Raw genomic sequence first — 461373 nt, forward strand, 5'->3', positions numbered from 1 at the left:
GAACGGTTGTAAAAGAAGCGTAAGAAAAGAGAATCGTTATACAATCGTGTCATCCAAATGAAACAAATGAAGCAAGCCTCGTGTAAAAAGTTCTCTTTTTTTATGAGTCGAATGAAGGAACAATGAAAATCTTGTAGAAATATTGTAGAGGAATGAGGCTGGAAAAGGAGTGTAAGAGAATGACTGAAACGCTCGATGGTGCGAAAAATATCAGAAAATTAGAAAAAGAGAACGAATATTTGCGAAATGAATTGGTACAGCACAAAATGCTGTTAAATAAGACGTTAGATGCCATCTTTATATTTGATCAGCACCTCAACATTATCCAAGCCAATGAAGCGACATGCAGGCTTGTGCAAACACCGAAAGAAGACCTCCTCAATAAATCCGTTCTAGATTTCCTATACGGCATCCCGAAAAACAAAATTGACTGCTCACTTGAGATTTTTTTTCGAAAAGGAACGTTAAAAAGAGAGATCTCCATTCAACTTGAAAATGGAGAGACAAAATATATTGAATTTGTAGCAGAGCACGACGTGGTGAATCAACAATATATTGTCGTCATGCGTGATATTTCTTCAAAGAAAATATTAGAGCGAGAACGTTCGATGAATGAGCAGCTGTTTAAAGATTTATTTGATCGAGCGATTGACGGTATGGTCATTTTTGATCAGGATGGTTGTATGATTGACGCCAATCACTCTTTTTGCCAGAGCTTTGAACTTCAAAAAACAGATTTAACAGACCGCTACTTAAATGAATTTGTTGAAGAAGAAAACCTTCCAGCGCTCCAGCAGCTCTTAACTTCATTGAAAGAAACAGGGAAAGCAAAGGGAGAACTTCCTGTTACCCTACAATCTGGGCAGCACAAATTATTCGAACTGACCATCACATCCAATGTGATGAGTGGTTTTTACATGTCCATCATGCGTGATATTACAGAAAAAAGATTAATGGAAGAAAAGCTGCTAAAAAGTGAAGAACGTTTTAGAGAAATATTCGAAAATGCGATGGATGCCATCATCATTTGGGCGGATGATGGAGAAATTGTCAGGGCAAATGAATCAGCCTGCCGAATTTTTGAATTACCGATGCATCAGCTGATTGGCAAGAAACTCATGGATTTTCTAGTCAAATCTGATCGCAGATACCGGCCGACAAGAAGACGGTATATAAGGAATCTTGAAATCAGAGAAGAACTCCTCTTTAGAATGGCGAATGGCCAATTCAAAGAGCTTGAGTTCACCTCTAAGCATGCGGTATTAGAAGGACAGCACTTAACCATTTTACGGAATGTCAGTGACAGAAAGCGAATGGAAGAGGAGCTGCGAGAAAGTGAGCTCAAATTCCGTAAAGTATTTAATGGCTCTATGGATGGCATTGTTCTTTTCGATAATCAATACCGGATTATTGATGTGAATCCTTCCGCAAGTGAACTACTTGGCCTCAAAGATGATCACTTAACGGAAATGAACCTTTTTCATATCCTTGCGCCATATCAAATTGAAAATTTGGCGCAGCCAGCTCAGGCGATGTCATTAGATGAGATGGACAATGAAGTTCCATTTGTGCTGAACCATCCAGATCAACGTATTTTGGAGTTTTCTTTTAAACGAAATATTATTCATAACATGAATTTGGCCATCTTTAGAGATGTGACTGAGCGCAAGGAATTAGAGGAGCGGGTAAGAAAATCGGATACGCTTCATGTTGTCGGAGAGCTTGCCGCTGGAATTGCCCATGAAATTAGAAATCCAATGACGGCTTTAAAAGGCTTCATTCAGCTGCTCAAAGGAAACATTGAAGGGGAGTATTCGCTCTATTTTAATGTCATCACATCAGAGCTAAAAAGAATCGAATCCATTATTACAGAATTTCTGATTTTAGCAAAACCGCAGGCCATCATCTATGAAGAAAAAAATGTCGTGCAAATTGTCAAAGACACAATGGATCTTCTTCACGCACAGGCCAATCTTGGCAATGTGCAAATGCACTTAAATGTGCTGGATGATATTCCGCTCATCTACTGTGAACAAAATCAATTGAAGCAAGTCTTTATTAACATTTTAAAAAATGCGATTGAAGTAATGCCTCAGAAAGGAAATGTATACGTGAGCATTCAAAGGAAGGGCGAGGAGCACATTGTCATTTCTCTTCGTGATGAAGGCTGCGGCATGACAGAGGATAAACTAAAGCGTCTCGGAGAACCATTTTATACAACAAAAGAAAGAGGAACTGGACTTGGGTTAATGGTTAGTTATAAAATTATTGAAGAGCATCAAGGAACCATTGAAGTTGAGAGTGAAGAAGGGGTCGGAACAGTGTTCCATCTCACGCTTCCACTCCGTCAGCAGAAACAAGAAGGGGAGCTTTAATGTGTATTATACAGTCTATACCGCACCAATCGGGGCATTATACATACTAGAGAAAGATGGTGCCATCATTGAAGTGAAGTTTGATGATGAATCGTTTTTGGTCAAAAAGCAGAGAGACCGTTTTAAACAAGAAGACACGCCTGTATTAAAAGAAGCGAAAAAACAGCTGGATGAATATTTTAAGGGCGATCGGAAAGTGTTCGATCTCCCGCTCAAGCAAGCAGGCTCTCCGTTTCAAGAGCAAGTGTGGGAGGAACTTTCTGCTATTCCGTATGGTGAATCAAAAAGCTATGCTGATATTGCAGAAGCGATCGGCAATCCAAAGGCTGTCAGAGCCATTGGACAAGCTAATAGACGCAATGCGTTGCCTATTTTTATCCCGTGTCACCGGGTCATTGGAAAAGACAGGACTTTGACGGGTTATGCAGGGACGAAGACAGGGATGAAAGCGATCCTGTTAGAATTAGAAGGCATCCCATTTGTTCAAAAATAAATAAATTGACCTGTTCCAAATGTTTAGCGAGCGACATATCCTTTTATTAAGCTAAAAAAGTTGGTCTAGGGAAAAAGGAGGCTGCTAACATGTTATGGGGCAAAAAAGATAAAATGTACGCCGTCACATCACTATGTGTCAAAATGAACGTGTTGACAGAAGAACAGAAAAAAGAAATATTAGCAAAAACGAACGAAACAAAAAAGCGCGGTGCTCTTAAATGATAAGAACCCCGCGCTTTTGTTTGATTAAAGTGACACGCTTTCAGTGAATAGTGCATCAATCTCTTCTGTATAGTTGGAAGTGATGATGCCTTTTTCTGTAATGATTCCGGAAATGAGATGATGAGGAGTAACATCAAAGGCAGGGTTAAATACCTGCACGTCAGGAGGCGCAATTTGGATGCCGTTTAATTCCTTTACTTCCTGTGGGTCGCGTTCTTCAATCGGAATATCTGACCCATCCTGAGTTGACACATCAAAGGTCGAAAGAGGCGCAGCCACAAAAAATGGAATTTGAAAGTGTTTAGCTAAAATAGCCAGACTTAACGTTCCAATTTTATTTGCTGTATCACCGTTTCTAGCGATTCGATCTGCACCAACAATAACGGCAGAAATTTGTTTTTCTTTCATCGTATGGGCTGCCATATTATCCGTGATAAGCGTCACATCTACGCCGCCCTGCATCAATTCCCATGTCGTCAGACGAGCGCCTTGAAGGACAGGACGTGTTTCACATGCGTAAATGTGAAGATCGAGGTTTTTCTTTTTCGCTAAATAAAAGGGTGCAAGCGCTGTTCCGTAACGGCTTGTGGCAATGGAGCCTGCGTTACAAATGGTCATAATTCGATCACCAGATTTAAAGAGCTGAAGAGCATTTTGACCGATTTGCCGACATGTTTCTTCATCTTCGATTTGAATTTGAATGGCTTCATGGACAAGATCAGTTTTGGCTGCATTCACCGAAGCAGCACGCTCAATGCGCTGATAAAGCCGGTCTAATGCCCAGGCAAGATTCACAGCGGTTGGACGAGCACTGTTTAAATATTCTTTCAGGCGAGCGACTTCTCGCTTAAAGAGATCAATGTCTTCTGTATCAATCTCTTGTGCACTGAGTGCGAGCCCAAAAGCCGCTGTAATGCCAATAGCAGGTGCTCCGCGCACTTTTAGCGTCACAATGGCATCATACACATCTTCTTTTGTATATAAATGCTCAAACACGGTTTCAGCGGGTAATTTTTGCTGATTCAAAATGTTGATACGGTTTTCTTCCCATTCGACGGAACGGGGAACTTCAAATTCTTTAGACAAAACTCGTCACTCCTTTACAGTTTGCTGGAATAATGCGACGAGGTCAGACGCTGTTTCCACTGCTTGATATTGTTTGATCAATGTTTTTCCTAGTGTAAGTGCTGCTTTTTTCTGCTGAAGCCTTCTAGAATGTGATGGAATCGCATCGAGATCAGCCGCATGCGCAAGACCGATGGTTCGGCGAACAAGCTCACAGCCAGCAAAGCCGGTGGCTTCTTTTAAAATACGGTCAAACGTTGTTTCTAAAAAGCTGTCCGATACACTAAACGCTTCAATACTGTCTTCTTTCCATGCTTTTGTGAACACTTCTTTGAATGTTGCCCACACATTGACGACATGATCAAAAAGGTGCTGCTGATCCTGTTCATTCTCATGAGATAAAGCATTTATGAACAGATTGGCAATAAAGTGACCGATATCGAATCCGAAAGGACCGTAAAAAGCGAACTCTGGATCAATGATTTTCGTTTCTGTTTCGTTTGCAAAAATACTGCCTGTATGAAGATCTCCATGTACCAGTGTTTCAGCAGAGGTTAAGAAGATCCGTTTCAATTCGGCAGCTTTTGCTTGCAGTTCAAGATCAGCCCATAGTGCTTGTGCCTCTTCTCTTAATTCCTCTTCGAAGTCATTCGTCTCGCTGTCAAAGAAAGGATCTGTGAAAACGAGTTTTTCTGTAATGTCACAAAGATCAGGATTCGTAAACTGCTTCACGAATTGTTTTTTGATTTTAGGATTTGTGGCAAAGTCAGACGTGTAAAATAGTGTTTTGCCTAAAAATTCTCCGACATGATCTGATAAATACGGATAGTGTTTTCCGGCAATTAGCCCTTTTCTGACGATTTCAAGGTGTGATAGATCCTCCATTGCCGTCACTGCAAGAGCTGTATCCGAATAATAGACGGCTGGTACGAGATGAGGTGCATACTCTGATTGCTTGATGAGTGCTGCACTTTCAATTCTTGCACGATCTAATGTCAGCGGCCAGCTTTCTCCAACGACTTTTGCGTAAGGAAGGGCCTGCTTGATAATCAGTCCTTTTGCTTGTTTGTGATCATAAATATGAAAGACGTAATTTAAATTTCCGTCACCGATTTCAGTGCATGTTAAATGACTGCTCTCCTGAATCAATCCAAGTCTAATGGCAAGTGCAACTGCTGAACTTTCTGTTAATTCTTCATATGATGCCGTAAGTGTAACCAATTGCTTCCCCTCCAAATCATATAAAAAAGCCTCTTTCTCCTGAGAGAAAGAGGCTTGATGGCGTGTATGCTCGAAGCCTCTCTTATCTCTCAGCACATACGTCTGATGGAATTAGCACCGTGCCCTATAAGACAATGAATTGTCTTGGCGCTGTTCTTGCTGCGCCCCACTTCACAGTGGTATTAACGGTCGGTTGCTGTTGGGGTCAAAAGGCCAAATCCCTCGCCCAACTCTCGATAAGAGAAATCAATATGTAATTGTTTCGTGTCTGCTTGCATTTCTTAATTCTAGATATTATCAGAGCTGCAGTTCACATGTCAATCTTTTTTCAAAATTGCTTTACAATTCATAAAACAATCCATTACAGTGATTGTATTGTCATGTAACTTGAATAGAAGGTGAAAAAATGGAATTCCAGCAATCGGATGTATTGAAACATTTACCGAAACAATTTTTTGTGTCGCTTGTACAAAAAGTACAGAAAAAAGTGCAGGAAGGGGCAGATGTGATTAATTTAGGTCAAGGAAATCCTGATCAGCCCACTCCTCCACATATTGTGAAAGCGATGCAGGAAGCGGTAGCAAAACCTGAAAATCATCAATACTCTTCATTCCGCGGGACAGCGAAACTAAAAAAAGCTGCAGCTACTTTTTATGAAAGAGAATATGGCGTCACGCTTGACCCAAAGACAGAGATTGCCATCTTATTTGGAGGGAAAGCGGGACTAGTCGAATTGCCGCAATGTTTACTGAATCCAGGTGATACGCTGCTTGTTCCAGATCCGGGCTATCCTGATTACTGGTCAGGCGCTGTGCTTGCTGGAGCTCGCATGGTCACAATGCCTCTTCTTGAACAAAATGATTTTTTACCTGACTACCACCAATTGTCAGAGCAGGATAAGAATCAAGCAAAATTGATGTACTTAAATTACCCAAATAATCCGACTGGTGCGACTGCAACCCGGACATTTTTTGAAGATACTGTTGCGTTTGCGAGTGAAAATAAGATGTGTGTTGTCCATGATTTTGCATATGGCGGGATAGGATTTGACGGCGAAAAGCCCCTTAGTTTCCTGCAAATAGACGGAGCAAAAGAGACCGGTATTGAAATCTATACATTGTCCAAAACGTATAATATGGCTGGTTGGAGAGTCGGTTTTGCAGCAGGGAATGCCTCTGTTATCGAAGCCATTGAGCTTTATCAGGATCACCTGTTTGTGTCACTGTTTAAAGCAACTCAAGATGCAGCAGCAGAAGCACTTTTAAGCGATCAAACGTGCGTACAAGTACAAAATGATCGGTACGAAAAAAGACGAAACACTTGGATTGCTGCATGCAAAGAGATTGGCTGGGACGTCAGTGCGCCAAAGGGCTCGTTTTTTGCTTGGTTAAAGGTGCCTGAAGGGTATACATCGGAAACTTTTTCTGATGTATTATTAGAAAAAGCACATGTTGTTGTTGCACCGGGGAATGGCTTTGGTGCTCACGGTGAAGGCTACGTCAGAGTCGGACTTTTAACAAGTGAGGAGCGGCTAAAGGAAGCCGCTGATCGTATTGCTGCCTTGCAGTTATTTGAAAAAAAGCCATTGACAACGTAAAAAAATGGTGCGATAATTCAGGCAATATTTAAGAAAATTGAATATTCTTATCAAGAGTAGGCAGAGGGACTAGCCCAATGAAGCCCGGCAACCGACTTCCATGAAGCACGGTGCTAATTCTTGCAGCAAGCGCTGAGAGATAAGATTCGGATGAATGAGACGAAACCTCTTTAACGCGCTGATCAAGCACTTAAAGAGGTTTTTTTATTGACCATATACAGGACGCAATCGAAAGGGGATTCCTAGTGAGTGAACTACTGGCAACATACGTACTAACACATCGAGAGGATGAACAAATAGACCGAAAAGCAGAGCAGATCGCACTTGGGTTAACGGTCGGGTCATGGACGGACTTGCCGCAGCTCAAAAAGGAGCAGCTGAAAAAACATAAAGGCCGTGTGGTGAGCGTAAAAGAACAGTCTCCCGCAAATGGTGGTCTGTATCAAACAGAGGTGACCATTGCTTATCCTGAGGCGAACTTTTCAGCTGATATACCAGCGGTGTTGACGACGATTTTTGGAAAGCTTTCACTGGATGGGAAAGTAAAGCTCGTCGATATCGAATTTTCGGAAAGGTTTAAAAGCTGTCTGCCAGGACCGGTATTTGGCATTGAGGGGATACGAAAGAAAGTAGGCGTGTTTGATCGGCCGCTATTGATGAGTATATTTAAAGGCGTGATCGGCCGTGATATGGAGGATTTAAAAAAGCAGCTCCGCTTACAGGCTTTAGGTGGAGTAGACTTCATCAAAGATGATGAGATTTTATTTGAAAGCCCATTAGCCCCTTTTGAAGATCGAATCAAGGAAGGAAAAAAGATATTAAAAGAAACATATGAAGAGACAGGACATCGCACGCTTTATGCTGTTAATTTAACTGGTAGAACTTTTGATTTGAAAGATCGAGCAAGAAAGGCAGCCGAACTCGGGGCTGATGCGCTTTTATTCAACGTTTTTGCCTATGGACTTGATGTCATGCAAAGCTTGGCTGAAGATCCAGAGATCCCATTGCCGATCATGGCACATCCGGCAGTGAGCGGTGCAATGACATCATCTCCAGACTATGGATTCTCGCATTCTCTTCTTTTAGGCAAATTAAATCGATATGCTGGCGCTGATTTAAGTCTTTTTCCCTCTCCTTATGGATCAGTCGCCCTTCCGAAAAAAGATGCCATTGGCATTTTCGAAGCATGTGTGAAAGAGGATACAGTTCAACAAACATTTCCTGTCCCTTCAGCAGGCATTCACCCGGGAATGGTGCCGATCTTAATCAAAGATTTTGGACTTGATCATGTCATTAATGCAGGCGGGGGAATTCACGGACATCCGCGGGGAGCAATTGGAGGAGGGAAAGCCTTTCGTTCGATCATTGATGCGGTGGTCAAAAAAGAGTCTATCGAAGAAAAAGCATCAACTTGTCAAGACTTACAAGCAGCACTTGATCTTTGGGGAAGGGTAGCAGAATAAATGAAAAAACCAATTGTATGTTGTGATTTTGATGGCACGATTACGAAAAATGATAATATCATTCGCATCATGAAGCAGTTTGCTCCAAAAGAATGGACGAAATGGAAGGATGGTGTTCTAGCAAAAGAGATCACGATCCAAGAAGGCGTCGGGCAGATGTTTCAGTTACTGACGAGTGATCAGAAAGAAGCCATTCGGTCATTTATTTTAGAGGATACAGAGATTCGTGAAGGATTTGAACAGTTTGTCGATGATGTCAAAAAAGCAGACATTCCTTTCTATGTACTCAGCGGCGGTATGGACTTTTTTGTCTATCCTATCCTTGAAGGGATTGTCGAACAAGAGAATATTTATTGTAACCATGCATCATTTAAAGATGACCATATTCAAATTGAATGGCCGCATGCCTGTGATTCAGAATGCCAAAATGGCTGTGGCTGCTGCAAGCCTTCCATTATTCGAGAGCTGACGCAGGAAGATGATTTTATTATCATGATTGGTGATTCAGTGACTGATATTGAGGCAGCGAAACATGCGGATCTCACGTTTGCGCGTGATTATTTACTGAACGAATGTAAAGAGCTAGGGCTCGTACATAAAGAGTATGAAACATTTGTTGATCTAAAAGCGCAATTTGATCAAATAAAGGAAGTGAAGGAATGGCAGACGAGAAGAGTAAACGCTGGAAGGAACTAGCAGACGTCAAACGTGAATTGGCACAAAGAGACTGGTTTTACGGAACGAGCGGCAATTTATCGATAAAAGTGTCGGATGATCCCATCACGTTTTTGGTGACGGCAAGCGGCAAAGATAAACGAAAAGAAACCGATGAAGATTTTGTTCTTGTTGATGCAGCAGGTCAGCCAGTTCATCCGAATGAGCCGCTCAGGCCATCAGCTGAAACACTGCTTCACACATACGTTTATGAGCGGACGAAAGCAGGATGTTGTCTTCACGTCCACACGATCGATAACAATGTCATTTCTGAGCTGTATGGTGATAAAGGAGAAGTTCGTTTTAAAGGCAACGAAATCATTAAAGCGCTTGGTTATTGGGAAGAGGATGCAGAAGTTGCTGTTCCTATTATTGAAAACCCAGCTCATATTCCGCACCTTGCAGAGCAATTTGCAGTGCACCTGACGGACGATGCTGGTGCTGTACTCATTCGTAATCATGGCATCACCGTTTGGGGGAAAACCGCATTTGAAGCCAAACGAGTCTTAGAGGCTTATGAATTTTTATTTACCTATCATTTGAAAGTAGCGCTTTATCAAAAGCAGCTTGTTAAATAAAAAGGAGGAAAAACACATGGCGACCATTTACATTCATAATGAAGAGAACACGTTACTTGAGAACGAACAAGAGGTCCAGGCGTATTTAGAACAGCAAGGGGTCATTTATGAACATTGGGATATTGAAAAACTACCAAAACAGTTATCAGAAAAGTACGATTTAACAGATGATGAAAAGGAAGAAATTTTAACTGTGTTTCAAGAGGAAATAAAGAGTATTTCCGAGCGAAGAGGATACAAAGCGCAGGATGTGATTTCATTATCAGATGCGACCCCTAACCTGGATGAACTGCTTCAAAACTTTAAACGTGAGCATCATCATACGGATGATGAAGTCAGATTTATCGTGAGCGGTCATGGAATCTTTGCCATTCAAGGCAAAGACGGCGTCTTTTTTGATGTGAGACTGAATCCAGGTGATTTAATTTCTGTGCCTCCGAATATTCGTCACTACTTTACACTTCAAGAAGATCGTCAAGTCGTCGCAGTTCGCATATTTGTCACAACTGAGGGCTGGGTGCCAATTTACGAAGAAGAAACGGTTTAATAGTGGGAGCTGATCATTTCGCATGAGGCGGAAGATCAGTTTTTTTTTAGGAAAATAGACATAAAATGAGAGAGAAAATAGTTGATTTTGGTCTTCTGCATAGGATAAAATTCTGTTTAATCAATGTGTCAATCCTGTCCAATTTTGAAGTTTACCCCCAGAATTCATTGGGTAAAAGGTCTTTAGGCTGTAAAAAATTAAATAAAATAAGCATATTTAATTTAATTTACAAATAAAGTATAATTTTGGTGTCGGATCATTTAGAGCGTAGACAGACGAATTCATAGCGGGAGCTGAGATCATGAATATTTATGTACGGAAAGAACAGCTATTAATGTCAATTGATGAAAAGAGAAGACAAATGGTAGAAGCTGCTCAAGTAGAAGGCTATACAGGTGAGACGACAATTAAATATAGTCAAGAACTGGACAACCTGATGAATGAGTATCAGTATCTTCTTTTTCATGAACAACAATCTGTTGCTTCCTTTCATGATCTTGTATCACAAATGAGTCTCCTTTCTGTCAATCGTCCTTCTTATTGACATCAAAAAACCGGTCTTGCCATTAGCAAAACCGGATGAATGCTTCAGCTATTAGTGTGCAGCAGGGAGCATGATGATCACGGTTGTTCCTTTATTCACTTCGCTCTCGATATCGATTGTCCCCCCATACATCGAAATGATTCGTTTACACACAACAAGCCCAAGACCTGTTCCTTTTTCCTTCGACGTAATAAAAGGGAGGAAGATATGTTTCAGCATCTCTTCTGGTATACCTTCACCTGTATCTTTCACTTTTATGATGACCTGTTCTTTTTCAGCCTCAATGACAATCTTCAAATGACCGCCATTTGGCATCGCTTCTAACGAGTTTTTCGCTACATTCAATACCACTTGTTTAATGTGATCCTTCGTGCAATACACGCCAACATCTTGAATGGTATTGATTTGCAAATCAACCTCGACATTATAAAGGTTCGCCTCAGAAAATACAATGGGCATGATCTCACTCACAATTTCTTTCACAGAATTATTTTGCCACTTTTCAGCCGTTGGTTTTCCTAGCACAAGAAACTCACTGACGATTTGGTTAATCCGTTTAATTTCTTCCTCGATGACAGAAAAATAAAGCTGATCCTCTTCTGAACGATACTTCTTTTGCAAAAGCTGAATAAACCCGCTAATGCCTGTTAATGGATTGCGAATTTCATGAGCCGTACTTGCCGCAAGTGTTCCAATGAGTTCAAGTTTTTGTGCTTCATTTTGGTGGCGTTCCTGCTGGGTTTGTCGTCTTAAAATGATATATTGGACGAGTGTAAATAAGATATTTAAGAGAATAAATGCACTGGATAATGGAAATAGCATCACAGACAGGACTTCACTTGTTGTCGCACGCTGCGGAAAAACCTCTAGCTTCCAGCTGTTTTCATCTAAATATGTAGACACGGTGCTATCACTTTCAGATGCTGGCTGTGGACCACTTGTAAACACAACGTCTCCATTTTGATTCAGCATCTTAAAATGAAGCTCTGGGTTTAATACATTCATAATATTTCTTAAATAATCAATTTGAATCGCAGCGACTAGCACATCCGTGACTTCGTCGTTCTCATTCAAAACAGGGACACAAATGGAGAGAATCCGCTGCTTTGTAATGCGGCTTACATAGTTATCTGTGATGACGGTCTGTTTTGTGACTTGAATACGTTTAAAGTAATCTCTAAATGACAGGTTGATTTTTTCCTTTAATGGTGTGGTGCTGGCTGTGACATTTCCTTTTTGGTCTAGGAGATACAGGCCTGAAAAACGAGGTTCTTGTTTATAGATTTTCTCTAGGATGTTTTGTACTCTTTTCGTTTCAAGCGGCTGGTCAAATCCCATGGCAAGGGAAGTTAATCTTGCTTCTGTTTCACTGATTAAATAATTCATTTGGTTTTTGTGAATATTTAACATAAGTGTAGCGGTTTGTTTGTTTTTTACATCAATTTTCTCAGTTTCTTTTTCGTAGATAAAATAACTAATGATGAGGGTTGGAATCACGACCAAAATAAGGTAAAGCTTGATCTTCTTCCAAAACCCTTTCAGTATACTCATGATTCATCGCTCCAACGTATTACCTAATAGACTTATTATAGCATTGAACCTATCTTTATTACGATGACTTGTGAGATTTTTAAAAAATTAGGTGATTCGTTCTGGTCTCTTTTTCATGCTAAAAATGGTTCAACATGTTGACATTTTACTTATTGTTTATTAATGTCACATTAGTGGGTTGCATTTCATAAAGGATGATAAAAAATGGAAAATCATAATGTTGAGAAATCTTTGAAATTATTTATTGTACTATCACGTGCCTATCGCTCCATTAATCACCACATGAACAAACATATTGTGAAGCACGGTCTGAATCCGACTGAATTTGCTGTATTAGAATTGCTGTATCATAAAGGTGATCAGCCGCTTCAGCAAATAGGTGATAAGATCTTACTCGCAAGCGGAAGCATCACGTATGTGGTTGATAAATTGGAGAAAAAAGAACTCCTTAGCCGGAAAGCTTGTGCAGAAGACCGCAGGGTGACATTTGCACATATTACGGAGCAGGGAAGAGCTTTGCTTGATGACATCTTCCCAGATCATGCAAAAGAGATTCACGAGATGATCAGTGTGCTTAGTGAAGAGGAGAAGGATGCCTGCATCGATATGCTCAAACATGTAGGACTGCGTGCCAAGCATTTATATGATCATAAAGAATAAACACATAAAAAAGGAAGCCGTTGGCTTCCTTTTTAGTATGTAGACTAATCCTCGTATATGGTGTCAGTCCTGCGCACCGATAAACGACAAGCACTTTCAATCGCGCTCATAAGAAAGACAAAGGGCTAAAATAAACATCATTTTAGCCCTTTGTCATGATCTGAAAGGAAGCTGCTGGCTTCCTATTTATTTTGCTTTTTTCTCAATTGGTAAAATAAGAACTTCGACGCGTCTGTTTTTACTTCTGCCTTCTGCGGTATCGTTAGAGGCAATCGGTTTAAATTCACCGTAACCTTTTGTGCTAAAGTTCTCTTGGTCTAGGTTGCTGTTTTCAAGGAGAATATTTAAAAAGTTGACCGCACGAATGGCGCTTAAATACCAGTTGGATTCAAATTCAGAATTCCGAATCGGAACGTTATCTGTATGTCCGCTAATGACGATGTCACGAGCAGGGTTAATGACGAGCAGCTTGGATATTTCTTTGGCTAACGGAACATCCTGCGAGCGGATCACCGCTCGCCCAGAATCAAAGAAGATGCTGTCTTCAATTGTAATAAGCAGACCTTCATCCGTCAGCTTTGTTTCAAGCTTCGAACCAAGTTTTTTATCCGCAATGAATGAATCTACTTGTTTTTTAACCTTTGTTAATACCGCTTGGTCACGAGCTTTCGCTTTTGCTTCTTCTTCTTCATCTTCTGCTGATTTTTTGGTTTGATTGCTGTTTTCTGTTTCTTCGGTGCTCTGCATGCTTGATTGGTCCATTACGCCAGTGCCGCCAGTAAAGACAACATTAAACGATTTAGCCATCTGTTCATATTTTGCCGCATCAATGGAGCTAGATGCAAACAGCACAATGAAGAGGGCGAGAAGAAGCGTAAGAAGATCGGCGTAAGGGATCAGCCAAGACTCATCTACATGGTCTTCATGATCATGTTTTTTACGTTTCCTAGCCATTCTGTTTTTCTCCTTCTTCAATGACAAGATTTGCACGTTCTTTTGCTGGTAAGTACATCAGAAGTTTTTGCTCAATAACCTTTGGAGACTGGCCTTCAAGGACAGAAAGAATCCCTTCAATCATAATGAGACGAAGCTTTACTTCTTCCTTTGATTTACGCTTCAGCTTGTTGGCAAATGGATGCCACAACACATACCCTGTAAAAATCCCAAGCAGTGTGGCGACGAAGGCAGCACTAATCGCATGTCCAAGTGCTTCAATGTCTCCCATGTTTGCAAGTGCGGCAATAAGTCCGACAACGGCACCAAGTACCCCTAGAGTCGGAGCGTATGTACCAGCTTGTGTAAAGATTAATGCGCCTGACTGATGTCTCTCCGACATAGCATCGACTTCTTCAGTTAAGACGTCGCGAATAAATTCAGCACTTTGACCGTCAACTGCCATGCTTAAGCCGTTCTTTAGAAAATCGTCATCGACTTCCTCAAGATTTGCCTCTAATGCCAAAAGACCTTCACGACGAGCAATTTGTGCCCAGTTTGAAAATAGAGGAATCATTTCTTGTATCGTTGGAAGCTTGCTATCTTTGAAAATTTTGCCGAATAATTTTGGTGTTTTCTTAATTTCACTAGATGGGAAGGCAATGACAACAGCTGAAATTGTCCCAACCACAATGATCAATATAGCCGCCGGGTTGATAAGAGCGGTTAGACTCACACCTTTCAAAACCATACCGACACTTAGTGCAATAAATGCTAAAATAATACCAATTAACGATGTTTTGTCCATTATCTCACCAAATCCTTTAACTATCTTTTTCTATAGTTAATATCGGTGTCTTCTAGAAGGGTTTTAGTCAGAATATAAAATTAAGACAGTTTATGTGAAGAAATTTTGACGAAAGCGCTTTCTGAAAGCCGTAAAAAAAGAAACTCCCTCATATAAAAGGGAGTTTTCAGCGTGTAGACAAACCCTCGCATTCTTTGTCAGTCCTGCGCTCTGGTGCTCACGAATGCCAAATTCGCTCCGCGCAAGTAGCTGTCCTTCCTAGACTGCAAAGGTTTTCTATCACGCTGAAAAGAAGACAAAGGGCTAAAATCAAGTTCATTTTAGCCCTTTGTCAACAATCTGGAAACTTCATCTTTTTTGAGCTGTTTCATCTAAGAGCAATTCTTTTAATTTTTCTTCATGTATGATTTTGATCAAATCGTAGTTCCAATTGGTCATGTGATCCATGTGATCCACCTCTTTTTCTTTTATCGTAAAGGAAAAGAGGCGGGGGAGCGTCGGCGCTCAGATGGAATTTAGACACTGCAACATGATGGAGCTGAAGATCCTCCTTAGGATGTACTTAGCTCTTTTTCACAACAATTTCGTCATGTTCAACATCGACTGTAAATCCAGTAAGTTGTTCTTCTTCAAGCAAGATGTCCGTCATTTGATCCTCAACATGCTCTTGAATCGTTCTTCGTAACGGACGAGCCCCAAATGCTGGATGATAACCAAGTTCAGCGATTTTTTCTTTCGCTTCGTTTGTGACGTGAACAGTTAGATTTTGTTCTTTTAACTGCTCTGACAAATCTTTGAGCAGAAGATCCACAATTTTGACTAAATCGTCTTTATCTAATGAATCAAACTGAATGATGCTGTCAAAACGGTTCAAGAATTCCGGTTTGAAATAAGCGCTCAGTGAATCAATCAATGATTGTTCTTCGATGGCTTCTTCTTGTTCAGACTGGAATCCGACTTTGACCGCTTTTTTATCTGTGCTGCCAGCGTTACTTGTCATAATGATGACTGTGTCTTTAAAGCTGACGGTTCTGCCTTGGCTGTCTGTTAGACGGCCATCTTCCATGATTTGAAGGAACATATGCTGGACATCAGGGTGCGCTTTTTCGATTTCATCGAGCAAAATGATGCTGTATGGTTTTCTGCGAACCTTTTCCGTGAGCTGTCCGGCTTCATCATGTCCAACGTAACCAGGAGGAGAACCGATGATTTTGGACACGGAGTGTTTCTCCATGTACTCACTCATATCTAAACGAATGATCGCTTCTTTTGAGCCAAATAATTCTTCCGCTAATGTTTTAGACAATTCGGTTTTCCCGACGCCTGTTGGCCCAACGAAAAGGAAGGAGCCAGTTGGTCTATGTTTTGATTTTAAGCCTGCTCTGCTTCTTTTTACGGCTTTCGCCACTTTTTCAACCGCATGTTCCTGACCAATGACGCGGGCTTTTAAGCGGACATCAATTTCTTTCATTTTTGTTTGTTCGTCTGCTTGTAGTTTGCCGACAGGGATACCTGTTTTTTGTTCTACAATCGACTGAATGTCCTCAGCTGTGACGACATGTTCTTTGTCATTTGTTTTGTTTTGCAATCTCGCTTCAATCGCTTCTTCTTCGTCTCGAAGTTTTGCTGCTTTTTCATAGCGTTCTTCATTTAAAGCGGCTTGTTTTTCAGCGGCAATTTGCGCAAGACGGTTTGTTAATTCATCTTCACTTGCTGCATCAATGGAGAGATTCGCTTTTGAACCTGCTTCATCCATTAAATCAATGGCTTTATCTGGCAAGTGGCGGTCTTGAATATACCGCGAAGATAATTGAACACACGCTTTAATGGCTTCGTCAGAATAGGTGACGCCATGATAGGCTTCATACTTATCTTGAATGCCTTTTAAGATCTCGAATGCTTCATCCTGTGTTGGCTCATCAACGATGACAGGCTGGAACCTGCGTTCAAGGGCAGCATCTTTTTCAATCTGACGATACTCTTTTAATGTTGTCGCACCTACTAGCTGCAGTTCCCCTCGAGCTAGAGCTGGTTTCAAAATGTTTCCGGCATCCATTGACCCTTCGGCAGAGCCTGCGCCTACAAGAAGATGAATTTCATCAACGAATAAGATGATATTTTTACGGCTTTGCAATTCTTTGATTAATTGCTTCATCCGTTCCTCAAATTGACCACGTATACCTGTGTTTGCCACAAGTGAAGAGACATCTAATAAATAAACTTGTTTGTTCTTTAATTTATTTGGTACATCTCCATTTGCAATTTTTAGTGCTAGTCCTTCGGCTATGGCCGTTTTACCAACACCAGGTTCACCAATGAGGACAGGATTGTTTTTATTTCTTCTATTTAAAATCTCAATGACTCTTGTGACTTCTTCATCACGGCCAATGACAGGATCGATTAAACCAGCATGTGCGCCATCCGTTAAGTTCCGGCCAAGCTCATCGAGTAAGCCTTTTTGTTTAGGCCGCTCTTGGCTCGTCGCATGTCCTGCTTGCTCAGAGAAGAATGAGCTGCCTCCGAAAAGGTTAGGACCCATTTTCATTTTTGACTGTTCCATCAAAGAGGTATAGCAGTCTTCACATAAAACCATTTGGCTACGGGACGAATTTACTTGCATATTCAGGCGAATAGTTGCTTCATTTACTTGACAATGTTGACAACGCATGAGCCATGACCTCCTTAAAATAAAGTTTGACTTTATTTGACCAATGAATGTTAAATAAAATGGTCTGTTGTTTGACCATCTTTGACTATAGTATACTCTGACCTATTTTGACTTTCAACTGTTTTGCTCATAGCTGAATGAAAAATCCTTTTTTGCATTTAATCATGGTTTGTCCTTCTTTTCAAGGAACTTGTCTCATAGGATAAAAAAGAGACAATCGAAAGTGATGGGTGCGGAGGGGTCATATGAAACGTTCAAATGAATCCGCTTTTCAGCTTGCCTTTGTATATGTAGGAACAGTGGTTGGAGCTGGGTTTGCGACAGGAAAAGAAATCGTAGAATTTTTTGTTCGTTTTGGCTGGATTGGATTGATCGGGATTTTGATTAGCGGTGTTATTTTTACCGGCCTTGGCGCAAAAATGATGCTGATTTCCAAACGAATTGAAGCGGAGTCTTATCAAGATATGAATCGGTTTTTATTTGGAGCTGCTGCGAGTCGATATATTAACATCGTCATGTTTTTTATCTTACTAGGTGTGACGTCAGTGATGATTTCTGGCGCAGGCGCTATTTTTGAAGAACAACTTGGCATCTCAAAAGAATATGGTATTTTTTTAACGATTATTTTAAGTGTCATTGTCCTTTTTAAAGGTTCAAAAGGGTTATTTGGTGTCAATGTACTTGTCGTTCCCATGCTGATTTTCTTTTCGCTGATTGTGTTTCTAGACTCATTTGTGTTTAGTAGCGGTGAAAGCCACGTTCTGGGGCTGCAAATGGGAGAGGGCGAATGGATGTTGTCTGCGATTTCATATGGTGCATTTAATTTAGCGCTGTCTCAAGCCGTATTAGTGCCGGTTGCAAACGAAATGACATCCGAAGCCGTGATAAAAAAAGGAGCGGTGCTTGGGGGTCTGATGTTGACACTCATTCTGCTCGCCTGTTTTTTATCCCTTTCTTCATTAGACATGCTGGAAGCGTATGATATTCCGATGGCCCAAGTGGTGTATCAAGTCGCAAACTCCATTCATCTCATCTATTTATTCGTGATCTTTGGTGAAGTCTTTACATCCGTTATAGGGAATTTATACGGTCTCGAAAGACAGGTGAGGGCGTATATTCGATTGAACAGTATGTATACGATATCCTTTATTCTGCTTTGCTGTTATGTCATCAGTAAAATTGGATACGGTACACTCATTTCAACGGTTTACCCTGTTTTTGGCTATGTCAGTATCTTTTTTATCCTCTTTCTTTGTCTGAAAAAAGTGCCTGCATCACGTGATAAGTAAAGAAGGGATAGCTTGTACACCAATTATGTGGTACACTATCCTCTGTGAAAATTGAACAAAAATCCGTGAAAACGGGAGAGGTTCTAGCAAAACCCTCTATAAAAAACTAAGGACTTGCCGTATCCTTGGATGTGGCATTTTTTATTTTTTATGGCTGGGACACCTCATACACATGTAAAGGTGTCTTTTCTTTTGAGAAAAATAGGGGTTTTCATGAACCTTTCAGATGCAGCTTTGTGCGGAGGTACGGGTCTGCAAAAGGAGGAAAAGGAAAAATGAAAAATGAAAAAGCGGTCGTTGTCTTTAGCGGGGGACAGGACAGTACGACATGTTTACTATGGGCACTTCAACAATTTAAAGAGGTTGAAACGGTAACCTTTCATTATAATCAGCGTCATCAAGAAGAAATTGATGTCGCCAAAAGAATTGCTGACAAGCTAGGTGTGAAAAATCATCTATTAGATATGTCTCTTTTAAATCAGCTTGCACCCAATGCCTTAACAAGAGATGACATTGATATTGAAGAAAAAGAAGGAGAACTGCCTTCCACATTTGTTCCGGGGAGAAACTTAGTTTTCTTATCCTTTGCATCCATTCTTGCGTATCAAATTGGAGCACGTCATATTATTACGGGTGTGTGCGAGACAGACTTTAGCGGCTACCCAGATTGTCGAGATGAGTTTGTGAAATCTTGTAACGTCACCGTGAATTTGGCAATGGAAAAACCATTTGTCATCCATACGCCGCTCATGTGGCTGAATAAAGCTGAAACGTGGAAGCTGGCTGATGAACTGAATGCGCTAGATTTTGTGAAAAATGAAACACTCACTTGCTATAATGGCATCATTTCTGATGGCTGCGGGGAATGTCCTGCATGTAAGCTTCGGAAAAATGGCTATGACACTTATATGGACATGAAGGAGGCGAACTAAATGCTTTCTCAAATCTATCCACAGACGAATCATCCATTTTCGTTTGAATTAAATAAAGATATGCATGTATCGGCAGCCCATTTTATCCCGAGAGAAGATGCTGGCGCTTGTAGCCGCGTACATGGTCATACGTATACGATTAACATTACGATTGCAGGAGATCATCTAGATGATTCAGGTTTCCTTGTGAATTTTAGCACGCTAAAAAAACTCATTCATGGACAGTACGACCATACACTGCTCAATGACCATGAAGAATTCTCATCAAATGATCCATACGCGATGCCAACCACTGAGGTTGTCGCAAAGACTGTGTATGATAAAGTCGCAGCATATTTATCGACTTTAGCGAACAAACCAGTATGTGTTCAAGTTTTTGTCAGAGAGACACCAACAAGCTACTGCATTTACCGTCCGAAACGAGTTGAGCTCAATGACTAAAGCGATTCCTGTCTTAGAAATCTTTGGTCCAACCATTCAAGGAGAAGGAATGGTCATTGGCCAAAAAACCATGTTTGTCAGAACGGCTGGCTGTGACTACTCTTGCAGCTGGTGTGATTCATCTTTTACATGGGATGGATCAGCTAAGCATGATATTCAGTGGCTTCAGGCAGAGGACATTGTAAAAGAGCTGAAGAGAATAGGTGGAAAGGCTTTTTCTCATGTCACCATTTCAGGTGGGAATCCTGCGCTTTTAAAACAAATGGAATCACTTATTGATTTATTGCATGAAGAAGGAATTGATACGGCGCTTGAAACGCAGGGAACGATGTATCAAGATTGGTTTTTGAAGATAGATGATTTAACCATTTCTCCAAAACCACCAAGTTCAAATATGAAAACAGATTTTACGAAACTTACACGTATGATAGATGAATTGAAAAATGGAAACAGATTGCAACATGCAAGCCTGAAGGTCGTGATCTTTGATGATCTTGATCTAGCCTATGCAAAGGATGTTCATGCGAAATACCCAGAACTCCCCTTTTATTTGCAGGTGGGAAATGATGATACAACAACAGCTGATGATGCGTACCTATTGACGCACTTATTAAAGAAATACGAAATGCTTGTAGATCAAGTAGCGCAAGACCCTGATTTGAATCGTGTGAGAGTCTTACCACAACTGCACACGCTATTGTGGGGAAATAAACGAGGCGTATAGAAAGGAAGAAACAAAATGACGACAAGAAAACCAGAAGAATTAGAAGGTGTCACTTTACTAGGAAACCAGGGGACCAATTACTTGTTTGACTATGCACCACAAGTGCTTGAAACGTTCCCGAATAAACATACGAATAGAGATTATTTTGTGAAATTCAACTGCCCAGAATTCACATCACTTTGCCCGCAAACAGGGCAGCCAGATTTTGCGACTGTGTATATCAGCTACATCCCAAATGAAATCATGGTCGAAAGTAAATCATTAAAATTATATTTGTTCAGCTTCCGTAACCACGGTGACTTCCATGAGGATTGTATGAATATTATCATGAACGACCTCATTGAATTAATGGACCCAAGATATATCGAAGTATGGGGCAAATTTACACCAAGAGGCGGTATTTCAATTGATCCGTATACGAACTACGGAAAACCTGGGACAAAGTATGAAGAGATGGCATCGTATCGTATGATGAATCACGATATGTATCCAGAAACGATTGATAATCGCTAATAAATAAGAAAAGACATGTGGATGACATGTCTTTTTTTATGGAATAGATTATGATGTCACATAAAAAAAGAGAAGAGTCATGTCACTCTTCTCATACCAATAGGAATAGAACTTGCTAGGACGGCTGGGGGCTACCAGCTCGTATGTATAGTATACACGACAGAACGTATGTTTGTAAAGGTGTATCATGCTTTTATTCTTCATATATTTACTTTAAGATAAAATTGAAACGAGCGAATGAAAATGGAGGCGTTTGTGTTGGCAAACAAAGAAGACAAAACAGAGAAGCTGCTAATGGAATTAAGGGAAGAGCTTCAGATGCTTGAACATCAAAACAAAGAACGATATAAATGGAGTGCCTCCACATTACTTGGAGTGATCGCCCTTTTAATTGATAAAGGCGTGATAACACCTGAAGAAGTTGATATGTACAAAACAAAAGCGGAAATGCAAACCTTTCACGCGCAAAAAGACTGACGCCACTTTAAATGGTTGTCAGCCTTTTTCATATGTGATGGTCAAAAGAGAACAGAGCTGTCACACGAGTCAGCTTTGCTGTGTATATCTTTATGTAACGGTAGTCTGAATTGAGGATTGCAAATTAATGTACGGAGTCTTTGATGATTTTATAGTTTTTATGATTAACGACTGTTAGTGAATCCAGTTCTAAATCTCTATAGTTGTCCATAATGGTGACATCCACAATAACAGAGTTTTCATTCACTTTTTCAACTACACCTGTTAAACCATTTCTAAATTCGATCACATTCCCAATTTTTGCAATCTTCAACCGATCCCTCTCCTTTAAAAACAGATTTCATTCCCTATTAAAAAGTATTTTGCAATATTTTCATACCAATGTAAAGGATAAAGACGTTTTTCTTTCGTTTTCGTTGTACGCTTTGAAAACGAATGGTATATTTAATATTTGATCAAGGCTGAAAAGGAGCGATTTTTTTGACTGAAGAACACATCAACACAATACTAGAATCATTACGGAATGGTATTGAAAAACAAGTGACCATTCAAAAGGATGATTTTTTAACATTTCGTTCTGTATTGGTCAATCAAGATGATTTTAAACATTTTCGCGGAATCGCCAAGCATGGTGGAGATGTTATTTTTGAATATCTTAAAGAAGCAAGAAGCTAAAGCTTTTTCTCATTCATGAGAAAAAGCTTTTTATTTTGGTTCTTTTGTCACACTTCAAACCAGCTTGATACATATGAAAAGAAAATGTAATAACCCATAATCAGGAGCATAAGGATGATTATAGGCTAAAAAGAGACTATATTAAACGCTTACATTACCAGTTCGTGCGTATTTCAACTAGGACATGCCATTTAATGACGGAATTTGGACAGGCATGAAAATCTTTGTGCGTGAAAATAGAAGAAGCTCTTGTTAGAGTGGACAAGTATCTTACGGCCTACATTAATTAAGGGAGGAATGAGGCGAATGATCAAAATTCATACAGCTCTTTTTGCCATCCTTATGCTCATCTCAGCGATCAAGATGGACAATATACAAGAGCAAGAGGGCACATTAAGTCAGAAACTTGAACAAGCACCTGAAAAGCATCAGCTTTCATATATAGATCAAGATAATAAGCATACCGTGATTCCAGCGTTTTCAGAGGAGAAACATCAGCCGAAAGTGAAAATGCTAAGCACGTCAACAGAGGAGAAGGCATCAAAACCGAAGCCGAAGAAAAAGGAAACGGCAAAGCCAGCAAGCTCAAGAAATCAATCACACTATTCTAATGAAGAAATGGACTTGCTTTCTCGGTTGGTACATGCCGAAGCAAAAGGTGAATCTTACGCAGGGAAAAAAGCTGTAGCAAGCGTCGTCTTAAACCGCGTGGAACACCGCTCTTTTCCTGACAGTGTCAGAGGCGTGATTTATCAGCGAAATGCCTTCCAGCCCGTATCAAATGGAAGTATCAATGATAAGGCAGACCAGGATTCCGTAAAAGCTGTGAAGCAGGTTGTCAAAGAAGATGACAGAACAACAAAGGCGATTTATTTTTATAATCCAAAAACGGCGACAGATAACTGGATTCGTTCTCGTAAAATTGTAGAACGCATTGGCCGTCACGTGTTTGCAGTGTAAAGAAAAGCAGCGATCAATCAGTCGCTGTTTTTTTGTCTTCAATTATTAAAATATTTTCAGGACTTGTCTCATAGAATGTGAAAAGAATTTGCTTTTAGACAAGGGGAGGCTACATGAATCGATTTGTAAAAGGGGTCATTCTGCTATCTGTCGCAGCTTTCATTGCTGAGTGTATCGAGTTTTTAGTCAATATGATTTTAGCGAGAGAGCTTGGAGAACATGGAATGGGTTTATATATGAGCATCCTTCCCATCATCATGCTTGTGCTTGTGATCGCCAGCTTAGAGCTGCCAGTCTCTATTTCTAAATTCATTGCAGAATCGCATGAGCGGCTTCATAAAAGTATGCTTCGCCATGCATTTAAAATGACGCTTGTGGTGACATGCACAACAACGACAATAGCAGCCATTGTACTGCCTTTCATTCCTGTATTTCAATCGTATCATCCGCTGATGAAGGGCTTGGTTCTGTCACTTATTCCAATCATCGCATTTACGTCCATTGCACGCGGCTATTTTATGGGCAAGCAGCAAATGGGTAGAATTGCTCTAGCCAATATGCTGAAAAAAACGATCCAGCTTATCTGTTTGTTTTTGTTTTTTCATTGGTATTCGTTTGATATTGAAACAGCGGTGCTTATCGCGATTGGTGTGATTGTTGCAAGTGATCTCGTCGTCTTTATCTATTTATATTCCCAATACGTCATGGCGAAAAATGCTGTGAATGTCAGATCGGTTGAGTTAAGAGGAATTGACGTCAGAAAACGTTTGTTAGCAGTCTCCATTCCGACAACAGGTATGCGTATCTTTCATGCCATTGCCAATGCGATTGAACCGTTTTTGATCAAAGGAGCCCTCGTTGCAGCGGGCATTTCTGGTACGCTTGCTGTTGATCATTACGGAATGCTTGCTGGCGTAGCGATGTCGATCGGTTTTTTTCCGGCGTTTATCGCTCATTCCATTATGATTGTGATGATTCCGAATGTATCAGAAGCCTATGCCTTGGGGCATTATAATCTCGTGAAAAAACGTGTCAGACAAGCGATTCTCATTACGTTTGGCTATGGGGTGCCAGCCGTGATGATCATGTATTATTTCGCTTATCCGCTCACGCAGCTCTTTTTTGACTCACCTCAAGCAGCCGTCTACTTGCAGCTGCTATGGCCTTATTTCTTATGCCACCTGTTCGTCATGCCGTTTCAAGCGTGCTTAATTGGTATGGGTCTCATTAAAGATGTGTTCCTACATAATATATGGGTGCACGTGGTGTCGTTCTCTATGGTGTATTTTCTAGGATCCATCGAATCCTTAAATATGATGGGCGTTATCTTAGGAATGAACACGGGGATGCTGCTTTTAACGGCTCTGCATTATGCAACGATTTGCAAGGAACTCGGCGTCTCCATGTTTCTTACATTGAAAAAAGCTTGAATGTCATGTGCGGCTAGCGGGCAAGCTATAGGAAAATCAAGAAGGAAGATGCTGATGAATCGTAAATATCTACCCGCCAGTCTTCTCGTGATGACCCTTCTTTTATTTCTGATGAACATAGAGGCTGAAGCAAAAGAGCCTGTCATGGCGCCGAGGATAGAAGCTCCTACATTAACAGGTGAAACGCAGGTGATCCCGGTGAAAGGGAAGCGGACCATTCTGCATTTTTGGACAACGTGGTGCCCGTCCTGCAAAATGGAGCTGCCAGCCTTTGAACAGATCGTAAAAGAAAATCAAAGTGATGTAGACATACTGACTGTGAATTTACTTGGTGCTGAGCAAAGCAAGCATGCAGTTGCCCAATTTGTGAAAGACAGAAAGTTTACATTTCCGATCGTTCTCGATGAACACGGAGAAATGATGAAGAAATACCAAATTATTACGATCCCAACGACTTTTTTCATCAATGAAAAGGGTGAAGTGGTCAAAAACCATGTAGGTCCGCTGACGAAAAAACAAATCAAAGAGTGGACAAATTCGTAGAACACAAGCTTTCTGTAAGAACCAATGGGCGATCCGTTGGTTCTTTTTTGTGTTCAATTACCTTTCAGATGAATAAAATGTGCTCAGAAAGAGGAAGAAATGTCGGACACTAATAATGATAATTATTATCAAAAAGAAATTATAATAATTATTAATTGAAAATTGATCAGAACCTGTTATAATGAGTTACAGACCTATAAAAAGCTTGAAATAGCAGAAAATATAGATGATAAACGGAACGGGCAACGATTGATAATGTGAAAATCATTATCAATTAGAGAGGAGAAAGTAATCATGAATGAGAATACAGCACTTTATCAAACGACAGATCAAAAGGGATCCAACTCGCTCTTTCAAAAATGGGCACAGCACGGAGAATTAATCGCAGCAGGTATTTCGGGGATTCTCATCTTGATTGGATGGTTTCTAAAGGATGAAACGATGTGGAGTATTCCTCTTTTCATTCTTGCTTTTGTTATTGGTGGTTTTGCAAAGGCAAAGGAAGGAATTGAAGAAACCATTTCATCCAAGACATTAAATGTAGAACTTTTAATGATATTTGCTGCGATAGGCTCAGCGATCATTGGCTACTGGGCAGAGGGCGCCATTTTAATTTTTATTTTTTCGCTTAGCGGTGCGCTAGAAACGTATACGTCAAATAAAAGTAAAAAAGACTTAACGGCCTTAATGAGTATCGCTCCAGATGAAGCCACTTTAATTGAAGAAGATGGCACCACCATCCAAATCGCTGCTTCTTCACTTACACCAGGCGACCGTATTTTAATCAAAGCGGGCGAACGAATTGCAGCAGATGGTGTGATCATGAGCGGAAGAACAAGTGTAGACGAATCTGCCTTAACGGGTGAATCGGTGCCTCAGGAAAAAGGGCAAGGGGAAGATGTGTTTGCAGGAACAGTGAATTTAAATGGTTCATTAACAGTAGAAGTAACAAAACATAATGAAGAAACACTTTTTCATAAAATCATTAAGCTGGTGGAATCTGCACAAGAAAGTGTATCGCCAAGCCAAGCGTTTATTGAAAAATTTGAAGGTGCATATGTAAAAGGTGTGCTCATCACTGTAGCGATTTTAATGTTCCTGCCTCATTTTGTACTTGGCTGGAGCATGAGTGAAACGTTTTACCGTGCGATGGTGTTTATGGTGGTTGCCTCGCCTTGTGCACTTGTTGCCTCAATTATGCCAGCAGCTCTTTCACTCATCTCAAACGGTGCAAGAAACGGTATGCTTGTAAAAGGAAGTGTCTTTTTAGAAAAACTGGGCACAAGTACGATGATTGCATTTGATAAAACGGGTACGATTACAAGTGGAAAACCAGCTGTTGAAAAAGTGGTCTTGACAAAAGGGCAAGATGAATCGACCTTTTATCAAGCGCTCTATCAAATTGAAAGTCAGTCAAACCATCCATTAGCTAAAGCCATTTCTGATATGGCAAAAGAGCATCATACAGAGCGGGCAGCCCACGTAACCATTGAAGAAACATCAGGTTTTGGTGTGGAAGCACAATTAAATGAGGACACATGGCGGATTGGGAAGAAAGATTTTGCCGGAAAAGCTTCAATGGATCGTGACATTGAAGAGAATGGTGATGTTCTTTCATCCAAAGGATATACAGTTGTCTATGTTCAAAAAAATCAAGAAGTCGTCGGCTGTCTCGGTTTGAAAGATCAAATCAGACCTGAAGCTAAAAAAATGATTCAGGAGCTGAATGATTTAGGCATCCAAACCGTTATGCTCACAGGGGATCAGCAAAAAACAGCTGAAGCGATTGCAGAGGAAGCAGGCATCCAAACCGTTGTCGCTGAATGTCTTCCAGATGAAAAGGTACACGAAGTCAATCAACTGAAAAAACAAGGTGATTCGATCATTATGGTCGGAGATGGAATCAATGATGCACCTGCACTCGCCACAGCGGATGTTGGCGTCGCAATGGGCGGAGGCACCGATGTTGCTTTAGAAACAGCAGACCTCATTTTAATGAAAAATAACTTAAACAATCTGACAAAGATGATCCGTCTTTCAAGAAAAATGAACCGAATCATTAAACAAAACATCATCTTTTCATTAACAGTTATTTGTTTGTTAATCTGTGCGAATTTCTTACAAGTACTTGATTTACCTTTTGGTGTCATTGGACATGAAGGCAGTACGATTTTGGTTATTTTAAACGGACTTCGTTTGCTTCGTGCTTCTTAAGCAAATCATAAAAGCGCACTGGCTTTAGGTCAGTGCGCTTTTGTGCGAAATACAGTGAAAACTGATACAATAGATCAGTAGTCAAACGTGTGAGGAGGATCACGATGAATCGAATGAAAAACTTGTCTTCTTGGCTTAAGAAAAAAGACATTCAAGGTGCATTTATACATACAAAGGAGAATGTATTCTATCTATCTGGATACTTCACAGAGCCGCATGAAAGAGTGATGGGGCTGTTTGTTTTTGAGGAAGCAGATCCATTTTTCATTTTGCCTAAGATGGAAGTTGAGCAAGCAAAAAATGCGGGATGGGCTGGAGATCTCATTGGATATGAAGACCATGAAAACCCCTTTGATTTCATACAAAAGGCACTAGAAAAACGAGGAGTAAAAGCGACTCGCCTAGCGATTGAAAAAGAATCCATTCCTTTGCAAAGAGCAGAGCAGCTCCAAGCTGTCACTGGGGCAGAAACATTTGTCCGGGCAGAAGATGTGCTCAATCAGCTAAGACTAATTAAAGACGAAGCTGAAATTGAAACATTGAAAAAAGCTGCTCAATTGGCAGACGAAGGCGTCAAAATTGGGGTTCATGCCCTAAAAGAAGGGGTGACGGAAACCGAGGTTCTTGCTGTCATCGAATATGAACTGAAGAAAAAAGGCGTTCAGGGCATGTCCTTTTCAACCATGGTACTATTCGGAGAAAAATCAGGAGAACCTCATGGAAATCCGGGGCAGGCAGCCTTGAAAAAAGGTGATTTTGTTTTATTTGACCTCGGCGTGATTGTGGATGGCTATTGTTCAGATATTACAAGAACCTTCATTTATCAAGAAGCGTCTGAACAACAAAAAGATATTTACAACACCGTCTTGAAAGCCGAATTGGCAGCACTTGATATGAGCCAGCCGGGTGTGAGAATTGGTGACCTTGACTTAAAAGCAAGAGGGCTGATCGCAGAAGCAGGATATGGCGAATACTTCCCGCATCGTCTAGGGCATGGACTCGGGGTTTCTGTACATGAGTTCCCTTCTATGAGTCAAGCAAATGATGACCTTCTAAAAGAAGGGATGGTCTATACGATCGAGCCGGGTATTTATGTACCAGGAGTCGGCGGGGTTAGAATTGAAGACGATGTTCTCATTACAAAAGATGGCCCAGTCACCTTAACCAATTATCCAAAAGAGTTGACGATCATCAAGTAATGAAAAAAATCACGATGAACGTCCAAGTATTGGGAGCGTCATCGTGATTTTTTTGTCACTCTTTGCGATCCTTATCAACAAAAAAATCATCAATTGATTGAAACGGCTTGATTTTATGTTCTTTTCCTGAAGGATGTAGTGCGAATCGAGCAGAAAACAAAATAGTCAAACATAATATGATCCATATGATAATACCCATCTTGAATTCCCCTTTCCACCCAGTGATTTGTTCAGCTCACATACATCTTAAAGTATGAAACGCTTACCATATCAAGAGAAAGTAGGAGAAAAAATGCCTAACATAAGGGATATTGCGAAAAGAGCGGGTGTATCTGTTACCACCGTATCACGAGTGATGAATGATCATCCTTATGTCAAAGAAGAAAAGCGAGAGCGCGTACTTAGTGCGATGAAAGAGCTCAAATATACACGGAATATTCAGGCAGTGCATTTAGCAAAGGGCTATTCCAATATGCTTGGAATTGTACTTCCGACAATTGATCACTCCTATTTCAGCGGAATTGTCACAGGGATTGCAGAGAAAGCACAGGAGTGCGAAATGCATTTTGCATTGTTTCAAACAGGATATGACCCATTAAAGGAAAAAGAAGCATTAATGAGCTTAAAAGAGCAGCGTGTGGATGGTTTAATCTTTTGCTCAAATGCGTTAAGTGATCGAGACATTTTAAAGTGGCAGGAATCTGGTCCTATTATCTTTTGTCATCCTACTCCGCATGATACATGTTCATCGGTATCGATTGCGCATGATCAGGCTTTTAAGGAAGGGCTTGAACACTTAGCGGCATGCGGTCATGAGCGAATCGCAATCGTTCTTGCTAGAACAGAAGGGGAAAATAGCCAAGTTCGAATTCAGACTTATCAAGAAATGATGCGGTCGCTTGGGCAGGACATTGATGAGGACTGGGTCATTGAAGGAAAACTAACCATTTTTGATGGCAAGCAATTATTTACAGAATGGAAAGAGATGAAAAATCGTCCGACAGCCTTACTGATTACAAACGATGATGTCTCAGCAGGTTTTTTACTAGAGGCACAGCGTCACCAAATAAACGTTGGAGAATCACCAGCTATACTTGGCTTTCAAAACGATCAATTGAGTGAAGCATTGGGGATTTCTAGTATAGACATTCCCCTCAAACAAATGGGGCAGGAAGCATTTGACTTGTTTAATCGAGTGTTACAAGGTGAGGCACCAGAAAAAAGGGTGCTTTCATATCGACTCGTTGAGCGCACAACGACTATTTTGAAAAACAATCGTTGACGCACGTTTCATCTGTTTTGTACGATAAGAAGGATTGAATAAGAAGGAGGTGGGGATGTTCATGGAATCCTTCACCGTTGATAAAGCGTTAAATAATAATGTCATCATCGCAAAACACCCTTCTTTAGGCGAAGTGGTCCTGATTGATAAAGGGATCGGCTTTGGGAAAAAATCGGGTGACGTTCTCGATCAAGCGGCATTTGAGAAAATGTTTGTGTTAAAGAATACAAAAGAGCAAACAGAATACAAACAATTGCTGCACCACATTAATGAGGACATGATTGAGCTTGCCAATGACGTCATTTATCATATACGAGAAAAAATGGGGCATCGTTTAAATGAGCATATTCATATTGCGCTGACAGATCATATTGCCTTTAGTTTTAAGCGAGTTAAGCAAGGCTATGATATCACCAATCCTTTTATGCTTGAAACGAAATCCTTATACCCGAAAGAATACGAGGTCGCAAAGGAAGTCGTGGAACTGATAAATGCGAGGCCAGATGTTGAAACAAAGCTGCCCGAAGGAGAGATTGGGTTTATTGCGCTCCACATTCACTCTGCTTTAACGAACCGGCCTTTATCCGAGGTCAACCGTCATTCGCAGCTCATGACACAAATGGTCCAAGTCATAGAAGATGCATTTCATATGAAAGTAGATAGAGAAAGTATTCATTATTTACGCTTACTGCGCCATATTACGTTTTCGATTGAGCGTATTAAACGGGAAGAATCATTAGAGGAGCCAGAAAAGTTGCTTCATCTATTGAAAAATGAATATCCTTTATGCTACAATACTGCTTGGAAAATGATCAAAATTTTGCAACATGCATTGAAAAAGCCTGTACAAGATGCCGAAGCTGTCTATTTGACACTTCACCTGTACAGATTGACGAATAAAATTTCATAGTTTCCTTGAAACGTGTAACTGATTCGATCAGGCATGAGTGACTTAAGGTAAATACAGGATAAGATCCTGTTATTTGCGCAACCTTATATCACCATGCCTTTTTTGTGTTCCGAAAGTGAAATGTAAACGGTTAATTATGAAATGTACGTCAGTGTGTAATTGAAATGCATGTTGTAAGCGAAAACAAAAGGAGGTTCAACCAGTGTTTAAATCACTTTTTGGTGTGTTGCAAAAAATTGGACGAGCACTTATGCTTCCAGTTGCGATCCTTCCTGCTGCTGGTATTCTACTAGCACTCGGAAATGCGATGCAAAATCCGCAGCTGATTGATGTCGCTCAATTTTTAAGCAATGATACAATTCAGCTTGTTGCTAGTGTTATGGAGAATGCGGGGAATATTGTCTTCTCGAATCTTCCACTCCTATTTGCTGTAGGGGTTGCCATCGGTCTTGCCAATGGAGACGGTGTGGCAGGGATTGCCGCGATTATCGGTTACCTTGTCATGAACGTAACGATGAGTGCCGTATTAATGGCCAACGGTTCCATTCCATCCGATTCAATCAAATTGGCTAAGTTCTTTAAGGAAAGTCATCCAGCGTATGTGAATATGCTCGGCATACCGACCTTGTCTACCGGCGTTTTTGGCGGGATTATTGTCGGGGTATTAGCCGCTTATATGTTTAATAAATTTTACAAAATTGAGCTCCCGCAATATCTTGGCTTCTTTGCTGGTAAGCGTTTTGTTCCAATCGTTACGTCGATTTCAGCACTTATTTTAGGGCTTTTGATGCTCGTCATTTGGCCGCCAATCCAAGGTGCATTGAACTCATTTTCAACTGGACTGCTTGCAGCGAATGAGCCGCTAGCTGCCTTTGTATTCGGTGTCATTGAACGCTCATTAATTCCGTTTGGTCTGCACCACATATTCTACGCACCATTCTGGTATGAATTTTTTAGCTATAAGAGCTTATCAGGAGATATTATCCGTGGTGACCAGCGTATTTTCATGGCGCAAATCAAAGATGGTGTTCAGCTGACAGCCGGGACATTCATGACAGGGAAATATCCGTTCATGATGTTTGGACTTCCAGCAGCAGCACTTGCGATTTACCATGAAGCAAAACCTAAGAATAAAAAACTTGTAGCAGGAATTATGGGGTCAGCGGCCCTTACTTCTTTCCTAACAGGGATCACTGAACCGCTTGAATTCTCATTCTTGTTTGTTGCACCGATATTATTTGCGATTCACTGTGTATTTGCTGGATTATCCTTTATGATAATGGATATTCTAAACGTGAAAATCGGGATGACCTTCTCAGGAGGGTTAATCGACTTCTTCCTATTTGGTATCCTGCCGAATAGAACCGCTTGGTGGCTTGTTATTCCAGTCGGTCTCGTACTGGCTGTCATTTACTACTTCGGATTCAGATTTGCGATTCGCAAGTTTAATCTGAAAACGCCAGGACGAGAAGATGAAGCAGCTGACGGTGCAAGCAGCGCTCAATCTGGAAAAGGCGATGACTTACCTTATGAAATTCTTGAAGCAATGGGTGACCAAGAAAACATTAAACACCTAGATGCTTGTATTACGCGTTTACGTGTCACTGTAAATGATCAGAAAAAAGTGGATAAAGACCGCTTGAAAAAGCTTGGCGCTTCAGGTGTCCTTGAAGTAGGGAATAACATCCAGGCCATCTTTGGACCACGCTCTGATAATTTAAAAACACAAATGCAAGACATTATTGCAGGGCGCACACCTCGACCAGCGAAAGACCCTTCTGCAAAAGAAGAAGTCAGTCAGCAGGTTGAAGAAGTCATTGCAAAACCGCTTCAAAACGAACAAGGGGAAGAAACGTTTGCTTCACCAATTACAGGGGAGCTGCATCCAATTACAGATGTGCCAGATCAAGTATTCTCAGGGAAAATGATGGGTGACGGTTTTGCTATCTTGCCAAAAGAGGGAACAGTGGTTTCACCAGTAAGAGGAAAAATCTTAAATGTGTTCCCAACAAAACACGCCATCGGCCTCCAGTCTGATGGTGGACTTGAAATCTTGATTCACTTCGGGATTGATACAGTCAGCCTCAAAGGAGAAGGATTTGAAGCATTTGTACAAGAGGGAGACCAAGTAGAAATCGGTCAAAAACTTTTAGAGGTTGATATTGATAAAATTAAGTCAGAAGTACCATCTTTAATGACACCAATTGTATTTACAAACTTAAGTGAAGGACAATTTATTGACCTTCAAGAATCCGGTGAAATCAAAGCTGGCCAAGAAAACATCATGAAAATTTCAAAATAATTTTCATAACTGCCGTTCTTGTTAGATGACAAGCTCGGCAGTATGATATAATATTGTGGATGTATGAAATGTATAAAAAGGAGATTGATAAAAATGGCTCAACAAACATTCAAAGTAACTGCAGATTCTGGAATTCACGCACGTCCTGCAACAGTTCTTGTACAAACTGCTAGTAAATATGATGCTGATATCAACTTAGAATATAATGGTAAAACAGTGAACCTGAAATCTATTATGGGTGTAATGTCTCTAGGAATTGCGAAAGGTGCTACAATCACAATCTCTGCTTCTGGTTCTGATGAAAATGATGCACTTGCTGCGCTAAAAGACACAATGAAAAATGAAGGCCTAGGCGAGTAATGCAACAACTGAAAGGAATCGGTGCTTCAGCAGGCGTTGCGATTGCAAAAGCATATCGTCTAGAAGAACCAGATTTAACAGTTCACCAAAAAGACATCAATGATCCAGAGACAGAAGTGAAACGCTTTGAAGAAGCAATTCATGTTTCAAAGCAAGAACTTGAAGCAATTAAAGAGCATGCGCTAAAAGAACTTGGCCAAGATAAAGCGGATATTTTTTCTGCACACCTTCTTGTGTTAAGTGATCCAGAGCTGCTCAACCCAGTGAAGGATAAAATCACATCGGATAAAGTAAATGCTGAATTTGCTTTAAAAGAAACAGCGACAATGTTTGTTACAATGTTTGAAGCAATGGACAATGAATATATGAAAGAACGTGCAGCGGATATTCGCGACGTTACCAAACGTGTCACTGGTCATTTGCTAGGCGTTGACATTCCAAACCCAAGTATGATTTCTGAAGAAGTCATTATCATTGCTGAAGATTTAACACCTTCTGATACAGCTCAGCTGAACAGACAATTCGTCAAAGGTTTTGCGACAGATATCGGTGGTCGTACTTCTCACTCAGCGATTATGGCTAGATCAATGGAAATTCCAGCAGTTGTTGGGACAAAAGAAGCAACAAAAACGGTGAAAAACAATGATCTGATCATTGTTGATGGTATTAGTGGAGACGTCATCATTCAGCCTTCTGAAGATGAAGTGAAAGCGTATCAAAAAAAGCATGAAGACTACTTAGCTCAAAAAGCGGAATGGGCGAAACTTGTTGACCAGCCAACGGTCACAAAAGACGGCGTTCACGTAGAGTTAGCTGCGAATATTGGAACACCTGAAGATGTGAAAGGTGTACTTGAAAATGGCGGCGAAGCAGTTGGATTGTACCGTACAGAATTTTTATACATGGGCAGAGATCAGCTCCCAACAGAAGAAGAGCAGTTCGATGCGTATAAAACCGTTTTAGAGAAGATGGAAGGCAAAGCAGTGGTTGTCCGCACACTAGATATTGGTGGCGATAAAGAACTTCCTTACTTGCAGCTTCCAAAAGAAATGAACCCGTTCCTTGGCTATAGAGCGATCCGCCTTTGCCTTGAAGAGCAGGAGATTTTCAGAACACAGCTACGCGCGTTACTTCGTGCAAGTACATATGGAAACTTGAAAATCATGTTCCCTATGATCGCGACGTTATCAGAATTTAGAGAAGCAAAAGCTATTTTACTTGAAGAAAAAGAAGCATTGGTTGCTGCTGGTACAGAAGTATCTGATTCCATTGAAATCGGAATGATGGTAGAAATTCCATCAACAGCTGTTATCGCAGATCAATTTGCAAAAGAAGTAGATTTCTTCAGTATTGGAACAAATGATTTGATTCAATACACAATGGCTGCTGATCGAATGAACGAACGAGTGTCTTATCTTTACCAGCCATACAATCCAGCTATTTTACGCCTCATAACGCTTGTGATTGAAGCAGCGCATAAAGAAGGTAAATGGGTTGGCATGTGCGGTGAGATGGCAGGAGATGAAATCGCAATCCCGCTCTTACTTGGATTAGGATTAGATGAATTTTCAATGAGCGCAACATCGATTCTTCCAGCAAGAACGCAGTTAAGCAAGCTTTCTAAGGAAGAAGCTGCATCATTTAAAGAGCATATCTTATCACTGAGCACAACTGAAGAAGTGGTTGATTTCGTGAAAAAAACGTTTCAACATAACTAGGTGATGTAAACCAGACAGGTCAAACTGTCTGGTTTTTTTGTCGAATTTTATCATAATCAGTCATATCGCATGAAGAGAAGGGCATCCTAAAATAAAAAATGGAGGTGACCAGTTTGTCTTTCTCTAACTATAAGCCAGGTGATCAAGTATATGTCATTTATCGAAATCCACATGCAGCCAATGTCGCACAAATTAAAGAAGCGGAAATCGTTTCACACCCTTACAATGAACAAGAGCTTGCGCTATTTCTACTTGAAACATATCACCCATTAGCCCCTGATGATGCCGTATTTCCAACATACGAAGAAGCAGAAGCCCTTTATCAAGATCTGTTTGAATAAGGGAGATTTTAGAAAGGATAGAAGCCATCCTGAGAGGTTAAAGTAACGGTATGAACCTATAAGGTAAGGATGTGCTAAATATGATCAAACCGTTCGTTCCCCAGCTTGTGTATATTGAACCTCGGGCGCTAGAGTACCCATTAGGACAAGAGCTGAAAGAAAAGTTTGAAGGCATGGGAATTGAAATTAGAGAAACAACCTCACACAACCAAGTGAGAAATATTCCGGGGAAAAATGATTTGCAAAAGTACCGTAATGCAAAGTCGACGCTCGTTATCGGTGTGAGAAAAACCTTAAAATTTGATACATCTAAACCATCTGCAGAGTATGCCATTCCTTTTGCGACAGGATGCATGGGGCATTGCCATTATTGCTACCTGCAAACGACTATGGGGAGTAAGCCGTACATTCGCACATATGTCAATGTAGAAGAGATCTTAGATCAGGCTGAACAGTACATGAACGAGCGTGCGCCTGATATCACACGATTTGAAGCCTCGTGTACATCTGATATCGTCGGAATTGACCATTTGACTCACACACTCAAACGAGCGATTGAATACTTTGGTCAAACCGATCTTGGCAAACTACGCTTTGTTACGAAATTTCATCATGTAGACCATTTGTTAGATGCAAAACACAATGGACGAACAAGATTCCGCTTTAGTATCAATGCCGATTATGTCATTAAATATTTCGAACCTGGAACATCACCACTCGATCAGCGGATTGAAGCGGCTGTAAAGGTAGCAAAAGCAGGCTATCCACTTGGCTTTATTATTGCCCCTATTTACATTCATGAAGGGTGGCAAGAGGGCTATAAAGTCCTATTTGAAAAACTCGATGCAGCTCTCCCTGAAGAAGTGAGACAAGATATCACCTTTGAAATGATTCAGCACCGTTTTACAAAACCGGCGAAGCGTGTCATCCAAAAAAACTATCCAAAAACAAAACTAGAACTAGATGAAGAAAAGAGAAGATATAAGTGGGGTAGATACGGAATTGGAAAATATATCTATCAAAAAGACGAAGAACAAGAACTTAGACAGACATTAGAATCATATATCGAACAGTACTTTCCGTCTGCAAAAATTGAATATTTTACTTAAAACAAGTCATTATGGCTTGTTTTTTCTATTTAAATTTTCTTACAACTATTGAATGCGGTACCAATTTTGCCGATATACACATTAAGATGCGAAAGTAGGATGTAGGGGTGATGAGATGTTTAAGAAACTTCAAGTGAGAATAGCTGTTTTCATTTCAGTTATTTTAATTTTAACCGTTGTCGCAGTTCAAGTGGGTTCCAATTTAGTATTAAGACCATTGATTGAACGAGATGCGAAAACAACGACAGCAGCAACGGCAGAAAGCATGAGAGACATCATAGCACTAAAGCTTGAGAATTACGGTGATACGATTAACAAATTGGCAACAAGTACACTTACTGAAGATTTTGCACAGAAACAAACAAAGCAGACATTGGCATTTGAAAACGATGAATTAAAAGGATTGCAGGAGCAGGATGAACTCATCTCGCTTGCCTATATAGGAACAAGTGATGGTAAAATGTTCGCTTTCCCGGAGTCCGATTTTGGTGAAGGGTATGATCCGTCTAAACGAGACTGGTATATTCAAGCAGCTGAAAAGCCTGACGAAGTCCTATGGACAGATCCGTACATTGATAAAGCAACAAATGAAATGGTCGTTTCAGCCACGAAGGCGATCGTACGAAACGGGAAAGTAGTCGGTGTCGCTGGACTTGACTTGAAACTGGCTTCCATTCAGTCTTATATAAAAGAACAAAAGATTCCTTATATGGGAACGGCTTTCTTAGTTGACGGCACAGGGACCATTTTGGCACATCCAACAGAGCAAGGAAAAAATATCTCAAAAGTCGCTTCTGTGAAAAAAGCGATCGACAACTCGGGTATTGATGATGACAAACAGCTGACCGTCATCTCAAAAATTAAAGAGGCAAACTGGACGATCGGTGTGAGCTTCGAGAAAAAGAAACTTCTTTGGATCACTGAACAAATGAATCAGACAAGTATCATTATTTCTGTCATTGCCATTATACTTGCCATGATTCTAAGCTACTTATTGGCTAGAAGCATTACAACACCAATTAAACGCCTCATCGAGCATGTTCGTAAAGTGTCTGAAGGCGATTTAACCAGCTCGCTTGAGTCGAAGTCTCAGGATGAGATAGGTTTCCTCACGAAAAGCTTTAATCAAATGACTGAAGGCATCAGGGATTTAATTGAAAAAGTGAAAGAGTCTTCAGATCAGGTTGTGAAATCAACGGATGAAGTGACACAAATTTCAAACGAGACCTTGCTATCTAGTGAACAGATTGCAACGGCTATTCAAGAGGTCGCTGTAGGAGCGACGAAACAAGCATCAGAAGCGGAAACCATTAATGAAAAATCAGAGCATTTGTATGAAAAAGTTCGTCATATGGGTGAGCTTGCCACGCAAATGCAAACCAACTCAAAATCATCGGAAGATGCAAGCTATAGAGGACTTGATGCTCTTGGTCTGCTCGTCCAAAAATCAACACAAGCGAATGAAGAATCGAAGAAGGTAGAGCAAATGCTGCTTGACCTTGAGCATAAAACAAAAAATATTGAAAACGTCGTAACAGCGATCTCTGAAATCTCAGATCAAACGAATTTACTCGCACTGAATGCAAGTATTGAAGCAGCGAGAGCAGGAGAAAGCGGAAGAGGATTTGCTGTTGTTGCAGAAGAAGTCAGAAAGCTGGCTGAACAATCTGCAGAATCAACGAAACATATTAGTGAAACCGTAAAACTCATTCAAGATGAATCGAAAAAGGCAGCTGAAGCGATGACAGCAGCAAGCAAAATGAATGAAGAACAAGGTGATGCCATCAATTCAACAGGTGAGGCACTCAGCAGTATCACAATGGAAATGCAGGCACTTGTCGGCTCCATTGACAGCATTCATACACAAATCAATGAAATGACTGAAGAACAGCAGAAAATGAATGATTCCATTCAAAGTATTGCGGCCATTTCACAAGAATCCGCCGCTTCAGCTGAGGAAGTACATGCTTCCACAGACGAACAAGTACAAGCTTTAGAAAGAACGAAAACATCAACAGAAATGTTGAACGAATCAAGTCAGGCACTGCGTCAGGCAGTCAATCGGTTTAAACTATAATCTTGCAGAAAAGAACCTTGCCATGTGAGCAAGGTTCTTTTTGTATGATAAAATATGAACAGAGGAGGGTGTCAACATGCATGTTAATCTATCTGGAAAAAAAGCATTGGTCGCTGCAAGCAGTCAAGGTATCGGTAAAGCCATTGCCTTTCATCTTGCAAAAGAGGGAGCAGATGTGATGCTCTCGGGAAGACATGAGCACACGCTGCAAGAAGCGGTCAAAGAATTATCCCCGCTTGTAAAAGGGAAGCTGACGTATCAAGTATGTGATGTATCTGATGCCGTGCAAATTAAAGCGCTTGTCGTCGCAGCAGCAGGTGATGAAAAACGTCTTGATATACTCGTGAACAATACAGGCGGTCCTCAAACAGGAACACTTGAAACCTTAACAGATGAAGATTGGATGGAATCATTTCAGCTTCATTTACTCAGCTATATTCGGTTATTAAAAGAAGGCTTGCCGTATTTAAAAAAACAAGGTGCACGAGTGTTAAATATTGCATCTATGTCGGTCAAAGAACCGATCCCAGGCTTGATGCTGTCGAATACATTTAGACCGGCCATTACCGGCTGGACAAAAACAGCTGCCCAGGAGCTTGCCAAAGATGGCATTTTGATCAATACCTTAGCCCCCGGGAAAATTGAAACAGAGCGCGTGAAACAGTTGGACAAACACCGTGCACAAGAGGAGCAACAATCGGTTGAAGAGATCAAAGCACAAGCTGAACGTATGATTCCGCTGGGCCGTTACGGACAGCCAGAGGAATTTGCAGCATATGCAGCTTTTCTTTTATCTGAAGCCAATACATATATGACAGGTCAAACCCTCATCATTGATGGTGGATTGACAAAGTCTCTATAAGGAGGAGTTCTTGATGGCACAAATCAAAACAGTTGGTTTTATTGGAATCGGTGTAATGGGACGTAGTATGGCAGGGCATTTAATGGATGCTGGCTACGAAGTTCTCGTTTATACAAGAACAAAAGCAAAGGCAGACACATTGGTTCAAAAAGGTGCTCTTTGGAAATCGACCGTGAAGGAGATCGCAAAGGAGGCAGATGCCGTCATCACAATGGTCGGGTATCCATCAGATGTAGAAGAAGTCTATTTAGGAGAAGATGGACTCGTGGAACATGCTGCGCCTGGTACATACCTCATTGATATGACCACATCGAAACCTCAGCTGGCAAAAGAAATTGAAGCGAAAGCGAAGGAAAAAGGACTATTTGCATTAGATGCGCCGGTCTCTGGCGGAGACGTTGGAGCCCAAAACGGCACGCTTGCAATTATGATTGGCGGAGAAAAAGCAGCCTATGAAGCATGCCTGCCGCTATTTCAGCAAATGGGCGAAAACATTCAATATCAAGGACCTGCAGGAAGTGGTCAGCATACAAAAATGTGTAACCAAATTGCTATCGCAGCAGGGATGGTAGGTGTCGCTGAGGCAATGGCCTATGCGGAAAAATCAGGACTTGATCCAGAGCAGGTACTTAAAAGCATCACAACAGGAGCAGCCGGCAGCTGGTCTTTGTCAAACCTTGCACCAAGAATGCTGAAAGGTGATTTCGAGCCAGGATTTTATGTGAAGCATTTTATTAAGGATATGGGCATTGCACTTGAAGAAGCAGAGCTGATGAGAGAAGAGATGCCAGGCCTGTCACTAGCGAAGTCATTATATGAAAAGCTCAGCGAACAGGGCGAAGAAAACAGCGGAACACAAAGCATCTATAAATTATGGGTGAAATAAAAAAAACTGCTCCGCCTAGGTGGAACAGTTTGTAGCGTGTAAACAAGCCCTCACATTGCTGAAAAAAGAAGACAAACTAAAAACCTGTCCCGAAAAGAGACAGGTTTTTTTGATCTTATTTTCCGATGAATTGCTGCGTCCAGTAGTTACCAGATTTCACATAACCTACACCAATATGTGTATAGTTTTTGTTTAAAATGTTCGCTCTGTGACCTTCACTGTTCATCCAAGCTGTTACTACTTCTTGAGGTGATCTTTGACCTTGCGCAATGTTTTCACCTGCTGTTTTGTACGTGATACCAAATTGCTTCATTTGATCAAATGGAGATCCGTAAGTTGGGCTTGTATGAGAGAAATAGTTTTTATCTTTCATATCTTGTGATTTAGCGCGAGCAGATTTGCTTAATTTAGAATCAACAGAAAGAGCTTTTAAGCCTTGTTTTGCACGCTCTTTATTTGTCAGCTCAACCACTTCTTGTTCAAATGCATTTAAGCTGCTGTCTGCTTTTGTTGCAGTTGTGTCTTTTTGATCAGATTTTGAGCTGTTGTTCGTTGTGTTTTCTTTTGCTGGTGTGCTTGGTTTAGAAGCAGCTGGTTTTTTCACTGATTCTTGTTTTTGCTCATTTTTTGCTTTGTTTACTTCTTTCACCACTTTTGTTCCAGTAACAGGTTGACCACTTTTGATCAGCTTGTTTAATAGAGCTTCGATCTCTTTTTGATTTGAAGTGCTTAGCTTGTTTACATCTGAAGAGATATGTAATTTTGCAGCTAATGTATGAAGATCAATGGCTTGATGCTGTACGTTTATGACTTGTTTCAGGTTAAGCTCTTTCGCATCAGCTGAATGCCCTCCAGTGAACGTGATCAATGCAGCAGCTGTCAGCGCTGAAAAAATGAATGATTTCTTTTTCATTTTGTAACTCCTCCTAAAATCTTTGTTTTGTTTTCTCACAGAAAATCATAACATGGACTTTTTGTTATAAACGTACCAGCATCCTCCATTGACAACGCCCATTTGTCATTTTTGTTAAAGTCATAGAAAGAATCTCCTCATATCAATGAATGGAGAATCTTTCTATTTAAAGAAAACGACATAAACATACCAATATTTTAAAGTGTTAGTATATTTTTTTGCAGAATAGGGATTGACAGCTTTTTTTCACTTGTTTCGCTGTAACAACTATTACAAAAGTGTTACAATAATGAGTGGTAATTGTAAAAGATTGAAAGGATGAGAGGAGCTACATAAGTGGGAGAGAAACAGCATCAAGGTGCTGCCGAGCAGAAAAAAATGAAGCGCCGGAACGCCTGGAGAATTAATCTCTTTTTCTTCGCTGTATTTAGTTTATTTGCTGGACTTGTCATCAAGCTCGGTGTGCTGCAAATCGTCAATGGTGAGGATTATAAAAAGCAAGCCAACCGAACTGAGGTCAAAACAGCATCATACCCGTCTCCAAGAGGAAAAATGTATGACGCGAGAGGAAGAGTCGTTGTTGATAACGAAAGTGTACCTGCCATCGTTTATACATCAGAAAGCGGTGTGAAAGCGGAGGATAAGATTAAAGTAGCAAGAAAACTTGCGACTTATATAAAAATGGATACAGATTTTTTGAGAGAGCGTGACATTCGAGATTTTTGGCTGGCAAGCCATCCGAAAGAAGCGGATAAGCTCATTTCAAAAGCAGAGCAAAAGAATCTTAAAGCAAAAGATGTCTATCCTCTTCAAGTAGAGCGTGTGCCTAAGAAAGAAATCAAGGCGATCGAAAAAGATGCAGAGGAAAAAGCAGTTGCAGCGATCTATCGCAGGTTTACAGGCGGATATGCCTTTGAACCTCAAATCGTGAAAGCAATGGACCCGAACGAAGAGAAAAAAGGGGACGAAAAAGTTGCGTTGCTTGATGAAACAAAAGAATCAAAACAGACATCATCCGTAAGTTTGACATACGAAGAGATCTCACTAGTATCAGAGCATCTTGATGAACTGCCTGGTGTAAATGTCATCAATGACTGGACAAGGAAATATCCGTATGAAAAAACCCTCTATAATGTCCTTGGCGGTGTCACCACCCCAGAGCAAGGCATTATAAAAGAGCGTGAAGATTACTATATGGCAAGAGGTTACTCGAGAAATGACCGAGTAGGAAAAAGTTATTTAGAATATCAATATGAAGATTTTCTCAATCCAGAAAAAGCAACTGTTCAATATACACAGGTCGGCGGAAAACTGCTTGATGAAATCAAGCGGACAGAAGGACGAAGAGGACTTGACCTTGCACTCACATTTGATATGGAGCTGCAAAAGGAAGTCGACAAAATCGTTGAGTCAGAGCTAAGATCTGCTAGTGCAAGAAACTATATGATGGACCGTGCCTTTGTTGTGATGATGGACCCTAACACAGGTGATGTTCTCGCGATGTCAGGGAAGAAAATGGACGGAAGAGACGTCACAGATTATGCGATCGGAACATTTACGACACAGTATGAAATGGGCTCTGTTGTCAAAGGAGCTACTGTCCTCTCTGGTTATCAAGATGGCATGTCACACAACCAATCCTATATGGATACACCGCTGTATTTTGCGGGAAGTGGAGGAAAGCCGAAACAGTCTTACAAAGTTCTTGGATGGGTTAACGACCTTCAGGCACTCCAAAAGAGTTCCAACGTTTACATGTTCCAAGTAGCGATGAGAATGGCAGGGATCACCTATCAAAAGGATGGCCCGTTACCAGCAAGACCTGAACACTTACAAAAAATGAGAAACTACTATGCTCAATTCGGTCTTGGCGTAAAAACAGGCATCGATTTGCCGCAGGAATCAAGCGGAATGCAGACGCATCCTAAGACAGTCGGCGGACTCTTACTTGATGAAGCGATTGGCCAGTATGACACGTATACACCGCTTCAAGTCGCACAATACATGTCGACCATCGCAAATGGAGGTAACCGTATTCAGCCAAGAGTGGTGAAAAGTGTTCACTTCCCAACGAATAAGGAAGAAGTAGGTCCTGTTGTGAAGAAATATGAGCCGAAGGTGCTGAACACCATTAACAACTCGAAAGCAGATATCGACCGCGTCAAAATGGGACTAAAAATGGTCACATCAACAGGCGGGACTGCCGCTGGCCGGTTCGGTCAGCATGATGTCGCAGGGAAAACGGGTACAGCCCAAACCTTCTACTATGGTGCCAACCGGAGCTGGTGGGGGAATGCCACGTACAATTTAACCTTTGGAGGATATTATCCTTCTTCCAATCCGAAAGTGGCATTTAGTGTCGTCACACCGTATGTATCAGATAAAGATCCTGTCATTAAAACCATTCCAAGTAAAATTGTTGATAAGTACGTTGAATTACAAAAGAAATATGAAAAGCAATAAACAGCAGGGAGCACAGCAAGAGAAAGTGCTCCCTTTTTGCTGAAAATATGGACGTTTCACACGAGATTGGGAGGAAAATACGGTTTTTCTAGCGAATCCTTTTTATACATCAAACTAAGGACAACCCTAAAAAAATTAAAGGAGGGTCGGACGACGATGGAACAAAAAATGAAAGATTCGAATCAGCTGTACTCGAATATTGATTTACATGCCGTTCTTTCTTCTAATGGCCGCTTTCTCTACATTTCTTCCAATTGTAAGCAGCTTTTGCTCTATGAACAAAAGGATTTACTAGGGTGTTTTTTGAAAGACTTTGTTCATACCGAAGATCAATTTCTCGTCGAAAGTTATTTCTATAATCAGCACATGCTAGAGATTTGCCACTTTAGACTGCTTAGAAGTGATCTTACAGCTGTATGGGTAGAAGCAAGCATTGATTTTGTTGCTTGTGATGGGTTAGACAACGAATTAAGTAGAGAAATGATCCTGAAAATGAGGGTAATGAATACAGAGCCTCAAAAAGCAGCATTTCAACCAACAGAAGTGTCAGAACAGTCGTTAGGCAGTCTACCGGCTTTCCAAGATGTCAGTGAAGCTGAAAATCTGATTGCCATGCTGCCAAATCCGTTATGTATTACGGCGCTTGGGAAAATTGTGTATGCCAACGATGCGATGCTGCAATTAATGGGTGTATGTACAAAAGATGAAATGATCGGCAAGTCTGCGTTTGATTTTATTGCCGAGGAGTATCATGACATTGTGAGAAGCCGAATCAAAAGACTGCAGCAAGGCCTTCCAGTCGGAATGATTGAACAAATATGGAAAAGGAAAGACGGGAGCATGATTCATATTGAAGTGAAGTCATCTCCGGCAATTTATCAAAATCAACGGGCAGAACTTTTACTATTAGTGGACATCTCTTCCCGTAAGAAATTTCAAACCGTTCTTCAGAAAAGCAGAGAGCGGTATCAGCTGCTTATCCAAAATTCTATTGATACCATTGCCGTCATCCACGATCATAAATGGGTATTTATGAATGAATCAGGTATTAAATTATTTGAAGCCGAACATTACGATAAATTAATCGGAAAAGATATCTTTCATCAAATCCATTCATGTGATCAGCAAAAAGTCAAAAAGAGCTTATCACGTATAATCGAAAGAGCATCAGATTCTGAGATTGTGACGATGAGCTGCCATACGTTTAAACACCGGTTGATTTATACAGAAATGGTTTGTATCCCTACCACATTTTTTGGTGAAACAGCCGTTCAAATTATTTTAAGAGATATATCTGAACGAAAACAGACAGAAGAACTCATGCTGCGCTCTGAAAAATTATCAATCGCAGGTCAATTGGCAGCAGGTATTGCACATGAAATAAGGAATCCACTGACGGCGATTAAGGGCTTTTTACAGCTCATTAAACCAAAAACAAAAGACCGTGATCAATATTTTGAAATTGTCTTCTCTGAGCTGAGCCGGATTGAAATCATCTTAAGTGAGCTACTAATGCTTGCGAAGCCGCAGCAAACGGCATCCATGCAGACGCTTGATTTGAAAAAAATCATTAGCGAAGTCACCGCTCTGTTAGAGACACAGGCCAACTTAAATGGAATTTTGATGAACACAAGTGATATCGAGGAGGATCTTCTGATGAATGGGGATCAAAACCAGCTGAAGCAGGTGTTTATCAATTTAATCAAAAATGCCGTCGAATCCATGCCGGACGGAGGGAAGGTAGACATTACCGCCAAAGCCGAAAAAGAAGGAATACTTGTCACGATTAGAGATGAAGGAATTGGTATTCCTGAATCGGTCATGAAGCGGATCGGTGAACCTTTTTTAACAACAAAAGAAAAGGGAACAGGACTTGGGCTCATGGTGACATTTAATATTTTAGAAAATCACAACGGAACCATCCGGGTAGATAGCGACCCAGAGAAAGGGACTGTGTTTCACATCATGTTTCCCGCAAAATAAAAACAACGGCAAGAGAGCCGTTGTTTCATCCGTCTATTGATTGTATGGAACGCTTTTCAAGAACAAATTGTTCGAGACGGTCAAGTCCTTCTTTTAACGTTTCAAGTGAATATGCATAGGAAAGGCGCACATATCCTTCTCCGAGTGAAGAGAAAGCAGAACCAGGTACGACCGCAAGTCTTGTACTTTCTAACAACTCCATGCAAAAATCAAATGAACTCATCCCAAACGATTCAATGGAAGGGAAAATATAAAAAGCGCCGGAAGGCTTAATGACCGGAAGCCCCATAGAAATGAGTCGATCATATACATAGTCGAGTCTTTTCTTATATTGCTCTCTCATGATCAGTGCATCATCCACACCATTTGTCACTGCTTCAAGTGCCGCCTTTTGTGAGATAGCCGAGGCACAAGACACGTTATATTGATGTACTTTTAATACATGTTTAGCAATAGGGGCGGAAGCAAATAAAAAGCCGATTCTCCATCCGGTCATGCTATGAGATTTTGACAGTCCATTGATGACAATCGTCTGTTCCTTTAAGAAAGAAGCAATGGAATGATGCGGACGATCAAATGTCAGCTCACTATAAATTTCATCAGATAGAATAAAAATATCCTTTCCTTCAAGAAGCTGTGCAATTTCTTTCAATTCTTCTTCTAATAGCGTGACCCCAGTTGGATTTGAAGGGTATGGAAGGACAACACACTTTGTCTTTTCCGTTAATGCATCTTCAATCAGCTTGGCGTTTAATTTAAAACCGGCATTTGTTGTGTCGATATGCACAGGCACCGCACCGCACATCCGAATGATCGGTTCATAGCCAGGGTACACAGGGCCGGGCAGGATGACCTCATCGCCTTCAGTCAAAATGGTTCGAAACGCAGCATCAATTGCTTGACTCGCACCTGTTGTCACAATGATTTCTGTCTCTGCATCATAATCAAGATGGACTTTCTTTTTGATGTACTGCTGGATCGCTTGTCTTAGCTCTAAAAATCCAGCATTATGAGTATACGAGGTGAAATTCTCGTCAATGGCTGTTTTGGCAGCTGTTTTGACATGATGCGGCGTATAAAAATCGGGCTGACCTATGGTCAATGAAACGACATCCTCATATGAAGATACGAGATTTGAAAATGTTCGAATGCCTGAAATTTCAATATCCTTTACTCTTGGATTCAGCAAATGCTCCATTTCTCATCACCTTAAAAATTTATGTTTTTATCCTATTTTACCATTCACTGCATAAATGTCACCTGCGGAAAGGCTTCGGATATCGTTATATGTAGTCTATTCTCCCATCCATCACAGCATGAGTGATATATGAAGAAAGAGCAACATTTATTATAGCGTAACCTGCTCGGAAAATACAGCTCTGCTTAAGATGATTAGAATAAGGCAAAACGGTATAAACTGAAAGAACGAGAGAATCAAGTCATGGGAATTGCTTTCACAGGCATACGATCTCCTGAAGGAGGACGATAATAGATGGATCAATCAGCAAAGACATCGAAAATAGCCTTTTTATCCGTCATGAGTAATACGTTTGTTGTGGTCCTTAAAATCATTGTAGGGGTGTTAACTGGATCTGTTGCGGTTTTATCAGAAGCCATTCACTCTTTTCTCGATTTAATGGCCTCTTTTATTGCATTTATCTCTGTTCGTATTTCAAGAAAGCCGGCAGATTCAAAACATCCTTATGGACATGGGAAAGTTGAGAATATTTCTGGAACGATTGAAACTTTGTTGATTTTTGTAGCTGGGATTTGGATCATTTATGAGTGTGTTCATAAATTAATGCATCCTGAGCCTGTTAAACTGCCGGTACTTGGTATTGTGGTCATGCTGATCGGGGCACTTATCAATTTTGTTGTGTCGAGAGTTGTGAACAAAGAGGCAGAGCGAGTACATTCTGTTGCCATGAAATCGAATGCACTGCATCTTTTAACAGATGTGTTTACGTCACTAGGGGTTGCCTTTAGTTTATTGCTTGTTGCATTAACGGACTGGTATTTCCTCGATCCGATAATTGGAATGGTGCTAGCGCTCTATATTATGCGTGAAGCGTTTAAACTCATGAAGGAAGCCTTCCCGCCGCTTGTCGACGCCCGGTTAACCCCGGAAGAAGAACAAGTGATAGAGGGCATCATTCAAACATTTAGTCAAGAATTCATTGAATATCATGACTTTCGAACAAGACGATCCGGTGCTGAAGAATATATTGACTTCCATTTGATTGTTCATGGAAAAACAACCATTGAAGATGTCCACCAATTATGTGATCGAATTGAAGAGAACATTCAGCAGGCGTTTCCGCATGCACAAATCTTTATTCATGTAGAACCTGAAAGTGAAAGAAGCACACAAACGTAAAAAGGCGATACCACCTCTTTGAAGGTTGTATCGCCTTTTTTTACGCTTCATCTATGAAATGAAATCAATATCCATAAGCAGTATCGTAATCTTCATACCAAGAGATATAAGCAGCATCTTCATTAGATAAACCATGTTTCATATCTAAAAAATCAGCTTCGCAAATATCTTCAATCACAGTCATTTCGTTGTTCTTTAATAGTACGACAGTTCCCATCATGAACACCTTTCTTTAAAAAATCCTTGACTATTGTACCATGTGAAACGTGATTGTCAACAGAAGAATCGAAATGAGACAAAAATATCACAAAATGTTAAAAAATCAGGCGTTGAAAGAACTAGATGTGCCATAATTTTCGTGAATTTTCAGTATTTATTCACATAAATCATCATTGCAAAATGATCTAAAATTCATGTAAAAATGAAAAGCTCCATTGATCTTGCGATATTCATAAGATATAATAACGAATGATTATAAGAAATTTATAGAAAACATACATAATAAAGGAGAAATAGGATGGAAACAAACATGTCAGAAGCACCTATTCAAGAAGAAAAACATCCTGAACTAGCTGGTGTAGGTTATCGTTTTCTTGCTCATCTTTTAGACGGTGTCATTATTAGTGTACCATTTTCATTCATTGTATTTATTCTCGCAACACTCTTTTTTGTCTCAAGCCCTGAGGCGGCATTTTTAATGTATGATGATAGCTATTACTATTCTTCAACGGTGATCACGGATGAAGAATGGGCAGTCATAATGGGCTTTATCTTTTTCTATGGCGTAACGATTTTAGTCGGTATCGCGGTGACTTGGCTGTATTATGCGATCATGGAATCATCAAAGCTTCAAGGAACTCTTGGCAAAATGGCTCTTGGAATCAAAGTGACAAAAGTAACGGGTGGAAAAATAACATTCGGGCGCGCGACAGGCCGCTTTTTTGCAAAAGGCTTTTTGTCTCCAATCTTATGTATTGGCTACATCATTGCGTTTTTCACAGAAAAAAAACAAGCACTTCACGATTTGATTGCAAGTACCATTGTCGTAAAGAAATAATGAAAAGAAGCACCTCTGCTAAATAGTAAGGGGTGCTTTTTGTATAGATTGCTTGTATGGAAGAGGGAAACGTCACATAAAGTAGAATGATAGTGAAAATAAAAGCAGAGAAGGGAGTCAATCTATTGAAAAGAGGGAAAATGACCGTTCAGAAAAAAGGGGCAAGCTTCGGGCTCTTTTTCACAGCACCTGTTTTGGCCTGGGCATTGTATGATTTTGCAAATACGATATTTTCATCGAATATGATCACCATTTTCTTCCCATTTTACTTGCAGGAGACGATAGGCGACAGTGCGAGGATGGATCAAATCGCCAGTACATTTATTTCTTATGCGAACGCACTTGCAAGCTTTTTCCTCGTCATTTTTACGCCTTTATACGGTGTGCTGATTGATCGTACAGGGAAAAAGAAGCGGTATATCACGGTGTTTACCCTGATTTGTATTGCCTGTACCTTTATGATGGGGATCTTTGCAGGGATTGATTTCTCAAACGAATGGTTTGGTCTTCCTGTCTCCTTATTGGTGGTGGTTACCTTGTTCGTCATTGCTAAATTTTTCTATCACTCTAGTCTTGTTTTTTATGACACCATTTTGCCCGATCTTGGGACAAAGGATGAAATCCCCCTCATTTCTGGATTCGGTATTGCTGTCGGCTATTTAGGTACACTTGTCGGCCTTTCTGTTTATTTACTTGTAGGAAATGACCAGTTTCATGAAGCATTTATTCCGACAGCCCTTTTATTCTTTCTCTTTTTTCTTCCCTTTCTCTTTATTATAAAAGATCCTCAACCTCTCCCGCAGCAAGAGAAAAAGGCGTCTTTTTTCAGCGGATATAAAGAGATTATTCGTACATTTAAAGAGATGAAGCAGTACAAACCGGCCTTTATTTTTATGATCGCTTTCTTTTTTATGAATGATGCGTTGCAGACAGCGATTGCGATGATGGCGGTTTATGCAAAAATTATCATTGGCTTTACGGCAGGTCAATTTATTTTGCTGTATCTTGTGTCCACGATTTCAAGTATCATTGGCTCGTTTCTATTCGGGTATGTCACAAAGGCCATCGGGGCAAAGCGCTCGATTACAGTCGTGTATGTCATTTTAATTGTGGCGCTCATTCTAGCTGTGACAGCGACAACTGAATGGGTCTTCTGGGTAGCAGGCAGTCTATTCGGAATTTCACTTGGCGCAAGCTGGGGATCATCACGAATCCTCATTATTGAGCTGACGCCTAAAGAAAAACGAGGACAATTTTTTGGTCTCTTTGCGTTTTCGGGAAAGGTGTCTTCAATTGTCGGTCCCATCATTTATGGCTCCGTCACACTGCTATTTGCAATACATGGGAATCTCGCAAGCCGTCTTGCATTAGGGTCTTTGCTCATCCTTGCAGCCATAGGACTTGTGATTCATCAATTCGTGCGAGAGAAAGCGTAAAGAAACGTCAACTTTTTACCCATGCTGCCGATATAAAAAGTACAATCTTATATTGAAGAATAGAGGGATTTCCGTGGCTTTAAACAAACAAGAAATTTTACTTGACTCTGGTACTAATGAATTGGAAATTGTGAAGTTTGAAATTGGTTCAAATCAATTCGGCATTAACGTCATGAAAGTAAGAGAAATTATTCAGCCAGTTGAGGTGACAGTTATACCGCACTCTCACCAAGATGTAGAAGGGATGATTAGTTTACGAGGCGAGATTTTACCAGTCATCAATCTATTTTCCTTTTTTAATGTCGAGTCAGATCAGTCAGAACAAGAGAAATACATTGTGACTGAATTCAACCAACGGAAATTTGTGTTCCATACAGGAACGGTATCGCAAATTCACCGCGTCAGCTGGGAAGAGATTGAAAAACCAACTGCACTCAATCAAGGAATGGACCGTCATTTAACAGGGATCATCAAGCTTGACGAGAAAATGATTTTCCTTCCAGATTACGAAAAAATCATTTATGATATTGAATCCGCATCTGGCGTAGACACATATCATATGTTTGACGGTGAGAAAGACGAGAGAAGAACAGGGAAGAAGCTGTATGTTGTTGAAGATTCTCCGCTTCTCATGCGCTTATTAACAAATGAATTAACCGAGGCAGGCTATAAAAACATTGTAACCTTTGAAGATGGGAAACAAGCATATGACCATGTCATGGATCTTGTCAGTAAAGGCATCAGTGTGACAGAAGAAATTGATATGATTATTACAGATATAGAAATGCCAAAAATGGATGGACATCGATTAACAAAGCTGCTGAAGGACAATCCTTTAACACAGTCCATTCCAATTCTCATTTTCTCTTCATTAATTACGGACGATCTGCGTCATAAAGGGGAAACCATCGGTGCAGATGATCAAATTAGTAAACCAGAAATTCATCAGCTGATTGAAAAAGTAGATCATTTTATTATCTAAAGAAAAAAACCACTCGCTTTGAGTGGTTTTTCAGCGTGTAGACAAACCCTCGCATTCTTTGTCAGTCCTGCGCTCTGGTGCTCACGAATGCCAAATTCGCTCCGCACAAGTAGCTGTCCTTCCTAGACTGCAAAGGTTTTCTATCACGCTGAAAAGAAGACAAAGAGCTAAAATAAACAACATTTTAGCCCTTTGTCCATAATATGAAAAACCACTCGCTTTGAGTGGTTTTTTCTGTTTAAAAATAACTTTCCCCGAGCCGTTTGAAGACAGGTTTTGTATAATGTGATTTTTGTTTTGTGGCGGCAGGTTTTTCTTTTAAACCGACATACGTTTGAAGTATTTGTTTCGCTCGATTTAATGACATATTCGCTTTCGGATTGCGATATGATTGATTTAAATTTCCTAAGTGTGGCAAAAATTCGAAGTCTTCTTTAGTTGGTGGCAGATGAAAATAATAATCTCCAATTTCAATCAGCACGTCGGACTGTTGTTGACTATATTTGGGATTGTTAGAGAAATGTAGGCCCACTTTTCTTCCTTTACCTTCTTGCAATAGTTTTTGCAGCGCACGTTTTTTCAAAAGATAAAGAAACTTGGGATTTGGTGCGGTTTTAGCATGGCGGTTAACAGTATAAATGGCTTTTGCGATGTTTTCTGCTGTAGGTTCTATGTCTTTAGTATGAGCATAATCGTCCATTTTTTCTCTCCTTTGTCTTTCGTCTTCCTGTGCTTAGTATAAATTATACGTTTTTATTAGTAAATTGCAAATAGACTTATTGTAAAAAGAAAACCTTTGGTATAAAGGGATTAGAGGGGATTAAAAATTTATTGTTTTAGAATCCCCCCCAAAACATCCCCCAAATTATAAATTCATAGCCTCTTCAAAAACTTCAACTGATTCTATTTCTAATTCTTCAAAAGTATGGCTATAGATATCATTAATCATTTGAGGGCTGTTCCCAAGACGATCAGCTATTACTTTGACTGGAATTCTTTTGCTTATAAGTATAGTCGCATGAGTATGCCTTAAACCATGAACAGTTATTTTTTTTAGTTTTTGATTATCAGCGACAGTATTTACAGCATAATTAAGTGAGTTAGGTGATATAGGTTTTCCGCTTGTCCGACTGATTAATATGAAATCTTCTTCTTTTAGAGGTTGACCAAAGGAAAGCTTTAATTCTTTACACCATTTTTGATATAATTTTAATTGGTTTATTACTTTCCCCCCGACTTTTATAGTGCGGTAACTATTATTAGTTTTTGGGGGGCGTAAACCATCATAATCACGGGTTTTGTTTATTGTGATTCTGAATTTGTTAAAATCAATGTCTTTCCATGTTAGACCTAACGCTTCACCCTTACGCATACCTGTACTTGCAAGTATGAGAAGTGCAGTATAATGTGAAATACTTTTAAGCGCTTGAGCGCCTTCCAGAAAAATGCTTAATTGTTCAGCAGTATAAAAATTATCGACAATCAGAGTGCTTGGATTGTCTTTTCTTATTTTCACCTTTTTAAAGCGGTTTTTCTTTATTATTTCGTTTTCGACAGCAGCATTAATTCCGATTTTGAAGATTGTATGGTACGCATGAACCGTACTGGGAGTTAATTTGTCTAATAACTTATTTATAAACTTCTTCTTATATGTTGCTGCGTCTAGGTTATTGATCTTTATATTTCCCAACAAAGGTTTTATGTGGTTCTCTATCGTGAAAACCCTCGCTTTGATAGTAGGAGTTTTCCATTGATCTCGGTTTGTCTCCATCCAAATATCAAACCACTTAGAAATAGTTAAATTTGTACTTTCTATTTCTTTAATTTCTCCATCTAATATAGAAGATTTAACCTTTAAAAGCATTCTATAGGCTTCGCTTTCACTTTTGAAACCTTGTTTTGAAGCTTCACGACGCTTACCAAATTCATCATAATAACGGTATCGATAACACCACCGTTTTTCATTTTTAGCATTAAAATAATAAAACAAATGATCATCTTTATTGCTTTTTTCCATCTTCATTGTATCAGCCCTTTCCACGTGGACAGACGCATTAAAAGGGGCGTTTATTTAGGCATCACCTCCTCAAAATTTTCAATGACTCCTAAAGGCTCGAAACAAATAGTATGCTTTCCCACTTGTTTATATAAGCCATATTTCTCCTTATATCTTTTTAGAGCATCTTCAAGGAATTGTTCAGTTACATTCAAGTATTCAGCTAATTCAAAACGATTTCTTATCCCTTCTTTTTGTGCATCAATTAATCTTTCCAGGGGGAACAACAACTTATATCCCCATTCACGTGCGCGCAATTCTTGCTTCCTGTTTTTAAGTTTAGTTTGATCGAGTATGTTTCCGTAAGTAGTAAAGTGATGACCAAGTTCTTCAGCAAGGGTACATGTTTTCTCAACACTAGATAATGTTCGATTGATCCATATCACATTATCACCGTATAAGCCTTTAGTTTTGAGTGATAATACTTTTTCGTAAACGTCGATTCCGCTTGCTGTCGCACTTTGTAATAAAGAATGGTAGTCCAATGATGCTGCACCTCAATTTTGTTCTCTCTTAGATTTAATAAATTGGAGAAATTTTTCTATTTCTTCTAATTCTTCGGTTGTCCATTCTTCGCCATCATGGTGCGCTGCGACGGTTTCAATAGGAGACTCAACCCTTCCTAAAAGATAGTCAATTGAGACATCAAAATAATCAGCGACTTTTTTCACCTTATCAACGCCGGGTGTTTTATCATCCCATCTTCTAATTGTTCCGTTTGATAAATTAGTTCTTCTTTCTAATTCTGCTAAAGTTATTTTACGTTCATTAGCTAACTTTTTTATTTTCTCAACTATTGTCATATCAACCATCCTTAGGTTAGCTTATGACTGAAATAAACTTTATGCTAATTTGTGTTTGACAAATAGCATATAGTCTATTAAACTGTGTTCATAAGCTATTTATTCAGCTATCGAGACACGACAAACTATAGCCTAAAACCACGTTCCCCAACGCAAAAGGCTAAATTTGTATGCTTATTTCGCTATGCCTAGATATTAGCATATATCCTAATTCCGGTCAACGAAAAGCTGAATAATTAGCACAAAAAACATTGAAAGAAGGTTTTAATGATGCAAGCCGACTTCGGAAAGAAAATTAAAACGTGGCTAATCATGAACGACATGCAGCAAAAAGAATTAGCCAAACAATTAAATATCTCAAACGCATACCTATCTGACATTTTATTAGGAAAGCGTCAAGGCAAGAAAGTGAGAGAAAAAATCGTTCAAATTGTAGAGAAGAAAGGAGCGTCTTGGCTTGGCGATAGTTAATTTTGATGTGGATGTTAATCAAGATGAAATTCGCAATTATATTTATCAGCAACTAGAAGCAGCACTTGAAGAAGTTTTGTTCACTTGGGACATAGAACAAATGGCAAAAAGAACTTGCATGAGTAAAAGCTTTTTAGAGAATGAATTTTTACATGATCCAAGAATGAAACTTCTTGAGAGACGCAAGGAAAGAGGGAAGCGGTTTTGGTTCTATGAAGAATCAAAAGAAGTCATGAAACAAATTATGGATGAATGGTAAATAAAAGCGTGGACAGACGCAATTTAAGGAATTTTTAAATCCGCTGCAACTCGTATTAGTGAAATGTCACTCTTTCTTATAGAGGGGTGAACTTTGAATAAATTGATCAATAACATTATTCGATAGGAGGAAATGAAAATGGACAAAAATACAAAAAATCCATATGCGCATGGTCCGGTGAAGGTATGGAAAATGACTAAAGAAGAACTCGAAGCGTATATAGAGAAGCATCCTATTATCTATCGGGAGGAATTAAAACCGTCACCAACCTTTCGTACGGGTAATTGGGGGGCTGAAAAACTATGAGTCTACCAAAACATATCGAGTTATTGCATACCGTCAAAGCCTGTAAAAACCAAACCATGCAAATTGAGGATGCAGCGACTCATCTAAAAGTACCCGGTTTTGTCATTCCTATGTTAGTCAAAAAAAATGATGACTTGAGCATTCAAGGGAATCTGATTCTAGCAAAAAAGGAGTCAACGGGACAAGCTGTTTTCATGATTTTAACATTCATTAGCATCATCATTATTGCCGGTTTTTTCGGGGAATAAGGAGTCATGCCGCTCATGATTTTCATCACATTAAATAGATTTATAGGAGGTACAAGCATGACTAATAAAATCGTTTGTCCAAGCTGCAAGAGTGAAACGGGCTTTTTTACTAAAGAAAGGGTCACGGGTTCAGCTACCGTCTATTACAATTCCAATGGAGATTTGGAAGAAGATCAGCACGCAATGTATGATTCGTTATTACATTATGGAGGTTCAAAAGCGTATTGCAGAGCTTGCGAACATTTCATAGGGCGTACTGATGCATTGTGGAGCGGCGATAGAGTGGGAAAATAAAAAACTGATCCGCTCGGGATCAGTCAATTTTCTTACTTGTACATTATAGGGTCATGCAAGTAAGGAAGGTACGGGAAGTTTAGGAGCTTCCCCATATTGATTCGACTTTAACATGATTAACAAAAAAATACAATAATCAAATTTGAGATAAAAAGGGGATTTTTCAAATGAAATTAATGGGTACACCTGCAACCGTTTCTAAAGTTAGAGCGAAGTTACAGCATATCGGACGTCAAGAAGATAAAGAGGCTCAATTCTATGATGCGGGTATGGTATCAATCTTAAAATTTGTTGCCGCTAAAACCCTTTACGATCCACAAGGGGCGCTTAATGCTGACATTGAATGGTCTGAATCTACAGTACAGGCGCAAGAAAACGTAGATGACTTGTACGAGAAACTAGAAGGGCTTTTATCACATTCTAAAAATATATTAAAAGATTTTGATTCAGCGCACGCAGCAAAGGCAGGTCTTGAAGTTGAGGATGCTTTTGTGACTGGATTCGTGGCAGGTTTCCGCTATTTGATGAATGAAGCAGCGTACAACAAGAACGTCAATTTTCTAAAGTAAGGTGATTGTAATGATTGGTTGGATTAAGCTTCATCGGAGCATACAAGATCATTGGATATATCAAGAAAAAAGGAAGTTTTCTAAATATGAAGCTTGGCTCGATTTACTTATGAAAGCCAGTCATAAAGATAATAAATTCGTGTTAGGAAATGACCTTCATGAATTGAAGAAGGGCGAGCTAGTGACTTCAATTCGTAAACTTGGCGATCATTGGTCTTGGTCAAATACGAAGGTTTCCCAGTTTCTCGACCTGTTAAAAAGCGACGGGATGATTGACTATAAAAAAGACACAAAAAAGACGCTTATAACCATTGTTAATTATGGGGTTTACCATGATTCAGAAAATGAAAAAAAGACACAAAAAGAACACGAAAAAGACACGAACCGAACACAAAAACACACAATCAAGAATGATAAGAATGTAAAGAATGAAAAGAATATAAATAATTCTCGTCACAAGTACGAACCTTGTGACATGGAGAATGCCAATTTGCTTTATCAAAGAATCCTTGAAAATAATTCGCAAGCTAAAAAACCGAACCTGGAAAAATGGGCGAGTGATTTTAGGTTAATTAGGCAGATCGACAAGCGGTCAGATGCACAGGTGAAATATTTGATTAACTGGACGCAAAAAGATAGTTTTTGGAAATCAAATATATTGAGTCCTGCAAGCCTTAGAAAGCAATTCGATAAATTGACCGTAAGAATTAAAAGTGAAAGAGAAGCAGCAAAGAGAAAAGCGGCTGTGAATGAAAAGGAGTTTGATTTGACAGATGACTAAAGCAGAAACACTAGAGTTACTTAAACTAATCAAAACATATTATGAGCATTTCGAGTTTGATCAAACAAAGCTAGACGCATGGGCGAGAATCCTAAAGCCCGAGAATTACGAGAAGATCGAGGCGAATTTGATCGTTTATGTGAAATACAATCAGTTTCCGCCTAAAGTTGCTGATCTAATCAAAGCGAAAGAATCAAGAACAGACCGATCCGCTGCCATACCTAACGTCGAAGAAACTCAAAACTATCTTTCTGAATTGAACAAATCTGAACCAACCCAGGAAGAATTAAAAAAGATTGAACGGCATAAAGCAGAGATACGAAAGTTGCTTGGAATAGGTGAACCGTCATGACAGGAAACATATTTTATTTCAACGACGAAGCGGAACAACAATATTTAGGTGCAATTTTACAAGAGCCGGATTTGATTAAATATTCGCAGCTCAAGCCAATTCATTTCTATCGACAGCAAAACCAATCCATTTACAAAGCCTTTCAAGAGCTTGATAAAAAAGGCGACCCTATTGACATAGTGTCAGTTATTGAGCATGTGGGACGAGAAAATCTAAAGGGGATCGGTGGAAGAAAATACTTAACTGAATTGATGAACGCCTCAATCACTACAGCAAAACAAGCATTCTATGAAAATCTAATTATTGATTATTGGAAAAAGCGAGAGATTGCGAAAGTTGGTGTCAAACTTAAAGAATCTTCCAACAGTGACGATACGAGCCAAACCATACAAGAGGGTATAAGCTCTCTCATGAGTTTAGAGGATGCGACAGGCACGGACGACGACGGGTCTATCAATAATGACTTAGTTGAAATCTATCAAGAGTTAGAAACGCCTAAAGGTGATGTAACTGGAATGCCTAGCGGCTTTACTGAATTGGACCGAATGACGTCGGGTTTTCAGCGGCAGGAATTTATAATCGTCGCCGCTCGTCCATCCGTAGGAAAAACCGCCTTTTGTTTGAATGTAGCAAGCAATTTCATGGAAAACCCGCTGAATTTAGGTAAAGCCGGAGCGGTTGGTATCTTTTCGCTTGAAATGTCACGTAAGCAATTAATAAAACGGATGCAATCAAGTATCGGTAACATTAACGCTCAATCCATCCGCACGAGTAATTTAAACGCAGATGAGTGGGGCAGATTAAGCAAAGTGAACGGGGTTTTAGATTGTGCCGCTCTTAGAATATTTGATCAACCAGGCATGACGATAAATGACATTTGGGCAAAGGCTCGCAAGATGAAACGGGAATTTGAAGGCAAGGACATGATGATCATTATTGACTATCTGCAATTGATCGTCGGCAATCCAGTCCATAGAGGAAACAGACAAGCAGAAATCGGAGAAATAAGCCGTATGCTCAAGCAAATGGCAAGGGAATTAGACATTGCTGTCATTGCATTGAGTCAGCTTTCACGTGGAGTCGAACAACGCCAGGAGAAGCGCCCTATGATGTCAGACATTAGAGAATCGGGGCAGATCGAGCAAGACGCTGATGTTATCGCATTTCTCTATCGTGATGACTATTACGACAAAGAAACAGAGAATAAGAACATTATTGAAATTATTATTGCTAAACAGCGTAATGGTCCAGTCGGTACGGTTTCACTAGCTTTCGTCAAAGAATATAACAAATTCGTTAACTTGGAATATAGGGAATCGGCATGACGGTCAAAGATTGGTATAAAGAGGCGATAAAGCTCAATCAGTACGCCTTGATATTGCTGATCGAATTTCTTGTTTACGAAAAGGCAGTGATAAAAATGACGGATCAAGAAGAAAAACTTTTCTTTTACTTACAACCGAAATTTCATTCGAGAATGAATGATCATTTGAAGCACTATCATACAAAAATTCAATTGGAGGAATCGGGCATATGAGCAACGGAAAAGAGCGGTTAACAGAAGATCAAAGACAATTTTTAATTGAATGGTTAACAGTTATCGGGCGAGGGTATTCACGGGAGTTTTACGAGAAAATGAATGACCAGGAACTAGAAAAGCAATATTTGCTTAACGTTCCCCAAGAAATTTGAATAAACAAGAGCCTAACCGCTTAGGAGGAAACAACAATGCACCCTTTAAGAATGTTAAAAATGTTTAAAATGCAAGCAGAGTTAGACAGGAAAATCATTGAAGAAAAAGGTTTAGAAGGTCTTGACCTTCTGCCCGGACTTATCTTGGCTTTATAAGTGGAGCTAGGGGAATGCGCTAACGAATGGCGAGGCTTTAAATTTTGGAGTAAAGACCAACAGCCATGCACAGAAAAGTTGATAGAGTGTTCCCTTTGCATGGGAACAGGCGATATAAATTACGAAAGGGTCGCAGAGGATGCACAAGGTAGCGGAGGACACGAATACATCAAATGTGAAGAATGCAACGGAGAAGGAACGATAGGTACGAAAAACCCACTCTTAGAAGAATACGTGGACTGTTTACATTTCGTCTTGAGTATTGGAAATAGTATTGGTTATTCATCACGTATTTGTAATGTGAACTTATTGAGTAGAATCATCAAAGAAGTGAGCGTAGAAAAAGCGTTTCTAGGTGTCTTCAAAAGCGTTGCATTCCTACTTACGGAAATTGATGATCTTGGTATGGCTTATCACCACTATAGAAAAATCTTTAATGGATTTAACGAGCTAGGAATAGCACTTGGTTTTACCCCTAAAGAAATTGAAGATGCGTACATGAAAAAGAACGCCGTCAATCATTTGCGGCAGCAGGAGGGGTATTGATGGATTTTGCTATCGTTAAACGACTACTAATCTTTTATATTGTGTTCGGATCGCTGTCCGCTTTAGCCATCATGCATATAAATTAAGGAGGCAATGAAAACTTGAGATTACAAGACATTCCAAGTAAAATTATAGATATTGAGACTTTTGACGCAGGAAAAGAGCCTTTAGTTTTTGTTTTATCTAACGGCATATTGAAATATGCACCGCTGCCGACACATGGTGAAACAAAAATTGTCACTCACAATAATAAAGTGACTCGATTGCTTTATAACGAAGGCGAATTATTTGAATAAAAACGTTCTACCGGAAAGCCGGGGGACACTGATCATAACAGCAAAGCGCTGTGTGATTGGTGTCCCTTTTTTTATTTTCAGAAAAGGAGAAACCAAAATGAAAACGTTGAGAGCTGCTTTTATAAAAGCGGGTTATAAATCTATGTCAACAAAAAGAACTGACGTTCCCGAGAACAAATGTACTCAAAATCGCACGCAGGAGCTTTCAGAAAAAGAAATAAGAGAGCTTATGGGTGTTTACCGCCAAACATATAAAAGAGGGCGTGGCGGGGCATTTAAAAGCAAATAAAAGGGGGTGGTATTTTGAAAGATTTAATCAAGGAATATAAAGCAACGTTAAAAGAAACTAAAAGAAGTTTGGCAGCATCTAAAGACGAAGGAGAAAAGAAAATTTACCGCTCAATGATCTATGACTTAGAATATGCGGTCGAGTGGATGGAAACAGAAAGAGAACCAGGGGCAAGGCGTGATGTGGATCGCCGTTCCTATTATCAACGTACAATACTTGCTGAAAATGGGTTGCTTGATGCCTTATCTTCAAAATATCATGTTCCCGAACCCGACCCACTTGCAGTAAACAAAAATGAACTAGATTCACTTGATTATGTCTTGTCTACGCTGACGGATAAGGAGAAAGAGATATTCATAACCGTTGTTGGTCATAATGTATCTTTCAGCAAATGCGCCGCTCTTCATGGAGTAGCAAAAGGCACGATTCAAACCCATATAGTAAGAGCGAGAAAAAAGATCGCTCAAAGGGTAGAGGAATTGAGAGCAGGAGAAAGGGGTTTTGCTGATGTTGGGTGAACCGCCTGTAATTGATAAAAAGGAAACGAGAAAAAGAGTTGAAAGGATTCTCGACAACTACCGTTTATATCTTCTTCAAGTCCCGGACGATATGCTGCCGAAGATAACAGGAGGATTCAGCATAGTGCCGCCCGCCACAACCAACGCTTTCCGCTCATCTACTGAAAGCACAGCTATTAAACGGATTGAATGGGAGCAGAAACGAAATGCCTTTCTTGAGAAGGTGCAAAGAGCGGTCAATCGTCTTCCGTATAACGAGAGACAGATCATTATAAAACGTTACATGCAGCAAGAACCTGTTTTCGATTACCAGGTATACAATGAAATCGGCATGAGTGAAAGATCATATACACGCCTGAAAGGAAAGACGTTCTTAGACTTGGCGTATGCGCTCAATGAAGTTGTATTTAAAGCACCCGTTTAGAGGTGTTTTTTTCGTTCGACAAAATCCGCAAATAGTTCCATATTCTTAATCCTTGTCGATAATAAGTAGGAGGTGAGGAAATGGAGAAAAAAGCATTTAAAAAACATATTGCTAAATTCAAAGAGGAATATAATGAATCTTATTATCAAGAACTGGAAAACAAGATAGTTAACGAGTTTGTAAATGAAGATGAGATTAAATTTATTTATACTAAAAAACCATATGACATCAAAAATGCTGAACACTATTTCTTTTTAGATTCGGGGTTACTCGTTGTCAAAAGTTCTGTTATTGAAGAAAATAACGAGCACTACTTCTATGTCGAACATCTATATAGCGAAATTGTCAGAAAGCAGATTGATTTTAGTAAGGATAGTAAAAGTATTTATGCTAGTTCCAATCTATCACTTATTTATGAAAACGGAGAAAATGTAAACTTTAATTCATCTGATATTGGAATACCGAGTCGTGAAGATGAATATTTTGACTTAATCAAAACGTTGTTCAAGCTCATCTAACACCCTTAGGGGTGTTTTTTTATTGGCGGAAAACTGGCGTGTTTTTGGCGTAATGTTGGCGCAGCATGACAGAAAAAAGGTTGTAATATTGTATTATGCGATAGATTGAGAACGGCTTCCGAAAGAGGTCGTTTTTTTCATTCACTAAAATTTAAAAGGAGTTGAATTACATGGCGTCATTAAAAGGAGTGTCGGCTAATCCGACAAAAGTCAATCATATTCTAGGAGAGGACAAGGTCGTGCGTGTAGCTGTCAAGAATGACAATGACTATATCGCAGGTCCAAACCTTATTCCGCAGCGCAAGGTCAATGGTAAGTGGGAAACGATTAAAACCAATTCCCCGAATCCACTCAACCCAGGAGAAAAGTTGTTTGATGAATTCAGTATCAAGGAATCATTTGGAAACAAAAAAGGGACATACCGATTTAAGGTGGATGCTGAACGATATGACAAGCAGGGCAACCACGTTGAAACGATTGGTACGTTCTACACTAGCGAATTTTATATTAAATAATAATCAAAGCACCGTCTTTTGTGGCGGTGTTTTTCTATTTGCTGTAAAACGTCCCTGTCTGTTTACAAAATAAATGGCGGCTAACAAACAGGGGCGGCTTAGATCAAATAAAAAAGGAGAGTGTAACCATGCGTATTTTAATTATCAAAAGCCGCTCCGCTTTAAGTGATAAGGCGAAGACAGCTTTAAAAGCAGAAGTAGAAGAAGCAAAGCAAACGGGTCTTTTAGTCCTGGATCAAAACTATACATTTGATCTTATAAAGATTGATGACATTGACACAGAGGGATAACAAATGCCGCTAAAACGTTGTAACGTTCCCGCCTGCCGGGAATATATAGACTGGACCGAACGCTATTGTATGAAGCACCAGGGCTATGCTGATAAGCAATACAACAAAGATGTGAGATATAACAGGGAGAACGAAGCACATTACAAATACTATCAAAGCAGAGAATGGAAATCACTACGAGAAGCAAAGAAGCGTGAGAGTCATTACAGATGTGCTGTGTGTGCCGCAGAAGGACGTGTAAACATGTCCAAAAGGTTAGTGGTCCATCATAAGCATAAAGAGCTTAGAGAGGTATTTCATGACGATATAGAGCGCAATGATTTAAACAATCTTGAAGTGCTTTGTCAGTTTCATCATAATCAAATTACATTTTCCAAAAAATGAATTATAATTAGCTTAATTTCATTTGAGAGGAAGAGACTATTGCGTAACAATTGGTTTGACTTTTTTAGACACTATGGTTTAGAAAAACTTAACGATTATGCGGAGCATATAGAAAATACATTTAATCATGAACTTGTGGAAATTGATAAATATATTGATAAATTTGAGACAGAAGAGGAAAAAGAATTTCATGTTGATCGAATTTATGATGATATAGCAACTTATAGAGATGAATTTCCAAAAATTATGAGGTATTCATTGTTGATTAGTATCTATTCTCACTTAGAACATGAATTAAATAAGCTATGTCGATATTATAATAAAGAAGGATTTAAGAAATATAAAACCCAAGAAAATGGCATAAAACGATCGCAAGAATTCATAAAAAATGAACTTAATATGAATTTTCCTGACCGATCAAAAGAATGGACTTTTATTTGTAACGTAAAAGAAATAAGAAATTGTCTTGTACACGCACAAGGCTATATAGACGAAATGAAGGATAAAAATGATAAATCAGAAACAAATGATCATCTAAAGAAAAAAAGTGGCAAATCAGAAACAAAAGTTGGAAAAGCAATTAATGCATTAGGCAAAGATTTAGTTTCTGTAATAAAGGGTACAAATCAAATTGAATTACATGAGAACTTTAATAAGGAATTTATTAAACATGTAAAGACATTCCTAGATAATTTAGATGAAATTAATCAAAGTCCCCCCGACAATTAACGGGGTGGGCTTTTTTGATTCCTGGAAATCGGCGTCCCCTCAACTTTAAAAAAAGTGTTGAAATGGAATTTTGATTTTTCCCGTTTTTTGCGGTTTTTCACTCATTCATAAAATGGCTTGGTCCTTTACAGGCGTTGAGATAGAGCGGTATTTCTCATTTGTTTATTTGCCTAAAATTAATAGGTTGGATTTTGCTGAAAGGTGGTGGTTTTTATTGGCGAGACGAAAACAAATGACGGACACATTAAAAGGGCAAATATCAAACGAAGAACGAGAGCAGCGGCAGCAGCATGAAGAAAAATTGAAAGGCATTTCGCCATTGAAAGAGAACCCGCCTTATTGGCTGTCAACAATGGCAAAAAACGAATGGATCAGAATTTACCCTCATATTATCGAGCTGCCTATTTCGGAACTGGATCGCACTTTGTTGGCTATGTACTGTAATAGTTACGCACAGTATCGACAGGCACTAGAAGATGTGGCAAAAGAGGGACAAGTCGTTTTTGAAGTAAATAGTAAGGGATTTGAAGTGAAAAAGAAAAACCCGTCTATTGAAATCATGATGCAAATGTCGAAAGAGATTCGAGCCATTGCGGGACAACTTGGTCTTGCGCTTGATGCCCGATTACGTCTAATCGGTTTAGGTGATGACAGCGAAGAAGACGATATTTTTGAGGCAATGAGGCAGGATGACGACGATTAAAAAAGACCCCGGTACTCTTTACGCTAAAAAAGTAGTAAACGGGGAAATTGTAGCAAGTAAAAAAGTCATCCAGGCATGTGAACGACATTTGCGGGATCTTGAAAAATCAAAAGACCCTAACTATCCATACGAGTACAAGCCCAAAAAAGGGGCGAAAGTTGTAAAGTTTCTTGAAATGCTGCCGGATATTTCAACGGGGAAACCTACGTCATTAGCACTTTTTCAAAAATTCATTGTCTATATGATATTTGCTTGGCGAGTCAAAGAAACAGGATATAGACGATTTACAAAAGCATATATCAGCATGGCACGTAAAGGCGGTAAATCCGTTCTTGTTGCCGGGATCGCTTTATATGAATTGCTTTTCGGTGATGCGCCTAGATATGATAGACAGATTTACACGACGGCAAACTCTCGTAAACAAGCAAAAGCGGTTTTTAATATGATTGTCATGCAACTTAAAAAGTTGCGGAATAAATCAAAACAAATTAAGAAAATGACCAAGATCATTCAAAATGAAATCCGTTTCTTGTTAGAGGATAGCATCATCATGCCGTTATCTCGTGATACAGATAACCTTGACGGCTTAAACGTATTACTTGGCATTCTTGACGAATTTCACACGGCTACAAATACTAAAATGTTAGAAGTTTTAGAGTCCTCACAAATGCAACAAGATCAAAGCCTCATTTTGATCATTAGTACAGCCGGTTTCAAATTGAATGGTCCTATGTATGCTCAAGAATATCCGTATGTGACGGATATATTGAGCGGAAAGAAAGAGAACGAAAGTTATTTTGCCGTTGTCTATGAACAAGATGACGAAAAAGAGATAAGCGACGAAAGCACTTGGATAAAAAGTAACCCGTTGCTTGAAGTTGAAAGCATGAAAAAGAAATTGCTCAAGAACTTACGCAAAAAATTGAAAGAAGCCCAGGAAAAAGACGATCTGAACGGAACGCTTGTTAAGAACTTCAATTTGTGGCGTTCTGCTTCTTCGGATAGTTTGCTTAATGGCGACGATTGGAAAGATTGTGCCATTGAGGAAAAGCCGGATATTTACGGGAAGCCTGTTTATATCGGTGTGGATTTGTCCAGGTCGGAAGATTTATCTTCACTCGGTTTTATTTATCCTTTAGAGGATGCCGAAGAAAACTTTTATGTTGATAGTCATTCGTTTGTCGGGCGTAAAGGCGGTTTAGAAAACAAGATACAGCGTGACAAAATTGACTACAAGCGGCTTGAGCAAGAAGGGTATTGCACAATAACAGACAAAGAGTCCGGCATCATTAATTTACAACAAGTGATTGATTACATGGTCGATCACATAACGAAAAATGATTTGCAAGTGAAGGGCATCTTTTATGATCCATATAACATTTCATTGTTTTTAAATGAAATTGAACAATATGGCTATCCTGCTATTGAAGTAAGGCAAGGGGTACGGACATTATCAGAACCGACGAAAAACTTTAGACTCAACGTCATGGATCAACGCCTTCTTCATACAAACAACCCATTGCTAAACCTTGCAATTAATAACGCCATTTTGAAAAAGGTCAATGATACGGTGCAGATCGACAAGGACTTGAACCGTGAAAAAATTGACCCGATCGCTGCCTTAATGAATGCATATACAGAAGCAATGTACCATTACGAGCAAAACGAAACAGATTGGGACGCCTACTATCAAAGTGAAGACTTTGGAATATAGAAGGAGGGGAAAGAGTGCCAAAACAATTCAATCATCTAATTTTAGGAGTATGGCGGTTCTTCATATCGAACCTTCATACTCTTTTATTTTTGTTAGGGCTAATCCTCATCAATACCGCCGTTTATATGGTCGGAATGATTTTGGGGATTGCGGCTAGTGGTGTTTTGCTAGTCTTTGTAGCCATTCTTCTCAACCATGAAACAGAAAGGGGGTAGAGGAAATTGGCGTTCTTTAGATCAATAAATCAACAAAGCACAGGACAAAGGGAATTTAATGAAATTTTGGTGGGCTTAGATGGTTTAAGTTATGTCCCGGCAACAGCCATTAAAAATAGTGATGTGTTCACAGCGGTTCACGTCTTAGCGTCAGACATAGCAGCAAGTCCGATCATGATTAGAAACGAAGGAATAGAAGAAAAGGATAGTGACTTGTTTCAGCTTATCAACGAGCGCCCTAACGAATATTACTCGGGGTACTCATTCAAATATATTCTTGTCGCCAATGCGCTTTTAAACGGTCAATCGTTTGCTTATATCAAACGGGATAAAGACGGCACGCCCTGGGAGCTTATTCACATGTTAAATAGCGAAGTCTCGGTTGATCAAATAAAGGGACGGAACGATATTGTTTACCGTTATTACCCTTCTGACGGAAAAGAAGCTATTTTGAAACCGTCTGACGTGCTGCATATCAAGTTTTCCTCACTGGATGGGGTAAACGGAAAGAGCCTCTTATCATGTCTCAAGCACGAACTTGAAAGCCAGGAAGCGGGCAAAAGGCTTGTCACGGACTTTTTTAGACGTGGCACAAATTTAAGCGGCATTGTAACGCTTAAAAAAGGCGTACCGTCGCCCGAAGCAAGGGAAAACTTGCGTAATGAATTTGAAAAGGTCAATTCGGGTGTTAGGAATCAACAAAGAATAGCTGTCTTGAGTGAAAACGAAGAATTTAAGCAGCTTGAAATCAGTACAAAGGTTCTTGAGATCGTCAATAACTACACGCATTCAACCAAACAAATTGCGAAAGTGTTCGGGTTACCGCCTCATAAGTTGGGGATCGAGCAAGTGAACACTTCACTAGAACAAGCGAACCTGGATTATTTGACAAACACCCTTTCAAATTACTTTGCTGCCATTACAGCGGAGTTAAATTTCAAAATGCTTTTTTACCCGGAAAGCAGGACCAAACGTTTTCAGTTTGATGCAAGACGATTTAAGGAAACAGACGCTAAAACAAAGCGAGAAAACGTCATTGCATTACTTCAAAACGGCATTTATTCGCAAAACGACGCATTAGCAGAATACGGGATTGCGCCTATTGAAAATGGAGATAGGCGCTTTATGAGTTTGAACTATGTGGATGTTGACATTATGGACGAAATCCAAAAAGCAAAGGCGAAGGGGCTTCCTATTCCTTCACTTGATAAAGGGGGTGATGATATTGGAAAAGGAGATTAGAGCCATTCAAGAGGGTTCACTAAAGGCTACAGAAGAAACCGATAAAGGCAGGATGATCACAGGTTATGCATTGAAATTTGGTACACGCAGCCGAAACCTGGGCGGCTTCATTGAAACCATTGAAAAACGAGCGCTGCAAAATGCTGATATGTCAGATGTAAGGGCGCTTATTGATCATGATCCGTCAAAGATTCTAGGAAGAACCAAAGCCGGAACACTGAAACTATCTGTGGATGATATTGGTTTGCGTTTTGAATTGTCTTTACCCAACACGCAATATGCAAACGATCTATACGAAAATTTGAGACTTGGCAACGTTTCAAATTGTTCATTCGGTTTTCATCTTGCGAAGAACGGCGACAGTTTTAAACGGGATGATAAGACAGGGCTTCCATTGCGGAGCCTAAACAATATTTCACGAATTACTGATGTTTCTATCGTCACTTATCCGGCTTATGAAGATACAGACGTATCAATCGCACAGCGGCATTTATTGCAGCATCAAAGCAGCCATTTAGAAAAAGAGAAAATCAAGTTAGAGCTTGAGCTAATTAAATTAAGTCTATAGAAAGCACTCGTACATTGCGGGTGCTTATTTTATTTGGAAAAGGAGCATGTACACATGTTAAAAGAGAAAATCCAGGAATTACGTTCAGAGATCACAAAGAGACAAACGGCTATTAATACAAAAATCAAAGAAGCTCATCAAAGAGCGGAAGAAGACAAGCTAGAAGAAGCAAAAACGATTAAAGATGAAATCACTTCTTTAAAAGCAGAGATTGAGACAATGACAGAAAAGCTAAAAGAATTAGAAGAATTGGCAGGAATGGAAGCGGAGGAAATCACAGAGGGAGCACGTGGAGGAAAAACAGGCGAAGAAAGATCATTTCCATTAGGTACGCCTCAAGTGCGCCTGGATAAAGGAATCGAAGAACAACGCCGCAGCTTTGAAACGTTTTTGCGTACTAGAGGTGAAGTCCGGGACGGTTTGACAACAGAAGGAGCGGCGGCAATTATCCCGATTGAGGTTATTACGACACCGCAGAAAACGCCGGAAGATATTGTTGACTTAGTTGAATTTGTGAATAAAGTCAACGTGTCAGCACCATCCGGCTCATATCCAGTTTTAGAAAACACAGAAACCGAACTTGTGTCGGTTGCGGAACTTGAGAAAAATCCAGAGTTAGCAAACCCAAAATTCAATAAAATTGATTGGAAAGTTGAAACGTATCGTGGTCAATTGGCTATCTCTCAAGAATCAATTGATGATTCCGGCGTTGATTTAACGGCACTTGTAGCGGATCATTTGCAACAGGTCAAACGAAACACAAGAAATACAAAAATTGCGGGTGTCTTAAAAACGTTTACAGCTAAAACAGTTACAGGAACGGACGACATTAAAAAGATTTTAAATGTTGATTTAAAGCAAGCCTATGCCCGTAATGTTCTTTCGACGTCATCCGCATTTCAATTCCTAGACACGCTAAAAGACAAAAACGGTCAATACATCTTGCAAAGTAACATTTCTTCACCATCCGGCAAAACGCTTTTCGGAAGCCCGATCAAAGTTGTTGATGATACATTACTCGGCAAAAAAGCCGGTGATATGAACATGTTTATCGGTGACTTAAAACGAGCTGCCTTCTTTGCTAATCGTGTGGACGTTGTTGCGAAGTGGGTTGAAAATGCGGTCTATGGTCAAGTCCTTTCCCTTGCTATTCGTTTCGACGTAAAGCAAGCAGACAAAAACGCAGGCTTTTATGTAACAATCAAGCCGCCAGTTGAAACAGGCGCTACAGAATAGGAGTGAAGAAATATGACCCTTGAAGAACTAAAACACGCTTTAAGAATCACTCATGACCTGGATGACAAAATGCTAGAAACCATAAAAGCGGCTTCTGAAAAGTTTATTAAAGATAGCGTCACCTTATCGAAAGAGAGGGACGCTTTTTTTATTGATAACCCTTGTTTTGATGATGCGGTCATGATGCTTTGCGGTCATAGGTACGAAAACCGATCAGCGGTATCAAACAAGAATTTACAAGAAGTGCCGTTCGGCGTTATGTCGTACATTCAACAATTTAAAGGGGAGTATCCTTCATGGACTACGGACGATTAAATACGCCGATCTCTTTTGTAAAAAAGGAAAATACAAAAGACCCTATATCCAGGGAGAACACGACCACACTAGAAAGACTTTTCACCACCTGGGCGGAACGGCGAGACCAAAAATTAAGAGAAAAGCTATCAACAGCCGGAACGGTTTTAGAGGATAGTTTGACGTTTGTTATTCGCTATCAACAAGTATCAACCATTTCCAACGCTATGCACGTACAGGACCACTTGACCAACGAGCTTTATCAAGTCATTGATATTCTGCCGAACGAGCAGGACAAAGACTTGATCAATGTCTTTGTAAAGAAGGTGAGTTGATGGCGCTTGAAGCTACTGGTTTAGAAGAAACATATAAAGCCATTGAAAAGATGGCTCGTCAAAATGTAAAAGCGGAAAAGGCTGCCGTTCTTGCAGGAGCAAAGATGATGGCGGATGGCTTGGAAAAGAACACGCCATTTGATAGCAATAGCGGCAACAAAAAACATTTAAAGTCAGATGTTTTCTATTCCAAACCAAGAGAGGACGGGGAAATATTTTCAACCGTTGGCTATGGTAAGGAAACGGCTTATAGGCTGCATTTTACAAACTTCGGAACGATCAAGCAGCGCCCGCAAAGTTTTATCGAGCGAACGATCAATGAATATGAACAACTCGTTTTATCAAAAATGCAAAGTGTTTATAGGGGGTTGCTCGGTCTATGACGCTAATGCTACCAATTCAAGAAGTAGAAATGATTTTGACAGGATCATCCGATCTGACAAGCTACGTGCCGGATGAAAAAGTCTTTCTTGTGGACGTGCCGGAGTTAGATCAAAAGGTAGATCAAGCCCCAATGATCCGCATTAATGAGCTTGAAAGCTATCGTAATGCGTATGAGGATGATCAAGCCACAGGCATAAGCGTTGATATACAAATAGATTTATGGACCGGGACAATTAAGGAAGCACAAGAAATACAACCGATTATTGATCGTTTGATGGCTTCGGCTGACTATCAGCAATACGCTTCCGCATTTGATAAAGACCCGGATATAAATTTGTATCGCTATGCCAGGCGGTTCAGAGCAAACAAAGAAATAGAAATCAATTTTTCATAGAGAGGATGAAATAAATGGCTACAACAGGATTGAGAGATATTCAAGTCGGCGTTTTTGAGGATGACGCCGCCAAAGAAGCAATCGAAGTAATAAAAGTACCTGGGGCAATTGAATCAAAATTAGAACCAAGCTCGGAAATTGCCGTTCTTTATGGGGATGATGGGGTATTTGATCAAGAAGGCTCGGGAGTTGGTGAAGCAAAGCTAGAAATCGGCGTGGCTGATCTTACAACCGAAATGAAAAACAAATTGTTAGGTGCTGAAACAATCGGCGGCTGGCTTGAGACATATGGAAAAGATACTGATCCGCCTTTCGTTGCTGTCACATTCCGGCAGAAAACAAAGGGCGGTTTTTGGTATGTTGCGCTTTTGAGGGGGAAATTCGGTATTCCATCCACAGAAGGTAAAACAAAAGAGGATAAAGTTGAATTTATCACGCCAACTATTGAGGGACAATTCATGCCCCGTAAATCTGATGGCTTAACCTATGTCATGGCGCATAGTGCAAGCCCTGGATTCACCGAAAAGGGATTCTATGATTTTGTCTTTAAAGGGATCGCCCCTAGCACTGATGGTGACAACGGAACAGCAGAAGCGCCATCAAGCACCACAACAAAAAAATAGTGTTTTCTGATAGCCAGGTAATTTATTTTACCTGGTTAAACTGGATTCATTAAAAAATATACGAGGTGTTTAATATGTTGAAATTAACAATGATTGATGCACAAACAAAAGAAGAAAAAACGTACACAAAGGATATGCCGTCAGCTCGTCAATTAAGACGTGCGCTTGAATTGCAAGCTCAAGGTGAACAAGAAAATTTAGACGCAACAACAATGCTAGATGAAATGATTGCCTATGTTGTGGACGTATTCGGGCAACAGTTTTCATATGATGATTTTTTAGACAACATCCCGTCTGACGAAACATTTCAAACCATTGCTGATGTCATTCTGCAAGTGACAGGACAAAAAAAGGGAAACGACGGCTTGAAAAAGAAAGCGGTGAAAGCACAGAAATAGAGTATTTAGAAACGTGGCAAGATTACCTAGATTCATTAGATGATATTTACGAAGATTTGATGAAAGAAGGGTACAAATATCATGAGATAGACAACATGGACTTGAACGGATTTTTACGTCTTGCGAATCGAAAAGGACAAAGCACGGGCAGCGTTCCAATAGATCAGATTTTAAAACCAGGAGGCTTTTGAGCCTTCTTTTATTTTTGAATTTTTAAGGAAAGGAGGTAAACCATATGGCTACGGAAGGGCGTCCGATAGGTTCATTAGTCGTTAACACGACGTTAGATAGCACGGGGTTTGACAAAGGCGTCACAGCCTTGAGGCAGCAGCTTAAAACGGCACAGTCCGCAACCAAAGCAACCGCAGCCGAATTTAAAGCATTGGATGACAAGCTCGGCGAAAGTAAAAGTAAGGTGTCGGGTTTGTCGGATCAATTGAAGATTCAAGAAAGAATTGTAGATTCCTATAGACAAGCATATGAAAAGCAAGTGGAGCAATACGGCGAGGGATCAACCCAGGCGCAGAAATACGCACAACGCTTAAACTCTCAAATAACAAGTTATCGCAATATGCAAAACGCTTTAAGGCTTGCACAAAGCCAGGTTGAACGGCTTGAACGTGCCGAATCAGAAGCAGCAAACAGTGCCGACGATTTAGCAAGCAGTCATCAAAATGTATCTAATGATGTAACGGCAGCGGGGAAAGAGGTTTCCAAACTCTCAAGCATCTTAAAGGGCGGATTTGCTACGGCAGCGGTGGCGGGTACGGCAGCCATTGGAGCATTAACGGCAGCCGTTGGCACGCTTGGTGCAAAAATGACGGCTGATATACAAGCGTCACAAGGGCGTTTAAGAGCGCAGCTAGGTTTGACGGGTGATGAAGCCAAAAAGCTCACAGGAATAGCAAAAGACGTGTGGTCACAAGGATTCGGAGAGAATTTGGATGATGCCAGGAATGGTCTGTTTCAAATTAAACAAAATATCCGAACTATTGCAGACAAGGACCTTACTGACGTAACCAAAAAAGCCCTGGTTCTTGCTGATGCTTTTGATTCCGAGGTAAACGAAGTTGCGAGAGCAGGAAACAACATTATGAAAGGTTTTGGAGTGTCTGTGAGTGATGCGTTCGATCTCATGACATATGGAGCGCAAAACGGATTGAATTTTTCAAACGAAATGTTCGATAACCTGTCCGAGTATTCAACGTTATTCGGGAAAATGGGTTATTCAGCACAAGAATATTTTCAATTACTGGTCAATGGAACAAAAGCGGGCGTATACAACCTGGATTACGTCAACGACGTTATGAAAGAGTTTCAAATTCGAGTCAAAGACGGTTCAAAATCTACCAATGCCGCCATGATGGATTTGTCCAAACCAACTCAAAAGATATGGGAAAATTTCTTGAAAGGTAAAGGAACTGTTAAAGATGTTTCAAATGCCGTTTTAAAAGAGTTGAAAGGCATGAAAGACCAGGTGGACGCTAACAATATCGGCGTGGCTCTTTTCGGGACAAAATGGGAGGACTTAGAGGCTGACGCCATGTATGCCTTGGGCGGCATTGATGGGAAAATCGGTGACGTAAAGGGCAAAGCTGACGAAGCAGGGGCGGCATTGCAAGATAATCTAGGCACACGCTTTAAAAAGATTGGGCGTCAAGCGCTATCAGCACTAGAGCCAATAGGAGGCGCAGCAGCTACATTTCTTGAGAAGGCATTTAATATTGCTGATCCGATCATGAAACAAATGTCCAGCGCTGGCAATACAGTAAAACAGGCAATGGCGGGTATTTGGGGCATATTGCAAGGTGAGGGAAGCGCTGAACGCTTAGAAGGGTACGGCATATTATCGCAGCTTTTCCCGCCTGGCGTGGTTGATATGATTGTCAGCACCACTGATACAGTGAAAGGCGTAATAGATACTATTAAAAATTCATTTAAGAGTATGCAGCCGACTTTCCAGGCAATAGGCGGCATTTTGATGAATGTATTTGTTACAATGGCGCCAATTGTAAAACAAGCCCTGGGCGGCATCTTGTCATTTATCGGACAGCTTGCCGCAGTGTGGGGAACATTTTGGAAAGAAAACGGCGGTGTCATTACACAAGCCTTACAAAATATATGGTCCGTTGTTCAATTTGTCATGCCCGCAATTATTGCCATTATCAAAAGCGTTTGGGGCAACATTAAAGGGGTTGTCATGGGCGCAATGCAAGTGATACAAGGCGTCATAAAATTCTTCTCGGGTTTGCTAACGGGAGACTTTGGCAAGATGTGGGAAGGCATTAAAGATGTGTTTTTCGGCTCGATTAAAGCGATATGGAATTTTGTTCAGTTGTCCTTTTTCGGAAAGATTCTCGGGATTGCGAAATCACTAGGGAAAGGGCTATTAGGCATCTTCCCGAAAATGTGGTCTAGCATTGTCGGCTTCTTTAAAAATGGTGCTGCAAACACCGGGAAAATGGTCACTTGGCTTAAAGACAAAGCCGTTTCAATTGCAACAAGCATGAAAGATGGCATGGTCAAACGTTTTTGGGACATTGTAGACGCAGCCAAAAAATTGCCGGGTAAAATCGGTAATGGAATTAAAAACATGGCATGGGAGGCGCTAAAAGGCGTCAAGGCATTAGCAAATAAAATGAATGACAAACTTTCCTTTGTTGTGAATGGTGTTATCGGTGGCGTTAACTGGGTTCTTGGTAAAGTGGGCGTGCCTAAAGAAAATCAAATACCGGAATGGACACCGCCGAAATATGCAAAAGGGACAGGCGGTCATCCAGGAGGACCCGCCATTCTAGGCGACGGAGGAATGCAAGAACTGTTTATCACGCCTGGCGGTCAAATGGGGCTGTCTCCTTCAACTGACACAATGATGAACCTTCCAAAAGGAACCGAGGTATTATCGGGACCTAAAACGAAAGCATTGTTTGATGACGTGCCATTTTACAAAGATGGTACAGGCAATGGCGGTAATTTCATTTCTAGTCTTTTCGGTAAAGTGAAAGACCTGGTACTTGATGTGTCTGACTTCATTACAAAGCCTAGCAAGCTACTGAATACATTACTTCAAAAAATGGGGATCACGACCCCGAGCATGGCAGGGGGCTTTGGTCAGATCGTCAAAGGCAGCTTTTCTTTTATCAAGGACAAAGCGGTTTCCTTTATTAAAAACAAGATTAAAGACTTTGGTTTTGTTCCTGGTGAGGGAGGCAGCGCAGCAGTAAAAAAGTGGGTTGCTCAAGCTATTGCAATTAAAGGAATTTCCCCATCTTTTTCAAAAGCGCTTGAAACAATCGCTATGAAAGAGTCGGGCGGAAACCCTACAGTCGTAAACAATTGGGACAGCAACGCAAAAGCGGGGCATCCGTCCCAGGGGCTTATGCAATTCATTCCGTCTACCTTTGCAGCAAACAAAGAACCAGGTTACGGAAATATTAAAAACCCTGTTCACCAGGTTCTCGCGGCTATCAACTATTTGAATAGTCGGTATGGCGGAATCAACAAGCATCCTGGTTTAGTCAACATGAGAAAAGGCGGCAAGTACATTGGCTATGATAAAGGCGGTATCATTACCCGAAATCATACGGCAGAGGTCCACAAAGGGGAAATGATTTTACCTTTAAGGCAATTCAGAAGAAACAGAGCTATGCAGGTGCTTGCTCAAGCTAATCGAATGGTTGGCTATCAGCCCGAGCAGCCAGGGCAAGGATCAACAAATGTTATTGTTCAAAATGATAGTGCCGAGGCTATTAAGCAGCTAGAAAACAAGTTTGATCAAATGATCGGCTTGTTGACACAGATCGCCATGAAAGACACCACGATTAATGTTGAGGGACTAAACAAGTACAATATGGATTTACTCAAAAATAGGCAGCGTAGGGGAGGGTTTGCGACTTGAGCTATGAATTTTATACGGATTACGGGGAAGGGCTTCAATTGATCAGCAAGCGCCTTCCCTTTTTACGTTGCGTAAAATTTACGCCTGTGTCGGCTTCTATCGAACGTCAAACGGCAGTAGTGGCAAATAGACCAGGATTAAAACAAACGTCGAAAAAAGTCCGTTTCAAAGAAAGAAAAATCAAAGCACGATTTTATATTAAAGCAAAAAGCACGGATCAGTTTAATAGATACAGGGCGGCGCTCACAAGGGAGCTAGTAAGAGAAGAACCCTATTACATTAGTTGTTCTTTTTCTCCTGGCATACGCTACCTGGTGACGTGTGATGATGAAATCGAAATCGAAAAAGATGACGGGAAAAATTATAAAGAAGTTGATGTGGAATTTACCGCAGGGCTAGGGCTTGGAGAAACCGTCTTTAATACTGAAAAGCCCTTGAATTTGAACGGAGAGTATTTTTATCTCGGGATGAATTTGCCGAGTCAAGATGATCTGAAATACCGTTTCACGTCCAAGACGTTCAAAGTCTACAACGCTTCTGATGTGACAATTGATCCTATTGACTTTGATTATAGCGTCACAATGTATTTAACAGGTAAGGACGTGAAGATACGCAATGATGCCACGAAAGAGGCGTTAACGATAAGGGGATCAGTTTCCAAAAAGCAAAAAATCATTATCACAAGACAATATGTCATGATTGATGGGAAAATGGCGGACACGACCGGGCGCTTTCCGAGCTTGCGCCCTGGCTTTAATCCATTTGAGATCGAAGGCGCATCCAGTATTGATATACGATTTGTCTTGCGCTTTTACTATAAGTAGGTGACATGTGATGAATCAATTATTTGTACAGTCAAAGCACGATCCAACAAATAAAGTACCTTTGGAACACGTAGAACCCGAAGTCTCGGATAAATTAGACGGCACAAAGCAATTGTCATTTCAATGTTTGCAAATACCCGAGACTGAACTTGCTTTCGATATGCTTGTAAATGACAACATTTTGCTTATAGATGAGATCGAGCATAAAGCGCAGCGGTACATTATTGTCGAGGATGAAAAGCGTACAGAAAACGGTGTGTCATTCCGAAATGTGGCGGCTGATCATATGTATATTGTTCGTCTGACATTTAATCAAGTTGACGAAGAAATAAACGGAGAAATAGACATAGACACAGCGCTTAAACACGCTTTAAAAGGGAGCGGCTTTTCATATACCATCATGCCGGATGCTAAAGGCTTGAAAGCCAAACTAGAAGGATTCGGCAAGAAGAAGTCGTTAGAGCTGATGAACGATCTTATATCGGCTTTTGTTGTTGAACTTGATGTAAACAACGATCATATTTACGTGTATAAAGAAATTAAAAAGCGGATCAATTACAAATTAGATACCAGGGCGAATATGAATACGATTAGTGTTAAAAGCAGCTTGTCGGAATCTTTCACCCGGATAAAGGGTTATGGCAAGGTAAAAGAAGAAAAGGACACAGCAAGTGAGGAAACTAAAGGCTATGATAGTAAATCGGGGAAATGGAAAACAAACAGTGATTTAAACGCCATGTATGCGGAGGATGTTGGACAAACGTTCTCTTTTAAATTCAAAGGAACAGGCTTCAGCGTGAAGCTGATCAAAGAGAAATTAGGCGGGAAAATCACATTCAACATAGATAAAAAGACAAACAAAACATTCAGCACGTATAAAGACACAGGCAAAGAAAGTCATGTGGTTGAAACGGTTGACGTGATCCGAGGTCTTGAGGATAAAGAGCATACAGTCGTTGCTACATTCAAAGGAAAAGATAGCAAAAACCCGAACACGAAAAAAATGAAAACGGGTTTCCGGGTGAGCGTGCCTAACGGGAATTTTATTGGTCTTTATCGGACCTTTAAAAATGATGAAAAGTACATGTTCCCACCTGTGACATATATTCACCCCGACGAAAAACTATTTCTTGTAGACGGTCGCCCGAGAGTAGCAGAAACAATTTACGAGGATTCCATTTCAAAAAAAGAAGACATGGAAAAACTTCTGAAAGGGAAAATTGATCCTTATCCAAAATTAACAATAGAATTGGATTTTGAAAAAGTGTATGATCCGAAGCTCGAAGCGATTGAGGACAATATTTCCAAAGGAGCTATTATTCCAGTCATTGCCGATACAGCTTACGGCATCCTGTTTGAAGGAGAGGTAAGGGTACAGGAGATCAAATACAACCCTCTTAATTTGGACTTAAAGCCGTCTGTCACGCTGACGAATTATCGTAAAGACATTATTGACTATCAACTAGAGCAGACCGTCGCAATGAAAAAGCAGCGGGATTTAATCAAGAAAGAGATAGCCGAAATGCTTGAGGCTCAAAAGAGCATAGCAAGCAGCACGCAAAGCCAATTGAATAATATCAATATGAAGGTTTCCCAGGATTTGAGTTTGTCATATTCAAGTGTTACGAAAACCTGGTCAATTGATGATAGCAGCGTTGACGGTGCGGAAATTGACGAGATAGGGAATACCATTGATATTGATATAGGAATTGACATAAAACCGAAAAGTCCCAGGGCGGGAGTTGATTTTGATTTAAGTTTAAAAGGGATTACGGCAGGCGCAACCGTTGATACGACCAACCCAAGCGGCATGAATATTATGCTTGCTAAAGGTGGGCAAAGGATCAGCCCAACGGCTGCCGATTTACCAAACGGCGCACAAATTAACATTTCATTTTACTTAGATAGCTGACGGGAAACCGTTGGCTATTTTTTATGGAAGGAGCTGATAGAATGGGAAGGTTTAATTTATTGAAAGTCTTTAAAATTGGCAAGAATGCAGAGTTTGAAGATAACCTATCGCAAAACGCAAGGTCCACGGAAAACGCTTTGAATCAACTGGACATAGAAATCAAAGAACATAAAGCAAGCGATAAAGCCCACGAAGCGGCAAGCATCATCCACAGAGGGAAAAGCGTCGCACATTGGCTCAATAGTTATTGGTCACGACTTGTTAATCTAATTGTCAATCATGACGGCAACGATATAAAAGAGGTTGTGGACGGAAGGGTTTCACTTGATGCGACCATTCACCCGACTTTGAATGATCGGCTTGAATATGACTTTGATCAAGTGTATAAACGCTTTGATTTTTTGCCGGATATAAATGTTATTTTACTTGGAGCTGATCCGACAGGGAAAAAGGATTCTGCCCCAAGTATACAAGCTGCACTTGATCGTGCGAAAGGCGGTAAAAGCGTAAGGGTATATATTCCCCCAGGCACTTATAAATTAGGTGCGCCATTGATCAATTGGGGAAATACGTTAGTAAGTGCAAGAGGTGCGACCCTTTTAAATTATTATGGTAGATATATGATGACAAATGGTGATGGATCGACTGAATACTATGCTTACAACGGAAACGGAAATATTGTAATTGAAGGCGGCTTATGGGATTGCCGAGGAACAAAAATTTCAATGCGAAGTAACTGTTTTTCATTCGGACACGCCAGTAATATTTTGATTAAAGAAGCGACGTTTAAAGACGTGCAAAGTTATCACGCTGTAGAATTTAACGCATGTCGTCATTTCAAAATTGTTGATTCAAAATTTATCGGGTTTGTTGATCCTGATGGAACAAGGTACTTCTCCGAGGCAATTCAAATAGATTTAGCACAAAGAAAAGAAGTATTCGGCGCTTTTGGTGCTTATGATTTTACTGTCTGTAAAGATGGTTTAATTGATAATTGTTATTTTGGGGCATCCGGCACAGCTGGTACGCAAGCATGGACAAGAGGCGTCGGTTCTCATTCGTCCACAATTGATTATTGGCACGAAAATATTACGGTTCGCAATTGTACGTTTGATGATATTGATGGATGGGCAGTGCGTGGATATAACTGGTTGAATACAACTATCACCGAGAATACGCTTCGTAATTGTCGTTTTGGCATTACTGTAAGCGCCATTGATCCAACCAACCCCGCACATACAAAGAACGATAAATTTGAACAGCTTTCAAAATCACAAAAGTTATATCATGTGGTTATTTCCAATAACACCATTTTGAAAACACGTGCCAATGAAGGGATTTATGTACGTGGGATCGGTGAAGATGGTTTTGTAAGAAACGTGAATATTGTTGGAAATATTATCGACGGAGTAGATGGACCGAATCAAGCGGCAATTAGATTAGATTCTGTTAGAAATGGCGTTGTTGTTGCCAATCAATTATCTAATACTTCCGGTGACGGGGTGAGAATGAATGATTGTGTAGGTGTCAACGTAGGAGATAATCAGATCAGCTTTATCGGTCGGGACGGAATTGCAGCGTTTGGAGAGTCTACCCTTCTAGTGATTAACGGAAATAATATCCGACGTCCTGGACGCTATGGTATTGAACAGTCGGGCGTTTTAATTGCATCCATAACAGGCAATTTAGTCACTGGTGCAGGCTACAACAAGCATGGTGAATACGAAGCGATACGGATCGCAAATGGCGCACGTGACATTTTACTTGCAGGAAACACATGTAGGTCGTTATCTTCCCTTAGTAACCTAGCAAGGGCGGGTATTTATATTACTGATTCAGCGAAAAGAGTTGTTAGATACGGAAATGTTTGCCGGGGAGATTGGACCATAGGCGGCATTGTTGATAATGCGCCGGACACAATCACAGACGCAAAGGATGTGGCATGATGTTTTTAGTTATGGGAAATGAAAAAATAGAGGTTGATTCTGTCATTCTATCAAAAAATGAGTCGATCACGGGCTACAACAGCGAAGGGGAAAAAATAATTCGTCTTGAGGGTGTAAACTTTGAAAATGTTTACTTGGAAGATTCAGAAGGTCAAAAGGTTGATTTTCCTGTAGAGCAAACAACAAACCCTAGCGATATTGAAGAAATGAAAAATACTATCAAGGAACTTAATGAAAAAGTACAGCAGCTAGAGGAAAAAGAAAAGGTGGAAAAACATGACCAATCAGTTATTTAAAAATGGCGTGCTGCCTTTCGTGGTTGACGCCTATGATCAAAGCGTGTACGATTCAAAAATTGTTTTTTCGACCCAGGACATAGGCACAGCAAAGTTAGTCTTTCAAATGCGTAAAGATGGTGTGCCACTTCCGTTGTCAGCGGTTGACGGAAAACTCGTACTAAAATTTGCAAATGGATCGAAAAACATTCGGAATATCACTCTTATAGACAAGGTTGAGGGAATAGCTGAATACGTCTTAGATAATGACGAAATCAAGCTATACGGCAAGGTCCAAGCGTCATTAAACTTGTATTATCGGAACGGGCAAGCCTTGTCCATTCACGAATTTACTTTCGATATACAACGAAATTTAATTGACCAGGACATTGCCCCGGCAGCGGAGTTTTATATTGATGATTTTCAATCGTTGAAAAAACAAATTGAACGTATGGCAGCGGAGCTTGAAGCCGACATACAAAAGCGAACTGACGATATGCAAGGAAACATTGACGAGATCACGAAAGAGCTTCAAGAGCAGCTCGACAAAATGAAAGAGAAACTTGACGATCTCGAAGCGCTTGAAACCAAACAAGGCGCACAAGATAAAGTAGACAAAGCCCTTGCAGCAGCTAAAAAATATACGGACGATCATGCAACAGATCAAAAAATACATGTGACCGAAGATAAACAAAAAGCGTGGGACGCAAAAGAAACAACTTCCGGCGCTCAAACTAAAGCTAATAAAGCTTTGAGTGACGCAAAATCATACACAGACGAGTTATCCAAAAAAGCACAGATGTATAAATTGACTACTGATGCGGGTTTTAGGCAAGCAGTGCCAACCACAATCGGAGGTACTAATTTGTTCGAGTTACCTCCCGGTTTCTATTATGGCGCAGGTCAATATTTTACGAATCTTCCAACCACAAATGATACATCTTGGTTTAACGTTGATGTATTTACAACAGGTATTAGGAAAAACTTTCATGTCATCCGTAGCGCTGATAATACACATTGGTTTGGGACAATTCATACTGATGGTTCTTTCAAAGGTTGGAAACGAATGCTAACAGATACTGACGCAAACAGTAAATGGGAATATCCGACCATTGTGAACGGTTGGAAAACCTATAAAAGTGAAGTCAATAATGATTATCGGGTTCGTTACACAAAGGATGCATTTGGCTGGGTACACATTACCGGAGCAATAGCAGGGGGAACGCTAGGCGACGTGGCGGCATTTGTGTTAGATGAAGGGTATAGACCATCAACACCTTTATATAACGTTGGTTTAGCCTCTAGCACAGGCGGAGCAAGCGGTCCACAAATATGCCGCCAGTACATTGCAACTGATGGGCGCTTTTGTATTCAGACAACTTCAAGTAACACCGAGTTTATCGTGGTTAACTTTTCATTTAAGGTTTAAGGAGGCGTTTTATATGATACCTATTTTTCAATATGATGAGAATTTTATCTATGTTATTGGGGGAGATTTGAAAATAACAGAAGATGAAGAAATTCCGAGTGGTTATACTGACGTGCCGCCGGAAGAAGGGCTATATAAAGCGAAATTTGATCCAAAGAAAAAGATGTGGTTTGAATCAGCTTCTAAAGAGTATATAGAGAGCTTGCAGCCAAAGCCGCAGCCGTCAGAAATGGAGATCATGCAAAAAGAAATAGCCGAACTTTATTACTTGCTTGCGGTAGGTGAAGCATCATGAATATTTGGTTTGAAAGAATCAAAGGTTTTTATGATCGTGAATTATGGTCAAAAGAAATGGTATATAACACAGTAGCAGCGGGGAGAATCACCCCCGAACAATATGAGCAGATCACAGGTGAGCCGTACGAGGTATAGGCTTATTTTTTATGGCGGGAGTAGGTGAGTATGGTGGAAATGGATTTGGCGCAGTATTTGATGACACAAGGACCGTTTGCGGTTCTTTTTTGTTGGGTGTTGTTTTATGTCCTCAATACAACTAAAGAGCGTGAGAACAAGCTAAACGAACAAATTGACGCACAAAATGACGTACTAGCAAAATTCAGTGAGAAATATGACGTGGTAATCGAGAAATTGGATCGTATCGAAAGAAACCAAAAATAAAACGAAAAGAGGAAATTAATATGAAAAACTTTGACAAAGGCACGGTCGTTCGCACAGTGCTTCTTTTTATTGCACTAATCAACCAGGCGTTAATTATGTTTGGCAAACCTGTTTTGCCGATCAGTGAGGACCAGGTAAACACATTAACAGAAACTTTATATCTTGCCTTCTCAATGGTCTTTACGTTAGTAACAACCCTTGTCGCATGGTACAAAAACAACTATGTGACAAGTCGAGGGAAAGCCCAAAAAGAAGCGCTGCAACAAAAAGGATTAACAAAATAAAGAGCTGCCCCAGGCGGCTTTTTTAAATACTAAAAAACAATTTTAAGGAGTAGATGAACAATGGTAAAAATCATTCAAGACTTCATTTCAAAAGGGAATAAAAATCGACCAGGCAACTATATGAAGCCTTTATATATTACAGTTCATAACACAGCCAATACGTCAAAGGGCGCAGACGCAGCAAGTCACGCTAATTTTGTGAAACGCTCATCCACGGCGGTGAGCTGGCACTACACTGTAGACGAAAATGTGATCTATCAGCATTTACCGTTAAACGAAAACGGTTGGCACGCAGGAGACGGCAGAGGAACGGGCAATATGAAGTCGATCGGCATTGAAATTTGTGAAAATGCAGACGGCAATTTTGAGAAGGCGGTCGAAAATGCTCAATGGTTAATTCGCCAGTTAATGCAGGATCAAGGGATTCCATTAGCAAACGTTGTGCCGCATAAGCATTGGAGCGGGAAAGAATGTCCCCGCAAGCTGCTTAATCGTTGGGACAGCTTCAAAGCCGGGATCGCCGTTGCTCACACAAATAAAAAGCCGACTGTTAAACCAACAACAGCAGCACCATCCAAAACAGCAGCTTCCAAGCCTGCTAAAAAGTCATACAACCTGCCTACTGGCATTTTAAAAGTTACAAACCCTCTTACAAAGGGATCAGCAGTAAAAGCCGTACAAGAAGCCCTAGCGGCGGTTTACTACTACCCGGATAAAAAGGCAAAAAACAACGGGATTGACGGATATTATGGACCGAAAACAGCGGATGCGGTCAAGCGATTCCAATTGATGCACGGTCTTGCCGCCGACGGCATCTATGGTCCGAAGACTAAAGCAAAGCTCGAAAAAGCATTAAAATGAGTAAAACCCCTGTCCTTTTTAGGATGGGGGATTTTTTTGTATGTTGATTAGTAACATCGAATAAGTAAACTTTCTGAAGTATAGTTAAATATCCTAAAGCATTTGCACCTATAAAAAAACATACATATTCCCATATATATTTTATGTATTTGTTTAAATCCCTTTTGGTTAATTCGATCTAAGTAATATATTGTATTCAATACCATAATATTCTATAATTAACACTTGAAAGATCGTTAAAGTGTTGATTATCAAATTACGAGTCTAGGTCGTAATTTTTTAATAATACAATTCAAAGGGGAAACAAAATGAAGAGATTTATAACAAGTTTGAAAATCTTTGTTGCTGTCCTATTATTGTTTGCGATCACACCCATTGTAGCAACCGCAGAAGAAACTAACGATCAGTATTTAACGTTTGAAAAAGCAACGGATATTGTAACAAATGAAGACATAGAAAATTACAAGGCTCTAAGTGAAGAAGATATTATTGATCAAAAGACAGCAATTAGTGAGGGTTATGATGAAGGTGATGTTTTATCAAAAGAAGATACCTTATTTTTATTAACTCAAGCAGTTGTTGAACGTCAGGAACAAAACGAAGAAATTTCCACTAAAGGGATTAAATCATCAAAAAGTTTCACTGTTTCTAAAAAGAAATATGGAACAAAAGTGACTGTAAAAGGTACAATGTATCAAAATATTGCATTCCTTGCAGGTACATCATCGTATCGCGGGAATATAATAGCGACTCGAAACAGTGGAAAACTAAAACAAGTCTCCCTTAAAACGTATCATGATTCATTCGGTATTATAGGGTGGGGTGGAGGCTTTCCATCTATCGGTAAAGTATATGGTGGAAAAGTGAGTCATAAAAAGGTTGCTAATGCCAAAAGATATGCAATGGATAAAACACACCGTTACAATTCTATTATTCCAGCATATACAACTATGTGGACAAAAGCATCTGTGGTGACGAAGTCAAACAATGCGTATGATGTAGCTTCTAAAACATGGTCTAAATGGCATTAAATCTTTATGAAAGGAGATAGTAAATATGCCTTGGAATACGATTATTGGGGTTAGTCTATTTGTGGTTATACCTGTAGTCATAATCGCAGCAGTAATTTATTTTATTAAAAGAAAGAACACGAAAACATCTAATAGCTGATGACTTAAAAAAGAGCCGTTTATTTTAATTAGGCTCTTTTTTTATATTAGTTAGTCAAAATTGCTCCGAATAAGGCTTTACCATATCAAACATCCTAACTTTTGCGGTTTCTTTTCGGTGTGGAATTATTCAGAAAATGATAATATATGTCATTATAGGGAATAGCAAGGAAGGGGTAGGGTCTTATGGAGAAAGTTCTTTCTTCTCATGTCGGTATGAAAATCAATGAATGGTATTACCATATTCAAAGATTTAACGTACCGGACGCCGAAGCATATAAAGAAGAAATAAAATCTTTGCTCGATGATATGGAAGAAAACCAGGATTTATTATTATATTTCTCACTCATGGAGTTCCGACATAAATTAATGTTGGATTATTTGAATCCATTGGAAAATGGGAAAGAGCGTGCCAACTTTAGAGAACTAGCAATGAAAATAAAAAAGGATCAAGAGAAATTAACAGGCTTGCTAGATTATTATTTTAACTTTTTCTACGGCATGTACGAATTTGAAAACTATGAATACCTCAACGCAATTACCTTCTACAAACGAGCAGAAAAAAAGCTATCTCTTGTAAGTGATGATATTGAACGTGCCGAGTTTAATTACAAGATGGCTGAAATCTATTACCACATGAAACAAAACCACATGTCCATGCACCATATAGCCCAAGCAATAGAATGTTATCGAGAAAAAGAAACTTATACTGTTAGACAGATACAATGTTCCTTTGTCATTGGATTAAACTATATTGATATGGGTTGCCCCGAAAAAGCAAAGCCTCATTTTGAACACGCACTAGAAAAAGCAACGGAAAGCGACACTAAAAGATTAGTAGGATCAGCGCTTTATAATTTGGCGTTAAGCTATTTCCACAATGATGAAATTGTTGCTTCAATAAAATACTTAAATGATTCAATCAACGCTTTTAAAGAGCGAGGATATGAGCATTTTAACAGAATACTTGATCCATTAAGCGTGCTTGTAAGGTCGTATTTTCATGAGAAGGAAAACGATTTAGGGTTATATGCCCTTAACCAGGGAATAGAACTGGCTGAAAAATTAAATGATGACGTGATGCTTAAAGTGTTCACTTTTTATAAGGCCCTTTATGTCAAAGATGATTATGATAAAGTGTTGAGTGATACCGAATATTTAACCGATCGGGGAATGTATGCAATTCTTGAAGAATTATCGAAAGATGCAGCAAGGAAATATAAATCGGTAGGAGATAAAGACAAGGCGTCGAACTTCTATGAGAAGGTTCTTTACTTCCAACAATTAATTAAAAGGAGCGATTGCCTTTATGAAATTTAAGTCAGTAGTAGCAACCCTCATCATTATTGGCACTTTGAGCACGCTTGGTTATTTCGCCTTTTCACAAAACCATGAAGAAGCTATCAGAGGACACACATCAAGTATCGGTTATGATAAATTTCATTAAAAAAAGCCCTTTTCGGGGGCTTCTTTTTTATTTGAATATCTTTTTCATTAGCTTGCCGGATGCTTTACCCGCAGCACGTCGCATGATACGCTTACCTATAGTGCCTTTTTGAACGGCATTGACATCACCCAAGTATTTTGATGTTTTATAAAGGAATGATCTTATTTTGTTTATGTTCATTTTAAGCTCCTTTTACGTCTGTCCATTATAAAAAAACTCCCCAAACTTCCCCCAAACTTCCCCCAAACTTCCCCCAAACTTCCCCCAAACTTCCCCCAAAAGAATACTATCATATAGTTGACTTTAAGAAGGTGGAATTTTTGTGAATTAGGAGAAAGTCAGTCATATCAATACTTTAATTTACTTAGAACGTACGTTTGGTAATGTGTTGGATTATTATTAGTAAATTGCAAATAGACTTATTGTAAAAAGCAATAAGATTACATGGTTATTATTTAAAATAGCCAAAAATCATGATGTTGAAACTTTGCTGAAATTTGAAGAGGTCGACACATCTTTCTATCACTTTTATGATGAATGTCTCGCTGTTTTAGATGAAAAGCATACCATTATGTTAAATATTCAAGTGGTAGAAATTGGATGATCATTGGTAAAAGATGCAGTAGGGGTGTATAAGTTAAAGGATCGTTTGTTTTCGATCGTTAGAGGATGTAGTGAAATGTATACAAAGTGAACTATCATAACAAGATAACTACCTATTTGAATCAATGGGTAGTTTATCAATGTATAGATGGTTCATCGTGTAAAATCTACCATATGCAAGACAATCAAAGTCGAACATATGGTTTAAAAACATGGACTATTTCGTATGGCTAGAATAAGCACAGTAAAAACAGCCGTTAAAATCAGTTTCACTCGTCATTTTTTTGGCTTCATCCATGGCGCTTTCACTGTTCATGTGTAGACCAATCAACGTACGGCTTGCTGCATCACCTAAAAATGCGCAGTCTTCTGTATGTACAACGTATTGTCCTTGATCATTTTTTGTATGAATAAAATAATAGCTTTTTAGCATACCCCTCACCTCCAACCTGACTATCCTACTATAAAACTTCCAATAATGTAAAGGTTTTTTATTAAAATTATTGCAATTTTATGCACATTCCTTTTATTTCATAAAAAGGGAAATGTGTTATAAAATATGAAGATCAAAGTCAATGAGAACAGAAAGGACGGTTTAGATTGAAAGATATTTTAACGCCTTTATTGGTCGCTTTTGTCGTTGGATGCATTGTGTACGTGATAGATGATCGGCCGATTCATCCTCTTCTTCTTTTTCTCATCTTATTTATTAGCATTTATACAGTCGATAGAATCGTTCATTTTGCTTCAAATCATTTCGATGAGCAGAAAAAATAATCGTCGTTTATCTTGATACTTACATGAAAAAAGGACTTTCTATAGAAGAAAGTCCTCAACGTGTAGACAAACCCTCGCATTCTTTGTCAGTCCTGTGTGCTGATGCTCACGAATGACAAATTCGCTCCGCGCCAGTACTCGTCCTTCCTAGACTTCAAAGGTTTTCTATCACGCTGAAAAGAAGAAAAAGGGCTAAAATAAACATTATTTTAGCCCTTTTTGCTTCATCTATTGTACTCCCTGACCTTTTAATTCACGCTGTACATCTAAGTCAGCAGCTTCTCTGCTGAACTTTGGCAGTGTAATGAAGTAAAAAAGGAAGACGAGTAAAATAATAATACCCATTCCGTAATAAATGTAAGAAACATTGGTGATGAGCTTTGGAAATAACACGGCAATTAAACCTAGCGTCATTGATTGGGCAAACATGGTGAGCGGATCAACCCACCCTGATACGCGTCCCATCAGACGAGGGTGAACAATTCTTGGGAGCCAGCCTCCAATGACAATGTTGACTGGACCAATACATGTACCAATGACAAATGATGTGACATAAAATAACCATAATGTATGGGTAGAACCAAGGACAAAAATTAAAATACCTGCAACTAGAATTGGAATCGACATGAGATATTGCATCTTAACCTTTTTCGCAAGAATAGAGCCAAGTAAGCTTCCAACTAGAAGTCCGGCACCGATTGCGATCGTAAAAAAGGATGTATGCAGTTCAAAATGGTCCGGTGAAAGACCGTATTTCATTGTAAACATCGGAAGAACGGCAAATGCGCCATTCACAAGACCAAAAACAAAAAAGCCAAAAATTAAAGAAGCCAATAATTTATTTTTTAAAATATAGAGAATGCCTTCTTTAAAATCTTTTAGAGACGTTTTAACGGTCATGCCTTTCCAGCCTGCTTGTCCATTAGGCTGTCGTGCTTCAATTGGAATATTGCATGATCGAATGAGAATACCGGAAATAATAAAACTGACCAAATCAATGGTAATGGCACCGTGAAGTCCAATCGTTTTATACATAATGGCACCAATACCAACACCAAATACCATAAACAAACTAAACAGCATCTGATTTAAACCTGCAGCTTTTGCATATTGATCTTTATTTAAAATGGCCTGAACGAGAGAGGCTTCAGCTGGATAGAAGAACTTCGTAATGGCACTTCGTATAAACAAGATCAAGAAAATAAGCGGCAGTGAATTAAAATAAATGACGATAAATAAAACGATCGTCAGCCCAGCTCGTATCCAATCACAATTCTCTGCGACTTTTTTACGATCAAAACGGTCTGCGACCACACCGACCATAAAAAAGACAAAGATCGTAGGCAGTGAATACATTAGCTCTGCTAAAGTGGCGTAAGCGGGCTGATGACTAAAATGGTCGAGCAAATAAAAGGCAAACGCCATATTGCCTACTGTTGTCCCCATTTGCGAGGCAAGTGCTGCAAAAAAGAGACGAACAAAATTTCTGTTTTTAAAAATATCCATAAATACGCTCCTTAACCTGAAGATCCCACTTTCTATCATATAAAATTTTAACCATTCGTACAATTGATTTCTCCTACTGGCTAATGGTCACAGGTGTTCCATTTGGAACAATTGAAGCAAGTTCGATAACATTCTGATTATACATGCGAATGCACCCTCTAGACACAGCTTTACCAATTGAAGACGGGTTATTCGTTCCATGGATGCCGTAATGAACTTTTGAAAGGCTCAGCCAATAGGCGCCAAAGGGACCTCCTGGGTTTGGCTGTCTGTTGACAATATAATAAGAACCTGTTGGTGTCATGTTTAATATTCTGCCGGTTGCAATCGGGTATGAGCGCAAGAGCTGTGATCCAGAAAACAGCACGAGACGTTTCGCTGAAATTGACACAGATATGCGGTAAGGGATCGTGTTAGGATCCGGTAACCCAGGGATGATGATGACTTCATTTTGTTCTGGCTCGCGGGCTTGAAGTGACGGATTTGCAGCCTTTAAAGCATCTGTCGTTGTTCGAAAATCAAGTGCTATAGAAGCAAGTGTTTCTCCACTTTTTACCGTGTATCGCAGCACGTAAGGACACTCCTTTTACTCAAATAAAAGAAGCCGTGATCCCCGCCTCACATATACTATATGGACGGGATCAGGCCCAGTAAGGTTTCTCCTAACATTTGTCATGAGAATGATCTTTGTTTATACATATGCAGGAAAAGGTGATTTGGCTTCTCTTTACACGTGAGATGTTAAGGTGAAAAAAGTGATTTCAGGTTTGGCTAAAAACCGAAGCGGCAGTCTAGTTGTCCCAAGCCCGCGGTTGACATAGATACGGTGCTGATAGCTACCGTATAAGCCTTCGACATATGTACGCCCAAAAGGTGCTGTGAGAATCGGTCCATAGAAAGGAAGCTGTATTTGACCGCCATGCGTATGCCCAGAAAGCTGCAAGTTAATAGGTGTTGTTTCAAGTTCTAGTGCGGCATCAGGCTCATGCACAAGCAATAACGTAAAGAGATCAGAAGAGACTTCTCGTTTGATGAAATGGTAATCAGGCATACTCATCATGAGATCATCTAGTGTAGCAATCTGTATCCGTCCGCCTTCTTTTTCTAAGTGAAACACTTCATTTTTACATAATGTAAAACCGCAAGCTTTCATCGTTTCTTCATATACATCAATGCCAAATGGTCCGTAGTCATGATTTCCGCATATGGCAAACTTTCCAAACGGAGCATCAAGCTTAGACAAAGAGGCTTTGGCTTTTTCATGTTCTTTAATCGATGATTCAAAATCAACAAGATCACCTGTAAACACAATGAGATCGGGAGATGCGGCGTTGATCTTTTGGACAACAGTCTCTAAATCTTTTTCCGAAAATGTATCACTTAAATGAACGTCACTAAATTGCGCAATTTTAAACTGGTCAAAAGAAGCCGGTAGCTGAGCATCATGAATGGTGAGTGATACGGTGTCGATCATGCGCGGCTCAATGTACCGAGCATAGCCATAACCGGATGTGGTCGCCAAAAGTCCGAGAATACTCGCACCAGCTGCTCCTTTTAAAAACTGCCTACGGGAAAGTTGCTTCATATAAGACTCCTTTAAAAATAAAATTAAGTATAGCATGATTTTTGATGAATCTCCCATATGGTGTATGGAGGGGAAATCATGATATGATAGATGGATAATGAATGAATAGTCATTCAAAACACACAAAGGGGGAGAACAAATGACGAAGCAAACAGTGATTGTCACAGGAGGATCAAGCGGAATGGGAAAGGCGATGGCGACTCATTTGGCACTCGGGGGCTGGAATGTTGTGATTACTGGAAGAACAGAAGAGACCCTTGAAACAACGGCAAATGAAATCAAACAGCAAGGTGGTTCGATCGCTTATTTTCCAATGGACGTGCGACATCCAGAAGATGCTGATCAAATGGTGAAGTTTGCGGTAGATACATTTGGTGATGTGGATGCACTTATTAATAACGCGGCAGGCAACTTTTTAGTTCCAGCAGAAAAACTGTCTCCTAACGGCTGGAAAGCGGTCATTGATATTGTGCTAAATGGCACCTTTTTTTGCAGCCATGCAGTGGGCAACTATTGGATTCGTCAAAAGAAAAGCGGAAGTATGATCAACATGGTCGCCACATATGCATGGGGGGCTGGTGTTGGTGTAGCGCATTCAGCAGCCGCAAAAGCAGGCGTACTATCACTTACCCGAACGCTTGCAGTCGAATGGGGAAAGCAATATCGGATTCGCGTAAATGCCATTGCGCCGGGGCCCATTGAAAGAACAGGTGGTGCAGATAAACTGTGGGAATCAGAAGAGGCTGCCCAAAGAACATTAGATAGTGTTCCGCTCGGTAGACTTGGCACACCAGAAGAAATTGCAGAACTTGCGAGTTTCTTATTATCTGAGCATGCATCTTATATGAATGGAGATTGTATCACGATGGATGGGGGGCAATGGCTCAACCAATCACCATTTTGAATGACCGTGTAAGACCTGCTTTTGATATGGTATAATCACACAAAGAGAGAAGCAGGTGATGAAAATGGTCGATCCATTGGATATTTTAACGAATATTGAAGATGTTTTCCCGCACTATCAAGCGATCTTCAGTGCGGAGGAACAAAAAGTGATAGGCTATGAGATTCTTGGAAGAATGAAGCTTGAGTCGGGAACAGTTAGTCTAGGCTCCTTCTTTACGGATTCATCTATTCCTGACGAATATAAATTGGAAGTAGATCACAAAGTATTAAGTCAAGCGCTTGATCTCTTCACGACCGCAGATGAAGATTTGCTCATCTTTATTAATCATGATGCGAATGTCCTCATGCTTGATCATGGCGAAAGTTTTTTAGAACTTTTAAAAGAATATGAAGCAAGGGGTATTCAGCTTAACCGGTTTGTCATTGAAATTACTGAACATACGTTTAGCGGCGACATTGAACAGCTTTACCATACGTTAACGTATTATCGTACATATGGGATCAAAATCGCCGTATCTAATATAGGAAAAGAAAGCAGCAATCTTGACCGGATTGCTCTGCTTTCACCTGATCTATTAAAAATAGATCTTCAGGCTTTAAGAGCTTCGTCTCCATCTCCTTCCTATGAATATGTGTTATACAGCATTTCACTTCTTGCAAGAAAAATAGGAGCGGCTTTAATCTATGAAGACATTGAAGCGAATTTTCAGCTGCAGTATGCATGGAGAAATGGCGGAAGATATTTTCAAGGCTTCTACCTTCACGAGCCTGCGGCAGAATTAATTGACCGTAACAAACGAAAAGAGCAGCTTAAAGAAGAATTTCAACAATTCATTGCCCATGAGAAAAAGAAACTCCAAGCTGTCTATGAACATTCTGAAACCTTTTATAAGCGAATTCATCAAGCCGTCAGTACGTTAAAAAAATCATGCAGCACAAATGATGAACTTATACAAAAGCTGGCACTTGAACTAACCGATTGCAGCTTTCGCATTTATATGTGTAATGAAGAAGGGTTTCAAATCACTGGAAACGTATTTAAGAAAGAGAAAGAATGGCTGTTTCAGCCAGAGTATATAGAGAAAAACTGGAGCTGGCGCCCTTATTTTCTAGCAAATATTCTTCAAATGAGAATTAGCGGAAAAGGATTTTTCAGCGATATCTACAGTGATTTAGAAACTGGAGAACGAATACGTACGTTTTCTTATCCGTTAGAGGGAGACGTGTATTTGTTTGTAGATCTTCCGTATGCTTATCTGTATGAGCAGGAAGGATTAATTTAAAAGCAGCCGTCATGGCTGTTTTTTTATTAGAAAAAAGGTAGAAAAAATGGTTGACAATGAAACTGATAATCATTATCATTTAGTTATAGAGAGAAGCTACTCTCTGTTCCCCAACCCCTCTATCAGATCAAGATCCAAAAAACTTGGCGCTACCCCCGCCAAGTTTTTTTTGTGCGCCAATCATTCCCTTCATGCATAGGACATCCCAATTCATCCATACACCTTAAATGATGATAGTTAGACAGTAGGAGGGAAAAGTCATGATCAAACGTGACAAGCGGCTGCTGATTGATTTACCAATGCCAGATCACCCAGATGCAAATGGTGCAGCGGCTGTGCAAGAATTACTCGGCGGAAAATTTGGTGAAATGTCCACATTAAATAACTACATGTTTCAATCGTTTAACTTTAGAGGGAAACGAAAGCTCAAACCATTTTATGATCTTGTATCAAGTATTACAGCTGAAGAATTCGGTCATGTAGAGCTTGTGACAACTGCAGTCAATCTCATGATTACGGGAACCACCCATGGGGGCGATCCAGATACGACCCCAATGAAAGCGGCTGTTGATAAACGAAATACGCAGCATTTTATCCAAACGGCACAAACAGGCTATCCGTTTGACTCCATGGCAAAGCCGTGGACAGGTGAGAATGTGTTCTCAAGTGGTAATCTGATTCTGGATCTTCTTCATAACTTCTTCCTAGAGTGCGGAGCTCGTACGCATAAAATGCGCGTATATGAAATGACGGATCACCCTACGGCAAGAGAAATGATCGGTTATTTACTTGTCAGAGGCGGCGTTCATGTTGTGGCGTATGCAAAAGCCCTTGAGGTAGCGACAGGGGTAGATGTTGGGAAGATGCTGCCAATTCCAAATCTCGACAATAAATACTTTGACTCTGCAAGAAAGTTTGAAGATCAGAATATTCATACAAAACTGTATACATTTAGTGATACGGATTATAAGGATATCAATCAAATTTGGAAAGGAAACCATCCGATTGATGGAAAGCCGCTGACAGTTATTGAGGGCACGCCAAAAGGTGCACCCGTGCCAGATTATAGAGATTTGCCGGAAGAGTTTGCTCCAGGTATTTCAAAAGAAGATTTTGACGAAATTGCGAAACGCCTGATGAGATCGGCCGGTTTATAAAAAACAAGATGCATGAGAAAAGAAAAAAGACTCAAAATAAAAAAACAGATTCTTTTTCTTTTTTTGAATTCAAGAGGAAAAATATCATCTGAGAACACTTTATGGTATGATGCTTTGTAGGACTTGTGTATAATCAATACGGGTTCATCTTGAGTTGTTTTTTTGAAAGGAGTCTTTTTTTAGAATGTCACAATTAATGGGTATCATTACAAGGCTGCAAAGTCTTCAAGAGACAGCAGAAGCTGCAAACGAGCCGGCACAGCGTTATTTCGAAGTGAACGGTGAGAAAATCTGTAGTGTTAAGTATTTCGAAAAGAATCAAACGTTTGAATTGACTGTTTTTCAACAAGGGGATAAGCCAAACACTTTCCCATTTGACAACATTGATATGATTTCGATTGAGATTTTTGAGCTTCTACAATCCTAAGCTGAATCGTATGAAATGTTTTTTCTAAGAATTCCTTCGTTGATTGCGGAAGCATACAATTCATAAGTGATGAACTAATGGAAGATGATCATTCAGTGCAATATTCGGATAAGAGACCATTAAAAAGGAGTTCCTTTCTGTGAGTGATTCTTTTTTCTTTAATCTTTCTGAAGAGCATTTAGCGTTTTCTGATGTTGTCATGAGAATGAAAGACTTTATTCAAAAAGACCCGAGATCTGTTTATGTACTATCAATTGGTACGGACTCTCAGGTCAATCAGAATGTCACAAGATTTATGACTGCAATTCATCTTCACCGGATCGGCAAAGGAGCTTGGGGCTGTCTCACGCAGCAAGTGTTGAATCGGCCTGTACAAAGTCTTAGAGAAAAAATTTCATTAGAGACAGCGTTTAGCCAAAAGGTATGTGCAGACATCCTTGAGGGACCTTTAACAGAACTGATGGATTTGCTTCTTCCGTTTGCTGAGGAAGGGGCAGACCTTCGTTTTGAAGTCCATCTAGATATTGGCAAAAAAGGAAGTACAAAAGAGCTGATCCAGGAAATGACCGGAATGATCACAGCCATGGGAATTGAAGCAAAAATAAAACCCGACTCATACGCAGCATTTTGCTACGCCAATCGATACACAAAATAAATTCCGTCATTTTTCTCCAAACGTTGTCGAAACGTGCGGTTGACGATTCGATTCTAGTTCCTTATTCTAGCTGTATAGAGAGGAAGCAGACATTCAAACGCCTGCTAATCAATATAAAAGCATATATGAAACAGGGGGCCTGATGTTGAATGAGCGTCATCGAAAATCGTTTTAATGAAGAAGAGAAAAAGCTATTATTAAACGTATTACTGAATCAGGAATATGCTGTCGAATTACTAAGCAGTGAGATCAATGATATAGAATGTGGAACAAAAAATGTCGACGACAATACGTATAAGAAATTGATCACATTGTATGACAGAGTGAGGTTTGAGAATTAATATCGATTGAACATTCTATTAGATACTCTACGCTGAGTATCTTTTTTATGCAGAAAAAAATCTTTCGACAAAATTCGTTTTAGTTTATGCTTAATATTAAAGGGGAATGTATGATTGATGATTGAGAGAAAAGGGGTCGAAGAAACATGATAGAGATAGAACCGGCTCAATTACTTGAGTCAACAGTAGCTGAGCATATGATTGATGCAGATAAAGTGGCACACGTTCAAATTGGAAATAATCTTGAGCACGCCCTATTGGTCCTGACAAAAACAGGATATACAGCCATACCTGTTCTGGATGCTTCTTATCACCTTCATGGGTTAATTGGAACAAATATGATCATGGATAAAATCTTTGGCTTAGAACGAATTGAATTTGAAAAGCTCGACCAATTGAAGGTAGAAGAGGTCATGCTATCAGATATTCCAAGACTGAAAACGACGGATCCTGTTTTAAAAGGCGTTCACGCTGTGACGAATAATGGATTTGTTTGTGTGGAAAATGAAGAGCAAGTATTCGAAGGAATTTTCACTCGGCGTGTTGTATTAAAGCGCTTAAATGAAGTCATTCATTCCGCAAAAAAATGAGCTGTAGCCCAGCTTATTTTTTTTGCCTTCATAAGCTATTATTTATATAATGACTATATAAAATAAGAAAAACTTATCAAGAGAAGGAGGGCGCCCATGCAGCTTCAAGAGTTACATATGCTTGTTGTACTTAGTGAGGAATTGAATATGAGAAAGGCTTCAGAGCGGCTCTTTGTCTCTCAGCCTGCCTTATCTCAAAGACTGCAAACGATTGAAAAAGAGTGGGGAACCAAAATCTTTTTTCGTTCACAAAAAGGCTTGACAGTCACTTCAGCTGGCGAACAGATTATTCAATTCGCCAAAGAGGTCACGACTGAGCAGGATCGAGTGCGAGAGAGAATTGATGAGCTTGAAGGAGAAATTCACGGTACACTCAAGCTTGCAGTTGCGTCCATTATTGGTCAGCACTGGCTGCCAAAGGTGCTGAAGCGGTATGTCGAGAAATACCCAAATGCCAAAGTATCTCTTGTGACAGGCTGGAGCAGTGAGATGCTTAAAAGTCTGTATGAAGACCATGTCCATATTGGCATCATTCGCGGGAATCCTGATTGGAAGGGCACAAAGGAATACTTAATGACCGATCATTTATATTTAGTCGATTCTGTCATCAAGGACGTGGATGAGTTAATTGAGACAGAACGCCCGTTTATTCAATTTAAAAGTGATAGCACCTATTATCAAGAAATTCAGCACTGGTGGCATCAAAAGTTTAAAGTGTCGCCAAAACAGACGATTCTTGTGGACCAGATTGAGACATGTAAACAAATGGCCTATCACGGTATCGGCTACGCCATTTTGCCTTCGGTCACCTTATATGATCATGAGAAAAGTGTACACAAAACCCCGCTCGTAGACGCAAATGGAGAGCAAATCGGACGTGACACGTGGCTGTTAGGATATGAAGCCTCTTTTCAGTTAAAACAAGTTCAAGCATTTGTTGGTGTGGTGAAAGAAATGCTTGAAAGTGAGGCAGTGTAAGTACTTATGGAAGAGGAGGTGCTTTTTAGGATAAGTGGTTTGATTAGGTTTCTAATAGATTTACCTGTTTCATACTGAAAAAGCAGAAAGCTGGAAGAAATGATGAGAAATCAACAAAAAAAGAAGATGGATATACCGAAGTGGGGAACTTATTTACGCGAGAGATGGCGTGGACGTTTTGCAAGTCATCTTTCTTTAGAAGAACAAAAAGAGATTGGGATGGATGGTTTCCTATGGCACTTATGCAGCTGGGGAAAAGTTGAATGCCTTGAAAAAGAGGCAGCGATAAACGCCTTTCATCAGCAATCAAAGCATACATGTACTATTTTTTATCAATTTACTCAAGAAGCGTATCTGTTTGAAAACGCCGATGACCTGTCAGTGAAGGAACTGCCGTATACAGACGGACACATGGACTATAGCGATCTGTATGTCATGGATTGGGAAGAAAATTGGACATTTGTGATGACGCACGAATCCGATTGCGGTCCATATTTTATTCAGAAATAAAAAAACGAGTGACATAGGGTCACGATCAATTAGAGCCGCCTTCCAATTGGAATGAGCGGTTTTTTGATGTACGTCATGTTTATTTTGAACAGCACCTTTTCATAAAACATTTGACAATGAAAATCATTATCATTTAAAGTGTACATATAATAATTGAAAATGATTATCATTTAGATGAGGTGACCAATAGATGAAAGCACTAATTGCATTTGCGAGTATGTCTGGCAATACGGAAGACATGGCAGCGATCTTAAAACAAACGCTTGAAGGAAAAGGGATAGAGACAGAGATGATGGAATTTGACGACACAAGTGCAGAAGATCTTTCTTCATACGATTATGTCATGATCGGCTCTTATACATGGGGTGACGGTGATTTACCTTATGAAGCTGAAGATTTTTATGAAGAGGTCTCAGCACTTGAACTTAGTCACATCAAAGCGGCGGTATTTGGATCAGGCGATTACAGTTATCCGAAGTTTTGCGAGGCTGTTCATACCTTTCATGACATGCTGAAATCGACAGGTGCATCCGTATTTCCTGAAACATTGAAAATGGAACTTGCGCCAGATACAGATGAAGATGTGGCGTGCTGTGAGGAGTTTGCAACAAGCTTTTTAACGTGGGCATCATTGTCTGAGAAAAGAGTTGAAAATCATGTTTCATAAAGGTGCGACAGCTGTTGCTGCGTCTAAAAGTGGCGGCTACTTTGTTGCTGTCAAACGAGAAGGTATTTTTCATTACAGTGTGGAGGGCGGATGGCAGCAGCTTTTTAAGCTCAAGCATAAAATCCACGCTATCAGTTATATTGGTCCGTATTTGTTCGGAGTTGGTGAAAATGGAACTGTCATACGATCAGGAGATGAGGGCCACACATGGGCGCTATCATCTTTTCCAACAAATGCAGTTGTTTGGTCTATTACAGGACGCAAAGATGGGTTTGTATGCGCACATGGAAAGCATAGTATTTATGTGTCAACCGATTTCGGAATTTCCTGGGAAATTATGAAGCCGTTTGCTCATGTGAATCAGCCCCCTGTGATTCGTTCATTATGTGTAGCCGGTGATTATCTTTATATTGGAACGCAGATTCATGAGGTGCATGGAGGAATATGGGTGTATGACTTGCAAAGTGAACAGATTTTTCTCCTAAACAGAGAAGAGCACCGAATGACTGCTTCTATGCTGCTTTGCAGGGAACACCTCCTTGTCTGTGCGTTGGGCTCTAAAAAAGGGAAAAGAGGGTCTGTTCAAATTTTAGACTTACATACAAATATGCTGCATGATATTCAATCACAAGCTTTTGCGCGAGAGGAATCATTTTTGGATGTGTCAGAGGATAACGGCATTGTGTACGTGACCACCTCACAGGACGAGCATGGATTTTCTAAGGTGTATCAGCTTGATATAGAGCAAAAAGAGCTCAAGTGGTTTGATACGATCAAAGGGCACGGTTTTCGTGTCGCCAATCAAAAGGAGAATTTTTTCTGTGCGGGTTTATATGAAAGTAAGTTTGTCAGGCCTTATGAGGAACCTGCACTGATTCATTAATAAGGAGGAAGAAAAAGTGACGAAAAAAGTTTTATTGGTGTATGCCACAATGTCAGGAAATACAGAAGCAATGGCTGATTTAATCGAAAAAGGATTAAAGGAAGCTGGGGCTAGCGTGGACCGGCATGAAGCGATGGATATTGATGCTGAACTTCTTCATGATTACTCGCACATTCTGTTAGGTGCATATACTTGGGGAGATGGTGATCTTCCAGATGATTTTATTGATCTATATGAAGAAATGGAAGAGCTTGATTTGACGGGTAAAGCATTTGCTGTATTCGGTTCTGGAGATACATCTTATGAACATTTTTGTGGAGCTGTGGATTTAATTGAAGAAAAAGTGAAGGAGCTGGGCGGTGATATCGTCCTACCATCCATCAAAATAGAGCTGAATCCAGAAGGAAACGAGGAAGAGGAATTGATTTCTTTTGGGAGACAATTTGTTCATCTTCACCAGCAAGAAGCGGGATAAAGAGGCCCGCTTGTTTTATTTGCCAAGGCGCAGACAATTCTTTCACTTGTCATTAAAACTCTCCTTTGGTACAGTAATGAAGTATAAATTAAGAGGAGGACATACATACATGAAACAAATGGACGCTAATGAAATTATTTCATTTATTCAAAATAGTACAAAATCAACACCTGTTAAAGTCTACATTAAAGGGGACTTAGAAGGTATTGAATTTGGTGAACATGCAAAAACATTTATCACAGGTAACACTGGTGTTGTCTTCGGTGAGTGGAGCGAAATTCAAGAAGCTCTAGCATCAAACAAAGACAAAATTGAAGATGTTGTCGTGGAAAATGACCGTCGTAACTCTGCGATTCCTATGTTGGATTTGAAAAACATCAAAGCACGTATTGAGCCAGGTGCAATCATTCGTGATCAAGTGGAAATTGGCGATAATGCAGTCATCATGATGGGTGCTTCTATTAATATCGGTTCAGTCATCGGTGAAGGTACGATGATTGATATGAACGTTGTTCTTGGCGGCCGTGCGACAGTAGGTAAGAACTGTCATATCGGTGCGGGATCTGTTCTTGCAGGTGTTATTGAGCCGCCTTCTGCTAAGCCAGTTGTAGTAGAAGATGATGTTGTCATCGGTGCAAACGCTGTTGTTTTAGAAGGTGTAACAATTGGAAAAGGTGCAGTTGTAGCAGCTGGAGCGATCGTTGTGAACGATGTCGAGCCTTACACGGTTGTAGCAGGTACACCTGCAAAGAAAATCAAAGACATTGATGAAAAAACAAAAGGTAAAACTGAAATCAAACAAGAACTGCGTCAGCTTTAATTGACACAATTCGCAGCTGAAGACATAGACGTGGATGATATATCCACGTCTTATTCGTATAGAGGAAAGGAAGCGAGTTCACTTGTTAAATCGTGAGCAATTAATATCCATTCGAAGAGATTTGCACCAAATTCCTGAGCTTGGTTTTAAGGAATTTAAAACACAAGCTTACCTCATCAAGCATCTCGAATCGTACCCAACAGATCGAATCGAGATGGAAACATGGCGGACTGGACTTTTTGTGAAAGTAAAAGGGACAAATCCTACGCGCGTCTTTGCGTATCGTGCAGATATGGACGGATTATCTATCCCTGAAGAAACGGGCTACCCATTTCAATCGGTACATGAAGGCCACATGCATGCATGTGGACATGATCTTCATATGACCATTGCTCTTGGTATCATTGATCATTTCGTGCATCAGCCAATCAAAGAAGATCTGCTATTTATTTTCCAACCGGCAGAAGAAGGGCCAGGCGGAGCTGAACCAATGCTTGCAAGTGATGTTCTAAAAAAGTGGACGCCAGACTTTATTACAGCGCTGCATATTGCACCTGAATATCCAGTCGGCACGATTGCAACAAAGCCGGGCCTATTATTTGCTAATACGAGTGAGCTTGTGATCGATCTTGAAGGAAAAGGCGGGCATGCCGCATACCCTCATTTAGCAAATGATATGGTGGTGGCTGCAAGTGCACTAGTAGGGCAGCTGCAATCGGTGATTTCACGAAATGTGGACCCTCTTGATAGTGCCGTCATTACAGTTGGCACGATTACAGGTGGCACTGCTCAAAATATCATTGCGCAGCACGCAAAGCTGGATGGAACCATTCGCACGCTCTCGCCAGAGTCTATGGAAAAGGTGAGAAAACGAATTGAAGCACTGGCAAAGGGAATTGAAATTGGCTACGAATGCAAGGCGACAGTTCGATACCCTTCAGCTTATTACGAAGTGGACAATTCAAAGGATTTGACAGAGGAATTTATGTCATATGTAGCCGAAGAAGGGCTTGCGAATGTCATTGAATGCAGAGAAGCGATGACAGGAGAAGATTTCGGCTACATGCTGAAAAAATACCCTGGGTTCATGTTTTGGTTAGGGGTAGATTCAGAATATGGACTGCACCATGCCAAGCTGACTCCTGACGAAAATGCGATTGAAACAGCTGTGAACGTCATGACGGCTTATTTTAAAAAGCAAGCAGGTGAATGAATAATCAAATGACCTCCTGTACACCTTATGTACAGGAGGTGTTCTTGATTATGACAAGAATTGGTGTAGAACCATCTTTATCCGATGTAGAAGAGCTTTTGAAGCAAAAAGGGTATGATGTCGTACGTATTCAAAATGAACAGCAAATGGATCAGTGTGACTGCTATGTGGTCACAGGACTAGATTCAAATGTTCTTGGCATTTCAGACACAACGACAAAGGCATCTGTCATTACAGCGTCAGGTATGACGGCTGATGAAATTTGTCAAGAAGTAGAACAGCGTGTTCAATAAAACAAACAAAAGAACCAGGATATTATGATCCTGGTTCTTTTTGCTCTTTGGCTAGATCGAGTGCTGCTTTCATTTTTTTGCGCAGAATTCGTTCGACACGCCACTGCTCCATCGTTTCAGTTTTTGCAATGATACGAAGGACGAGGGATGAGGAGTCAAATGATTCCACTCCAACGACTTGAGGACCTTCGATGATTTGCGGCATGCTCTCACGAACTTCATCACAGGCTGCTTGCAAAGTGGTGATCATCTGATCCACATTTTCATCTGGGGATAATTCGATATCAACGAGTGCCTGCATCGTCCCTCGTGAATGATTGCTTACATTAAGTATACTTCGGTTTGGAATGAAATGAAGAGTGCCATCAAAGCTTCTAAGCTGTGTTGTTCTCAGTCCAATTTGTTCAACGATCCCATCGAAACCAGCAACCGTTATATACTCGCCGACATCAAATTGTTTTTCCAGCAGTATGAAGAAGCCTGTCACAATATCACTCACTAATCCCTGAGCGCCAAATCCAATGGCAAGTCCTACAACACCTGCCCCAGCCAGCAAGGCGGTTGGGTTATAATGAAATAAGTCGAGGATCATCACAACTAGAATAAAAATCAGCAAGTAGGCGAAAATATTTAAGGTAAGACTTTGCAGCGTTTGAGCTCGTGATAAAGAGACATCATGCTTTTCAGAGAATGCTGAATAGGCACGCTTAATCATCTTATTTCCAATCGCTCTGATGATAAAATAAATCACAAAAATAGCAATGAGTTTTAGCAAAATCATACTGATATTCATGATGATGGAAACCCAATCTACTTGTTCAAGTGCTTTCATGATCTTCAAAACCTTTCTATGTATGTGCGAAATGAGAAGCTAATCATTTGTTCCCTTATGCAAGTCATGTTAAACTTTTAATAGTTGGAGCGAGAGATTGTGACAAATCGTTAATTAAATTTATTATTAATTAATATTGACTAAAAATCGCTTAAGTATTATAATTATATTTGTGAAGTTATTAACTAAATGAGAATTTAACCTATTGATTCTCATTTTATATACAGCTAAGAAGTCTGTATAAAGATATTATTTTTGGAGGGATTTACATATGGCAGAGCGTTTTGTAGGAAAACAAGCTCCACGTTTTGAAATGGAAGCAGTACTTGCTAATAAGGAATTTGGTAAAGTGAGTTTAGAGGAAAACATCAAAAATGACAAATGGACAGTTCTTTTCTTCTATCCAATGGATTTCACTTTTGTTTGTCCAACTGAAATTACAGCAATGAGCGATCGTTATGATGAGTTTGAAGATTTAGATGCAGAAATCATTGGTGTATCTACTGATACAATCCATACGCATCTTGCTTGGATCAACACAGATCGTAAAGACAATGGTCTTGGAGAATTAAAATACCCACTAGCTGCTGACACAAACCACACAGTATCTAGAGAATACGGTGTTTTAATTGAAGAAGAAGGAATTGCACTTCGTGGTCTATTCATCATTAACCCAGAAGGCGAACTTCAATATCAAACAGTATTCCACAACAATATCGGTCGTGATGTAGATGAGACACTACGTGTTCTTCAAGCATTACAAACTGGTGGACTTTGCCCAGCGAACTGGAAGCCTGGTCAAAAAACACTTTAATTGATAGTTGAAGAAACAGTCTAACTGATGTTAGACCTTCAGATTGTTGACAAAGGGCTAAAATGTTGTTTATTTTAGCCCTTTGTCTTCTTTTCAGCGTGATAGAAAACCTTTGCAGCCCTAGGAAGGACGAGAACTGGCGCGAAGCGAATGTGACATTCGTGAGCACCAGCACGCAGGACTGACAAAGAATGCGAGGGTTTGTCTACATGCTGGGGTCTAACTGATGTTAGACCTTTTTGTTTCGAGACATACAATGGATGGAGGCGCTTCAAAATGAAATTACGTCAACCAATGCCAGAACTAACTGGTGCAAAAGAATGGTTAAATGGAGAAGTAACAAGAGAAGAATTAATTGGTGATAAACCAACATTGATCCACTTCTGGTCAGTTAGCTGTCACCTTTGTAAAGAGGCGATGCCGCAAGTGAACCAATTCCGTGATGAATACAAGGATCAACTAAACGTGATCGCAGTTCACATGCCACGTTCAGAGGATGACCTAGATCTAGAAAAAATCAAAGAGGTTGCAAATGAGCATGAAATCACACAGCCAATCTTTGTAGACAGCGACCATAAATTAACAGAAGCCTTTGAGAACGAATATGTACCAGCTTACTATGTATTCGATAAAACAGGTGCTTTACGCCACTTCCAAGCTGGCGGAAGCGGTATGAAAATGCTTGAAAAACGTGTCAATCGAGTTCTTTCTGAGTCTGAAAAGGCTGCAGAATAGGCTTTACCCCCATGAATGGGGGTTTTTTCATGGGGAAAAATAGGAGACATATTGCACTGGATGAATATGATTGTAGGTGGAATGCCTAAGAAAAGAGAAAATGAGGGATTTCATTAAAAAAATTTCCTGAAACAAAAAGGTATTATGACCTATTTACATTTTTATTTTGAAATGAAAATGTAAAGATTTTAACTTTTTACTATTCAGAACGTTTTTGCACAAAAGAAATTTCAGTTTGGTAAATAACTATATAAATCAAGTAGTATAAGCATTTATTCAAAATTTTTACAATATTTTAAAGGTGGTCAAAAGCCTATAGTGGCAATGAAATGGGTGCCGATTTTTCTTCTTTGGCAAAATTTTAGTTGGAAATACCTATCTGATAGCAAACTGTAAAATGATAAAAAAATAGTTGATAAAATTAGTTTTCTAATCTAATATTTACTATAGAATATTTTTTATATGATGAGGGGGAAATCCATTGTTTAATGAGAGGGAAGCGTTACGTTTACGATTGGAACAATTAAACGAAGCAGAAGTAAAGGTCATCCGTGAATATCAAATTGAACGAGATGCGATTTACGCAAAACTAAGAGAATTAGACCGTCAAGGTACAGGTCTCGTCACAGATACAAAAAAAGAAGTGCGTACAGAGAGAAAAACAGATTCACTGCCTGTATTAGCTGAACTGGCTGCACAAGAAATGAGAAGCTACAATCAGCCTGCGCAAACGCAGTCAAACGTTACATCATCTTTAGGAACAGGTCAGCTAAATGGTGCACCTGTAGGTATTCCTGAAGGATCTACAAGACGCAGAAGAGGCACAGCTAGACCTGGATCAAAGGCAGCTAAGCTTCGTGAAGCTGCAATCAAAACATTAAAGCGTCATAATGCGGCGATTAAAAGCTCTGAACTTCAAAAAGAGATTGAAAAAGAGAGCGGTCTTGAAATTCCAAATATGACAACGTTTATGCAAAGCTTAATTAAAATGTACCCAGAAGTGAAGAAACCTTATCGCGGACAGTATATTTTAGAAGGCGACATTCAAACAGAAGACGAATAAATAAAAAAGAAACTGCTGGGCGTAAATGCCAGCAGTTTTTTCTTGCGTACGTGATGAACTGATCACTTTTTTTGATCAACTGTATAGACAATCTTTCGTTCTTTGGGCATGTTGTCGCGCTGTTTTTTAAATCCATCGATCTTCACTGTCATGACCTCTCCACTCCGCTGCACCGCATCAACTTTTGCCTGGAGCGCTTCTACTTGTTCGTTTAGTTTCTTCAAAATCGGTCCTATTTCTTCGGTTGTTTGCAAAATAGGGTCTTGTGAGAACGGCTCGGCATTTGTTTGGGCTGACTGGTCGATATCAGCAAAATGAGAAGCGATCCATTCCTCGCTTTCGGCTAACTGTTTTTGGTAGCTCGTGAGCATTTCATAAAAAATGGCTTCTTTTGCTTTTTCGATTTGCAGTAATTTTTCTTGTGTTTCATAAAAACGCTCCTGTAGATGCCGCACGCCTTCTTGTAATAAATGAAGCTCTGCGTTTTTATCACCTAGAGTTTGCTGCAGTTTTTCAATCACAGCGGATAAAGTATTTCCTTTTTTCTCCTCTTTTGCAAGCTGTTTATCTTGGTCTAGTAATCGCTCCTGTAGTTGCTGAGACATTTCCTTATATTTTACAACCTTCAAATGCAATCGGTGCTTTTCCTCTGTTTCTTTTCGTCTATGATAGGTTTCCTTTTGCAGCATTTCATGAAGAAGGACGATTTTATGTAATAATTCCGATTTGCTATAAGAGAGCTCCTGTATTTTAGATGATGCTTCGTCTTGATCAATGGTCATTTCATCCAATTGTTGTTTTAATTGCGTGAAATCCTTTTTCATCTCATGATATTCTTGAGACAGCTTCTTGTTTTTAGCATACGTATACGTGGACTGTAAATCTGAAATCATCTGTTGATATTTGGCCGTTTCAGCTTTTAAAAATAGATTCTCTTGAGACAGATCATGGAATAGGGGAGAAGCATGGCGCCGGTTCATAGGTAGACCCTCCTTATTCATGTTATCAATAAAGTATGCGAAATGAGTGCGATTAGAACAACCATATCAAAGGGGATGAGATTTATGAGAATAGTGAATGTGATACTAGCCGGAGGTGCTTCTAGGCGTTTTGGAGAGCCAAAGGCAAGTCATGTCTATCAGGGGAAACCACTATATGAACATGTGAAAGAGCAACTTTTGAAAGGGGAAACCATCATCATCAGTCACCCGAAGCTTCTGCCTTTTTTCAAAGCAAGAGGGGAACAAGCTGTTTGGTTAGATGATGAACAGGTGCGTGGGTATGGCCCGCTTGCAGGCATATATACCGCTATGCAAAAGCAAGAAGCAGAGTGGTACTTAGTGACGGCATGTGATATGCCATTCATACGAAAAGAGACAGCCGTCGCTTTATCTTCTTATTGCCATGAGCATGTAGATGCTGTGGTCCCGATGGTGCAGGAAAGATTACAGCCGTTATTTGCGCTTTATCACCGCCGCAGTCTTCCGTTTATTTCTGCGTGCTTAAAAGAGAATCAATTAGCTATTAAAGACTTATTACAAAAACTTCACGTCCAGGTTGTTCCAGCCGACGAACTGAACGTGGCACCAAATGAATTTCACAATATCAATAAAAGAAGCGATTTACCTGAAAACGGTATGATATGATACATAAAAACGAGGAGGAGAGAACAATATTGAACGAGCGATATTCAAGGCAAATCTTGTTCCCTCCGGTAGGGGAAAAAGGGCAGTCTGCGCTTGCCGAAAGTCATGTCCTTATTGTTGGAGCTGGTGCACTTGGAACAGCGTCTGCTGAAGGGCTTGTCCGTTCAGGAATTGGTACTTTGACGATTGTAGATCGTGATTATGTGGAATTCTCAAATTTACAGCGGCAGCAGCTGTACACTGAACACGATGCAAAGATGCATGTGCCAAAAGCGGCAGCAGCTAAAAAACGTCTCCAAGAGATCAATCATGAAGTGACCATTCACGCTCTTATTGAAGATGCAGGAGTAGAGCTGTTAAGACCTTTATTCCGAAAGGCAGATATCGTCATTGATGCGACTGATAATTTTGAGACAAGAATGGTGATGAATGACTTATCCTTAGAAACAAATACGCCTTGGATTTACGGTGCCTGTGTGAGCAGTCAGGGAATGTATATGACCATTTTGCCGGGCAAAACACCTTGCTTATCATGTGTATTTACCTCAGTGCCTGTTGGGGGTTTGACATGTGATACAGCTGGTATTATTTCTCCTGCTGTCCAAATGGTGTCGGCTTATCAGCAAACAGAGGCATTAAAATATTTAACAGGGCATGAAGAGCAAATGGAGCGAAAGTTTGTCACGTTTGATTTGTGGCAGTCGTCTTCGTTTAAAATGGATGTATCTCGTACGAAGCAGGAGAGCTGTCCTTCTTGCGGCACAAATAGAACGTATCCATATTTACAGGAACAGCGCAAAAAAACAGCGGTTCTTTGCGGACGTGACACCGTTCAAATCATATCGAAGGATTTAGAAAACCTTTCATTTCAGCATGTAAAAGAGCGTCTGTCCTCTATTTGTGAGGTGGAAGTGAACGATTTTTTAATTCATATACGCTATGAAAGACACCGTATCGTTTGTTTTAAAGGAGGACGTGTATTAATCCATGGGACAAATGATGAAAAAGTAGCCAATTCATTACTAGCAAGACTGCTAGGCATATAGGAGTGAGAAGTGATGGAAAGACGACAGCCAATTCCAGTAGAAGAGGCAGTAAAGAAAGTCCACCAATTTCAAAAACATGGACAAGTCGAATGGGTTCCTTTAAAGAATAGCCTTGGAAGATATATTGCAGAGGATATTTTAGCAGACCACGATGTTCCTGCCTTTGATCGTTCTCCGTATGATGGTTTTGCACTTCGGGCAGAAGATACAAAAGATGCATCGAGCGAGCATCCGGTTGAATTTGAGGTCATTGATCATATAGGGGCAGGTATTGTTTCTGCAAAAACGATCGGCCCTTTTCAAGCGATTCGCATCATGACAGGAGCGAAGATTCCAAAAGGAGCAAATGTTGTGATCATGCTCGAATTGACGAAAACGTTTGAAAAAGACGGTAAATCAATGATGTCACTTAAAAGACCTCTGAAAAAGGGTGACAATATTTCTCGGCAAGGAGAAGAGACCCTCAAAGGGAACGTCATGATCAAAAAAGGCTCAAAAGTTACCCCAGGCGTGACGGCGATATTGGCAACGTTCGGATATGCGGTTGTGCCAGTCGCCAAAAAACCGGTGATCGGTATCATCTCAACAGGTACCGAGCTCCTACAAGTAAGTGATGCCATGGTGGACGGTAAAATTAGAAATAGTAACCTAAGTATGGTGTACGCCCAGGTTCTTGAAGCTGGAGGAGAACCGCTTGATTTAGGCGGTGTATCCGATGATTTTGATCAAAGCTATGCAGCCGTAAAAGCAGCCTTAAGCAAAGTTGATATGCTCATCACAACAGGCGGTGTATCGGTAGGTGATTTTGACTTTTTACCTGCTATTTATGAAAAACTAGGTGCAGAGGTGTTGTTTAATAAAGTGGCCATGAGACCTGGAAGTGTGACGACCGTTGCTGCGTTGCCAAATGGTCAATTGCTTTATGGGCTGTCAGGAAATCCGGCTGCCTGTTTTGTTGGCTTTGAACTATTTGTCAAACCGATCATTTATAAATGGTGTTTGAAAGAAAATCCATTTCCCGTTTTTGCTGAGGCGAAGCTGACACATGATTTTCCAAAAGCCAATCCGTTCACACGATTTGTTAGAGCATCACTTGATTTCGCTGGCAGCCAGCTGAGTGTGACGCCAACAGGTCTTGATAAATCTAGTGCGGTGACATCTATTGCTCATGCTGATTGTTTCATTGTTTTGCCCGGAGGAACAAGAGGGTTTAGTACAGGTGACCAGGTCAGCGTTCTGCTATTTCACCACGAAGGCGGTGCTCCATGTTGGATGACAAATTAAACATTCTACAAGTCGTGGGCTATCAAAATAGTGGTAAAACGACGCTGATCGAAAAATTATGTCAGCTGTCGGATAAAGAAGAACTGAAGCTATGCTGCTTTAAACATCATGGACATGGCGGAAAACCAGACCGTCTGTTCAAACAAAAAGATACGGATCGATATGTTCAAGCGGGTGCATTTGCCGCAGGTGTGGAGGGAGAAGGTGAATGTCACTTTTTCATACGGCACATGACATTCGCACAACTACTCAATATGTGTCAGCATCTTCCTTTAGATGCCGTCTTGATCGAAGGATACAAACAGGCGCCTTACCGCAAAATCCTGTGTGTCAAAGACGAACAGGAACTCATTGATCTTTCAACACTTTCTCATATACAAGCAGCCATTTATTTCAATAAAGAAATACAATTCACTGAGAAATACCCGTTTCCTGTGTTTTCAGCATTTGACAAGCGCGGGATCACATTTGCTTTTAATTTATTGAAGGGGGAAGCCTCGTATGAATGAACTTTTTAACATCACAAAAGAGCCAATTGATGTGAATGAATTGATTCAGCATGTCACAAGACGCAAAGCGGGAGCCATTACGACATTCATAGGCACGGTAAGAGAATGGACAAATGGCAAAAAAACGCTGCGTTTAACATATGAAGCATACATACCAATGGCGGAAAAAATGTTGAGTCAAATTGGACAAGAAATTAAAAAACGCTGGCCCGATACAGAAGCTGCTATTGTGCATCGTATTGGCACTCTTGAGATATGTGACATTGCAGTGGCAATAGCTGTTTCATCACCTCATCGGAAAGCTGCATACGAAGCGAATGAATATGCGATTGAACGAATAAAGGAAATAGTTCCTATTTGGAAAAAGGAATACTGGGAAGATGGAGAGGCTTGGATAGGTGATCAGCTTGAAACCGTTTCATACCCGGAAGGAAAACCTAGTACTCTCCAACTTAACGAGAAAGAAGGGAAGCGGCATGATTAGCGTATTATTGTTCGCCGGCCTTGCTGAGAAGGCCGGTAAACAACAAATCATCATTCAAAAAGATCAAACAACGGTTGATGAGATTAAAATAGAATTACAGGAGGTATATGGTGTTGATACTGCACAAAACGTGATGGTTGCAGTCAACGAAATATATACGAGGGGAAATGCTGAAGTGCGTAGCGGGGACACTGTTGCACTCATTCCTCCTGTAAGTGGTGGATAATAGATATTAGAGGATTTGGTTATGGCCAGCGGCTGTAACCAATTTTTTTATGTGTGAAAAGATTGTAGAGGTACTTGGGTATGATCTTCGTAAATAAAACATCCCCGGCGTGCTTTAGAAATGTGAGGATCGAGCTGTTGAATGAGATCATACAATTCGCTGATTCGTCTCACATTGAAATCTGTTCGTGCTTGAAGCTGTTCTTTTAGTTCTTTTGTGCTCACGATGCTTCCCTTTTTTTCTTTAATAATATCTACACACCTTGCTGCGTAGTATATTTTGTCATTAGAAGGTCTGCTCTCTTTCATATCAAGTAATTTAAGCTCATGATAAATCAGTTCTCTTTCCTTTCGAAAGTATTGCCATGCTTCTTGTTCCTTTTCATAAAGTAAAATCAATTGCAGTTTCAATTTTTCTCTTAACATTCACTTGACTCCATTTCCACTATCATTTAACCTACCTCTATTTTACATTATATGAAAAAATAACATTTGATCAAGTAAAATCCTTTTATTTTTATTTTTTTAATATGAAAGTATTGTTACTAAAGGCTCATCTGTTCTATAAAAGGCGCTAAACATAGTCCTATAAAGCCGGGATTCATTGAAATTACTAGGAATATTTTAACAAAAAATTGTTGTGTCTAACTGAGACCATCTGAATCCAAAGGAAAAGGATATTTATTCCGAAAGACATGTTGTTTACTTCATAAAATGTTTTTCAGTCAGTAAAATCATGATTTTTTCATATGAATATGGTCGGATCAAGGTATCATTTGAAGGATGTCGTTCATGAAAATAGAATAATAGATTCAATCCTATCACTATGAAAATAAGAAAATCAAATGATCTATCACTTATTGGCAATCTTTTGATAAAATAGAAACAACAAGAGTATGAAAAAACGTTTCCATACTTACAGCACATGGAGAGGATGACATTTGATGAAAGAAACAACGCCAAAACCGACAATGATAGGAGTAAGCATAAGACCATCAAAGCATTTGAAAAGAGTGTGGGAACATCCATTCGTTTGGTGGCCTTTATCATGTGTGCTTGTATTAACAGTTGTTGTCACTTATTTGTCTCAGCTAGTGAATGAAGGAATGTGGGCAGATTTAATTTTACCAATCCCTTTCGTTTATGTGATCACGCTCATTGGTTTGGTCATTGGGATTGTCATTAATACTGCCGTATACAAGTTCATCGTCTTTTTAGCAAAAGGTGATGCAACGTTTCAGCAGCTATTTTCAGGTGTGCTTTATATCACACCTATTACGATCATTGGTACGATCATTTCTCATTTAGCGATCATCATGTTTCATGTGCCAAAAGATATCACTATTACCTCATTAAACGCATTCATCCGAATGTCTGGTTCATGGCATGCTGTGTTAGGAAATATTGACCTTTTTGTGATCTGGAATCTTGTTTTAACAGGCTTTTTATTGATCAAAGTCGGCCGCATTTCGCCAAGAATATCTTGGATTATTGTGAGTGTCTTTTATGTATTATCTTTAATTTTTCAATATGTAGGAACTACGATCACCATCAACATGCAGTAAGCTGGAGGTAGAATGTTTTTATGAGAAAGAAAATCATCATCGGATCCATTATCATTATTGTGATTGGTCTATTTATTGGATTTAATATTGCAAAAAACCAATCAAAACCTGTGTCTACGGCAGCATTTAAAACAGTTAAACTCACACCAAAAGAAATAACCTCTAAGGTGATGACGCCTGGAACACTTTCATTCTCGGAGGAGCAATTTATTTATACAGAAGAGGAGAAGGGAAGCCTGAATCATATCGCTGTGAAAGAAGGAGAAAAGGTGAAAGCTGGGACACCGCTCCTTACATATGAAAATAAGGAACTGGAGCTTGAAGAACAGCAGCAAGCACTTGCGGCTGAATCAAGTACACTAAAGCTTGAACAATTACAAAATAGACTCAATTCATTAGATGAAAATCAGGGAAAAAAGGCGGGCTCTGATTCGAAAAACGAGCGAGATCAGCTTGAACTCGAACTCAAAGCTGCTGAATTAGAGCAAAAACAAGCGGAGCTTAACCAAGAAAAAGTAAAGGCACAAATAGAAGATTTAACGATACATAGCAAAATTGAAGGAACAGTCATCTCCATCGAGCAAGATGCTGGCGCAGGGAAGCTAGAAGAGAGACAGCCGGTAATCCATATTGCCAATGAGAAAAAAATGATTGTACGAGGCTTAATCAGTGAGTATGATGCTATGAAAGTCAAAAAGAAACAAAAAGTAAAGGTAACGTCTGATGTCATTCGCGGAAAGAGTTGGCAAGGAGTGGTGAAAAAAGTGGGCGCTGTGCCTGCCCAGTCAACAGCAGAAACAGCTGCTAGTGATCAAACCGTACAATATCCAGTCGAAATTGAAATAAAAGGGAAAAAGCCGGATGCAAAACCAGGCTTTAAAATGATCATGGAAATTGAAACGGACAAGCGTCAAGTGCACACAATTCCTGAAACAGCTGTGAAAAAAGAGAAAGATGGTTCATACGTTTATGTTGTTGAAAAGAATGCACTGAAGAAAGTAAAAGTGACATTAGGTGAAACGTCAGGTCAAGATCTTGAAGTGACGAAAGGTTTAACAAAAGAAGATCAAATCATTGCAGAGCCATCAGATGATATGTATGACGGAATGGAAGTGAATGCTGAATGATTCAGCTTTCAAACGTGACAAAAAGCTACGAAGTCGCTGAGGAGACATTTGATGTATTAAGTGAAGTGGACCTCGTCATTGGTAAAGGCGAGTATATGTCCATTATGGGCCCGTCCGGCTCTGGGAAATCAACGTTAATGAATATCATTGGCTGTCTGGACCACCCGACCTCCGGACAGTACCATTTTCAAGGTATGGAGCTGTCGGCAGCAAAGGATCAAGAACTGGCAGTGATTCGAAATCGATCCATTGGTTTTGTTTTTCAACAATTTTATTTACTGCCTAGATTAAATGCGAGGCGAAATGTTGAACTTCCGATGATTTACGCTGGTATCAGTCAAAAGGAAAGAAAAGAACGTGCGGAAATGGCACTTGAAAAGGTTGGTTTGGCAGATCGAATGAAGCATATGCCAAACGAGTTGTCAGGGGGTCAAAAGCAAAGAGTAGCCATCGCACGTGCGATTGTCAATGAGCCGGAGCTTATCTTGGCAGATGAACCAACAGGCGCTCTTGATTCAAAAACGAGCGGCTCGATTATGGAACAGTTTACAAAGCTCAATGAGGAAGGAACAACGGTTGTGCTCGTTACTCATGAAGAAGAAATAGCTGCGTATACAAACCGGATAGTCGTTGTGAGAGATGGACGCCTCGCTCAAGATAGATTGATACAAGGAGACGAATGAATGAAACTCTTTGAAAATATCAAAATAGCGCTGAATTCTGTCCTTGCTCATAAATTGCGGTCTATTTTAACGATGCTTGGCATTATTATTGGGGTTGGCTCGGTGATTGCAGTCGTTGCCATCGGTCAAGGCGGCGAGCAAATGCTGAAAGAATCAATTTCCGGGCCAAACAATACCATTGATATGACCTATACACCCTCTGATGAGGAGTTAAATGCGAATCCGAATGCGTTATTTGAAGCCACATTTACTGAAGAAGACATTCAAAGTGTTCAAGCATTGAATGGGGTTAAACAGGTTGCCTCCTCCACGGCACAAGGCATGCAATTAAGATTCCAAGATACAACAATAGATGCAACGGTCAATGGGATTAATGAAGGCTACACGAATGTACATTCATTACATATAGCAGAAGGACAGGACTTACGTGAAATCGATTTTAGGAGCGGAAGAAGGGCAGCTGTTATTTCAGAAGGGATACAAAAAGAATTGTTTAATGGAGAGAAGGCAGTAGGCGAGTTGATTTGGATGAATGGACAGCCGGTTGAGGTGATCGGGGTTTTAGCAAAACAGGAAGGGCTGTTTTCATTTGATATGAATGAAATATATGTCCCTTTTGCGATGCTGACAACTGCATTTGGTGTGAAAGAATATGATAAGTTGTCTATTCAAGTCGCACATGCTGATCAAATGAAAGAAGTAGGAAAGAGTGCGGCTGCACGATTAAATGAAAATCACCATACAGACGATGCTTACGAAATGATCAATCTGGAAGAGATTGCAGCAGGCATTGGTCAGATTACGTCTGTCATGACAACAATCATTGGCTCAATTGCTGGTATCTCATTACTTGTCGGCGGCATTGGTGTCATGAATATTATGCTCGTATCAGTCACAGAAAGAACAAGAGAAATCGGAATTCGAAAGGCACTTGGGGCAACTAGGACTCAAATACTCGTTCAGTTTTTAATTGAGTCTGTCGTCCTTACACTGATCGGTGGGTTACTTGGAATCGCGCTTGGCTTAGGAGGTGCTTCACTTGTGTCACTGTTTGCAGGGTGGCCTTCTCTTGTATCGTGGCAAATCGTATGTGGAGGCGTCCTATTTAGTATGCTCATTGGTATTATTTTTGGACTGATTCCTGCCAATAAAGCAGCGAGGCTCGATCCTATTGAATCACTTAGGTATGAATAATCCTAAAGTTAACGTACGAGGTGCTGACAAGAAGGTAGAACGAGATATGTTGCCTGCTGTTCCGCACCTGAAGCCTTTATGCAAAACGCATAAAGGCTTTTTTTCGTTCAATTGAATGAAATGAAAAATGATAGAAATGCTAATATCATGACTTTCTTCTCAATGTCACATATTTTTCAGTTTACAAATGGTACATATAAAGGTAAGATGACCATTGTGAAAGATTTTGATAGTTATTGAATGTATTTGATTGTTTTGTATTGATAATGTTGAAAAAAGCGATTACAATAAAGGTGCGCGCAAAATGAATACGTTTTCAAAAGGGGGTGTTTTCAATGCTAACACCAGAAAGACATCAACTCATTATCGACTATTTAGAAGAAAACGATGTCATCAAAATACAGGACTTAACGATTATGACGGATGCGTCTGAATCTACAATTAGAAGAGATTTGTCAGCCCTCGAAGAAAAAGGCTTTCTTAAAAGAGTTCACGGAGGAGCTGCTAAAATATCTAGTATTCGTCTTGAACCAGATGTGTTTGAGAAATCTGCCAAAAACCTTCATGAAAAGTCATTGATTGCAGAGGTAGCTGCATCACTTTTAAAACAAGGCGATTGTATTTACTTAGATGCTGGTACGACAACACAGCAAATGATTGACTTTATCGATCCAGATCAAGATATCGTGGTGGTGACAAATGGTGTCATGCACATTGAAGCACTCATGAGAAAAGGCATTTCTTTTTACCTGATAGGCGGATCAGTGAAACATCGAACAGGAGCCATGGTGGGAGCCGCAGCTTTGACAGCTATGGAAAATTACCGTTTTGACAAAAGCTTTGTTGGGACGAACGGCATTCATCCCGAGGCAGGGTTTACAACACCTGATCCAGAAGAAGCGCTCATTAAAAAAAGAGCTATAAAGCAGGCGAAAAAAACCTACATCTTAACAGATGCCTCAAAGTTTGGCGAAATATCGTTTTCAACCTTTGCTAGTTTACAGGAAGCCACCATTATCACAAACGACGCAAAAGAGGATTCATTCGATAATTACCATGAAAAAACGGTTATAAAGGTAGTGAAAACATGATTTATACAGTTACTTTAAACCCATCAGTTGATTACATCGTACACGTGGAGGATTTTGCGGTCGGCGGTTTAAATCGTTCAACCTATGACAAAAAATATCCAGGTGGTAAAGGAATCAATGTCTCAAGGCTTTTAAAACGGCACGGTGTTGAATCAAAAGCACTTGGATTCATTGGCGGTTTTACAGGCAAATATATTCAAGACTTTTTACAAAACGAACAATTACAAACAGCCTTTCATGAGGTGTCAGAAGATACACGTATCAATGTGAAACTAAAAACAGGCGAAGAAACAGAAATCAACGGGCTCGGTCCAAGTATTACTGAAGCACAGTTCGATTCGTTTTTATCCCAATTCACGTCATTAACAGAAGGCGATGTCGTTGTATTAGCAGGAAGCATTCCTTCTTCACTGCCTCATAACACATATGAGCGCATTGCTGAAGTATGTGCGAAGCAAGGGGTAAGAGTAGTACTTGATATTTCTGGAGAAGCCTTAAAAAAAGCAGCAGATCTGAAACCATTCTTAATGAAACCAAACCATCATGAGTTAGGTGAAATGTTTGAAACCAGTATTTCATCTGCAGAAGAAGCCATTCCTTATGGGAAAAAGCTGTTGGAACAAGGTGCTGAACATGTCATTGTATCTATGGCTGGAGACGGCGCTCTCTTATTCAGTAAGGAAGGGATCTTTCAATCTAATGTTCCAAAAGGCAAGCTGATCAACTCAGTTGGTGCAGGGGATTCAGTCGTTGCAGGATTCTTAGCTGGCGTTTCTAAAGGCCTTTCCATAGAAGAATCATTTAAGCTTGGCGTCACATCAGGAAGTGCTACAGCATTTTCTGAGGAACTTGGAACAAAAGAGCTTGTCGATACATTATTGCCACAAGTAAAAGTCACACGCATTTAAAGGAGGAGTCATCATGAAAATTACAGAACTACTCACGAAGCATACGATTAAGCTTCAATTAGACAGCCAGCAAAAAGAAGCCGTTATTGAAGAACTGGTCACTGTATTAGATACAGCTGGTAAATTAAATGATAAAGAAGGCTACAAAGCAGCTGTTGTTAATCGTGAAAAACAAAGCTCTACGGGAATCGGAGAAGGAATTGCGATTCCTCATGCGAAAACAGCAAGTGTGAAAGAACCTGCCATTGCATTTGGCCGTTCAACAGCTGGTGTAGATTATGAATCATTAGACGGACAGCCAAGTCATCTTGTCTTTATGATTGCAGCAACTGAAGGCGCAAACAACACGCATTTAGAAGCACTTTCTCGTTTATCCACACTTCTCATGCGTGAAGAGATCCGAAAGCAGCTTCTTGAAGCGGCTACTGAAGATGAAATCATTGAAATTATCAATACACATGATAAAGACGATGAAGAAGAAGAGGAAGTCAAAGAGGAACCGGCTGCACCGGGAAAACCTGCTAAAATTTTAGCGGTGACAGCTTGTCCAACAGGCATCGCGCATACATTTATGGCCGCAGATGCTTTGAAAGAAAAAGCAAAAGAAATGGGCGTTGACATTAAAGTTGAGACAAATGGCTCTAGTGGAATTAAACATGCCCTGACAGCAAAAGAAATTGAAGAAGCGCCAGCTATTATTGTGGCAGCTGATAAACAAGTGGAAATGGAACGCTTTAAAGGCAAACATGTCATTGAAGTACCTGTGACAGCTGGAATTCGCCGTCCACAAGAATTGATCGAAAAAGCCATCAATCAAGATGCGCCGATTTATAAAGGTTCAGGCGGCAGTTCTTCAAAAGATGAAAATGAATCGTCAGGTAAGGGAAGAAGTGGATTCTATAAGCACTTAATGAGCGGTGTAAGCAACATGCTTCCGTTTGTTGTTGGGGGCGGTATCCTCGTTGCGATTTCATTCTTCTGGGGAATTAACTCAGCTGACCCTAAAGATCCTTCTTTCAATTCATTTGCAGCTGTATTAAAAGGAATTGGCGGAGATAATGCGCTTGCCTTAATCGTTGCTGTATTAGCTGGATTTATCGCAATGAGTATTGCAGACCGTCCAGGTTTCGCACCAGGTATGGTTGGCGGATTCATGGCCTCTGCAGCAGGTGCTGGATTCTTAGGCGGATTGATTGCTGGTTTCCTTGCTGGTTACATTGTGGTGCTACTCAAAAAAGTATTCACTTTTGTACCACAGTCGCTCGATGGTATTAAACCAGTTCTGCTCTATCCATTGTTCGGTATTTTCTTTACAGGGATTATCATGCATTACATCGTCAACACACCTGTTAAAATGGTCATGGACGGATTAACACACTGGCTTGAATCACTTGGTACTGGAAACCTTGTATTAATGGGGATTATTTTAGCTGGTATGATGGCCATTGATATGGGTGGTCCGATTAACAAAGCGGCCTACACATTTGGTCTTGCGATGATTGCTGCTGGCAACTATGCACCGCATGCTGCGATTATGGCAGGTGGAATGGTGCCGCCTCTAGGAATTGCCCTAGCGACAACGATCTTTAGAAACAAATTCTCTAAACGTGACCGCGAAGCAGGTATTACATGCTACTTCATGGGAGCTGCGTTCATTACGGAAGGGGCGATCCCGTTTGCAGCGGCAGATCCTCTGCGCGTCATTCCTTCGGCTGTGATTGGTGCAGCAGTTGCAGGTGGATTAACAGAATTCTTTAGAGTGACGCTTCCTGCACCGCACGGCGGACTATTCGTTTTCTGGGTAACAAATCATCCAGTTCTTTACATCATCAGCATCTTAATCGGTGCCATTGTTACAGCGCTACTTCTCGGAATTCTAAAAAAACCAGTCCGACAAGAAGCTTAATTTGAAAAGAAGCATCGTGAAGAGCGGTGCTTCTTTTTGTTTAATCATCAGCAAATTAGGAAAAAATATCTAATTGAATGGTTGTCTTGTGAATTTTTAAATAACATGTGATAAAGTAAAGTTATTCAATTCGCGTTTCAAGTCTTTTAGCAGAAAGTCTTAGGAGGAAGCAGTATTTTGAACGAAGAAAACAAACAAAACGAAAATGACATTCAATCTGATGGGAAACAAGCCAAAAAAGAGAAGAAAAGTTCTCTGTTTGAATGGATCAAAGCCATTTTAATTGCACTTGCCCTCGTCCTCATCATCCGTACGTTTATATTTGAGCCGTATGTGGTGGAAGGAGAGTCAATGGAACCAACCCTTCATGATGGAGAAAAGCTGTTTGTTAACAAAACCATCAACTATCTCGGTGGAGTCAAACGTGGTGACATCGTGATTATTAATGGAAAAGACGGTCAGAAAATTCATTATGTCAAACGATTGATCGGCCTTCCAGGCGACACGATTGAAATGAAGGATGATACGCTTTACATTAATGATAAAAAAGTAGATGAGCCTTATTTAAAAGAGAACAAGGCGCATGCCAAAGAGTATGAGGTACATTTAACAGGAGATTTTGGTCCAGTGAAAGTACCGAAAAACGATTACTTTGTTATGGGTGACAACAGACTGAATTCTATGGACAGTCGAAATGGACTCGGACTCATTGAAAAGGATCGGATTGTCGGCACATCAGAATTTGTTTTCTTCCCATTTGGCGATATTCGACAAACACAATAAATACACCTTTCTCAATGCGTAAGAAAGGTGCTTGAATGGACGACCCTTCATGTAGGGTCGTTTTTAATTTGGTGTGAGCATCGTGACAATGATGACAATGGCCAAAACAGAAGCGAAAACGGACCCAGTAATCGCCACAACAGAACGGAATAATCCAATTTTCACATTGTCTTTTCCGCGCTTTTGTAAAAACCGTTTTGAAAAGATATGGACCAGTGTGTAAATGAGGACAAGTCCAATATAAAGGCCAAAGTCTCTTGCATTAAAGCCAGTCGCCGATAAATAAATGCCCATAAAGAAAATCAATAAACAGTATTCCATGAGTGTGAGTAATCTCAAATCGCCCGAACTCCTTCAACAAAAACATTCCCACTTATTATACCATATTGGACAAAAAGCCTTTGTTCTTAGCGAGAGACGTTTCTATCAATCGTTATTCATGTTATACTTCATATTGATGAATGAGTGATGGAGGATTAATAAATGATTGCAGTGAATAATGTTAGTTTGCGATTTGCTGATCGTAAATTATTTGAAGAAGTAAATATTAAGTTCACTCCTGGCAACTGCTACGGACTAATTGGTGCCAATGGAGCTGGTAAATCAACGTTCTTAAAGATTCTTTCTGGAGAAATTGAAGCTCAAACGGGCGATGTTCATATGAGTCCTGGTGAACGTTTAGCGATTTTAAAACAGAACCACTTTGAATACGAAGAGTTTGAAGTGTTAAAAGTCGTCATCATGGGTCACAAACGTCTATATGATGTGATGCAGGAAAAAGATGCGATTTATATGAAACCTGATTTCTCAGATGAAGACGGAATTCGTGCAGCAGAGCTTGAAGGTGAATTTGCTGAGTTAAACGGATGGGAAGCGGAAAGTGAAGCTGCGATCCTATTAAAAGGTCTTGGCATTCCAGAGAGCTTGCAATCGAAGAAAATGTCTGAGCTTGGCGGATCTGAAAAGGTTAAAGTATTGTTAGCACAAGCTCTATTCGGTAAACCTGACGTTCTCCTTCTCGATGAGCCAACGAACCATTTGGACTTACAAGCCATTCAGTGGTTAGAAGAGTTCCTCATTAACTTTGAGAATACCGTCATCGTCGTATCGCATGACCGTCATTTCTTAAACAAAGTATGTACGCATATTGCAGACCTTGACTTTGGAAAAATTCAAGTGTATGTCGGAAACTATGATTTCTGGTATGAATCAAGCCAGCTGGCATTAAAACTCAGCCAGGATGCCAACAAGAAAAAAGAAGAACAAATTAAGCAGCTTCAAGAATTCGTTGCTCGGTTCAGTGCGAACGCATCTAAATCGAAGCAAGCGACATCAAGAAAGAAATTGCTTGATAAGATTTCGCTAGATGACATTAAACCATCTTCTCGTAAATATCCTTATGTTCATTTTGCGCCAGAGCGTGAAATCGGAAATGATGTCCTTCAAGTAGAAGGTCTATCAAAAACGATTGACGGTGTAAAAGTACTGGATAACGTCAGCTTTATTATGAATCGCGAGGATAAAATTGCGTTCTTAAGCCGTAATGAGCTTGCTGTCTCTACTTTATTTAAAATCCTTGCTGGTGAAATGGAGCCAGACAGCGGGACGTTTAAATGGGGCGTGACAACATCTCAAGCCTTTTTCCCTAAAGACAACAGCGAATATTTTGAAGGAAGCGATTTAGATCTTGTTGATTGGCTTCGTCAATATTCTCCTAATGATCAAAGTGAAAGCTTCCTGCGTGGTTTCTTAGGCCGTATGCTTTTCTCTGGGGAAGAAGTGAAGAAAAAAGCAAGCGTCTTATCAGGTGGAGAAAAGGTTCGTTGTATGTTATCAAAAATGATGCTATCTGGAGCGAATATTTTGCTGTTAGACGAGCCGACGAACCATTTAGACCTAGAGTCCATCACAGCGCTGAATAACGGTCTAATGAGCTTTAAAGGGGCTATGCTCTTCTCATCTCATGACCATCAGTTTGTTGAAACAGTTGCAAACCGTATTATCGAAGTGACGCCAAATGGCATCGTTGATAAACAAACAACTTATGATGAGTTCTTATCAGATCAAGAGATTCAAAAAAGACTACAAGAGCTGTATGCATAAACATAAAGAAAAGCCACCGATAAGGGTGGCTTTTTCATTCTTCAAATAAATTTTCATAAACATCATTAAATAAATGAACTTGAGCTGTCCGATTAATCCAAATCGTAATATTATGAAATTTTGCAGTGTTATCTGATGAAGGATTCACCTTTACATAAGGATTATGACCATAAGCAACTATTTGTTTATTATGTTTTTTATAATTATCTTTCATGTATTCTATTAACTTTCCATATCCTTCATAGACATTGACACTGACACATGGAATATGCCGAAATCCTCCTGCATCAATATCCTTAACAGTAGTTTTTTCTAAAATAAAAGAATAATAAGTTTTTCCTCTTTTGTCTTTCTTTTCTATATATTTCTTTATTATTCCTTCTATACAAATAGGATGCTCCGGTTCTGTGTTATTTCTAAAATACTTAGATAAATCTAGAAGGCTCATATTATCAGGACCAAAATAAAATTTATCCCAATTAACCGTCCTGCCTTTATATTCTAGCTTTAAGTATTTCCTAATATCATCATTTTTTTCCATTTTAGAACGCAAGATCATGATATCTTTCATCCTGCTAAGATAAGGTGCCATTGTTCCACTATTTTTATAATTCTTACTCGCAGTAACACCTTTTCCCTTTGAATCAGCTGTTCTCACATCTTCCTCTTCTTCGGGAGGCTCTTCCATTGCTTGCTTAACAACTTGCATCCTTATAGCATATTGATCAGGTTTCTTTTTTTCCATAAAATCTTTCAAATTCATTGCTTTGCGTGCTAGAATTTCAATCTTTCCAAATGTATTGTATTCGCAATTCCTACCATGTTCGTTTCCTTGTTTCAAATAAAAATAAGGCAATATTGGAATTAACCGATTTTCTAACTGTCTCTTTCCAGATCTTCTGAATGTTAGTTCTGTCTTACAATAAGGACAGATGAACTTTTCCCCATTCAATTCATGTTTATCAGCTTCGATATTCGTCATCATTTTTTTTGTTTTAATGTAAAGAGCTTTTTCTATTTTTACCCCCATATACTACTCCTTTTCTTTTTTAGTCTTATTATAACTTAAAAATCGTCAATATACATAAAAATTACCAGTAGACATGCTGGTAGCTTCCATTGATTGAATTAGTGGTAGTAGTGAAAAACTTAAGGAATGTAGGAATTGAAAGGCGGTTATAAAGTAGATTTCCTATAAGTTTTAATTGTGGTGCTTTAAAATTTGTTTAGGTTTAGGTGAAGTAGACCTAGGGGGAATAATAATGACTATTAGGTAATTTAAGAGGGCTGTACAGTGTGAAATCTAGTATCAAGAAAGATAAGAAAACAGGAAGGGATTTTTATATACTCGAAATGGGTGTAGACCTATCAACAGGGAAGAACGTAAAAAAGAAAAAGAGAATTTTAATCCTAAGAAGGAAGCTGATCCCGGAGTGGATTGGACACTCCCTTAATCCAAATTACATTAGATAAATATAGCCACGTGCTTCCAAGTATGCAGAAACACGTGGCTGATGAACTTGATAATTTGTTCAAAGCTAAAGAAATGTGACAACTCAGGGTTTAAAGGCTTCAAAACGTCTCTATATCAAGTTACTGCTTAAAAAGCCCAATTTCCATTTCGGAAAATCGGTTCACGTTTACCATCTTTTGTGATTCCATCAATATTCATTTCCTTTGAACCAATCATGAAATCGACGTGTGTAATACTGCTGTTCACACCAGCTGCGTCTAGTTCCTCACGTTTCATCTCTTTACCGCCTTCGATATTAAATGCATAACCGCTGCCGATGGCAAGGTGATTGGATGCATTTTCATCGTAAAGTGTATTGTAATAGAGGATATTTGAGTTAGAAATTGGTGAATCATCTGGTACAAGGGCAACCTCACCTAGATAATGTGAGCCTTCATCTGTTTCAACGAGAGAGGTTAAAATGTCTTCGCCCTCTTTGGCTTTCACATCTACAATACGCCCATTTTCAAAGGTTAACGTAAATTCATCGATAATGTTTCCTGCATAACTAAGTGGCTTAGTGCTAGAGACAGTCCCGTTTACACCATCTTTTTTAGGTACGGTAAAGACCTCTTCTGTCGGCATATTGGCCATGAATGATACGCCGCGTTCACTCACGCTGCCAGCACCTACCCAAATATGCTGCTCTGGAAGTTCAATCGTTAAATCTGTACCTGGTGCTTCATAGTGCAACTTGTGGTAGTGACGTTCATTTAATACTTTTACTTTTTCATTTAGTGATTCATCATGCTTTTTCCACGCTTCAACAGGATCTGGCTGATCAGCGCGGGCGACTTTAAAGATTTGTTCCCATAATAATGCAACAGCTTCTTCATCTGCATGCTCAGGGAAAATCTTTTTCGCCCAATCTTTTGATGCAGCCCCGACGACTGTCCATGCAACTTTGTCAGATTGAACGTATTGACGATATGTATGAAGTGCTGAACCTGCAGCTTTTTGCTGTGAAGCAATTTTTTTCGAGTCAATGCCACTTAGAAGATCAGGACTTTCGGACAAGATCGTAATAAAAGCACCGCCACGTTTTGCGATGGTTTCCATCATCTGTGCTTCCCATTCTGGAAATTGCTCAAACACATCTTGTGGGGCATGTTCATATTTTAAACGGGTCAGAACACCATCACTCCAGCGGATATGTACGTTTTTTGCTCCGCACTCATATGCGTGTTTTGCCACAAGGCGGACAAGGTCTACAGATTCAGTGAACGCAGATACGACCACTTCTTGACCGCTTTGAACATTTACACCTACTTCAACGATGGTTTTTGCATATTGATCTAGTTGTTTTTCAAATGAACTCATAAAAAACCCTCCTTTAGTCATGTTCATCATATCAGATTTAAGACCGAAAAGGAAAATGGGGAGCCGTCCCGAAGCAAAATAAAAAAGCCGCTTTCGTGCGGCTTTTTTAGCGGTTCAGTTGTTTCACAGGCTGTGCATTAGAAGGGGGCATATGTGAAAACGACAGGCTCATTCCTCCTAAAATAATACCGGTTAAAATGACTGTGACAACGACCCGTTTACCTAAATCAAGCAACATGTTCTTCCTCCTTCACGTTTATCCATTCATCACGATATGATCGAAATGATGAAAAAAGAAGTAGAACATGAAGATTATTTTAATGTTTTTTGCAATTTGTCGATTACTTCTAATGAACGACCTGTTCCAATTGCGACAGATTCAAGAGGATTTGCTGCGATATGAACTGGGACGACAATTTCTTGAGAGAGCCATTCTTGAATGCCGTTTAATAGTGCACCACCGCCAGTTAGAATGACGCCACGATCTACGATATCACCACTCAGTTCTGGAGGGCTGTCTTCTAATGTAGCCCGAATCGCCTCTAAAATATGAAGAAGTGATTCTCGCATAGCACCTTGAATTTCTGTTGATTCAAGTGTAATTGTTTTTGGAAGACCTGTGACAAGGTCGCGTCCACGAACTTCTAATGATTCAGGTTCGTGTTCAATGAGTCCATAACCAATTTCCATTTTTACCTGTTCAGCTGTCCGTTCACCGATCAGTAAATTGTATTTCTTTCTCACAAAAGTAATGATATCTTCATCCAGTTGATCTCCGCCAATTCGGATCGAGTGGCAAGAGACAACTCCGCCAAATGAAATGATCGCTACCTCTGTCGTTCCTCCGCCAATATCTACAACGACGTTGGCAACAGGCTCGTCCACCGGGAGATCAGCACCGATTGCAGCTGCGACGGGTTCTTCAATTAAATGCACATGCTTTGCTCCGCAATTTTTGACAGCATCGCTGATCGCGCGGCGTTCGACAGCTGTTGAACCTGAAGGTGTACAAACAACCACAGTCGGCTTTCTAAAGGTAAACCCAATATTTTTTCCTGCTTTTTTCATAATTTGTTTAAGTAAATCGGTTGTCATATCATAATCAGCGATGACACCATCTTTCATCGGACGGATCGCTACAATTTTTCCAGGTGTTTTCCCAATCATCTCTTTTGCTTCTGACCCCACTGCAAGGACAGTTTTTGTTTCCGTATCTACTGCCACAACGGATGGTTCATTGAGAATAATTCCTTTATTTTTACTGTAAACCAATATGTTAGCTGTTCCTAAATCAATTCCAATTTCGGCATTTTGAAACATGTTTTCACCCAATCTCTATTTTTGCTGTTTTAAACAATTTTACATTTAAAAGTTCAGAGGGTTGAGGTCATTTGTGGGGGTTTGTGATCACCTTGAAATGAATCTGTAAAATTCAAGTCTCATTTTGACAATCACAATAAATTTTCCCTTTGGTTTTTCGATTTTGAAAAAAATTTTTATGCAGGAGAAACCTTTTAAGAATCTCTTACGTCTACGATATATCAATTGGTGAAAAACAGATTGATCTTGAGCTAATGAAAGAAAGAGGGAACGAAATTGAAATCTATCGGAGTTGTAAGAAAAGTAGATGAACTAGGGCGTATTGTGATGCCAATCGAATTGAGAAGAGCACTTGATATCGCTATTAAAGACAGTATGGAATTTTTTATAGATGGAGATAAAATCGTCTTGAAAAAATATCAGCCAGAGGGCGTCTGCCTGATGACTGGTGAGATTACTTCTGAGAACCACGAGTATGGAAATGGTCAAATTACATTAAGCGCTGAAGGCGCAGAACTACTGCTAAAAGAGCTTCAAGAAGCCCTTCAGCAGTAAATAAAAATAGCCTGTTCTCTCCCATTGTGCTGAGAGCAGGCTATTTTTTCTAAAAAAGTTCCTTAAAAATGCCGCATCTCCCTCAAAAAATAAGTGGAAAATGGTACAATTGACAAAGAATCTCAGGGCGGCAGGTGGAATTATTTGAACAAAACATATCAAGTACGGATCCTGTTATCCGTTCTTGCATTTATATTAATTTTGAGCTGGGATTTCTTTTATTATCTTAGCGGCTATCACATTAATTGGCCGCTCGACCTAGCCTTTACAGTCGTTGTTTTGGCCGGTATTTGGAGCATCTCAGGCTATGTGGACCGGTTGAATTTGCTTGTATCAGATTTAAATAAACGAGAAAAAGAAGCACACGAACTAACAGAGCGGCTGAATCGAATAACAGATAACTTGCAAGAAATCGTCTTTGAAACCAATGAAAAAGGTGAAATCATTTTTTTAAATCAAGCATGGAAACAAATGACGGGTTACGACATAGAGGAGTGTCTAGGTACGATGTATAATCAGTACTTTGATCAAGAAGAGCATGTCGTTCAGCATTTGTTGTCTGTGATCAAAGAGCATAAGGATGAGGGGCGGGTGGAGCTGCAGCTTCTCCATAAAGAAGGAAAAAAGGTATGGGGAGATGTGCATTATAAGCTTTATTTCGATGAACAGCACCAGTTTACTGGAGGTATTGGAACGGTTGCGGATATCACGAAACAAAAGCAGGCAAAGCTTGAACTTGAAAGATCAAATCAGCAATTGCAAATGCAGGCACAAAAGCTGGCTGTTGCAGGACAAATAGCCGCTGGCATTGCCCATGAAGTCAGAAATCCGCTCACCTCAGTCAATGGATTTTTGCAGCTGATGAAAACGCAATATCCTGAAAGAACCGATTATTTTGATATCATCTTTTCTGAAATTAAACGCATTGATTTTGTTTTAAGTGAGCTGCTTGTCTTAGCAAAACCTCAATCGGTTCAATTTCAAGAAGTACAGCTCCATGATTTGCTAGAGCAGGTGATTACGTTATTAAAGACCAATGCCGTTCTTTCAAATATTGATCTCAAACAGCCATTTAAAAAGCAGGATGCTGGCACGATATTAGCAGACGCCAATCAAATGAAGCAGCTGTTCATTAACTTAATCAAAAATGCGATCGAGGCGATGCCTGAAGGCGGCAGTATATACATATCAACAGAAAAAGTGATGAATGAATGGAAAATCACGATTCAAGATGAAGGAAAAGGAATGTCCGAAGAGGACATTCTGAAAATATATGATCCTTTCTTTTCGACTAAAAAAGAAGGTACAGGACTTGGTTTAACGATCTGTGCGACGATCTTAAAAGATCACCATGGAAGAATGGATGTAAAGAGCGAGCTCAGCAAAGGGACGGCTTTTGATATTTACTTACCTGTGTATCAAAAAAGCAGATAGTAGCAAGGTGAGAGGATGTGATGTGTGATGACGAAGGAGACAAAGACGTTATTTGTGTATGGGACACTTTTAAAGCACGAAAAGTATCACGAGACATTGATGAAAGAAAGCAGTCCATTAGCAGCATCTGCTTGGATAAAAGGGAGACTGTACGATACAGGTGAGGGTTACCCTGTGTGTGTTGTCTCGGAACAAAACACATTATATGGAGAATTGTATGAGGTCAGTGGTGAAACGCTGCATAAGATAGATGAGCTAGAGGAAGGGTATGACCAGCAGGAAATAGAGGTTATGACAGACCAGGGGCCAAGGTCAGCCGTTGCTTATACAATATGTAAGCAGAAGGCATCGAGCCTGAAGGAGATTGAAAGCGGCTGCTGGAAGTCATATCAACTATGGGAGCGCAAACCGTCTTCCTTCTATTATTTTGCCTATGGGTCCTGTATGGATGATGCAAGGTTTAAGCTTGCGAAAGTGGAACATTATTTCAAACAAATCATCGGTGGCGGCACACTTGATCGTTTTACCACAAGGTTTACATTGGTGCGCCCTGATGGATCAAGAGCAGATATGGTAGAAGACGGCGGAGAAACAGAGGGTGTTCTATATGAAGTACCTTTTGATGCCATTCGTTATTTGTACAAACGAGAAGGTGTAAATGAAGGGACTTATCGCCCAGCATTTGTCGATGTCACAGTAGGTGATCAAGTGTATGAGGACTGCTTAACGTTTCTCGTTTTAAAAAAGAGCGAAGAAATTGCGCCTCCTGGTCATTATCGCAGTGAAATCGAAAAAGGAGCAGACCTTTACTTAAGTGAAGCGTTCCGTAAAAAAATACGGTCGCATATGGATTCATTAATGAAACCGTAGTAAAATGCATGGTAAGTGATATAAAAGGAGTCTGAACATGAAAAAGGAATATGCAGTCATTGGTCTTGGACGCTTCGGCGGAAGTATCTGCAAGGCGCTAAGCGAAGAAGGACTTGAAGTCATGGCCATGGATATGAATGAAGATCGTGTGAACGAATATGCTAAAATTGCATCACATGCCGTGATTGGTGATTCGACGGACGAATCTGTCCTAAAGAACCTAGGCATCCGCAATTTTGATCATGTGATCGTGGCGATAGGTGAAAACATTCAGGCGAGTATTTTAACAACGATTATGCTGAAAGAACTTGGTGTCAAAATGGTCACAGTGAAAGCTCAAAATGACTACCATGAAAAGGTTTTGAATAAAATTGGTGCGGACCGTATTGTCCATCCTGAACGAGACATGGGCAGACGGATTGCACATAAAATTATTTCTAACAACGTGCTTGATTATTTAGAGCTGTCAGATGAGTACAGCCTCATTGAAATCGTCGCCAACAGCAGACTTGCTGGGCACTCTTTGTTAGATCTCGACATTCGTGCAAGGTACGGGATCAATATCGTGGCAATTAAACGCGGGAAAGAAGTGATCGTTTCACCGCTCGCAGATGAAATGATTCAAAAAGAAGATATCCTCATTGTCATTGGGGCAGTGGCAGATATCGGGCGCTTTGAAAAACGGGAAATGCAGAACGACTATTAAACACTCCGAGAAGGGGTGTTTTTTTGCTTTAGAAGTGTACATATGGGGCGGACATTGCGGGAGAGAACAAAGTGGAAAAGAGCCGTTTACTTTCTAAAAGAACAGCAAAATAGAACATGGTTATTTTTCAGCCAATTATCACTATTCAGAAATAAAAATCAATCTTTTGATATGGTTGATTTTCTCTAAATGTCATTGACTGGGCAAACAGATTCGTTTACGATAAGAAACATTATATTGTTTACTCGGAGGAGGCAGTGTCGTTGGATAAGGAGCTTTTCAGACATCAAATTGAGGTAGCTGCAAAGAGAAAAAAAGCAGCCCTAGTGATTAAACATGCGAAGGTTATGGACGTGTTTAACCAGGAATGGATAGACGCTGATGTCGCTGTTGAAAATGGAAAAATAGTAGGAATTGGGGAGTATGAGGGAGAACAGGAGCTGGATGCAACAGGTCAAATGCTTGTTCCTGGTTTCATTGACGGCCACGTTCATATCGAATCCTCGATGGTGACTCCTGCTGAATTTTCCAAAGCTGTCGTTCCTCACGGTGTGACAACTGTTGTAACAGACCCGCATGAAATTGCCAATGTATCCGGTGTTGCAGGTATCCGTTTTATGCTCGAAGAAGCGAGAAAAGCTGCTCTAAATATATATTTCATGCTGCCATCCTGTGTACCGGCAGTCAGCTTTGAACGATCAGGTGCTACACTAAAAGCAAAAGATTTAAAGCCTCTTTATCAGGAGAAAGAAGTGCTTGGTCTTGCCGAAGTGATGGATTATGTCGCGGTGGAACAAGCGGAAGAAGATATGCTTCAAAAACTGCTTGATGCTCAACATGAACATAAACTCATTGATGGCCATCTAGCAGGATTAACGGACCGATTAATTAATGTGTACCGAACAGCTAATGTCCAAACGGATCATGAGGTGACAACAGCTCAAGAGGCCCTTGAACGTGTCAAAAGAGGCATGTATGTCATGCTGAGAGAAGGCTCTGTTGCTAAAAACGTGAAAAACGTATTGCCTGCTGTCAATGAGAAGAATGCGAGACGCTTTTTCTTTTGTACGGATGATAAACATTTAGATGATTTAATGGCTCAAGGAAGTATTGATGAACAAGTACGGATGTCGATACAAGAAGGATTGGACCCCTTTTTAGCATATCAAATGGGAAGTTTAAACGCAGCGGAGTGCTTCGGTCTCAAAACAAAGGGAGCAATTGCACCAGGCTTTGACGCGGACTTTATGCTCATTTCTGACTTACATGAGGTAGGAATTACAAGCGTCTTTATCGCAGGAGAATTGGTCTCTGAACATGGAGAATATTTGCCAAGTGTCGACAAGATCACGCCAAGTTCTTCGCTCATGCAATCGGTACATGCAGTGGACGTCCGAGAGAAAGATCTAACGCTGCCTATAACAGATCATCAAAAGATGAATGTCATTCGCATTATACCGAATCAGCTTGAAACGAAATTAGAACAAATATCTCCTTCTGGAAGCGATGGACAATTTACGAGTGATATTGATCGAGATGTATTAAAAATAGTACTTGTCGAACGCCACAAAGGTCTATCTGAAATTGGGATAGGGGTTGTCAGCGGTTTCGGCTTAAAAGAGGGGGCGATTGCAACAACAGTTGCCCATGACTCGCATAACTTAATTGCCGTTGGAACAAATGATGCTGATATGATCAAAGCCATTGAGACGTTAAAAGAAGCAGGGGGCGGTTTGACCGTTGTAAAAGAGGGAGAAGTTCTTCATACGCTTCCATTACCGATTTCCGGTTTATTATCAGATCAACCTGCACATACGGTCAATGAAAGCCTTCATGCACTTCATGAAGCGTTAAACGAAACAGGCTTTGCCTTAGACTTTAATCCGTTTTTGACATTATCCTTCTTGGCACTGCCAGTCATTCCTGATGTGAAAATGACAACACAAGGATTGTTTGATGTGAGAAGTTTTCAGCATCTCCCGATTCAATCGTAAAACAATGACTGAACCCGCACGTATCGTACAGATATGCGGGTTTTTTAATGCGCATAAAAAAGAGACACAGCCAATTGGCTGTGTCTCCTTGTACGTCATTACACTTCCATAATAATCGGTAAGATCATTGGGCGGCGTCTTGTTTTTTCATAAAGGAAAGGAGCAAGAGTGTCAGTAATCTCGTTCTTAATTTCTGACCATTGAGTCGTCTTACGTTCCATTACTTTTTCAAGATGCTTTGAAATGAGATCTTGCGCGTCATTAATGAGGTCTCCAGATTCTCTCATGTAGACAAAACCTCTTGAGATTAAATCAGGACCTGCAGAAATTTTGAATTCTTTCATATCCATGCTGACAACAACAATGACAAGACCTTCTTCTGAAAGAATGCGGCGGTCTCTTAACACGATGTTGCCGATATCACCAATACCGCTACCGTCGATATACACGTTGCCTGATGGAATTTTGCCAGCGACACTTGCTTCGTCACCTTTCAGTGCAAGAACTTCACCGTTATCCATGATAAAGCAGTTTTCCTCAGGGATTCCGCAATCATTCGCAAGTTTAATATGCGTTTTTTGCATGCGGTACTCACCGTGAATTGGCATAAAGAATTTTGGTTTAATTAAACGGAGCATCAGCTTTTGTTCTTCCTGCCCGCCGTGTCCAGAGGTATGAATATTATTGAGTGAGCCATGAATGACTTCAGCACCAGCACGATAAAGCTGGTTAATGGTACGGCTTACGCTAATATTGTTACCTGGGATCGGTGAAGACGAGAAGACAACAGTGTCTCCAGGGTTAATTGAAATCTGGCGGTGCGTACCGTTGGCAATACGAGAAAGAGCGGCCATCGGTTCGCCCTGACTACCAGTACAAAGAATGGTTACTTTGTTTGCTGGAAGGCGGTTGATTTCATTGTGTTCAATGAATGTGTTTTTTGGACATTTAATGTAGCCAAGATCTTGTCCAATATCAATAGCAGACTCCATGCTACGCCCAAACACCGCAACTTTTCGACCGTTGGCAACAGCGGACTCGATCACTTGCTGAAGTCTGTGAATGTTAGATGCAAATGTAGCAAAGATAATACGTCCATCTACTTTTCTAAAGATGTCATCAATGCTTTCACCTACACGTCTCTCGGACATCGTAAATTCTGGAATTTCACTATTTGTACTGTCAGATAGAAGACAAAGAACGCCTTCTTTCCCGATCTCAGCCATTTTCGTTAAATTGGCAGGCTCGCCAACAGGAGTAAAGTCAAACTTGAAATCGCCTGTATGTACGATGTTACCAGGAGGTGTCTTCACGACAATTCCATAAGAATCTGGGATACTGTGTGTCGTTCTAAAGAAAGATACAGCTGTTTTTCTAAATTTGATCGTATCTTCTTCTTCAAAGATGTGAAGTTTGGTCTGTCTTAATAGACCATGCTCTTCCAATTTGTTACGAAGGAGGCCGATTGCGAGTTTGCCTCCGTAAACTGGAATATTCACTTGCTTGAGAAGGTAAGGGATACCGCCGATGTGGTCTTCATGTCCGTGAGTAATAAAAAGACCTTTGATTTTATCTTCGTTTTTAACTAAATACGTATAGTCAGGGATGACGTAATCAATTCCAAGAAGTTCATCTTCAGGGAACTTAATACCAGCATCAATCAAAATGATTTCATCTTGAAATTGAACGCCATACGTGTTTTTACCGATCTCGCCTAATCCGCCGAGCGCAAAAACTGCCGCCTGATCGTTTTTTACAAATTTCATTCCTCTCATAGCTCCAATACTTTAAAATTTTCACTTTCTCGTTCATAGTCTAAAAAAGCACCGTCTACAGGCTGAATGAATTCAATATTGTAGTTATGTTTTTTCAACTTATCGCGTACGTCTCTTTCAGAAACCGCTTCAACGTATAGTGAATCTGTGTGTTCTCTTACAGGTACCTCAGTCGTACTTGCCTGAAAAAATACCTTATATATCATCCAAATCTCTCCTTAAATACCGTATGTTACACTCGCTTATTCTATTATATTAAAAAAACGCGCATAAGAAAAGTCTCAGAGAAAAAAGGACCTTCAGCAAATGTGCGGAAGATCCTTTTAAGCAATCGATTTTTTACGAAGCATGTCCTTCCATTGTCTTCGAATTTTCTTGCGCAGACGACGAAGCATCGCGGATCGCCTCCTTTCGGTATGAGTCTCATTCAGCCATTTGTTCCGTTCTCTCTATATACTTGTATTATATGATGTTTCCACTTAATGTTACATGGTTATATGTGGGAAATGGGCGTTTTAAGAGGAAGTGGTTTCGTCAGTGAAGATCTTTCTGTATGATGAAGGGGAGAGGGTATACATAACAAGAGACAGGAGACGAGATATGAATAAAAAAGTCATCTTCTTTGATATCGACGGTACTTTATATGACCATGATAAAAAAATACCTGAATCAACGAAGCGAGCTGTTCGTTTATTAAAAGAAAAAGGGCATCATCTCTTCATTGCATCTGGCCGATCGCCTTTTCTCATCCAGCCTATTTTAGAAGAAATAGGGCTTGACTCATTTATTGCTTATAACGGTCAGTATGTCATGTACGAAGGAGAAGTCATTTACGGCAATCCACTTAAGCAAGAGCTGATGGATAAAATTTATGAAACAGCGGATCAACATGATCATCCGCTTGTTTTCATGGGAGAGAAGACGATGAAGGCGTCTGTGCCGAACCATCCATTTATCCATGAAGGGATTGGCACTTTAAAAACAGAGCATCCCGAGCATGATTTGTCATTCTTTAAAGAAAACGTCATTTATCAAATGCTGCTATTTTGTAAAGCAGAAGAGGAACATCTATATGAAGCGTTCCGTGAAGAAATTGATCTCGTCAGGTGGCATGAGCTGTCTACTGATGTCCTGCCGAAAGGTGGATCAAAGGCTGAAGGAATTAAACGAGTCATTGAAAGACTTCCGTACGATCAAAAGGACACAATTGCCTTCGGTGACGGGCTGAACGATCGAGAAATGATTTCGTTTGTTGGAACAGGCATTGCGATGGGGAATGCAGTCAATGAATTAAAAACATTAGCTGACTTTGTCACCAAACCTGTAGATGAGGATGGCATATTCCACGCTGTGACTGAATTAGGCCTTATTGATGAATAAAAAACAAGACCCGCTGATGGACGGGTCTTGTTTTTATATTATGATCTGCCGATCGCAACCGCGTTGTCTGGCTCGGCGAATGGATGATCTTTTTGGATATGATCATAAAACATAATGCCATTTAAGTGGTCAATTTCATGCTGAAAAACGATGGCCGGAAACCCTTTTAGGCGAATGTCAATGTCTTCACCTTCAAGCGTTGTACCTTTCACTCTGATTTTTTCATAGCGCGGGACGAATCCAGGGATGGCTTCATCAACAGATAAACAGCCTTCTCCAGTAGCTAAATAAGCTCTTTTGACTGAATGGCTAACAATGCGAGGATTGAATAATGCATAGCTGTAAAGTTCTCCGCCCTCGTCTTCACAGTGAACAGCGATCATTCGTTTACTGATATTGATTTGCGGAGCTGCTAGGCCAACACCGGGTCTAAGTTCATATTTTTCAGCAATGTCTGCATCCTGACTGTTTTTGACAAAATCAATCATGTCAGCTAATTGCTGTTTTTCTTCTTCTGTTGGCGGGAGTTCGACCGCTTCAGCTGTTTGTCTTAAGACGGGATGCCCGTCTCGTACGATATCATCCATGGTAATCACAAAACTTCACTCCTATTTCCTTTGTATGTAAAGTATATAAAATGATACACAACATATGCAATGAAATAAAGAAGACCGGTCGTATGAGACCGGTCAGAGGCTTATTCAGCCATTAGCAGCAGCCACCGCCGCCTAAGAATGCTGCGCCAACAATGATCAATAGAATGAATAGGACGACGATTAAAGCGAATGTACGTCCACCACCGTAACCGCAACCGTATCCACCACCATAACTTGGATAGCAACAACCGCCGCCGTATCCATAACCGTAACCGCCGTATCCACCATACATACTTCCATGACTATAATTAGACATACTTTTGACCTCCTTTGGAAATACACTCGGCCTCTCATAAGTGAAGGCGAAGCGTGTAATATAAACTATGTATGAATGCACTATTTGTATAGTCATGAGCCTAGAGCATGAAAAAAATCTTCTTTCCCCTCAAAAAACCATCCTCTTTCCTTGTCACAACCGCCCTGAAAAATTATAGTGGTATGTGGAGATGTAAAGGGGGACCTTGTAATTGAAACAGATGAAAAGAAGAATAAAAGCAGGTGCAACTTTAGCGGGGATATGCACCCTCTTGCTTGCGGGCTGCGGAGGTCAAAATCCGCTTTATGAGATGCAAGATGCCATGACAAAAATGAGCGAAAAAGAAGCATCCTTTGAAAAAGAACAAGGCGCACTGCAAAGCTATGAGAAAAAAGAGCAGCAGTTGTATAAAAAAATGATTCAAACAACAAAAGACCACACAAAAACCGTCTCAAACTTGTCTGATCAAGCATTAGCATCGGCAGAAAAGCGTGAAGAACATTTAAAAACAGAAAAAGACAGCATGGATCAATCGAAAAAAGAATTTCAATCTGTAAAGGAATTCGCTGGACAGATAAAAGATGCAGAAGTAAAAGACAAAGCAGAACAAACAGTCAAATCAATTGAAAAAAGATACGCATCGTATGATCAGCTTTACCGTGAGTATCAAAAGGCGCTGAAACAAGACAAGCACTTGTATGAATCCTTAAAAAGAAAAGACTTAGGATACGCTGAGCTGAAATCCAAATTAAAGACAGTGAATCGTTCCTATAGTAAAGTTAGAAAAGAAAGCAAGAAGTTCAATCAATATACAGATCAATTGAACGAATATAAACAAGCTTTATACAAAACAGCTCAGAAAGAATCACAAAACAGCTAAAAACAGTACTTGCATATTTGCTAGCTCTGTTTATCGCTGCTACTCCCAAAGTGCCTGCGTGTCGTTACTCGTTTTTCCAAGATGTCAAACTGAAAAGAAGAGAAAGGGTTAAAATGAAGTTCATTTTAGCCCTTTGTCCATCACGATCAAAAGAGCTGAAAATAGCTCTTTTTTTATTTTTCGACAAAAACAAACATGTGCTATTGTAGTACAGTGATCCACTCTATACTAGTACAGTTTGTGCTGTTGATTAAACAGATTGATACAGGTCACCATAAAAAGTAAAGCGAATACATTTATTTAAATAAAGCCGTTAAATCAATTGACGGACTATTTTTCTTGTTGTAAACTATTCCTTGTTAACAGAAGTTGTATTAGTTTTTTGTGAACTATCGTTAATACAGTTAGAAAAACTCAAAAGCAAGCGATCATCCAATGTTTCGACAATGATCTTTGTGGCTATTATATACAGGAGTCATATGAGCATTTTGGGTTATCCTATATCTGTATGTATAAATGGATTCACGACAAATTGACTGTTAAAAGAAAGGAAGAGGTGACTTTAGAATGGCTGCAAAAACAAAAAAAGCAATTGTTGATAGCAAAAAGCAATTCGATGCCATCAAAAAGCAGTTTGAAACGTTCCAAATTTTAAACGAAAAAGGCGAAGTCGTAAACGAAGCGGCAATGCCAGATCTTTCAGATGACCAATTAAAAGAATTAATGCGCCGTATGGTGTTTACACGTGTATTAGATCAACGTTCAATTTCATTGAACCGTCAAGGACGTCTTGGCTTCTATGCGCCAACAGCTGGACAAGAAGCTTCTCAGCTTGCAACTCACTTTGCACTTGAGAAAGAAGATTTCATTCTTCCAGGATATCGTGATGTACCACAATTAATCTGGCATGGTCTTCCACTAACAAAAGCATTCTTGTTCTCTCGTGGACACTTTGTTGGAAACCAAATGCCTGAAGATGTGAATGCACTTTCTCCGCAAATCATTATCGGTGCACAAATCATTCAAGCTGCTGGTGTAGCTCTTGGTTTGAAAAAGCGCGGTAAAAATGCTGTTGCAATCACTTACACTGGTGATGGTGGAGCTTCACAAGGTGATTTCTACGAAGGTATTAACTTTGCAGGGGCTTACAAAGCGCCAGCGATTTTTGTTGTCCAAAACAATAGATATGCGATCTCTACACCTGTTGAAAAGCAATCTGCTGCACAAACAATTGCACAAAAAGCAGCTGCAGCTGGTATCGTAGGCGTACAAGTTGACGGTATGGATGCATTAGCTGTATACGCAGCGACTGCTGAAGCTCGTGAGCGTGCTGTAAATGGTGAAGGTCCAACATTAATTGAAACTCTTACATTCCGTTACGGCCCACATACAATGGCTGGTGACGATCCAACAAGATATCGTACAAAAGAAGATGAAAATGAGTGGGAGCAAAAAGATCCATTGGTACGCTACCGCAAATTCTTGGAAAACAAAGGCCTTTGGTCTGAAGAAGAAGAGAATAAAGTCATCGAAGATGCAAAAGAACAAATCAAACAAGCAATCAAAGAAGCTGACGAACAGCCTAAGCAGAAAGTCACTGATTTGATTGAAAACATGTACGATGTGAAACCATTTAACTTGGTTGAACAGCTTGAAATCTACAAACAGAAGGAGTCGAAGTAAGCCATGGCGCAAATGACATTGATTCAAGCGATCACTGATGCGTTACGCACAGAACTGAAAAATGACGAAAACGTTCTTGTTTTCGGAGAAGACGTTGGTAAAAACGGCGGCGTATTCCGTGCGACTGAAGGATTGCAAAAAGAGTTTGGTGAGGATCGTGTATTCGATACTCCACTTGCTGAATCTGGTATTGGCGGTCTTGCAATTGGCCTTGGACTACAAGAATTCCGCCCAGTAATGGAAATTCAATTCTTCGGATTCGTTTACGAAGTATTAGATTCTGTTTCTGGACAAATGGCTCGTATGCGTTACCGTTCTGGTGGACGCTGGCATTCTCCAGTGACAATCCGTTCTCCATTTGGCGGAGGAGTTCACACACCTGAGCTTCACGCTGATAGCTTAGAAGGTCTTATTGCACAACAGCCTGGTATCAAGGTTGTTATTCCTTCAACACCTTACGATGCAAAAGGACTATTAATTTCTGCAATCCGTGACAACGATCCGGTTGTATTCCTTGAGCATATGAAACTTTATCGTTCTTTCCGTCAGGAAGTTCCTGAAGAAGAGTACACAATTGAAATCGGTAAAGCTGACGTGAAACGTGAAGGTTCTGACCTTTCAATCATCACTTACGGTGCAATGGTTCACGAATCACTTAAAGCTGCTGAAGAACTTGAAAAAGAAGGCGTTTCTGCTGAGGTCGTTGACCTTCGTACAGTGAGCCCGCTTGATATTGAAACAATCATCGCTTCTGTTGAAAAAACAGGCCGTGCGATCGTTGTTCAAGAAGCACAAAAACAAGCTGGTATTGCAGCAAACGTAGTAGCTGAAATCAATGATAGAGCAATTCTTAGCCTAGAAGCACCAGTACTTCGTGTAGCTGCACCTGATACTGTATTTGCTTTCTCTCAAGCTGAGAGCGTATGGCTTCCAAACCATAAAGACGTGCTTGAAACAGCTAAGAAAGTTCTTGAATTTTAATTAAATGACAGAGGGGAAAAGAATTTATTTCTCTTCCCCTTTATCAATTACATGACCGTGTAATGTTGACAGAACAAGGGTTTAACATAATCTAGGAGGCGAAAAACAGTGGCATTTGAATTTAAACTTCCGGACATCGGAGAAGGTATCCACGAAGGTGAGATCGTTAAGTGGTTTGTAAAACCAAACGACGAAATCAATGAAGATGACGTTTTAGCAGAGGTACAAAATGATAAAGCAGTTGTAGAAATTCCTTCACCTGTTAAAGGAAAAGTATTAGAATTAAAAGTTGAAGAGGGAACAGTTGCAACTGTAGGACAAACAATCATTACGTTTGATGCACCTGGTTACGAAAATCTTCAATTTAAAGGCAGTGAAGAAGAAGGCGAAGCGAAAACTGAAGCTCAAGTACAAGGTACTGCTGAAGCTGGTAACGAGCCTGAAAAGAAAGAAGTTGCTCAAGAAGAAGCGGCAGCAGCAACTGGTGCTGGCGCACAAGAGCAAGTAGATGCTGATCCTAACAAACGCGTTATTGCTATGCCATCTGTACGTAAATATGCGCGTGAAAAAGGCGTTGAAATTTACAAAGTTGCAGGTACTGGTAAAAATGGCCGCGTGCTAAAAGAAGATATCGACAGCTTCCTTAATGGCGGTTCTGCAGCAACTCAAGAAGCAGCACCTCAAGCAGCTGAAAGTGCGAAAGAAGAAGCGGCTCCAAAAGCGGCAGCAGCTCCAGTTCTAGAAGGAGAATTCCCAGAAACTCGCGAGAAAATGAGCGGAATCCGCAAAGCGATTGCGAAAGCAATGGTGAACTCTAAGCACACAGCTCCTCACGTAACATTAATGGATGAAGTTGATGTAACAAACCTTGTTGCACATCGTAAACAATTCAAACAAGTTGCAGCTGATCAAGGAATCAAGTTAACTTACTTGCCTTACGTTGTAAAAGCTCTAACTTCTGCTTTGAAAAAGTACCCAGTACTTAACACTTCTATCGATGATAAAACAGATGAAGTTGTTCAAAAGCATTACTACAACATCGGAATTGCAGCTGATACTGAAAAAGGCTTGCTTGTTCCAGTTGTGAAAAATGCAGATCGCAAAGCGATTTTCGAAGTATCTAACGAAATCAACGAGCTTGCAACAAAAGCACGTGATGGTAAATTGGCTCCAGCTGAAATGAAGGGTGCATCTTGCACAATCACAAACATCGGTTCTGCTGGTGGACAATGGTTTACTCCAGTCATCAACCACCCAGAAGTAGCGATCCTTGGTATTGGCCGTATCGCTGAAAAAGCGGTTGTTCGTGATGGCGAAATCGTTGCAGCTCCAGTCTTAGCTCTTTCCCTAAGCTTTGACCACCGTATGATTGATGGAGCTACTGCGCAAAATGCCCTTAACCACATCAAGCGTTTATTGAATGATCCACAATTAATTTTAATGGAGGCGTAAATTCATGGTAGTAGGAGATTTCCCAATCGAAACAGATACTCTTGTCATCGGTGCAGGTCCTGGTGGATATGTAGCTGCTATTCGTGCTGCACAGCTAGGACAAAAAGTAACAATCGTTGAAAAAGGAACACTTGGCGGCGTATGTCTAAACGTCGGCTGTATCCCTTCAAAAGCATTGATCAATGCTGGACATCGTTTCGAGAATGCAAAGCATTCTGAAGACATGGGTATCAAAGCTGAAAACGTAACAGTTGATTTCACAAAAGTTCAAGAGTGGAAAGCTTCTGTTGTAAACAAATTAACAGGCGGAGTTCAAGGTCTTCTAAAAGGAAATAAAGTAGACATCGTCAAAGGTGAAGCTTATTTCGTAGACAGCAACTCTGTACGTGTCATGGATGAAAATTCAGCGCAGACTTATACATTTAAAAATGCAATTCTTGCAACTGGATCTCGTCCAATCGAATTGCCTACATTTAAATACACAGACCGCGTGATTAACTCAACTGGTGCTTTAGCGCTTAAAGAAGTACCTAAAAAGTTAGTTGTCATCGGTGGTGGATACATCGGTACTGAGCTTGGTACTGCTTATGCGAACTTTGGAACAGAAGTTGTCATCCTTGAAGGTGGAGACGAAATCCTTCCAGGTTTTGAAAAGCAAATGAGCTCATTAGTGAAACGTAACCTGAAGAAAAAAGGAAACGTTGAAATTCACACAAACGCTCTTGCAAAAGGCGTTGAAGAAAAATCTGACGGTGTCACTGTTACTTTCGAAGTAAAAGGTGAAGAAAAAACTGTCGATGCTGACTACGTACTTGTGACTGTTGGTCGTCGTCCAAACACAGATGAGCTTGGTCTTGAGCAAGTTGGTGTTGAATTGACAGACCGCGGAGTTGTCAAAACTGACAAACAATGCCGTACAAGCGTTTCAAACATCTATGCAATTGGTGACATCGTTGATGGACCACCACTTGCACACAAAGCTTCTTACGAAGGTAAAATTGCTGCTGAAGCAATCGCTGGAGAGCCAGCTGAAATTGATTACCTTGGTATTCCTGCTGTTGTATTCTCTGAGCCAGAACTTGCAACTGTTGGATACACTGAAGCAGAAGCAAAAGAAGAAGGAATCGACATCGTTGCAGCGAAATTCCCATTCGCAGCGAACGGACGTGCACTTTCTCTTGATGCAACTGATGGCTTCATGAAAATGATCACTCGTAAAGAGGATGGTCTTGTGATCGGTGCACAAATCGCAGGTGTTGGTGCTTCTGATATGATTTCAGAGCTTAGCCTTGCAATTGAAGCTGGTGTGACAGCTGAAGATATCGCAATGACAATTCACGCTCACCCAACTTTAGGTGAAATCACAATGGAAACGGCTGAAGTAGCAATCGGAAGCCCAATCCATATCGTAAAATAATGAACGTTGAAACCCTCTCCACACGGAGAGGGTTTTTTTATGTATGTGAAACCTCGCTGAAAACGAAAAACCCTCATGAGCTGAGGGCTTTTTTCATATGGATATATAAGTGCAAAGTCGAACCGTTAATTTGTATTCACTCGATCTAATGCTTGGCATATGGGTGATAAGATATCCTCTTTACTTCGGACATTACCTTCCACCTTCACAATGACCTTTTCATTATTGACAAGTAAAATAGCCGGCAGTTCGTCTACTTCATTTTTCCAGCCTTTACGATCTTCTTTGACAATCATCTTGGACATTTCCTTCGGATATTCATTTTTTAAATCGAGCACTGCGTCATAATAAGGACTTTCTTTATCAAGATTTTCTGCATCAGTAAAAAAGAGAATTCTCGGCTTTTGAATATGACTGACCTGGTCTGTCTGATTCGGTATGATATACGCAAATGAGCATGAACTAAGTACAAAGAGCATAGGGAATATAATGAGAAGGGTCCTCATAAAATTCAATCTATTCACCTCAAAATCCTTTGGGGTTGTACCAACATTTTTAGGAGCCAGTTCCCTGTTAGTCACTCTAGTGTATCACGTCCTTTTTGACAATTTTCGATTGTTACTCAATTGTTACAGAATTGATATGAAGCAAAATACATTTGAAACGTTTCCTCAATATGATGAGAAAAAAGCATATTTTTATAAAAAATGATTAAATGTGTCATACAATTAACCGTTGACAACTTAAATGTGACATCATATTATAGAGATATGAAATAGATTAAACGCTTTCAAACTTTGAGTAAAGAAAAGGGGAATGTACAAGTGGGTACAATTATTTGTCAAGATTGCAATGAAACCATTGATCAATTTGAAAATGAAAAAGTGACAACACTTTATGGAACATGTGGTCACTGTCATTGCTGTGATGAAGCCTCTGAATAAATAAAAAAGCATGCAGTCCCAATTGGGGCTGCATGTTTCTTTTTTATAAAATGGCTTTTTGTTCTTTAATGACACGAATCATATCTAGTGTGGAATCTTCAGGTCCTTGAACAGGAAGACCGATTTCGATATTTTTAAAGATATAGGAGATATTTTCTTCTGTGATGATTTCTCCTGGTATAAAAATAGGAATACCAGGCGGATAAACCATGACAAATTCTGCAATGATCCGGCCAGCCGCTTCTTTAAATGGAATGACTTCCGTTGTTGCGTAAAAAGCGTCACGCGGCGTCATCGCAAGCGAAGGGATCTCAGGCAATAACACTTCTGTCACGGCTTGTTTGCCGCCTTGACGTGCAGAGGTGGCCGCAATTTCCTCCATAGCCGTTACAAGCGTATCGATCGTCTCATCACAATCGCCAGGCGTTACGATACATAAAATGTTGTATAGGTCAGAGAGCTCTACTTCAATTCGGTAGCTTTCTCTTAGCCATTTCTCCACATCATGGCCATTGAGTCCAAGGTCTTTAATGGAGATGATTAGTTTTGTTGGGTCATAATCGTAAGTAGAAGGTGAACCGAGAATTTCTTGACCAATACAAGTAATGCCTTCAATTTCGTTTAAACGAGTTCTTGCTGATTCAGCTAATCGAATGGCTTCATCTGCAAGTGCCTTTCCTTCAGTCGCTAATCGCTTTCTAGCGACATCCAGGGAGGCTAAAAGCAAATAAGAAGTAGACGTAGTTGTCAGCATGCTTAAAATAGATTGTACTCGATCCTTTGAAACAAGCCCTTCTTTTATATTTAAAATCGAGCTTTGGGTGAGAGAGCCGCCAAGTTTATGCACACTTGTTGCTGCCATATCAGCTCCCGCCTGCATCGCAGACAATGGAAGCTCATCGTGAAAATGAATATGCACACCATGTGCCTCATCTACTAGAACAGGTACGTCATATGAATGAGCAATCTCTACAATGGTTTTTAAATCAGCTGAAATGCCAAAATACGTTGGGTTAATTACAAGCAGCCCTTTCGCATCTGGATGTTTAGTCAGCGCTCTTTTAGCTGACTCTGGCGTGATGCCATGAGAGATGCCAAGCTCTTTGTCAATTTCCGGGTGAATAAAAACAGGTACTGCACCAGAAAATACAATAGCAGACATAATCGACTTATGGACATTACGAGGAACAATAATTTTGTCTCCAGGGCCACAGACGGTCATCACCATTGTCATGATCGCACCGCTTGTTCCTTGTATAGAGAAAAACGTATGGTCGGCACCAAATGCTTCTGCTGCAAGCTCCTGTGCTTCTTTGATCATTCCTCGAGGCGAATGTAAATCATCAAGAGGTTCTATATTAATAAGGTCAATGCTTAATGCATTGTCTCCAATGAATGCTCTAAATTCAGGATCCATTCCGGCTCCTTTTTTATGGCCTGGAATGTGAAATTGGACTGGATTGGTTGAAGCGTGTTTTTTTAGTCCAGTGTATAAGGGTGTATCATGTTGTGACAATTGCTTTCCCACCTTCATCGAAATACCTGCTATTATTATCCCAATAACAGCAGATTTCATTGCATAAAACAAAAGAATTATATTATGAACTGATCGGAATGTAAAGCATAAAATCAATCGGATTCTGATCAAACAGATGCTATAATAAAAGTTCAAATAAGAAATGTGGATTAAAGTGAGGGACAAGTAAATGGAATATCAATATCCAATGGACGTCGACTGGACAACTGAAGAAAAGATGGCGGTCATTTCATTTTTTCAAGCCGTTGAAAAAGCCTATGAAACAGGAATTGCGAAACAAGCGTTACTAGAGGCTTATAAACGATTTAAAGAAGTTGTACCATCAAAAGCAGAAGAAAAGACGCATTGTGCGGCGTTTGAAAAGGGAAGTGGGTATTCCCCTTATCGCACAGTAAAAAGTGCAAGAGAGGCTGAAGAAACAGCTATGATACGGATGTGAAAAACGAGCCAATATAGGCTCGTTTCAGCGTGTAGACAAACCCTCGCATTCGTTGTCAGTCCTGCGCGCTGGTGCTCACGAATGACAAATTCGCTCCGCGCAAGTAGCTGTCCTTCCTAGACTGCAAAGGTTTTCTATCACGCTGAAAAGAAGACAAAGGGCTAAAATAAAGTTCATTTTAGCCCTTTGTCAACAATCTGAAACGAGCCAACATAGGCTCGTTTTTTTATACAGATTCTTTTTGTGTAAAGCGGTATAGATAAGTTACTGTGCGGAAGGCATCTTCAATTTTTGATAAGAATTCTTCATTATTCATTTGAATAACTTCTTCTCTAGGAAGCTGGATGCCGCAAAGGAGTTCGGCCTTTTTGACTGTTTGAACACGTTCAAATAGTGTTCTCAGCTGTTCAGCATCAAGTTCGCTGTGGCGGAGGACGTCCGGTTTCATATGATCCTTAGACCAAACAAAGTCTTGCGGTATTTTCTTTTGGATCGTGTCCAGCTCTTTTTCGAATAGTTGCCCATATTCACCTTTCACTGGAGATTCATAAATGAGCGCAAACCATACAAATACATGAGTTTTCCAAAGCCCAATTTGAAAATGAGGGAGCTTTTTATACCCACGCTTACTGTTAGCGAAAGCCACCCAAGTGTCATTTGGCGGGTTGACTGATCTTCTTGCATGTTTTGCCACGTGGACAAACATTTCGTCACCTGTAATAGAAGAAAGAAGCGGTGCAAAATGTTCACCAAGTGCTTCAAGCTTTGGACGGACTCTCTCTTTTAATACGGTCATACGTTCATCTAAACCGTCTACTGTGAATGTTTCAAAATCTTCATCTCTAAAACGCATTTCACTCATGTTATGCCTCCTGTATCTTTTCGCTGATCATATTTTATCATAGCTTGGGTCAAGCTCAAAAAAAGATGCACTTTAAAGAGAAAGATAGCAGGGATCTTGGTTCGGCGTTTAAAAACTTCGATTTTGTGGTACATAACAAATAGGTAAAAACACAATTTTCAGAATGTCGTTGCGGTTATGCGATCGCTTCATACGATATAAGCAAGAACCATTTCTCTTATCGATTGTATTTTTTATCAATGAAAACTGACAAGGAATGAATCATTCTCTGGAAGGGGCGTTGACCAGTGAAGCAAATCGTGAAGCATGGGTATAGACAAGAGAAGAAGAATCGCATCGCTGTGTGGAGATTAGAGGTTGATTATGAGCTTTCTACGCTTCATGAAGCCATCGAGCAAAAAGATGATATCCAGGTAGAACGCAGCAAACGAAAGCTTGAGCGCCTAAGAAAAGAGTGGGAGCAGCTTCAAGGGTAAAACAAGGTGAGGTAAAAACGAACCAATTCATCGGTTCGTTTTTGTATGAAGCTGCTTTTTTCTTGCTTTTACGTACATAATATCAGTATGCTAATACAAATAGGTACTACATAGAAAAGAGGTTTACAGTCCGATGACAAACTGGGTGGAAATTGACCGACTTGCAAAGCTTTGGGTAAAAGAAGCGGGTAGCCGCATTAAAGCATCCATGCAGGAAGGTCTATCAATTGAAACAAAATCAAATCCAAATGATCTTGTCACAAACATCGATAAAGAAACAGAACGTTTCTTCATTGAAAAGATACAGTCGACATTTTCAGATCATCATATTTTAGGAGAAGAGGGTCAAGGGGAAGAAGTGACATCTCTTGACGGGATAGTATGGATCATTGATCCAATTGATGGCACCATGAACTTTGTCCATCAGAAACGAAATTTTGCCATTTCAATTGGGATATTTGAAAATGGTGTGGGGAAAATCGGCCTTATTTATGACGTCATCCATGACGAGCTCTATCATGCAGTCAAAGGAGAAGGGGCGTATATGAACGATACCTTACTCCCGCCTTTAAAAGATGTCGCCATTGAAAAAGCCATTGTCGGCATTAACCCAACATGGGCGATTGAAAGCCCTCATTTTGACGCTAAACCGTTTGCTCGTCTCGTACGCGATGTGAGAGGAACACGAACGATTGGGTCAGCTGCACTTGAACTAGCTTATATTGCAAGCGGAAGAAGCGACGCATATGTCACGTTAAGGCTAGCGCCTTGGGATTATGCGGCTGGATGTGTGTTACTTGATGAAGTAGGCGCTGTTTACTCGAATATTCACGGAGAACGCTTGACGTTTCTAGAGAAAAATAGCATTGTTGCTGGAAATCGATCCGTCTGTGAAAAAATCTTGCATGATTACATAAAGGGAAGCGGAAATAAAAAATAAACAACATCACTTCATGAGAATGAAGTGATTTTTTGTATTTGATGAAACTTTTTGACAAGTCAAATGTCTATACGAACGAGGCCTTAATTTGAAGTAAAGGATTGTGTAGCGATGTTTGATTTGTTTAGTGATTTATCCCTCCATTTTGAAAGGTTTTTTATTTTAAATGAGTACAGTATCCACATGATTCAATGGTGTGTGCTTGGACTATTTGTCCTTTTCATTACACTTCCCATATGGAAAGAAAAGAAGAGTAGTTATGTATTTTATGCTGGAATCGTATTAAGAGTAGTTCTGCTAGGGAGTATGACACTTGAGATGATTCACCAAGTGCTAGCTAGACAGTATACGATCGAAACATTTGAAGTGCTGACAGAGTTCATGCAATTTCTCATCTATGGTTATGTCTTGCTTGCATCACTTTTCTATGTGATTTCTCTTCCTTATTTAAAAAATAGGGGCATGTTTTTTGCGTTTGATTTATCTGTGTTACTTCTGCCTTTATGTCAAACGGTATTTATTGTGTTAGTTGAAAGCAAAAAGTTCTTTCTCAGCGGTGATACGGAGCTGGTATGGAGAAATTTGATGACCATTGTGCTTATGATTGGCTTTGCCGCTTTGGTACTTTACCTATTCTTTCGTTTGTTTTGGCATCAGAAGTGGAAAGAATTGCTGTTTTTCTATGGCCTGATTTTCGCTGCGCTGCTGTATATTTTTTATCCTTCTATCTCGAAGTATGAGCTGCAATCTTCGTTTAAATCCATTGTGATTTTAGTAGCGGCCGCAGGAAGCTTTATGACATTACATTTGTTATGTGCGTTACTACAAAACAAGGTGAAGTTGAGAAAGTGGGGTGCTTGGGGAATTGTCGTCTTTTTTATGCTAATGCTAAACCCGGTCCTAAATCTCCCACATATCATGTTTCAATTCACCAAAACGGAACTGACAGATACTTTTTCAGAAGAATATCGCCCTTTATCTGAAGCAAGTGCAAAAGCATTCGCTTCAAAGTTTGTACCGGCGGACACTTCATTATATTCAACGACTATTAAACAGCCGATCTCTGATAACTACGTGTTTGCAGCCGATCAATATGAAGTGAATGTTTCTGCGTTTACAGGTGAATTAAACAGCTATTTTTATCATGGTCGCGCAAAGGGTCAGCATTTGACCGATAAAGAATATAGGGAAAAAACCATTGAATTTTTTGAAAGAAGCGGCCGATCCGTTGATCTAGACCGCATTCATGTAGTGGTTGAAAAAGAAGACGGGGAGACAAGCGTTCTTCTTTTGCCAAAAATGTCTCAGAATAAAGATGAGAGCTTAGCGTTTGCCACCTGGAAAAAAGAGACGCTTCGACAAGCGCAATATGGGAACGCCATCTTTCAATTGAAGGATGTAGACGGGATCAATTTAACAAACAAAGAAATGAAAACGAAAATTAATCGTATTTATAAAAAGTTAAATTTACAGCCCCCAGCTTACCAGATCACAGACGTTGATGCTTTTTATTTTGAATGGCAGCATGAAGTGGCGGTAAAGACAGCCGATCAATCTGAATTTCTGTTTAATGGTTCAACGAAAGAATTGCTGAAAATACAGCTATCAAAAGCGATTCTTCAACAGAAAAAAGGAAATATCAGTGACGAAGATTTGTTGGAATTGATAGGGGAACAGTCAAAAGACGTGAAGATAGAAACAGGAACTCGTGAACACAAACAATATACTTTTCACGGATCATCAAATTTACTTCATGTGACGAGAGATGCCGATGGAATTGCGTTGAATTGGCAATCAAACTCTTCTTTACCGCATACGGTATCGAATCAAGAACGTGATGAAGTCTATCAGCAAGTTCTCAAAAAGTATGAACCTTATGCCATCTATAAAAAACAAATCAAGCCGGTGAGAATGATCGACAAAGAGGGGAAAATGCGCATTTCGTGGTTTGTGATCATTCAAACCTTCGGATCGAATGAGCGGAAAATATATGAAGTAAATGGACGAACAAAAGAGGTGCAACGTTTTGACAGATAAAGAAAAACAAGCCATCTTTCAAGACTTATATGAATTGTATCAGGAAGGGGAGCTTGGAGAAGAGGCTTCTAACTGGATGAAGACGCATGAAAAGCAGTTTCAGCATTCTGTTAAGGGAAACGAGTTTGCTCCTGTCCACACTGAGGATCAGAGCAATTATCACGAATTAAAACGCATGAAGTGGTTTATTTCTTCGTTATACTTCTTTTTTATCGTTTTATCAATTTGGATGACTGTGTGGTTTTATTTTTGATGTCTAGACCGACCAATCAAATTGAAAAAATATATGAAGAATATTTTCAGGAAATCACCAAATATTTATATCGCAGAACGGGAAATGTCGAAACAGCCAAGGATCTTGCGCAGGATGTATTTATCAAGGCACTGCATGGATTATCCTCTTTTAAAGGACATTCAAGCATTAAAACATGGCTTTACACCATTGCTTATCATACATTTGTCAACGACTATCGCCGAAAAGTAAAACGAACTTTTACGGATGTAGAAAAAGCTGACTTTTTAGAGCAGCAGATATTCATGACACCTGAAGAGCATTTAGAAACTCAAGCGGATATTCAAAGGCTGTGGAGCCATATCAATCAATTGAAGGATTCTTACCGAGAAGTCCTCATTTTAAGAGATATTCAGGAATTATCGTATGAAGAAGTAGCGGAAATTTTGAATTGGACTTTATCTAAAGTAAAGACAACCCTTCATCGGGCAAGATTAGAGCTGAAACGAAAGCTACATTGTGAGGAGTTCAACAAATGAACTGTTATTTGATTGAAGAACTATTACCACTTTATATAGAAGGGGACACGAGTGAAGAAACAAATCAATTAGTGAATGAGCACTTACGTTCATGCAAAAAATGCCTTCATCTATATGAAGAAATGAAAGAACCAGTCTCTATTGCAAAGTCAACAGATTTCATACCGTTCATAGATGAAAAAGAAGAAAAAAGAAAGTTTGAAAAGCGCTACTATGGAAAACTGTTATTACGGGCAAGTATTGTTTTTAGTATCGTCTATCTCATCATGCTCTTGATCTATTGGATATAAGAAAGAACCCCCATCTGGATGAACCAGATGGGGGTTTTTGAGCTTAGTTCAATTTTTCTTTAGCAATTTGAACTGCATCATAGAATGTTTTTAATTGCTCTTGAGGAATTTTCTTAAGCAATTGGTTGAAAACAAGTAATTCAGTAGAGCTGAATCCAAGACCTTTAGCGATTTTAGAATCAATTACAACGTTTCCTTTTTTGTCTAGAACAAGTGCATCACCAGCAAGATCAGCAATTCTGATCACTGATTTGAAAAGCTTTTCGAATTTAGTTGCTTCTTCTTTAGTAAGACCAAGTTCAACAGCTTTTTCTGCATCAAAAACCAATTTCCCTTTTTCGTTTTTAGAGATGCTTTCACTGAAAACGATTGTAAGAACAGCTGCGCGATCTAAGAATTTCTCAGCAGTCGCCGCTTCTTCTTCAGTCAAACCGAGCTCAACAGCTTTTTTCACATCAAATGTGTAGTTGTTGTCTTCCTCAACAAATGAATTGATGAGAATGTTGATGACACGCTCGTTTTTCTCCAATAATTCTTTAATAATTTGTTGCTGCTCAAAAGGAATCCCTTTGAAAGTTGCAGCACTTGCTTGCCCAGGAGCTACTGTTGTGAAAGTAAAAATGATAGCTAAAGCGAAAAATACAACAGAGCTGAGCGATTTGCTCAAAAACTTCTTCATGCTTCTTTTCTCTCCCTTTTCTGTTAAATTTTGTTGCAAGAACAGCATACCATGAGAAACTTTGTGGAAGAATAGGAAAAATGTAACTTTGTGTTTGATTTTGGAGAACTATAAAAGTTCTTGTCGAAAAATGGAGGAGTTCAGATTGCTTAGATTTGCCAACACTATATGAAATTTTTAGTTGAATCATTAGTGTTACATAGGTGGTTGGTCTTGTTTTTACCCAAAATAAAAGCCTTCTACATGTAAAATGTAAAAGGCTTTTCATAAATTTTATGATTGTACGTTTAATTTTCGTTTTAATGTAAATCCTGTACCCATGAAAATCATGGCGAACACAATACTTAGACAAATACCCAGCACGTTTTTTTCTGCAAGAGTTACCCCAATAAACGCCATACTGACAACCGCAAGTAATGCACATAATAATAGAAGCCATTTGATTTGTTTCATTTGTCTCCATCCCTTTTTTTAGAGTTAATATAAGTTTACAGAAAAACGATCGGCATTTAAAGGGGATTGTGATATAATATGAAAGTTATCTAATTATTTTAGGAGATGAAAATGTGAAACTTCGAAAAGACCTTCGCAACATCGCAATTATTGCCCACGTTGACCATGGTAAAACGACGCTTGTTGACCAATTGCTCCATCAAGCTGGTACTTTCCGTGCGAATGAAAATATCGCTGAGAGAGCCATGGATTCAAATGATTTAGAGCGAGAGCGCGGTATTACGATCTTAGCTAAAAATACTGCGATCCATTATAAAGATACACGCATTAATATTTTAGATACACCAGGACACGCCGATTTCGGTGGTGAAGTTGAGCGTATCATGAAAATGGTAGATGGTGTACTTCTCGTTGTGGATGCATATGAAGGTTGTATGCCTCAAACACGATTCGTGCTAAAAAAAGCACTTGAGCAAAACTTAACACCAATTGTTGTTGTCAATAAAATTGACCGTGACTTTGCTCGTCCAGCTGAAGTAGTCGATGAAGTCATTGACTTGTTCATTGAATTGGATGCAACAGAAGAACAGCTTGAATTCCCAGTTGTATATGCATCAGCAATCAATGGTACAGCAAGTAACGATGCTAGTAAGCAAGATGAAAACATGGAATCGTTGTTTGAAGCGATTGTCAACCATATCCCATGCCCAGTCGACAACCATGAAGAGCCGCTTCAATTCCAAGTGGCGCTACTTGATTACAATGATTATGTTGGAAGAATTGGAATTGGCCGTGTATTTAGAGGAACGATGCAAGTAGGACAGCAAGTTGCTCTAATGAAAGTGGATGGCAGTGTAAAACAATTCCGCGTGACAAAGATTTTTGGTTTCCAAGGGTTAAAACGAGTGGAAATCAATGAAGCGAAAGCTGGAGATCTTGTCGCAGTATCTGGTATGGAAGACATCAACGTAGGAGAAACAGTCTGCCCGGTAGAACACCAAGAGGCTTTGCCGATCCTTCGTATTGATGAGCCGACACTTCAAATGACATTTGTTGTGAATAACAGCCCATTTGCAGGCCGTGAAGGAAAGTACGTGACATCACGTAAAATTGAAGAGCGTTTAGAACAGCAGCTTCAAACAGACGTAAGTCTTCGTGTAGATCCAACGGATTCACCTGATGCTTGGGTCGTATCAGGACGCGGTGAGCTTCACTTATCCATTCTGATTGAGAATATGAGACGTGAAGGATTTGAACTGCAAGTATCGAAGCCAGAAGTTATTGTAAAAGAAGTTGACGGTGTTCGATGTGAGCCTGTTGAGCGCGTTCAAATTGATGTACCTGAAGAGCACACTGGCTCTATCATGGAATCAATGGGCGCAAGAAAAGGTGAAATGATTGACATGATCAATAATGGTAACGGTCAAGTTCGCCTGATCTTTACAGTGCCATCACGTGGTTTAATCGGATATACAACTGAATTTCTTTCATTAACTCGTGGTTTTGGTATTTTGAACCATACGTTTGACAGCTACCAGCCGATGCAGTCTGGTCAAGTTGGCGGACGCCGTCAAGGTGTACTTGTTTCAATGGAAACAGGTAAAGCAACTGCTTACGGAATCCAAGGCGTTGAAGAGCGCGGTGTGATTTTCGTTGAGCCGGGTGTTGAAGTATACCAAGGAATGATTGTTGGTGAGCATAACCGTGAAAACGATCTTGTTGTCAACGTGAGCCGTATGAAACAACAAACAAACGTACGTTCTGCGACAAAAGATCAAACAGTTAGTATGAAAAAACCACGTATTATGTCACTTGAGGAATCTCTTGAGTACTTAAATGAAGACGAATACTGTGAGGTTACACCGGAATCTATCCGTTTAAGAAAGAAAATTTTAGATAAAAACGAACGTGAGAAAGCAGCGAAGAAGAAAAAGCTAGCAGGATTATCTTAATTCCATGAAGAATTAAAAAGATAGAACCCTGAAAGATAAGGGGAGGGAATCTTTTTGAATGATCAGGAAGTAAGTGAGAATCTATCCTTTTTCGCGATGCTGTTTCGTGTCGATGAAAATCCGCAGACAGGGATGTGGCTCCTATATGGCACCATCCTTGTTTTAGCGATTATTGTTTTTAAACTCGGATTTGCTAGACGTTTACCGATTTTAAAAGCACTTGTCATTTATTTGTTTTTGATTTTTGGCTGCACGTTTCTCACATTTCTAGGTATCTTCTTGCCAGTCGCAGAAGGCCTGGTTGTGGCAGCTGTCATTTTGATTATTTATAAAATACGGCTGCATCGTGCGAAAAAAGAAGGAACAGTAAGTACGTAAAAAAGACCTGAACTTGTGTCAGGTCTTTTTTATGTCTTCTGTTCTTTTTTTCCTTTTTTCTTCTTTTTCTCTTTCGTCGCAGGATCTTGATAAAGAGAGAATCTGCCAGTTTTGATGCGTGCCTCTGTCTTTACTTTAATTCTTTCTTGGCAGTCATCGCACATATATGTATGAATCGGTCGATTTCTTAACCGTTTAGCAACAAGTGTATCATCATTAATGGTTTCAAGCTTTTCACATAATGAGCACTTCACTCTCATCATTTTCACCTCACTTTGGTCATGCCTTCATTATAGCATGTTTTTTGAGCCACTTAAAATCAGCATAAAAAAGGCTTATATCACAAGAGATATAAGCCGCAGCGTGTAGACAAACCCTCGCATTCGATGTCAGTCCTGCGCTTCGGTGCTCGTCCTTCCTAGACTGCAAAGGTTTTCTATCACGCTGAAAAGAAGACAAAGAGCCAAAATAAAGTTCATTTGAGCCCTTTGTCAACAATCTGATGCTTATATCACAAGAGATATAAGCCGTTCTCATTATTTCTTCTGATTCATATGATGGTTTGATTGATCATTTTGGTTTTTTTCTAATTGCTTTTGATCTTGTTGTTTGAGCTGATGATTCGGATCATTTGTCGGATCTATTTCGTTACGGTCGATTTCATTTCGAGGCATTTCTGGCATAACACGGCCCACAATAGCTGCTAATTCGTCCATAATTCCACTTACTGGCCTGCCAGCTTGTATTTCTTTGCCCATTTCCTTTAAACGGCTCACTGTATCAGGGTCAGCGACGACAACAGCATTCGCACCTTCTGGGTCATTTTTCAGTGCTTTGGCGACTGAATATTTAATGGTTTCAACTTTGCTTCTATCTAAATCATCTTTTACATCAATGCCGACGACAGCATACTTGCCGATGACGATCGCTGTTGCGTCATTTACATCTGCTACATGCTCAGTCACATTCACTAGGTGCTTTGCCACATCTGTTGATGGGCGGGCTTTGTCAGTGTTTTTCTTGGATGAGTCTGATACTCTTACTAAATGCTTGTTTCCGTCTTGATGTTCTTGTGCCAAAGGCTTCTCTTGATGCTGGCAAGCGCCTAATAAAAGAATGGTTTGAACCATGAATATCGTCAAAAATAGTCGCATGTGTATTCCCTCCTTCACAAACTACATGATTTATTTTATTGTTGAATTAACCTTCTAACTTTATTCATGAAAACATATATTTTAACAATCGTTTTTGGAAAGACAAGGATGAATGAAACCCCGATCAGGAGGCGAAGGACCTGAGTAAAATTTATGTATTAGACACAAATGTGTTATTACAGGATCCGAATTCAATCTTTTCATTTGAAGACAACGAGGTCGTGATTCCGGCCGTAGTGTTAGAAGAAGTAGACTCGAAAAAAAGATATATGGACGAGGTTGGGCAAAATGCACGACGTGTCTCACGTTTAATCGACGGATTGAGATCGAAAGGGAAACTGCATGAAAAAATTACGCTGGAGTCAAAAGGAACGCTGCGTATTGAGCTGAATCATCGCTCTTTCCATGAACTTCAAGAAATTTTCATCGAAAAAACAAACGATAACCGGATTTTGGCTGTTGCGAAGAATTTGAGCTTAGAGGAAGAAACAAAACCGGATGGCCGGCCTGTCATTTTGGTCAGCAAAGATGTCCTAGTGCGAGTAAAGGCGGATGCCATTGGTCTGCAAGCAGAGGATTTCTTAAGCGATCGAGTGCTACAAAATGAAGACATTGATAACGGCTATCACGAGCTCTATATTCCGACTGAGCAGCTGAATACATTTTATAAGCAAAATCAGTTACCGATAAAAGACGTCACCCAAACGCCATTAAACCCTCATCAATTTGTTATTATGAAGGGAAATGAGGGTGGTTCTGCTTTGGGGATGCTTGATCAAAAAGCAGAGCATGTGAAACGGCTTATTTATGACCAAGAACATATTTGGGGAATTCGCCCAAAAAATGTCCAGCAAACGATGGCGCTTGAGTTACTTTTACGCCGCGATATTCCGCTTGTGACACTTATCGGAAAAGCGGGAACAGGAAAGACACTGCTTGCACTTGCTGCTGGATTAATGCAGACAGAGGACCTCGGCATGTTTAAAAAGCTCATCGTGGCCCGCTCCATTGTTCCTGTTGGTAAGGACTTAGGGTATTTGCCAGGCGAAAAAGAAGAGAAGCTCAGACCGTGGATGCAGCCGATCTATGACAACCTAGAATTTTTATTTAACACAAAAAAACCTGGTGAACTCGATGCGATACTAGCGGGCATCGGTTCAATTCAAGTGGAAGCTTTAACGTATATTCGCGGGAGAAGTATCCCTGATCAATTTATCATTATCGATGAGGCGCAAAATTTAACAAAACACGAAGTAAAAACATTATTAACGCGGGTTGGTGAGGGAAGTAAAATTGTGCTGATGGGAGACCCAGAGCAGATTGATCACCCTTATTTAGACAGCTTAAATAATGGGCTCACATATGTCATTGAGCGTTTCAAAGGGCAGCAAATATCTGGACATGTCAAGCTTGTCAAAGGAGAAAGGTCTGGACTTGCACAGCTTGCAGCTGATTTATTATAGTCCAGACCCGTCATCTTATGTAATGATTAACTCTTTGACGCCTTTAATCGGCTGAGTGATGTTGGACTGATCCTCGAAATAAACGTGGATTGGTCCTTCTTCTGTTATAGGCTTTCCATTTTGGCTGAAATGGGCAATGCTATCCATCGCCTTAGAGAGCGGAACAGCAATTGTTTCTGTTTCTGTGACAAATTCACACGTCTCCGCTTGTTCGAGCGGTTCTGCATTTTTTATCATGTCGCCAAGTTTCATCCCGAAGCTGCCTGTGACAAGCCTTTCTTTTTCGTACTTTTTCTCTGTTTTTAATGTGGGTGGAAGTGTTTGACCTTCTCTTATGACCCGCTCTTGATCGAGTTCCTGATCTAGCTGCTGCTCTTCGTTTGCTGCACTTTTCTCAAAAAATGAATCCATTAAAAATTTACGGTCATCAAAAATCCATACACTCGGATCAATGGTGATCTTGTATTGTACGTTCCCCTTGATTTGAATAATGCTCATGTTCAAGACAACCCCTTTCCAACATAAATTATAGAAGTTTTCGCCCGCTTTGTCACTTTCATAAACATGCACTTCCTTGTACACACTACGATTAGACGAAAAATAGGGAGGATTTTGGGCATGGCATGTCGTGACAATGAAGAGCTTCAGCGATTTGTAGAAGAGGCAAAAAAGGTGGCCAAAAATGGAAAGGTAGCATCCTATATTCCGGCACTCGGTAAAGCGGATCAATCGGATTTATCTGTCGCTGTTTATCATGTGAGTAATACGTGCCACTCAGCGGGAGATGTTGATAAACGATTCACCCTGCAAAGTATTTCAAAAGTATTAGCACTGGCGCTTGTGCTCTCAGAAGAAGGACCGAAAAAAGTGTTTCAATATGTTGGACAAGAACCGACTGGCGACCCGTTTAATTCGATGATTAAACTAGAGACAGCAAGCCCCAATAAGCCGCTTAACCCAATGATTAATGCAGGAGCGCTTGCCGTTACAAGTTTAATAAGAGGGGCATCGCCGCAAGATCAGCTGAACCGGCTGCTTGGTTTTATTAGAGAGCTTGCCAATGACACCACCATTACATATTGCAAAGAAACCGCTGCATCCGAATTTGAAACATCAATGATTAACCGCGCAATGTGCTATTATATGAAGCAATATCATATCATTAAAGGGAATGTAGAAGAGGTGATGGATGTCTATACGAAGCAGTGCGCCGTCATGATGAATAGCCTGGATTTGGCTAAGATCGCGTGTGTTTTTTCATTAGATGGCAGGCATCCAGAGACAGGAAAGCAAATCCTTTCGAAAGATGTTGCTAGAATTTGTAAAACGTTTATGGTCACATGTGGTATGTACAATGCGAGCGGGGAATTTGCGATCAATATCGGAATCCCTGCTAAAAGTGGTGTTTCAGGCGGAATTATGGGGGCGGCGCCATATGACTTTGGGATAGGTATATTCGGGCCTGCTTTGGATGAAAAAGGGAATAGTATTGCGGGTATTAAGCTGCTTGAGCTCATGAGTGAAAAATATGAGATGAGTATCTTTTAATGACGAATGGCTTCTTTTTATTTTTACAGAGCGAACTGTACAAATCTGCTTGCAATTTTGGGCGTTTCGCTTTATGATAAATAGAAGAATTAGGTACTCGCCTGGGGAACGGAGGGATACTTTTGGCGTCAGAAATTTTAGTCGATCATCGGCAAAAAGCACTGGCTTTATTAAAATTGGATGCAGATAAAATTTTAAAATTGATCCAAGTGCAAATGGACAACTTAACGATGCCGCAATGTCCTCTTTATGAAGAGGTTTTAGATACTCAAATGTTCGGATTATCGAGAGAAATTGATTTCGCTGTCCGGCTTGGATTAGTTGATCAACATGAAGGCAAAAAACTACTCGATAAACTTGAGAGAGAACTATCCGCACTTCATGATGCGTTCACAAAAAAATAATGATTGAAAACTCAAACTTCCACAACATAAGTTTGAGTTTTTTTGTCCGCCTTTTTATTTTGATTGATGCCAAACGGACTTGATTGTCTCATGAAAGACGAACAATATAAAGAGGTAAAACGGGATCAAACGGAGAAAATGTAGTAGAATAAGAACAGCTAAGAGAAGAGAATATCAAGCAGTAGAAATAGACGTTAGGAAGAGGATTATATGTTAAAGAGAATGCTAAAATCGTATGACTACTCATTATTGTTCGCCATTATATTAATTAGCGCATTCGGCTTGGTGATGGTGTATAGCTCAAGTATGATTACATCTGTGATCAGATATGATGCTGCGCCAGATAATTTTTTCAAGAAACAGCTTTTATTTATGATTGTCGGGGCGGTCATCTTGATTTTTACAGCCCTCATTCCGTATCAGCTGCTCTTAAATAAAAGATTCCAAATTGTGATGCTTTTGCTATCTGTGTTTTCTCTCATTTATGTGTACTTTGGCGGTCACATTGCAGGGAATGCTAGAAGTTGGATCAAATTTGGACCTTTTAGTCTTCAGCCAGCGGAATTCGTGAAGATCGTTGTCATCATTTATCTTGCTGCTGTCTATGCAAAGAAGCAGCATTATATTGACCATATTTTAAGAGGGGTTACACCTCCAATTGTGGTTGTCTCCATCCTATGCGGATTTATTATTTTGCAGCCAGACTATGGGACAGCTTTTATCATTGGTATGATTGCCCTTGCGATGATTTTATGCTCAGGGTTTAGCGGTAAAACGCTGGCCAAGCTGCTCGCTTTATTTAGTGCGGTGATGGTTGTTGTGACACCGTTTATTATTCTTTTTTGGGATAAAATTTTCACGCAGAATCGTCTTGGACGTTTTGAGAGTTTCCAAGATCCATTTAAAGACGCAGGCGCTTCTGGGCATCAATTGATTAATTCATATTATGCGATTGGGTCAGGCGGCTTTTTTGGGCTTGGTCTTGGTGAGAGTGTACAAAAGTATGGATACCTTCCAGAACCACATACAGATTTTATCATGGCAATTATCTCGGAAGAGCTTGGTTTTTTCGGTGTATTTTTTGTCCTTGCTCTCCTTGGCTTTATTGTTGTGAAAGGTTTTTACATTGCGAGAAAGTGTGAAGATCCGTTTGGAAGTTTGCTTGCAATAGGAATTTCTTCAATGATTGCCATCCAAACGTGTATTAATTTGGGCGGTGTTTCAGGCCTCATTCCGATCACTGGGGTCACACTTCCGTTTATCAGCTACGGGGGATCCTCTATCATTTTACTGAGTGGATGTATGGGAATATTGCTGAATATCAGCATGTTTACTGAATATAAAGAGCGTTATAAAAAGAAAAAATCAATCAGCAAACCATCGATTCAAAAAAATGGATTGCAGAAAACTTTGAATCTTTAGAAAACAAAAGTGTACAGTTTTCATTTCTTCCTTTATTATAGAGTACATATAAAATTTTAAGGGATATGGAGGAGTGAGAATGTCACAGAGAACAATTCAAAAGGTTCTAGTTGCAAACAGAGGGGAAATCGCTATCAGAGTCTTTAGGGCCTGTACGGAGCTCAACTTACGTACAGTGGCCATTTACTCCAAAGAAGACTCGGGCTCTTATCATCGCTATAAAGCCGATGAAGCATATCTAGTTGGAGAAGGGAAAAAGCCGATTGATGCCTACCTTGATATCGAGGGGATCATCGAAATTGCAAAACGAAATGACGTGGATGCGATTCATCCAGGATACGGATTTTTATCTGAAAACATTCATTTTGCAAGACGATGCGAAGAGGAAGGCATCCAATTCATCGGCCCAACTTCTCAACATTTAGATATGTTTGGAGATAAAGTAAAAGCGAGAGATGAAGCGAAAAAAGCTGGAATTCCAGTCATTCCAGGAAGTGACGGGCCAGTTGATTCGGTCAAAGAAGTCGAAAAATTCGGTGAAGAATACGGTTACCCGTTTATTATTAAAGCTTCACTTGGAGGCGGCGGCCGAGGTATGCGGATTGTCAGATCAAAAGAGGAGCTGAACGAAGCCTATGACCGTGCAAAGTCAGAGGCGAAAGCGGCTTTTGGAAATGACGAAGTATATGTTGAAAAGCTGATTGAAAATCCGAAACATATTGAAGTGCAGGTGATTGGAGACAATCACGGCAATATCATTCATTTATACGAGCGTGACTGCTCTGTTCAAAGGCGTCATCAAAAAGTCATTGAGGTTGCACCAAGTGTGTCTCTTTCTAATCAATTACGTGAAGACATCTGTGAAGCGGCTGTTCAGCTGGCCCAGAATGTATCGTATATCAATGCAGGGACTGTAGAATTCCTAGTGGCAAATGGCGAGTTTTATTTTATTGAAGTCAATCCTAGGGTCCAGGTGGAACACACGATCACAGAAATGATCACAGGGGTCGATATCGTCCAAACCCAAATTCTTGTCGCAAAAGGACATGACCTTCACAGCAAAGAAGTCGGGATACCAAAACAAGAAGATATCTTTACACATGGATTTGCCATTCAATCAAGGGTCACAACAGAAGATCCTTTGAATGATTTTATGCCAGATACAGGAAAAATCATGGCTTACCGTTCAGGCGGTGGTTTTGGTGTACGTCTTGATACAGGGAACAGCTTCCAAGGTGCGGTGATTACACCTTATTACGATTCACTGTTGGTCAAGCTGTCTACTTGGGCACTTACATTTGATCAAGCTGCGGCTAAAATGGTCCGAAATTTACAAGAATTCAGGATTCGCGGCATTAAAACAAATATCCCGTTTCTTGAAAACGTTGCAAAGCACGAGAAGTTTCTAAGAGGGGAATATGATACATCGTTTATTGATTCGACACCAGAGCTATTTAACTTTCCTAAGCAAAAAGACCGCGGAACGAAAATGCTTACTTATATTGGTAACGTTACCATTAATGGGTTCCCTGGTATTTCTGAAAATAAGAAGCCTCATTTTGATCAACCAAATGTGCCGAAACTTGCTGTCCATGAAACGATTCCTTCTGGAACGAAACAATTGTTAGACAAGCATGGACCTGAGGGGCTCGCCAATTGGGTGAAAGAGCAAAGCGGTGTACTCTTAACGGATACAACCTTTAGAGACGCACATCAATCCCTGCTTGCAACACGCTTTAGAACACACGACTTAAAGAAAGTTGCTCAGCCAACAGCAGGCTTATGGCCAGAGTTATTCAGTATGGAAATGTGGGGCGGTGCTACATTTGATGTGGCATATCGTTTCTTGAAAGAAGATCCTTGGGAAAGATTGAAAGAGCTTCGTCAAGAAGTGCCAAACACTTTGTTCCAAATGCTATTAAGATCATCAAACGCTGTTGGATATACAAACTATGCGGATAATGTGATTAAAGCATTTGTAAAGGAATCGGCAGAGGCAGGCATTGACGTCTTCCGTATTTTCGACAGTCTAAACTGGGTCAAAGGTATGACGCTTGCCATTGATTCTGTTCGTGAATCCGGCAAAGTGGCAGAGGCAGCGATTTGTTATACAGGTGATATTCTTGATCCATCACGTCCGAAATATGATTTGAAATATTATGTCTCTCTTGCGAAGGAGCTTGAATCCGCAGGCGCTCATATTTTAGGTATTAAAGATATGGCGGGATTATTAAAACCGCAGGCGGCTTATGAACTTGTATCGGCTCTAAAAGACGAGCTCACGATTCCAATCCATCTTCATACACACGATACGAGTGGAAATGGACTCTTCACCTATGCAAGAGCGATTGATGCAGGTGTTGATATTGTTGATGTTGCAGTCAGCTCTATGGCGGGGCTCACATCACAACCAAGTGCGAGCTCATTATATTATGCTTTAGACGGACATGAAAGAAAGCCAGAAATGAATGTTCAAGCGGTTGAACGTCTTTCTCAATATTGGGATTCCGTCAGAAAATATTATCATGAGTTTGAAAGCGGAATGAATTCACCGCATACAGAAATTTATGAGCATGAAATGCCTGGCGGTCAGTATAGTAACCTGCAGCAGCAGGCGAAAGGTGTCGGCCTTGGCGAACGCTGGAATGAAGTAAAAGAAATGTACAGACGTGTAAATGACATGTTTGGTGACATTGTGAAAGTGACACCGTCTTCTAAAGTGGTCGGAGATATGGCACTTTATATGGTGCAAAACGATCTGACAGAAGAGGATGTTTATGAAAAAGGAGCAACACTGGATTTCCCAGATTCGGTTGTTGAATTGTTTAAAGGCTATTTAGGACAGCCTCATGGCGGATTCCCAGAAAAATTGCAAAAGCTGATTTTAAAAGGAGAAGAGCCTCTTACTGTCAGACCGGGTGAGAAACTGAAGCCTGTGGACTTTGAAGAGATCAAAAAGCAGTTCAAAGAATCACATGATCTGACGTTGACAGAACAAGATGCCATTGCATATGCTTTATACCCGAAAGTCTTTTCTGAATTTGTTCAAACAGCAGAAAGCTATGGAGATATCTCTGTTCTTGACACACCAACCTTCTTCTACGGCATGAGACTTGGTGAAGAAATTGAGGTAGAAATTGAAAAAGGGAAAACCCTCATTGTCAAACTCGTGTCCATTGGAGAACCGAATCCGGACGCTACAAGAGTGCTTTACTTTGAACTGAATGGACAGCCGCGTGAAGTGGTCATTAAGGATGAAAGCATCAAATCCTCCGTTCAAGAAAAAATGAAGGCAGATCGCTCAAATCCAAATCACATTGCGGCATCGATGCCAGGCACTGTGATCAAAGTACTTGTTGAAAAAGGACAGAAAATTTCTCAAGGTGAGCATTTGATGATCAATGAAGCGATGAAAATGGAAACGACGGTACAAGCACCGTTCTCAGCAGTCGTGGATGAAATTCATGTCACGAATGGAGAAGGGATTCAAACTGGAGATCTGTTGATTGTCTTAAAGCCTGAATAATGAGTGAGACACATCCACTGCGATGTGTCTCAGCGTATAGACGAACCCTTGCATTCTTTGTCAGTCCTGCGTGCTGGTGCTCACGAATGTCACATTCGCTCCGCTCCAGTACTCGTTCTTCCTAGACTTCAAGGGCTTTCTATCACGCTGAAAAGAAGACAAAGGGCTAAAATAAAGAGCATTTTAGCCCTTTGTCAACAATCCAAGACACATCCACTGCGATGTGTCTTTTTTTGAGCGCATTAAAATGTGCAGCCGCCCGCTAGAGTGATTACACTATAGAATGAGGTGAAGAAAGAGTGGAAATTGTCGTGATTTGGTTTCGCCGAGATATGCGATTGGATGATCATATCGCCTTATCAAAAGCGATCACATATGCAAAAAAACATCAGTACCGATTATGTGCTTTTTATCATCTAGATCCATTTTTTACAGAAATGGAACTGGATTTGAACAACGAACATTTCTTTCAAAATTTAGCCAATTTCGTCAAGGAAGCGAGAGAATCTCACATGTATGTTCATCTCATTCATGATGATATTTTGTCCGCTTTTCAAAAGCTCATGGATGCTTATGACATCAATGCGGTCTTTTTTAATGAGGACGAAGTAGGAAATGGTCAAACACGTGATGAGCAAGTGACCCGTTTCTTAGAAGAAAAGGGCATTCATGTGTCAAAGTGGCAAGATACGCATCTGCATGGGGCGAGAGATATTTTAAAAGCGGATGGTTCTCATTATCAGGTGTTTACTCCATACTACCAAGCGTGGCGGAAGCAGGAGAAGCAGTCTGTGATAAAAGTTGACAAATCATTTCTGAGCAGTGAGCATACGATTTGTGATGAGTCACTTTCTGAAAAGGGAGATGCGAAACTAAGGGACATCATCAAGAAATGTACAAGGAAATTCGATCAGATTGGATCAGACAAAGCGATGAGCACGCTAGGCGGCTTTATTCAAGAAAGATTGACGCATTATCATGAGAAACGAGATATTCCGTCTGTTTTTGGGACGAGCAAGCTGTCTCGGTTCTTAAAAACCGGGACCATTTCTATTCGCACAATCTTTCATGCGGTCAATGAGGAAGAACTTTTTGAAGATGAGGGCAAGGAAACATTTATGAAAGAGCTAGCGTGGCGCGATTTTTATCATATGATCTTTGCGCATTATCCAGAGATGAAAGAAAAAGAAATCAACGCCTCCTTTCAACATATAAAATGGAATGATGATGAGACACTTTTTGAAGCTTGGTGTAAAGGACAAACAGGCTTCCCGCTCGTTGACGCTGGGATGAGACAGTTAAATGAAGAAGGCTGGATGCATAACCGTTTGAGAATGGTGACGGCTTCATTCCTGACAAAAGATTATCTCATCGATTGGAGAATGGGCGAAGCGTATTTTGCGAGAAAACTTGTCGACTATGATGAGGCTTCGAATATTGGAGGATTTCAGTGGGCAGCCTCTGTCGGAACGGATGCTGTTCCTTACTTCCGTATTTTTAACCCAACGACCCAGTCGAAACGATTTGACCCAAGCGGAGAATATATTAGAAGGTATGTACCAGAACTAAAGCATGTGAATGAAAAATGGATTCATGAACCGAGTAAAATGCCGATAGATGAGCAAATGAAATCGGGATGCATGCTGGGGGATACATATCCTCTGCCTACAGTCGATCATCAAGAAAGACGAAAAAAGGCCATTTCGCTATTCGAAGAAGCGAAACAAACATAAAAGAAATCCCCCTTTTCGGATGAAAGGGGGATTGTATGTTTATCTGAAAGGCTCTCTATTTTCATATTTAAACCGGGCAATGAGTAAGCAGAAGTAGCATAGTACCCCAAACAAACAAGAAATAAAGAATGAATGAGCAAGCGCATAACCGAGTGCGAGATGAGAATAAACAGACATCACACCTGAGATCGCTTGAAGTGTAATCAGAATGGCTGAAATGATCCATCCATAATACAGCTGCTTTTGTTCTTTATAATGTTTAAGGGCATGGAACATCGCAACAAATATCCAAACGAATAAAAGAAGGGCTGCTGCTCGGTGAGACATTTGAACCCATTGATTAAAATACGCTGGAAGTGCGCCGTCTTTTGAACAAAATGGGAAGACAGAGCATGCAAGACTTGATTTTGTATGTCTCACATAGGCGCCCGTATACACCACAATATACGTATATGTGATCAACCCATAAATATGGAACTGCATTCTTTTGCCGATATGAAGCGGCTTCACAAGCTTTGTTTCAGATCTGGTGGCTTCAAACACAAGCAGTGCCAGCAGTAAAACGGAAGCAAAAGAAATCAGTGAAATACCGAAGTGCAGTGCCATGACAAGTGCGTTAGAACCAAACACAACGGCGAGTGCCCCTAACAGCGCTTGAAGCAGTAAGAATATAATGGACATGATGACCAAAAATTTGGTTTCACGGAATACTGGACTGATTTTTTTCCAGCATAAGACCGCCAGTGCCAGTACAAGAATGGTGGAAACTCCTGTTGACATGCGGTGGCTCCATTCGATAATGGAAGCAGGGTTCATTTCTGGAAAGAAACGACCGTGGCAAAGGGGCCATTGTCTGCCGCAGCCAAGACCGGAGCCAGTTTTCGTCACAAGCGCACCGCCAATCAGAACGATCAGCATCACAAATGTTGTGACAACGCTCAATAACCTTAAAGCAAATTTCATCAAATGATTTCACCTTCTCTAAATAACTTCTGATCTAAATGAAAACCTCACATGCTCTCAAGTTTAAGCCAAATGCGTGTTCTGTTGCAATTCATAATGACCAAAGTTCACAAAAAAATGATATGTTAGTTCACAAAGTTTACAGATTTAGAGTGCTTGATCTTTCTTTGACAGTCTGATAGAAATAGAGGAGAGAATATTTCATTTTGCACCGCCTTCTGAAACGCACATCCTAATAAATTCACGAAAAGTTCACAAATAACTTCAAGTTTGTCGTTTATTATTTAATAGGATGTTTTTTTACAGCTCTTTATCTTGTATGATAGAGTTGTAACGATTTTACGTTTTATTCGTTCGTTTGAAGGTTTGGGCAAGGGAGGTTATACACATTGGCAAATTCCAAAACAGCCGCGGAAGCAGCTATTCATGGACAAATAGAAGAAACAACCGCTTTAAAAGATTTTCTTGCTCTTATTAAAATGGGCATCGTCAATTCCAATTTCATTACAACTTTTACTGGAATGTGGCTTGCTTTTTATTTTACAGGTATGAGTTTCCTTGGGAATCTTGATATTGTGCTGTTAACAATGATTGGTTCTTCTCTTATTATTGCCGGTTCATGCGCCATTAATAATGCGTTTGACCGTGATATTGATATACTAATGGAAAGAACAAAAACAAGACCGACGGTGACAGGTAAAGTTCAGCCAGGTCAAGCGTATGCATTTGGTATTCTGCTTGTTGTACTTGGACTGATTATGCTTCTGATGACAACTGTTACATCAGCAGTGATTGGATTTATCGGTGTCTTTACTTATGCAGTTCTATACACGATGTGGTCTAAACGTCATTACACCATTAATACAGTCATTGGGAGTGTATCTGGTGCGGTTCCGCCATTAATTGGCTGGACAGCTGTTACAGGCACCATCGACACAACGGCTTGGGTCCTGTTTATGATTATGTTCATCTGGCAAATTCCGCATTTCTTATCACTTGCGATTAAGAAAACGGAAGATTACCGCAAAGCAGGTATTCCAATGCTGCCAGTTGTTTACGGCTTTGAAGTCACAAAACGCCAAATCATCATTTGGACAGCATGTCTTCTCCCGCTTCCATTTTTCTTAGGTGGATTAGGATGGCCGATTGTCGCACTTGGCACATTGCTGAACATTGGATGGCTCGTCATTGGTCTTATGGGCTTTAAAATGAAAGATATCATGAAGTGGTCAACACTCATGTTCGTTTATTCATTAAACTACTTAACGATCTTTTTCGTTGCGATGATTATTATTACACTATTCTAGAGTGAAATACACTTTGATCACATCAAAACAATGGCTATATCTTATAACACAACATTTTCTTACAACTATGAAAGCCGCCTGATATTCAGTTCTATTTAGGCGGCTTTCTGTTTATACATAGATGGTATTTTGAGTAAAAACATCATTTTTTTATGAAAAGAGGAAATGTAAGTGCTTTTATAAGAGGCGGGGGTTATGGATGGGTGAAAGGTGATTTTATAAATAAGAGGTAAAAGCGAAAGGCAAAGGAGATCAAGCAAAAGGGGTTGGGACAAATTATGATAAGAAAATGGCGTGTTTATTCACTGTTTCTCTTACTGACGCTCGTTTTGGCGGGCTGCGGTGAACCATACTTATCAACACTCAAGCCAGTTGGGGAAGTAGCAGATAAACAGTTTTTCCTAACGGTACTGAGTACACTTATTATGGTTCTTGTCGTTATTGTTGTATCGATCATTTTCTTTTACGTCATCATTAAATTCAAACGTTCTAAAGTGGGAGAAGATACGATTCCTAAACAGGTAGAAGGGAACCGTAACCTCGAAATTACGTGGACAGCGATTCCGATACTTCTACTCATTATTCTCGTTGTACCTGTTGTGGCATACACGCTTGAGCTAGGGGATACAAGCGCCATGGATAAGAAAAAACGAGATCCTGAAAAGACACTTGTAGTGAATGTAAGAGCCAGCTTATATTGGTGGGAATTTGAATACCCTGATTATGGGATTGTGACAAGTCAGGAATTGATTGTTCCAACTGATCAAAAGGTTTATTTTAAGCTGAAAGCATCTGATGTGAAACACTCATTTTGGATTCCATCAGCTGGGGGTAAAATTGATACAAATACAGACAACGAGAACAAGTTTTATTTAACATTTGACTCAAAACGAACGAAAGATGCTGGAGAATATTTCTATGGGAAATGTGCAGAGCTTTGCGGTCCATCACATGCTTTAATGGACTTTAAAGTTAAAACGCTTTCTCAAGATGAGTTTTTAGGCTGGACGAAAAAGATGGCAGATTATAAGAAGCCTGCGTCTACGTCAGATCTAGCCCTTGAGGGTGAAAAACTCTTTAAAGAGAAAAACTGTTTAAGCTGTCATGCGGTAGAGCCTGGAGATGAACGACCAGAGGCGGCAAGGACTGCACCAAACCTTGCAACCTTCGGAGAGCGGACAAAAGTAGCTGGAATTAAAGACATGAACAAAGAAAATGTCAAAGCATGGCTGAAAGATCCAGAGAGCTTTAAACCAGGTAATAAGATGACAGGGACGTACCCTAAACTAAATGACTCAGAAGCAGATGCACTCTACGAGTATTTAAAAGGTCTTAAAATACAGTAAATGCCTTGAGCAGCTTGAAGTTGCGCACATTCAAAAGGGTATACGATCTATGTGAAGTTTTTGTTAAGAGCTCCCGAATAAGTCTCTACATCCAAGAATAAGTCATCTGTCAGATATAGTCTGTTTTTAGAACGTGAAGATAGACATTGATATGAAAAGGGGCAAATGGGAGATAAGAGGGGGATTTCATGGTGAGTACAATAGCTAAAAAGCGGGGGTTTGGCGCTGTCTTATGGGATTACTTAACGACGGTTGACCACAAAAAAATTGCCATACTATATTTAGTGGCAGGGGGATTTTTCTTTTTAATTGGTGGCCTGGAAGCGATGATTATCCGTATTCAGCTAGCCATCCCTGAAAATGATTTTGTGAGTGCAGGGTTTTACAATGAAGTCATGACGATGCATGGAACAACGATGATTTTCCTTGCAGCAATGCCGCTTTTATTTGCATTAATGAATGCGGTTGTACCCATTCAAATTGGTGCACGTGACGTAGCGTTTCCATTTGTGAATTCACTTGGTTTTTGGCTGTTCTTTTTCGGAGGTATTTTCTTAAACCTTGGATGGTTTATGGGCGGAGCACCTGATGCAGGCTGGACTGCCTATGCGTCGCTCACGCTGAATTCAGAAGGGCACGGCATGGATTTCTATATTTTAGGGTTGCAGATAGCGGGTATTGGTACGCTAATTGCCGGAATCAACTTTCTTGCAACGATTATTAATATGAGAGCGCCAGGTATGACGTATATGAGAATGCCGCTCTTTACCTGGACGACGTTTGTGGCATCTGCACTAATTTTATTCGCATTCCCGCCGCTGACAGCAGGGCTTGCGATGCTGATGCTTGATCGAATGTTTGATACGAGCTTTTTTAATCCAGAGCTCGGAGGAAATACAATCATCTGGGAGCATTTGTTCTGGATTTTTGGACACCCAGAAGTGTATATCTTGATTTTGCCGGCATTTGGGATTTTCTCTGAGATCATTCCGGTGTTTGCAAGAAAAAGATTGTTTGGTTATTCGTCCATGGTGTTTGCGACTGTATTAATTGGTTTCCTTGGATTCATGGTATGGGCGCATCACATGTTCACAACAGGACTTGGTCCAATTGCCAATGCGATCTTTGCCGTAGCCACAATGGCGATTGCGGTGCCAACTGGAATTAAAGTATTTAACTGGTTGCTCACCATATGGGGCGGTAATGTGAAGTTTACAACGCCAATGCTATATTCAGTTGCGTTCATTCCGTCATTCTTACTTGGCGGTGTAACCGGCGTCATGCTTGCAGCAGCAGCAGCGGATTATCAGTTCCATGACACGTACTTCGTTGTGGCGCATTTCCACTATGTCATTATCGGTGGTGTGGTCTTCGGTATTTTAGCAGGTGTGCATTATTGGTGGCCGAAGATGTTTGGGAAAATACTGAATGAGAAGCTTGGGAAAATTGGCTTTGTGCTGTTTTTCGTCGGTTTCCATTTAACGTTCTTTATCCAGCATTTTCTCGGTCTTTGGGGCATGCCACGCCGAGTCTTTACATTCTTGCCAGGTCAGGGTCTAGACCTTGGGAACTTGGTCAGTACAATTGGGGCACTGTTCATGTTTGTAGCAGTTGTCATCATGCTGATTAATATCATCTGGACGACAGCAAAAGGGGAGCGTGTATCGGGCGATCCTTGGGGAGATGGAAGAACGCTTGAATGGGCAGTATCTTCACCTCCGCCAGAATATAACTTTAAGCAGCTGCCTCTTGTACGGGGACTTGATCCATTATGGATTGAGAAAATGGATGGCAAAAAAGGAATGACAGCATCTGAACCGCTCGATGATATTCACATGCCGAATAATTCCATCTTGCCTATCATTATCTCATTCGGTCTATTTGTGTCAGCGTTTGGTTTTATGTATCGTCAAGAACACAGCTGGGGTCTACCGGTGATCTTCATTGGTCTTGGCATCACGTTTGCGACCATGCTCGTTCGCTCTCTTAAAGATGATCATGGATACCATATTCACAAAGAAGATTTGACGGATGACGATGACAAAGGGGTGAAAGCATAATGGAACCACAAAAAATGACAGCGGAAACCTTTCCAGCTTCTCCTGAGAAAGCCACGTTAGAAGGAAAGAATAAGTTCGTCGGGTTCTGGTTGTTTCTTGGGGGAGAAACGGTCCTGTTTGCATCTTTGTTTGCCACTTATTTGGCGCTGAAAAATTCAAATGCAGGCGGCGCAACAACAACTGAAATGTTTGACCTCACACTTGTCTTTATTGCCACAATGCTTCTGTTAACGAGCAGTTTAACGAGTGTGTATGCTATGTATCATATGAAAAACTTTGCCTTTAAAAAAATGCAGCTTTGGCTAGGTGTAACCGTTCTTTTAGGTGCTGGATTTTTAGGGGTAGAAATTTATGAGTTTTATCATTATGTGCATGCGTATGAATTTACCATTACGAGCTCTGCACTTGGTTCTTCCTTCTATACGCTTGTTGGAACACACGGGGCTCACGTCGCATTTGGACTTTGCTGGATCACCGCTCTGATGATTCGGAATATGAGACGCGGACTCGATTTATACAATGCACCAAAATATTATGTGGCAAGCCTTTATTGGCACTTCATTGATGTTGTGTGGGTCTTCATCTTTACCGTTGTATATTTAATGGGAATGGTGGGATAAGAATGGGAAATAAAAACACAAATCAGTCCAAAGTCGATCTTGTCTATCGGAAAAAGAAAAATGCCGAAGAAATGAAGCATCAGCTCATTTCTTTCGGCTTGATGATTGGTTTAACGTTTGTTGCCTTTTTAACAATCGCCTCTGAAGACGTCGGAAATTGGTTCGCTGTCCCTTTTATTTTACTGCTTGCAGTGATTCAGGTCGCTTTTCAGCTTTATTATTTTATGCACATGAACCAAAAAGGGCATGAAACACCCGCGTTGTTTCTTTACTCAGGTGTGTTTGTCGCGTTTATTACCGTTTTAGCCTTTTTGACCATTATTTGGTGGTAAGCTCGCTTTGCCCTTAAAGGAGGCGCAGCAATGGAAAACTTAGAGATATTTGGATTTCGTGCATTATGGAGTCCTTACTATTTGACATGTATTGTAGCAGCAGCCGCTTTTTATCTGCTTCTCGTGACGAAGGGGAAGCACCGTGCGACGGTGAAAGAGAAAACGCTGTTTCTCACGGGGCTTGTGTTGCTTTATGCAGTGAAGGGGAGCCCGATTGATTTAATGGGGCATATTATGTTCAGTGCGCATATGGCGCAAATGGCAGTGCTCTATTTGGTCATCCCGCCCCTTCTTATTACAGGTTTACCTGCGGCGATTTGGGAGCGGATCATTCAAACACGGGGTATTCAGTCGATTTTCCGCTTGTTTTCTAAGCCGTTGATTGCCTTACTCGGTTTTAACGGGTTGTTTTCGCTGTATCATATTCCGCTTGTGTTCGATTTTGTCAAAACAGATCCGTTTTATCACGCATTGATGACGGTTGTCATTTTTATCGCTGCCTTTTTCATGTGGTGGCCGCTTGTCCATAAAGTGCAAAGTCAGCCGCAGATTACAGGCATTTTAAAGCTTGGATATATTATGGCAGATGGGATTTTAATGACACCTGCCTGCGCACTCATTATGTTTAGTGAAGCGCCTATCTATGCCACTTATTCAGATGCCGGCGCATGGATACAAGCACTGCACCTATGCGTACCGAGTGATATGCTTGCTGGTCTTGCGCTTACGGGACCTGACATGTTTCATACATTGCCGCTGCTAGAAGATCAGCAGCTAGGTGCTATTTTGATGAAAATCATTCAGGAGATTGTATACGGATCTATTCTTGCTGTTGTCTTCTTTGACTGGGCGAGAAAAGAAAGAGCGAAAGATGCCGTACCAGATGCGCTCATTCCGAAATATGAATAAATGAAAAGCACAGCCGCAGGGGCTGTGCTTTTTATGCTTCAGCAGTGATCGCTTCTAGTTTTTCTTTCAATTGGTTCAGCGTTTTTTTGCTGGATTGAATAAGAGATTTAGGGAAATCTTCGCCTTCTCCATATTCAACACCATGCGGATAATAGTGTTTTCCAAGTAAAGGTGTCAGCAGCTGGATGTGGGCTTTTTTGGAGCCGACATCTCCCTCAGTGGCATAGCCAGAGATCCGTAAGTAAAACGTCCCCTCTACCATGTTATACTTCCTGTCGTACGTCACACGCTCATAATCCCATTGATCGGCTCGTACAAATCCTTCACTTTCCATAATGAAATCCAATTTATTTAAGTCAGCTGATACCTTTTCAATCCCCGTACCTTCAAACTTCACCCAAAACCCCTCCTTATAAAAATTCCCTTTACTGACAATCATAGTATGAAAGCGTTAAACTTTCAACTGTGAAAGGTATGTTCTTTTATAAGCTGGTTACAGTAATAAAGAAAATAACGGATGGAGGAATCAACGTGAAAACGAAAAAAATCAAAGATATCATGACGAAAAAAGTAGTGACGTTGCAAAAGGACGACAATGCATATGAAGCGGCAGTCAAAATGAAAGATGCTGACATTGGTGCCATTCCAGTAGTCGACGGAGATCAGCTTGTTGGTATTGTCACAGACCGCGACCTTGTACTTAGAGGTATTGCTGAGAAAAAGCCGAACTCACAAGAGGTTGGTGCCCTCATGACGAAGGAAGTTTTGACAGCTGAAGAAGATGCAACCCTAGAAGAAATTGTCCGGTTGATGTCAGAACATCAGCTCCGCCGTATCCCAGTTGTCAAAAACGGGGCACTCACAGGAATCGTAGCCCTTGGGGATTTATCAGTTGAAGATTTATCAAACGATCGTGCAGGTGATGCTCTGACGGAAATCTCTCAACAAGACCAGGATCATGGCCAAGGATTTCTTCATTAGGAGGGGCATATTTTAAATTCGTGTTAAATAGGCTGTATTGTCGTTGATAAATGGAGCAAGTTTTGTTTAAATGACAGTAGAAGGTACTTTTTGTACCTTGCCAATTTAACGGAGGTGTTTATTTGAAAACTGTGCTGAAAACACTCTTCATCCTCCTGATTATATCTGGAACGTACGTTCTGTTTATTCAATATGGATCTTCACCAGAAAAAGAAAACAGCAATGAGCCGAAGGTGTCTAATGAAGAAACATCTAGCGATAAGCCGATCAACATTCCGAAAAAAGGTCTCATGTCCTTTATGGGGAAGTCTTCAAACGAAGTGCTTAAACAGCTAGGGGAACCAGATCGCATTGATCCTTCCGCATATGATTATGACTGGTGGATATACAATCAATCGAAGAAACACTATATTCAAGTAGGGGTAAAGGACAGTAAAGTGGTGACCTTGTTTGCGACAGGGGATGGGCTGAATGTTGAGCCGTTTAAAATCGGTCAAGCCACAAGTGAAGTGTTTAAAAAAACACAAATCGCTCCTTACATTCATGTAGAGGACGAGGGAAATTCATATCGCTTTGAATTCTCAGAAGATGATATGAATACCAGGCCGACGGTGAAAGTGGGAGATGATGTGTATGTCCAGCTCTACATGGATAAGTTTGAAAGCACTCTTTCGAGCATTCGAGCCTTTAATGCAGATACATTTGTCAAACAAAAGCCGTATGAAGTCGTTTATCGAGGTCAATTAATTGAACCTGAGGCGATATCAGGTGAAAAGTGGAAGGATATTGAAGCGTCGAGTCAAAAACAAATTTTTGATATGACCAATATTATCCGCCATAAGTACAAACTGCCGACCTTAAAGTGGGACGATGAAACATCTGAAGTGGCATTCATGCATAGTGAGGACATGAAAGATCATCATTATTTCTCCCATGAATCTAAAAAATACGGCACGCTGAAAGATCGGTTAGAAAGAGGCGAGGTCGCATTTCAGCTTGCGGGAGAAAACATTGCGTATAATTATGTTGATGGCCCTGCAGCTGTAGAAGGCTGGCTGAATAGCGAAGGTCACCGGAAGGCATTGTTAAATCAAGATTACACGCACCTTGGCGTTGGTGTGAAAGAAAAGTATTATACACAAAACTTCATTAAGAAAACGTCTTAATCCTCTAAACAGCTGCGCACAGATGGCGGCTGTTTTTTTATGAAAAGGGCTCACCAAAATAGACCCAGATGTATATAGTATAGTAGGCATTTGTATGGGGGGTGAGGATATGACAAATAAGCAAAAGCAAACATCCATTGATGAATTTAAACAGTTCGTCAGACGCCATCCGAAATTAATTCAAGAAGTGCAGACGCAAGAAAAAAGCTGGCAAAGTTTATACGAGAATTGGGTCATGTTTGGTGAGGAAGATGACATGTGGTCTCCTTACCGGCAAACACAAACGGAAGAAGCAAAAGAAGAAAAAGCCGCTAAGCAAAGTGAACCGGGAAAAGCAGATTTTATGTCTAAAATGGTTTCTGCAGTGAAAAAAATGGACGCTGATCAAATGAATGAACAAATTAATAAAATGAGCCAGTCTATTTCCTCTTTACAAAGCTTACTCGGTCAATTTTCATCAAATGGCTCAAAGAAGGGTTCATCTGGAGGCAGCCAGCACCCATTCTCCTTCAGGAAAGATTAATTGAAAGGGGATGCTTTTGGTGCGGAGAGAAGTACAAGAGTTTGTCATGGCCGAAGAGGATCGAATCAAATTCATCAGGCAGCGCCCACTCTGGTATAGACAGTTAACGCGGCATCCTGAAAATGTCACTTCGTTTGAATTAGATAAAATGAACTTTTACGAAAAAACCATTCCTCATCGTGTGAGCCAGTTGAGCAATAGTGTCCAAATGGCTGAAATGATGATCCAGATGTTCCAAGCAATGCGCAATCAAAATGGAGCCGGGTGAGGCTTTTTTTGAGTTGATTAAGATGTCTATTTCATGAGCATCCTATGAAAGTAGACGAAAGGAGAATCAGAACATGAAATGGATGCTGTCAATATGCGCATTGCTTTTTCTTCTCACCGGATGTCAAAGTCAACATGATCAAGAGCAAGTAACTAGGCAAGAACCAGCAGTACCAGTCATGCAGCAGACGCAAAGTGAAATGAAGCAGCAAGGCTTTTTAAAATACAAAGTGCAGGGATCTGTTGTGTATATAGAAAGTACACTTCAAGATTTTCACCTTGAACCTTCACCCCTAAAAAAGGATAAGAAGGCTGGGTATTTTACTGTGTATGTAGACGGGAAACGGGCAGGCAATGAGTATACTGCGGCGTTTGTGGTCAAGCACCTTTCAAAAGGAAAGCATAAAATGACCGTTGTGCTAAATTCTCGTCACCCTGAATATAAGCAGAAAAGAGAGACGTGGGATGTATTTGTGACGTAAAAGCATTTTCTGATCCATAGGTTTCGTGGTAAACTATGAATTGGAGGTGCAACATTTATGTATGCGACAATCGAATCTGTGGAGCTCCAAGAGGAAGCAAATCAATTGGCTGCCATGATTCTTCAGTCGGAGGAGGCTGAACATTACCGCAACTGCTTTAAGCGTCTCCAGCAAGACGAAGAAGCCCAACAAATTATTGCCCATTTTACAAAAGTAAAAGAGCAATATGAAGATGTGCAGCGGTTCGGCAAATACCATCCGGACTATAGAACGATCTCAAAAGAAATGCGTGAGGTCAAAAGAAAGCTAGATCTTCACGATACAGTGGTTGATTTCAAAAAAGCAGAAACAGCGATTCAATCCATCTTAGATGAGATTAGTATTGAAATCGGTCAAGCTGTATCAGCATATATTAAAGTTCCAACAGGGAACCCATATTTTGATGGTCTATCATCATGCGGCGGTGGCTGTGGATCAGGAGGCAGCTGTGGCTGTAAAGTATCTTGACGAGACTTGAACGTCTCGTCTTTTACATAATGAACGGAAAGAATTGAAAAGCGGAAGGTGAAAAGATGGATACCAAACGTCAAGGGATGGTCGTTTGGCTGCATTCGTTAAAGCAGTCAAAAGCGCTAAGGAAATTTGGGAATGTTCACTATATTTCAAGGAAAATGAAATATGCAGTGATTTATTGTGATATGAATGATCTTGAGCGCCACATGGCAAAGCTCAGTTCATTGCCATTTGTAAAACGTGTTGAGCCTTCCTATAAACCTTTTATTAAATTAGAGTACGAATCGAAATTGGACAAAGCAAAAGAGTATGATTATAAGGTGGGCTTTTAAAGACACAAAAAAACCCCCGCGGCATCACCCGCGGGGTCCTTCTATTCTTAATGATTCATTAAGGAGAAGGCAAAGGGAGAGGAGAAACCGGAGGAAGAACTTATGGGGAAACGTAAGTCTTCTCCGCGGTTGGCAACAGCACCACATCAGATGCTGTTAACAGTAGTATGACCCTCTCTTTTGTGATCTATACATAGAAAATGAATGGAATTCAGTGCATTGTCCCATGTGGAGTGGATATGGTAAGATAATGTTGAATTTTTTGTCATCAAACAATATTCAATAGATGCAAGCAGAAAAAGTGGTGGAAAAATGAGAGTGATTTCTGGAACAAAAAAAGGCCGCACGCTGAAAGCCGTACCCGGCCAATCAACAAGACCAACAACAGATAAAGTAAAAGAATCCATTTTTAATATGATTGGACCGTATTTTGATGGGGGATGGGCCCTTGATTTATTTGCTGGAAGTGGTGGTTTAGGAATTGAAGCGCTTTCTAGAGGATTCGATCATTGTATATTTGTGGATCGAGATATGAAGGCGATTCAGACGATTAAAGGCAACTTGAATCAATTGTCGCTGATGGATCAAAGTGAAGTGTTTCGAAATGATGCAAACCGTGCACTCGCCGCTGTAGTGAAGCGAGAAGAATCTTTTCAAGCCATCTTCCTGGATCCGCCGTATAAAGATCAAAAGTTGAAAGCACTTCTTGATACGATTGATGAGCATTCCTTATTAGCAGATGATGGCGTCATTGTGTGTGAGCATGATAAAGATGTGACACTGCCAGAGGAAGCAGGACAGCTGCATATCTCAAGGCAGGAAATGTACGGAATGACTGGCATTACGATCTATAGAAAGCGGGGAAATTAAAGCATGGGGAATATAGCCGTTTGTCCGGGTAGCTTCGATCCAGTCACATTGGGCCATTTGGATATTATCAAAAGAGGGGCAAAGATTTTTGATGAAGTATATGTGTGCGTCCTCAATAACTCGTCAAAAAAGCCGTTGTTTACTGTTGAAGAGCGATGTGAACTCATTCGTCAAGCAACAAAGGAGCTACCAAATATCAAAGTGGAATCCTTTCATGGACTGCTCGTTGATTATGCGAAACAAAAAGAGGCGAAAGTCATTTTGCGCGGACTTAGAGCGGTGACGGACTTTGAATACGAGATGCAAGGGACATCAATGAACAAAGTGTTGAATGATGACATTGAAACGTTCTTTATGATGACGAATAATCAATACTCCTTCTTAAGTTCAAGCATTGTTAAAGAAGTAGCGAAATATCATGGATCAGTCAAAGAGCTTGTACCGCAAGAGGTCGAAGCTGCGCTGAAAGAAAAATTTAATGGATGAGTGCATTGTGCACTCATCCATTTTTTAATTTCTGATAATAGAGCGCAATATACACGATCAGACTGAACAAGGTGATGAGAGGACCAGCAGATACAAGCTGATTCCATAACATGCTGCTAAACATCACGACTTGCTCGCTTGTTTCAAATGCCCCTGCTGGAAGCGCCATGTCTGCTTTAGAGACATAAAGGGGTTTGAATAACAAAAAAGTAAAGACGGCTGCGTAAATACCGTGAAGCAAACGGGCGAAGAAAAACGGTTTAAAGCGTATATCGGTGGCTGCCAAAATCCCGGCTACCTGAGCTTGAACGGAGAATCCGCTAAATCCTAAAATAAAGCTGACCACAATTGTTTTAGCGAGCATGGAAACCTCTTGTGATCCTGTGAGCTGACTTCCTAATGTGATTTCAAATAGACCCGCAATCATGGCTAGATCTAATTCCGGCGGAAGGTGCATCGTTTTCAGTATAGAGCCGATCCCGATAGAGAGAAGATCTGTCACATGAACGACAGCGAGCATTTGACTAAAGACAGAAAATAAAATGATAAAGCCGCCAATCATAAAGAGCGTTTGAACAGATGACATGACAGCGTCACTTAATATTTGGCCAAGTGGTCTTTTTTCTGCAAGTCTTGCCGTATGAAGAGCGCTGAATGCTTCTCGAATTGGAGGCAATAAAAATCCTTTTCGGCTTCTGAGGTGCGCATCATGACGTGCTTTATATCCGCGCATCGTCACCCCAACCGCGAGATTTCCTAAATAATGTGCACAGGCTAACACAATGCCTATAGCTGGGTGATGAAAAAATCCTACAGCCACTGCTCCAAAAATGAACAAAGGGTTTGAAGAATTGGTAAATGACACAAGGCGTTCTGCTTCAATTCTTGTCAGCTGTCCTTCCTGCCGAAGTCTTGTCGTCAATTTAGCGCCAGAAGGAAAACCAGAGGCCATTCCCATCGCCAGTACAAATCCGCCGACACCAGGCACCCGAAAGATAGGCCGCATAAATGGCTCTAATAATACGCCGACAAATCTGACAATCCCGAAACTGATTAATAGCTCGGACAAAATAAAAAAAGGTAGCAGCGATGGAAAAACCACTTCCCACCACATTGCAAGTCCATTTTTCGATGCTTGCAAAGAGGCTTGTGGATGTGTAATCACAGTGGCTGTTAAAAAGATAAAAAAAGCAGCGATGAACAGAGTGTTCCATTTTTTCATGGAGATGTCGCTCCTTGCCGTTATAATCTATTGGCGAGCTCGTGATTAAAGAAAAAGAGATGCTAGCCGAGCCTGTCTTCTATTACTATACGATGAGAAGGGGCATGTTTAGACCTATAGATTCGTATATATGCATAGAAAGAGGAGGGTGGATTCATGAAACGACCGATTATCGGGCTTGCGCTGGGCTCCGGGGGTGCCAGAGGGATGGCGCATATCGGGGTTTTATCTAGTCTTGAGAAACAAGGAATTCAGGTGGATATGATCGCAGGAAGCAGTATTGGTGCTCTTGTGGGGAGCTTTTATGCAGCAGGACAAGACGTAGAAAAAATGAAAAAACTTGCACTTGTCTTCAGAAGAAAGTATTATGCTGACTATACACTGCCAAAAATCGGTCTGTTAAAAGGAAATCGAATTTTGCAACTGATTCACACGTTTACATATGGGAAGAATATTGAAGAAATGCGCGTGCCTCTTGCGATTGTCGCCTGTGACCTTCAGACAGGGGAGAAGGTTGTGTTCAAAGAAGGGTCTGTCTCACAAGCAGTCAGGGCAAGCATTAGCATTCCGGGTGTGTTTGTTCCGCATGAAATAGGCGGCAGGCAATTGGTGGATGGAGCGGTAGTGGACCGCATTCCTGTTTCTGTTCTCAAAGAAATGGGGGCAGATCTCATTATCGCCTCTGATGTATCAAGGGTGAAAAAAACAGAAAAGGCAACGAGATTATCGGATGTCATTATGCAAAGTTTGGACATCCTTCAAAATGAATTGGTTCGTCACCAAACCATTCATGCAGATCTCATGATTCGGCCGAAGCTCGAGACCTTTAGCTCTAGTGCGTTTACACAGGTTCAAGAAATGATTGAAGCAGGTGAACTCGCCGCCGACCAACTAAAAGGAAAACTGAAAGATGTCATTGATAAATGGGAGTGTTAATCGAATGAAAAAATTAAATATTCGCTGGCTCAGCTTTTTTGCTGTTGTTCTAGTCTTATTTGGCTTAACTTTTGTGAAACTGCCCTATTACGTCACAAAGCCAGGTGATGCAACAGAAATTGCGCCACACATTCAAGTAGACGGAGGATATGGCGAGAAGGGCAGCTTTTCTCTTATGACCATTAAAGTAGGTCCAGCCAATCCATATACGTATTTGCTTGCAAAAATGAACAAGTATGACGAAATCGTTCCAGAAGAAAATATTAAAGCGGACGGAGAGTCTGATGAGGATTATATGAAACGGCAGCTGCAGCTCATGAAAAGTTCTCAAGAAAATGCGATGATTGCCGCTTATACAAAAGCAGGGAAAAAAGTAGATTATACGTTTAATGGGGTATATGCGAGCTATGTGATGAAAGGAATGCCTGCATATGGGAAGATTGAAGTTGGTGATAAGATCAAAAGCGTCGACGGCCATACATACGAGTCAGCAGATAAAATGGTTTCGTATATCAGCAGTAAAAAAGCAGGCACGACTGTCCGTTTTGTACTTGAACGTAATGGCAAAGAAATCACGCAGAACGTGACGTTAAAACCATTTAAAGAAGAGCCAAAACGAGTGGGAATTGGCGTATCACTATTTACAGACCGTCATGTGAAAGTGTCTCCTTCTGTGAAAGTGGATATTGAAAACATCGGCGGTCCATCGGCTGGTTTAATGATGTCACTTGAAATTTACAATCAGCTGACAAAAGAAGATGAAACACATGGCTATGCGATCGCAGGAACTGGAACGATTGATGCAGATGGTACAGTCGGACCGATTGGCGGAATTGATCAAAAGGTTGTTGCAGCAGACAAAGCAGGGAAAGACATCTTCTTTGCACCGAATGATAAAGGTGACCCAAACTCTGACTACAAAAATGCAGTCAAAACAGCAAAAGATATTAAAAGTGATATGAAAATCGTTCCTGTGGATACCATGCAGGACGCACTAAACTATTTAAACAAATTAAAAGAGAAAGCATCATAAAAAAGAGCAGCCTGCAAATCAGGCTGCTTTTTTCTATCAAGATGAAAAGAGTCCGCTCTCTTCATCATATCGAATCGGTGATGTTTTAAACTCTGCTTTTGTTAATTCTGTTTGCATGGGTTCAGAGATGGGAAGGCTAAACACCCTTGAAGCACGAATATCAAGATCAAGGGCGGGATGTGAAAAGGAAGACAGTTTACTCACAAGTGGTACATCCAACTCTTTTTTTACAAGAGACAAGTACTGTTGTCCTTTCCTTGTCATTCCAAGTAAACGAATATAGGGCGCTTTTTTCTCTTCAAGCAGCTCGTGCATCGTCTTTTTCTTCACGTTCATTAATAGATGCGTATTCATCCGCTGTAACCTTGTCCACGTATATCGTTTTGTTTTGACAAGTGATAGATACTCCTCGTAGGAAGATGCATGTGTCATGGCTTTTTGCATGCGGTGTTCAATGCCTTCTTCAATTTCATAGATGCTCTCTAATTCACTCGTATCCATTGTATGAAAAACATGTTTCAGAAAGCGAAAATAGGCTTCTTGCGTATGTAAAAGACCATATGAAGAATGATAGTCGTGTAATTGCTTTAAAGTAGCGTCCGGGAGGTAGGGCGTGACTGCTTGAAATGAGCTCTGTTCTTTTAAAGCTTTTCGGATACTTGTGGCGCTTGCGATTTTTTGGTTGTCAGGCAGTTCTTCATCATGATAATCAGATGCAATTCTTTGAGACGTAAAAGGCTGCATGTGAGGAGCTCTCTCTAAGATGGCTTTAACATAATGAAAGCCTAAAATGTTATTTGGTTTGGACAAATCCAGTAAGTGTTCAGTATGAATGGCCTCTTGAAACGCACCTGCTGCTGCTGCGGGATAACTAAGACCTTCTTTCACCTTTTCTTTTGTTAAAAGATCAATCTCTGCCTTTTTTTCATGCCAAGCGTGTGCTGTGCGCTCAAATGCGTTGATTTTTCCATCCTCACTGCCGAAAAAAAGAGAATGGCATTTTAATGCATCGAGGATGGACACAGCGCCATTGGCGAAGGTTTCTGCCTTTTGTACGGCATATATGTATGGAAGCTCACACACAATGTCTACACCGTTTTGCAGTGCCATTTTTGTACGTGCCCATTTTGAGACGATGGCAGGCTCCCCGCGCTGGAGGAAAGAACCGCTCATAACGGCAATGGCAACATCTGAGGAGGTTTGTTTTTTCGCCTGATTCACATGATAGGCATGCCCATAATGAAATGGATTGTACTCGACAACGACTCCCACTGCTTTCAATAGATGTTCCGCCTTTCTTGCTATGGTTAAATGGTCTGTGCTACAGTAGCATAAGGGAAAAATGAAGACCATTTTTTTCAGTGTAGGCATTCCGAGAACTGATGTCAAACAGCCCTTTGACATCATGAAGGACTGTAAAGAAAAAATATTGACAAATAGCATGATGAAAGCTATAATCATGTTTGTTGCTCTTAGAGGTGATACAATTGAAATGGACAGTTTATCAGTTACATCAAAAAGCTAAAAACAGCTTCGATTTTCATGAGACGGTTGACTTAAATGAACTTACTAGCCTTCATTCAGATATACGTCGTATTTCACCAGTAGAGGTGAAAGGGACTGGAGTGATCGAATCAAAGCAAGTCGCATTTGATTTAACCATCACAGGTGAAATGACATTGCCTTGTTCAAGAACGCTTGTTGATGTAAATTATCCATTTGCGATTTCAACAAAAGAACTATTTGTACTTCATAAGACAGACGACATAGAAGATGAAGACGTTTCTATTGTAGAAGACGATATCATCGACTTAACGCCTATAGTCAAGGAAGAAATTCTTCTTGAAGTGCCCATGCAAATCTTTTGCGACCAAGCTGACGTAAAAGGTGCTGCACCACAGGAAGGGAATGACTGGGCGGTCATTTCGGAAGATGCACATCAAAACCGAATTGATCCTCGTCTGGAAGGCTTGAAGAAGCTCTTAGAAGAAAATAATGAATCTTAACTCTTTAAGGAGGTGGGAATAATGGCTGTACCTTTTAGAAGAACTTCTAAAATGAAAAAAAGATTGCGTCGTACGCATTTCAAACTACAAGTACCTGGTATGGTAGCTTGCCCAGAATGCGGTGAAATGAAAATTTCTCATCGTGTCTGCAAATCTTGCGGAACATACAAAGGCAAAGACGTAAAAAGCAACTAATGCTTGATAAAAAAACGTGAGGGAATCTTCCCTTGCGTTTTTTTATTGATCTATTTTTTAGGTTTCTCTCCTGCAAATAGTCTATCTACTCTAGTAAGCGCATATGATGTGGTATTCAGATTCAGGGGGGATGATGAGTTGACGATTACACGGCAGGACGCATGGACACAAGATGAAGATTTACTTTTAGCAGAAGTTGTCTTAAGGCATATCCGAGATGGCGGTACCCAGCTTTCAGCATTTGAAGAGGTTGGAAAAGCATTGTCAAGAACAGCAGCAGCATGTGGATTCAGGTGGAATTCTTACGTCAGAAAGCAGTACCAGGCAGGCATTGAGCTTGCCAAAAAACAGCGAAAAGAACTGCGTAAAAAAATTGGTATCCATTCTTCGGGTTTACCGCAGCATGCGTTCACCATAGAGGAGAAGGCATCTTCTGATCAGACTGAACTGACGCTTCGAGAAGTAATTCGGTTTCTAGAGCAGCTTGAGAAAGAACCATCTGGTCCAGCATATTTACGGGAGGAGCTTAAAGATGCACAGCATCAATTAAAATCACTCACCGAAGAAAATGAACAGCTGAAACGTCAATTAAAAATGACAGAAGAAGATTACCGGGCACTTATTGGTATTGTTGAAAGAGTCAAACAGAATATCAGCTTAAAAGATTACGCAAAATAAGAAAACGCCCCTCACAGATGGAAAGAGGGGCGTTTTCTTAATGATTAAAATGATTAAGCGGACTCACCTGTGTTCTTTTGAATATGTGCCGGCTCCCAAATGAGTGGGTTTTCTCCTTTATCGCGTTCCATATCATATTTCACCGCTTCAAAGCCCATTTTATCCCAAAAACCGGCAGATTTGACGCGTGGATTCGTTCGAATTGGAAGGCCAAAAGATTTTGCGAAATCAACAAGTGCTTCGCCGTAACCTTTACGCTGATATCCTGGCAACACTTCTAGCTTCCACAGCTCTAGATAATCATGATTATGGTCAAAATACGTCGTCGTCGAGCCATCTACTTGATAGAGGCTCATACGTGCCACAAGCTTATCTCCAAAGTAAATCCCATAAAATGGAGAGTTGCTGTCATTTTCAATCATATTACTTTCTAGGTCTTCAAGCATGGAAAGTTCTTGTATGCCATATTCCTTAAATTGTTTAAATTCCTCTAATGTTTTGTAGTTAATCAGAAGACGTTTTACTTGTGTCATGTGATCTTCCCCCTTACACACATAATGTCGACAGTGATGTCATTGAAGGCGTTTTCATCCCATCCGCCTAAAAAAGTTTTTACACTTATTATTATAGTTTTTTAATTAAAAAAATTCAATCATAGCGCGTTATCTGCTTTTTGCATCGTAGCACGAAACTGGTAAAATAGTTGATAACATGAAGTAAACAGAAAAAGGGAAGTGCGGCAATTGAAAATTGGAATCATTGGCGGTGGTGCGATTGGTCTGCTTTGTGCAAGTTATTTATCAGAGCATCATGACATCACCGTCTTTACAAGAAGGAAACAGCAGGCAGAAGAAATTCGAGCATTAGGCATTGAACGAATGGAAAGAGGGGAAACCATTCAATCAGCTGTTGAGGCCGATACGGGGGTCAAAGGAATATTTGATTTGCTGATTGTGACAGTGAAGTATCATCATCTGCAAGATGTTCTAGGGGAATTATCGGGACTGCCTCACCAGCGGATCTTATTTTTGCAGAACGGAATGGCCCACCTCGTCGATTTAAAGAACTGGAAAACGGCACATCAGTTATATATTGGTGTAGTAGAGCATGGCGCAATGAAGGTGTCTGATCGCGCAGTAAACCATACAGGAATTGGTGTCATCAAGTGGGGAGCATTTCTGCATGAGGAAAAAGGACCTATGAGTAGTGAACTGTCAACGGGCGATTTTCAAATGGTTTATACAGATGAATGGAAGAAAGTACTGGAGGAAAAACTGCTCGTCAATGTGTGTATTAATCCGTTGACGGCTTTATTACATGTGAATAATGGGGAATTGGTATCGAACCCGTCATATGAACATATGATGACATGTGCATTTGAAGAAGCGGTTTCCATTCTAGGGTTGCTTGAGAAAGATCGTCTATGGGCTCATGTGAAATCAATTTGCCATCAAACGGCTGCCAATCAATCGTCAATGCTGCAAGATATCGTCAAAGGCCGCCAAACTGAAAGAAAAGCAATCATTGGCTACCTTTTAAAAAAAGCTCAAGGTCAAGGGATGACGCCGCCATTCCTCACTTTCTTGAATAGGAGCTTGGAAGTATTGGAAAAAAAGCAAACAAAATCTTTTGAGTGAGCTCATTTACATGCTATACTTTTTTCGGGAAACTAACTATTTATTGAAGAAAGGAAGTTCTAAACATGCAATTGACTGAACTTTCCATCCGAAGTCAGAATTTATTCATACGTGATTATATAGAAGAAAAAAAAGAGATGACTGCTTTTTTTGATTATGATATACATTCTGAGCACATATGGAAAAAGAGATACGACGATCTCATGGAAAGGAGCTTCCCGCGCGAGGCTTTAGCGGATTATATGAGCGCATACCATGCAAAATTTGATTCGGCTGCGATGCGTGAGAATATTGAGAAGATACGTGATGAACGGAGCGTCATGGTGGTTGGAGGACAGCAGGCAGGCCTACTGACAGGTCCGCTTTATACCATACATAAAATCATTTCCATTATTCAGTTTGCCAAAGAAAAAGAATCAGAGCTTGGCGTTCCTGTTATTCCGGTCTTTTGGGTAGCGGGTGAAGATCACGACGTAGACGAAATTAACTTTGTGTACACGTCTGGCGAAAAAGGCCCAGTCAAACAAAAGCTTCCATTACATCATGTGAAAAAAACAGCTGCGAAAAGAACACCTCTACACCAAGAGAAAACAGAGAGATGGCTTCGTGATGTATTTTCAACCTATGAGGAATCTGCTTACACAAATGACTTGTTTGATCAGCTTCTTCGATGTTTACGCAAATCAGAAACGTTTACTGATTTCTTTGAGTGGATTGTTTGCGATCTATTTGAAGAAGATGGACTGCTGTTATTGAATTCAGGAGACTTTGGCGTGAAGCCACTTGAACGTACGTTATTCAAGCAAATTGTGGAGTCGAGTGATGCGATCGTGGCTCACTTAAATAACACGCAGGCTGCCATGGAACAAGCGGGGTATCAGCCGATTATTGAAGCTGGTGACCATCAAGCCAACTTGTTTTACGAATATGATGATGAGCGTTTCCTCATTGAACAAGAGAATGGCCAATTTTCTATATCTGAAGTGGGGCTTACTTGGACAAAAGATGAGCTTTTGCAGGAAGTCGAGGAGCACCCAGAGCGGTTTAGCAATAATGTGGTGACCCGTCCATTGATGCAGGAAACCCTTCTTCCAACGCTTGCTTTTATGGCTGGACACGGTGAAGTGAACTATTGGGGTGAGCTGAAAGGCATCTTCGAGTACTTCGATGTCAAAATGGCACCCGTTCTTCCAAGACTGCATGTCACCATTCTTGAACGGCACATTGATAAGAAGCTGCCGATAAGAGAATTGTCGGTTGAAGAAGTGCTGACAAAAGGCGTGAAAGAAAAAAAGGATGCGCACTTTCAGCAAAGTCTTCCAGACAGCTTCGTTCAATCGGTTCAACATGCCAAACGTGAATTAGCGAATGTTCATGAGGCCATGAGACAAGAAGCGCTAGAGATCGAACCAAGCTTTGAACAGCTATTAGATAAAAATGCCAAATTTATAGAAGACCAGCTTCAATTTGTTTATCAAAAGGTTGCAAAGCGTGTGGAAGAGAAGGAAGGATATATCCTTCGAGATTTTGAACGGATTGAAAATAGTTTAAAACCACTCGAAGCACCACAAGAAAGAATTTGGAATATCATGTACTTTTTAAACAAATATGGTCCAGAATTCTTCAAAACGTTCAAAAATCTGCCATTTTCATTTCAAAACAAGCAACAAATTGTCAAACTTTGAAATAAAGTTTTAATGAACCCTGACTAGTTCAGGGTTTTTTTTTATGTAGAAACAGTGTAAAATAAGTTTTGTGGAGAGAAGTGGTGGATAGTGGAGAGTATAGGTGAGAAAGTGGGGCTCTGATGATCATGTTCATGGGTGAATACCAACATACGATTGATACAAAAGGGCGCATGATCATCCCTGCTAAATTTAGAGACGGTCTCGGAGAACAGTTTGTGCTGACGAGAGGGCTTGATCAATGTTTATTTGGCTACCCTATGAGTGAGTGGAAACTAATTGAAGAGAAACTCAAAGCACTGCCGCTAACGAAAAAAGATGCACGTGCGTTTACCCGGTTCTTCTTCTCCGGCGCAGTTGAATGTGATCTGGACAAGCAGGGGCGCATTAACATCGCATCCAACCTACTCCAATATGCAAAACTCGAAAAAGAATGTGTGGTCATCGGCGTTTCAAATCGAATTGAGTTGTGGAGTAAGTCGATCTGGGAACAATATACAGAAGAGCAAGAAGATTCTTTTGCTGAAATTGCTGAAAACATGATTGGATTTGATATATAATAATCCCTTGTGCAGCAAGCTTTCTACACATTCATTTCTATTTGAAAAAGGTGGGACCATATCATCATGTTTCAACATGAGACAGTATTATTAAAAGAAACAGTTGACGGTTTAAACGTCAAAGAAGACGGTACATATGTGGACTGCACGCTAGGCGGCGCAGGTCATAGCTCATATTTACTATCTCAATTATCAGAAAAAGGTACATTGATTGGGTTTGACCAAGACGATGCTGCACTGGATCATGCACGAGAGAAGCTCGCACATGTTAAAGCGAACATTCTTTTCATAAAAAGCAACTTCCGATATTTAAAAGAACGTCTGAATGAACAAGGAATTACAAGCGTAGACGGTGTGATTTTTGATCTTGGGGTTTCATCACCTCAGCTTGACACACCAGAGAGAGGCTTTAGTTATCACCATGATGCACCTCTTGACATGCGAATGGATCAAACCGCTGCTTTGTCGGCAAAACAAGTGGTGAATGAATGGCCATTTGAAGATCTAGTTCGGATTTTCTACAAATATGGGGAAGAAAAGTTCAGCAAGCAAATCGCACGCAAAATTGAAGAAGCCAGAAAAAAAGCGCCAATTGAAACAACAGGAGAGCTTGTCGACATTATTAAAGAAGGAATTCCCGCACCTGCAAGACGAAAAGGCGGACATCCAGCGAAAAGAGTATTTCAAGCGATCCGAATTGCCGTAAATGATGAATTGAAAGTATTTGAAGAAGCACTAGAACAAGCAATAGAGTTACTCAATCCGAAGGGGAGAATTTCTGTCATTACATTCCATTCACTTGAAGATCGGATTTGTAAAAGTACATTTAAAGAAATGTCTTCTCTTCCAGAACTTCCGCACGGACTGCCAGTAATTCCAGAAGGACTTGAACCAAAACTGAAGCTGATCACGAGAAAACCAATCGTTGCATCAGAACAAGAGCTGGAATTTAACAACCGTGCCCGTTCAGCGAAGCTCCGAATTGCAGAAAAAAAGTAAACGACACCATAGATGATGATAAAAAGGAGGTTTCTTATGAGTAATTTGGCTTACCAAAGAGAAGTAAAGCAACATCAAACCGAGCAGCAAGGTCAATCGGTTGTGATTAGAAGAAGAGGTTCTATTACACTTGGTGAAAAAATCTTACTTGTCATGTTTGTCATGGCTCTCATGTGCAGCTCGATCCTCATCATTTCGAAAGCCTTTGCTGTTTATCACGCAAATATCGAAGTGCAGAAGCTAGAACAGCAAGTGTCTTTAGAATCGAAAAAGATCACTGAACTGCAAAAGCAAAAAGATTTACTAAGTGAACCAGAGAGAATCATTGAAGCCGCTAAAAAAGCAGGCTTAAGCATGTCGAAAGATGTTAAGAAGGTCGATTAACATGGCGATGCCTAAAAAGAATAAAATGATGAACAGAGGCGCGGCAATTGCGAGTATTTGCTTCGCCCTGTTTTTCTTTATCATCCTTGCACGTTTTATTTATATTCAGATTACGGGAACCGTCGATGGACAAGTGTTAGCTGCAAAAGCCAATGAACAATATCAATCGAAAAAAACACTGGAAGCCAAAAGAGGGTCCATTTTAGACAGAAATGGAAATGTGATTGCGGAAGATACATCTGTGTATAAACTGATTGCGATCATGAGCAAGAAAATGACGGTCGATCCAAAGCATCCGATGCATGTCGTTGACAAAGAAAAGACAGCAAAAGAGTTGTCAAAGGTCATTGATATGAGTGAGAGTGAAATTTTAAAGCGTCTGAATACAAAGGATGCGTTCCAAGTCGAGTTTGGTAAAGCCGGAAAGGATATTAGTTTTTCAACTAAGGAAAAAATTGAAAAGCTAAAACTTCCTGGGATCGCCTTTGAAAAAGATACAAAGAGGTATTATCCAAACGGCATGTTTGCTTCGAACTTAATCGGTTATGCTAGATTAGATGAAGCCACCAAGGACATGTCAGGCGCAATGGGTCTAGAAAAGGCTCTGAATAAATATTTAAAAGAAAAAGATGGCTATGTAACGTATAACAGCGATAGAAGCGGATGGGCACTTCCGAATAGTAAAGAAGACATCGTTGCCCCGAAAGACGGGAAAAACGTCACACTGACCATCGACCAAAAAATTCAAGCATTTCTTGAAGAAAGTATGACGCAGGTCGCTAAAAAATATAAGCCGAAGAAAATCATTGCGACAGTCGTTGATCCGAAAACTGGAAGAGTTCTTGCAATGGGACAGCGGCCAAGCTTTAATTTAAATGAACTCGACATTACGAATTATAACAACGATGTCATTTCTTACGCATTTGAACCAGGTTCAACGATGAAAATTTTCACACTTGCTGCTGCTATCCAAGAAGGAGTGTACCAAGGCAGTGACAAGTATCAGTCTGGTACTTATAAAGTAGGCGGCGGTCTTGTAAGAGACCATAACAACGGAAATGGCTGGGGAAAAATTGATTTTCATGAAGGTGTTCTACGTTCTTCAAACGTAGCTTTTGCGAAATTGGCAAAAGAAAAATTAGGTTTCACACGCTACGAACAATACTTGCAAAAATTCCATTTCTATGACAAAACAGGCATAGACTTGCCAAACGAAGCGTCTAGTAAAATCAATTTCAGATACGAATATGACAAAGCATCGACTGCTTATGGTCAGGCGTCCGCGATTACCCCAATTCAGCAAATTGAAGCGGCGACAGCCATTGCAAACGGTGGAACGATGATGAAGCCATATGTAATCGATCATATTACAGACCCGAACACAAACAAAACAATTTTACAGCACGAACCAACAGTAGCAGGAAAACCAATTTCTTCTGATACAGCGAAGCAAGTCCGTGACATTTTAGGTGAGGTCGTTTCCTCAAAAATTGGCACAGGACAGCCATACCAAATCAAAGGTTTTGATGTCGCTGGGAAAACGGGTACAGGACAAATTGGCGGTGCTGGCGGCTACCTTCAAGGGAGAAACGATTACGTCTTTTCATTTATGGGAATGGCACCAAAAGATGATCCGAAGCTGCTCGTTTATGTGGCTGTCCAACAGCCTCAGCTATCTGAAACACAAACAGGCTCTGCCCCTGTTTCAGAAATCTTTAACCCTGTGATGAAAAATAGTTTGCTCTATTTAAATATCGCACCAACAAAAACAGACGATAAAAAATCTGGCAAACAGAAAATAAAACAAGAAACAATGCCGTCATTCCTAGATTTAGAAGTGAAACAGGCAGAAACAGAAGCAAAAAACAAAAAGTTATCACCTGTTGTTATTGGTGACGGTTTATCCATTAAACGCCAATGGCCGAGTGCGGGCTCTGAATTCTCTGAAAGCCAGAAAGTCTTTTTGAAAACAGCAGGGAAAACCATTAAAATGCCTGATATGACAGGCTGGTCCAGAAGGGAAGTTCTTCAATATGCGTCTATTTCAGGTGTGCATATTGAAACAAATGGACAGGGATATGCTGTCAAACAAAGCGTGAAAAGTGGAGCGGAGATTTCAGATAAAGTCGTCACAGTGACCTTCAAAAGTCCAAATTAACTTGAAAACCTAGCAAATCATTTGCTAGGTTTTTTTCTTTTGCTTGAGCGATGGACGAGATCGTTCTATAAAAAGACGAGCCTGCATATGATGAAAACAAGCCATATGTAAGGAGTGAACCGGGCGTGCGAGTGTCAAGTGTAACAGTGAGAAAACGATTGCTTTTCGTGCTGCTGTTTGGGGTGATCATTTTTTTCATCATAGATACTAGATTAGGATATGTGCAGTTTATTATGGGCGAGAAGCTGACAAGTTTAGCGAAAGATTCATGGAGCCGTAACCTCCCATTTGAACCAGAACGAGGAGATATTTTGGATCGAAATGGGGTGGAGCTTGCGACGAACAAAAGTGCTCCCTCTATTTTAGTCGTGCCGCGGCAAGTGAAAGACCCAGCAGAAACAAGCAAAAAATTAGCTGCAGTACTGAATATGTCTGAGGAGAAAGCGTACAAGCATGTCACCAAGAAAACGTCTATAGAGCGAATTTCTCCAGAGGGGAGAAAAGTATCTCATGAAAAAGCAAAAGAAGTCAGAGAGCTTGATTTAGATGGAGTCTATGTAGCAGAAGACAGCATCAGACATTACCCGTTTGGAAGTTTCTTATCTCATGTATTAGGATTTGCTGGAATTGATAATCAAGGCTTACTTGGGCTAGAAGCGTACTATGATGATGACCTAAAAGGTGAAAAAGGCTCTGTGAAATTTTATTCTGATGCAAAAGGGCAGAAAATGCCAGATGAAGCAGATGATTATACACCGCCTAAAGATGGGCTTGATATGAAATTAACAGTTGATTCAAAAGTGCAAACCATCATCGAACGAGAACTAGACAATGCCCAGGCAAAATATAACCCAGATGGCATGATTGCCATTGCCATGAATCCGAAAAATGGTGAGGTGCTGGGAATGTCGAGCAGACCTGACTTTGATCCGGCTGACTATCAATCAGTTGATCCAAAAGTATTTAACCGAAACTTACCAGTGTGGAGCACATATGAGCCGGGATCGACGTTTAAAATCATTACACTGGCAGCTGCCCTAGAAGAAAATAAAGTAAATTTAAAACGTGATCATTTTTTTGACAGCGGATCTGTGACAGTGGATGGCGCAAGGCTCAGATGCTGGAAAAAGGGAGGACATGGATCACAGTCGTTTCTAGAAGTGGTACAAAACTCTTGTAACCCAGGTTTCGTCGAGCTAGGCGACCGTCTTGGAAAAGATAAACTATTTTCTTATATTAAAAATTTCGGCTTTGGTCAAAAGACAGGAATCGACCTTCAAGGAGAAGGTAGAGGAATTTTGTTCCCGCTTGATCGTGTTGGTCCTGTAGAACAGGCAACAACAGCCTTTGGTCAAGGTGTATCTGTTACGCCGATTCAACAAGTGGCTGCAGTGGCAGCCGCAGTAAATGGAGGAACGCTTTACACGCCGTATATTGCAAAAGAATGGATCGATCCAATTACAAAAGAGGTAGTGAAAAAGCAATCACCAATTGCCAAGAAGAAAGTCATTTCAGCGGAGACGTCTAAAGAAATCAGGTATGCCCTTGAAAGTGTAGTCGCTCAAGGAACTGGCCGGAATGCTTTCGTTGAAGGATATCGGGTGGGCGGAAAAACAGGAACAGCACAGAAAGTAAAAGACGGAAAGTACATGGAAAATAACCACATTGTGTCATTTATCGGGTTTGCACCTGCGGATGATCCAAGCATTGTTGTATATGTAGCAGTAGATAACCCAAAAGGCACGATTCAATTTGGTGGGACAGTAGCCGCACCTATTGTGGGCCATATTATGCGAGACAGTCTGCCTGAAATGGGCGTGAAAAAAAGAAAAGGACAAATTGAAAAGAAGTATCAATGGCTGGACACAAAAACCATTGAGGTACCGAATCTTGTAGGAGGATCTGTTTCTGACCTTGAATCACTCCTGATTAATTTAAAGATTGATGCTTCAGGAACTGGCACCAAAGTGGTGAAGCAATCGCCTGCTGCCGGCACAAAGGTCAAAGAAGGTTCCACGATCCGATTATACTTAAATGATGAATAATAAAGAATGAACAGAGGGTAGCCGCACTCATTCGGCTGCCTCTTTTTGTTGAAAGAGAAGGGTCGCTTAAAAAAAAGAGCATAAAGTGTGCTTTTTCCAAGAGAAACTTAAGGAATACGCTGGATGTATCCTTTTTTTTACGATAAAATATAGACTGTGTGTTTTTTTCACAAGACATGCACGTGAACGAATTTGAGAGGTTTGATATGAAATGAAATTACAAGAACTCCTTACATACTTTAAAAGTGAAAACAGTGAACTGATAAACGAAAATCCGGAGATTACTTCCATTGAAATGGATTCAAGAGAAGTGAAAAAAGGGAGTCTTTTTGTCTGTATAAAAGGCTATACAGTAGATGGACATGATTACGCTGAAAAAGCAGTGAAAAGCGGGGCTGCAGCGATTGTAGCAGAACACCCACTTCACATAACAGATGTACCAGTCATTATTGTAAAACACTCTCAAAGAGCACTTGCAAGAATGGCAGATGCTTTTTACGAACAGCCAACTCATCAACTCAATCTAATTGGTATTACAGGAACGAACGGGAAAACGTCTACAACACACATGATTGAGCAAATCATGAGAAAAGCCGATAAAAAAACAGGTTTAATCGGTACGATGTATATGAAGGTAAACGATGAAATTCTCGAAGTGAAAAACACAACACCTGAGAGTGTCACGCTTCAGAAGACCTTTAAGCAGATGCTTGATCAAGACGTAGATACGGCCATTATGGAAGTATCATCACATGCTTTGCATCTTGGGCGTGTTCATGGATGTGATTATGATATTGCCGTCTTTACAAATCTTACCCAAGATCATTTGGACTACCACAACACAATGGAAGAATATAAACATGCAAAAAGCTTGCTCTTTTCCCAGCTCGGAAGTGCCTTTCAGCACGATAAGCCGAAGCATGCCATTTTAAATGCAGATGATGAAGCGTCTAGTTATTTTGAAAAAGTCACAGCTGCTGAAATTATGACGTATGGCTTAGAGCAAGAAGCAGATGTAATGGCAAAGAACATTCAAATCAAACCAAAGGGAACACAATTTGATTTGATCACCCCAATCGGCACAAAAAACGTGACGGTTGCCCTTATTGGGAAATTCAATGTGTATAACATTCTAGCAGCTGTATCAGTAGGCATTGTATCAGGCTTAACGTTTGAAACGATCGTTAGTGCCATTGAAGAACTTGAGGGAGTCAAAGGAAGATTCGAACTTGTGAATTTTGATCAAGACTTCCCAGTCATCGTTGATTATGCGCACACACCTGACAGTTTAGAAAATGTACTGACTACGTGCAGAGAATTAACAGAAGGTAGAATTTTCTGTGTAGTTGGCTGTGGGGGCGACCGTGATAAAACCAAGCGCCCTCAGATGGCCCAAATCACTGTGAAATATGCAGATGAGCCTGTTTTTACATCAGATAATCCAAGAAGTGAAGATCCATCAGCCATTTTGAAAGACATGGAAAATGGCGTACCAAACGCCTATTATCACAGCTTTGTGAACCGGAAACAGGCCATCTTTTTTGCCATTGCTAATGCAAAAAAGGGCGATACAGTCTTAATAGCTGGAAAAGGCCATGAGACGTACCAAATCATTGGTGATCAAGTCTATGACTTTGATGATGCCAAGGTGGCAGCGGACGCTATTTTAGATCTAAACAAATCTTAAAAATGATGAAAAGAGTGTAATGAAATGAAGCATTTTGTACAAAAACAACATACGAAAGACACGAATGAATATCATAATAATGAATGCTATTTTCTAATGGAAAACGGCTTTGGAAATTCGGAAGGAGTAAAGAACAATGCTTGAACAGGTGATATTGTTTACAATCATAATGGGATTTTTAATCAGTGTTCTTTTATCCCCGATTTTTATTCCGTTTTTAAGAAGGCTTAAATTTGGTCAAAGTATTAGAGAAGAAGGACCTCAGTCTCACCAAAAGAAATCTGGTACCCCAACAATGGGTGGAATTATGATTATCTTTTCTATTACAATTACAACGATCGTGATGATTAACAAATTCTCTGAGATTAGTCCAGAAATGTTTTTATTGTTATTTGTCACCCTTGGCTACGGATTATTAGGATTTTTAGATGATTATATTAAAGTAGCGATGAAACGAAATCTTGGCTTAACATCGAAACAAAAACTGATCGGGCAAATTGTGATTGCTGTGATTTTCTATGCAGTCTTCCATTATTATGAGTTTGCAACGACTATTCGCATTCCAGGAACAGATGTCAGCTTTGACTTAGGGTGGGCATACTTTATCCTCGTCGTTTTCATGCTTGTCGGTGGTTCTAATGCGGTAAACCTTACGGATGGACTTGATGGTTTATTATCTGGAACAGCTGCTATTGCATTCGGAGCTTTTGCTATATTGGCTTGGAATCAATCTCAGTATGATGTGGCAATCTTTTCGGTAGCAGTAGCAGGCGCTGTCCTTGGGTTCCTTGTCTTTAATGCGCATCCTGCAAAAGTATTTATGGGTGATACGGGATCGCTTGCTTTAGGCGGTGCCATAGTGGCCATTGCCATTTTAACGAAACTTGAGATTTTACTCGTCATTATTGGAGGAGTATTTGTTGTTGAAACGTTATCCGTTATCCTTCAAGTCATCTCCTTCAAAACAACTGGAAAAAGAATCTTTAAGATGAGCCCGCTTCACCACCACTATGAGTTAGTTGGCTGGTCTGAGTGGAGAGTAGTTGTCACCTTCTGGACAGCTGGTTTATTGCTTGCTGTTTTAGGAATTTACATCGAGGTGTGGTTATAATTGAATAGGATGCAAATGTTAAAAGATGAACATGTACTAGTACTAGGCCTTGCAAAAAGCGGATATGCGGCAGCCTCAATTCTTCACGAGCACGGAATAAATGTGACGGTCAATGACCAAAAAGCTTTTGAAGAAAACGAGCCTGCTCAGTTACTTTCTGAAAAGGGGATTGATGTCATTTGTGGCAGTCATCCTCTTCGTATGTTCGACGATAAAGAAATTACGATTTTAATTAAGAACCCTGGAATTCCTTATGAGAATGTGATGGTTCAAGAGGCGCTTCGTCGAAAAATTCCAGTTTGGACTGAAATAGAATTGGCGTATCATTTGACCTCATCTCCTTTTATTGGGATTACCGGATCAAATGGAAAAACGACCACGACCACTTTGATTTATGAAATGTTGAAAAAAGACAGTCAAAAAACATTGGTAGCAGGTAATATCGGAACGGTCGCAAGTGAAGTTGCCGCGCGTGCAGCGGGCGATGAATGGATCGTAACTGAGCTCTCATCATTTCAGTTAATGGGAACCGTTGAATTCAGACCTAAAATCAGCTTAATATTAAATATTTTTGACGCACATTTAGACTATCATCACACGCGTGAAGAATACGAAAAAGCAAAACAAAAAGTGTATGCACATCAACAAGAAGATGACATAGCTGTGGTTAACCTAGATGATCCATCTGTTGTCAAACTAGCAGAAGATTCGAAAGCGCAAAAAGTGTTTTTCTCTGTTAAAGAGCCGGTAGCACATGGAGCGTTTATTAAAGATGGTGCCATCTACTATATGAATGAACATGTCATTGACCTCAAGGATGTTGTTCTTCCTGGTGAGCATAACCAAGAAAATATTCTAGCAGCTATTTGTGTTGTAAAAAATGCAGGCTGCTCAAACGAAGCGATTGCGCAAGTTCTAACTACATTTAGTGGAGTGAAGCATCGTTTGCAATTTGTGGAGACGATTCAAAATAGAAAATTTTATAATGACAGTAAAGCGACCAATATACTGGCAACAAGTAAAGCTTTGTCTGCCTTCAAGCAGCCGACCATTTTACTAGCAGGTGGACTGGATCGTGGCAATGAATTTGATGAATTAAAACCTTTTATGAAGAATGTAAAAGGAATGATTACATTTGGTGAGACTGCGCCTAAGTTTGTGAAGCTTGGTGAAGAGCTGGGAATACATCACGTAAAACATGTCGATAATGTTGAACAAGCAGTACCTGCGGCGTTTAGCATATCTGAAGAAGAAGACGTGATTTTATTGTCTCCAGCTTGTGCAAGCTGGGATCAGCATAAAACATTTGAAGAACGTGGAGACATGTTTGTAAACGCCGTGCATATGCTTAAATAAGGGCTTGTCTCTCATATGACTGACAGCCCAAATGAAATTATGCTTGGGGTGTCGGTCTCTTGACGAATAAGAAAACTTCTCCGGATTTTTTGCTTGTTGTCATTACGTTACTTTTATTGACGATTGGTTTAATTATGGTGTACAGCGCAAGTGCTGTGTGGGCATCGTATAAATTTGATGATTCGTTTTATTTTGCAAAAAGACAGCTTTTGTTTGCCGGAATCGGAGTTATCGCAATGTTTTTTATTATGCGGGTCGATTATTGGACGTGGCGGACTTGGTCAAAGATACTGATTGCAGTGTGTTTTCTCCTCCTCGTGCTTGTCTTGATTCCTGGTATCGGTATGGAGAGAAATGGTTCAAGAAGCTGGATTGGTGTCGGTGCGTTTAGTATTCAGCCCTCTGAATTTATGAAGCTTGCGATGATTGCGTTTCTTGCAAAATTCTTATCTGAAAAGCAAAAGAATATCACATCCTTTCGTAAAGGTTTCGCCCCAGCACTAGGCATTGTGTTTTCTGCATTTGCCATCATTATGCTGCAGCCGGACCTAGGTACAGGAACGGTTATGGTTGGAACCTGTATTATTATGATATTTGTTTCAGGTGCGAGAATCGCTCACTTTATCTTTCTCGGTCTTTTAGGGCTTAGCGGATTTGCCGCACTTGTCTTATCAGCACCCTATCGAATAAAACGAATTACATCTTATTTAAATCCTTGGGAGGATCCACTTGGCAGCGGATTTCAAATTATTCAATCCTTATACGCTGTCGGTCCAGGCGGTCTGTTTGGAATGGGGCTAGGTCAGAGTAGACAAAAATTCTTCTATTTGCCTGAGCCTCAAACAGACTTTATCTTTGCTATATTGTCTGAAGAACTTGGATTTATAGGTGGATCACTCATTTTGCTTCTCTTTAGTGTTCTATTGTGGAGAGGCATTAGAATAGCCCTCGGGGCACCAGATTTATATGGAAGTTTCTTGGCAGTGGGTATCATCTCAATGGTTGCCATTCAAGTAATGATTAATATCGCAGTTGTCACTGGTCTCATCCCTGTGACGGGCATCACACTCCCATTCTTAAGTTATGGCGGTTCATCACTGACATTAATGCTGATGGCAATCGGCGTACTTTTGAATGTAAGCAGATATGCTAGATATTAATGTGCTGATAGTTCATGTAACCATATAGACTTTTATTTTGCAAAAGTATGAAAAAATGATTTGAAGAGTGAAAATGGCAGTTTCTGTTTCGAAAACATGATGATTGACTCTTCTTTACAGGTTTTGACGGAGCCCTGTTGTTTAAAACAGGGTTTATACTTTGTTCAGAGCAGAAAAAAATTGAGGGGAAATGGTATAATGCGTATAGTTATTAGTGGAGGCGGAACAGGCGGGCATATTTATCCTGCTCTAGCTTTTATTAAAGAAGTGAAAAGACTGCATCCTGATGTGGAATTTTTATATATTGGCACTGAGAATGGGCTTGAAAAGAAAATTGTAGAAAGAGAAAATATCCCTTTTAAATCAATTGAAATTTCAGGTTTTAAAAGAAAGCTTTCCTTTGATAATGTAAAAACAGTGATGAGGTTTCTAAAGGGCGTCCAAAAAAGTAAATCTTATTTAAAAGAATTTAAGCCGGATGCTGTTATTGGAACAGGTGGTTATGTGTGTGGTCCTGTTGTTTATGCTGCGTCTAAGCTAAAAATCCCGACGATCATTCACGAACAAAATAGCCTGCCAGGCATCACAAATAAGTTTCTGGCACGGTATGTGAATAAAGTAGCCATCTGTTTTGAAGAAGCAAAGGAACACTTTCCTTCAGAAAAGGTTGTTTTTACGGGAAACCCAAGAGCCTCTGAAGTCGTCTCTATTAAAGAGGGAAAATCTCTTAAAGAGTTCGGGCTGGATGAGAAGAAAAAAACGGTTCTCATTTTTGGCGGGAGCAGAGGTGCAGCTCCCATCAATCGAGCAGTGATTGACATGCAAGATGAATTAAAGGCAAAGAACTATCAGCTTTTATATATTACAGGTGATGTTCATTATGAAAAAGTGCTGAACGAATTAAAAGAAAAAGGTGAAGCACCGAATATGATCACAAAGCCTTTCTTGCATCAAATGCCGGAGTATTTAAAATCAATTGATGTCATTGTTGCAAGAGCGGGAGCCACAACGATTGCTGAAGTGACGGCACTTGGAATTCCGACCATCTTCATTCCAAGTCCATACGTGACCGCAAATCATCAAGAAATTAACGCAAGATCACTTGAAAAACATGATGCTGCGATCGTTTTAAGAGAATCAGAGCTTTCTGGAGATCGCTTGCTTCATGCAATTGATGAAATTGCTGGTAATGACGAGAAACTACATCAAATGAGCCGTTTAACAAAAGAACTTGGAGTACCAGATGCGGCCACACGTTTATATAATGTGTTAAAAGAAATTACGACTTCATGATGAATGATATGAGGTAAGGCGGAGGGTAATATGGAGAACTTGAAGAATGAATTATTAGAAGCGCAAGTTGGTAAAGTACTTGAAAATGAACCGCTTGCAAATCATACGACAATGAAGATAGGCGGACCGGCCGATCTATTAGTCATCCCTAAAGATATCGATGCTGTCAAAACAATTATGGATCAGGTAAAAAAACATGATACTCAATGGACGGTCATTGGGAGAGGATCCAATTTACTTGTCCTTGATAAAGGAATTCGCGGGGTCGTTTTAAAGCTGGGCGCTGGGCTTGATCACTTAACTGTCAATGATGAAGAAATTACAGTTGGTGGAGGCTATTCAGTTGTAAGACTCGCGACGTCTCTTAGTAAGCAGGGGCTGTCAGGATTGGAATTCGCAGCTGGTATTCCAGGATCTATTGGTGGCGCTGTTTATATGAACGCAGGGGCACATGGATCTGACATTAGCAAGATTCTTGTGAAAGCGAGAGTCTTATTTGAAGATGGAACGATCGAGTGGTTAACTAATGAGCAAATGAACTTTAGCTATCGAACTTCTGTGCTTCAAAAGGAACGCCCTGGAATTGTTCTCGAAGCAGTGTTCAAGCTTAAACAGGACGAACGTGAAAAAATCACAAAGAAAATGCAGCAAAATAAAGATTATCGTAAGGAAACACAACCGTATAATAAACCATGCGCCGGCAGTATTTTCCGAAATCCATTACCTGAATATGCAGGACAGCTTGTAGAAAAGGCGAATTTAAAAGGATATCAGATTGGCGGCGCTAGAATTTCTGATATGCACGGAAACTTTATTGTCAATGCTGGTGGGGCGAAGGCTCAAGATGTGCTCAACTTAATTCAGTACATTCAAAAGAAAATCAAAGATGACTACAATGTAGAGATGCATACAGAAGTAGAAATTATTGGTGAAGCAAATTAAAGGCTACTACTTATGAATGATGGTATCACAGGAAAACAAACGGCATTTTTTCATGCCGTTTGTTTTCTAATCAATATGAGATAAAGAATGATCCAAAGGTGCGGACAAGCAGCTTTGAATGAGGTGAAGAGTATATATGCGGCCTGATCATGAAAATGAAAAGATCGTCAATATAGAAGAGCGAATCCCTAAAATTAAAGAACAAAGGAAGCAGAAAGCGAATCGGAGATTAATCTCTTTTATTTTGCTGTTTTTTATCATGGTTTTAATTATTGTCTATTTGCAAACACCAATCAGTAAAATTTCTTCTTTAACCATTACCGGTAATGAACATGTACCAACAAAACAGCTCGTTAAACTTTCGCAAATTAAAGAAGGCGAGACAGAGTTTTGGAATTTAAATAAAGATATAACAGCAGACCATATAAAGCAAAATAAATTGATTAAAAGTGTCAGTATCAAAAAACATTTCCCTAATAAGGTCAGTATTGCTATCAAAGAGTATGCAAATATTGCGTATCTGCAAAAGGGACATTTTTATTATGAGCTTCTTGAAAACGGGACGGCTTTGCCAGATGAAGTAACACCAAGTCACGCAGGACCTATTTTTGTCGATTGGGACAATAAAGAGAAATTGAAGCAAACAGTGAAAGCTCTAAATCAACTGCCGGCTTCTATTCAGGAACTAATCTCAGAAGTATATTACGTACCGACTAGCTCCAATCAGTGGCTCGTTAAATTTTATATGAATGATGGAAACACCGTTATTGCATCAATTAAAACATTCGCAGATAAAATGACGACGTACCCTGCCATTGTCAAAGAGCTTTCGTCCTCTGAGAAAGGTACGATTCATATGGAAGTAGCTACGTATTTTGAAGCTTTTAAATCTAAGAAAAAGGAAGATGAACGTTGAGAGGCAAAACCGTCATATTCTCAATTGTAATGCTTGTTCTTGGATTTCTGATTTCTTTTTCATACCAATATACGAAGCAGCATCGAGCAGATGTCAATCGAACAGAACAATGGAAAAAAGAATATTCTTTGAAAAGTGAGCTAACAAAGCAAGAAAAGGCGAATCAAAAACTTGAAAAAGAACTTTATCGTCTTCAATCAAAAGTCCAAGCAACAGAGTTTGGTTTGAAAAATGAAAAAGAGCAGTATTTTAATGTTTTGGAAGATGTTGAGAAATACAGAATGTTTACAGGAGAAATAGGTGTAAAAGGGAAAGGGGTAAAAGTATCTCTTGAAGATGCATCTTATATCCCGAGTGGACAAAATGTCAATAATTACATTGTGCATGAGAGCCACATTTTCCATGTGATAAACGAACTATTTATATCAGGGGCATCTGCTGTAGCTATAAACGGACAAAGAATCACACACCAATCATACATACATTGTAACGGTCCAGTCGTCACGGTTGATGGTGTTCAACATCCAGCACCATTTGTCATTTCTGCTATTGGAGATCCAGCTGTTTTAATTCCTGCATTAAACATTGCAGGCGGGGTGGTTGATCAGCTGACAAGTGATCATATTTCCATGACGATTGAAAAGAAGGATATTCGTATGAATCCTCTTCTAAGAAACAAAGATTAAATGTGAAAAGGTGAGTGGTGTTGAGGAAAAAGAAGCCATTACTTAGTTTGACAGTCCTGATGGTCATATTTGGCATCATGGTCTCCATCCAGTTTAACTCTCTACAAAAGCCTAAAGTTCGCGATACTCGAGACGTTTGGGAATTAAGAGAGGATTTATCCGCATCTAAAAGTAAGGAACTGGATTTATTGAAAGAAATTGACAAATATGATGAAATGCTAAAAAAGTATGGCAACCAAGAAGATCAATCAAAAGAAGCACAATTAACAAAAACGTTGAAGGATTTGAAAGAAAAGGCTGGTTTTACAGAGGTAACGGGTGAAGGAGTTGAAATAGAAATTACTCAGCTTTTTTCTAAGGAACTTACCGGAGAAGAAGTCAAAAATATACCACCTGATCTTCTGAAAAAATTAATCAACGAAGCCAATATGTTTGGGGCAAAACATATTTCCATTAATGAACACCGGGTGATTAACACCAGTGTTATTCGAGATATTAATGGTACGACGAAAATGGATGGTTACAGCATAGATGGTGATACAGTCACGATTAAGATGGTCAGTGAGCAGGCCGATAAATTATACAGCCGTTTAAATGTATCAGATATTGGCGATTTGTTTGCTCAGGAAAATTTCAGTTTGAGTATTAGACCGCCGAAGAAAAAAATTCATTTAAAAGCATTTGACGGTACAATTCAATTAAATGAATTGAAGCCTCTTGACGATGTAAAGGAGGGAAAATCTTAATGTGGCTTCCTGTACTTGGTTTAATCATAGGAGTTGCGATCGGTTTCTTAACGAATTTTACGATACCGAATGAGTATTCTAACTATCTTTCCCTCGCTGTACTTGCTGCGCTTGATACATTGATTGGTGGAATCAGAGCACATCTGCAAGGGGCATACGATGAACTAGTGTTTGTATCAGGTTTCTTCTTTAATATTATACTCGCAATAAGTTTAGCTTTTCTGGGCGTCCATCTTGGTGTAGACTTGTATTTAGTCGGAATGTTTGCATTCGGTGTTAGATTGTTTCAAAATATCGCCGTTATTCGAAGAATTCTACTAACAAAATGGACAATTTCTAGAGAAAAAAAGAAAAAAAGTGAGTCATAAAAAAGGATATACATATGATGTAACGAATATTTTCAGTAATCCTAATAAAAAATGTTGATTTTTTAAGTTTTGTTACACACTTGTAAAAACACATTCATTGTATTGTTGTTCAGCAAATAATAGAATAGAAAGTATTGATATGTGAGGAGGTGCCATAGAATGAACAACAATGAAATTTACGTCAGCCTTGACATCGGTACATCCAATATAAAAGTCATCGTCGGAGAAATGGCGGATGATTCGCTTAACATTATAGGTGTTGGAAATGTCCCTTCAGAGGGGTTAAAAAAAGGATCGATTGTTGATATAGATGAAACAGTTCATTCTATTAGACAAGCATTTGAACAGGCTGAGAGAATGGTAGGTTTTCCTTTACAAAAGGCGATAGTCGGAATTAACGGAAACCACATTCATATTCAAAATACGAGCGGCGTGGTCGCAGTGTCTAGTGAAAATAAAGAAATACATGCTGAAGATGTGAGACGTGTCTTGGATGCTGCACAGGTAGTATCTATTCCGCAAGAACATCTCGTAGTAGACGTAATTCCGAGACAATTTATCGTCGACGGAAGAGATGAGATCACAGATCCGAAAAAAATGCTAGGTGTACGGCTAGAAGTGGATGGATCGTTAATCACAGGTTCTAAAACGATTCTACATAACTGGCTCCGATGTGTAGAGCGGGCTGGTATTGAAATTATGGATATTTGCTTGCAGCCACTCGCATCGGGTTCAGCAGCGTTATCGAAAGATGAAAAAAATCTAGGGGTAGCTCTTGTCGATATTGGCGGCGGCTCTACTACGATATCCGTATTTGAAAACGGGCATCTCTATTCTACTCACAGTATCCCATTGGGCGGAGAGAACATTACAAAAGATTTGTCTATAGGACTTAGAACTTCCACTGAAGAAGCTGAACGAATCAAAAAGCAATTTGGGCATGCATTCTATGATGAGGCATCGTCTGAGGAGACATTTGAAGTTTCCGTCATCGGTACGGACCAAAAACAGACGTATACACAACTTGAAGCAGCCAATATCATTGAAGCACGATTGGAAGAGATTCTGCTTTTTGTGGCAGAGGAATTACGCAATATGGGTGTCCATGATTTGCCTGGCGGATTCGTTCTAACAGGTGGACAGGCAGCTATACCAGGTATCCTTTCTCTGGCACAAACGGTCTTACAAAACAATGTAAGAATCGCAAGTCCTAATTATATTGGGGTCAGGGAACCTCAATATATGACAGGAGTGGGCCTGATCCATTTTGCTTATCGCAATGCAAAGATTCAGGGCAGACAGGTTGGATTCCAAATGCCGGATGAAGCATTTCATGAAGTAGGCGCGTCCATGGAGCCGGTTTCTTCTACACCACAAGTAAAAGAAGCTCAGCCAAGACCGAAAGTGAAACAAAAAGCGCAACAAGAGACAAATAAAAAACCGGGCAAAATGAAAAAACTATTTAATATGTTCTGGGAATAGAACTAGATTTTCGACGGATTAGGAGGATTCAGCATGTTGGAGTTTGAAACAAATATAGACGGCCTAGCATCAATTAAAGTAATCGGTGTAGGTGGCGGCGGAAATAACGCTGTCAACCGAATGATTGAAAATGACGTACAGGGTGTCGATTTTATTGCAGTGAATACAGATGCACAGGCGTTAAACTTATCAAAAGCAGAAACAAAAATGCAAATCGGTGCTAAGCTGACAAGAGGGCTTGGAGCAGGTGCGAATCCTGAAGTCGGTAAAAAAGCTGCTGAAGAAAGCAAAGAACAAATTGAAGAAGTCCTAAAAGGCGCTGACATGGTCTTTGTGACAGCCGGTATGGGCGGTGGAACTGGTACGGGTGCTGCACCTGTCATTGCGAAAATCGCAAAAGATTCTGGAGCCTTGACAGTTGGAGTTGTGACTCGTCCTTTCACATTTGAAGGAAGAAAGCGTCAGCTTCAAGCAGTTGAAGGGATTGCTTCTATGAAAGAAGCAGTTGATACGTTAATCGTGATTCCAAACGATCGCCTGCTTGAAATTGTCGATAAAAACACGCCAATGCTTGAAGCATTCCGTGCAGCAGATAACGTGTTAAGACAAGGTGTTCAAGGGATCTCAGATCTCATTGCAACACCAGGTTTAATTAACCTTGACTTTGCTGACGTGAAAACGATCATGTCTAACAAAGGTTCAGCTCTTATGGGAATTGGTGTCGCAACAGGCGAAAACCGTGCTGCTGAAGCAGCGAAAAAAGCCATTTCTTCACCACTTCTTGAAACAGCGATTGATGGAGCACAAGGTGTTATCATGAATATTACTGGTGGTACGAACCTTAGTCTTTATGAGGTACAAGAAGCAGCGGATATTGTTGCATCAGCCTCTGATGAAGATGTCAACATGATCTTTGGATCTGTCATTAATGATAACTTGAAGGATGAAATTGTGGTCACAGTCATCGCAACCGGTTTTATTGAGCAAGAGCCGGAAGTGACAAAACCTCAAAGAAATCCATTAGGACAAGGATTAAAGCAAAATCAATCCATTCCACCAAAGCGTGAAGTAAAACGTGAGGAACATCAGCAAACATCATCACAACCAAGACAAAATACACAGTCAAGTGATGATACATTGGATATCCCAACGTTCTTACGTAACCGCAACAAACGATAAGCAAGCACGATTCATCCCCTTCCTTAGGAAGGGGTTTTTTTATGTCTGCATGGTGAGAAGATCCTGAGTCTGATTGATATAAAAGTCTTGTTTCCGCATGTTATTTGGATCTATCGTATGTATTTTGGCTTGAGTCTTTTGAGTCAAAAGAATCATTTTTCATTTCCTTTACAAAAAACGACAAAATGTTGAACTTTATTTGACTACATTAATGAGAACACCATGAAACTTGTCATGATCAAAAAGAAGGGGGAGGGGCAGGATACACACTGTTTGACCATTTGAGGAGGAGGGATTTTATTGAAAGTGAAGTTTCGCAAAACCGCCGTCTATCGTTTCATGAGTCTTTTGGTGATTGGTACTTTAACGATGACAAGCTTTGGGATGGTTCAAGCAAAATCGACTTCTACCTCATATCAGGAGGAAGCCGTTTCCTCTAAGACAACAAAAGCCAAGATTTCTTCGAGATTAAAGAAGCAGTTTCAAAAGGAAGATAAGGTGACCTTCTTAGTCAAAATGAAGGAACAAACGAATGTACAAAAAGTAGCAAAAGAAGCTGTATCAAAAGCAAAAAAACAAAAATTAACTGCTGCTAAAACGCAGTACACAAAAAGATCAGCCGTTGTATCTGAGCTGAGAGCAACATCTGATGAAACGCAGCAAGCGCTCCTAGCGTATTTACAAAAGGAAAAAAAGAATAAGCAAGTGAAAGATATTCATTCCTACTATATTGTGAATGGTCTAGCTGTGACGGCAACAAAAGAAGTGATGGAAAAGGTTGCTTCTTTTCCAGAAGTAGCTCAAGTGCTGCCGAATGAAACACGTCAACTTCATCGTCCTGTTGATTTGAAGCATGCTAAGCCAAACAAACAAATCAAAGCAGTAGATGGAGTTGAATGGAATATTGCTCAGGTGCATGCACCAGAAGCGTGGGATTTAGGCTATGACGGGACCGGAACCGTTGTGGCAAGTATTGATACAGGTGTCGAATGGGATCATCCTGCGCTAAAAGAAAAATACCGCGGGTTTGATCCTGCTCGTCCGAACGAACCATCTCATGAACTGAATTGGTATGATGCCACGACAGGCTCTGAAGTCCCTTATGATGACTTGGAGCACGGGACCCATGTGACAGGCACAATGGTTGGTTCTGAGCCAGATGGAAAGAATCAAATTGGGGTCGCACCGGGAGCAGAATGGATTGCAGTGAAAGCTTTTTCAGAAGATGGCGGTACAGATGCTGATCTGTTAGATGCCGGTGAGTGGGTTTTAGCCCCGAAAGATCAAAACGGAAACCCTCACCCAGAAAAGGCACCTGATGTTGTGAATAATTCGTGGGGCGGTGGGCCAGGTCTTGATGATTGGTATAAAGATGTAGTGAATGCTTGGAGAGCAGCAGACATCTTTCCAGAATTTTCAGCCGGTAATACCGATTTATTCAATCCAGGCGGCGCGGGTTCGATTGCAAATCCCGCTAACTATCAAGAAGCCTTTGCTACAGGCGCAACAGACCATGACAACAAGTTAGGGTCTTTCTCCCTTCAGGGTCCTTCTCCATATGGCGTAATGAAACCAGATATTGCTGCTCCGGGAGTAAACATTCGTTCTTCGATCCCGGGAAAAGGATATGAGGATGGGTGGAATGGTACATCGATGGCAGGTCCACATGTCTCAGCTGTTGTTCTTCTTCTTCGCCAAGTGCAATCAGACCTTTCTGTTGATGAAATTCAGCAAATTCTCATTGAGACAGCAAAACCACTGACAGATCAGCAATTTCCTGAATCCCCTAACAACGGCTATGGGGCAGGGTTAGTTGATGCAAGAGAGGCGATTACTGCTTTAACCAGTGGAATCGGTACGATTGAAGGCCAGGTGACAAAAGAGGGAGAAGATACAGAACCACCTGTTTTTTCACATAAAGGTCCGAATGAAATTTTTACTGCAACGCCAACCCCATTGACCATCACTGCAGAAGATGGGATAGCAGTGACAAATGTTTCTTTGACTTACCGAGTAGATCAAGGTGAATGGGAGACGTTGCAAGCCGACCGCACGGATGGAAATCATTTAAAAGGAACCTATACGGTGCAGCTCCCTGAACTTGAGGGGGAAAACGTGACGTACCGATGGATTGTGAAAGATTTTGGAGAAAATGAAGCGGCATCAGATTCTTATACACTTCCAATTAGAACATCCATCACCACTGGCTACTCGCAAGATTTTGAAGCATGGCCAAGTGGATGGTTCAGTGGTGGAACAAAAGATCCGTGGCAGTGGGGAAAACCGTCCACAGGTCCAAAACAAGCATTTAGCGGGGAACATGTCTATGCCACCAATTTAGACAGTCCTTATGAAAATAAAACGGACGCCAATTTGTCTATGCCGCTCATTGCTGTACCAGATTCAGGTTCTTCCTACCTGCAATATCAATACTGGCATGATCTCGAAGCCAATTATGATTATGTGCATGTCTATGTACAGCCAGAGGGTGAAGACGCCGTTCAAGTGACAGCTTATACGGGAAAAACAAATGCGTGGACAGCAGGCGAAGTTGATTTATCTGCTTATAAAGGTCAAAAAGTGAGAGTCCTGTTTCAGATAAGAACAGATGGCAGTGTCACAAAAGATGGCTTTTATTTAGATGATGTGAAAATCACAGATGAGGCTTTGTCTCAACAAGCTAAAAACCAGCTAGGTGTGATCAAAAAAGAAAAATCCACAAGCCAGAATAAGAAATCAGTTGATCCAAAAAAGGCAAAGCCTGCTAAAGTGAAAAATAAACATGTACACATTCAAAAGCAAAACAGTCATGAGGCTCCGTCTATTCAAGCTCTTCCAATGAAAGCGCAAATCAGTGTTCTAGAAAGCGGAAAATCAACTTCCACCGATGAAGCGACAGGGAAATATCAGCTGTCTCAAGGAGCAGGAGAATGGACAGTGAAAGCGGAAGCTTACGGCTTTGAATCACGGTCCCAAAAAGTCAAAGTGGCATCAAAAGAAACAGCAGAAGCGAATTTCTCCTTACAGCCGCTAGAGAAACGAACGATCTCCGGCACGGTCGTCAATGAAACAACTGGTGAAAAGGTGAAGAATGCGACTGTTTATCTTGTGGAGGACGCAAAAATTGAGCCGGTGAAAACAGATGAATCCGGTGAATTTTCTCTAGAGGCATTAAGCGGTGTCTATACAGTCAAAATTTTTGCAAAGGGGTTTAAAGGCTATACGTTTTCAGCGGATGTGACGGAAAAGCCACTTGAAAAGTCAGTGAAACTTGAGCCTTTTATCGGTTTTCCGGGGGAGATTGGCTACGATGATGGAACGGCTGAAAATGCACGGGCTTTCTACGATCCTGGCAATGGCTGGGCTGTGAAGTTTTCATTAGAAAAAGGAAAAAAACAAGCACAAGTCACAGGTGGTCTTTTCCGGTTTTGGACATCAGAATGGCCAGCTCCTGGAGGCGATGAATTTGCTGTTGAAGTATATGATGCTTCTGGGAAGGGTGGCGCACCAGGTGAGAAAATCGCAGGACCTTTAAAAGCAAATGCGCTGCGTAATGGTGAATGGACAAAAGTAGATTTAGAAGATCAAGCCATTACAGTGGATGGAGATTTCTACCTTGTTTATATTCAAACAAAAAAGAATACCGAATCTCCGGGACTTGCCACAGATGAAGATGGCCCTAATGCTGAAAGAAGCTGGCAGCTGACGAGCGGTGCTTTTTCTCCTTCTCCGAAAGAAGAGGGGAATTATATGATACGTGCGCTCGTAAACTATGAAGCAGATGTACCAGAAATCACTTCTCCAAAGGCAGGAACCATTACAAATCAAGGTGAATTGACGATTGAAGGCACGGCCTCTCCGGGTCTCGATGTGGCCATTTATCAGAATGATGAAGAGGTGGCCAACGTCAAATCAGATGAGTCGGGTACTTTCAAAGAAAATGTATCTGTTCCAAGTGGAGAGCATGTCTTCACGGCGGCGACTGTAACGGATAAAGGCTCAACAAAACATTCCAAGCCAGTCAAGGTGATCATCGATCAAACAGCACCGACATTGACCATTGATACACCGAAAAAGGGCGACAAGTTTAATAGAGAATCACTCACGGTGGAAGGAAAGGTAGCAGACGATCATCTAGATCAAGTCACAGTCAATGGAAAAAAAGCGACCGTAAAGGATGGGGCATATTCTGCAAGGGTGCTGCTGGATAACGGGAAAAATACAATCAAAGTAACAGCAAAAGATGCGGCGGGAAACAAAACGACTAAAAAGGTCGACATCGATGTACAATATGATGCACCTGTCATTTCTGAATTAACGCCAAAAGACAATATGAATCTATCATCAGGTGAATCGGTTAAGATTTCATTTAAAAGCAGGGAAAAGCTAGATGCCACCTTTGTTCTTCATATGCCGCTAACAAATGCTAGATCAAAACTTCAAAACACAACCGAACTGCCGATTCGTGAAGTAGCACCGGGAACGTATGAAGGCTACTGGACGGCGACATCTATTGCAAAAGCAAAAGGTGCGGTGATTGAAGTCATTGTCAAAGATGATTATGGAAATGTCACAAGACAGAAGGCAGAAGGAACACTCACCATCAATGAGAAAGAATGACAGCGAAAAAGACACGACTCTTCGGAGCGTGTCTTTTTTTGTGCAATGGATAGAGGAGACACTTGTCCAACAAATCATTCCGATGTTCTTTCTGTTTCATACGTCGACAAAAACGATAACAATCCACCAAAAGTTCTCTATCATCCCCTACAAGAATTGACAGACTTCCATCCGATGACTGTTTTATACTGGTACAAACAAGTGCAAGTACTGCTTTTGATTCTTTGTTTCAGATGAAAGGAGCAGAAGGTGGTCATTTATTTAGATGTCATTTGGCTGTTAAACTTTTGTTTTGATCTATTGCTGCTCTTACTCACGGCATTTATTCTCAAACGACAAGTGAAAAAAAGGCGATATATGTTAGGAGCTCTCATTGGATCGAGCATTGTTCTCTTGCTCTTTACGCCATTTGCAATGATTGTGTCGCACCCTTTAGGCAAACTGCTTTTTTCTGTCTTGATCGTGCTTGGAACCTTTGGCTTTCAAAGATTTCGTTCCTTTTTTCAAAACCTGTTTGCTTTTTACTTTGTCACATTTTTGATGGGAGGGGGCATGATCGGGGTTCATTCGTTTTTGCAGACAAATACAGTCATTCAAGATGGACTGCTTATTTCACAAAATGATGGATTTGGTGATCCCATTAGCTGGCTTTTTGTTCTCACTGGCTTTCCGGCCATTTGGCTGTTTTCAAAGAAACGATTAGGAGAGGTTGGTGCGAAAAAAAGACAATATGACGAACAAGTACTTGTGGAGATACACATTCAAGGAGAAACAATCCGCTTAAATGGTCTGGTCGATTCTGGAAATCAGCTGTATGATCCATTGACGAAAACACCTGTCATGATCGTCCAGCTCGATCAGCTCACATCTATTTTCGGAGAGCCATTTATAGAAAAAATGAAACAGTTTCATCCTGTTGAAGTGATGCAAAAGCTCGATGACCATTTTCCGCTGCTTGATCGTTTAAGACTCGTTCCGTATCGCGCAGTCGGTCATGATCACGGGTTTCTACTATGCTTTAAACCAGATACGGTCGTCCTTTATACAAAAACGCATATGATCCAGCCAGCGAAGTGTTTTGTTGGGATGAGTCTAAGTGGATTATCAGCAGATCAGGAATTTCAATCCATCATTCATCCAGAGATGTTAGACGGAAAAATGATACAAGGGGTGTCGTAGTTTTTTTGTGATGTCTTTTATCTTACGAAGTCAACTGGACATTTAGAAGGGAGAAGAAGATGAAAAAATTAAAATTTAAACTCACTTACTACTGGTATAAACTCCTCATGAAGCTAGGGCTAAAGAGTGATGAGATTTATTATATTGGTGGAAGTGAGGCACTGCCTCCGCCGTTATCAAAGGATGAAGAACAAGAATTGCTCGTTAAATTACCTAAAGGGGATCAAACAGCAAGAGCCATTTTGATCGAAAGAAACTTGCGATTGGTCGTTTATATCGCAAGAAAATTTGAAAACACAGGCATTAATATTGAGGATTTGATTAGTATCGGAACGATAGGCCTCATAAAGGCAGTAAATACGTTTAATCCAGAAAAAAAGATCAAACTGGCCACATATGCGTCTAGATGTATTGAAAATGAGATTTTGATGTATTTGCGCCGAAATAATAAAATCCGTTCAGAAGTATCGTTTGATGAGCCGCTTAACATCGACTGGGACGGCAATGAATTGCTTTTATCAGATGTACTTGGGACAGATGATGATATTATCACCCGCGATATTGAAGCAAATGTCGATAAAAAATTACTGAAAAAAGCGTTAGAACAATTAAACGATCGTGAAAAACAGATCATGGAACTGAGATTCGGTTTAGTTGGCGGTGAAGAAAAAACCCAAAAAGATGTTGCCGACATGCTTGGTATTTCTCAGTCCTATATTTCAAGGCTCGAAAAAAGAATTATTAAACGATTGCAAAAAGAATTTAATAAGATGGTCTAAAAAAAATTTTTTGAAAGCTTTATCCCTGTACTGTCAAAGGGATCACCATTTTTTCACATATTTCTCGTCATAGACCGTGCATATTTTTCCATCCCACGGAGATACTGAACTTTGTACAACAGCTCCTGTAGGGAGGGAAAAAAGTGTCCAGAAATAAAGTGGAAATCTGCGGAGTCGACACCTCCAAACTGCCTGTTCTGAAAAACGACGAGATGAGAAAATTATTCAGACAGCTGCAAGATGAAGGTGACGATACAGCAAGAGAAAAGCTAGTCAATGGCAATTTGCGGTTGGTTTTAAGTGTGATTCAGCGTTTTAACAACAGAGGCGAGTATGTTGATGATCTCTTCCAAGTAGGCTGTATCGGATTAATGAAATCAATTGATAATTTTGATTTAAGCCACAATGTCAGATTTTCAACTTATGCGGTCCCTATGATCATAGGAGAAATCCGTCGATACTTGCGCGATAACAACCCTATCCGGGTGTCTCGTTCACTAAGAGATATTGCCTATAAGGCGCTTCAAGTTCGTGAGAGACTAATTAGTGAGACAAGCAAGGAACCAACGGCAGAAGACATTGCCAAAGTGTTAGAAGTCCCTCATGAGGAAATTGTTTTTGCCCTAGATGCCATTCAAGATCCTGTTTCTTTGTTTGAACCGATTTATAATGACGGAGGAGATCCGATTTATGTGATGGATCAAATTAGTGATGAACGGAACAAAGATACACAATGGGTAGAAGAATTGGCCTTAAAAGAGGGAATGCGCAGATTGAATGATCGAGAAAAAATGATTCTTCGCAAACGCTTCTTCCAAGGTAAAACACAAATGGAAGTGGCAGAAGAAATCGGCATTTCTCAAGCACAAGTATCAAGGCTTGAAAAAGCAGCAATCAAACAAATGAATAAAAATATTTTTTAAAGCCGCCGCTAATGTGCGGCTTTTTTCATTCTTTTTAGAGAACCCATCTGTAGTATTGACTCTGTTATTTTTTTCATTTAATCTGTTTTTAACAAATGTTATTTAAAATATCATTTGTGAGGGAATAGAGAAGCGGAAAGAAGGGTTATTATGACATTCCATGATGAAAGAAGGCTGCTCATTAAGGTTGCGCATATGTACTATGAAGAAGGCGCCACTCAATCTAAAATTGCAGAAGCTGTTGGGGTTAGCCGTTCGCTCATATCGAAATATTTGGCAAAAGCACGTGAAGCAGGAATCGTGGAAATCATTATTCATGATGAAGTAAATCAACAATATGGTTCGTTAGAAAGAAAAATAGAGCGAAAATACGGGCTGCGAGAAGTCGTGTGTGTGGAATCTCTCAGTCAAGAAACAACAAAAAGTCGAATAGGAGCTGCGGCTGCGGGCTTTTTATTAAAAGTCATGAAGGATGGACAAGTCATCGGTTTTTCATCAGGGACAACCTTGCATGAAATGGCGAAAGCGCTTACCTCTGTTCAGCATTTTCCGTCTGTAACATTTGTTCCGCTAGTCGGAGGCGTCGGAAATGAAGATGTTGATATTCATGCCAACTATATTATTGGAAGATGCTCAGAAGCACTCAAATCCAAATGTGAGTTTTTACATGTGCCTGTCATGCTTGATACGAAAGAAGCGAAAGATGTACTCATTAGACAGCCGTCGATCAAAAAAGTCATTGAATTAGGAGAATCATCAAATATCGCGGTCGTAGGAATAGGCGGGGTTCCGCAACATTCAACGATGGTGAAATCCTATATGACAAGTGGTGAGGAAGATATCCTGCAAGCGAAAGATGTCGCGGGTGACATTTGTTATAACTTTATTGATCATAAAGGTGAAGTGTATCCGCATCCGTGGAACGACCGGGTGATGGGGATCAGTCCTCTAAAACTGAAAGAGATCCCTCTTGTGATTGGTGTCGCTGGAGGAGAAGAAAAAATTGAAGCGATCAGGGCAGCGTTAGAAGGTGGATTAATTCATGTGTTAATTACAGATGAACAAACCGGAGATGCCCTATTAAAGTAACTACCTAAGCCGATTAGGTAGTTTTTTTGAGTCTTTAGACTCAAAAAGATTGAGAATTTTATCGATTTTATCTTGACACAAAGTTGACACATCATATAAACTAAGTTCATAACAAATGATAAATAAAATAACAAATGTTACAAGAAACAGATTTTTGTTAATTTTTATAACATTTGTTAAAAGTTTCAGATTATTTTTCTAGCAATCTATTGTGAAGCAAGAAAACCTGAAAGGATGATTTAGATGTCAATTTATCAACAATTGTTAGCACGAGAACGCAGCGGAGATCCAATCAAAGTTGGGATTATCGGGGCAGGCCAAATGGGGTTTGGACTCATTTCACAAATTTCTAAAATTCCAGGCATGATTGTTGCAGGTGTTTGTGATATTCATCTTAGTGCAGCTGAGAAAGCAGCGAATTTTTACAAGCAACATGCGAAACCACATCAAATGGTCGTCACAAATGATTACAGAGAAGTGATTCAATCAGATTCTGTGGAAGTCGTTGTGGATGCAACAGGTGTTCCAGAGGTCGGAGCAAACATTTCTTTGGAAGCGCTTAATTCAAAAAAACATCTCGTTCTTTTAAATGTAGAAGTCGATATTACGATCGGCTTGGTCATGCATAAATTATTCACGAATGCAGGACTTGTTTACTCTGGATCAGCTGGAGATGAACCAGCAGCAACGCTAGAACTATACGAATTTGCAAAAACAATGGGGCTTGAAGTATTGGTTGCTGGGAAAGGTAAGAACAACCCATTCTTCCCAGAAGCAAACCCAGATACGTGTAAAGCTGAAGCAGATAGTAAACATATGAGTGCCCACATGCTGGCAGCATTCCAAGACGGAACAAAAACGATGGCAGAAATGAACCTATTAAGTAATGCAACAGGACTTTTGCCTGATAAAGTCGGCATGCATGGAGTAGAAGCGAATTTAGAAAATGTAGCAGATAAATTAAATCAAAAACAGCAAGGCGGCGTACTGGATAACTTCGGAGTCGTTGAATATGTAAACGGACTGGCACCAGGTGTCTTTGTCATCGTCAAGAGTGATCTTGAGCCAGTAGATGAAGAACTTCGCTACTTAAAAGTTGGAAAAGGTCCTCACTACACACTGTATCGTCCTTTCCACTTAGCAAGTCTTGAAACACCAGTGACGATCGCAAAAGCAGTCTTACAACACGATTCTTCAATCCATCCAATTGGTGTACCAGTATCAGAAACTGTCGCTGTGGCGAAAAGAGATATTAAAGCAGGAGAAACACTTGATGGTATTGGCGGATACTCCGTAAGAGGTGTACTTGAAACACATCAAGACATGAAAGCGAACGGCCACATCCCAATTGGCTTAATCAGCGGAAAAGTGGTAGCGAAAAAAGATATCAAATTGGGGCAATTCCTATCTCATGATGATGTAGAACTTGATGCAAACACAACGGTCTGGAAGCTGCGTTCATTACAAGATCACTTATTTCAATCATAAGGACGTGAGGCTATGGAAAAATTAGCAATCGTACTTTGCATTATTCTGATTGTGCAGTATGGTTTATCGTTTATTCAAATCAAGTACTACCGCAAGAGCATGGACTCACTGATAGACGACTATAAAGGGAAACAAGGCTATCACTTGTTTTCAGGAATGGAGCGGCGCAAATTTGGTCCTGGAGCCATTGCGCTCATCATTGTCGATGAATCATACATCATTCAAAAGTGTCATGTGCTGGGTGGCGTCTCGATTTTGTCTAAATTTAAGGAACTGCCTTCCTATGAAGGAAAACATGTGGGGGCTGTGCTTGATGAGCATCACATGATGAAACAAACATTGAAAAAGCGCAAAAGGGGACCAGCTGTCATGCAAGCACTCTCCATGGCAGCGGAGCAGGCGCTTGTCTCGATTTCTAAAAAAAATATAACAAATGTGAACTAAGAAAGGGGAGATGAAACATGGAATGGATTCAATGGTTTGGAGAGCACTTTATCGGGATGTTTGAAGCCGGCGGAAAGCAGTTCATGGGTCTTGTTACAGGTATCGTTCCAACGCTTGTTGTGTTACTTACTTTCACTTATGCTGTCATGAAGTTTATTGGAGAAGAGCGAGTGAATAGAGCGATTCAGTTTGCAGCGAAATATACCATTTTGCGCTATACGTTAATGCCGATCTTATCCGTTCTTATTTTGACAAACCCAATGGCTTATACGTTTGGCCGCTTCTTACCTGAAAAACAAAAACCAGCATTCTATGATTCAGCTGTTTCATTTGTTCATCCGGTGACATCACTGTTCCCGTATGCCAACGCAGGAGAACTGTTTGTCTACTTAGGAATTGCGAACGGGATTAAAGAAGCTGGATACTCTATGTCAGAGCTGGCTGTTCGTTACTTCTTAGTCGGGATCGTTGTCATTTTACTTCGCGGAATCATTACGGAATGGATCACAAAGTACTTAGCAGGAAAAATGAAAGCGAATTCACAATAGGGGAGGGTTAGACATGACAAACCACAAAGTATTTGTTGCAAAAGGTGCTGGCGGATGGGGGAAAGGATTAGAGCTTGAACCAACCGGTAAAAGAAGAAAGGTCGTTTCCATTACAGGAGGAGGCATTCACCCAGTTGCACGTAAAATTGCAGAAATGACAGGGACAGAAGCATGTGATGGCTTTAAAAATTCTATACCAGAAGATGAAATGATGTGTGTTGTCATTGACTGCGGAGGAACAGCGCGAATTGGGCTTTATCCAATGAAACGCATTCCAACTGTCGATGTGCTGGCATCCTCTCCTTCTGGACCGCTTGCAAAACACATTACAGAGGATATCTTCGTATCAGGTGTCACAGAAAAAGATATTTCCTTTGCGGAAGCATCTGATAGTGAAGGGAATGTAGAAGGTCAAGAAAGCAGCGGCCCAATTGACAAAGAAAATTTCAAAGAAACCTATTCAAAACTGAAAGAGGAAAATATCGAACGTCAGGAAAAAGGGAATTTCCTCATGAGATTCTCAAGAGGAATCGGAAAAGTAACCGGCACATTCTATCAAGCTGGTCGTGATTCTGTTGATATGCTCCTTAAAAACATTATTCCTTTCATGGCCTTTGTCAGTATGTTAATTGGAATTATCAATTATACAAAAATCGGTGATCTGATTGCCCATTTCCTTTCACCTTTGGCAGGATCTTTATGGGGGCTCTTACTGCTCGTTGTTGTCTGTACCTTACCGTTCCTATCGCCTGTCTTAGGACCTGGGGCAGTCATCGCACAAGTCATCGGTGTACTGATTGGTAGTCAAATTGCACTAGGAAACATTCCGCCTCAATTTGCTCTTCCAGCACTGTTTGCGATCAACGGTCAAGTAGGGTGTGACTTTATCCCGGTGGGGCTATCACTTGGTGAAGCGAAGCCGGAAACGGTACAATATGGGGTACCAGCTGTTTTGTATAGCCGTCTCATTACAGGCGTTCTATCTGTTGTGATCGCATACGTTGCCAGCTTCGGTATGTATTAAACGTATTAAAGGAGGAATCGAGATACATGGTAACACAATCTGTCGTAAAAGAAATTGGGATCTTAGTCCCGCAGTTTAAAGAAGATAAGCTGATTGTTTTATTTGGACCAGCAGCGCCGCAGGAATTAAGAGATATGTCTGTCATTCATGAGTTTGAACACTTAGAAGAAGAGCCGCTGAAATTAGGCGGAACGATTCAAGTGGGCGACCAAACGTATACCATTACTGCTTTAGGCAATAAAGCAAATGACAACTTTAAGGAACTCGGCCATATTTCGATCTACTTCCAAGAGCCGTTTGATGATGTATTACCGGGAGCTGTCTTTGCATCCCCGCATACGTTTCCTGATATTAAAGAAGGCGTACGAATTGAAATTTCGTAAACATAGAAAAAGCTGTTCCTTATAGGGAGCAGCTTTTTTGCGTTAGGTTTACTGATTGAAACATTTGAGATATGCTGTAGACGTTATTATTTGTATATTCAGAATTTTTATTCAGGGGGAAAAGATCGTGTCGCTTGACTTGAAGGATGTTTCTTTAAAACGAAATGGAAAATGGCTGCTTCGTTCTATTGACTGGCAGGTGAAAGACCAGGAACACTGGGTGCTTTATGGTTTAAATGGTGCTGGGAAAACGGCTTTATTAAATATGCTTTGCTCATATTATTTTCCAACGTCAGGTGAGATGACGGTGTTAGGCCATGTGTTTGGCAAGGAAGCGCTTGGTGAAAAACTAAGGAAGAAAATTGGTCTCATCTCTGCTGGTCTTGAAAAGAAGCTGCACAGAGATGACAATGCATTTGAAATTGTTTTGAGCGGGGCATTTGCTTCCATCGGACTTTATGAAACACCGACAGATGAGATAAGAGAGAAGGCGATTGATTTATTAAAAACATTTGGCTCGTTTCAATATGCCAATCGCACGTATGAAACCCTCTCGCAAGGGGAGAAACAAAAAGTGCTGATCGCAAGAGCTTTAATGAATGATCCGAAGCTTCTGATCTTAGATGAACCTGTGACAGGTCTTGATTTTTTAGCAAGAGAACAAGTGCTGGAGACGATCTCATTGATTGCATCAAAACCAGATGCGCCCACATTGCTCTATACGACCCACCACGCAGAAGAGATTCTCCCGATTTTTCAGCACACCTTATTATTAAAAGAAGGTACTGTTTTTCATAAAGGGGAAACAAAGCAGATGATGACAAGTGACTTGCTTTCTTCCTTTTTTGAATGTCCAGTCGAAGTCATGTGGCAAAACGGCCGTCCTCACTTAAGTAAATTGTAGATAAGAGAAACTATTGGTCTGCTTCCCTGCTTTTCCATCATACATATTATAGTAGAAAACGAAAGGCGGGGAAGGACAGATGATCAGTATTTCTGAATTCCAAATCAAAGATGTCGTCGATGTGTCCAGCGGAAAAAAATTAGGTACTATTGGAGACATTGATATCAATGTCACGAGCGGTAAAATACAAGCGATTATCATTGGCGGTACAGGTAAAATGATGGGATTTTTCGGAAAAGAAGAGGAAATGATTGTCCCGTGGCGAAATATAGTAAAAATTGGCGAAGATGTGATACTTGTCCGTTTGTCTTCTTAATTTGTGTAAATTCCTCAACTAATAGATCCAATTTTCCTTAAAACAAGCTCTCCATTCTCAGCAATCAATGTCTTTTTCGGGTAAAAAGATTACGTTTTCATATCAATTTGAAAAAAAACCTGTAGAAAGGGCACATTTGAGTGTAATATTTAATGAATCCCACTAACTGTCTTAGCAGGTCTTGTGGTAAAATAGGAGCGATATAAAGAGAGATGAATGAAAGGTGGGAGGCAGCTTTGATAGACAAATATGACCCCTTTCAGCAGAAATCACCTGATGCAATGCTGATTCATGATTGGACGAACATGACATGTTCTGGAAAAGAGATATTGGCCGGTTTTACGACAAAAAATGGCGGTTTTAGTCTTTCTCCATATCAATCAATGAACACTGGACTCCATGTAGGAGATGATGCTTCTAGTGTCCAAATGAATCGTCAAGTCATTGCAGATGCTACTGCTGTGCCGCTCTCTAATTGGGTGTTTGCTGACCAAACACACGAGGATCGCATCATGAAAGTCACGAAGGAACAAAAGGGAAGAGGAAGTCTTCAGTATGATGAAGCGCTCTCTAGAACAGATGGTTTATACACCTCTGAACCTAACATCATGCTCGCTCTTTGTTTCGCTGACTGTGTTCCGCTTTATTTTCTAGCACCGCAATCTGGGCTGATTGGAACGGCTCATGCCGGCTGGAAAGGAACCGTCAAACAAATTGGCGCCAACATGGTTGATGCATGGGTTCGCCAAGAAGGCGCTGATGCCGATCATATACAAGTCGTCATTGGACCATCCATTGGCAGCTGCTGCTACATAGTAGATGATGTTGTCATAGATCAAGTGAAACAGCTTCCTTTTTCAACAGAGGATGTGTATTCCGAGATGTCACAAGGACAATACAAAATTGACTTAAAAACACTAAACAAAAACGTATTACTTCATGCAGGATTAAAAGAAGAAAACATACATGTCAGTTCGATGTGCACAAGTTGCAATGAGCAGCATTTCTTCTCACACCGGCGTGATCAAGGGAAAACAGGACGTATGATGTCTTTTGTCGGGTTTAAGGAGGCATAAGTGCAATTGAATGTACGAGAGAATCTCAGACAAATAAATGAACAAATCAACGAAGCATGTAAAAGAGCAGGTAGACATCCAGACGATGTATCGGTTGTCGCTGTCACAAAGTATGTCTCGATTGAACGAGCATTAGAAGCCAAGGATGCCGGAATTTTGCACTTTGGTGAAAATCGTGACCAAGGGTTACTTGAAAAACAGGCAGCCATAACCGATGAAAACATTAGCTGGCACTTCATCGGCAGTTTACAGACGCGAAAAGTGAAATCTGTCATTCAGACCATTGACTACTTACATTCGCTAGACAGAATGTCCCTTGCGAATGAAATTGAAAAAAGAGCGGATCACACGGTTCGCTGTTTTGTACAAGTGAATACATCACTGGAGGAGTCAAAACACGGCTTGCAAAGTGAGGACGTGATTCCATTTGTCAAGCAGCTCGCTGATTTCAAAAAGATTGAAATTGCTGGACTCATGACGATGGCTCCATTTACAGATGATCATACTGTGATACGAAACTGTTTTAAAACATTAAAAAGCCTTCAACAAGAGGTAAAACAACTGAACCAAGTAAATGCACCTTGTCAGCATTTATCGATGGGCATGTCAAACGATTTTGAAATCGCAATTGAAGAAGGTGCGACATTTGTTCGGATTGGCTCTTCACTTGTTGGAAATGAAACAGGAGGTGCGTGACATGAGCATAAAAAATAAGTTTAAAAGCTTCTTCACACTCGATGATGAAGAGTATGAGTACGAATATATTGATGAAGAAAGAGAACCAGCACAAGAAGAAAAAAACACAAAAGATAAAGCGGCATTTCAAGAGCGTCCTCAGGCAGGAAAACAAAATGTCGTCAGCTTGCAAAGCGTGCAAAAATCCTCTAAAGTGGTGTTAAGTGAGCCGCGTGTTTATGCAGAGGCTCAGGAGATTGCAGACCATATTAAAAATCGGCGTGCAGTCGTCGTCAATTTGCAGCGCATTCAGCACGATCAAGCAAAGCGAATCATCGACTTCTTAAGCGGAACGGTTTATGCAATCGGTGGAGACATTCAGCGTATTGGCTCGAATATATTCCTCTGCACTCCTGATAATGTGGATGTATCTGGCACAATATCAGAGCTATTGACAGAGGAAGAACCTCAGAGGTGGTAAATCATAGTTATTCTAAATTTCATTTTTAATATTTTGGGTACGGTATTAACGATTTACTCATTCGCGATCATTATTTACATCTTTATGTCATGGGTGCCATCTGCAAGAGAAACATCGATTGGCCGCTTCTTGACAAACATTTGCGAACCGTATTTAGAACCATTCCGTAAAATTATTCCGCCAATTGGCATGATTGACATCTCGCCGATTGTGGCATTGCTTGTGATTCGTTTCGCATCATCGTATGGACTAACTGGTCTTTATAATATGATTGTACGATTCATGTAAACAGGCTGCCGGGCTTGGCATCTGCCAGGCTCTTTTACATAAAAGGGGAACAAAATGAGCGATATTTATCAACATTTTAGAAAAGACGAACAGCCATTTGTCGACCAAGTATTAGGCTGGAAAAACATCGCACTCGATCAATATCGAATGAAATTAACAGACTTTCTTGATCCGCGTGAGCAGTTCATTACCCAGTCCGTGATTCAGCATTCTGATGAACTGGGTCTCATGTTTTTTGGCGGGTATGAGGAAGCAGAGCGGAAAAGGGCTTTGATCTATCCTGACTATTTAGCACCGACCATACAGGATTTTGAACTGACTTATTTTCAGGTGAACTATGCGAAAAAGTTTATTTCTATAGAACACCCCAACCTTCTCGGTTCGCTCATTGGGACAGGCCTGAAGCGTCAAAAATTCGGTGATTTGTTGTTTTCAGAGGACAACGTGCAATTTATTTGTACAAGCGATGTTGCCGATTTTGTTCGGGCTCAGCTGACGCATGTCGGCAGAGCATCTGTTTCATTAGAGGAAATCAGCAAGGCAGATCTTCAGCCAGTCATCAGCAAAACCGATATCAAAGAAGATACGATTTCTTCACTGCGGCTTGACGCTGTATGTGCTGCTGTCAGCCGTCAGTCTCGGCAAAAAGCACAGCTTTTGGTCAAAAATGGTCTTGTCAAAGTAAACTGGAAAGTCACTGAAGACCCTTCCTTTACAATTGGTGAAGGTGATCAGCTCTCTGTCAGGGGATTTGGCCGCTTTAGCTTAAAAACAATTGATGGGAAGACGAAAAAAGATAAATTCAAAGTAACATTTGAGCTTCTGACATAACGAATTTGAATCTGGAGGTGGCAAGATTGCCATTAACACCTAATGATATTCATAATAAAACGTTCACAAAAAGTTTTCGCGGCTATGACGAAGATGAAGTAAATGAGTTTTTAAGCCAAGTACGTAAAGATTACGAGATCGTACTTCGCAAAAAGAACGAGCTTGAAGACAAAGTCAACGAGCTTGATGAAAGACTAGGCCATTTTGCAACAATTGAAGAAACATTAAACAAATCCATTCTTGTGGCGCAAGAAGCAGCAGAAGACGTGAAGCGTCATTCTGATAAAGAAGCGAAATTGATCATTCGTGAAGCTGAGAAAAATGCAGACCGTATTATCAACGAAGCGTTATCAAAATCAAGAAAGATTGCAATGGAAATCGAAGAGCTCAAGAAACAGTCGAAAGTCTTTAGAACTCGTTTCCAAATGCTCATCGAAGCTCAGCTTGATCTTCTGAAAAATGATGATTGGGATCATTTGCTGGAATATGAAGTTGACGCTGTCTTTGACGAAAAAGAATAAGCGCATCACCTTGACATGACGTGCTCATGTTGCATATAATACCATCATAAATTAACAAGAGATAAACGTTTGAAAGGGACACTCGCAGCGGTTACACATGCGTAATAAAGCGAATCAGGGACGGTGGAAGCCTGACATTACGAAACGCTGCAATGAGATCACCCCTTTAGTTCCTTTTCTGAAATGAATGAGTAAGAAAAGGCGTCAGATCACGTTACGATTTTAGAGTGGATAAGCGGCAATTTCAAAGCGCTTGTCTAAAAGGGTGGTACCGCGAGACAAGCCTTCTCGTCCCTTATGGGATGAGAGGGCTTTTTTTATTGTTTTTTAATACGAATTTGCATGTGGAGGAATAGGTATGAACTACAAAGACACCTTATTAATGCCAAAAACAGAATTCCCGATGAGAGGGAACTTGCCGAACAAAGAGCCTGAAATCCAAGAGGAGTGGGCAGAAAAAGACATCTATCAAATGGTTTTAGAGCGGACAAAAGGACGCCCGACCTTTATTTTGCATGATGGACCTCCATATGCGAATGGTGACATTCATATGGGGCACGCACTCAATAAAATCCTCAAAGATTTTATTGTCCGTTTTAAATCAATGAATGGATTCCATGCACCGTACGTACCGGGGTGGGATACACATGGCTTACCGATTGAAACAGCCCTTACGAAAAATAAAAAAGTCAAACGCAAAGAAATGTCGACAGCAGAATTCCGTAAACTATGTGAGGAGTATGCTTGGAAACAAATCGAAGGTCAGCGCAATCAGTTTAAACGTTTGGGCGTAAGAGCAGACTGGGATAATCCATATGTGACATTGAAGCCTGAATACGAAGCGCAGCAAATTCTTGTCTTTGGTGAAATGGCGAAAAGAGGCTATATTTACAAAGGTCTTAAGCCTGTTAACTGGTCTCCTTCAAGTGAATCAGCACTTGCTGAAGCAGAAATTGAATACAAGGACAAACGTTCACCATCGATTTACGTATCATTTAAAGTGAAAGATGGCAAAGGCGTACTTGAAAACGGCGAGCAGTTCATCATCTGGACAACAACACCTTGGACACTTCCTGCAAACCTTGGCATTTGTGTTCACCCAAACCTAGAGTACAGCGTGCTTCAAGTGGGTGCTGAGCGATATGTCATCGCATCTGAGCTAGTTGAACAAGTGGCAAAAACACTTGGCTTTGAAGAGTACGAAGTTGTGAAAACCTTAAAAGGTAAAGAATTAGATAAGGTCGTTGCAGCACATCCAATTTACGATAGAGATTCTCTTGTGATGCTTGGCGATCACGTCACAACAGATGCAGGAACAGGCTGTGTTCACACAGCGCCAGGTCACGGGGAAGATGACTTTATCGTAAGTATGAAGTACGGTCTTGATGTGTTATGTCCAGTAGATGAAAAAGGTGTGATGACAGAAGAAGCACCTGGTTTTGAAGGACTATTCTATGAGGATGCCAATAAAGCCATCACAGAACAGCTTGAAGCAAAAGGCGCATTGAAAAAGCTCGACTTTATCACGCACTCCTATCCGCATGACTGGAGAACGAAAAAACCAACAATTTATCGTGCAACTGCTCAGTGGTTTGCTTCCATTAAAGATTTCAGAGAAGCACTATTAGATAATATTAAAGAAACGAAATGGGTTCCAGCTTGGGGCGAAACGCGCCTGTTCAATATGGTGCGTGACAGAGGTGACTGGTGCATTTCAAGACAGCGTGTATGGGGCGTTCCAATCCCAGTCTTCTATGCTGAAAATGGTGAGCCAATCATCACAGATGAAACGATTCAGCACGTCTCTCAATTATTTAGAGAACATGGCTCGAATATTTGGTTTGAAAAAGAAGCAAAAGAATTATTGCCTGAAGGCTTTACACATCCAGGCAGCCCGAACGGTGAATTTACAAAAGAGCAAGATATCATGGATGTATGGTTTGATTCTGGTTCTTCTCACCAAGCGGTATTAGAAGAACGAGATGATCTGGTTCGTCCGGCAGACCTTTACCTTGAAGGTTCTGATCAATATCGCGGCTGGTTTAACTCATCTTTATCTACAGCAGTTGCAGTCACTGGAAAAGCGCCATATAAAGGTGTTCTCAGCCATGGCTTTACGCTTGATAAAGAAGGACGCAAGATGAGTAAATCATTAGGCAATACGATTGATCCGACGAAAGTAGCGAAGCAGCTTGGTGCGGAGATTCTTAGACTTTGGGTATCTTCTGTCAACTATCAAGCCGATCATCCAGTGTCTGACGACATTTTAAAACAAGTCGCAGAAGTTTATCGTAAAATCCGTAACACGTTCCGCTTCTTGCATGGTAACCTGTTTGACTTTGATCCAGCAGTCAATGCAGTACCAGTCGAAGAGCTTCGCGAAGTGGATCAATATATCTTAATCAAATTAAACAAATTGATTGATAAAGTGAAAAAAGCTTATGATGATTACGAATTTGCGGTTGTCTATCATGCCATCCACAACTTCTGTACGATTGAGCTTAGCTCTTTCTATCTCGATTTTGCAAAAGATGTGGTATACATTGAGCATGCGGATCACCCAGACCGCCGCAGCATGCAGACGGTCTTCTACGAAACATTAATGGCGTTAGTGAAGCTGACAGCACCAATTCTTCCGCATACAGCAGATGAATTGTGGAGCCACTTAAGCTTTGTTGAAGAGCCAAGTGTTCAGTTAACAGATATGCCAGAAGGTGTAGCTGTTCCTCAAGCAGAAGCGACAGAAGTGAAGTTTGACCGCTTTATGGAAGTACGTGACGATGTGCTAAAAGCGCTGGAAATTGCGCGTAATGAGAAAGTCATCGGACGTTCACTTGAAGCGAGTGTGACCCTTTATGCAACAGAGGAAGTGAAAAACCTTCTTGCATCCATTAAAGAAGATGTGAAGCAGCTCTTTATCATTTCTGAGTTAACAGTAGAAGATGAGAAGCATGCAGACGCATCAGCGCCTGAATACACATCAGGACGTATTGTTGTTCAAAAAGCAGAAGGCGAACTGTGCGAACGTTCCCGCATTATTTCAAAAGATGTTGGCGCAAATCCAAAATACCCAACATTGTCTCTCAAAAATGCTGAAATCGTGGAGAAATATTACCAGAATTAACAGCGTGATATCACCAACTAGCGCCCCGCATATAGCGGGGCGTTTTTGATATAGAGAAAATGACAGCGTTTAGAACGAAAGGAAAAATCTTATGGCTTTAAAGTGAACAGGCGGGGCAACAATATGATTATCACGACAGGGCAGGAGTTGAAACAGCGACATGAATGGCGATCTAGAGACGATTTACATGGAACTCCTTCAAATGAGAGAAGAACTGCAATCGAAACTGTTTGAATATGCATCATTGCGTTCACCCGCTGAACATGTCACGTTCGATCAAGCAAAAACGACCACGCTTCTTTATCACATCAAAGAAGAACTGCAAGATGTTTCGCTCGCGATTGCAAAAATTGAACAAGGAACTTATGGCATATGTGAGGCGACAGGGCATACAATGCCCATTGAACAAATGAGTATTCTTCCGACAGCTCGTACGACTGACGACTTTTTATATCATAAGCAATACGAGAAAAAAGCATTCACCCCTTATCCTTATGAATCAAACGATTCTCATTTTGAAGCCTTCCACATGTAGGGAGGTTTTTGTCTGTCAACTAAAGTTTCTTTACTCCATCCTGTTTTCTTGATAAAATGCATAAAGACCAAAGTATGAAGATGGAGGAACGTGTGTGTTCTATTACATAATCGCATTCGTGATAATTTGTTTAGATCAATTAACAAAATGGCTCATTGTCAAACATATGATGCTCGGTGATTCTATTCCTGTGATTGATGGCTTCTTTTACATCACATCCCACCGAAATTCAGGAGCCGCATGGGGGATTCTCCAAGGACAAATGTGGTTTTTCTATGTGATCACACTCGTTGTTATTGCAGGAATTGTTTATTATTTGCAAAAACATGGACAAAAGGACAAGCTACTTGGCGTAGCGCTTGCCTTAATGCTTGGCGGAGCGATTGGAAACTTTATTGACCGTATTTTCCGTCAAGAAGTGGTTGATTTTGCTCATTTCGTATTTGGGGATTATCATTATCCAATCTTTAATATCGCAGATTCCTCTCTATGTGTGGGGGTCATTCTGCTCTTTATTCAAATGCTGTTAGATGGAAAGAAAAATAAGGAGTCAACTACATGAATCAAGTAAACATTGCCGTTTCAGAAGAACAAACGAGTGAACGGCTTGATAAATTTTTAAGCACAACTGAACCAGAATGGTCAAGAACCCAAGTCCAGCAGTGGGTGAAAGATGGGCTCATCGAAGTAAATGGAAAACAAGTGAAGGCCAATTATAAAGTACAAGCTGGAGATCAAATCAAAGTAGAGATTCCAGATCCAGAAGCACTAGATGTAGAAGCGGAATCAATGGATCTTGATATTTATTATGAGGATGAAGATGTACTAGTGGTCAATAAACCAAGAGGAATGGTCGTTCATCCAGCACCAGGACATGTGACAGGTACTCTTGTTAATGGCCTCATGGCTCATTGCAATGATTTGTCAGGCATTAATGGTGTGATGAGACCAGGAATTGTCCACCGGATTGATAAAGATACGTCAGGGCTTTTAATGGTCGCAAAAAATGATATGGCGCATGAATCACTCGTCAATCAGCTGGTGGCGAAAACGGTCACTAGAAAATACACAGCCGTTGTTCATGGCATCATTCAGCATGATACTGGAACGATTGATGCTCCAATTGGTCGAGACAAAAAAGATCGCCAAAGCATGACGGTCACAAAAGAAAATGCAAAGCAGGCGGTCACTCATTTTGATGTGATGGAGCGCTTTAAAGACTTTACCGTTGTAGAATGCCGCCTTGAAACAGGAAGAACCCACCAAATTCGTGTTCATATGAAATACATTGGCTATCCTCTTGCCGGAGATCCAAAATATGGCCCGAGAAAAACTGTTGATTTCAATGGACAACTGCTGCATGCAGGCGTGTTAGGATTTGATCACCCTAGAACAGGAGAATATATGGAGTTTACAGCTCCAATTCCAGCTGATATGCGGGGCTTTATCGATTCATTAAGAAATAACGATTGACAGGCCGTTCTTTTTTTGAAATAATAAACGAAGAAATTGAGATTCTTTAAAACAGTCCAGAGAGGCTGAGAAGGATAACGGATCAATTTGTGCACGAGTATGCACAAATGAGCGCCCCTCTCTGCCCTTTGCAGAAGGGGCTTTTTATTTGTCAAAAAGAGGTGTAAAAGATGGAACAAAAAGCAGTTATTCTTGATGAACAAGCGATAAGACGAGCGCTTACCCGTATTGCACATGAAATGATTGAGCGCAACAAAGGGATGAAGGATGTCATCCTGGCCGGGATCAAGACAAGAGGTATTCATCTTGCAAAGCGCCTTGCAGAGCGCATCGAGCAAATTGAAGGAAACCCCGTGACTGTGGGTGAACTGGATATTACGCTATACCGTGATGACCTGACAAAAAAGACAGAGAATCAAGACCCGCTTGTCAAGGGTGCAGACATTCCAGCTGACATTAATGACAAAACACTCATTGTCGTGGATGATGTTCTGTTCACAGGCAGAACGGTGAGAGCAGCTATGGATGCGCTTGTGGATGTAGGAAGACCATCTTCCATTCAGCTGGCTGTTCTAGTCGACCGGGGACACCGGGAGCTGCCGATTCGAGCGGATTATATCGGAAAAAACATCCCGACATCAAAAGCAGAGACAGTCATGGTTCAGCTCAATGAAGTAGATCAAAACGACCTTGTCGCTATATATGAAAAATAACCTTTTTAAATGCATTCCAGAGAGTTTGCAAAGAGGGCAATAACAGAGACACCGAGCACACGACTAAAGTGACGTGTACGGTTTTTCTAGGCCTCTTTGCGCATACTCGCAAAGAGGCTTTTTTAATGAAAAAGGACACATCTAGGAGGAAAATCATGAGTCAGCAAAAAGCCAATTTAGGCATTCGAGATATCCCAAAACCGTTCACATGGCTGTCACTCAGCCTGCAGCACTTGTTTGCCATGTTTGGTGCAACCATTCTTGTACCAAAGATCATTGATATGAGCCCAGCCGTTGCGCTCATCTCAAGCGGGGTTGGAACCATTGTGTACTTAATCATCACAAGAGGGCAAATTCCGGCGTATCTTGGATCGTCCTTTGCCTTTATCGCCCCTATCTTGAATGTAAAAGCCACCGGCGGCCCTGGAGCCGCAATGGTAGGTGCCTTTATGGCGGGTGTGGCATATGCACTCATCGCATTATTTATCAAATGGCTCGGCACAGGCTGGCTAATGAAGCTTCTGCCGCCTGTCGTTGTAGGACCCGTCATTATGGTCATCGGACTCGGACTCGCTGGAACAGCTGTTAACATGGCGATGTACGTGGATCCAAATGCAAAGGAGCTTGTTTACAGCCTGAAGCATTTAATGGTTGCAGGCTTCACGCTCGCTGTCACCATTATTAGTATGATCTTCCTAAGAGGATTCCTTAGCTTGATTCCAGTCTTAATCGGCATTATCAGCGGCTACCTTTTTGCTTTAACACAAGGCATTGTGAACTTCCAGCCGGTCATTGACGCAAAATGGTTTGCTGTACCAGACTTTGTTGTGCCATTTGTCGACTATACACCTGCTGTGACCTTAAGCATTCTCACAGTGATGGTGCCGGTTGCCTTTGTGACCATGTCTGAGCACATCGGCCATCAAGTCGTGTTAAGCAAAGTTGTTGGACAAGATTTTATTAAAAAGCCAGGTCTTCATCGCTCCATTTTAGGAGACAGTGCGGCGACAATCTTCGCTTCACTCATCGGCGGACCTCCAACAACGACTTATGGAGAGAACATTGGCGTCCTTGCGATCACAAGAGTGTTCAGTATCTTCGTCATCGGCGGAGCAGCGGTGTTTGCGATCTGCTTCGGCTTTGTTGGGAAAATTTCAGCATTAATCAGTACAGTACCGTCCGCGGTTATGGGGGGCGTTTCGTTCCTGCTCTTTGGAATCATAGCCTCAAGCGGACTGCGAATCCTGATTGATCACAAAGTGAACTTTGAAGAAAAGCGCAATCTCATTATCGCATCAGTCATCTTAGTCATTGGAATTGGCGGGGCATTCATTGAGGTGAAACAAATCAATCTGACGCTGTCAGGAATGGCACTCGCTGCCATTACTGGCGTCCTGTTAAACCTGATTCTGCCGCATCAGAAGGCAGAAGATGATGAGTCAAATGAATCGAATACCGAAAACCTTTTAAAAGAAGTCCAGTGAGGCTGACAAGGGTTCTAAACGGAGCAGAACGTGCGAAAGCACCCCTGCTTCTTTTGGAGAACCCTAAGCTGCCGAGGCTTAGGGTTTTTTTGAACCTGAAAGTGATGAAAAACTAGAGGGGGCAGAAAAAATGAATGATTTATCGACAATGAGCAGCTTGTCAAAGGAAGAAATTTTACAGCTGATTGAAGAAGCATGTGCATTGAAAAAAGGGAAACAGGAACATGGTTTAGCAGGTGAATTTGTAGCGAACCTCTTCTTTGAACCAAGTACAAGAACGCGTTTTAGCTTTGAGGTGGCAGAGAAGAAACTTGGAATGAATGTGCTGAACCTAGACGCAGCAAGTACCTCTGTTCAAAAGGGAGAGACCCTTTACGATACAGTGAAAACACTTGAATCCATCGGAGTCAAGGCATGTGTCATCAGAGACAGTACCGACGAATATTACAAAGAGTTGATTGGGAAGGTCGGGATTCCAATCATTAATGCGGGAGATGGCTGCGGTCAGCATCCTACCCAATCATTGCTGGATTTGATGACGATCTTCGAAGAGTTTGGCGGCTTTGAAGGCTTAACGATCTCGATTCATGGTGATATCAAGCATAGCAGGGTGGCAAGGTCCAATGCTGAAGTCCTCGCAAGACTAGGAGCGACAGTGCTCTTTTCAGGACCAGCTTCTTTCCAAGATGAACAAAACCCTCATGGAACGTATGTCGAAGTGGACGAAGCCATGAAGCGGTCTGACGTGGTGATGCTGCTGAGAATTCAGCATGAAAGACACTCAGAAAAGATGGGCAACGAGGGTTACTTATCTACTTATGGATTAACAGTAGACAGGGCAAGCAAAATGAAAGAAAGAGCGATTATTATGCATCCAGCACCAGTAAATAGAGGTGTTGAAATAGATGATTCATTAGTAGAGTCAAAACAGTCAAGGATTTTTAAACAAATGGAAAATGGTGTGTATATCCGAATGGCTGTGTTAAAAAGAGCTTTTCAAAATAGCAGACTACATCAAAAAGGGAGAGATTCTGTCTATGTCATATCTCATTAAAAACGGTTTTATCTTAACAAGCACAGGGGAAAGAGTGCAGCAGGATATTAGGGTAGAAGGAAAAGTGATTCAAGCAATGGGTCACTTAGAAAGAGAAGACGGAGAAGAAGTCATTGATGCAGCAGGGCTATTTGTATCACCAGGTTTGATTGATCTGCATGTGCATTTAAGAGAGCCAGGCGGCGAGAAAAAAGAAACCATTGAAACAGGTTCTAAGGCAGCAGCAAGAGGCGGGTATACGACCATTGCAGCGATGCCGAATACACGGCCAGTTCCAGATACAAAAGAACAAATGGAATGGCTGATGAATCGAATCAAAGAGACCTCCTCTGTAAGAGTATTGCCATACGCTTCCATCACGACGAGACAAATTGGCGAAGAGATGACAGACTTTGCAGCGTTAAAAGAAGCGGGCGCATTTGCCTTTACGGATGACGGTGTTGGTATTCAAACCGCAGGCATGATGTACGAAGCAATGAAAAAGGCAGCAAGCCTTGATCAAGCCATAGTGGCGCACTGTGAAGATAACTCACTCATTTATGGAGGATGCGTTCATGAAGGAGACTTTTCAAAAGCAAATGGGTTAAACGGAATACCGTCAATTTGTGAATCGGTGCATATTGCAAGAGATGTCCTCTTAGCAGAAGCAGCGAATTGTCATTATCATGTATGTCATATCAGTACAAAGGAATCCGTCCGAGTGGTACGCGATGCAAAAAAAGCAGGCATTCGTGTGACGGCTGAGGTCTCTCCACATCACCTTCTCTTATGTGATGCAGACATTCCAGGTCTTGACACAAACTATAAAATGAATCCGCCGCTCAGAGGAGCAGAAGATCGCGAGGCACTGATCGAGGGACTTTTAGATGGCACGATTGATTTTATTGCCACAGACCATGCACCGCATACAGAAGAAGAAAAGAACGAAACGATGCAGAAGGCACCATTTGGGATTGTCGGACTTGAAACAGCGTTCCCGCTTCTGTACACACGTTTTGTGAAAACAGGGGAATGGACATTAAAAGAACTTGTTGATTATATGACCATCAAACCAGCAGAAGCCTTTGCTCTTCCATACGGAAAGCTGGAAGAAGGTCAAATCGCTGATATCACACTGATTGATTTAAACAAAGAAATGGCAATTGACAAAAAAAGCTTCTTATCTAAAGGACAAAATACACCGTTTGACAAATTGACTGTATCAGGATGGCCGGTCATGACACTTGCATCTGGGAAAGTCGTTTATGAAGAGGGGAGACTAGTAAAATGAAGAGACGCTTAGTGCTAGAAAACGGAACAGTATTCGAAGGAACAGGCTTTGGCAGCTTAGAACCGTCAGTCGGAGAAGTCGTCTTTAATACAGGGATGACGGGCTATCAAGAGATATTGTCTGACCCGTCGTACTGCGGACAAATTGTCACACTCACTTACCCGCTGATCGGCAACTACGGCATTAACCGTGATGATTTTGAATCGATCACACCGTTTGTGAAAGGGCTGATCGTGAAAGAGCTTTGTGAAAAGCCTTCAAACTGGCGCTCTTCATACTCACTTGATGAGTATTTAAAAATGAAAAATATCCCGGGTCTTAGCGGCATTGATACACGCAAGCTCACGCGCATGATTCGAAGTGCAGGTACATTAAGAGGAGCTTTTGCAGGACCGGATGAACAAGTAGAAGATGTTGTGAGCCGCCTTCAAACAATGCAGCTACCAACAGATCAAGTAAGCCAAGTATCTGTGAAAAATGCGTATCCAAGCCCAGGAAGAGGCAAAAGAATTGTGCTTGTCGATTTCGGCATGAAGCATGGCATTTTGCGCGAACTCAATAAGCGAGATTGTGATGTTATTGTGGTGCCACACAATATCACGGCAGATGAAGTATTACAGTTAAAACCAGACGGCATCATGCTGTCAAACGGACCTGGGGATCCAGTCGATGTGCCAGAAGCGGTTGAAATGATTCAGCAGCTGATTGGAAAGGTACCACTCTTTGGTATCTGCCTAGGACACCAGTTATTCGCGCTTGCGTGCGGCGCAAGTACAGAAAAAATGAAATTTGGGCATAGAGGATCCAATCATCCAGTCAAAGAACTAGCAACTGGCAAGGTAACCTTGACGTCTCAAAACCATGGCTACACGGTTAGCGCCATTAATGAAGACGTGCTTGAAGTCACACATATTGCGCTAAATGACAATACCATTGAAGGATTAAAACATAAAGAAGCACCAGCATTCACTGTTCAGTATCACCCAGAAGCATCACCGGGTCCAGAAGATGCGAACTACTTATTTGACGAGTTCATGGACATGATTCATACAACTGAGAAAGAAGGGGAAGAAGTATGCCAAAACGCGTAGATATCAAAAAGATTTTAGTGATCGGTTCAGGTCCAATCATCATCGGTCAGGCAGCGGAGTTTGACTATGCAGGCACACAGGCTTGCTTAGCGCTAAAAGAAGAGGGCTATGAAGTCGTTCTTGTGAACTCTAACCCTGCGACGATCATGACGGATACAGAAATGGCCGATAAGGTATACATCGAACCACTGACACCAGAATTTTTAACACGAATCATTCGAAAAGAACGTCCTGATGCGATTTTGCCGACACTTGGCGGACAAACTGGATTGAACCTTGCTGTTGAATTATCAGATCTTGGTGTACTCGCTGAATGCGGTGTTGAAGTACTAGGCACCAAGCTGTCAGCTATTCAAAAAGCAGAGGACAGAGATTTATTCCGTAATCTAATGAATGAATTAAATGAACCTGTACCAGAAAGTGAAATCATCCATAACCTTGAAGAAGCGATGGCATTCACAGATCAAATCGGTTTCCCGGTCATTGTTAGACCAGCCTATACACTAGGCGGAACAGGCGGCGGAATTTGTACAAATGAGCAAGAATTAAAAGAAATCGTCGAGAATGGACTGAAGTTAAGTCCGGTGACACAATGTTTGCTTGAAAAAAGTATCGCAGGCTTTAAAGAAATTGAATATGAGGTCATGCGTGACAGCGGAGATCATGCCATTGTGGTTTGTAACATGGAAAACTTTGATCCTGTCGGCATTCACACAGGTGACAGTATCGTTGTGGCACCAAGTCAAACGCTAAGTGATCGTGAATATCAGCTGCTTCGTAATGTGTCACTCAAGCTGATCCGTGCACTTGGCATTGAAGGCGGATGTAACGTACAGCTGGCGATTGATCCAGACAGCTTCCAATACTATATTATCGAAGTAAACCCGCGCGTGAGCCGTTCTTCTGCTCTTGCGTCTAAAGCAACTGGATATCCAATTGCAAAACTTGCAGCGAAAATCGCAGTCGGCCTAACACTTGATGAAATGATGAACCCAGTCACAGGCAAAACATATGCAGCGTTCGAGCCAGCACTTGACTATATTGTTTCAAAAATCCCGCGCTGGCCGTTCGATAAATTTGAATCTGCCAACAGACGACTTGGAACACAAATGAAAGCAACGGGTGAAGTCATGGCGATTGGCCGCACATTAGAAGAGTCTCTTTTAAAGGCTGTTCGTTCACTTGAAGCGGATGTGCATCACATTGAATTAAAAGACGAAGCGGACATTACGAACGAAGTGCTTGAAAAGCGGATTATCAAAGCAGGAGATGAACGTCTGTTTTATATCGCTGAGGCGCTAAGAAGAGGCTATACTGTCGAACAGATTCATGAATTCTCGAAAATTGATTATTTCTTCCTTCATAAACTGGAAGGCATCATCGCTTTTGAAAAGACACTAAAAGAAAACAAAGGCAATGTAGACGTTTTAAAAGAAGCGAAAGAAAAAGGTTTCTCAGATATTTATATTAGCCGCGAATGGAATATGAATGAGGCAGATGTCTATAACCTAAGAACAGAAGCAGGCATCGTTCCTGTGTATAAGATGGTGGACACATGTGCGGCAGAATTTGAATCAGAAACACCATATTTCTACAGCACATATGAAGATGAAAATGAATCCGAACGAACAGATAAGAAAAGTGTCATCGTGCTAGGCTCAGGTCCAATCAGAATCGGACAAGGGGTTGAATTCGATTATGCGACCGTGCATTCAGTGTGGGCAATCAAACAGGCAGGCTATGAAGCCATTATTATTAACAACAACCCTGAAACCGTCTCAACAGACTTTAGTATTTCAGATAAGCTCTACTTTGAACCACTCACTGTAGAAGATGTGATGCACATCATCGACCTTGAACAGCCAGAAGGTGTCGTCGTTCAGTTTGGCGGACAAACAGCGATTAACTTAGCAGATGAATTATCAAATAGAGGGGTTAAGATTCTTGGAACTTCGCTTGAAGACCTTGACCGTGCGGAAAACCGTGACAAGTTTGAACAAACATTAGAAACACTCGGCGTGCCGCAGCCAAATGGTAAGACAGCGACGTCTGTACCAGAGGCAGTAGCGATTGCGAATCAAATCGGTTACCCCGTGCTTGTCCGTCCTTCCTATGTATTAGGCGGCCGTGCAATGGAAATTGTGTATCAAGAAGCTGAGCTCCTTCACTACATGGAGAATGCGGTGAAAGTCAATCCGCAGCATCCAGTGCTCATTGATAAGTATTTGACAGGAAAAGAAATTGAAGTAGATGCTGTGTCTGACGGAGAAACGGTTGTCATACCAGGCATTATGGAACACATTGAAAGAGCCGGCGTTCACTCTGGAGACTCCATTGCGGTCTACCCGCCGCAAACTTTGTCTGAGGACATCAAAGCGAAAATCGCAGAATACACGATTAAACTCGCAAAAGGCCTTAACATCATTGGGCTTTTGAACATTCAATTTGTTCTATCAAAAGGTGAAGTGTACGTACTTGAAGTGAATCCGCGTTCAAGCCGGACTGTCCCATTCTTAAGTAAAATTACAGGCATTCCAATGGCGAACTTAGCTACAAAGGTTATTTTAGGAGAAAAACTGAAAAACTATGGCTACCAAGAAGGGCTTCATGTTGAGCAAGAAGGCGTATATGTTAAAGTTCCAGTCTTCTCTTTTGCAAAACTAAGAAGAGTAGATATTACACTAGGGCCTGAAATGAAATCAACAGGTGAAGTCATGGGGAAAGATGTCACAATCGAAAAAGCCCTCTACAAAGGGCTGATTGCATCAGGCATTCAAATTCCAAAAGACGGAACGGTTCTCCTGACAGTGGCTGATAAAGATAAAGAAGAAGGACTTGAGATTGCAAGAAGATTCCATTCCATCGGCTATCATATTTTAGCAACAGAAGGAACAGCGAATTACTTAAAACAAGCTTCCATTCCATCAAGTGTTGTCGGCAAAATAGGAGAAGAAGGAAAGAATCTGCTGGATGTCATTCGAAATGGTGAAGCCCAATTTGTCATCAACACCTTAACAAAAGGAAAACAGCCAGCAAGAGACGGCTTTAGAATTAGACGTGAATCTGTTGAAAATGGTGTCGCTTGCTTAACGTCACTAGATACAGCGGAAGCGATTTTAAGAGTGCTAGAGAGCATGACCTTTAGAGCAGATGAAATGCCAGAAGTGAAAACGAATGCTGAGGTGACAGTAACGATATGAAAAAAGCATACTTGACGGTCGTCTCGAACCGAGAGATCGCTGATCATATTTACGAAATGACATTAAAGGGTGATCTTGTTGAATCCTTTCAAACAGCTGGACAGTTTCTTCATATAAAGGTCAGTGAATCCATGACACCGCTGCTGAGAAGACCGATCAGTATTGCCAACATTCATGCCGAAAAGCAAGAAGCAACCATCATTTACCGCGCAGAGGGAGAGGGCACAAAGCTCCTTTCCAAAAAGCGGGCGGGAGAGTCAGTCGATGTGTTAGGTCCGCTTGGAAACGGCTATGACCCTTCAGTCGTTCAGGCCGGACAGACCGCATTATTAGTCGGTGGAGGAATCGGTGTGCCTCCGCTATATGAACTGTCTAAGCGGTTAACGAAAAAAGGCGTCATCGTAAAACATGTTCTCGGTTTTCAATCGAAAAAGGATGTATTTTATGAGGAGAAGTTTCAAGCACTCGGAGATACGTTTATCGCAACCGTTGATGGGACATATGGTTTGAAAGGTTTCGTGACAAATGTCATTGAAGAGAATGAGCTGGACTTTGATGTCTTGCTTTCCTGTGGACCGACACCTATGTTAAAAGCACTAAAAGACTCTTATCCCGAGAAGCCTGTCTATATTTCAATGGAAGAACGAATGGGCTGCGGAATCGGTGCATGCTTTGCTTGTGTCTGTCATACCGATCAGCACGAGAAACCGTACGTTAAAGTTTGTCTGGATGGACCTGTTTTTAAAGCGGAGGAGGTGGCGCTATCATGCTAAACATCGAATTACCCGGCTTATCTTTAAAAAATCCAATCATTCCTGCATCAGGCTGTTTTGGATTTGGAAAAGAATTCGCATCATTATATGACCTTTCCTTGCTGGGCGGCATCATGATTAAAGCCACGACCCTTGAACCGAGATTTGGCAACCCGACACCGAGGGTAGCTGAGACAGGAGCCGGTATGCTGAATGCGATTGGTCTCCAAAATCCAGGTCTAAAAGGCGTGCTTGAACATGAATTACCTTGGCTTGAGCAGTTCGATACCCCTATTATTGCCAATGTTGCTGGATCACAAGTTGATGATTATGTTGAAGTAGCAAAGCAAATTAGTCAAGCAAGCAATGTTCACGCCCTTGAACTGAATATCTCGTGTCCGAATGTGAAAACAGGTGGAATTGCCTTTGGGACCGATCCAGAAATGGCGGCTACATTGACAAAAGCCGTCAAGGAAGTTTCCACCGTTCCTGTTTATGTGAAACTGTCACCTAATGTGGCCAATATCGTTGAGATTGCTAAAGCGATTGAATCGGCTGGAGCGGATGGACTCACCATGATCAATACCTTGATTGGGATGCGTTTAGATTTAAAAACAGGCAAACCCATTCTTGCCAATAAAACAGGCGGATTATCAGGTCCTGCTGTAAAACCTGTTGCCATCCGAATGGTGCATGAGGTCAGTCAGGCCGTTTCTATTCCGATTATTGGGATGGGCGGGGTGCAAAGCGCTGAAGATGTACTTGAATTTTTACTAGCTGGTGCAAGTGCGGTAGCTGTTGGGACAGCCAATTTTGTGAACCCATTTATTTGCCCGGAAATCATTGATGAACTGCCGAATGTGTTAGCGGCTTATGGGTATTCATCTGTAGAGGAATGCATCGGAAGGAGCTGGAAACATGAAGCACTTGCCCATCATCGCGCTTGATTTTCCATCAGGACAGGAGGCGCACGCCTTTATAGATCGTTTTGAAGGCACTCCATTATTCGTAAAGGTCGGCATGGAGCTGTTTTACCAAGAAGGTCCTGCCATTATTGACGCACTGAAAGAAAAAAATTGCCGTATTTTCCTTGATCTGAAGCTTCATGACATTCCAACAACTGTGCAAAAAGCGATGAACAGACTTGCTGCACTTGGTGTTGATTTAGTGAATGTACATGCAGCCGGCGGGAAAAGAATGATGCAGGCGGCCGTAGAGGGGCTTGAAAGCGGAACCCCTGCCGGGCAAAATCGCCCGGCTATTATTGCAGTGACACAGCTGACAAGCACGTCAGAAGATATGATGAAAAAAGAATTACTAATTGACCGCCCATTGCAAGAGGCGGTGCTTCATTATGGACAATTGGCATATGAAAGTGGACTTGATGGTGTGGTGTGCTCTGTTCATGAATCAAAACAGCTTCATGAACAAATCTCTCCTTCCTTTCTCACTGTGACACCAGGAATTCGCTTACCAAATGATCAAACGGATGACCAAAAGCGTGTGGCGACACCTGCCTTTGCCAAAGAACAGGGTGTTTCACAGATTGTTGTGGGAAGATCGATCACAAAAGCCACAAACCCAGTGGAAGCTTATCAACAAATTTTGAAAGAGTGGGAGTGACTGCCGGATGAAAACGAAAATCGCAAAGCATTTATTACAAATCAAAGCTGTCTCTTTAAAACCAGACGAACCATTTACATGGGCGAGCGGTATCAAATCACCGATTTACTGTGACAATCGCCTCACCTTGTCTTATCCTGAGGTCAGAGGGGACATTGCGGAAGGTTTAAAAGACTTGATTCTCACTCATTTTGAAGGAGCGGAAGTTGTCGCAGGTACAGCTACAGCTGGCATTCCTCATGCGGCATTAGCAGCTGATCGTCTGAATGTACCGATGTGTTATGTAAGAAGTAAACCAAAAGCACACGGAAAAGGAAATCAAATTGAAGGAGCCGTATCACCTGGACAAAAGGTGGTTGTCGTAGAAGACCTTATCTCAACTGGAGGCAGCGTTCTTGAAGTTGTGGCTGCTCTAGAAGAAGAAGGCTGTGACGTACTCGGAGTTGTTGCGATCTTCACTTATGGACTGCCAAAAGCAGCTGCGGCTTTTCAAGAGAAAAACATTCCCTATGTCACGCTGACAGACTATGACACACTGACAGAAGTGGCACTTGAGCTAAAAGCAATTGAGCCTTCTGCTATGAATAAACTAAAACGCTGGAGACAGGATCCTTCGTCTGAATCTTGGATGGAAGAAACGGTCTAAAAAGCTTGTCTTGTTTTAAAAAAGCTGTGCTGCACTGCACAGTTTTTTATTTGGTTAAAAATAGTAAAATAGACTCAAATTTAAATAAAAACTAATCCTATCAATAAAGTCGGGTTGACTTTTGTTTGAATTGTGTTAATATTTAATACAAATTAAAACTCTTATCCAGAGAGGTGGAGGGACTGGCCCGATGAAGCCCGGCAACCTGCGATTTGCAAGGTGCTACTTCCTGCAAAATGATTCTATTTTGAAAGATAAGGAAATCGTGAGCTTCCTCATCTTTCTTTCGGACTGAAAGAAAGTTTTTTTATTTTAACGGTGAGGAGGAAGAGGAGATGGAACTGAAACAAAACCAGGATGAGGACTTAGTGAAGCATATGCAAGAGCTGATTGGGGATATGAAATTCGGTTCAATTACGTTGGTCGTTCAGGACGGTCAAGTGATTCAAGTGGAAAAAAATGAAAAAATCAGATTAAAGTAGTGCGGAGAATAGCGATAGAAGCAGTACTCCGGAAGGGGAGAAACAATGTTAACTTATGAAAATTGGCAAGAGCCGTCCATTACATTTCAAGAGGACGATTTGTATAAAGGGGCCCTATCTGTGCTGAAATGGGCGTACGGCCACTATGGTGATCAGCTCGTTTATGCATGCAGTTTTGGCATTGAGGGCATTGTCCTGATCGATCTTATTGCAAAAGTAAAAAAAGATGCAAGAATTGTCTTTTTAGATACAGGTCTGCATTTCAAGGAAACATACGACACCATTGATGCAGTTAAGGAAAGATATCCCGGGTTAGACATCGTGCTGAAAACACCTGAGCTGACGGTGGAAGAGCAGAATGAGCAGCATGGTGATAAATTATGGGAAACGAATCCTCAAAGCTGCTGCCATATGAGAAAGGTCATTCCATTGCAAGAGGCACTATCTGGCTATCCGGCATGGCTGTCTGGTTTAAGAAGAGAGCAGTCGCCTAAACGAGCAGGTACGAACTTCTTAAATAAGGATGAAAAATTCCAATCAGTCAAAGTATGTCCGCTCATCCACTGGACTTGGAAGGACATATGGAGATATGCGTCTAGAGAGGATCTTACTTATAATCCGCTGCATGACCAAGGATATCCAAGCATCGGGTGTGCACCTTGTACACAGCCGGCATTTACTGCTGATGATTTGCGTTCTGGAAGATGGTCAGGGACAGCAAAGACTGAGTGCGGATTACATGAGTAAGGGAGCATAATGTATGGAAATCGCCGCAATTTTATTTAGCTTATTCTTTGCTTTAAATATTGGCGCAAGCGGAGCAGCCGCTTCGATGGGCATCGCATATGGTTCAGGTGCGATCAAAAAGCCAATATACGCGCTCAGCGTTTGTGCAGTTGGAATATTAGCAGGTTCAGTGATTGGCGGCGGTGAGGTCGTCAAAACGATCAGCTCCGGGATTATGCCGGAATCTGTCATCACACTTGAAATTGTGTGTATCATCATTGGCTCGGCCGCATTATCACTTTTCATAGCGAACCTCTTGGCCATTCCTTTATCCACAAGTGAGGTCACAGTAGGTGCTGTGGTCGGTGTGGCAGCCGCATATAAAGTGCTGTATGTGAAATCGATCTTAGTCATTGTCTCTTTTTGGGTGATTATTCCGATTGTTGCCTTTGTTTTTACCTTTGCTGTTGTCAAAATCATCAGATTGTTCCCTAAACGGACATTATCCAAAAAAGGAACATTGATCTTATCTGTTGTTTTGATTATCAGTGGGTTTTTAGAAGCATTTTCAGCCGGCATGAACAATGTCGCCAATGCGGTCGGCCCGCTTGTCGCGTCAGGTGTTTTATCAGTCGGGCAAGGAACCCTTTACGGCGGAATCTTTGTGGCCATTGGGGCGCTGCTTCTAGGAAGAAGGGTACTAGAAACAAACGGAAAGAAAATTACACGCTATCAAACGGGTGAAGGCATTCTATTATCGAGCACCGGTGCAGGACTTGTCATCGTCAGCTCTATATTCGGACTCCCTGTTCCCCTTACTCAAATTACCTCCTCGTCCATTATTGGGCTTGGTATGGCAAAGGGTGGACCGAACATTTTTCATAAACATGTTGTGAAAAAAATGCTGAAGGTATGGGTTGTGTCACCTTTCTTATCACTTAGTCTATCTTATTTGTTGGTAAGCCTTTTCTTAAAAGGAGACTATTACTCTATCTTTATCATGATGAGTGTACTGCTTGCTTCACTAGGTGCACTGAGTCTTATGAAGGCAGTTAAAAATGAGAGCAGCTCGATTCATGAACAGGGCGGCGGGATTTAAATATAAATCCGACTATTAACATCTAATAAATATGAACATTGAGAGGAAGATGAACAAATGAGTTTAACACCACATGGTGGCGTATTAATTAATCGAGTAAATGAAGAATTTGATCTAAGCACAGCTGCGAAAGAAATTGAGCTGGATGCCATCTCTTTTGCAGACCTTGAACTCATCGCAATTGGCGGGTATAGTCCGATTGAAGGGTTTTTAACGAAAGCTGATTATGAAGCAGTTGTCAGCAGTATGCGACTAGCAAGTGGTGTCGTTTGGTCTCTTCCGATTACTTTGCCTGTCACAAAGGAAAAAGCAGCGGAGATCAATCAAGGTGACATTGTTCGTCTATCGTATAATGGAACAGTATACGGGGTCATTGAGGTGGAAGATCAATACACACCTGATAAGGAAAAAGAAGCAGTGAATGTGTATAAAACAGATGACCGCAATCACCCAGGCGTGAAAAAATTATTTGAACGCGGTGATACGTATATTGGTGGTAAAATTACACTGACGAAACGCAGCGAAAAACCTTTCCCGCAATTTACGTATGAGCCAGAAGAAACAAGAAAACAGTTTAAAGAAAACGGCTGGAAAACCATTGTCGGTTTCCAAACGAGAAATCCAGTCCATCGTGCGCATGAATACATTCAAAAGACAGCACTGGAAACAGTGGATGGTCTATTTCTAAATCCACTTGTTGGTGAAACAAAATCTGATGATATTCCAGCAGATGTAAGAATGAAAAGCTATCAAGTGTTACTGAACGGTTATTACCCGAAAGACCGCGTCTTTTTAGGTGTTTTTCCTGCTGCCATGCGTTATGCTGGACCAAAGGAAGCGATTTTTCATGCGCTTGTGCGTAAAAATTATGGCTGTACACATTTTATTGTCGGCAGAGATCATGCAGGTGTTGGTGATTATTACGGCACATACGAAGCGCAGGAGCTATTTGAACAATTTACAAGCGAAGAAATTGGGATCACACCATTAAAATTCGAACACAGCTTTTACTGCAATACATGTGAAGCCATGGCAACACCAAAAACATGCCCACATGATAAAAGCGAACATGTCATTCTCTCAGGTACAAAGGTAAGAACGATGCTGAGAAATGGTGAATTACCACCGAGCACGTTCAGCCGAAAAGAAGTCATTGAAACATTAATCGAAGGATTAAAAACGACGGTATCTTAAAGGAGGGTATGACATGAGCAACGAACATATCGTGTGGCATGATTCATCAATTACTAAAAAAGAATATCAACAGAAAAACAACCATACAAGCGGGATCATTTGGCTGACAGGTCTAAGCGGTTCAGGTAAATCGACGATCGCCAACGCAGCGGCGCGAGAGCTGTTTGAACAGGGGTACCAAGTGACAGTCCTTGATGGCGATAACGTACGCCATGGACTCAATAAAGACTTAGGCTTTTCAGATGACGACAGAAAAGAGAACATTCGGCGCATCGGTGAAGTGGCGAAATTATTTGTTGAGCAAGGGACGATTGTCATTACTGCTTTTATTTCCCCATTTCAAGAAGACCGCCAAATCGTAAGACAGTTAGTCGAAGACGGAGAGTTTCACGAAGTGTTTGTGAAATGTGACCTGAACGTGTGTGAAGAGCGTGATCCAAAGGGGTTATATAAAAAAGCGAGAAACGGCGAAATTCCATTTTTCACGGGAATCGATTCACCATACGAAGAGCCAGCTGCGCCTGAGCTCGTCCTAGATACAGGTGAATTATCACGCGAGGAGTCAAAACAGCGCCTTGTTGATTATGTAAAGGATAAAACGAAATAATCGCCTGATGGCAGGGGGAGAAAGCAAGATGGGGAAAGTATACATTGTTGGTGCCGGACCGGGTGACCCAGACTTAATTACGCTAAAGGCCCATAAGGCAATACAGCAGGCAGATGTCATTTTATATGATCGTCTTGTCAATCAAGAGATTCTTGCCCATGCCAAACCGGAGGCGGAGTTGATCTATTGCGGCAAACTGCCGAATCATCATACGATGAGACAGGAAGCGATTAACGAAGCACTTGTTGCTCATGCGAAGGAAGGGAACATAGTCGTTCGTCTAAAAGGCGGTGATCCCTTTGTATTTGGCCGTGGCGGTGAAGAAATCGAATGCTTAGCTGAGCATGGTATTCCGTATGAAGTTGTCCCGGGGATTACTTCTGGCATTGCAGCCGCTGCTTATGCAGGCATTCCAGTCACGCACCGAGAATTCAGCTCGAATGTTGCGTTTGTGACAGGGCATTATCAAAAGGATGAACATTTTGAAGAAAAGTGGGAAGCGCTGGCGACGGGGATTGATACCCTTGTCATTTACATGGGCGTCAAAAACGTGGAAAGAGTTCAGCGGCTGCTTTTGAAAAATGGGCGGAACCCTGAAACCCCAGCTGCGTTTATTCACTGGGGAACGACCACAAGGCAAAAGACGACTTGCTGCACGGTGGCGACACTATCTGAAACGGTTGAAAAAGAAGGGATCGAGCATCCGAGTTTAATCGTAGTAGGAGATGTCGTTCACTTTCATCAAAAGTTGAACTGGTTTGAACCAGCACTGATTGAGAAATGAGAACAAAGGTGAAAAGACACGTGTGGACATCGTGTCTTTTCGTCTGAATAAAACTAAGGTCGCAAGGAGGAGTCAAATGAAACAAGCTGTCCTTTATGTTGGGCATGGAAGCAGGGTAAAAGAAGCACAGGATAAAGCCATTTCTTTTATGAAAAGCTGTATGCCGTTAGTGGAAGCAGATATCCAAGAAATTTGTTTTTTAGAGTTGACGGACCCTTCAATCGAAGAAGGGTTTGAGACTTGTGTGCAAAAAGGAGCAACCCACATTGCGATCGTCCCGCTCCTCCTTTTAACTGCCATGCATGCCAAATCAGATATTCCAGATGAGATTGTGAAAGTACAAAAACGTTTCCCACAAGTGAAGGTGACATATGGAAGACCTATAGGCGTGAACCAAGAAGTCACGAAAGCGGTTATCGCAAGGATTGAAGAAGCTGGATATAAGGGAGAGCGTGCAAAAATTCTCTTAATTGGCCGCGGAAGCTCTGATCCAGATGTAAAGCGGGATGTGTTTGGGATTGCAGATGATGTCCGAAGCATGTTGCCTGGTGCAGAGGTTTTTCCGTGTTTTATTACAGCGTGTGAACCGAATTATCGTGACGTCTTAGCACAGTTAACAGTAGATGACGATACGCCTGTCTATCTCGTGCCTTATCTTTTATTTACCGGCATTTTAATGAAAGAGATTGAGAGTGAAGCGAATCAAGCGAGAGAGCGGCTGCGAGATGTCCGTGTCTGCCGATATATTGGGTTTCATCCCCATGTAAAAGCAGCTTATATTGAACGTGTGCAGGAAACCATCTTAAACAAAGAGGATGCGTTTCGTTTTCAAGGAGAAAGCCATGCTTCCAGTTCATCTTGATCTAACCAATAAACACGTGCTAATTGCCGGCGGTGGAAGGATTGCGGCTAGAAGGACGAGTGCGCTATGCATGGAGCCATGCAGCATAACCATTGTGAGCCCTGACATTTGTGATGAAATGGCGAATCTCATTGAGACATATCAGCTGACTTGGAAGAAAAAGAAAGTGGATGCGGAAGATGTAAAGGATGCATTTTTAATTGTTGCTGCTACAGATGATCTTTCAGTAAACGAGTGGATGACGCAATCAGCGCTTCCTCATCAGCTCGTCAACTGTGTGAGCCAGTCAGAGCTAGGCAATGTGATTGTGCCAAAGGTTGTAAGGGCAGGAAAAGTGACAATCTCCATATCTACGAGTGGTGCAAGCCCAGCCCGCACTAAACAGCTGGCTGCGGCCATTGAGACCTTGCTTGAACAAGAGGATGTAGATGCACTGGATGAGCTCTATATAGAAAGAAAAAAAAGACAAAGAAAAAGCCGATAAAATCTCATCTAAAGATTTAATCGGCTCTTTTTTATTTTCTCAGCTTTAGGACAACATCCTCATCAGGCGTCACAAATAATGTTTGCTGTTGATCATACGTGACAAAGCCCGGTTTTGCTCCGTTTGGTTTTTTCACATGCCGGATTTTCGTATAATCGACAGGGACGGAGCTTGATTCTTTTGCCTTCGAGAAGTAGGCAGCAATTTGTGCCGCTTCAAGCAAGGTTTGTTCATCAGGTGCTTTGTGACGAATGACGACATGTGATCCAGGAATATCCTTTGTGTGCAGCCAAATGTCATCACGAGCTGCCGCCTTTGTGGTCAAATATTCGTTTTGCTTGTTGTTTTTTCCAACGAGAATCGGAACACCTTGAGAAGATTCATATGCTTCAAGCTGAATGGCCGATGGTTTTTTCTTTTTGGCGTTGCGTTTTTGTTTGGGACGCAAATATTTTCCTTCCACCAGTTCTTCTCTTATTTCCTCTAAATCTTTTGGTGAGGCAGAGGACAGTTGCTGGATCAGCTCGTCAAAATAAACAATTTCTTCATGTGTTCGCTTGATTTGTTCATTTACGGCCTCTACTGCATTTTTTGCCTTTTGGTATTTTGTAAAATACGCTTGTGCATTTTCAGAAGGGGTTTTGTTTGTTTTGAGCGGGATCGTGATCTCTCCGCCTTCTTCATCATAATAATTGATGACAGTTGCTTCTTTATCCCCTTTTTTAATCGCATATATATTGGCAGTAAGCAATTCACCATAAAGCTGATACTTATGCGCATTTTGAGATTCTTCAAGCGTTCTTGTTAGTTTTTTTAGCTTGTTTTCATTTTTCTTTTTTTCATTCGCAACAAAACGTTCAAGATCAGCCGCCTGCTGTTTGACTCTATCTCTTTCAGCTTTTCCGAAATAAAAGCGGTCAAGTAGCTCACTAAGAGAATCAAACGTCTTCATGTCACCATCGACGTGCTGAAGTTTTAATAAATAAAAATACTCTTTCCCGTCTTTTCTCGTGAGCTGAGGGGTAAAAGAATGCGCCTGAATGAGCTGAAACATCTCGAGCAATGTACTTGGAATCGTTTCCTGATTGGCAAGACCGGCCCTGTGGACAGCTTCCTTAGCAAACAGCGGAGAAACCCCAGAGAATGTATCGACAATTTGATTGGCGATTTTCCCTTCTTGAAAACGTAAATGCTTTAAAATATCTTCCTTCGTCACGTTAAAAGGATTCAGCTTTTGCTGTGCCGGCGGCAGAAGATATTCATGTCCGGGCAGCACCGTTCGATAGCTGTTCACAGATGGAGAAAGATGTTTCAGTCCGTCAATGATCTGCTCCGTTTCGTCCTCCACGAGAATTAAGTTGCTGTGCCGGCCCATAATTTCAATATACAGCTTACGGGTTTGTTCATCGCCAATTTCATTTCGGCTTCGCACGTGCAGCACGATCACCCGATCTAACCCAATTTGTTCAAAACGTTCAATGAACCCACCCTCAAGATGTTTTCTGAGGAGCATACAAAACATTGGCGGTTCGCTCGGATTATCATCATGGTGCTCAGTGAGCTGTACCCTTGCATAGCTCGGGTGAGCGGATAAAAGAAGCTTATGATTCTTCCCCTTTGACCGGATATGAAAAATCAGCTCATGCTTGTAGGGCTGATGTATTTTCGAAATTCTTCCACCAGTTAATGTTTCTTGCAATTCATTTGTCATACCATATGTAAAAATGCCGTCAAATGACATGTTGGATACACCCTCTTCTTTCACACAAATCTACTGAAAGAACCTTACGTTTTCTCGTTCTTTAGGCAGTCTTATTATTATAGCATGATTTAGGACGAGTCTGAATAAACTGGCTTATAGAACACTGCATAAGAGAGAGAACAAAAGAGGAGTGGACGAGGTCAAATGAATTGGCATGAACTGAACCAAACCGATTTATTAAAAACAATGAATACATCGATAGGTGACGGACTGTCAGAAAAAGATGTGCAAAAGCGGCTTGAAAAGCATGGGCCAAATGAATTACAGGAAGGGAAAAAGGCGTCGGCGTTCGTTATTTTTTTAGCGCAATTTAAAGACTTTATGGTGTTAATCCTGCTTGCGGCAACGATTATTTCTGCTTTTTTAGGTGAATACATTGATGCTGTGGCGATTGTGGCGATTGTGCTGATAAATGGTGTGCTTGGCTTTTATCAGGAACGCCGTGCGGAAAAGTCCCTCCAAGCACTAAAGGAATTATCAACGCCGCATGTCTATGCAAGGAGAAACAATGAATGGGTCAAGATCCCATCCAAGCACCTCGTGCCGGGAGATATTGTGAAGTTTTCAAGCGGGGACCGAATTGGGGCAGATATCAGATTACTAGAAACAAAGAGTTTGGAAATCGAAGAATCTGCCCTAACTGGAGAGTCCATCCCAGCGGTCAAACATGCGAGTCCGCTCTCGCGAGATCATGTCTCACTTGGAGATTTGACGAACATGGCCTTTATGGGGACGCTTGTCACGAGGGGAAGCGGTGTAGGGGTTGTCATTGGTACAGGGATGAATACGGCGATGGGACAAATTGCTGGTATGCTGGATTCAGCAGGTAATATGGAAACACCGCTGCAAAGACGCCTTGAGCAGCTGGGGAAAATTTTAATTGTTGCTGCATTATTTTTAACTGTGCTTGTGGTTGTTCTTGGTGTGGTGCAAGGTCATGATTTGTATCATATGTTCTTAGCGGGTGTATCTCTCGCTGTTGCTGCGATTCCAGAAGGACTGCCGGCGATCGTCACTGTCGCACTTTCCCTAGGTGTGCAGCGGATGATTAAACAAAAATCCATTGTCAGAAAGCTGCCGGCTGTAGAAACACTCGGCTGCGCCTCGATTATTTGCTCAGATAAAACAGGCACAATGACACAAAATAAAATGACAGTGACACATGTATGGGCAGAGGGGAAAACGTGGAATATTTCTGGCACTGGGTACGAGCCGTCAGGTGATTTTACCTTAAACGGAGAACTTGTCCATGTAGACAAACATCCAAGCCTGCAAAAGGTGCTATTATACGGAGCACTTTGTAATACATCGACCATCGTTGAAAAAGACGGAGAGATGAGACTTGATGGCGATCCGACAGAAGGAGCACTTCTAACCGCTGCGCGTAAAGCGGGTTTTACAGAGCAATTCATCGAAGCGGGATTTCGTGTGGTGGAGGAATTCCCTTTTGACTCTGAAAGAAAAATGATGTCAGTCGTCGTGGAAACGAATCAGAAGGAGCGGTATGTCATTGCCAAAGGGGCGCCAGATGTGTTGATGAACCGTTCAAGTCATATGATGCACGGCGGACGCACCGCCTCATTTTCAAAGGCCCACCGGCAAGAAACAGAAGCTGCCATTCAAGGTTTAGCAAGACAAGCGCTCAGAACCATTGCGATTGCATATAAAAAAGTAAGCCTGACAGAAAAAATCACCTCTGTTCAGGAGGCAGAAACTGGCCTCACATTTATCGGTCTAGAGGGCATGATTGATCCACCTCGTCCTGAAGTGAGACGAGCGATTAAAGAATGCCGGGATGCTGGCATTAAAACAGTGATGATTACAGGCGATCACGTAGAAACGGCTAAAGCGATCGCTAAAGATTTAAGTCTCTTACCAAAGCAAGGAAAGGTGCTTGATGGAAAAGCTCTGGATCAGCTAAGCGACAAAGAGCTGGAGCAAACAGCAGAAGATGTGTACGTCTTTGCCCGTGTATCACCTGAGCATAAACTGAGAATTGTGAAGGCCTATCAAAAAAATGGTCATATTGTCGCGATGACAGGTGATGGGGTGAATGATGCGCCAGCGATTAAACAGGCGGATATCGGCATATCCATGGGGATTACCGGAACAGACGTTGCCAAAGAAGCTTCTTCTCTTATTTTGCTTGATGACAATTTTGCAACCATTAAATCCGCTATTAAAGAGGGCCGGAATATTTATGAAAACATTCGCAAATTTGTCCGCTATTTGCTGGCATCGAATGTGGGAGAGATTTTAGTCATGCTGTTTGCGATGCTTCTTGCGCTTCCATTGCCTCTCGTTCCAATTCAAATTTTGTGGGTAAACCTTGTCACAGACGGCTTGCCGGCTATGGCACTTGGAATGGATAAACCAGAAGGCGATGTCATGAAGAGAAAGCCGCGGAACATGAAAGAGGGGATTTTTGCAAGAGGGCTTGGTTGGAAGGTCATATCAAGAGGGTTTCTGATCGGGATTGCCACTTTGTTAGCCTTTATGTTTGTGTATCACCGTGATCCGAACAATCTTCAATATGCGCAGACGGTTGCATTCAGCACACTCGTTTTGGCGCAGCTCATTCATGTGTTTGACTGCCGCAGTGAACGGTCTATTTTTGAACGCAATCCATTCGGGAATATGTACTTGATCGGCGCCGTTGTGTCTTCCCTGCTGCTGATGCTTGTGGTCATTTATTATCCGCCGCTTCAGCCAATTTTCAAAACGGTGGCGGTCGCACCAGTCGATTGGCTTCTGATCATCGGTATGTCTGCATTGCCAACTTTTTTACTGGCGGGATCACTTTTGACAAGAAAAAAATAATTGGTTATGGTATAATTTTGAGGTAATAGTGTCTGCTATTACCTTTTTCATTTTATTAATATGAAAGAATTGGGTGTTTTCACATGATACGCAGTATGACGGGATTCGGCCAAGCGAGTAAAACGGATGGAGAACTGACAGTGTCAGTTGAGCTAAAATCGGTCAATCACCGTTTTAAAGAGGTTCATGCCCGTTTGCCGAGGCCGCTTTTATATTTCGAAGATACATTAAAAAAAATCATTCTTCGTCACGTGCAGCGCGGTCGAATTGAGCTGTTTGTTACGATTGAAGGCGGTAAACTTGCAAGCCGGTCTTTACAGATTGACTGGCCGCTGCTTGATGAATATATGAAAGCCGCAAAAGACCTTGAGGACCGCTATCATATTTCAGGTATTCAGCATGCACATGACTTACTGAAGCTGGAACAGGCTGTTCAGGTGGAAGAGTCAGTCAGCCGAAATGAGCAGCTGGAGCATTTGCTGATAGACACTTGTGAAGAAGCTGTCAAGGAGCTTTGCTTCATGAGAGAGCAGGAGGGAACATCGCTTCAAAAAGACTGTGAACTCAGGCTGTCAGAACTCGAGGCATTTACAGAAGAAATCAAAGTGTTTGCACCAGAGGTTGTGAGTCAGTACAAAGAACGATTGAATCAAAGATTACAAGAATGGATCGGAGAGGCGCTTGAAGAGAGCAGGCTGACCACAGAGGCGGCCATCTTTGCTGATCGCTGTGACATTACAGAAGAGATTACCAGGCTGAAAAGTCATTTTCAGCAGTTCCAGCAAATTTTGACGCAAGGCGGCGCTGCCGGACGAAAACTTGACTTTCTTGTACAGGAGCTCAACCGTGAAGTGAACACGATTGGATCAAAAGCAAACCATCACCATTTAACAAAGCTGGTGGTTGAAATGAAAAGCGCTATTGAAAAAATAAAAGAACAAGTGCAAAATATAGAATAGTCATTGTGTATGCTGTTTACAGTGCGTCTCTTTCGGCGAGACTAGAGACGTTTATATTACAGGGGGACGAAAGAAGATGACCATAAAGTTGATCAATATCGGATTTGGAAACATCATTTCAGCGAATCGGATGATTTCGATCGTCAGTCCGGAATCAGCACCGATTAAACGAATGATACAAGACGCAAGAGATCGAGGCATGCTCATTGATGCGACATACGGAAGAAGAACCCGTGCTGTTGTCATTATGGACAGTGACCATGTCATCTTATCTGCCGTTCAGCCTGAGACTGTCGCGCAAAGACTTTCTGTAAAAGAAGAAATCATAGATGAAGGGCAGGGGTAATACGCCATTATGAAAGAAAGAGGACTTTTAATCGTTCTCTCTGGACCTTCGGGAGTTGGAAAAGGAACGGTCAGACAAGCCATTTTCTCCCAGGAAGATACGAAATTTGAATACTCTATTTCTGTGACAACCCGCAAACCGCGTGAAGGTGAAAGAAATGGTGTTGATTATTTCTTTAAAACCAGGGAAGAATTTGAACATATGATTGAAAACAAAAAGCTGTTAGAATGGGCAGAATATGTCGGGAATTACTACGGCACGCCTGTTGACTATGTAGAACAAACATTGAGCGAAGGAAAAGATGTTTTCCTTGAAATCGAAGTGCAAGGTGCACTTCAAGTAAGAGAAGCATTCCCGGAAGGTCTCTTTATTTTCCTTGCACCGCCAAGTCTTTCAGAACTTCAAAACCGCATTATTACACGCGGGACAGAATCTGAGGATCTCATCCGTAACCGAATGGCTGCTGCAAAAGAAGAAATTGAAATGATGGATGCTTATGACTATGTCGTTGAAAACGACGATGTCGAGCTTGCATGTGAAAGAATTAAAGCGATCGTCCTTGCAGAGCACCTGCGAAGAGACAGAGTCGCACCAAGATATAAAAAAATGCTGGGGGTAGAATAAACCATGTTAGATCCTTCAATTGACTCATTGATGAACAAACTTGACTCAAAATATACACTTGTCACAGTGTCTGCACGCCGTGCACGTGAAATGCAAATCCATCAAGATCAACAAATCGAAAACACAAAATCCTATAAATTTGTAGGGAAAGCTCTTGAGGAAATCGATGCTGGTCTTTTGACATTTGAAAAAGAAGAGCAAGAATAACATCGCTTCTGCTATGCAGATACGATACGTTCAAAAAAGTCAAAACTATGATTGGTTTTGACTTTTTTGAATTGTAGACGAATTTGTGAAAAAGGCCGTTAAGGGGGACAAACAAATGTTACAGTCAAAAAATATTTTACTCGGCGTCAGCGGAGGAATCGCCGTATATAAAGCAGCTGCACTCACTAGTAAACTTGTACAGGCAGGCGCAAACGTAAGAGTGATTATGACAGAATCTGCCCGTGAGTTTGTGTCTCCGCTCACCTTTCAAGCCCTATCTCGGCATGAGGTGTATGTGGATACATTTAAAGAAAATAATCCAAAAGTCATAGCGCATATTGATGTAGCTGACTGGGCCGATCTCATTCTTGTTGCCCCTGCAACAGCACATACCATTGGTAAAATGGCCGCAGGACTTGCTGATGATATGCTCACAACGACCTTGCTTGCTTCAACAGCTCCTGTATGGGTTGCACCGGCTATGAATGTGCACATGTATGACCATCCAGCTGTCAAACGGAACATCCGCACTTTATATGAAGACGGCTACCGGTTTATAGAGCCAAGTGAAGGCTATTTAGCATGCGGCTACATTGGAAAAGGACGCTTAGAGGAGCCTGAAAAAATTGTTGAACACATCCGTGCGTTTTTTGATGAGCCAACCAGCTTGCCGCTTTCAGGTAAAAAAGTCGTGGTCACAGCCGGCCCTACACGAGAAGTGATCGACCCTGTTCGTTTCCTTTCAAATCGATCTTCTGGGAAAATGGGCTATGCCATTGCAGAAGCTGCCGAGCAAATGGGGGCTGATGTCACGCTCATTTCAGGACCTGTTTCGTTAACTGCGCCTGAGCATGTGAATGTGGTGCAAGTGGAATCGGCTGAGGAGATGTATCAAGCAGCGTTAGAGGTGTACGAGAAAGCAGATATAGTGATTAAATCAGCAGCCGTTGCCGATTATACGCCTGTCACGACGTATTCTCATAAAATGAAAAAACAAGACGGTGAACTAGCGGTTGAATTTAAGCGGACGAAAGATATTTTAAAAGAGCTTGGGAAAAGAAAAGAACATCAGGTGCTAGTCGGCTTTGCAGCTGAGACGCAGGATGTTGAATACTATGCGAAAAAGAAAATCGAATCCAAGCATTTAGATATGATTGTCGCGAACAATGTTGCAGCAGAGGGCGCAGGCTTTGGCACAGATACAAATGTCGCAGCATTGATCAAAGCAGACGGTACAAAAAAAGAGCTGCCAATGATGAGCAAAAAAGACCTTGCCTTTCAAATCTTACAGGAGGCAAAGCAGCTGCTGCCAAAAGAGCGTGATCGAGCATGATTGCTGAAGTGATCGTCGATGTCACAACGAAAGCCATTGACAGGCCATTTGACTATCGTGTGCCAGACCGCTTTAAAGGCCTTGTCAGGGCTGGTATGAGGGTAGTGGTTCCCTTTGGCCCAAGGAAAATTCAAGGGTTTGTGACAAAAATCAAAGAAGAAACAGACGTACAGTCAGGAAATATCAAGGACATTGTCGATTTATTTGATTTATCTCCTGTTCTGACAGATGAGCTATTGGAGCTTTCCCACTGGCTGACGGAAAAAACATTGTCCTATCATATTACGGCGCTTCAATCGATGCTTCCGGCTGCGATGAAAGCCAAATATGAAAAAGAAATTCAGGTGTTATCAGCTGAGGAACTTCCGCAGTCATTGAAAGAGCTTTTCGGTCAGCAAGAGAGCATCCTTTACGCTGACATTCCGCCTGAACAGCTGAAGCCTATTCAAAAGCATGTCCAAAAAGGCCATCTAGAAGTCAGATATCACGTCTCACAAAAATCCGGAAAGAAAAAGGTGCGGACACTTCAGGTAGCAGTTACGAAAGAAAAACTTGAAGAAAAACAGAAGCAGTTAAAGAAAAATGCGGTGAAACAGAAGGCGTTGCTTGCCTTTTTACTTCAAGCGAATGAAACGACGTTTTTAGCAAAAGATTTGCAGCAGCAAACAGGCGCTAGTTCTCAAACGATAAAAGCCTTGATTCAAGAAGGCCTGTTAACAGAAAGCTATGAAGAGATTTATCGAGATCCTTATCGGGATAGGGAGTTTACACCATCTACTCCTCTTGATCTCACAACAGAGCAAGCAGAAGCGGCAAAACCCATTCATCAAGCAGTGAGCGATGAAAAACATGAAACGTTTTTACTGCACGGGGTCACAGGAAGCGGTAAAACCGAAATTTATTTACAGACGATTGATCATGTCCTCCAAAAGGGAAAAGAAGCGATCGTCCTAGTTCCTGAAATTTCATTAACGCCTCAAATGGTCCAGCGTTTTAAAGAGCGCTTCGGGTCCAATGTGGCTGTCCTTCATAGCGGCTTATCGACTGGGGAAAAATACGATGAATGGCGGAAAATCCACCGCAAGGAAGTCAAACTTGTCGTTGGCGCAAGATCAGCTGTTTTTGCCCCGTTTGAAAATCTAGGAATGATCATTATAGATGAAGAACACGAATCGTCATATAAACAAGAAGAAATGCCTCGGTATCATGCGAAAGATGTGGCCATTGAACGAGCAGGGCGGCACCAATGTCCGGTTGTATTAGGCAGTGCAACGCCTTCACTTGAGTCATATGCGCGTGCGAAAAAGGGTGTGTATACACTGCTGACGCTTAAACGGCGCGTCAATCAGCAGCAGCTGCCGCACGTTTCGTTAATTGATATGAGAGAAGAATTAAGAAACGGCAACCGCTCCATGTTCTCAGAAGAATTAATGCTCAGGTTAAAAGAAGTACTTGAAAGGAAAGAGCAGGCAGTTTTATTTCTCAATAAAAGAGGTTATTCATCCTTTGTGATGTGCCGTGATTGCGGATATGTGGAACAATGTCCTCATTGTGAGATCTCTCTCACTTATCACCGCTTTCAAAAACGGCTGAAGTGCCATTATTGCGGTCACGAAGCTTCTGTACCTACAGAATGTCCAGAATGCCATAGTGAGCATATTCGCTATTTTGGTACAGGCACGCAGCGTGTGGAAGAAGAGCTGACGAAGGTATTGCCAGAAGCGAGGGTCATCCGAATGGATGTAGATACAACTTCTCGGAAAGGTGCGCACGAAAAGCTTCTCACGTCCTTTGGTCATAAAGAAGCGGATATTCTGCTTGGGACGCAAATGATTGCAAAAGGATTAGACTTCCCAGATGTTACACTTGTCGGTGTCCTTAGTGCGGATACGTCTCTTCACATCCCTGATTTTCGTTCAAGTGAAAAAACGTTTCAGCTTCTTACACAAGTAAGCGGACGTGCGGGACGTCATGAAAAAGCGGGGTCAGTCATTATTCAATCATATACACCTTCGCATTATAGTATTGAATTAACCAAACAGCATGATTATGAAGCCTTTTATGAGCAGGAGATGTTGCACCGTCGTCATCAGTCCTATCCGCCATTTTATTTTTTGGCGATGGTGACTGTATCACATGAAGAAGTGACGAAGGCAGCGCATGTCACAGACAAAATTGTTCAGTTCCTGAAAATGAATTGTGCACCGAATACAAGAATTCTCGGTCCTGCTGCTTCTCCGATCGCTAAGATCAAAGATAGATATCGATATCAATGCGTGATAAAATACAAAAGGGAAAATGAACTGGCAAGTTTATTACGAAAAATACAAGATCATTATCAAAAAGAAATGGAACAAAAACAGTTGATGATATCAATCGATATGAATCCATATATGATGATGTAAAACGGAGGTCTTTTCGTGGCAATCAAACCGATAGTCTTACATCCTGCAGACGTACTTGAACAACAAACAGAGCTTGTTGATACATTCGATAAAAAACTGAAAAAACTGCTGGATGATATGTATGATACAATGCTTGAACTAGATGGAGTCGGCCTAGCCGCACCACAAATCGGCATCTCAAAAAGAATCGCCGTGGTCGATATCGGAGAAGATTCTGGGAGGATTGACTTAGTAAATCCTGAGATTCTTGATGTGGAAGGGAGCCAGACAGACATTGAAGGCTGCCTGAGCTTTCCATCTTTGTACGGAACGGTTGAAAGACCAAATTATGTAAAGGTGAAAGCCTTTGATAAGAAAGGCAAACCATTTACAATAGAAGCAGAAGGATTTTTAGCAAGAGCTTTATTGCATGAAATTGATCACTTAGACGGTGTATTATTCACGTCGAAGATCATTCAAACGTATACAGAAAAAGAACTTGCGGAAATGGAAGGGTGAAGAAAATGGCACGTATCGTATTTATGGGAACCCCTGATTTCTCAGTACCTGTGCTGCAAACACTTATAACAGAAGGATACGAAGTGGTCGGGGTCGTCACACAGCCAGATCGCCCGAAAGGCAGAAAACGAGTGCTCACGCCGCCTCCTGTAAAAGTAGAAGCCTTAAAACACGGCATTCCAGTTTTACAGCCTGAAAAGGTACGTCTTGATGAAGAAATTGATAAAGTGCTTGCGTTAAAGCCAGATTTGATCGTAACAGCAGCGTTCGGACAAATCTTGCCAAAAAGATTACTTGATGAACCTGAATTTGGCTGTATCAACGTTCATGCCTCACTGCTGCCAGAACTAAGAGGCGGTGCACCGATCCATTATGCGATCCTGCAAGGCAAAAAGAAAACAGGCGTGACGATCATGTATATGGTAGAAAAGCTTGATGCAGGTGACATGATTAGCAAAGTAGAAGTAGAAATTGATGAATTAGACAACGTCGGAACACTGCACGATAAATTAAGTGTGGCTGGTGCGGCCTTATTAAAAGACACAGTTCCAAATGTGTTAAGCAGGTCTATCTCGCCAATTCCGCAAAATGAAGAGGCAGCAACGTATGCACCAAATATTAAGCGAGAGCAGGAAAGGTTAGACTGGACCAAGCCAGGAGAAGAGCTTTACAACCAAGTTCGCGGCTTAAATCCATGGCCAGTTGCCTATACTGAATGGAACGGTGCTAACTTAAAAGTATGGGAAGCGAAAAAAGTTCCGCTTCAAGCACCAGAAGAACCTGGGAAAGTGATTGAGCTTCAAAAAGAAGGACCAGTCGTTGGAACAGGAAATCAGCAAGGCCTTTTATTAACGAGTGTACAGCCCGCTGGAAAGAAAAAAATGAGCGGTGAAGACTTCTTAAGAGGCGCAAATATCGAAATTGGACAGAAATTAGGGCTAATCAATGAAGAAAAGTAATGTGAGAGAAGTAGCGCTAGACGCTTTAATCAAACTCGAACAAAATCAAGCCTACAGTAACTTGCTTTTGCAGTCAGTGATGAAAGAGAAAGAACTCTCCGATCAAGACAAACCGCTATTAACAGAACTTGTATACGGTACACTGCAAAACAAGCTGGCACTTGATTATATGCTCACACCCTTTGTGAAAAAACCGCAAAAAGTGGCTCCTTGGGTGATGCAGCTTTTGCGGATGTCTCTTTATCAGATGGTTTATCTTGAAAAAATTCCAGATCGTGCAGCCATCCATGAAGCAGTGGAACTCACGAAAAAGCGCGGACATAAAGGTATTTCTTCACTAGTCAACGGTGTTCTTCGTTCTGTGCAAAGAGAAGGCGTGCCATCATTTGATGCGATCAAAGATCCGGTAAAAAGGCTCTCAATAGAGACAAGCCATCCATTGTGGCTCGTACAAGAATGGGTGGAGGCGTACGGTTTTGAAGCAGCAGAAAGCATGTGCCGTATTCATTTAGTCCCGCCAAAGCAGACATTGCGTGTCAATCAAATGAAAAAAACCCGCACTGCACTGCAGCAAGAACTCATGGATGCAGGAATTGAGACAGAGCTCGGCGACCTCTCTGAGGATGCACTCAAACTCATGAAAGGATCTATCGTATCCACTCCTTTCTTTCAAGAGGGCTTTGTCACGATCCAAGATGAAAGCTCCATGCTTGTCGCAAGAGCGCTGGACCCTCAGCCGGGAGAAATGGTGCTTGATGCCTGTGCCGCTCCTGGTGGTAAATCAACACATATCGCAGAGCGAATGAACGATGAGGGGAACATAGTGTCTCTTGATTTACATGAGCACAAAGTAAAACTGATCAAACAGGCGGCAAAGCGTCTGAACTTAACGCATATTGAGGCAAAAGCGCTTGATGCAAGAAAAGCATCCGACCATTATGATGATGCTTCGTTTGACCGTATTCTCATTGATGCACCATGTTCAGGTTTTGGCGTCATCAGACGAAAACCAGATATGAAATATACAAAGTCCTCGGAAGACTCAGCAAGACTTGCGACAATTCAGCAATCGATCTTGCATGAAACAGCCCAGTTGCTAAAGCCAGGCGGAACCCTTGTATACAGTACATGTACAATGGATCCAACAGAAAATCAACAAGTGATTCATGCGTTTTTACAAGAACACCAAGACTTCGAACCCGATCTATCTCTTAATGAACGGCTGCCTGAGCAGGTTGCTCCGTTTGTTCAAAACGGAAGTGTACAAATTCTTCCTCATTATTTCGGAACAGATGGTTTCTTTATTTGCAGCATGAGAAAGAAGGGATAAAAAATGACAGAACAAAAACAAAAAGTAAGAAAAGAACTGAAAACAGACATGCCGTCGATCTACTCGTTTGAGCTAAATGAAATCAAAGACTGGTTAAAGGAACAAGGCGAAAAGCCTTTCCGTGCAACACAAATTTTTGAGTGGCTTTATGAAAAACGCGTCACATCCTTTGATGAAATGTCTAACCTATCAAAGGAATTAAGAGAAAAATTAAAAGATCAATTCGCCATCACGACTTTAAAAACAGTGATCAAACAAACTTCTCAAGATGGAACGATCAAGTTTTTATTTGAATTACACGATGGCTATACCATTGAAACCGTACTAATGCGCCACGAATACGGCAACTCTGTCTGCGTCACAACACAGGTAGGCTGCCGGATTGGTTGTACATTCTGTGCATCTACACTTGGTGGTTTGAAACGTAACCTTGAGGCGGGAGAAATAGTGGCCCAAGTATTGAAAGTACAACAGGCGCTTGATGAAACAGATGAACGCGTCAGCTCAGTTGTCATCATGGGAATTGGCGAACCGTTTGATAACTTTGATGAAATGCTTGCATTCCTTAAAATCATTAACCATGATAACGGCTTAAATATTGGAGCACGTCATATTACGGTTTCGACGAGCGGGATCATTCCAAAGATTTATCAATTTGCGGATGAGCAAATGCAAATCAACTTTGCTGTCTCCCTGCACGCACCAAATACTGAAATTCGAAGCCGCCTCATGCCAATCAATAAGGCATACAAGCTGCCAAAATTAATGGAAGCTATCGAATACTACATTCAAAAAACAGGCAGACGCGTGAGCTTTGAATACGGTCTGTTTGGCGGAGTCAATGATCAAGTTCATCACGCAGAAGAACTTGCTGATTTATTAAAAGGAATCAAATGCCATGTAAACCTCATCCCGGTGAACTATGTACCAGAAAGAGATTACGTGAGAACACCAAGAGAACAAATCTTCCTATTTGAAAAAACGCTGAAAGAACGAGGCGTAAACGTAACGATTAGACGAGAGCAAGGCCATGATATTGATGCTGCTTGCGGTCAGCTAAGAGCGAAGGAGCGTCAGGAAGAGACGAGGTGACGAATGTTGATAAGGGCAGCCTTTCAAACCGATACAGGAAAAGTCCGTCAGCATAATGAAGATGATGCAGGTATTTTTGAAGCAAAAGAAGACACACTTCTAGCTGTTGTAGCAGATGGAATGGGAGGTCATCTTGCTGGTGATGTAGCCAGCAAGATGGCAGTTTCTTCTTTAAAAGAATACTGGCAGGAAACATCTTCAATTCCAAATAAACCAGCCGATCAAGAAAATTGGTTAATCTCAAAAATTAGCGACATTAATGACCAAGTATACGAACATGCGAAAAACAATGAGGAATGCCAAGGAATGGGGACGACCATCGTTTGTGCGCTCGTGCATTTGCAAACGGTCACAATTGCCCATATTGGTGACAGCCGCTGCTATTTGCTAAGAGAAGGTGCGCTGACCCAATTAACAGATGATCACTCACTAGTGAATGAGTTAGTGAAAACAGGAGAGATTTCAAAAGCGGATGCAGAATATCATCCAAGAAAAAATGTGCTGACCAAAGCGTTAGGAACAGATAAACACGTTCAAATTGATGCACGAACTTTTGAAGTGGATCCAGGAGATCAAATTTTGCTTTGCTCAGACGGATTATCGAATAAAGTAGAAGAAGAACATTTGATTCAGATTTTATCGCAAACAACCGCACCAGATGAAAAAGTAACAGAGTTAGTTCAAACAGCGAATGACAACGGCGGTGAAGATAACATTACAGCAGTACTGTTAGAAATCTCCTCCCAAACAGAGGAGGGTGACAGCAAGTGTTGATCGGAAAAAGGATCAGCGGCCGTTATCAAATTCTTCGCGCCATAGGCGGAGGCGGAATGGCCAACGTTTATTTGGCGGAGGATATGATTTTAGATCGCGAAGTGGCGATTAAAATTTTACGGTTTGACTTTGCAAGCGATGATGATTTTATTAGACGGTTCCGGAGAGAAGCGCAATCAGCAGCCAGCTTAGATCATCCGAATATTGTCAGTATCTACGATGTAGGGGAAGAAGATGACATTTATTATATTGTCATGGAATATGTCGAGGGGATGACGCTGAAAGAATACATACACGCCAATGGACCGCTTCATCCAAAAGAAGCCGTTCGCATTATGGAGCAAGTCGTTGCGGCGATGGAAGAAGCCCATGCGAAACAGCTCGTCCATCGAGACATTAAGCCTCACAATATATTAATAGACAACTTGGGAAATATCAAAGTCACTGATTTTGGCATTGCCATGGCACTTAGCTCAGCGACCATTACCCATACGAATTCTGTTCTTGGTTCTGTGCATTATTTGTCCCCAGAGCAAGCGCGCGGCGGTCTTGCAACGAAAAAGTCAGACATTTATTCACTGGGTATTGTTCTTTATGAGCTGATTTCAGGACGCATGCCATTTGAAGGAGAATCCGCTGTCAGTGTCGCACTGAAGCATTTGCAATCAGAGCCGCCATCTGTGAGAAGGTGGAATCCTTCTGTACCACAAAGCGTGGAGAACATCATTTTAAAATCGATGGCCAAAGATCCATTCTATCGATACGAAGATGCATCTGAAATGCAAAAAGACTTAAAAACGGCTTTTGACCCTGCAAGACTAAAAGAAAAGCGCTTTGTCATTGAAGAAGATCATGAAGCAACAAAAGCCATTCCTATTATAAAAGATCATCAAGTCGATCAAGACAATGAAAAAACAGCCGTCCACCCGGTTCAAAAACCAAAGAAAAAAGAGAAACAAAAGCCGAAGAAAAAACGGAAAAAATGGCCGTGGATTGTAGCGTCGATCTTATTTGTTTTGACGGCTGCGACCATTTTAGCGATCACGGTCTTCCCAGGATTACTCTTTCCAAAGGATGTAGAGGTAACCGATGTTTCTGGCATGACGGTTGAAAAAGCGGAAGACACCTTGAAGAAAGCCGGATTTACCGTCGCTTCTGAACCCATTGATATTGCCGACGAGAAGATTGAAAAAGGGCTGGTTGTCAAAACAGACCCGAAAATCGGAACGAAGGTAAAAGAAGGGACAGAAATTCAGCTTTATCAAAGTACAGGTAAAGAAAAAACCGAATTACCTGATGTAACAGGTGAAAAGGTCGAGAAAGCAAAAGAACTATTAGAGAAAAAAGGGTTTAAACAGGTTGTTGTGGAGGAAGTGAATGATAATGACACAGAATCAGGCATTGTCATGGAACAGAAACCTTCCGCGAATACAGAACTTGTCGCAGCAGATGAAGAAGTCACATTGACCGTCAGTATAGGCCCTGCCGATATTACCTTACGGGATTTAACGACGTATAGTAAACAGGCCGCATCAAATTATCTAGAGGATAATGGACTAAAGCTAGATGAAAAAGAAGCATATTCTGACGATGTGCCAAAAGGTGAGGTCATGAAGCAGGAACCAGGAGCGGGGACTGCTGTTAAACCTGGTGATACGGTTAAAATTACGTTCTCTCTTGGCCCAAAAGAGAAACCGGCTAAAACGGTGACTGAAAAGATTGCGATCCCCTATGAACCAGAAACAGAAGGACAAGAAATGAATGTTCAAATATCCATTGACGATGCAGAACATAGCATTTCTGATTTATATGAAACCTTTAAAATCACTGCGCCCACTGAGCGAACGATTAAATTTAAGATAGAACCTGGTCAAAAAGGATACTATCAGGTGACAGTGGATGATAAAGTAGTAAGCTCCAAAACGATTGAATACCCTGATGATGAATAAAGGAGGGACTTTATGCCTGAGGGCAAAATTATTAAAGCATTAAGCGGATTTTATTATGTGCTGGATGAGTCTCTAGAAAGCGGCAAAGTAATTCAGTGCAGAGCAAGAGGGATTTTTCGTAAAAACAAAATAACCCCTCTTGTTGGAGATTATGTCGTCTATCAAGCAGATAACGATAAGGAAGGCTATTTGCTGGAAGTAAAAGAGCGGACCAATGAGCTGATTCGGCCGCCTATTAGCAACGTTGATCAAGCGGTGCTCGTTTTCTCAGCAGCAGAGCCGACCTTTAGTACATCGCTGTTAGACAGATTCCTAGTGCTTGTTGAAGAGAGCCAGATTGAACCGATAATCTGCATCACAAAAATGGACTTGCTGAAAACAGAGCAAGAGCGAGAAACGATTCAAGCCTATGCAGAAGACTATCGCCAAATTGGATACGACGTTCATTTAACATCGACGATCGAAGGGGATGGAATTGAAAAGCTGACCCCGTATTTCCATCACAAGATTACTGTATTTGCAGGTCAATCGGGTGTAGGGAAGTCTTCCCTCTTAAATGCGATGAGTCCTGATTTAGCACTGAAAACAAATGATATTTCCTCCCATCTTGGCAGGGGGAAACATACAACAAGACATGTGGAACTCATTCGAACGGCTGAAGGGCTCATTGCCGATACACCAGGATTTAGCTCGCTTGAATTTACAGGTATCGAAGCGGAAGATTTAGGGCTCTATTTCTTAGAAATCAGAGAGAAGAGTGCAGAATGTAAATTCAGGGGCTGTTTGCACGTAAAAGAGCCTGGATGTGCGGTAAAAGAGGCAGTAGAACACGATCGCATCAGAGAGTATCGCTATCAGCATTATTTAGAGTTTTTAACTGAAATTAAAGACAGAAAGCCGAGGTACTAAATCATGGTTTATATTGCCCCATCCATTTTATCAGCCGATTTTGCCAATCTGGAGAAAGATATCCGTGATGTGGAACAAGGTGGAGCGGATTATATTCATATTGATGTGATGGACGGTCATTTTGTACCGAATATGACATTTGGACCAAATGTAGTGGAGGCGATCAGGCCGCATACAAAGCTGCCGCTCGATGTTCACTTAATGATTGAGCAGCCAGACCAGTATATCCCTGCATTTGCAAAAGCGGGCGCTGATATTATTTCTGTTCATGTTGAGGCGTGTCCACACTTACATCGCACGATTCAGCATATAAAAGAACAAGGTGTCAAAGCAGGGGTTGTTTTAAACCCGCACACACCCGTTTCTCAAATTGCGCATGTATTAGAGGATGTTGACCTCGTCTTATTCATGACGGTGAACCCTGGTTTTGGCGGACAGGCGTTTATTCCTTCTGTTCTCTCAAAGGTAAAAGAAGTAAAGACACTTAGTGAACAAAAAGGCTTAACTGATTTACTCATTGAAATAGATGGCGGTGTCAATGTAGAGACAGCAAAGAGCTGCAAAGAAGCAGGCGCTAATCTACTTGTTGCCGGCTCAGCGGTATATGGGAAAGATGACCGCGCGGCGGCCATTCAGGCCATTCGAGAAGCATAAGAAAAAGAACCAAAGTCATTGTGATCTTTGGTTCTTTTTCAATGGAGAGGAGCGTAATCATGCACATACATATCGTAGCTGGCGGTCCTTTTGCGTACATCCCGCCGCTTGATCATGAAGCATCTGAGGAGGACATTCTCTGGGTCGGCGTAGATCGGGGAACCCTTTTCTTACTAGAGCACGGCATTGTACCTGACAGAGCATTTGGTGATTTTGATAGTGTGACAGAAGAAGAGCTTCATGAACTGAAAAAGAAATTGCCTGCACTCAATCTATTTCAGGCAGAGAAAGATGAAACGGATTTAGAACTTGCGCTGAACTGGTCTTTGCGTCAGAATCCAGCACATATTCAAATTTACGGCACTACAGGCGGAAGAGCAGATCATTTTCTTGGGAATATCCATCTCCTTTACAAAGGCATTCAGCACAAACAGAGCATGACCCTTGTAGATAAACAAAATATCATTCAAATGTTTGGACCTGGTACATACGAAATCAAACAAGACTCGGATAAAAAATATGTGTCGTTTTTGCCCTTCGGTACATCGGTTGAAAAGCTGACATTAAAAGGTTTCAAATATCCTCTGAAAAATTGTCATATTGAGCCTGGTTCCACACTATGTATTAGTAACGAACTCATCCACTCAAATGGTACTTTTTCTTTTCATGAAGGCATATTAATAATGGTAAGAAGCAAAGATTGACCAACCTATCAATGTGGATGGCTGATTAAGCTCAATTGTGCTGCAAGCGGTACTTTTAGGAGGGGGACAAAATGAAATTTTATACAATCAAACTGCCTAGATTTCTTGGCGGCATTGTCCGTGCGATGCTTGGTTCATTTAAGAAAGATTAATGAGTAATCTCCTTTATTTCCACATAAAAACGCCTGCTACAGTTAAATGTAGCAGGCGTTTACTCTTGCTTATACACGCTCAACTTTACCAGATTTCAAAGCTCGAGCTGATACATATACTCTTTTAGGCTTACCGTCCACTAGAATACGAACTTTTTGAAGGTTCGCGCCCCATGTACGTTTTGTAGAGTTCATTGCGTGAGAACGGTTGTTCCCAGCTTTTGTTTTTCTGCCTGTAATAACGCATTTACGTGCCATTTGTTTCCCTCCTAACTGCGAAAACATCATCATATTCTTCATATACGTACTTAGAGATGCCTCAAGATACTTTAATAATTTACCACAGCTTCAAGGGGTTTGCAAGGATTGTTTGCTCCTCTTTCAAGAAAAATACCTTGACATCTTGATAAAAAATCAAGGCTATAGTATAAGTAGGATTGGGTCGGATTGAATGATTTCTTTTAAAAAGAAGGGTCTTATAGTAAAATAGTGATAACTCAGGGCAATTTCTCAAAAAGGGGGAACCAATGTGTCCATTGAACTTAGAACGAAATACGGACAAATTGATATATCAAATGAAGTCATTGCAATGGTGGCAGGAGGCGCTGCGATCGATTGCTATGGTATTGTTGGCATGGCGTCCAAAAATCAAATAAAGGACGGCTTGACGGATATTCTCCGCAAAGAGAACTTCAGCCGGGGTGTTCTTGTGCGTCAAAAAGAAGATCGCATTCATATTGATATGTACATCATCGTCAGCTACGGTACAAAAATATCAGAAGTCGCACATAATGTTCAAACGAAAGTCAAATATACGATTCATCACACGATTGGACTTTCAGTTGACTCAGTCAACATTTATGTACAAGGAGTAAAAGTTACGAACCCGTAGTAAGGAGGAAATATATTGTCTATTAGAAATCTGGGTGGCCGCTCATTTGCAAAAATGATTCTTGCAGGTGCTCACCATCTTTCTCAAAACGCACAAATTGTTGATGCGTTAAATGTTTTTCCAGTGCCAGACGGAGACACGGGGACAAATATGAATTTGTCAATGACTTCAGGGGCAAAAGCAGTTGAAGAAACAAATACCGATCACATTGGTAAGGTCGGGGTGGCTCTGTCGAAAGGGCTGTTAATGGGGGCAAGAGGAAACTCAGGTGTGATCCTGTCTCAGCTCTTCAGAGGTTTCAGCAAAAATATAGAACAAAAAGAAACAATTGACGCAAAAGAATTTGCGCTTGCCTTGCAGGCTGGTGTTGATACAGCATATAAAGCCGTCATGAAACCGATTGAAGGAACCATCTTAACGGTTGCAAAAGACGCAGCAAAGAAAGCGGTTGCTGTTTCAGCAACAGAAGACCAAATCGATCGTGTGCTTGAATTAACGATTGAGGAAGCAAGAGCATCACTTGACCGCACACCAGATCTCCTTCCTGTTTTAAAAGAAGTCGGCGTTGTAGATAGCGGCGGTAAAGGACTTCTTTGTGTATATGAAGGTTTCCTTGCTTCATTAAGAGGAGAAGAGCTTCCTCCTAAAACGGCCTCTTTGCCAACATTAAAAGAATTAGTGAGTGCAGAGCATCATAAAAGTGCACAAAGCCATATGAACACAGAAGATATTGAATTTGGCTATTGTACAGAATTTATGGTGAAATTTGAAGAAGACAAACAGTCCTTTGACGAAAATGCCTTCAGAGAAGAATTAAGCGAATTCGGAGATTCACTTCTTGTGGTATCTGATGATACGCTTGCAAAAGTTCATATTCATGCAGAGCAGCCAGGAGATGTCTTATCATATGCACAGCGCTACGGCAGCTTGATTAATATGAAAATTGAAAACATGAGAGAGCAGCATAGCTCGATCGTCAATGAAGAAAAAGATCACTCGCCTGCTGCACCAAAAGCAACAGCTGCTGAAAAACAGCGTTTTGGAGTAGTGAGTGTCGCAATGGGAGAAGGGATTGCTGACTTGTTTAAAAGTATCGGAGCATCCGTCGTCATTGAAGGCGGACAGACAATGAATCCGAGCACAGAAGACATTGTCAAAGCAATTGATAGCATTCATGCCGAAACCGTCTTTATCTTACCTAATAATTCTAATATTGTCATGGCAGCTAAACAGGCGGCAACTGTCTCAAGTCGTGAGGTCGTTGTTATTCCGACAAAGACCGTTCCTCAAGGAATGTCGGCACTTCTTTCTCTAAATGAAACAGCTTCAAATGAAGACAATGAAGCAGCGATGTTAGAAGCGATTGATCATGTGAAAAGCGGCCAAATTACCTTTGCAGTGAGAGATACTCAAATTGATGGGATCGACATTGCCAAAGGCGATTATATGGGCCTATACAATGGAAAAATCACCTTAACAGCTAAAAATCAATTAGATGCAGCAAAAGAGCTTTTGACCCAAATGGTGACAGAAGATGATGAGATTGTCACAATCATCAAAGGGGAAGATGCATCATCTGATGAGATGGAAGCTTTAGAAGCATATATTGAAGAAACATTTGAAGATGTAGAAGTTGAAGTCCACGATGGAAAACAGCCGCTTTATTCATATATTTTGGCTGTTGAATAAAGAAAGAAGGGCACATGAAGCCCTTCTTCTTCTTTTGCATTTTTTTACTATGTGTTCATCGGTGAAATGAGTTGCGGGAATCGAATGAATCCATTAGTCTAAAGGGAGTAACAAACCAATCTGTGATTGGTGATGAGAGGGGAAGACCTATGAAATTTAGAAGTGTGTTTGATATTATTGGACCCGTCATGATTGGTCCATCAAGTTCGCACACGGCGGGTGCGGCTCGTATTGGAAGAGTGGCTCGCAGCTTGTTCGGAAGAGAACCGAAACGAATTACTGTATCGTTTTATGGCTCTTTTAAAGATACGTATAAAGGACACGGGACAGATGTAGCCATTATCGGCGGTGTTCTTGACTTTGATACATTTGATGAACGAATTAAAACAGCGATCGATATTGCAAAAAGCAAAGAAATCGACATTGAGTTTAAAGAAGAAGATGCGGTGCCAGCGCATCCGAATACAGCAAAAGTAGAAATTTCAGATGCGAATGGAAGCCTTGAATTAATCGGGATTTCCATTGGCGGAGGTAAAATTGAAATCACAGAATTAAATGGCTTTGAACTGAGACTCTCAGGGAATCACCCGGCCATTCTTGTGGTTCATAACGACCGTTACGGGACGATTGCAGCAGTTGCCAATGTGTTAGCGAAATTCGCCATCAACATTGGTCATATGGAAGTGGCACGTAAAGAGGTCGGGCAAGAAGCACTCATGACGATTGAAGTGGATCAGAATATTGATCCAGCGGTTTTAACAGAGCTTGAGACGCTGCCAAACATTATTCAAGTCACACAAATTGCAGAGTAACAACAAGGAGGTTATGTATGATGTTTAAAAACGTCAAAGAACTCGTGCAGCTAACAGAAGAACGGAATACCTCCATTTCAGAAATTATGATTACTCAAGAAATGGAAGTGACAGGGAAGTCACGTGAAGACATTTTCTCGCAGATGTACCGCAACCTAGAAGTGATGGAACAGGCCGTTGAAAACGGACTGAAAGGTGTGAAATCATTATCTGGTTTAACAGGCGGGGATGCGGTGAAACTTCAAGCATATATCGCATCAGGCAAAACATTGTCTGGTCATACCATTTTAGATGCTGTCAGTAAGGCAGTGGCAACAAATGAAGTGAACGCAGCAATGGGAACGATCTGTGCAACGCCTACAGCTGGCTCAGCAGGTGTTGTGCCAGGAACGCTCTTTGCAGTGAAAGAAACATTAAAGCCAACAAAGGAACAAATGGTCAGATTCCTATTTACATCTGGTGCATTTGGTTTTGTTGTCGCCAATAACGCAAGTATCTCTGGTGCAGCAGGCGGCTGTCAGGCAGAAGTAGGATCTGCATCAGGTATGGCAGCAGCAGCCATTGTAGAAATGGCAGGCGGTACGCCGCAGCAATCCGCTGAAGCCATGGCCATCACCCTAAAAAATATGCTAGGTCTTGTTTGCGATCCAGTCGCAGGACTTGTGGAAGTGCCATGTGTGAAACGAAACGCAATGGGCGCTTCTAATGCGATGATTGCAGCAGATATGGCACTTGCCGGCATTACAAGCCGCATCCCTTGTGATGAAGTCATTGATGCGATGTACAAAATTGGTCAAACGATGCCAACCGCTCTTCGTGAGACTGCACAAGGCGGACTTGCTGCAACACCGACAGCAAGAGAGCTTGAAAAGAAGATTTTCGGAGGTGTGACCTCATCTCGTGATACAGAAATTGCAAGATAAGATCTCTGCCTTGAAAGGGATTGGAGAAGAAACAGAAAAAACCCTAAATGAACTTGGAATCTACACAGTAGCCGATTTACTCGGCTACTTTCCTTATCGATATGACGACTATGAGCTTCGCAACTTAGAAGAAGTCAGGCATGACGAACGTGTCACAGTTGAAGGAAAAGTGCACAGTGAGCCCGTTCTCACCTATTATGGAAAAAAACGAAGCAGGCTGACATTCAGGCTGCTTGTCGGTCGTTTTTTGATTACAGCCATATGCTTCAATCGACCTTATTTAAAACGAAGTCTTGTTTTAGGCGATACGGTATCCGTCACAGGGAAATGGGATAAAAACCGGCAATCCATTATGGTTCAGGAATTTAAAAAAGGAACACACGAACAAGATGGCAGTATAGAACCTGTTTATTCAGTCAAAGAAAATGTAACCGTGAAGATGATGAGACGATTTGTGAAACAAGCGTTGTCACTCTATGTAGACCATGCAGAAGATCCACTGCCAAAGCAGCTTGTAGCTGCTTATAAACTCATGTCTTATCAAGAAGCACTAAAAACCATTCATCTCCCTGAAACGAGAGACTCGCTCAAGCAAGCAAGACGACGCTTCGTGTACGAGGAATTTCTCATCTTTCAGCTGAAGATGCAGGCGATCAGAAAAAAAGAAAGAGAAAAAACATCAGGCATCCAGCATCCGTTCTCAAAAGAGGCGGTCTTTGAGTTTGTTCATAGCCTGCCGTTCCCGCTGACAAAAGCACAATCAAGAGTGCTGGATGAAATTATGTCAGATATGGCATCCCCGTACCGGATGAACCGGCTTCTTCAAGGGGATGTTGGATCGGGGAAAACAGCTGTAGCGGCAATTGCCCTTTATGCCGCCCATTTATCCGGCTTTCAAGGTGCGCTGATGGTGCCAACTGAAATTTTGGCTGAACAGCATGCCGATTCACTGTATCAGCTATTTGAAAAATGGGGGCTAAATATTGCTCTTTTGACGAGTTCAGTGAAAGGAAAGCGCCGCAGAGAACTGCTTGAACGTCTGAAAGAGGGAGAAATTGATATTTTAGTCGGCACGCATGCCCTTATCCAGGACGAAGTGGAATTTCAGCAGCTTGGTCTTGTTATTACAGATGAACAGCACAGGTTCGGCGTGGAACAGCGGAAAAAACTGCGAAGCAAAGGGCAGGACCCAGATGTTTTGTTTATGACCGCAACGCCGATTCCAAGAACGCTTGCCATCACAGTATTTGGAGAAATGGACGTCTCTGTCATTGATGAGCTGCCAGCTGGCCGAAAGCAGATTGAAACGTATTGGGTGAAGCATGACATGCTTGAGCGGATTCTTGCTTTTGTTGATAAAGAGCTGAGAAAAGGCAGACAAGCGTATATTATTTGTCCACTTATAGAAGAATCAGACAAACTGGATGTCCAAAATGCGATTGATGTTCACAGCATGCTGACAGAGGCGTATCGCGGAAAATGGTCGATCGGCTTAATGCACGGGAAACTTGCAAGTGATGAAAAAGATCAAGTGATGAGAGATTTCACTTCCAATGAAGTGCAAATCCTTGTGTCAACGACAGTTGTTGAAGTTGGAGTCAACGTGCCAAATGCGACCATCATGGTCATTTATGATGCGGATCGTTTTGGACTGTCACAGCTTCATCAGTTAAGAGGCCGGGTCGGACGCGGAGAGCATCAATCTTTTTGTATTTTAATGGCGGACCCTAAATCAGAGACCGGTAAAGAGCGCATGCGGATCATGTCTGAAACAACGGATGGCTTTGAACTGTCTGAAAAGGACTTAGAACTAAGAGGCCCTGGCGACTTCTTTGGCAAAAAACAAAGCGGAATGCCTGAATTTAAAGTGGCAGATATGGTTCATGACTATAGAGCGCTTGAAACCGCTAGAAAAGATGCGGCAGAGCTCGTGCAGTCTGAAGCCTTTTGGACAGACCCTGAATACAAAGAACTTAGGCAAACACTTGTAGACAGCGGTGTGCTAGGCGGAGATAAATTGAGCTGATCAAGTGCTGGAGGAATTTTCTTGTCTTTTTGAAACAAGGATTGATTTATCATCTATGAGATTATATACTACTATTAGTACCTAGTCATAAATGTACGGATGGTGTCTGCATATGAAACTAAATAAAAAAGAACGACAAAAGCTTCTCCAGCAAACGATCAGCTCGACTCCGTTCATTACTGATGAAGAATTGGCAAGTAAGTTCGGTGTAAGCATTCAAACAGTTCGTCTTGACCGTTTGGAGCTGTCAATCCCTGAATTACGCGAACGAATTAAGCACGTGGCCGAAAAGACATTAGAGGATGAAGTGAAGTCTCTTCCGCTGGATGAAGTTATTGGAGAAATGATTGATGTAGAGCTTGATGATCAAGCGATTTCCATTTTTGAAGTAAGAAAAGAGCATGTATTCAGCCGTAACCAAATTGCCAGGGGACATCATCTTTTTGCCCAGGCAAATTCGCTGGCAGTAGCCGTCATCGACGATGAACTGGCTTTGACAGCAAAAGCAAATATTAAGTTTACAAGGCAGGTCAAACAAGGCGAAAGAGTCGTCTCAAAAGCCAAAGTTGCCTCACATGATAAAGAAAAAGGCAGAACCGTAGTTGAAGTAAACAGCTATGTAGGTGAGGAAGTTGTCTTCTCAGGCGATTTCGTCATGTATCGCTCAAAACAAAAGTAAAAGGTGGCACATAACATGAGAATTGCAGTCGATGCAATGGGGGGAGATCATGCCCCTAAAGCCATTATTGACGGTGTGCAAAAAAGCTTAGAAGCATTTTCAGATATCGAGATTACACTAGTCGGCGATGAAAGCAAGATCAAATCATACATAACAAATCATGAACGCATCACGATCTTAGATGCAAAAGAAGTCATTGAACCAACGGATGAACCAGTGCGTGCAGTGAGACGTAAAAAGGATTCTTCTATGGTGAAAATGGCGCAGGAAGTTTCAGAAGGAAGAGCAGATGCCTGTATTTCAGCTGGAAATACTGGGGCACTCATGACAGCAGGCCTGTTTATCGTAGGCAGAATTGATGGCATTGACAGACCAGCACTTGCTCCGACGTTGCCAACACTTGATGGCAGCGGGTTCTTATTATTGGATGTCGGCGCAAACGTTGATGCAAAGCCAGAGCATCTTGTGCAATATGCCATGATGGGATCTATTTATGCAGAGCATGTCTTCCCGAAGAGCAATCCACGCGTTGGACTTTTAAATGTCGGGACAGAAGATAAAAAAGGCAACGATTTAACGAAAAAAACCTTTGAATTATTAAAAGCATCAGATTTGAATTTCGTAGGAAATGTAGAATCGCGTGATTTATTAGAGGGTGTAGCTGATGTCGTTGTCACAGATGGTTTCACGGGGAATATCGCCCTTAAAACGATCGAAGGCACAGCCCTTTCTGTTTTTAAAATGCTGAAAGAAACCTTAACATCCAGTTTCACAGCTAAAATAGCAGCAGGTATGATGAAGCCAAAATTAATGCAGATGAAATCTAAAATGGATTACTCCGAATATGGTGGTGCCGCATTATTTGGTTTAAAAGCGCCCGTTATTAAAGCGCATGGTTCCTCTGATGAAAATGCGATTTTTCATGCCATTCGTCAGGCGCGTGACATCGTTAAAAAAGACGTTTCAGCTATCATTCATCAAGAAGTTCAAAAAGAAGACACGAATGAGTCGTAATGGAGGTAGAGCAGCATGAGTAAAATTGCTTTTTTATTCCCAGGCCAAGGCTCTCAAAAAATTGGCATGGGAAAAGATTTATTTGACCAAGAAGCAGCATCTAAAGCTGTGTTTGAAGAAGCAGATCAGACCCTTGGTTTTGATTTATCTTCAATGATTTTTGAAGGAGATGCAGAAGAACTGACGCTGACATATAATGCACAGCCAGCTCTTTTAACGACAAGCATCGCGATCTTAAAGAAGTTTGAAGAGAGCGGAATCAAAGCAGATTATGCAGCAGGGCACAGCCTGGGTGAATATACAGCCCTTGTTGCAGCGGGAGCTCTTTCGTTTAAAGATGCCGTTTACGCAGTGAGAAAGCGCGGCGAATTAATGAATGAAGCCGTTCCAGCAGGAGAAGGCGCAATGGCGGCGATTCTTGGCTTAGACCAAGCAGCGCTTGTAGAAGTGACAAAAGAAGTGACAGAAAGCGGTCATCTTGTAGAACTTGCGAACTTAAACTGTCCGGGCCAAATCGTCATCTCTGGTACAGCAAAAGGTGTGGAACTTGCATCAGAGAAAGCGAAAGAAAAGGGCGCAAAACGTGCAATTCCACTTGAAGTGAGTGGACCTTTCCATTCTGCATTAATGAAACCAGCAGCTGAAAAATTCACAGATGTATTATCTAAATTAGACATTTCTGATGCCGCGACGCCAGTGATTTCAAACGTAACAGCAGACATCGTGACATCACGTAATGAAATTGAAACGAAGCTGATTGAACAATTGTATTCTCCTGTTCGATTTGAAGAAAGTGTAGAACGCCTGATTGACTTAGGCGTGACAACATTTATTGAAATTGGTCCTGGTAAAGTGCTCTCAGGTCTTGTGAAAAAAGTCAATCGCCGCCTGACGACCATTTCCGTATCAGATCAAGCAACAATTGAAGCAGCCATTCAAACACTCAAGGGGGATTCTTGATGCTTATAAATAAAACAGCCGTTGTCACAGGTGCATCTCGCGGTATTGGTCGTTCGATTGCGATCGATTTGGCGAAAAAAGGTGCCAATGTTGTGGTGAACTATTCAGGCAACGAAGCAAAAGCAAATGAAGTCGTAGATGAGATCAAAGCACTTGGCCAGCAGGCTTTTGCTGTCAAAGCGGATGTGTCAAATGCAGAAGAAGTACAGGCATTAATGAAACAAGCCGTTGATACATTTGGTTCAATCGACATTCTTGTGAATAATGCTGGAATTACAAAGGACAACCTGCTCATGAGAATGAAAGAAAATGAATGGGATGATGTCATTAACATAAACTTAAAAGGTGTCTTCAACTGTACAAAAGCTGTGACACGTCAAATGATGAAACAGCGCAGCGGAAGAATCATCAATGTAGCATCTGTTGTCGGCGTTTGCGGAAACCCTGGACAAGCAAACTACGTTGCAGCAAAAGCTGGTGTGATCGGTTTAACGAAAACAACAGCGAAAGAGCTGGCAAGTCGTCATATTACAGTCAATGCCGTAGCACCAGGCTTTATTTCTACTGATATGACTGACAAGCTTGATGAGAATGTTCAAACAGAAATGCTGAAGCAAATCCCGCTCGCACGCTTTGGTGCGCCTGAAGATATAAGCAACGTTGTTGTCTTTTTAGCTTCAGAAGGAGCAGGTTATATTACAGGCCAAACCATCCAAGTAGATGGCGGAATGGTTATGTCCTAAGAAATATCAAAATTTCGTTACGTTTTCTCTAGTTTTTTAAAAACGAATCAACTATAATACTTTGAGGGGAGGTGAAAGGCAATGGCAGACGTATTAGAGCGTGTATCAAAAATTATTGTAGACCGCCTTGGCGTTGATGAGGCTGACGTGAAAATGGAAGCTTCATTTAAAGAAGATTTAGGCGCTGATTCCCTTGATGTAGTTGAGCTAGTTATGGAACTTGAAGATGAGTTCGATATGGAAATTTCTGACGAAGATGCTGAAAAAATTGCAACAGTCGGTGACGCTGTGAACTACATAAATAGCCAGCAATAAGCGTAACAAAGTCCCGTCTATTTTCATGGCGGGACTTTGAAAATTTATGTTAGTTTCAACATATTCAGCTGATCAATTGTCAGCCTTTTTCAGATGCTAAGGAGCACGGTTTCCTTGCATGTAGAAAGAGAGACTCCATATAATCAGTATCCTTAAAGGCGATGACGCCTACCTGGAGGTTGCTATGCCAAAACACTATAAAGACAAACAGAAACAGAGCAAAAAACTAGAGCAATTCAGAGAATTTCAGCAGCGCATTTCTGTACACTTTAAAAATGAAAAACTACTCTATCAAGCCTTTACACATTCCTCTTATGTGAATGAGCATCGTAAAAAACCTTATGAGGATAATGAAAGACTTGAATTTTTAGGGGACGCTGTTTTAGAATTAACGATCTCACAGTTCTTATTTGCAAAGTATCCAGCCATGAGCGAGGGAGATTTAACAAAACTGAGAGCGGCGATCGTATGTGAGCCATCACTTGTGTCATTAGCACATGAGCTGTCCTTCGGAGACCTTGTTCTTTTAGGAAAAGGGGAAGAAATGACAGGCGGCAGAAAGCGTCCGGCACTCTTAGCAGACGTATTTGAGGCGTTTATCGGAGCGCTTTATTTAGATCAAGGACTTGAGCCTGTTGAACGATTCCTAGAAGCCTATGTGTACCCGAAAATTAATGACGGGGCATTCTCACATGTCATGGACTTTAAAAGCCAGCTTCAAGAATTTGTTCAGCGAGATGGAAAAGGTGTACTTGAATACCGAATCCTGCATGAAAAAGGCCCAGCACATAACCGAGAATTTGAAGCCAATGTATCCCTTAGAGGAGAAGTGCTTGGAATTGGAAATGGCCGTTCAAAAAAAGAAGCGGAACAGCATGCTGCACAGGAAGCACTTGCTAAATTACAGAAACATCATATGAACCAATAAAATCCCCCTCGTGATTCAGGGGGATTTCACTCTGTTTTCCATCATCTTTTTTCAGTTCATATGGTAAGATAATAGTACTTTAAATACATAAGGAGGATCACTCTCATGTTCCTCAAACGTTTAGACGTGATAGGATTCAAATCTTTCGCACAGCGGGTGACTGTAGACTTTGTCAAAGGGGTTACAGCTGTTGTTGGACCAAACGGAAGCGGCAAAAGTAATATTACTGATGCGATCCGCTGGGTACTTGGAGAGCAATCAGCAAAAAGCCTCCGCGGAGGAAAAATGGAAGACATCATTTTTGCAGGAAGTGACTCAAGAAAACGAGTCAACTTAGCAGAAGTGACATTAACGCTCGATAACGAAGATCACTTTTTGCCGATCGATTTTCACGAAGTCAGTGTGACAAGAAGAGTCTATCGTTCTGGAGAAAGTGAATTTCTCATTAACAATCAATCTGTCCGCTTAAAGGATATTATTGATCTTTTCATGGATTCAGGTCTTGGAAAAGAAGCTTTTTCGATCATCAGCCAAGGTAAGGTAGAAGAGATTCTATCGAGTAAAGCTGAAGAAAGACGTAGCATCTTTGAAGAAGCAGCTGGTGTCCTGAAATATAAAACAAGAAAGAAAAAAGCCGAGAATAAACTGTTTGAAACGCAGGACAACTTAAACCGGGTAGAAGATATTCTGCATGAACTAGAAGATCAAGTAGAACCACTAAGAATGCAGGCATCTATTGCAAAAGACTATCTGCAAAAGAAAGAAGAACTTGAAAATGTAGAAATTGCTCTCACCGTCCATGATATTGAAGCACTGCACAAAAAATGGACAACACTTGGTGAAGCTGTCGAGCGGTTCAAACAAGATGAAATGAAGCAGTCCACAGACATTCAAGCGAAGGAAGCCAAAATCGAAGAATCGAGAGACCGTATTCAGGCGCTTGACGATTCGATTCATGACCTCCAAGAAGTCCTCCTTTTCACAAGTGAAGAACTAGAAAAGCTTGAAGGGAAAAAAGAAGTTCTAAAAGAACGGAAAAAAAATGCGGCCGCTAACCAAGGGCAGCTAGAAGACACGCTCGTGCGTTTAACCGAAAAACAGGCGTTGTTAACGGAAAAGATTGAACAGCAGAAAGTCACACGTGACAGCCTGCAAACAGAAGTGCAGCAGCTAAAAGATGAAGTGAAAACAAAACAGCATCAGCTGTCTCTTCATAGTGAAGATGTGGAAGGGCAAATTGAACAGCTAAAAAGCGATTATTTTGACCTATTAAACGAGCAAGCTTCTATCCGAAACGAACGTAAATTACTAGAAGAACAGCAGCGCCAAGCAGCCTTGCAGCTAGAGCGGTTAACGCAAAATAATCAGAAACATATCGAAGAACGGGTATCTGTGAAGGAAAAGAAAACAGAAGCCGAGAAGCAACTTTCAGAACGAGAAGAAGACATTTTGGCTCAGGTGAAACGCTTTAGAGAAGCGGAACAAAAGCTAGAGCAGATGAAACGTCAATACGAGAAAAAAGAAACGGCTCTTTACCAAGCCTATCAATATGTACAGCAGGCAAAATCTAAAAAAGAAATGCTTGAATCCATGCAGGAAGACTTCTCAGGATTTTTCCAAGGAGTGAAAGAGGTTTTAAAGGCAAAGGACCGGTTAGGCGGTATTCACGGGGCGATTGCAGAGCTGATTCAAACAGAGCAGCAACACGAAACAGCGATTGAAATTGCACTTGGTGCAGCCACGCAGCATGTCGTTACTGAAAATGAAGCGGCTGCCAGACAGGCCATTGGATACTTAAAGCAGCATTCCTTTGGGCGTGCGACCTTCCTGCCGATGAACGTCATCAAAGAACGAACCATTCAGTTCAGAGATATTCAAACAGCTGAGCAGCATGACGCATTTATCGGCGTAGCGAGTCAGCTCGTTTCCTTTGATGAAAAGTATGAAAAAGTCATTCGGAATTTGCTTGGAACAGTCCTAATCGTGAAAGACTTAAAAGGTGCCAACGAGCTAGCGAAAATGCTTGGACATCGTTATCGTATCGTGACCCTTGATGGGGACGTGGTGAACCCAGGCGGTTCAATGACTGGGGGAGGCGTAAAGAAAAAGAACAATTCCCTCCTGTCCAGAAACCGAGAGATTGAAACATTAACAAAGCAGCTCGTTGAAATGGAAGAAAAAACAACGATCCTTGAAAAAGAAACAAAAGAAACGAAGCAATCGATTGCCGAAAGCGAAGTCCAATTAAATGAATTGCGTCAGCGCGGCGAAATGCTTCGAGAAAAGCAGCAAGAGTTAAAAGGGACATTATATGAACTGCAAGTAGCTGAAAAAAATATTAACGCTCATCTAGAGCTCTATGATCAAGAAAAAGAAGAGTTGCAGCAGCGCTCTAGCGAACTTGCGAGCAAGGATAAAGAGCAGGCAGCCCTTGAAACATCTATAGGTGAGAAACTGACCTCTCTTGACGAAGAGATCAACACGTTAACAAAACGGAAGCAGACCCAAAGCTCAACGAAAGAAACCATTTCTTCCGAATTAACAGAGCTGAAAATCTCGCTTGCCAAAAAAGAGCAGTCTTTAGCAAATGAACAAGAAAAACTTTCGAGCTTAACGGCTGAATTAGAAGAGGCTGAAAAGACGCTGACGGAAACAAAAGAAGATTTGTCCCTCTTAACAAGTGAAATGTCATCCAGCTCAAGCGGCGCCGAACAACTGGAAGAAGCGGCAAAAGAGAAACTGGAACATAAAAACAAAACGACAGCGCTTATCTCAGAGCGACGCAAACAGCGCCTGGCTCTTTCTGAAACATTAGAATTCGCTGAACGTGAACTGAAAGAGCAAAAACGCCTGTATAAACAGCTCACGACAAGCTTAAAAGATGAAGAAATCAAGCTTGGCCGCATGGAAGTTGAACTTGATAACCTCATCGCCTATTTAAACGAAGAGTATGCCCTTTCGTTTGAAGGAGCAAAAGAAATGTATCATCTGACGCTATCGCCGGATGAAGCAAGAAAACGCGTGAAATTGATCAAACTAGCCATTGAAGAGCTTGGAACAGTGAACTTAGGCAGCATTGACGAGTATGAACGTGTGAATGAACGTTTTCTCTTCTTAACTGAACAACGCAATGATCTGACAGAAGCGAAAAATACGTTATTCCAAGTCATTGAAGAAATGGATCAGGAGATGACGAAACGTTTCTCTGAGACATTCTCTCAAATCCGCGGGCATTTTGAATCTGTTTTCCAAGCATTATTTGGCGGAGGAAGAGCAGACCTTAAGTTGACAGATCCAAACGATTTACTAAACTCAGGTGTCGATATTGTGGCGCAGCCGCCGGGGAAAAAGCTGCAAAATCTAAGCCTACTTTCAGGCGGAGAAAGAGCATTAACAGCCATCGCTTTATTATTCTCGATCTTAAAAGTGAGACCAGTTCCATTCTGTGTGCTAGATGAGGTAGAAGCGGCACTTGATGAAGCGAATGTGTTCCGCTTTGCCCAGTATTTAAAGAAATACAGCCAAGAAACACAGTTCATTGTGATTACACACCGAAAAGGAACCATGGAAGAAGCAGATGTTCTGTACGGTGTCACGATGCAGGAGTCAGGTGTCTCAAAACTGGTATCTGTCAAACTAGAGGAAACGAAAGAGCTTGTCCAGTAATTAAAGGAGGTTTTTGAACCCATGAGCTTTTTTAAGAAATTAAAAGAAAAATTTACGCAGCAAACCGATTCAGTATCAGAAAAGTTTAAAGATGGACTTGAAAAAACGAGAAATTCGTTTCAGGGAAAAGTAAATGAACTCATTTCTCGCTATCGTAAAGTGGATGAAGACTTTTTTGAAGAACTAGAAGAAGTGTTAATCGGTGCGGATGTTGGTTTCACGACTGTGATGGAACTGATTGATGAGCTGAAAAAAGAAGTGAAATTAAGAAACATTCAAGACCCAAGTGAAGTACAAGCAGTCATCTCTGAAAAACTCGTGGAGATTTACAATAGCGGTGAGGAACAAATCTCTGAACTGAACATTGAAGACGGCCGTTTAAATATTATTTTATTTGTAGGCGTGAACGGTGTCGGTAAAACCACAACCATTGGTAAGCTGGCAAACAAGCTAAAAAATGAAGGGAAATCCGTCATTTTAGCAGCAGGTGATACGTTCCGTGCGGGGGCGATTGAGCAGCTTGAAGTATGGGGCGAGCGCTCTGGTGTTCCTGTCGTTAAACAAACAGCAGGCTCTGACCCGGCAGCGGTCATCTATGATGCCGTTCAATCAGCTAAAGCCAAAAAAGCAGATGTCTTGATCTGTGATACAGCAGGCAGACTGCAAAACAAAGTCAACTTGATGAAAGAGCTAGAGAAGGTCAAGAGAGTCATTGAACGCGAAGTGCCCGATGCACCGCACGAAGTACTGCTTGCCCTTGATGCGACAACGGGTCAAAATGCGATGGCGCAAGCGAAGGAATTTTCTAAAGCGACAAACGTGACAGGTATCGCTTTAACAAAGCTTGACGGTACTGCAAAAGGCGGGATTGTTCTTGCCATTCGCAATGAGCTCAACATCCCTGTAAAACTTGTCGGATTAGGTGAAAAAGTAGACGATCTGCAAGAGTTCGATGCTGAATCGTATGTGTACGGATTATTCTCAGACATGATTGATCAAGAAGACTAATCAAAATGCCGGCAAAACTGCCGGCTTTTTTATTTAAATATCGCCGCAAGAAGTGACAAGATAAAAACTTGACACATAGATTAGAACCGTGTAAACTTAGTTGTTGTAAAGGGAATGAACTTAACAAAGGGGAGAGAGCCCATGACGCTTGAAAAGACAACGAGAATGAACTACTTGTTTGATTTCTATCAATCGTTGTTGACCGCAAAACAAAAGAGCTACATGTCGCTTTACTACCTAGACGATTTTTCCCTCGGTGAAATTGCGGATGAATATGAAGTATCAAGACAGGCTGTTTATGATAATATTAAACGGACTGAAGCGATGCTTGAACAATATGAAGAAAAGCTGCTCTTGTTTAAGAAATTTAAAGAGCGTAAAGAACTTCTCACAAAAATGAGAGAGCTTGTAGCAGATTCCGCGCAAAAGGAAGAAGCAGAAGCTTTAATTGAATCGCTTGAGAAATTAGATTAGGAGGCGGCACAGTATGGCATTTGAAGGATTAGCCGACCGACTGCAGCAGACGATTTCAAAAATCCGCGGCAAAGGAAAAGTGTCAGAGCAAGATGTAAAAGAAATGATGCGCGAGGTACGCCTTGCCCTTCTTGAAGCTGACGTCAATTTTAAAGTAGTCAAAGACTTTGTGAAAAAAGTAAGCGAGCGGGCAGTTGGACAAGAGGTCATGCAAAGTCTTACCCCAGGACAACAGGTCATTAAAGTTGTAAAAGAAGAACTCACTGAATTAATGGGCGGGGAAGAGAGTAAAATCGCTGTAGCGAAAAAATCTCCAACTGTCATTATGATGGTTGGTCTTCAAGGGGCAGGTAAAACGACCACAACTGGAAAGCTTGCCAACTTACTTCGCAAAAAACATAATCGCAAGCCGATGATGGTGGCCGCTGATATTTACAGACCAGCAGCGATCCAGCAGCTTCAAACGCTTGGGAAACAGCTTGATATGCCCGTATTCTCATTAGGTGATCAAGTCAGTCCTGTCGAAATTGCCAAACAGGCAATTGAAAAAGCGAAAGAAGAACATCACGATTATGTCATTTTAGATACAGCAGGACGTCTTCATATTGATGAAGACTTAATGGATGAACTTCAGAAAGTAAAAGAAGTCGCAAATCCAGAAGAGATTTTCCTCGTTGTTGACTCGATGACTGGTCAAGATGCTGTCAATGTCGCAAAAAGCTTTAACGAACAGCTTGGTTTAACAGGTGTCGTTCTGACAAAACTAGACGGTGATACGCGAGGCGGGGCAGCACTATCAATTCGTGCAGTCACAAATACGCCGATTAAATTCGCCGCACTAGGAGAAAAGCTTGATGCAATTGAACCATTCCATCCAGAGCGGATGGCATCGAGAATTCTTGGCATGGGAGATGTGCTCACGCTTATTGAAAAAGCACAAGCAAACGTTGACCAAGATAAAGCGAAAGAGCTTGAACAAAAAATGCGGACAATGAGCTTCACGCTCGATGATTTCCTCGAGCAGCTTGGGCAGGTTCGCAACATGGGTCCACTTGATGAACTGATCCAAATGATGCCGGGAGCCGGTAAAATGAAAGGGCTCAAAAACGTCCAAGTAGACGAAAAGCAGCTCAATCACATCGAAGCGATCATTAAATCAATGACGACCGAAGAAAAAGAACAGCCAGAGGTCATCAATGCAAGCCGAAGAAAACGGATTGCAAAAGGAAGCGGAACATCTGTACAGGAAGTCAATCGCCTTTTAAAACAATTTGACGAAATGAAAAAGATGATGAAGCAAATGACCAATATGTCCAAAGGAAAGAAAAAAGGCGGCTTTAAATTACCATTTATGTAATTGGTTATACATGATAAAACCGTTGTTAAGAAAAAACACTTTACAAACCCTTTTATCATTGTTAATATACTATCTTGTTGAAATATTTTCGGAGGTGCTAGTAAAATGGCAGTAAAAATTCGTTTAAAACGTATGGGATCAAAAAGATCTCCTTTCTATCGTATTGTTGTAGCAGATTCTCGTTCACCACGTGACGGTCGTTTCATCGAAACAGTTGGAACATACAATCCAGTGTTATCACCAGCTGAGGTGAAAATCAACGAAGAATTAGCGCTTAAATGGCTTCAAAATGGTGCGAAACCATCTGATACAGTTCGTAACCTTTTCTCAAGCCAAGGAATTCTTGAAAAATTTCATAATGCGAAAAACAGCAAATAATGAATGAGCTGTCCTTGGAAGAATTGATTGTGTCCATCGTCGAGCCACTTGTTGATTTCCCTGAAGATATTCACGTATCTTCATTAGAAAAAGATGAGCAGGTCATTTACACACTGTCTGTCAATGCTGAAGATACCGGAAAAGTGATCGGAAAGCAGGGACGTACAGCTAAAGCGATACGAACAGTCATGTTTGCAGCAAGTGCAGAGTCTTCTAAGAAAGTTCAACTTGAGATTGCTGACTAAAAAGGGAGAGGGCTTAGGACCTCCCCTTTTTTTACACGTTTAAATCTATTTTTCGTTATACTGTAGAGGACAAATGCCTTCGGATAGGGGGACAAAAAGGAAGATGCAGATCATTCAACATGTCACCGTCATGCAAGTATTAACTGAAAGCAGTAAGGACAAACTGTTAACGACTTTTTTGGAGAAAAAAGAAAGACTAGAACGTGAGTGCAATCAACTATATTTTCAACTAAAAAAGCATGAAAAAGAACCACATCAGCAAGAAGCCATCCCTCAATTTCAAAAAGCCATTGAAAAAAGACAAGAGAAAATGAGGCAAATTGATTTTCAAGTCGAGCAGCTGCATATCTTGCCTCTTGGCAGTGAAATGAAAGAAACAGAAGTGGATGCGCTGATTGAAGTAAAAATAGGTGATAAATGGGATGACAAAATGCAAGACAATGTCATCGTCGTGAAAGACGGCACCATTGTGGAAATACGTCAGGGGTGATTGAGAACATGGAGCTAGAATGGTTGAATGTCGGAAAGATCGTCAATACACATGGAGTGCGCGGAGAAGTACGTGTTGTGTCAAAGACTGATTTCCCAGAAGAACGCTACAAAAAAGGCAGCATCCTTTATATTTTCAAACAAAATCAAAAAGAACCGCTAAAAGTGACTGTCGCATCACATAGACAGCACAAACAATTTGATTTACTGACATTTGAAGAAGTCGGCTCGTTAAATGAAGCTGAGCAATTAAAAGAGTCGATGTTAAAAGTAGAAAAAGAACATCTTGGTTTATTAGATGAAGGGGAATTCTATTTCCACGAAATCATCGGCTGTGAAGTATATGATGAAGAGGACAAACTGATTGGTCAAATCAAAGAAGTTTTAACGCCAGGGGCAAATGATGTATGGGTGGTTGGAAGAAAAGGCAAAAAAGATGCCCTCATCCCTTATATTCCATCTGTCGTCAAAACAGTTGATATTTCATCCAAGAAAGTACACATTGAAGTGATGGAAGGACTCATTGACGAATGAAAATTGACTTTTTAACACTGTTTCCTGAAATGTTTGAAGGAGTACTTCACTCATCGATCTTAAAAAAAGCTCAGGAAAAAGATGCGGTCTCATTTGATGTCGTGAATTTTAGGGAGTATTCCGATCATAAACATAAAACAGTGGATGACTATCCGTATGGCGGCGGTGCTGGCATGGTTCTGAAAGCACAGCCTGTATTTGATGCGGTAGAAGATTTAACGAAAAAAGCAAACAAGAAGCCCCGCATTATTCTTGTCTGTCCTCAAGGAGAAAGATATACACAAAAGAAAGCAGAAGAGCTTGCAAAAGAAGAGCATCTTATGTTCATTTGCGGCCACTATGAAGGCTACGATGAGCGCATCAGGGAGCATCTTGTCACAGATGAAATCTCAATCGGGGATTTCGTTCTCACAGGCGGAGAGCTGCCGGCGATGATGATTGCAGACAGTGTGGTCAGGCTTTTGCCTCATGTGCTTGGAAAAGAAGCGTCTCATATCGAAGATTCATTTAGTACAGGTCTGCTTGAGCATCCGCACTATACAAGACCAGCTGATTATAAAGGATTGAAAGTACCAGATGTGCTTCTCTCTGGAAATCATGCCAAAATTGAAGAGTGGCGGCGTAAAGAATCGTTGAAGCGAACCTATACAAGACGGCCAGATTTGATCGATTCTTGCAAAACATTAACGGATGAAGAAAAAAGATGGCTTTGGCAGCTTCATAATGACTAGATTGTATTGCACAAGGTATACAGGTGTGGTATGATACTACTTGTGACTTGGACGGCTTGCCGATTCAAGTTTGAAAACGATGTTCCGCTGCAATGAAGAAAGAGGACATGAGCATCTGTTGGAAGGAGTTGAAAACGATGCAACAATTGATTGAAGAAATCACAAAAGAACAATTACGCACTGATCTTCCTGCGTTCCGTCCTGGTGACACTTTACGTGTACACGTGAAAGTTGTCGAGGGTACTCGTGAGCGTATCCAGATCTTTGAAGGTGTTGTAATTAAGCGTCGTGGTGGTGGAATCAGCGAAACTTTCACAGTTCGTAAGATCTCTTACGGTGTAGGCGTTGAGCGTACATTCCCTGTACACACACCAAAAATCGCTAAGATCGAAGTTGTACGTCACGGTAAGGTACGTCGTGCGAAACTTTACTACCTACGTGAACTTCGCGGTAAAGCGGCTCGTATCAAAGAAATCAGACGATAATGATATCAAAGGAAAGAGCTTGTTACCTGTAACAGGCTCTTTTTTTGTACAATGTATAGAGACAACCGTTAGAAGAGAGAAGGTGCACATATGACAATTCAATGGTTTCCAGGCCATATGGCAAAAGCAAGACGGGAAGTCACAGAAAAATTAAAGCTCATCGACATCGTATTTGAATTAACCGATGCAAGAATTCCGATGTCCTCTAGAAACCCAATGATTGAAGAAATCCTCCAAAACAAACCGAAAATTATGCTTTTGAACAAAGCAGATAAAGCAGATCCTCGTATGACAAAAGAGTGGCAGGCACACTTTGAAGCGCAAGGTGTACGGTCACTTGCCATTAATTCTGTCGATGGACAAGGGTTAAATCAAATCATTACGACATCAAAAGAAATCTTAAAAGAAAAGTTCGATCGAATGAAAGCAAAAGGTGTTAAGCCGCGTGCCATTCGAGCTTTGATTATCGGAATTCCCAATGTCGGCAAATCAACGCTGATCAATCGGTTGGCAAAGAAAAATATTGCGAAAACAGGAGATCGACCTGGTATTACGACGTCACAACAATGGGTGAAGGTCGGAAAAGAACTTGAACTGCTCGATACCCCCGGAATTCTCTGGCCGAAATTTGAAGATGAACAAGTAGGTCTTAGGCTGGCCGTCACTGGAGCGATTAAAGACTCAATCATCAACTTGCAGGATGTCGCTGTGTATGCGCTCCGCTTTTTAGAAGAGCACTATCCAGAGCGGTTAAAAAAACGCTATGATTTAGCAGAAATACCTGAAGATACAGTTGAGCTGTTTGATGCCATTGGCACAAAACGCGGCTGTCTGATGAGTGGAGGATTCATTAATTACGACAAAACGACCGAAATCATTATTCGGGATATTCGAACGGAAAAATTTGGTCCCCTCACTTTTGAGAAGCCTGAAAGCTAAAAGACACGCAGCTCATGCGGGTCTTTATTTTTTGCGAAAAACTGCCGATATAAAGAAGGAGGCTGCGGAAAAGCCAATGTACACGGTCAAACAAATAAAAGAATTAATAGAACAACATGCTGACGACGAGTCATACATTCGTGAACTATTGAAAGACGATACAAGAAAAAGTGTCCAGAAACTGATGGACAAATGGAACAAAGAGAGAGAAAAGCAGCAAGAACTACGTGCAGCATGGAAGCAAATGCTGCAATTTGAAACCAAAGCAAGAGCGCAAGGATACAATTGTATTGCAGGCATAGATGAAGCAGGAAGAGGACCACTTGCTGGCCCAGTTGTTGCGGCAGCTGTGATATTAAAAGAGGATACCGTCCTACTCGGTTTAAATGATTCAAAACAGCTATCTGAGAAAAAAAGAATGACCTATTATGAGCTCATTCAAAAGGAAGCACTCGACATCGGCATCGGCATTGTTGATGCGGCAACGATTGACGAAATAAATATATACGAAGCATCAAGACTGGCGATGGTGAAGGCTGTAAAGCAGCTCACTCACACACCTGATTATCTACTCATAGATGCGATGACGCTCCCGCTTCCTACTCAACAGGAGAATATCATCAAAGGAGATGCTAAAAGCGCATCCATCGCAGCTGGTGCATGTATTGCCAAAGTGACAAGGGACAAAATGATGGAAGAGTATGGACGCCAGTACCCTGAGTATCAATTTGAAAAACATAAAGGGTATGGAACGAAAGAGCACCTGGCTGCCATTCAAACACATGGCGCCACACCTATCCACCGGTTATCATTTGCACCAGTGAAATCTGTTATTTCATAAATATTTTGACACAAGGAGGCTGCCTGTGATGACAAGAGTTGAAGATATACATACTGCACTGAATAGTCGGCTGAATACAGCAGAATCTGTTCCGCTTAACACGGAAGGAAAGGAAAATATTCACCGGCTCATTCTCGGCAAAGTACTGAAAATGCTTGGGGATGATACAGCACTTGTTCAAATAGGTTCGACCAAAATCAAAGCGCAGCTAGCGGCTCAGCTAAAAGCCGATTCTTTCTACTGGTTCCAATTAGAACAAGAAGGTGGAGGCAGTCTGAGTAAATTAAGACCTGTTCAGCAATTTGACCAAGATCCTAAAACATTAAAGGATGCCGCAGCTAAACTACTAGAAGGTCTGTCGCTTAAAAATGGACTTGAACAAATGTTAACAGCTACAGCCTTTTTAAAAGAAAAACCGGTCATCAACGAAGCAGAGTTAAAAACGGCAGTAAAATGGATTGAACAACTTCAAGGCGCGGATATCAAAAAAGGTCTGCAAGCACTTCTTTTTGCTTTAAAGAAAGATTTGCCGATTCAACAAGGAGTGCTCCAATCAATATTAGCGATGAAATCCCCCTCTGCACTTCATCAGGATGTGACAGCACTGCTAGATCGATTAACACAGCTTCCGAAGCAATCAGAAGCCACACAGGCTCTTACACAGGCCGTTCGTACGGTTGTAAATGCTGAGACAACTGTTCATGCAGAAAAGCTCTTATCGGTGCTTCTAGGAGCAAAAGAAGGTCAAACGAAGCAAGGAGAAAGCTTGCAACAGGTGCAGCCTCATGTCAATCCGGCTCAGCAAACAAAGCAGAGCCAGCCCGCCGTTATACAAGGGCGACAGGTGGATACAGTGAATCAGAACAGCTTGCAGCAATTATTAAGTCCAAAACAGCTCCCGCTTCAGCAAATAGAACGCATTCTGACAAGCATCACAAAGCAAGGCACAGACGGACAGCAGCTTGATGTAAAACAACTCACATCACTGGTTCAAGCAGTCCAGCAGGCAGGGCCACAGGCTGACGCAAAGGCAGCCGTGCTTCAAAAGGAATTTCCGTTTCTTTCAAAAACAGAGGCGAACGCATTGGTAAAGGTCATTCAGCAGACTGAACCAGCATTAAGCAATAAAACCGATGTACTCGATTTACTGATGACGATGAAAAAAGCGATAGGTGTACGAGATGAAATTGGGATGCTGAAATTACTGGAAAAGGGCAGCCAAGATGTCAAAAGCCAAGAGCTTCACCAATTAAAGATGGTTTTAAATGATGCAAGGCAAGCTGATGTTCCGGAACCCGTAAAAAAAGAAGTGGATCAATTATTCCATAGATTAAATGGGCAGTTACTAGTGCATCAGGAAAACCAAACAGTTAGTCAAATGATGGTTTCTTACCCTCTTTTCTCAAAACATAGTGTTCAAGATTTAACCTTTATTCTAAAAGGGCATAAGAAAAAAGATGGCTCTATTGATATTTCTCAGTGCCGTTTAATGTTTTATTTAAACATGGAGAACTTAGAAGAAACGTTAATAGACTGTACGATTCAGCAAAAAGTAATGTCAATTACAGTCGAGACGGCTCACGAACTGCAAGGGACCATTAATCCAATGATTCCAGCTGTTCGAGAGAATTTAAATGCCCTAGGGTATAGTTTAACGGGGATTACAGCGAAAAAGAGAGAAGAGCCAATTGATCCGTCTGACTTTTTAGATGAACACTTTCATAAAATCAGCGAGAAAGGGCTGGACTTACGAGTATGAAAGATTCAAAACCGCTTAGAAGAGCGGTCGCTCTACACTATGATGAAGAAAAACAAAAAGCGCCAAAAGTCGTTGCAACAGGCAGCGGCTATGTGGCTGATCATATTATTGAAGAAGCTCAAAAAGCTGGCGTCCCTATCCAAGAAGACCGTAATTTAGTAGAACTGATGCGCCACTTAACGCTCGATGAGGAAATCCCAGAAGCGTTATACGATACTGTAGCAGAAATATTTTCATTTATCTATCGATTGGATCAAAAAATGAAAAAATAAGGAAAAATAAGTGTTTTGACTGAAAAATTTATATTTTTAATAAAATAAAAGTTTGAATGTTTAGAAGGATTTTATGATTTTACATAGAACCCTAGACATTCTCTTTTTTATTCTTTAAAATGAAAGCGCAGTCTATTTTATAATTTTTGTTTCTACATATGTTGGGAGGATGGGAAATGAATATCCATGAGTACCAAGGAAAAGAAATCCTAAGAAAATATGGGGTTTCAGTTCCAAATGGTAAAGTAGCATTTACACCTGATGAAGCAGTGAAAGCATCAGAAGAGCTAGGAAGCTCTGTATATGTCGTAAAAGCACAGATTCATGCAGGCGGCCGTGGTAAAGCAGGTGGGGTAAAAATTGCAAAAACAAAAGATGAAGTGAAAGGGTTTGCAGAGGAATTGCTCGGCAAGACACTTGTCACACATCAAACAGGGCCTGAAGGGCGCGAAATAAAACGCTTACTTATTGAAGAAGGCTGCGATATTCAAAAAGAGTACTATGTAGGACTCGTTTTGGATAGAGCGACATCAAGAATTGTTTTGATGGCTTCTGAAGAAGGCGGTACTGAAATTGAAGAAGTAGCAGAAAAAACGCCAGAAAAAATCGTGAAAGTGGTCATCGACCCAGCGATTGGTCTCCAAGCCTATCAGGCGAGAGAAGTTGCGTTTAAAATTAATATTCCAACAAAATTAGTTGGTCAAGCTGTTAAGTTTATGACAAGCCTTTACAATGCGTTTATTGAAAAGGATTGTTCAATTGCCGAGATAAATCCTCTTGTTGTAACAGGTGATGGAAAAGTCATGGCACTTGACGCAAAATTAAACTTTGATAGCAATGCCTTATATAGACAAAAAGATATATTAGAATACCGTGACCTTGATGAAGAAGATCCAAAAGAGATTGAAGCATCTAAATATGACCTAAGCTACATTTCTCTAGATGGGAATATTGGCTGTATGGTGAATGGAGCAGGCCTTGCGATGTCTACAATGGATATCATCAAGCATTACGGCGGGGACCCTGCAAACTTCCTTGATGTTGGCGGCGGTGCAACTGCTGAAAAAGTAACGGAAGCATTTAAAATCATCTTATCTGATCAAAATGTCAAAGGGATTTTCGTGAACATTTTTGGCGGCATCATGAAATGTGATGTCATCGCAGAAGGTGTTGTTGAAGCGACGAAACAAGTCGGCTTAACATTACCACTCGTTGTACGTCTTGAAGGAACAAACGTTGAATTAGGGAAGAAAATCCTGAGTGATTCAGGCTTAAATATCACTTCTGCTGAGTCTATGGCTGACGGGGCAGAAAAGATTGTATCTTTAGTCAAGTAGAGCAGAAAGGCAGGGAACCTAAATGAGTGTATTTATTAATAAAAATACGAGAGTAATTGTTCAGGGGATTACCGGTTCAACCGCATTATTCCATACAAAACAAATGATTGAGTATGGAACAAATATCGTTGGCGGTGTCACACCTGGAAAAGGTGGAACTGAAGTAGAGGGAGTTCCTGTATTTAATACTGTATCTGAAGCAGTACAGACAACTGGAGCAAATGCTTCTGTTATCTATGTACCAGCACCATTTGCAGCAGACGCCATTTTAGAGGCTGTTGATGCAGAAGTGGATCTAGTGATTTGTATCACAGAACACATTCCAGTTCTGGATATGGTTAAAGTGAAACGCTATATGGAAGGTAAGAAGACAAGACTTGTTGGGCCGAACTGTCCTGGCGTGATTACACCTGAAGAATGTAAAATTGGCATCATGCCTGGCTACATTCATAAAAAAGGTCATGTTGGTGTTGTGTCTCGTTCTGGAACGCTTACATATGAAGCGGTACATCAGCTTTCAGAGGCTGGTGTTGGTCAATCAACAGCTGTAGGAATTGGCGGAGACCCTGTCAATGGCACGAACTTTATTGATGTATTAAAAGCCTTCAATGAAGATCCTGAAACGCATGCTGTGATCATGATTGGTGAAATCGGTGGTACTGCTGAAGAAGAAGCAGCTGAATGGGTAAAAGCAAATATGACCAAGCCGGTTGTTGGCTTTATTGGCGGTAAAACAGCGCCTCCAGGAAAACGTATGGGACATGCTGGTGCCATTATTTCTGGTGGTAAAGGAACTGCTGATGAAAAAGTAAAAACAATGCGTGAATGTGGAATTGAAGTGGCAGAGACACCATCTGTCATGGGAGAAACCTTAATTAAAGTGTTAAAAGAGAAGAATCTCTTCGAAGCTTGTAAAACGCATTAATGACACAAGAAGACTTGTTCTTTGACAAGTCTTCTTCTTTCTATCTTAAACTGGAGGAATGGTATGTACAACGTGTCCGAAAGAATGATTTTTCACCGCTTAAAAGGCCTCATCTCACCCTCTTTGTTAACAAAATGGTGGAAAGTCGATCCTGAGCTATATATAAATGAAGAAACACATCATTTCAAACAGGATCGATCATTACAAAAGATCGACTTTACCCGCTTACAACAAGCTGAAGAAAATGAATTCCCCATTTTTCAACACATCGTTCAAGCCTATTTAAAGCAAAATATTCACATGATTCCCATCACATCACCTTTATATCCCAGCTCACTAAAACACATTTATGATCCTCCCCCAGTATTATTCCTAAAAGGAAACGTTACCTATTTAAATGAAGAAAAAAGTTTAGGTGTAGTAGGTACACGAGTGCCATCCTCTTACGGAGAAGCGTGCGTGAAGAAAATTGTTGGAGAACTTGTAGAGGAAAATTGGATGATTGTGAGTGGTTTAGCAAAAGGAATTGATGGACTTGCACACAAAGAGTGCATAAGAAAAAAAGGAAAAACGATTGGTGTTGTAGCTGGCGGCTTTCAACATGTATATCCAAAAGAACATGTGCAAATGGCTCAATATATGGGAGAACATCATTTACTGTTGTCAGAGCATCCGCCTTATATCAAACCAGAAAAATGGCATTTTCCAATGAGAAACCGATTAATTAGTGCCCTGACAAGAGGAACCATCGTGGTCCAGTGCAAAGAAAAGAGCGGTTCGCTTATTACAGCCTATCAGGCATTAGAGCAAGGAAAAGAAGTGTTTGCTGTTGCAGGATCGATCTTTGATTCTAATTCTATAGGTCCAGCTAGACTGATTCAGCAAGGTGCCAAGCTTGTTCATTCAACGAAGGATATTTTAGAGGAATTCTCCTTGAGTGGTGTTCAATATACTGAACTCCCATAAAAATATCGTTTGACAAAAGACATCGGAATATTTAATAATAGTGAGGATTTAAGTTTACACTTTGTTTTTCGTGTTTATAATGATGTTCATCATAAAGAATTTTTAACGATTGCCTGTTAGATAGGTGCAATTAACATAAATATAAATTTGTGAAATGGATAAAGAGAGAACACCTCTTAAGGGGGATTTTGAGTATGGCTGATTATTTAGTCATCGTTGAGTCGCCAGCAAAGGCGAAAACGATTGAGCGTTATTTAGGAAAAAAGTATAAAGTAAAGGCTTCAATGGGGCACGTAAGGGATTTACCGAAAAGTCAGCTTGGTGTTGACACTGAACATGACTTCGAACCGAGATATATTACGATTCGAGGAAAAGGTCCAGTCTTAAAAGAATTAAAAACAGCAGCGAAAAAAGCAAAAAAAGTATATCTCGCAGCTGACCCCGACAGAGAGGGAGAAGCGATTGCTTGGCATTTAGCCCACAGCCTTGACCTTGACCTCTCTTCAGATTGCCGCGTTGTCTTTAACGAGATTACAAAAGATGCAATTAAAGATTCCTTTAAACATCCACGTATGATCGATATGGACTTGGTTGATGCGCAGCAGGCAAGACGAATCTTAGATCGTCTCGTTGGATATAAAATCAGCCCAATTTTATGGAAGAAAGTCAAAAAGGGCTTAAGCGCCGGTCGTGTTCAATCAGTTGCACTCCGCCTGATTATTGACCGCGAGAATGAAATTAATGAATTCAAACCAGAAGAATACTGGACAATTGATGGTACCTTCCTAAAAGGGAAAGAAAGCTTTGAAGCGAGTTTCTTTGGCGTAAATGGCAAAAAACATCCGCTAAAAACAAAAGAAGATGTAAAAGAAATCCTTTCGAAATTAAAAGGAAGCAAGTTTTCTGTTGAAAAAGTGACGAAAAAAGAACGTAAACGCAACCCAGCTGTTCCGTTTACAACATCTACCCTACAACAAGAGGCAGCGAGAAAACTAAACTTCCGTGCGAAGAAAACGATGATGATTGCACAGCAATTATATGAAGGAATTGATCTTGGTAAAGAAGGTACAGTAGGTCTCATTACATATATGAGAACGGACTCAACACGTATTTCCAATACGGCAATTGAAGAAGTATCTGCTTTCATTGATCAAACGTACGGCAAGAATTTCTTGAATACAACAAAACGTACTGCCAAAAAGAATGAAAATGCACAGGATGCTCACGAAGCCATCCGTCCAACTTCTACGCTAAGAAAACCAGCAGATGTCAAACACGTGCTAAGCAGAGATCAACTTCGTCTTTATAAATTGATTTGGGAACGTTTTGTGGCAAGCCAAATGGCACCAGCTGTTCTTGATACAATGAGTGTGGATCTTGAAAATAACGGGCTTACTTTCCGTGCAAATGGGAGTAAGGTGAAATTCCCTGGATTTATGAAAGTATATGTTGAAGGGAAGGACGACCAGTTAGAAGAAAAGGACAAAATGCTTCCTGATCTGAAAGAGGGAGATACCGTTCTTTCAAAAGATATTGAACCAGAGCAGCACTTTACGCAGCCGCCTCCACGCTACACTGAGGCAAGACTTGTCAAAACCCTTGAAGAGCTAGGTATCGGCCGCCCATCGACGTATGCACCAACATTAGATACCATTCAAAAGCGCGGCTACGTGGCACTTGATAACAAACGGTTTATTCCAACAGAGCTTGGAGAGATTGTGCTCAACTTAATTATTGAATTCTTCCCTGAAATCATTAACGTAGAATTTACTGCGAAAATGGAAAAAGAACTTGATAGCGTTGAAGAAGGTACGATTGAATGGGTACGCATTATCGACAGTTTCTATCAAGATTTTGCAAAACGGGTAGAAAAAGCAGAAGCAGAGATGCAGGAAGTTGAGATCGAGCCTGAATACGCCGGAGTTGATTGCGAAGAGTGTGGTCATCCAATGGTGTACAAAATGGGGAGATACGGTAAGTTCATGGCATGCTCTAATTTCCCTGACTGCCGTAACACAAAACCAATTGTCAAAGATATTGGTGTCAAATGCCCGACTTGTCACGAAGGAAATATCGTTGAACGGAAATCTAAGAAGCGCCGCATTTTTTACGGTTGCGATCGTTTTCCAGAGTGTGAATTCGTCTCTTGGGACAAACCAATTGAAAGAAAGTGTCCAAAATGCGAAAATATGCTTGTAGAGAAAAAGCTGAAAAAAGGCATTCAAGTTCAATGTGTGAACTGTGATTATAAAGAGGAACAACAAAAATAGCGGTGAGCAACCTTGTTCACCTGCTTTTTTATGTCATCAAATAGAACTTACGAAATAGGAGAGTTGTACAATGAGTCAATTTGTAAATGTGATCGGAGCAGGTTTAGCAGGAAGTGAAGCGGCATGGCAAATTGCCAAGCGCGGAATTAAAGTTCATCTGTATGAAATGAGACCTGTCAAACAAACACCAGCTCACCACACTGATAAATTTGCGGAGCTCGTATGCAGTAACTCATTGCGTGCGAACGCTTTAACAAACGCAGTAGGTGTACTAAAGGAAGAAATGCGTCATTTAGATTCAGCAATCATCGCAGCAGCAGATGAAAGCTCGGTTCCTGCTGGTGGAGCGCTTGCAGTAGATCGTCATGAATTTGCAGCTAACGTCACAGACCGCGTGAAAAATCACCCGAATGTGACGGTCTTTCAAGAAGAAGTGCAAAGCATTCCAGAAGGTCCGACGATTATCGCAACGGGTCCTCTAACATCAGAAGCACTTTCAAAAGAATTAAAATCCTTAACAGGTGAAGAGTATTTATATTTCTACGATGCAGCAGCGCCGATCCTCGAGAAAGACAGCATCGATATGGATAAAGTGTACTTGAAATCACGTTATGATAAAGGGGAAGCGGCTTATTTAAACTGTCCGATGACAGAAGAAGAATTCGATCGTTTTTATGAGGCGCTCATTTCTGCTGAAACTGTGCCGTTAAAAGAGTTCGAAAAAGAAATCTTCTTCGAAGGCTGTATGCCCATTGAAGTCATGGCCAAAAGAGGGAAAAAAACCATGTTGTTTGGCCCGATGAAACCAGTTGGACTTGAAGATCCAAAAACAGGAAAAAGACCTTACGCTGTTGTTCAATTAAGACAGGATGACGCAGCAGGTACTTTATATAATATTGTTGGTTTCCAAACACATCTAAAATGGGGCGATCAAAAGGAGGTATTCCGTTTGATCCCAGGTCTTGAAGAGGCAGAGATTGTTCGCTATGGTGTGATGCACCGTAATACATTTATTAACTCGCCAAGCCTTCTAAAACCGACATATCAATTTAAAAATAGAGACGACTTATTCTTTGCCGGACAAATGACTGGTGTTGAAGGATATGTTGAGTCCGCGGCTTCAGGACTAGTGGCTGGAATCAACGCAGCTCGTTTTGTTAAAGGAGAAGAGCTTGTGACACTTCCAGAAGAAACAGCGATTGGCAGTATGGCTTACTACATCACATCAACAAACAAGAAAAGCTTCCAGCCGATGAATGCAAACTTTGGCTTGCTGAAAGATCTTGGCGTTCGAATTAAAAACAAACAAGAGCGCTATGCAGAGTACGCTAAACGCGCAATCGAAACTATTCAAACTATTTCGAAATCTCTGTAGTAAAACATTGCACGGGAAGCAAGATATGTGATACCATTTAAAAGCCTTAAAGAGGTGTAAAAATGACAGATAAACAGCGTCTTGTCCACTTATTCATTGAATATTTGCAGATTGAAAAGAACTATTCAGCTTTAACGATCTCGGGTTATACTGAGGCGATTGAAGAGTTTGTCAGATTTATGAACATTCAAGGAATAGACGGTTTTGAAGAGGTATCCTATCAAGATACGAGAATTTATTTAACAGAAGCTTATGAAAAAGGCCTTACAAGAAGAACGATTAGTAAGAAAGTCTCTGCACTTCGCAGCTTTTATAAATTTTTATTAAGAGAACAGCTTGTGAAAGAAAATCCTTTTTTACTCGTTAGCTTACCAAAGCAGGATAAGCGAATTCCTTCATTTTTGTATGAAGAGGAACTAAAAGAGCTATTTACAGTTTCTGATGTAAATACACCGCTTGGTCAAAGAAATCAAGCCATTTTAGAACTTCTTTATGCAACAGGTATGAGGGTCAGTGAGTTATGTTCATTAAAAGAATCTGATCTTGATTTATCGATGGATACAGTGCTTGTTCATGGGAAAGGCAGCAAACAACGGTATGTACCTTTCGGCTCTTATGCACATGAAGCGCTCTCCACATATTTAGAGGATGGAAGGCAGAAGCTGAAAGTGAAGGGAAAGGATCGTGCTGATTCACATGTGTTTTTGAATCAGCGCGGAGCTCCTCTTACAGACAGAGGCGTTCGATTCATTCTAACTGAATTAATGAAAAAGGCGTCTGGCACATTACATATCCATCCTCACATGTTAAGGCACACCTTTGCTACGCATCTTTTAAACGAGGGAGCAGATTTAAGAAGTGTTCAAGAACTTCTTGGTCACTCAAATTTATCATCAACACAGGTGTACACGCATGTATCAAAAGATTCTTTAAGAAAAACGTACATGTCTCATCACCCAAGGGCTTTTAAACGATCCTAAAAGGAGGTTTTTTCATGTCATCATTTCATGCAACCACAATCTTTGCCGTTCAACATAAAGGAAAAAGTGCGATGGCTGGAGACGGTCAAGTCACTTTTGGGCAGGCTGTCGTCATGAAACACACAGCAAAAAAAGTGCGCCGTCTTTTCGGAGGCAAAGTACTCGCAGGTTTTGCTGGTTCAGTTGCAGATGCATTTACACTCTTTGAGAAGTTTGAAACGAAGCTTGAAGAATACGGTGGTAACCTAAAACGAGCAGCTGTAGAACTGGCGAAAGAATGGCGAAGTGACAAGATGCTCAGACAGCTTGAGGCCATGCTGATCGTCATGAATAAAGAAAGCATCCTGCTCGTATCTGGAACAGGAGAGGTCATCGAGCCAGACGATGGCATTTTGGCTATCGGGTCAGGCGGTAACTACGCGCTTAGCGCCGGTAGAGCACTCAAAAAACATGCAGGTGACCATCTCTCAGCTCGAGAGATTGCAAAGGCGGCTCTTGAAACGGCCGGAGAAATCTGTGTCTACACGAACGATCAAATCACTTTAGAAGAGCTTGAATAGAAAGGACATGAGACGTATGGAGAAAAAGCCGTTCACCCCAAGAGAGATAGTTGAAAAGCTCGATCAGTACATTATTGGTCAGCTTGATGCGAAAAAAGCAGTGGCGGTGGCTTTAAGAAACCGTTACAGAAGAAGTCTTTTACATGATAAGCTAAAGGATGAAGTCGTTCCTAAAAACATCTTAATGATTGGTCCGACAGGTGTGGGGAAAACAGAAATTGCCCGCAGAATTGCAAGGATTTCTGGTGCACCTTTCATTAAAGTGGAAGCGACGAAGTTTACTGAAGTTGGATATGTCGGACGTGACGTAGAATCAATGGTCAGAGATTTAGTGGAAACAGCAATCAGACTAGTCAAAGAAGAAAAAATGAAGGATGTTCAAGAAGAAGCGGAAAAACAAGCAAACAAACGGCTTGTTCATCTACTTGTTCCTGGAAAGAAAAAAAGTCAGTCTGTGAAAAACCCTTTTGAGATGCTGTTTGGTGGTTCTGATGCTGATGAAAGTGATCGAGATCACTCAAGTGAAGAAGTAGAGCTTGAGTCGACGAGAAAACGCATTGCGCACCAGCTGGCGATGGGTGAACTTGAAGACCATTACGTCACGATTGAAGTCGAAGAGCAGCAGCCTTCCATGTTTGATATGCTTCAAGGCTCGGGTATGGAGCAAATGGGTATGAACATGCAGGATGCGCTTAGCAATCTCATGCCTAAAAAGAAAAAACGCAGAAAGCTGACCGTCAGAGAAGCGAGAAAAGCGTTAACTGCTGAGGAAGCTTCAAAACTGATTGATATGGATGAAGTCGGTCAGGAAGCCGTGCAAAAAGCAGAGCAGCAAGGAATAATCTTTATCGATGAGATCGATAAAATTGCCAAAAGCGGTGGTGCATCGTCTGCAGATGTTTCTCGTGAAGGGGTTCAACGTGATATTTTACCGATTGTAGAAGGTTCCACTGTGATGACGAAGTATGGGGCTGTGAAAACAGATCATGTTCTATTTGTAGCAGCAGGCGCTTTTCATATGGCGAAACCCTCGGATTTGATTCCAGAGCTTCAAGGACGCTTCCCAATCCGTGTAGAATTAGATAAATTAAGTATAGAAGACTTTGTGAAAATCTTAACGGAACCAGATAACGCGTTATTAAAGCAATATAAGGCTCTACTTGAAACAGAAGGTATATCTCTTGAATTTTCTGACGATGCTATTCATAAGATTGCCGAAGTGGCTTATCACGTCAATCAGGAGACGGATAACATCGGTGCAAGAAGGCTTCACACCATACTTGAGAAGCTGCTAGAAGAGCTCTCATTTGAGGCGCCTGATATTACAATGGAAACAGTGACCATTACCCCTCAGTATGTAGAAGAGAAGCTAGGAAAGATTGCAAATAATAAAGACTTAAGTCAATTTATACTTTAACAAATGAATAAAGTAATCTAGGAGGATCATTATTATGGCGTTACTACAAAAAACAAGGATTATTAACTCGATGCTGCAAGATGCAGCGGGGAAGCCGGTTAATTTTAAAGAAATGGCAGAAACATTGAGAGATGTCATTGATTCAAACATTTTCGTATTAAGCAGAAGAGGGAAGCTTCTTGGCTACTCCATTAACCAGCAGATTGAAAATGCACGTATGAAAAAAATGCTGGAAGATCGTCAGTTCCCTGAAGAATATACAAAAAGCTTATTCAATGTCCCTGAAACATCTTCAAACCTTGACATCAACAGTGAGTACACAGCTTTCCCGATTGAGAACCGTGATTTATTCCAATCAGGTTTGACAACGATTGTACCAATCATCGGAGGCGGAGACCGCTTAGGGACGTTAATCCTTTCTCGTTTGCAAGATACATTCAAAGATGATGATTTAATTCTTGCTGAATACGGCGCAACAGTTGTAGGGATGGAGATTCTTCGCGAGAAAGCGGAAGAAATTGAAGAAGAAGCAAGAAGTAAAGCGGTTGTTCAAATGGCAATCAGTTCTCTTTCATATAGTGAGCTTGAGGCGATTGAGCATATCTTTGAAGAACTTGATGGCAACGAAGGGCTGCTTGTGGCAAGTAAGATTGCTGACCGTGTAGGAATCACTCGTTCAGTGATCGTAAACGCACTTCGTAAATTAGAAAGTGCAGGCGTTATTGAATCTCGTTCTCTTGGAATGAAGGGAACATACATCAAAGTATTAAACAACAAATTTTTAATTGAACTTGAAAATTTAAAATCTCACTAATCAAAAAAAACCCTTTTCGGCCGAAATAAACGCTGAAAAGGGTTTTTTTGTATAAAAAATGAGGATTTGTCCGAAAAATGACACTCTTTTTTCCAAGAAACCCCTTACAATTCTGTAGTGCTTTGAATCTAGGTCTTTATACCTATTCGTAAAATAGATATATATTACGAGTTTTTTTTACAATTACATCATAGACTTTAATCCTATTATTTCTTACAATGAACATATGGTTTTACAAATCTCGACATGATTAAATGGAATGAAATACATATGATTGGAGGTATATGGTTTTGGATATATTTTCTGGAACGATAAGTAACCTTGAGAATGCCTTGGGCAGAGCGAACGTTAAGCAAAAAGTCATAAGCAATAATATCGCGAATATAGACACACCGAACTACAAGTCTAAAAAAGTTGCATTCCACGACATGCTAAATGATGCGTCAATCAAATTAGATGCTAAAAAAACATACCAAGGTCACATTGATTTCTCTAAAACAGGGTCTAATTATTCAGTTGTTTCGAGTAACCGTACTTCTTATCAAGAAAACGGAAATAATGTCGATATTGATCAAGAGATGAGTGAACTCGCTAAAAACCAAATTCAGTATAATGCGTTGGTTGAAAGAATGAGCGGAAAGTTCAATTCTCTTAAAACAGTTTTGACAGGAGGTAAGTGATGTCGATTTTTTCAGGCGTGAACGCTTCGGCCTCAGCATTAACAGCACAGAGGCTCAGAATGGACGTTGTATCCTCTAACCTTGCGAATATGGATACAACAAGAGCTAAACAGGTTGATGGCAAGTGGGAGCCTTATAGACGCAAGCTCGTCACATTACAGCCGTCAGGTGAATCATTTTCATCTATATTGAACTCAAGCATGAATTCGAGCGGCAAATTAGGAAACGGCGTCAAAGTAACAAAAATTACTGAAGACGAAACTCCATTCAACCTTCAATATGATCCTACAAATCCCGATGCCAATGAAAATGGATATGTTCAAACACCAAACGTTGATCCATTAAAGGAAATGGTTGATCTCATCAGCAGCTCAAGGTCATATGAAGCAAACGTGACTGCGCTGAATGCGAATAAAAGCATGCTGATGAAAGCTTTAGAAATAGGAAAGTAAGGTGAAAAGAATTGGTTAACGCAATATCTCCTTTCCAGCTTCAAACCGCTCAGCAAGCAAGTGAATTGACAAATGCATCGTCTGTGCAGGCGGCTGCACCTAAAAGTCAAACGAATTTCTCTGATGTGCTGAAGAATTCCATTGAGGCATTAAATCAATCACAGCTGAAATCAGACCAGTATACGAATGCTCTCGCACAAGGGAAAGATGTCAATCTCGATGAAGTCATGATTGCTTCACAAAAAGCGAGTGTGACACTCACAGCTGCAACCGAGTTTCGGAATAAAGCAGTCGAAGCGTACCAAGAGATTATGAGAATGCAGATGTAGGAGGTGCTGGTGGACAAAAAATAGACTGAATGGAATGACCGGGGGTTAAGATGAATCGTACTTTAATGCAATTAAGAACAAAAACAGTTGAGTTTTGGCGAAATCGATCAAAATTACAAAAAATACTCATGATTGGCGGCGTAGCTGCCCTAGCAATCATTATTACGGTTGTTAGCATCTTTGCTTCTTCTGAAAAAATGGTTCCGTTGTTTAGAGATTTGTCTGAGGCAGAAGCAGGACAAATCAAACAGGAACTGGATGGCAAAAACGTTAAATCGGAACTTGCAAATAACGGAACGACGATTTTAGTTCCCGAAAAGCAAGCAGACACTTTAAAAGTAACACTTGCATCAGAAGGACTTCCTAAAACGGGGAATATTGATTACTCCTTCTTTGCGAACAATTCCGGCTTCGGTTTAACAGATAATGAATTTGATGTTCTGAAAGTAGACGCAACTCAGACAGAACTATCCAATCTGATCAACACGATTGATGGGATTAAAGATTCAAAGGTTATGATTAACCTGCCAAAAGATTCCGTTTTTGTTGGAGAAGAGCAAAGTAATGCATCAGCATCAATTGTGCTGCAAGTTCAACCAGGCTACACGCTTACTCAGCAACAAGTAAAAGGCCTTTATCATCTTATTTCAAAAAGTGTGCCGAATTTAAAAACAGAAAACATTGTCATTATGGACCAAGATTCCAACTACTATGACTTAAACAGCAGCTCAGATTCCTATGCAAGTGGAATGGATGCACAGCAGCAGAAAAAAGAGGAGATTGAAAAGAATCTTCAACGAAAAATTCAACAGCTACTTGGAACGATGATGGGTCAAGAGAAAGTTGCCGTATCGGTCACTACAGACATTGATTTTACTGAAGAAAAAAGAAAAGAAGATCTTGTCGAACCAGTTGATCAAGAAAACATGCAAGGAATTGCTGTCAGCGCTGAAAAGATTGCTGAAACTTATTCAGGCAATGGCGCAGCAGCTGGAGGCACCGCTGGAACAGGTGACGATGATGTCACAAATTATCAAGGTGCCGATGGAACGAATGGAAGCGGAGATTACGAAAAGAGCGAAGATCGTATCAATTATGAAGTCAACCGCATTCATAAAGATATCAAAGAAAGTCCTTATAAAATCAGAGACGTTGGCATTCAGGCACTGGTTGAACCGCCTACTGCAAACGATCCGAACTCATTAACTGCTGAAAGGCAGGATGATATCAAAAAAATTCTTTCAACCATCATCAGTACATCGATTGATAAAGAATACACAAACGGTCAAGCGCTCACTCAAGCTGACTTAGATAACAAAATCGTTTTATCTGTATCAAAATTAGACGGTAAACAGCAAACGGCAGCAGAAAACCCTTCAAACAATATTCCAATTTGGGTTTATATTGTTGGCGGTGTGCTACTACTTGCCATTATCGCTCTCATTATCCTTCTCGTACGTAAGAGAAGAAAAGATGAGGAAGAAGAGTTTGAGTTTGATGAACGTACACCAATTCATGTTCCTGATATCGATACTGAGCCAGAAACAGAAGAAATGGTGAGAAAAAATCAGCTTGAAAAAATGGCAAAAGATAAACCAGAAGACTTTGCTAAATTGCTACGCAGCTGGCTGTCCGAGGATTAGGAGGAATACACATGTCGAGAAAAGATCCAAATCGACTAACAGGCAGACAAAAAGCAGCAATCCTAATGATTTCCTTAGGGCTAGACGTGTCAGCATCTGTATACAAACATCTGTCTGAAGACGAAATAGAAAAATTAACATTAGAAATTTCAAATGTAAGAAGTGTAGATACTGCTAAAAAAGATGAGATCATCGAAGAATTTCACAGCATTGCCATCGCGCAGGACTACATATCACAAGGTGGCCTTATGTACGCAAGACAAGTGCTTGAAAAAGCGCTTGGTGAGGACAAAGCGGACAGCATCTTAAATCGCTTAACATCCTCACTTCAAGTGAAACCATTTGATTTTGCTAGAAAGGCTGACCCAGAGCAAATTTTAAACTTTATCCAGCACGAGCATCCACAAACCATTGCGCTCATTCTTTCCTACTTAGATCCAGTACAGGCTGGACAGATTTTATCTGAGTTAGGTGAGGAAGTACAAACCGAGGTTGCAAGAAGAATTGCTTTAATGGACCGCACATCTCCAGAGATCATCAATGAGGTGGAACGTATTCTTGAACAAAAGCTTTCTTCAACCTTTACGCAAGATTATACCCAAACGGGCGGAGTCGAAGCGGTAGTCGAAGTACTGAATGGTGTAGACCGTGCAACGGAGAAAACCATTTTAGATACACTGGAAATTCAAGATCCTGAGCTTGCTGATGAAATTAAGAAACGTATGTTTGTCTTTGAAGACATTGTTACTCTTGATAGCAGAGCCATTCAGCGTGTGATTCGAGATGTTGAAAATGACGATTTACTACTTGCACTCAAAGTGGCAAGCGAAGAAGTCAAAGAAATTGTCTTCCGCAACATGTCGCAACGTATGGTTGAAACGTTCAAAGAAGAAATGGAGTTTATGGGACCTGTCCGGCTTAGAGATGTCGAGGAAGCACAGACTCGTATTGTCAGCATCGTAAGACGACTTGAAGAGGCTGGAGAAATCGTCATAGCTCGAGGTGGAGGAGACGATATCATTGTCTAGGATTATCAAACATGAAACATCTGTTATTCCTGAACAAGGCCGTCAAACCATTCCCTTGCAGCAAGTGGAATTCAAAAGAGAACATCACGAAGAAGAGCTTGTCAACGAGACAGAAGCATCTCAACTTGTATTAAGTGATGCACAAGATGAAGCAAGCCGTATTTTAGAACAAGCAAATCGTGAGCTGGAACAAACAATGGCTGAAATCAATCAGCGGCGAGCTGATTTTGAAGCAGAAAGAGTACAGCTCATTGAAGAAGCGAAACAAACAGGATATCAAGATGGTTTTCAAAAGGGCGAAGCAGATGCGAATTTACAGTATCAATCGATTCTTGATCAAGCGAATGACATTGTCAGCCTTGCAAAGCAGGACTATGAAGCGAAAATCGAAAGCTCTGCTGAAGAAATTGTCGAACTTGCCTTTGAGCTCGCTAAACGAGTATGGAATGCAGCTGAGGACACAAAAGAACAATTTTTAACGCTAGTGAAGCAGGTCATTTCAGAAGTGAAGGAATATGACGATATTTCCATCTATGTCGACCCTGCACATTACGAACATGTGATGGAATATAAAGATGAATTAAATAGAATCCTTCAAAAGAATACACATCTTGCCATTTACTCGGATGAAAAAGCACCAAAAGGTACTTGTTACGTCGAAACAAGCTTTGGAAAAGTGGAAGCGAGCGTTGATACCCAAATGAATCAGTTAAAAGAAAAGTTATTAGAAGTCATTGATTCAGGTGATCACAAATGAACATAGATGTGCTAAAAGAAACGATTGAAACCGCCGATCCTTATAAACGTTTTGGTAAAGTCAATCGAGTTGTTGGACTGATGATCGAGTCCAAGGGGCCAGAAAGCTCAATCGGTGATGTATGTCTTATTCACAAAAAAGGGAGTAAGAATCATCCGATCAAAGCAGAAGTCGTTGGCTTTAAAGATGAAAACATTTTGCTCATGCCCTACGTAGAAGCTTCTAACATCTCACCAGGCAGTCTTGTTGAAGCAACAGGTGAGTCGTTAAAGGTCAAAGTAGGAACTGGTTTAATCGGTCAGGTTGTTGATGCCTTCGGTGATCCACTGGACGGCAGCATGCTTCCTAAAGGACTTGCACCTGTCTCAACAGAACAATCTCCTCCAAACCCGATGGACAGACCGCCTATTCGTGAAAAAATGGGCGTTGGTGTCAGAGTGATCGACAGCTTGCTCACAGTCGGCACTGGTCAAAGAATTGGCATATTCGCGGGAAGCGGTGTTGGAAAAAGTACCTTGATGGGGATGATTGCCAAGCAGACAGAAGCGGATCTCAATGTCATTGCACTTGTTGGAGAGCGTGGACGTGAAGTTCGCGAGTTTATCGAAAAAGATTTAGGAGCTGAAGGACTGAAGCGTTCGATTGTTGTTGTCGCAACTTCAGATCAGCCCGCACTGACAAGATTAAAAGCAGCCTATACTGCAACAGCTATTGCCGAATATTTCAGAGACAGAGGCAAAAATGTCATGTTTATGATGGATTCTGTCACAAGGGTCGCCATGGCACAGCGGGAAATAGGACTTGCAACCGGTGAACCGCCAACAACAAAAGGATATACGCCTTCAGTGTTCGCTATACTGCCAAAATTGCTAGAACGAACTGGTACAAATCAACTTGGTTCCATCACAGCGTTTTACACAGTGCTTGTTGATGGTGACGATATGAATGAGCCGATCGCTGATACAGTGCGGGGAATTTTAGATGGCCACATAGTACTTGATCGTGCACTGGCCAACAAAGGACAGTTTCCAGCTGTCAATATTCTGAAAAGTATCAGTCGTGTCATGAGTAATATCGCAAGTCATGATCACAAGGAAGCGGCTAACCGGTTCCGCCAGCTTTTATCCACATATCAAAACGCTGAAGACCTCATTAACATTGGAGCATATAAAAAAGGCTCCTCTAAAGATATTGATGAGGCCATGCAAGCTTACCCACAACTGATTTCATTTTTGAAGCAGGATGTTGAAGAGGCTGTATCGATTGAAGACAGCGTGAGGATATTGCTCAGTTTGATGAATAGAGAGGATTGACAAGAACAGTGAGATATCAATACAAATTTCAAAAGCTCTTAGAATTGAAAGAAAGTGAAAAAGACAAATCACTCGCAGCGTATCAACAATCCGTTTCGGCATTTGAGCAAGCCGCTGAAAAACTCTATGAAAATATGAGTAAAAAAGAGCTAATGGAAAAGAGCAAAGAAGAAAAGCTGAGAAGTGGGATGAGTGTTCAAGAAATGCGTCATTATCAGCAATTTGTAACGAACTTAGATAACACCATTCATCATTATCAGCAGCTTGTGATCATGAAACGCCATCAAATGAATGAAAAACAATCTGATTTAACTGAAAAAAATATTGAGTTTAAAAAGTTTGAAAAAATGAAAGAAAAGCAATTTGAAAAGTTCTCCCTTGAACATAAGGCAATTGAAATGAAAGAAATGGATGATATCTCTATCAGCCAATTCATGTTTCAAGGACATTAGGAGTCGAGATGAATGCCTAAGAAGGAAAAAACAAAGGAATCAAGCGGCGGCGGTAAATTTCAATGGATCTTGTTTATTGTCATTATCCCATTGGTTGTGCTTGTGATTGTAACGGGCACAATCCTTTATATGGCAGGTTATGATCTAAAGAAACCGCTGCAAAACATTCCGGGGATTAGCAGCTTGGTTGGATCAGATGACACATCAAAAACGTCATCTTCAAATAACGATCAACGTGATACAGAGTTGAAAGCGTTGAAAAAGACGATTAAAGAAAAAGAGAATGAACTTGAAATTGCTCAAAAAGACTTGAAGACAAGTGATGAAGAGATTAAACGATTGAATCAAAAAATCAATTCACTTGAAAAAACATCTGATAAAGAGAACACGTCAGCAAGTGACAGTTCATCAAACAGTACATCATCAAGTAATAACGCATCAGGATCTTCAACTGATTCGTCAGCATCTTCTAATCAGCAATCAAAAGGAAAGGTCGCCAGCATTTATGAAAGCATGGATGCAGGGAAATCTGCCAAAATTCTATCAGAGCTAAGTGATAAAGAAGCTTTGAAGATCCTTGAAGAGCTGAGTAAAAATAAACTGACGGACATATTAGCAAAACTGACACCTCAGAAGGCAGCAACGTTCACGAAGGAGCTTGCCAAAAAAGAAGAAAGTGAAAATGGAGGTGGACAATAAGTGAAGCTATTGGACATTGGAGCCTTACAGCAATCTTCCCAAGGTCTCTCGGGACTAAAGGGAGAGGGGGCAGTATCTGCTCGCGGACTGTTTAAACAATTGTTAAATGGCGCAGGTATTCAAAGTGGTCCAGCTATTTCTCAGCCAGCGGAAACCAATCTATCCATGAATGATGCGATGCAAATCATTGAAAAATGGATACAATCACCTCAAGAAGGAATAGATGGAGATCTTCTTGCGGCACTTCAGGCGTTGCAAGGGCAAAAGCTTGAGGGGGCTGACTTAAAGTCACTTGAAGAGCTATTTCAAAAGATGGAATCGGTGATCTATGGCGATCAGGATGAGAAGCCAGTTGCTGAACATAGTGAACAGCTCATACAAGTCCACTTTTTCTTATATCAAATACTGAATCAGCAGCCGGTGAGCTTTGATGCAAAACTTGTACAGGATATTCAAGCAAAAGGTGAAGATTTCATCAAGTTTCTAACGAAAAACGGAGCAGATGAAAAGCTCATTCAACAAGTAAAAGAGCAGTTCTTCTCGCAAGGATCGGCACCTAAGCTGAATAATATGTCGCAAAGCGAGCTGAAACACTTTAATCAGTTAATCGATCATATGATGGCGAATGCGAAAGGGTCAGATAAAGAGTGGAAAATTTCCTTAGGAGAGTTAAAAGAAATGGTTGCTCCAAGGCAAGAATCTTCCTTCTCATCTCCAGCAAAAGGTGCTGCCTCACTTGAATGGCTCATGAAAAAAGAAGTCACCAAAGGTCAAGGCACTACGGCACCTGCTTCTGAAAAAACAATCACCCATACGCTGCTTCCAGGGCATAAACAGTTCTTCCAACTGCAATCAGCTGCTCCTGTGCAGCAGACGCAAACAACTGACGAAAAGCCAGGCACGGTTGATCAGCAGATTTTAAATACGTGGAAACAAATGAAGTTCACACCATTTGGTAATTCAAGCGGACGGTTTACCGTACGATTAAATCCAGAAAATCTAGGGTTTATTACCATCCAGCTAACGAAACAAAACGGGATGTATGCGAGTAAAATTACAGCTTCAACGCAAGCAGCAAAAGAGCTGCTCGAGCATCATCTGCCGCAGCTCAAGCAGGCGCTACCGAATATGTCGGTTCAAGTTGACCGTTTCCATATACCGCTTCAGTCAAATGAGCAGCCGTCTTTTGGACAATTTAATGAGGAAGGCAAGCAGCAGCCATCAAAAGGACAAAGTTTCCAGCAGCCTGATGAACAGGAAGCTGAATTCCAAGATGTACTAGATGCGCTTGTTGGATCAGAAGAAGAAGAGGAGGAGATCTAATGGCAACGGTTGATGCTACGAATAGAACAGTCGCACAAACAGACACTTCTTCAAAAGCAGAAAAGAAAACAGATACACTAGGCAAAGATCAATTCTTGAAAATATTGCTCACGCAGCTTCAAAACCAAGATCCAACAAACCCACTAGATGACCGTGAGTTTGTCACACAGCTTGCGACATTTTCATCTTTAGAACAGCAAACCAATATGAACGATTCTATCACCAAGCTGAATCAGCTCATGTCTACATTTGTTGCACACCAAGATCCGTTTACGACGTATGTAGGGTGGATCGGTAAAGAAGTATCGGGCAAATTGGATGATAAAGATATATCAGGCACTGTGAAATCTGTTAAAAACATAAACAATGAATACTTCCTGTATTTAGAAGATGGAACGAAAATCAGCCCTTGGGATGTTACAGCAGTTGGAGAAAAAACGAAGTAATTCGAGGAGGAAAATAAATGTTACGCTCACTTTACTCAGGAATTAGTGGAATGAAAAACTTCCAATCAAAATTAGATGTTGTAGCCAACAACGTAGCCAACGTCAACACACACGGATACAAAAAAAGCCGTATCACTTTTAAAGATATGGTCAGCCAAACCATTGGAAGTTCTGGTGGGCCAACGAACAACTCTGGTTCAATCAACTCAAAGCAAATTGGTTTAGGGTCATCTTTATCTTCAATCGATAAAATCATGTCAGCGGGATCTTCTCAAAATACAAATGAACCTTACGACTTCTATATCAATGGAGATGGGTTTTTCCGTATTGAAGTTCAAGGAGAAGTTCTTTATACAAGAACAGGAAATTTCGATACTGATTCAGAGGGAAGCTTAGTCACCCCTGATGGAAATTATCTACTTGGAATGAATGGACAAAAGATAACGATTCCAGATGAAGTTTCAAGTGTAAGTGTTGGTCCAGATGGTACGATTTCCGTTGTTGAAAACAATGTATCAAGAACCGTTGGTCAAATATCACTCGTATCTTTCCGTAACGCAGGAGGGCTAGACAAAGTTGGTGACAACCTTTACCGCCAAACGTTAAGCTCAGGTGCTCCAAGTAATCCAATCGTACCAGGTGAACAAGGAACGGGCGTCGTCCAAACAGGTAAACTTGAAATGTCAAACGTTGATTTAACAGACGAGTTTACAGAAATGATTATCGCACAGCGTGGATTCCAATCGAATGCAAAGACGATCACAACATCTGATGAAATTCTGCAAGAACTTGTGAATCTGAAACGATAGGAGGTAGGGGGAGCGATTTATCGCTTCTCTGCTTAATATGATTGAAGTGACAAGATTAAATGGCAAAGGATTTATGCTCAACGCTCTCCATATCGAGCAAATCGAAAGCTTTCCAGACACGACCATTACACTCGCCAATGGAAAGAAATTCGTTGTGAAAGAAGATGAAGAGCAGCTTCAGGAGAAAATCATTTCTTTCTATAGAAAAATCCAAGTCATTTCATTGAATCAAGGAATAGAGGAGTTTGAATGAAGAAGAAATTAGTCGTAGTAATGCTAATCATGATTATTGCTATCGTCGGAATTGGAGCAGGTATTGTCTTTCTGGTGAATGGGTCAGACGAAGCAAAAGCAGAAAAAGAGCCAACAGCAGATGAAGTCGTAAAAGCTTCTGTTGAAATTCCTGAGATTGTGACCAATTTAAAATCTGAAGGAAATGCGGTTAAACTTGTACTAAATATTGAAACTGATTCAGAAAAAGCCAAAGAAGAGCTTGAAAAAAGAAGCTTCCAAGTGAAAGATGCCGTGATTGATATTTTATCAGACACGAATGCAGATGAACTTGATGGCAAAAAAGGCAGAGAACATTTTAAAACACAGGTCAAAAACAAAGTGAATAACTATTTGCAAGATGGCAAGGTGAAAGAAGTTTATATAACCTCCTTTAATCTGCAATAGAGGCGATTAATTGACACGATGGAGGTGAAGAAATGTCAGGAGAAGTGCTTTCCCAGAATGAGATCGACGCATTATTATCCGCCATATCAACAGGCGAAATGGATGCAGAAGAGCTGAAAAAAGAAGAAACGACGAAAAAAGTGAAAGTGTACGACTTTAAACGTGCACTGCGCTTTTCAAAAGACCAGATTCGAAGTTTAACAAGAATTCATGATAACTTCGCTAGACTGCTTACCACACACTTTTCAGCGCAGCTAAGATCATATATTCAAATTTCTGTCAGCTCGGTTGACCAAGTGCCATATGAAGAATTTATTCGTTCGATTCCTAATATGACATTATTAAACTTATTTTACGTCAGCCCGCTTGAAGGAAGAATCATGCTTGAAGTGAACCCAACGATTGGCTATGCCATGATGGATAGGCTGATGGGTGGGATTGGCATTAGTCATAATAAGACAGAATCACTGACAGAAATCGAAACAAAGATTATCTCAAACATGTTTGAGGGAGCTTTGGAAAACTACAGAGAAGCGTGGCAGTCCATAACCGACATCGAGCCAGAAATGGCAGATTTCGAGGTAAATCCCCAGTTTGTTCAAATGGTGTCACCAAACGAAACAGTTGTCGTCATTTCTCTTAATACACAAATTGGTGAGGTAAGCGGGGTTATTAACCTCTGTATTCCTCACGTAGTATTAGAGCCTATTATTCCGAAGCTGTCTGTACACTACTGGATGCAATCGGAACGAAATGAACCGAAACAAGAAGAAACAAAGGCCATTGAAAAACGGATTATGACGGCGAAAATACCGGTAGTCGCAGAGCTTGGACAATCGGAAATGACGGTGGAAGAGTTTTTGAATTTGGAAATTGGTGATTGTATTGCCTTGGACAAACCAGTAAATGCGCCTCTTACTGTTATGGTCGGAAATAAACCGAAATTCTTGGGACAGGCCGGCCGCGTGAATCGGAAACAGGCGATTCAAATTCTAGATCACGACATAAGAGGTGAAGAAGATGGAGAATAACGGAAGTAAATTATCACAAGATGAAATCGATGCGCTCCTTAAAGGAGGCAGCAATGACGATATAGAGCCTGATACACTCCTTTCTGCAATGGAACAAGATGCCATTGGGGAAATCGGAAATATATCATTTGGAAGCTCTGCAACAGCACTTTCAACCCTATTAAGTCAAAAAGTGGAGATTACAACTCCAACTGTCACAGTGATTCAAAAAAGCAAGCTGAATGAGGAATTTCCTCATCCGTATGTCGCGATTGAAGTGAATTATACGGAAGGCTTCAGCGCTAGTAACCTGCTTGTCATCCAACAAACCGATGCGGCAGTCATTGCGGATTTAATGATGGGCGGAGATGGAACAAATGCTGACCCGTCGTTAAGTGAAATTCACTTAAGTGCAGTACAAGAAGCGATGAACCAAATGATGGGTTCAGCCGCGACGTCCATGTCAACAGTCTTTAATAAAAAGATTGATATTTCTCCGCCTCGCGTTGAGCTGCTTGATGTGAAAGAAGGAGAAGGCACAGACCGCATTCCAGCTGAAGAGATGCTTGTCAAAGTGTCCTTTAGATTAACGATAGGTGAACTCATAGATTCAAATATTATGCAGCTTTACCCTATTACGTTTGCGAAAGATTTGATTGCAGAATTAACAGACCCAGCGGAAGAAGAGCCGGTTCAAGAAGCACCTCAGAGTGCACCTGAACCACAGCAGGCTGCTCCGCAAGCACAATCTGCTCCTATGCAGCAATCGGCACCGCCGAAAAGACAGGCGAAGCCAAAGCCGGCAGAACCTGTCAATGTGGCGCCAGTTGAATTTGAGGCATTCAGTGAGCCTCAGCATACAACAAGTCAGCTCGGTAATCTTGATATGCTGATGGATATTCCACTTTCCATAACAGTGGAGCTTGGAAGAACGCAGCGCAGTGTGAAAGAAGTACTTGAACTTTCCGCTGGAAGTATCATTGAACTGGACAAACTTGCAGGTGAGCCAGTCGACATTCTGGTCAACAAACGAATCGTCGCCAAAGGAGAAGTTGTTGTCATTGATGAGAACTTTGGTGTACGTGTGACTGACATTTTAAGTCAGTCTGAAAGACTTTCTAATTTAAAATAAACAAACATATAGGGAGAGAATAAGTAAATGGCTACTAAGGTATTAATCGTAGATGATGCAGCATTCATGAGAATGATGATTAAGGATATTCTTGTAAAAAACGGATTTGATGTAGTAGGAGAAGCAGAAAACGGCGCACAAGCTGTTGAAAAATATAAAGAAACATCTCCTGATCTAGTCACAATGGATATCACAATGCCAGAAATGGACGGGATCACAGCATTAAAAGAAATTAAACAAATCGATGCTTCTGCAAAAATCATTATGTGCTCAGCGATGGGACAACAATCAATGGTTATTGATGCCATTCAAGCAGGTGCAAAAGACTTTATCGTGAAGCCATTCCAGGCAGACCGTGTACTTGAAGCAATTAATAAAACGTTAGGCTAAAAAAGGGTGTAAGACTTGTTGAAAAAACGTTTGATATGTATAGCAATGATCAGTTTTATGCTTTTCTTGACAGCGCAGCCAGCCTCACTGTTTGCTGAAACAAAAGATCCTGAAAATGGCATGGTGAATGACTGGATCAAAGATGAGAAAGAAAGCAAAAAGGATACAGAAAAGAAAACCACTGACAATCAAACGAATCCGGCAGAAGAAGTTCCCTCTTCTTCTGTCTCCATTATGGATTTTGTCAAAATGATTGGTGCCTTACTTTTTGTCATCCTGCTCATTTACGGATTGGTGAGATTTGTTGGAAAGCAAAACCGCTTACTCAAGCCATTTCGCTATGTTGAAAATATTGGCGGAACGACGGTTGGTCAAAATCGTTCAGTTCAGCTGATCAAAGTGGGCAAACGAGTATTAGTTGTCGGCGTAGCAGACTCAATCCAGCTGCTAAAAGAAATCGATGATGAACAAGAATGCGAAGCGATTGTGAAACAATACGAAGAAGCGATGGAAAGTAAGACTGACTTACCGAAAATGATGCAAAAATTAACATCGCAAGTGAAGAAACACGATCAGCCGACCACTTCTTCTTTTTCAGCCAATTTAAAGGCGCAGCTAGCCGAATTGAAAAAGACCCAATCAGAAGTCAGAAAGAAAGGCCCGAAACAAAATGAATGAGTTTATCGATTTATTTAATTCCAGTGGCGCAGGGAATATTAGCACATCTGTCCGTCTTCTTTTATTGTTAACTGTATTTTCAGTTGCACCAGGCATTCTTATTTTAATGACCTGTTTTACACGGATTGTGATTGTTCTTTCGTTCGTCAGAACATCACTTGCAACCAACTCAATGCCGCCAAACCAAGTGCTTGTAGGACTTGCTTTGTTTCTCACATTTTTTATTATGGCACCCACGTTCTCAGAGATTAATAAAGAGGCACTCACGCCGCTTTTAAATGATGATATTACGTTAAATCAGGCCTATGAAAAAGCCGAAGTGCCAATTAAAGAGTTTATGAGTAAACATACGAGACAGAAAGATTTGGCTTTATTTCTTAGTTACGCAAAAATGGATACCCCTGAATCGATTAAAGATATTCCCTTAACGGCGATGGTACCAGCGTTTGCAATTTCAGAATTAAAGACGGCATTTCAAATTGGTTTCATGATCTTTATTCCATTTTTAATTATTGACATGGTGGTCGCAAGTGTCCTGATGTCGATGGGGATGATGATGCTTCCGCCGGTTATGATATCGCTCCCTTTCAAAATATTGTTATTTGTATTAGTTGATGGATGGTATTTGATTGTTAAATCTTTGCTGCAAAGCTTTTAGAGTAGGTGCTTAAAACATGAGTTCAGAATTTGTCATTACGATGGCTGAAAGATCAGTGTATGTTGTATTACTTGTCAGCGGGCCGCTTCTAGCGCTCGCACTAATCGTGGGACTAATTGTCAGTGTGTTTCAGGCGACAACCCAAATCCAAGAACAGACGCTTGCGTTCATTCCAAAAATTGTTGCAGTGCTCATTGGACTTGTTGTGTTTGGTCCGTGGATGCTTTCAACAATTGTGTCATTTACAACAGAGCTGTTCTCGAATTTAGATCGATTTGCAGGTTAATCAGAGATGTCAATCATAGAATTATTTCCTGCCTTTCTTCTCGTTTTCATTCGGATCACCGCTTTTTTCGTGACAGTGCCGCTATTAGCGCATCGAACGATACCAGCAGTTCACAGAGTTGGTTTTTCACTGTTTTTGGCTGTCATTAGTTTTAGCACCATTAAAGAACCGCCAGCACTCGATATCGACGGTCTTTACATGATGCTTGCCGTGAAAGAAGCAATGGTCGGACTTCTGCTTGGACTGATTGCATATATCATGGTGTCCGCAGTTCAAATTGCCGGCTCATTCATCGATTTTCAAATGGGTTTTGCGATTGCCAATATTATTGATCCACAAACAGGGGCGCAAACGCCGCTGATGGGGCAGTTTTTTTATACGGTGACCTTGCTACTGATGCTGGCAACAAATGCACATCATTTGCTGCTTGATGGAATCTATTACAGTTTTCAATATATTCAAGTTGATCAGTATGCGCTGAACTTCGGCAGTGAATCCTTTGCTTACTTTATTGCAAAGAGTTTCAACCAAATGTTCATCATAGCCTTTCAAATCTCAGCACCTGTTGTGGCTAGTTTGTTTTTAGTCGATTTGGCATTAGGAATTGTGGCACGTACAGTTCCGCAAATGAACGTATTTGTCGTTGGACTGCCCATTAAAATGGGCGTGAGTTTTATTATGATCATCATTTGTATGGGTGTCATCTTCGGGGTCGTCCAAAATACATTTGAAACGATTGTGCTCACCATGAGGAATTTCTTAGCATTGGTCGGTGGTTCGTCATGACGACAAGACTTAGACTCGACTTGCAATTTTTCGCAGGTGAAAAAACAGAAAAAGCAACACCGAAAAAGAGACGGGATTCACGTAAAAAAGGGCAGGTTGCCAAAAGTACCGACGTCAATACAGCCATCTCATTTCTACTAATCTTTTTATCATTCTTTTTTATTGGGCCTTTTATGAAAGAGCGTATTATTGCGCTCATTGAACGTTTTTATTCAACAACGATGCTAATGAAGGTTAGCACATCTAATATTCATCAACTATTTGTGGAATTGCTTCAGGAAACAGGACTCCTCCTCATGCCAATCCTTGGTGTTGGTATGCTGGCAGGGATCATTAGTAACTATTTGCAGGTTGGCTTTCTCTTTTCGACAGAAGTAATCAAACCGAAATTAGAAAAACTCGATCCAATCAAAGGGTTTAAACGAATATACAGTATTCGAGCCCTCGTAGAGCTATTAAAATCCATTTTGAAAATTGGTTTAATTGGTTTTGCGACATTTATTGCACTTTGGATGCACTTTGACGATATCCTGAGGCTTCCTTTATTAACAGCAGAGGAAACTCTTCATTTCGTGGCAAATATGACCTTGATTATGGGTCTATATGCAGCAGGTGCTCTCATGATCTTAGCAGGGCTTGATTACATGTATCAGAAATTTGATTATGAAAAAAACTTACGGATGTCTAAACAAGACATCAAAGATGAGTATAAAAAATCAGAGGGTGACCCGCTCATAAAATCAAAAATTAAACAGCGGCAAAGGGAAATGGCCATGAGACGGATGATGCAGGAAGTCCCAAAAGCGGACGTCATCATTACAAACCCGACCCACTACGCAATTGCCTTGAAATATGACGAAGAAAAGATGGACGCGCCCTATGTTGTAGCAAAGGGAACAGATATTTTGGCTTTGAAAATTAGAACAATTGCGAAAGAACACGATGTCATGACTGTAGAGAACCGGCCACTCGCCCGCGCCCTCTATGATCAAGTGGATATCGACCAAGCGGTGCCGGAAGAGTATTTTAAGGCGATCGCAGAAATTTTGGCTTACGTATATAAAACGAAACAAAAGATTTTATGAATTTTTGGTTTTAAAAGGAGAGAACAGGCATGTCAGCAAGAGATTTATCTGTTTTATTCAGTGTTATTTTAATCGTGGCGATGCTGGTCATACCGTTTCCGCCCATCCTATTAAGTATTTTAATCATTATTAATATTTCTCTTGCGCTTATCGTGCTTCTCACCACAATGAACATGCAAGAACCACTGCAATTTTCTATTTTTCCATCGTTACTTTTGCTCTTAACACTGTTTCGTTTAGGGCTTAACATCTCTACAACCCGTTCTATTTTATCAACTGGAGATGCTGGTAAGGTTGTAGAAACGTTTGGATCATTTGTTGTTGGGGGCAATATACTCGTTGGTCTGGTTGTCTTCCTTATTCTGATCATCATTCAGTTTATTGTCATCACCAAAGGGGCAGAGCGTGTATCAGAGGTTGCGGCCAGATTTACACTCGATGCGATGCCAGGTAAACAGATGAGTATTGACGCAGATTTGAATGCAGGAATGCTGACAGAAAGTGAAGCTAGAAACCGCCGTGAAAAAGTAGCAAGAGAAGCAGACTTTTATGGTGCGATGGATGGTGCAAGTAAGTTCGTTAAAGGGGATGCCATCGCAGGTATTATTATCGTCATTATCAATATTATTTTTGGCATCATTATTGGGATGATTCAGCAAGGAATGTCAATTCAAGAATCAGCTTCCCACTTTACTCTTTTAACAGTGGGTGATGGAATTGTTTCGCAGATCCCTGCACTTCTTATTTCAACAGCGACAGGGATTGTTGTCACGAGAGCGGCTTCTAACGGAAACCTTGGTTCAGACATTACGGGTCAGCTCTTTGCCTTCCCTGCCATGCTTTATGTCACAGCAGGTACGATCTTCCTGCTTGGATTGTTTACGCCAATTGGCGTACTTTTGACAGGGCCGATCGCAGGTTTACTTGCACTCGGTGCGTACATGATGTCGAAAAACAAACAGGATCAAGAAGAGATTGAAGAAGTACTGGAAGAACAGGCAGAGGTAGAAGAGATGAAAAGTCCAGAAAGCGTCATTCATCTCCTGCAAATGGATGCCATTGAATTTGAATTTGGCTACGGGTTGATTCCGCTTGCAGATGCCAATCAAGGCGGAGACTTGCTAGACCGAATTGTCATGATCAGAAGGCAGCTTGCTCTTGAACTAGGTCTTGTCATTCCAGTTGTCCGTATTCGAGACAACATTGCGCTGAACCCGAATGAATACAGGCTCAAAATAAAAGGGAACGAAGTGGCAAAAGGAGAGCTGCTGCTCGATCATTACTTAGCAATGTCTCCAACGCCTGATGATGATCCGATTGAAGGAATTGAAACAATCGAACCATCCTTTGGTCTGCCGGCAAAATGGATATCAGAAGCAGAAAAAGATCAGGCTGAAATGCTTGGGTATACAGTGGTCGATCCAGCATCTGTTGTGTCTACCCACATCACAGAGAAGATTAGACAGAACACCCATGAACTGCTTGGACGCCAAGAAACGAAGCAATTAATCGATCATCTGAAAGAAAGTTATCCAGTTCTAGTAGATGAGGTAACACCGAATCCACTAGCAGTCGGAGATATCCAAAAAGTACTTGCAAAGCTTCTGAAAGAAAAGGTCTCCATTCGAAACCTTGTGACCATTTTTGAGACCCTTGCAGACTACGGAAAATTAACGACTGATACAGACTTGCTAACAGAGTATGTTAGACAGGCACTTGCAAGACAGATTACTGCACAGTATGCAAGAGAAAATGAATCACTGAAAGTCGTGACATGCTCAGGCCGAGTCGAAAAGGTGATTGCAGACAGCGTGCAGCAAACAGAGCATGGGAACTACTTATCGTTAGATCCAGAATCCTCTGAAAGTGTGATTCAATCAGTGGCGAGAGAAATTGAACAGCTTTCGCTTCGTCAGGAAACGCCGGTTCTATTATGCTCACCTCCTATAAGAATGTACGTCAAACAGTTGTTAGAAAGATATTTCCCAGAATTACCGGTACTATCTTATAACGAACTAGAAGCAAATGTGGAAGTACAGAGCATCGGAGTGGTGGATATCTAATGAAAATGAAAAAAATCACAGCGAATTCTATGCAGGAGGCAACGATTCAAATCAGGCAGCAGCTTGGGAAAGATGCCGTCATATTAAATTCGAAAACCGTTGTCAAACGAAAGCTGTTCGGTTTAAAGAAACAGCAAATGGTCGAAGTGATTGCAGTGCTGGATCAAGATTTTGAAGAAAGAGCCGGTAAAGGATTACAACCAGCAGCTGCGCCTATCCCGGTGTTACCGAAAAAGGAGCAGACTCAACACCTTACACAAGAGCTGCCGGCTGCTGCTCAAGCAGTCAAAGCAGCGCCTTCTCATTCTCAGCCTATAGAATATGCAAGAAACGAACGCCATGCCGGGATCTTGCCGGATTCTCTCATGAAAATGGATCAAAAGCTAAAGGATCAAGGTCTTGATGCTGAGATTCGAGATGAGTGCTTAAAGGGTCTTTTAACAAAAGGTGCTGTGAAAGAAGAGCAGATTGAAAAAGAACTTGAAAAACTACTCACAGAGATGCTGCCGGCTCACACTTCTGATGAGCCGATGATTCGTTCGAAATACATTGTGTTGTTTGGTTCAACTGGTGCTGGAAAAACCACAACGATTGCAAAGCTGGCTGCGAAAACGGCTATTCAGCAGCAAAAGAAAATTGCTTTTATCACAACAGATACGTACCGGATTGCAGCGATTGAACAACTAAAAACATATGCTGAACTGCTGAATGCACCTCTTGAGGTTTGTTATTCAAGAGAGGACTTTGTGAAAGCACAGCAGACCTTTAAAGACTATGATCATATTTTCATCGATACAGCAGGCCGTAACTTTAAAGAAGAGGCGTACATCAAAGAGCTGACAGATATCATTCCATTTGATGAAAGCATTCAAAGTTTTCTCGTCATGAGTGCGACATCGAAATATCAAGATATGAAAGCCATGGTCAAACGTTTTGAACACGTTCCAATCGATCAATTTATTTTTACAAAAGTTGATGAAACAGACACGATGGGAACGATCTTTCAAATCATTGCAGAATCTCAAATCGGGCTCGGGTTTTTAACAAATGGTCAAAATGTACCTGAGGATATTCTTGAGAGTTCCCCCCTTGATTTGACAAGGATGGTCTTACAATGATGAAGCCTGACCAAGCCGAAGGTTTAAGAAAGCTTGTTCAGCAGAATCAACTGATTGTACCGAACTCTCTTCATGCGAATGGACAGGCGAAAACCATTGCTGTCATGAGCGGTAAAGGCGGAGTAGGTAAATCGAATTTGACGCTGAATATGGCACTGTCTATCGCAAGTACGGGCAAGCAAGTGCTCATCATCGACCTCGACTTTGGCATGGGGAATATTGATATTTTACTAGGGAAAACATCGACCAGCTCTATATTAGACGTGCTTGTTAGAAAAAAATCCTTCCAAGCGGCTATGACAAAAGGAACGGACAATCTGTATTACATTTCTGGCGGAAGCGGGCTTGAACAGCTGTTTTCTTTAGACAAAGATCAATGGTCGTTCTTTTTAGAAGAGATGGAGAAAATATTGAATGACTTTGATTGTATATTCTTTGATATGGGTGCAGGCTTGTCAAAAGATCAACTCCCTTTTGTCTTATCGGCAGGAGAGGTGGTCGTTGTGACAACGCCAGAACCAACATCCATCATGGATGCCTACAGCGCAATTAAGCACTTAGCCATTCATCAGTTTGAACAGTCTGTTCAAATCATCGTCAACCGGTGTAAAACCCCTTCGGAAGGATCTGAAACGTACCGGAAATTAGCAGGAGTTGTGACATCCTTTCTACACCGAAAGCTTGTGTTTGCTGGGGCGGTACCTGATGATCCTGCTGTTCCTAAAGCAGTCACTGAACAAATGCCATTTTATATGAAGCAGCCTCATTCAAGGCTAAGTAAAACCATTAAAATGCTGGCTGAAACACTGTATCATCAGCAGATAAGAGAGGCACGGAGAGAGCAGCATACGTTTATAGATAAGTTGTCCTCTTTTTTTAAAAGGAGGAAGGTGGACTCATGATTAGAGTGCTTGTAGTAGATGACTCGGCTTTTATGAGAAAACTCATCAGTGATTTCCTAAGTGCCGAGCAAGAAATTGAAGTCGTCGGAACGGCGCGAAATGGGGAAGATGCCTTAAAGCGGATTAAGGAATTGAATCCAGATGTTGTCACACTTGATGTGGAAATGCCTGTTCTAAATGGAACAGAAGCATTAAAACAAATTCTGGCTGAACACGACCTTGCTGTGATTATGGTGTCAAGCCAGACGAAGCAAGGGAAGGAATTAACCATCCATTGCTTAGAACTCGGTGCTTTTGACTTTGTGACAAAGCCTTCAGGAAGTATTTCGCTCGATTTACACAAAGTAAGAGGTCAAATTGTAGAGCGGGTACTTGCGGCAGGCCTGTCGAGAAAACGTACTGAGAAACAAGTTTCTCCTAAGCCGTTCATGAAGCCGCCAAGTCCAATTCCAGCGGTCGCTCCCCGCCTGCAAGAAGTAAGAAGCGGTTCATCACTCCGAAAGATTATTTCAATCGGAACTTCTACGGGAGGGCCTAGGGCGCTTCAACGAGTCGTCACGAAGCTGCCAAAAGACATAGAGGCGCCGATTTTGATTGTGCAGCATATGCCGGCAGGATTTACGGCATCGCTGGCTACTAGATTAGATCATTTATCACAAATTACGATCAAAGAAGCTCAAGATGGAGACATCGCTAAAAATGGAGTGGCTTACATAGCTCCTGGTGGATTGAATATGTCACTTCATGAACAAGGGGCAGCTTTAGTGATCAGGCTGTCCCCAGAAGACACTGACAGCCGTCACAAACCTTCTGTTAACTATTTATTTGAATCCATCAGCAACATAAAAGGTTACGAGAAAATCGCTGTCATTATGACAGGAATGGGTAGTGATGGCACAGAAGGTGTCAAAAAAATGGTCGCAAGCGGTCATACAAAAGTCATTGCAGAAAAAGAAGAATCATGTGTTGTTTTCGGAATGCCTAAATCAGTCATTAAAGCAGGCCTTGCACATGAAACAAGGCATGTGGATGACATCGCACATGCAATTATAAGCTCCATGAAAAAAGAGAGGGCGTGAACACGTTGGATGTAAACCAATACTTAGATATCTTTTTAGATGAAAGCAGAGAACACTTACAAACTTGTAATGAAAAACTTCTTGAATTAGAAAAGAACCCAACAGACTTGCAGCTAGTGAATGATATATTCAGAGCCGCTCATACACTGAAAGGCATGAGTGCAACGATGGGCTTTGATGATATGGCTCAATTAACACATCATTTAGAAAACATGTTTGATGCCATCAGAAACGAACAAATGATTGTCACTCCTGAATCAATGGATACGATGTTTGAAGCACTCGATCACCTTGAAGCAATGGTTCAATCGATTGCAGAGGGTGGGGATGGAACACGTGATGTCACGGAGATTAGTAAAAAACTAGATGTGACAGGAAGCCATGCAGAAACAGCATCTGCCGTTGAGACTGCTGAAGCATCATCAGCTGCAAGCGACCTAGACTATAACGAATTTGAACGAACAGTTCTTGATGAAGCGAGAGAACAAGGCTTTAAATGTTATGAGCTGAACGTGACATTAAGTGACGCATGCTTATTAAAAGCCGTTCGTGTCTATATGATTTTTGAAAGACTGAACGAAGCAGGAGAAGTTGTCAAAACGGTTCCGAATGCAGAACTTTTAGAATCAGAAGATTTTGAATCTGAATTCAGCATTTCTTACTTATCGAAACAGCCGATGGAAGAAGTGAAAAAAATCGTGATAGCGATCTCAGAGGTTGAACAAGTGGAGATTTCTGAAGTCTCTGCCTTTGAAGAAGCGGCTCCGGCTGAAACAAAAGCAGAGAAACCTGAGCAGAAAAATGAAGAAGTCGCAGCTCCTGCTGCTAAAGCGCCAGCAAACGATACACCAAAAGCAAATGGCAATAACGGTGCAGCTGCCGGCGGAACGAAAACGATCCGTGTCAACATCGATCGTCTAGATTCGCTTATGAACCTGTTTGAAGAGCTTGTCATTGATAGAGGACGTTTAGAACAGATTGCCAAAGAACTTGAAAACAACGAACTCACGGATACAGTGGAAAGAATGTCCCGTATTTCTGGAGACCTGCAATCGATCATCTTGAACATGAGAATGGTGCCTGTAGAAACGGTGTTTAACAGATTCCCACGTATGATTCGTCAATTGACGAAAGAGCTCAATAAGAAAATTGAACTGATCATTGAAGGTGCTGAGACAGAGCTTGATCGAACAGTGATCGATGAAATTGGCGATCCGCTCTTACACTTACTTAGAAACAGTCTCGATCACGGGATTGAATCACCAGAAGAACGTGTGAAAAAAGGCAAACCAGAAAAAGGAACTGTTCTTTTAAAAGCATATCATAGCGGAAACCATGTCTTCATTGAAGTAGAAGATGATGGCGGCGGGATTAACCGTAAAAAGGTCCTTGAAAAAGCATTAGAGCGCGGAGTTATTACAGAAAGAGAAGCGGAAACGCTTGAAGATCACCAAATTGATTCATTGATCTTTGCAGCAGGGTTCTCTACAGCGGATACGATTTCTGATATCTCGGGCCGGGGTGTAGGTCTTGACGTTGTGAAAAACAAGCTGGAATCATTAGGTGGTTCTGTGAGTATTAACTCAACAGAAGGTCAAGGCTCACTGTTCTCAATTCAGCTTCCACTCACATTATCGATCATTTCCGTACTTCTTGTGAAACTAGAGGAAGAAACATTTGCTATTCCGATTTCTTCTATTATAGAAACAGCTGTCATTAAGAAGAGTGACATCCTTCAAACGCATGATCGTGAAGTCATTGATTTCCGTGGATTTATCGTACCGGTTGTGTACTTGAAGAAACAGTTCAACGTACCAAATGCGAATGATTTAGAAGAAGAACTGCACATTATTGTTGTCCGTAAAGGAGACAAGCTAACAGCATTTGTGGTCGATTCGTTTATCGGTCAGCAAGAGGTTGTATTGAAATCACTTGGAGATTACCTACCAAACGTATTTGCGATATCAGGCGCAACAATCTTAGGTGACGGTCAGGTTGCACTCATCGTTGACTGTAATGCACTGATTAAGTAAAAAACAATAGAGGAGCGGTCTGAAATGAGTACAGATATCAAAACTGGCGAAAAGATGATTGTGTTTATCGTAAACAAAAAAGAATACGCCATTTCAGTATCAGAAGTAAAGTCCATTGAAAAATGGCAGCAGCCGACAAGAGTTCCTGGCGTTGCCCCTTATATATGCGGTGTCATTAATCTACGTGGTGTCGTGACACCTGTCATTGACCTTAGAGTGAGACTTGGATCAACTGACAACGAGATTACAGACGAAACAAGAATGATTATTGTACAAGTTGGTGACATTGAAGTCGGCTGGATTGTTGATGAAGCAAATGATGTCATTACTGTTCATCAGGAAGAGGTAGAAACTTCTACTGATTCAGCTGAAAAAGAAGGACTGTCATGGGTGACAGGAATTATTAAGCATGATCAGCGTCTATTCAATATCATTCATGCTGGTGCGGTCCTCGACAAGAGCGTGCAAGATGCACCTGTTCATTAAGGGGGATGTGAGATGAGCATTTTCAATGAAATTAAAGATGAACAGCTAGATATATTAAGTGAGGTTGGGAATATCGGAGCAGGCCATGCAGCGTCTGCTCTTGCCAGCCTATTGAATCGCAAAATTGATATGGCTGTTCCTTTTGTCAAAGTTCTCTCGTTTGAAGATTTAATGGATTTCTTTGGTGGAGCAGACCTTCCAGTTGCCAGTATCTTTTTGCGAATGGAGGGTGACCTTACCGGTTCAATCTTTTTCATTATGCCGTTTGAACAAGCTGAACAATTTGTAAGAGAGCTTGTTCAGGACCCAGCATTTGATATTGATACGATTCATGAACACATGCTAGGAACATCAGCGCTTCATGAGCTAGGAAATATTTTAGCAGGCTCTTATTTATCAGCACTTGCCGATTTAACAAAACTGCAGCTTCATCCAAGTGTTCCAGATGTCACGCTCGACATGTTCGGGGCTGTCATTAGTGAAGGATTAATGCAGTTTAGCCCTCTCGGCGATCAGGCGATTGTGATTGATACATCGATTTTTGATGATCAAAATCAGCAAGAGCTGAAAGGAAATATGTTTCTATTACCAGACTTTGAATCGTTTGAAAAACTGTTCAAAGCATTAGGTAACCTATAATGAACGTGCAGATTCCGGCAGTTGTAAAGGTTGGTATAGCGGATGTTCAGCTTGTGAAAACACCGGACCGTATACGGACATCCGGTCTCGGTTCTTGCGTAGGACTTGTCCTTTTTGACCAAGAAAAAAAACTGGCAGGACTTGTCCATGTCATGCTTCCAGACTCCTCTCTTTCAAAAGGAGCGGTAGAGAACTTGGCTAAGTATGCAGATACAGGTGTCAAGCATACAATTGATCTGCTCTTAAAAGAAGGAGCGCGCAAACATGCGCTAAAAGCGAAGCTTGCTGGCGGCGCAGAAATGTTTAAATTTAAGTCAACCAATGATCTGATGAGAATTGGACCTAGAAATGTATCAGCTGTGAAAGAACATCTGTCTCTTCATCATATCCCGATCATTAGTGAGGACACGGGCGGAAACAATGGACGCACGATTGAATTCGATCCGCTTACAACAGAACTTGAGATCCGCACTGTGAAACAAGGCATTATGAAGATATAACTAAGGAAGTATAGGGGGAGAAAGATGCAATCCTTAAATTACGAAGATCAGGCGCTATGGGCTAGATGGAAAGAGTGGAAGGACCCAGCTGCTGGAGATGATCTTATGCGCCGCTATATGCCGCTCGTCACATATCATGTTGGAAGAATTTCCATCGGTCTCCCGAAGTCAGTGCACAAAGAAGACTTGATCAGTCTAGGGATGCTCGGTTTATATGATGCCCTTGAAAAATTTGACCCCGGAAGAGATCTGAAGTTTGATACATATGCATCCTTCAGAATTCGCGGGGCCATCATCGACGGTCTTCGTAAAGAGGACTGGCTGCCTCGTACATCAAGAGAAAAAACAAAAAAAGTAGAAGCGGCAATTGAAAAGCTTGAACAGCGATATTTACGAAATGTGACACCAACAGAGGTTGCTGAAGAACTCGGCATGAGTGAACAAGATGTGGTCACAACGATGAATGAAGGGTTCTTTGCGAATTTGCTCTCGATTGATGAGAAGCTGCATGATCAAGAAGACGGAGAAAACGTTCAAGTCATGATTCGCGACGAAAAGACTGTGACACCTGAAGAGAAAATGCTGAAAGATGAATTAATTGAACAGCTTGCTGAAAAAATGACAGAGCTTTCGGAAAAAGAAAAGCTTGTGATTAGTCTTTTCTATAAAGAGGAATTGACGTTAACGGAAATTGGTCAAGTGCTTAATTTATCGACCTCCCGCATTTCGCAAATTCATTCAAAGGCATTGTTCAAGCTTAAGCATCTGCTTGATAAAGCCATTCAATCTTAAAGAGTTAGTGAGTGAAAAAATATGCTATGGCTGATTAGCTTTATGCTTCATGCTGCACTTATTTATTTTGTGATCATTTTATACACGAGAATGAATTCGCTGAAGGCAACAGAACAAAAGCAGCGAGAGCTTTTAGAAGAAACGGAAAATACCCTGGCTGCATTTTTGATGGAAGTCAAAGAAGAGAATGAAAAACTATCAAAAGCTGCAGCCACTTCCCCTGATTTTTCTGCTGAAGAGCTGAAATCGGATCTTCAGACACCAAAGCAGCCACAACCACCAATTGAATCCCAGCAATCGGTAGAAAGTGAAGATCCAGTTCCAGAGCACCTGTCGGCTCTCCTTAGCGAAGTTGAGGTGCAGGAAGAGAAGGTAAACGAACCCGTTTCAAGTCTCGAAACAGAAGCTTCTGCGCCTTCTGAAAGTGAAAGAGAAGAAACATTCGAGGATCAAGTAAAGGCCTTATATGATCAAGGGCTATCATTAGAAGAAATAGCGAAAGAATTAAAAACGGGCAAGACAGAAATCGAGCTTTTATTAAAATTTAGCGGAAAGCTGTAAAGGATTCTTGATTGTCAGTCCATCATGTGTTATATTATTTCTTGGTGTTAAATACACACGCTTAATGATTCGTATGAAGGTGCTGCCGTGGCGCAGTTTTATGTGAACATGACTTAAGCGGAGGAAAAAAAACCATTATATTAGGAGGCAACAACATGTCAGTTATTTCTATGAAACAATTGCTAGAAGCTGGTGTTCACTTCGGTCACCAAACACGCCGTTGGAACCCAAAAATGAAGCGTTACATCTTTACAGAGCGTAACGGTATCTACATCATCGATCTTCAAAAAACGGTGAAAAAAGTAGAGGAAGCTTACAACTTCACGAAAAACCTTGCTGCTGACGGAGGAAAAATCCTTTTCGTTGGTACGAAAAAGCAAGCACAAGATTCAGTGAAAGAAGAAGCAATCCGTTCTGGTATGTTCTATGTAAACCAACGCTGGCTTGGTGGAACGTTAACAAACTTTGAAACAATCCAAAAACGTATCAAACGTTTAAAAGATATCGAAAAAATGCAAGAAAACGGTACGTTCGAAGTTCTTCCTAAGAAAGAAGTCGTTCAACTGAAAAAAGAATTAGAACGTCTTGAAAAATTCCTAGGCGGAATCAAAGACATGAAGGGTCTTCCAGATGCACTTTTCATTATCGACCCTCGTAAAGAGCGTATTGCAGTTGCAGAAGCTCGTAAATTGAATATCCCAATTATCGGTATCGTTGACACAAACTGTGATCCAGACGAAATTGATGTTGTGATCCCTGCAAACGATGATGCAATCCGTGCTGTAAAACTTCTAACTGCTAAAATGGCAGATGCGATTCTTGAGTCTAAACAAGGCGAAGAAGAAGCTGTTGTAGAAGAAACGACAGAAACTGAAACAACAACTGCGTAACCTATTCAAAAGGTGATAAGAGGGAACTGCCTTTTATCACCTTTTTTTCACCTAGTAATCCGTGTTTTAACATAGAAGGAGGAAATGTAAAATGGCAATTACTGCTCAATTAGTAAAAGAACTGCGTCAAAAAACTGGTGCAGGTATGATGGACTGTAAAAAAGCGTTAACAGAAACTGATGGTGACATCGACAAAGCAATCGATCTTCTAAGAGAAAAAGGGATCGCAAAAGCTGCGAAAAAAGCAGACCGTATTGCGGCAGAAGGATTAACTCTTATTAAAACTGACGGCAACACTGGTGTTATCCTAGAAGTGAACTCTGAGACTGATTTCGTTGCGAAAAACGAAGGATTCCAAAATCTTCTTAACGAACTTGCTGATCATTTACTTGCTGCGAAACCTGCAACAATTGAAGAAGCACATGCTTCTAAAATGGAAAATGGTTCAACAGTTGAAGAACATATTACTTCTGCAATTGCGAAAATCGGAGAAAAAATTACACTGCGCCGTTTCTCAGTCATCACAAAAGAAGATAACGCTGCATTCGGTTCTTACTTACACATGGGCGGACGCATCGGTGTATTAGCGGTTCTTAACGGAACAACTGATGAAGAGCTTGCGAGAGACATCGCAATGCACGTTGCTGCTGTAAACCCTAAATACATTTCTCGTGACCAAGTGTCTGAAGAAGAAGCAAACCGTGAGCGTGAAGTATTAACACAACAAGCGCTTCAAGAAGGAAAGCCTGAAAATATCGTTGCTAAAATGGTAGAAGGCCGTCTAAACAAATTCTTCGAAGAAATTTGCTTACTTGACCAAGCATTCGTTAAAAACCCAGATGAAAAAGTGAAACAAGTTGTAGGTGCGAAAAACGCAACTGTTCAAACTTATGTTCGCTATGAAGTGGGCGAAGGTATCGAAAAACGTCAAGACAACTTTGCTGAAGAAGTCATGAGCCAAGTGAAAAAATAATGTTTGAAAAGCTCTCTGGGGCTTTTTTAGGGAGCACAAGCACTGTGTTCCCTATTTTTTAGAGGATATTGATTTACAAAAGACGGTTTCTTACGCATAATAAGAGACGGTATAGTTTACACTTGGAGGTTATCATGAGCAAACCGAAATATAATCGCATTGTACTGAAGCTAAGTGGAGAAGCACTAGCTGGTGATGCTGGAAATGGAATTAACCCAACTGTCATTCAATCAATTGCAAAGCAAGTAAAAGAAATTGCAGAACTTGATGTTGAAGTTGCAGTCGTTGTAGGCGGAGGAAACCTTTGGCGTGGTAAGACAGGCAGTGACTTAGGAATGGACCGGGCAACAGCAGACTATATGGGAATGCTTGCAACAGTGATGAATTCATTGGCATTACAAGACAGCCTAGAAACGCTTGGCATTCAGTCTAGAGTACAAACCTCTATCGAAATGAGACAGGTTGCAGAGCCATACATAAGAAGAAAAGCGATCCGTCACCTTGAGAAGAAACGTGTCGTGATTTTTGCTGCAGGTACTGGTAACCCTTATTTCTCTACTGATACAACAGCAGCACTTCGTGCAGCTGAAATTGAAGCAGATGTCATTTTAATGGCGAAAAACAATGTAGACGGTGTCTACAGTGCTGATCCTCGTACAGATGCGGATGCAGTAAAATATGATAAGCTTTCATATCTTGATGTACTAAAAGAAGGGCTTGCTGTAATGGATTCTACTGCGTCCTCATTATGTATGGACAATGACATTCCATTAATCGTCTTCTCTATTATGGAAGAAGGAAATATTAAACGTGCCGTCAATGGCGAATCAATCGGAACGATCGTGAGGGGGAAATAACGTGTCAAAAGAAGTGTTGAACCAAACAAAAGAAAAAATGGAAAAAGCCGTTCAAGCATACGGACGTGAACTAGCAACTGTCCGTGCGGGCAGAGCTAATGCTTCCCTTTTAGACAAAGTAACAGTGGATTACTATGGTGCGCAAACACCACTAAACCAAATTGCGTCAATTACAGTGCCAGAAGCACGTATGCTGATTATCACACCTTACGATAAAACAGCGATCGGTGATATCGAAAAGGCGATCCAAAAGTCTGATCTTGGTATCACACCAACAAGTGACGGAAACGTGATCCGTATTGCGATCCCAGCACTAACAGAAGAAAGACGTAAAGAACTTGTAAAAGTTGTGAGAAAATACTCAGAAGAAGCAAAAGTAGCTGTTCGTAACGTTCGTCGTGATGCAAACGATGAATTGAAAAAGCTAGAGAAAAATGGGGAGATCACTGAAGATGAATTAAGATCATCTACAGAGGATGTTCAAAAATTGACAGATGAATATGTCGCTAAAATTGATGAAGTGACAAAAGATAAAGAAAAAGAAATCATGGAAGTTTAAGAAAAAACTATGTACAATAGATAATAGTGAAAAGACCCTCTTCATGTTTACAGGGGGTTTTTTTGTTAATACTGTTGAGGACTATATTATTAGCGGGAACGCAACCTTTTTGGGTGATGGAGGAATCTCATGCTCAATATACTCAAAAATTGGAAGAATCAGCAAACAGCAGCTTCCAACTTAGAAAGCCTGACAAAAGAAGACATATTAAATGGAGAAATTCCTGAACATATCGCCATTATCATGGATGGGAATGGAAGATGGGCAAAGAAACGTGCACTTCCACGGGTAGCAGGACATCATGAAGGAATGAAAGTTGTCAAGCGCATGACCAAGCTTGCAAATGAGCTGAATGTCAAAGTGCTGACTTTGTATGCTTTCTCTACAGAAAATTGGAAACGTCCAAAACTAGAAGTAGACTTTTTAATGAAGCTTCCTGAAGAGTTTCTAAACATCTATCTGCCTGAACTCATCGAGGAAAATGTCCGTGTACGTTTAACAGGTGATCCAGACGGCCTCCCGCAGCATACGAAAAAAGCGGTAGAGAACGCAGTAAAGAGTACGGCGAATAATGACGGACTCATTTTAAATTTTGCGCTCAATTATGGAGGACGGACAGAAATTATTTCTGCATGCAGACAAATTTCTGAAAAAGTCAAAGAAGGCAAGCTTCGAGCAGAAGACATCACAGAAGAGATGTTTTCAGCTTATTTAATGACAGAATCTCTTCAAGATCCGGATTTGCTTATTCGCACGAGTGGAGAAATTAGATTAAGCAACTTTATGCTTTGGCAAATTGCGTACAGTGAGTTTGTCTTTACGGATGTGCTTTGGCCTGACTTTTCTGATGAGCATCTCATAGACGCTATCGGAGAGTACCAGCGCCGCGGCCGGAGGTTCGGTGGAATTTAGAGGGTGGTGCAGATGAAACAAAGAATTTTGACGGGTGTTCTGGCAGCTGCAGTGTTTTTACTTGCAGTGATTTATGGACAAATGCCATTTACCCTGCTGATTTATTTAATGGGAAGTGTCGCTCTCTTTGAGCTTCTTAGAATGAAAAAGATTTCGATTTTCAGCTTTCCTGGCATTGTCAGCTTAATATTGCTTTGGCTTTTAATGGGCGGAGAAAATAGCTTCTTCCCGAACGTAGACGCATCAAAAATGCAGATTGCTTTATTTGCAGTCTTAATCCTTTTAACTTATACAGTTCTGAGCAAAAACTCTTTCACATTCGATGAGGTTGCTTTTGTTATATTAGCCACATTATATATTGGCGTTAGTTTCTATTATTTTATTCAAATTAGAGGCTTGTATGGCATGAGTGCGATCTTCTTCGCAGCGGTGATTATTTGGTCCACTGACTCAGGTGCCTATTTTATTGGGAAATCTATGGGGAAACGAAAGCTTTGGCCAGAGATCAGCCCAAACAAAACAGTAGAAGGATTTATCGGCGGAATCGTCACAGCGGTCGTGCTGTCACTTGTGTTCCAGGCGGTTACAGGATTTTTGCCATCATATCTGCTTGTTATGTTTATTACTCTTTTGCTCAGTATTTTTGGACAGCTTGGCGACCTTGTGGAATCTGCTTTAAAGCGTCATTACCATGTGAAGGATTCAGGGACAATCCTCCCAGGTCATGGCGGAATTTTGGACAGGTTTGACAGCTTTTTATTCGTTCTGCCGTTTTTATATTTATTGCTGGCCACGTTTGCTAGCTAACCTCATAGAAACTAATTGAACGAGAGAAGGAGTGGCAATTTGAAATATATTTCGCTATTAGGCGCAACAGGATCAATTGGAGAACAAACATTAGATGTGATCAGGCAGCATCCAGACAAATTCAAGTTGAAAGCGATGACGTTTGGCAGAAATATAGACAAGGCCATCCCTATCATTGAACAATTTCAGCCTGAATTTGTTGGATGTGTAGACGAAGCGACCTATCGCACGTTAAAAGGTCATTCATTTCAATACGATGTCAAAATGGCTGCGGGTGATGAAGCAAACATCGAAGCAGCGACCTATGATGCAGTGGATGTTGTGGTCAATGCACTGGTAGGAAGTGTCGGACTTGTACCGACATTAAAAGCCATTGAACAAAAAAAGACGATCGCACTTGCAAATAAGGAAACACTTGTGACAGCTGGTCATATAGTAAAAGAGTACGCCAAAAAGTATGACGTGCCTTTACTTCCTGTCGATAGTGAACACTCCGCTATTTTTCAATCCCTGCAAGGTGAACAAGCTAAAAACATTGAACGCTTAATCGTCACAGCTTCAGGCGGCAGTTTCCGAGATAAAAAACGCACGGAGCTTGAAGGTGTAACGGTAGAAGAAGCGCTAAATCATCCGAACTGGTCCATGGGCGCAAAAATCACGATCGATTCAGCGACCATGATGAATAAGGGGCTTGAGGTGATTGAGGCGCATTGGCTGTTTGATATCCCATACGATCAAATTGATGTGCTGTTACATAAAGAGAGCATCATCCATTCCATGGTGGAATTCCATGACAAAAGTGTCATGGCTCAGTTAGGTACACCTGACATGAGGGTTCCGATTCAATACGCGCTCACTTATCCTGATAGAGCGCCATTAAAAGAAGCGAAATCATTAAACCTTTGGGAGATTGGACAATTAAATTTCCAAAAAGCGGATTTTGACAGGTATCGCTGCTTACATTTTGCTTATGAATCAGGTAAAATAGGAGGGACAATGCCTACTGTGCTTAATGCAGCCAATGAAATAGCTGTTGATGCATTTTTAAAAGGCAAAGTAACGTTCCTGCAAATTGAAGAATTGATTGAAAAGGCACTGAACAGACATCATGTGATTTCAACGCCTAGTTTGCAAGATATCCATGAAGTGGACAAAGATACACGAGACTTTGTTCAATCAATCCTCGCATAAGGTGGTATGTTCGTGAATACAGTGATTGCGTTTATTATTATTTTTGGAACGCTCGTTTTTTTCCACGAGCTTGGCCATTTAATTATGGCGCAGCGCGCAGGCATTTTATGCCGCGAGTTCGCAATTGGTTTTGGACCGAAGATTTTCTCCTTTAAACGAAAAGAAACCGTCTATACCATCAGACTTCTGCCAATCGGCGGATTTGTTAAAATGGCTGGAGAAGACCCTGAAGTCATTGAAATTAAACCGGGTCATACAGTGGGGCTCTTATTCAATGAGCAAAATGAAGTAGAAAAAATCATTTTAAATGATAAAGAAAAATATCCTGATGCACTTGTCATTGAAGTTGAACAAATTGATTTAGATCATGCGATGAGAATTTCAGGATATGAGGCTGGAAATGAAGACATTCTGACTGGCTACAATGTAAGCCAAACAAGCTTCTATATTGCAGATGGTGAAGAAATTCAAATTGCGCCATACAACCGTCAGTTTGGTTCAAAAACAGTATGGCAGCGTATTAAAGCCATTGCAGCTGGACCGATTATGAACTTTATCCTGGCATATGTGATTCTAGTGGCTTTAGGATTTATTCAAGGTGTAACCGTGGATGATCCTGTACTTGGTAAGCTGACAAAAGACGGCCGGGCAGCGCAAGCCGGGCTTATGCAGGGAGATCATATCGTTTCAATTAACGGGGATAAAATGAATTCTTGGACAGACGTTGTTCAAACGGTTCAAAAGAACCCAGATAAAAAAATGAATGTCGTCATTGACCGAGATGGCAAAGAAAGCACCATTCAAGTTGTACCGGAAGCTGTGAAGGCCGAAGGAAAAACCATTGGCCGTTTTGGCTCTTACCCGCCAACAGAAAATGGCTTTCTCAAAGTCATCTCATCCTCAGGAACGACAGTGATATCAACAGCAGGTCTCATCTTAACGAACTTGCAAAAGATTGTCACAGGACAATTTTCATTAGATATGCTTGCAGGTCCTGTTGGAATATATGATATGACAGGAGAAGTAGCGAAACAAGGTGTGTTAACATTAATGCAGTTTGCTGCGTTTCTTAGTATCAACTTAGGGATCGTGAATTTATTACCGATTCCTGCATTAGACGGAGGAAGATTACTTTTCCTATTCGTTGAAGCCATTCGCGGCAAACCAATTAATCGTGAGAAAGAGGCACTTGTTGTCTTCATTGGTGTTGCGTTCCTCATGCTATTAATGCTAGTAGTGACATGGAATGACATCCAGCGATTATTTTTATAAAAACCAATGTCTCTTGTTTCTCATTCTGGGAAACAAGAGTTTTTGTGAGAAGTCCTATTTCTTAAATGAGGTGTAACGACATGAGACAATCCTTGACTTTCATTCCAACTCTTCGAGAGGTGCCGGCAGATGCTGAGGCAAAAAGTCATCAGCTATTAGTAAGAGCTGGATTTATTAGACAAAACACGAGCGGTATTTATCATTACCTGCCGTTAGCACATAAAGTGATTCAGCACATTCAAGCCATTGTTCGCAAGGAAATGGAAAAGGCGGGAGCAGCTGAGCTGTTAATGCCAGTGCTGCAGCAAGCAGAAATGTGGCAAGAGTCAGGAAGATGGTATACATACGGTCCAGAACTCATGCGTATGAAAGATCGCCACGGCCGCGAGTTTGCACTTGGCCCAACACACGAAGAAGTGATCACATCACTCGTACGCAGTGAAGTCAAATCGTATAAAAAGCTTCCTTTGACACTGTATCAAATCCAATCTAAATTCCGTGATGAACAAAGACCTCGCTTCGGGTTATTGCGCGGACGTGAATTTATTATGAAGGACGCCTATTCATTCCACTCTTCACCAGAGAGCCTTGATGACACATACAACAAAATGTTTACAGCTTACTCGAATGTCTTTTCAAAAGTAGGTCTTAACTTTAGACCCGTCATTGCCGATTCTGGGGCAATGGGAGGAAAAGATACACATGAGTTTATGGCACTGTCAGAAGTAGGAGAAGATACAATCGCATACTCTGACACATCTTCCTACGCTGCGAACATTGAAATGGCTGAGGCTGTGTATCACGGAGAAGAAGCAAACCCTGCGGACTTCAAAGAACTTGAGAAAGTACACACGCCGCAGGTGAAGACGATACAAGATGTTGCGTCATTCTTAGAAGTGGCTCCTTCTACATGTATCAAATCTGTCTTGTTTAAAGCGGACGATGCGTATGTACTTGTCCTGACAAGAGGCGATCATGAAGTAAATGATGTGAAAGTGAAAAACTTAGTTGGAGCACAGCTTGTAGAGCTTGCTTCACGTGAGGAAGTACTAGACGTGATCGGAACAGAACCAGGATTTGTTGGACCAGTGAAACTTGAAGCGGAAGTAACGATTTATGCAGACCATGCTGTAAAAGGAATGACAAATGCAGTTGCAGGTGCAAATGAATCGGATTATCACTATGTCAATGTTAATCCTGCTCGTGATCTGTCAGTGAAGGAATACACAGATCTTCGCTTGATTCAAGAAGGAGACGTTTCTCCAGATGGTGAAGGCACAATCCAGTTCGCAAAAGGAATTGAAGTAGGACAAGTCTTTAAGCTAGGCACACGTTATTCAGAGGCAATGGATGCAACATACCTCGATGAAAATGGACGTGCGCAGCCAATGATCATGGGCTGCTATGGCATCGGAATTTCTAGAACCCTTTCTGCGATTGTTGAACAACATCATGATGACAAGGGGATTATTTGGCCAGAAACAGTTGCGCCATATGATCTTCATCTACTTGCTTTAAATATGAAAAACGATGCACAAAAGGAACTGGCTGAAACGCTGTATGAGCGTTTACAGGAAGAGGGCTATGAAGTCCTTTTCGATGACCGCCAAGAGCGTGCAGGCGTCAAATTTGCCGACAGTGACTTAATTGGACTGCCAATTCGCATTAGCTGCGGGAAACGTTCAGAAGAAGGTATTGTCGAAGTGAAATTCAGAAAATCAGGTGAATCACACGAAGTATCTGTTGATGAACTGATTTCATTTATACGCCAAGCATAAGAAACGAACAAAAAAATGAAGGTACCTCCTGCAAAAAAGAGGTACCTTTCTGATTTGCAAAAGGAGGGTCCTGTCTTGGATGAACAATTACCGATTACCCGGCGGCAATTTCATATATTACTCAATCAGATTCAAATGACAGATGATGACCTCAGCCGTTACTTTGAAGAAGGCGAGATCGTCAAATTGACGGTGCATAAGGCGGCAAAAACGTGGCATTTCCTTTTTAAATTTAAGGCACTTTTGCCTTACAAAGTATATGCAATGTTTTTAAGCAGGCTGACAAATGCATTTTCTCATATCGCACAAGTCACTTGTACGATTGAAGTCAATGATCCGCACATATCTGAAGAGCTCGTTCAATCGTATTGGTCACATTGTGTGGAAGAGCTTCAAGGAATTTCTCCCCCAATCATCAGCTTGCTTCAACAGCAAAAACCAGCGCTGTCTGGACATAAGATCATCATCAAAACAAAAAGCGAAACTGAGGCTTTGGCCATCAAGAAGAAATATAGCCCAATGCTTCAGGCTGCATTTAAACAAGTTGGTTTTCCAGAACTTCAATTTGATACAGAAATTTTTGTATCAGATCAAGAGATTCAGAAGTTCAGAGAACAAAAACTTGCTGAAGATCAAGAAAGAGCCATGCAAGCCCTTGTTGAGATGGAGAAGAAGGAAAGTGAGGATCAAGAGGAAACTCCTTCTGGCCCACTGATGATTGGCTATCAAATCAAAGACAATGAAGAAATACGTACGCTTGATAGTATTATGGACGAAGAAAGACGAATCACCGTCCAAGGATACGTGTTTGATGCAGAAACGCGCGAACTAAAAAGCGGCAGAACCCTTTGTATCTTTAAAATTACCGATTATACGAATAGTATTTTGATCAAAATGTTTGCGAGAGAAAAAGAAGATGCCCAGCTCATGAAATCCTTGAAAAAAGGGATGTGGGTCAAAGCAAGAGGAAGCATTCAAAACGATACGTTTGTGAGAGATCTTGTCATGATCGCAAATGACGTCAATGAAATGAAACCTCAGCTGAAAGAAGATACTGCACCAGAGGGAGAAAAGCGTGTTGAGCTTCATTTGCATTCGCCAATGAGCCAGATGGATGCTATCACTGGCATCGGTAGACTTGTTGAACAAGCAAAAAAATGGGGGCATGAGGCCATTGCCCTGACAGATCACGCCGTTGTCCAATCCTTTCCAGATGCGTATGCAGCAAGTAAAAAGCATGGCATCAAAATGATGTACGGGGTGGAAATCAATTTAGTCGATGACGGGGTACCGATTGCGTATAATCCAGAGCACCGCTTGTTAGAAGATGCGACGTTTGTCGTATTTGATGTTGAGACAACGGGACTCTCTGCTGTGTATGATACGATCATTGAGCTTGCAGCCGTGAAAATCAAAGGCGGAGAAATCATTGACCGCTTTGAGGCATTTGCAAACCCTCATCATCCGTTATCAGCAACAACCATTGAACTAACCGGTATCACGGACGACATGGTGAGAGATGCACCAGATGTGGTCGATGTTGTTCGGGATTTCAAAGAGTGGATTGGACAAGATATCCTTGTTGCTCACAATGCGAGCTTTGATATGGGCTTTTTAAATGCAGCATATAAGCGACTGTTAAAAACAGATAAAGCGTCAAACCCTGTCATTGATACACTAGAACTCGGCCGATTCCTTTATCCTGAATTTAAAAATCACCGGCTGAACACGCTGTGTAAAAAGTTCGATATTGAACTCACGCAGCATCACCGGGCGATTTATGATGCAGAAGCAACTGGTTACCTCATGCTGAAGATGCTAAAAGATGCGGCTGAAAAAGAGATTGCTTACCACGATCAATTGAATGAAAACATGGGACAGTCCAATGCGTATCAGCGCTCACGTCCTTACCATGCAACCGTGATTGCACAAAATGAGACGGGTCTAAAGAATTTATTTAAGCTTGTTTCACTTTCTCATATTCATTATTTCTACCGCGTGCCGCGTATCCCTCGCTCACAGCTTGAGAAATATCGAGAAGGTTTAATTGTTGGGTCTGCTTGTGATAAGGGTGAAGTGTTTGAAGGGATGATGCAGAAGTCACCTGATGAGGTAGAAGACATTGCCGCATTTTACGACTATTTAGAAGTTCATCCGCCAGAAGTGTATCAGCATTTACTCCAGCTGGAGCTTGTTCGGGATGAACGTGCATTAAAAGAGATCATCACAAACATTGTGAAACTTGGTGAAAAACTGAATAAACCAGTCGTGGCGACTGGAAATGTGCACTACCTGCATCCAGAAGACAAAATTTATCGCAAAATCTTAATTTCATCACAAGGCGGGGCGAATCCACTTAATCGTCATGAACTGCCAAAAGTTCATTTTAGAACAACTGATGAAATGCTAGAAGCATTCTCTTTCCTTGGAGACGAGAAGGCGAAAGAGATTGTCGTGACGAATACGCAAAAAGTATCTGAGATGGTCGAAAGTATTAAACCAATCAAAGACGATCTTTATACACCAAAAATCGAAGGTGCAGATGAAGAAATTCGGGAAATGAGCTATAACATGGCTCGCAGCATCTACGGTGACGATTTACCGAAAATTGTAGAAGACCGGATTGAGAAAGAATTAAAGAGTATTATTGGTCACGGTTTCGCTGTTATTTATTTAATTTCTCATAAGCTTGTTAAGAAATCACTTGATGATGGATATCTAGTTGGTTCAAGGGGATCAGTTGGTTCATCTCTCGTTGCGACATTAACAGAGATTACAGAAGTAAACCCGCTTGCGCCGCACTATGTATGTCCAAGTTGCAAGCACTCTGAGTTCTTTAATGACGGATCGGTTGGCTCAGGATTTGACCTTCCTGATAAAGACTGTCCTGAATGCGGGACGCCGTATAAAAAAGACGGACACGATATTCCGTTTGAAACGTTCTTAGGTTTTAAAGGAGATAAAGTGCCTGATATCGACTTGAACTTCTCAGGAGAATATCAGCCGATTGCCCATAACTATACAAAAGAGCTGTTTGGTGAAGAGTATGTATACCGTGCAGGTACAATCGGTACCGTTGCAGAAAAAACGGCATATGGTTATGTGAAAGGCTACGCAGGAGATCATAACCTTCATATGAGAGGTGCTGAAATTGACCGGCTCGTACAGGGCTGTACGGGCGTCAAACGGACAACAGGCCAACATCCAGGCGGTATTATCGTAGTGCCGGATTATATGGACATTTACGATTTCTCACCAATACAATATCCAGCAGATGCGACAGGTTCTGATTGGAAAACGACGCATTTTGATTTCCATTCAATCCATGATAACTTGCTGAAACTAGATATTCTTGGACACGATGATCCAACGGTCATTCGGATGCTTCAGGACTTGAGCGGAATTGATCCAAAAACGATTCCGACAGATGATCCTGAGGTCATGAAAATCTTCCAAGGAACGGAACCTCTCGGTGTCACAGAAGAACAAATTGGATGTAAAACGGGAACACTTGGGATCCCAGAGTTTGGCACAAGGTTTGTTCGTCAGATGCTTGAGGATACAAAACCGACCACCTTCTCGGAGCTTGTTCAGATCTCTGGTCTATCTCACGGTACAGATGTATGGCTCGGCAACGCCCAAGAGCTGATTCATAATAAAACGTGTGAACTAAGCGAAGTGATTGGCTGTCGTGATGATATTATGGTATATCTGATTTATCAAGGTTTAGAGCCGTCACTTGCCTTTAAAATCATGGAATCTGTTCGTAAAGGGAAGGGACTCCCTCCTGAATGGGAAGAAGAAATGAAGAATAATAACGTACCGAACTGGTACATTGATTCTTGTAAAAAGATTAAATACATGTTCCCTAAAGCCCACGCGGCTGCTTATGTATTAATGGCCGTTCGGATTGCTTATTTCAAGGTGCACCATGCACTTCTGTACTATGCGGCTTATTTTACCGTTCGTGCTGATGATTTTGATATCGAAACGATGACAAAAGGATCGAATGCGATTCGAGCGGTCATGGACGATATTAACTCAAAAGGTCTTGATGCATCACCGAAAGAGAAGAACCTATTAACTGTACTAGAGCTTGCACTTGAAATGTGTGAAAGAGGCTATCACTTTAAAAAAGTAGACCTATACCGGTCAAGTGCCACTGAGTTTATCATTGATGGAGACGGGCTAATCCCGCCATTCAACTCCATCCCTGGACTCGGAACAAACGTTGCGTTAAATATTGTACGCGCACGCCAAGATGGTGAATTCCTTTCAAAAGAAGATTTACAAAAACGAGGAAAAGTGTCTAAGACCATCCTTGAGTATTTGGATCGTCAAGGCTGCTTAGAAGCACTTCCTGATCAAAACCAGCTTTCTTTGTTCTAATGTGAAAAATGAAGAGCGCCCTTAAAGGGCGTTCTTTTTTGTATATACAATAATATTATTATGTTAACTAAATATTTTAACTGGAATTATTTTCTTGTTGGTTCATATATCTTGATTTAACGTCGTGTTTTGAGAGAAGAGATTGTATGTCATTCTTTCTACCCAAATAGAGCAAAAAAGAGAATTTAGCCGTCTGAAATGTTCTCATACGACATATGATCATTTTGGGTACAGTCACATGAAGAATCAAGGAGAAAACCCTCGGTGAGCGTCAAGCTGATGGCTGTTTACTATGCACATTTTTGAAACACGCTTGATTCTTTTCAACACTGTACAAAACACGAACGGAATAACAAGGAGGTGGTCATTTCTTGTTCAATGCTTCACGTTTAAGAAAAAAGAAGGGGTGAGAAGTAGGTACATGTCAGATTACAACTATGTAGAGGTGCTTCAAAAATCCATTTTGTTTTACGAAGCCCAGCGTTCCGGAAAGCTTCCGGAAAGCAATCGTCTTAACTGGCGAGGGGATTCTGGACTAGAGGATGGGAAAGATGTTGGTCATGATTTAACAGGCGGCTGGTACGATGCTGGTGATCATGTGAAGTTCGGACTTCCGATGGCTTACTCGGCAGCCGTGCTTGCATGGACAGTCTATGAGTACCGAGAAGCTTACGAAGAGGCAGAGCTGCTTGATGATATGTTAGATCAAATCAAGTGGGCAACCGATTATTTTTTGAAAGCCCATACAGGTCCAAATGAATTTTGGGCACAAGTAGGCGATGGGAACGCAGATCATGGCTGGTGGGGTCCAGCAGAAGTGATGCCGATGAACCGGCCGGCATTTAAAATTGATGAACAGTGTCCAGGAACAGAAGTAGCCGCCCAAACCGCAGCCGCTTTAGCAGCAGGTTCAATTATTTTTAAAGAAACTGATGCGCCTTATGCAGCAAAGCTTCTCACCCATGCAAAGCAGCTTTATGCATTTGCTGACCAATATCGCGGTGAGTATACAGATTGTGTCACCAATGCGCAGCCATTTTATAACTCTTGGAGCGGCTATATTGATGAGCTCATTTGGGGTGGAATATGGCTGTACTTGGCGACAAATGACCAGACCTATTTAAACAAAGCACTAAAAGCGGTAGAAGAATGGCCGAAGGATTGGGATTATACGTTTACGATGTCGTGGGACAATACCTTTTTTGCTTCGCAAATTTTACTTGCGAGAATCACAAAGGAGAAAAGGTTTATCGAATCGACGGAGCGTAATCTCGATTACTGGTCGACGGGTTTTGTTCAAAATGGAAAAGTAGAAAGAATCACTTATACGCCTGGCGGACTAGCGTGGTTAGATCAATGGGGTTCACTTCGTTATACAGCAAATGCTGCATTTTTAGCGTTTGTGTACGCAGATTGGGTCTCTGATCAAGAAAAAAAGAATCGATACCAAACGTTTGCGATCAGGCAAACACACTATATGTTAGGGGATAATCCGCAAAATAGAAGCTATGTCGTTGGGTTTGGCAAAAATCCGCCGATGCATCCACACCATCGAACTGCGCATGGCTCATGGTCTAATCAGTTGACAACTCCTTCTTCTCATCGGCACACGCTTTATGGAGCACTTGTTGGGGGGCCTAATGCACAGGATCAGTATACCGATGACATCTCTGACTATGTATCAAACGAGGTAGCAACAGACTATAATGCCGCCTTTACTGGAAATGTAGCCAAAATGGTGCAGCTGTTTGGTCAGGGGCAGTCAAAACTGCCGAATTTTCCGCCTAAAGAAAAAGTGGAAGATGAGTTTTTTGTAGAGGCAGCTGTCATGAGTAACGATACAACATCTACTCAGATCAAAGCCATTCTATACAATCGATCAGGCTGGCCGGCAAGAAGTAGTCAATCACTTTCTTTTAGATATTATGTCAATCTAAGCGAGATATTTGCGAAGGGATTCACTGATAAAGATATTCAAGTGACAGCTGTTTACAATGAAGGCGCTTCCTTATCTCCATTAACGGTGTATGACGCATCATCCCATATCTATTTTACAGAAATCGATTTTACTGGCGTAGCTATTTTTCCAGGAGGCGAATCGCTTCATAAGAAGGAAATACAGTTCCGGTTATCTGCGCCAAATGGTGCGAATATATGGGATGCCTCAAATGATTATTCCTTTCAAGGATTAACATCCAATATGCAAAAAACAGCGAGAATTCCTGTTTTTGATCAAGGTGTTTTAGTATTTGGTACGCTTCCGAATAAATAAATATAAAGGGTGAGGACATGACAAATAAAGAACGGTTTTTAACACTTTATCATCAAATGAAAAACGATGCGAATGGATATTTTTCAAAAGAAGGCATTCCGTATCATTCCGTTGAGACACTCATTTGTGAGGCACCTGATTACGGGCATATGACAACTTCAGAAGCTTACAGCTATTGGTTATGGCTTGAAGCATTGTATGGTCACTACACAGGCGATTGGAGCAAACTAGAAGCAGCTTGGGATAATATGGAGAAGTTTATCATTCCAGTAAACGAAGATGGACATGACGAACAGCCGCATATGAGCTCTTACAATCCATCTAGCCCAGCCACATACGCTTCAGAAAAACCATATCCAGATCAATATCCGAGTCAGTTGACGGGTGCTCGCCCTGCTGGTCAAGATCCAATTGATCATGAACTGAGGTCAACTTACGGAACGAATGAAACGTATTTAATGCACTGGCTTCTTGATGTAGACAACTGGTATGAATATGGGAATTTGCTCAACCCATCACATACAGCCGCATATGTAAACACATTCCAGCGGGGTCCGCAAGAATCCGTATGGGAGGCCATCCCTCATCCATCACAAGATGATAAAACAGCCGGAAAGCCCAATGAAGGTTTCATGAGCTTGTTCACAAAAGAAAATCAAGCGCCAGCCGCCCAGTGGCGCTACACAAATGCGACGGACGCTGATGCACGTGCGATACAGGCCATGTATTGGGCAAAGGAACTTGGCTATAATGGGTCAGTCTATCTTGATAAAGCGAAAAAGATGGGTGATTTCCTTCGTTACGGAATGTACGATAAATATTTTCAAACAATTGGAAGCGGCAAGCAAGGTAATCCGTATCCTGGAAATGGAAAAAGTGCATGTCATCACTTAATGGCATGGTACACCTCTTGGGGCGGGGGACTTGGAGAATATGCGAATTGGTCATGGCGTATCGGTGCGAGCCATTGTCATCAAGGGTATCAAAACCCAGTCGCTGCCTACGCTTTATCCTCAGATAAGGGAGGCTTAAAGCCATCGTCACCGACTGCTGCAAGTGATTGGGAAAAGACGTTAAAGAGACAGCTTGAATTTTACGTCTGGCTTCAATCAAAAGAGGGAGCGATTGCAGGAGGTGCTACCAACAGCTGGAATGGAGACTATAGCGCTTATCCAGCAGGAAGAAGCACATTTTATGATATGGCTTATGAAGATGCGCCTGTTTACCATGATCCTCCGTCCAATAACTGGTTTGGAATGCAAGCATGGCCGATTGAGCGTGTAGCAGAGCTTTATTATATCTTTGCAAAAGATGGCGACAAAACATCTGAAAATTTCCAAATGGCCAAATCTGTCATCACAAAATGGGTCAACTATTCACTAGATTATATTTTTATTGGCACTCGTCCTGTGTCGGATCAAGATGGGTATTTTTTAGATGGTCAGGGTCAAAGGATTCTAGGGGGGACAAATGTTGCTGTTGCTACGACGAGTGCACCTGGAGAGTTTTGGATTCCTGGGAATATAGAATGGAGCGGTCAGCCTGACACTTGGAGCGGGTTCCAATCTGCAACAGGTAATCCAAATTTAACGGCAGTTACAAAAGATCCTACTCAAGATACTGGTGTACTGGGCAGTCTAATCAAAGCACTTACATTCTTTGCTGCTGCAACACAGAAAGAGACAGGAAACTACACAGCACTTGGCATAAGAGCAAAAGAGACAGCGGCTCAGCTCCTTGAGGTTGCTTGGAATTACAATGATGGTGTAGGGATTGTGACAGAGGAAGACAGAGAAGACTACCACCGTTTCTTTAAAAAAGAAGTGTACTTCCCAAATGGCTGGAACGGAACATTTGGTCAAGGAAATCAGATCCCTGGTTCCAGCACCATTCCTTCTGACCCGCAGCGAGGAGGTAACGGAGTGTATACGAGCTTTGCAGATCTTCGTCCGAAAATCAAGCAAGACCCAGCTTGGTCAGCCCTGGAGAGTAAATATCAATCATCTTTTAATGAAGCAACAGGCAAATGGGAAAACGGAGCGCCAAGTTTCACCTATCACCGTTTCTGGTCGCAAGTTGATATGGCTACGGCTTATGCAGAATACCATCGTCTCATAAACGAATAGAACCTAGTGTAGCTGCCGGCTTTTTTAGCCGGCGGTTTCCTAATAAGATAAATGAAATGAAAGCAAAGGTGATGTCATCATGGTTAATAAGAAAGAATTTATGAATCATTCATCGAATGGCGGATCACAGGAACAAGAAAATCAAAGCTGGAGAAAAGAAGCAAATAATCGAATCTTACAACATAGACAAAGAGAGCTTGTCATAAACGTCATCAATAAGGAACAAAAGCCAGTTGCCGGAATAGAGGTGGAAATAAAACAAATCAGACATGAATTTGCATTTGGTTCAGCAATGAATGACCAAGTACTATTCAATCAAACGTATGCTGATTTTTTTGTTCAACATTTTAATTGGGCTGTGTTTGAAAATGAGGCAAAATGGTATGCAAATGAGCCTGAACGAGGGAAAATAACCTACGAAAAAGCAGATGCCATGCTGAATTTTGCCAATAGACACCAAATTCCAGTGAGGGGGCACGCCTTATTTTGGGAGGTAGAGGATGCCAATCCAAACTGGCTGAAATCATTACCGAATCATGAAGTATATGAAGCCATGAAAAGGCGGCTTGAGCATGCAGGCAATCATTTCAAAGGGAAATTCCGTCATTGGGATGTAAACAACGAAATGATGCATGGTTCATTTTTTAAAGACCGGTTTGGGAAACAGATTTGGAAATGGATGTATGAAGAAACGAAAAAAATTGATCCTCAAGCCTTGCTGTTTGTCAATGATTATAATGTAATCTCATACGGCGAACATCACGCATATAAAGCACATATCAATGAACTTCGTCAGTTGGGGGCACCAGTTGAGGCCATTGGAGTTCAAGGTCACTTTGAAGATCGAGTGGATCCAGTCGTTGTAAAACAAAGACTAGATGTGCTTGCTGAGCTTGGTCTACCGATATGGGTGACAGAGTATGACTCTGTTCATCCGGATGCCAATAGACGAGCGGATAACTTAGAAGCTTTATATCGGGTTGCCTTTAGTCATCCAGCCGTAAAAGGTGTGCTGATGTGGGGATTTTGGGCAGGTGCTCATTGGAGAGGTGAGCACGCAGCCATCGTGAACCATGATTGGTCGTTAAATGAAGCAGGCAGGCGTTATGAAAAGTTACTGCAGGAATGGACGACACAAAGAGTGGAAAAAACAGATGCGAATGGCCAAGTGACATGTCCAGCGTTTCACGGGACGTATGAGGTTCGAATTGGTGAAGAAAGTAAAATGTTGCAGCAGCAGACGATTGAACTTGATTCAACTAAACAAACACCGCTTCAACTAGATATCATCGTACCAGTAGAATAAGAGATTGTGAGGAGGAGAATGGAATGAAAAAATGGGTTCAACGGGTGGCTTGTTTTATGCTGCTGATCACTTTATGGGCGGGTTGGTTCACTCTGACCGTAAAGGCCTCCTCCTATGTGCAAACATCTGGTACACATTTTGTATTGAACAACCACCCATTTTACTTTGCTGGCACAAATAATTATTATTTCCATTACAAATCAAAAAAGATGGTAGATGCTGTTTTTGACGATATGAAGGCAATGGATTTAAAGGTTATTCGTATTTGGGGATTTCACGATGGTACCCCTCAAGAAAACTCAGTCTTACAATCTCGTCCAGGTGTTTATGAAGAATCCGGTTTTCAAAAACTAGACTATGCGATTTATAAAGCAGGGCAGGAAGGAATCAAGCTGGTCATCCCGCTCGTGAACAATTGGGATGACTTTGGCGGGATGAATCAATATGTGAAGTGGTTTCAGGCAGGATCACATGATCACTTTTATACAGATCCTCGGATTAAAACAGCTTACAAAAACTATGTGCGCTATGTATTAGAGAGAACCAATACGTACTCAGGTGTTCAATATAAAGATGATCCTGCTATTATGACATGGGAGCTCGCCAATGAGCCGCGCGCTCAGTCAGACCCTTCGGGAGATATACTAGTAAACTGGGCAGATGAAATGAGTGCATGGATCAAATCAATTGACTCGAATCACCTTGTTGCAGTAGGAGACGAAGGGTTCTTTCGCATGACAGGTCATGACGATTGGTTTTACAGTGGGGGAGAAGGTGTTGATTGGGATCGTTTGACTGCTCTCCCTCATATTGATTATGGAACCTATCATTTATACCCGGATCACTGGAATCAGTCTCCTGCATGGGGAGTGAAATGGATAAAAGATCATATCACCCGAGGAAACGCAATTGGCAAACCTGTTGTATTAGAAGAGTTTGGCTATCAAAATCAAGCAGCCCGTCCTGATGTATATGATAGCTGGCTGAAGACAATTGAACAGCTCGGAGGCGCAGGTAGCCAATTTTGGATTTTAACAAGCATTCAAGACGATGATTCCCTCTACCCGGATTATGACGGTTTTCGAGTTTTAAAGGAGAGCCGGGAGGCAGGAATCATTCGTGAACACGCCAAAAGAATGAATGAAAAGAACTGATGAAGAATGCCTGTTTATAAGGAACTTCATTTGCATAAAAAAATTGGATATGGTATAGTTTTTATGGAAATGCTAACGATTACCGAGACAAGAGTGGGGAAACCCGCTCTTTTGTATTGAACAGGCAATTTTTGTCTCGACATTATTCATCCGTTTTCTGCTCCCCCTGCTCACAATAAAGCAGGGTTTTTATGCAGAATGATTGATAAGAGCGTTTATCGAAAGCACAAGGAGGAAGAGAATGAGCAAAAAAGTAGTGGATATCGTAAGCGACATGGTGCAGCCAATTTTAGATGGCTTACAGCTTGAACTCGTTGATGTTGAATTTGTCAAAGAGGGTCAAAACTGGTTCCTTCGCGTATTTATTGACTCTGACAAAGGCGTCGATATCGAGGAGTGTGCCAAAGTGAGCGAAGCCTTGAGCGAAAAGCTTGATGAGGCAGATCCAATTAGCCAAAACTACTTTCTTGAAGTGTCCTCTCCTGGAGCGGAGCGCCCATTAAAGAAAAAAGCTGATTTTGAAAAAGCACTTGGAAAAAATGTTTTTATGAAAACATACGAACCAATTGATGGTGAAAAGGCATTTGAAGGTGAGCTTACAAGCTTTGATGGTGAGATTGCAACAGTGACAGTGAAGATCAAGACAAGAAAGAAAGAGATCAATATTCCATACGAAAAAATTGCTAACGCAAGATTAGCAGTTTCGTTCAATTAACCTTTTCATTGATATAAGGGGGAACCATAAAAATGAGTAGTGAGTTGTTAGATGCCCTGACTGTTCTTGAGAAAGAGAAGGGCATTAGTAAAGAAATTATTATTGAAGCGATAGAAGCTGCACTCATTTCTGCATACAAGCGTAATTTTAACCAAGCACAAAATGTGCGTGTTGATTTAAACCGTGAAACGGGGACGATTCGCGTATTCGCAAGAAAAGATGTTGTAGATGAAGTGTATGATTCTCGCCTTGAAATCTCTGTAGATGATGCAGCAAATATCAACCCGAATTACATGGTTGGTGACGTGGTTGAAATTGAAGTCACACCAAAAGATTTCGGACGCATTGCAGCTCAGACAGCGAAACAAGTCGTGACGCAGCGAGTGAGAGAAGCAGAGCGAGGTGTGATTTACACTGAGTTTATCGATCGTGAGGAAGACATCATGACGGGAATCGTTCAGCGAATTGACAGTAAATTCATTTACGTGTCACTTGGCAAAATCGAAGCCCTTCTTCCGGTCAATGAACAAATGCCAAATGAGGACTACAAACCACATGACCGCATTAAAGTGTTCATTACGAAAGTAGAAAAAACAACAAAAGGACCACAAATTTATGTATCAAGAACACACCCAGGTCTTTTAAAGCGTTTATTTGAAATCGAAGTGCCAGAAATTTATGATGGTACTGTAGAGCTTAAATCTGTCGCTAGAGAAGCTGGGGACCGTTCTAAAATATCTGTTCGTACAGATGATCCTGATGTTGATCCAGTTGGTTCTTGTGTTGGACCTAAAGGTCAGCGTGTACAAGCAATTGTCAATGAGCTGAAAGGCGAAAAAATTGACATTGTTCATTGGTCTAATGACCCGGTTGAATTTGTTGCCAATGCGTTAAGTCCATCAAAAGTTCTTGATGTCATTGTAAATGAAGAAGATAAGGCGACAACTGTCATTGTCCCTGATTATCAGCTGTCATTAGCCATTGGCAAAAGAGGTCAAAATGCGCGTCTTGCAGCGAAACTAACGAGCTGGAAGATTGACATTAAAAGCGAAACAGATGCAAGAGAACTCGGTATTTTCCCAAGAACTGAAGACTCTGAATCTCTTTTCTTAGAGGCTGAACCAGTAGCTGAGGAATCTGACGAATAAGAGGTGATATAAAAGGTGAAAAGCCGAAAAAAAATCCCGCTTAGAAAATGCGTCGTGACGGGAGAAATGAAACCAAAGAAAGAACTGATTCGCGTTGTTCGTTCAAAAGAAGGTGAAGTGTCTGTTGACGCAACCGGAAAAATGAACGGGCGCGGCGCTTACCTTTCTCTCGATAAAGAAACCATTCTTGCGGCGAAGAACAAACGTAGTTTACAGCAGCAATTTCAGACACAGATTGACGAACACATTTTTGAAGAATTACTAGAACTAGCTGAAAAGGTGAAAAAACCTAATGACTGAATCTGAATGGTATCCTTTGCTTGGTCTAGCAAATCGAGCTCGTAAAGTCGTGTCAGGAGAAGATCTGGTGATCAAAGAAATTAGACATGCGCGTGCTAAGCTGGTTCTTCTTGCAGCAGATGCCTCATCCAACACAGAGAAAAAGGTATCTGACAAATGCAAATTTTACAATGTTCCGGTTAGAAAAGTTGAAGACCGTTCCGTTCTCGGACGTTCTATTGGGAAGGAAGCTCGCGTAGTTGTCGCTGTCACTGACCAAGGCTTCGCTAAGAAGCTCATAAGCTTGCTCGATTAATTTATTTGGGGGTGAACGAATGGCTAAAGTGAGAGTATATGAATACGCAAAAGCCATAGATGTTTCAAGTAAAGATATTATAGCAGCGCTTAAGGATATGAACGTGGAAGTGAACAACCACATGGCGACGCTTGAAGACGATACTGTGAAAAAGCTAGACGCTATCTATAAAAAAGCCAAAGCAAAAGAGACAGCTAACGAGAAACCCGCAGAACAAAAAAAACAATCATCTAACAAAAACAATGATAGAAAGAAGAATGACGTGCAGAATAATCAATTTAATAAAAACAAAAAAAACAACAACCAAAACAAAAACAAAAATAAACGTGGCGGCAACAACAAGGCGCAGCATCAGCAAGCAAGACCTGTGAAGCCGAAAAAAGAGCTTCCTGAAAAAATTGAATTTACAAATTCAATGACAGTCGGCCAGCTTGCTGACGAGCTTGGCAAAGAAACTGCTGAAATCATCAAAAAACTGATGATGCTTGGTGTCATGGCTACGATCAACCAAGAGCTCGACAAAGATACAGTCGAATTAATTGCTTCTGAATATGGTGTTCCAGTAGAAGAAGTGATCATTTTAGAAGAAACTGAACTTGAAAAGTATGAAGTTGAAGATAAAGAAGAAGATATGCAAGTACGCCCTCCAGTAGTAACGATCATGGGACACGTTGACCACGGAAAAACAACGCTTCTTGACAGCATTCGTAAAACGAAAGTTGTTGAAGGCGAAGCGGGTGGAATTACGCAGCATATTGGTGCATACCAAATTGAAGAAAACGGTAAGAAAATCACGTTCCTTGATACACCAGGACACGCAGCTTTCACTACGATGCGAGCACGTGGTGCTGAAGTAACAGATACGACGATCTTGGTCGTTGCAGCAGATGACGGTGTCATGCCGCAAACGATTGAAGCGATCAACCACGCAAAAGCGGCAGAGGTGCCAATCATTGTGGCTGTCAATAAAATTGACAAACCAACAGCGAACCCTGACCGTGTGATGCAGGAGTTAACTGAGCATGGTCTTGTACCTGAGGCTTGGGGCGGCGAAACGATTTTCGTTCCACTATCTGCGAAAACAGGTGAAGGTATTGATGAATTGATCGAAATGATCCTTCTTGTAAGCGAAGTAGCAGAACTAAAAGCCAACCCAAATCGTGCGGCAAAAGGGACTGTCATCGAGGCTGAGCTTGATAAAGGAAGAGGTTCTGTTGCAACCCTTCTCGTTCAAACTGGTACACTTCAAGTAGGTGACCCAATCGTTGTCGGAAATACATTTGGCCGTGTACGTGCAATGGTCAATGACATCGGACGCCGCGTGAAAACTGCAGGACCATCTACACCTGTTGAAATCACTGGTTTAAATGATGTACCGCATGCAGGGGATCAGTTCCTCGTATTCAAAGATGAAAAAACAGCTCGTCAAGTTGGTGAGGCGCGTGCATCTAAACAACTTGATGAACAGCGTTCAGACAAAGCGAAATTATCTCTCGATGACCTATTTGAGCAAATCAAACAAGGTGATGTGAAAGATATCAACTTAATCGTAAAAGCAGACGTACAAGGTTCTGCTGAAGCACTGACGGCAGCTCTTCAAAAAATTGAAGTAGAAGGCGTCAAAGTGAAAATCATCCATACGGGTGTTGGAGCGATTACAGAATCTGATATCATTTTAGCAAGTGCTTCTAATGCGATTGTGATTGGATTTAACGTACGTCCTGATGGCAATGCGAAGAGCACAGCTGAAACAGAAAACGTAGATATCCGCTTACACCGCATCATCTACAAAGTCATCGATGAAATTGAAGCTGCGATGAAAGGGATGCTTGACCCTGAATATGAAGAAAAAGTCATCGGTCAAGTTGAAGTTCGTCAAACGTTCAAAGTATCTAAAATCGGTACAATTGCTGGTGGCTATGTCACTGAAGGTACCATTACTAGAGACAGTGGTATCCGCTTAATTCGTGATGGCGTTGTCATCTTTGAAGGTGAAGTCGACGTATTAAAACGATTCAAAGACGATGTGAAAGAAGTTTCACAAGGCTACGAATGTGGTATTACCATTAAGAAATACAATGATATCCGTGAAGGTGATGTCATGGAATCATTCGTTATGCAAGAAATCGAAAGAAAATGATCGGTTATACCGAGTGTGAGTGTATGATCTATGATGCATCCTCACTGAAGGAAAAACGTGCGGTTCTGCAGCGTATCATGACAAGAACGCGCCATAAATTCAATGTGACCATTGCTGAAATGGACTATCAGGATACATGGCAGCGTACTTCGATCGGAATCGCCGTTATTTCCTCCTCCCGGGTTCAAGTGGAAAAGGAACTTCAGCGTGTGTTAAGCTTTATTGATTCTTTTCCGGAAATTGAACGAACGATCACGAAAACTGAGTGGTTTTAACTAGAGGTGATAAGATCATGAGTATGAGAGCAACCCGTGTGGGTGAGCAAATGAAAAAAGAATTAGGCGACATCCTTGGCAGAAAGCTAAAAGATCCAAGAATCGGCTTTTTGACTGTAACGGATGTTGAAGTATCCGGTGATTTGCAAATTGCCAAAGTCTACATTTCTGTTCTTGGCGACGAGAAGAAAAGAGAGGAAACCTTAAAAGGCCTTGCAAAGGCGAAAGGGTATATCCGCTCTGAAATTGGCAATCGAATCAGACTTCGCAAAACACCAGAGCTTCACTTTGAATTCGATGAGTCTGTAGATTACGGTAACCGAATTGAAAGCCTGATTGCTGAACTAAACACAAAAGATCACGAATAAGACGTTGAAATAAGGATAGGCGATGATCGTCTGTCCTTTTTCATCGTTTATGAAAGGAGAGAACGCAGGTGCAAAACGGTGTTCTTTTATTACATAAAGAAAGAGGCATGACCTCTCACGACTGTGTGTTTAAAGTGAGAAAGATTTTACACACAAAAAAAGTGGGACATACAGGGACACTCGATCCAGAGGTTTCAGGTGTTCTGCCTATTTGTATTGGACGAGCGACAAAAATTGTGGAGTACTTAACAGATAAATCGAAAACGTATGATGCGGAAATCACCATTGGATTTTCTACAACGACAGAAGACCAAACAGGTGAAGTAGTAGAAGAAAAAAAGGTGCCGTTACCGATGTCAGAAGATGACATTGATGCTGCGTTGAAACAATTTGAAGGAACCATTGAACAGATCCCCCCCATGTTTTCTGCTGTCAAAATTGGCGGAAAAAAGCTCTATGAATATGCAAGGCAAGGCATTGAAATTGAACGTCCAAGCCGTGAAATTACCATTCATCGTATCGAGCGGACAACACCTGTCACATTTGAAAATGGAAAGGTATCCTTTAGATTCACCGTCCTGTGTTCAAAAGGCACATATGTGAGAACGTTAGCCGTCGATATTGGAAAAAAACTTGGGTTTCCAGCCCACATGTCTCACCTCATTCGCATAGGATCTGGTGACTTTACGTTAGATGAATGTATCACTCTTGATGAGTTGCGGGAGATCAGTGAGGAAGGAACGGTTGAGGAACATCTTGTGCCGATCGAGCGTGCGCTCAATCATTTGCCGAAATGGGAGATAAGTGATACATTAGCAAGTAAAGTGGAAAACGGTGCAGTCCTACCTATGCCTGATGAATTTGCTCATTTTGCAGAGGAAGATCGTGTCGCTGTCTTTGCTCCTTCAGGCCGTTGTATGGCGATTTATATGAAGCACCCGACCAAACAGAACCTGATGAAGCCGGCGAAGATTTTATCACAGGACAAGCAATCTTAAAGAAAAGGTGACCATCTCGTGAAGACTATACATATTTCACACCCACATACATTGAATCAAAAGGATCAAGTCCCGTCTGTGATGGCTTTAGGGTATTTTGACGGTGTTCACCTCGGACACCAAAAAGTGATTGATGCAGCGAAAAACATTGCGGAAAAAGAGGGTTTAGCTCTAGCTGTCATGACTTTTCATCCGCATCCATCACATGTTCTGCAAAAAGCACGTGAACCAAAAGACTTAATCACACCGCTTGAGGATAAGATTGATTTTATCGAACAATTAGGTGCTGACTACTTATACATTGTGCAATTCAGCGAAAGCTTTGCAGCACTGTCTCCTCAAGAGTTTGTCGATCAATATTTGGACGAACTGAATGTGAAGCATGCAGTCGCTGGTTTCGATTTTACCTTCGGCCGGTTTGGTGCAGGCACAATGGAAACGTTTGACGAATACGGGAAAGGGCGGATTGCTGCGACCATTGTACCTAAGCTTTCCAACCAAGACCGGAAAGTCAGCTCGACCCTTATACGTTCCGCATTGAAAAATGGAGACGTTGAATATGTGAGTGAGCTTTTAGGCAAACCATATCAGCTGCGAGGCATTGTCATTCATGGAGATAAACGAGGACGCACGATTGGCTTCCCAACCGCCAATGTTGGTTTATCTGCTGAATACATCATCCCGCCAACAGGCGTATATGCAGTGAGAGCGGAAGTGAAAGGCAAGGTGTATGACGGTGTTTGTAACGTTGGCTACAAACCAACATTTTATGAAAAACGTCCTGATCAGCCTGCGATTGAAGTGAACCTTTTTGATTTTAACGAAGAAATTTATGGTGAACCGATTAAATTACAGTGGTACAAACGGATTCGCAGTGAACAAAAATTTAACGGTATCCAAGAATTAACGGCTCAAATTAGTCAAGATAAAGAAGAAGCGATTCAGTTTTTTCAAGATCATCTTCATTAAACAAAAAAATCGCAGAAAAACCGCTCTATCATTTGCAAAATCGGCATATTTTTAGTATGATAATTCCTGTAGCTTTAAAACCACTTACTTGGCAGGCCGACTTCACCGACGGTTGCGAGGTAGATGGGGCTAACATGATTTGGAGGTGAAACAGGATGGCTATTACTCAAGAGCGTAAAACTCAATTAATTAATGAGTTCAAAACACACGAATCTGATACTGGATCTCCAGAAGTTCAGATCGCTGTCCTAACAGAATCAATTAACAACTTGAACGAGCATTTACGTACTCATAAGAAAGATCACCACTCACGTCGCGGTCTTTTGAAAATGGTAGGTAGACGTCGTAATCTTCTTACGTATCTACGTAATAAAGACGTAACTCGTTACCGTGAGTTAATTAACAAACTAGGCTTACGTCGATAATCGTAAAAAGCGGGAGGATTCCCGCTTTTTTATCGTATAATCACTAATATTTTATGGTTAAAATGTTGAAAGAATGGCAAAAACCCTTCTACATACAGCTTTCACATTGATATGTGAAAATCATTTTGTTCATAATAAGAAATAACCTAAAAACTTTACGACAAGAGAGGAGTTTATCTCAGAATGGGACAAGAGAAACAAGTCTTCACCATAGACTGGGCTGGACGTCAACTGACAGTTGAAACTGGCCAGCTTGCAAAGCAAGCAAACGGAGCGGTTCTCGTACGCTACGGAGATACGGCTGTGCTTAGCTCAGCAACAGCTTCTAAAGAACCAAAACCACTTGATTTTTTCCCGCTCACTGTAAACTACGAAGAAAGATTATATGCAGTTGGTAAAATTCCTGGTGGTTTCATTAAAAGAGAAGGCCGCCCAAGTGAAAAAGCAATCCTTGCGAGCCGCTTAATTGACAGACCGATCCGTCCACTATTTGCAGACGGATTTAGAAATGAAGTACAAGTCATTAGTATTGTCATGAGTGTGGATCAAGATTGTTCATCTGAAATGGCTGCAATGTTTGGCTCATCTTTAGCTTTATGTGTGTCTGACATTCCATTTGAGGGACCAATCGCTGGCGTGACAGTAGGACGAGTAGATGGAAAACTCATCATCAACCCAAATGTTGAGCAGCTTGAACAAAGCGATATCAACCTTGTTGTAGCTGGAACAAAAGATGCAATCAACATGGTAGAGGCTGGTGCTGATGAGGTACCAGAAGAAACAATGCTTGAAGCCATCATGTACGGCCATCAAGAGATCAAACGCTTAATCGAATTCCAAGAAGAAATTGTGAAAGCTGTCGGTAAAGAAAAAATCGATATTCCTTTATATGAAGTCGATCAAACATTAGCAGAGGAAGTAAAACAACTTGCTGAAGCGGATCTACTGAAAGCGATTCAAGTACATGAGAAGCATGCTCGTGAAGATGCCATCAGTGCTGTGAAAAAAGCTGTCGTTCAAAAATTTGAAGAAGAAGAGCGTGACGAAGCAACGATTAAACAAGCGAAGGATGTCTTAAATAAGCTTGTGAAAAACGAAGTTCGCCGCCTTATTACTGAAGAGAAAGTACGTCCAGATGGACGCGGCGTCGATCAAATCCGTCCACTTTCTTCAGAAGTAGGACTTCTTCCAAGAACGCACGGTTCAGGATTGTTTACAAGAGGCCAAACACAGGCACTCAGTATTTGTACATTAGGTGCACTTGGTGATGTACAGATTCTTGATGGTCTTGGTGTTGAAGAGTCTAAGCGATTCATGCACCATTATAACTTCCCACAATTCAGTGTTGGTGAGACCGGCCCAATGCGTGGTCCAGGCCGTCGTGAGATTGGACATGGTGCGCTAGGCGAACGTGCATTAGAGCCAGTCATTCCATCTGAAAAAGATTTCCCTTATACGGTTCGTCTTGTGTCTGAGGTGTTAGAATCAAACGGTTCTACTTCACAAGCAAGTATTTGTGCGAGCACACTTGCGATGATGGATGCAGGTGTTCCAATTAAAGCACCAGTTGCAGGGATTGCAATGGGACTTGTTAAATCTGGTGAATACTACACAGTGCTGACAGACATTCAAGGAATGGAAGATGCACTTGGAGATATGGACTTTAAAGTAGCAGGTACATCTAAAGGTGTAACAGCGCTTCAAATGGACATTAAAATCGATGGTCTATCAAAAGACATTTTAGAAGAAGCACTTCAACAAGCGAAAAAAGGAAGAATGGAAATTTTAGATAGCATGCTGTCAACGATTCCAGCTTCTAGAGGAGAATTGTCACGTTATGCACCAAAAATCTTAACGATGACAATCAATCCAGATAAAATTCGCGATGTCATTGGACCAAGCGGTAAACAAATCAATAAAATCATTGAAGATACCGGTGTGAAAATTGATATTGAACAAGACGGTACAATCTTTATCTCTTCTACTGAAGAAGACATGAACCAAAAAGCGAAGAAAATCATTGAAGATCTTGTCAGAGAAGTTGAAGTTGGCCAACTTTACTTAGGTAAAGTAAAACGAATTGAAAAATTCGGTGCCTTCCTTGAAATCTTCAGCGGCAAAGATGGACTTGTTCATATTTCTGAGCTTGCACTTGAACGTGTTGGCAAAGTAGAAGATGTCGTGAAGATTGGTGACGAGCTACTCGTCAAAGTCACTGAGATCGATAAACAAGGCCGTGTAAACCTTTCTCGTAAAGCTGTTTTACGTGAAGAAAAGGAAAAAGAAGAAAAGCAGTCTTAATGAGAACAAATAAAATGTGTTAGAAGCCAGGTATCCGTGCCAGGCTTCTTTCTTTTCTTGCGCGTAACAATAGTTCTAGCTTGTTTCTCCCCATCATAATTTGTGATAAAGGGGAGGGACAACCATTGAAAAAAACGATACCATTCTTTGTGTTTGTATTTTTACTGCTCGTGTCATATCAAACGATGAAGCAGCCGGCTGCTGTTACATATATGAATTCAATGAAAGAGCACGCCGAGGTAGCATCTGTTTCAAAAGATATTCTGTATCAAGAGATCGAATCGAAGTCTTCTGACTATGAAGAGAAGCCGCAAAATGCTAAGATTGATAAAGTGTGGAAAAAGATGCCTGGTTTAAATGGACAGACAGTCGATATCGATGCTTCTTACGAAAAAATGAAAAAACAGGGCTCTTTCGATGAAAAGCTGCTTGTTTTTAAAGAAACAAAACCATCTGTCCATTTACATGAACTTGGTGCTGAACCTATCTATAAGGGACATCCAGACAAAAAGATGAATGCATTCCTGATCAATGTAGCTTGGGGCGACGAGCATTTAACAAAGATGTTGAATACACTAGAAAAGCATCAAGTGAAGGCAACCTTTTTCTTAGAAGGCAAATGGGTGAAAAACAGTCCAGACCTTGCTAAAAAAATCGTGGCAGATGGTCATGAAATTGGAAATCATTCATACAATCACCCGGATATGCGCACACTGACAAGAGAACGAGCATTAGAGCAGATGATTAAAACAAATCGCCAAATTGAAGAATCCCTTGGGAAAAAACCGATATGGTTTGCGCCTCCAAGTGGCAGCTTTAAAGAAGAAACAGTAAAGCTTGCGAAACAAGAAGGAATGGAAACCATTATGTGGACAGTAGACACGATCGACTGGCAAAAACCATCACCAGCTGTATTACAAAAACGAGTGCTTGGGAAAATTCACAATGGGGCGATGATATTAATGCATCCAACAGACGCAACAGCGAGAAGTCTTGACGCACTTATCACTCAAATCAAAGAAAGAGGATATGAATTAGGAACGGTTTCTGACCTCCTAAGTGAAAAAAGACATCCGTGATGCGATCTGTTTGTTGAATAGGAGGAGCAAAACTTGGTCAAAACGTATACATGCCAAAACGGAGTAAGAATTGTACTTGAAAACAATCCCACTGTAAGGTCTGTCGCAATTGGCGTCTGGATTGGAACAGGTTCTAGACATGAGACACCAGAAGTAAATGGGATCTCACACTTTTTAGAGCATATGTTCTTTAAAGGAACAAAGACGAGATCTGCACGTGATATCGCAGAATCCTTTGACCGCATTGGTGGTCAAGTGAATGCCTTTACGTCAAAAGAATATACTTGCTATTATGCAAAGGTACTTGATTCACATGCTGGGTATGCCCTCGATGTGTTGAGTGACATGTTTTTTAACTCTGCTTTTGACGAAGAAGAGCTGAAGAAAGAAAAAAATGTGGTCTATGAAGAAATTAAAATGTATGAAGATACTCCTGATGACATCGTTCATGATTTGTTAAGCAAAGCCATTTACGGTGATCATTCATTAGGTTATCCGATTTTAGGGACAGAGGAAACACTCTCTACTTTTAACGGTGATTCCCTTAGAAAATATATGGACGAATTCTATACGCCGGATCGCGTCGTCATCTCTGTTGCAGGGAACGTCGATGACACCTTCATTCGTGAGGTCGAAACATTATTTGGCTCGTATGAAGGAAAGGGGAAAAAGCAGCCTGTCGAAGCCCCGCAATTCCACTATGACAAACTGACGCGCAAAAAGGAAACAGAACAGGCGCATCTTTGCATGGGCTTTAACGGACTTCCTGCTGGAGATCAGGGCATCTATGACTTAATCGTCTTAAATAATGTTCTAGGCGGTAGCATGAGCAGCCGGTTGTTCCAAGATGTAAGAGAAGATAAAGGACTTGCGTATTCTGTATTCAGCTATCATAGTTCATTTGCAGATAACGGAATGCTGACGATCTATGGTGGAACTGGAGCGAAGCAGCTAAATCTGCTATCTGAAACCATCTTACAAACATTAGACGTCTTAAAACGTGAGGGAATTACGCAGAAAGAACTTGAAAACTCTAAGGAGCAAATGAAAGGCAACCTCATGCTTAGTCTTGAAAGCACAAACAGCAAGATGAGCCGAAATGGTAAAAATGAATTACTCCTTGGCAAACATCGTACGCTTGATGAAATTATTGATGAAATCAATCGCGTCTCATTAGACGGCGTGAACAATTTATCGAAAAGAATCTTTACAGAAGATTATGCTCTCTCGCTTATTAGTCCAACGGGTGATGTACCTTCTGCTTAATCAAAAAAAGGCATGTCTTTTAAAAGAGATGCCTTTTTTTCATGTCTAAAGATTAATCAGCTAACTTGTTTTGCAGCTGATGAACAATTTTATTGATTGTCGAAAAGTGCTCGGTCAATAGTTCCTCATCTGCAAATTGAATATCAAAAACCTCTTCTAATTCCAAAATGAGTGAAACTGCTTTAATTGAATCGAGACCGTGATTTGTTAACTCTTCATCTGCACCAATAGAAATCTTGCTATCATCGTCCAAAGAACGCAGGACCAAATCCTTTACTTGACTTGATAGTGAAAGGGCATCCGTCGTTTCATTCATCTGCAACGCTCCTCTTTACAAATTTTCTATTCTTTACATAAATTAACTATATTAGAATGGAAAAACATTGTAAAGCAGTTTCGATATAAATAGGAATTGTTGATCATTCTCTTCAAATGAAAAATTTGGTAGAGTGAGAAGAAAAGAGACTGGGAAGGATGGATCAATCCATGAATAAAACAGACCTTATGCAGCACATTCCCTTATTAAAAAAAGCGATCTCCATAGACCAGATTGATAAAGGCTATTCTCGAGATGAAAAATGGGTCGTGACGATGTCATCAGGTGAAAAGTATGTCCTTCGATTCACAGATCAAGACCAATATGACAAAATAAAGACGCAATTTGAGCTCCTTTCCCAATTAAGACGTCACGGTGTTCAGTGTGCTAATCCAGTGAAAATGGGTGTTCTAGATGAAACACAGCAAGTGTACTATATTTTATCGTTTGTAGAAGGTCAAGAAGCAAAAGAAATCATGAGTCAGTTGACAGAAGAACAGCAGTATGCGATCGGGGTAAGTGCAGGACGGGATTTACGAAACATGCATACATATCCAGCGCCATCACATATCGAACCTTGGGAAGAGCGTGTTGTGAAAAAGCATCATCGATATTTAACTGCTTATCGGGAAAGCGGTATCTCCATAGAAGGGGATGAAAAAGTTGCGCAGTTTATCGCACAGCACATAGATAAGGTGAAGGGAAGGCCTAACCAATTTCAGCACGATGACTTTCATTTAGGGAATATTATTATAAAGAATGATAAATATGCAGGCGTTATTGATTTTAATAATTTTGATTGGGGAGACCCCATTCATGATTTTTATAAAGTAGCTCTTTTCAGTAGAGAAACAAGTAAAGCCTTTGCGGCTGGTCAAATAAATGGGTATTTTGATGGTGAAATACCAGCTGATTTTTGGCAGCTTTACTCTGTATATGTCGCAATGAGCATCTTTTCATCGATTATGTGGGTCATTAAATTTGATCCAGGTCAAATGGATGAGATGATTGAAAGACTAGAAAATGTATTAAAAGATCATGATTATTTTCGTCAAATAGAACCTCATTGGTATACGCGTATCACTAGATAACAGTGAAATATAGGACGATTAGGCGGTGATGGAAGTCGCTGCCTTTTCTGTTATAATGATACAAATTACACATTGTCATGAGTAGAAACATTTTATATAATCCTAACAAGGATCGAAAAAGTTGTAAAAAAATTCCGTTTTTTGTTGAAAAAGAGCAAAAGGCTGGTGATGGATTGAAACAAATCGACAAAGATTCAAAGCAGTTATGGCGTGTATATTTATGGACACTCTCATTTTTAAAGCCTTATACAGGTAAAGTGATTCTAGTCATTATGAGTGGATTCGTTATTACCTTGAGCGAACTCATTATACCTAAATTTATTCAATATTTTATTGAAACGATTTTGCCAGCAAAAGACTTTTCTAAAATGAATGGATTATTGTTAGGCCTGACTGGCTTGATAGCACTTGGTATTATACTGACAGCTGCACGAAATTTATGGCAAAGAAAATTAATCGAACAAGCCTCAAGAGATTCACAATTTGCTGCCTTCCAGCAAATCCGTCAACTCGGTTTCTCATACTACGAACAACATTCTGTTAGTGAAACACTCTCCTTTGTTAACACACAAACACGAGCTGTACAAGAAATTTACAGACGCTACTTCCCACAATTTATCAATCAGACACTATTTATCGCCATCTCACTATACTTTATGATACAAATTTCTATCTTACTCACTCTCATCATCATTCCAAGTTTTATTCTCTACTATATCTTTGGACCTTGGCTTGAAAAAAAGGCAACGATCTACGGAAGACAAAGTGCAGAAGGTTTTCGCACGTTGCAAACAAAATTATACGAAAGTCTTGCTTCAATGGAAGAGCTTAGAATTTTAGGTTATATGAATTGGGACATGGAGCGGATTCAAAAGCTGCATGAACAGGTCCGCCAAGATCATGAAAAAAATGTTTTTTTCGCTTACTTACGAGGAAGCAACCGCAGGCTCACTTATTATATTGGTGCTCTAGCTACATTTGCTCTCGGCATCTACCTTGTAAATAATGGCCAGCTGACGACAGGCGGTTTTGTGGCATATATACTATATTATTTTTCAGCAATGCATATGCTTACTTCTATTGTCACACTTCTAACAGAACAACGAATCTTAACCTTTCAAATTGAACCTTTATATCATTTTATGAAAAAAACACCCGATATTAGAGAGCCTCGTCAGCCTATGCTGCTTGATCAAGTCGAAGGCGATATCGTGTTTCATGACGTTGATTTTCATTATCCCAATCATCCTCCTTTATTAAAAGGGATGAATCTACATATTCGGCGTGGTGAAAAAGTGGCGCTTGTCGGTACGAGCGGTGGAGGGAAAACATCGCTTCTTAAATTAATTGGACGCTTTTATGACCCCTCATCTGGGATGATTACACTTGATGGAGTTGATTTGCGCTGTTTATCTACTAGTCAAATAAGAGGTGCGATGGGGTTTGTTTTTCAAGAAACGTTTTTATTTAATATGAGTGTAAAGGACAATATTCGTTTTGGAGATACAAGTCTTTCAGATCAACAGATCATTGAAGCCGCTAAAAAAGCTGATTGCGACTCATTTATAAGAGAACTAGAAAACGGATACGACACCATACTTGGGGAAAGAGGATTAAAACTATCTGGTGGTCAAAAGCAAAAGATCGCCATTGCCCGGCTATTTGCTAAGAATCCAAGTGTTGTGTTACTCGATGAAGCAACAGCATCTCTTGACAGTGTCAGCGAGCAAAAAGTCCAGCAGGCATTACATCAAACGTTTAAGGAATCGACTGTCATTGCAGTCGCTCATCGTTTATCTACTGTAAGACATTTTGACAGAATTATTTTGATAGAAGACGGTCGTATGTTAGAAACTGGACATTTTAATGAATTGATGAGAAAAAAGGGACATTTTTATCAATTGGCGTCTGACCGCTCAGAAAAGGAGGCAGGTGTAACATGAGGAAAAATTGGCTGTTTCTTTTGATCACAAAGCAAAAATGGATGCTCATCCTCGCTCTTTTACTCGTTTTGATTGAAGCAGCAGCTAATTTAGCCATGATTGGGCTGCAAAAGTGGCTCATTGACGATGTCCTTTTGAATAGCGGAAATCAACATTTCCCCCATATCTTGATGCTGTTTGCCATCATTTTTCTTGTCTATGTTGTCATGTTTGTCGCCAGCCCATATGTGATGCACAAAAACTACCTTACCATCCACCATTCATTACAGAAAAAGATGTTAGATCAGCTTCAGCAAGTATCGATGAGATCATATAAAATTCATCCAGTTAGTTATTATCTACACAAGCTTAACCAAGATGTAAAGACAGTCGCTGTCACAGCTGCTTTACATATACCAAAGATTGTACAAACCATTTTTATAGCCGTTGTTTTATCGATCATTTTACTATCTGTAAGTCCTGTATTATTTTTCTTGCTTCTTTTTGCAAGTATGTGTTATTTCATTGTCGGTAAAAAAATGGCAAAAACGGCAACAAACATCGCAAAAGAAGTGCAAGAGAGAAAGTCAGATCTATTCGTGCATGTCGAAGAAGGAATTTCTTCTACAAGAGAAGTGGTTGCATTTGATCGACGTAAATGGGAAATCGGTTTGTATGAAAAGCTATTTAACAACATGATGGATCGTGTCATAAAAGAAGGTAAGTTTCAAAATAAGCTTCTATTTTTAACAGAACCATTGAAATGGTTTGGAATACTATCTGTGCTTGTGTTTGGCACATATCAAGTAGCAGCAGGAAACATGTCAATCGGCTTGTTTGTCGTCATTTACCAATATGCTTCTCAATTAATGAAAAGTTATCAGGAGTTATTCCAGTATGTATTTGAATTTTTCCAGCAGCGTGCATCTGTTCATCGAATTGCAGAAGTACTGCAAATAGAAAACGAAGAAAAAGGAACGAAGCGAATACATTCTGTGGAAGAGGTGGTGTTTGAAGATGTTTGTTTTTCTTATGAACAAACATCTAAAGGGGCTTTAAACGACTTGAATCTTCATATTCAAAAAGGAAAAAAAGTGGCCATTGTTGGAGCGAGCGGCAGTGGGAAATCGACTATCTCAAAGCTGGCACTGGGACTTTATCAACCGGATAGCGGAAACGTTTTAGTAAATGGCGTTGAACGATCAGAGATAGAGCCATCTCATTTCTTAAAACGGGTAGCCGTTGTCCCGCAAGAACCCTATTTCTTCCCAGACACCATACGCCTCAATCTCATCATGGGGTTAACTGATATTACTGAAGAACAACTTGAACAGGTTTGTGAGATTGCACAAATTCTTCCCTTCATTAAAGGACTTGAAAAAGGATTTGATACAGTCATTGGAGAGAGGGGAATCTCCTTGTCAGGAGGACAACGACAGCGTTTAGCTATCGCTAGAGCGCTTTTAAAACAGGCTGATTTTCTGATATTAGATGAGGCGACATCGGCCCTTGACCGGCAGACAGAAAGGCAGGTTCAAAAAGGGATAGACGATGCAAAAGGAGGAAGCACTTTGCTTGTGATTGCACACAGATTATCGACCATACAAAATGCAGATATGATCTATGTACTTGAAGACGGTGCCGTTCAAAGCTGCGGTACTCATGAGGAGCTGATGGAAGCCTCCTCGCATTACCGCTCTTTATTTATGGCGCAGGTCATCACAGCGTCTTAGTCAGTTTGGTTTTGACCAAAGTAAAAAGTCGATCTAAGGTGCGGAAGTGGTCAGGGTGTAATTCTTCGTCTTCAAACGCAATGTGAAAGGTGTCCTCTAATGAAATAACAAAAGAGACAATTTGGACAGAATTTAATCCTAAAGCTTTTAAGCTATCATCAAGGCCTGGCTGCTCAGTGAGCGACAACTTATTCATCACAAGTTGGACAATTTTTTCTTCAACTTCTGTTCGTGTCAGTTCATTCATGTCGTGGCTCCTTTCTAAAAGTTTAATATGTGTTATATTTTGGTGGATTAAGGAGAAAATTGCAATTGTTTTTATCAATCTATCATAAGGGGTGGCATTCATTGTCATATGTAAGCTATCAAAAAAATAATGTTCGTGTGGTATTAGGGGCAGATGAATCAGTTCAGAATTTAGTCATGAGTAAAGTACATCCCTATGTTGAGTGCAGCAAAATAACAGACAGACTTGAAGGAGACGTTTGGACGATTTTAACCAGCAAATATGCACAAGACATTCAAACAGAAGTGCCACTTGAAGAAGTCTTTTATCAAACCAAGATGGAACCTCGCTGTCGCTACCTGTATCACGGAGAGAAGAAAATCGTTGTAATAGATGAACCAAAAGATGTCAGATGGACAGCCCAACACGCACTGCGTTTAATAAGAGTATTGCTTCGCCTTTTGTGTTATCAGGATGGACTTGTCTATTTGCATGGCGGCATGATGGAGATGAATCAAAAAGGGATTGCACTAGTAGGCGGATCAAGAGCGGGCAAAACATCCACCATTTTATCCTTGTTATCCTTAACCGATGCAACGTACATCACAAACGATGATATAGGGATTTCATATACGAACAACGAGTACAAAGGAACTGGTTGGCCGAGATCTATGAGTATTCGGAAAGATTCTTTTGAAGCCATTGAAAAGCTTGGCTCACCATATAGGCTTCAAACATCGAGTCACCCATTTAATGAAGATGATAAGAACTACCATTTCGTCTATCCGGAGGAATTAGAAAAATGGTTTTCACGTGAAGTCAAAACAATGGGGAAAATCGACGTCATGGTGTTTCCTGAGTTTTTACCTCATGGGCAAACGGGCGCCACACTTTCGAAAATCAGTCCACATGAAGCAGCGGAACGTCTAAAGGAGCACGCAGTCATCAATCCTGGAAGACATAATGAATTCCTCTTACCATATTTCACATTACCGACACCCGAAGCGCTAGAACCATTTCTTAAACATCTAGCGGAAAAGATCCCTTGTTATTCATTAAAACAGGCATTTACTTCTTTAGAGAAAGGAACCTTTCTCATTCAAGAGCTTCTTGAACAATCCGATATGGTCGTGTAAGACGTTTTGGAGGTGAGTCATGGTTGAGCAGGAGTATAAATATTTGTTGTCACAAACAGATTTTCAACACATCTACAACATGTTAAGTCAAAATCATCAACCCACTTATTTAATGAACTTCAATTACTATTATGACACCTCAGATTTTTTATTAAAACGATATGGCTATACCGTACGGATCCGTCAAACCAGCGGCAAACGAACACTTGAGATCAAATGTCCCAGTCAAACGTCTGGTTATAAAAGAGTAAGAGAAGAAAAGTCATTTCCTATTGAGGATCTACCGCAAAAGCTAGATGTACAGAACATCGTAACGTCTTTACCTTTTACAATGACTGAACAGCCAGAGTTGTTAGGACTATTGGTTACTGAACGAACTACCTTTTATATCGAGACAGGCATCAAAGTGGATTTGGATCAAAGCAGTTATCTTGGCATCACAGATCATGAATTAGAAATTGAATATGACAGTGAAAAAGCATATGAGGCAGCTCAATGGTTTCATAGACTAACGGATGATTTGGACATACCAGTCAATCGAAAAGGGAAACGCTCTCGATTTATCACTAGATTTAAATCACTATACGGGAAGGAGTAATCCACATGCGGGCTGTTTTGGATCAATCCACTCTCTCAAATGAAGAGAGGCTACTATTACTTGGCTCACGTATTCAATTAAATGAAAAAGAAGAAGAGTTGATGAGAGAGGTATTAAAAGACGGCATCGATGTACCTCAATTGATTGGACTTGCATCAAGACATAAGGTACTTCAACTGATGACGCCTCATTTGATTCGCCTTGATGATGAAAAAAAAATCACGACAACCTACAAATTTTTACTTCATTATCATTATATCGGGAATCGTCAAAAAAATATGGAGAGATTCAAGGAATTAAAGCGTCTTTTACAAACATTTCGAAAAGAAAATCTGAAAGCAGTCCCTCTTAAAGGAGCCATTTTAACGCCTCTTGTTTACAAAGATTATGGACTCCGAATGATGTCAGACATTGATTTCTTAATTCATCCAGATGTTCGAAAAAGAGCTTCTTCATTGCTCAAGGAGGAAGGGTTTATCATCGGTAAATATGACTGGGCAACCGATCAAGAAATACCGATTTCCCGAGAAGAAGAAATGATGTGGAGAATGAATGCCGGGAATCTTTATTCACATATTAAACGAAGCGGAGAAGACTTTTTGAAGGTTCACCGTGTTGATTTCTCATACGATGTTGAGCTGAAAAAAAACTACGACGCTACAAATGCCTTGCTAGATGCTGCTATAGAAAAGTCATTTTTGCAAACGGATACTTATATGCTTGAACCTTTAGATTTTCTCATTCATCTTGCTTTCCATTTATACAAGGAAGCAACAAATGTACAGTATGTCTATTTACATGCAGATCTCAATTTGATTAAGTTTTGCGATGTAAGGGAGTACGTCAAGTTTGCTGAAGAGCAAAACCAACTTGATTGGCATGCTTTGCAAGCAAGAGCGAAGGAATTAGGGGCCGAGAAAGCACTTTTTTACACGTTTACGTTTGTAGATTTATTGTATCAAACGAACTATATCGATCAATTGCAGCAGTTAGACATGAGTGACCAATCGTTCTTAGAAGCCTATGGAGAAAATGATTTCGGTTCTTCGAAAATGTGGAAGAAATCTTTTGTTGAGCGTTTTTTCAGCTTGGATAATCGTGATGAGCTTGAAGAGGAGCCTGTCGTACAGCTGTTCCCTGAAAGGCAGTAGCAAAATGAAGAGGAGGATTCTATATGGAGATAAAAGCGCTTTTTGAAAAGCCAAAGAACGATTTTCCTTATGAAAAATCATTTGTGTTTGCAGGTATTCATTTTAACATTCTATCAACCGAATCGCTGGCAATTGAAGATATCGAACATTATATCCCGAAAGAACCAGACAGCCATGTGGGGGATATGTCTTCACAGATTGATATACGGTTTATCATTGATCCTGACCTTGAACAGTCCGTTCGCAATGCGTGCTTTCAAAAGGGTGAAACGATTACAGCAAAAAGGAAGTTTACTTACAAACGATTGAAATTAGACGATCAAGTATTGTTTGCCTCGCATGAAGGTGACGAGCCGCACAGTGTGGCGGTCAATAAAGGGCGTTATGCTGTGATTGGAAAAAACAATAATGAATCTGCGATACGCTGTCCACTGCGAATCGTTCGAGAAATTGCCCTTAGAACATTAGAAAACCAAGGTGGATGCTTTACGCATGCAGCGGCTGTCTCTTTTGAAGATGGCCAAAAAGGAGCGCTCATTATTGGCGATAAAGGTGCCGGGAAGTCAACTACTATGTGGCAGTTTTTGCATCATGGGGGAGCAGATTTTATCACAAACGATCGTTCTATTTCAGTGCTTGAAGATCAGGAACTTACTGTGTATGGATGGCCGATGTGCTTGGCGCTTGGAGTAGGAACCGTCCAAGCCACAACAAATATACAGGAACTGAAAAACAAAAAATTCAGCCGGTCTCAAGATAAAAGAATATGGGATGAAACCATATCAACAGAGGAAGAGGCAAAAGAAAAATGGGCGAGCGGCTGTAAGTTTGAAATTACACCAAAAGAAGCTGCTGACATGACAGGAACAACGATTCGGAGCTCTACGAAAGTAAATATGGTGATTTTTCCTTCACTCAAAATAGGTTCAGGTGAGATCAGGCTTGTACCAGTAAAAAACGATGATCAGAGAGCAAAAGATATCATGGTCGCCAATATAAGAGAACCAGAAGATCCTGACTATTTAAAAGGCTGGCTCGGCCTTCGGCATGTGTCAGATACCTTTCTTGAACAAAAGGCATCTGAGCTGATCCATCATTTATTCAATATGCCATGTTTTTATTTAGAGGGTGATCCGCGGTATCTCCAGGACGCGATTCCAGATCTATTAAACAAAAAAGTGAGTTCCATTTAAAGAGACGATTGTCTAAACATTCGTTTGAGCCGGTCTTCACGCTTTTTTATCTGTTCGTGATCTGCTGGCAGCATGATTTGAAAGAGCATGTCAGCAATCGGCCGTGCGAGCCTTTCGTCAGAGTTTAAGAGAATGCAAACACCTAATTTACGCTTTGGAATGAAGCCAATATAGGAGGTGAAGCCTTTAATTTCTCCGCTATGTTCAGCTAAGGTGAATCCGTTAAAAGGTCTCAAAAACCATGAAAGACCAACACCTCTAGTGAAATCTTCTTCAACCATAACGGGGCTTTGCATTTCTTTTAGCGAATGCTGATGAAGCAGACGGTTTCCGTCGTATTGAGCTTGAATGAATCGAATCAAATCGTCTGCTGTAGAGAATAGTCCGCTTGAACCGTCCTCCCAAGATGGTGTTTCAGCACTTGGATAGGATATGCCGGAAAGACCAGAGGAAGAAAGGGTATACCCTTTGGCTGTCGATGCTGTTTCAATAAATCCAGTTTGCTGCAAATCGAGCGGTTCTAGTATGTGGGTATGCACTAATTCTCTAAATGGCTGTTGACTCACTTTTTCTAGTACTTTACTTAAAATTGAATAGCCAAGACTGGAATAATTGATGATAGACCAAGGCGGTGTAAAAATAGTCAGTATTTCCATGCACTGAGCTAATGTCATATCTCGCAGATGAGTTGCTTTATCGAGTGTTTTGGGCAGGCCTGAGATATGAGAGGCAATCATTCGGAAAGTGAGTGGAATTGGTTCAGACATGTGACTTTTTATGAAAGAAAGTAAAGGTTCGTAAGTATGAATAGGCTCATCGAGTTGAATCAATCCTTCCTCTCGTATTTTCATCATGACCATTGCAGTAAAAGGCTTAGTCACTGAACCAATTCGAAAGGTTGTGTCTTTTGTAACAGGGGTGCCGCTTTCAATATCAGCTAGGCCCTCATGCCACGACCAAACGTGCTTATCTTCATGAGAAATACAAATAGAGCAGCCAGGAATTTGATGTTGATTCAATAACTTCTTCATGTCAGTGGTTGTATCTTGCAAGCGTTGTAGGATCGATTCATTGATCAAAATAGACACCTCTTTCATACAGAATATATATATATTACCAAATGTTTCATGTTGTTTTAAGGTAAAGGATCAATATTTTTATATTTTAAAAGAGAGCGGGCGATTGATAATGAAAACAATTCAAAAAACCATTCTTGATATTTTAAAAGGCGATGGCCAGGATATCGAACAAATTCCATATGAGCTTGTAGAACGTAAAGGAGTAGGGCATCCAGATACGATGTGTGACGCCATCGCAGAAAGAGCTTCTCAATACTATTCTCAATATTGCATGGAGCATTTCGGCAGAGTAGCACACCACTGGTTTGACAAAGTCATGCTTCTTGGCGGAGATGCTGATGTAACGTACGGAAAAGGAACAATGGTCAAACCTTATCAAGTTGTGTTTGCTGGAAAAGGGGCATACGCATACGGTGATGAGCCGATTCCTCTTAAAAAGATTCTTTTCGATGCAGCCAAAGATGTGTTATCAGAGGTGACGACCGGATTTGATGCTGACGAACATCTCGTCATCGACTGCCGGATTGTTGATCATCAAGGGGCAGGCCGTAAAAATTCAAGATATCGTCCGATGGTTGAAACAGACATGATCGAGATCGGTGATCCAAAGCTTGTTTCAAATGACTGTAATTTACTGCATGCTCATGCCCCGTTAAGCCGTCTTGAGAAGCTAGTTCTCTATACAGAGCGTTATGTGAATGGACCAGAATTTAAAAAGGTGAACCCAGATACCGGCTGGGATGTGAAAATATTTGGAAGCAGACGTCATGAAGATTTCAAACTCATAGTAAACATGCCTTTTCTAGCAAAAGATATTCATAGTCTTGAGGAATATTTTGCCCGTAAAAAAGAATGCCAGGATCAAATCGCACGCTATATTCATGAAACGTTAGGACTTACCCCTGATCTTATGCTGAACGCAACAGATCGCAATGGTCGCCCGTACTTAACAGCACTTGGTTCTGTAGCAGATACAGGCGATGTAGGTGTTGTCGGAAGAGGAAATCGATTAAATGGATTGATCACCCCAATGCGGTCTATGAGTATTGAAGCGCCGGCTGGTAAAAACCCGCTTGATCATACAGGGAAATTGTATGGAGTGCTCGCGCAACGATTGGCAGATCAAATTTTTGAGACCATTCAAAAGCCAACAGAAGTGCATATCTTTACTTCAAAAGAAGCACCGCTCCACAACCCTGATGAAATTGCCGTCCGTATTGAACAGTGGGATGGAAATGAAGTGGATAGAAAGAGAATTGAAGACATTGTCATGAATGCGGTTCATTCGATGGGCGATGTGACAAAAGATTTAATTTTTAAAGGCGTGACAATGTGGTAATAAGGATGAAAGAAAAAGTCATTGATGCCGTTCATGCATGTATTCATACAAAAGAACCAATGGCAGTGACCATTCATCCATATGAAATTGAAAAACACCAACAATTGGATCAACATCATCTTCTATTGATGCTAAAGCCTGAATTAACCAGTATCCATAAAGGTGTACAGCTTGATCGAATACTAGATGAACTTCTCCTACGCTTAGATAATCATGATGTAGAAATAGGAGCCGTGCGCGTTATATCATCCTTATATTTGAAAGAAAAGAAAATAATAGAAAAACAATATGGGATGCTGAACAAAATCTCTAAAAACGGTCTGAGTGAATTGTCAGATACGGCAAAAAAGATGCTGTTCTTTAAATATCCAGAGTTTAAACAGAAGGAACATTTCATATATGGAGGCCATCAATTTTTACAAAAGTACGAAGAGCTTACGCCATATGGTTTAGAGCTTCTTACACGGAACATGAAGGTGGACAAGCTAGGTGCGGGCACATACGCCATAAAGGCCGAGGTGGATGGAGAACAGATGCTTCTGCTCAATTCATTCCACCCTTGTCAAATTGAGTGGTTCACTGCACCTGCAAAGTCTATTATCGTCATGGAATGTTTTTCAAAGAAGCCTATGAGGATGTTAAGAGAAGATTTTATCGGTGCAACGGACCCTAAAGAGGCAAAAGCAGGTTCTTTTAAACACATGCTGCTGTCGGAGCAAAAGCGGTTTGGTTTAACGAACGTGTGTACTCGATTTAATGGCATTCACCTGTCACCAGGACCTGTAGAAGCAATGGCGGGAATGATTCACTATTTTCGTACACCTGACACAAGGCTGACTCCCGCACATACACTTTTTGGCCAGTTGTTAAAGAAAAATGGCTTTTCGGAGGAATCACTAGATCTGTTATGTGAAGATGTGTCCATTCATTCAAGCGAAGTGCCAGTATTTGAATTAACTGAAAACCTCAATTGGGATGAATCATTAGATCTGTTAACAAAGGTGAGAAACGACATTCAAAAGCATGAACGTGTTCTGTAACAGGGGGGAACCACTTGAATAATGAAGGAGCTAGCCAGAGAATATGGATTGTTGGTCCACCTGGATCTGGAAAAACGACCCTTGCCCATCACTTGAAACAGGAATTCATGTTACCTCACTATGAGCTCGATGCCCTATTTTGGCAAGCGAACTGGAAAAAAACAGATAGGAAGTTGTTTATCGATAACGTCCATGAAGTTGTTAAACAAAAGAAATGGGTGATTGATGGTCAATATTCATCTGTTCACCATATCTTGACTGAATATGCTGATACGATCATATGGCTTGATGTGAAGAGAAGGAAGACATTCCCCCGTCTCATGAAAAGGACGTTCAAGCGGCTCATGACAAGGGAGAAACTTTGGAATGGAAATAAGGAGCGAATAGGTAATGCGCTCCAATTTTTCTCATATGCCTTTCATGTGTATCCAGAGGTGCTCCATCAAAACGAGAAGCTTTTTCATAAATTAAAAAAAGAATCACGTGTGAAATGCCTGCGCATAGACAAGCAGGAAGCAGCAGATCTGGTACTTAGGAAAATCAAAAACCTTGAGAAAAAGGGGTGAGGACATGATGAAATCTGATGATGCTGATAATGTCCTGAAATATTGGTTTTCGGAACAGCAAATCCGCTTAACACCTTTAAACGGAAGAAGCCCTAATGAAGGCTGGCTTGTAGAGGATGCTAAAACCCGCTTTGTCTTAAAAAAATGTGCGAGAAATCATGATGCAAAGTGGCTTCAATATTTAGAAGATTTAACAGATGCTTTGCTTGATTATGGTTTCCCGATTCAACCAATGATAGAGGCAGAGAACGGTCGTAAAACCATTTTATTCAAAGAACATTTTTGGCAGTTGCGGCCCTATTTTGAAGGAAGGCCATATGAAATGGGAAATCGTTCAGATGAACAAGAAGCCATTCGGGTATTAAGACAACTTCATTCATTAAAGAACTTACCGAAAGGGCCTGTAAACCCAAACTGTGAATTGAAAAACTGGATAACTTCACCGGACGAAACACTGGATAAGACGGCAAGTGTATTAAAGAAAGTCGTTTCTTCTAATAAGGCTGCTTCTTTGCTTAAAGTGTATGAACAGGAGCTGATGAATGTACTCACGCTGCTAAATCCTAGTCTGTATGAGGCATTACCACATGCTGTCACACATGGTGATTTTCATTCTGGCAACCTGCTCATCCGTCATAAGAAGCTCGCCATGGTTCTTGATTTTGATACAGCAGGTTATAGACCACGAATTTATGATGCAGCCATATCTGCTTTTTTATTAACGAGAATCAAGCGGGGAACATTTCAACTAGATATTGTGAAAACGATTCAATTTTTAAAGGCATATGCCGATGACCTATCTGAAAACGAGTGGCGTTCTATATCTGGTTTTATCAGACTTTTATATATTCCGACAGGGCGGTATTTAACACTTCTGCATACTTACACACCTCACTTATTGAACTGGTATATTGATTGGTCCTTGGAAGCACTAGAATCTGCATCAAGCCAGCTGAAAGAAGAATGGTATCTCCAAAAGGAGATGAGGATTTGAAGGTTGCTGTTGTCACTGGTGGAAATAGAGGCATTGGAAAAGAAGTGTGCAGACAGCTTGCGCAAGATGGCATGCTTGTCATTTTAACAGCACGGCAGATTGAAAATGCTGAATTTGCTGCTTCTGATATAAATGAGCAGGTTGTGCCATACCAGCTGGATGTGACAAACGAAGAGTCGGTTGAACGTCTGTCGGCTTTTATAAAGGATTCGTACGGAAGAGTGGATGTGCTGATTAATAATGCGGGAGTCTTTCTTGACAACATAATGGATGACGCCTTTCCATCTTTTTTAGATCTTCCTGTATCGACACTTCAAGAAACGATGAATGTCAATGTGTATGGCGCAGCTAGAATGACCAAGGCGGTTTTCCCTTACATGAAAGAGGCTGGATATGGACGAATCGTCAATGTATCTAGCGGCATGGGAAGGCTCTCCGCCATCTCCGCTTCAAACGATGTTAGGCGTGACGGAAAAAGCGGTCCTTACTACAGGATGTCAAAAGCGGCTTTGCACGTTCTGACAAAAGTCACGGCTTTAGAGGGGGCGCCATTTTCTATTCTTGCGAATGCGGTTTGTCCTGGCTGGGTACAAACGGACATGGGGACATCAGAGGCTGTTAAAACTGTTCAGGAAGGTGCATCAGGAATCGTATGGGCGGCACAGCTCCCCCGAGATGGACCAACAGGAGAGCTACTAAGAGACGGTAAAAGACTTCAGTGGTAAGAGGAGGCAGCTACATGCGAGGAATGAAAGAAAAGACAGTGATTGTGACAGGCGGGGCGCAGGGGATTGGATATGCGGTCGCAGAACGAGCAGCACAAGAAGGTGCGCAAGTCGTCATTGCTGATCACCATGTAGATTACGGACTAGCAGCAGAAAAACAGCTCAAAGAAAACGGATATGATGTTTTGTTTATAGAAGCTGATATTGCTGATGAGGCAGCCATTGTCTCAATGGTAGAAAGAACAGTCGATCATTTTGGGAAAATTGACATGCTTGTGAATTGTGCAGCCGTTTTTATCATGCGTGGCCTTGAAGCTACTGTTGAAGAATGGCGGCGCATCATGGACTTAAATATTATGGGGCAAGCCCTATGTGTCAAACACACGTCACCTTACATGGAGAAAATAGGAAAAGGATCCATTGTAAATATTGCCTCCATTTCAGGTCATATTGCCCAGCCGAAATATTTAACATACAACGCAACAAAAGCAGCCGTTGTGAATATGACGCGATGCATGGCAATGGATTTGGCGGATGCAGGTATTCGGGTGAATGCAGTGAATCCGGGTACGGTGTGGAACAAAAATAACGAACGATTTCACTTGGAAGAACTTGGGTTGACAAGAGATCAAGCAAATCAGCACCCTGATATTGGAGGGATGCACATGTTAAAACGAACAGCTGATCCAGAAGAGATCGCATCTGCTGTCATCTTTCTTCTCTCTGATGAAGCGAGTTTTATCACAGGAGAAAATCTAATGGTTGACGGCGGCTATACTGCCATGTAGAGGAGTAAACATTTTGATGAAATTTGATCTGCACACACATCATCAACGCTGTGGTCATGCGGAGGGAAACATCAGAGAATATATCGATGAGGCTGTCAAACTAGGTCTAGAATTTATCGGAATATCGGATCACTCCCCGTTTTTTGGTGAAGAGGCCGATCATTTTAAACCATGGGTAGCGATGGCTAAGAGTGAATTTCAATCATATGTAGAGGAAGTCCTGCAATTGAAAAAGGAATATGAGGGGAAAATTCACGTGCTGTTAGGTGTTGAATCTGATTATTTTCCAGAACACGAAGCCCTCTACCGAGACGTATATCGACATTATCCATTTGATTATATCATTGGCTCGGTTCATGTCAGTAATGGATACGACCTATTTAACCGGAAACGCTGGGAACGAATAACAGAGAAACAAGCCATCATTGAAAAAGAGACGTATTACCAGTTGATTAAGATGTCTGCTGAGAGTCAAATGTTCGACGTTTTGGGTCATATTGACGCCTTAAAAGGTTTTTATCCAGAAATTGCTCATCTCAAAACAGAAGCTGTCGATGATGCGCTAAAAGTCATTGCGGAGAGTGGTTCTGTGATTGAAGTGAATACCTCTGGCAAAACAAAAGACTGCGGAGGCTGGTATCCATCAATGGATCTATTAGAGCGAGCCAAATTTTATGGTGTGGATGTCACGTTTGGCTCAGATGCTCATCAGCCCGCCCGCGTGGCAGATGATTGGCTGAAAGTGAAACAAACGCTGAAGGAATTAGGTTACCAGGAATGGTGTATTTTTCAATCTCGTCAAAAGCGAAAATTGGCTCTATAAATTCATAAAAAAGGGGTTTTGAACATGACAAAAGTTCGTGTAGCAATTGCAGGAGTGGGATCATGTGCGTCAAGTATCGTTCAATTTGTTGAGTTGGCTAAGGAAAAGATGGATACGCCCTCTGGTGTTATGCATGACGTGATTGGAGGCTATCAGTTATCTGATGTCGAATTTGTTGCAGCTTTTGAAGTAGATCAAAATAAAGTCGGAAAAGACTTATCAGAGGCCATTTTTACTAAACCAACAGCTGCAGTGAAACATATCGATGTTCCGTTTTTCCAAGTAACCGTCGAAGCAGGTCCTTTATGTGATGGACTTGAAGGAGATTTGTCCAACTGCATTCAACCACATGAACATTCATTGAACATGAAAACACATGATGTGACGCAAAGGTTAAAAGATGTTCAGGCAGATGTACTCGTCTGCTTCTTACCAACAGGTTCGTTTGAAGCAGTTCGTGTGTACGCAGAGGCGTGTGCACACGCTCAAACAGCCTTTATTAATGCGACACCTGAACCGGTGGCAAATGATCCTGAGTTTGTCAAAATGTTTGAAGAGTCGGAGACCCCGCTCCTTGGAGACGATTTAAGAAGTCACTTAGGTGCAACCACACTGCATACAGCCTTAATTGAACTATTAAAATCCCGCGGGATTGATATCACCAATACGTACCAACTAAATGTTGGAGGCAATACGGACTTTTTAAACCTAGCCAACCCTATGAGATCAACGAGTAAGCAAAAATCGAAGAGAAAAGCATTGTTCGCTTCAGGGATTGATGCCAGTGAAGTGGCAGCAGGTCCAAATGGTTATGTCAGCTACTTAGGGGATCATAAGGTCTGCTTCCTGCGATTAGAAGGGAATTCGGTTTTAGATTCTGACATTTCACTTGAAATTCGTTTGCAAGTAGAAGATAGTCCGAATTCAGCTGGTGTCATTGCGAATGCGATGCGTGTTGCAAAAGCAGCTAAAGATATGAATCACAGCGGTGTCATACATGACGTCTGCCCATTCTTATTTAAGAGTCCACCAATTGGACAAGTTGATTCAGAATCATTACGTCTGTTCAATGAATATGTGGCAAATGCTGAGCTGAAAAAGGTGTAACCAGTGGAAGCGGAACTCAATCTTCGCAAGATAAAATTTGCCGCTTTTGACTTGGATGGAACATTAATTGATGACAGAGGCGAGCTTATTGGTGATGTCCATGGCGCAGTGAACATGCTGCGCCAAAGAGGCATTATACCCATTATTGTGACAGGAAGAACCTATGATTCTTTCTTCTCTCTGGATTTAGATCGATCTCTACTCGCCTTATTTCATCATGATGTTTTGCTGAATGATGGGAATGTCATTTGTCATCATGAAAAGAAAACATTTGAGGTGAAGCGGTATGTAGATGCAGCTTTATGCCAACAGATCATCACATCACTTGATGGAAAAGCTGAATTTGTCATGGAATCTCATGGGAAGCACGTGGCATCAAGTAAAAGCGCTAAGTTGAAATACTGCATGCTATATAGCTTTCCACGAGAAAAAATAGAGGTTGGTCACAAGAAAGAATTCAACTTTGAGCGTGTCACAAAACTATTTATTTTACCAAAAGAAAAAGTGGATCTTGCTCAACAATTAAAAAATTGTCATTGCGACGTAGCAGATGCCCAGTTTTTAAATGCTCAAGTCATATCTCCAAAAGGGATTTGTAAGGCAGACATGCTTGAGCACTATTTATTCGATTGTTTTGGAGAAGGAGATTTAGATCGTGTGATTGCCTTTGGAAATGGTCATAATGACAGGCTGATGCTGAAGAAGGCCAAGTGGGGGCTAGCCGTTCAAGATAGTCATCCGTCGGCGATTGAGTTAAGTGATGTTCATTTACAGGAGCCTATTTCTGATTATCTATTTAAAGTTTTACAATCATTTGAAACGCCGCACGTTATCAATGAAAAGGGAGGTATTTAGTTGAGGACCCTTCAACTGCCTTTACCAGAAGCATTAGAAGATACAATGATATCGGATTTTATGGAAAGAGTTTCATTTCTATCTGCTCATATTGTGCACGTGGCTCTTAACGAAGAGGAATCTATGATTGAAGTAACCGTAGATAAAATGGGAGACAAAGAGGCAATATCAACTGCGTTTTCGAATCTATCGTCAAATATCGCACAGCTGCGGAGATTTCGTGAAAAAGAAATAAAATCAAATATTCATTTATCTAGTGAGCCTGTTCATTCGAAACTAAGCGAGGAAGATCAGAAAAGAACCTTCTATGATGAAGTTGAATTGGAACTTTCAAACTACTTTGATCAATTATTTTTAAATATAGGGATTTCACTTGGAGCGAAAGTAAGGCGATACCCTTCGACGATCAGTAAAGATTTAATGGAAAAATGTAAGTATCATACGAATTTTCCACAAAATATTTATTCTGTTTTTGAGATCCCTCATGATTATCAAATCATTGATGATATTCGAGAAAAGCATCATGGTTTTCAGCCTGAACACTTCCAGCAGGCAGGCCGTTTTTTACAGCCGTGTATTTGTTATCACTGCTATGAGGAATGGGAAGGGAAGACGTATACAGACAATCAAATGATGACAGCAACGGGGCAATGTTTTAGACATGAAATCTCTTGGAAAGTGGACCCTCTCAGGAAAATAGAATTTAGTATGCGCGAAATTGTCTTTATTGGTCATCAAGAATTTATCAATGAAACGAGAAAAACACTCCTTGAGAACACATGGGAATGCTTTCATCAACTTGGTCTAAGTGGAAAGGTCACGACCGCAAATGACCCTTTTTTCTTTTATGATGATATGGATAAAGCGAATTATCAATTAATGGCTAATAGCAAATATGAATTAGTCGCTGTGACAGAAAAGAAAGACGTTTCAATCGCTTCTTTTAACGACTGCGGAGAGATGCTTTGTGAAAGGTTCCATATTAGCGGAGAAGATGGTCTGCCGCTTTATTCAGGTTGTGCGGCATTTGGGATCGATCGTTGGGTTCAAGTGTTTTTACAAACATACGGTCGAAATCGAAAGGATTGGCCGAAAGACATGCTTCATTTAAAGGAGGAGCGCTATGCTGCAAAGTAATCTGACTCAAGAAGAACATACAGCTCTCACTTTATCCACTCCTTTTTTAAAAGCGAGTCAAATTGAAGAGATGCAGGAGCTTTTGTATAAGCAGCAAGACTGGAATGTCATTCTCGGAATGCTGCATGTTCACCGGACAGCAGGAATTGCGTGGAAGAATATTAAACGTTATGCCATTCATTTAAGAAAAGAGTTTAAAGCGACTTATTTTTTAAAGTCATTAGAGATTATGTATAAGGGTCAATTAGAAACGGCTCGAGACAATATCAAGTTAAATAATCAGTTATTTCAAGCACTTGATCAAAAAGGAATTGAATATGCCATTGTAAAAGGAAGTGTGATTGGCCAGTGGGCATACGGTGATGTTGGGCTTCGCTTATTTGGGGACAACGATCTCTTTATCTCACAAGATCAGCTGCAAGAAACTGGACACGTATTAAACGAATTAGGCTATATTCAAGGTTCTTGGAACTATGAAACGGAGACAGTCACACCTGCCAAACGCAAAGACATCCTTTACCTCATCATGAACTCACATCAAACCTACACCTATATGAAACCTACACCAGATTGCCGCTTTATTGATTGTCATAAAATTGATGTTCAGTTTTCAGTTGACCTCATGACAGGAAACCGAACGGATTCAATCGTCAAAGAAATGCTGTCTAGACGAATTCAAACGTCTGTTGACGAGCACCTTGTATGGTCTTTAAAAGAAGAGGATATGCTTCTTTTCCTATGTATTCATTTTTATAAAGAAGCGATTTATTTAAATGAAGTGGAGTCAATGAAAGATTTACTGCTTTATAAACTGCTAGATATATATGGCATGTTTATGAAGGAAGACCTACTTGATGTGGATTTGTTTGTCCGCCAGACGAAAGCGTATGGCTTTGAAAAAATGGTCTATTTTGCTTTTCATTATGTGAATGAGGTCTTTCCTCAAACGATTCCTGAACTTGTCATGGATGCACTTCAGCCTGAATCGCTTACTTATTTATCCGAAGTGCTGGATGCAAATGATGTCGTTCATACTTGGAATCAACCAATTCGTAAACGATTCTTTCATATTAATCGATCTTTAGATATTAACAAGCATTCTGTGCATAAGGAGTAGTGTCATGAAAGATCCGGCATCGCTATTTGATTTTAAGGGAAGAAATGACGTGATTTGGTATGGAAATATGAATCAAGAACAAAGCTGGGATCAAACAAGAGCGTTACCAGTCATGACAGACCATGTTCAAAATGATCTGGTTCTTCAGCAAGAACAACAACTGCTTTTGATTGCATCTAAAGAGCATCATGTCATCTTGCATCATCAGCCTGATAAAGCTTTTTTAGCCTATTTGGAAAATCAAGGTGTCCAGCTTCCGCATATGACTCAACTAGACCAAGCATTTAAATTAAATGGACTGATTGTACCGTATCTTTTAGATGAATCCCTTGAAAAAGAAGCATTGATTGAAAAAAGAACGATATACGGCTCAGATGCTACACTCGTAAAGCAGTTCAATCATAAGATTTCTACTAGAAGATGGGCAGAAGAACATCTGTTTAACGTCACGTGCGGCGCTATCTGTCATCATGCTGACGAATTAAAACAGACGTATGAAGAATTAAAGGCGAAGAATTTCTCCAAAATGGTTCTGAAAATACCTTATGGATCATCTGGGAAGGGGCTGCGTATTTTAAAAAATGACCGAGAATTTATGCAGCTGCTGACCTTTATTGAAAGAAGGAATATCGAAACGGATTTGCTCTTAGAGGGATGGCATCCGATTAAACGCTCCTTAAATGCCCAATTGCTCATTCAAGAGAAGGGGTCACACTTACTCTCCATTACAGAGCAGAAAATTAATGAGGACGGCATTTACTTAGGGACGGATTTTGCGCCTGTATATGAATTGGATAAAAAACGTGAATACGAAGCAAGTATGCATCGAATCATAGAGCTTCTTTATGATGAAGGGTATCGTGGTGTGGTTGGTGTCGATTCAATTATTGATGAAAATGAACAGCTCATACCGATCATCGAAATAAATGCCCGGTTCACACAGGTCACTTATTTACTCCCACTGATTTGTCGTTTTTTTTCAACCTACGAATATATCGAAAGCCGCTTTAAAAGATTCTCATGCCGCGCTGACCTGCCATTTGAAGATGTCTTAACGGAGGTAACAGAAGCACTTAATCCGGGAGAAGATGGCGGGTTCTTTATTTATACTTTTGGTAAGACGAGATCTGATGATATGTGGCACTATCGATTGTTTATCTTGTTTTACCATATGAAGAAGGACAAGCAGATTCATATGCTGACCATGTTTGATGAGATGGAATTTTCATCAGAAAGGAGGAGGAGTAGTGCTGGAAAATGACTTTACGCTCTTAGAGAAAGCGAATCGTTATGGGACGCCGATGTATGTATACGATGGAGATGCATTGAAAGAGCACTATGAGCACATTACATCATGGCTCCATCAAACAGCTGAGGTGTTCTTTTCATTTAAGTCCAATGGAAATGTCTCGATTGCATCATTGTTACGGTCTTTTGGAGCTGGTATAGAAGTGGCTTCTGAAGGAGAGCTTTTCATGGCGATAAAAGCAGGTTATTCACCGCAGCATATCATTTTTTCTGGACCGGGTAAGCAGAAGGAAGAGATTGATACCGCTGTTCAGCATGAGATCTATTGTATTATCGCCGAATCTAAGGAAGAACTCACCTACATCGCTGAGTCTGCAAAACGTCAAGACAAGCAGGCATCAGTAGGCATTCGGATCAATCCAGAATCAATTGAGTCACGGGCCAAAATAAAAATGGGCGGAGTTCCAAGTCCGTTTGGAATAGATGAATCTAAACTGAATGATGTATTTGATCTGTTTCAGAAGTATGATCATTCGCTGCTATTTAAAGGTATCCATATGTATCTGGGGACTCAAGTTCTTGATGAAACATCGCTTTTATCATCGTTTGAATACACACTTAATACAGCTGTTCGAATCAAGAATGAATATGGACGAACATGCCAGATGGTTGATTTAGGTGGCGGTTTTGGCATTCCGTATTTTCAGCATGAAACCCCGCTTCATGCTGAAAGGCTATTTCAACACGTAGCGGATTTGATTAGATCATATGAAACTGAGCTTGAATTTCCGAGGTTTATTATAGAAATGGGGAGATTTCTTTTAGCAGAATGTGGTGTTTATTTAACAACCATACAATATGTAAAAGAATCAAAAGGGCAGCCGTTTTTAATAGCAGATGGCGGGATGCATCATCATCAAGCGATGACGTTTAGAGGCAGACTGCTCCGCAATAATTACCCTATGCGGCTTATTAAACATTCCAGCAACACCGCAGACGTAGTGAAACAATCAATTGTTGGTCCGCTTTGTACACCAGAAGACTTAATTGGCAGGCAGGTGGAGCTTCCGCAAGGGGAAGTAGGGGATCTTCTTTGTATTGAGAAATCTGGTGCATATGGACTGAGCTACAGCCCTACCTTATTTTTAGGTCATTCTTCTCCGCTTGAGCTACTGTTGTTTGAGGGGAACGATTATGTTGTGCGAGATAGAGGGACCCCGGAAGATCTCTTATGGAAACAAAATAGATCACTCTTTAGACAAAGGAGGGGTGGAAATGAAACTGACAGAGCTTCGACAAGAAACGATTGATCGTCTCATTCACCAATTTTCAGAAAGAGCAGGGCGGCTGGATGCCGAATCTCGGTTCCCACATCAGAATCTAGACGAGCTGATTGATTGTGGATTACATGTCGCCAATATGCCGAAACAAGACGGAGGTCTTGGATATGGATTTGAAGAAACGATCACCTTGTTGTCACACATATCTAAAGGGTGTGCGTCAACAGGCCTCATTATGGCGATGCATTACTATTCGCTCGGCGCATTTTCTGAAGTGCTGACAAATGAGCAGCAGGCTTCGGTATTTGACGATATTCGGCATTCAGGAGAGTTCATCGCTTCTGTCAGCGACCCGAATGTGATTTTTATTTATCAGCGAAAGCAAATGGAGGGAATTCCAACCATCACCGCCGAAAAAACAGATGGCGGATATCTTGTGAGTGGAACTAAGTTTACCGTGACAGGTGCACCGCGCATTAAATATTTGCCAATCTATTGTGAGTATGCCCCGTCGTCATGTACATCTCAATATGGAATGACGGCGCTCTTAATGACATTACCGAGTGAAGGTGCTGCGGTGGAGGAATCGTGGAATTATTCGGGAATGAGAGCATCGATGAGTCATCACATTCATTTTGATCAAGTGTTTATACCCGATCATCAGCTCATCGGGCGTGAAGGCTACGCAATAGAAGATACTGAACATTTAATCTATTGGTTTCGTTTAGCTGTTACCGCTGTTTATTATGGGATTGCAAAGGCAGCATATGAACATGCCCTCGGTATGGCATATAAAAGGAATGATCGAATTTCTAAGAAAAAATCAGCCTTTTTACCAGGTCAACAATTTCGTATTGCAGATATGAAAATGAAATTAGATGTTGCACATTCTCAGCTCATGGCCTGTGCCCAGCAAGCAGATCGAGAAAAGAAACAAACTCATTACTCGAGTGAGTTGTATACGAAGACGCTGATTACTAAACACTTTGTGACGCAGGCGGCAGAAGAAATTGTGGAGCTGGCTTCTCAGGTCGAGGGTTTTTCTTCATTACAGCAAGGATCTTTGCTCGAGCGATTAAGCCGAGATGTGAAAGCGGCAAAATTTCATCCACCTTCAGAAGATGTATTAAAAGAAGTGATTGCGAAAAAAGAGCTGGGCATTATCCCGTTAAAAAATCGCTGGGTATGATGGCGGAAAAAAGGAGGAGACATATGTGGCTACTGCAGCACCTATTTACCGAAACAATTATTTAAACTGTTCACAATTAACGATTGCAGCCATGCTTCTTAGACAAGGAATTCAAATCGACAGGATTTGGAGGCAAGCTGGTCTTGTTTATAGATCTCAAGACCAAGGATTTGTTTTGATCGGTTCCTTTAAACATTTTCGTGAAGATATTCTGCATCATAATGGCATTCATTTAGAAGAAATTTTTTACACCGAAGAGGAATTAGACCTCTATATGAATCGGATATTTAAACAGCATCCTGAGAGAGGCACTGTGTCTGTTTCTTTAGATATATTTGAATTACCGTACTGTCCATTTTTTGAAAGAGAACATGGATATCATACATTGGAAGTACTTGAGGTGAATGATGATCATGTAGTGATCAGTGACCATGCTTATTCTTATCATGGCACATTGAGTAAAGAACATTTGATGAAAGCCGCACGCTCTGTCTACGAACATACGCCTCGAACCGAAAATCGTTATAAATGGATCAAACAGGTTGATCTTGAGAAAGAACCGGATGTAATGAAAGTTTTAAAAGAGCATATCGCCATATTAGAAGGTGCACCGCCACATTTTGAATTGCCTGGAGCTATCACAGGTCTTGATGCAATTTCAGTCATTCAAAGAGATTATATAGATAGTATCAAAGGTGATGAAAATGGTAATTTATTAGACAATGTTTATTTTGAAGGACTAAAGGATGTCGCCAACTCCAGAAAACATATGGTGACATTTTTATCATCATATGAAAATGAGCATTTACAACCCCTTATTCAAGCATTTGAAGATGCTTATCAAAGCTGGACAGTGCTTGCTAATTTTACAGCTAGAGTCGGCCTCAGCAAAAATCCTCGCAGTATGATTGAAAGGACGTCGAATCGGTTTCAAAAAACATTAGAAGTGGAGACAAGCCTTCTCACGCAACTAAAAGAGGTGATTCAAAATGAAAACCTATCAACCCCTCACTCTTCATGATTATGTCAATAACAGAGGCATCACATATCAAAATGAATATGAAAAAGGCCAATTAACCATTGGCGGGGCTTCTTTGCCGGCTGAGTTGGTCATGAACGTGAAAGACTCTTTGGTCGAAGGCATTCCTTTTCAGTTCATTTATCAAGATCAAGGAGACAATATTGAATTAGAGGGTCAGTCTATTCAACTTCAGGCAGTTGAAGCAGAAGCGCTCCATGTCGTTGGCTGTTCATCTAATGGTAATCTCTACGAAAAGATGACATTATTACGAGAGGGGACCGTTGTCTTGGAGTCTCGTCTTTCATTAACCGATGTGATTGAACGTGAACCTGCATTTGATGATCGATTGGCTTATGCATTTGATTATATTCATACGGTAGCCGGCATCAATCATCATTTGACATCAAACCTATGGATTGATTCGCTTTCCTTCTCGCAAAAAATCGTTTTTGATGAAATCCGTTTTCAAGATAATCCATTTATGCATATTTTCGCAATGACGATCCAGCAGTCAGATCATTGATGGAAGGGAGCCATGTCTATGTGCGGCATTGCAGGTTATTGTCATTTTAACAAAGCACCACTTGATCCACACATCTTACTGAAGATGAAAAACGTACTTAGTGTGCGTGGACCTGATGATAGTGGTGTATATCAAGACGACTCAGTTGGTTTGGTTCATACGAGGCTTTCCATTATCGATATTCAATCTGGACCGCAGCCAATAACAAATGAAGATGAGTCTATTTGTGTGATTTTAAATGGCGAGATTTATAATTTCCAAGAACTAAGAGAGGACTTATGGAATAAAGGTCATACGTTTCGTACGCTGACAGATACAGAAGTACTTGTTCATGGCTATGAAGAATATGGGATTTCTTTTATTGAGCAATTAAATGGAATGTTTGCAGCTGCGATATGGGATCAAAAGAAGAAAGAATTCTTTTTATTTAGAGACCGGTCTGGGATTAAACCGCTTTATGTTTCAGAATGTAGAGGAGGGCTTATTTTCGGATCGGAAATGAAGGCTCTTCTTCAGCATCCAGATATACAAATTGCCATTCAGCCTGAGGCTGTCCTTAGTTATTTATCCTTCCGTTATGCGATCGGCGAGCAAACTTTCTTTCAAGGAATTCAAACATTACCCCCAGGTGTCATCTTGAAAATAGATGAAACAGGAATGACAAAAGAGGCCTATTGGCAATATCCTTTCCCATCTGATGGAATTGACAGGGGAGAACGTTATTATCAAAAGGGATTGTTTGAATTACTTCAAGATAGTGTGCAAAAACAAATGATGTCTGATGTACCTGTAGGAGCTTTTTTGAGTGGAGGAGTGGATTCGACTTCGATTGTTGCTTTGATGTCCAAATATGTGAACGAGAATATTCACTGTTTTTCGACCAGCTTTGAAGAGGAAGGCTTTTCTGAAGAAAGCTATGCCAAGCTCGCAGCAGAACAATACAACGTCAAGCTTCACTCACATCGAATGAGTGAAGAAGAATACTTTCAATTATTGCCAGAAGTTGTGAAACGAAGAGATCATCCTCTTTCCATTCCTCATGAAGTCGCTTTTTACCATATGTCACGTGAAGCAAAAAAACATGTAACGGTTGTTTTGTGTGGTGAAGGAGCGGACGAATTGTTTGCAGGGTATGGACGTGTATTTAGGAGTCCTTCAGATTGGCGTAAAATTTTATGGCTTCAAAAAAACCGAAAGCTGTCATCGATCCTTTCAAAGGTATTATTTGAACCGTCCTTTCAGCAGCAGGTGCATCAATTTATCCATCTTGATGGGGAAATGGAACATTATAAAAAAAGATATGCTTGGTTTACGGATAGCGAAAAAGAGCAGCTTTTAGGTCAGCAAGCTCATTCAATTGATTCTGCTGATTTGCACATGAATCAATTGATCGCCCATTGCTTTAAAGAGATGGAAGGGGCGTCGTATGAAAACAAACTGCTCTATTTATTTCAACAAATTCATTTACCCAACTTGTTAGACCGGCTTGATATGATGACGATGTCACACGGACTAGAAGCACGTGTACCGTTTCTTGATCATCGCATCATCCAATTTGTCAACGATATGCCTTTCAAGTACAAACTTCCTTATAAAGGGCTACCTAGCAAAGTGCAAGCATTTTTCCAGTCGAGCCTTAAAACAAGTGAGGTCCAAGATATTCCGAAATATATGTTGAAAAAGACAATGGAGCAAACGGTGGATAAGCGTATATTATATAGAAGAAAAATGGGTTTTCCGGTTCCGGTGTATCATTGGATGAACAAAAGAATGGAAGAAATCGAAGAGAAACTTCTTGATCAACAAAGCTTTGCAACACAATTATTTCAAAAAGAGCCGCTAGAACAATTTTTGCGACATCATTCGAATCAGAAGAACAAAAATGGAGCGGACCAAAAAGTGTGGATGCTTTACAACTTGGAATTATGGCATGATCACTATATCAAAGGGGCGCGTCTTCCGCTCCAAACTAGTCATTAAGAGGCCCGGTCTATTCCCCCTTCCTGCTGCATATATGATATGGAAGGGAGTGATGCGATTTTGAGGCTGAGTGAGCTGTCAGGAAAAGAGATCGTCGATATTAAAAGAGCGGAGCGGCTTGGCGTGCTTGGACAAACCGACCTTGAAATAAATGAACAGGACGGTCAAATTACAGCACTCATCATACCTTCCGTCAAATGGTTTGGCTTTCGAAAACAAGGAAATGACATCCGCGTTCCGTGGAATCACATTCAAAAAATAGGATCAGATATGATCATTCTCGATGTGCCTGAAGAACTTCAGCCGCACGGAGAAAAAGAGCACCCATCATAAAAGGGTGCTCTTTTTCTTTTCTCTCTCCGATTTGTTCACAGGCTGAATCCTCTCCTCATATGCTGAAAGGGAGATTCGGAAAATATTACAGACTTTTTTAAATAAAGAAGGTGAACGGTCAGTATGTTGAGCGGTTTAACGGTTGCAGTGATCGGGGGAGATGCTAGGCAGCTTGAAATCATTCGCAAGCTGTCACAGCAGCATGCCAAAGTGTTTTTGGTCGGATTTGATCAGCTGGATCATGGATTTATTGGTGCTGAAAAGCTGAAAATGTCAGAGCTTCCATTTGAGCAGGTAGACAGTATGATCCTTCCGGTATCAGGTGCTACAGACGAAGGGGTCGTTGCCACCGTTTTTTCAAATGAGAAGGTCGTGCTAGAAGCTAAATATTTAGAAAGAACCCCTGCACATTGTACCTTGTACTCAGGTATTTCTAATATGTACTTAGACAATATGGCAAAGCAGGTGAACCGGAAGCTTGTGAAGCTGTTTGAGCGAGATGATATTGCCATATATAACTCTATTCCAACAGTTGAAGGGATTATCATGATGGCCATTCAGCAAACGGATTATACGATTCATGGGTCACATGTCGCTGTTCTCGGGCTTGGTCGAACAGGGCTCACCATTGCCCGCACATTTCGGGCGCTAGGTGCGGAAGTGAAAGTTGGTGCTGCGGATACAGCCCATTTAGCGCGAGCCTTTGAGATGGGACTTGATCCATTTTCAATGGACCGTTTAAAAGATGAAGTAACGGATGTCGACATCATCATCAATACGATTCCAAGCTTAGTATTAGATTCATCTGTCATCGTTAGCATGACACCAAAGACACTCATTTTGGATATCGCCTCCCGCCCAGGTGGAACAGACTTTGACTTTGCACAAAAGCATGGGGTGAAGGCGCTTCTTGCACCAGGACTTCCAGGAATTGTGGCACCAAAGACAGCCGGGCAGATCATTGCAAAAGTGCTTTCTGGGCTCTTATGTGAACTTGCGGAGGAAAAAAGGGGGATGGAATCATGACAACACTAAAAGGGAAAAGAATCGGCTTTGGTTTAACAGGTTCCCACTGCACGTACGAAGCCGTTTTTCCGCAAATCGAATCACTCGTGAAAGAAGGGGCAGAAGTGCGTCCTGTCGTGTCGTATACGGTGCAAAATACAAATACGAGATTCGGAGAAGGAGCGGACTGGATTGAGCGGATTGAGAAGCTGACAGGATTTCAAGCGATTGACTCAATCGTCAAAGCAGAGCCACTCGGACCTAAGCTTCCACTTGATTGTATGGTCATTGCGCCTTTAACAGGCAATTCAATGGCGAAATTTGCAAATGCACTGACAGACAGTCCAGTCTTAATGGCTGCTAAGGCTACTATTCGTAATCATCGCCCTGTCGTTTTAGGCATTTCCACCAATGATGCATTAGGTTTAAATGGTACAAATCTCATGAGACTCATGTCGACAAAGAACATTTTCTTTATTCCATTCGGCCAAGATGATCCATTCAAAAAACCGACTTCCATGGTAGCGCATATGGATCTACTGACGAAAACAGTAGAAGAGGCGCTCGAGCATAGACAAATTCAGCCCATTTTAATTGGATCAAACGAATAATAGATTCACTAGAAAATCATGAAAGATTCAAAAAAGGTACTTCAAGCCTTGCTTTTCTATGGTAAAATAAAATGTAAAAAGTCATAGGATGGCCATCCGAAAGAAAAGAATCATGGATGGGTCGGAAGGAGTTTTACTGATGGGAAGAGGATTGCATGTAGCTGTAGTTGGAGCGACTGGAGCTGTCGGTCAACAAATGTTAAAAACACTAGCTGACAGAGATTTTGAAATGGATACACTTACTCTACTATCCTCAAAACGTTCTGCTGGAACAAAAGTGACATTCAGAGGTCAAGAGTATACCGTTCAAGAAGCAACACCTGAAAGCTTTGAAGGGGTCAATATTGCACTATTCAGTGCGGGAGGAAATGTTTCCAAAGCGCTAGCTCCTGAAGCAGTCAAACGAGGTGCAATTGTTGTCGATAATACAAGTGCTTTTCGTATGGACGAAAATACCCCTCTTGTCGTACCAGAGGTAAACGAAAAAGATTTGCATGACCATCAAGGGATCATTGCAAACCCTAACTGTTCAACGATTCAAATGGTGGCGGCGCTAGAACCGCTTCGTCAAGCGTATGGCATGAAAAAAGTCATTGTGTCTACTTACCAAGCAGTATCAGGTGCAGGACATGAAGCCATTGACGAACTGTACAGCCAGTCGCAAGCCATTTTAAATAAAGAAGATGTGAAACCAGAAGTCATGCCTTATCAAATTGCCTTTAATGCGATTCCGCAAATTGATAAATTCCAAGACAATGGCTATACATTTGAAGAAATGAAAATGATCAATGAAACGAAAAAAATCATGCACTTGCCAGAGCTGGAAGTAGCGGCAACATGTGTGAGACTACCAATTGAAACGGGTCATTCAGAATCAGTTTACGTTGAACTTGAATCAAATGACGCAACGGTTGATGACATCAAGTCCATCCTAAAAGATGCACCAGGCATCACATTACAAGATGATCCGTCTCAGCAAATTTATCCAATGCCTGCAGATGCTGTTGGTAAAAACGACGTATTTGTCGGCCGCATTCGGAAGGATTTGGATCGTCCAAATGGCTTCCATATGTGGATTGTATCTGATAACCTGCTAAAAGGCGCTGCATGGAACTCCGTTCAAATTGCAGAAAGCTTACGAGCATTAAAATTAGTTTAACATTCAATGGATGATGAGGACGAATAGAAGAGAGTTAGGCATCTTTCGCCTACTCTCTTCTGTTACGTCAGAATGAACTTGGAGTGAAAACAGTGAAAATAATTGTCCAAAAATTTGGCGGTACATCTGTCAAAGATGATCAAGGGAGAAAAAGGGCACTTGCACATATCTTATCTGCAAAAGAGAAAGGCTATAAATCGGTCGTTGTCGTGTCTGCGATGGGACGAAAAGGCGATCCTTATGCGACAGATACACTTCTTGGTCTGCTTTACGGCAGTGCGCAGCATATGACAAACCGAGAAAAAGATTTACTCGTGTCTTGCGGAGAAAATATTTCAGCTGTTGTTTTTTCAAGTATGCTGAATGAAAACGGGCTAAAGGCTGTAGCGATGACTGGATCACAGGCAGGCTTTGTGACAGATAAAGAACATACAAATGCGAAAATTATTGACATGAAGTGTGAACGTCTTGAGGCGGCACTTTCAGAGCATGATGTGGTTGTCGTTGCTGGATTCCAAGGCGCTGCAAAAAATGGAGACGTGACAACAATCGGACGAGGCGGCAGTGATACGTCAGCTGCTGCGTTAGGCGCTGCATTGCAGGCAGATTTCATCGATATTTTTACAGATGTAGAAGGGGTCATGACAGCAGATCCTCGTATCGTAGAAAATGCAAAACCACTGAGAGTCGTGACATACACAGAAATTTGTAACCTCGCATACCAAGGGGCAAAAGTCATTCACCCGAGAGCTGTTGAAATTGCCATGCAAGCAAAAGTACCAATGAGGGTCCGTTCAACATACTCTGATGATGAGGGCACACTCGTGACATCGCACTACTCAGATAAAATGAGTCATGATGTGTACGACCGCCTGATTACGGGTATTGCACATGTCAATGATGTCACACAAATCAAAGTCCCAGCTAAAGAGGGGCAGTACAGCGTACAAACAGAAGTCTTTAAAGCAATGGCAAATGCCCAAATCAGTGTCGATTTCTTCAACATTACACCGAGCGAAATCGTCTATACGGTGACAGGTGCAATGACTGAAAAAGCAACGGCGATCCTAAAAGATCTAGGCTATACGCCGATTGTCACGACAAACTGTGCAAAGGTATCAGCTGTTGGAGCAGGCATTATGGGTGTACCAGGTGTCACATCTAAAATTGTATCTGCACTTTCTGAGCAAAATATTCCGATCTTACAGTCCGCTGACAGTCATACGACGATTTGGGTGTTAGTGAACGAAGAAAACATGAGAGCGGCTGTCAATGCCCTTCATGAAGTGTTTGAACTTTCAAGATAAATGTGATTGAATCATGATGAGGTGAAAAAAATGAATTTCGGAAATATCGCAACAGCTATGATTACACCTTTTGATAAAAAGGGCAACATTGATTTCCAAAAGCTATCAATTCTCATTGATTACTTGTTAAAAAACGGCAGTGACTCTTTAGTCGTTGCAGGGACAACAGGCGAATCGCCAACTTTATCGACTGAAGAAAAAGTCGCTCTTTTTCAGCAATCGGTGAAATTAGCAAATGGTCGTTGTAAAATCATTGCAGGAACAGGCAGTAATAACACAAATGCGTCTATTAAACTAACGAAAAAAGCAGAAGAAGCGGGCGTTGATGCAGTGATGCTTGTCGTACCTTACTACAACAAGCCATCACAGGAAGGCATGTATGCACACTTTAAAGCAATTGCCGAGTCTACATCTCTTCCTGTCATGCTTTACAATGTACCAGGAAGAACGGTTGCTTCATTAGCACCAGAAACAACGATTAAGCTTGCGCAAATACCGAACATTGTCGCAATCAAAGAAGCAAGCGGTGATCTAGATGCCATGACAAAAATCATTGCAGAGACACCAGAAGATTTTGACGTTTACTCTGGTGACGACAGCCTAACGCTTCCTGCGGTTGCGATTGGTGCAAGAGGAGTCGTCTCAGTGGCTTCTCATATCGTAGGCCTTGATATGCAACAAATGTTAAAAAGCTACGCTTCAGGACAAACAGCGAATGCGGCATTGATTCATCAAAAGCTGGTGCCGATCATGAACCAGCTGTTCTCAGCGCCAAATCCAACGCCTGTCAAAACAGCTCTTCAGCTGAAAGGATTAGATGTCGGATCCGTTCGACTCCCGCTTTTACCTTTATCAGAAGAAGAAAGACTGAATTTAAGCAGCGTATTAAACAGCTGATCAAAACAAAAAAATTCGTAAGCGGTCATTCTCAGATGTCCCTGAGTATGACCGTTTTTTATACATAAACACTTTCTTAAAATGTGACTTCATCTTGTTTTCTAAAATTAGATTCAGTTATAATAGCATTAAGCGATGATGGACGGGCTTGAGACTAGGAGGATAAGAATTTTGAAAAAGAAAAATACAGAGAACGTAAGAATTATTGCACTGGGAGGCGTTGGAGAAATCGGGAAAAACTTATATGTCATTGAGATTGATTCCGACATATATGTTGTAGATGCAGGACTCATGCATCCAGAAAACGAAATGCTAGGCATTGACGTGGTCATTCCTGATATCTCTTATTTAACAGAACGAGCTGATCGGGTGAAAGCAATTTTTCTTACCCACGGACATGATGAAGCAATCGGAGGCGTATTCCATTGCTTAAGTAAATTGTCTGTACCAGTTTACGGCACGAAGCTGACCCTTGCGTTACTTCGAGAAAAGTTAAAGCAATACGGCTTCAATCAAAAAGCTGATTTGCGTGAGGTTCATGCAAAGTCAGTCATTACATTTGAAACAACAAAGGTATCATTCTTTAGAACGAATCACAGTATTCCTGATTCAGTCGGAATCAGCTTCAAAACATCTCTTGGTTCAATCGTATGCACAGGTGATTTTAAATTTGATCAAACCCCAGCGCTTAACCAAGCCTGTGACATCGGAGAGATTGCGAAAATTGGAAACAATGGCGTTTTAGCACTTCTTTCAGACAGTGCAAATGCTGAAAAACCAGGCTATACACCTTCTGAGGCGCTCGTCCAAGACGAAATCTCAAATGCGATGTACAATGCTGAAAATCGTGTGATTGTCGCTGTATCTTCATCAAATATTAACCGTGTACAGCAGATCATTAATGCCACAAACCAAAATGGCCGTAAGCTTGCAGTAGCAGGGAAAAATATGATGACAACGCTTCAGCTTGCGATCAAACTTGGTTATGTGACAGCAGACGAAGAATTATTTGTTCCAGTCCAAGAAGTGAAAAAAATGGCGAAAAACAGTGTGGTCATTCTCACAGCAGGAAGCCACGGTGAGCCTCTCGCTGCTTTAACAAAAATGGCGAAACAAAATCACAAACAGCTTCATATTGAAAAAGATGACACGGTTGTGATTGCGTCCACACCTCTTCCAGGACAAGAACTCACCTATTCCAAAACGGTGGATTTCCTTACAAGAAGCGGAGCACAAGTGATTTTTGCTCAAAAACGTGTGCATGTATCTGGACATGGCTGTCAAGAAGAGTTAAAGCTCATGCTGAACTTACTGAAGCCAAAGTATTTAATTCCAGTAAACGGCGAATATCGCATGCAAAAAGCACATTCTCGTATTGCTGAAGAAGTGGGCATGAAACGAAGCGACATTTTCTTAATTGATAAAGGGGATGTTGTGGAATTTAGAGGTCAAAACGTCAAAATCGGTGAAAAAGTACATCAAGGGAACATTTTGATCGACGGTCTTGGTGTTGGTGATATTGGGAATATTGTCTTACGTGATAGACGCCTATTGTCTCAAGATGGCATCTTAATTGTGGTCATTACGCTCGATAAACAAAAGAAACAATTAATTTCTGGACCTGAGATCATCACAAGAGGATTTGTTTATGTAAGAGAATCCGAAGAGCTGATTGTGAAAGCAACAGAAATGGTCAAAGGGATTGTGAAAGAGCAAACGGAAAACTCAATTGTTGAATGGTCAACACTGAAACAATCCATGCGCGATGTACTAAATCAATTCCTATATGAAAAAACAAAACGTAAGCCAATGATCATTCCAATTATTATGGAAGTGTGATGAGAAAAGTCCAAAGAGCACAAGCTCTTTGGGCTTTTTTGATGTGACATGATGAATGCGGATGGAATGTGACGATCTTGTTCATAATAGGAGGAGAGTTTTTAGGAAAGGATGGAGACAAATGGACGAACAGAATGAACAGCAGCCTGAGCGAAAACCAGAAGAAAAAGATAGCATTATGAGCAAAATACAACAGCTTGGTGAAACAGCCGTCCCGCAGTTGTCACAAGATACAAACATACATTGCCTGACTATTATTGGACAAATTGAAGGGCACATGCAGCTGCCGCCACAAAATAAAACAACCAAATACGAACATGTCATTCCACAAATCGTAGCAGTTGAACAAAACCCAAAAATTGAAGGACTTCTTATCATTTTAAATACAGTGGGCGGCGATGTAGAAGCAGGACTAGCCATTGCGGAAATGCTCGCTTCTTTATCCAAACCGACTGTATCCATAGTGCTTGGCGGCGGCCACTCTATTGGGGTCCCAATCGCCGTATCGTGTGATTATTCATACATTGCCGAAACAGCAACGATGACCATTCACCCTGTACGCTTAACCGGTCTAGTCATCGGTGTTCCGCAAACCTTTGAATACTTAGATAAAATGCAGGAAAGAGTCATTAATTTTGTCACGAGTCACTCAAACATTACAGAAGAGAAATTTAAAGAGCTTATGTTCTCTAAAGGCAATCTAACAAGAGACATCGGGACAAATGTCGTTGGCCATGAGGCGGCTGAATACGGACTGATGCATGAAGTCGGCGGCGTTGGACAAGCGATTAAAAAGCTGAACGAGCTTATTGGAGAACGGGCTGCACAAAACGAGGGGCTGATCCAATGATTTTATATACACCTATGCCTTATGAAGCCATTTACGCTGAGGAACAAGGAGAACGCAAACTCCAGCAGGTAAACATTCAGGGCGTGCCAGTGATGGTTGAAATGAAAGAAGATGAAGCGGAAATCGTTCAAGTGATGAGTACGAATCCAATGGACTTTTTGAATCAAGAGCTTGCACCAGGTAAGCGATTGAAGTTACATTTAGGCACCAATCAAACCGACTCATATGAATGATTCTATGCTATAATAAAGGGAAAACTTACAACAAGATGCAGCCAAAACCAGGCTGCTTTCTTTCTGATCTTTTCGTAGGTTATATTTTCTTTTGTAGTAAGGTGATGAGTATGGCGAAAAAGAGAAAACGTAAAACAAGAAAAAAACAAAATAAACAACTAAAACTGAAATATGAACTAAATGGGTTAGTCTGTATTGCCATAGCGATCATTGCCATTTTACAGCTAGGTGTAGTTGGACAAACCTTTGTACATCTATTCCGATTCTTTGCAGGTGAATGGTTTATTCTCTGCCTTATCGGATTATTTCTTTTTGGTGTGACGATCTTTTGGAAAAAACAAATTCCTGATTTACTGACAAGAAGAAAAGCAGGTTTATACTGCATCATTGCGAGTATCTTGCTTCTGTCACATGTGAAGCTTTTTCAGCATCTTTCAGCTGCAGGCGTGATAGGCTCTCAAAGTGTGATCAGAAATACGTTTGAGTTATTCTTAATGGATATGAAAGGTGAAACAGGCTCGCCCGATTTAGGAGGCGGTATGATCGGTGCCGTATTATTTGCGGCCTCCTATTTCTTGTTTGCACAAGCAGGGTCGCAAATCATGGCCATTGTGCTGATGCTGATCGGAATTGTTCTAATCACAAACCGGTCACTGCAAGAAATGGTCAAAAAAGTGACGCTGCCTGTATCACAATTTTTGGTGAAGCAGTGGAAAGCATTTATTGAAGATATGAAAGGCATAAGGAAGGCGAAAAAAAATGCACCTGCGCAGAAAACAAGTGAAAAGAAAAAACGTTCACGCATACAAGAAGAGGCCGAAGAAGATCATGATCATATCTTGATCGAGGAAGAAGAGCAGGCTTCTGACAATCGTCAGCCGATTATCTCAAGTTTTGCTGATCGAGATGACATGCTCACACCGCCGGTTCAAAAAGATCAGCCGGTCAATGAGCCAGATCCTCTTCAAGAAACTGTACAAGGCACTCCGTCTCATGATACAGGGGACGAACCGAAAGAAGCTCCGCCTATGACGTTTACGGAGCTTGAAAATAAGGATTATGAGCTGCCATCGCTTGATATTTTAGCTGAGCCGCAGCATTCAGGTCAGCAAACAGATAAGAAGAATATTTATGAAAATGCAAGAAAGCTTGAAAAGACCTTCCAAAGCTTCGGTGTAAAAGCAAAAGTGACACAAGTTCATTTAGGGCCGGCCGTCACAAAATATGAAGTATACCCTGATGTCGGCGTGAAGGTAAGTAAGATCGTCAACTTGAGTGATGATCTAGCCCTTGCATTAGCAGCAAAAGACATTCGAATTGAGGCGCCGATTCCTGGCAAATCCGCCATCGGAATTGAAGTTCCCAATGCAGAAATTGCGATGGTTTCTTTAAAAGAGGTTTTAGAATCGAAACAAAATGACCGCCCAAATGCCAAGCTACTCATCGGACTGGGCCGAAATATTTCTGGTGAAGCTGTGCTGGCTGAAATGAACAAAATGCCGCATTTACTTGTGGCTGGCTCGACAGGAAGCGGAAAAAGCGTATGTATCAATGGCATTATCACAAGTATTCTCATGAGAGCAAAACCTCATGAAGTGAAGATGATGATGATTGACCCGAAAATGGTCGAATTAAATGTTTATAACGGCATCCCGCATCTGTTGGCTCCAGTTGTAACCGATCCTAAAAAAGCCTCACAGGCACTTAAAAAAGTGGTGAGTGAAATGGAGCGCCGTTACGAATTGTTTTCGCATACGGGCACAAGAAATATTGAAGGGTACAATGATTACATTAAACGAATGAATCAATCAGAAGAGGCGAAGCAGCCAGAACTCCCTTATATTGTCGTCATTGTAGACGAGCTTGCTGATTTAATGATGGTTGCTTCCTCTGATGTGGAAGATTCCATTACAAGGCTTTCTCAAATGGCACGTGCTGCAGGGATTCATTTAATTATCGCCACACAGAGACCTTCGGTTGATGTCATTACTGGTGTCATTAAAGCCAATATTCCATCCCGTATTGCATTTAGCGTATCGTCACAAACCGATTCAAGGACCATTCTTGATATGGGAGGCGCAGAAAAATTGCTGGGCAGAGGGGATATGTTGTTCTTACCGGTCGGTGCGAACAAACCAGTTCGTGTACAAGGCGCCTTTTTATCAGATGAAGAAGTGGAACATGTCGTTGATCATGTCATCACACAGCAAAAAGCACAATATCAAGAAGAAATGATCCCTAGTGAAGAAACGCAAGATCAGCTTGGGGCTGTGGACGACGACTTATATGATGAAGCAGTTGAACTGATCATTGGCATGCAGACGGCCTCTGTTTCTATGCTGCAAAGGAGGTTCCGCATTGGTTATACTCGTGCTGCACGTCTTATTGACGCAATGGAAGAGCGCGGGGTTGTCGGACCATATGAAGGAAGTAAACCGAGAGAAGTCCTCCTTTCAAAAGAACAACATGACGAGCTCTCTTCATAATTCGAAGAGAGCTTTCCCATCATAAAGTTAACGATATAAAGATTATGTTAACTGGATGTCAGACTATTTATTTATTTGCAAAAACATGATATAGTTATGTTCATCTTATCTCGGAATAGAGATTTCTCATCTTATCATTTGCATTGATTAGACGGAGGGAAAACATGTCGACCAAAACAGACAATCGCCATTTATATTTGAAAGTGATTGACCGTATTAAAGAAGATATTCAAACAGGCGTATATGCCGAAAAAGAAAAGCTGCCTTCTGAATTTGAGCTCTCAAAGCTTTTAGGCGTGAGCAGAGCGACACTTCGTGAAGCCCTTCGTATATTAGAAGAAGAGAAATATTTAATAAGAAGGCATGGTGTGGGGACTTTCGTCAACTCAAGACCGCTTTTTTCTACTGGCATTGAACAGCTGACAAGTGTTACAAAAATGATTGAACAGGTCAATATGACGCCAGGTACCATCTTTTTGTCCTCACAAGAAGGGGAGCCGACAGAGAATGATGTCATTCGTTTTCAGTGTGACGAATCCGAGAAGGTTTTTTCAATGGAACGCGTTCGAACAGCAGATGGACAGCCAGTCGTCTATTGTTTAGATAAAATTCCGGTCAAACATCTCCCCGCTTCTTTTACTCATGAGGAAGAATCGCTTTTTGAGCTGTTTGGCAGAGAACCGCACAGTGGAATTAAATATGCAGTGGCAGACATCGAACCGATTGGTTATCACGATCAGGTTTCACCGATATTAGAATGTGACCCAGAAACAGCGTTACTCTTACTGAAACAAATGCACTATGATCAAGATGATCAGCCGGTCTTATACTCGCTCAATTATTTTCGAGCGGATAAATTCAGCTTCCATGTCATACGTAAACGATTTTAACAAAGCAGTCGCTTCCATAGGCGGTTGCTTTTTGTTTGTCTATACATAAAACTCGTGAAACATGCCACACTAATACGTAACAGTATATAGAATTGGGTGAATGATGTTGGGCGAGAAAACGGTCAGTAAAAAGAATATTATTGCATTATCATCAGTGCCTCTAATCATGACACTTGGGAACTCGATGCTAATACCCGTATTACCAGAGATAGAAAAGAAACTCTCAATCACTTCCTTTCAAGTGTCACTCATTATTACGGTATACTCCGTTGTGGCGATTTTGTGTATTCCGATTGCTGGTTATTTATCTGACCGAATTGGGCGGAAAAAGGTACTTTTGCCGTGTCTTTTAATCGCAGGACTTGGAGGAGCTGTGGCAGCTGTTGCCTCAACCATCATGAAAGAACCCTATATGTGGATTTTATTTGGCAGAGTCCTTCAAGGAGTTGGCTCAGCCGGGGCAGCACCTGTCGTTATGCCGTTTATTGGCGATTTGTTTCACGATGATGAAGAGGTAAGTGCAGGACTTGGAGCAATTGAAACTTCTAATACAGCTGGAAAGGTACTAAGTCCTATTATTGGGGCACTTCTCGCTTCTTGGTTTTGGTTTGTACCGTTTTGGTTCATTCCATTCTTTTCAATCATCAGCTTTGTGATGGTACTGTTTATGGTTGAATCCGCAAAGAAAGAGGAAGATCCGCCTACATTTAAAGAGTTTTTAAAATCAACAAAGACAATTTTTAAGCATGAAGGACGCTGGCTTTATGCCATTTTTGCTATTGGCGGTTTTATTATGTTTCTTCTTTTTGGCGTGCTCTTTTATTTGTCAGATAACCTAGAGGCAGCGTATCAAATAACGGGTGTCAAAAAAGGCTTGCTGCTAAGCATCCCGCTCCTTTTCTTATCAATCAGCTCATACATTGCGGGGAGAACAATCGGAAAAGAAAAGGGGAAAATGAGGATATTTCTCATCGTTGGTATGGCTCTTTTATCACTTTCGTATATATTTTTATGGTGGAATCACAGTTTTTACGTGTTGTTTGTCTGCTTAAGTATTGGCGGCGTAGGGATTGGCATTGTGCTTCCAGCACTTGATGCATTGATAACAGAAGGGATTGAAAAAGAGCAGTGCGGAACCATTACGTCATTTTATAGCAGTATGCGGTTTATCGGTGTTGCTTTAGGACCTCCAATTTACGCATTTCTTATGGATAAAGGAGACGCCATCGTTTTTATTCTATCGACCATATGTAGTCTCATATCATTATTTTTGGTCCTCTTTTTCATCCAGCCAGATGAAAAGGATGAAAGTGAACAATTGAAAACGGTTTAAACATAGAAAAAAGACGGTATTTTGCCATCTTTTTTCTTTTTTATAAATTGACATGTAAAATTTTGATAGTTAAACTAATGTATAGTAATATCTTTTAAATTATCCCAAATAGGAGGTGTTCAAAAACATTCATTTTCTGCCTTTGTTTTAAGGCAGAAATTGAGCTCGTGGCTGATGATGGATATGCGTTTCTTCAACACGAAAGGACAATTGAATAGGTCATCCTGCCATTAGCACGTTGAAGGAGACGAAGTCAGCACTTCAGACACGCTCAAAAACAGCAAATTGATTGATGAACTAGAAGGAGCTTGAAGCAGCTATGTTGCAAATAATTAAAGCAAGATGGATTGTATTAATGGTGTGGATGATAACAGCTGTGATTCTGTTTATTACTGCGCCCGATTTAGAGGAATTAACAAGAGAAAAAGGGCAGTTAAAGGTTCCAGAGGGGACACCAACAGCTGAGGCACTTCACTTATTGGATAAGCTTTCAGATCATAATGGGAAAAAAGATACTGGTGTGATTGTATTCTCCGAACAACATTTGTTCCCTGCCAAAGAGCAGGAATTAAAAAAGGCTTTAGCTGCACTCATGACACATGCCCCAGAACTCCACATTGACGGAATTACTTCGTATTTTCATGTAGATCGTGACATTCAAAAACAACTTTTATCAAAGGATAAAAGTACACTTCTTGTTCCATTCAAATTCGACCACTACGAAACAAAAGCTGTGAAGGTTAAAGAACGAATTGAGGAAGTTTTAAAGCCCTACAACGTCTCATATGAAATGACAGGTCAAAAATTTGTGGACTCAGATGTCATTAAAAGCTCTCAACAAGGTCTGAAGAAAACTGAACTTATCACGATGATTTTTATTTTCTTTATTTTAATAATTGTATTCAGATCGATACTGGCACCTGTTGTTCCGCTTATTACGATTGGCATTTCTTATGCTGTCAGCCGGTGTATTGTGGCTTTTCTCGTAGAATATACACCATTTCCTATTTCTAATTTCACTCAGATTTTTATGGTAGCTATTATGTTCGGTATAGGAACGGATTATTGTATATTACTTTTAAGCCGTTTTAAAGAGGAGATTGGTCAGGGGCGTGATGTCAAAGAATCGATTATCATCACGTATCAATGTGCAGGGAAAACAGTCTTTTTCAGCGGCTTAGCTGTGTTAGTCGGCTTCTCAAGTATTGGTTTCGCAAAATTCCAATTGTACCAATCAGCCGTCAGCGTTGCCGTAGGCGTTGGCATCCTGCTCATTGCACTTGTCACAATCGTTCCCTTTTTTATGTCGGTTTTCGGAAAATCCCTTTTTTGGCCGTCTAAAAGAGAAAACATTCATCATCCACAAAGTAAGATTTGGGAATGGGCTGGGCGCTTTTCATTTAAAAGACCGCTCATCAGCTTAGGTGTAGTTGCACTCATCACTGTTCCTCCGATTCTGATGTATGACGGCACTCTTTCTTATAATAGTTTAAATGAGATTGGGACAAAGTATGAGTCAGTGTCTGCATTTAATACGATATCTGAGCAATTTGGCTTTGGTGAAGCGCTGCCGCTGAATGTGCTTGTCGAAAGTGACAATGAGCTCGATAATCAAGAAAAGATTGTCATGATTGAAAAACTGACCCGTAAGTTAAATGACATTGAGGAAGTGAAAGCGGTTCGCAGTGTCACTCGCCCAGTTGGAGACGGGTTAAGTCAGCTCTACGTTACCTCTCAAGCGAAAGAGCTGGGAGGAGAGCTTGGGAAAGGTCACGAGGGCATCGGGAAAATTACAGATGGCTTGACCGAAACAAACTTAGCACTTCTCAAACAAAAACCAAAAATTGAAGAATCCGCTAAAGGGATTGATCAATTGATTGATGGGACAAAAGCCATCAAAGGCGGTATCGGAGAAGTGAGGAAATCACTCATTTCTTTAGAGGATGGTGTGAGGCGCAGTAAAGAGGGCGTAGGAACCATTCGCACTGAAATCAAACAAGCGAAAAAAGAATTAGAGCAAGAATATCGCAGAAGTGAAACCATGATTCAAGATCTTGAACGAGTCGTAAGCACACTGGAAGGTCACGCAACATCAAATGAGCAGCTGATGACAACGATTAAAAAAGTGAAACAATCCTATGAAAACGTATCATTTGAAGGGCTTGAAAACCGGCTTCCAGAAATCAAAGACATGAATGAATATAAAGAAATCAAAAAAGTATTCAAAGACACAAAAGGAATGCTCGATCAAGCTGGAGAGCAAATGAGTGTCTATGAAGAGGAAGCATCTGCCTTTAAACAAAAGATCAAGAAAGCAGATCAAGTCATTCAAACGTTCTCAAGCAAGCAAAAAGAAATCAAACAACAAGTAAAGGCGCTGATGACAGGTCTAGATCAAATTTATGATGGTCTTGATGAAACGAATAAAGGCCAAAAACAGCTCATCAAAGAAATGCCTAAAATTGAAGATGGCGCAGATCAGCTGACAGATGGCCAAAAAGCCGTGAAAAAAGGGTTTAACCAGCTATCATCTAAACTATCACTATTAACAGATGGATTAGATGAAAGTATTTCCGGACTTGAGCAAGTAAAAAGCGGCTTTACCGAGGCAGACAGCTACTTAAAACAGCTTCAGGAAGCACCAGATGAAGAAGTAACGGGCTGGTTTATACCAGAAGAAGTATTGAAACGCCATGAGTTTAAGAAAATATTTAATACGTATATGTCCCCAGATCGCAAATTAACAACCTTTGAAGTAATTTTAAATGTAAATCCATACAGCAATGAAGCAATGAAAGGTGTAGCAAAAATCGAAGAAACCCTTGATCAATATTTACCTGTAAGTGGTTTGAAAAATGCCAATTACGGTGTATCTGGTATCTCCAGTTTAAATGTTGACTTAAAAGAAACGTCAGACGGTGACTTTATCAGAACGGTTATTTTCATGTTAATTGGTATCTTTATTATTTTAGTTTTATTACTAAGGTCAATCGTCATGCCGATATACTTAACACTTTCACTCATATTAACGTATTTTACATCCATTGGCTTAACAGAATGGATTTTCAAAACATTCTTTGGCTACGATGGTGTCAGCTGGGCTGTTCCATTTTTCAGCTTTGTTATCCTTGTGACCCTTGGCATTGATTATTCGATCTTCCTGATGGATCGCTTTAATGAATGGAAGGGAGAGCATGTTCAAGCATCCATGATATCAGCGATGAGAAATATGGGGTCCGTCATTATTTCAGCAGTTGCTATTTTAGCGGGTACTTTTGCTGCGATGCTGCCATCGGGTGTATTATCATTAGTTGAAATTGCAACGGTCGTACTCATTGGACTTTTATTATATGCTTTTGTTGTTCTACCACTCTTTATCCCGGTCATGGTTCGCATCTTTGGAAAATGGAATTGGTGGCCGTTTAGAATGAAATAACAACCTGCGTCTCTGCTTTTAGCAGAGGCGTTTTTATTTCCTATCCTTTCCTCTGATTGATATAATGACTATTAAATGGCTGTTTCACGTATATATCAGCTATGTTCTAATACATAATAAATAGGATGAACAAAGGAGGTTTCTCATGAAGTACTTACAAGAGAAGACATTTGATACACCTGGTCTTCATACTCATATTGTCAAAACAGAAAAATTTAAAACCGTGACGATCCTTTTTAAAATGCTTGCGCCTTTATCCAAAGATGACGTCACCATGCGTTCTCTTTTCCCGCATGTGCTTTTAAGAGGAACAGAAAAAATGCCGAAAACGGGAGAGCTTCGTGCATATTTCGACGAGCTCTATGGGGCGACCGTTTCCGCAGACATGGCGAAAAAAGGTGAAAATCACATCATTACCTTCCGTCTAGAAATGGCGAATGAAAAATATTTAAAGGATCAAACCCCTTTACTAGAAAAAGGGATTGCCTTACTTTCTGAACTTTTATTCCACCCGTACGTGGAAAACGGAGTATTTCATGAATTGTATGTTGAGCAAGAAAAACGAACATTGAAACAGCGCATTCAAGCCGTTTATGATGACAAAATGCGCTATTCAAACTTAAGACTTGTGCAGGAAATGTGTAAAGGTGAGCCATATGCACTGCACGTTAATGGTGAAATGGAAGACGTCGAAGCGATTACGTCAGAAGCGCTCTTTAAAGCATACGAGCATGCACTTAAGTCCAACCAGCTGGATCTCTATGTTGTAGGAGACGTTGATGAACAAGATATCAATCGAATGGTCTCGCAATACTTTAAAACAAGTGAAAGAGAGCCGGTCAAACAAAATACCGAATCATCAAGATCACAAATAGAGCCAAAAGAAGTCATTGATGAAGAGGACGTAAAACAAGGAAAGCTGAACATTGGCTTTCGCACACATACAACGATAGCAGATGAAGATTATCCGGCGCTGCATTTGTTTAATGGCATATTCGGCGGCTTCTCTCATTCAAAGCTATTTATCAATGTGCGGGAAAAAGCAAGTCTTGCGTACTATGCAGTCTCTAGACTTGAGAGCTTTAAAGGTTTGATGATGGTCATGTCAGGAATTGAAGTCGGCAACTATCAGCAGGCAGTAGACATCATCAAAGAACAATTTGATGCCATGCAAAAAGGCGATTTTTCTGATGAAGCAATTGAACAGACAAAGGCTGTCGTCAAAAATCAGCTACTCGAAACCATTGATACGTCTTATGGAACAGCGGAATACTTATATCAGCATGCCGTCGTGCCAACAGGGGAGAGCCTCGATTCCTTTTTAGAAGCGTTAGACAGAGTGACAAAAGAGGACATCATCAAAGTGGGTCAAAAAATCGAATGGGATACGACCTATTTTCTTAAAGGAACGGAGGGTGCTTCATGACAGTGAAAACAATTCAATTCGACCAGCTGCAAGAAACGGTCTATCACGAAAAAATGGATAGCGGACTTGACGTCTATGTACTGCCAAAGCAAGGGTTTAACAAAACCTATGCAACCTTCACAACAAAATACGGTTCTGTCGACAATGAATTTGTGCCGCTTGGCAAAGAAGACATGATCCGAGTGCCTGATGGAATTGCCCATTTCTTAGAGCACAAGCTGTTTGAAAAAGAAGATGGAGATGTGTTTCATACATTTAGTAAACAAGGAGCATCCGCAAATGCTTTTACGACATTTACGAGAACAGCTTACTTATTCTCAAGCACCTCAAATGTCGAACAGAATCTTGAAACACTCATTGATTTTGTGCAAGAGCCTTATTTTACTGAAAAAACGGTCGAAAAAGAAAAAGGCATCATTGGTCAAGAAATCAACATGTATGATGACAATCCAGATTGGCGTTTATTCTTTGGTCTGATCGAAAACCTCTATCAAGAGCACCCAGTGAGAATTGATATTGCTGGAACCGTTGAAAGCATTGCGCCAATTACGAAAGACCATTTATATGAATGCTACGAAACGTTCTATCACCCAAGCAATATGCTTCTTTTTGTAGTGGGTCCTGTTGATCCGGCGCAAATTTTAGACCAAGTAAGAGCGAATCAGGCAAAAAAACCATTTACCGATCAGCCGGATATTCAGCGGAAAGAGATCAATGAACCTGATCGTGTATACCGAAAAGAATACGAACTGAAAATGAATGTACAAGGTTCTAAATGTATGTTTGGTTTGAAAACGAAAAACCCGCATAAAAAAGGAAAACAGCTCCTCAAACATGAGCTTGGCATGAATCTTATTTTAGAGACATTGTTTGGTAAAAGTTCTCTGCAATACGAGCGTATGTATGAAAAAGGCTTGATTGATGAGACATTCAGTTACGATTATACGGAAGAAGGCGGTTTTGGCTTCACTTCAGTTGGCGGAGACACAAATGACCCTGATCAACTCGCAGATGAATTAAAAGAAACGCTTCTTCAAGCAAAAAGCCTGATCACAGAAGAAAAGATTGAACTTGCGCGCAAGAAAAAAATTGGCAGCTTTTTAAAAGCTATGAACTCCCCAGAGTACATCGCCAATCAATTCACTCGATACGCATTCTTAGAAATGAGCTTATTTGATGTCGTGCCAGTACTGGAGCAAATCCAATTAACAGATATTCAGCAAATCTTAGACGAAGAAATTGATGAAGAAAGAATGTCAGTTTTTAAAGTCGTACCGAAAGCAAAATAAATGAAAAAAAGACAAACTCAACGTATAAGAGTTTGTCTTTTTTGTGTCCAGCTAAAGAAAGCGCTTTATATGCGAAGATATTGATTGACAATTGTTTCAGTAATTAGTTAAACTCTTTAATAGTTAAACAATCAAACTAAAGGAGTAGCATATGGTACAAAATAAAATTGCCCAGCTCATCCAGAGATATGCGGACGTCTATCTCATGATGGAAAAAAAAGTATCGAGTATGATCACGGAAAAGCTCGATAAAGAACTGACACTTGATCAATATTACTCGCTTCGATACATCAATTTACACCCAGGATGTACATCAACAGACCTTGCCATCGAATGTAATGTCAACAAAAGTGCTGTGACATCCATGACCAATCGTCTTTTTAATAAAGATTATATTTATCGAGAGCATGATCAAGCTGATCGAAGAAACGTTCATCTTTATGTGACACCCGAAGGAAAAGAAGTGGTCAGCCGAATGGAAAAGCAGCTTCAGGATCTTGTTCGGTCATATTTAGAAAAATTTGATGAAAAAGAAATCGAATCATTTATTCAAACATATGAAAAGATTTATCAAATTATCATCGAAGAGGAGGCACAACATAGTAATGAGAGCAATCATAAAGGGTAGATGGCTGATCACGATCCTTTGGGTCGTACTAGCGGCTGTATTATTAATCACCGCCCCTAATATGGCGCAATTAACAAAAGAAAAAGGGCAGATTTCTGTTCCAGATGGTTATCCCTCTTCCTACGCCGATCAATTATTAAAGAACATGTCTGAAAATGGGGATACGGAAAAATCAATCGTCATTGTCTTTCAAGGAAAGGATATCGTCAAAGAAAGAGAAGCCTCTTTAAAGAAAGCGATGGAGATTTTAGAAAAGGATCAAGATCTCCATGTTGAAGACATCACTTCTTATTTTGATGCAAACAAAGATATCAAAAAACAGATGCTCTCTAAAGATCAAACAACACTTCTTGTTCCAGTTACATACGACTCGAACAAAATCAAAGCATCCGATTTTAAAGAAAGAGTCAATGAAAAGCTTAAGAGCCTGAACCTGAAATTTGAAATGACAGGGCAGCCGCTAATCGACGATGATGTCATCACAAGCTCACAAGAAGGTCTGAAAAAAACGGAATTCATTACAATTGGGTTTATTTTAATTGTTCTTGTGCTTGTCTTTAGATCCGCAGTGGCACCGTTCGTTCCTTTAGTGGCTGTGGCGCTTTCCTATTTGGTCAGCCAATCCATTGTGGCTTACCTAGTAAAGTATGTTGATTTTCCGCTCTCGACCTTTACCCAAATTTTTATGGTCGCCATCATGTTTGGGATTGGAACCGACTACTGCATCCTGTTGCTAAGCCGGTTTAAAGAAGAACTATCTCACGGAAAAGATAAGATTGAGGCGATTATTACAACATATAAGACGGCAGGTAAAACCGTTTTATTCAGCGGAATTGCTGTCCTCATTGGTTTTACGTGTATCGGTTTAGCCCAATTCCAACTGTATAAATCAGCTGTCGCCGTGGCGGTTGGTGTCGCCGTGTTAATTGTGGCACTGCTCACTGTCGTTCCATTCTTTATGGCGGTTTTAGGAAAAGTGTTATTTTGGCCGATCAAAGGCGATATTGCCCACCCGCAATCGAAAATGTGGGAAACAGCCGGTCGTTTTTCATTTAAGAAACCACTTCTCAGCTTGCTAATCGTTGCAATTATTACCCTTCCAGCGATTCTTATGTATAAAGGAACACTTTCATATAACAACCTAGACGAAATCGGCAATAAATACGAATCCGTCAATGCATTTAATACGATCTCTGACAAATTTGGACCAGGTGAAGCCCTTCCAGCAACCGTTGTCGTGAAATCATCCGATCTTTTAGACAATAACGAAGGTCTGATTGCTGTTGAAAAACTAAGCCGCGCCATTGAACAAACAGATGGCGTGAGTAAAGTAAGAAGTGCGACACGCCCTGTTGGAAAAGGACTGAATGATCTGTACGTGAAATCTCAAGCCAAAGAGCTAAATAACGGGCTTGATAAAAGTAACGAAGGGTTGAAAAAGATCCAAGATGCTCTTACAACCATGAGTAAATCAATCGAGGATCAAACACCACAAATTAAATCATCTGGAAAAGGCATTAACAAATTGATTTCTGGAACCGAATCCGTAAAATCAGGTATTCAAAACGTCGAAAAATCGATGAGAGAACTGCAAACCTATATCGATCAAAACAAAAAAGGTGTTTCTGAAATTAAAGAAAGAATAAAGGGTGCGAAAAAGGAATTAACAGATCAAGTCGAACAAGTGAATCAGCAAGTGGCACTGTATAAAAGCATTTCCAAAGAATTAAAAGCAGCATTGGCACAAGTCGATACGTCATCCTCTGCCGCAGCGGATGTGAAAGCTTTGATCAGTCAAGCAAATAAACAGTTCAGTACACTTGAGCAGCAAATTCCGCAAGTGAAAGAAAACCAATCATATCAAGCCATCAAAGCTTCATATAACGAACTTTCTACTACCTTGCAAGAAGGCGCTAAACAGGCAGACAGCTATGCAAAACAAGCAAAAGAAGCAAAAAAACAGCTTGAAGCAGCAGATGCTTTTATCGCAAAAGCTTCAGAGCAGCAAAAAGTGTTTACAAATCAAATTGATGAGCTAATTGCTGGCTTAGAAGCCATTGAAAACGGGCTAGATCAAACGTCTAAAGGCCAAGGACAGTTAGCTGATAGTATGCCTAAACTTGCAAATGGAGCCGGCGACATCATTCATGGTCAAAAACAAATGAAAGAAAAAATTGGCGGCTTTGGTGACGATCTGACCAAGCTGACAGATGGTCTAAACAAAAGTGTCGACGGTCTTGAGAAAATTTCAAACGGCTTAATGGGTGCAGGAGACTACTTAGATGAACTGAAAAACGCACCAGATCAAGACATGGCCGGTTGGTTTATTCCAAAAGATGTCCTAAAAAATAAAGCTTTCAAGCAAGTGTTCGATTCCTATATGTCTGATGACCGCAAGATGACAAAGATTGACGTCATCTTAGAAGACAATCCATATGGAAACGACGCCATGAAAACGATTAAACAAGTAGAGGCTTCCGTCAAACGTGCACTTCCTGAAACAAACCTAAAAGATGTTTCATTTGGCGTATCTGGTGTATCAAGTATGAACGCTGATTTAAAACAGCTGTCAGACCAAGACTTCAATAAGACGGTTTTTTACATGATGATCGGTATTTTCTTAATACTAGTGATTCTCTTCCGTTCTCTCGTGATGCCGCTTTACTTAGTTGGATCGCTGATTTTAACGTACTTTACCGCTATTGGTGTAACAGAATTTATTTTCACCCATTTCTTCGGATATCCGGGCATCAACTGGGCTGTTCCATTCTTTGGCTTTGTCATCTTAATGGCACTAGGAGTCGATTATTCGATTTTCTTAATGGAACGTTTCAATGAATACAAAACGAAAGACATCCAGTTTGCCATGACTGAATCAATGAAAAATATGGGATCTGTTATTATGTCTGCTGCCGTCATTTTGGCAGGAACATTTGCAGCGATGCTGCCATCAGGTGTATTGTCACTCTTACAGATTGCAACACTTGTTCTCACAGGGCTTTTATTGTATGCGCTCGTTGTGCTACCATTGTTCGTACCTGTGATGGTCAAATTGTTCGGATCAGCGAATTGGTTCCCATTTAAACGAAAAGAATAAGGATTCCATAAAGAAAGTAGGAACAAAGTATGAGTCGTTGGGCACTGATTACTGGTGCCAGTGGCGGAATTGGGCAGGCGACAGCTAAAAAGCTTGCCCAAGAAGGCTGCCATCTGATGCTCCATTATCATCAAAATGAACAAGCGGCTAGTCGTCTTTCCGCTGATCTCAAAGAAACATATCAAGTAGAAACGCACGTCGTCCAAGCTGATTTAGCGAAAACAGGCGGAGCAGCAGAGCTTGTCAGCCGCCTGCCGCTTGATCCAGATATTCTTGTTTTAAATAGCGGAAAGAGTCATGTTGGTTTAGTGACAGATACTGAAAAAGAAGATCTAGCCAGCATGGTGCAGCTTCATGTGACAAGTCCTTATGAGCTTACCCAATCTATTTTGCCTGCCATGATCCAAAAAAAGTCAGGTCATATTATTGCAGTTAGCTCGATATGGGGGGAAACGGGTGCCTCGTGTGAAGTACTGTATAGTATGGTCAAGGGTGCTCAAAATGCTTTCATTAAAGGGCTTGCCAAAGAGCTTGCCCCAAGTGGAATTAGAGCAAATGCAGTCTCACCAGGTGCTGTTCAAACTGATATGATGAAAAGCTTCACACAAGAAGACCTTGCGATGATGGAAGAGGAGATTCCGCTCGGCCGTCTTGCCGCACCTGAAGAGATAGCCGATGTCATTTGGTTTCTCGCCTCAAAGCAGTCAAGTTATATGACAGGTCAAATTTTATCCGTTAATGGCGGCTGGTACTGTTAAAAACGTGTATAATTCGTCACTCCATGACAAAAGCTATGGCTGTAATTCATCTTTTCGAATGGAGGAATCGACATGTCAGTACTTGAGAACTGGGACCATTGGAAAAACTTTTTAGGAGACCGTTTAAATCATGCGCAGGATAAAGGCTTAAAAGATGATACTATCAATAACCTTGCGTATGAAATTGGCGGATACCTGGCTAATGAAGTTGAAGCAAAGAATGAGCAAGAAAGAGTACTTGCTGACCTTTGGAGCGTCGCATCAGAAGATGAGCAGCGCGCAATTGCCAATATGATGGTCAAACTGGTTGAAAATAATAGCTCGCACTAAACAAAAAGAGGGGTCGTTTGTGCCTCTCTTTTTATTTTAACTGTTTCACAACATTGTGCTTTCTAAAAATGTGAAAATGCTTTATGATAAAGGAAGGTAAAAATTTGCCACAATGAAGGGGGTAATATCATTTGGCAAAGCTCGAATGGTATTTTGAATATGAGATACAGGTGAACCGTCCCGGACTTTTAGGAGACATTTCTTCTTTAATGGGGATGCTTTCAATTAATATTGTGACAATTAATGGTGTTGATGTATCAAGACGCGGCATGCTTCTTCGCTGTGACCACACAGAACAAATTAAGCGCCTTGAATCAATTTTAAATACAATGGAAACGATAAAAGTAACGAAACTAAGACAGCCAAAACTTCGTGACCGTTTAGCTGTTCGTCATGGAAGATACATTCAGCGTGATGCGGATGACAAAAAGACGTTCCGTTTTGAAAGGGACGAGCTTGGTCTACTTGTTGATTTTATGGCTGAATTATTTAAAAAAGAAGGACATAAATTGATTGGAATTCGCGGAATGCCGCGGGTTGGAAAAACAGAATCAATTGTTGCTTCAAGTGTATGTGCAAGTAAGAGATGGCTGTTTGTATCGTCGACTCTTTTGAAACAGACCATTCGCAGTCAGCTGATTGCAGATGAATACAGCCCAGATAACGTCTTTATTATTGATGGGATTGTGTCGACAAGAAGAGGTTCTGAAAAGCACTTGCAGCTTTTAAGAGAAATTATGAGACTGCCTGCTACAAAGGTGGTAGAGCATCCAGATATCTTTATTCAAAATTCAGAATATACAATGGATGATTTCGACTACATCATTGAATTGCGTAATAGTGCAGACGAAGAAATTACATACGAGCACGCTGAAGAACCACAAGTGTTTGATCATTCTGGTTTTTCTGGCTTCGATTTTTAATATGGTAATGGTAGGTGTTTGTTTTGACTGAATTGGGAAAACGGCTCGTTGAGGCCAGAGAGGAAAAAGGGATGTCGCTGGAGGATCTGATGGCGGCTACCAAAATCCAAAAGCGCTATTTGCTAGCAATAGAACAAGGAAATTATGATATCATTCCAGGTAAATTTTACGTCAGAGCGTTTATTAAACAATATGCCGAAGCCGTTGGACTGAATCCTGAACAATTGTTCGAAGAGTTTCGTAAAGATGTACCAAGTACGTATAACGATGAAGTGTCTGATAAATTATCAAATATTAAACCGCAAAGAGAGCTGCCAAAGCCTGCCTCAAAGGTACTAGAGCTGCTTCCGACGATTTTAATCATTGGAGGGATCCTTGTGGTGATCGCTATCATTTATGTGATCGTTCAAGCGGTTAATCATGATAGCGGACAAAAAAATAATCAGGCGGCTCCTCAGCAATCAGAATCAAAATACGAAGTGTCTGAGGATTCATCGCTTGCAAAGGATCAAAAGAAAAAGGATAAAGCTTCGTCAGATGATCAAGAAAAATCATCTGAAAAAGACGATTCCTCAAAGGATTCATCTAAAGACGATGAAGATGTTTCTTTGAAGGCGACGGATACAGAGGGTTCTACGACTACGTATGAAGTATCAGGTGCAGAAGAGATGGAGCTAACCATTTCTGCCTCACAAGCTTCATGGCTTCGTGTGAGAGACGAATCTGGAAAAGTGCTGAAGATGGGTGAATTGAAAGATGGCGAATCGTTTAAAACAGACTTGACTGATCTTTCCCAAGTCGATATCCGCTTAGGAAATGCATCGGGAATCGATATTAAAGTCAATGACGAAACGCTGAAGTACGAATTAGACCCTAAAAACACCATGACACAAAACATTGTGATTGTGAATAAAGGAAAGGAAAAGTCATCTTAAGCAAGTAGATGACTTTTCTTTTGTTCCTACTATTATATACATAAAAAAATGCTTTATTGGAGGATTGGAATTCATGTTTAACTTACCGAATAAAATTACTCTTTCTAGGATCGCCTTGATTCCTGTGTTTATGTTGATTATGCTTGCTCCATTAGATTGGGGTGTTGCGCGCTTTGGTGACGTCAGCATCGAAGTCACTCACCTTGTTGGAGCGATCTTGTTTATTGTCGCTTCGACAACCGACTGGATTGATGGTTACTATGCACGTAAGCTCAATTTAGTCACAAACTTTGGTAAATTTTTAGATCCGCTTGCAGATAAATTGCTTGTTTCAGCGGCTTTAATTATACTTGTTCAATACAATCTCACACCGGCATGGATGGCAATTGTGATCATTAGCCGTGAATTTGCTGTAACGGGCCTAAGGCTTGTCTTAGCTGGAGGCGGTGAAGTGGTCGCAGCCAATATGCTTGGAAAAGTGAAGACGTGGGCGCAAATCATTGCGATTTCGGCACTTCTTTTGCATAACCTGCCGTTTGAACTTGTATCATTCCCTTTTGGTGATCTTGCCATGTGGGTAGCGGTGTTCTTCACTGTTGTCTCAGGATGGGATTACTTTGCGAAAAACTGGGAAGCCTTAAAGAATTCTAACTAAAAAGGACGTGTACGCTTTGAAGTCAGAGAGAAAAGCAGAAATTATTGCAGTCGGTTCCGAACTTTTGCTAGGGCAAATTACGAATACGAATGCACAATTCATCAGCAAACAACTAGCTGAAATTGGTGTGAATGTTTATTACCACACAGCAGTTGGTGACAATCCAGAGCGTTTAAAAAAGGCCATTCAAGTGGCACAGGAAAGATCGAATTTTATTATCTTCTCAGGTGGTCTTGGACCAACGAAAGACGATTTAACAAAAGAAACCATTGCGAGTACGCTCGGTAAAGAGCTTGTGCTAAATGAAGAAGCATTTGAGTCTATTCAAGAATACTTCCGTAAAACCGGACGCGATATGTCGCCGAACAACCGTAAACAGGCGCTCGTTCTAGAGGGATCTGATGTGCTCGTAAACCGTTTCGGAATGGCACCTGGTATGTTTATACAAGAGGGAGATACGTTTTACATTCTGCTCCCTGGACCGCCAAGTGAATTGCACCCGATGTTTGAAAACGAAGCGAAGCCGCTTATTTCTGAAAAACTCGGCCTAAAGGAAAAAATCGTGTCTGTTGTCTTGCGTTTCTTTGGCATCGGTGAATCTCAGCTGGAAACAGATCTTGAAGATTTAATTGATGCACAGACCAATCCAACGATTGCACCGCTTGCAGCTGACGGGGAAGTGACGCTAAGGCTGACAGCCAAGCATGAGGATGAAAAAGAAACAGAGCGTCTGTTAAAAGAAACAGAAGCACAAATTTTAGAACGGGTCGGCGAGTACTTCTACGGATATGGTAATACATCTCTTGCCTTTGAAGCTTCAAAGGCCTTGCATGAACACGGGAAAACAGTAGCAGCGGCTGAAAGCCTGACTGGTGGTATGTTTTCAGAGTGGCTGACAGATCTCGAAGGGGCATCATCCATTTTAAACGGCAGTGTGGTTTGTTACACAAATCAAGTCAAGCAGCAAGTGCTGGGCTGCCGTGAAGAAACATTGTCTTCTCATGGTGCTGTCAGCAAAGAGTGTGCGTTAGAGCTCGCAGAAGGCGTTAGAAAACTGACGGGAAGCGATATCGGTATTAGCTTTACAGGTGTGGCAGGTCCTGAACCACACGAAGGACAGCCGGTTGGAAAAGTATTTATCGGGCTATCGACAAAAGACCAGACAGACGTGTTTGAATGGATGTTTACTGGCAGTCGATCAGGCATTCGCAAGCGTGCTGTGAAATATGGTTTGCACCACCTTCTCAAATTATTAAAAGATAGTTAATTTTGTTTTTTTATGAGGTTTACTCCTATATAAAAGAGAGTTTTTTCTAATAGAAACAGCTCTTTTCTTAAATAATCTGCCAAGAAAAAATCGAATATGTGTTCGTTTTTTTCTTGGCAAATGACGTAAAACAAGGTATAGTATAGATAGTGGAATTGATAAAGGAGGAAACAATAGAATGAGTGATCGTCAAGCAGCCTTAGATATGGCTCTTAAACAAATAGAAAAACAGTTTGGTAAAGGCTCTATTATGAAACTAGGAGAGCAAACAGATACACGTATTTCAACAGTACCTAGTGGTTCGTTAGCACTTGATACTGCGCTTGGAATAGGTGGGTACCCTCGCGGCCGTATTATTGAAGTATATGGTCCAGAGAGTTCTGGTAAAACGACAGTAGCACTTCATGCGATTGCTGAGGTTCAGCAGCAGGGAGGACAAGCTGCATTTATCGATGCGGAGCATGCGCTAGATCCAGTTTACGCTCAAAAATTAGGTGTCAATATTGATGAGTTGTTACTTTCTCAGCCGGATACAGGAGAACAAGCACTTGAAATTGCAGAAGCACTTGTTCGTAGTGGTGCAGTTGATATTGTTGTCATTGACTCAGTAGCTGCTCTTGTACCAAAAGCAGAGATCGAAGGAGACATGGGAGATTCACACGTTGGTCTTCAAGCACGTTTGATGTCTCAAGCACTTCGTAAACTATCTGGTGCTATCAACAAATCAAAAACAATTGCGATCTTTATTAACCAAATTCGTGAAAAAGTAGGGGTTATGTTTGGTAATCCTGAAACAACGCCTGGTGGACGTGCACTTAAGTTCTATTCATCTGTTCGTTTAGAAGTACGCCGTGCTGAACAGTTGAAACAAGGGAACGACATCATGGGGAACAAAACGAGAATTAAAGTTGTGAAAAACAAAGTGGCACCGCCATTCCGTATTGCCGAAGTAGACATTATGTACGGTGAAGGTATCTCGAAAGAGGGAGAAATCATCGACCTTGGAAGCGAACTAGATATCGTACAAAAGAGCGGGGCTTGGTATTCTTATCAAGAGGAACGTCTTGGACAAGGACGTGAAAATGCGAAGCAATTCCTAAAAGAGAATAAAGACATTCTTCTTATGATTCAGGAGCAGATCAGGGAGCACTATGGTTTGGATACAAACGGAGTGAAATCAACTGACGAAGAAGGACAAGAAGAATTGGAATTGAATGACTAAAAAGACGCTGAAAAGCGTCTTCAGATTGTAGAGAAACTCATGTTTTTCTACAATCTTTTTTATTTTCATCGTAATGATGATGGATGAGATTGAATGAAAAAGGCCTCCCACACACCTAACCTAGCTTCGCTAGATGTGTGGCAATCTTCTTCATGTTCTGACAGGCAGCTGTGAGAAGAACTTGCTCACTCACATTTTGTTTTCCCCTCAACCGGCAGTAGCGAAGCCCGTGCAGTTGTTTTGAATCTGCAAAGCTTCGCTCTATTTTTTCTTTTCTTTTTTTATATAGCTCTTTTCCAGAGACAGATAGACGATTTTGTCTGATCTTTTCTTTATGTTCTTCCCATATGTGTCTTGAGATGACTTTTTGATGATTTTTCGACCTTGTGCATCTTTCAAGGAAAGGACACGATGTACATTTTTTAGGATCTGATTTGTAGAACCTATAACCTTTTCGATCAGTTGTTGTATATAATAGCTTCTCACCATTTGGGCATATGTAATGATCATGTTCAGAGTCATACTTGAATTTCCACTTCTCAAATAAACCTCTTGTTGGATGAAAGCGTCTATGTGCGATGACACCAAAAATACGGCGATCTGATAAACCTTTACAGATTGGGGTCGTCAAATAACCAGAATCAAGGGCAACAGCTTCTACTTGAAAACCAAATCGTGCGATTTGGTGATCCAACCGATCAAGATACGGAACAGAATCATGGACATTACCGGGCGTGATGTGGGCATCCGTGATGATATTGTACTTCATATCCGTTGTACGGTGGTCTAGGTAGAAAAAGCCTTCCGGTTTGTTTTCACGATAAAGATAGCCACTTTCAGGATCAGTCGTACTTTGACGAATGTCTTTTTCCGTTTTCACCTCCTCTTTTACCTTTAAGGGCTTTTTTCCGTGTGCCACCCGATCTTCTTGGATCGCTTCTTCTAAATCATTTATATAGTTCTGGGTATCCTGCTCAATCGTTTTTCTCGTATATTTATGTTTATTGGCATTGGCTTTAAGATGAGTGGAGTCAGTAAAAAGAACGCGGCCTCCTACCATATCATGATTGATAGCTTGAAGCACGATCTCGTCGAAAATGTCTTGAAAAATCGTTGTATCTTTGAATCGAGTACGACGATTCCAGCTAATGGTCGAGTGATGAGGAACGGGGTCATTGATGTTCAAACCTAAAAACCATCTATACGCCATGTTATAGTAAATTTCTTTTTCAAGTTGTCTTTCAGAACGGATACCATACAGGTATCCGATGAACATCATTTTGAACAAAATGAGTGGATCGAGAGAAGGACGACCTTTATTCTCACTATAATATGGTTTTACTTTGTCTATGATAAATGAAAAATCAATGTATTGATCAATTTTACGAAGCAGGTGATCCTCTTCGACCAGTTGATCTAGTAATACAAATTCGGCTTCGTGCTGAGAAGAATTTCTAGTGTGGAACATGAGAAAAACACCTTCCTTTAGTATGCTTTTCTCTATTATAAAATGGGGTAGTGGAAAATTTAAGGGAAAAAATAAAGCTGTCGAGATTTTCTCGACAGCCTGAAGACGCTGAAAAGCGTCTTTTTTTTACAATTACATAACAGCTAGCGGGTCAAAAGTTCTGTCTTTGCTTGAAATAACGACTTACGCCTTAGTCTGACTAGCTTGACAAGTATTTCCGACACAATTACAATGGGAATGTATCACTTGTTTTTCTTAACATGATTGATAACTAATTTAAACTTGACAAGGGCAGTGAGGATCTCATTCCCTGTGAAGGCCCTGTATGTTGAGACACAAAACAATGTACATGCCGACACTTTATTTGTAAAACCAAGTTCATAGCAAGAGGAGGTGAAAATATGTCGCCTACGATGTTTACGATCATCTCCATTTTGCTGAGCCTAATCTGTTTAGTTGTTGGCTACTTTGTTCGTAAAACCATTGCAGAAGCAAAAATATCCGGCGCAAGAAACATGGCCGAACAAATTGTTGAGGATGCAAAGCGTGATGCGGAAGCATTGAAGAAAGAAGCGCTCTTAGAAGCGAAAGATGAAATTCATTCGTTTCGTGTAGAGGCGGAGCAAGAAGTTCGTGAAAGACGTAATGAGCTTCAAAGACAAGAAAACCGTTTACTTCAAAAAGAGGAAAACCTTGATCGCAAGGACGAATCTTTAGATAAACGGGAGTCCCTGTTGGAGAAGAGAGATCATTCTCTGAATGAACGACAACAACATATTGAAGAGATGGAAAGCAAAGTGGATGATATGATTCGTTTGCAGAAAGCTGAGTTGGAGCGTATTTCTAGTCTAACTCGAGATGAAGCGAAACAAATCATTCTGGATCAAGTTGAAAATGAGCTTTCCCACGACATTGCAGTCATGACGAAAGAATCTGAAAACCGGGCGAAAGAAGAGGCTGATAAAAAAGCGAAAAACATTCTTTCACTTGCGTTACAGCGTTGTGCAGCTGATCATGTAGCTGAAACAACAGTATCTGTAGTCAATCTTCCAAATGATGAGATGAAAGGTCGTATTATCGGACGTGAGGGACGAAATATCCGTACGTTAGAAACGTTAACAGGTATTGACCTGATCATTGATGATACACCTGAAGCTGTTATCTTATCGGGCTTTGATCCGATAAGACGTGAAACAGCGAGGATAGCTCTGGACAAGCTAGTCCAGGATGGACGTATTCATCCTGCACGAATTGAAGAAATGGTGGAAAAATCACGCCGTGAAGTCGATGATTATATCCGCGAGATGGGTGAGCAAACGACATTTGAAGTCGGAGTTCACGGTTTGCATCCGGATCTCATCAAAATTCTCGGTCGCTTAAAATTCCGTACAAGTTATGGACAAAATGTCCTGAAGCATTCAATTGAGGTTGCACATCTTGCAGGTCTCATGGCTTCAGAGCTTGGAGAAGATGCAAAGCTTGCAAAACGAGCAGGTCTTCTGCATGACATTGGAAAAGCCATTGATCATGAAGTAGAAGGAAGCCACGTGGAAATTGGCGTTGAGCTTGCGACGAAATATAAAGAGCATCCTGTTGTCATCAACAGTATTGCATCTCACCATGGTGACCAAGAACCGACATCTATTATCGCTGTTCTTGTTGCGGCAGCCGATGCATTATCTGCAGCACGCCCTGGTGCAAGAAGTGAGACGCTTGAAAATTACATTCGGAGACTTGAGAAATTAGAAGACATCTCTGAATCTTATGAAGGTGTTGAAAAATCGTTTGCGATACAAGCTGGACGTGAAGTGCGTATTATGGTGAAGCCAGATTCAATTAATGATCTTGAAGCTCACCGTCTAGCAAGGGATATTCGTAAGCGGATTGAGGACGAGCTCGATTACCCTGGTCACATTAAAGTGACAGTTATTCGAGAAACTCGCGCAGTAGAGTATGCAAAATAGAGCGGTGCGCTTAGCGCCGCTTTATTTTTTTGTGTAAATATGCAACACTGATAAGAAGATCATTTTATAAGAGAAAGGGTTCAAAACGTATGAAAATATTATTTGTTGGAGATATCGTTGGTTCACCTGGCAGAGATACACTGAAAGAATACTTGCCAAAGCTAAAGAAAAAATACCAGCCACACTTTACGATTGTCAATGGAGAAAATGCGGCTCATGGGAAAGGTCTTACTGAAAAAATCTATCACGAGCTGCTTCAAGCTGGGGCTGATGTGCTCACGATGGGGAACCATACATGGGATAAAAGAGACATTTTCGATTTCATCGATGATGCACCCCATATTGTTCGTCCGGCAAACTTCCCGCAAGGTACACCAGGTAAAGGGCTCACTTTTATTAAAAAACAAGGTAAAGAACTAGCTGTCATCAACTTGCAAGGCCGCACATTTTTACCTCCGATTGACTGCCCATTTCAAAAAGTAGATGAGCTCATAGCAGAAGCTTCAAAACGTACACCGTTTATTTTTATTGATTTTCATGGTGAAGCCACAAGTGAAAAGCAAGCAATGGGTTGGTATACAGATGGCCGTGCATCATGTGTCGTTGGAACGCATACACATGTTCAAACAGCAGATAACCGTGTCTTGCCAAAAGGAACTGCTTATATTTCGGATGTTGGCATGACTGGTCCTTATGACGGTATTTTAGGTGTTGATCGGGAAACGATTATTAAACGATTTAAAACGAGCCTCCCTGTCCGTTTTGAAATTGCAGAAGGCCGCACGACATTAAGTGCAGTGATCGTAGAAATTGACGAACCGTCGAAAAAAGCTGTCAAAATTGATCGAATTTTGATAAATGATGACCATATTTTCTTTGAATAAATATTCACATATTTATTTCAGAAAAATATTAATCAGAAAGAAGGAATATGCGCCCTCTATCGTGAATATAGTAAAAATGGTAGGTAGCCTGCTATTTTTGAAAAACATTTTGGGGATGGATTTTCAAAAAAATAGCAACATCTAACAAAGATTGTTCTAATGAACACTCACTTATCCATTGTAAATTTAAGGGGGAGCAAAAATGGAAATTTTAAAAGTTTCAGCAAAGTCAAATCCAAATTCAGTAGCAGGAGCATTAGCCGGCGTTTTACGTGAACGCGGTGCAGCGGAAATACAGGCTATCGGCGCTGGAGCACTGAATCAGGCGGTCAAGGCTGTCGCCATTGCAAGGGGATTTGTTGCGCCTAGCGGAGTGGATTTGATATGCATTCCAGCCTTTACTGACATTCTTATCGATGGAGAAGAAAGAACAGCAATCAAACTGATTGTTGAACCACGATAATTCTAATTTTATTATTTTCAACCTGCTTACATCATGTAAGCAGGTTGTTTTTGTTTACCGCTATACATTTCTCATATAACATATTTCTTTCACAAAATAGATAGAAAATGACATATTAGAGCTTGCATTTTTTCACCATGATGATAAATTAAGATTAAGTTGAAAATACTTCATCAAAAATAAATATTTAAGTAGGTGAAATAATGATTGAAGCTTTTTTAAAAAGAGGAAAGCTTGTTTTTATTTTATTTTTTATCGTTCTCATTGCTGGAGGTTATTTGTTTACACAGCTTCCTAAACGAGAACTGCCAGAGTTTCAAGCAAATATTGTAACCATTTCGACTGTTTTCCCTGGTGCTGATGCAAAACAGGTAGAAAGTGATGTCACCAATAAACTCGAGTCGGCCATTTCTGATATCAATGGTGTAGAGAAGACAAGCTCTGTTTCTGCCATTGGTTTCTCAAATATTGTGCTTGAAATTGATGATCAAGCCGATTTTCAAAAGGTGGCAAGTCAAATCAAGAGTGAAACCACAAATGCCGCCTCTTCTTTTCCAGATGGTGTGATGGAGCCAGATGTAAAGGATGAGTTTGGCAATGTGCCAGTTGGTTCTTATATGATTGTAGCAAGTAACTCATCTGATTTAGCAAAAAGTCAGGAATCGCTGCGTGCGTTAAAAGAAAAAGTGGAGGACATCAAAGGTGTTGATGGTGTTGTCATCAAAGGGTTCAATGACAAACAAGCAATATTGAACTTGGATTCAAGTAAACTGGAGGATAACGGGTTAAACGTGACCGATGTCACAAATGCCATCAATCAAGAATTTGACACATCCCCTCTAGGTGACGTCCAGTCAGATGGAGAAAAGGTCAAGCTGTCCATTGATGCCTATGATCGTTTAGATCAAATGAAAAAGATTGAGATTTTCTCAAAAACGAGCCGACAGCCTGTTACAATCGGTGAGCTTGGTCGTTTAAAAGAAGTAGAAAAAGAGAAAAGTGATATCGTTTCATATAACGGAAAGCCAGCCTATTCATTTACAGTCAATATCAAGCCAGGACTGGATATTCCTAAAATGTATGACAAAGTCAGTGCGGTCATTGAAAAAGAGAAAGAGCTGCCAAATGGTGCGGATTGGATAGACTACTATTCACAAAAAAGTGAAGTAGATGCCATTTTTAACAATTTAATCAAAGAAGCGATCGTGGCCGTCATCGCCGTCATTGTCGTCACCACACTTGGCCTAACCATTGGTGGTGCGTTTATCGTTTCACTTGCGATTCCGCTATCCATAACGATCGGAACCATCCCGCTGCCTTTTTTACAAGTGGACCTTAATCAAATTTCAATTATTGGCTTTATCATTGCGCTAGGGATACTTGTAGATGACGCCATTGTCGTCAACGATAATATTTTGAGGCAGATGAAAAAATACGAAAGTCCGCTTAAAGGAACAATTGCAGGTGTAAAAGAAGTAGCTGGATCCATTTTGACGTCAACGCTGGCTGTTGTCTTTGCTTTCTTGCCGCTTGTTTTCCTTTCTGGTGCGAACGGTTCATTTATTCGAGCGTTACCGTCTGTTCTAGTCACAACTGTACTTGCGTCAATGGTCATTTCATTGACACTTGTGCCAGTGTATCAATATACAGCAAACCGAAAAAGAAAGAACAAGAAGATTCAAAAAGAACCGGGCTTTTTAGGCAAACCATTAAAAAGATTAGCTGATTTTTATGCAGATCGAGTACTGACAAACATCGTGAAGCGGCCACTTCTCATTGGATTAAGTGGTTTGCTCGTTGCCACACTTGCCTTTTTGCTTATTTTCGCCACACCATTTGAGTTTTTCCCTGCGGCGAATAAGAAAGAAGTTGTTGTCACTGTGACACTTCCAAGTGAAACAACCTTAGATAAAACAAATGACACATTAGAGAAAATAGAACAAGAGATCAAACAGCAAAAAGGCATTGAAGAGACGGCCATTTTTGCAGGCGGCGGTGTGCCGAACTTGTTTAATGAAAGTATCTCAAACGCAAGTGATCATACGGGTCAGGTTGTTGTCAGAGTAGACAATGAGCAGATGACAAGCAAAGCATTGATCGATCGTATGACAGAGCCATTGCGAAAGAAATTTAAAGATGCTGATATCTTTATGAAAACCATTGTTCAAGGTCCGCCAACTGGAGCGCCTGTGACCGTAACCATTGCAGGAGAACAATTTTCAAAGCTCGTGGATGTGAAAGAGAAGCTCACAAAAGAAATGAAAGAAAGCGGAGCAAGTCTGATCACAGACGATGTCAAACAACCAGTGAAAACCATCTCATTTGAATTAAATCGTGACCGAATGGCAGAGGATGGGCTCACTGCTCAGTTTGTCAGCAGACAGCTTGGCCTTGTCACAGAAGGAATTCCATTAGGCACCTTTAAACAAGGAACAGATGACATCGATCTCGTAGTGAAACAAGACATGAGCACACATCAAAACGGACTGAAGCTAAAAGACATCAAGGTGCCTGTGAGTGCAAATGAGGGTGGCATGCCTCAACTTGAGCCGCTTAGCCGATACGTAAACGAAAAAGAAACAGAGCAATTTGAAAGCATTCCGCATGAAAACGGGATGCCAACGATCACGTTAAAGGCATATCCTGGTACATCAGATACGTTTAAAGACGATATGACGGAAGTCGTAAATGAAGTTGGGAAAAGCGATGCGGCGAACAATTTGACCATTTCTCAGGGCGGAGAAAATGAAGATCAAACCCAATTCTTTATTGAAATTAGTCTCTTATTTGGGGTAGTCCTTCTGCTCATTTATGTGACCATCGCTTTCCAGTTCAATTCACTCCTGCTTCCGCTTTTAGTTCTTGGAACGGTTTACTTAGCGATATCCGGAGCCATTATTGGACTATTTGTCACTCAAACGCCGTTTAGCTTTATGGCCACAATGGGGATTGTCTCATTGGCGGGTATTGTTGTCCGAAATGCGGTCGTTTTGTTTGAATTTATTGAACAGCGGCGCAAGCAAGGTCTCGATCAACAGGCAGCTGTGATTGAAGCGGGGAGAGCAAGGATTAGACCTATTTTGCTGACAGCATTTACAGCACTTGTCGCTCTTATGCCCGTTGCTTTAAGTAATGACCCACTCTTTAAGCCGCTAGCGATCTGCATCGTATCAGGTGTCTTTTTCTCAACGATTCTGACATTACTGATTGTGCCGGCTTTATATGTAGCCGTTTCAAAAAAAACGCTGATAACTTAAAAGCAAATCTCCGAATAAAAGGAGATTTGCTTTTTTTTTAGAAAAATATCTAAAAAAATATGTGGAGTGTTCATTTGTCTCCTCCTGAAAGACAGTGGTATTTACGTCTAAAATAAGACATGATAAGATCGGATTGGGAGAAGTTTTTTAACAAAGGGGTTGTACGTCATGTGTGGAACGATGAAAGCGATTGTTAAAAAAGAAAGCGCTTACGGAGCGACGATGATGGAAATGCCGATTCCAGAAATAAGTGATCATGAAGTGCTCATCCAGGTAAAGGCTACATCGATATGCGGAACGGATGTGCATATTTATAATTGGGATGATTGGGCGAAGGGGAGAGTCAAAGCGCCGTACATTTTTGGTCATGAATTCACAGGGGAAGTTGTCAAAACGGGGAACCAAGTCTCACGAGCAAAAGTAGGGGATTTTGTATCGGCTGAGACGCATATTGTCTGTAATCAGTGTTATATGTGTTTAACGGGTCAGCAGCATTTGTGCAGCGAAACGAAAATTTTAGGGGTAGACATTGATGGCTGTTTTGCTGAATATGTCAAAGTACCAGAACAAAATGTGTGGCATAATCCAGCTCAAATGCCAGTGGAACTTGCATCTATTCAAGAACCGCTTGGAAATGCTGTTCATACAGTTCTGCATACACCTGTTTCAGGAAAGTCAGTGGCGATTTTTGGCTGTGGTCCCATTGGTTTAATGGCGATTGCGGTTGCAAAAGCCTCCGGGGCTGTCCAAGTGTTCGCTGTTGATAAAAATGAATACAGACTGGATCTTGCCCGTAAAATGGGTGCAGATCATATCGTGGATATCGGAAAAGATGATCCTGTTGCCATGATTAAGCAGCTCACGCGGATGGAAGGGGCAGACGTGATGTGTGAGATGTCAGGACATCCCGTTGCGATTAATCAAGCACTCGAAGCTTGTGCAAATGGAGGGAAAGTGAATATACTAAGTTTGCCAGAGCGGCCGGTAACCATTGACATTACGAATCAAATTGTTTTTAGGGGATTAAGCGTGCAAGGGATCACGGGGAGAAAAATGTTTGAGACGTGGCGTCAAGTATCTGAACTTTTAAGAACGAATACCATTGATGTACAGCCGGTTGTCACCCATACGCTGCCATTTGAAGATTTTGAAAAGGGATTTGAACTCATGAGAAATGGTACGTGCGGGAAGGTCGTACTGATCATGCCATCATATCAAAGGGGGACGAAATGATGAAAGAATTTACGTATTTACAAGATGAATTGGACACAATGAAGCAGCAAGGCACCCATCAAACACTGAAAGAAATCGATTCCAAACAATCTTCCACGGTGACATTAAATGAACAATCCGTCATACAACTCTCTTCAAATAACTACTTAGGTCTCACCTCACACCCAAGGCTGATGAAAGCGGCAAAAGAGGCGATTGATGAATTCGGTGCTGGAACAGGATCTGTACGAACCATTGCTGGAACGATGACAATGCATGAACGGCTTGAAAAAAAGCTCGCAGCTTTTAAAAAGACAGAGGCAGCCCTCGTATTCCAATCAGGCTTTACGACCAACCAAGGGGTCTTATCCAGTATTCTCACAAAAGATGATATTGTCATTTCAGATGAGCTGAACCATGCCTCAATCATCGATGGGATTCGCTTAACAAAGGCAGATAAAAAAGTATATGCTCATTCTAATATGGAAGAGCTTGAGAAAATTTTAAAGAAATCGATGAATTACCGCGTCCGTCTTATCGTGACAGATGGTGTTTTCTCAATGGATGGAGATATTGCACCGCTTCCTGAGATTGTAAGACTTGCAGAAGCATATGATGCCTTTGTGATGGTAGACGATGCCCATGCGTCTGGAGTACTTGGTGAAAATGGGCGCGGAACAGTGAATCATTTTCAACTTGACGGCAGAGTGCATATTCAGGTTGGCACACTTAGTAAGGCAGTTGGTGTGCTAGGCGGTTACGTCGCTGGTTCTGCCGTTTTAATCGACTATTTAAAGCATAAAGCAAGACCGTTTTTATTCAGCACCTCACATCCGCCGGCTGTCACAAGAGCCTGTGAAGAAGCCATTGAAGTGCTGTTAGACGAACCAGAGCGCATTGAAACACTTTGGGAGAACGCGGCCTATTTTAAAGAAAAAGTCATCGGTCTTGGATTTGAGGTGGCACCAACAGAAACGCCTATTATTCCGATGATGATTGGAGACGAGGCACTCACTTTCCGGTTTTCAAAAGCATTAATCGAGCGCGGCGTTTTCGCTCAAGGCATTGCTTTCCCAACTGTAGCGAAAGGAAAAGCGAGAATTAGAGCCATCATCACAGCAGAGCACACAAAAGAAGAGCTTGACCGTGCACTGACAATCATCGAAGAAGAAGCAAAAAAACTGAATATACTTGATTGAGAGAGCTGAGGCTCTCTTTTCTTTTGCGCTAATCTTTCCATATTTCATCAAATCTACCGTTTGTTATGTATAATGTATGTAAAAAGATCTATTGAGGTAAGTGGTGAAACAAATGTTATTTAATAAAGAAGATTTTTATAAACAATTTTTAGATTATAAGAACAAAGGGAGAACAGATAAAAATCACCCTTTTCACAACATGTTTAATAAAGAAATCCCAAACAACATTCGTTATGAATTAGAAAAACGCCATATGAGGAATTTGGATAGGATCGATATTAAAGCATCTACAGGAAATGGAAAAGTTGCAGAATGTTTTTGGATTGCACTTTTAGACAAGAGATTAACCTCAAATCCTAATTCTCAAAAAACAACGACACAAAAAGGGATATTTATTGTTATTTTATTCGCGGAAAATGGGGAAGATTTTTATTTAACAATTGAAACTGGAACTGAAAATTTATCTCTATCTGAAATTAGGGAAGAGGCAGCCATTTGGAGGGAAAGGCTACAGCCTGAATTAAAGCATCATAAAAGACTAGAGGGCTTTCATATAGGTGATTTTCATTTGGGTAAATCATTAAGACCTAAAAAATATGTAGCAAGCTCATTGGTCTTTAAAAAGTATAATATTGATCATTTTGACCATCACCAATTAATACAAGATATCAATTCTTTAAATGAGTTTTTTTATGATTTTGTTTACGAAGTATATTTGGACCAGAACCTTATTCCAAAAGTGGAACATCAGAACAAATTTAAAAGAAAAAGAATCATTCATAGAGATGTTTATAAACAATTAAGAGAAGAAAGATCAAAGCAAAATGAAGAGACAGGTAGAATAGCAGAGAAATTTGTTTATCATAAGGAAATAGAGCAATTAAAAGCAGTGGGACGGGAACAATTAGCGGAAGCTGTCGATTGGGTAGCTGAAACAGAAGATGGTCACGGATTTGATATCAAATCTTATTACCCCGATGGAAAAGAGAAGCTTATAGAAGTAAAAGGATCTAAACTGACTCACCATGACTTTCCATTCTTCTTATCTGAACAAGAAAGAATGGTAGCAGAAGAAGAAAAAGAATCATATGTAATTACTTTAGTTGAGAGTGTCGGTACACAGCAGATGAAGATTGTCAAAGAAATACAAAATCCTTTAGGAAAAGACGATCTCCATCTGAAGCCTACTCAATATTCATGTAAAATTCGTGTGGATTGAAAAGTGTGGACACATATGAATTTATTTTCAATTCACGACAAAATAGTCTATACTGTAGGGTGGAGCTTGGTTTGAAAGGAGTACAAATTCATGAATGAAGAGCAGAGAAAAGCGAGCGGACAAGTAAGTTCATCGGACAAAAAATCCGAGAAGGACTACAGCCAGTATTTTGAAGCTGTGTACATTCCGCCTTCCTTAAAAGATGCAAAAAAACGGGGTAAAGAAGAAGTCGAATACAATCAATTTCAAATTGACGAGCGGTTTCAAGGGTTAGGGAACGGCCGCAAGTTTTATATTCGCACATATGGCTGTCAAATGAATGAGCATGACACAGAAGTGATGGCTGGTATTTTTATGGCGCTTGGTTATGAACCAACAAATTCGACTGAAGATGCGAATGTCATCTTATTAAACACTTGTGCCATTCGTGAGAATGCAGAAAACAAAGTGTTTGGAGAGCTTGGTCATTTAAAAGCATTAAAGCGTGAAAAGCCAGATTTAATCTTAGGCGTCTGCGGATGCATGTCGCAAGAAGAATCGGTCGTTAACCGTATTTTAAAGAAACACCCATTTGTTGACTTGATTTTCGGTACCCACAACATTCACCGCCTGCCAGAGCTATTATCTGAATGCTACCTTTCAAAAGAAATGGTCATTGAGGTTTGGTCTAAAGAAGGCGATGTGATTGAAAATCTTCCGAGAGCCCGCCAAGGAAAAATTAAGGGCTGGGTGAATATTATGTACGGCTGTGATAAATTCTGTACATACTGTATCGTCCCTTACACGCGCGGTAAGGAAAGAAGCCGCCGTCCGGATGAAATTATTCAAGAGGTCAGACGCTTAGCAGCAGAAGGATATAAAGAAATTACCCTTCTTGGTCAAAACGTGAATGCGTATGGAAAAGATTTTGAAGACATGGAATATGGTCTTGGTCACCTAATGGATGAGCTGCGTAAAATCGATATTCCACGTATCCGTTTTACAACAAGCCACCCGCGTGACTTTGATGATCACTTAATTGAAGTGCTTGCCAAAGGCGGAAACCTTCTCGATCATATTCATTTGCCGGTTCAATCAGGAAGTTCTTCTGTGCTGAAACTCATGGCAAGAAAATACGACCGTGAACGTTACCTTGACCTAGTGCGCAAAATCAAAGAGGCAATGCCAAATGCTTCATTAACAACGGACATTATCGTTGGTTTCCCTAATGAAACAGATGAGCAGTTTGAAGAGACGCTTTCCCTCTATCGTGAGGTTGAGTTTGATGCGGCTTATACGTTCATTTACTCTCCAAGAGAAGGAACACCAGCAGCCAATATGAAAGACAACGTGCCAATGCGTGTAAAAAAAGAACGTCTGCAGCGCCTGAATGCACTCGTAAATGAAATTTCTGCGAAAAAAATGAAGGAATATGAAGGGCAGACTGTCGAAGTATTAGTAGAGGGTGAAAGTAAAAACAACCCTGAGATCCTAGCCGGATATACAAGTAAAAGCAAGCTTGTGAATTTTAAAGCACCAAAAGAAGCGATTGGCAACATCGTCAAAGTGAAAATCACACAAGCCAAAACTTGGTCTCTTGACGGAGAAATGGTTGGAGAAGCTATCGAGGTGAATTAAAATGACGCTTTATTCAAAGAAAGAGATTGTCGAGCGCGCAAGAGAGCTCGCGAAAATGATTTCTGAAACAGAAGAAGTTGATTTCTTCAAAAAAGCAGAAGCGCAAATCAATGAAAATACAAAAATTGCAGCGATCATTAATCAAATTAAGGCGCTTCAAAAGCAAGCTGTGAATTTAAAGCATTATGGCAAACATGAAGCCTTAAAACAAGTGGAAGAAAAAATTGATGCCCTGCAAGAAGAACTGGATGAGATCCCAGTGATTCAAGAATTCAAAGAATCACAAACAGAGGTTAATTCCCTGCTTCAGCTTGTAGCGCACACAATTTCTAATCAAGTAACGGATGAAATCATTCTTTCAACCGGCGGTGACCTCTTATTAGGAGAAACCGGTTCAAAAGTGAAAAACTCATCCCCAAGTTGCTCCATTAAATGAGAAAACCCCGCAGATGCGGGGTTTTTTGTTTTCTGATGTAAGAATTGCATACCTTCTTTCTCCTTCAGCTTCCATCAACCCCAATCTCTCACTCTCCAACTTTTCCAATTTTCAAGGCAAGTTTATGGGCGACCATGCATACACTGAAACAGAAATGAATTTAATTGAACATGAGACTCAAAATCGTGACACACTAGACGAATGCCCAGCATAAGATAAAACGATCAAGAACAAGGAGGCATGCCGGAATGTCTGAATACAGAGAAATTATTACAAAAGCGGTGGTTGCAAAAGGGAGGAAATTTACCCAAAGCACACACACCATTTCTCCATCGCAAAAACCAACCAGCATCCTAGGCGGTTGGATCATTAATCATAAGTACGATGCTGAAAAAGTCGGTAAAACAGTTGAGATTGAAGGTACATTTGATATTAACGTGTGGTATTCTTACGCAGACAACACGAAAACCGAAGTGGTCACAGAACGTGTAAAATATGTAGATATCATCAAACTGAGATATAAAGATAAAAACTTCCTTGATGATGAGCACGAAGTGATTGCGAAAGTCTTACAGCAGCCCAATTGCTTAGAAGTCACCATTTCTCCAAATGGCAATAAAATTGTCGTTCAAGCAGAGCGTGAATTCATTGCTGAAGTAGTAGGGGAAACCAAAATTGTTGTAGAAGTCAATTCAAGCTGGAAAGAAAAAGATGATCACGAATGGGAAGAAGAAGTGGATGAGGAATTAGAAGATATTCATCCAGAATTCCTCGCGGGTGATCCAGAAGAGTAATTGATGACTAGGGCGCATATCCCCCTAGTTTTTTTGTGCTTTGATCTAGGGAAAAAAGGTGAATTTTTATGCTATAATGAAAGATGGTATGAATTCGAAAGTAATATAGTGAGGGATTAGAAATATGGCAAGTTATACGCCCATGATACAGCAATATTTAAAGATCAAGGCAGATTACCAAGATGCCTTTTTATTTTTTCGCTTAGGCGATTTTTACGAAATGTTTTTTGATGATGCAAAAGAAGCAGCACAAGAATTAGAAATTACGTTAACAAGCAGGGATGGCGGCACGATTCCAATGTGTGGTGTTCCATATCATTCTGCGTCTGCATACATAGAACAACTGATTGAAAAAGGCTATAAAGTCGCCATTTGTGAGCAGGTGGAAGACCCTAAAACGGCAAAAGGTGTGGTCAAAAGAGAGGTCGTTCAACTGATTACACCAGGTACGGTCATGGACGGCAAAGGACTGAATGAAAACGAAAATAACTTTATCGCGTCTGTTTCCAGTTTTCAAAATGGCTACGGTCTTGCGCTTTCCGATTTATCAACAGGTGAAAACATGGCGGCTTTCATTGAACGGTTAGATGAAGTTGTGTCTGAAATTTATTCTGTCGGTGCAAAAGAGATTGTGGTATCAAAGCAGCTTGATGAAGAAACGGTGAAAACCCTGAAGGAACGCTGCCAAGCGACCATCTCATACGAAGATAGCGCTGAATTAATAGATGAAGCTGAACGACTCGTTGCTCATCTTGACGAACATCTGAAAATAGCATTTTTAACACTCTATGCATACTTAAGAAGAACGCAAAAAAGGAGTCTTGATCATCTTCAGCAAGTTCAAGTGTTTCAGCTTGAACAAACGATGAAAATTGATCTTTACTCAAAAAGAAACCTTGAATTAACAGAAACCATCCGTTCAAAAAGCAAGAAGGGTTCTTTATTATGGCTCTTAGATGAAACAAAAACGGCAATGGGCGGAAGATTGCTGAAGCAATGGATCGATCGTCCGCTCATCCGCCTTTCACAAATCAAAGAACGCCAGGAAATGGTGCAAATTTTGATGGAACATTTCTTTGAGCGAGAGGATCTGCGAGAACGTTTAAAGCAAGTGTATGATCTTGAACGTCTAGCGGGCCGTGTGGCATTTGGAAATGTGAATGCCCGTGATCTCATTCAATTGAAAGAATCTCTCAAGCAAGTGCCGGCTATTAAAGAGCTTGTCCATTCTCTCCCGGAGGAAATGGCAAAATCTAGAGCAAATGACATTGACCCATGCGGTGATTTACTTGATTTATTAGAAGATGCTCTTTATGAGAATCCGCCGATGACGTTAAAAGAAGGCAATTTGATTAAAGACGGCTACAATGCAAAATTAGATGAATATCGTGATGCGAGCCGAAACGGGAAAGATTGGATCGCTCGTCTTGAACAGCAAGAAAGAGAATATACAGGCATTCGTTCGTTGAAAGTCGGCTTTAATAAGGTGTTTGGCTACTATATCGAAGTGACCCGTGCCAATACGCATTTATTAGAAGAAGGCCGTTACGAAAGAAAACAAACCCTTGCCAATGCAGAGCGGTATATTACACCTGAATTGAAAGAAAAAGAAGCCCTTATTCTTGAGGCGGAATCAAATATTAGTGAATTGGAATATGAACTATTTTCTGCGCTTCGGGAACAAGTAAAAGCGTATATTCCTAGATTACAGCTGCTCGCAAAACAAATGAGTGAGCTTGATGCGCTGCAATGCTTTGCGACTGTGAGTGAAAAGCGGCGTTATGTCCGCCCTGAATTTTCAGCAGATGAAGTGGAAGTCATTGATGGACGTCATCCTGTTGTTGAAAAAGTGATGGATCATCAAGAGTATGTGCCGAATGACTGCCAAATGGGCAAAGGGAGACAAACCTTGCTCATTACTGGTCCGAATATGTCAGGGAAAAGCACATATATGAGACAAATGGCATTGATCTCAATTCTTGCGCAAATTGGCTGTTTTGTGCCAGCATCAAAGGCAACCCTTCCGATATTTGATCAAATCTTTACACGCATTGGGGCGGCAGATGATTTGATTTCTGGTCAAAGTACTTTTATGGTAGAGATGCTCGAAGCAAAAAATGCAATGGTACATGCGACAAAGAACAGCTTGATTTTATTTGATGAAATTGGACGCGGGACAAGCACTTATGATGGAATGGCTCTTGCACAGGCAATCATTGAATTTGTGCATGATCATATTGGTGCCAAAACCCTTTTCTCCACTCATTATCATGAACTGACGGTACTTGAATCCCAATTAAGCGAGCTGAAAAATGTCCACGTACGAGCTGAAGAGCATGAAGGGACAGTTGTTTTCTTACATCAAATCAAAGAAGGAGCAGCGGATAAAAGCTACGGCATCCATGTAGCGCAGCTTGCTGAACTGCCTGATGCGATCATTGATCGAGCTCAGACCATCTTAACGGAGCTTGAGAGCGGATCACATGAAGTGATTCCGCGCGTCTCTAAAGCCCCTAAAAAAGAAATGGCTGAGGAAAAACAGCAGCTTTCTTTCTTTGAAGTGGAAGAAAAACCGCAAACAAAACCTGTGCTGAAAAACAAAGATCAAGCAGTGATCGAAGAATTGAAGTCATTTAATTTAATGGATATGACACCGCTTGAAGCGATGACAAAGCTATATGAATTGCAAAAGAAATTATAATGTAAGGTGAGGTGAGCAAGAAATGGCAAAGATTATTCAGTTATCCGATGACCTATCAAATAAAATTGCAGCTGGTGAAGTGGTCGAACGCCCGGCTTCTGTTGTGAAGGAGCTCGTGGAAAATGCGATCGATGCTAGTAGTACTGTCATTGAAATCGATGTAGAAGAAGCAGGACTTTCTTCTATTAGAATTATTGATAATGGGGTGGGAATCGATGCTGAAGATTGTAAGCTCGCCTTTCAGCGTCATGCGACGAGTAAAATCAAAGATGAAAATGATCTGTTTCGTGTCAGGACGCTCGGTTTCAGGGGGGAGGCGCTGCCAAGTATTGCCTCCGTCTCTCACTTAGAAATGAAGACAAGTACCGGTGAAGGTGCTGGAACACACTTAGCTCTCCAAGGCGGGAAGATCATTTCGGAGAAAAAAACTTCTGGCCGTCGCGGCACCGAAATTGTGGTCACCAATTTATTTTATAATACGCCAGCCCGTCTAAAATACATGAAAACTGTTCATACGGAGCTTGGCAACATTTCTGATGTTGTGAACCGAATTGCACTTGCTCATCCAGAAGTGTCGATTCGTTTGCGACATCAAGGAAAAGTGCTGCTTCAAACAAATGGAAACGGAGATGTGCGGCATGTGCTTGCGGCCATTTATGGAACGGCAGTGGCCAAAAAAATGCTGCCACTACATGTACAATCACTTGATTTTGAAGTAAAAGGCTATATTTCCTTACCAGAAGTGACAAGGGCATCACGTAATTACATGTCTTCTGTTGTCAACGGCAGATATGTCAAGCATTTCCCGCTGGTGAAAGCCATTCATGAAGGATACCATACACTGCTCCCAATCGGACGCCATCCGATTACATTTATTGAGATGAAGATGGACCCAATTTTAGTCGATGTGAACGTACATCCTTCTAAACTTGAAGTAAGACTAAGTAAAGAGCAGGAACTTCATGAGTTGATCAAACAAGGGATTAAAGACGTCTTTCAAAAGCAGCAGCTCATTCCAAGTGCTACAGTGCCAAAAAAAGCACCAATGCCAGCAGTGAAAAATGAGCAGCAGTCTTTATCTTTTGATTCTAAACAAACAATGAATAGCCGAATGGAAACACCTGTTTCCTATGAGCCGGACTCGCTCGCATCGGCTGTATACGAGACCAGTCAGAACGACACATACGGTATGCGTGAACCGGAAAGTACGGAAGCGACTTTACCAGCATCGTCTGAAGAAACGTTTGACCATGTATATGTAGAGGAATCTGCAGTTTCGCATGAACAACATGACGAAGTGATACTGGAAGAGAGTGAAGCCCAGCATCAGGCTGAAAGTGAACGTGTCCCTGTGATGTATCCGATTGGACAAATGCACGGAACGTATATTTTGGCTCAAAATGAACGTGGTCTTTATATCATCGATCAGCACGCTGCCCAAGAGCGAATCAAGTATGAGTACTTTCGTGAAAAGGTAGGAGACATTGAACAGGAAGTGCAAGAAATGCTTGTTCCATTAACCTTTCACTACTCAAAAAACGATATGTTGATTATTGAAGAGCATATCGATATTTTAGCAAAAGTAGGGGTCTTCTTAGAGCCATTCGGATCAGGCAGCTATATCGTTCGATCGCATCCGCAGTGGTTTCCTAAAGGAGAAGAGGCTGAACTCATCGAAGAAATCATTCAGCAAGTACTTGATGAAAAGCGTGTGGATATCAAGAAACTGAGAGAAGAAGCGGCGATCATGATGAGCTGTAAAGGCTCGATTAAAGCAAATCGTCATTTGCGTCACGATGAAATCAAAGCCTTATTAGATGAACTCCGGCAAACACAAGACCCATTTACATGTCCGCATGGCCGGCCGATTATGATTCATCATTCCACATATGAAATGGAGAAGATGTTTAAGCGGGTGATGTAGCTAGGTTTGAAATGGTGGGTGAATCGGTTTGCCCACCAATTAATTTTTCAACCCGATAGTTTGGTTCCTGTTGTTGTGATGTGAAGATAAACATCCGCTGTCATGTTGTAAGGATAACCCCTTTCCTCAAAAGGATAGGGGTTTTTGTTATTTGGTTATACGATTAAGTGAAGCGTGATATGATTGTAAAAAGGAGGGAATATGATGACATTCAAAAAAGCGTTCAATATAGGTTACTTTGTTTTGCTTTTATCTTTTTTTGTCGTATATTTTTTGCTTCCAGTCGATCAACTATTTACCGCAATTATGATCCTAACCTTACTATTTGGCGTATATCAATTTGTGATTTTTAAAAAACTAAAAGAGCAAAAATATAATAAAAAACGCCATATGTGGTTTTGCCAACTAAATGATGACAGACCATCATGAGATATGGTGTAACAATTATATAAAATGCAGTAAGCACAGCGGCAAGACATGTGATAAATGAGAAAAAGCGCTCTAAGAGCGCTTCAGGCTGTCGAGAAAATCTCGACAGCTTTATTTTTTCCCTTAAATTTTCCACTACCCCATTTTATAATAGAGAAAAGCATACTAAAGGAAGGTGTTTTTCTCATGTTCCACACTAGAAATTCTTCTCAGCACGAAGCCGAATTTGTATTACTAGATCAACTGGTCGAAGAGGATCACCTGCTTCGTAAAATTGATCAATACATTGATTTTTCATTTATCATAGACAAAGTAAAACCATATTATAGTGAGAATAAAGGTCGTCCTTCTCTCGATCCACTCATTTTGTTCAAAATGATGTTCATCGGATACCTGTATGGTATCCGTTCTGAAAGACAACTTGAAAAAGAAATTTACTATAACATGGCGTATAGATGGTTTTTAGGTTTGAACATCAATGACCCCGTTCCTCATCACTCGACCATTAGCTGGAATCGTCGTACTCGATTCAAAGATACAACGATTTTTCAAGACATTTTCGACGAGATCGTGCTTCAAGCTATCAATCATGATATGGTAGGAGGCCGCGTTCTTTTTACTGACTCCACTCATCTTAAAGCCAATGCCAATAAACATAAATATACGAGAAAAACGATTGAGCAGGATACCCAGAACTATATAAATGATTTAGAAGAAGCGATCCAAGAAGATCGGGTGGCACACGGAAAAAAGCCCTTAAAGGTAAAAGAGGAGGTGAAAACGGAAAAAGACATTCGTCAAAGTACGACTGATCCTGAAAGTGGCTATCTTTATCGTGAAAACAAACCGGAAGGCTTTTTCTACCTAGACCACCGTACAACGGATATGAAGTACAATATCATCACGGATGCCCACATCACGCCCGGTAATGTCCATGATTCTGTTCCGTATCTTGATCGGTTGGATCACCAAATCGCACGATTTGGTTTTCAAGTAGAAGCTGTTGCCCTTGATTCTGGTTATTTGACGACCCCAATCTGTAAAGGTTTATCAGATCGCCGTATTTTTGGTGTCATCGCACATAGACGCTTTCATCCAACAAGAGGTTTATTTGAGAAGTGGAAATTCAAGTATGACTCTGAACATGATCATTACATATGCCCAAATGGTGAGAAGCTATTATATACAACAACTGATCGAAAAGGTTATAGGTTCTACAAATCAGATCCTAAAAAATGTACATCGTGTCCTTTCCTTGAAAGATGCACAAGGTCGAAAAATCATCAAAAAGTCATCTCAAGACACATATGGGAAGAACATAAAGAAAAGATCAGACAAAATCGTCTATCTGTCTCTGGAAAAGAGCTATATAAAAAAAGAAAAGAAAAAATAGAGCGAAGCTTTGCAGATTCAAAACAACTGCACGGGCTTCGCTACTGCCGGTTGAGGGGAAAACAAAATGTGAGTGAGCAAGTTCTTCTCACAGCTGCCTGTCAGAACATGAAGAAGATTGCCACACATCTAGCGAAGCTAGGTTAGGTGTGTGGGAGGCCTTTTTCATTCAATCTCATCCATCATCATTACGATGAAAATAAAAAAGATTGTAGAAAAACATGAGTTTCTCTACAATCTGAAGCGCTCTAAGAGCGCTTTTTTGTTTAGCATCCGCAAGGATTTGGCGGTGTGACGACAACTGGTCGTTTATTAATATCAATCGTATCCTCTGCATAAAATGTGGAACCGATGCTGATCGCACGATTTTCTGCGCGGAACGTATATGTACCTGCAGCAGGAAGTACTTTATGAGAAAGTTGTAATGTATATTGGGAACTTCCGAATAAATCGAAACGAGCTGGAATGCGGACAGTTTTTCCATTGTTCAAAATGTAACTGTCTTTTAAAGCTTTTCCATTGATAATATCCTTTGTTGTGGCTTGAAAACCTGCTGGTAAAGTAAATTCAACTGCACCAATACTTAGAACAGAATTTGGACGGTAAGTCAGGTCAATGTCAGAAAAAGACCATTCTTGTTTACTTGCTCCTGTGATTTTTGCATAAAGGGCAGCTGGCCTTGCATTCGTTGAAGCTTTGCTTTCCTCTGTTTTAGCCCCTTCAGCTGATGCGGCTAGCGGTACTGAGAGTGCCATGACCAATGTAAGCATCCCCATCATAATCATTGTCCATGTTTTCTTCATTTCTTCCTTCCCCCTTGGTTGATTATAGGTAAATAATAGATGATTACATCCATTATTTACCTATAAGGTTACCATATTCCTATATGTCATTAAATGGTATTTTATACCCTTATTTTGCTTGTTTTTTAGTAATAACGGGGTAGGAATGCATTTGGTTGGTTCATTCCGTAAGCATTTCCTGTCATATGATGATTTGCAGGCATCATCATCTGCATATCATGATAGCCGTTTGGATGGTAGGGAGCCATACCATAACCGCCGTAGTGACCGAAGTGATGGTGATCGTTCATCTGTACATTTGAATAGGGTTCATACTGCTTCGTAAAAGGGGAATAGGCTGAATGATGATGCGGGTGGTGTCCGCTATAAGCATCTTTTTTACCGGTATGATAATGATTTGGCATATTCATATGGTCATGCATGTTTGGTGCGATCATATGCTCATGATTGGCTGTATACACATTTTCAAACGTGTGATAGGGATTTCCTTGATGGTAATGGTTGGTTTGGTTATTCATATTATTCATTTTGTATCTCATCCTTTTTTTCAGGTTGCCATATCTTATGAGCTGCACCTGTTTCATGAGCCTATCCATATGAAAGAAAAGAACGACATGTAACAAAAAAACCGGCTTTTCAGCCGGGAAAACAAAAAGCAGGTGCAGCGTCAAACGCTAAAATGAGAAGCTATGTCTTTTTTTGCGACGCTTCTTACATCTGCTGCAGACACTTTTAGGAAAATAATGGGGATCGTAGCTTCTTGACGTATCCCAAAAATCGCTCTCAAACCAATCATCTTTTTTATGATAAAACTTCTTTTTTTCACACGGATCAATATGGTGATGATCGTCATGCTTTTTATAGCATTTTGAGTGGGAATGTTTGCTCTTGCATTTGCACATTGTCATCCCTCCTAAATGTGACTCAATGCTAGTATATGCAAGAAAGGTGTACGAGGACTGGATGGTGGCGCTCCTTTTGTAAAAAAAGGCTAATTCTTTAAAAACTCAAATAAAAAGAATTGACTAGTGCTAAATTAACATGATAAAATATAAATTTTTATCCTCTGCTGAAATGTGTTATAATGATATTGTGAATACTTTCGGAGGTGGCGGATTTGTTTCAAATAGGTGATAAAATTGTTTATCCAATGCATGGAGCCGGTGTGATTGAAGGAATGGAAGAAAAAGAGATTTTAGGTAAGACGCAGGAATATTTTCTGATTCAAATGCCGAATATGCAGATGATGGTCCCAAAAGGCAGAATCAATCAACTAGGTATACGTCCGGTAGCTGATCAAGCTACGCTGAAAGTTGTGATGAACAATTTTGCAGAAGAAACAAACGACGACACGCTTACTTGGAAGCAAAGATATGATGAAAATCTGAAAAAGCTAAAAACAGGTTCGATTGAAGATGGTGCAGACGTTGTCAAAGATCTGATGAGACGTAATCAGAAAAAAGCCTTAAATTCTAGTGAAAAGAAGATGCTTGAAGATGCACGGGGCATGTTAGTGAGCGAAATTTCACTGGCACAAGGCATGTCGCAAGATGAAGTGCTGACAGCATTAGAGAATGAATTAAGAGTTTAATGCTGGATATACAGAGACTGGCTGTAAACAGAAGGAGATGTTCCTTTTGTTTACAGCTTTTTTATTTGAAAAAAGATGAAAATTCCCAATTTTGTAGGTGTTTTTGACTAAAACTAAAATGAGGTCATAGGATTTAGTTTTTACTTGCACATGAACCGTTTTAAAGAAGCCGAAAATACCTAGGGCAACATAAAAAAACAGGTAAGTTCTCCTGATTCATGAAAAGGAGCCGGACATTCTTTGAATTCTTTTAGCGATTGATAGTAAAATAATGCGATAAGATGACATCGAAGAGAATGAAAAGGAGCGGTGAAATGAAAAGACTACTCATATGTGGATTCATCTTTCTCATCCTGTGTGCTCTTTTAATGGTGAAATGCAGCCATTCTATCCAAGAAAATAAAGAGCAAAAACAACATCATGAAGAAGTAGAAAAGTATAAGAAAGAGCGAAAAAAAGGGGATCAATATGAAAGTTTTAAACAGCTTATACGGCATGAAAGAGACGGCTATGAGATAGAGTTTCATGAAAAAGGGGGAAGTGACTTACTTGTCTTTTCTCCTCACGGCGGCGAAATTGAACCAGGAACAAGTGAAATTGTAGATGCATTTGAAAAGAAGTACTCTACGTATTTATTTGAAGGGACAAAACAAGACAACAATCGTGACTTGCATATCACTAGTACAAAATTCGATGAACCGATTTTGGTTCAAATGATTAAAACATATCCCTTTTCTATATCTATTCACGGCTATAAAAGTGATAGAAGACATACACTTGTGGGCGGGACAAACGAAAAAATGCAAGAAGCGGTTGTGCGAGAACTAAAAGACCGGGGCTTCTCCGCAGAGCTCGTGCAAAAAGGCGAGCGCCTCTCCGGAACGGATCCAAACAACATTAATAATCAAAATGCCAGTGGCGAAAGTGTCCAGTTAGAAATTAGTACGGCGCAGAGAAAAGCCTTTTTTGACAACTTTGATACGAGAAAAGGAAAGAAAAAAGCATTTAGTCGCTATGTCAGTGGTTTAAAAGAAGTGCTTAGAGAATTCGACCCTTCTTCGTAGAAAAAAGGTTTTGATGGGCAAAAGTACTCTCTTTAAACTTGGTAAAAAAGATAGAAATGTGCAAAATCAACATAAAATATGAAATAAATGACAATTTGCCTTAAAATCATAAATTATGTAAAATAATAGTTATCAGTTTGATATGATAGAATGGGGCTGAAGTGGATGGCACACAAAATACCATCTTCCGAAGTAGGTGTAAAAATCAATCAATGGTACACACATATTTGCAAATTTGAAGTTGATCAGGCAAACGATATGAAGCGCCTTGTTGAAGAAGACATTCATGAGATGGAAGAAGATCAAGATTTATTACTCTATTATTCTCTCATGGATTTTCGCCATCAAATGATGCTTCAGCACTTAACGCCAGTCCATGCAGGGAATGAATCGCTTCAAGCGGTCTCTTTTCCAAAAGAAATTGAAGAGGCAGAAGATGAGATGACGGGTTTATTGGGCTATTACTTTCATTTTTTCCATGGAATGTATGCATTTACCCAGCACCGGTATATCGAAGCCATTTCCTATTATAAGCATGCGGAACATCAGCTGATCTTAGTGACAGATGAGATCGAAAAAGCGGAATTTTATTATAAAATTGCTGAAGTATACTATCATATGAAACAAACCTATTTTTCTATGCATTATGCGAAAAAAGCGAGAGACATCTATAAGAAACATCAGCTTTATGGAAAAAGAAGCATTCAATGCGATTTTGTGATGGCAGGTAATTGGATTGATGTAAGTCAGCATCAAAAAGCGCTCCCGTATTTAGAAAAAGCTTTAAAAGTGTGTGAAGCAATGGAAAGAAAAGAATGCACATCTTATTTTAAGGCGATGGCCCTCAATAACTTAGGAACTTGTCATTATAGTATGGGAACCTATCATACAGCCACTGTCTTCTTTGAACAAGCCATTTCACTTTATCAAAAAGATCAAGCTGCAACGATGATCAAATCATTGTTTTCACTGGCTCTTACTTGTTTTAAACTCGAAGATATGGAGCGAGCGAGTGAGGCTATAAAGGAAGGCATGAATCAGGCCTCTATATTGGGAGATGAAATTTATCAATTGAAATTCCAATTTTTACAGGCACTCTATATAGAAACAGACAGCTCTGAACAATTGAGGTCAGCCCTTTTGGGACTACGAAACAAAAAAATGTTTGCTGATTTAGAGGAATTGGCACTTGATGCGGCTAATTATTATAAGGAACGCGACATGTACAAGGAATCTTCCACTTTTTTTGAAATTGTGATCGAAGCGCGTACGCACATTCAAAAAGGAGATGAGATGTATGAGAACGAAGCATAACATGTCAGCTGCTCAAGTAGAAGAAAGACTTCACACATAAAAACAGACAAAACAACACCCTTTACGAAAAACGTAAAGGGCTTTTTTATTTATTCTTGGATTGCTTTTTCTGCGTCGATGGCACCTGCTCCGTAAATCATTGGGTCCTCTCCAGACCACTTGCTTGTATTTTCTTTTAATAAAGTTTTGACTTCATCAGGTGTTAAATCTGGTGAATGCTCTAATAATAGTGCGCAGATACCGGCACAAATGGGTGTCGCCATCGAAGTGCCAGATAACGTCGTATAATCATCATCGACTCTACTTGATTTATCTAGTTTATCTAGGAATGATCTTGGTGATCTAAGAGAGACGATATTGACTCCTGGTGCGAGGAGGTCAGGCTTTGTTTCACCGTAGACCGTTGGACCTCTGCTCGAAAATGGTGCCACGACATCGTCACTTGATTCTGGCGTATTTCGATCATCATAGGCTCCGACCGTAATGACTTTTTGACTCACGGCAGGGCTTGCGATCGTTTGACTGTTAGGACCAGAGTTCCCGGCAGCAACGCATACGACAATCCCTTGATCCCAAGCTGCATTGACAGCGCGCACCATCGGATCGTCTTGTTCGTCATCATAACGCTGTGCATCGCCGCCTAGTGACATACTGATAATGTGAATTGGGTCATCAGGATGGTCTTCGTTGAACTGTATGCACCACTCAACACCTTCTATAATAGTAGAAAGTGATCCAGCGCCTTGTTTATTTAATACTTTTACCCCAATGATATTGGCTTTTGGAGCGGGTCCTTTGTATAAGCCGTCTGAGGCAGCTCCGTCTCCAGCCACATCCCCAGCGCAATGCGTTCCATGACCGTTATCATCATAAGGTTTCGTTTTTTGTTTGACTAAATCTACAAAGTCGCGAATTCTTCCATCTAAGTCCTCATGTGGGTATACGCCTGTGTCAACGACCGCAACCGTAATGCCTTCACCGGTTAAGGTCGTGCCATTTCGGACGACTTCATCCGCATGACTTGATTGTGTTGCCACATCCAGCAGTGCATGTACCTGTCTGTCTAAATATATTTTGCGAATATGCTCCTCATTCGCTAAGAGTTCCTCTAAAGCAGCAGGGGTAAGATCAGCAGCGCAGCAGTTAATATGTGAAAAATGTTTTTTGATGTTTGTTTTTCTGCTTTTTTTCATTAGCTGCTTTGTGCTTTGAATACCTGCTTCGACTGCATCTTCTTTAAATTCAATGATGACCCGAAGCTTCTTGCTCTTCTTTAACCTTCCTTCAAAAAAACGATGAAGAAAACAAGGCGTCCACTTAAAAGGCTTATAGAGGTGAAGGACGGTCTCTCTTAAAGGCTGATCCAATTTACTAGCATGTGTTCTGACCATTTGTACCATGGAAAATCCAAACATGTGATGCCCTCCATTCTAGCTATCCATTCTCGTACACTCTTACGTTATGAACATGACAGCATCTTTGTTCGGATTCTTGTCCCTTCTTTTGTTCATATTGGCGGCTGACTCATTCCCTTTAAAAAGAAAAGCGCTTACATTTTGTAAAATAATAGAAAAAGGTGGAAATCATATCAAAACTGCCGATGATAGGTGGGAGAGTTCTTCTTAGAGAACCAGTAAAACAGAGGATTCTGCAGAAAAAAGGGGGTTCTAGACAGGGTCAATGCTCATACAAATGTGATTCATTCCAGATGAAAAAAATCAAATTCGCATAAAAAAAAGACGAATTAAAGAAAACAGACTGGGTAGGACTAGGTCATTTTAAACATAACTTCATTTGTTTGTCATACTATTCTAACTCTGTTTTCAATCAGGAGAGGCGTTTCTGTGTATATAAATGCAATTATCTTATTTTTGAGGAATCTCATGATCTAGAGTGTTATGATCAAATTTGAAGAGAAAATGTGGAAAAAATGAAAAGAAATGATGCTTCAATATTAATCATAGAAACGGCTTAGAAATCTGTTAAAGGAGAACGGGAATGAAGAAGTTTTTTGCTTTGCTTCTCCTGCTTGTCATCGGATGGGGCGTCTATTATACCATGCAAGCACAGGAACATGATGAGCCAGTGTCATCAGGTGGAGAAGACGAAAGCGGTTCAAATGATATGTATCGCAATTTTAAAGAACTGGAAGAGAATGAATCAACAGATCATTATCAAATTACATCCAATCCAGTGCCCGGCAGCCGTCTTCTAGTGATGTCGCCTCATGGCGGGAGAATCGAAGGCGGCGTTAGTGAGATTGTCCATTTTTTTGATAACGATTTTTCTACGTACTTATTTGAAGGTTTGAGAGAAAATGCATCAGAACTTCATATTACAAGTACAAACTTCGATGAACCAATCGGAGTCGCACAGGCAAAAGCACATGATTATGTATTAGCTGTTCATGGATATAGAGGGGAGCCGGGAATTGACCACACCCTTGTTGGCGGAACAGACTATGACCGTGCTGAAAAAATTGTGAACTCATTAGAGCGCAACGGTTTTTCTGCTGAACTTGCAGTTGCACACGCAACCCTAAGCGGAACGAGCAATCATAATATTAATAATCTTACAAAAACAGGGCAAAGTGTACAGCTTGAGATTAGTAGAAGTCAACGGGAAGCGTTATTTGACAGTTTCGATTTTCGGCAGCGGTCGAGTACAAAAAACGAGACGTTCTACCGGTATGTCAGGGCGATTCGAACGGTGCTGGATGAAGAATATACGTAAGGATGGTGCACATCTTAAGACAGCAAGATGAATTCTTGTTACACTATAAAAAGTGATAACAAAAGGAGAGACAGATATGGCGCGTCATCATTTTCATCTTCAGGCAAGCTGGCCTGGTCTGCGTAACGATGTGGGGACAATCGAATGTGAACAGTTAAAGACGAAGATTTCCATTCCAAAAGAAATGGATGGACCGGGTATTGGAACAAATCCAGATGAGATGCTCCTAGGTGCAGCAGCCACATGTTATATCATTACACTTGCAGCCATGATGGAGCGGAGTCAATTAGAGAAAGAGGATTTATCGATGAGCTCTGAGGCAGTTGTCGATGTGACAAACGGTGTGTTTACATATGAGAAAATTATTCATCGTCCTGTCATCATTCTCAAAGAGTCGGCTACAGCACAGGACATAGAACGAGCTCGTAAGCTTGCACATAAAGCTGAAAGCTCATGTATGATCTCTAGAGCTGTGCAAGGGAATGTCCATATTTCCTTAGAAGAAACCATCAAAGCTGGTCATTAAGACAAAAAAGTCATTTTCTCTTGATTAATGGAGAAAATGACTTTTTTTATGACGTCCATTCGGTTTGATCGAATGGTTCTTTCTTTTCTTCCTTTTGTTTTTTGGATTGATTTAAGACAATGACGCCACATATGACAAGTGCAAGACCAATAAATCCTTTCATATGAATGGTTTCGTTAAATAGCACGAGGCCCACTAGAGCAGTAAGTGCTGTACCGACTCCAGACCATGTGGCATATGCAGATGACAGCTCAATTGTTTTGAGTGCCAAACTGAGAAAGGTGAAGGCACACCCAAATCCGATCAGCACCCCCATACTCGGCAGCACTTGTGTAAAACCTTGCGAAAGCTTCAGCATTGTACTGCCAAAAACCTCTGTCAAAATGGCTCCTGTTAAATAAAGCATTCCTTTCATATCACTTCACATCCTTTAAGACATATTTAATAGTACGACCCCTGAAACAAGCATTGCCATTCCAATAAGTGCTTGACAGTTCAAGGTTTCTTTGAAAAAGAGCACGCCAAAAAAAGCCGTGAGGACGGTACCTACCCCAGACCATGTGGCGTAAGACATGCTAAGTGGAATGATATTAAGGGTCAATGACAGCATGTAAAAAGCAAGTGTATAGCCAGCGACAACGACAGCGCTAGGTTTAAAGCGTGTGAAACCATTTGATAGTTTCAACATCGCTGCCCCAATTGCTTCTGAAAAAATGGCGATAGCCAAAAAAAGATATCCGAGGATCATCATCATCCCTCCTCTAAAATGTGTAAAATCCGATGAAGTAAAAGGGTTTTTTCCTCTCGATTCAATGGTTCAAGCTGAAACATTTCTGAAAACCATATGCCATCACAGGCAAGACGGATCAATTGGCTAAGTGCAAGGTCATTGATTTCCTCGGCTGCTTTTTCTTTAAATTCCGCATAAAAATGACGCCAAGGATTTAATAACGCTTCATCGAATGACATGGTTGCCAGCATACTTGTACATAGCTGTGTAGTGTTTTGTCTATCAAGATCATTTAATGTGGCCAATATATAGGCACGTACATAAGGTGCCTTTTCGTTTTTGTATGTTTCCTGATACGTGTCAAGCTGCTGACGAAAAGAGGCAACAGCATGCTCATTCATTTGCTGGATCAGGTCTTCCTTGCTCGAAAAATGATACAGTAGCCCGGCTTTGGTCATATTTGCATGTTCTGCCACTTGCTGAAGGGTGAGCTGACTCAATCCTTCTTTTAGAATGGTGTGAGCTGCTGCCTCAAAGATTTGTTCTTTTTTCGTTTTAGACATAAAAAAAACACCTACTTTACTGAACGGTCGGTAAAGTAAATGTTAACCTATGAAAAACAAATGTGTCAATCGATTCATTTTATAAGAGGATGTTTTCACTAAATCGTCATATTTAATAATAAGGGTATGGTCCATATGGCGGGTATGGCGGTGGATAAGGATAACCATAGCCATATCCTGGAGCAAGAAGCGACCCAGCTAGAAGCCCACCAGCAAAACCACCTAAAAATGGCGGTCCAAAAAATCCAGGTCTCCCATAGCCAAAACCAGGGCGCCCAAACCCAAACCCAGGTCTTCCAAAACCAAAAGGTCTTCTCATCTCATCTTGAACAAACGGTGCGTCAAAATAATTCATAAAAAAAGACTCCTTTCACATAAAATCACTGTAACTGACATCAGTGTATTCGAGTGGCCCACTTGTGTTTGGGTGAATGCCTAAAATAAGGAGGAATGTAAAAAATGGGCCTGTATCCGTCTGATTGGGCTAAATGTCCACCTCATGCACATGCTTATAAAGCGCGAACGGATGTAACCGAAGAACATTATCATTTAATAGAAGGTATTTCTCAGCCTGTGAATGGAAGCAGTACCGACAGACATACTCATTATTACCGGGGGATCACGTCATTTGAAAGAGGGCATTTTCATAGATATTATGGCGTCACTGGACCTGCTATCCCAAGAGTGGACGGGACGCACTACCATGAAATTGAGGAAGTCACGTTTTCTGCCTATATCGACTCTGTCCCGATTCCATACGGGGGAGTCGTTTACAGTCCAGATGAAGAAAGGCCAACGCATAAGCACCGTTTAAAAGGAAAGACATATGAAGTGGTCGGGAATGAACCACTTGGCTGGTGACGGGAGGATATAGGAGAGAAAGAGAAGTTATGCTATACTGTAGGCAGTTTGTAAAAGAGAGTGATGTTATGAAAAAACAACCAGTGATTGTATTAGTAGGTCCGACGGCTGTCGGAAAAACAAAGCTGAGCATTGATATAGCGAAAGCATTTAATGGAGAAATTATCAGCGGGGATTCCATGCAGATCTATAAAGGGATGGATATTGGCACAGCGAAAATCACCCCTGAAGAAATGAATGGCGTACCGCACCATTTAATCGATATTAAACAACCGGATGAATCGTTTTCTACAGCTGAATTTCAGCAGCTTGTCCGCTTAAAAATCAAAGAGATTGCTGCGAGAGGGAAAACGCCCATGATTGTTGGTGGAACTGGGCTATATATTCAGTCTGTTTTATATGATTACACGTTTACTGATGAGAAAAGTGATCCTGCTTTTAGAGAAGAGATGACGCTGTTTGAACAGCAGCATGGACCGATCAAGCTGTATGAAAAGCTAAAAGAAGCCGATCCTGACGCTGCAAAAGCGATTCATCCGAATAACGTCCGCCGCGTGATCAGGGCGCTTGAAATCATCCATACAACAGGTCAGAAAATGTCTGATATGCAAAACGGGCACCAAGAAATTCCTCTTTATGACACTGCCTTCATTGGGCTGAAAATGGACCGAGAGCTTTTGTACGAGCGCATTCATCAAAGAATTGATATGATGTTAGATGAAGGCTTAATTGAAGAGGTGAGCGCACTTTATCAATTTGGTTTGAAAGATTGTCAGTCTGTTCAAGCGATTGGTTATAAAGAGTTGTATGCCTATTTTCAAGGCGATTGCTCACTTGATGAAGCCATCCAGCAATTAAAACAAAATTCCCGCAGATATGCGAAGCGTCAGTTTACGTGGTTCCGTAATAAAATGGATGTCACCTGGTTTGATATGACACCACCTTGCCACTTTTCGGACAAAAAAGAGGAAATTTTCGCATATATAGCAGGAAAGCTTGGACTTAAAGCGAAACTGTAGTTATCAGAATCAAGGAGGACGAAACATGAAACCGATTAATATTCAGGACCAATTTTTGAATCAGATCCGCAAAGACAATACATTTGTCACAGTATTTTTACTGAATGGCTTTCAGCTTCGCGGTCAAGTAAAGGGATTTGACAATTTCACGGTGCTGCTTGAGACAGAAGGGAAGCAGCAGCTTATTTATAAACATGCGATTTCAACATTTGCACCTCAAAAAAATGTAAATCTTGAATTAGAATAAACACCCGTTTTCACCAATAGCCCCATGCAGCTGCGAATAAACCGGCCGAAACCCGCTACGTTTTTTGTCAGTGCAGAGGGGCTATTTTGTATGCCATGAAACTTTTCTGTCCAAGTTGCGTATAAATCCTTATTGGACATTTAAAAGGTGAGGGGATTTATATGGAAAATGCAGAGCTTGAATTGAGAAGGATTCGAGTGATCCTTCTTTTGATTGGAATCGTTGTCTTATTTGGATCATGCGCCATCTCGAACATCGAAACGAGACAAGAAAGTTGGCATAACCATTCTGGTGAGCATGATGGGAGCCATGTTGATGGTCTTTTACCATCATCTGTTGCGCTAAAAAATAATCACATTGCTGTTGTGAAAGATGATGAAGTACATGTATACCGGTTTGATGAAAAAGAAGGAGAGCTGACGCTCATTACGACAAAGTACATAGATGAATGGGATGAAGATGATGGTGATAGTGAAGACTTTGATGAAGAGTAAGCACGTAAATTTACAAATGAATGTGAAGTCGCTACACTATAAACATGCATTAGACATCTAGACAGAAAAGGATGAGTTCATGACACACAAAATTAAAATTAATCATTGGGAACAAACTTGTGAAGATGACTCCTGTTTCGAATATGGAACAAGCGTTTCTGTAAACGGGAAAGAGTTAGTAAGAGAAGCCTCGATCGTCTCTGCGCTTGAAGCGGTGCTCAAAGAATTAGGTGTTGCAGTGGAAATAACAGAAGTGTCAGAAGATTTACAGTGCGATGCCTACAAAAAATAAAACAAAAAGTCTAGTCTACTAAGCGATTTTTTTTCGTGTTATGATAGATTTCGGTTTCAGTTGAATAGGGAGTAGGGCAGTCTATTTTTAGAACCTGCTCTGCTCTATTTATTTGAACGTACGAGTTCGGCTATGAATGTTCGGCCGGGTTGGTTGATTTTTTTCGTTTCGAGTATCTATATATTGTGTTTTGAAAAAACATAGTATACTATATATAGTGAATAACGAAATGATCAACAATACTAAAAACTAGGTCGTGATGGAATTGATTCAAATCGTATTTGATTCAAAAACAGGAAATGTTCAACGCTTTTTGGACAAGACCCCTTTTACAGACAAACGAAAATTGACTGGAGAAGAGTTTTTGGATACGCCGTTTATTCTCGTCACCTTTACGACAGGATTTGGACAAGTCCCTGGTACCACTCAGTCATTTTTAGAGAAAAATGCGCACCTTTTACTAGGTGTAGCGGTGAGTGGGAACAAAGTGTGGGGAGATAACTTTGCCAAAAGCGCCGATACGATTTCTAAACAATATCAAGTTCCTATTTTGCACACCTTTGAACTAAGCGGAACAAAAAGGGATGTTGAATTGTTTACACAGGAGGTAGAAAGAATTGTCACAAAATCAGGTTCCAAAGTGGATACAATTAAATAACGAGATTATGATTCAAAAAGAAGGAAAGTTTCAGTTCGACAAGGACAAAGAAGCTGTACATAGTTATTTCGTAGATTATATTAATCAAAACACGGTCTTCTTTCATAATCTAGAAGAGAAGATTGATTACTTAATAGAAAACGACTACTATGAGGAAGAATTTTTAAGACAATACAGCATGTCAGATATTAAAGAAGTATTTGAAGCTGCATATGCCAAGAAATTTAGATTCCCATCATTTATGAGTGCGTTTAAGTTTTACAATGACTATGCACTGAAAACAAATGACAAAAAGAAAATCCTTGAACGCTATGAAGACCGCATTTCAGTTGTGGCTCTTTTCTTTGCGGGCGGAGACAAAAAGAAAGCACTTGAGTTTGTGGAACTGATGATCAACCAAGAGTATCAGCCAAGTACACCAACATTCTTAAACGCAGGCCGTAAAAGACGTGGTGAGCTGGTGAGCTGCTTCTTGCTTGAAGTGAATGACTCATTAAACGATATCTCAAGAGCCATTGATATTTCCATGCAGCTTTCTAAATTAGGCGGCGGCGTCAGCTTGAACCTTTCAAAGCTTCGTGCGAAAGGTGAAGCGATCAAAGATGTTGAAAATGCGACCAAAGGTGTCGTAGGCGTCATGAAACTTCTTGATAATGCATTCCGATATGCAGATCAAATGGGACAAAGACAAGGTTCAGGCAGTGCCTACCTGAATATTTTCCACAGAGATATTAATGATTTCTTAGATACGAAAAAAATCTCTGCGGATGAAGATGTTCGTGTGAAAACACTTTCGATAGGTGTCGTCATCCCAGATAAATTTATCGAGCTTGCTAGAGAAGATAAAACAGCTTACACATTCTATCCTCATACAGTTTATAAAGCTTATGGACAGCATCTTGATGAGATGGATATGGAAGAAATGTATGACGAGCTTGTAGAAAACCCGAAAGTCAAAAAAGAAAAAGTCAATCCGAGAAAACTTCTTGAAAAATTAGCTGTTCTGCGCTCAGAATCAGGCTATCCATATATCATGTTCCAAGATAATGTGAATAGAGAGCACGCTCTGAACCATATTTCACGTGTGAAATTCTCAAACCTTTGCTCAGAAGTACTTCAAGCTTCAGAAGTCTCTTCTTACACGGACTATGATCAAGATGATGAGATCGGACTTGATATTTCTTGTAACCTTGGTTCTTTAAATATCATGAACGTGATGAAAAACAAATCCATTGAAAAAACAGTCAAGCTTGCAACGGACTCACTTACACTTGTGTCTGAAACAACAGATATCCGCAATGCACCAGCTGTTAGAAAAGCGAACAAAGCGATGAAGTCGATTGGACTTGGTGCGATGAACCTTCACGGGTATTTAGCTCAAAACCAAATCGCTTATGAAAGTGAAGAAGCAAGAGATTTCGCTAATACGTTCTTTATGATGGTGAACTATTACTCCATTAAGCGTTCAAGTGAGCTTGCAAAAGAAAAAGGGGAAACATTCCACCGTTATGAGGGCTCTGGTTATGCAACAGGTGAGTACTTCAATAAATACGTGGAAAATGATTTCACTCCAAAAACAGAAAAAGCAGCTGCGCTATTTGAAGGGATGCACATTCCAACGAAAGAAGATTGGGCAGCACTCAAAGATTTTGTAGCGGAAAATGGCATGTATCATAGCTATCGATTATGTATTGCGCCAACAGGTTCTATTTCGTATGTTCAATCGGCAACAGCGTCTGTGATGCCAATTATGGAACGTATCGAAGAAAGAACATACGGAAACAGCAAAACGTATTATCCAATGCCAGGACTTTCAGCACAAAACTGGTTCTTCTATAAAGAAGCATACGATATGGACATGTTTAAAGTGGTCGATATGATCGCAACCATTCAGCAGCACGTCGATCAAGGAATCAGCTTTACATTATTCCTAAAAGATACGATGACAACGCGTGACTTAAATCGCATCGATCTTTATGCACACCATAAAGGCATTAAGACACTTTATTATGCAAGAACGAAGGATACAGGGCAGGAAGGCTGTCTTTCTTGTGTTGTTTGATTAAAGGAGAGTTTAACGTGACAAAAATTTATGATGCAGCCAACTGGTCAAAACACGAAGACGATTTTACACAAATGTTTTACAACCAAAACGTCAAGCAATTCTGGCTTCCAGAGGAGATTTCCTTAAACGGGGATCTCTTAACGTGGAAATATTTAGGTGAAAAAGAGCAGGATACGTACATGAAGGTACTGGCTGGACTGACGTTACTTGATACAGAACAAGGAAATACAGGAATGCCGATAGTAGCTGAACATGTGGACGGTCATCAGCGTAAAGCCGTGTTAAACTTTATGGCCATGATGGAAAATGCCGTGCATGCAAAATCATACTCAAATATCTTCATGACACTTGCACCGACTGAAACGATTAGTGAAGTATTTGAATGGGTCAAGAAAAATAAATTCTTGCAAAAGAAAGCAGATATGATTGTAGGTCTGTACCGTTCCATTCAAAAGGATGACCCGATTTCATTATTTAAAGCAATGGTTGCTTCAGTGTATTTAGAAAGCTTCCTATTCTATAGCGGCTTTTACTACCCGCTATATTTCTATGGTCAAGGAAAGCTCATGCAAAGTGGTGAAATCATTAACTTGATTTTGCGCGATGAAGCGATTCACGGTGTGTATGTTGGATTGTTAGCACAAGAAATTTATAACAAACAAACACCAGACGTGCAAAAAGAGCTTTATGATTTCTCTATCGATCTGCTTAATGAGCTTTATGAAAATGAACTTCATTACACTGAGGATATTTATGACCAAGTCAATTTATCGCATGATGTGAAAAAGTTCATTCGTTACAATGCCAATAAAGCGTTAATGAACCTTGGATTTGCCCCTTACTTTGAAGAAGAAGAGATCAACCCAATTGTATTGAACGGACTCAATACAAAAACAAAGTCACATGACTTCTTCTCAATGAAAGGGAACGGCTACAAAAAGGCAACAGTTGAGCCGTTAAAAGATGACGATTTCTTCTTTGGAGATGAATCATAATTAAAACGCAAAAGTCAAAACGCATCACTCGTTTTGGCTTTTTGCCATTTCTAACAATGTGTTACATACTGGAGGTTACCGAACATGGGAAAAATGGACGAAATGATTTTAGTTGCACCGCGCGCACGCGTGTTCCAAAACGAAACACTTGCGTTTAATGGTGTGAATAGTGAAGAGAAAACAATCAGCACCATTATGAAAGAGATCGAAGAGCACTTCGAGCAGATGCGAAGAGGCGATGCAGAAGAAAATCCTGACTTCAAACAGCCGATACCTTATGTCGTGATTAAGCGTGAGGACGAAGTGTATGTATATGAAAGACTTCAAGGCGGGGGAGAGACGCGCTTACATCATAAGTTATCTCTTGGCTTTGGGGGTCATATGAATTTCATTGAAGGAAAAAAATTTGCTGAGATTCTAAAAGAAAATACCGATCGTGAACTGGACGAGGAACTTTCGATTCAAGAAGAAGACAAACTTGAGATGAAAACCCTTGGACTCATTAATGATGATGACAACAGTGTCGGCCGTGTGCACATCGGACTGTTATCAGCCCTTGAATTATCGCCGGGTGCTCATGTAGAAGTAAAAGAAACAGATCAAATCTCAGGCAAATGGATGAAAGTAACAGATTTGAAAAATCCTGAGTACTTCGATCGTCTTGAAACATGGTCTCAATTTGTCGTGAACATTTTAGCATAATTGGATAGACAACAAACCGGCTCTAAAGATGACTTGAGCCGGTTTGTTTTTTAGATTATTGAAAAACGAATGCGTCGTGACCGGCCTGCTTTAATCGAGAGACGAGGTCATCTGCATTTTGCTTTGAACGGAAAGCGCCAGCTTGGACTCGGTACATGCCGCTATCCAGTACGACCAGCGCTTCAAATCCTTTGGATCTGAGTGTAGCTGCTAGTTCATCCGCATTGGCTTTGACCTTGAAAGCCCCGGCCTGCACTTTATATAGGTTACTTGCTTTTTTTTTCAATTGAAGGGCTTTTTCTAATCCAGTGGCATGAGCACGAGCGATCCCTTGAAGGAAAGTAGCGTTACGGAGCTTATTTGCATCAGCTACCGTATCAATGAAACCGTTTTCAGTTAAAATGGCAGACATAGAAGTTTCCCGCAGAACGTGGAAGTTCGCCGTTTTCTTGCCGCGGTCGGCAAAATCAACGGAGCGGACAATCTCATCATGAAGGGCATTGCGATACGTGGTGGTTGGTGCTGAAACGCCAGGGTACACATAACTTTCAAAACCTGTGCCTCCGCCAGCATTAATATGAATAGACACGAAATAGTCAGCTCCCCAGCTGTTTGCCGCATTCGTACGCTGGGATAACGTGACGGATTGGTCAATTGAACGACTTAAGCGGACGGAAACCCCATCATATTCACTAATCAACATATCTCTCAGAAAAAGCGCAATTTGCAGTGTGATATTTTTCTCCAAAAGTCCATTAGCAGCAGCTCCAGAATCTGTTCCTCCGTGGCCAGGATCAATAAAAATTTTCACCATCTATTCATCACCTCGTCTTTATTTTATGAGGAAATAGAAAAATTGCCTGTACAAAATGCGGAAATCATTGAGACTCTTTTCTGCACAATTTGTGATGAAAAAGCGCCATTTTTCTAAGAAAAAACAAATTGTTGGTTTGTCCGCCCGAAATGGATGAATACAATGGAAATAGCACATCATTTCCTGGGAAACCGCACAATCCCCTACAATAACCGGTATCTCGGGTCATTTTGACAGTAAACAGATGCTAGTGCGGGCGATTGTCACGATTACAGCTCCACCCGAATAGATTAAAGAGAGAAGAGCGAGAGGTGAATACGTTGGAGCGAGCTGTCACATATAAAAATAACGGCCAAATCAACATTATACTTAATGGACAGAAGCAAGTATTGGTTGATGCAGATTCAGAGGCAGAATACCTAGAGGCCTTGCAAAAAAATGAGGCCAAACACAGCATCTTACGAGAAATAGAACGAGAAATGAACAGCCTTGTCGGGATGGAAGAAATGAAACGAAACATAAAAGAAATTTATGCTTGGATTTTTGTCAATCAAAAAAGACAAGAACAAGGATTAAAGGTAGGAAAACAAGCGCTTCATATGATGTTTAAAGGAAATCCTGGCACAGGGAAAACAACGGTTGCACGGCTTGTCGGGAAGCTTTTCTTTGAAATGAATGTTCTTTCAAAGGGGCACTTAATTGAAGCAGAACGAGGAGATCTGGTTGGAGAATACATTGGACATACAGCTCAAAAAACAAGAGATTTGATTAAAAAATCACTAGGCGGCATTTTGTTCATCGATGAAGCCTATTCTCTTGCCCGCGGAGGAGAGAAGGATTTCGGGAAAGAAGCCATTGATACCCTTGTAAAACATATGGAGGATAAGCAGCATGAATTCATCCTCATCTTAGCTGGATACTCCAAGGAAATGGATCATTTTCTTTCTCTAAATCCTGGTCTGCAATCGAGATTTCCGATCAATATCAACTTCCCTGATTATACGGTCGATCAGCTGATGGATATTGCAAAACGAATGATGGCCGATCGGGAATATGTCTTTACCCAAGAGGCAGAATGGAAACTGCGAGACTATTTAATGCACATCAAGAGCACAACGAGTCCTGCCAAATTCAGCAACGGCCGTTTTGTGCGAAACACCATTGAAAAAGCGATTCGAACTCAGGCGATGAGGCTACTTCTTGTGGATCATTATGATAAAAAAGATTTACTTACGATTAAAAGCCATGATCTGCAAATGAAAGAGGATACGCCTTCTTGAAATGGCGTATCCTTTTTGTAAAGAGACAAGAAATTAAACCTTCCGAATGGTGGTATACGTGTGATGTGTTTGGTATGATGGTACTACTGAAACTTAAGTACAGAAAGGAAACAACTGACGTTGAATGAACATGAAATGATCGAAAAAGCGATCCTTGTCGGCTGTCAACTGCCGCATATAACGGATGAACGCTTTCAATATTCTATGGAAGAATTAGCTTCCTTAACCAAAACAGCTGGCGGTGAAGCTGTCAGCATCATGACGCAAAAAAGAAATAGACAGGACAGCGCGACTTACATCGGAAAAGGGAAAGTGGAAGAGCTTGAAGTGCTTTGCGAGGAGTTAGACTGTGACGTTATTATTTTTAACGACGAGCTTTCGCCTAGCCAGTTAAAAGCTTTGGCGACTGCCTTAGATGTGAAAATCATTGACCGTACGCAATTGATTCTAGACATCTTTGCCAAAAGAGCCCGTACAAGAGAGGGGAAGCTGCAAATAGAGCTTGCCCAGCTTCAGTATGCCTTGCCGAGACTGAGTGGACAAGGGATCAGCCTTTCAAGACAAGGCGGCGGAATTGGCGCAAGAGGTCCAGGTGAAACAAAACTTGAAACAGACAGACGTCATATTCGAAACCGCATACACGAAATTCACGGACAACTGTCTGCAGTCAAAGAACATCGCACGAGATACCGGGAACGACGGAAGAAAAATGGCGTATTCCAAATCGCTATTGTCGGGTACACAAATGCCGGGAAATCTACATTGTTTAACCAGTTAACAGAAGCGGATAGCCATGAAGAAGATTTGCTGTTTGCTACACTTGACCCAATGACGCGTAAAATGACATTGGCATCTGGCTACAGTGTGCTGATTTCCGATACAGTTGGTTTTATTCAAGACCTTCCAACCACACTGATTGCAGCATTTCGTTCCACTCTTGAAGAAGTAAAAGAAGCAGACTATTTGCTTCATGTGATTGATTCTTCGAATGAGGATTATGAAGGGCACGAACGAACGGTTCATAAGCTTTTAGAAGAATTAGAAGCTGACCGTATTCCGATGCTGACAGTCTATAACAAAAAAGACCAAATCCGGCCGGATTTTATCCCTTCCTCAAAGCAGCGCCACATTTTAATCAGTGCTAGGCGCGAGGAAGATGTGAAGCGGTTAAAAGCGGATATCATGGCTGAACTGAAAAAAGATTTTTTAAAGCCATATCATGTAAGGATTCCGGCATATGAAGGGAAACTCATATCTGCCTTAAAGTCAGAAACCTTGGTGGAATCACTGGAATTTCAAAAGGAAGCAGAGCTTTATGACATCACTGGATTTAGTGGTGAGGAGCAAACCATATTAGGACAAATCAAGAAGTATATGTTGTAGGAAAGGAATTAAATCACGATGTTTCACACTTTAAAACATGGCACCATTTTAGAAAAAATAGCAGCAGAAGCAGAACAAGACATTTCACAAATACATCAGCAAATTGATCGAAAGAGCGAACAAAATGAGTGGCGGGTTCTTGAAAGCTACCGGAAACATAAAGTCAGCGACTCTCATTTTAACCCGACAACTGGTTATGGCTACGATGATATGGGAAGAGACACGTTAGAAAAGATCTATGCGGATGTATTTGGAGGGGAAAGCGGTCTTGTACGCCCGCAGATCATTTCTGGAACACATGCCATTTCCATCGCCTTATTTGGTGTGCTAAGACCTGGTGATGAATTGATCTACATGACGGGGAAACCTTACGATACCCTAGAAGAGATTGTTGGGATTCGTGGCAAAGAAGGGACAGGCTCATTAAAAGATTTTCAGATCGATTACAAAGCCATTGATTTGCGTCAAGATGGATCTGTCGATTTCGACAAAGTCAAAGAATCTATTTCCCCAAAAACAAAAGTCATCGGAATTCAGCGTTCTAAAGGTTATGCGTCAAGACCTTCTTTTACAATAGAAGAAATTGAGCAAATGATTTCATTTGTAAAAGAGATCAATGAAGAAATTATTGTGTTTGTGGACAACTGTTATGGTGAATTTACTGAATTACAAGAGCCATGTCATGTGGGAGCGGATCTTATGGCGGGTTCCCTTATTAAAAACCCAGGCGGCGGGCTTGCCAAAACAGGCGGTTACATCGTTGGAAAAGAAAAATGGGTAGAAGCTTGCTCTTATCGAATGACATCTCCGGGCATCGGCAGTGAAGCGGGTGCATCGCTGTATGCGCTCCAGGAAATGTAT

472 protein-coding genes, 1 pseudogene and 4 riboswitches (1 of these 477 cut by a window edge) are annotated in these 461373 nt (G+C 40.9%); of the genes and pseudogenes, 415 read left to right on the forward strand and 58 right to left on the reverse strand.

Translation table 11 applies throughout. From position 1 onward, the window contains the following. The first annotated feature begins 179 nt into the window (after window positions 1-179). The 3 genes from MHI58_RS06535 (at window position 180) to MHI58_RS06545 (ending at window position 3092) form a co-directional block, all read left to right on the forward strand. Window positions 180-2375 carry a PAS domain-containing sensor histidine kinase gene (locus MHI58_RS06535; protein ID WP_041507398.1) on the forward strand — a complete coding sequence of 732 codons (2196 nt, stop codon included), beginning with the start codon at window positions 180-182 and terminating at the stop codon, window positions 2373-2375. A gap of 1 nt (window position 2376) precedes the next feature. Then, the gene (locus tag MHI58_RS06540) at window positions 2377-2868 is read left to right on the forward strand and encodes a methylated-DNA--[protein]-cysteine S-methyltransferase (RefSeq protein ID WP_041507397.1); all 492 of its coding nucleotides are present in this window, start codon (window positions 2377-2379) and stop codon (window positions 2866-2868) included. 89 nt (window positions 2869-2957) lie between these two features. Continuing rightward, window positions 2958-3092 (forward strand): hypothetical protein, encoded by a 135-nt coding sequence (locus MHI58_RS06545; protein WP_017359454.1) that lies wholly within the window; start codon window positions 2958-2960, stop codon window positions 3090-3092. Between the two features lie 24 nt (window positions 3093-3116). Here the strand turns inward: MHI58_RS06545 and mtnA are convergent, their stop codons facing one another. Together mtnA and mtnK are read right to left on the reverse strand one after the other, a co-directional pair. After that, window positions 3117-4178 (reverse strand): S-methyl-5-thioribose-1-phosphate isomerase, encoded by a 1062-nt coding sequence (gene mtnA, locus MHI58_RS06550; protein WP_017367119.1) that lies wholly within the window; start codon window positions 4176-4178, stop codon window positions 3117-3119. A 6-nt stretch (window positions 4179-4184) separates the two neighbouring features. Beyond that, a complete protein-coding gene (mtnK, locus tag MHI58_RS06555; protein ID WP_045034961.1) occupies window positions 4185-5378 on the reverse strand; it encodes an S-methyl-5-thioribose kinase in 1194 nt (397 codons plus the stop codon). Window positions 5379-5457: 79 nt separating this feature from the next. After that, window positions 5458-5621: riboswitch (SAM riboswitch) on the reverse strand. Window positions 5622-5784: 163 nt separating this feature from the next. On the opposite strand from mtnK, the gene MHI58_RS06560 reads away from it, so the two are divergent. From MHI58_RS06560 to MHI58_RS06585, 6 genes are all read left to right on the forward strand, one after another. Then, window positions 5785-6975: a pyridoxal phosphate-dependent aminotransferase gene (locus MHI58_RS06560; RefSeq protein ID WP_045034962.1), complete on the forward strand. Its 1191-nt coding sequence runs from the start codon at window positions 5785-5787 to the stop codon at window positions 6973-6975. A 44-nt stretch (window positions 6976-7019) separates the two neighbouring features. Beyond that, a riboswitch (SAM riboswitch) is annotated at window positions 7020-7121 on the forward strand. 99 nt (window positions 7122-7220) lie between these two features. Then, window positions 7221-8438, forward strand: a complete 1218-nt coding sequence (gene mtnW / locus MHI58_RS06565; RefSeq protein WP_045034963.1) for a 2,3-diketo-5-methylthiopentyl-1-phosphate enolase — start codon at window positions 7221-7223, stop codon at window positions 8436-8438. After that, window positions 8439-9134, forward strand: a complete 696-nt coding sequence (locus MHI58_RS06570; RefSeq protein ID WP_045034964.1) for a 2-hydroxy-3-keto-5-methylthiopentenyl-1-phosphate phosphatase — start codon at window positions 8439-8441, stop codon at window positions 9132-9134. After that, window positions 9098-9730, forward strand: a complete 633-nt coding sequence (locus MHI58_RS06575) for a methylthioribulose 1-phosphate dehydratase (protein ID WP_045034965.1) — start codon at window positions 9098-9100, stop codon at window positions 9728-9730. The genes MHI58_RS06570 and MHI58_RS06575 overlap by 37 nt, the downstream gene beginning before the upstream one ends. Window positions 9731-9746: 16 nt before the next feature. Next, window positions 9747-10277 carry an acireductone dioxygenase gene (locus MHI58_RS06580; protein WP_024719646.1) on the forward strand — a complete coding sequence of 177 codons (531 nt, stop codon included), beginning with the start codon at window positions 9747-9749 and terminating at the stop codon, window positions 10275-10277. A 301-nt stretch (window positions 10278-10578) separates the two neighbouring features. After that, window positions 10579-10821, forward strand: a complete 243-nt coding sequence (locus tag MHI58_RS06585) for an aspartyl-phosphate phosphatase Spo0E family protein (RefSeq protein WP_008346101.1) — start codon at window positions 10579-10581, stop codon at window positions 10819-10821. Window positions 10822-10872: 51 nt separating this feature from the next. On the opposite strand, the gene MHI58_RS06590 is transcribed toward MHI58_RS06585, so the two are convergent. Continuing rightward, window positions 10873-12372 carry an ATP-binding protein gene (locus tag MHI58_RS06590; RefSeq protein WP_045034966.1) on the reverse strand — a complete coding sequence of 500 codons (1500 nt, stop codon included), beginning with the start codon at window positions 12370-12372 and terminating at the stop codon, window positions 10873-10875. Window positions 12373-12576: 204 nt separating this feature from the next. On the opposite strand from MHI58_RS06590, the gene MHI58_RS06595 reads away from it, so the two are divergent. Then, window positions 12577-13032 carry a MarR family winged helix-turn-helix transcriptional regulator gene (locus MHI58_RS06595; protein ID WP_003211701.1) on the forward strand — a complete coding sequence of 152 codons (456 nt, stop codon included), beginning with the start codon at window positions 12577-12579 and terminating at the stop codon, window positions 13030-13032. A gap of 186 nt (window positions 13033-13218) precedes the next feature. Here the strand turns inward: MHI58_RS06595 and motB are convergent, their stop codons facing one another. The 3 genes from motB to MHI58_RS06610 all read right to left on the reverse strand — a co-directional run bounded on the left by motB (window position 13219) and on the right by MHI58_RS06610 (window position 17441). Further along, window positions 13219-13986: a flagellar motor protein MotB gene (gene motB, locus MHI58_RS06600; RefSeq protein WP_024719648.1), complete on the reverse strand. Its 768-nt coding sequence runs from the start codon at window positions 13984-13986 to the stop codon at window positions 13219-13221. Continuing rightward, window positions 13979-14773 carry a flagellar motor stator protein MotA gene (gene motA, locus MHI58_RS06605; protein ID WP_008346088.1) on the reverse strand — a complete coding sequence of 265 codons (795 nt, stop codon included), beginning with the start codon at window positions 14771-14773 and terminating at the stop codon, window positions 13979-13981. Before motA ends, motB begins: the two co-directional genes overlap by 8 nt. 562 nt (window positions 14774-15335) lie before the next feature. Continuing rightward, complete coding sequence (locus MHI58_RS06610) at window positions 15336-17441, reverse strand: ATP-dependent Clp protease ATP-binding subunit (RefSeq protein WP_045035131.1); 2106 nt, start codon at window positions 17439-17441, stop codon at window positions 15336-15338. A 245-nt stretch (window positions 17442-17686) separates the two neighbouring features. Here MHI58_RS06610 and MHI58_RS06615 point away from each other — a divergent pair, with 245 nt between their 5' ends. The 6 genes from MHI58_RS06615 (at window position 17687) to MHI58_RS06640 (ending at window position 21817) form a co-directional block, all read left to right on the forward strand. Further along, window positions 17687-18730, forward strand: a complete 1044-nt coding sequence (locus MHI58_RS06615; RefSeq protein WP_045035132.1) for a membrane protein — start codon at window positions 17687-17689, stop codon at window positions 18728-18730. Window positions 18731-18801: 71 nt separating this feature from the next. Next, window positions 18802-18846, forward strand: a riboswitch (PreQ1 riboswitch). A gap of 159 nt (window positions 18847-19005) precedes the next feature. Further along, window positions 19006-19662 (forward strand): 7-cyano-7-deazaguanine synthase QueC, encoded by a 657-nt coding sequence (gene queC / locus MHI58_RS06620; RefSeq protein WP_008348090.1) that lies wholly within the window; start codon window positions 19006-19008, stop codon window positions 19660-19662. Then, on the forward strand, window positions 19663-20103 hold the full coding sequence (gene queD / locus MHI58_RS06625; RefSeq protein WP_039169139.1) for a 6-carboxytetrahydropterin synthase QueD: 441 nt from the start codon (window positions 19663-19665) through the stop codon (window positions 20101-20103). Beyond that, the gene (queE, locus tag MHI58_RS06630; RefSeq protein WP_368004401.1) at window positions 20096-20827 is read left to right on the forward strand and encodes a 7-carboxy-7-deazaguanine synthase QueE; all 732 of its coding nucleotides are present in this window, start codon (window positions 20096-20098) and stop codon (window positions 20825-20827) included. Before queD ends, queE begins: the two co-directional genes overlap by 8 nt. A gap of 15 nt (window positions 20828-20842) precedes the next feature. Then, entirely contained in the window at window positions 20843-21340 is a 498-nt protein-coding gene (queF, locus tag MHI58_RS06635; RefSeq protein ID WP_003211403.1) for a preQ(1) synthase, read from the forward strand. Window positions 21341-21598: 258 nt separating this feature from the next. After that, window positions 21599-21817 (forward strand): hypothetical protein, encoded by a 219-nt coding sequence (locus MHI58_RS06640; protein ID WP_017367128.1) that lies wholly within the window; start codon window positions 21599-21601, stop codon window positions 21815-21817. 124 nt (window positions 21818-21941) lie between these two features. On the opposite strand, the gene MHI58_RS06645 is transcribed toward MHI58_RS06640, so the two are convergent. Beyond that, the gene (locus tag MHI58_RS06645) at window positions 21942-22130 is read right to left on the reverse strand and encodes a DUF2187 family protein (RefSeq protein WP_003211747.1); all 189 of its coding nucleotides are present in this window, start codon (window positions 22128-22130) and stop codon (window positions 21942-21944) included. A gap of 167 nt (window positions 22131-22297) precedes the next feature. On the opposite strand from MHI58_RS06645, the gene MHI58_RS06650 reads away from it, so the two are divergent. The 16 genes from MHI58_RS06650 (at window position 22298) to MHI58_RS06725 (ending at window position 40685) form a co-directional block, all read left to right on the forward strand. Then, a complete protein-coding gene (locus tag MHI58_RS06650; protein ID WP_045035133.1) occupies window positions 22298-22492 on the forward strand; it encodes a hypothetical protein in 195 nt (64 codons plus the stop codon). A gap of 306 nt (window positions 22493-22798) precedes the next feature. Further along, on the forward strand, window positions 22799-23452 hold the full coding sequence (locus tag MHI58_RS06655; protein WP_045035134.1) for a cell wall hydrolase: 654 nt from the start codon (window positions 22799-22801) through the stop codon (window positions 23450-23452). Window positions 23453-23565: 113 nt separating this feature from the next. Beyond that, complete coding sequence (locus MHI58_RS06660; protein WP_045035135.1) at window positions 23566-24882, forward strand: polysaccharide biosynthesis protein; 1317 nt, start codon at window positions 23566-23568, stop codon at window positions 24880-24882. Between the two features lie 54 nt (window positions 24883-24936). Beyond that, window positions 24937-25425 carry an endospore biogenesis thiol-disulfide oxidoreductase StoA gene (gene stoA / locus MHI58_RS06665; protein ID WP_045035136.1) on the forward strand — a complete coding sequence of 163 codons (489 nt, stop codon included), beginning with the start codon at window positions 24937-24939 and terminating at the stop codon, window positions 25423-25425. A gap of 294 nt (window positions 25426-25719) precedes the next feature. Then, window positions 25720-27639, forward strand: coding sequence for a heavy metal translocating P-type ATPase (locus MHI58_RS06670; protein ID WP_045035137.1), 1920 nt, complete (start codon window positions 25720-25722; stop codon window positions 27637-27639). A 104-nt stretch (window positions 27640-27743) separates the two neighbouring features. Then, window positions 27744-28838 carry a Xaa-Pro peptidase family protein gene (locus MHI58_RS06675; protein WP_045035138.1) on the forward strand — a complete coding sequence of 365 codons (1095 nt, stop codon included), beginning with the start codon at window positions 27744-27746 and terminating at the stop codon, window positions 28836-28838. A gap of 292 nt (window positions 28839-29130) precedes the next feature. Further along, window positions 29131-30120, forward strand: a complete 990-nt coding sequence (locus tag MHI58_RS06680) for a LacI family DNA-binding transcriptional regulator (RefSeq protein WP_045035139.1) — start codon at window positions 29131-29133, stop codon at window positions 30118-30120. A 55-nt stretch (window positions 30121-30175) separates the two neighbouring features. Further along, complete coding sequence (locus MHI58_RS06685) at window positions 30176-31030, forward strand: transcription antiterminator (RefSeq protein WP_017359435.1); 855 nt, start codon at window positions 30176-30178, stop codon at window positions 31028-31030. Window positions 31031-31232: 202 nt separating this feature from the next. Then, complete coding sequence (gene ptsG, locus MHI58_RS06690) at window positions 31233-33332, forward strand: glucose-specific PTS transporter subunit IIBC (protein WP_024719659.1); 2100 nt, start codon at window positions 31233-31235, stop codon at window positions 33330-33332. 93 nt (window positions 33333-33425) lie between these two features. After that, on the forward strand, window positions 33426-33692 hold the full coding sequence (locus MHI58_RS06695; protein ID WP_045035140.1) for a phosphocarrier protein HPr: 267 nt from the start codon (window positions 33426-33428) through the stop codon (window positions 33690-33692). Then, window positions 33692-35410, forward strand: coding sequence for a phosphoenolpyruvate--protein phosphotransferase (gene ptsP / locus MHI58_RS06700; protein ID WP_008348058.1), 1719 nt, complete (start codon window positions 33692-33694; stop codon window positions 35408-35410). Before MHI58_RS06695 ends, ptsP begins: the two co-directional genes overlap by 1 nt. 98 nt (window positions 35411-35508) lie before the next feature. Beyond that, window positions 35509-35751 (forward strand): transcriptional regulator SplA domain-containing protein, encoded by a 243-nt coding sequence (locus MHI58_RS06705; protein ID WP_034646394.1) that lies wholly within the window; start codon window positions 35509-35511, stop codon window positions 35749-35751. An 80-nt stretch (window positions 35752-35831) separates the two neighbouring features. Beyond that, window positions 35832-36860: a spore photoproduct lyase gene (splB, locus tag MHI58_RS06710; protein ID WP_007498710.1), complete on the forward strand. Its 1029-nt coding sequence runs from the start codon at window positions 35832-35834 to the stop codon at window positions 36858-36860. A gap of 115 nt (window positions 36861-36975) precedes the next feature. Beyond that, entirely contained in the window at window positions 36976-38937 is a 1962-nt protein-coding gene (locus MHI58_RS06715; protein WP_035392234.1) for a methyl-accepting chemotaxis protein, read from the forward strand. Window positions 38938-39013: 76 nt separating this feature from the next. Beyond that, window positions 39014-39799 (forward strand): SDR family oxidoreductase, encoded by a 786-nt coding sequence (locus MHI58_RS06720; RefSeq protein WP_045035141.1) that lies wholly within the window; start codon window positions 39014-39016, stop codon window positions 39797-39799. 13 nt (window positions 39800-39812) lie between these two features. Further along, window positions 39813-40685, forward strand: a complete 873-nt coding sequence (locus MHI58_RS06725; protein WP_045035142.1) for an NAD(P)-dependent oxidoreductase — start codon at window positions 39813-39815, stop codon at window positions 40683-40685. Between the two features lie 115 nt (window positions 40686-40800). Here MHI58_RS06725 and MHI58_RS06730 read toward each other — a convergent pair whose 3' ends face one another. After that, window positions 40801-41598, reverse strand: a complete 798-nt coding sequence (locus MHI58_RS06730; RefSeq protein WP_007498701.1) for a CAP domain-containing protein — start codon at window positions 41596-41598, stop codon at window positions 40801-40803. Between the two features lie 336 nt (window positions 41599-41934). On the opposite strand from MHI58_RS06730, the gene MHI58_RS06735 reads away from it, so the two are divergent. Both MHI58_RS06735 and MHI58_RS06740 read left to right on the forward strand, forming a co-directional pair. Continuing rightward, on the forward strand, window positions 41935-44061 hold the full coding sequence (locus MHI58_RS06735) for a penicillin-binding protein 2 (RefSeq protein WP_045035143.1): 2127 nt from the start codon (window positions 41935-41937) through the stop codon (window positions 44059-44061). A gap of 156 nt (window positions 44062-44217) precedes the next feature. After that, window positions 44218-46044 (forward strand): PAS domain-containing sensor histidine kinase, encoded by a 1827-nt coding sequence (locus MHI58_RS06740; RefSeq protein WP_045035144.1) that lies wholly within the window; start codon window positions 44218-44220, stop codon window positions 46042-46044. Window positions 46045-46069: 25 nt separating this feature from the next. Here the strand turns inward: MHI58_RS06740 and MHI58_RS06745 are convergent, their stop codons facing one another. Continuing rightward, entirely contained in the window at window positions 46070-47242 is a 1173-nt protein-coding gene (locus tag MHI58_RS06745) for an aminotransferase A (protein ID WP_007498694.1), read from the reverse strand. A gap of 294 nt (window positions 47243-47536) precedes the next feature. Between MHI58_RS06745 and MHI58_RS06750 the strand changes: the two genes are divergently transcribed. Further along, complete coding sequence (locus tag MHI58_RS06750) at window positions 47537-48421, forward strand: cation diffusion facilitator family transporter (RefSeq protein WP_045035145.1); 885 nt, start codon at window positions 47537-47539, stop codon at window positions 48419-48421. A 64-nt stretch (window positions 48422-48485) separates the two neighbouring features. On the opposite strand, the gene MHI58_RS06755 is transcribed toward MHI58_RS06750, so the two are convergent. Next, complete coding sequence (locus MHI58_RS06755) at window positions 48486-48638, reverse strand: hypothetical protein (protein ID WP_017367142.1); 153 nt, start codon at window positions 48636-48638, stop codon at window positions 48486-48488. A 300-nt stretch (window positions 48639-48938) separates the two neighbouring features. On the opposite strand from MHI58_RS06755, the gene MHI58_RS06760 reads away from it, so the two are divergent. The 3 genes from MHI58_RS06760 to MHI58_RS06770 all read left to right on the forward strand — a co-directional run bounded on the left by MHI58_RS06760 (window position 48939) and on the right by MHI58_RS06770 (window position 51896). Continuing rightward, window positions 48939-49478 carry an RDD family protein gene (locus tag MHI58_RS06760; RefSeq protein WP_045035146.1) on the forward strand — a complete coding sequence of 180 codons (540 nt, stop codon included), beginning with the start codon at window positions 48939-48941 and terminating at the stop codon, window positions 49476-49478. A gap of 125 nt (window positions 49479-49603) precedes the next feature. Next, window positions 49604-50914, forward strand: coding sequence for an MFS transporter (locus tag MHI58_RS06765; RefSeq protein ID WP_196760509.1), 1311 nt, complete (start codon window positions 49604-49606; stop codon window positions 50912-50914). 73 nt (window positions 50915-50987) lie between these two features. Further along, a complete protein-coding gene (locus tag MHI58_RS06770; RefSeq protein WP_024719666.1) occupies window positions 50988-51896 on the forward strand; it encodes a chemotaxis protein in 909 nt (302 codons plus the stop codon). Window positions 51897-52134: 238 nt separating this feature from the next. Here the strand turns inward: MHI58_RS06770 and MHI58_RS06775 are convergent, their stop codons facing one another. From MHI58_RS06775 to MHI58_RS06790, 4 genes are all read right to left on the reverse strand, one after another. Further along, window positions 52135-52596, reverse strand: coding sequence for a YkyB family protein (locus tag MHI58_RS06775; protein WP_008356877.1), 462 nt, complete (start codon window positions 52594-52596; stop codon window positions 52135-52137). Window positions 52597-52761: 165 nt separating this feature from the next. Beyond that, window positions 52762-53919: a tyrosine-type recombinase/integrase gene (locus tag MHI58_RS06780; protein ID WP_243173004.1), complete on the reverse strand. Its 1158-nt coding sequence runs from the start codon at window positions 53917-53919 to the stop codon at window positions 52762-52764. Window positions 53920-53963: 44 nt separating this feature from the next. Beyond that, on the reverse strand, window positions 53964-54437 hold the full coding sequence (locus MHI58_RS06785) for an ImmA/IrrE family metallo-endopeptidase (protein ID WP_243173005.1): 474 nt from the start codon (window positions 54435-54437) through the stop codon (window positions 53964-53966). Window positions 54438-54449: 12 nt separating this feature from the next. Further along, window positions 54450-54755, reverse strand: a complete 306-nt coding sequence (locus MHI58_RS06790; RefSeq protein ID WP_106032416.1) for a helix-turn-helix domain-containing protein — start codon at window positions 54753-54755, stop codon at window positions 54450-54452. Window positions 54756-55025: 270 nt separating this feature from the next. Between MHI58_RS06790 and MHI58_RS06795 the strand changes: the two genes are divergently transcribed. The 48 genes and pseudogenes from MHI58_RS06795 (at window position 55026) to MHI58_RS07030 (ending at window position 87094) form a co-directional block, all read left to right on the forward strand. Next, window positions 55026-55226 carry a helix-turn-helix domain-containing protein gene (locus MHI58_RS06795; RefSeq protein WP_243173037.1) on the forward strand — a complete coding sequence of 67 codons (201 nt, stop codon included), beginning with the start codon at window positions 55026-55028 and terminating at the stop codon, window positions 55224-55226. Next, on the forward strand, window positions 55213-55485 hold the full coding sequence (locus MHI58_RS06800) for a hypothetical protein (protein ID WP_243173006.1): 273 nt from the start codon (window positions 55213-55215) through the stop codon (window positions 55483-55485). The genes MHI58_RS06795 and MHI58_RS06800 overlap by 14 nt, the downstream gene beginning before the upstream one ends. Before the next feature lie 138 nt (window positions 55486-55623). Continuing rightward, a complete protein-coding gene (locus tag MHI58_RS06805) occupies window positions 55624-55791 on the forward strand; it encodes a hypothetical protein (RefSeq protein ID WP_243173007.1) in 168 nt (55 codons plus the stop codon). Next, complete coding sequence (locus tag MHI58_RS06810; protein ID WP_243173008.1) at window positions 55788-56039, forward strand: hypothetical protein; 252 nt, start codon at window positions 55788-55790, stop codon at window positions 56037-56039. Before MHI58_RS06805 ends, MHI58_RS06810 begins: the two co-directional genes overlap by 4 nt. A gap of 57 nt (window positions 56040-56096) precedes the next feature. Continuing rightward, window positions 56097-56333, forward strand: coding sequence for a hypothetical protein (locus tag MHI58_RS06815; RefSeq protein WP_243173009.1), 237 nt, complete (start codon window positions 56097-56099; stop codon window positions 56331-56333). A 167-nt stretch (window positions 56334-56500) separates the two neighbouring features. Then, a complete protein-coding gene (locus MHI58_RS06820) occupies window positions 56501-56902 on the forward strand; it encodes a hypothetical protein (RefSeq protein WP_243173010.1) in 402 nt (133 codons plus the stop codon). 10 nt (window positions 56903-56912) lie between these two features. After that, window positions 56913-57683, forward strand: coding sequence for a Replication protein O (locus MHI58_RS06825; protein ID WP_243173011.1), 771 nt, complete (start codon window positions 56913-56915; stop codon window positions 57681-57683). Further along, window positions 57676-58035 carry a replicative helicase loader/inhibitor gene (locus MHI58_RS06830; protein WP_243173012.1) on the forward strand — a complete coding sequence of 120 codons (360 nt, stop codon included), beginning with the start codon at window positions 57676-57678 and terminating at the stop codon, window positions 58033-58035. Before MHI58_RS06825 ends, MHI58_RS06830 begins: the two co-directional genes overlap by 8 nt. Then, window positions 58032-59360 carry a replicative DNA helicase gene (gene dnaB, locus MHI58_RS06835; protein ID WP_243173013.1) on the forward strand — a complete coding sequence of 443 codons (1329 nt, stop codon included), beginning with the start codon at window positions 58032-58034 and terminating at the stop codon, window positions 59358-59360. Before MHI58_RS06830 ends, dnaB begins: the two co-directional genes overlap by 4 nt. Next, window positions 59357-59572, forward strand: coding sequence for a hypothetical protein (locus MHI58_RS06840; RefSeq protein WP_144531709.1), 216 nt, complete (start codon window positions 59357-59359; stop codon window positions 59570-59572). The genes dnaB and MHI58_RS06840 overlap by 4 nt, the downstream gene beginning before the upstream one ends. Further along, on the forward strand, window positions 59569-59727 hold the full coding sequence (locus MHI58_RS06845; protein ID WP_216099811.1) for a BH0509 family protein: 159 nt from the start codon (window positions 59569-59571) through the stop codon (window positions 59725-59727). Before MHI58_RS06840 ends, MHI58_RS06845 begins: the two co-directional genes overlap by 4 nt. Before the next feature lie 36 nt (window positions 59728-59763). Continuing rightward, complete coding sequence (locus MHI58_RS06850) at window positions 59764-59883, forward strand: dUTP diphosphatase (protein WP_243173014.1); 120 nt, start codon at window positions 59764-59766, stop codon at window positions 59881-59883. Continuing rightward, a pseudogene (locus MHI58_RS06855) lies at window positions 59884-59958 on the forward strand (dUTP diphosphatase); the annotation flags it as partial. Window positions 59959-59982: 24 nt separating this feature from the next. Next, a complete protein-coding gene (locus tag MHI58_RS06860; protein ID WP_243173015.1) occupies window positions 59983-60429 on the forward strand; it encodes a dUTP diphosphatase in 447 nt (148 codons plus the stop codon). Between the two features lie 101 nt (window positions 60430-60530). Continuing rightward, window positions 60531-60725 carry an XtrA/YqaO family protein gene (locus MHI58_RS06865; protein ID WP_243173016.1) on the forward strand — a complete coding sequence of 65 codons (195 nt, stop codon included), beginning with the start codon at window positions 60531-60533 and terminating at the stop codon, window positions 60723-60725. 97 nt (window positions 60726-60822) lie between these two features. Beyond that, the gene (locus MHI58_RS06870) at window positions 60823-61014 is read left to right on the forward strand and encodes a hypothetical protein (RefSeq protein WP_243173017.1); all 192 of its coding nucleotides are present in this window, start codon (window positions 60823-60825) and stop codon (window positions 61012-61014) included. A gap of 14 nt (window positions 61015-61028) precedes the next feature. Then, the gene (locus tag MHI58_RS06875) at window positions 61029-61532 is read left to right on the forward strand and encodes a sigma factor-like helix-turn-helix DNA-binding protein (RefSeq protein WP_243173018.1); all 504 of its coding nucleotides are present in this window, start codon (window positions 61029-61031) and stop codon (window positions 61530-61532) included. Next, window positions 61522-61956 (forward strand): ArpU family phage packaging/lysis transcriptional regulator, encoded by a 435-nt coding sequence (locus MHI58_RS06880; protein WP_243173019.1) that lies wholly within the window; start codon window positions 61522-61524, stop codon window positions 61954-61956. The genes MHI58_RS06875 and MHI58_RS06880 overlap by 11 nt, the downstream gene beginning before the upstream one ends. A gap of 80 nt (window positions 61957-62036) precedes the next feature. After that, the gene (locus MHI58_RS06885; RefSeq protein ID WP_243173020.1) at window positions 62037-62474 is read left to right on the forward strand and encodes a hypothetical protein; all 438 of its coding nucleotides are present in this window, start codon (window positions 62037-62039) and stop codon (window positions 62472-62474) included. Between the two features lie 170 nt (window positions 62475-62644). Further along, complete coding sequence (locus MHI58_RS06890) at window positions 62645-62989, forward strand: structural protein (protein ID WP_243173021.1); 345 nt, start codon at window positions 62645-62647, stop codon at window positions 62987-62989. 128 nt (window positions 62990-63117) lie between these two features. Next, window positions 63118-63279 carry a hypothetical protein gene (locus MHI58_RS06895; protein ID WP_185106914.1) on the forward strand — a complete coding sequence of 54 codons (162 nt, stop codon included), beginning with the start codon at window positions 63118-63120 and terminating at the stop codon, window positions 63277-63279. 3 nt (window positions 63280-63282) lie between these two features. Continuing rightward, window positions 63283-63663: an HNH endonuclease gene (locus MHI58_RS06900; RefSeq protein WP_243173022.1), complete on the forward strand. Its 381-nt coding sequence runs from the start codon at window positions 63283-63285 to the stop codon at window positions 63661-63663. Between the two features lie 39 nt (window positions 63664-63702). Further along, on the forward strand, window positions 63703-64392 hold the full coding sequence (locus tag MHI58_RS06905; protein WP_243173023.1) for a hypothetical protein: 690 nt from the start codon (window positions 63703-63705) through the stop codon (window positions 64390-64392). 214 nt (window positions 64393-64606) lie between these two features. Further along, window positions 64607-65095: a phage terminase small subunit P27 family gene (locus tag MHI58_RS06910; RefSeq protein ID WP_061418885.1), complete on the forward strand. Its 489-nt coding sequence runs from the start codon at window positions 64607-64609 to the stop codon at window positions 65093-65095. Next, complete coding sequence (locus MHI58_RS06915; RefSeq protein ID WP_061418888.1) at window positions 65082-66809, forward strand: terminase large subunit; 1728 nt, start codon at window positions 65082-65084, stop codon at window positions 66807-66809. Before MHI58_RS06910 ends, MHI58_RS06915 begins: the two co-directional genes overlap by 14 nt. Before the next feature lie 14 nt (window positions 66810-66823). Beyond that, complete coding sequence (locus tag MHI58_RS06920; protein ID WP_061418892.1) at window positions 66824-67024, forward strand: hypothetical protein; 201 nt, start codon at window positions 66824-66826, stop codon at window positions 67022-67024. Window positions 67025-67030: 6 nt separating this feature from the next. Next, on the forward strand, window positions 67031-68266 hold the full coding sequence (locus MHI58_RS06925) for a phage portal protein (protein WP_061418895.1): 1236 nt from the start codon (window positions 67031-67033) through the stop codon (window positions 68264-68266). After that, a complete protein-coding gene (locus tag MHI58_RS06930) occupies window positions 68244-68834 on the forward strand; it encodes an HK97 family phage prohead protease (RefSeq protein WP_061418898.1) in 591 nt (196 codons plus the stop codon). The genes MHI58_RS06925 and MHI58_RS06930 overlap by 23 nt, the downstream gene beginning before the upstream one ends. A 54-nt stretch (window positions 68835-68888) precedes the next feature. After that, complete coding sequence (locus MHI58_RS06935; protein ID WP_061418900.1) at window positions 68889-70070, forward strand: phage major capsid protein; 1182 nt, start codon at window positions 68889-68891, stop codon at window positions 70068-70070. Window positions 70071-70082: 12 nt separating this feature from the next. Further along, window positions 70083-70385 carry a head-tail connector protein gene (locus tag MHI58_RS06940; protein WP_034324998.1) on the forward strand — a complete coding sequence of 101 codons (303 nt, stop codon included), beginning with the start codon at window positions 70083-70085 and terminating at the stop codon, window positions 70383-70385. Next, on the forward strand, window positions 70367-70699 hold the full coding sequence (locus MHI58_RS06945) for a phage head closure protein (RefSeq protein ID WP_061418903.1): 333 nt from the start codon (window positions 70367-70369) through the stop codon (window positions 70697-70699). The genes MHI58_RS06940 and MHI58_RS06945 overlap by 19 nt, the downstream gene beginning before the upstream one ends. Next, complete coding sequence (locus MHI58_RS06950) at window positions 70699-71082, forward strand: HK97-gp10 family putative phage morphogenesis protein (RefSeq protein ID WP_061418906.1); 384 nt, start codon at window positions 70699-70701, stop codon at window positions 71080-71082. The genes MHI58_RS06945 and MHI58_RS06950 overlap by 1 nt, the downstream gene beginning before the upstream one ends. After that, a complete protein-coding gene (locus MHI58_RS06955) occupies window positions 71079-71477 on the forward strand; it encodes a DUF3168 domain-containing protein (protein WP_061418909.1) in 399 nt (132 codons plus the stop codon). Before MHI58_RS06950 ends, MHI58_RS06955 begins: the two co-directional genes overlap by 4 nt. 14 nt (window positions 71478-71491) lie before the next feature. Continuing rightward, window positions 71492-72100 carry a major tail protein gene (locus tag MHI58_RS06960; RefSeq protein WP_061418912.1) on the forward strand — a complete coding sequence of 203 codons (609 nt, stop codon included), beginning with the start codon at window positions 71492-71494 and terminating at the stop codon, window positions 72098-72100. Window positions 72101-72177: 77 nt separating this feature from the next. Next, window positions 72178-72498 (forward strand): hypothetical protein, encoded by a 321-nt coding sequence (locus MHI58_RS06965; protein WP_133254352.1) that lies wholly within the window; start codon window positions 72178-72180, stop codon window positions 72496-72498. A 235-nt stretch (window positions 72499-72733) separates the two neighbouring features. Next, window positions 72734-76396 carry a phage tail tape measure protein gene (locus MHI58_RS06970; protein WP_061418918.1) on the forward strand — a complete coding sequence of 1221 codons (3663 nt, stop codon included), beginning with the start codon at window positions 72734-72736 and terminating at the stop codon, window positions 76394-76396. Next, complete coding sequence (locus tag MHI58_RS06975; RefSeq protein ID WP_061418921.1) at window positions 76393-77220, forward strand: phage tail domain-containing protein; 828 nt, start codon at window positions 76393-76395, stop codon at window positions 77218-77220. The genes MHI58_RS06970 and MHI58_RS06975 overlap by 4 nt, the downstream gene beginning before the upstream one ends. A 10-nt stretch (window positions 77221-77230) precedes the next feature. Then, window positions 77231-79132: a phage tail protein gene (locus tag MHI58_RS06980; protein WP_061418924.1), complete on the forward strand. Its 1902-nt coding sequence runs from the start codon at window positions 77231-77233 to the stop codon at window positions 79130-79132. Between the two features lie 41 nt (window positions 79133-79173). Then, window positions 79174-81078: a right-handed parallel beta-helix repeat-containing protein gene (locus tag MHI58_RS06985; protein WP_368004402.1), complete on the forward strand. Its 1905-nt coding sequence runs from the start codon at window positions 79174-79176 to the stop codon at window positions 81076-81078. Then, window positions 81078-81374 carry a hypothetical protein gene (locus tag MHI58_RS06990; RefSeq protein ID WP_061418930.1) on the forward strand — a complete coding sequence of 99 codons (297 nt, stop codon included), beginning with the start codon at window positions 81078-81080 and terminating at the stop codon, window positions 81372-81374. The genes MHI58_RS06985 and MHI58_RS06990 overlap by 1 nt, the downstream gene beginning before the upstream one ends. Continuing rightward, window positions 81355-82782, forward strand: a complete 1428-nt coding sequence (locus MHI58_RS06995) for a BppU family phage baseplate upper protein (RefSeq protein WP_061418933.1) — start codon at window positions 81355-81357, stop codon at window positions 82780-82782. Before MHI58_RS06990 ends, MHI58_RS06995 begins: the two co-directional genes overlap by 20 nt. A 13-nt stretch (window positions 82783-82795) precedes the next feature. Further along, window positions 82796-83077: a hypothetical protein gene (locus tag MHI58_RS07000; RefSeq protein ID WP_061418936.1), complete on the forward strand. Its 282-nt coding sequence runs from the start codon at window positions 82796-82798 to the stop codon at window positions 83075-83077. Beyond that, window positions 83074-83214, forward strand: a complete 141-nt coding sequence (locus MHI58_RS07005; protein ID WP_081105413.1) for an XkdX family protein — start codon at window positions 83074-83076, stop codon at window positions 83212-83214. Before MHI58_RS07000 ends, MHI58_RS07005 begins: the two co-directional genes overlap by 4 nt. A 33-nt stretch (window positions 83215-83247) precedes the next feature. Next, complete coding sequence (locus MHI58_RS07010; RefSeq protein WP_034324986.1) at window positions 83248-83460, forward strand: BhlA/UviB family holin-like peptide; 213 nt, start codon at window positions 83248-83250, stop codon at window positions 83458-83460. Window positions 83461-83480: 20 nt separating this feature from the next. Then, on the forward strand, window positions 83481-83744 hold the full coding sequence (locus MHI58_RS07015; RefSeq protein WP_061418939.1) for a phage holin: 264 nt from the start codon (window positions 83481-83483) through the stop codon (window positions 83742-83744). Window positions 83745-83804: 60 nt separating this feature from the next. Beyond that, complete coding sequence (locus tag MHI58_RS07020; RefSeq protein ID WP_061418942.1) at window positions 83805-84605, forward strand: N-acetylmuramoyl-L-alanine amidase; 801 nt, start codon at window positions 83805-83807, stop codon at window positions 84603-84605. Window positions 84606-84913: 308 nt separating this feature from the next. Beyond that, on the forward strand, window positions 84914-85636 hold the full coding sequence (locus tag MHI58_RS07025; RefSeq protein ID WP_061418945.1) for a hypothetical protein: 723 nt from the start codon (window positions 84914-84916) through the stop codon (window positions 85634-85636). A 324-nt stretch (window positions 85637-85960) separates the two neighbouring features. Then, complete coding sequence (locus tag MHI58_RS07030) at window positions 85961-87094, forward strand: RapH N-terminal domain-containing protein (RefSeq protein ID WP_061418948.1); 1134 nt, start codon at window positions 85961-85963, stop codon at window positions 87092-87094. Window positions 87095-87248: 154 nt separating this feature from the next. Here MHI58_RS07030 and MHI58_RS07035 read toward each other — a convergent pair whose 3' ends face one another. Together MHI58_RS07035 and MHI58_RS07040 are read right to left on the reverse strand one after the other, a co-directional pair. Then, window positions 87249-87401: a hypothetical protein gene (locus MHI58_RS07035; protein ID WP_034325207.1), complete on the reverse strand. Its 153-nt coding sequence runs from the start codon at window positions 87399-87401 to the stop codon at window positions 87249-87251. A 640-nt stretch (window positions 87402-88041) separates the two neighbouring features. Beyond that, window positions 88042-88257 (reverse strand): hypothetical protein, encoded by a 216-nt coding sequence (locus MHI58_RS07040; protein ID WP_008348016.1) that lies wholly within the window; start codon window positions 88255-88257, stop codon window positions 88042-88044. 167 nt (window positions 88258-88424) lie between these two features. Between MHI58_RS07040 and MHI58_RS07045 the strand changes: the two genes are divergently transcribed. Continuing rightward, the gene (locus tag MHI58_RS07045) at window positions 88425-88601 is read left to right on the forward strand and encodes a hypothetical protein (RefSeq protein ID WP_165783671.1); all 177 of its coding nucleotides are present in this window, start codon (window positions 88425-88427) and stop codon (window positions 88599-88601) included. A 228-nt stretch (window positions 88602-88829) separates the two neighbouring features. Here MHI58_RS07045 and MHI58_RS07050 read toward each other — a convergent pair whose 3' ends face one another. From MHI58_RS07050 to MHI58_RS07060, 3 genes are all read right to left on the reverse strand, one after another. Beyond that, window positions 88830-90107: an MFS transporter gene (locus tag MHI58_RS07050; RefSeq protein ID WP_008348012.1), complete on the reverse strand. Its 1278-nt coding sequence runs from the start codon at window positions 90105-90107 to the stop codon at window positions 88830-88832. Between the two features lie 73 nt (window positions 90108-90180). Further along, on the reverse strand, window positions 90181-90678 hold the full coding sequence (locus MHI58_RS07055) for a L,D-transpeptidase family protein (protein WP_008348009.1): 498 nt from the start codon (window positions 90676-90678) through the stop codon (window positions 90181-90183). Between the two features lie 156 nt (window positions 90679-90834). Then, on the reverse strand, window positions 90835-91692 hold the full coding sequence (locus tag MHI58_RS07060) for a metallophosphoesterase (protein ID WP_045034208.1): 858 nt from the start codon (window positions 91690-91692) through the stop codon (window positions 90835-90837). A 139-nt stretch (window positions 91693-91831) separates the two neighbouring features. Between MHI58_RS07060 and fadH the strand changes: the two genes are divergently transcribed. The 15 genes from fadH to MHI58_RS07135 all read left to right on the forward strand — a co-directional run bounded on the left by fadH (window position 91832) and on the right by MHI58_RS07135 (window position 102890). Next, window positions 91832-92596, forward strand: coding sequence for a 2,4-dienoyl-CoA reductase (fadH, locus tag MHI58_RS07065; protein ID WP_041507378.1), 765 nt, complete (start codon window positions 91832-91834; stop codon window positions 92594-92596). Window positions 92597-92660: 64 nt separating this feature from the next. Further along, complete coding sequence (locus MHI58_RS07070; RefSeq protein ID WP_045034295.1) at window positions 92661-93881, forward strand: EAL-associated domain-containing protein; 1221 nt, start codon at window positions 92661-92663, stop codon at window positions 93879-93881. A 260-nt stretch (window positions 93882-94141) separates the two neighbouring features. Then, window positions 94142-95038: a manganese catalase family protein gene (locus MHI58_RS07075; RefSeq protein ID WP_019743902.1), complete on the forward strand. Its 897-nt coding sequence runs from the start codon at window positions 94142-94144 to the stop codon at window positions 95036-95038. A gap of 184 nt (window positions 95039-95222) precedes the next feature. Then, window positions 95223-95465 (forward strand): YkuJ family protein, encoded by a 243-nt coding sequence (locus MHI58_RS07080; RefSeq protein WP_003212254.1) that lies wholly within the window; start codon window positions 95223-95225, stop codon window positions 95463-95465. 139 nt (window positions 95466-95604) lie between these two features. Beyond that, a complete protein-coding gene (locus tag MHI58_RS07085; RefSeq protein ID WP_024719568.1) occupies window positions 95605-96120 on the forward strand; it encodes a ribonuclease H-like YkuK family protein in 516 nt (171 codons plus the stop codon). A 149-nt stretch (window positions 96121-96269) separates the two neighbouring features. Further along, window positions 96270-96461, forward strand: a complete 192-nt coding sequence (gene abbA, locus MHI58_RS07090; protein ID WP_008347999.1) for an antirepressor AbbA — start codon at window positions 96270-96272, stop codon at window positions 96459-96461. Between the two features lie 146 nt (window positions 96462-96607). After that, on the forward strand, window positions 96608-97051 hold the full coding sequence (gene cbpB / locus MHI58_RS07095) for a cyclic-di-AMP-binding protein CbpB (protein WP_007498671.1): 444 nt from the start codon (window positions 96608-96610) through the stop codon (window positions 97049-97051). A 96-nt stretch (window positions 97052-97147) separates the two neighbouring features. Next, on the forward strand, window positions 97148-98029 hold the full coding sequence (locus MHI58_RS07100) for a LysR family transcriptional regulator (RefSeq protein ID WP_039168691.1): 882 nt from the start codon (window positions 97148-97150) through the stop codon (window positions 98027-98029). A gap of 102 nt (window positions 98030-98131) precedes the next feature. After that, window positions 98132-98539 carry a DUF4275 family protein gene (locus MHI58_RS07105; protein WP_045034209.1) on the forward strand — a complete coding sequence of 136 codons (408 nt, stop codon included), beginning with the start codon at window positions 98132-98134 and terminating at the stop codon, window positions 98537-98539. Window positions 98540-98729: 190 nt separating this feature from the next. Beyond that, window positions 98730-99206, forward strand: coding sequence for a flavodoxin (locus MHI58_RS07110; protein WP_008347992.1), 477 nt, complete (start codon window positions 98730-98732; stop codon window positions 99204-99206). Next, window positions 99196-100089 (forward strand): hypothetical protein, encoded by an 894-nt coding sequence (locus MHI58_RS07115; RefSeq protein WP_045034210.1) that lies wholly within the window; start codon window positions 99196-99198, stop codon window positions 100087-100089. Before MHI58_RS07110 ends, MHI58_RS07115 begins: the two co-directional genes overlap by 11 nt. 16 nt (window positions 100090-100105) lie before the next feature. Beyond that, window positions 100106-100564, forward strand: coding sequence for a flavodoxin (locus tag MHI58_RS07120; protein WP_008347989.1), 459 nt, complete (start codon window positions 100106-100108; stop codon window positions 100562-100564). A 109-nt stretch (window positions 100565-100673) separates the two neighbouring features. Beyond that, a complete protein-coding gene (gene dapD, locus MHI58_RS07125) occupies window positions 100674-101384 on the forward strand; it encodes a 2,3,4,5-tetrahydropyridine-2,6-dicarboxylate N-acetyltransferase (protein ID WP_008347987.1) in 711 nt (236 codons plus the stop codon). A 34-nt stretch (window positions 101385-101418) separates the two neighbouring features. Beyond that, window positions 101419-102597: an N-acetyldiaminopimelate deacetylase gene (locus MHI58_RS07130; RefSeq protein ID WP_045034211.1), complete on the forward strand. Its 1179-nt coding sequence runs from the start codon at window positions 101419-101421 to the stop codon at window positions 102595-102597. Between the two features lie 50 nt (window positions 102598-102647). Next, window positions 102648-102890 carry a YkuS family protein gene (locus tag MHI58_RS07135; RefSeq protein WP_003211408.1) on the forward strand — a complete coding sequence of 81 codons (243 nt, stop codon included), beginning with the start codon at window positions 102648-102650 and terminating at the stop codon, window positions 102888-102890. A gap of 22 nt (window positions 102891-102912) precedes the next feature. Here the strand turns inward: MHI58_RS07135 and MHI58_RS07140 are convergent, their stop codons facing one another. Continuing rightward, a complete protein-coding gene (locus MHI58_RS07140; protein WP_045034212.1) occupies window positions 102913-103722 on the reverse strand; it encodes a mechanosensitive ion channel family protein in 810 nt (269 codons plus the stop codon). A gap of 271 nt (window positions 103723-103993) precedes the next feature. Between MHI58_RS07140 and ahpA the strand changes: the two genes are divergently transcribed. The 3 genes from ahpA (at window position 103994) to MHI58_RS07155 (ending at window position 106334) form a co-directional block, all read left to right on the forward strand. After that, complete coding sequence (ahpA, locus tag MHI58_RS07145) at window positions 103994-104536, forward strand: biofilm-specific peroxidase AhpA (protein WP_007498654.1); 543 nt, start codon at window positions 103994-103996, stop codon at window positions 104534-104536. Between the two features lie 276 nt (window positions 104537-104812). Then, window positions 104813-105271 carry a TlpA disulfide reductase family protein gene (locus MHI58_RS07150; RefSeq protein ID WP_008345174.1) on the forward strand — a complete coding sequence of 153 codons (459 nt, stop codon included), beginning with the start codon at window positions 104813-104815 and terminating at the stop codon, window positions 105269-105271. A 481-nt stretch (window positions 105272-105752) separates the two neighbouring features. Further along, entirely contained in the window at window positions 105753-106334 is a 582-nt protein-coding gene (locus tag MHI58_RS07155; RefSeq protein ID WP_007498648.1) for a hypothetical protein, read from the forward strand. A gap of 62 nt (window positions 106335-106396) precedes the next feature. On the opposite strand, the gene MHI58_RS07160 is transcribed toward MHI58_RS07155, so the two are convergent. Further along, window positions 106397-107314: a hypothetical protein gene (locus MHI58_RS07160; protein ID WP_045034213.1), complete on the reverse strand. Its 918-nt coding sequence runs from the start codon at window positions 107312-107314 to the stop codon at window positions 106397-106399. 84 nt (window positions 107315-107398) lie between these two features. Here MHI58_RS07160 and MHI58_RS07165 point away from each other — a divergent pair, with 84 nt between their 5' ends. The 6 genes from MHI58_RS07165 to moaD are packed head-to-tail and all read left to right on the forward strand — an operon-like array spanning window position 107399 to window position 111529. After that, window positions 107399-107980 carry a molybdenum cofactor guanylyltransferase gene (locus tag MHI58_RS07165; RefSeq protein ID WP_019743805.1) on the forward strand — a complete coding sequence of 194 codons (582 nt, stop codon included), beginning with the start codon at window positions 107399-107401 and terminating at the stop codon, window positions 107978-107980. Between the two features lie 29 nt (window positions 107981-108009). Next, window positions 108010-109026, forward strand: a complete 1017-nt coding sequence (locus MHI58_RS07170) for a thiazole biosynthesis adenylyltransferase ThiF (protein WP_045034214.1) — start codon at window positions 108010-108012, stop codon at window positions 109024-109026. Between the two features lie 9 nt (window positions 109027-109035). Then, on the forward strand, window positions 109036-110310 hold the full coding sequence (gene glp / locus MHI58_RS07175) for a gephyrin-like molybdotransferase Glp (protein WP_045034215.1): 1275 nt from the start codon (window positions 109036-109038) through the stop codon (window positions 110308-110310). Beyond that, window positions 110292-110819 (forward strand): molybdopterin-guanine dinucleotide biosynthesis protein B, encoded by a 528-nt coding sequence (mobB, locus tag MHI58_RS07180; RefSeq protein WP_045034297.1) that lies wholly within the window; start codon window positions 110292-110294, stop codon window positions 110817-110819. Before glp ends, mobB begins: the two co-directional genes overlap by 19 nt. Then, window positions 110812-111303 (forward strand): molybdenum cofactor biosynthesis protein MoaE, encoded by a 492-nt coding sequence (locus MHI58_RS07185; protein ID WP_045034216.1) that lies wholly within the window; start codon window positions 110812-110814, stop codon window positions 111301-111303. Before mobB ends, MHI58_RS07185 begins: the two co-directional genes overlap by 8 nt. Further along, the gene (gene moaD, locus MHI58_RS07190; protein ID WP_008345159.1) at window positions 111296-111529 is read left to right on the forward strand and encodes a molybdopterin converting factor subunit 1; all 234 of its coding nucleotides are present in this window, start codon (window positions 111296-111298) and stop codon (window positions 111527-111529) included. Before MHI58_RS07185 ends, moaD begins: the two co-directional genes overlap by 8 nt. A gap of 47 nt (window positions 111530-111576) precedes the next feature. Here moaD and MHI58_RS07195 read toward each other — a convergent pair whose 3' ends face one another. After that, the gene (locus MHI58_RS07195; RefSeq protein WP_039168668.1) at window positions 111577-111954 is read right to left on the reverse strand and encodes a hypothetical protein; all 378 of its coding nucleotides are present in this window, start codon (window positions 111952-111954) and stop codon (window positions 111577-111579) included. A gap of 518 nt (window positions 111955-112472) precedes the next feature. On the opposite strand from MHI58_RS07195, the gene MHI58_RS07200 reads away from it, so the two are divergent. The 8 genes from MHI58_RS07200 to lepB all read left to right on the forward strand — a co-directional run bounded on the left by MHI58_RS07200 (window position 112473) and on the right by lepB (window position 120785). Next, window positions 112473-113093 (forward strand): YIP1 family protein, encoded by a 621-nt coding sequence (locus MHI58_RS07200; protein WP_041507368.1) that lies wholly within the window; start codon window positions 112473-112475, stop codon window positions 113091-113093. A 20-nt stretch (window positions 113094-113113) separates the two neighbouring features. Then, entirely contained in the window at window positions 113114-114220 is a 1107-nt protein-coding gene (locus tag MHI58_RS07205) for an efflux RND transporter periplasmic adaptor subunit (protein WP_045034217.1), read from the forward strand. Further along, window positions 114217-114903, forward strand: a complete 687-nt coding sequence (locus MHI58_RS07210; RefSeq protein WP_045034218.1) for an ABC transporter ATP-binding protein — start codon at window positions 114217-114219, stop codon at window positions 114901-114903. Before MHI58_RS07205 ends, MHI58_RS07210 begins: the two co-directional genes overlap by 4 nt. Beyond that, on the forward strand, window positions 114904-116097 hold the full coding sequence (locus tag MHI58_RS07215; RefSeq protein ID WP_045034219.1) for an ABC transporter permease: 1194 nt from the start codon (window positions 114904-114906) through the stop codon (window positions 116095-116097). It begins immediately after the preceding gene. Window positions 116098-116432: 335 nt separating this feature from the next. Next, window positions 116433-117188, forward strand: coding sequence for a DeoR/GlpR family DNA-binding transcription regulator (locus MHI58_RS07220; protein WP_113766990.1), 756 nt, complete (start codon window positions 116433-116435; stop codon window positions 117186-117188). Beyond that, window positions 117185-118096, forward strand: coding sequence for a 1-phosphofructokinase (gene pfkB / locus MHI58_RS07225; protein WP_017359406.1), 912 nt, complete (start codon window positions 117185-117187; stop codon window positions 118094-118096). The genes MHI58_RS07220 and pfkB overlap by 4 nt, the downstream gene beginning before the upstream one ends. Before the next feature lie 13 nt (window positions 118097-118109). Then, entirely contained in the window at window positions 118110-120002 is a 1893-nt protein-coding gene (locus MHI58_RS07230; RefSeq protein ID WP_008345139.1) for a PTS fructose transporter subunit IIABC, read from the forward strand. A gap of 210 nt (window positions 120003-120212) precedes the next feature. Then, window positions 120213-120785 carry a signal peptidase I gene (gene lepB, locus MHI58_RS07235; RefSeq protein ID WP_192876900.1) on the forward strand — a complete coding sequence of 191 codons (573 nt, stop codon included), beginning with the start codon at window positions 120213-120215 and terminating at the stop codon, window positions 120783-120785. A gap of 63 nt (window positions 120786-120848) precedes the next feature. On the opposite strand, the gene MHI58_RS07240 is transcribed toward lepB, so the two are convergent. Then, the gene (locus tag MHI58_RS07240) at window positions 120849-121124 is read right to left on the reverse strand and encodes a hypothetical protein (RefSeq protein WP_024719551.1); all 276 of its coding nucleotides are present in this window, start codon (window positions 121122-121124) and stop codon (window positions 120849-120851) included. A 144-nt stretch (window positions 121125-121268) separates the two neighbouring features. Between MHI58_RS07240 and MHI58_RS07245 the strand changes: the two genes are divergently transcribed. Continuing rightward, on the forward strand, window positions 121269-122888 hold the full coding sequence (locus MHI58_RS07245; RefSeq protein WP_007498620.1) for an ABC-F family ATP-binding cassette domain-containing protein: 1620 nt from the start codon (window positions 121269-121271) through the stop codon (window positions 122886-122888). Window positions 122889-122922: 34 nt separating this feature from the next. On the opposite strand, the gene MHI58_RS07250 is transcribed toward MHI58_RS07245, so the two are convergent. The 4 genes from MHI58_RS07250 to mreBH all read right to left on the reverse strand — a co-directional run bounded on the left by MHI58_RS07250 (window position 122923) and on the right by mreBH (window position 127041). Continuing rightward, on the reverse strand, window positions 122923-123918 hold the full coding sequence (locus MHI58_RS07250; RefSeq protein ID WP_113766992.1) for a hypothetical protein: 996 nt from the start codon (window positions 123916-123918) through the stop codon (window positions 122923-122925). A 570-nt stretch (window positions 123919-124488) separates the two neighbouring features. After that, window positions 124489-125721, reverse strand: a complete 1233-nt coding sequence (locus tag MHI58_RS07255) for an aminopeptidase (protein ID WP_113766993.1) — start codon at window positions 125719-125721, stop codon at window positions 124489-124491. Window positions 125722-125827: 106 nt separating this feature from the next. After that, a complete protein-coding gene (locus MHI58_RS07260) occupies window positions 125828-125959 on the reverse strand; it encodes a protein YkpC (RefSeq protein ID WP_003210922.1) in 132 nt (43 codons plus the stop codon). Window positions 125960-126033: 74 nt separating this feature from the next. After that, a complete protein-coding gene (gene mreBH, locus MHI58_RS07265) occupies window positions 126034-127041 on the reverse strand; it encodes a rod-share determining protein MreBH (RefSeq protein ID WP_017359401.1) in 1008 nt (335 codons plus the stop codon). 276 nt (window positions 127042-127317) lie between these two features. On the opposite strand from mreBH, the gene MHI58_RS07270 reads away from it, so the two are divergent. The 5 genes from MHI58_RS07270 to ade all read left to right on the forward strand — a co-directional run bounded on the left by MHI58_RS07270 (window position 127318) and on the right by ade (window position 132600). Further along, complete coding sequence (locus MHI58_RS07270) at window positions 127318-127596, forward strand: AbrB/MazE/SpoVT family DNA-binding domain-containing protein (protein WP_017359400.1); 279 nt, start codon at window positions 127318-127320, stop codon at window positions 127594-127596. A gap of 144 nt (window positions 127597-127740) precedes the next feature. Further along, complete coding sequence (locus tag MHI58_RS07275) at window positions 127741-129030, forward strand: ATP-binding protein (protein WP_024719547.1); 1290 nt, start codon at window positions 127741-127743, stop codon at window positions 129028-129030. A gap of 27 nt (window positions 129031-129057) precedes the next feature. Then, complete coding sequence (locus MHI58_RS07280) at window positions 129058-129900, forward strand: gamma-glutamylcyclotransferase (RefSeq protein ID WP_113766994.1); 843 nt, start codon at window positions 129058-129060, stop codon at window positions 129898-129900. Window positions 129901-129937: 37 nt separating this feature from the next. Beyond that, a complete protein-coding gene (locus MHI58_RS07285; protein WP_008345123.1) occupies window positions 129938-130606 on the forward strand; it encodes a TrkA family potassium uptake protein in 669 nt (222 codons plus the stop codon). A 263-nt stretch (window positions 130607-130869) separates the two neighbouring features. Then, the gene (gene ade, locus MHI58_RS07290) at window positions 130870-132600 is read left to right on the forward strand and encodes an adenine deaminase (protein WP_113766995.1); all 1731 of its coding nucleotides are present in this window, start codon (window positions 130870-130872) and stop codon (window positions 132598-132600) included. A 98-nt stretch (window positions 132601-132698) separates the two neighbouring features. Here ade and rnjA read toward each other — a convergent pair whose 3' ends face one another. Beyond that, window positions 132699-134366: a ribonuclease J1 gene (gene rnjA / locus MHI58_RS07295; RefSeq protein WP_012009818.1), complete on the reverse strand. Its 1668-nt coding sequence runs from the start codon at window positions 134364-134366 to the stop codon at window positions 132699-132701. Between the two features lie 5 nt (window positions 134367-134371). Next, the gene (locus tag MHI58_RS07300; protein WP_008345114.1) at window positions 134372-134581 is read right to left on the reverse strand and encodes a DNA-dependent RNA polymerase subunit epsilon; all 210 of its coding nucleotides are present in this window, start codon (window positions 134579-134581) and stop codon (window positions 134372-134374) included. 394 nt (window positions 134582-134975) lie between these two features. Here MHI58_RS07300 and MHI58_RS07305 point away from each other — a divergent pair, with 394 nt between their 5' ends. Continuing rightward, entirely contained in the window at window positions 134976-135755 is a 780-nt protein-coding gene (locus MHI58_RS07305; protein WP_045034224.1) for a Cof-type HAD-IIB family hydrolase, read from the forward strand. A gap of 38 nt (window positions 135756-135793) precedes the next feature. On the opposite strand, the gene def (MHI58_RS07310) is transcribed toward MHI58_RS07305, so the two are convergent. Continuing rightward, the gene (gene def, locus MHI58_RS07310; protein WP_045034225.1) at window positions 135794-136351 is read right to left on the reverse strand and encodes a peptide deformylase; all 558 of its coding nucleotides are present in this window, start codon (window positions 136349-136351) and stop codon (window positions 135794-135796) included. A gap of 112 nt (window positions 136352-136463) precedes the next feature. Then, window positions 136464-136643 (reverse strand): YjcZ family sporulation protein, encoded by a 180-nt coding sequence (locus MHI58_RS07315; protein WP_026050085.1) that lies wholly within the window; start codon window positions 136641-136643, stop codon window positions 136464-136466. A gap of 235 nt (window positions 136644-136878) precedes the next feature. On the opposite strand from MHI58_RS07315, the gene MHI58_RS07320 reads away from it, so the two are divergent. From MHI58_RS07320 to lpdA, 5 genes are all read left to right on the forward strand, one after another. Beyond that, the gene (locus MHI58_RS07320) at window positions 136879-137547 is read left to right on the forward strand and encodes a YkyA family protein (RefSeq protein ID WP_041507359.1); all 669 of its coding nucleotides are present in this window, start codon (window positions 136879-136881) and stop codon (window positions 137545-137547) included. Window positions 137548-138114: 567 nt separating this feature from the next. After that, complete coding sequence (gene pdhA / locus MHI58_RS07325) at window positions 138115-139230, forward strand: pyruvate dehydrogenase (acetyl-transferring) E1 component subunit alpha (protein WP_007498599.1); 1116 nt, start codon at window positions 138115-138117, stop codon at window positions 139228-139230. Between the two features lie 3 nt (window positions 139231-139233). Beyond that, window positions 139234-140211 carry a pyruvate dehydrogenase complex E1 component subunit beta gene (gene pdhB / locus MHI58_RS07330; protein ID WP_007498597.1) on the forward strand — a complete coding sequence of 326 codons (978 nt, stop codon included), beginning with the start codon at window positions 139234-139236 and terminating at the stop codon, window positions 140209-140211. Window positions 140212-140319: 108 nt separating this feature from the next. Then, window positions 140320-141663 (forward strand): dihydrolipoamide acetyltransferase family protein, encoded by a 1344-nt coding sequence (locus MHI58_RS07335; RefSeq protein WP_008345100.1) that lies wholly within the window; start codon window positions 140320-140322, stop codon window positions 141661-141663. A gap of 4 nt (window positions 141664-141667) precedes the next feature. Continuing rightward, window positions 141668-143080, forward strand: coding sequence for a dihydrolipoyl dehydrogenase (gene lpdA, locus MHI58_RS07340; protein ID WP_003211097.1), 1413 nt, complete (start codon window positions 141668-141670; stop codon window positions 143078-143080). Window positions 143081-143205: 125 nt separating this feature from the next. Here the strand turns inward: lpdA and MHI58_RS07345 are convergent, their stop codons facing one another. Continuing rightward, on the reverse strand, window positions 143206-143586 hold the full coding sequence (locus tag MHI58_RS07345) for a hypothetical protein (RefSeq protein WP_223255627.1): 381 nt from the start codon (window positions 143584-143586) through the stop codon (window positions 143206-143208). Window positions 143587-143904: 318 nt separating this feature from the next. On the opposite strand from MHI58_RS07345, the gene MHI58_RS07350 reads away from it, so the two are divergent. Beyond that, a complete protein-coding gene (locus tag MHI58_RS07350) occupies window positions 143905-144024 on the forward strand; it encodes a GapA-binding peptide SR1P (RefSeq protein WP_003212464.1) in 120 nt (39 codons plus the stop codon). Window positions 144025-144067: 43 nt separating this feature from the next. Here the strand turns inward: MHI58_RS07350 and MHI58_RS07355 are convergent, their stop codons facing one another. After that, window positions 144068-145540 carry an aminotransferase class I/II-fold pyridoxal phosphate-dependent enzyme gene (locus MHI58_RS07355; RefSeq protein ID WP_110487304.1) on the reverse strand — a complete coding sequence of 491 codons (1473 nt, stop codon included), beginning with the start codon at window positions 145538-145540 and terminating at the stop codon, window positions 144068-144070. Window positions 145541-145730: 190 nt separating this feature from the next. Here MHI58_RS07355 and MHI58_RS07360 point away from each other — a divergent pair, with 190 nt between their 5' ends. Next, complete coding sequence (locus MHI58_RS07360) at window positions 145731-146000, forward strand: UPF0223 family protein (RefSeq protein WP_008345089.1); 270 nt, start codon at window positions 145731-145733, stop codon at window positions 145998-146000. 226 nt (window positions 146001-146226) lie between these two features. On the opposite strand, the gene MHI58_RS07365 is transcribed toward MHI58_RS07360, so the two are convergent. Beyond that, window positions 146227-146862: a DUF1054 domain-containing protein gene (locus tag MHI58_RS07365; protein ID WP_045034227.1), complete on the reverse strand. Its 636-nt coding sequence runs from the start codon at window positions 146860-146862 to the stop codon at window positions 146227-146229. A gap of 287 nt (window positions 146863-147149) precedes the next feature. Between MHI58_RS07365 and MHI58_RS07370 the strand changes: the two genes are divergently transcribed. The 6 genes from MHI58_RS07370 (at window position 147150) to MHI58_RS07395 (ending at window position 151376) form a co-directional block, all read left to right on the forward strand. Then, complete coding sequence (locus tag MHI58_RS07370) at window positions 147150-147338, forward strand: hypothetical protein (RefSeq protein WP_008345085.1); 189 nt, start codon at window positions 147150-147152, stop codon at window positions 147336-147338. 133 nt (window positions 147339-147471) lie between these two features. Then, on the forward strand, window positions 147472-148278 hold the full coding sequence (locus MHI58_RS07375; protein ID WP_041507356.1) for an inositol monophosphatase family protein: 807 nt from the start codon (window positions 147472-147474) through the stop codon (window positions 148276-148278). Window positions 148279-148461: 183 nt separating this feature from the next. Then, window positions 148462-150315: a hypothetical protein gene (locus MHI58_RS07380; protein WP_234710292.1), complete on the forward strand. Its 1854-nt coding sequence runs from the start codon at window positions 148462-148464 to the stop codon at window positions 150313-150315. Continuing rightward, a complete protein-coding gene (locus MHI58_RS07385; RefSeq protein ID WP_041507354.1) occupies window positions 150305-150568 on the forward strand; it encodes a hypothetical protein in 264 nt (87 codons plus the stop codon). The genes MHI58_RS07380 and MHI58_RS07385 overlap by 11 nt, the downstream gene beginning before the upstream one ends. Continuing rightward, the gene (locus tag MHI58_RS07390; protein WP_025207276.1) at window positions 150568-151086 is read left to right on the forward strand and encodes a sigma-70 family RNA polymerase sigma factor; all 519 of its coding nucleotides are present in this window, start codon (window positions 150568-150570) and stop codon (window positions 151084-151086) included. The genes MHI58_RS07385 and MHI58_RS07390 overlap by 1 nt, the downstream gene beginning before the upstream one ends. Further along, the gene (locus tag MHI58_RS07395) at window positions 151083-151376 is read left to right on the forward strand and encodes an anti-sigma factor (RefSeq protein WP_025207277.1); all 294 of its coding nucleotides are present in this window, start codon (window positions 151083-151085) and stop codon (window positions 151374-151376) included. Before MHI58_RS07390 ends, MHI58_RS07395 begins: the two co-directional genes overlap by 4 nt. Window positions 151377-151419: 43 nt before the next feature. Here the strand turns inward: MHI58_RS07395 and MHI58_RS07400 are convergent, their stop codons facing one another. After that, window positions 151420-152055, reverse strand: coding sequence for a hypothetical protein (locus MHI58_RS07400; protein ID WP_024720290.1), 636 nt, complete (start codon window positions 152053-152055; stop codon window positions 151420-151422). A gap of 273 nt (window positions 152056-152328) precedes the next feature. Beyond that, a complete protein-coding gene (locus tag MHI58_RS07405; RefSeq protein ID WP_003211596.1) occupies window positions 152329-152508 on the reverse strand; it encodes a DUF5325 family protein in 180 nt (59 codons plus the stop codon). A gap of 113 nt (window positions 152509-152621) precedes the next feature. Here MHI58_RS07405 and typA point away from each other — a divergent pair, with 113 nt between their 5' ends. Continuing rightward, a complete protein-coding gene (gene typA / locus MHI58_RS07410; RefSeq protein ID WP_012009833.1) occupies window positions 152622-154460 on the forward strand; it encodes a translational GTPase TypA in 1839 nt (612 codons plus the stop codon). Window positions 154461-154514: 54 nt separating this feature from the next. Beyond that, a complete protein-coding gene (locus tag MHI58_RS07415) occupies window positions 154515-154838 on the forward strand; it encodes a YlaH-like family protein (protein ID WP_007499841.1) in 324 nt (107 codons plus the stop codon). A gap of 29 nt (window positions 154839-154867) precedes the next feature. Here the strand turns inward: MHI58_RS07415 and MHI58_RS07420 are convergent, their stop codons facing one another. Further along, window positions 154868-155098: a YlaI family protein gene (locus MHI58_RS07420; RefSeq protein ID WP_008345063.1), complete on the reverse strand. Its 231-nt coding sequence runs from the start codon at window positions 155096-155098 to the stop codon at window positions 154868-154870. A 276-nt stretch (window positions 155099-155374) separates the two neighbouring features. Next, on the reverse strand, window positions 155375-155992 hold the full coding sequence (locus MHI58_RS07425) for a YhcN/YlaJ family sporulation lipoprotein (protein WP_045034229.1): 618 nt from the start codon (window positions 155990-155992) through the stop codon (window positions 155375-155377). Between the two features lie 140 nt (window positions 155993-156132). Between MHI58_RS07425 and MHI58_RS07430 the strand changes: the two genes are divergently transcribed. Beyond that, window positions 156133-157455: a PhoH family protein gene (locus tag MHI58_RS07430; protein ID WP_025207279.1), complete on the forward strand. Its 1323-nt coding sequence runs from the start codon at window positions 156133-156135 to the stop codon at window positions 157453-157455. Window positions 157456-157470: 15 nt separating this feature from the next. On the opposite strand, the gene MHI58_RS07435 is transcribed toward MHI58_RS07430, so the two are convergent. Then, entirely contained in the window at window positions 157471-157953 is a 483-nt protein-coding gene (locus MHI58_RS07435; protein ID WP_008345056.1) for a hypothetical protein, read from the reverse strand. Window positions 157954-158073: 120 nt separating this feature from the next. On the opposite strand from MHI58_RS07435, the gene glsA reads away from it, so the two are divergent. The 5 genes from glsA to MHI58_RS07460 all read left to right on the forward strand — a co-directional run bounded on the left by glsA (window position 158074) and on the right by MHI58_RS07460 (window position 166088). Then, window positions 158074-159003, forward strand: coding sequence for a glutaminase A (gene glsA / locus MHI58_RS07440; RefSeq protein WP_045034230.1), 930 nt, complete (start codon window positions 158074-158076; stop codon window positions 159001-159003). A gap of 122 nt (window positions 159004-159125) precedes the next feature. Beyond that, entirely contained in the window at window positions 159126-159407 is a 282-nt protein-coding gene (locus tag MHI58_RS07445) for a YlaN family protein (RefSeq protein ID WP_003212509.1), read from the forward strand. Between the two features lie 210 nt (window positions 159408-159617). Continuing rightward, window positions 159618-160829 carry a putative lipid II flippase FtsW gene (gene ftsW, locus MHI58_RS07450; protein ID WP_008345051.1) on the forward strand — a complete coding sequence of 404 codons (1212 nt, stop codon included), beginning with the start codon at window positions 159618-159620 and terminating at the stop codon, window positions 160827-160829. A gap of 79 nt (window positions 160830-160908) precedes the next feature. Beyond that, on the forward strand, window positions 160909-164355 hold the full coding sequence (gene pyc / locus MHI58_RS07455; protein ID WP_041092203.1) for a pyruvate carboxylase: 3447 nt from the start codon (window positions 160909-160911) through the stop codon (window positions 164353-164355). Between the two features lie 299 nt (window positions 164356-164654). Then, window positions 164655-166088 carry a deoxyribodipyrimidine photo-lyase gene (locus MHI58_RS07460; RefSeq protein ID WP_045034231.1) on the forward strand — a complete coding sequence of 478 codons (1434 nt, stop codon included), beginning with the start codon at window positions 164655-164657 and terminating at the stop codon, window positions 166086-166088. 39 nt (window positions 166089-166127) lie between these two features. Here the strand turns inward: MHI58_RS07460 and MHI58_RS07465 are convergent, their stop codons facing one another. Then, on the reverse strand, window positions 166128-167051 hold the full coding sequence (locus tag MHI58_RS07465) for a heme A synthase (protein ID WP_025207284.1): 924 nt from the start codon (window positions 167049-167051) through the stop codon (window positions 166128-166130). A 389-nt stretch (window positions 167052-167440) separates the two neighbouring features. On the opposite strand from MHI58_RS07465, the gene cyoE reads away from it, so the two are divergent. The 6 genes from cyoE to ctaG all read left to right on the forward strand — a co-directional run bounded on the left by cyoE (window position 167441) and on the right by ctaG (window position 173625). Then, on the forward strand, window positions 167441-168358 hold the full coding sequence (cyoE, locus tag MHI58_RS07470; RefSeq protein WP_024720296.1) for a heme o synthase: 918 nt from the start codon (window positions 167441-167443) through the stop codon (window positions 168356-168358). 278 nt (window positions 168359-168636) lie between these two features. Continuing rightward, on the forward strand, window positions 168637-169704 hold the full coding sequence (gene coxB / locus MHI58_RS07475) for a cytochrome c oxidase subunit II (protein ID WP_024720297.1): 1068 nt from the start codon (window positions 168637-168639) through the stop codon (window positions 169702-169704). Between the two features lie 188 nt (window positions 169705-169892). Next, complete coding sequence (gene ctaD / locus MHI58_RS07480) at window positions 169893-171764, forward strand: cytochrome c oxidase subunit I (protein ID WP_007499823.1); 1872 nt, start codon at window positions 169893-169895, stop codon at window positions 171762-171764. Further along, window positions 171761-172384, forward strand: coding sequence for a cytochrome c oxidase subunit III (ctaE, locus tag MHI58_RS07485; protein ID WP_089374148.1), 624 nt, complete (start codon window positions 171761-171763; stop codon window positions 172382-172384). The genes ctaD and ctaE overlap by 4 nt, the downstream gene beginning before the upstream one ends. Window positions 172385-172386: 2 nt before the next feature. Next, entirely contained in the window at window positions 172387-172716 is a 330-nt protein-coding gene (gene ctaF, locus MHI58_RS07490) for a cytochrome c oxidase subunit IVB (protein WP_003211520.1), read from the forward strand. A gap of 30 nt (window positions 172717-172746) precedes the next feature. Next, window positions 172747-173625 carry a cytochrome c oxidase assembly factor CtaG gene (ctaG, locus tag MHI58_RS07495; RefSeq protein WP_041507349.1) on the forward strand — a complete coding sequence of 293 codons (879 nt, stop codon included), beginning with the start codon at window positions 172747-172749 and terminating at the stop codon, window positions 173623-173625. 31 nt (window positions 173626-173656) lie between these two features. On the opposite strand, the gene MHI58_RS07500 is transcribed toward ctaG, so the two are convergent. After that, complete coding sequence (locus tag MHI58_RS07500; RefSeq protein WP_008345035.1) at window positions 173657-174022, reverse strand: YugN family protein; 366 nt, start codon at window positions 174020-174022, stop codon at window positions 173657-173659. A 161-nt stretch (window positions 174023-174183) separates the two neighbouring features. On the opposite strand from MHI58_RS07500, the gene MHI58_RS07505 reads away from it, so the two are divergent. The 9 genes from MHI58_RS07505 (at window position 174184) to coaD (ending at window position 179245) form a co-directional block, all read left to right on the forward strand. Continuing rightward, complete coding sequence (locus MHI58_RS07505; RefSeq protein WP_045034299.1) at window positions 174184-174606, forward strand: CBS domain-containing protein; 423 nt, start codon at window positions 174184-174186, stop codon at window positions 174604-174606. A gap of 122 nt (window positions 174607-174728) precedes the next feature. Further along, window positions 174729-175772: a CAP domain-containing protein gene (locus MHI58_RS07510; RefSeq protein ID WP_008345031.1), complete on the forward strand. Its 1044-nt coding sequence runs from the start codon at window positions 174729-174731 to the stop codon at window positions 175770-175772. 109 nt (window positions 175773-175881) lie between these two features. After that, the gene (locus MHI58_RS07515; RefSeq protein ID WP_024720298.1) at window positions 175882-176295 is read left to right on the forward strand and encodes a YlbD family protein; all 414 of its coding nucleotides are present in this window, start codon (window positions 175882-175884) and stop codon (window positions 176293-176295) included. A 19-nt stretch (window positions 176296-176314) separates the two neighbouring features. Further along, the gene (locus MHI58_RS07520) at window positions 176315-176563 is read left to right on the forward strand and encodes a YlbE-like family protein (RefSeq protein ID WP_017359376.1); all 249 of its coding nucleotides are present in this window, start codon (window positions 176315-176317) and stop codon (window positions 176561-176563) included. Between the two features lie 73 nt (window positions 176564-176636). Next, a complete protein-coding gene (locus MHI58_RS07525) occupies window positions 176637-177044 on the forward strand; it encodes a hypothetical protein (protein WP_007499810.1) in 408 nt (135 codons plus the stop codon). Window positions 177045-177101: 57 nt separating this feature from the next. Next, entirely contained in the window at window positions 177102-177551 is a 450-nt protein-coding gene (locus tag MHI58_RS07530; RefSeq protein WP_007499807.1) for a YlbF family regulator, read from the forward strand. A 65-nt stretch (window positions 177552-177616) separates the two neighbouring features. After that, window positions 177617-177889, forward strand: coding sequence for a YlbG family protein (locus tag MHI58_RS07535; protein WP_008345023.1), 273 nt, complete (start codon window positions 177617-177619; stop codon window positions 177887-177889). Window positions 177890-178201: 312 nt separating this feature from the next. Continuing rightward, entirely contained in the window at window positions 178202-178759 is a 558-nt protein-coding gene (gene rsmD / locus MHI58_RS07540; RefSeq protein ID WP_007499805.1) for a 16S rRNA (guanine(966)-N(2))-methyltransferase RsmD, read from the forward strand. Between the two features lie 3 nt (window positions 178760-178762). Further along, entirely contained in the window at window positions 178763-179245 is a 483-nt protein-coding gene (gene coaD / locus MHI58_RS07545; protein ID WP_007499803.1) for a pantetheine-phosphate adenylyltransferase, read from the forward strand. A 13-nt stretch (window positions 179246-179258) separates the two neighbouring features. Here coaD and ylbJ read toward each other — a convergent pair whose 3' ends face one another. Beyond that, window positions 179259-180467, reverse strand: coding sequence for a sporulation integral membrane protein YlbJ (gene ylbJ, locus MHI58_RS07550; protein WP_045034232.1), 1209 nt, complete (start codon window positions 180465-180467; stop codon window positions 179259-179261). A gap of 156 nt (window positions 180468-180623) precedes the next feature. Between ylbJ and MHI58_RS07555 the strand changes: the two genes are divergently transcribed. Continuing rightward, window positions 180624-181403, forward strand: coding sequence for a patatin-like phospholipase family protein (locus tag MHI58_RS07555; protein ID WP_017367186.1), 780 nt, complete (start codon window positions 180624-180626; stop codon window positions 181401-181403). Window positions 181404-181407: 4 nt separating this feature from the next. After that, window positions 181408-182436: a SepM family pheromone-processing serine protease gene (locus MHI58_RS07560; protein ID WP_017359372.1), complete on the forward strand. Its 1029-nt coding sequence runs from the start codon at window positions 181408-181410 to the stop codon at window positions 182434-182436. A 36-nt stretch (window positions 182437-182472) separates the two neighbouring features. Here MHI58_RS07560 and MHI58_RS07565 read toward each other — a convergent pair whose 3' ends face one another. Continuing rightward, window positions 182473-183717, reverse strand: a complete 1245-nt coding sequence (locus tag MHI58_RS07565) for a nucleotidyltransferase (protein WP_368004403.1) — start codon at window positions 183715-183717, stop codon at window positions 182473-182475. 206 nt (window positions 183718-183923) lie between these two features. Between MHI58_RS07565 and MHI58_RS07570 the strand changes: the two genes are divergently transcribed. From MHI58_RS07570 to gerR, 3 genes are all read left to right on the forward strand, one after another. Further along, window positions 183924-184442, forward strand: a complete 519-nt coding sequence (locus MHI58_RS07570) for a DUF177 domain-containing protein (RefSeq protein ID WP_045034234.1) — start codon at window positions 183924-183926, stop codon at window positions 184440-184442. A gap of 21 nt (window positions 184443-184463) precedes the next feature. Further along, window positions 184464-184637, forward strand: a complete 174-nt coding sequence (rpmF, locus tag MHI58_RS07575) for a 50S ribosomal protein L32 (protein WP_008354700.1) — start codon at window positions 184464-184466, stop codon at window positions 184635-184637. Between the two features lie 138 nt (window positions 184638-184775). Then, window positions 184776-185315 carry a sporulation-specific transcriptional regulator GerR gene (gene gerR / locus MHI58_RS07580; protein WP_017359370.1) on the forward strand — a complete coding sequence of 180 codons (540 nt, stop codon included), beginning with the start codon at window positions 184776-184778 and terminating at the stop codon, window positions 185313-185315. A 53-nt stretch (window positions 185316-185368) separates the two neighbouring features. Here gerR and MHI58_RS07585 read toward each other — a convergent pair whose 3' ends face one another. Then, window positions 185369-185848: an N-acetyltransferase gene (locus MHI58_RS07585; protein ID WP_007499784.1), complete on the reverse strand. Its 480-nt coding sequence runs from the start codon at window positions 185846-185848 to the stop codon at window positions 185369-185371. 210 nt (window positions 185849-186058) lie between these two features. Between MHI58_RS07585 and MHI58_RS07590 the strand changes: the two genes are divergently transcribed. The 59 genes from MHI58_RS07590 to MHI58_RS07880 all read left to right on the forward strand — a co-directional run bounded on the left by MHI58_RS07590 (window position 186059) and on the right by MHI58_RS07880 (window position 248481). Then, window positions 186059-186952 carry a 2-dehydropantoate 2-reductase gene (locus MHI58_RS07590; protein WP_163116144.1) on the forward strand — a complete coding sequence of 298 codons (894 nt, stop codon included), beginning with the start codon at window positions 186059-186061 and terminating at the stop codon, window positions 186950-186952. Between the two features lie 65 nt (window positions 186953-187017). Continuing rightward, window positions 187018-188637, forward strand: a complete 1620-nt coding sequence (gene bshC, locus MHI58_RS07595; RefSeq protein ID WP_268382591.1) for a bacillithiol biosynthesis cysteine-adding enzyme BshC — start codon at window positions 187018-187020, stop codon at window positions 188635-188637. A 128-nt stretch (window positions 188638-188765) separates the two neighbouring features. Continuing rightward, a complete protein-coding gene (gene mraZ / locus MHI58_RS07600) occupies window positions 188766-189197 on the forward strand; it encodes a division/cell wall cluster transcriptional repressor MraZ (protein ID WP_003211163.1) in 432 nt (143 codons plus the stop codon). A 66-nt stretch (window positions 189198-189263) separates the two neighbouring features. Further along, window positions 189264-190196, forward strand: coding sequence for a 16S rRNA (cytosine(1402)-N(4))-methyltransferase RsmH (rsmH, locus tag MHI58_RS07605; protein WP_045034236.1), 933 nt, complete (start codon window positions 189264-189266; stop codon window positions 190194-190196). Window positions 190197-190232: 36 nt separating this feature from the next. Further along, window positions 190233-190580 (forward strand): cell division protein FtsL, encoded by a 348-nt coding sequence (gene ftsL, locus MHI58_RS07610; RefSeq protein ID WP_025207292.1) that lies wholly within the window; start codon window positions 190233-190235, stop codon window positions 190578-190580. Window positions 190581-190587: 7 nt separating this feature from the next. After that, window positions 190588-192738 carry a penicillin-binding protein gene (locus tag MHI58_RS07615; RefSeq protein WP_045034300.1) on the forward strand — a complete coding sequence of 717 codons (2151 nt, stop codon included), beginning with the start codon at window positions 190588-190590 and terminating at the stop codon, window positions 192736-192738. Between the two features lie 125 nt (window positions 192739-192863). Beyond that, window positions 192864-194783, forward strand: coding sequence for a stage V sporulation protein D (locus MHI58_RS07620; RefSeq protein WP_045034237.1), 1920 nt, complete (start codon window positions 192864-192866; stop codon window positions 194781-194783). A gap of 211 nt (window positions 194784-194994) precedes the next feature. Beyond that, window positions 194995-196470, forward strand: a complete 1476-nt coding sequence (locus MHI58_RS07625; protein ID WP_168948673.1) for a UDP-N-acetylmuramoyl-L-alanyl-D-glutamate--2,6-diaminopimelate ligase — start codon at window positions 194995-194997, stop codon at window positions 196468-196470. Window positions 196471-196606: 136 nt separating this feature from the next. After that, window positions 196607-197581 carry a phospho-N-acetylmuramoyl-pentapeptide-transferase gene (gene mraY / locus MHI58_RS07630; protein ID WP_007499771.1) on the forward strand — a complete coding sequence of 325 codons (975 nt, stop codon included), beginning with the start codon at window positions 196607-196609 and terminating at the stop codon, window positions 197579-197581. Next, window positions 197582-198937 (forward strand): UDP-N-acetylmuramoyl-L-alanine--D-glutamate ligase, encoded by a 1356-nt coding sequence (gene murD / locus MHI58_RS07635; protein ID WP_035700666.1) that lies wholly within the window; start codon window positions 197582-197584, stop codon window positions 198935-198937. Between the two features lie 59 nt (window positions 198938-198996). Continuing rightward, a complete protein-coding gene (spoVE, locus tag MHI58_RS07640; RefSeq protein ID WP_007499768.1) occupies window positions 198997-200097 on the forward strand; it encodes a stage V sporulation protein E in 1101 nt (366 codons plus the stop codon). Window positions 200098-200295: 198 nt separating this feature from the next. After that, the gene (gene murG, locus MHI58_RS07645; RefSeq protein WP_045034239.1) at window positions 200296-201390 is read left to right on the forward strand and encodes an undecaprenyldiphospho-muramoylpentapeptide beta-N-acetylglucosaminyltransferase; all 1095 of its coding nucleotides are present in this window, start codon (window positions 200296-200298) and stop codon (window positions 201388-201390) included. A gap of 30 nt (window positions 201391-201420) precedes the next feature. Continuing rightward, entirely contained in the window at window positions 201421-202332 is a 912-nt protein-coding gene (gene murB / locus MHI58_RS07650) for a UDP-N-acetylmuramate dehydrogenase (RefSeq protein WP_045034240.1), read from the forward strand. 136 nt (window positions 202333-202468) lie between these two features. Then, a complete protein-coding gene (locus MHI58_RS07655; protein WP_041507338.1) occupies window positions 202469-203248 on the forward strand; it encodes a cell division protein FtsQ/DivIB in 780 nt (259 codons plus the stop codon). After that, the gene (locus MHI58_RS07660; protein ID WP_041507337.1) at window positions 203245-203934 is read left to right on the forward strand and encodes a DUF881 domain-containing protein; all 690 of its coding nucleotides are present in this window, start codon (window positions 203245-203247) and stop codon (window positions 203932-203934) included. Before MHI58_RS07655 ends, MHI58_RS07660 begins: the two co-directional genes overlap by 4 nt. Before the next feature lie 20 nt (window positions 203935-203954). Next, window positions 203955-204680 carry a DUF881 domain-containing protein gene (locus tag MHI58_RS07665; protein ID WP_007499758.1) on the forward strand — a complete coding sequence of 242 codons (726 nt, stop codon included), beginning with the start codon at window positions 203955-203957 and terminating at the stop codon, window positions 204678-204680. Then, window positions 204680-205048, forward strand: a complete 369-nt coding sequence (locus tag MHI58_RS07670) for a small basic family protein (protein ID WP_003210988.1) — start codon at window positions 204680-204682, stop codon at window positions 205046-205048. Before MHI58_RS07665 ends, MHI58_RS07670 begins: the two co-directional genes overlap by 1 nt. A gap of 159 nt (window positions 205049-205207) precedes the next feature. Next, a complete protein-coding gene (ftsA, locus tag MHI58_RS07675; RefSeq protein ID WP_007499754.1) occupies window positions 205208-206530 on the forward strand; it encodes a cell division protein FtsA in 1323 nt (440 codons plus the stop codon). Between the two features lie 33 nt (window positions 206531-206563). Then, complete coding sequence (gene ftsZ / locus MHI58_RS07680; protein ID WP_045034241.1) at window positions 206564-207709, forward strand: cell division protein FtsZ; 1146 nt, start codon at window positions 206564-206566, stop codon at window positions 207707-207709. Between the two features lie 306 nt (window positions 207710-208015). Then, on the forward strand, window positions 208016-212329 hold the full coding sequence (locus MHI58_RS07685; protein WP_234710295.1) for a S8 family peptidase: 4314 nt from the start codon (window positions 208016-208018) through the stop codon (window positions 212327-212329). A gap of 249 nt (window positions 212330-212578) precedes the next feature. Continuing rightward, window positions 212579-213508 carry a sigma-E processing peptidase SpoIIGA gene (gene spoIIGA / locus MHI58_RS07690; RefSeq protein WP_017367198.1) on the forward strand — a complete coding sequence of 310 codons (930 nt, stop codon included), beginning with the start codon at window positions 212579-212581 and terminating at the stop codon, window positions 213506-213508. Window positions 213509-213567: 59 nt separating this feature from the next. Next, complete coding sequence (sigE, locus tag MHI58_RS07695) at window positions 213568-214287, forward strand: RNA polymerase sporulation sigma factor SigE (RefSeq protein ID WP_007499746.1); 720 nt, start codon at window positions 213568-213570, stop codon at window positions 214285-214287. Between the two features lie 143 nt (window positions 214288-214430). After that, the gene (sigG, locus tag MHI58_RS07700) at window positions 214431-215210 is read left to right on the forward strand and encodes an RNA polymerase sporulation sigma factor SigG (RefSeq protein WP_003211879.1); all 780 of its coding nucleotides are present in this window, start codon (window positions 214431-214433) and stop codon (window positions 215208-215210) included. Window positions 215211-215360: 150 nt separating this feature from the next. Then, window positions 215361-216299, forward strand: coding sequence for a sugar-binding transcriptional regulator (locus MHI58_RS07705; RefSeq protein WP_024720314.1), 939 nt, complete (start codon window positions 215361-215363; stop codon window positions 216297-216299). Between the two features lie 243 nt (window positions 216300-216542). Continuing rightward, window positions 216543-217787 (forward strand): NAD(P)H-dependent oxidoreductase, encoded by a 1245-nt coding sequence (locus MHI58_RS07710; protein ID WP_025207299.1) that lies wholly within the window; start codon window positions 216543-216545, stop codon window positions 217785-217787. 12 nt (window positions 217788-217799) lie between these two features. Continuing rightward, complete coding sequence (locus tag MHI58_RS07715) at window positions 217800-218231, forward strand: transcriptional regulator GutM (RefSeq protein WP_008354650.1); 432 nt, start codon at window positions 217800-217802, stop codon at window positions 218229-218231. A gap of 17 nt (window positions 218232-218248) precedes the next feature. Beyond that, on the forward strand, window positions 218249-218779 hold the full coding sequence (locus MHI58_RS07720; RefSeq protein ID WP_003210918.1) for a PTS glucitol/sorbitol transporter subunit IIC: 531 nt from the start codon (window positions 218249-218251) through the stop codon (window positions 218777-218779). A 13-nt stretch (window positions 218780-218792) separates the two neighbouring features. Continuing rightward, window positions 218793-219803, forward strand: coding sequence for a PTS glucitol/sorbitol transporter subunit IIB (locus tag MHI58_RS07725; protein ID WP_024720315.1), 1011 nt, complete (start codon window positions 218793-218795; stop codon window positions 219801-219803). A gap of 26 nt (window positions 219804-219829) precedes the next feature. Beyond that, window positions 219830-220186: a PTS glucitol/sorbitol transporter subunit IIA gene (locus MHI58_RS07730; RefSeq protein WP_007499733.1), complete on the forward strand. Its 357-nt coding sequence runs from the start codon at window positions 219830-219832 to the stop codon at window positions 220184-220186. Window positions 220187-220313: 127 nt separating this feature from the next. Then, on the forward strand, window positions 220314-221090 hold the full coding sequence (locus MHI58_RS07735; RefSeq protein ID WP_017367201.1) for an ABC transporter ATP-binding protein: 777 nt from the start codon (window positions 220314-220316) through the stop codon (window positions 221088-221090). Window positions 221091-221169: 79 nt separating this feature from the next. Continuing rightward, a complete protein-coding gene (locus MHI58_RS07740) occupies window positions 221170-221406 on the forward strand; it encodes a YlmC/YmxH family sporulation protein (RefSeq protein ID WP_008344958.1) in 237 nt (78 codons plus the stop codon). Window positions 221407-221618: 212 nt separating this feature from the next. After that, the gene (gene pgeF / locus MHI58_RS07745) at window positions 221619-222482 is read left to right on the forward strand and encodes a peptidoglycan editing factor PgeF (RefSeq protein WP_034647880.1); all 864 of its coding nucleotides are present in this window, start codon (window positions 221619-221621) and stop codon (window positions 222480-222482) included. 6 nt (window positions 222483-222488) lie between these two features. Then, the gene (locus MHI58_RS07750) at window positions 222489-223178 is read left to right on the forward strand and encodes a YggS family pyridoxal phosphate-dependent enzyme (protein ID WP_024720318.1); all 690 of its coding nucleotides are present in this window, start codon (window positions 222489-222491) and stop codon (window positions 223176-223178) included. A 1-nt stretch (window position 223179) separates the two neighbouring features. Next, window positions 223180-223638, forward strand: a complete 459-nt coding sequence (sepF, locus tag MHI58_RS07755) for a cell division protein SepF (RefSeq protein ID WP_017359354.1) — start codon at window positions 223180-223182, stop codon at window positions 223636-223638. A 3-nt stretch (window positions 223639-223641) separates the two neighbouring features. Next, window positions 223642-223926: a YggT family protein gene (locus MHI58_RS07760; protein ID WP_034657633.1), complete on the forward strand. Its 285-nt coding sequence runs from the start codon at window positions 223642-223644 to the stop codon at window positions 223924-223926. 54 nt (window positions 223927-223980) lie between these two features. Then, on the forward strand, window positions 223981-224757 hold the full coding sequence (locus tag MHI58_RS07765) for an RNA-binding protein (RefSeq protein ID WP_017367204.1): 777 nt from the start codon (window positions 223981-223983) through the stop codon (window positions 224755-224757). A 26-nt stretch (window positions 224758-224783) separates the two neighbouring features. Further along, window positions 224784-225278, forward strand: a complete 495-nt coding sequence (locus MHI58_RS07770) for a DivIVA domain-containing protein (RefSeq protein ID WP_008344947.1) — start codon at window positions 224784-224786, stop codon at window positions 225276-225278. A 358-nt stretch (window positions 225279-225636) separates the two neighbouring features. Further along, window positions 225637-228402 (forward strand): isoleucine--tRNA ligase, encoded by a 2766-nt coding sequence (gene ileS, locus MHI58_RS07775; protein WP_008344945.1) that lies wholly within the window; start codon window positions 225637-225639, stop codon window positions 228400-228402. Window positions 228403-228562: 160 nt separating this feature from the next. Then, entirely contained in the window at window positions 228563-228937 is a 375-nt protein-coding gene (locus MHI58_RS07780) for a hypothetical protein (protein ID WP_008344944.1), read from the forward strand. 94 nt (window positions 228938-229031) lie between these two features. Further along, window positions 229032-229499: a signal peptidase II gene (lspA, locus tag MHI58_RS07785; RefSeq protein WP_008344942.1), complete on the forward strand. Its 468-nt coding sequence runs from the start codon at window positions 229032-229034 to the stop codon at window positions 229497-229499. Then, window positions 229496-230410: an RluA family pseudouridine synthase gene (locus MHI58_RS07790; protein ID WP_007499719.1), complete on the forward strand. Its 915-nt coding sequence runs from the start codon at window positions 229496-229498 to the stop codon at window positions 230408-230410. The genes lspA and MHI58_RS07790 overlap by 4 nt, the downstream gene beginning before the upstream one ends. Before the next feature lie 170 nt (window positions 230411-230580). After that, the gene (gene pyrR, locus MHI58_RS07795) at window positions 230581-231123 is read left to right on the forward strand and encodes a bifunctional pyr operon transcriptional regulator/uracil phosphoribosyltransferase PyrR (protein ID WP_007499718.1); all 543 of its coding nucleotides are present in this window, start codon (window positions 230581-230583) and stop codon (window positions 231121-231123) included. Window positions 231124-231278: 155 nt separating this feature from the next. Further along, window positions 231279-232607, forward strand: a complete 1329-nt coding sequence (locus MHI58_RS07800) for a uracil-xanthine permease family protein (protein ID WP_045034243.1) — start codon at window positions 231279-231281, stop codon at window positions 232605-232607. A gap of 130 nt (window positions 232608-232737) precedes the next feature. Continuing rightward, the gene (locus MHI58_RS07805) at window positions 232738-233661 is read left to right on the forward strand and encodes an aspartate carbamoyltransferase catalytic subunit (protein ID WP_017367206.1); all 924 of its coding nucleotides are present in this window, start codon (window positions 232738-232740) and stop codon (window positions 233659-233661) included. Next, window positions 233645-234931: a dihydroorotase gene (locus MHI58_RS07810; protein ID WP_045034244.1), complete on the forward strand. Its 1287-nt coding sequence runs from the start codon at window positions 233645-233647 to the stop codon at window positions 234929-234931. Before MHI58_RS07805 ends, MHI58_RS07810 begins: the two co-directional genes overlap by 17 nt. Next, a complete protein-coding gene (locus tag MHI58_RS07815) occupies window positions 234928-236022 on the forward strand; it encodes a carbamoyl phosphate synthase small subunit (RefSeq protein WP_045034245.1) in 1095 nt (364 codons plus the stop codon). Before MHI58_RS07810 ends, MHI58_RS07815 begins: the two co-directional genes overlap by 4 nt. Continuing rightward, on the forward strand, window positions 236007-239222 hold the full coding sequence (carB, locus tag MHI58_RS07820) for a carbamoyl-phosphate synthase (glutamine-hydrolyzing) large subunit (protein WP_039166760.1): 3216 nt from the start codon (window positions 236007-236009) through the stop codon (window positions 239220-239222). The genes MHI58_RS07815 and carB overlap by 16 nt, the downstream gene beginning before the upstream one ends. Continuing rightward, complete coding sequence (locus MHI58_RS07825) at window positions 239219-239995, forward strand: dihydroorotate dehydrogenase electron transfer subunit (protein WP_045034246.1); 777 nt, start codon at window positions 239219-239221, stop codon at window positions 239993-239995. The genes carB and MHI58_RS07825 overlap by 4 nt, the downstream gene beginning before the upstream one ends. After that, window positions 239989-240921, forward strand: a complete 933-nt coding sequence (locus MHI58_RS07830; protein ID WP_041507327.1) for a dihydroorotate dehydrogenase — start codon at window positions 239989-239991, stop codon at window positions 240919-240921. The genes MHI58_RS07825 and MHI58_RS07830 overlap by 7 nt, the downstream gene beginning before the upstream one ends. Further along, a complete protein-coding gene (pyrF, locus tag MHI58_RS07835; protein ID WP_041507326.1) occupies window positions 240893-241597 on the forward strand; it encodes an orotidine-5'-phosphate decarboxylase in 705 nt (234 codons plus the stop codon). Before MHI58_RS07830 ends, pyrF begins: the two co-directional genes overlap by 29 nt. A 7-nt stretch (window positions 241598-241604) precedes the next feature. Next, window positions 241605-242243, forward strand: a complete 639-nt coding sequence (gene pyrE, locus MHI58_RS07840) for an orotate phosphoribosyltransferase (protein WP_017359346.1) — start codon at window positions 241605-241607, stop codon at window positions 242241-242243. A gap of 158 nt (window positions 242244-242401) precedes the next feature. Next, a riboswitch (SAM riboswitch) is annotated at window positions 242402-242504 on the forward strand. A 74-nt stretch (window positions 242505-242578) separates the two neighbouring features. Next, a complete protein-coding gene (locus MHI58_RS07845; RefSeq protein WP_072367285.1) occupies window positions 242579-242725 on the forward strand; it encodes a YezD family protein in 147 nt (48 codons plus the stop codon). Between the two features lie 45 nt (window positions 242726-242770). Beyond that, window positions 242771-243472 carry a phosphoadenylyl-sulfate reductase gene (locus tag MHI58_RS07850; RefSeq protein ID WP_008344917.1) on the forward strand — a complete coding sequence of 234 codons (702 nt, stop codon included), beginning with the start codon at window positions 242771-242773 and terminating at the stop codon, window positions 243470-243472. A gap of 13 nt (window positions 243473-243485) precedes the next feature. Further along, window positions 243486-244550 (forward strand): inorganic phosphate transporter, encoded by a 1065-nt coding sequence (locus tag MHI58_RS07855; protein ID WP_008344915.1) that lies wholly within the window; start codon window positions 243486-243488, stop codon window positions 244548-244550. Between the two features lie 57 nt (window positions 244551-244607). After that, complete coding sequence (gene sat / locus MHI58_RS07860) at window positions 244608-245744, forward strand: sulfate adenylyltransferase (protein ID WP_045034247.1); 1137 nt, start codon at window positions 244608-244610, stop codon at window positions 245742-245744. A gap of 13 nt (window positions 245745-245757) precedes the next feature. Then, window positions 245758-246351: an adenylyl-sulfate kinase gene (gene cysC / locus MHI58_RS07865; RefSeq protein ID WP_008344911.1), complete on the forward strand. Its 594-nt coding sequence runs from the start codon at window positions 245758-245760 to the stop codon at window positions 246349-246351. Between the two features lie 28 nt (window positions 246352-246379). Beyond that, complete coding sequence (cobA, locus tag MHI58_RS07870; RefSeq protein ID WP_035700704.1) at window positions 246380-247135, forward strand: uroporphyrinogen-III C-methyltransferase; 756 nt, start codon at window positions 246380-246382, stop codon at window positions 247133-247135. A gap of 76 nt (window positions 247136-247211) precedes the next feature. Next, a complete protein-coding gene (locus MHI58_RS07875) occupies window positions 247212-247997 on the forward strand; it encodes a sirohydrochlorin chelatase (RefSeq protein WP_045034248.1) in 786 nt (261 codons plus the stop codon). Continuing rightward, window positions 247978-248481 (forward strand): bifunctional precorrin-2 dehydrogenase/sirohydrochlorin ferrochelatase, encoded by a 504-nt coding sequence (locus MHI58_RS07880; RefSeq protein WP_045034249.1) that lies wholly within the window; start codon window positions 247978-247980, stop codon window positions 248479-248481. Before MHI58_RS07875 ends, MHI58_RS07880 begins: the two co-directional genes overlap by 20 nt. Before the next feature lie 31 nt (window positions 248482-248512). Here MHI58_RS07880 and MHI58_RS07885 read toward each other — a convergent pair whose 3' ends face one another. Beyond that, window positions 248513-250222: an NFACT RNA binding domain-containing protein gene (locus tag MHI58_RS07885; RefSeq protein ID WP_045034250.1), complete on the reverse strand. Its 1710-nt coding sequence runs from the start codon at window positions 250220-250222 to the stop codon at window positions 248513-248515. 165 nt (window positions 250223-250387) lie between these two features. Here MHI58_RS07885 and MHI58_RS07890 point away from each other — a divergent pair, with 165 nt between their 5' ends. The 17 genes from MHI58_RS07890 (at window position 250388) to spoVM (ending at window position 267958) form a co-directional block, all read left to right on the forward strand. Beyond that, the gene (locus tag MHI58_RS07890) at window positions 250388-253063 is read left to right on the forward strand and encodes a calcium-translocating P-type ATPase, SERCA-type (RefSeq protein WP_045034251.1); all 2676 of its coding nucleotides are present in this window, start codon (window positions 250388-250390) and stop codon (window positions 253061-253063) included. Between the two features lie 83 nt (window positions 253064-253146). Then, a complete protein-coding gene (locus MHI58_RS07895) occupies window positions 253147-254022 on the forward strand; it encodes a YicC/YloC family endoribonuclease (RefSeq protein WP_007499682.1) in 876 nt (291 codons plus the stop codon). 76 nt (window positions 254023-254098) lie between these two features. Then, a complete protein-coding gene (gene remA / locus MHI58_RS07900) occupies window positions 254099-254368 on the forward strand; it encodes an extracellular matrix/biofilm regulator RemA (RefSeq protein ID WP_008344898.1) in 270 nt (89 codons plus the stop codon). A 9-nt stretch (window positions 254369-254377) separates the two neighbouring features. Then, entirely contained in the window at window positions 254378-254992 is a 615-nt protein-coding gene (gene gmk, locus MHI58_RS07905) for a guanylate kinase (RefSeq protein WP_007499680.1), read from the forward strand. Between the two features lie 3 nt (window positions 254993-254995). Next, complete coding sequence (gene rpoZ, locus MHI58_RS07910) at window positions 254996-255199, forward strand: DNA-directed RNA polymerase subunit omega (protein ID WP_008344896.1); 204 nt, start codon at window positions 254996-254998, stop codon at window positions 255197-255199. Between the two features lie 115 nt (window positions 255200-255314). Continuing rightward, window positions 255315-256532 (forward strand): bifunctional phosphopantothenoylcysteine decarboxylase/phosphopantothenate--cysteine ligase CoaBC, encoded by a 1218-nt coding sequence (gene coaBC / locus MHI58_RS07915; protein WP_041507323.1) that lies wholly within the window; start codon window positions 255315-255317, stop codon window positions 256530-256532. Continuing rightward, a complete protein-coding gene (gene priA / locus MHI58_RS07920; RefSeq protein ID WP_045034252.1) occupies window positions 256529-258937 on the forward strand; it encodes a primosomal protein N' in 2409 nt (802 codons plus the stop codon). Before coaBC ends, priA begins: the two co-directional genes overlap by 4 nt. A 15-nt stretch (window positions 258938-258952) precedes the next feature. Further along, a complete protein-coding gene (gene def / locus MHI58_RS07925; RefSeq protein ID WP_008344891.1) occupies window positions 258953-259435 on the forward strand; it encodes a peptide deformylase in 483 nt (160 codons plus the stop codon). Window positions 259436-259440: 5 nt separating this feature from the next. Beyond that, a complete protein-coding gene (gene fmt / locus MHI58_RS07930; protein WP_017359336.1) occupies window positions 259441-260394 on the forward strand; it encodes a methionyl-tRNA formyltransferase in 954 nt (317 codons plus the stop codon). Further along, the gene (rsmB, locus tag MHI58_RS07935; RefSeq protein WP_024720336.1) at window positions 260381-261724 is read left to right on the forward strand and encodes a 16S rRNA (cytosine(967)-C(5))-methyltransferase RsmB; all 1344 of its coding nucleotides are present in this window, start codon (window positions 260381-260383) and stop codon (window positions 261722-261724) included. The genes fmt and rsmB overlap by 14 nt, the downstream gene beginning before the upstream one ends. A 3-nt stretch (window positions 261725-261727) precedes the next feature. Continuing rightward, window positions 261728-262816 carry a 23S rRNA (adenine(2503)-C(2))-methyltransferase RlmN gene (gene rlmN, locus MHI58_RS07940; protein ID WP_024720337.1) on the forward strand — a complete coding sequence of 363 codons (1089 nt, stop codon included), beginning with the start codon at window positions 261728-261730 and terminating at the stop codon, window positions 262814-262816. Between the two features lie 3 nt (window positions 262817-262819). Beyond that, window positions 262820-263590, forward strand: a complete 771-nt coding sequence (locus MHI58_RS07945; RefSeq protein ID WP_034647887.1) for a Stp1/IreP family PP2C-type Ser/Thr phosphatase — start codon at window positions 262820-262822, stop codon at window positions 263588-263590. Continuing rightward, window positions 263584-265539 (forward strand): Stk1 family PASTA domain-containing Ser/Thr kinase, encoded by a 1956-nt coding sequence (gene pknB, locus MHI58_RS07950; protein ID WP_041090547.1) that lies wholly within the window; start codon window positions 263584-263586, stop codon window positions 265537-265539. Before MHI58_RS07945 ends, pknB begins: the two co-directional genes overlap by 7 nt. A gap of 12 nt (window positions 265540-265551) precedes the next feature. Continuing rightward, a complete protein-coding gene (gene rsgA / locus MHI58_RS07955) occupies window positions 265552-266448 on the forward strand; it encodes a ribosome small subunit-dependent GTPase A (protein ID WP_041090545.1) in 897 nt (298 codons plus the stop codon). 3 nt (window positions 266449-266451) lie between these two features. Beyond that, window positions 266452-267102: a ribulose-phosphate 3-epimerase gene (rpe, locus tag MHI58_RS07960; protein WP_017367226.1), complete on the forward strand. Its 651-nt coding sequence runs from the start codon at window positions 266452-266454 to the stop codon at window positions 267100-267102. 59 nt (window positions 267103-267161) lie between these two features. Beyond that, entirely contained in the window at window positions 267162-267806 is a 645-nt protein-coding gene (locus tag MHI58_RS07965; protein ID WP_041507317.1) for a thiamine diphosphokinase, read from the forward strand. Window positions 267807-267877: 71 nt separating this feature from the next. After that, entirely contained in the window at window positions 267878-267958 is an 81-nt protein-coding gene (gene spoVM / locus MHI58_RS07970; RefSeq protein ID WP_008354550.1) for a stage V sporulation protein SpoVM, read from the forward strand. Between the two features lie 69 nt (window positions 267959-268027). Here spoVM and rpmB read toward each other — a convergent pair whose 3' ends face one another. Continuing rightward, a complete protein-coding gene (rpmB, locus tag MHI58_RS07975) occupies window positions 268028-268216 on the reverse strand; it encodes a 50S ribosomal protein L28 (protein WP_003212514.1) in 189 nt (62 codons plus the stop codon). 271 nt (window positions 268217-268487) lie between these two features. Between rpmB and MHI58_RS07980 the strand changes: the two genes are divergently transcribed. The 93 genes from MHI58_RS07980 (at window position 268488) to MHI58_RS08440 (ending at window position 362333) form a co-directional block, all read left to right on the forward strand. Beyond that, on the forward strand, window positions 268488-268850 hold the full coding sequence (locus MHI58_RS07980) for an Asp23/Gls24 family envelope stress response protein (RefSeq protein ID WP_008344871.1): 363 nt from the start codon (window positions 268488-268490) through the stop codon (window positions 268848-268850). Between the two features lie 15 nt (window positions 268851-268865). After that, complete coding sequence (locus MHI58_RS07985) at window positions 268866-270539, forward strand: DAK2 domain-containing protein (protein WP_024720341.1); 1674 nt, start codon at window positions 268866-268868, stop codon at window positions 270537-270539. Between the two features lie 149 nt (window positions 270540-270688). After that, a complete protein-coding gene (gene sdaAB / locus MHI58_RS07990; protein ID WP_017367229.1) occupies window positions 270689-271351 on the forward strand; it encodes an L-serine ammonia-lyase, iron-sulfur-dependent subunit beta in 663 nt (220 codons plus the stop codon). A 20-nt stretch (window positions 271352-271371) separates the two neighbouring features. Next, window positions 271372-272274, forward strand: coding sequence for an L-serine ammonia-lyase, iron-sulfur-dependent, subunit alpha (gene sdaAA, locus MHI58_RS07995; RefSeq protein ID WP_024720342.1), 903 nt, complete (start codon window positions 271372-271374; stop codon window positions 272272-272274). Then, entirely contained in the window at window positions 272252-274300 is a 2049-nt protein-coding gene (gene recG / locus MHI58_RS08000; RefSeq protein ID WP_045034253.1) for an ATP-dependent DNA helicase RecG, read from the forward strand. Before sdaAA ends, recG begins: the two co-directional genes overlap by 23 nt. A gap of 112 nt (window positions 274301-274412) precedes the next feature. Continuing rightward, entirely contained in the window at window positions 274413-274979 is a 567-nt protein-coding gene (fapR, locus tag MHI58_RS08005; protein WP_017359102.1) for a transcription factor FapR, read from the forward strand. A gap of 15 nt (window positions 274980-274994) precedes the next feature. Further along, window positions 274995-275993, forward strand: coding sequence for a phosphate acyltransferase PlsX (plsX, locus tag MHI58_RS08010; protein WP_017359101.1), 999 nt, complete (start codon window positions 274995-274997; stop codon window positions 275991-275993). A 15-nt stretch (window positions 275994-276008) separates the two neighbouring features. Beyond that, the gene (gene fabD / locus MHI58_RS08015) at window positions 276009-276953 is read left to right on the forward strand and encodes an ACP S-malonyltransferase (protein WP_045034254.1); all 945 of its coding nucleotides are present in this window, start codon (window positions 276009-276011) and stop codon (window positions 276951-276953) included. After that, a complete protein-coding gene (gene fabG / locus MHI58_RS08020) occupies window positions 276953-277696 on the forward strand; it encodes a 3-oxoacyl-[acyl-carrier-protein] reductase (protein WP_045034255.1) in 744 nt (247 codons plus the stop codon). The genes fabD and fabG overlap by 1 nt, the downstream gene beginning before the upstream one ends. 81 nt (window positions 277697-277777) lie before the next feature. Then, on the forward strand, window positions 277778-278011 hold the full coding sequence (acpP, locus tag MHI58_RS08025; protein ID WP_003212028.1) for an acyl carrier protein: 234 nt from the start codon (window positions 277778-277780) through the stop codon (window positions 278009-278011). A 184-nt stretch (window positions 278012-278195) separates the two neighbouring features. Then, window positions 278196-278939 carry a ribonuclease III gene (rnc, locus tag MHI58_RS08030; protein ID WP_017367233.1) on the forward strand — a complete coding sequence of 248 codons (744 nt, stop codon included), beginning with the start codon at window positions 278196-278198 and terminating at the stop codon, window positions 278937-278939. A gap of 105 nt (window positions 278940-279044) precedes the next feature. Further along, window positions 279045-282605 carry a chromosome segregation protein SMC gene (gene smc, locus MHI58_RS08035; protein ID WP_045034256.1) on the forward strand — a complete coding sequence of 1187 codons (3561 nt, stop codon included), beginning with the start codon at window positions 279045-279047 and terminating at the stop codon, window positions 282603-282605. 21 nt (window positions 282606-282626) lie between these two features. Then, window positions 282627-283613 carry a signal recognition particle-docking protein FtsY gene (gene ftsY, locus MHI58_RS08040; protein WP_017359097.1) on the forward strand — a complete coding sequence of 329 codons (987 nt, stop codon included), beginning with the start codon at window positions 282627-282629 and terminating at the stop codon, window positions 283611-283613. Between the two features lie 141 nt (window positions 283614-283754). Next, on the forward strand, window positions 283755-284087 hold the full coding sequence (locus tag MHI58_RS08045) for a putative DNA-binding protein (protein ID WP_008344844.1): 333 nt from the start codon (window positions 283755-283757) through the stop codon (window positions 284085-284087). Window positions 284088-284100: 13 nt separating this feature from the next. Next, window positions 284101-285444, forward strand: coding sequence for a signal recognition particle protein (gene ffh / locus MHI58_RS08050; protein ID WP_008344842.1), 1344 nt, complete (start codon window positions 284101-284103; stop codon window positions 285442-285444). A gap of 105 nt (window positions 285445-285549) precedes the next feature. Next, complete coding sequence (gene rpsP / locus MHI58_RS08055; RefSeq protein ID WP_003212139.1) at window positions 285550-285822, forward strand: 30S ribosomal protein S16; 273 nt, start codon at window positions 285550-285552, stop codon at window positions 285820-285822. Then, window positions 285822-286067, forward strand: a complete 246-nt coding sequence (locus MHI58_RS08060) for a KH domain-containing protein (protein WP_012009937.1) — start codon at window positions 285822-285824, stop codon at window positions 286065-286067. Before rpsP ends, MHI58_RS08060 begins: the two co-directional genes overlap by 1 nt. A gap of 103 nt (window positions 286068-286170) precedes the next feature. Next, the gene (locus tag MHI58_RS08065; RefSeq protein ID WP_008344839.1) at window positions 286171-286557 is read left to right on the forward strand and encodes a YlqD family protein; all 387 of its coding nucleotides are present in this window, start codon (window positions 286171-286173) and stop codon (window positions 286555-286557) included. Between the two features lie 8 nt (window positions 286558-286565). After that, window positions 286566-287090: a ribosome maturation factor RimM gene (gene rimM, locus MHI58_RS08070; RefSeq protein WP_045034257.1), complete on the forward strand. Its 525-nt coding sequence runs from the start codon at window positions 286566-286568 to the stop codon at window positions 287088-287090. Beyond that, window positions 287087-287821 carry a tRNA (guanosine(37)-N1)-methyltransferase TrmD gene (gene trmD, locus MHI58_RS08075; protein WP_007499635.1) on the forward strand — a complete coding sequence of 245 codons (735 nt, stop codon included), beginning with the start codon at window positions 287087-287089 and terminating at the stop codon, window positions 287819-287821. The genes rimM and trmD overlap by 4 nt, the downstream gene beginning before the upstream one ends. Before the next feature lie 137 nt (window positions 287822-287958). Continuing rightward, entirely contained in the window at window positions 287959-288306 is a 348-nt protein-coding gene (gene rplS / locus MHI58_RS08080; RefSeq protein ID WP_008344834.1) for a 50S ribosomal protein L19, read from the forward strand. Window positions 288307-288396: 90 nt separating this feature from the next. Then, window positions 288397-289245, forward strand: coding sequence for a ribosome biogenesis GTPase YlqF (gene ylqF / locus MHI58_RS08085; protein WP_007499632.1), 849 nt, complete (start codon window positions 288397-288399; stop codon window positions 289243-289245). A 76-nt stretch (window positions 289246-289321) separates the two neighbouring features. Next, on the forward strand, window positions 289322-290086 hold the full coding sequence (locus MHI58_RS08090; protein ID WP_045034258.1) for a ribonuclease HII: 765 nt from the start codon (window positions 289322-289324) through the stop codon (window positions 290084-290086). 28 nt (window positions 290087-290114) lie between these two features. Continuing rightward, complete coding sequence (locus tag MHI58_RS08095; RefSeq protein WP_045034259.1) at window positions 290115-291845, forward strand: hypothetical protein; 1731 nt, start codon at window positions 290115-290117, stop codon at window positions 291843-291845. Beyond that, complete coding sequence (locus MHI58_RS08100; RefSeq protein WP_008344827.1) at window positions 291842-292117, forward strand: FlhB-like flagellar biosynthesis protein; 276 nt, start codon at window positions 291842-291844, stop codon at window positions 292115-292117. The genes MHI58_RS08095 and MHI58_RS08100 overlap by 4 nt, the downstream gene beginning before the upstream one ends. A gap of 176 nt (window positions 292118-292293) precedes the next feature. After that, a complete protein-coding gene (gene sucC / locus MHI58_RS08105; protein ID WP_008344824.1) occupies window positions 292294-293454 on the forward strand; it encodes an ADP-forming succinate--CoA ligase subunit beta in 1161 nt (386 codons plus the stop codon). 22 nt (window positions 293455-293476) lie between these two features. Further along, window positions 293477-294379 carry a succinate--CoA ligase subunit alpha gene (gene sucD, locus MHI58_RS08110; RefSeq protein ID WP_007499624.1) on the forward strand — a complete coding sequence of 301 codons (903 nt, stop codon included), beginning with the start codon at window positions 293477-293479 and terminating at the stop codon, window positions 294377-294379. Between the two features lie 63 nt (window positions 294380-294442). Next, complete coding sequence (dprA, locus tag MHI58_RS08115; protein WP_041507310.1) at window positions 294443-295345, forward strand: DNA-processing protein DprA; 903 nt, start codon at window positions 294443-294445, stop codon at window positions 295343-295345. Window positions 295346-295539: 194 nt separating this feature from the next. Then, window positions 295540-297615 carry a type I DNA topoisomerase gene (topA, locus tag MHI58_RS08120; protein WP_008344821.1) on the forward strand — a complete coding sequence of 692 codons (2076 nt, stop codon included), beginning with the start codon at window positions 295540-295542 and terminating at the stop codon, window positions 297613-297615. Between the two features lie 70 nt (window positions 297616-297685). After that, on the forward strand, window positions 297686-298990 hold the full coding sequence (trmFO, locus tag MHI58_RS08125; RefSeq protein WP_007499618.1) for an FADH(2)-oxidizing methylenetetrahydrofolate--tRNA-(uracil(54)-C(5))-methyltransferase TrmFO: 1305 nt from the start codon (window positions 297686-297688) through the stop codon (window positions 298988-298990). Window positions 298991-299052: 62 nt separating this feature from the next. Beyond that, window positions 299053-299970: a tyrosine recombinase XerC gene (gene xerC / locus MHI58_RS08130; protein ID WP_007499616.1), complete on the forward strand. Its 918-nt coding sequence runs from the start codon at window positions 299053-299055 to the stop codon at window positions 299968-299970. Between the two features lie 14 nt (window positions 299971-299984). Continuing rightward, a complete protein-coding gene (gene hslV / locus MHI58_RS08135) occupies window positions 299985-300530 on the forward strand; it encodes an ATP-dependent protease subunit HslV (RefSeq protein ID WP_007499614.1) in 546 nt (181 codons plus the stop codon). A 16-nt stretch (window positions 300531-300546) separates the two neighbouring features. Continuing rightward, complete coding sequence (gene hslU / locus MHI58_RS08140) at window positions 300547-301947, forward strand: HslU--HslV peptidase ATPase subunit (RefSeq protein WP_008344818.1); 1401 nt, start codon at window positions 300547-300549, stop codon at window positions 301945-301947. A gap of 34 nt (window positions 301948-301981) precedes the next feature. Beyond that, on the forward strand, window positions 301982-302761 hold the full coding sequence (gene codY / locus MHI58_RS08145) for a GTP-sensing pleiotropic transcriptional regulator CodY (RefSeq protein ID WP_041108981.1): 780 nt from the start codon (window positions 301982-301984) through the stop codon (window positions 302759-302761). 290 nt (window positions 302762-303051) lie between these two features. Next, window positions 303052-303441 carry a flagellar basal body rod protein FlgB gene (gene flgB, locus MHI58_RS08150; RefSeq protein ID WP_017359092.1) on the forward strand — a complete coding sequence of 130 codons (390 nt, stop codon included), beginning with the start codon at window positions 303052-303054 and terminating at the stop codon, window positions 303439-303441. Further along, window positions 303441-303893: a flagellar basal body rod protein FlgC gene (gene flgC / locus MHI58_RS08155; protein WP_007499610.1), complete on the forward strand. Its 453-nt coding sequence runs from the start codon at window positions 303441-303443 to the stop codon at window positions 303891-303893. Before flgB ends, flgC begins: the two co-directional genes overlap by 1 nt. 11 nt (window positions 303894-303904) lie before the next feature. Further along, on the forward strand, window positions 303905-304222 hold the full coding sequence (fliE, locus tag MHI58_RS08160; protein WP_007499609.1) for a flagellar hook-basal body complex protein FliE: 318 nt from the start codon (window positions 303905-303907) through the stop codon (window positions 304220-304222). 50 nt (window positions 304223-304272) lie between these two features. After that, window positions 304273-305865, forward strand: coding sequence for a flagellar basal-body MS-ring/collar protein FliF (gene fliF / locus MHI58_RS08165; protein WP_024720350.1), 1593 nt, complete (start codon window positions 304273-304275; stop codon window positions 305863-305865). Window positions 305866-305876: 11 nt separating this feature from the next. Continuing rightward, complete coding sequence (fliG, locus tag MHI58_RS08170) at window positions 305877-306893, forward strand: flagellar motor switch protein FliG (protein WP_008344808.1); 1017 nt, start codon at window positions 305877-305879, stop codon at window positions 306891-306893. Further along, window positions 306886-307650: a flagellar assembly protein FliH gene (fliH, locus tag MHI58_RS08175; RefSeq protein WP_017367245.1), complete on the forward strand. Its 765-nt coding sequence runs from the start codon at window positions 306886-306888 to the stop codon at window positions 307648-307650. Before fliG ends, fliH begins: the two co-directional genes overlap by 8 nt. Then, a complete protein-coding gene (fliI, locus tag MHI58_RS08180) occupies window positions 307647-308963 on the forward strand; it encodes a flagellar protein export ATPase FliI (protein ID WP_008344803.1) in 1317 nt (438 codons plus the stop codon). The genes fliH and fliI overlap by 4 nt, the downstream gene beginning before the upstream one ends. 8 nt (window positions 308964-308971) lie before the next feature. Then, window positions 308972-309415 (forward strand): flagellar export protein FliJ, encoded by a 444-nt coding sequence (gene fliJ / locus MHI58_RS08185; RefSeq protein WP_024720352.1) that lies wholly within the window; start codon window positions 308972-308974, stop codon window positions 309413-309415. A gap of 12 nt (window positions 309416-309427) precedes the next feature. Then, a complete protein-coding gene (locus MHI58_RS08190) occupies window positions 309428-310114 on the forward strand; it encodes a MotE family protein (protein ID WP_045034260.1) in 687 nt (228 codons plus the stop codon). After that, window positions 310115-311437 carry a flagellar hook-length control protein FliK gene (locus MHI58_RS08195; RefSeq protein ID WP_041507306.1) on the forward strand — a complete coding sequence of 441 codons (1323 nt, stop codon included), beginning with the start codon at window positions 310115-310117 and terminating at the stop codon, window positions 311435-311437. Continuing rightward, entirely contained in the window at window positions 311437-311883 is a 447-nt protein-coding gene (gene flgD, locus MHI58_RS08200) for a flagellar hook assembly protein FlgD (protein ID WP_003211424.1), read from the forward strand. The genes MHI58_RS08195 and flgD overlap by 1 nt, the downstream gene beginning before the upstream one ends. A gap of 17 nt (window positions 311884-311900) precedes the next feature. Next, window positions 311901-312692 carry a flagellar basal body rod protein FlgG gene (gene flgG / locus MHI58_RS08205; RefSeq protein WP_045034261.1) on the forward strand — a complete coding sequence of 264 codons (792 nt, stop codon included), beginning with the start codon at window positions 311901-311903 and terminating at the stop codon, window positions 312690-312692. Between the two features lie 37 nt (window positions 312693-312729). Beyond that, on the forward strand, window positions 312730-312945 hold the full coding sequence (locus tag MHI58_RS08210) for a flagellar FlbD family protein (protein WP_008344794.1): 216 nt from the start codon (window positions 312730-312732) through the stop codon (window positions 312943-312945). Next, the gene (gene fliL, locus MHI58_RS08215) at window positions 312942-313370 is read left to right on the forward strand and encodes a flagellar basal body-associated protein FliL (protein WP_007499592.1); all 429 of its coding nucleotides are present in this window, start codon (window positions 312942-312944) and stop codon (window positions 313368-313370) included. Before MHI58_RS08210 ends, fliL begins: the two co-directional genes overlap by 4 nt. Window positions 313371-313402: 32 nt before the next feature. Then, window positions 313403-314401, forward strand: coding sequence for a flagellar motor switch protein FliM (gene fliM, locus MHI58_RS08220; RefSeq protein ID WP_008354483.1), 999 nt, complete (start codon window positions 313403-313405; stop codon window positions 314399-314401). Continuing rightward, window positions 314391-315512 carry a flagellar motor switch phosphatase FliY gene (gene fliY, locus MHI58_RS08225; protein WP_007499588.1) on the forward strand — a complete coding sequence of 374 codons (1122 nt, stop codon included), beginning with the start codon at window positions 314391-314393 and terminating at the stop codon, window positions 315510-315512. Before fliM ends, fliY begins: the two co-directional genes overlap by 11 nt. A 27-nt stretch (window positions 315513-315539) precedes the next feature. Next, complete coding sequence (locus MHI58_RS08230) at window positions 315540-315902, forward strand: response regulator (RefSeq protein WP_007499584.1); 363 nt, start codon at window positions 315540-315542, stop codon at window positions 315900-315902. 18 nt (window positions 315903-315920) lie between these two features. Then, window positions 315921-316580: a flagella biosynthesis regulatory protein FliZ gene (fliZ, locus tag MHI58_RS08235; protein WP_041090515.1), complete on the forward strand. Its 660-nt coding sequence runs from the start codon at window positions 315921-315923 to the stop codon at window positions 316578-316580. After that, the gene (gene fliP, locus MHI58_RS08240) at window positions 316573-317238 is read left to right on the forward strand and encodes a flagellar type III secretion system pore protein FliP (protein ID WP_007499580.1); all 666 of its coding nucleotides are present in this window, start codon (window positions 316573-316575) and stop codon (window positions 317236-317238) included. Before fliZ ends, fliP begins: the two co-directional genes overlap by 8 nt. 16 nt (window positions 317239-317254) lie before the next feature. Further along, a complete protein-coding gene (gene fliQ / locus MHI58_RS08245; protein ID WP_003211206.1) occupies window positions 317255-317524 on the forward strand; it encodes a flagellar biosynthesis protein FliQ in 270 nt (89 codons plus the stop codon). 6 nt (window positions 317525-317530) lie between these two features. Beyond that, window positions 317531-318310 carry a flagellar biosynthetic protein FliR gene (gene fliR / locus MHI58_RS08250; protein ID WP_007499578.1) on the forward strand — a complete coding sequence of 260 codons (780 nt, stop codon included), beginning with the start codon at window positions 317531-317533 and terminating at the stop codon, window positions 318308-318310. Then, complete coding sequence (flhB, locus tag MHI58_RS08255; protein ID WP_041507303.1) at window positions 318307-319395, forward strand: flagellar biosynthesis protein FlhB; 1089 nt, start codon at window positions 318307-318309, stop codon at window positions 319393-319395. The genes fliR and flhB overlap by 4 nt, the downstream gene beginning before the upstream one ends. A 29-nt stretch (window positions 319396-319424) precedes the next feature. Further along, the gene (flhA, locus tag MHI58_RS08260; RefSeq protein ID WP_045034262.1) at window positions 319425-321458 is read left to right on the forward strand and encodes a flagellar biosynthesis protein FlhA; all 2034 of its coding nucleotides are present in this window, start codon (window positions 319425-319427) and stop codon (window positions 321456-321458) included. Continuing rightward, a complete protein-coding gene (flhF, locus tag MHI58_RS08265; RefSeq protein ID WP_045034263.1) occupies window positions 321458-322576 on the forward strand; it encodes a flagellar biosynthesis protein FlhF in 1119 nt (372 codons plus the stop codon). Before flhA ends, flhF begins: the two co-directional genes overlap by 1 nt. Continuing rightward, entirely contained in the window at window positions 322573-323478 is a 906-nt protein-coding gene (locus MHI58_RS08270; protein ID WP_045034264.1) for a MinD/ParA family protein, read from the forward strand. Before flhF ends, MHI58_RS08270 begins: the two co-directional genes overlap by 4 nt. Beyond that, window positions 323475-324557: a chemotaxis response regulator protein-glutamate methylesterase gene (locus tag MHI58_RS08275; protein ID WP_024720361.1), complete on the forward strand. Its 1083-nt coding sequence runs from the start codon at window positions 323475-323477 to the stop codon at window positions 324555-324557. Before MHI58_RS08270 ends, MHI58_RS08275 begins: the two co-directional genes overlap by 4 nt. Window positions 324558-324562: 5 nt before the next feature. Beyond that, window positions 324563-326590, forward strand: a complete 2028-nt coding sequence (locus MHI58_RS08280; protein ID WP_045034265.1) for a chemotaxis protein CheA — start codon at window positions 324563-324565, stop codon at window positions 326588-326590. 24 nt (window positions 326591-326614) lie between these two features. Further along, window positions 326615-327076 carry a chemotaxis protein CheW gene (locus MHI58_RS08285; RefSeq protein ID WP_045034266.1) on the forward strand — a complete coding sequence of 154 codons (462 nt, stop codon included), beginning with the start codon at window positions 326615-326617 and terminating at the stop codon, window positions 327074-327076. 12 nt (window positions 327077-327088) lie between these two features. Continuing rightward, a complete protein-coding gene (locus MHI58_RS08290) occupies window positions 327089-327715 on the forward strand; it encodes a chemotaxis protein CheC (protein ID WP_007499567.1) in 627 nt (208 codons plus the stop codon). Then, the gene (locus tag MHI58_RS08295; RefSeq protein WP_007499566.1) at window positions 327715-328215 is read left to right on the forward strand and encodes a chemotaxis protein CheD; all 501 of its coding nucleotides are present in this window, start codon (window positions 327715-327717) and stop codon (window positions 328213-328215) included. The genes MHI58_RS08290 and MHI58_RS08295 overlap by 1 nt, the downstream gene beginning before the upstream one ends. A 24-nt stretch (window positions 328216-328239) precedes the next feature. After that, on the forward strand, window positions 328240-329007 hold the full coding sequence (locus tag MHI58_RS08300; protein WP_007499565.1) for a FliA/WhiG family RNA polymerase sigma factor: 768 nt from the start codon (window positions 328240-328242) through the stop codon (window positions 329005-329007). Window positions 329008-329028: 21 nt separating this feature from the next. Beyond that, entirely contained in the window at window positions 329029-329568 is a 540-nt protein-coding gene (locus MHI58_RS08305; protein WP_045034267.1) for a hypothetical protein, read from the forward strand. A gap of 155 nt (window positions 329569-329723) precedes the next feature. Beyond that, the gene (gene rpsB, locus MHI58_RS08310) at window positions 329724-330458 is read left to right on the forward strand and encodes a 30S ribosomal protein S2 (protein WP_007499561.1); all 735 of its coding nucleotides are present in this window, start codon (window positions 329724-329726) and stop codon (window positions 330456-330458) included. Window positions 330459-330549: 91 nt separating this feature from the next. Continuing rightward, window positions 330550-331431: a translation elongation factor Ts gene (gene tsf, locus MHI58_RS08315; RefSeq protein ID WP_007499558.1), complete on the forward strand. Its 882-nt coding sequence runs from the start codon at window positions 330550-330552 to the stop codon at window positions 331429-331431. A 134-nt stretch (window positions 331432-331565) separates the two neighbouring features. Beyond that, window positions 331566-332288, forward strand: coding sequence for a UMP kinase (pyrH, locus tag MHI58_RS08320; protein ID WP_008344767.1), 723 nt, complete (start codon window positions 331566-331568; stop codon window positions 332286-332288). Between the two features lies 1 nt (window position 332289). Further along, window positions 332290-332847, forward strand: coding sequence for a ribosome recycling factor (frr, locus tag MHI58_RS08325; RefSeq protein ID WP_008344764.1), 558 nt, complete (start codon window positions 332290-332292; stop codon window positions 332845-332847). Between the two features lie 129 nt (window positions 332848-332976). Further along, window positions 332977-333759 (forward strand): isoprenyl transferase, encoded by a 783-nt coding sequence (locus tag MHI58_RS08330; protein WP_110487244.1) that lies wholly within the window; start codon window positions 332977-332979, stop codon window positions 333757-333759. Window positions 333760-333771: 12 nt separating this feature from the next. Continuing rightward, window positions 333772-334566, forward strand: a complete 795-nt coding sequence (locus MHI58_RS08335; protein WP_007499550.1) for a phosphatidate cytidylyltransferase — start codon at window positions 333772-333774, stop codon at window positions 334564-334566. A 39-nt stretch (window positions 334567-334605) separates the two neighbouring features. Beyond that, the gene (dxr, locus tag MHI58_RS08340; RefSeq protein WP_017359078.1) at window positions 334606-335757 is read left to right on the forward strand and encodes a 1-deoxy-D-xylulose-5-phosphate reductoisomerase; all 1152 of its coding nucleotides are present in this window, start codon (window positions 334606-334608) and stop codon (window positions 335755-335757) included. 6 nt (window positions 335758-335763) lie between these two features. Then, window positions 335764-337029 carry an RIP metalloprotease RseP gene (gene rseP / locus MHI58_RS08345; RefSeq protein WP_007499546.1) on the forward strand — a complete coding sequence of 422 codons (1266 nt, stop codon included), beginning with the start codon at window positions 335764-335766 and terminating at the stop codon, window positions 337027-337029. An 80-nt stretch (window positions 337030-337109) separates the two neighbouring features. Then, window positions 337110-338807, forward strand: a complete 1698-nt coding sequence (locus tag MHI58_RS08350) for a proline--tRNA ligase (RefSeq protein ID WP_024720366.1) — start codon at window positions 337110-337112, stop codon at window positions 338805-338807. A 135-nt stretch (window positions 338808-338942) separates the two neighbouring features. Next, the gene (locus MHI58_RS08355) at window positions 338943-343196 is read left to right on the forward strand and encodes a PolC-type DNA polymerase III (protein ID WP_326378277.1); all 4254 of its coding nucleotides are present in this window, start codon (window positions 338943-338945) and stop codon (window positions 343194-343196) included. A 421-nt stretch (window positions 343197-343617) separates the two neighbouring features. Beyond that, window positions 343618-345468, forward strand: a complete 1851-nt coding sequence (locus MHI58_RS08360; RefSeq protein WP_045034270.1) for a glycoside hydrolase family 9 protein — start codon at window positions 343618-343620, stop codon at window positions 345466-345468. Window positions 345469-345485: 17 nt separating this feature from the next. Beyond that, window positions 345486-347594, forward strand: coding sequence for a glycoside hydrolase family 48 protein (locus MHI58_RS08365; RefSeq protein ID WP_045034271.1), 2109 nt, complete (start codon window positions 345486-345488; stop codon window positions 347592-347594). Window positions 347595-347673: 79 nt separating this feature from the next. Then, complete coding sequence (locus MHI58_RS08370; RefSeq protein ID WP_041507294.1) at window positions 347674-348900, forward strand: endo-1,4-beta-xylanase; 1227 nt, start codon at window positions 347674-347676, stop codon at window positions 348898-348900. A 23-nt stretch (window positions 348901-348923) separates the two neighbouring features. Further along, complete coding sequence (locus MHI58_RS08375) at window positions 348924-350054, forward strand: cellulase family glycosylhydrolase (RefSeq protein WP_041507293.1); 1131 nt, start codon at window positions 348924-348926, stop codon at window positions 350052-350054. 241 nt (window positions 350055-350295) lie between these two features. Next, a complete protein-coding gene (rimP, locus tag MHI58_RS08380; protein WP_008344744.1) occupies window positions 350296-350769 on the forward strand; it encodes a ribosome maturation factor RimP in 474 nt (157 codons plus the stop codon). Window positions 350770-350801: 32 nt separating this feature from the next. Then, entirely contained in the window at window positions 350802-351917 is a 1116-nt protein-coding gene (gene nusA, locus MHI58_RS08385; protein ID WP_007499530.1) for a transcription termination factor NusA, read from the forward strand. A gap of 15 nt (window positions 351918-351932) precedes the next feature. Then, entirely contained in the window at window positions 351933-352217 is a 285-nt protein-coding gene (locus MHI58_RS08390) for a YlxR family protein (protein WP_008344742.1), read from the forward strand. Then, the gene (locus MHI58_RS08395; protein ID WP_007499528.1) at window positions 352210-352512 is read left to right on the forward strand and encodes a YlxQ family RNA-binding protein; all 303 of its coding nucleotides are present in this window, start codon (window positions 352210-352212) and stop codon (window positions 352510-352512) included. The genes MHI58_RS08390 and MHI58_RS08395 overlap by 8 nt, the downstream gene beginning before the upstream one ends. 19 nt (window positions 352513-352531) lie before the next feature. Further along, the gene (infB, locus tag MHI58_RS08400) at window positions 352532-354652 is read left to right on the forward strand and encodes a translation initiation factor IF-2 (RefSeq protein ID WP_007499526.1); all 2121 of its coding nucleotides are present in this window, start codon (window positions 352532-352534) and stop codon (window positions 354650-354652) included. Beyond that, window positions 354649-354927: a DUF503 domain-containing protein gene (locus tag MHI58_RS08405; protein WP_017359071.1), complete on the forward strand. Its 279-nt coding sequence runs from the start codon at window positions 354649-354651 to the stop codon at window positions 354925-354927. Before infB ends, MHI58_RS08405 begins: the two co-directional genes overlap by 4 nt. Before the next feature lie 17 nt (window positions 354928-354944). Further along, on the forward strand, window positions 354945-355295 hold the full coding sequence (rbfA, locus tag MHI58_RS08410) for a 30S ribosome-binding factor RbfA (protein ID WP_007499525.1): 351 nt from the start codon (window positions 354945-354947) through the stop codon (window positions 355293-355295). A gap of 68 nt (window positions 355296-355363) precedes the next feature. Beyond that, window positions 355364-356293: a tRNA pseudouridine(55) synthase TruB gene (gene truB / locus MHI58_RS08415; protein ID WP_045034272.1), complete on the forward strand. Its 930-nt coding sequence runs from the start codon at window positions 355364-355366 to the stop codon at window positions 356291-356293. A gap of 18 nt (window positions 356294-356311) precedes the next feature. Continuing rightward, entirely contained in the window at window positions 356312-357262 is a 951-nt protein-coding gene (ribF, locus tag MHI58_RS08420) for a bifunctional riboflavin kinase/FAD synthetase (RefSeq protein ID WP_017359069.1), read from the forward strand. A gap of 155 nt (window positions 357263-357417) precedes the next feature. Further along, window positions 357418-357687, forward strand: coding sequence for a 30S ribosomal protein S15 (rpsO, locus tag MHI58_RS08425; RefSeq protein ID WP_008354438.1), 270 nt, complete (start codon window positions 357418-357420; stop codon window positions 357685-357687). Between the two features lie 183 nt (window positions 357688-357870). After that, complete coding sequence (gene pnp / locus MHI58_RS08430; protein WP_041090492.1) at window positions 357871-359988, forward strand: polyribonucleotide nucleotidyltransferase; 2118 nt, start codon at window positions 357871-357873, stop codon at window positions 359986-359988. Window positions 359989-360173: 185 nt separating this feature from the next. Further along, window positions 360174-361067: a polysaccharide deacetylase family protein gene (locus MHI58_RS08435; RefSeq protein WP_223255630.1), complete on the forward strand. Its 894-nt coding sequence runs from the start codon at window positions 360174-360176 to the stop codon at window positions 361065-361067. Between the two features lie 33 nt (window positions 361068-361100). Further along, window positions 361101-362333, forward strand: coding sequence for a pitrilysin family protein (locus MHI58_RS08440; protein WP_041090488.1), 1233 nt, complete (start codon window positions 361101-361103; stop codon window positions 362331-362333). Between the two features lie 52 nt (window positions 362334-362385). Here the strand turns inward: MHI58_RS08440 and MHI58_RS08445 are convergent, their stop codons facing one another. Continuing rightward, on the reverse strand, window positions 362386-362649 hold the full coding sequence (locus tag MHI58_RS08445; protein WP_052463354.1) for an acyl carrier protein: 264 nt from the start codon (window positions 362647-362649) through the stop codon (window positions 362386-362388). A gap of 170 nt (window positions 362650-362819) precedes the next feature. On the opposite strand from MHI58_RS08445, the gene MHI58_RS08450 reads away from it, so the two are divergent. The 3 genes from MHI58_RS08450 (at window position 362820) to MHI58_RS08460 (ending at window position 367395) form a co-directional block, all read left to right on the forward strand. After that, on the forward strand, window positions 362820-363740 hold the full coding sequence (locus MHI58_RS08450) for an aminoglycoside phosphotransferase family protein (protein ID WP_045034303.1): 921 nt from the start codon (window positions 362820-362822) through the stop codon (window positions 363738-363740). Between the two features lie 173 nt (window positions 363741-363913). Beyond that, window positions 363914-365683 (forward strand): ABC transporter ATP-binding protein, encoded by a 1770-nt coding sequence (locus MHI58_RS08455; RefSeq protein WP_216895112.1) that lies wholly within the window; start codon window positions 363914-363916, stop codon window positions 365681-365683. Then, window positions 365680-367395, forward strand: a complete 1716-nt coding sequence (locus MHI58_RS08460; RefSeq protein ID WP_045034273.1) for an ABC transporter ATP-binding protein — start codon at window positions 365680-365682, stop codon at window positions 367393-367395. Before MHI58_RS08455 ends, MHI58_RS08460 begins: the two co-directional genes overlap by 4 nt. Here MHI58_RS08460 and MHI58_RS08465 read toward each other — a convergent pair. Further along, entirely contained in the window at window positions 367382-367642 is a 261-nt protein-coding gene (locus MHI58_RS08465) for an acyl carrier protein (protein WP_041507289.1), read from the reverse strand. The genes MHI58_RS08460 and MHI58_RS08465 overlap by 14 nt on opposite strands. 65 nt (window positions 367643-367707) lie before the next feature. On the opposite strand from MHI58_RS08465, the gene MHI58_RS08470 reads away from it, so the two are divergent. From MHI58_RS08470 to MHI58_RS08485, 4 genes are read left to right on the forward strand one after another with little or no spacing between them, the layout of a single operon-like run. Continuing rightward, the gene (locus MHI58_RS08470; protein ID WP_173408004.1) at window positions 367708-368757 is read left to right on the forward strand and encodes a hypothetical protein; all 1050 of its coding nucleotides are present in this window, start codon (window positions 367708-367710) and stop codon (window positions 368755-368757) included. Window positions 368758-368776: 19 nt separating this feature from the next. Next, window positions 368777-369355: a CYTH domain-containing protein gene (locus tag MHI58_RS08475; protein ID WP_041507287.1), complete on the forward strand. Its 579-nt coding sequence runs from the start codon at window positions 368777-368779 to the stop codon at window positions 369353-369355. A gap of 5 nt (window positions 369356-369360) precedes the next feature. Continuing rightward, window positions 369361-370506, forward strand: a complete 1146-nt coding sequence (locus MHI58_RS08480; protein WP_368004404.1) for a nucleotidyltransferase family protein — start codon at window positions 369361-369363, stop codon at window positions 370504-370506. A 23-nt stretch (window positions 370507-370529) separates the two neighbouring features. Then, on the forward strand, window positions 370530-371699 hold the full coding sequence (locus tag MHI58_RS08485) for a hypothetical protein (protein WP_368004405.1): 1170 nt from the start codon (window positions 370530-370532) through the stop codon (window positions 371697-371699). Here MHI58_RS08485 and MHI58_RS08490 read toward each other — a convergent pair. Beyond that, window positions 371696-372778 (reverse strand): serine hydrolase, encoded by a 1083-nt coding sequence (locus MHI58_RS08490; RefSeq protein ID WP_272511506.1) that lies wholly within the window; start codon window positions 372776-372778, stop codon window positions 371696-371698. The genes MHI58_RS08485 and MHI58_RS08490 overlap by 4 nt on opposite strands. A gap of 109 nt (window positions 372779-372887) precedes the next feature. Between MHI58_RS08490 and MHI58_RS08495 the strand changes: the two genes are divergently transcribed. The 41 genes from MHI58_RS08495 to recA all read left to right on the forward strand — a co-directional run bounded on the left by MHI58_RS08495 (window position 372888) and on the right by recA (window position 419419). After that, the gene (locus MHI58_RS08495) at window positions 372888-374117 is read left to right on the forward strand and encodes a methionine adenosyltransferase (protein WP_045034279.1); all 1230 of its coding nucleotides are present in this window, start codon (window positions 372888-372890) and stop codon (window positions 374115-374117) included. A gap of 5 nt (window positions 374118-374122) precedes the next feature. Then, entirely contained in the window at window positions 374123-375157 is a 1035-nt protein-coding gene (locus tag MHI58_RS08500) for a hypothetical protein (RefSeq protein ID WP_368004406.1), read from the forward strand. 14 nt (window positions 375158-375171) lie between these two features. Continuing rightward, window positions 375172-375723: an AAA family ATPase gene (locus tag MHI58_RS08505; protein WP_052463351.1), complete on the forward strand. Its 552-nt coding sequence runs from the start codon at window positions 375172-375174 to the stop codon at window positions 375721-375723. Between the two features lie 4 nt (window positions 375724-375727). After that, window positions 375728-376717, forward strand: a complete 990-nt coding sequence (locus tag MHI58_RS08510; protein WP_368004407.1) for a phosphotransferase enzyme family protein — start codon at window positions 375728-375730, stop codon at window positions 376715-376717. Then, window positions 376714-377442 (forward strand): SDR family NAD(P)-dependent oxidoreductase, encoded by a 729-nt coding sequence (locus MHI58_RS08515; protein ID WP_368004408.1) that lies wholly within the window; start codon window positions 376714-376716, stop codon window positions 377440-377442. The genes MHI58_RS08510 and MHI58_RS08515 overlap by 4 nt, the downstream gene beginning before the upstream one ends. A gap of 14 nt (window positions 377443-377456) precedes the next feature. Continuing rightward, window positions 377457-378230 (forward strand): SDR family NAD(P)-dependent oxidoreductase, encoded by a 774-nt coding sequence (locus tag MHI58_RS08520; protein ID WP_048001546.1) that lies wholly within the window; start codon window positions 377457-377459, stop codon window positions 378228-378230. Window positions 378231-378246: 16 nt separating this feature from the next. Next, the gene (locus tag MHI58_RS08525) at window positions 378247-379053 is read left to right on the forward strand and encodes a histidinol-phosphatase (protein ID WP_057079537.1); all 807 of its coding nucleotides are present in this window, start codon (window positions 378247-378249) and stop codon (window positions 379051-379053) included. 24 nt (window positions 379054-379077) lie between these two features. Further along, entirely contained in the window at window positions 379078-380160 is a 1083-nt protein-coding gene (locus MHI58_RS08530) for an inositol-3-phosphate synthase (RefSeq protein WP_041507279.1), read from the forward strand. A gap of 3 nt (window positions 380161-380163) precedes the next feature. Continuing rightward, window positions 380164-381015: an HAD hydrolase family protein gene (locus MHI58_RS08535; RefSeq protein ID WP_324657932.1), complete on the forward strand. Its 852-nt coding sequence runs from the start codon at window positions 380164-380166 to the stop codon at window positions 381013-381015. Then, entirely contained in the window at window positions 381016-382152 is a 1137-nt protein-coding gene (locus tag MHI58_RS08540; protein WP_052472182.1) for an aminoacyl--tRNA ligase-related protein, read from the forward strand. Continuing rightward, window positions 382139-383269: a nucleotidyltransferase family protein gene (locus MHI58_RS08545; protein WP_041090459.1), complete on the forward strand. Its 1131-nt coding sequence runs from the start codon at window positions 382139-382141 to the stop codon at window positions 383267-383269. Before MHI58_RS08540 ends, MHI58_RS08545 begins: the two co-directional genes overlap by 14 nt. Before the next feature lie 4 nt (window positions 383270-383273). After that, complete coding sequence (locus MHI58_RS08550) at window positions 383274-384530, forward strand: ATP-grasp domain-containing protein (RefSeq protein ID WP_052472179.1); 1257 nt, start codon at window positions 383274-383276, stop codon at window positions 384528-384530. Next, complete coding sequence (locus MHI58_RS08555) at window positions 384517-385827, forward strand: hypothetical protein (RefSeq protein WP_052659628.1); 1311 nt, start codon at window positions 384517-384519, stop codon at window positions 385825-385827. Before MHI58_RS08550 ends, MHI58_RS08555 begins: the two co-directional genes overlap by 14 nt. Further along, entirely contained in the window at window positions 385793-386986 is a 1194-nt protein-coding gene (locus MHI58_RS08560; protein WP_045034287.1) for an acyl-CoA dehydrogenase family protein, read from the forward strand. The genes MHI58_RS08555 and MHI58_RS08560 overlap by 35 nt, the downstream gene beginning before the upstream one ends. A gap of 25 nt (window positions 386987-387011) precedes the next feature. Then, window positions 387012-388007 (forward strand): hypothetical protein, encoded by a 996-nt coding sequence (locus MHI58_RS08565; RefSeq protein ID WP_045034288.1) that lies wholly within the window; start codon window positions 387012-387014, stop codon window positions 388005-388007. Next, the gene (locus MHI58_RS08570) at window positions 387976-388530 is read left to right on the forward strand and encodes a hypothetical protein (RefSeq protein WP_041507274.1); all 555 of its coding nucleotides are present in this window, start codon (window positions 387976-387978) and stop codon (window positions 388528-388530) included. The genes MHI58_RS08565 and MHI58_RS08570 overlap by 32 nt, the downstream gene beginning before the upstream one ends. 12 nt (window positions 388531-388542) lie before the next feature. Next, window positions 388543-390510 carry an asparagine synthase (glutamine-hydrolyzing) gene (gene asnB / locus MHI58_RS08575; RefSeq protein WP_082055565.1) on the forward strand — a complete coding sequence of 656 codons (1968 nt, stop codon included), beginning with the start codon at window positions 388543-388545 and terminating at the stop codon, window positions 390508-390510. A gap of 60 nt (window positions 390511-390570) precedes the next feature. After that, complete coding sequence (locus MHI58_RS08580) at window positions 390571-390843, forward strand: YlmC/YmxH family sporulation protein (RefSeq protein ID WP_008344726.1); 273 nt, start codon at window positions 390571-390573, stop codon at window positions 390841-390843. 123 nt (window positions 390844-390966) lie between these two features. After that, window positions 390967-391869, forward strand: coding sequence for a dipicolinic acid synthetase subunit A (gene dpaA / locus MHI58_RS08585; protein WP_017359065.1), 903 nt, complete (start codon window positions 390967-390969; stop codon window positions 391867-391869). After that, window positions 391866-392459 (forward strand): dipicolinate synthase subunit B, encoded by a 594-nt coding sequence (dpaB, locus tag MHI58_RS08590; RefSeq protein WP_017367267.1) that lies wholly within the window; start codon window positions 391866-391868, stop codon window positions 392457-392459. The genes dpaA and dpaB overlap by 4 nt, the downstream gene beginning before the upstream one ends. Window positions 392460-392598: 139 nt before the next feature. Then, window positions 392599-393618, forward strand: a complete 1020-nt coding sequence (gene asd, locus MHI58_RS08595; RefSeq protein WP_041090413.1) for an aspartate-semialdehyde dehydrogenase — start codon at window positions 392599-392601, stop codon at window positions 393616-393618. Between the two features lie 92 nt (window positions 393619-393710). Continuing rightward, on the forward strand, window positions 393711-394925 hold the full coding sequence (dapG, locus tag MHI58_RS08600; RefSeq protein WP_025207348.1) for an aspartate kinase: 1215 nt from the start codon (window positions 393711-393713) through the stop codon (window positions 394923-394925). A 30-nt stretch (window positions 394926-394955) separates the two neighbouring features. Then, the gene (gene dapA / locus MHI58_RS08605) at window positions 394956-395822 is read left to right on the forward strand and encodes a 4-hydroxy-tetrahydrodipicolinate synthase (protein ID WP_019744174.1); all 867 of its coding nucleotides are present in this window, start codon (window positions 394956-394958) and stop codon (window positions 395820-395822) included. 171 nt (window positions 395823-395993) lie between these two features. Next, window positions 395994-397661 carry a ribonuclease J2 gene (gene rnjB / locus MHI58_RS08610; RefSeq protein WP_008344715.1) on the forward strand — a complete coding sequence of 556 codons (1668 nt, stop codon included), beginning with the start codon at window positions 395994-395996 and terminating at the stop codon, window positions 397659-397661. 121 nt (window positions 397662-397782) lie between these two features. Beyond that, on the forward strand, window positions 397783-398511 hold the full coding sequence (locus MHI58_RS08615; RefSeq protein ID WP_008344713.1) for a ClpP family protease: 729 nt from the start codon (window positions 397783-397785) through the stop codon (window positions 398509-398511). Beyond that, window positions 398508-398744, forward strand: a complete 237-nt coding sequence (locus MHI58_RS08620; protein ID WP_008344712.1) for a YlzJ-like family protein — start codon at window positions 398508-398510, stop codon at window positions 398742-398744. The genes MHI58_RS08615 and MHI58_RS08620 overlap by 4 nt, the downstream gene beginning before the upstream one ends. A 110-nt stretch (window positions 398745-398854) precedes the next feature. Then, a complete protein-coding gene (locus tag MHI58_RS08625; RefSeq protein ID WP_045034290.1) occupies window positions 398855-401230 on the forward strand; it encodes a DNA translocase FtsK in 2376 nt (791 codons plus the stop codon). 164 nt (window positions 401231-401394) lie between these two features. Beyond that, window positions 401395-402120: a GntR family transcriptional regulator gene (locus MHI58_RS08630; protein ID WP_008344706.1), complete on the forward strand. Its 726-nt coding sequence runs from the start codon at window positions 401395-401397 to the stop codon at window positions 402118-402120. A 100-nt stretch (window positions 402121-402220) separates the two neighbouring features. Then, the gene (locus MHI58_RS08635; RefSeq protein ID WP_193804284.1) at window positions 402221-403453 is read left to right on the forward strand and encodes an MFS transporter; all 1233 of its coding nucleotides are present in this window, start codon (window positions 402221-402223) and stop codon (window positions 403451-403453) included. A 319-nt stretch (window positions 403454-403772) separates the two neighbouring features. Next, entirely contained in the window at window positions 403773-406889 is a 3117-nt protein-coding gene (locus MHI58_RS08640; RefSeq protein WP_041507270.1) for an MMPL family transporter, read from the forward strand. Between the two features lie 145 nt (window positions 406890-407034). Continuing rightward, entirely contained in the window at window positions 407035-408315 is a 1281-nt protein-coding gene (locus MHI58_RS08645) for a pitrilysin family protein (protein WP_041507269.1), read from the forward strand. Then, window positions 408312-409604 carry a pitrilysin family protein gene (locus MHI58_RS08650; protein WP_045034291.1) on the forward strand — a complete coding sequence of 431 codons (1293 nt, stop codon included), beginning with the start codon at window positions 408312-408314 and terminating at the stop codon, window positions 409602-409604. The genes MHI58_RS08645 and MHI58_RS08650 overlap by 4 nt, the downstream gene beginning before the upstream one ends. 151 nt (window positions 409605-409755) lie before the next feature. Continuing rightward, on the forward strand, window positions 409756-410232 hold the full coding sequence (locus tag MHI58_RS08655) for a MarR family winged helix-turn-helix transcriptional regulator (RefSeq protein ID WP_024720380.1): 477 nt from the start codon (window positions 409756-409758) through the stop codon (window positions 410230-410232). After that, a complete protein-coding gene (locus MHI58_RS08660; protein WP_045034292.1) occupies window positions 410210-413329 on the forward strand; it encodes an MMPL family transporter in 3120 nt (1039 codons plus the stop codon). The genes MHI58_RS08655 and MHI58_RS08660 overlap by 23 nt, the downstream gene beginning before the upstream one ends. A gap of 29 nt (window positions 413330-413358) precedes the next feature. Then, on the forward strand, window positions 413359-414087 hold the full coding sequence (locus MHI58_RS08665; RefSeq protein WP_024720382.1) for an SDR family oxidoreductase: 729 nt from the start codon (window positions 413359-413361) through the stop codon (window positions 414085-414087). A 72-nt stretch (window positions 414088-414159) separates the two neighbouring features. Next, window positions 414160-414417, forward strand: coding sequence for a DUF3243 domain-containing protein (locus MHI58_RS08670; RefSeq protein ID WP_003211590.1), 258 nt, complete (start codon window positions 414160-414162; stop codon window positions 414415-414417). A 131-nt stretch (window positions 414418-414548) separates the two neighbouring features. Next, window positions 414549-415340, forward strand: a complete 792-nt coding sequence (locus MHI58_RS08675; protein WP_039166619.1) for a DUF3388 domain-containing protein — start codon at window positions 414549-414551, stop codon at window positions 415338-415340. A 23-nt stretch (window positions 415341-415363) separates the two neighbouring features. Then, complete coding sequence (locus MHI58_RS08680) at window positions 415364-416275, forward strand: helix-turn-helix domain-containing protein (RefSeq protein WP_045034293.1); 912 nt, start codon at window positions 415364-415366, stop codon at window positions 416273-416275. A 73-nt stretch (window positions 416276-416348) separates the two neighbouring features. Further along, entirely contained in the window at window positions 416349-416930 is a 582-nt protein-coding gene (gene pgsA, locus MHI58_RS08685) for a CDP-diacylglycerol--glycerol-3-phosphate 3-phosphatidyltransferase (protein WP_008344688.1), read from the forward strand. A 16-nt stretch (window positions 416931-416946) separates the two neighbouring features. Beyond that, window positions 416947-418197: a competence/damage-inducible protein A gene (locus MHI58_RS08690; protein ID WP_045034294.1), complete on the forward strand. Its 1251-nt coding sequence runs from the start codon at window positions 416947-416949 to the stop codon at window positions 418195-418197. Window positions 418198-418375: 178 nt separating this feature from the next. Beyond that, window positions 418376-419419: a recombinase RecA gene (recA, locus tag MHI58_RS08695; RefSeq protein ID WP_007499478.1), complete on the forward strand. Its 1044-nt coding sequence runs from the start codon at window positions 418376-418378 to the stop codon at window positions 419417-419419. A 115-nt stretch (window positions 419420-419534) separates the two neighbouring features. On the opposite strand, the gene MHI58_RS08700 is transcribed toward recA, so the two are convergent. Beyond that, window positions 419535-420887, reverse strand: coding sequence for an IS1182 family transposase (locus tag MHI58_RS08700; protein ID WP_045035328.1), 1353 nt, complete (start codon window positions 420885-420887; stop codon window positions 419535-419537). A 401-nt stretch (window positions 420888-421288) separates the two neighbouring features. On the opposite strand from MHI58_RS08700, the gene rny reads away from it, so the two are divergent. From rny to MHI58_RS08770, 14 genes are all read left to right on the forward strand, one after another. Then, entirely contained in the window at window positions 421289-422851 is a 1563-nt protein-coding gene (gene rny / locus MHI58_RS08705; RefSeq protein ID WP_003211958.1) for a ribonuclease Y, read from the forward strand. A gap of 89 nt (window positions 422852-422940) precedes the next feature. Next, complete coding sequence (locus MHI58_RS08710; RefSeq protein WP_019744184.1) at window positions 422941-423735, forward strand: TIGR00282 family metallophosphoesterase; 795 nt, start codon at window positions 422941-422943, stop codon at window positions 423733-423735. Between the two features lie 202 nt (window positions 423736-423937). After that, window positions 423938-424198: a stage V sporulation protein SpoVS gene (gene spoVS, locus MHI58_RS08715; protein WP_003211281.1), complete on the forward strand. Its 261-nt coding sequence runs from the start codon at window positions 423938-423940 to the stop codon at window positions 424196-424198. Window positions 424199-424401: 203 nt separating this feature from the next. Further along, window positions 424402-427455: an efflux RND transporter permease subunit gene (locus MHI58_RS08720; protein ID WP_045035130.1), complete on the forward strand. Its 3054-nt coding sequence runs from the start codon at window positions 424402-424404 to the stop codon at window positions 427453-427455. Window positions 427456-427623: 168 nt separating this feature from the next. Next, complete coding sequence (gene tdh, locus MHI58_RS08725) at window positions 427624-428688, forward strand: L-threonine 3-dehydrogenase (RefSeq protein ID WP_045035129.1); 1065 nt, start codon at window positions 427624-427626, stop codon at window positions 428686-428688. Further along, window positions 428685-429866 carry a glycine C-acetyltransferase gene (locus MHI58_RS08730; protein ID WP_007499472.1) on the forward strand — a complete coding sequence of 394 codons (1182 nt, stop codon included), beginning with the start codon at window positions 428685-428687 and terminating at the stop codon, window positions 429864-429866. The genes tdh and MHI58_RS08730 overlap by 4 nt, the downstream gene beginning before the upstream one ends. Before the next feature lie 112 nt (window positions 429867-429978). Next, a complete protein-coding gene (locus tag MHI58_RS08735; RefSeq protein WP_045035128.1) occupies window positions 429979-431085 on the forward strand; it encodes a DUF3578 domain-containing protein in 1107 nt (368 codons plus the stop codon). A 90-nt stretch (window positions 431086-431175) separates the two neighbouring features. Then, the gene (miaB, locus tag MHI58_RS08740) at window positions 431176-432702 is read left to right on the forward strand and encodes a tRNA (N6-isopentenyl adenosine(37)-C2)-methylthiotransferase MiaB (RefSeq protein WP_007499471.1); all 1527 of its coding nucleotides are present in this window, start codon (window positions 431176-431178) and stop codon (window positions 432700-432702) included. A gap of 1 nt (window position 432703) precedes the next feature. Continuing rightward, complete coding sequence (locus tag MHI58_RS08745; protein ID WP_008344661.1) at window positions 432704-433138, forward strand: RicAFT regulatory complex protein RicA family protein; 435 nt, start codon at window positions 432704-432706, stop codon at window positions 433136-433138. 248 nt (window positions 433139-433386) lie between these two features. Next, window positions 433387-433932, forward strand: a complete 546-nt coding sequence (gene cotE, locus MHI58_RS08750; RefSeq protein WP_007499466.1) for an outer spore coat protein CotE — start codon at window positions 433387-433389, stop codon at window positions 433930-433932. Window positions 433933-434056: 124 nt separating this feature from the next. Next, entirely contained in the window at window positions 434057-436633 is a 2577-nt protein-coding gene (mutS, locus tag MHI58_RS08755) for a DNA mismatch repair protein MutS (protein WP_045035127.1), read from the forward strand. Between the two features lie 22 nt (window positions 436634-436655). After that, window positions 436656-438557: a DNA mismatch repair endonuclease MutL gene (gene mutL, locus MHI58_RS08760; protein ID WP_045035126.1), complete on the forward strand. Its 1902-nt coding sequence runs from the start codon at window positions 436656-436658 to the stop codon at window positions 438555-438557. 204 nt (window positions 438558-438761) lie between these two features. Further along, entirely contained in the window at window positions 438762-438986 is a 225-nt protein-coding gene (locus tag MHI58_RS08765) for a hypothetical protein (RefSeq protein ID WP_041507259.1), read from the forward strand. Between the two features lie 186 nt (window positions 438987-439172). Next, the gene (locus MHI58_RS08770; RefSeq protein ID WP_045035328.1) at window positions 439173-440525 is read left to right on the forward strand and encodes an IS1182 family transposase; all 1353 of its coding nucleotides are present in this window, start codon (window positions 439173-439175) and stop codon (window positions 440523-440525) included. A 119-nt stretch (window positions 440526-440644) separates the two neighbouring features. On the opposite strand, the gene bslA is transcribed toward MHI58_RS08770, so the two are convergent. Together bslA and MHI58_RS08780 are read right to left on the reverse strand one after the other, a co-directional pair. Then, complete coding sequence (gene bslA / locus MHI58_RS08775) at window positions 440645-441181, reverse strand: biofilm surface layer hydrophobin BslA (protein ID WP_024720390.1); 537 nt, start codon at window positions 441179-441181, stop codon at window positions 440645-440647. 125 nt (window positions 441182-441306) lie between these two features. After that, window positions 441307-441708 (reverse strand): hypothetical protein, encoded by a 402-nt coding sequence (locus MHI58_RS08780; RefSeq protein ID WP_173408016.1) that lies wholly within the window; start codon window positions 441706-441708, stop codon window positions 441307-441309. 590 nt (window positions 441709-442298) lie between these two features. On the opposite strand from MHI58_RS08780, the gene MHI58_RS08785 reads away from it, so the two are divergent. The 3 genes from MHI58_RS08785 to MHI58_RS08795 all read left to right on the forward strand — a co-directional run bounded on the left by MHI58_RS08785 (window position 442299) and on the right by MHI58_RS08795 (window position 445150). After that, the gene (locus MHI58_RS08785; protein ID WP_007499456.1) at window positions 442299-442772 is read left to right on the forward strand and encodes a CarD family transcriptional regulator; all 474 of its coding nucleotides are present in this window, start codon (window positions 442299-442301) and stop codon (window positions 442770-442772) included. A 314-nt stretch (window positions 442773-443086) separates the two neighbouring features. Continuing rightward, window positions 443087-443836 carry a poly-gamma-glutamate hydrolase family protein gene (locus MHI58_RS08790; protein ID WP_041507256.1) on the forward strand — a complete coding sequence of 250 codons (750 nt, stop codon included), beginning with the start codon at window positions 443087-443089 and terminating at the stop codon, window positions 443834-443836. Window positions 443837-444001: 165 nt separating this feature from the next. Continuing rightward, the gene (locus tag MHI58_RS08795) at window positions 444002-445150 is read left to right on the forward strand and encodes a Rap family tetratricopeptide repeat protein (protein ID WP_039166583.1); all 1149 of its coding nucleotides are present in this window, start codon (window positions 444002-444004) and stop codon (window positions 445148-445150) included. Window positions 445151-445239: 89 nt separating this feature from the next. Here the strand turns inward: MHI58_RS08795 and MHI58_RS08800 are convergent, their stop codons facing one another. After that, the gene (locus tag MHI58_RS08800) at window positions 445240-446565 is read right to left on the reverse strand and encodes a S8 family peptidase (protein WP_045035125.1); all 1326 of its coding nucleotides are present in this window, start codon (window positions 446563-446565) and stop codon (window positions 445240-445242) included. A gap of 583 nt (window positions 446566-447148) precedes the next feature. On the opposite strand from MHI58_RS08800, the gene MHI58_RS08805 reads away from it, so the two are divergent. Next, window positions 447149-447883, forward strand: a complete 735-nt coding sequence (locus tag MHI58_RS08805) for a poly-gamma-glutamate hydrolase family protein (protein WP_045035124.1) — start codon at window positions 447149-447151, stop codon at window positions 447881-447883. 76 nt (window positions 447884-447959) lie between these two features. Further along, window positions 447960-448409 carry an OsmC family protein gene (locus MHI58_RS08810; protein WP_007499445.1) on the forward strand — a complete coding sequence of 150 codons (450 nt, stop codon included), beginning with the start codon at window positions 447960-447962 and terminating at the stop codon, window positions 448407-448409. Window positions 448410-448455: 46 nt separating this feature from the next. On the opposite strand, the gene MHI58_RS08815 is transcribed toward MHI58_RS08810, so the two are convergent. The 4 genes from MHI58_RS08815 to MHI58_RS08830 form a co-directional block, all read right to left on the reverse strand. Beyond that, window positions 448456-448824 (reverse strand): multidrug efflux SMR transporter, encoded by a 369-nt coding sequence (locus MHI58_RS08815; protein ID WP_007499443.1) that lies wholly within the window; start codon window positions 448822-448824, stop codon window positions 448456-448458. A gap of 15 nt (window positions 448825-448839) precedes the next feature. Beyond that, window positions 448840-449157 (reverse strand): multidrug efflux SMR transporter, encoded by a 318-nt coding sequence (locus tag MHI58_RS08820; RefSeq protein ID WP_045035123.1) that lies wholly within the window; start codon window positions 449155-449157, stop codon window positions 448840-448842. A gap of 2 nt (window positions 449158-449159) precedes the next feature. Next, window positions 449160-449702, reverse strand: coding sequence for a TetR/AcrR family transcriptional regulator (locus MHI58_RS08825; RefSeq protein ID WP_045035122.1), 543 nt, complete (start codon window positions 449700-449702; stop codon window positions 449160-449162). Between the two features lie 112 nt (window positions 449703-449814). Continuing rightward, window positions 449815-450057, reverse strand: a complete 243-nt coding sequence (locus tag MHI58_RS08830; RefSeq protein WP_025207366.1) for a hypothetical protein — start codon at window positions 450055-450057, stop codon at window positions 449815-449817. Between the two features lie 104 nt (window positions 450058-450161). On the opposite strand from MHI58_RS08830, the gene MHI58_RS08835 reads away from it, so the two are divergent. The 9 genes from MHI58_RS08835 (at window position 450162) to MHI58_RS08875 (ending at window position 457035) form a co-directional block, all read left to right on the forward strand. Further along, window positions 450162-450563: a YmaF family protein gene (locus MHI58_RS08835; protein WP_045035121.1), complete on the forward strand. Its 402-nt coding sequence runs from the start codon at window positions 450162-450164 to the stop codon at window positions 450561-450563. A gap of 68 nt (window positions 450564-450631) precedes the next feature. Then, the gene (gene miaA / locus MHI58_RS08840) at window positions 450632-451582 is read left to right on the forward strand and encodes a tRNA (adenosine(37)-N6)-dimethylallyltransferase MiaA (protein ID WP_045035120.1); all 951 of its coding nucleotides are present in this window, start codon (window positions 450632-450634) and stop codon (window positions 451580-451582) included. A gap of 25 nt (window positions 451583-451607) precedes the next feature. Then, window positions 451608-451829 carry an RNA chaperone Hfq gene (gene hfq / locus MHI58_RS08845; RefSeq protein ID WP_003211269.1) on the forward strand — a complete coding sequence of 74 codons (222 nt, stop codon included), beginning with the start codon at window positions 451608-451610 and terminating at the stop codon, window positions 451827-451829. A 161-nt stretch (window positions 451830-451990) separates the two neighbouring features. Beyond that, a complete protein-coding gene (locus tag MHI58_RS08850; RefSeq protein WP_025207367.1) occupies window positions 451991-452323 on the forward strand; it encodes a YmzC family protein in 333 nt (110 codons plus the stop codon). 79 nt (window positions 452324-452402) lie between these two features. Continuing rightward, entirely contained in the window at window positions 452403-452615 is a 213-nt protein-coding gene (locus tag MHI58_RS08855) for a hypothetical protein (RefSeq protein ID WP_045035119.1), read from the forward strand. Between the two features lie 265 nt (window positions 452616-452880). Beyond that, on the forward strand, window positions 452881-453273 hold the full coding sequence (gene nrdI, locus MHI58_RS08860) for a class Ib ribonucleoside-diphosphate reductase assembly flavoprotein NrdI (RefSeq protein WP_017359034.1): 393 nt from the start codon (window positions 452881-452883) through the stop codon (window positions 453271-453273). Next, window positions 453233-455335, forward strand: coding sequence for a class 1b ribonucleoside-diphosphate reductase subunit alpha (gene nrdE, locus MHI58_RS08865; protein WP_017359033.1), 2103 nt, complete (start codon window positions 453233-453235; stop codon window positions 455333-455335). The genes nrdI and nrdE overlap by 41 nt, the downstream gene beginning before the upstream one ends. A 17-nt stretch (window positions 455336-455352) precedes the next feature. Beyond that, window positions 455353-456333, forward strand: a complete 981-nt coding sequence (gene nrdF, locus MHI58_RS08870) for a class 1b ribonucleoside-diphosphate reductase subunit beta (RefSeq protein WP_024720404.1) — start codon at window positions 455353-455355, stop codon at window positions 456331-456333. A gap of 84 nt (window positions 456334-456417) precedes the next feature. After that, on the forward strand, window positions 456418-457035 hold the full coding sequence (locus tag MHI58_RS08875; RefSeq protein WP_041507248.1) for a hypothetical protein: 618 nt from the start codon (window positions 456418-456420) through the stop codon (window positions 457033-457035). Between the two features lie 55 nt (window positions 457036-457090). Here MHI58_RS08875 and MHI58_RS08880 read toward each other — a convergent pair whose 3' ends face one another. After that, complete coding sequence (locus tag MHI58_RS08880) at window positions 457091-457849, reverse strand: N-acetylmuramoyl-L-alanine amidase (RefSeq protein ID WP_007499430.1); 759 nt, start codon at window positions 457847-457849, stop codon at window positions 457091-457093. A 320-nt stretch (window positions 457850-458169) separates the two neighbouring features. On the opposite strand from MHI58_RS08880, the gene spoVK reads away from it, so the two are divergent. The 3 genes from spoVK to MHI58_RS08895 form a co-directional block, all read left to right on the forward strand. Then, complete coding sequence (gene spoVK / locus MHI58_RS08885; RefSeq protein WP_041507247.1) at window positions 458170-459129, forward strand: stage V sporulation protein K; 960 nt, start codon at window positions 458170-458172, stop codon at window positions 459127-459129. 120 nt (window positions 459130-459249) lie between these two features. Next, on the forward strand, window positions 459250-460512 hold the full coding sequence (gene hflX, locus MHI58_RS08890; RefSeq protein ID WP_045035118.1) for a GTPase HflX: 1263 nt from the start codon (window positions 459250-459252) through the stop codon (window positions 460510-460512). Between the two features lie 18 nt (window positions 460513-460530). Continuing rightward, on the forward strand, window positions 460531-461373 hold the 5' portion of the coding sequence (locus MHI58_RS08895) for an aminotransferase class I/II-fold pyridoxal phosphate-dependent enzyme (protein WP_045035117.1). Its footprint extends 438 nt past the window's final position; 843 of the gene's 1281 nt are visible here — the first part of the coding sequence; the start codon lies at window positions 460531-460533; its stop codon lies beyond the right edge, outside the window.

It is taken from the genome of Bacillus sp. FSL K6-2869, assembly GCF_040869405.1.
Lineage (GTDB): Bacteria > Bacillota > Bacilli > Bacillales > Bacillaceae > Bacillus > Bacillus altitudinis.

Bases quoted from the DNA above. Each gene is read 5' to 3' on its own strand.
- MHI58_RS06535 (WP_041507398.1), top strand. From the start codon at position 180: ATGACTGAAACGCTCGATGGTGCGAAAAATATCAGAAAATTAGAAAAA.
- MHI58_RS06545 (WP_017359454.1), top strand. From the start codon at position 2,958: ATGTTATGGGGCAAAAAAGATAAAATGTACGCCGTCACATCACTATGT.
- MHI58_RS06560 (WP_045034962.1), top strand. From the start codon at position 5,785: ATGGAATTCCAGCAATCGGATGTATTGAAACATTTACCGAAACAATTT.
- MHI58_RS06570 (WP_045034964.1), top strand. From the start codon at position 8,439: ATGAAAAAACCAATTGTATGTTGTGATTTTGATGGCACGATTACGAAA.
- MHI58_RS06575 (WP_045034965.1), top strand. From the start codon at position 9,098: ATGGCAGACGAGAAGAGTAAACGCTGGAAGGAACTAGCAGACGTCAAA.
- MHI58_RS06580 (WP_024719646.1), top strand. From the start codon at position 9,747: ATGGCGACCATTTACATTCATAATGAAGAGAACACGTTACTTGAGAAC.
- MHI58_RS06585 (WP_008346101.1), top strand. From the start codon at position 10,579: ATGAATATTTATGTACGGAAAGAACAGCTATTAATGTCAATTGATGAA.
- MHI58_RS06590 (WP_045034966.1), bottom strand. From the start codon at position 12,372: ATGAGTATACTGAAAGGGTTTTGGAAGAAGATCAAGCTTTACCTTATT.
- MHI58_RS06595 (WP_003211701.1), top strand. From the start codon at position 12,577: ATGGAAAATCATAATGTTGAGAAATCTTTGAAATTATTTATTGTACTA.
- motB (WP_024719648.1), bottom strand. From the start codon at position 13,986: ATGGCTAGGAAACGTAAAAAACATGATCATGAAGACCATGTAGATGAG.
- motA (WP_008346088.1), bottom strand. From the start codon at position 14,773: ATGGACAAAACATCGTTAATTGGTATTATTTTAGCATTTATTGCACTA.
- MHI58_RS06610 (WP_045035131.1), bottom strand. From the start codon at position 17,441: ATGCGTTGTCAACATTGTCAAGTAAATGAAGCAACTATTCGCCTGAAT.
- MHI58_RS06615 (WP_045035132.1), top strand. From the start codon at position 17,687: ATGAAACGTTCAAATGAATCCGCTTTTCAGCTTGCCTTTGTATATGTA.
- queC (WP_008348090.1), top strand. From the start codon at position 19,006: ATGAAAAATGAAAAAGCGGTCGTTGTCTTTAGCGGGGGACAGGACAGT.
- queD (WP_039169139.1), top strand. From the start codon at position 19,663: ATGCTTTCTCAAATCTATCCACAGACGAATCATCCATTTTCGTTTGAA.
- queE (WP_368004401.1), top strand. From the start codon at position 20,096: ATGACTAAAGCGATTCCTGTCTTAGAAATCTTTGGTCCAACCATTCAA.
- queF (WP_003211403.1), top strand. From the start codon at position 20,843: ATGACGACAAGAAAACCAGAAGAATTAGAAGGTGTCACTTTACTAGGA.
- MHI58_RS06655 (WP_045035134.1), top strand. From the start codon at position 22,799: ATGATCAAAATTCATACAGCTCTTTTTGCCATCCTTATGCTCATCTCA.
- MHI58_RS06660 (WP_045035135.1), top strand. From the start codon at position 23,566: ATGAATCGATTTGTAAAAGGGGTCATTCTGCTATCTGTCGCAGCTTTC.
- stoA (WP_045035136.1), top strand. From the start codon at position 24,937: ATGAATCGTAAATATCTACCCGCCAGTCTTCTCGTGATGACCCTTCTT.
- MHI58_RS06670 (WP_045035137.1), top strand. From the start codon at position 25,720: ATGAATGAGAATACAGCACTTTATCAAACGACAGATCAAAAGGGATCC.
- MHI58_RS06675 (WP_045035138.1), top strand. From the start codon at position 27,744: ATGAATCGAATGAAAAACTTGTCTTCTTGGCTTAAGAAAAAAGACATT.
- MHI58_RS06680 (WP_045035139.1), top strand. From the start codon at position 29,131: ATGCCTAACATAAGGGATATTGCGAAAAGAGCGGGTGTATCTGTTACC.
- MHI58_RS06685 (WP_017359435.1), top strand. From the start codon at position 30,176: ATGTTCATGGAATCCTTCACCGTTGATAAAGCGTTAAATAATAATGTC.
- MHI58_RS06695 (WP_045035140.1), top strand. From the start codon at position 33,426: ATGGCTCAACAAACATTCAAAGTAACTGCAGATTCTGGAATTCACGCA.
- ptsP (WP_008348058.1), top strand. From the start codon at position 33,692: ATGCAACAACTGAAAGGAATCGGTGCTTCAGCAGGCGTTGCGATTGCA.
- MHI58_RS06705 (WP_034646394.1), top strand. From the start codon at position 35,509: ATGGAGGTGACCAGTTTGTCTTTCTCTAACTATAAGCCAGGTGATCAA.
- splB (WP_007498710.1), top strand. From the start codon at position 35,832: ATGATCAAACCGTTCGTTCCCCAGCTTGTGTATATTGAACCTCGGGCG.
- MHI58_RS06715 (WP_035392234.1), top strand. From the start codon at position 36,976: ATGTTTAAGAAACTTCAAGTGAGAATAGCTGTTTTCATTTCAGTTATT.
- MHI58_RS06720 (WP_045035141.1), top strand. From the start codon at position 39,014: ATGCATGTTAATCTATCTGGAAAAAAAGCATTGGTCGCTGCAAGCAGT.
- MHI58_RS06725 (WP_045035142.1), top strand. From the start codon at position 39,813: ATGGCACAAATCAAAACAGTTGGTTTTATTGGAATCGGTGTAATGGGA.
- MHI58_RS06730 (WP_007498701.1), bottom strand. From the start codon at position 41,598: ATGAAAAAGAAATCATTCATTTTTTCAGCGCTGACAGCTGCTGCATTG.
- MHI58_RS06740 (WP_045035144.1), top strand. From the start codon at position 44,218: ATGGAACAAAAAATGAAAGATTCGAATCAGCTGTACTCGAATATTGAT.
- MHI58_RS06745 (WP_007498694.1), bottom strand. From the start codon at position 47,242: ATGGAGCATTTGCTGAATCCAAGAGTAAAGGATATTGAAATTTCAGGC.
- MHI58_RS06750 (WP_045035145.1), top strand. From the start codon at position 47,537: ATGGATCAATCAGCAAAGACATCGAAAATAGCCTTTTTATCCGTCATG.
- MHI58_RS06755 (WP_017367142.1), bottom strand. From the start codon at position 48,638: ATGGGAACTGTCGTACTATTAAAGAACAACGAAATGACTGTGATTGAA.
- MHI58_RS06760 (WP_045035146.1), top strand. From the start codon at position 48,939: ATGGAAACAAACATGTCAGAAGCACCTATTCAAGAAGAAAAACATCCT.
- MHI58_RS06775 (WP_008356877.1), bottom strand. From the start codon at position 52,596: ATGGACGATTATGCTCATACTAAAGACATAGAACCTACAGCAGAAAAC.
- MHI58_RS06780 (WP_243173004.1), bottom strand. From the start codon at position 53,919: ATGAAGATGGAAAAAAGCAATAAAGATGATCATTTGTTTTATTATTTT.
- MHI58_RS06790 (WP_106032416.1), bottom strand. From the start codon at position 54,755: ATGACAATAGTTGAGAAAATAAAAAAGTTAGCTAATGAACGTAAAATA.
- MHI58_RS06795 (WP_243173037.1), top strand. From the start codon at position 55,026: ATGCAAGCCGACTTCGGAAAGAAAATTAAAACGTGGCTAATCATGAAC.
- MHI58_RS06805 (WP_243173007.1), top strand. From the start codon at position 55,624: ATGGACAAAAATACAAAAAATCCATATGCGCATGGTCCGGTGAAGGTA.
- MHI58_RS06810 (WP_243173008.1), top strand. From the start codon at position 55,788: ATGAGTCTACCAAAACATATCGAGTTATTGCATACCGTCAAAGCCTGT.
- MHI58_RS06815 (WP_243173009.1), top strand. From the start codon at position 56,097: ATGACTAATAAAATCGTTTGTCCAAGCTGCAAGAGTGAAACGGGCTTT.
- MHI58_RS06820 (WP_243173010.1), top strand. From the start codon at position 56,501: ATGAAATTAATGGGTACACCTGCAACCGTTTCTAAAGTTAGAGCGAAG.
- MHI58_RS06825 (WP_243173011.1), top strand. From the start codon at position 56,913: ATGATTGGTTGGATTAAGCTTCATCGGAGCATACAAGATCATTGGATA.
- MHI58_RS06830 (WP_243173012.1), top strand. From the start codon at position 57,676: ATGACTAAAGCAGAAACACTAGAGTTACTTAAACTAATCAAAACATAT.
- dnaB (WP_243173013.1), top strand. From the start codon at position 58,032: ATGACAGGAAACATATTTTATTTCAACGACGAAGCGGAACAACAATAT.
- MHI58_RS06840 (WP_144531709.1), top strand. From the start codon at position 59,357: ATGACGGTCAAAGATTGGTATAAAGAGGCGATAAAGCTCAATCAGTAC.
- MHI58_RS06845 (WP_216099811.1), top strand. From the start codon at position 59,569: ATGAGCAACGGAAAAGAGCGGTTAACAGAAGATCAAAGACAATTTTTA.
- MHI58_RS06850 (WP_243173014.1), top strand. From the start codon at position 59,764: ATGCACCCTTTAAGAATGTTAAAAATGTTTAAAATGCAAGCAGAGTTA.
- MHI58_RS06860 (WP_243173015.1), top strand. From the start codon at position 59,983: ATGGGAACAGGCGATATAAATTACGAAAGGGTCGCAGAGGATGCACAA.
- MHI58_RS06870 (WP_243173017.1), top strand. From the start codon at position 60,823: ATGAAAACGTTGAGAGCTGCTTTTATAAAAGCGGGTTATAAATCTATG.
- MHI58_RS06880 (WP_243173019.1), top strand. From the start codon at position 61,522: ATGTTGGGTGAACCGCCTGTAATTGATAAAAAGGAAACGAGAAAAAGA.
- MHI58_RS06885 (WP_243173020.1), top strand. From the start codon at position 62,037: ATGGAGAAAAAAGCATTTAAAAAACATATTGCTAAATTCAAAGAGGAA.
- MHI58_RS06890 (WP_243173021.1), top strand. From the start codon at position 62,645: ATGGCGTCATTAAAAGGAGTGTCGGCTAATCCGACAAAAGTCAATCAT.
- MHI58_RS06895 (WP_185106914.1), top strand. From the start codon at position 63,118: ATGCGTATTTTAATTATCAAAAGCCGCTCCGCTTTAAGTGATAAGGCG.
- MHI58_RS06900 (WP_243173022.1), top strand. From the start codon at position 63,283: ATGCCGCTAAAACGTTGTAACGTTCCCGCCTGCCGGGAATATATAGAC.
- MHI58_RS06915 (WP_061418888.1), top strand. From the start codon at position 65,082: ATGACGACGATTAAAAAAGACCCCGGTACTCTTTACGCTAAAAAAGTA.
- MHI58_RS06930 (WP_061418898.1), top strand. From the start codon at position 68,244: ATGATATTGGAAAAGGAGATTAGAGCCATTCAAGAGGGTTCACTAAAG.
- MHI58_RS06935 (WP_061418900.1), top strand. From the start codon at position 68,889: ATGTTAAAAGAGAAAATCCAGGAATTACGTTCAGAGATCACAAAGAGA.
- MHI58_RS06940 (WP_034324998.1), top strand. From the start codon at position 70,083: ATGACCCTTGAAGAACTAAAACACGCTTTAAGAATCACTCATGACCTG.
- MHI58_RS06945 (WP_061418903.1), top strand. From the start codon at position 70,367: ATGGACTACGGACGATTAAATACGCCGATCTCTTTTGTAAAAAAGGAA.
- MHI58_RS06950 (WP_061418906.1), top strand. From the start codon at position 70,699: ATGGCGCTTGAAGCTACTGGTTTAGAAGAAACATATAAAGCCATTGAA.
- MHI58_RS06955 (WP_061418909.1), top strand. From the start codon at position 71,079: ATGACGCTAATGCTACCAATTCAAGAAGTAGAAATGATTTTGACAGGA.
- MHI58_RS06960 (WP_061418912.1), top strand. From the start codon at position 71,492: ATGGCTACAACAGGATTGAGAGATATTCAAGTCGGCGTTTTTGAGGAT.
- MHI58_RS06970 (WP_061418918.1), top strand. From the start codon at position 72,734: ATGGCTACGGAAGGGCGTCCGATAGGTTCATTAGTCGTTAACACGACG.
- MHI58_RS06980 (WP_061418924.1), top strand. From the start codon at position 77,231: ATGAATCAATTATTTGTACAGTCAAAGCACGATCCAACAAATAAAGTA.
- MHI58_RS06985 (WP_368004402.1), top strand. From the start codon at position 79,174: ATGGGAAGGTTTAATTTATTGAAAGTCTTTAAAATTGGCAAGAATGCA.
- MHI58_RS06990 (WP_061418930.1), top strand. From the start codon at position 81,078: ATGTTTTTAGTTATGGGAAATGAAAAAATAGAGGTTGATTCTGTCATT.
- MHI58_RS06995 (WP_061418933.1), top strand. From the start codon at position 81,355: ATGACCAATCAGTTATTTAAAAATGGCGTGCTGCCTTTCGTGGTTGAC.
- MHI58_RS07000 (WP_061418936.1), top strand. From the start codon at position 82,796: ATGATACCTATTTTTCAATATGATGAGAATTTTATCTATGTTATTGGG.
- MHI58_RS07005 (WP_081105413.1), top strand. From the start codon at position 83,074: ATGAATATTTGGTTTGAAAGAATCAAAGGTTTTTATGATCGTGAATTA.
- MHI58_RS07015 (WP_061418939.1), top strand. From the start codon at position 83,481: ATGAAAAACTTTGACAAAGGCACGGTCGTTCGCACAGTGCTTCTTTTT.
- MHI58_RS07020 (WP_061418942.1), top strand. From the start codon at position 83,805: ATGGTAAAAATCATTCAAGACTTCATTTCAAAAGGGAATAAAAATCGA.
- MHI58_RS07025 (WP_061418945.1), top strand. From the start codon at position 84,914: ATGAAGAGATTTATAACAAGTTTGAAAATCTTTGTTGCTGTCCTATTA.
- MHI58_RS07030 (WP_061418948.1), top strand. From the start codon at position 85,961: ATGGAGAAAGTTCTTTCTTCTCATGTCGGTATGAAAATCAATGAATGG.
- MHI58_RS07035 (WP_034325207.1), bottom strand. From the start codon at position 87,401: ATGAACATAAACAAAATAAGATCATTCCTTTATAAAACATCAAAATAC.
- MHI58_RS07040 (WP_008348016.1), bottom strand. From the start codon at position 88,257: ATGCTAAAAAGCTATTATTTTATTCATACAAAAAATGATCAAGGACAA.
- MHI58_RS07050 (WP_008348012.1), bottom strand. From the start codon at position 90,107: ATGGATATTTTTAAAAACAGAAATTTTGTTCGTCTCTTTTTTGCAGCA.
- MHI58_RS07060 (WP_045034208.1), bottom strand. From the start codon at position 91,692: ATGAAGCAACTTTCCCGTAGGCAGTTTTTAAAAGGAGCAGCTGGTGCG.
- fadH (WP_041507378.1), top strand. From the start codon at position 91,832: ATGACGAAGCAAACAGTGATTGTCACAGGAGGATCAAGCGGAATGGGA.
- MHI58_RS07070 (WP_045034295.1), top strand. From the start codon at position 92,661: ATGGTCGATCCATTGGATATTTTAACGAATATTGAAGATGTTTTCCCG.
- MHI58_RS07075 (WP_019743902.1), top strand. From the start codon at position 94,142: ATGATCAAACGTGACAAGCGGCTGCTGATTGATTTACCAATGCCAGAT.
- MHI58_RS07080 (WP_003212254.1), top strand. From the start codon at position 95,223: ATGTCACAATTAATGGGTATCATTACAAGGCTGCAAAGTCTTCAAGAG.
- abbA (WP_008347999.1), top strand. From the start codon at position 96,270: ATGAGCGTCATCGAAAATCGTTTTAATGAAGAAGAGAAAAAGCTATTA.
- cbpB (WP_007498671.1), top strand. From the start codon at position 96,608: ATGATAGAGATAGAACCGGCTCAATTACTTGAGTCAACAGTAGCTGAG.
- MHI58_RS07100 (WP_039168691.1), top strand. From the start codon at position 97,148: ATGCAGCTTCAAGAGTTACATATGCTTGTTGTACTTAGTGAGGAATTG.
- MHI58_RS07105 (WP_045034209.1), top strand. From the start codon at position 98,132: ATGAGAAATCAACAAAAAAAGAAGATGGATATACCGAAGTGGGGAACT.
- MHI58_RS07110 (WP_008347992.1), top strand. From the start codon at position 98,730: ATGAAAGCACTAATTGCATTTGCGAGTATGTCTGGCAATACGGAAGAC.
- MHI58_RS07115 (WP_045034210.1), top strand. From the start codon at position 99,196: ATGTTTCATAAAGGTGCGACAGCTGTTGCTGCGTCTAAAAGTGGCGGC.
- dapD (WP_008347987.1), top strand. From the start codon at position 100,674: ATGAAACAAATGGACGCTAATGAAATTATTTCATTTATTCAAAATAGT.
- MHI58_RS07130 (WP_045034211.1), top strand. From the start codon at position 101,419: ATGATATATCCACGTCTTATTCGTATAGAGGAAAGGAAGCGAGTTCAC.
- MHI58_RS07135 (WP_003211408.1), top strand. From the start codon at position 102,648: ATGACAAGAATTGGTGTAGAACCATCTTTATCCGATGTAGAAGAGCTT.
- MHI58_RS07140 (WP_045034212.1), bottom strand. From the start codon at position 103,722: ATGAAAGCACTTGAACAAGTAGATTGGGTTTCCATCATCATGAATATC.
- ahpA (WP_007498654.1), top strand. From the start codon at position 103,994: ATGGCAGAGCGTTTTGTAGGAAAACAAGCTCCACGTTTTGAAATGGAA.
- MHI58_RS07150 (WP_008345174.1), top strand. From the start codon at position 104,813: ATGAAATTACGTCAACCAATGCCAGAACTAACTGGTGCAAAAGAATGG.
- MHI58_RS07160 (WP_045034213.1), bottom strand. From the start codon at position 107,314: ATGAACCGGCGCCATGCTTCTCCCCTATTCCATGATCTGTCTCAAGAG.
- MHI58_RS07165 (WP_019743805.1), top strand. From the start codon at position 107,399: ATGAGAATAGTGAATGTGATACTAGCCGGAGGTGCTTCTAGGCGTTTT.
- mobB (WP_045034297.1), top strand. From the start codon at position 110,292: ATGTTGGATGACAAATTAAACATTCTACAAGTCGTGGGCTATCAAAAT.
- MHI58_RS07185 (WP_045034216.1), top strand. From the start codon at position 110,812: ATGAATGAACTTTTTAACATCACAAAAGAGCCAATTGATGTGAATGAA.
- moaD (WP_008345159.1), top strand. From the start codon at position 111,296: ATGATTAGCGTATTATTGTTCGCCGGCCTTGCTGAGAAGGCCGGTAAA.
- MHI58_RS07195 (WP_039168668.1), bottom strand. From the start codon at position 111,954: ATGTTAAGAGAAAAATTGAAACTGCAATTGATTTTACTTTATGAAAAG.
- MHI58_RS07200 (WP_041507368.1), top strand. From the start codon at position 112,473: ATGAAAGAAACAACGCCAAAACCGACAATGATAGGAGTAAGCATAAGA.
- MHI58_RS07205 (WP_045034217.1), top strand. From the start codon at position 113,114: ATGAGAAAGAAAATCATCATCGGATCCATTATCATTATTGTGATTGGT.
- MHI58_RS07210 (WP_045034218.1), top strand. From the start codon at position 114,217: ATGATTCAGCTTTCAAACGTGACAAAAAGCTACGAAGTCGCTGAGGAG.
- MHI58_RS07215 (WP_045034219.1), top strand. From the start codon at position 114,904: ATGAAACTCTTTGAAAATATCAAAATAGCGCTGAATTCTGTCCTTGCT.
- MHI58_RS07220 (WP_113766990.1), top strand. From the start codon at position 116,433: ATGCTAACACCAGAAAGACATCAACTCATTATCGACTATTTAGAAGAA.
- pfkB (WP_017359406.1), top strand. From the start codon at position 117,185: ATGATTTATACAGTTACTTTAAACCCATCAGTTGATTACATCGTACAC.
- MHI58_RS07230 (WP_008345139.1), top strand. From the start codon at position 118,110: ATGAAAATTACAGAACTACTCACGAAGCATACGATTAAGCTTCAATTA.
- MHI58_RS07245 (WP_007498620.1), top strand. From the start codon at position 121,269: ATGATTGCAGTGAATAATGTTAGTTTGCGATTTGCTGATCGTAAATTA.
- MHI58_RS07250 (WP_113766992.1), bottom strand. From the start codon at position 123,918: ATGGGGGTAAAAATAGAAAAAGCTCTTTACATTAAAACAAAAAAAATG.
- MHI58_RS07255 (WP_113766993.1), bottom strand. From the start codon at position 125,721: ATGAGTTCATTTGAAAAACAACTAGATCAATATGCAAAAACCATCGTT.
- MHI58_RS07260 (WP_003210922.1), bottom strand. From the start codon at position 125,959: ATGTTGCTTGATTTAGGTAAACGGGTCGTTGTCACAGTCATTTTAACC.
- mreBH (WP_017359401.1), bottom strand. From the start codon at position 127,041: ATGTTTCAAAATGCCGAAATTGGAATTGATTTAGGAACAGCTAACATA.
- MHI58_RS07280 (WP_113766994.1), top strand. From the start codon at position 129,058: ATGACGAAGGAGACAAAGACGTTATTTGTGTATGGGACACTTTTAAAG.
- MHI58_RS07285 (WP_008345123.1), top strand. From the start codon at position 129,938: ATGAAAAAGGAATATGCAGTCATTGGTCTTGGACGCTTCGGCGGAAGT.
- rnjA (WP_012009818.1), bottom strand. From the start codon at position 134,366: ATGAAATTTGTAAAAAACGATCAGGCGGCAGTTTTTGCGCTCGGCGGA.
- MHI58_RS07300 (WP_008345114.1), bottom strand. From the start codon at position 134,581: ATGATATATAAGGTATTTTTTCAGGCAAGTACGACTGAGGTACCTGTA.
- MHI58_RS07305 (WP_045034224.1), top strand. From the start codon at position 134,976: ATGAATAAAAAAGTCATCTTCTTTGATATCGACGGTACTTTATATGAC.
- MHI58_RS07315 (WP_026050085.1), bottom strand. From the start codon at position 136,643: ATGTATGGTGGATACGGCGGTTACGGTTATGGATACGGCGGCGGTTGT.
- pdhA (WP_007498599.1), top strand. From the start codon at position 138,115: ATGGCTGCAAAAACAAAAAAAGCAATTGTTGATAGCAAAAAGCAATTC.
- pdhB (WP_007498597.1), top strand. From the start codon at position 139,234: ATGGCGCAAATGACATTGATTCAAGCGATCACTGATGCGTTACGCACA.
- lpdA (WP_003211097.1), top strand. From the start codon at position 141,668: ATGGTAGTAGGAGATTTCCCAATCGAAACAGATACTCTTGTCATCGGT.
- MHI58_RS07345 (WP_223255627.1), bottom strand. From the start codon at position 143,586: ATGAGGACCCTTCTCATTATATTCCCTATGCTCTTTGTACTTAGTTCA.
- MHI58_RS07360 (WP_008345089.1), top strand. From the start codon at position 145,731: ATGGAATATCAATATCCAATGGACGTCGACTGGACAACTGAAGAAAAG.
- MHI58_RS07365 (WP_045034227.1), bottom strand. From the start codon at position 146,862: ATGAGTGAAATGCGTTTTAGAGATGAAGATTTTGAAACATTCACAGTA.
- MHI58_RS07375 (WP_041507356.1), top strand. From the start codon at position 147,472: ATGACAAACTGGGTGGAAATTGACCGACTTGCAAAGCTTTGGGTAAAA.
- MHI58_RS07380 (WP_234710292.1), top strand. From the start codon at position 148,462: ATGATTCAATGGTGTGTGCTTGGACTATTTGTCCTTTTCATTACACTT.
- MHI58_RS07390 (WP_025207276.1), top strand. From the start codon at position 150,568: ATGTCTAGACCGACCAATCAAATTGAAAAAATATATGAAGAATATTTT.
- MHI58_RS07395 (WP_025207277.1), top strand. From the start codon at position 151,083: ATGAACTGTTATTTGATTGAAGAACTATTACCACTTTATATAGAAGGG.
- MHI58_RS07400 (WP_024720290.1), bottom strand. From the start codon at position 152,055: ATGAAGAAGTTTTTGAGCAAATCGCTCAGCTCTGTTGTATTTTTCGCT.
- MHI58_RS07405 (WP_003211596.1), bottom strand. From the start codon at position 152,508: ATGAAACAAATCAAATGGCTTCTATTATTATGTGCATTACTTGCGGTT.
- MHI58_RS07420 (WP_008345063.1), bottom strand. From the start codon at position 155,098: ATGAGAGTGAAGTGCTCATTATGTGAAAAGCTTGAAACCATTAATGAT.
- MHI58_RS07425 (WP_045034229.1), bottom strand. From the start codon at position 155,992: ATGCGACTATTTTTGACGATATTCATGGTTCAAACCATTCTTTTATTA.
- MHI58_RS07435 (WP_008345056.1), bottom strand. From the start codon at position 157,953: ATGAGCATTATTCAAATCAAGGGGAACGTACAATACAAGATCACCATT.
- glsA (WP_045034230.1), top strand. From the start codon at position 158,074: ATGGCATGTCGTGACAATGAAGAGCTTCAGCGATTTGTAGAAGAGGCA.
- ftsW (WP_008345051.1), top strand. From the start codon at position 159,618: ATGTTAAAGAGAATGCTAAAATCGTATGACTACTCATTATTGTTCGCC.
- pyc (WP_041092203.1), top strand. From the start codon at position 160,909: ATGTCACAGAGAACAATTCAAAAGGTTCTAGTTGCAAACAGAGGGGAA.
- MHI58_RS07465 (WP_025207284.1), bottom strand. From the start codon at position 167,051: ATGAAATTTGCTTTAAGGTTATTGAGCGTTGTCACAACATTTGTGATG.
- coxB (WP_024720297.1), top strand. From the start codon at position 168,637: ATGATAAGAAAATGGCGTGTTTATTCACTGTTTCTCTTACTGACGCTC.
- ctaD (WP_007499823.1), top strand. From the start codon at position 169,893: ATGGTGAGTACAATAGCTAAAAAGCGGGGGTTTGGCGCTGTCTTATGG.
- ctaF (WP_003211520.1), top strand. From the start codon at position 172,387: ATGGGAAATAAAAACACAAATCAGTCCAAAGTCGATCTTGTCTATCGG.
- ctaG (WP_041507349.1), top strand. From the start codon at position 172,747: ATGGAAAACTTAGAGATATTTGGATTTCGTGCATTATGGAGTCCTTAC.
- MHI58_RS07505 (WP_045034299.1), top strand. From the start codon at position 174,184: ATGACGAAAAAAGTAGTGACGTTGCAAAAGGACGACAATGCATATGAA.
- MHI58_RS07515 (WP_024720298.1), top strand. From the start codon at position 175,882: ATGACAAATAAGCAAAAGCAAACATCCATTGATGAATTTAAACAGTTC.
- MHI58_RS07525 (WP_007499810.1), top strand. From the start codon at position 176,637: ATGAAATGGATGCTGTCAATATGCGCATTGCTTTTTCTTCTCACCGGA.
- MHI58_RS07530 (WP_007499807.1), top strand. From the start codon at position 177,102: ATGTATGCGACAATCGAATCTGTGGAGCTCCAAGAGGAAGCAAATCAA.
- MHI58_RS07535 (WP_008345023.1), top strand. From the start codon at position 177,617: ATGGATACCAAACGTCAAGGGATGGTCGTTTGGCTGCATTCGTTAAAG.
- rsmD (WP_007499805.1), top strand. From the start codon at position 178,202: ATGAGAGTGATTTCTGGAACAAAAAAAGGCCGCACGCTGAAAGCCGTA.
- coaD (WP_007499803.1), top strand. From the start codon at position 178,763: ATGGGGAATATAGCCGTTTGTCCGGGTAGCTTCGATCCAGTCACATTG.
- ylbJ (WP_045034232.1), bottom strand. From the start codon at position 180,467: ATGAAAAAATGGAACACTCTGTTCATCGCTGCTTTTTTTATCTTTTTA.
- MHI58_RS07555 (WP_017367186.1), top strand. From the start codon at position 180,624: ATGAAACGACCGATTATCGGGCTTGCGCTGGGCTCCGGGGGTGCCAGA.
- MHI58_RS07560 (WP_017359372.1), top strand. From the start codon at position 181,408: ATGAAAAAATTAAATATTCGCTGGCTCAGCTTTTTTGCTGTTGTTCTA.
- rpmF (WP_008354700.1), top strand. From the start codon at position 184,464: ATGGCTGTACCTTTTAGAAGAACTTCTAAAATGAAAAAAAGATTGCGT.
- MHI58_RS07585 (WP_007499784.1), bottom strand. From the start codon at position 185,848: ATGACACAAGTAAAACGTCTTCTGATTAACTACAAAACATTAGAGGAA.
- bshC (WP_268382591.1), top strand. From the start codon at position 187,018: ATGCAATTGACTGAACTTTCCATCCGAAGTCAGAATTTATTCATACGT.
- mraZ (WP_003211163.1), top strand. From the start codon at position 188,766: ATGTTCATGGGTGAATACCAACATACGATTGATACAAAAGGGCGCATG.
- rsmH (WP_045034236.1), top strand. From the start codon at position 189,264: ATGTTTCAACATGAGACAGTATTATTAAAAGAAACAGTTGACGGTTTA.
- ftsL (WP_025207292.1), top strand. From the start codon at position 190,233: ATGAGTAATTTGGCTTACCAAAGAGAAGTAAAGCAACATCAAACCGAG.
- MHI58_RS07615 (WP_045034300.1), top strand. From the start codon at position 190,588: ATGCCTAAAAAGAATAAAATGATGAACAGAGGCGCGGCAATTGCGAGT.
- MHI58_RS07625 (WP_168948673.1), top strand. From the start codon at position 194,995: ATGAAATTACAAGAACTCCTTACATACTTTAAAAGTGAAAACAGTGAA.
- mraY (WP_007499771.1), top strand. From the start codon at position 196,607: ATGCTTGAACAGGTGATATTGTTTACAATCATAATGGGATTTTTAATC.
- murG (WP_045034239.1), top strand. From the start codon at position 200,296: ATGCGTATAGTTATTAGTGGAGGCGGAACAGGCGGGCATATTTATCCT.
- murB (WP_045034240.1), top strand. From the start codon at position 201,421: ATGGAGAACTTGAAGAATGAATTATTAGAAGCGCAAGTTGGTAAAGTA.
- MHI58_RS07655 (WP_041507338.1), top strand. From the start codon at position 202,469: ATGCGGCCTGATCATGAAAATGAAAAGATCGTCAATATAGAAGAGCGA.
- MHI58_RS07670 (WP_003210988.1), top strand. From the start codon at position 204,680: ATGTGGCTTCCTGTACTTGGTTTAATCATAGGAGTTGCGATCGGTTTC.
- ftsA (WP_007499754.1), top strand. From the start codon at position 205,208: ATGAACAACAATGAAATTTACGTCAGCCTTGACATCGGTACATCCAAT.
- ftsZ (WP_045034241.1), top strand. From the start codon at position 206,564: ATGTTGGAGTTTGAAACAAATATAGACGGCCTAGCATCAATTAAAGTA.
- sigE (WP_007499746.1), top strand. From the start codon at position 213,568: ATGAAAAAATTAAAATTTAAACTCACTTACTACTGGTATAAACTCCTC.
- MHI58_RS07705 (WP_024720314.1), top strand. From the start codon at position 215,361: ATGACATTCCATGATGAAAGAAGGCTGCTCATTAAGGTTGCGCATATG.
- MHI58_RS07710 (WP_025207299.1), top strand. From the start codon at position 216,543: ATGTCAATTTATCAACAATTGTTAGCACGAGAACGCAGCGGAGATCCA.
- MHI58_RS07715 (WP_008354650.1), top strand. From the start codon at position 217,800: ATGGAAAAATTAGCAATCGTACTTTGCATTATTCTGATTGTGCAGTAT.
- MHI58_RS07720 (WP_003210918.1), top strand. From the start codon at position 218,249: ATGGAATGGATTCAATGGTTTGGAGAGCACTTTATCGGGATGTTTGAA.
- MHI58_RS07725 (WP_024720315.1), top strand. From the start codon at position 218,793: ATGACAAACCACAAAGTATTTGTTGCAAAAGGTGCTGGCGGATGGGGG.
- MHI58_RS07730 (WP_007499733.1), top strand. From the start codon at position 219,830: ATGGTAACACAATCTGTCGTAAAAGAAATTGGGATCTTAGTCCCGCAG.
- MHI58_RS07740 (WP_008344958.1), top strand. From the start codon at position 221,170: ATGATCAGTATTTCTGAATTCCAAATCAAAGATGTCGTCGATGTGTCC.
- pgeF (WP_034647880.1), top strand. From the start codon at position 221,619: ATGAATGAAAGGTGGGAGGCAGCTTTGATAGACAAATATGACCCCTTT.
- sepF (WP_017359354.1), top strand. From the start codon at position 223,180: ATGAGCATAAAAAATAAGTTTAAAAGCTTCTTCACACTCGATGATGAA.
- MHI58_RS07765 (WP_017367204.1), top strand. From the start codon at position 223,981: ATGAGCGATATTTATCAACATTTTAGAAAAGACGAACAGCCATTTGTC.
- ileS (WP_008344945.1), top strand. From the start codon at position 225,637: ATGAACTACAAAGACACCTTATTAATGCCAAAAACAGAATTCCCGATG.
- MHI58_RS07780 (WP_008344944.1), top strand. From the start codon at position 228,563: ATGAATGGCGATCTAGAGACGATTTACATGGAACTCCTTCAAATGAGA.
- MHI58_RS07790 (WP_007499719.1), top strand. From the start codon at position 229,496: ATGAATCAAGTAAACATTGCCGTTTCAGAAGAACAAACGAGTGAACGG.
- pyrR (WP_007499718.1), top strand. From the start codon at position 230,581: ATGGAACAAAAAGCAGTTATTCTTGATGAACAAGCGATAAGACGAGCG.
- MHI58_RS07800 (WP_045034243.1), top strand. From the start codon at position 231,279: ATGAGTCAGCAAAAAGCCAATTTAGGCATTCGAGATATCCCAAAACCG.
- MHI58_RS07805 (WP_017367206.1), top strand. From the start codon at position 232,738: ATGAATGATTTATCGACAATGAGCAGCTTGTCAAAGGAAGAAATTTTA.
- MHI58_RS07810 (WP_045034244.1), top strand. From the start codon at position 233,645: ATGTCATATCTCATTAAAAACGGTTTTATCTTAACAAGCACAGGGGAA.
- MHI58_RS07815 (WP_045034245.1), top strand. From the start codon at position 234,928: ATGAAGAGACGCTTAGTGCTAGAAAACGGAACAGTATTCGAAGGAACA.
- carB (WP_039166760.1), top strand. From the start codon at position 236,007: ATGCCAAAACGCGTAGATATCAAAAAGATTTTAGTGATCGGTTCAGGT.
- MHI58_RS07825 (WP_045034246.1), top strand. From the start codon at position 239,219: ATGAAAAAAGCATACTTGACGGTCGTCTCGAACCGAGAGATCGCTGAT.
- MHI58_RS07830 (WP_041507327.1), top strand. From the start codon at position 239,989: ATGCTAAACATCGAATTACCCGGCTTATCTTTAAAAAATCCAATCATT.
- pyrF (WP_041507326.1), top strand. From the start codon at position 240,893: ATGAAGCACTTGCCCATCATCGCGCTTGATTTTCCATCAGGACAGGAG.
- pyrE (WP_017359346.1), top strand. From the start codon at position 241,605: ATGAAAACGAAAATCGCAAAGCATTTATTACAAATCAAAGCTGTCTCT.
- MHI58_RS07845 (WP_072367285.1), top strand. From the start codon at position 242,579: ATGGAACTGAAACAAAACCAGGATGAGGACTTAGTGAAGCATATGCAA.
- MHI58_RS07850 (WP_008344917.1), top strand. From the start codon at position 242,771: ATGTTAACTTATGAAAATTGGCAAGAGCCGTCCATTACATTTCAAGAG.
- MHI58_RS07855 (WP_008344915.1), top strand. From the start codon at position 243,486: ATGGAAATCGCCGCAATTTTATTTAGCTTATTCTTTGCTTTAAATATT.
- sat (WP_045034247.1), top strand. From the start codon at position 244,608: ATGAGTTTAACACCACATGGTGGCGTATTAATTAATCGAGTAAATGAA.
- cysC (WP_008344911.1), top strand. From the start codon at position 245,758: ATGAGCAACGAACATATCGTGTGGCATGATTCATCAATTACTAAAAAA.
- cobA (WP_035700704.1), top strand. From the start codon at position 246,380: ATGGGGAAAGTATACATTGTTGGTGCCGGACCGGGTGACCCAGACTTA.
- MHI58_RS07875 (WP_045034248.1), top strand. From the start codon at position 247,212: ATGAAACAAGCTGTCCTTTATGTTGGGCATGGAAGCAGGGTAAAAGAA.
- MHI58_RS07880 (WP_045034249.1), top strand. From the start codon at position 247,978: ATGCTTCCAGTTCATCTTGATCTAACCAATAAACACGTGCTAATTGCC.
- MHI58_RS07885 (WP_045034250.1), bottom strand. From the start codon at position 250,222: ATGTCATTTGACGGCATTTTTACATATGGTATGACAAATGAATTGCAA.
- MHI58_RS07890 (WP_045034251.1), top strand. From the start codon at position 250,388: ATGAATTGGCATGAACTGAACCAAACCGATTTATTAAAAACAATGAAT.
- MHI58_RS07895 (WP_007499682.1), top strand. From the start codon at position 253,147: ATGATACGCAGTATGACGGGATTCGGCCAAGCGAGTAAAACGGATGGA.
- remA (WP_008344898.1), top strand. From the start codon at position 254,099: ATGACCATAAAGTTGATCAATATCGGATTTGGAAACATCATTTCAGCG.
- gmk (WP_007499680.1), top strand. From the start codon at position 254,378: ATGAAAGAAAGAGGACTTTTAATCGTTCTCTCTGGACCTTCGGGAGTT.
- rpoZ (WP_008344896.1), top strand. From the start codon at position 254,996: ATGTTAGATCCTTCAATTGACTCATTGATGAACAAACTTGACTCAAAA.
- coaBC (WP_041507323.1), top strand. From the start codon at position 255,315: ATGTTACAGTCAAAAAATATTTTACTCGGCGTCAGCGGAGGAATCGCC.
- priA (WP_045034252.1), top strand. From the start codon at position 256,529: ATGATTGCTGAAGTGATCGTCGATGTCACAACGAAAGCCATTGACAGG.
- fmt (WP_017359336.1), top strand. From the start codon at position 259,441: ATGGCACGTATCGTATTTATGGGAACCCCTGATTTCTCAGTACCTGTG.
- rsmB (WP_024720336.1), top strand. From the start codon at position 260,381: ATGAAGAAAAGTAATGTGAGAGAAGTAGCGCTAGACGCTTTAATCAAA.
- rlmN (WP_024720337.1), top strand. From the start codon at position 261,728: ATGACAGAACAAAAACAAAAAGTAAGAAAAGAACTGAAAACAGACATG.
- MHI58_RS07945 (WP_034647887.1), top strand. From the start codon at position 262,820: ATGTTGATAAGGGCAGCCTTTCAAACCGATACAGGAAAAGTCCGTCAG.
- rsgA (WP_041090545.1), top strand. From the start codon at position 265,552: ATGCCTGAGGGCAAAATTATTAAAGCATTAAGCGGATTTTATTATGTG.
- rpe (WP_017367226.1), top strand. From the start codon at position 266,452: ATGGTTTATATTGCCCCATCCATTTTATCAGCCGATTTTGCCAATCTG.
- MHI58_RS07965 (WP_041507317.1), top strand. From the start codon at position 267,162: ATGCACATACATATCGTAGCTGGCGGTCCTTTTGCGTACATCCCGCCG.
- spoVM (WP_008354550.1), top strand. From the start codon at position 267,878: ATGAAATTTTATACAATCAAACTGCCTAGATTTCTTGGCGGCATTGTC.
- rpmB (WP_003212514.1), bottom strand. From the start codon at position 268,216: ATGGCACGTAAATGCGTTATTACAGGCAGAAAAACAAAAGCTGGGAAC.
- sdaAB (WP_017367229.1), top strand. From the start codon at position 270,689: ATGAAATTTAGAAGTGTGTTTGATATTATTGGACCCGTCATGATTGGT.
- sdaAA (WP_024720342.1), top strand. From the start codon at position 271,372: ATGTTTAAAAACGTCAAAGAACTCGTGCAGCTAACAGAAGAACGGAAT.
- fapR (WP_017359102.1), top strand. From the start codon at position 274,413: ATGAAACTAAATAAAAAAGAACGACAAAAGCTTCTCCAGCAAACGATC.
- plsX (WP_017359101.1), top strand. From the start codon at position 274,995: ATGAGAATTGCAGTCGATGCAATGGGGGGAGATCATGCCCCTAAAGCC.
- fabD (WP_045034254.1), top strand. From the start codon at position 276,009: ATGAGTAAAATTGCTTTTTTATTCCCAGGCCAAGGCTCTCAAAAAATT.
- fabG (WP_045034255.1), top strand. From the start codon at position 276,953: ATGCTTATAAATAAAACAGCCGTTGTCACAGGTGCATCTCGCGGTATT.
- acpP (WP_003212028.1), top strand. From the start codon at position 277,778: ATGGCAGACGTATTAGAGCGTGTATCAAAAATTATTGTAGACCGCCTT.
- rnc (WP_017367233.1), top strand. From the start codon at position 278,196: ATGCCAAAACACTATAAAGACAAACAGAAACAGAGCAAAAAACTAGAG.
- smc (WP_045034256.1), top strand. From the start codon at position 279,045: ATGTTCCTCAAACGTTTAGACGTGATAGGATTCAAATCTTTCGCACAG.
- ftsY (WP_017359097.1), top strand. From the start codon at position 282,627: ATGAGCTTTTTTAAGAAATTAAAAGAAAAATTTACGCAGCAAACCGAT.
- MHI58_RS08045 (WP_008344844.1), top strand. From the start codon at position 283,755: ATGACGCTTGAAAAGACAACGAGAATGAACTACTTGTTTGATTTCTAT.
- ffh (WP_008344842.1), top strand. From the start codon at position 284,101: ATGGCATTTGAAGGATTAGCCGACCGACTGCAGCAGACGATTTCAAAA.
- rpsP (WP_003212139.1), top strand. From the start codon at position 285,550: ATGGCAGTAAAAATTCGTTTAAAACGTATGGGATCAAAAAGATCTCCT.
- MHI58_RS08060 (WP_012009937.1), top strand. From the start codon at position 285,822: ATGAATGAGCTGTCCTTGGAAGAATTGATTGTGTCCATCGTCGAGCCA.
- MHI58_RS08065 (WP_008344839.1), top strand. From the start codon at position 286,171: ATGCAGATCATTCAACATGTCACCGTCATGCAAGTATTAACTGAAAGC.
- rimM (WP_045034257.1), top strand. From the start codon at position 286,566: ATGGAGCTAGAATGGTTGAATGTCGGAAAGATCGTCAATACACATGGA.
- trmD (WP_007499635.1), top strand. From the start codon at position 287,087: ATGAAAATTGACTTTTTAACACTGTTTCCTGAAATGTTTGAAGGAGTA.
- rplS (WP_008344834.1), top strand. From the start codon at position 287,959: ATGCAACAATTGATTGAAGAAATCACAAAAGAACAATTACGCACTGAT.
- ylqF (WP_007499632.1), top strand. From the start codon at position 288,397: ATGACAATTCAATGGTTTCCAGGCCATATGGCAAAAGCAAGACGGGAA.
- MHI58_RS08090 (WP_045034258.1), top strand. From the start codon at position 289,322: ATGTACACGGTCAAACAAATAAAAGAATTAATAGAACAACATGCTGAC.
- MHI58_RS08095 (WP_045034259.1), top strand. From the start codon at position 290,115: ATGACAAGAGTTGAAGATATACATACTGCACTGAATAGTCGGCTGAAT.
- MHI58_RS08100 (WP_008344827.1), top strand. From the start codon at position 291,842: ATGAAAGATTCAAAACCGCTTAGAAGAGCGGTCGCTCTACACTATGAT.
- sucC (WP_008344824.1), top strand. From the start codon at position 292,294: ATGAATATCCATGAGTACCAAGGAAAAGAAATCCTAAGAAAATATGGG.
- sucD (WP_007499624.1), top strand. From the start codon at position 293,477: ATGAGTGTATTTATTAATAAAAATACGAGAGTAATTGTTCAGGGGATT.
- dprA (WP_041507310.1), top strand. From the start codon at position 294,443: ATGTACAACGTGTCCGAAAGAATGATTTTTCACCGCTTAAAAGGCCTC.
- topA (WP_008344821.1), top strand. From the start codon at position 295,540: ATGGCTGATTATTTAGTCATCGTTGAGTCGCCAGCAAAGGCGAAAACG.
- trmFO (WP_007499618.1), top strand. From the start codon at position 297,686: ATGAGTCAATTTGTAAATGTGATCGGAGCAGGTTTAGCAGGAAGTGAA.
- xerC (WP_007499616.1), top strand. From the start codon at position 299,053: ATGACAGATAAACAGCGTCTTGTCCACTTATTCATTGAATATTTGCAG.
- hslV (WP_007499614.1), top strand. From the start codon at position 299,985: ATGTCATCATTTCATGCAACCACAATCTTTGCCGTTCAACATAAAGGA.
- hslU (WP_008344818.1), top strand. From the start codon at position 300,547: ATGGAGAAAAAGCCGTTCACCCCAAGAGAGATAGTTGAAAAGCTCGAT.
- codY (WP_041108981.1), top strand. From the start codon at position 301,982: ATGGCGTTACTACAAAAAACAAGGATTATTAACTCGATGCTGCAAGAT.
- flgC (WP_007499610.1), top strand. From the start codon at position 303,441: ATGTCGATTTTTTCAGGCGTGAACGCTTCGGCCTCAGCATTAACAGCA.
- fliF (WP_024720350.1), top strand. From the start codon at position 304,273: ATGAATCGTACTTTAATGCAATTAAGAACAAAAACAGTTGAGTTTTGG.
- fliG (WP_008344808.1), top strand. From the start codon at position 305,877: ATGTCGAGAAAAGATCCAAATCGACTAACAGGCAGACAAAAAGCAGCA.
- fliI (WP_008344803.1), top strand. From the start codon at position 307,647: ATGAACATAGATGTGCTAAAAGAAACGATTGAAACCGCCGATCCTTAT.
- MHI58_RS08190 (WP_045034260.1), top strand. From the start codon at position 309,428: ATGCCTAAGAAGGAAAAAACAAAGGAATCAAGCGGCGGCGGTAAATTT.
- flgD (WP_003211424.1), top strand. From the start codon at position 311,437: ATGGCAACGGTTGATGCTACGAATAGAACAGTCGCACAAACAGACACT.
- flgG (WP_045034261.1), top strand. From the start codon at position 311,901: ATGTTACGCTCACTTTACTCAGGAATTAGTGGAATGAAAAACTTCCAA.
- MHI58_RS08210 (WP_008344794.1), top strand. From the start codon at position 312,730: ATGATTGAAGTGACAAGATTAAATGGCAAAGGATTTATGCTCAACGCT.
- fliL (WP_007499592.1), top strand. From the start codon at position 312,942: ATGAAGAAGAAATTAGTCGTAGTAATGCTAATCATGATTATTGCTATC.
- fliM (WP_008354483.1), top strand. From the start codon at position 313,403: ATGTCAGGAGAAGTGCTTTCCCAGAATGAGATCGACGCATTATTATCC.
- fliY (WP_007499588.1), top strand. From the start codon at position 314,391: ATGGAGAATAACGGAAGTAAATTATCACAAGATGAAATCGATGCGCTC.
- MHI58_RS08230 (WP_007499584.1), top strand. From the start codon at position 315,540: ATGGCTACTAAGGTATTAATCGTAGATGATGCAGCATTCATGAGAATG.
- fliP (WP_007499580.1), top strand. From the start codon at position 316,573: ATGAATGAGTTTATCGATTTATTTAATTCCAGTGGCGCAGGGAATATT.
- fliQ (WP_003211206.1), top strand. From the start codon at position 317,255: ATGAGTTCAGAATTTGTCATTACGATGGCTGAAAGATCAGTGTATGTT.
- fliR (WP_007499578.1), top strand. From the start codon at position 317,531: ATGTCAATCATAGAATTATTTCCTGCCTTTCTTCTCGTTTTCATTCGG.
- flhB (WP_041507303.1), top strand. From the start codon at position 318,307: ATGACGACAAGACTTAGACTCGACTTGCAATTTTTCGCAGGTGAAAAA.
- flhA (WP_045034262.1), top strand. From the start codon at position 319,425: ATGTCAGCAAGAGATTTATCTGTTTTATTCAGTGTTATTTTAATCGTG.
- flhF (WP_045034263.1), top strand. From the start codon at position 321,458: ATGAAAATGAAAAAAATCACAGCGAATTCTATGCAGGAGGCAACGATT.
- MHI58_RS08270 (WP_045034264.1), top strand. From the start codon at position 322,573: ATGATGAAGCCTGACCAAGCCGAAGGTTTAAGAAAGCTTGTTCAGCAG.
- MHI58_RS08275 (WP_024720361.1), top strand. From the start codon at position 323,475: ATGATTAGAGTGCTTGTAGTAGATGACTCGGCTTTTATGAGAAAACTC.
- MHI58_RS08285 (WP_045034266.1), top strand. From the start codon at position 326,615: ATGAGTACAGATATCAAAACTGGCGAAAAGATGATTGTGTTTATCGTA.
- MHI58_RS08290 (WP_007499567.1), top strand. From the start codon at position 327,089: ATGAGCATTTTCAATGAAATTAAAGATGAACAGCTAGATATATTAAGT.
- MHI58_RS08295 (WP_007499566.1), top strand. From the start codon at position 327,715: ATGAACGTGCAGATTCCGGCAGTTGTAAAGGTTGGTATAGCGGATGTT.
- MHI58_RS08300 (WP_007499565.1), top strand. From the start codon at position 328,240: ATGCAATCCTTAAATTACGAAGATCAGGCGCTATGGGCTAGATGGAAA.
- MHI58_RS08305 (WP_045034267.1), top strand. From the start codon at position 329,029: ATGCTATGGCTGATTAGCTTTATGCTTCATGCTGCACTTATTTATTTT.
- rpsB (WP_007499561.1), top strand. From the start codon at position 329,724: ATGTCAGTTATTTCTATGAAACAATTGCTAGAAGCTGGTGTTCACTTC.
- tsf (WP_007499558.1), top strand. From the start codon at position 330,550: ATGGCAATTACTGCTCAATTAGTAAAAGAACTGCGTCAAAAAACTGGT.
- pyrH (WP_008344767.1), top strand. From the start codon at position 331,566: ATGAGCAAACCGAAATATAATCGCATTGTACTGAAGCTAAGTGGAGAA.
- MHI58_RS08330 (WP_110487244.1), top strand. From the start codon at position 332,977: ATGCTCAATATACTCAAAAATTGGAAGAATCAGCAAACAGCAGCTTCC.
- MHI58_RS08335 (WP_007499550.1), top strand. From the start codon at position 333,772: ATGAAACAAAGAATTTTGACGGGTGTTCTGGCAGCTGCAGTGTTTTTA.
- rseP (WP_007499546.1), top strand. From the start codon at position 335,764: ATGTTCGTGAATACAGTGATTGCGTTTATTATTATTTTTGGAACGCTC.
- MHI58_RS08350 (WP_024720366.1), top strand. From the start codon at position 337,110: ATGAGACAATCCTTGACTTTCATTCCAACTCTTCGAGAGGTGCCGGCA.
- MHI58_RS08355 (WP_326378277.1), top strand. From the start codon at position 338,943: ATGACAGATGATGACCTCAGCCGTTACTTTGAAGAAGGCGAGATCGTC.
- MHI58_RS08360 (WP_045034270.1), top strand. From the start codon at position 343,618: ATGTCAGATTACAACTATGTAGAGGTGCTTCAAAAATCCATTTTGTTT.
- MHI58_RS08365 (WP_045034271.1), top strand. From the start codon at position 345,486: ATGACAAATAAAGAACGGTTTTTAACACTTTATCATCAAATGAAAAAC.
- MHI58_RS08370 (WP_041507294.1), top strand. From the start codon at position 347,674: ATGGTTAATAAGAAAGAATTTATGAATCATTCATCGAATGGCGGATCA.
- MHI58_RS08375 (WP_041507293.1), top strand. From the start codon at position 348,924: ATGAAAAAATGGGTTCAACGGGTGGCTTGTTTTATGCTGCTGATCACT.
- rimP (WP_008344744.1), top strand. From the start codon at position 350,296: ATGAGCAAAAAAGTAGTGGATATCGTAAGCGACATGGTGCAGCCAATT.
- nusA (WP_007499530.1), top strand. From the start codon at position 350,802: ATGAGTAGTGAGTTGTTAGATGCCCTGACTGTTCTTGAGAAAGAGAAG.
- MHI58_RS08395 (WP_007499528.1), top strand. From the start codon at position 352,210: ATGACTGAATCTGAATGGTATCCTTTGCTTGGTCTAGCAAATCGAGCT.
- infB (WP_007499526.1), top strand. From the start codon at position 352,532: ATGGCTAAAGTGAGAGTATATGAATACGCAAAAGCCATAGATGTTTCA.
- MHI58_RS08405 (WP_017359071.1), top strand. From the start codon at position 354,649: ATGATCGGTTATACCGAGTGTGAGTGTATGATCTATGATGCATCCTCA.
- rbfA (WP_007499525.1), top strand. From the start codon at position 354,945: ATGAGTATGAGAGCAACCCGTGTGGGTGAGCAAATGAAAAAAGAATTA.
- rpsO (WP_008354438.1), top strand. From the start codon at position 357,418: ATGGCTATTACTCAAGAGCGTAAAACTCAATTAATTAATGAGTTCAAA.
- pnp (WP_041090492.1), top strand. From the start codon at position 357,871: ATGGGACAAGAGAAACAAGTCTTCACCATAGACTGGGCTGGACGTCAA.
- MHI58_RS08435 (WP_223255630.1), top strand. From the start codon at position 360,174: ATGAAGCAGCCGGCTGCTGTTACATATATGAATTCAATGAAAGAGCAC.
- MHI58_RS08445 (WP_052463354.1), bottom strand. From the start codon at position 362,649: ATGAATGAAACGACGGATGCCCTTTCACTATCAAGTCAAGTAAAGGAT.
- MHI58_RS08450 (WP_045034303.1), top strand. From the start codon at position 362,820: ATGAATAAAACAGACCTTATGCAGCACATTCCCTTATTAAAAAAAGCG.
- MHI58_RS08460 (WP_045034273.1), top strand. From the start codon at position 365,680: ATGAGGAAAAATTGGCTGTTTCTTTTGATCACAAAGCAAAAATGGATG.
- MHI58_RS08465 (WP_041507289.1), bottom strand. From the start codon at position 367,642: ATGAATGAACTGACACGAACAGAAGTTGAAGAAAAAATTGTCCAACTT.
- MHI58_RS08475 (WP_041507287.1), top strand. From the start codon at position 368,777: ATGGTTGAGCAGGAGTATAAATATTTGTTGTCACAAACAGATTTTCAA.
- MHI58_RS08480 (WP_368004404.1), top strand. From the start codon at position 369,361: ATGCGGGCTGTTTTGGATCAATCCACTCTCTCAAATGAAGAGAGGCTA.
- MHI58_RS08485 (WP_368004405.1), top strand. From the start codon at position 370,530: ATGGAGATAAAAGCGCTTTTTGAAAAGCCAAAGAACGATTTTCCTTAT.
- MHI58_RS08495 (WP_045034279.1), top strand. From the start codon at position 372,888: ATGAAAACAATTCAAAAAACCATTCTTGATATTTTAAAAGGCGATGGC.
- MHI58_RS08500 (WP_368004406.1), top strand. From the start codon at position 374,123: ATGAAAGAAAAAGTCATTGATGCCGTTCATGCATGTATTCATACAAAA.
- MHI58_RS08510 (WP_368004407.1), top strand. From the start codon at position 375,728: ATGATGAAATCTGATGATGCTGATAATGTCCTGAAATATTGGTTTTCG.
- MHI58_RS08520 (WP_048001546.1), top strand. From the start codon at position 377,457: ATGCGAGGAATGAAAGAAAAGACAGTGATTGTGACAGGCGGGGCGCAG.
- MHI58_RS08525 (WP_057079537.1), top strand. From the start codon at position 378,247: ATGAAATTTGATCTGCACACACATCATCAACGCTGTGGTCATGCGGAG.
- MHI58_RS08530 (WP_041507279.1), top strand. From the start codon at position 379,078: ATGACAAAAGTTCGTGTAGCAATTGCAGGAGTGGGATCATGTGCGTCA.
- MHI58_RS08545 (WP_041090459.1), top strand. From the start codon at position 382,139: ATGCTGCAAAGTAATCTGACTCAAGAAGAACATACAGCTCTCACTTTA.
- MHI58_RS08550 (WP_052472179.1), top strand. From the start codon at position 383,274: ATGAAAGATCCGGCATCGCTATTTGATTTTAAGGGAAGAAATGACGTG.
- MHI58_RS08560 (WP_045034287.1), top strand. From the start codon at position 385,793: ATGAAACTGACAGAGCTTCGACAAGAAACGATTGATCGTCTCATTCAC.
- MHI58_RS08570 (WP_041507274.1), top strand. From the start codon at position 387,976: ATGAAAACCTATCAACCCCTCACTCTTCATGATTATGTCAATAACAGA.
- asnB (WP_082055565.1), top strand. From the start codon at position 388,543: ATGTCTATGTGCGGCATTGCAGGTTATTGTCATTTTAACAAAGCACCA.
- dpaA (WP_017359065.1), top strand. From the start codon at position 390,967: ATGTTGAGCGGTTTAACGGTTGCAGTGATCGGGGGAGATGCTAGGCAG.
- dpaB (WP_017367267.1), top strand. From the start codon at position 391,866: ATGACAACACTAAAAGGGAAAAGAATCGGCTTTGGTTTAACAGGTTCC.
- asd (WP_041090413.1), top strand. From the start codon at position 392,599: ATGGGAAGAGGATTGCATGTAGCTGTAGTTGGAGCGACTGGAGCTGTC.
- dapA (WP_019744174.1), top strand. From the start codon at position 394,956: ATGAATTTCGGAAATATCGCAACAGCTATGATTACACCTTTTGATAAA.
- MHI58_RS08615 (WP_008344713.1), top strand. From the start codon at position 397,783: ATGGACGAACAGAATGAACAGCAGCCTGAGCGAAAACCAGAAGAAAAA.
- MHI58_RS08620 (WP_008344712.1), top strand. From the start codon at position 398,508: ATGATTTTATATACACCTATGCCTTATGAAGCCATTTACGCTGAGGAA.
- MHI58_RS08625 (WP_045034290.1), top strand. From the start codon at position 398,855: ATGGCGAAAAAGAGAAAACGTAAAACAAGAAAAAAACAAAATAAACAA.
- MHI58_RS08630 (WP_008344706.1), top strand. From the start codon at position 401,395: ATGTCGACCAAAACAGACAATCGCCATTTATATTTGAAAGTGATTGAC.
- MHI58_RS08635 (WP_193804284.1), top strand. From the start codon at position 402,221: ATGATGTTGGGCGAGAAAACGGTCAGTAAAAAGAATATTATTGCATTA.
- MHI58_RS08640 (WP_041507270.1), top strand. From the start codon at position 403,773: ATGTTGCAAATAATTAAAGCAAGATGGATTGTATTAATGGTGTGGATG.
- MHI58_RS08645 (WP_041507269.1), top strand. From the start codon at position 407,035: ATGAAGTACTTACAAGAGAAGACATTTGATACACCTGGTCTTCATACT.
- MHI58_RS08650 (WP_045034291.1), top strand. From the start codon at position 408,312: ATGACAGTGAAAACAATTCAATTCGACCAGCTGCAAGAAACGGTCTAT.
- MHI58_RS08655 (WP_024720380.1), top strand. From the start codon at position 409,756: ATGGTACAAAATAAAATTGCCCAGCTCATCCAGAGATATGCGGACGTC.
- MHI58_RS08660 (WP_045034292.1), top strand. From the start codon at position 410,210: ATGAGAGCAATCATAAAGGGTAGATGGCTGATCACGATCCTTTGGGTC.
- MHI58_RS08665 (WP_024720382.1), top strand. From the start codon at position 413,359: ATGAGTCGTTGGGCACTGATTACTGGTGCCAGTGGCGGAATTGGGCAG.
- MHI58_RS08670 (WP_003211590.1), top strand. From the start codon at position 414,160: ATGTCAGTACTTGAGAACTGGGACCATTGGAAAAACTTTTTAGGAGAC.
- pgsA (WP_008344688.1), top strand. From the start codon at position 416,349: ATGTTTAACTTACCGAATAAAATTACTCTTTCTAGGATCGCCTTGATT.
- recA (WP_007499478.1), top strand. From the start codon at position 418,376: ATGAGTGATCGTCAAGCAGCCTTAGATATGGCTCTTAAACAAATAGAA.
- MHI58_RS08700 (WP_045035328.1), bottom strand. From the start codon at position 420,887: ATGTTCCACACTAGAAATTCTTCTCAGCACGAAGCCGAATTTGTATTA.
- rny (WP_003211958.1), top strand. From the start codon at position 421,289: ATGTCGCCTACGATGTTTACGATCATCTCCATTTTGCTGAGCCTAATC.
- MHI58_RS08710 (WP_019744184.1), top strand. From the start codon at position 422,941: ATGAAAATATTATTTGTTGGAGATATCGTTGGTTCACCTGGCAGAGAT.
- spoVS (WP_003211281.1), top strand. From the start codon at position 423,938: ATGGAAATTTTAAAAGTTTCAGCAAAGTCAAATCCAAATTCAGTAGCA.
- MHI58_RS08720 (WP_045035130.1), top strand. From the start codon at position 424,402: ATGATTGAAGCTTTTTTAAAAAGAGGAAAGCTTGTTTTTATTTTATTT.
- tdh (WP_045035129.1), top strand. From the start codon at position 427,624: ATGTGTGGAACGATGAAAGCGATTGTTAAAAAAGAAAGCGCTTACGGA.
- MHI58_RS08730 (WP_007499472.1), top strand. From the start codon at position 428,685: ATGATGAAAGAATTTACGTATTTACAAGATGAATTGGACACAATGAAG.
- MHI58_RS08735 (WP_045035128.1), top strand. From the start codon at position 429,979: ATGTTATTTAATAAAGAAGATTTTTATAAACAATTTTTAGATTATAAG.
- miaB (WP_007499471.1), top strand. From the start codon at position 431,176: ATGAATGAAGAGCAGAGAAAAGCGAGCGGACAAGTAAGTTCATCGGAC.
- MHI58_RS08745 (WP_008344661.1), top strand. From the start codon at position 432,704: ATGACGCTTTATTCAAAGAAAGAGATTGTCGAGCGCGCAAGAGAGCTC.
- cotE (WP_007499466.1), top strand. From the start codon at position 433,387: ATGTCTGAATACAGAGAAATTATTACAAAAGCGGTGGTTGCAAAAGGG.
- mutS (WP_045035127.1), top strand. From the start codon at position 434,057: ATGGCAAGTTATACGCCCATGATACAGCAATATTTAAAGATCAAGGCA.
- mutL (WP_045035126.1), top strand. From the start codon at position 436,656: ATGGCAAAGATTATTCAGTTATCCGATGACCTATCAAATAAAATTGCA.
- MHI58_RS08765 (WP_041507259.1), top strand. From the start codon at position 438,762: ATGACATTCAAAAAAGCGTTCAATATAGGTTACTTTGTTTTGCTTTTA.
- MHI58_RS08770 (WP_045035328.1), top strand. From the start codon at position 439,173: ATGTTCCACACTAGAAATTCTTCTCAGCACGAAGCCGAATTTGTATTA.
- bslA (WP_024720390.1), bottom strand. From the start codon at position 441,181: ATGAAGAAAACATGGACAATGATTATGATGGGGATGCTTACATTGGTC.
- MHI58_RS08780 (WP_173408016.1), bottom strand. From the start codon at position 441,708: ATGAATAATATGAATAACCAAACCAACCATTACCATCAAGGAAATCCC.
- MHI58_RS08790 (WP_041507256.1), top strand. From the start codon at position 443,087: ATGAAAAGACTACTCATATGTGGATTCATCTTTCTCATCCTGTGTGCT.
- MHI58_RS08795 (WP_039166583.1), top strand. From the start codon at position 444,002: ATGGCACACAAAATACCATCTTCCGAAGTAGGTGTAAAAATCAATCAA.
- MHI58_RS08800 (WP_045035125.1), bottom strand. From the start codon at position 446,565: ATGTTTGGATTTTCCATGGTACAAATGGTCAGAACACATGCTAGTAAA.
- MHI58_RS08805 (WP_045035124.1), top strand. From the start codon at position 447,149: ATGAAGAAGTTTTTTGCTTTGCTTCTCCTGCTTGTCATCGGATGGGGC.
- MHI58_RS08810 (WP_007499445.1), top strand. From the start codon at position 447,960: ATGGCGCGTCATCATTTTCATCTTCAGGCAAGCTGGCCTGGTCTGCGT.
- MHI58_RS08815 (WP_007499443.1), bottom strand. From the start codon at position 448,824: ATGAAAGGAATGCTTTATTTAACAGGAGCCATTTTGACAGAGGTTTTT.
- MHI58_RS08820 (WP_045035123.1), bottom strand. From the start codon at position 449,157: ATGATCCTCGGATATCTTTTTTTGGCTATCGCCATTTTTTCAGAAGCA.
- MHI58_RS08825 (WP_045035122.1), bottom strand. From the start codon at position 449,702: ATGTCTAAAACGAAAAAAGAACAAATCTTTGAGGCAGCAGCTCACACC.
- MHI58_RS08830 (WP_025207366.1), bottom strand. From the start codon at position 450,057: ATGAATTATTTTGACGCACCGTTTGTTCAAGATGAGATGAGAAGACCT.
- MHI58_RS08835 (WP_045035121.1), top strand. From the start codon at position 450,162: ATGGGCCTGTATCCGTCTGATTGGGCTAAATGTCCACCTCATGCACAT.
- miaA (WP_045035120.1), top strand. From the start codon at position 450,632: ATGAAAAAACAACCAGTGATTGTATTAGTAGGTCCGACGGCTGTCGGA.
- hfq (WP_003211269.1), top strand. From the start codon at position 451,608: ATGAAACCGATTAATATTCAGGACCAATTTTTGAATCAGATCCGCAAA.
- MHI58_RS08850 (WP_025207367.1), top strand. From the start codon at position 451,991: ATGGAAAATGCAGAGCTTGAATTGAGAAGGATTCGAGTGATCCTTCTT.
- MHI58_RS08855 (WP_045035119.1), top strand. From the start codon at position 452,403: ATGACACACAAAATTAAAATTAATCATTGGGAACAAACTTGTGAAGAT.
- MHI58_RS08875 (WP_041507248.1), top strand. From the start codon at position 456,418: ATGGGAAAAATGGACGAAATGATTTTAGTTGCACCGCGCGCACGCGTG.
- MHI58_RS08880 (WP_007499430.1), bottom strand. From the start codon at position 457,849: ATGGTGAAAATTTTTATTGATCCTGGCCACGGAGGAACAGATTCTGGA.